The organism is Chryseobacterium camelliae (assembly GCF_002770595.1).
Classification (GTDB): Bacteria; Bacteroidota; Bacteroidia; order Flavobacteriales; family Weeksellaceae; genus Chryseobacterium; species Chryseobacterium camelliae.
Map to the genome: position 1 here is coordinate 3,575,632 of NZ_CP022986.1, position 461,373 is coordinate 4,037,004.

Consider the following 461,373-nt stretch of genomic DNA (forward strand, 5'->3'; position numbering starts at 1 on the left):
ATCCAATTCTGGAACCTGTCTGATCAACCTTAAAAGCTGGGAAGACCGTAAAGAATCTGCTGCGGAAATTATTGAAAAGCTGGAGGAAAAAGCTAAAAATATTCCGGGGGCCAACATAGAATTTTTCCAGCCGCCATCCATTCCGGGATACGGAGCAGCAGGAGGTTTTGAACTCCGTTTGCTTGACAAGGCCGGAAGCGGGGATTATCAGAAAATGGAAAAAGTAAGTAACGAATTCGTCAATGAATTGAAAAAACGACCGGAACTGGGGTCTGCGTTTACCTTCTACTCAGCAAGTTTTCCTCAGTATATGCTGAAAATTGATAACGATCTGGCCGAACAGAAAGGAGTAAGCATAGAGAAAGCAATGGATAACCTGTCTACGCTGATCGGTTCCAATTATGAAACCAGCTTTATCCGGTTCGACAGGCCTTATAAAGTGATCGTACAGGCAGGGCCGCAATACCGTGCACTGCCGACTGATCTGCTTAAATTATATGTGAAGAATGAGAAAGGCGAGATGGTTCCGTACTCGGATTTCATGCGTCTTGAAAAAGTATACGGACTGTCTGAAATTACCCGGCACAATATGTATAATTCAGCAGAGGTAAGCGGTACTCCGGCGCCGGGATACAGTTCCGGGCAGGCCATTGCAGCCATTCAGGAAGTAGCCGACAAAACCCTTCCGAGAGGCTTCGGAATAGATTGGGCGGGTATCTCCAAGGATGAAGTAAGCCGTGGGAACGAAGCCGTATTCATCTTTCTGGTATGTCTGGGATTTGTTTATCTGATTCTTGCCGCACAGTATGAAAGCTTTATTCTTCCACTCCCGGTAATCCTGTCATTGCCAACGGGTATCTTCGGAGCGTTTCTTTGCCTGAAATTATTAGGGCTGGAAAATAACATTTATGCTCAGGTTGCCATGGTCATGCTGATCGGATTACTGGGTAAAAATGCTGTACTGATCGTAGAGTTTGCCGTCCAGAAGAAAGCCGAAGAGGGAATTCCGGTGGCGCAGGCAGCGATTGAGGGTGCAGCGATCCGGTTCCGTCCGATCCTGATGACTTCATTCGCGTTCATTGCGGGATTGATTCCGCTGGTACTGGCAACAGGGCCGGGTGCTACCGGGAACCGTACCATTGGTACTGCGGCTGCAGGGGGAATGCTCATCGGTACTGTTTTCGGACTGATGATTATTCCAGGCTTATACTACATTTTCGGAACCATTGCAGAGAAATCAAAACTGGCAAGGTACGAAGAGGAAAATCCTTTAACAGAACAAACAGAACCGTATCAACACGATGACAAACATGAAGATTTATAACAAATATATAGCAGCCATTGCTCTATCGCTTGTCTTAGCAAGCTGTAAGGCACCGATGGCAACCGTCATAAAAGACGAGGTAAAAGAAAACGTACCCCAGAACTTTAATCAGGAAGATCAGAGCGATGCCAATACCAATAGTGGAACCACACCCTGGAGGCAATTCTTTACAGATCCCAATCTGGTAGCTTTGATAGAAGTTGCATTGAAGAATAACCAGGAACTGCTTATTACACTACAGGAAATTGAAATTGCAAAAAGCGGCGTCTTAGCCAAAAAAGGCCGTTTAACGCCTACAGTTTCGGCCGGAGGCGGTGCCGGAGTAAGAAAAGCAGGACGTTATACCAGTGAGGGAGCCGGTGATGCTACTACGGAAATAGAACCCGGTAAAGCAATGCCAGATCCGCTGATGAATTTCGAAGGTGGCTTAACGGCCAACTGGGAAATTGATATCTGGAAAAAGCTGAGGACAGAGAAGGAATCTGCCGTAGCACATTATCTTTCTACTGTGGAAGGAAAGAATTTTGTCCTGTCCAATCTTATTGAAGAAGTGGCAGATAACTACTATGAACTTCTGGCTCTCGATAATCAGCTGGATATCATTCAGCAGTATATCAAACTTCAGCAGAAGGCCCTTGAGATTTCAAAAATCCAGAAAGAGGCAGCAGCAGCTACCGAGCTCGCTGTAAAGAAGTTTGAAGCCGAGCTGGCCAAATCCAAGGCTACGGAATATACCATCCGTCAGCAAATTACAGAAAAGGAAAATGAGATCAATGCATTATGCGGACGTTTCCCACAGCCTATAGCAAGAACAAAGGAAAGCTTTATGTCTACGATCCCTCAAACGGTGTATACAGGAATTCCTTCTCAACTGCTGGCAAACCGTCCGGACATCAAACAGGCTGAGCTGGAATTGAAGTCGGCCAAGCTTGATGTAGAAGCAGCGAGGAAAGAATTTTATCCTTCTCTTGAAATTTCTGCGACTTTAGGATTGGAAGCTTTCAAACCTTCTTATCTGGTAAAATTGCCGGAATCCATGGCAGCGAGCCTGGCAGGAGAACTGGCCGGTCCATTGATCAACAAAAGTGCGATCAAAGCTAATTTTCAAACCGCAGATGCCAAACAGATCCAGGCACTGTACGAATATGACAAAACCATCCTCAATGCATATCTGGATGTAGCTAACCTGATGTCAAAGGTGAAAAATATTGACCAGTATTATCAGTTGAAATCCCAGGAAACGAAGTCATTAGAACAATCGATCGATATTGCGAATCAGCTGTTCCGGAATTCAAGGGCCGATTATCTTGAGGTTCTTCTGAACCAGAGGGATGCTCTGGACGCGAAAATGGAATTGGTTGAAGCAAAACAAAAACAACTGAGTACAGTTGTGGATATTTATAAGAGCTTAGGCGGAGGCTGGAAGTGATTATAAATCTTTAATGTTTTTGAAAGGGAGACTGCCGGAAGGCAGTCTCTTTCTTCGTATATTCATTGATACTATTAAATCTTTTAAAATGATTTTTAAAAAATGTCTTATTAATTTTTGATAAACTGTTTTGATTTATGTATACTGAACGGATTGTTATGCTAAAATTCTATTACATATGAAACATACAGTAAGGATAAAGATTGATAAACTGTAAATAAAATTTTTATATTTAAAATTGTCATGGGGGATTAATACTCTAGAGCATTTATAAATTTAAACATAAATTATAACACGTCAAGTTTTGTCGCATTACCGTTATAGCTTTGCTTCAAATCAATACAGTGTTATGGAAGTGCCGTTTTATCTGACGTATAAAGAATTTGAAAATACCTATTATGACAACCTTGAACGATGGTTCGAACAGGAGGGTAATAGCAGCGAAACCGATTATCTGAAACATCTGGCACATCTGTATGCGCCTTATCTGTACTATAACTTTTCCCTTGAGCGGCTGCAGGCTGATGCTTCTGTGAAAATTAAGGACTGTTTCTTTCCGTATTATGAAAAGATCGGAATTTCTTTCTGCACGGGATGTGACCATGGAAAAGCAAAGGATGCAGAAAAGATGAACCATGTATTTGAATGGAAAACTATTTCCATGATGGAATATGCGCAGCATATCCTTGACAAAGTCAATGACCATATCTCCGGAAATGGGATAATACTGAACAATGGGCAGTGTATCCTGGATTATCTGAGCAACAGGGAAGTGGTGACCTTCAGGAATGGTGCAGGATACTGCGTAGATTTCAGTCAGCATTTATCTGTACTGCCTTTTCTGAAAGCGTATCTGCCATGTTCAGGGAAAACAGTGAATATGGCGGTATACAGGGACTTTCTTTTTTCAGTGGTTCAGATCGCAGAGCATATCAACCGCAGACTGGAGGATGTCCATGCTTTTGAAAGCACCATCGGCAACCGGCTGAAATCAGATGCGAAATTCAGGATACAGGTCAATCAGCATTTTCTTACATTGTGTAATTGATCATTACTTGAAGACACCAAACATTCATTTATCATATTTTACGTTTTGATGACCATCAGAACCAATAACTCCCGGCCAATACTGACCGGGAGTTGAAAAACACAAGATTAAAAAAAATTATTTAAAAGTCCATATGCTTACGGAGCGTGGATTAACCCGAAAAACGGCCTTGCCGCTTTCATTGAGTAGTACAGTTTCCGGCCTGTATCCTAAAAAGTCGTACAGCTCGCAACCGGCTGATTCTTTTCCGAGGTCTATTTCTTTATAACCCTCTTCATTACTGGAAATAATAACAACACAACCGGAATGGTGATTATCCCCTTTCCTTACCCAGGCGATGCAGTTCGGATGATCAAAATAATTGATCTGTTGCCCGTACGCAAACTTCTGCCTTGCTTCCAGAAGCTTGGGAAGGACGGCTATTTTAGGGATGATGACCCTTATATCTTTACCATCTTTAATCTCAGGATGTTCGGCTCCGAAAAGATCCGGGTAAAAAATACAGGGATATCCGTTTTCAGACATCAGGATCAGCGCATAAGCTAACGGTTTAAACCAGTTTTTTACTGTGGATTCCAGAGCCTGGAACCTCTGGGTATCATGGTTTTCTACAAACGTAACCGATGCTTTTGGGTTAATTTCTGTTAGGCTTCCGTTAAAAATCTTTCTCAGGTCATAGTTTTTACCTTCCTTGGAGGCGATGAAAAAATGATAGTGAAGGGGCACGTCGAAGCATGAAATGATATTTCCTATATGCTCCGAAAATTCCGATATTTTTTCCACCTTATCTTTCCAGAACTCACCCATCATAAAGCAGTCTTTTACTTCAGTTTTGATATAGCTGATCCATTCTTTCAGAAAATCGGAAGAAATGTGCTTCAGCGCATCCAGCCGCAAACCATCGATACGGGTAGTCTCTATGTACCATCGGATCCATTCCTTCATTTCCCGGATCACATCCGGATTTCGGTATTCCACATCGGCACCCATCAGATAATCATAATTGCCGAGCTGATGGCTGGCCGAAGGATTCCAGTCTTTAAAATCATTATGGATTTTAAAGATTCCTTCAAGCTTTTGCCGGTTTTTGGTGATGATATCTATTCCGCTGAAACATTTGTAATCCCAGATGAAATCAGAATACTTTCCCTGCCTGCCCGGAAATGTAAAGCGTGTAAAAGCTTCTGCTGTAAATGGCTTACTGATGATCCGGGTACGGTTTTCACTATTGACTTCATGAACGGTAATTTCTTCTTTTTCGTCAGCGCCCATTCTGTGGTTCAGTACAATATCAGCATAAACGGCAATTCCCATTTCATGGGCTTTATCAATAGCCTTAAGGTATTCCTGTTTGCTTCCGTACCTTGTGGCAATCGTACCTTTCTGGTCAAATTCTCCCAGGTCATACAGATCATAAACATCATAGCCTCTTCCTTCTGTACCCAGATCTCCTTTGGTAGCAGGGGGAAGCCAGGCGGCGGTAATACCCAGTTCTTTAAGGTATTCTGCTTTTTCTGAAAATTCATTCCACAGATTTCCCGGATGGTACCAGTGGAAAAACTGAATAATAACGCCATTCATAGTTTCGGTCATTCAACAAATGTATTCTTGTATTTGATAATTTATTTGTTCAGAAAGTAACATAATAAGTCCCACAACAACCTTAACAATACCATACTAGTCCACAATGCATGATTTATAGTAAAATCATTGCAGGCTCATATTATTCAGTTCCTATTAGTGGTAAACGAATGCTGGGTATGAATTTATGGAATACTGTAAGTTATTGGTTGTGAAAGTTGAAACACGGTAATTGATCTATCCGGTACAACTGGTGAGACAATGCAATTTCATAATTAATATTTTGTGATTGGTGTGCCCCAAAAGTAGTCGATATTACTTTTGAAATTTATGATTGAGATCATGCAGCATGAAAATGCTTCCGGCAGAAACTGAAATTTCCACTTCGAGATAGGAGTATGTGTAATCTTATCCTTGATTTTTTTAAGCCTGATCCTGAGAATCAATCTCTTTCAGCTGTTTTAAATTCTTATCAAGCTTTTTAACGATGATGCCGTATACCAGCCTATAATAGACCCATACGATCAGTACACATAAAGCCGTACTTAAGAAAAGACCGATCAGAAGGCCTGTAAGCCTTGGGTTCTCCAGTTTGATATTCTGTGAATTTAAAATATAGAAGATGACCGCAGTAATGATGGACATGAACGAGATCATCAGCATGATATTCGTCAAGATAAAAGCATTAACGGTCTTTTTATACTGGATAATCCGGATGATCAGTTTTTTCAGGTTTTCTTCAATCCGGATGAGACGGTAATTGATGTAGAATTTGTAGACAAAATAGGCGGTAACGGCCAGGCTAAGGCATTTTATCGCCAGATAAATGGTGTTGAATGTTTCTTCGAGCCCGGAGGTCCTCTTAACGCCAAGCTTTTCTAGTGTATTAAGGAATCCGTCTGCTTCATCATTTTGGAAAATATAAAATAACCCCAGGATAGTGAAGAATATAAATTCTGCCACACTGATCCAGAAAATATACTTCACATAATTACGTGATTTCCTGTTCAGCATCTGAAGAATCTCCTGACTGTCGTATTTTTTCTCAACCGGCTGGTCCTGCCAGGTTTTCTTAAAGCTGTCTAAGTCAAATTCAGGCATACTTTTCCATCTTTTCTTTAAGGGTTTTCTTTAATCTGTTCATCTTTACACGTGCATTTACTTCCGTAATTCCCAGGTTTTCTGCAATATCTTTGTAAGGCAGGTCATCCAGGTACATCATAACAATAGCTCTCTCTACATTAGGAAGGGTTTTGATCACGGTATACAATAGGGAGATCTGTTGCTGTTTATCATCGTCATCTTCTACGAAATCCCGGTGATTGATGTCAAGCTCGTTGGTAGGCAGGCTTTTGGTTTTCTTCCTGAAAAGAGTAATGGCAGTATTCAGGGCTACACGGTACATCCAGGTGGATATTTTAGAATTTCCTTTGAATGAATCATAGCTTCTCCAAAGCTGCAGGACAATTTCCTGAAAAAGATCTTCCTCATCTTCAAGAGAATTGGTATAGAGCCGCGAAACCTTGATAATCAAACCCTGATTATCCTTGATAAGCTGTGCAAACTCTTTCTCTTTTGAAGCCAAGGCTGATGTAAATAAATGATGGCACGAAGATAATAATATTGAAGTAATTAATTAATTTGAAAATGTATTAATTTGAAAATTTGAAAATTTTCAGCGAAACAAGCTATTTAAAAAGCTTTCCTGCCATTTTCAAATTGACGCATTGCTGAATTTTCAAATTATCCCGTATCTTTGCATTCACGAGAAGATCGGCCTGTTGATCCCTTTACAGGGGTAGGAAAGTCCGGACACCACAGAGCAGCAAAGCGGATAACATCCGTCACCCGTGAGGGTAGGACAAGTGCAACAGAAAGCAGGTACAGTTCGGCTGTAGTGAAACCAGGTAAACTCTTTGCGGTGCAATGGTAAGTATATCGGTTCTTTCCAGCAATGGAAATAGGAGTGGCTCGCTCCGAAAGCCGAGGGGTAATCAGCTCAAGTTTTGCAGCAATGTAAGACGCAGATAAATAACAGGCACTTCCCAGGAAGTACAGAATCCGGCTTACAGATTTTCTCGTGGTTTCTTTGATGTACATCTGTACTTCTTTATTGTCACAGATTATTCACTTTCAAGCTGCTTTTTAGCTTCTTTAAGCCTTGAGGCATCGTCTTCTGAAAGTTGAGGATATTCCAGGTTCATTTTTTCAAGGGTTTCCGTGATGATCTGTACTGCAGCAAGCCTTGCCAGCCATTTATTATCGGCCGGGATCACATACCACGGGGCATGGTCTTTTGACGTTTCATTGATCGCTGTTTCATACGCTTCCATATAATGGTCAAACAAGGCGCGCTCCGGAAGGTCTGCTGCAGAAAACTTCCAGTTTTTATCCGGTTCGTTGATCCTGTCCAGAAATCTTTTTTTCTGCTCTTTTTTAGACACATTCAGAAAGATTTTGATGATCCTTGTTCCGTTTTTGGCAAGGTGCTTTTCAAAATTACGGATGCTTTCATAACGGTTGTTCCAGAATTCCTGGTCGAAATCCTTTACGGATTTCCAGGTCTTCTCGTTGAGATTGTATTCAGGATGGACTTTACACACCAGAACGCTTTCGTAATGCGAACGGTTGAAGATCCCGATCATTCCTTTTTCGGGCAGGGCAAGATAATGGCGCCACAGAAAATCGTGTTCATATTCCTTAGAGTTGGGTGTCTTAAAACTCGTCACATGGCATCCCTGGGGATTCACGCCTCCGAAAACATGCTCGATGAGACTGTCCTTTCCTGCAGCATCCATAGCCTGAAGAATCACCAGCAGCGACTGGCTTCCGTCTGCGTATAATTTCTCCTGAAGTTTTCTGAGTTTTTCTTTTTCATCGGCAAGGAGTTGCAGGCCTTGTTCTTTGGTCAGTGCGCCTTGGTATTCCGTAGCTGTTTTATCCATTGAAAATTTCCCTTTTACCAGAAAGTCATCCGAAAATTGTGTATCCATATAAATCGATCTTTAATTATTTGTATCATCTGATTGAGATCCTCGAGTTGTTCCTACCTAAATATAATAAAAAAAACCGCCTCTAATGAAGCGGTTTGATTCTTTTCTTTGGTAAAGATTACTTTTTGGCAGCAACTTTAGCGGCTTTCTTAGCAGCTTTTTCAGCCGCTTTCTGATCTTTAGCCGCTTTTTTCTGCTCTTCAGGAGTTAATGGCTTCGGCTCAGGAGCGTTGGCATCTACGGTTCCTTTGATGTAAATTACGCTTCTGCTGTTCGCAGGGTCATTAGAGAATACTTCAATCATTTTGTTGAAACCTCCGTTGATCGCGGTGTTGTATCCAACTTTGATTTTAGCAGATTTTCCAGGCATAATAGGATCTGTGCTGAATTCCGGAGTCGTACATCCGCAAGATGCTTTTACATTGGAAAGAACTAATGGCTTGTCACCGGTATTCGTTACTGTGAAGTATCTGATACCGTCAGAACTTGGCTTAATTGTACCATAGTCAAAAGTGGTTTTATCAAAAGTGATGGTTTGTGCAGATGCAATAGCAAATGTTCCGAATAGTGCAATACCTGCAATTAATTTTTTCATATTCTTGAAATGTTAAATATGTTTGTTAGATAAATTTTGAGAAACAAAGTTAAAAATTATTTTAATTCATACTTAAAATTTTTTTTCTTTAAACTATTTTTGCAGATTGTAATTAAAGAAACAGTATTTATGCAGATTTCAGAAAAGTATAATCCACAGGAAGCAGAACAGAAATGGTACAGCTACTGGCTGGAAAATAAGTATTTCCATTCAGAGCCCAACGACAAGCCGCCTTACACCGTGGTCATCCCTCCGCCTAACGTAACGGGGATTTTGCACATGGGGCATATGCTTAACAATACCATTCAGGATGTACTGGTCCGCAGGGCAAGAATGCAGGGCTTTAATGCCTGCTGGGTGCCGGGAACAGACCATGCTTCCATTGCTACTGAAGCCAAAGTGGTAGCCAAACTGAAATCGGAAGGAATCAGCAAATCCGACATTACGCGGGAGGAATTTCTGAAACATGCCTGGGAGTGGACCGATAAATACGGCGGAACCATCCTTGAACAGCTGAAAAAGCTGGGCTGTTCCTGTGACTGGGACAGAACCCGCTTCACCATGGAAGAAAAGCTTTCCCGGCAGGTCATCCGGTCTTTTGTAGATTTATATAACAAAGGCTTGATCTATAGAGGTTACAGAATGGTCAACTGGGATCCTGAAGCCAAAACCAATATTTCTGATGAGGAAGTCATTTTTAAGGAACAGAACGGAAAACTCTATTTCCTGAAGTATAAAATTGCCGGTTCGGATGAGTTCCTTACTGTAGCGACCACACGTCCGGAAACGATCTTCGGGGATACTGCCGTGTGTATCAACCCTAACGACGAACGGTATGCTCATCTGAAAGGTAAAGAAGTCATTGTGCCTATCGTTGACCGGGTAATTCCGATTATTGAAGATGAATATGTGGATATTGAATTCGGGACAGGAGTTCTGAAAATTACACCTGCGCATGATACCAATGATTATGAAATTGGCCAGAAGCATAGCCTTCAGATGATCGATGCGCTGGATGATGACGGAAACCTGAATGACCATGGCCTGCATTATGCCGGAAAAAACAGATTTGAGGTAAGAAAGCAGATTGCCAGAGAGCTGGAAGAAAAAGATCTTTTGCTGAAGGCAGAAGATTATGTAAATAAAGTAGGGACTTCCGAAAGAACCGGCGCAGTGATTGAGCCTAAGGTATCCGTTCAGTGGTTCCTGAAAATGTCTGAGATTGCCAAACCTGCACTGGATGTGGTGGTGGATGATGAAGTGAAGTTTTATCCTGAAAAGTTTAAAAATACGTATAAGCACTGGATGGATAACATCCGCGACTGGAATATATCCCGTCAGCTATGGTGGGGGCAACAGATCCCGGCCTATTATTATGGGGACGGTGAAAATGATTTCGTTGTTGCTGAAACCAGGGAAGAAGCATTGGCACTGGCAAAAGAAAAGACCGGGAACCGGGAACTGTCAGCAGATCATTTGAAGCAGGATGAGGACGCCCTCGATACCTGGTTCTCATCATGGTTATGGCCGATGTCTGTTTTCGATGGTCTGCTTGATCCTGAAAATAAAGATATCAATTATTATTATCCGACTTCTGATCTGGTTACCGGGCCGGATATCATCTTCTTCTGGGTGGCCAGGATGATCATGTCCGGACTGGAATACAGAAAAGAAGTTCCGTTTAAGAATGTATATTTTACAGGGATCGTAAGGGATAAGCAGAGACGGAAAATGTCAAAATCGCTGGGGAATTCACCGGATCCGCTTGAGCTGATGGATAAATACGGTGCAGACGGTGTCCGTGTAGGAATCCTTTTAAGTTCCGCAGCAGGAAACGATCTTCTTTTTGATGAAGATCTGATGCTGCAGGGAAGGAACTTCATGACGAAGATCTGGAGCGCATTCCGACTGATCAACATGTGGAACCATGAAGATAAACCGGCCAATACAGCGGACAACCAGGCTATTGAATGGTTTGGGAACAGACTGAATAAAACCATTGCTGAAATTGAGGACCAGTTTGAGAAATTCAGGATTTCTGATGCACTGCATCTGGTATATAAACTCATCTGGGACGATTTCTGTGCCTGGTATCTGGAAGCGATCAAACCGAATTATGGTGAGGGGATTTCAAAAGAAGTATATGATAAAACAATTGAGTTCTTTGAAGAGCTGATGAAGCTTCTGCATCCGTTTATGCCTTTCCTGACGGAAGAATTATGGCAGACCATTTCTGAAAGGAGTATTAATGAGGCTTTGGTTATTGCCCAGCAGAAAAAAGCCGGATCTTATGATGAAGCAATCATTAAAAACTTTGAAACAGCATCCGAATTAATTTCAGGGATAAGAAACTACCGTCAGACCAAAGGTATCTCCCCAAGGGAAACGGTAGACGTTTATACTAATGCTTCGGCATTTGCCAACGAGGCTGTGATTAAAAAGCTTGCTAATGTTTCTGAAGTTTATTTCGGTACAAAAACAGACAAGCCGAGCTTTACTTTCCTGGTAGGTGCTACAGAAGTGTCTATTCCTTTAAGCGAAAACCTTGATCTGGAAGAAGAGAAAAGTAAAACCGAGGAAGAACTGAAATATCTGAAAGGGTTCCTCACTTCTGTTGATAAAAAGCTTTCCAATGAGAAGTTTGTCGCCAATGCAAAACCTGAAGTGGTTGAAACGGAACGCAAAAAACAGAAAGATGCACAGGACAAGATTACGATCCTGGAAGAAAAGCTGAAAAGCCTTTCATAGTATATACAGCAGTAATGACCGCAGCTCTTGAAAAGCTACTGGTATGTTGCTGCAGGAAGTTATAAATGAACTCTGTAATAAATAATCAGCAAAGAAGACAGCATGACATGTCTTCTTTGCAGTTTTTTAGCCTGGTCTGAAAATAGCCAGACAGGATGTGTTGGATTTAAAGGCATTGAATTTGAGCCTGATGCATTAATTTTTAAAAAAGAATAAGGTTTTGATACTGTTCAGCCTGATATTGGATAAGTAGAATATATGAAACACATAGAAAACATAAAAAGATTATTTTCCAAAAGCTTTGTTGAAAGCCCTTTACTGGAAAGCTTCGAAGTAGGGAAGATTTATCTTCCGAGCGGAAAACTGGTCTCCTGTGATCCTGTGATCACCAGCGATATGAAGCCCTTCACTACGGTTTTTCCCAAAGGTGATTTTTCTGTCCTGTTGCATAAGGAAAGGGAGAGCAACTGCGTAGCCTATGCGGAAATTGTTTTCAGTACAGAAGCTGTAAAGGAATGGAGCATGGCCACAACCGAAGGCCAGAACACAGCAGAGCTTGCCGATGATGAAGTATTCGGCTATCCTGTAGAGAGTGGCATGGGCTGTTTTATGGATACCATTACGCAGGATGAACTCAATAAACTGGAGCAGAGGCTTTACCGAAGTAAGGGAGTGGATTTCATGGGCATCTATGAAGAGTTTTTTCATGATTACTTTTTCGATGAAAACGGTGCTATAGACCAATACGCTTTCCTGAAGCCCTCGGAAGATCATCCCGGAACTATTTTCGCATTTGAAACTGGCTACGGAGAAGGTTTTTATGCCAGTTATATCGGTTATGATGAAGAGCACAGACCGGTAAAAATCGTTACAGAATTCATTGAAATCAGCTAACTGAAAAACATTATTGTAACAACAATATTTGTTATACATTTGTGTATAACCATAAACAGTGTAGAGCACAATGAAATTTTCAGCAGATCAACCCAAAATTATTGTGGTAGGAAGTTCTTCCATAGACCTGGTCCTGGAAACTGAAAAGGTTCCTTCAGCTAATGAGACCGTGATGGCCCGTAATTCGGAAAGCTATTTCGGAGGAAAAGGTGCGAACCAGGCCGTAGGAACATCAAGGTTGGGTGGCAGTGTCTATTTTGTAGGTTGTGTAGGCATGGATCCTCTCGGACAGCAGATCATGAGGAATCTTGTGAACGAAAATGTCAATGTAGGTTTCGTACATGAGACTGACAGGGACGCTACAGGTACAGCCTATGTCACCACCGCTGATGGAAATGCCGCTATCGTAGTGGTTCCGGCGGCCAACCACTGCCTGGATAATGCTCATGTGGAAGCTGCAGACAAATACTTTCAGACTTCAGATCTCGTATTGGTACAGCTGGAAGTGTCGATGCCAGTAATAGAATATACCATCAGAAAGGCAAAGAAATACCGTAAAATGGTTGGCCTGTACGCATCACCCGCAACACCCTTAAGCAAAGAAATTCTGGATCAGATTGATTTTATCGTTGCCAAAAGCAGTGAACTGCATATAATATTCGGGGAAGAACAGCGGGAGGATATCCTGAAAAAATATTTCAATAAACTCTTTGTGCGTGATGATGCGAATTCTACCGTTTACTTTGACGGTACGGAAATGAAATACTTCCGCCATGACGGAGATAAGGCAATCTATAAAATGGGAATGGGGGATGCATTTACTTCAGGCTTTGCCATTGCCCTCTGCCATGGGAATCCTATCGATGAATGCGTAAGATTCGGGAATGAAGTTTCAGCCAGGGTTTCCTGCAAAAAGGGGTCCCAGAACGGATTACCACGGCTTTCAGATTTCAGGTGATCCATTATTTGCTGCATACAGAAAACCAATTTTTCGTACAGAAAAAGAAGTACAAAATGTTCACTTTTATAGTGGACTTTTTTATTTTAAATTATGAAACAGCTGACTCTCACTACTGCAAGTAAAAACTCCATTGAAGCCCATGTGTTTACACCGGATCAGAACAATGGAAGTATCGTGCTTATCAATTCGGCTACCGGCGTAAAGCAGCAGGTTTATTTTTCATTCGCACAATATCTTTCCGAGCATGGATTCACAGTGATTACCTATGATTATTCCGGAATAGGGCTTTCAAAGCCTGAAGACCTCACAAGATGCAGTGCATCCATGAGAACCTGGGGAACAGAAGATTACAAAGCTGTTACAGATTACATCAAAACTCATTTTCAGGATTACAGAAAGTATTTGCTTGGACATTCTGTAGGGGCTTTGATTGTAGGACTGAATGAGGATTCTGTAATGTTTGAAGAATTTGCGTTTGTAGGAGCACAGAATGCCTTTGTAGGACATTTAAACTGGAAAACAAAGATAGAAGCCTGTCTGGGCTTTGGAATTGCACAGCCCTTCTTTACCTCACTGATGGGATATTTTCCGGCACAGTGGTTCGGACTGGGAGAAAGTTTGCCAAAAAATTGCGCTTATGACTGGAGAATCTTAATTTTGAACCGGAAATCTACCGGTGCCCTGCTGAAGACGGCAAAGGATTATTCTGAAAGGCTTACCCAAAAAACACTCGTTATCCGTGCTGAGGATGACCGGTGGCTCACTGAAAAAGCGGTAAACAGTTTGCTGAATGATACGTACAGCCACCTTAAGCCCATTCACAGGTTGATACGGACTTCCGAATCTGAGGCAGGCAAAATAGGGCATGTCAATTTCTTCAGAAGCTATAACAGAAAGCTCTGGACTATTATTTTAAATGAATGGATGCATGAAAAACAATCTGATTGAAAACACAGCAGAATTTGTAAAGGAACAACTTAAAGGGGCGGAAGCCGGGCACGACTGGTTTCATATTGAAAGGGTCTGGAAACTGTCCAGAAAAATTGCTCAGGATGAAGACTGCAATCATGAAGTGGTTGAACTGTCGGCTCTGTTGCATGATATTGCAGATCCTAAGTTTCACAATGGCAATGAAAACCTTGCCTTGCAGGTCTCCCGTACATTCCTTGAAAGCCAGGGTGCCTCGGAGGATCTGATTCAACAGGTTTTATTTGTTATTAAAAATATTTCCTTTAAAAATAGGAATGAAGCCCCAAAAGACCTTCCATTGGAACTTAAGATTGTTCAGGATGCAGACCGTATTGATGCCATTGGAGCGATCGGGGTAGCCAGGACCTTTAATTTCGGAGGTTTTAAAAATAACCTCATGTACCATCCCGACCTGAAGCCGAGACTGGATATGTCTAAGGATGAATATAAAAAATCCGATGGTACCACCATCAATCACTTTTATGAAAAACTCCTCTTGCTGAAAGACCTTATGAATACCCGTAAAGGCAAAGAAATCGCAGAAGAGCGCCATAATTTCATGTTGCATTTCCTTGACCAGTTTTACAGGGAATGGAATGTAGATTAATCACCTGTTCAAATACTAAATCAGTATCTTTGCCGTATGATGTTGATCATTTTTACACTTTTCCTGGCACTGGTCATCTCTTTGTTTCTGTCTAAAGTACGGAAAGGGAGCGGTGCAGAATGGGCAAAGCTGTTTCGTATTGTAACGGTTGTTTTGGCTGTTTCTGTTTTTACCTATTGGTTTATTAAGAAAAGCTCTGTGGGAATTGTGCAGAATTCACTGGCGCTACAGGTTATTAACAAGCTTCCGCAGACACTGGACTTTTATGTCATCAACGTTAATGAAGCTGCGAATGCAGCTGCCCCGGAAGTAAAACATATCGGGACTATCCGTCCGGAGTATTACCGCATAGAATACCTCAGGATGGATAAATCCGATGAATACTGGATCGTAGGATATCTGGGAAAGAAAAACCTGGTGTATTTTTCACAGCATTCCGTGCCTAATAAAAATATCGACCAGGTAATTGAAATCCATAATTATATCAATCAGAGCATGAAGCTTTCAGACACTGCTAAAAAGCAGGTTGAGGCGTATAATCATGAGAATGTAAAATACGGAATCTGGGTGACCCTGGATCTGCTGTTGCTGTTCCTTAATCTTGTTTTGCTGCTTAGAAGAAAATAAAATCCTCCTGTTTTATCAGGGATAATCCAGAACGAGCATTACTTTTTCCTTATCATTTTCCGGACATAATCTTATCAGCCTGTCTTTATTCCTGGTGCTGATCTGTTCTTTGCCTATCCGTTCTTTTTTTTCACCTTCTTCCAGGCGTACCCGTTCAATCTTGCCATTTTTGTAGAAGGTATACTCATCACTGAAATCATTTTCAGGAAGGATTATACTGCAGATTTTATGATCTTCCATATCATTTGTTTTAATTTAATAATTCAAATTAGATGTGAATTATTTACCGTGCTAAGTTAATGAAAATAAACGAATAAAAATGATGGTTGATTTCCTGCAAATGTACTGACATGTTGGGATTTAGTATCGGTCGTGCGGATCGGTATTCTAGTATGTTTATGGTCTTATCATATTGATTTTAAAACAGGGTGCCGGTACTTTCGGTAGCCATTTTGGGAATATGGATTGAGGTATTCCATGCATTATTTATCTTTTCAATAAAGTAAGCGGATAACAGACTGGAATTACTGATATCCTGATGTACGAAGAAGTAAAGGTTGCGAAGCCCCTGCTGCTTCCAATGGGTCAGGCGGTCGATCCAGGCATCCAGTCTTTGATAGTCATGTTCAGTATCTGTAGCCACATACCGGATAAAAGTATTGGGTGTGGTGAGCCTCATATGGAGCATATCTCTTCTTCCCGGCGTATCCACAATGATATTGGTGATACAATGATCCTCAAACAGCATACAGGTTTTATTGAAAACTGCTTCGTCTGAAAACCATGCTTCATTTCTGAGCTCTACAGCAACCGGAATCTCTTGGGGCCAGTCTTTGACAAATTTTTCCAGGCGGTCATAATCCTTTGGCTGAAAGTTATCGTGCAGCTGCAAGAATACCATACCCAGTTTTTCATCAAAGTGCATAACGGCAGAAGCAAACTGTGTAACTGCATCTGTAACATCAATCAGCCGTCTGAAGTGTGAGACTGTATTGGTGATCTTAGGAAAAAACCTGAAATGCTCAGGCGTTTTATCTTTCCAGGTGATAATCTGTTCTGGTGTAGGCATTCCGTAAACCGTTGCGTTAAGCTCAATAGAGTTAAATTGAGTGGCATAATAACGCAGTTCATCTTTGGTGCCTTTAGGATAAAATCCTTTGAGGTCGGCACGGCTCCATTTGGCGCATCCTATGGAGATGTTTTCCAGGCCTTTTTTATTCCGCCTCAGAATGGCTTCCGTCGACGGATGGTTTTCAGGTAAAGTAAAGTCAATATGGGAAGGATTCGCTACTTTTCCGAATTTCATAATCTGGTTAATTTTAAACTTAAAAATAGGGATTTTTCTGATCACTTGTGGTATATGCCGGATGTTCTTTAAGGTTTTTTTAAGGAAATATTAAAAATTGGGTAACGTAATGTTAACTGTGTGTTACCACTGGTTCTTATTCATGCACTTAATTTTGCCATACAATTTTGAACCTAAAAATAAGTTATGAAGAAAAGAATAATCTGTGCTGTTGCGCTGCTTTCTTTCAGTCTTGCCTTTTCACAGGAAACAAGCTCTAAAATCTTCGGAAGGTTAAGAGGAACCGCTTCTGAAATGACGGTAAAAGTAGTGCACATACCTACCAACAGTACTTTTGAAACCAAAAGTAACAGTAAAGGACAGTTCAGCCTTGATAACCTGCAGCCGGGAGGCCCGTATAAAATCGAGATCTCTGATGGCTCACAGGTCGTTTATTCCAACAGTAACGTACAGCTTTCATTAGGAAATAATGATCTGCCTGTTGTAGAAGTTAACAGTAAAGAAAAAATGATCGATGAGGTAAGGTTAACCTCTAAGAAAAGTACTGCCAAATACGGGGTAGGCATCAGCCAGGCGCAGATTTCAGGACTTCCTAATATCAACAGGGGTATTCAAGATGTAACCAAACTGGTACCGCAGAGTGCCAACAACTCCTTCAACGGCACCAATTTCCGTTATAATAACGTAACCATTGACGGTTCCATCAATAACGACGCAATCGGATTCAGTCCATCTCTGGGAGGCCAGACCGGAACATCGGGAATGCCCGGAAGCAGCACGCGTTCCAATTCAATAAGTTTAGATGCTATCCAGGACGTTCAGGTCTATATTGCACCATATGATGTCAAATTAGGAAATTTCCTTGGTGGAAGTATAAATGCCGTAACCAGAAGCGGAAGCAACAATGTTGAGGGATCTTTATATGCATACGGAAGGAATGCGGCGATAACAGGAAGAAACAGGATTGGTGACAATTCCAAAATGCCTAACTCATTCGAGGATTTCATTTATGGAGGAAGGGTAGGTTTACCGGTGGTAAAAGATAAGCTGTTCCTGTTTACCAATATGGAATATACCAGAAGAACAGATCCCGTATTCTACAATGCCAATGATCTGAGTGCTTTAGTAAATGATGCTGTGGCAAGTCAGATTTCGAACTTTGTACGCAGCAAATATAACTTTGATCCGGGAACCTATGATGCTTATACCAATTTTTCGGAAAGTTCCAAGCTCTTTAATAAGCTCGACTGGAAGATCAATGACAAGCATACGTTATCCATTAAGAACAATACCGTATTCTCTCAGGCTTCCAACCTGGAGCGTGACGGAGCCAATTTCAGGTTCTCAGGTATGGATTTCGTTCAAAAGAATACCGCTTCCACCACAACTTTAGAGCTGAAAAGCCGTTTCAATGATCAATGGAACAACAATTTAGTACTGGGGTATTCGTCTATCCATGATTACAGGGATCCTACGTCTTCCAATGCTATGTTCCCACAGGTTGAAATTGCCTATAACGGAGGGACAATCCTTCTGGGGAATGACAGGGAGGCAACGGTATTCAATATGAAACAGAGAACTTTTGAAATCACCGATAACCTGACCTATAAGACAGGACATCATACCTTCTTGTTGGGAACTCACAATGAGTTGTACAATATTGATTATGGTTTTGTAAATGCACTGAACGGAAGGATTTCATATAAGAGCCTGAATGATTTTTTCAACTCTAATCCGGCAAGGATCAGAGGGACATATTCCCTGAACGGCGAAGACAGGAATGCCCTTTTCAACAATCCTTATGCACACTATCAGGTTAATCTGTTATCATTATACTTTCAGGATGAAATCAACTGGGGGAAACTCAGGCTGACCCCTGGGGTACGGGTAGATTACACCGACCTTCCGAATAAACCGCTGTTAAGCCCTCAGGTCAACAATTCGCCTCAGGATCCTAACTATGGAACAACGTATACGTATACCCCGCTTAGCCAGCTTACCAATAATTATCTGAATAAACCTACCTTATCGCCAAGATTAGGATTTACTTATGACCTTACCGAAGACCGGTCTGTGGTATTGAGAGGAGGTTCAGGAATTTTCGTGGGAAGGATTCCATTTGCATGGCTGGGATACGCCTATTATAATGACGGAGTAGGATTCGGAAGTTACGATTATAATTCCCCGACGGCTGCTCAGCTGGCTGCCAACGGTGATCCGCTTGTAAATGCTAATTTCCCGAAATGGCAGAACTCCTCCAAAGTTCAGGTAGACCTTATTGATAATAATTTCAAAATGCCAAAAGTATGGCGAAGCTCCCTGGGAGTGGATTATACGGTTTCCGGATATAAGCTTACGTTGGAAGGAATCTATACAAAAGTATTATATGACCTTAAATTCCAGCAGGTCAATAAGAGAGATGTAGTATCCTATTACAGCTATGATACCAATCATGAAATGCCGGTCTACAGCTCGAATATCAATAGCAATTTCTCCAATGCCTATATGCTGTCCAATACCAAAGAAGGGTACCGGTATAACCTGACGGCACAGCTATCAAAATCGTATAATTTCGGATTCAATTTCTTTGTGGCTTATACTTATGGTGATGCCAAAGATCTGACCAACGGAATCCGTAATTCCATGGAAAGCAACTGGCAGATGAACCAGTCGCTCACTCCTAATGATCCTAAATTAGCTACTTCTAACTTTGCCATTAAAAACAGGGTAGTGGCGAATCTTGGATATGGGCTTAACCTTTCTGAATCCAACAGGATTTCTGCTAACGTATACTTCAACGCACAGTCAGGAAACCCATTCTCATGGGGATTTGTAAACAGCACAATTGCCAATTCAGGACAGGCAGCCGGTTTAGCTTATATCTTTAAGGATGCGGCTGAAGCAGCCAAATATATTACCCCGATCAAAGATGCATCAGGAAATATTCTTGTATCTGCTGCACAGCAGGTTGCTGATTATGAAAGCTTCATTAACGGTAATGAATACCTGAGCAGCAGGAGAGGAAAGTTTACGGAACGAAACGGTGATTTCACGCCGTGGAACATCCAGGCAGATTTCAGGATTATGGATGAAATCAGGCTGAGCCAGAAGAACAAAAGTAATTTACAGATTTCTCTGAGCATCATCAACCTGACCAACCTGCTGAATAAAGATTGGGGTAAGGTGTACTTTGTACCGAATACCTTTAATTCAACAGCTAGCGTAGGATTAACCAAAGTAGGCAATGTTGCTACGGGACAGCCGGGCGCAGGAGATCCTACATATAACTTTAAAACCCCCAACCTGCCTTACACGATCGATCAGTTCGCTTCGAGGTTCCAGGCACAACTTGGCGTAAGATATAATTTTTAATCATTTTTATTTACTTAAATTTTTTCACGAGGCTGCCATTTCTTTGGCGGCCTTTTTATTTGAACTCATTAAGGTCTTTAAGAGCTACTCTGAGAAAAAATATGTGCAAACAGCCATTCCTATGCTAATGCAGTACGGGAAATTGTCAGCGTTGAACCTGATCAGGAATTATTGATCAAACAAAAACCCGGGATTTGAATCCCGGGTTTCGATATAATAATGAAATCTAAATCTTATTAAGCTTCACAGCTGGAACAGCTTACGAAATTAACCATCAGTTCTTTAGATACCGAAGAACTTCTTTGGTAATACAAAGTTTTTACACCTTTTTTCCAGGCTTCAATATACAGGTAATTAACATCTTTTACCGGCATGGTTGAAGGAATCTGAAGGTTAAGTGATTGCGCCTGGTCAATATACTGCTGTCTCTGTGCAGCCTGAGAAATGATCTCCATAGGAGAGATTTCCTTGAATGTCTTGAAGACGGCTTTCTCTTCTTCAGAAAGTTCTTTCAGGTGCTGCACGGAACCGTGGTTAAGCATGATGGTTCTCCATGTTTCCTCATTATCCAGTCCTTTTTGCTCCAGCAATTTTGCCAGGTATTTATTCTTACGCATAAAGTTTCCTTTTGCAAGACCGGCTTTATAATAGTTGGAAGCAAAAGGCTCGATTCCCGGAGAAGTCTGCCCAAGAATAGCCGAGCTTGAAGTGGTAGGAGCAATAGCCATGGTAGTAGTATTTCTCAATCCGTATCCTTTCAGCAATTCCGGTTCACCGTAGATATTGGCCAGTTCTCTTGAAGCCTGTTCTGCCTGCTCCTTAATATGCCTGAATGCTCTTGCATTGAACTGTGTTGCCTCAAAGCTTTCAAAAGGGATCATATTCTTTTGAAGATAAGAATGGTATCCCAATGCGCCTAAACCAAGTGCACGGTGGCGCATAGCAAAATTTCTTGCTCCCTGAAGATAATAGTTACCCTCTGTTTTGTCTATGAATTCAGATAAAACAGCATCAAGGAAATACACGGCTAGTTTTACTGCATCGGTATCTTTCCACTCATCATACAGTTCTAGATTCATGGAAGATAAACAGCAGATGAACGATTCTTCCCTGGTGGAAGGCAGCATGATTTCTGAACACAGGTTACTGGCGTTTACCGGTAATCCTAAATCTTTATATACCTGAGGCTTGTTTCTGTTAACGTTATCGGTAAAGAAAATATAAGGAAGTCCTTTCTGCTGACGGCTTTCCAGAACCCTTGCCCATACTTTACGTTTCTCCATATCTCCGTCTATCATATCCTGCATCCAGTAATCCGGAACACAGACACCGGTAAATAAGTTCTGGATCGGGCTACCGATATCTTTAATGGAAAGGAATTCTTCGATATCTCCGTGATCGATGTCAAGATAAGCGGCAAACGCACCTCTTCGTACACCGCCCTGGGATACTACATCCATGGCCGTATCGAAAAGCTTCATAAAAGATACGGCTCCTGAAGATTTTCCGTTATCTGTTACAGCAGTACCCCGGTTACGCAGTTCTCCGAAATATCCTGAAGTTCCGCCCCCGATTTTGGTCTGCATGATGACCTCACCCATCTTATGGGTAATGCCTTCAATACTGTCCGGAATATGAACATTGAAACATGAAATGGGAAGTCCTCTCTGGGTTCCCATATTGGCCCACACCGGAGACGAGAAACTGATCCATCCTTTAGTGATCATTTCTTTAAACGCCGGCTGAAGCTCCGGTTTGTATAATTTTTTGGCAGCGGCAGTGGTAATCCTGTCGATAGCACCTTCCACTGTTTCACCTTTCAGGAGGTAGCCTCTGTTGAGCATCTGCTCAGACTCTTCATTAAGCCACCATATATTTGTGTGTTGTTCTTCCATAGCTGTTATATTTTCCAATTCCTGAGCATGTTTAATACTCAGGAATTGTTATTAGGTATATTGTAGTAATTTCGAAATTCTGTTTTCAGAATGTACTTTTAACATCCGGAAACTGTTCATCAGATCTTTTGCTGCCCCCATGATGTAAAGCATTACATAACATGACGGCTGAGATTCAGGCTGCTTTGACGCTCGCTTCGCTCGCGCCTTTACCAAACGACCAGTCCTTAAAAAAGATCGTTCGCGGTAATACTCTTATCGTGTTTGGTATAATCCACCGGCCTTTTGGCAAAGAAATCATCCATGGAATTGGCAAAAACCTCTTCTTCGAACCATACCATCGGACGGTATTGTTCAGGAGAAATGTTGTAACGTGGTTCCATATTGATTTTCTTCAGGCTGTCGTCAACACGGTACTTCATAAAGTTCAGAAGGTCTTCTCTGGAGAATACGCTCAGTTCACCCAGTTCGAAAATCCAGTCCAGGATTTCCCCTTCGAGTTCTACCGACTGGTCTACCAGGGTGTAAATATCTTCGATATCAGAATCGGTTAAGAGTTCCGGTTGTTCTTCACGGATTTTATTGATGAGGAAAATTCCTGCATTGGCATGAATCTGCTCATCAATGGAAGTCCAGGCGATGATATTGGAAACATTTTTCATGTACCCTTTGAAACGGGTAAAGGAAAGAATGATGGCAAACTGGGAGAAAAGGGATACGTTTTCGATCAGGATGCTGAATAATAACAGTGACGATACATATTCTTTGGGAGTGGCTGAATTCGCATGTTTCAAAACATTGGAAAGGAAATCGATCCTCTTTTTTACCGCAGGGATTTCAATGACATTTGTGAATTCTTCATTGTAACCCAAGACTTCTACAAGACGCGAATAGGCTTCCGAATGACGGAACTCACATTCTGCAAATGTGGCTCCCAGTCCATTGAATTCAGGCTTCGGAAGGTGATTGTACAGGTTGCCCCAGAAGGTTTTTACGGATACCTCAATCTGTGCAATGGCCAGAAGGGCATTTTTTACAGCATGTTTTTCATGAGGCTCCAGCTGTGAATGAAAATCCTGAACATCCGCCGTGAAGTCCACTTCCGAATGCACCCAGAAGGATTTGTTGATCGCTTCCACAAACTGAAGTACTTCAGGGTATTCAAATGGTTTATAACTTACTCTTTTATCAAAAACTCCCATACTAAACGTCTTTAAAATTTATAATCAGGACACTTTGGATGAAGTTGAGAAAATTCAATTGGCTGATTAACCGTTGTTTGCAGGGTTTTGCCCTTCTCTTACGGTGCCGCTTTATCCTTAGTTATCTATAACCACAAAGTTCTAAAAAAAGAACTGATTTTAAAAGAGGCAAATACTAAATCATTGAGTTTTAACCGTAAAAGTTTTCCACATTTGCCGGAAACTTCCTTCCCTATTGGTTTTTGGAGGAGTTGCCTTGTAAAAAGGTGTGAAATTGCAGGATTATAGTTAAACACTTTTTTTTAATTGTATGTAAATCAGTATGTAATATATTAAACGATGATTTATTACAATAAAAACAGGTTCTTGTAACAAATCCCGGGTTGCTTCTACTTATTAGGCATAAAGATATAACCACTTCATGTTAGTAATCGAAGATTTACATAAATCATATGACACCGGAAAGAGCAAGCTCCATGTGCTGAAAGGAATCAATCTTACGATTTCCGAAGGCGAGTTTGTTTCCATCATGGGGAGTTCCGGATCAGGAAAGTCAACGCTTCTGAACATCATCGGTATCCTGGATGAAAAAGATTCAGGGGTATATGAGTTGGATAATGTCCCGATTGAGCATTTATCTGAAGTGAAAGCGGCCGAATACAGAAGCCGGTTTTTAGGATTCATTTTTCAGTCTTTTAACCTGATCGGCTATAAGACCGCCCTGGATAATGTTGCCCTTCCGCTATATTACCAGAATATTCCCCGAAAAGAACGGAACCAGAAAGCAATGGAATACCTTGAAAAGGTAGGACTGGCACAATGGGCCAACCACTTGCCCAATGAACTTTCGGGTGGACAAAAACAAAGGGTGGCCATTGCCCGTGCGCTGATTACTGATCCTAAAGTGGTGCTTGCGGATGAACCGACCGGTGCATTGGATTCCAAAACTACCCACGATATCATGAAGCTTCTTCAGGACATCAATAATGAAGGTAAAACCATCATTGTAGTAACCCATGAACCCGATGTTGCCGCGCAAACCAAACGCAATGTAGTCTTAAAGGACGGTATTATAGAAAGTGATGAATTTATTGTACAGCACGTATTGTGATCGGTATTTAAATTTTAAATATGACCTATTGAAATTTTAATCTTTCAATCTTTAAATTTTTCAATATTAAATTATAAATAACATGTTTGACCTAGACCGTTGGCAGGAAATATTCAGTTCTATTCGCAGTAACGTATTGCGGACGGTACTTTCGGGCTTTACCGTGGCGCTGGGGCTGTTTATCTTCATTGTTCTTTTCGGGATCGGAACGGGGCTTCAGAATGCATTTACCCAGGGATTTACACGGGATGCGCAAAACCTCATTTCCATTTTTACCGGGAAAACTACAATCGCTTATAACGGACTGCAGTCGGACAGAACGGTAACCATGAATAATGATGACTATGATTTCCTGGTGGATACCGATAAGAAAAAGGTGGGTTATTCCACACCGAGATATACGTCCAGCCTTATGGTAAAATACGGAAAGGAAAGCGGTACGTACCAGGTGAACGGCGCAGATCCTCAGGAGCAGTTTATTGAAAACAGGAAAATCCTGGAAGGCCGTTATCTGTCACCTATTGATATAGAACGGAAGCAGAATGTTGCTGTTATCGGGAGGATGGTGCAGCGTGACCTCATTAAAAACGGAAGCCCGGTAGGAAAGGATTTAAACATCAACGGAACGATGTTCAGGGTAGTGGGTGTGTTTTCTGATGATGGAGGAGACTGGGATGAAAGGCATATTACGGTCCCCATAACTACTTTGCAGCAGATGAAGAAAGGTTCTGATACGGTAAATATGGTATATATTGCCTATGATGAGCATCTTACTCCTCAGCAGGCCATCAAATACGGGGATGAACTGAAAGAACGCCTGAAATCAAGGAAAAATGTTGCGCCTGATGATGAAAACGGAGTCAGGGTCTGGAACAATGCCCAGAACATGAATGATACCTTTACTTTTATGGCTGTGCTGACGGCTATCGTAGGGTTTATCGGGATGGGTACACTGCTGGCGGGGATAATCGGTATCAGTAACATCATGGTGTATATCGTGAAGGAGAGGACCAAGGAAATCGGGGTGAGAAAAGCGATCGGAGCCAAACCGGGAAGCATCGTGGCGCTGATTGTACAGGAAAGTGTGGTTATTACGGTGGTTTCAGGGATTGTCGGGGTAGCACTCGGCGTGCTGGCTCTGAAACTGATCGGGAACAACTTAGAAGAATATTTCATCAGGGAACCGGCGGTAGGCTGGGGAACCATCCTGATGGCTTTTATTGCTTTGATTTTTTCCGGGCTTATTGCAGGATTCGTGCCGGCATACCGGGCCTCAAGGATCAAACCGATAGAAGCTTTAAGAACAGAATAAAAAATAATAACTCATACGGCACTACAGTGAATATTTTATTTAAAAAAGATACCTGGCAGGAAATTTATTATTCATTACGGAATAATAAACTCCGGACATTCCTTACCATGATCGGTGTAGGTTGGGGGATGTTTCTGTATGTAAGCCTGCTTGGTGCTGCAAAAGGGATGGAGAATGGTTTTGATAAACTGTTTTCCGGATTTGCCACCAACTCCATATTCCTGTGGGCCCAGAATACTTCCATTCCTTATGACGGTTTTCCGAAAGGAAGGAAAGTAAACCTGCAGCTGCCGGATATGGATATGCTCAAAAGAAAGGTTCCTGAAATCGATTATATTTCCCCACAAAATTCAAGGGGAAGCTTTACCGGAACGCCTGGTGAATCCATGTCTAAGAATGGTAAAAGTGCTACCTATTCTTTAACGGGTGATTATCCGGTAGGAAATAAAATTTCAGAGAAGAAGCTTATTTTCGGAAGGTATATCAATGATGCCGATGTTTCGGAGAATAAAAATGTAGCTGTAATAGGGGAAGAAGTATACAAGAATTTTTTTGATGCTAAAAAGAAAGAAAACCCATTGGGGCAATCCATCAATATCAAAGGGATTTTCTTCAATGTGATCGGTGTGTTCAGGATTAAGAAAGGAGGAGGCTTTGAAAATGACCAGACGGTCTTCATTCCGCTTTCTACCTACACGAAAATGTACAATGCTGCTGATAAAATAGATATGTTTGCGATAGTAAGCAAGCCCAACGCCAATGTAAATGAAGTGGAAGAACGCGTCAAGCGTGAACTGAAAGCTAAAAATAAAGTATCGCCTGACGATACCAATGCTTTCGGGAGCTTTAACCTGGGAAAAGAGTTTAAAAAGCTGACTGGCTTCCTTTCCGGCATGCAGCTGCTGACGATTATCGTAGGAACTTTAACCATCCTTGCCGGAGTCATTGCGATTTCCAATATCCTGCTCATCACGGTAAAGGAGAGAACCAAAGAAATCGGGATCCGGAGAGCATTGGGAGCCAAGCCAGCTGAGGTAAGGAATCAGATCCTCCTTGAAAGTGTGGTCATTACTTTGTCTTCGGGGCTGCTCGGCTTTATTTTCGGGATTTTCACCCTGATCATTCTAAATATACTGACCCAGAACCAGGATGACTTCCCTTTTTATAACCCAACCGTTAATTATTCCAATGTGTTCGCAGCCATGGCTGTCATGGTAGTTTTAGGTTTGGTCATCGGGATGATTCCGGCTCAGCGGGCCGTAAAAATCAGGCCTATTGAGGCATTAAGAACAGAATAATACAACATTAACCGCTTAATTAAAAAGTAAACTGTACATATGAAAAAGAAATTTACCTGGAAAAAAGCTGTTTATATATTGCTGGGACTTTTACTGGCAGTAGCATTAATTGCAGGGATAAGTTATCTTGTAAAATCCAATTCCAAGCAGGCGGAAGCCTTCCTTACCCGTAAGGCTACCATCCAGAATATGGAGGATAAAGTGATGGCTACCGGAAAGATCGTTCCAAAAGAAGAGATCGAAATCAAACCGAATATTGCCGGGATCATTGATAAAATCCTGGTGGATGAAGGTGATAAAGTAACCGCGGGCCAGCTGATTGCAACGGTGAGGATTGTTCCCAACCTTGCTGAGGTGAACAATGCCCAGCAGGATGTACAGACTTCCCAGATCCAGATCAGCAACGCGAAAATGAACGTAAGCAATATGCAGAAGCAGTTTGCCATGCAGCAGAAACTTTATAGCCAGGGCGTTATTTCCCAACAGGAATACCTGAATTCCCAGCAGCAGCTGTATTCTGTGCAACAGGCACTGAAAAATGCAAATCAGCAGTTGGTTACGGCACAGAAAAGATTGCAGATAGCCAAAACAGGAGCTACACCGGAGCTTCAGGGACTGGCTACAACCCAGATCCGTTCAAAAGCTTCGGGTACCGTGCTTGAAGTTCCGGTAAAAGTAGGGAGCCAGGTTATTGAAGCCAACTCTTTCAACGCCGGAACCACCATATGTTCTATCGCTGATCTTAATTCATTGATCTTCCAGGGAGAAATTGATGAAGCCCAGGCCGGAAAACTGAAACAGGGTATGCCGATGAAAATTGTTATCGGTGCCTTGCAGAATAAAACATTCCCGGGGAAACTGACCATGATTGCTCCAAAGGGTAAGGATAATAACGGAACCATCAAATTTCCGGTAGAAGGCGATGTGTATAATCCTAACAACGAATACATCCGGGCAGGATTCTCCGCCAATGGTGAAATTGTGCTTAAGTCCCGTAAAAATGCACTGCTTTTGGACGAATCCCTGATTCAGTATGAGAAGGTGAAAGGAAAAGATAAACCTTTTGTGGAAGTGAAGCAGACAGATGGTAAGTTCAGAAAAGCTTACGTGACTTTAGGGGCAAGTGACGGTATTAATGTTGAAATCCTTTCCGGACTGTCAAAAGATGATGAGGTGAAAGTGTGGAATCCTTCAGATAAAGATAAGGAAGAGCTTAAGGAGAAGAAAAAATAATAAACGACTCTATACATTTAGATTGATCCCGGAATTTATGATTCCGGGATTTTTTTTACATTGTGCAGAATATTACAATAAGCATGTAACAACCGGCCGGATCAGAATGTCTTATCTTTAAATCTACATGATATACCATGAAAAAAGACTATTGGATTCTTTTTGTTTTTATCATCGCAAAGTTTATTCTTCAGTACGCATTGATCAGCCCTGAATATGAACTCCACAGAGATGAATACCTGCATTTGGACCAGGCCAATCATCTTGCCTGGGGATATCTGTCTGTTCCCCCTGTAACGTCATGGTTAGCCTGGATCATCAGGACGCTGGGAAATGATGTGTTTTGGGTTAAGTTTTTTCCTGCTCTGTTCGGTGCATTGACGATTGCTCTTATCTGGAAAACCGTTGAAGCGCTGAATGGAAATCTTTTTGCTAAGGTGCTTGCCTCTACAGGTATTTTATTTTCTGCCCTGCTCCGGCTGAACATGCTGTTTCAGCCTACATCACTAGAGGTGTTTCTCTGGCTGTTTTTGTACTATGCAGTAATCAAATACATCAATTCTGAAAAAATACAATGGCTGTATGTCGCAGCTGTGGTTTTTGGGATAGGAATATTGAACAAATATAATATTGCTTTTTCGGTACTCGGACTTATCCCTGCATTTCTGTTAACCGAGCACAGGAAGATATTCAGGAACCGTCATCTATATTGGGCAGCGCTTTTAGTTTTGATAATTGTTTTCCCTAATCTGTTCTGGCAGTACCGGAATAATTTTCCGGTTGTGCATCATATGAAAGAACTTTCGGAAAGTCAGTTGGTGCATGTCAGCAGAATGAATTTTCTTAAGGCACAGGTGCTGTTTTTTATAGGAAGCATTTTTTTCATTATCGCAGGTTTGGGAGCATTATTATGGTACAGGCCCTTTAAAAGATTCAGGGTTTTCTTCTGGAGCTATATCATTACGATGCTTATATTTTTATTTTTAAAAGCAAAGGATTATTATGCAATAGGGCTGTATCCGGTGTATATTGCTTTCGGTGCGGTATTTCTCAGTCATCTGTTTGATAAGGGGAAGGCCAGGTTTTTCAAACCGGTCAGTATAATGATTCCTCTGGTTTTATTTATTCCTTTGTACAGTATAGCCTTTCCAAATAAAAGTCCCGGGTATATTGTTTCTCATCAGGATCTATACAGAAAGTTCGGATTGCTTCGCTGGGAAGATGGAAATGAGCATTCTTTACCTCAGGATTTTGCCGATATGCAGGGTTGGAAAGAGCTGGCCCGAAAGGTGGATCAGGAATATGCGGGACTGTCAAAAACAGGAAGAACGATAGTGATATGTGATAATTACGGAGAGGCGGGAGCCATCAATTATTATACGACAGAAGGGATTAAAGCGGTGTCATTCAATGCGGACTATATCAATTGGTTTGACCTCAGTAAAAGGTTTAAAAATGTCATCCGGGTTAAAGAAAAGCCGGAACATGAACTTGAAGAAACCGGACCTTATTTTGAACATTCGCGCATTGCCGGTACTGTTGATAATCCTTTTGCTAGAGAAAAAGGGACAGTAATTTTCAGTTTTGAAAATTCAAAAATAGATATTCGTAAAAGAATTCAGGATGAGATTAATGAGATCAAAGGAGACTGGTAAATAGCTTTTCCATCAGAGGAGTAAAGAAATCCACAATTGAATACGGGAAATCAGAATGTGGTTATTAGTCCGGATTAATTGGTAATCAAGAATGTATCTCTCTTTGCAATTCATAAGATTTACTGATAAAGGAACAGGTTTTGCCGTTACAGCATAACCATTCACCATTTATTTATCATTATGGAAAATAAAAACTTTGATGTCATCATTATAGGAGGAAGCTATGCAGGACTCTCTGCAGGAATGGCCCTCGGCAGATCACTGAGAAATACCCTGATTATTGATGATGGCAAGCCTTGTAATATCCAGACCCCGCAGTCCCATAATTTTCTGACTCATGACGGGACTACGCCTGCGGAAATCAGCTCTGCCGCTAAGGAACAGGTGCTTAAATATGACACTATACAATTTTATGACGGGCTGGTTACCGGTATTATAAAGGATGCCGGAAGATTTGAAGTGGAAACCAAACATGGAGAAAACTTCAGTGCGAGAAAAATCATTCTGGCTACAGGAATCAAAGATATTAAACCTGATATTCCCGGATTTGAAGAGTGCTGGGGAATTTCAGTACTGCATTGCCCGTATTGCCATGGTTACGAAGTACGGGATGAAGTTACCGGAGTATTGGCCACCGGCGATGTCGCTTATGAATTTACAAAGTTGATCCATCACTGGACCAAAAAACTGACCCTGTTCACTAATGGCCCTTCGGAAATGACTACCGAACAGCAGCAGAAATTCAGGGAGAAAAATATTACGATCGTTGAAGACAGGATCAAAGCAATCCATCATGAAAACGGCTATATTCAGGAGCTTATTTTTAAAAATGGGAAAAAAGTACCCTTAAAAGCATTGTATTCCAAAATCAATATTGAACAGAATCTGGATGTCTCAGGGATTATTGCCTGTGAACTGGCAGAGCACGGGGTGGTAAAGATAGATTCTGCTCATAAAACCAGTGTGGATGGCATTTTTGCCTGTGGTGACAGTGTAACGCTGATGAGGTCGGTAGCCACAGCCATTGCCCATGGGAACATGACCGGGGCCATTGTTAATAAAGAACTGATTGAAGAAGACTTTTAATCAGTAAATATTTGGGAATTAACGTTAAAAATCATCTCTGATGATGCTGGAAGCTTACCGGAAATTCCGTACATTTGGGGTGAAAAATTCAAAATAAAGAAGTAAATGGATATTATTTTTGACCTGATTGAAAAGGAAAGACAAAGACAAACCCACGGATTGGAACTGATTGCCTCGGAAAATTTCGTTTCTGAAAATGTGATGAAAGCAGTGGGGAGTGTACTTACCAACAAATATGCTGAAGGATATCCCGGGAAAAGATATTACGGAGGATGTGAAGTAGTAGATGAGGTCGAAACATTAGCCATTAACAGAGCCAAAGAACTGTTCGGGATTGAGTATGCGAATGTGCAGCCTCATTCCGGATCCCAGGCCAATGCAGCTATTTACCTTGCGGTATTGAAGCCGGGAGATAAAATTATGGGAATGGATCTTTCCATGGGAGGGCATCTTACCCACGGTTCAGCTGTGAATTTTTCAGGGATGCAGTATGATGTAGTTTCGTATGGCGTAAACAGGGAAACAGGCCTTATCGATTATGACCAGATGAGGGAAGTAGCATTGAGAGAAAAGCCTAAGATGCTGATCGCAGGATTCTCTGCTTACTCAAGAGATCTGGATTATGCCAAGTTCAGAGAGGTTGCCGATGAAATAGGAGCCACATTGTGGGCGGATATTGCCCATCCTGCAGGTCTTGTTGCCAAAGGATTGCTGAATTCCCCGTTTGAACACTGCCACGTAGTAACCACAACCACTCATAAAACACTGAGAGGCCCGAGAGGAGGAATGATTATGATGGGAAAAGATTTTGAAAATACTTACGGACACAAAACACCTAAAGGAGAAATCAAAATGATGAGTCAGGTGTTAGACAGTTCAGTATTCCCTGGAATCCAGGGAGGCCCTCTGGAGCATGTCATCGCTGGAAAAGCAGTTGCTTTCGGTGAAGCTTTGGATGCTCAGTTTGCTACGTATGCCAAGCAGGTGAAAGATAATGCTCAGGCATTATCGAAAGCTATGATTGACAGAGGATTTGACATCGTAAGCGGCGGTACAGACAATCACCTGATGCTGGTAGATCTGAGAAATAAAGGCGTGAACGGCAAGGAAACTGAGAAAGCCCTGGTACAGGCAGATATTACCTGCAACAAAAATATGGTTCCTTTTGATGATAAATCTCCTTTTACTACATCAGGAATCAGATTGGGAACAGCAGCTATTACTACTCGTGGCCTTAAAGAAAAAGATATGGATACCATTGCCGAACTGATTTCGGAAGTTGTGGATAACATCAAAAATGAAGAGGTCCTGTCTTCAGTAAGAAAGAAAGTGAACGAACTGATGGCAGACAAAGCTTTATTTAATTACTAAAAAAATATATTAATTTTTAATATCAGAGAATGGGCATTTTGTCCATTCTTTTTTTATCTATGGAAAAGAAGTATTTTACGTATGAAGAAATAAAACAGAAACTGGTCAACTACTGCGTATATCAGGACCGCTGCCATGCGGAAGTGGAACAGAAGATGAGGGAATTTTTACTTATTGATGAAGCAAAAGAGGAAATCATCCTTTACCTGCTGAAAGAGAACTACCTTAATGAAGAGCGGTTCACCAGAAGTTATATCAGAGGAAAATTTTATATCAAGCATTGGGGTAAGAATAAAATAAAGATAAACCTCAAACAGAAACAAGTTCCTGAAAAACTGATCAATAAGTGTTTTGATGAGATTGATGAAGATGATTACAGAGCAGCAATCAAAAAAATATATGACAATTACTATTCAAAGCATACAGGTTTACAGGAATATCAGAAAAAAAGCAAAACAATAAAATATGTCATGGGGAAGGGATATGAATATGATGCTATTATCAGCTCCATAGAAGAATAGTATTATTTTTATTATGCATTAAATAGTACATGTAGGCAATCATGTAGAGTTAACAAAATCGTAATTTCATTTAGAAGCATTTAGATACAAAAAAATAATACTTTTGCTTTGAAATTATATACGATTATGAAAACAAAACTATTCTATCTGAGGAAGATACTGTTCGTATCTTTTATGCTGCTCTCACTATGGAGCTGGGGACAAAAAACCTATCAACTAATTACAGATGCTTCAGGATTAAATGCTGGAAGCAAATATCTGATAGTAAATAGGAATACTGAAGGATCAGGTTATGCTTTAAGTTCACAATCTGCAAATAACAGAGCCAGAGCGGTTGTTAATATTACTTCAGCATTACAGATTGTAACTACTCCTGCTGCTTCTACAGGTGATACTGGTGCATTTGAGATTACCTTAGGAGGTAATACTGGATCTTGGACATTATATGATCCTGTAAATCCAGGTTACTTATATGCAGCAAGCAGCAGCAGTAATTATTTAAGAACACAGAATACTTCAACTACATGGACTATTACATTTTCAAATGGTTCTGCTGTAATGACGAGCCAGACTAATGTAAGTAGAAACGTACTGATGTATAATAACTTATTTTCCTGTTATGCCTCAGGGCAGAGTCCGGTATATTTGTTTAAAGAAGTTTTATCTTCTGCAGTTCCAACTGTTACAGGTAGTAATCAAACTATAACTGTAGGTGCAGCATTTTCTTATCAGGTACAGGCAACTGAATATCCATCATCTTTTGCAATTGCAAGTGGCTCTTTGCCTTCAGGTTTGAGCATGAGCTCTTCAGGGTTAATAAGTGGAACTCCAAATGCAGTTGGTACTTCCAGTACAGGAATAACTGCCACCAATAATTTAGGTACATCTTCCCCTGCAACTTTTAATTTTGATGTACAAATGGGAAATCAAAGTATCAGTGGATTTACGGATACGTCAGTAAATTTAGGTAATGGCTCAACTATAACATTGCCGGCACAGACTGATCAGGGATTATCCATTTCATATACTTCATCAAATACTTCTATAGCTTCAATTTCAGGAAATACATTAACATTTGCGCAGCCAGGTTCTGTTAATATTACGGCTAACCAGCCCGGTAACAGTAATTATAACCCACTGAATGTTGTTAAAAATTTTACAGCAAGCAATGCATGTTTTAATGAAGATTTTTCAAGTATTACCAGCGGTAGTAATTCAAGTACCAGTGGATCAAATACCACATGGAGTGGTAATGCTAATTTCACAAGTGCAAATACTGCTTATAATGCAGGTGGTGCTGTGAGACTCGGGTCCTCAAGTTCTTCGGGATCGATGACAAGTCTTGTATTAAGCAATATTGCAGGAAATGTAACTGTTTCCTTTGGTGTGAAAGGCTGGAGCAGTGTAGAAGGAGATATAGAAGTCACTCTTGGTGGACAGACTCAGACCGTTTCATATACATCAATTATTTCAGGATCATTTCAAAATAAGTCATTAAGTTTTTCAAACATTCCGCTTGGATCAACTTTAAAAATAGCAACTACATCAGGTAGAGCATTTGTAGATAATGTAAGCATTTCATGCGGTACAGCTACAACCTGGACTGGCAGCTGGTCTAATGGCTCGCCTATAAACACCTCTATTGTAGTGATCAATGAAGATTATTCAGGAGGATCTTTTTCGTCACAATCTCTAAATGTGAGCACTACAAAAACCTTAACTATTAATTCAGGTGAAGTAGTGACTACCGGCAATACAGTAAACGACGGAATCATTGTTGTAAATAATGGAGGTAACTTTATACAAACGTCTGGATCAGTTTATTCAGGAAATGGTGTATTTACTGTAAATAAATCTGGTACAAGTGCCCAGAATAAATATGCCTTCTGGTCTTCACCGGTACTATCTCAGAACCTGTCAAACATTTATGGAGCTACTGCACCTGCATTTATTACGGAATACGATACGGCAACGGACTATTTTGTTAACGCAAGTTCAACAACTGCGGTAGCAGGTAAAGCGTACTCTATTAAAACTCCTTCAGCTAATGCATCGTTAACCTTCTCAGGGACTCCTGTAAATGATAACCAGACATTTACCTTATCTGTAGCCGGAAACGGATTTAACCTGGTTGGTAACCCATATGCATCAAACCTAGATCTTAACGCATTCTACACAGCAAACTCAGGGAAAATTTCCAACACATTCTATTTTTGGGATAATACAAGCAATTCTGTGACTACGCAAAGTGGATCTACGACAACGAACGTAGGGTATGCTACCTATAATCCGGCCTCTCAGATCTGGGTTCCTGCACCGAACATCAGTACTGTTCCTACAGTAAATACAGCAAGCATTGGTCAGGGCTTTATTGTAAAAGCTACCAATACTGCGGATACATCATTGAATTTTACCAATGCTATGAGAATTGGTAGTCAGGGAGCATACTTTAATAAATCTGCGGCTAGTGTTACGGAAGGGAAATTCTGGTTACAGTTAAGCTCTTCATATAATACTCAGAATACGTTAGCGGTAGCCTATCTGTCCCAGGCTTCCCATAATTATGATCAGTATGATTCTAAAGCAATTGCTTCAGGTTCGGATGCATTTTACACATTGGCAGATGCAGAGAGACTGGTTATTCAGGGAAAAGGAAACTTCAATATTAACGATGTAGTGCCTGTAGGGGCAAAGCATTTTGAAGGTGGTGATTTTATGATATCAATGATCAAAAAAGAAGGTTTGTTCAACAGTGGTCAGCCGGTTTATCTTCATGATAAAGTGTTGAATACCTATACCAATCTTCAGAACAACAATTATCATTTCACAGCTTCTGCAGGAGAAGTTTCAAACCGGTTTGAAATCGTTTATAAAGAACAGAATGTACTTTCTGTAAGTGATCATTCAAAAAAAGAGGCATTCGAAGTCTACAGAAACGGGGAAGAATTTGTAGTGAGAAACGATAAAAATATTCAGTCTGTCGAAGTATATGATGCGTCAGGAAGAATTATTATTCAGCTAAAGAATAATAAAACGACCGTTAATTTCAGACTGAATACTAATGGTGCCTATATTGTAAAAGCTATTTCTGAAGGTAAAGAATACAGCAGAAAAATAATTAAATAAAAATAAAATGAAAAAATTAATAATAGTAATTGTAATGGTATTTTCAGGTATTGCTTATGCACAGCAGTCTGATAACCCTTTTGTTTATGATGATATTGCAGAGGAAAAGGCGGATCCGGTTCCCGGTACGCCCGGAGATCCTGTACAGCCTGCACCTATTGATGAACATGTTCCGATTCTCTTTATTGCAGGAATAGCTACAATTATTCTTCATGCAAAAAGAAAGAAAACAATAGATGCTTGATAGCAAATAAGATAAAAAAATCCAAAGTATATAAGACTTTGGATTTTTTATTACAATTACAGATGGGTTTTTGCTAAAAATTAAATTCAATGAGTTACATGGTCTTACCTGCCACATAACAAAATAAGTGATTACTACGATTGTCAAAATGAATAATATGTTTACCTTTGTGTTCAATTATAAACCATTTGATGTTGAATGAAAAAGCTAAATGACGCTTTCAGGGCATTGTATAGGGGCGACAATCTATTGAAGATTACGGAACTGAGATATCTGCCCCGCTGGTTGGTTATTGTTATTGATGTTCTAATCGTTCTATTTTCGATATTATTAGCTTATTTCTTCTTGAAAAAGCTTCATATACGTGTTAACTATGCATCTTACAGTTTTCAGAAAAGACTTATTATTATAGCAGTAAATATCCTGTTTATGTTCATTTTTAAAACATATGCAGGGATTATACGTCATTCAACCTTTTTTGATTTCTTTAAAATATTGTTGTCTTCTGGTGCTACATTATTTACCTTATTGTTTATTAATTATTGTTTCGAACTATCAGTAGGAACATCATTATACCTTTATCCAAGCCTGTTTTTATATTTCTTTATTTCTGTTTCCATTATGTTCTTCTTCAGGATCTTTACGAAACAGTTTTTCAATATGCTGATGGATATCAAAGGGAATTCCTCCAAGATAAGGGTTGCCGTAATAGGCGTAGGAGATGTTTCTGTATCCTTGGCCAGAGCGATTGTTCATAATCCAAGCTATCCTTATCAGCTTGCCGGTTTTCTTACAAATAGATCCGATTCAAACAGAGCATTATTGTTAGGGCATAAAATTTACAATCAGGAGCAGATCCTTAGGAATGAACATCTAGTTAACCAGTTTGACGCTGTATTAATTATCAAAGAAATCATGACTAAAAGTGATCTGGAAGAGTGGATGACTTTTGCTTTAGACAGAGGCCTGAAAGTTTTAAAAGCACCTTCTCTCAGTAAGATGAGAGATTCTGACCTTGTAGGAGGGATCAGGCAACTCCAGATTGAAGACTTATTGAACCGTAAACCTATTAAAATTGAAAACGAAGAAGTAAAAAGAAGACATTTTGAAAAAAATGTTCTTGTTACCGGAGGCGCAGGTTCAATAGGAAGTGAAATCGTCCGGCAGGTAGCACAGTTTAATCCTTCATTAATTGTTGTACTAGATCAGGCAGAATCACCTCTGTATGAACTGGAACTGGAACTGCTTGAAAAATTTCCTGAGCAAAACTTTAAATTTATCCTGGCTGATATATCCAATAGTTACAGACTGGAAAAAGTATTTGAAACATATAGGTTTTCAATGGTGTACCATGCGGCAGCTTACAAACATGTACCTATTATAGAAGACAATCCTCACGAAGCTGTATTTGTCAATATATTAGGGACCAAGAATATTGCGTTGTTATCCAAAAAATATAAAGTCAATCGTTTTGTAATGGTTTCCACGGATAAGGCTGTTAATCCTACCAATGTTATGGGCGCCTCTAAAAGGGCAGCAGAGCTTTTCGTGCAATCATTACAGAATTCTGAAGGAAATGTTACCAAATTCATTACAACTCGTTTTGGTAATGTTTTAGGATCTAATGGCTCTGTGATTCCGCATTTCAGAAGGCAGATTGAAAAAGGAGGGCCTGTGACTATTACCCATCCGGACATCATCAGATACTTTATGACTATCCCGGAGGCCTGTGAATTGGTATTACAGGCGGGTACCATGGGAAATGGTGCTGAAATCTATGTATTTGATATGGGTGAGCCTGTAAAGATTCTGGATCTTGCAAAGCGTATGATCAAGCTTTCAGGATACACTCCTGATATTGATATTAAAATTACATTTGTAGGATTGCGTCCGGGAGAGAAGCTTTACGAGGAACTTTTAAGCAATAATACCACTACGATCCCTACCCATCATGATAAAATTATGATTTCCAAAGATCCGTACATGAGTTTTAATGATATTGATGTGTTGATTATCAAGATCATAACGGCAGCTGTTAAAAGAGATAAATTGGAGGTAGTCCGAATACTGAAAAATATTGTTCCAGAATTTATTAGTAATAATTCAGAGTTTGAATTGCTGGATCATCAGAAAAAAGAAAGTTTAATTGACGGGAATAGTCAATAATACTTTTTTGACATAGAATTATTTTATTTATCTATAGGATATAAATCTTTAGCAAAAATAATATGTTTTAATTTGGCATTATTTTTGCTATAAGTGGAGCGATTTATAAATTATCCTGTGTTTCTTAATTCTTTAGTGCTTATAGAAGATGTAGGCATACATTAATAAATATTTTTTTAAGTTCTAAAATAATAATCCTATTTTTGTGAAAAATTTATCATCAATGAATTGGAAAAACTTTATTTGCGGAAGCGCGCTTTTAATGCTATTATTTTCCTGTGGCGCGAGGCAGGAGATCAACTATATGAAGGATATTGAAAATATAGTGTTAGACAATTCAATTAAAAATAGCAGATCAACTTTACAGCCGGGTGACCAGCTGATTATTACGGTAACGGCAAAAGATTTAGATGTTGTTAAACCTTTTAATCAGATTTATTCTTCGAGCTCAACAATAACACAATTTTCCACTCCTAGCTCCAATAGTCTTCCACAGCAAATCCCAGTTTCTGGTCCTACTTATAGTGTAGATACAGATTACAATATTGTTTTTCCTCAGATTGGAAAAGTTAACGTTCAAGGTGAAAATATTGAAAGTCTTAGGATAAAACTTATGGGACTGATAAGTAAGTATGTTAAAGATCCTGTTGTAGATGCTAAATTAATAAATTTCAAGGTTTCTGTAGTAGGGGAAGTTACTAGGCCAGGAACCTATGTAGTCCCGGATGGTACTACAACAGTATTTGGCGCATTGGGATTAGCAGGTGATCTTACGCCATTCGGAGTAAGAACAAATGTTTTGGTCTTAAGGAATGTTGATGGTGTTATAACACAGAATCGTATAGATCTTACCAGTGCACAATTTATCAATTCTCCTTATTATTATTTAAAACAAAATGATGTCATTTATGTACAGCCAAACTCCAATAGAGAAAAAGCTGCAAGAGTAGACCCGAATACAGGATTATACATTTCCGTAGCGTCAGTTCTTGCCTCTTTGGTAATCGGGGTCTTGGCATTGGTTAAAAATTAAGAAATTTATTTACGAAAGTTATTTTATATAGTGGATTATAATCAAAACCAGGAAGAGTTTCAGGAAGAAAAACTCAATATCAGAGAACTTATACAACCATATGCTTACAGATGGTATTGGTTTCTAATTGGTTCAATAGTAGCCGTTATTTTAGCGTGGTTTTTCTTGCGTTATAGTGTACCTGTTTACAGTGCTGAATCAACATTATTGATTAAAGAGGTTAAAAAATCAACTTCCGGACAACCTGAAATGTCTGTTATTTCTGAGTTAGGAGGAATTGGTGGTATGGGAACCAATTCCGTGGATAACGAAATTGAAATTCTTAAGTCAAAAAAACTCATGCTTTCTGTAGTAAGAGAAAAATCTTTGGAAACCAATGTATATGCAATTGGAAAAATCAAGGAAACAGAGCTCTATAACGAAAGTACACCATTTATTGTTCACGTTGTTAGCGAAAAGAAAAAGGCTAAATATCCGTCGAAGAATGTAATTGCCAGAATTGATGGCAATAAGATTATTGTAGAATCCGAAGACTTCAAAAAAGATATTATTACTGAATTTAATAAGTCAGTAAGTATGCCTTTCGGCATAATTATGTTTCAGAAAAACGAAAAATATAAGCCATCTTCAAGTGATAAATTAATAAAAGAATTCAGGCTTCAGTTCATGTCAGGCATGGATAGAGCAAGATACTATCTAGGCAAGTTAAGTGTTAATGTGGTTCAGAAAGAAGCTACTGTATTAAAAATTTCAATTACCGATCCGGTTGCTGATAAAGCAGAAGATATTCTGAATGCATTAGCAATTAACTACAACAAAGAGGCAAATCTCGATAAAAATTCTGAAGCTCAGAAAACTGCCAGTTTTATTGATGAGAGAATCAACCTGATTGGAAAAGAGCTGGGAAATGTTGAGACTGAGAAAGAAAATTTTAAAGTTCAAAACAATATTGCTGATATTCAGACGGAAGCTGAGCTATCCTTAAAGACTGCAATGAGTAGTCGTCAGAATCAGCTGGAGATAGAATCTCAGCTTGAACTTGTGAATGCTTTAATTGGTAATCTAACCAGACAAGGGAGTTATCAGGTACTCCCATTAAATGTTGGATTAGCTGATTCAAATACCATTTCAGATATTGCTGCATACAACCAGCTTGTTATTGAGAGAAACCGTTTGCTTGAAAATTCAACACCTGCTAACCCTGTTGTTCAGGATGCAACCAAACAGATCAACGGAATGCGAAGTGCTGTATTACAGAGTCTTCAGAAAAGCAAGTCAGCCCTGCAGATTTCAAAAAATACAATTTCAGGAGAACTTAACAGGTTATCTGGAAAGATTTCAAAAATTCCTGTTCAGGAAAAGATGTTCCGTAGTATTGAGAGACAGCAAAATATTAAAGAACAACTTTACCTTCTTTTATTACAAAAAAGAGAAGAAGCTGCCATTTCATTAGCGATTGCCGCACCAAAAGCAAGAATTGTTGATGATGCTCTAGCCAATCCTGTACCAGTGTCTCCCAAGAAAATAATAGTCTATTTAGTCGCTTTGGTTATTGGATTGTTAATTCCATTTGCAATTATTTATTTGCTGGAATTATTTAATAATAAAGTTAAAACCAAACAGGAATTAGAAAAACTTGCTGAAGGAACTACAGTAATTGGGGAATTACCTTCTTTAGAAAAAGGTGATAGTGAAATCGTACAGCTCAATGACTTATCACCTGTAGCAGAAGCTTTTAGAATACTGATCACAAACATTAATTTTATGTTGCCTAAAAATAAAAAAGGTAATGTAATTTTTGTGACATCCTCTGTAAAGGGTGAAGGAAAAACATTTACATCTGTAAATTTAGCCCTGACATTAGCTACGCCTCAAAAAAGGGTAATTATTATTGGTTCAGATATCAGAAATCCTCAGCTGCAGAGATACAATGAAAGCAGAAGAGGTTTGATCGGATTGTCTGAATTTATGTATGATAATCAAATGGAAGCTTCTGAAATTATCCACCCTACTTCCTTTAATCCACATTGTGACGTGATTTATTCAGGAGCCATTACACCAAACCCCACAGAATTATTATCTAATGGAAGGTATCAGGAGTTAGTAGAGAGTCTGAAGCCAAAGTATGATTATATTTTATTAGACACCGCACCATTAATGCTTGTAGCAGATTCATTCTTAATCGCAGATGTTGCAGATATAACAGTATATGTTACAAGATCTGGTTACACAGAAAAAGAATTAGTTGGATTTATAAGAAAACAGATAAAAGACAGAAAAATCAAAAACGTTGGTTTGGTACTTAATGACGTAAGCAAAGCACATGGTGGATATGGTTATGGGAAATATGGATATGGTTACTCAGCAGATACTCATAAACCTTGGTGGAAAAAATTAATGGGCTAAAAATTACAATGAGAGTGGTAGTCATCCGCTTCGAATAAATTGTAATGATTTTTCCTAAATATATCTTTGATTTTAACTCAAGACTTAATAAAAATTTTTTAAACTTCAAATAAAGCACTTAATTAAATGAAAATATACAAAATAGCAGTTATAGGACAGGGTTATGTAGGACTACCCTTATCTTTGGAGTTTGCTAAACACTTTCCTGTATTAGGTTTTGACATCAATGAGCAGAGAGTAAATCAATTGAATGAAGCGATAGATATTACAATGGAGGCAGATATTGAAAAACTAAACAATAGTTTAAAATTATTCAAGGAATCGGATGGGAAAATCGGATATTCTGCAACCAATAGTTTAGAAACTATTTCTCAAGCTAACATTTTTATTGTAACTGTTCCTACTCCAATTGATAAATACAATGCTCCGGATCTTAATCCATTAATCTCTGCTTCAAAGATGTTGGGAGAGATTATTAAAAAGGATGATATTGTTATCTACGAATCAACAGTTTTCCCAGGTTGTACAGAAGAAGAATGTGTACCTGTGTTGGAAAAATATTCAGGATTAAAATATAATCAGGACTTTTTTGTAGGATATTCTCCGGAAAGGATTAATCCGGGAGATAAAATAAATACACTTACAAGTGTAAAAAAAGTAACATCTGGTTCTACAGAAAAAATTGCTGAAGAAGTAGATAATCTTTATAAAAAAATTATTATCGCAGGAACTCATAAAGCTCCAAGTCTGAAAGTTGCGGAAGCATCAAAAGCTATTGAAAATGCACAGCGTGATGTAAATATTTCTTTTGTTAATGAATTGGCATTAATTTTTGATAGAGTAGGAATTGATACCAACGATGTTCTTGAAGCTGCAGGAACAAAATATAATTTTCTTAAGTATAAACCGGGATTAGTAGGAGGACATTGTATTTCTGTAGATCCATACTATTTAGCTCATAAGGCCGAGCAACTGGGTTATCATCCTGATGTTATTTTATCAGGCCGCCGTGTAAATGACTCCATAGCAAAATTTGTTGCATCGAAAGTTGTTAAGCTTCTTATAGCAAAAGGTGGAGTGATAAAAGATTCCGAAGCTCTAATTTTAGGAGTTACTTTTAAAGAAAACTGTCCTGATGTAAGAAATACAAAAGTGATAGACATTTATAAAGAGCTTTTAGATTACGGGGTAAAGGTTGATATTTATGATCCTTGGGCAAGCAAAGAAGAAGTAAAACATGAGTATGGAGTTGATATTCTTGATGTCCTTGCTGATGATAAAAAATATGATTCTTTGATTATTGCTGTTTCTCATAATGAATTTCTTCAAATGGATCTTAATACTTTGAAGAAAGAAAATGCAGTTGTTTTTGATACTAAAGCTTGCTTGGACAGGAATTTAGTTGATGGGAGATTATAAAAGTTTACAATGAACTACGATATCATAATTGTTGGTGCTGGATTAGTAGGGTTATCAACGGCGTACAAAGCCAAACTTAAAAATCCAGGGTATAAAATTTTAATTTTAGAAAAGGAAAATGATGTTTCATTACATCAGTCCGGTCATAACAGTGGAGTGATTCATAGTGGAATATATTATAAACCGGGAAGCTTAAAAGCAAAAAATTGTATTGAAGGATACAATTCTATAATTAATTTTGCCACAGAATATGGTATTCGATATGATCTTTGCGGAAAAATTGTTGTGGCTACTTCGCAGGAGGAAGTTCCATTATTAGATAATATTTATAAAAGGGGAGTTGAAAACGGTCTGCAAGATCTAAAATATCTTTCCAGAGAAGAATTTCGTGAAATTGAGCCACATTGCGAAGGTATCAAAGCTATAAAGGTTCCACAAACTGGAATCATCGATTATCCTGGAATTGCAAAAAAAATTAAAGAACTTTTTGAAGAATTAGGAGGCGAAATTAAATTTAATAATAAAGTAACAAATATTGTTAATAGAGGTTTGGAGATTATTGTTGAAACTAATAATTCTGAATACAAAACAAAGAAATTAATTTCTTGTGCCGGTCTTTATTCTGATAAAATTACAAGAATGACAAATAAAGAGAATGATGTAATTATTATTCCTTTCAGAGGTGAATATTATAAAATCAATGACGAAAAGAAGCATCTTGTAAAACATCTTATTTACCCTGTTCCGGATCCTAACTTTCCATTTTTGGGAGTTCATTTTACCAGAATGATTGATGGAAATATAGAAGCTGGTCCTAACGCCGTTCTCGCATTCAAAAAAGAAGGCTATAAGCTTTTTGATTTTAATTTTAATGAAACAATGCAGACACTCATGTGGCCTGGTTTTAGAAAGATTGTAGCAAAATACGGGAAAACAGGGTTAGGAGAAGTTCATCGTTCACTTTCTAAAGCTGCATTTACAAAAGCACTACAAAAACTTTTACCGGAAATTCAAGAACATGATCTTGTTGCAGGAGGGGCTGGAGTAAGAGCACAGGCTTGTGATAGAAATGGAGCTTTAATTGATGATTTTGATATTGTAAAGAATGGAAATATTATTCATGTAAGAAACGCTCCTTCACCGGCGGCAACTTCTTGTCTTTCTATTGGCAATAAGATCAGTGAACTAATAGAAAATTAATATAAAAACACTTAGCAAATTTAAATTATATGAAAGTTGAAATGGTTGATCTTAAAAGCCAATACAATAAAATAAAGGCAGAAGTAAATACAGGTATTCAGGAATGCCTGGATAATACAGCCTTCATTAATGGTCCAGCAGTAAAAGAATTTCAGAAGGATTTTGAAAAATATCTGAACGTAAAGCATGTAATTCCTTGTGCTAATGGAACAGATGCTTTGCAGATTGCGATGATGGCTTTAGATCTAAAGCCAGGGGATGAAGTCATTTGTCCCGCTTTCACCTATGTAGCTACTGCTGAAGTAATTGGTCTTTTAGGTTTAAAACCTATTATGGTAGATGTAGATGAAAATACTTTTAATATAGAATTAAAAGATTTAGAAAAACATCTTACTCCAGATACTAAAGCTATAGTTCCTGTACATTTATATGGGCAAAGTGCCGATATGGAAAATATTATTGAATTTGCTAAAAAGCATAATCTCTTTGTGATTGAAGATAATGCTCAGGCAATCGGATCAGATTATACCTTTACAGATGGAACAGTAAAAAAAACAGGAACCATTGGAGACATTGGGTGCACTTCTTTCTTTCCTTCTAAAAATTTAGGTTGTTACGGTGATGGTGGAGCTTTGATGACCAATAATGATGATCTTGCAATCAAAATAAGAATGATTGCCAATCACGGTCAGCAAAAAAAATATCATCATAAAGTTTTGGGTTGTAACTCAAGACTAGATACTATTCAGGCAGCTGTTTTAAAAGTTAAACTAAAATATCTGGACGAATACTCTACAGCAAGAAATAAGATGGCAACTTACTATGATAAGAATCTTAAAACTGTTGCTGAAATTCAGGTTCCTGAAAGAGCGCAAAATTCGACTCATGTTTTCCACCAATATACATTAAAGGTAAAAAATGGGAAAAGAGACGAATTACAGAAATATCTTGGTGAAAAGAATATTCCAAGTATGGTTTATTATCCTATCCCTTTATATAAGCAGGAAGCATTTCAACAATATGTAGAAGGAAATTTTAGGCTACCGGTAACTGAAAAACTTTGTTCTGAGGTTATTTCTCTTCCTATTCATACAGAGTTTGACCAAGAAGTAGCAGATTTTATTATTTCAGAAATTAAAAATTTTTTTTCTAATAACTAATTATAAACAAAAAGATATGTCGAACTTTTTTGCACATGAAACAGCAGTAATAGATGAAGGTTGTGAAATAGGAGCCGGAACAAAAATTTGGCACTTTTCTCACATTATGCCGAATTGTATTCTAGGTGAAAATTGTAACATAGGTCAAAATGTAGTTATTTCTCCGAAAGTTGTTTTAGGGAAAAATGTGAAGGTTCAGAATAATGTATCTATTTATGAGGGCGTTACGTGTGATGATGATGTGTTTCTAGGCCCTTCAATGGTTTTTACAAATGTTATTAATCCCAGAAGTGCTGTTAATCGTAAAAATGAGTATCTAAAAACTCATGTTGGAAAAGGAGCTTCAATCGGAGCGAACGCAACCATTGTATGCGGACATAATATAGGTGAATATGCATTCATTGGTGCTGGAGCGGTAGTTACCAAAGAAGTTTTAAACTATTCGCTTGTTGTTGGTAATCCTGCAAAACAAATTGGCTGGATGAGCGAGTTTGGACAAAGATTAGAATTTGATGAAAATTTTACTGCAATTTGTCCTGAAAGCGGCGAAATATATAAACTAGAAAATAATATAGTCATAAAATTATAAAAATTAGGTGAGACATGAGCAATAAGATAAAATTTGCCGTAGTTGGTTGTGGGCATATAGGTAAAAGACATGCTGAAATGATCAGCAGAAATGAAGAGGCAGAATTAGTAGCAATTATTGATGTTAAACAAAGATCAGCCCTGCAAATTGATCATTTTGATGCACCGTTTTTCAATAGCTTAGATGATTTCTTAGCATCAGATATTGAGGTAGATGTTATCAATATTGCTTCTCCTAATGGTTTTCACGCCGAACAGGGTATGAAAGTTTTGAATTCTGGGAGACATTTGGTTATAGAAAAACCTATGTCTTTGACTAAAAAAGATTCAGAAGCATTAATTTTTAAAGGATTACAAAAGCATAAGCAAGTATTTTGTGTAATGCAAAATCGTTATTCTCCTCCATCCGTCTGGTTAAAAGAACTTCTAGAATCGGGTAAGTTGGGTAAGATTTTCATGGTACAGATTAATTGTTATTGGAATAGAGACAATCGTTATTACAAACCAGATTCCTGGCACGGTAAAAAAGATCTGGATGGAGGTACATTATTTACTCAATTCTCCCATTTTATTGATTTAATGTATTGGTATTTTGGTGACATTACAAATATTCAGGCAAAATTTGCTGATTTCAATCATAGTGAGCTGACAGATTTTGAAGATTCAGGTCTAATATCTTTTGATTTTGTAAATGGAGGTATGGGTTCTCTTAACTATTCTACTTCTGTGTGGAACACAAATTTAGAAAGTAGTATTACTGTTATTGCAGAAAATGGATCTTTAAAAGTGGGTGGGCAGTATATGAATGAAGTTGAGTATTGTCACATTAAAGATTATCAGATGCCGCAGTTAGCACCTACAAATCCAGGAAACGACTATGGTGCATATAAAGGATCTGCAGCAAACCATCATTATATTATAGAAAATGTAGTTGATGTTTTGAAGGGAAGAAGCACAATTACTACAAATGCCTTAGAGGGGCTAAAAGTAGTTGATATTATTGAACGAATCTACAGTTTGCAATAATGGTCACTTTATTTTTAGCAACAGAAAAGGGATTTCATGTATTGCATTCACTACTTCAAAATCAGAAAGTGCATGTTATATATGAAGTTGTTATTGGAACCGATAGAAACGTTGTAAACGATTACTCTAAAGATATCGAACAACTTTGTGTTGCATATAACGTAAAGTACTGTTATAATCAACTTTCAGAAGGGATCAAGACAGAGTATGCTCTCGCAATCAGCTGGAGAAAATTGATTAAATCTGATTCAGCAAAAATTATTGTTTTGCATGATTCTATTTTGCCTAAATACAGGGGATTTGCACCTCTTGTTAATCAGCTTGTTAATGGCGAGAAGGTTATAGGAGTGACAGCTTTGATAGCATCTGAACAATATGACAGAGGGGATATTATTTCACAGTCAACTATTCCTGTAGAATATCCTATTAAAATTCATGAGGCTATTCAACAAATTTCTATATGCTATGAAAAAATCGTCTTAGAGATATTCAGTACTTTGACAGATACAAATCATCTGTTACTTAGAAAACAACGTGAGGAAGATGCCACTTATAGCCTTTGGAGAGATGATGAGGATTATAGAATCAACTGGCATGAGAAATCTGAGAAGATTAAGAGATTTATAGATGCTGTGGGGTTTCCATATAAAGGTGCAAAAGCTATTTTAGATAATAAAATGGTCACTATAGGCAATGTGGAATTAGTTGATGATGTTTTTATTGAAAATAGAGATATTGGAAAAATTATCTTTATGGAGAAGGGCTGTCCTACTGTAGTTTGTGGGGAAGGACTGCTATTAGTAAATGAAATCAAAGATGAAGAAGGTCTTGATCTACTGCCATTAAAGAAATTTAGGGCAAGATTCATGTAAAAAATCAGAAATGAAATTTAAAAAAGAGATAATACTGTCGTATTTTTTTCAGGCTGGAAATGTCATAATTGCATTTCTAACGACTATTATTCTAACAAAAATGCTTACTCAGTCAGATTGGGGAAATTACTCTTTATTTCAGAATTTAGGGTTAATGACATCTATTATTGGCGGCTTAAGTTTACCTAGTGCTGTGATTTATTTTGTAGCATCTTCTAAGATTGATACAGTTAAAGTTTTATTTAATTTCTCAGTTTTTCAATTAATTATTTCAGTTGTTACTATACTTTCTATTTTTTTTATAAATAATTATGTCTCTCATGATTTGCTGAATTTAAAAATTAATAATTATTATTATCTGATTTTTATCTACGTTCTACTTCTCATGGTTAACAATATTCTTGTTTCCGTTATGAGGGGGGAATTTATGTTTAATCATGTTAATATCATTATTTTTATATCAAATTTATTACTATTATCTTTTTATATTTACTATTATTTCTTTGAAAAGTTCACTTCCGTATCTATTAATACTGCTGTTGTACTACTCTTAGTAAATACAGGATTACAGTTTTTTTTAAATTTAAGTTTTTTGTTTAAAAAACTACAGTTTAAAAAATTAGGGTTCTCTGCACTTAACAGAAATGAGATAAAAGAAATTTTTAAATTCGTTATAACAGTTTATATTGCTAATGTTGTTCAGATTTTTGTATACAAGATAGATGCTTGGATCTTATATAAATATGTAGGAAGCGGAATAACGGGCATATATACATTAGCAGTAACGGTGTCTCAGACAACCTGGCTTTTCGCAACAGCTGTTTCTACAATATTATTTTCTCTCATTTCTCAGACAGGAAGTAACGGAATCAATAATACTGTATCATTATATCTGAGACTTTCACTTTACGCAACTCTTTTTTTGGGATTTTCACTAACAGTTGCCGTGTATTTTTTATCAGATCTGATATTTGGTGTACAATATAGAGCAATTATCTATATAATTCCTATTTTATTAATAGGAATTATTCCATTCTCAATCGTGATCATTTTTGGAAGTTATGTTGCTGGGATAAATAGAAATAAACTAAATCTGATAAGTTCTTCAATATCATTTTTCATTGTAATAATTTTAGATCTAATACTCATACCGAAATATCAGTACTGGGGAGCAGCAGCAGCAACAGTAATTGCTTATTTATCTAGCTGCCTATACTGCATAATGGTTTTAAAGCTTAAATATAACATACATTTTAATTCTTATATAAATCCTATTTTTTTATATAATGATGTAAAAAAAATACTTAAACTAAATTAATATAAATATGATACCTTTCAATAAACCATCCATCGTTGGAAATGAATTAGAATATATTCAAGATGCAGTGAAAAGAGGAAAAATATCAGGAGATGGATATTACACAAATTTATGTAACGATTTCTTCCGGGAAAAGTTTTCCTTTTCTAATCCTTTACTTACAACATCCTGCACAAGTGCTTTAGAAATGACAGCATTGTTAATGGATATCAAAGAAGGAGATGAAATTATTGCACCTTCTTATACCTTCGTTTCTACAGTAAATGCATACATCTTGCAAGGGGCTAAAGTTGTTTTTATTGATTCTATGGAAAATGATCCTAATATGGATGTATCACTTATAGAAAAACTGATAACCCCAAAAACAAAAGCAATTATTGCTGTTCATTACGCAGGGATTTCTGTAGATATGGATTATCTGGTAGAACTTTGCAAAAAACATAATCTTTATCTGGTAGAAGATTGTGCCCAGGCTATAGATTCATTTTACAAAGGAAAGAGATTAGGGACTTTTGGACAATTCAGCGCATTTTCCTTTCATGAAACAAAGAATATCATTTGTGGTGAAGGAGGACTTCTTGTTGTTAATGATGATAAATTTGCAGATAGGGCTGAAATTATAAGAGAAAAAGGAACTAATAGATCCCTTTTTTTTAGAGGGGAAATTGATAAATATGGTTGGGTAGATAAAGGATCATCTTATCTGCCTTCAGACCTTTTAGCAGCATATTTATTTGCACAACTGGAAAATATTGATAAAATTCAATCAAAGAGAAAATACTTATGGAATCTTTACTATCGGGAACTAAAAGAGTTGTATGACCTTAAATATATACAGTTACCTATAATCCCGGAAGACAATGTAAACAATGCCCATATGTTTTATATTGTTTTACCTGATCTTCAGACAAGAACTAATCTGATAAAGTATTTGAAGGAAAAAGGTATTTATGCCGTATTTCATTATCAATCTCTACATCGAAGTGAATATATGGTTAAAAATAATTTTTCAGAAGAAGTCTTAATAAACTCTGACAGGTTTTCAGACTGTTTATTGAGATTGCCTCTATTTTATGAACTTACAGAAGAAGATGTGCTATATATAGCAAAAGAAATAAAATTATTTTTTAATGGAAAAATTTAATTTAATTTTTTTACCAGATTCTAACTATTCAGATATTATTATAGATAAATTCGAACAAGTTGCCGAAGGAAAAAATGTGTATATTTGTTTAGCGAATGAAATTAAATACATTAAAAGTAAAAAAGTTAATTTTATCCATTCTAGTCTTTCAGGACGATTTCATGGTAATTTGAGTTTTTTAAATAAGGTTTATGGGCGAATCTTTTTTAATCTGAATTCATTAATAACGACGAATTTTTATTACAAATACATTCATCAAAAAAGCAACTTTAAGGATGCTAAATTAATAATGATGTTTTGGAGCGGTGAATTGTATAATCATCCTGCATATGAAGAAAGTATTTATGATAACCATTCTTTAAAATATAGAAAAAATAATAAATTATTTTTTTCATCTAAGGCTGTTGACTTTGGTTTAAGGCTTTTAAAAATGCCTTCCTACAGTGCCTATTATAAGCTGAATCAAAGTATGGATTATTTCTGTTGTTTTTTTCAGTCCGAACATGAAATATTCAATAGAACATTTCAGTCAAAATCTAAATTCGTTTTATTTACATTTCTTGATTTAGAATTATTGAAATTACAGGAATCAGATTTTGAATCAAAAAAAGAAGACATCTTGATAGGAAATTCAGGGTCATTAGAGAATAATCATGCTGAAGCATTTAATTTACTAAAAAAGTTAAATAGTGAAGATTATAGAAAAATAATTGTTCCGCTCAGCTATGGAGATAATAATTATATCCAAAGTATAATATCATTAGGAAGTCAATATTTTGGTGAAAGAATGAATGCCATGAGTGAGTTTTTAGACAGAAACCAGTATAATAATAGCATTTCTAATGTTAAGGTTGCGGTTTTTAACCATTATATTCAACAGGCTGTAGGAAATATTCTATATATGCTATATATAGGCGCAAGAATATATTTTAATGAAAACAACCCGCTTTATAAAGGGTTTTTAGATAAAGGATTTATTGTAAATTCCTTAAGTGATTTGGAAATTATAAAGCTAAAGCCAATGGATCCGCTAGATAGAAAGCATAACAAGAATTTAATCCTGGAACTTTTGAATGTTAATGCAAGCTTAAATTATTATAAAACTATAGCTGAATTGTAAAATGTGTGGAATAGTTGGAATTGTAAGTCGAAATAAAAATATTTTAACTTATCAACAAATAAAGATGATGACCGATGCTATAGAGCATAGGGGTCCGGATGGAGATGGGCAATGGATTGATGAAACTGAGAACGTAGGATTAGGCCATCGAAGACTTTCTATTATTGACTTATCTGATGCAGGCAGTCAGCCGATGCATTATTTAGACCGATACAGTATTGTTTTTAATGGGGAAATTTACAACTATTTAGAAATTAGGGATTTCCTTAGTACCAAAGGATATGTTTTCAGGTCAGATTCTGATACAGAAGTCTTAATGGCCAATTTTGATTATAAAAAAGAAAAATGCCTCGAAGATTTTGACGGAATGTTTGCTTTTGCTATTTGGGATAAACAGGAGCAAAAATTATTCTGTGCAAGAGATAGATTTGGAGAAAAGCCGTTTTATTATTATCAAAATAATGAAAGTTTTTATTTCGGGTCAGAAATGAAAGCACTTTGGAGAGTTGATGTACCAAGAAAAACGAATGGACGAATGCTATTTAATTATTGGCATTTTGGATATATTAATAATTCAAATGATTTATCTGAAACTTTTTATGAAGATATATATCAGCTGGAACCAAGTCATTATATGTTCATAGATTCTAATGGGAAAATAGTAAAGAAACATAAATATTGGGATATAGATCATAGAAACCAATTAGACTTTGTAGATTTTAGAGAAGCTAAAGAAACTTTTTTCAGACTTTTTGAAACCTCTATCAGCAGAAGATTACGTTCTGATGTTGCTGTTGGAACGAGTTTGTCCGGAGGTTTGGACAGTTCCTCAACTGTATGCATGATTAATCATATGAAGGTTAATGGTGTGGAACAAAAAACATTCTCTGCAAGATTTCCTAATTTCGTTAAAGATGAATCAGTTTATATTGATAAAGTATTAGATACTGTAAATGCCAAAGGCATAAGTTGCTTCCCAACCACAGAAAGCATGCTTAATAATGTAGATAAAATTATTCATCATCAGGAAGAACCGTTTGGTACATTAAGTATAGCGGCACAGTATGAGGTAATGAAATTAGCTAGAGAAAATGGTGTAATTGTTTTGCTGGATGGACAAGGTGCTGATGAGTATCTTTGTGGCTATCACGGGTTAATAGATTCTTTTTTTATTGAATTAAAGAGCAAAGATAAAAAACTCTATAGGGAGCAGTTAAAAACTTATAAAGAAGTACATTCATCAAACAAGATTAACAATATTTCGAGAAGGCTGAGAAATAATTTCTTAAAAGAAATGTTATCTGATGCGCAGATTGATAAATTACTGGGAATAAAGTCAGGAATAGATAACTATATTAAAAAGGATGCTAAAAAAGACCTTTACTCAAAATATAAAAACGAACAGTTTGATCGAAAATATAGCGCATCATCATTAAATGAAATGCTGTATCATGCAACTTTCAGAGGTGGTTTACAAGAGTTATTGAGATATGCAGATCGAAATTCTATGGCACATTCTCTAGAAGTAAGACTTCCTTTTTTATCACACGAATTGGTAGAATTTGTATTTACTTTACCGTCAATCTGTAAGGTTAATAATGGGTTCTCTAAATTTATTTTAAGAGAAGCAATGAATGAGATTGTACCAAAAGATATTGTTTGGAGAAAAGACAAAATAGGTTATGAACCTCCTAATAAAAATGATGTGAATGGTATTACGTTGAAAAAGTATTTAGTAAATAGTTTTAAGATGTAGTTATGGATATTTTTTTAAAATTTATATAATTCATCAATGTATCAATAAAATAAACAATCACATATGAAAATTTTAACAATTTTAGGTGCTCGGCCACAATTTATTAAAGCAAGCTCTGTAAGTCGTGAAATAAAAAAATATCTGCAAATAGAGGAAGTAATAGTACATACCGGACAGCATTATGATACTAATATGTCAGATATTTTCTTTGAACAGATGCATATTCCTAAGCCAAATTACTTCCTTGGAATTGGTGGAGCGACACACGGGGCGATGACAGGTCAAATGATTGAGCGAATTGAAGAAGTTGTGCTAAAAGAAAATCCTGATATTATTATGGTATATGGAGATACAAATTCAACTTTAGCTGGAGCAATAGTTGCATCAAAGCTAAATATTAAACTAGCACATATAGAAGCAGGTTTGAGAAGTTTCAACATGAAGATGCCTGAGGAAGTAAATAGAATATTAACAGATAGGGTTAGTACTTATCTATTTTGTCCTACTGACAAAGCTGTAGAAAATTTGTATGCGGAAAATTATCAAAATACTGGCTGTAATATTATAAAAAGTGGCGATGTAATGCTAGATGGAGCCTTATTTTATAAAGAGATAGCAACTCAACCGAATTTTGATATCATGGGTGATTTTGTTCTCTGCACAATTCACAGAGCAGAAAACACTAATGATATCAATAGACTTAGAAATATTATTGAATCTTTAGACACTATTGCTGAAGAAATAAAAGTAATATTGCCTTTACATCCTCGAACTAGCAAAATTATAAAAGAATCTGCAATACCTGTACAAAATATTACAATTACTGAACCAGTTGGATATCTTGAAATGGTTTGGCTACTAAAGAATTGTACTATCGTAATGACAGATAGCGGTGGTCTTCAGAAAGAGGCTTACTTTTTTAGTAAACCATGTGTTACTTTAAGAGATGAGACAGAATGGGAAGAATTAGTCGATGTAGGAGCTAACATCTTAACAGGAACAGATAAAAGTAAGATTCTTGAGGCATATCATCAAGGAAAGAATAAAGAAATAGCTTTTTCAGAAGAATTATATGGGAGGGGTGATGCTAGCGGTATAATAATAAAAGAACTTTTAAAATGAAAATATGCTATTTAACTTGGGGAGAAACACCCCGATCGTATGGTGTTTTTGGATCACAAGTTTTAGGTCAGTTTGTAGCAAATACAAATGAAATAAAGGACGGCAGTTTTTATTTTATCTCAGGTGTACCGATTATACATAGTGGACACATTCGAGAAAAAGGTGCCTATAAAGAACAAGTTGAAAAAGTTAAACAAATATTAGGAACAATAAAATTTATAAAAACGCCAATTTTTGCATTACAACCTGTTGTATATATGCATAGATTTCTATTTAAGTTTTTATTTTATGGAGCAGAATCATATCTTTTGAAACATTTGAGATCTTTAAAACCAAATATTGTTCATTGCAGAGGTTATGGTGCAACATATTTGGCTTTAAAAATTAAAAAGAAATATCATTTTGATTATAAAGTAATATTTGATGCAAGGGGACTTTTTCCAGAAGAATATGCATTTAAGAATAAATATATCAGACCAAATAAAAATTATTTATTTTTAAAAGAAATGGAAAAACAACTTCTATCAGAAGCGGATGTTACAATTGTTGTGTCAGATACTATGGCTGAATCATACGAAAAAATTGGAGTTAAATTAATAGAAAAGATTTATTTAAGCGTAGATACAGAAAATCTGGCACCTAGTTTAAAGACCTTAAAAGATGAAATAATATATTGTTATCTTGGTGCATTAACTCAAACAACATGGCATACAACAAGTGACCTGTTGAAGTTGTATACAGAATTAAGAAAAATAACACCAAATTGTAAATTGAAAATTATAACCACATCTTCACATGATGCAATAAAAGAAGTTTTTAAGAAAATTCCTAGTAATGAAATTATCCTAACTTCAACAAAAAATACCATAGAATTGAAAGCAGAACTGTCTGATGTTAATTTCGGATTGCTACCTTATCGTAGATCAAGCTCATGTTTTGAAGATGCGGTTGGTTATAGTATTTTAGGAACTAAGACTGTTGAATTTACTGCAATGGGTATTCCTGTCATAGTAAATGAAGAATGTGGTGGAGCATCTGTTTTAACCAAAAAATATGATCTCGGTTTTACCTATAATCCCAAGACATTTAAAGAGCTTACTTTTGATAATATTAATAGATATATAAATGATGGAAAGGAAATGAGACGTAGTGGTATTGCAAAAGATTTATTTGATTACAAAAAAAATGCTGAGAGATATAAAGAATTATATCAAAGATTAGCCGAAGTATAATATGTTGATTTCAAAGCTTGGTATACGGACAGTATTCTTTTTTATCTTTTTTTTAGTATTAGGTAGGCTTTACCTTTTTCCATTTGGTGATGAACCGGATTTTGAAGTACGTGCTCAGGAGTTGGTAACTGGTGATTCACAACCTTTTTGGACTCCTTATTTCTATTTTGAACCTTTATTAAGGACGTTTACATATTACAATTCATGCAATACCAATAGTACATTATTTTCTTATTGGTCTAGCATACAGAATAACGGGTGTACAGAAGATATAGTACAAAGATTAGGCAGGATTGCAATAACAATCTTTTCAATGTTACCGTTTTTAATTGCTGTGGTATTTAGAGATACAACATTGAAAATTGTGAATGATTTAGGAATGAAATTCTCTAAAGAAGAATGGAATTATAGGTTAGACGTTCTGTGCATCGTTTTTGTCTTTTTAGGTTTTATATATCATGTAAGTGTCTTAGCCTTAGAACAGTTTGTATTAGTATTGACAATACCTATATTCCTTTTCTGGGGGAGATGGCCGGTAATTGTATTTATGATAATTCTAGCATCATTACTCGATTTAGGTAATAGTGTTGTAATTGTGACCTTTGCAAGTATAGCCTGTCTGTTTTCCTATCTTAAAAAACGTAGAATAATTTTAATTGCGATTACTCTTGTATTGTGTTCGTTAATTTTGGGCATCAGCTCATTGTCATATATATCGAATATCGAATTTCTTTCCGATAAAGCCAATGGAATGATGCAAGGAGAAGAGGATTTGGGACTTCGTAATAAGTATCCAATATTCCTGCGGCCAATCATTACATTTATGACAGGGATTTTTTTTACTCCTTCTGGAGTTAAAGTCATTCCTGCTTATATATTATATGGTATTGCAATTATAAGATTAATTTTTAAAAAAAATACTTCTGCTAAAAAAGATCCACGTTCTAATCAAAAATTTATCTTTATTGCAGGATCAATTACGTCTATCTTATCTTTCTTATTTATACTGCCTAATTATTCTAATGCCAAATATTACGTTTTTATGTTTCCATTTATTTTCTATGCAATTGTAAATAACAAAAACAAAGTAAATATTTTCAATTTTATAATCATAGTGAATTTTATTATATATCTACACTTATTACTATACAGACTATAGCTCTGCTAAAAAAATAGTTTAACTAAATTTATTTGAATAAATGAGTATACCAATAGTAAAAATTCTTGTTGCAACTTACAATGGGGAGAAATATATTGAAGAACAAATAGCCTCTATTCTAAATCAAAGAGATGTGAATATTGATATTGTTGTAAGTGATGATAATAGCAAGGATAGAACTGTAGATATTTTACATGAAAAATATCCTCAAATTTCAATTGTAAAAAATGATCCTGGTAATGGTTCTGCAGCAAAAAATTTTCTCAAGATGGTTTCAGAACTTAACTGTAACGAAAATTTTGATTTTGTTGCTTTTTCTGATCAGGATGATATTTGGTTAGCAGATAAAATGAAAGCCGCAATAGATTCGCTAGTCAGAGGAGACGCAGATCTATATTGTTCGAACCTAACAAAATGGAATTTATCGACCAATACTTTTAGCAATCTAAAAAAAGACTTTCCACAGAAAAAATTTGATTATTTATTTGAGGGAGGAAGTGCCGGATGCACCTATGTTTTTACAAAAAAGTTTGCACTGGAATTAAAAGATTTTGTCAGCAAAATCGAATTTGCTGATTGGCATGGATTTTCTCATGACTGGCTTGTGTATTTTTTTGCTCGATCAAGAAAGTTCAAAGTGGTAATTGATGGAAATTCATACATTCATTATCGTCTGCATGATAACAATGTACATGGTCACTTAAATAAATTATCTTTTTCTACCTTTAAAGAAAAGTCAATACAGGTTTTGAAAGGATATTATCAGAGACACGCTAATTATAATATACAATACCTTCAGCCTGATTCCGAAGATTTTAAAATTTATTCTAAATTTTTAGGAACCTATTTTCAAAGAAATAGTGTCATTTGGAAATATAATACTTCCTTAATGAGAGATAATAAAAAATTTCTGATTTTTGCAGTACTTAATTTACTAAAGTTAAAATAGGAAACATGTACAAAAAGTTTATAAAAAGATTATTAGATGTAATTTTGTCATTGTTGGGTTTATTGCTTTTAAGTCCTATTTTTATATTAGTTACAATAGGTTTATATATCTCCAATAATGGTAAACCTTTCTTTTTGCAGGCTCGTCCGGGATTGAATGAAAAAATTTTTAAGATCATTAAATTTAGGACAATGAATGATAAAAAAGATGAAAAGGGAAATTTGCTTTCTGATGCTGAAAGGTTAACATCGATCGGAGCTTTTGTTCGAAAAACTTCTTTAGACGAAATTCCACAATTAATAAACGTGTTGAAAGGTGATATGTCTGTTGTGGGGCCAAGACCTTTGCTGCCGGATTATTTGCCGTTTTATTCGGATTTTCAGAAAAAGAGACATCAGGTTAAATCAGGAATTACAGGTTGGGCACAGGTAAATGGGAGAAACGCAATAAGTTGGGAACAGAAATTTGAATATGACGTATGGTATGTTAATAATGTGTCTTTTTCCATAGATTTAAAAATATTATTTTTAACAATAAAAAAAATAATATTTCCTGACGGAATTACCGCAGATGGTCACGCCACAATGCCTAGATTTGACAAACTTGATCAAAAAAAGTAATATAATTATCAACATGAGAAAAAATATTTTAGTAACAGGAGCCGGAGCACTTTTAGGTCAAGGAATATTAAGACTTTTACAGGTTTCAGATTTCGATAAAAAAATTTTCACTGCCGATCCCGATCCTCGATCAACAGGACACTGGCTGGGAGATTATGCAGTTATTATACCTAAAGTAACTGATGAATCTTACATAGATGCAATAGAAAAAATTGTAACAGAGCATAAGATAGATGCTATTCTGGTAGGAACAGATGTAGAATTACCAATTCTTTCAAAACATAAAAAAGCATTTTTCGAGAATTATAATTGTCATATTATCGTAAGTAGTGAAGAAGTAATCAATATCGCAAATGATAAATTTTTAACTGCTGAATTTTTAGAAAAAAACAATTTTCCATTTCCTTTATCTGTGATGGCAAATGATAAAGATAAATTGTATGAAATAGAAGAAAAGTTGGGGTTTCCATTATTTGCAAAACCGTTCGATGGAGCTAGATCTTTAGGTATAAAAAAAATAGATACTCATGAAGAGTTAATGGAAATCTATGACCCAAATTCAAATTTGGTTGTGCAGCAGTTTCTACCGGAGAATGAAGGCGAATTTACTTGTGGCTGCTTAGTGATAGATGGAAAATGTATAGCGGTGGTAACATTAAAAAGAGATTTAAGAGATGGAAATACATACAGGGCATACAGAGATGATACAACATCAAAATATGACGAATTTATTATTCCAATTGCGGAGAAATTGAATCCTGACGGACCCGTTAATTTCCAGTTTAGAATTTTTAATGGAAAACCGGTTATCTTTGAAATTAACGGAAGATTTAGTGGCACAACACCTTTACGTCATTTTTTTGGATTTAATGAAGTTGAAGCTGTACTAAAATATTATCTTTTCAATGAAACAGTTCAAATGCCACAGCTGAAAAATGGTTTGGTACTGAGAACTTGGTCGGATTTATTTATAAATGAAAAAGAATTTGCAGATTTAAGCAATGCGAAGTATTTAGAGCATCCAACAGCAATCTTTCATAATTTTTCACTTAAAAGTAATTAATAATGAAAGTGTTGATATTTGGAAGTAGTGGTTTTTTAGGCAATTCGCTTTGTAATGTTTTAAAAGAGAATGGAGTTGAATTTTATACGGTTTCCAGATCCGATTCAAAATCAAGTTATAACATAGATATCAGTGATATTAAGCAATTTTCACAGCTACCACATAATTTTTTTGATGTTGTTGTCAACTGTGCTACGATTTTACCCGGAGGAAGTTTTCTCGATAATAACTATTTAGAAAAAATTTATAAAACCAACATATTAGGAAGCCAAAATATCTGTATATGGATTAATGGTCAGGAGTCTGTTAAAAAGATTATAAATTGTTCAACACTTGTTGTCATTAATAAACCTTGGCCACTACAACTATCAGAAGATGAAGCAACATATCCAACAGGAAATCATGTTTTATATTCAAGCTCAAAGCTAACACAAGAGCTTATTTTTAAGACATTTGCAGAATCTCATAACATCAGTCTGACCCAAATACGTTTTTCAGCTCTTTATGGGGAAAAAATGAATTGGAGCGGTGTAATCTGTGATATAATTGATCAAGCTAAGAAAAATAAAAAGATTATCTTGAAGAACGGTTCAAAAGTAACAGCCGATTTTCTTTATGTTGATGATGCCGCTAAAATTATTTTTTCTTCAATAAAACATAGTTCAGAGGGAATTATAAATGGCGCTTCAGGGAAAGAAACTTCAATTTTAAAATTAGCAATGATAATTAGAGAATATTTTAACGGTGAAGTTGAAGTTGAAAATTATGATGATCCTGATTTTACAGAAAGCAGATCTCTAATAAATATTGATAAGTTAGAAAAGATCATTCAGACCAATACCTTCATGGATTTAAGAAACGGTATAAAGAAGGTGATAGAACAATGAAAGTGCTTATATTTGGTGATGTTCATGGAAATCTTATTTCATTAGAAAAACTTTTCGGAATTGAAAAAGGTAACTATGATCAGTTTGTCTGTCATGGTGATATTGTGAATTATGGACCATGGACGAATGAGTGTCTGGAATTTTTATCTCAGCAGCAAAACGGATTTTTTTTAAAAGGTAATCACGAAAAATATTACATTGAAAAATTTTACCCTGGATTGAACGAAGTTGCAAAATCCTTTTTTAAATATTGTTATCCGATGTTTAATGCCAAATATGTTGAATTAATCAATGAATTTAGAGATGATATCAAAGTTGGGGATTTCAAAATAAAACATTCTGTTGATGATTTATATATTTTTAAAGATACAGATATCGAAAGTTTAGATTTTGAAAACAATACAGTTGTTGGTCATTCTCATCAGCAGTTTCACAGGGTGATTAAGGGAAAAAATATTTACAATACCGGTAGTTTGGGACAAAACAGATCCCTGCTTGATGTTGCCAATTATCTGATTGCAGACACCGAAACAAATATTGTTGAATTAAAATCATTTGTTTTTGATATTCAGAAAGTGATTTCTAAAATGGAGGAACTAAAATATCCTTCAATTTGCTTAAACTATTATAAATCAAAAAATACGGTAAATAAATTATGAATTCAAAAATATGGCTTTCCTCTCCTCACATGGGTGGAAATGAGCAAAAATATATCAACGAGGCATTTGAAAACAATTGGGTAGCACCTTTAGGACCTAATGTAGATGGATTTGAAAAAGACCTAGAATCTTTTCTAAATAAGGATGTAAAAGTCGCAGCACTTTCTGCCGGTACAGCCGCATTGCACTTGGCTTTAATTGAATGCGGCGTCAAACAGGGAGATGAAGTTATTTGTCAGTCCATGACATTTTCAGCTTCCGCCAATCCAATAGCTTACTGCGGTGCCAAACCTGTATTTATTGACTCAGAAGAAGATACTTGGAATATGTGTCCTGCTGCTTTGGAAGAAGCCATTGAAGACAGAATTTCTAAAGGAAATAAGCCGAAAGCAATCATCGTCGTTCATTTATACGGAATGCCTGCAAAAATGGATGAAATCCTTAGAATTGCAGAAAAATATAATATTCCTCTTATTGAGGACGCTGCAGAAGCTTTAGGCTCAACTTATAAAGGAATAGCTTGCGGAACTTTTGGGCGTTTTGGCGTTTTATCATTTAACGGAAATAAAATTATTACTACTTCAGGGGGGGGAGCTTTGGTTTGCCACAATCAGGAAGACAAGGATAAAGCAGTTTTTCTTTCAACTCAAGCAAGAGACAATGCCCCGCATTATCAGCACTCTCATATTGGCTACAACTATCGTATGAGCAATATCGTAGCAGGAATTGGAAGGGGACAGATGGAGGTTTTAAATAATAGAGTAGAAGCCCGCAGAAATATGCATAATTTTTATGCTGAACTTTTCAAAGATATCGAAGGAATAAGTGTTTTTTCTGAGCCATCCCAGGATTATTTTTCTAATCACTGGTTATCTGCAATTATTATTGATGAAAAGATTACCGGAAAAAATCGTGAAGATTTAAGAATAGCACTTTTAGAAGAAAACATAGAATCCAGGCCTTTGTGGAAACCGATGCATTTACAACCTGTATTTTCTGGGTCTCCTTATTATGGAACTCATGTCTCTGAAAAGTTATTTGAAAATGGTTTATGTCTGCCGTCAGGGTCTAATCTTTCTGATGATGACAGAACGAGAATTAAAAATGTTATTCTAACATTTTTTAATAGTAAAATATTTAATTAATAATTTAAATTCAATCTATCATATTATTGTAATAGATTGACATAGAATTTATTGTCTGAATTTCGTTGTAATTATTTACATATATTTAATGAAAAATATTATTATAACCGGAGGTGCGGGATTTATTGGATCCCATGTCGTAAGAGAGTTTGTAAAGAGGAATCCTGATATCAAAATCATTAATCTTGATGCCCTTACTTATGCGGGCAATCTGGAGAACCTGAAGGATATCGAAAATGAACCTAATTATGTTTTTGAAAAGGCGGATATTACAAAGCCTGAAGAATTAAGAGCTGTATTTGAAAAATATAATCCTGACGCAGTGGTTCACCTGGCTGCAGAAAGCCATGTCGACCGGAGCATAACGGATCCCATGGCATTTATCAATACCAATGTAAACGGAACAGCAAACCTTCTGAATCTCTGCAAAGAGTTCTGGACGCTGAACCCCGATCATATCCACGGAAGATTTCCTGATGAACAAAGAGACAATCTTTTTTATCACATTTCCACGGACGAAGTTTACGGAAGCCTGGGAGAAACCGGTTTCTTTTTGGAAACGACGGCATATGACCCACAATCTCCCTATTCTGCGTCAAAAGCAGCCTCGGATCATTTGGTAAGAGCCTATGGCAATACCTATGGAATGCCTTTTATCGTTTCCAATTGTTCCAATAATTACGGGCCCAACCACTTTCCTGAAAAGCTGATCCCGCTCTGCATCTCCAATATCATCAATGAAAGGCCCTTACCTATTTATGGTGACGGCAAATATACGAGAGACTGGCTGTTCGTCATTGATCATGCCAGAGCGATCCACCAGATTTTTAACGACGCCAAAACAGGGGAGACCTATAATATCGGTGGCTTTAATGAATGGCAGAATATTGATCTTGTTAAAGAACTTATTAAACAGATGGATGCAAAGCTTAACAGGCCGGAAGGCTATTCGGAAAAGCTGATCACTTTTGTAAAGGACAGGCCGGGACACGATAAGCGCTATGCAATCGATGCCAACAAACTGAATAAAGACCTGGGATGGAAGCCGTCTGTAACTTTTGAACAGGGACTGGGAAAAACCATCGACTGGTATCTGGAAAACAAAGAGTGGCTGGAGCATGTAACGAGCGGTGACTACCAGAAATATTATGAAAACCAATACCATTAAATAAATACACAAAGATGAAAGGTATAATTTTAGCCGGAGGTTCCGGAACCCGACTTTACCCTCTTACCATAGCCGTAAGTAAGCAGTTGATGCCTGTCTATGATAAGCCGATGATCTACTATCCGCTTTCCACTTTATTGCTGGCAGGCATCAGGGATATTCTGATTATTACGACACCGCACGATCAGGATGGCTTTGTAAAGCTGCTGGGTGACGGCTCACAGATCGGGTGCAACATAGAATATGTCGTTCAGCCCAGTCCGGACGGATTGGCACAGGCCTTTATCCTCGGAGAACAGTTTATCGGGAATGACGCTGCGGCTCTTGTCCTGGGTGACAATATCTTTTATGGGTCAGAGATGGGCACACTACTTAAAAACAAGACTAATCCTGATGGAGGTGTTGTTTTTGCCTATCATGTTTCAGATCCTGAGCGCTATGGGGTAGTTGAGTTTGATGCAGATCTTAAGGCGGTTTCCATCGAAGAGAAGCCTGCTACTCCAAAATCAAACTATGCGGTACCCGGGCTCTATTTCTACGATAATGAAGTAGTGAACATTGCCAAAAACATTCAGCCTTCAGCCAGAGGCGAGCTGGAAATTACCGATGTTAACAACGTATATCTTAATAAGGGTAAACTTGAGGTAGGTGTCCTGGACAGAGGAACTGCATGGCTGGATACAGGGACCTTTGACTCTTTAAACGATGCTTCGGAATTTGTACGGGTCATTGAGAAAAGGCAGGGATTCAAGATCGGATGCATCGAGGAAATTGCTTTCAGGAATAAATTTATCAACGAAGAAAAGCTGCTTGAAACGGCCAAGAAATATGGCAAAAGCGGGTATGGGGAATACCTGAAATATTTAATAATGAAATAGAAGTAGTAAGAAAATGAGATAAATTAGATCTTGTCTCATTATTATTGTTTTAATATATTCTTATCGCAGTATGTTAGGTGCAGTTAAAAAAATGCTACAGAACAGGGGCTGCAATAAATTTACTTAAAAAGCTTTATTTTAATAAATAGATATTAAATTTCCTTGCAATTTAATTGAAGCAATAAAAAAGATTGGCAGATGTAATCTTTGATTTTTTTTCTGACCATTGCATATTTATAAAATTTAAAATGAAGGATAAGTGACCAGATTTGTCCTTCATCTTTTTTTAAGATCATACGCACCACTTATAACATAATTTCCGCTGATATTTTTTTATATTTGCCCGCAATACAAGTATTGTGAAAAAATATCCCTTCTGGAAAATGCTAATGGATTATAGTATTGCAGGTATTTCTGTGGTGATCTTTTCTCCTATACTTTTTATTCTCTTCGCTGTGGCTTCCTATGATACAGGATTTCCGGGTATTTTTGTCCAAAAAAGAATTGGAAGAAATGCCATTCCGTTTAACATCTATAAATTCAGAACCATACATTCGATTACCCTTCAGAAATCCGGTATAGGAGCATGGTTAAGAAAATCTAAACTTGATGAACTGCCACAACTGTTCAATATTCTTAAAGGGGATATGTCGTTGATAGGCCCAAGACCGGATATCCCGGGTTATTATGACCAGTTGAAAGGTGAAGACCGCTTGGTCCTCCAGCTGAAGCCGGGAGTCATCAGTGAAGCCGGAATCAAATACCGTAATGAAGATCAATTGCTTCAGCAACATCCAAATCCGATACAATTTAATGATGAAGAATTATTCCCGGATAAGGTAAAAATGAATCTGCAATATTATTATCAACTGTCTTTTAAAACAGACATCAGTGTGTTGCTGAAAGCTTTTTCAGTTTTTAAATTTTAATACCTGTATTGCTGTACATCTTACTTAATGATTCTTAAGTTCAAGGCTGAATTCAGAAAGTGCAGATAAAATCATTTTAATATGATATTACTACAGACGATATATAAAATATAAATATATTTGCAAAGTTTAACTGAAACGGGATATAATCTTAATTTTCAAAATATAATCCAACAAATGGATAACAAAGACAATAAAGAAATCAATTTTAAAGAACTTTTAAATCCTTATCTGAAAAATTGGAAGTATTTCCTGGGAACTATTTTCCTCATGGCCTTATTGGCTGTTTACATTATCAAATCAACTGCTCCCGTTTATAAAGCTCAGACTTCTGTATTAATTAAAGATGCTAAGAAAATGTCTCCTGCAGCCGGTGATATGGGGGTTCTCCAAAGTTTGGGCGGCCTTAGCGGAATGGGTACGAACAGCATCGAAAATGAACTTGGTGTTTTTGCATCCAAAAGTATTGTTGAAGATGTTCTGAAAGAACACAATTTTCAGACTCCGATCTATTCTAAACAGAGATTCAACAGTTTAGAACTTTATGGCAATACCAGTCCTTATATCATCAATATTATTCAGGAGAAAAGCAATGTCGATGTACCTAAAAAGCCTGTTTATATTAAAACTCATGGTGATAAAATTATATTATCTTCTGAAGAATGGAGCAAGGACATTATAACATATTATAATAAAACGGTAAATCTGCCTTTTGCTATACTGATGATCAGCAAGAATCCGTCTTTTCAGGCACCTAAAAAAATGGAGATGTCTGACGTATATTTTACTTACAGCGATTTTGAAGATACTGTTGATAGCTTTCAGAGAGCCTTAGAAGTTGATTTACTGGATAAAAACGGAACGATTATCAACTTATCGGTAGAATTTCAGAATAAGGATAAGGCAAAAGATTTCTTGAATGGTCTGGTAAGGCAATATAATGTCTATGCTATCAATGATAAAAATATCGAATCAAAGAGAACCAAGGAATTTATTGATAACAGGATCCAGATCATATCAAAGGAGTTGGGTGATGTAGAAACCCAGAAAGAAGTTTATAAAGCAGGCAATAATATCGTGGATTTGCCTACCGAGGCAAAAGTCAATCTTCAGCTTAAAGAACAAAGCAAAGCCCAGGCTTTGGAAATTGGCACTCAGCTGGAACTCAACAGAATTCTTGAGAATACGCTTAATAAAAAAGAAACCGGAGATGTTTTACCTTTTAATTTAGGCTTACAGAATGAAGCCGCTACCAAATCTATTCAGGAATATAATGCACTTGTTCTGCAAAGAAATAAATATATGCAGGAAGCTACCCCGGATAATCCACTGGTAAAGAATCTGAACCGACAAATTGATGAGCTAAGGGCATCATTAACAGAAACCCTGCAGAAGAATGAAACATCCCTGGCATTAGCTAAAAGTAAATTTGAAAGTCAGCTGGGTGAATCAGAAAGCATGATCAGTAAAATTCCCAGTCAGGAAAAACTTTTCAGAAGCATAGAACGGCAGCAGCAGATTAAAGAAAACCTGTATTTGCTTCTTCTCCAGAAACGCGAAGAAGCCGCCATAAGTATGGAGATTACGGCTGAAAAGGCAAGGACAGTAGACCGTGCGTTTGTGCTTAAAAAGCCGGTTGCGCCTAAAAAAATACTGATCTTGGCCGTATTCCTTGTATTGGGTATCATGATACCTTTCTTTGTCATCTATCTGAAACAAATGCTGCAAAGCACTATTGATAAGAGATCAGATATTACAAAACTTACGAAGGTTCCGGTAGTAGCTGAAATTCCAAAACTAAAAAACAAGGATAAATCCCTGGTGAGTTTTAATGATGTATCGCCTATGGCTGAGGCATTCAGGATCTTTGTTACCAACCTTAAATTTCTTTTGCCGGTAAAAGAAACCCCGCATGTGATTATGATTACTTCATCTGTAAAAGGTGAAGGAAAAACATTTGTGTCCACCAATCTTTCAATCATTCTGGCATCTTCAAGAGATCGGGTTCTGGTCATAGGAGCAGATGTTAGGAATCCTCAGCTGCAACGGTATAACCCCTCTATGAAAATGGCTAAGGGATTAACTGAATTTTTGAGCGGAGAAGAGCTTTCGCTTAATGAAATTATCCATCCCAGCGGCTATAACCAGAATTGTGATTTTATCTATTCAGGATCCATTCCTCCTAATCCAACTGACCTGCTTCAAAATGGTAAACTGGATGAACTTCTTTCCATGATCAAAATACAGAATCAGTATAAATATATTGTACTTGATACAGCTCCGCTTTTACTGGTAACCGATTCTTTCCTTATTTCTGATAAAAGTGATGCCATTGTATATGTTACCCGTGCCGGTGTTACGGAAAAGAGTTACCTGGAATTTTTAAATCATTCAGTAGAAGAACAGAAACTTAAAAATGTTGGAATAGTTCTCAACGGCGTAAAAGAATCAAACTTTGGCTATGGAAACACATTCGGGTACGGTTACCAGGCAGATAAGACGAAGTGGTGGAAAAAAAAGTCATGATAAAGAAGTACAGTTAACAAATGAGTGGCAATAAGAAATTATTGAAGAGTATAACTTCATTAGGCATTGTCCAGATTGCGAACTACATTTTTCCTTTTGTTACCATTCCTATCGTTTCCAGAATCTTAGGACCTGATAAAATTGGATTGGTAAACTATGCCGCATCATTTGCCCTGTATTTTGTATTGCTGGTTTCTTATTCTTTCGAACTGACAGGTGTACGCCGGGCTGTGAATATTGGAAATAACAGAACATTAATTAATGAGCTGTTCTCAAAAATTTTCTTCTCTCAGCTGTTTTTATTGCTGGTTTCTTTCGTTATTTTTATTCCGTGCCTGTTTTTAGTGCCATTTTTAAAGCAGGATTATCTGGTTTCTTTTATCAGCTTTACTTTCTGCATACAGTCTTTGTTCTCTCAGAACTGGCTGTTTCAGGCAAAGCAGGAACTGAAGTTTATTGCAGGTTATAATTTTGCTGCAAGATCATTAATCATGGTAGGAGTGCTTCTGTTTATACGAAAAGAGCAGGATTATATCATTTATGCCTGCATCTTCAATCTTGTACCTGTAGCTGTTTCGGTCATTTCATTTATTATAGCGTATAAAAAGTTCCAGCTGAAACTCTCTGTGCCTGCTTTCAGCGACGTTTTCAAACTGATAAAGGAGGATAGGGTAATCTTTTTATCCAATATGATTATATCCCTTTATTCTACCACAAGCACTGTAATTTTAGGTTTTTATCATTCTAATGACGTAGTGGGGTATTATACCTCGGCTCAAAAAGTTGTTGATATAGCCAGAAATGTTGTCATGAGGCCTTTGGTTCAGGGGTTGTTTCCATTTATAGGCGCTGCTTTTACCAAAGGTCTGGAAACAGGTGTTGATGCTGTAAAACGCATACTTCCGGTATTTTTTATCCTTACCGTAACAGTTGTATTGGGATTAGCTGTTATGGGACCTTATGTAATCAGGGTGTTTTTCGGTGAAAAATTCAATGACAGTATTATTTTACTTGAAGTGTTGAGTATAGGTTTATTTGCTATCTTTTTTAATATGTTTTTTGGTTCAATAGTCATGCTGAACTTAAACATGGATAAATTCTTCTTTTCAATTTCACTTTTTGCCGCCATATTCAGTCTAGTTCTGAACTTTTTGTTGGTTCCCAGATATGGAGCACTGGCGACATCTGTCATCTGGACTGCCACTGAATTTATTATCATATCCATTCAGATCACCATCATCAGGAAAAGGAAGATCAATATTTTTTCAAGAGAACTGTTCTCTGTCAAGCATTTACTGAAAAGCTTGAAAAATTTAAAATCCTTAGAATCATAAATAATACGTATGAAAGTTGCCTTTCTTTCTGTTTTTGCTTTTGATGCCAATATTTCATTAATAAATGCACTTAAAGATCAGTGTGATGTGTACTTCTTCACAGAAGCCCTGCATCAGATCTATAACTATATTGACAAAGATCAACTTCAAAAACGTATTACAGAAGGAAATGATGTAGAACAAATACAACGTTTCGGAGACCTCATAGATCTTCGTAAAACCTTTGTTATCAAGGGAACTAAAAACTCTGATCTGTTTAGGAAAATGTACAATTCATACAAAATAGATGCTGAGCTGAAAAAAATAAAACCTGATGTTATTATTATAGATAATATTACCCTTACGTATGTATGGTCTGCTATCCGTCTCAGAAAAAAGGCATTGCTTATTGTTCATGATCCTTTTCAGCATTCCGGTGAAGAATTTATTATTGAGAAATACCTCAGAAAATTATTTTTCAGGCTTATCAGTCATAAAATCATATTAAACAATTCCCAGAAGGACAAGTTCATCAAAGAGTGCGGGCAGAACGTAAAATACATACACAGTTCTTTTCTAAGTGTTTACACCTATTTGACGTATTACCACAAAAATATACAGTCTGAAACCTCTTCCCCGGAATTCAATATTTTGTTTTTCGGGAGAATATCACCTTATAAAGGCATCAGATTTTTACTGGAAACATTTATAAGCATGCTTTCATCTGAGAAAATACAGAATATGACACTCACCATTGCAGGAAGCGGTGATTTTGATTTTGATATCAACGAATATAAAAGCCATCCCGATATTAAAATTATCAATACATTTGTTTCCCCGGAAGATCTTTCGCTTCTTATAGCACAATCCTCAGTTGTAGTTTGCCCTTATACAGATGCTACTCAGAGTGGAGTGGTTATGTCTGCATTTGCGTTTAAAAAACCGGTTATTGCTACTAATGTTGGAGGGCTACCCGAAATGGTTGAGCATGGTAAAACAGGGATCATTATCGAGAAGAACAATAAAAAAGATCTTCAGGACGCTCTCTTGTCACTCTATACTCATCCTGAAAAACTGGATTCAATGAGGGCAAATATTGAGCAGGAGTATTTCTGTGGAAATAAAAGCTGGAAACATTCAGCTGAGCTTTTTTTGGAAGCAATACAAAGTATCCGTCAAGAGAATTAGTAATGCATAGTTAGCTATATGATATATCTGTTTACATTTTTTTTATCGATAACTTTTTTTAAGTTGGCAGACTTTTTTTTAGATAAAAAGAAAGTATTAGGTATCCTTTTTCTGGTGATTGCAATCCTTATTCCATCTATATTGGCAGGCTGCAGGGACTTAAGTATTGGTACAGACACCAGCTTTTATGTAAGGGACTATTTCAGGGATGCGAAATATGCGAGAAACTTTTTTGCTTATAAGGAAAAGATTCCGGCTGAGATCGGTTACGCTACCTTTAATTATTTAGTAACAAAAATCTTTCACAGCATATCCTGGCTGCTGTTTTTCATTCAGGGATTTATAATGTTGTTCATAACACTTTCTATCCTTAACCTGAAGAAGAAGAACCTGCTGCCATGGGCATTCCTCGTCTATTTTCTATTGTATTTTTCCAACTCACTGAATATGACCAGACAGACTATGGCTATTGCTGTATGTTTATATTCATTTTCCAATTTATTGACGGGCAGGTTTGCTAAAGCATTGGTATTTGCAGGAATTGCCATTGCCTTTCACCTGACAGCCTTTATTTTTTTAACGGTATTTCCTATTTATTTTTATACATCGAAATTTATTAAAAACTTCTGGCTTTTTCAGCTGCTGATCAGTGTGGCATGTATCATTATCGTGCTTATGCTGGATACCATTATTGTAACTTTTATTGGTGCCGGTGTACTTGCAGAAGGATTTGATACCTATACTTCGGGTGGGATTTATGGATCGAATATTCCTGCTTCCGATCTGTTTTTATGTTTTGTGTTTTTTCTGGTGTTTGTTATTTTTAAACAATTTTCTTCATTGGATGAAGACCGGAAAAACTTTTTTCAGACCATCTTTCTGGTCTCCATTATTTTATGTTTTGCCGCGATACAGTCTACATTTGCCGTAAGGGGAATGTACTATTTTTCATTTATGTCTATTGTTATCATTCCTCTTCTCATTGGAAATATCACTGACAGAAAAATTGAATATTTACTCTGGATCTGTGTTTTTTCATTATTTATGCTGTACTGGGGACTTACTATTCCCTACGCCAATCTTGGAGAAACTTATCCTTACAAATCTAAAATTCTGAATTTATGAATCCCCTGATCTCCATTGTTGTTCCCGTGTACAAAGTGGAAAAATACCTATCGGACTGTATCGGCAGTATATTGCTTCAGGAATATGATCATTTGGAAATCTTATTGGTTAATGACGGATCACCGGACCGTTGTGGTGCTATATGCAATCAGTTTGCAGAGGAAGATCAGCGTATCAAAGTTATCCATAAGGAAAACGGCGGGCTATCTGATGCAAGGAATGCCGGATTGCGGGCAATGGCGGGAGAGTATGTAACATTTGTTGATAGTGATGATACTATTGAAGAGAATTACGTATCAACACTGGTTAATTTAGCAGAGCGGCATCAAACTCAAATTGCAGTTACCTTATTCCGACATATCAAAGAAGGAGAAGAAAAAACGCAGGTTGAGAAAAGTGAAAAATTAGAAAAACTATTGTCAACAAATGAAGCATTGGAAACAATGTTTTACCAGGATCTTTTTGACAACAATGCCACAGGAAAACTGTATCATCACTCACTGTTCAAAAATATTGAATTTCCAAAAGGGCTTCTGTACGAAGATCTCCTGACAACATACAAATTAATACTTTTATCTCAGAATGGCGTTGCATTTTCCGGTTCGCAGAATTATAACTATCTGCTGAGAGAAGATAGTATAGAGGGATCCCCATTCAGCAAGAAAAAATTTGATAGTCTGATTTATATCTTAAAGGACCTCGAAGAATTTAAATCGGAGATTCCAATTCTACATAAATGTATTGAATGCAGGATATTAAGCTTATTATTCCATTTATTTTTTGAAACAGAAGAAGGCAGTATTTACGAAGTTGAGATTTTCAGCCTGATCAAAAAATACAGGGTCGGAGTCTTAACGGACAGGTATGCAAGGAAAAAAGCAAGAATCGCATCTGTTATTTCATTTCTGGGACGCAGACCTCTGAGAATTTTTTATAAGTTTGGAAAGTCAAGAAATTAAATGCATAACTATGAATATTGAAATTAAAAACCTAAATGACTTTTTTAAAGAAAAAAGTCTGAAAATTATAGAATTCTTTATTCTTGCTCTGGTATTATTTTATTTTCTAATACCACAGTTCGTGTACAGCCAGCAGACCATAAGTGTTGATTTTTCTAAAAAAGTGCAAAAGAAAGAATCCATTGCCGGCTTTCTCCATTTTAACGACCTTACTCCGTTAGATAAAAATATCAGGACCCTGAAGCCAAGATACTGGAGGGTTGGGAATGCTCTTCATGACAAAACAAAAAGAACACAGCAAATAAAACTTCTTCACTCTTATCATATTACCCCTATCCTGGTTCTGACAGATTTTTTTGCCGGGACAGAAGATAATTGGGGCAAACCTTTCCTCAAACAGCAGAAATTCAGGGACCTTGTTAAAAATCTATATCTGGAAAATGGAAATCAGGTTATCTATGATTTATGGAACGAGCCTGACACAGATTCTTGGGGTGGTAGTCAGGAACAGTTTTTTCAAACATTTAAAATAGCACATGATGTTATCCGTTCATTGCCTGGCGGAAAAAACGCAGTGATTACCGGACCGGGTACTTCCAGGTTTAATGAAGATTTTATAATGAATTTTCTGAAATACTGTAATAGTAATAACGTAAGAGTAGATATCCTGAACTGGCATGAAGGAGGAATACTAAAGGATGTACTGAATGTGCAGACCAACATCAGAACTGCAGAGAAATGGATCAAAGAGTTTCCAAAAGTAGGAATTAAAAAAATATTTATTCCTGAAATCTTATGGCATACCGAACAGTTTAATCCTGCTGCCGTATTCGCCTATCTTTATGTAATTGAAAAGAATGGTGCATCAGGGGCATGCAAAACATGCTGGGATACTCCTGCAGAATTTGGCGGTAATACCTGCTGGAATAATTCTATGGATGGAATTCTGGACCCTCAGGGCAATACAAGATCTGTTTGGTGGGCATACAAGCTTTATGCGGATAGCTTAGATAAGCGGCTTACATCTTCATCAACTGAAAGCATAATGAATATCCCGTATCTTGATTCTGACAATAATTTCTCAATGATTATTACCAATATATCTCATGTGGATTTAGCTAAACTGGACATTGATCTCAAAAATATGAACTCAGGAATCATAAACCACAATGGCAGTCAGACATTAAAACTCTATGAGATTACCAATACCAATGAAAAGCCGCTTAAAAGCCCTAAACTCCTTTTTGAAATACCCTTTTCTCTAAGCTCGAATAATAAGATAATACATTTAGAAAATATAGCATACAATAAAATGTATTATCTGCTGGTTTCTAAACGGAAATAATTTAAATGGAAGAATCAGATAAAAATACAGTTAAAATTGTTCAGTTTGTAGAAGCTTTTGGAGGAGGAGTTTATACGTATGTAAAAGATCTGAGCAATTTTCTGGCTACCCATCAGCATATCATGCCTTGTGAAATTCATTTGATATACAGTCCCAATCGTATTGAACTGGATAAAGATCTTTTTCACAAAGAAATTCATCCGGGAATTCACCTTCATGAAATCCATATGCAACGGGATATCAGTTTCAGCAAAGACTGGAAGGTCATTGTAAAAACAAGAAAAATACTAAAAAAAATTAAGCCCGATGTGATTCATCTCCATTCAGCCAAAGCTGGTGTAATTGGCCGCTTAGCTTGTTTAGGATTGGTTTCAGAGAAAAACATATATTATTCTCCTCATGGTTTTTCATTCGTACAGCAAAATATTTCCCGAGTAAAGGTGATGCTCTTCAGAGCCATAGAATACGGTATGCAAGTGTTGTTTGGCGGAACCATTATTGCATCAGGTGATACCGAATTTGAGCTGGCGAAAAATATAGGCAAAACCCTGCTGATCAGAAATGGAGTGGATTTCGAATTGCCTGATAAGTTGTATGTCCAAGCAACAAATGCAAACTTTACCATAGGAACGGTAGGAAGGCTGACGCCTCAGAAAAACCCGAAAGTATTTAACCAGATTGCCCTGCAATTTCCGGAAATTAATTTTATCTGGATTGGAGATGGAGAACTGATTGATGATATTACAGCAGAAAATATTACCGTAACAGGCTGGGTGAGGACACGAGAGGAATTGCTGCAAAAGATAGGTGCACTGGATGTCTATATACAAGTATCTCTTTGGGAGGGTTTGCCTATTGCTATTCTTGAGGCCATGGCCATGCGTAAGCCTCTTCTGGTGAGCAATGTGATCGGTAATAAAGATACGGTAGAAAACGATTTCAACGGATTCGTTTATAACACAGTGTCAGAAGCAGTAGAAAAAGTATCCTGTTTTTTTAATGAAAAAAAACGCATTGAAATGGGAAATAACTCCTACAAAAAAGCATTTGGGCAATATAATAAAACGACTAATTTTCTTAGGCTCATAGAAGTATATAAAGGATATAATAAACATAAAAAAACATCTTAAACCAGACTAATTTTTTATATTTGCATTCGTCATAATAGGAACATTGTATACTTACACAATTTATGGAAATAAGATTAACAACGCTTGAAGATTGCTATATTATAGAATCCACTGTCTATGAGGATGAAAGGGGCTACTTCTATGAAAAATTCAACCAAAAAAAATTCGAGGACTTAACAGGAATGAATGGCCATTTTGTTCAGGATAATGTTTCTAAATCAGTTTATGGCGTTTTAAGAGGCCTTCATCTTCAGAAAGGAGATCATGCACAGGCTAAATTGGTTTCCTGTCTGGAAGGTAAAGTTCTTGATGTTGCGGTTGACGTACGTGAAAACTCACCAACTTTCGGTAAATGGTTTTCTATTGAATTAACGGAAGAAAATAAACTACAGTTATATATTCCAAGAGGCTTTGCTCATGGATTTTGCGTACTGAGTGATACGGCTGTATTTTCATATAAGTGCGATAACTTTTATAATAAAGCATCAGAGGGAGGTATCATCTGGAATGATAATGATCTGAATATCGACTGGCAGCTTCCGCTGGAAGATATTATACTTTCGGAAAAGGATACTGTTTTGCCTTCATTATCTTCAAGAAATTTTTAAAACGGGAATAACAATACTGAAATCCAGGTTTCTACAACGTGCTGCTGTAATATGCTAGTCTACATTTTTAAACATTTACCCAAAGTTTTCTTAATTGGAGATTACCTGACTATAAATCTATTTCTGATTATAGGGCAAGTGTTTTTTTTTGATGATTATTCCCATAATTATAAGGCTCAATTCGTTTTAGTAAATATTTCCTGGTTCTTTATTACCAGCTTAACAAAGCCTTACAAGCGATTAAATATAAAAGAATCATCTCTTCATTTTAATGCACTGGCAAAATCACTGTTTATCCTGGTTGCTTTTTCAGTTATTTACTTATGGATGGTTTCTCCGCTTAGAATAGATTATAAAAATGTTTTACTTTATTTTTTCTCCGTTGCTTTTGCAATGGTTAGCATTCGGTTGATACTGTTTTTGTACCGTAAGAAAAACAGGGTGAAGCTTGCAAGAGGGCTGTATTCTTTCAATACGGTGCTTATAGGCGAAAATGAATTGGCCAAATCACTCCTATCCAATAATGATCTGAGAAGATCTATGGGAATTAGAGGTACCTATGCCTGCAGAAATACCACAACTAAAAATAAATATCTGGGTGAAATTGACCAGTTATTTAATGACATCGAAAGCAGTAAAATAAACAATATCATATTTTGTGATGACTCTATCGGGCTGGATTTATACCTGAAAATATTAGATACTGCCGAGCAGAAAATGATCAGGGTGTATATGGTCCCGGATTTTAAATATGTTAATCTTGCTCCTGCTCATTTTGATGTCATTAATGAGATGCCATTCCTTAAATTAATTAGGGAACCCCTCTCTAATCCCAAAAAACAAATTCTGAAAAGAACATTTGATATTTGCTTTTCACTCTTCATCATGGTTTTTCTGTTATCCTGGCTTATTCCTGTTATAGCATTGATCGTGAAGCTGGAAAGTAATGAATCTGTTTTTTTCTTACAAAAACGGTCAGGCTTTAAAAACAAATCATTTTTCTGTATCAAATTCAGGAGTATGACCGCAAATAAAAACGCCGATATCAGAACCGCCGTAAAAAATGACCCGAGAGTAACCAAATTTGGAGCATTCATGCGGAAAACAAGTATTGACGAATTACCGCAGTTTATCAATGTCTTTTTAGGTGATATGTCTGTAGTAGGACCCAGGCCTCATATGATATCGCAGACAGACATGTACTCCAAGATTACCAAAAAGTATATGACCAGGCACATTGTTAAGCCCGGAATTACCGGCTGGGCACAGGTAATGGGATCCAGAGGAGAGATATTCTCTCATAGGGATATGGAAAAAAGGATCGAAAAAGATATCTGGTATATTCAGAACTGGTCCTTCTTTTTAGACCTCAAAATTATATTCCTGACCTTATACAATATTGTAAAAGGAGACGATCAAGCTTACTGATTCCTGTAGCTTCTAGAACGAAACAATTGACATAAATAGGATGCTTTCCTCAAACCGTCTTCTATTTTTAATCCAAACTCTCCAATAATTCGTATCTTTGCACACTCAAAATCAAAAAGATGCGCACAAAATCTGTAGGTAAAAAGAAAATCAATGTGGTAACGCTGGGCTGCTCCAAGAATGTTTATGATTCCGAAGTGCTGATGAGCCAGCTGAAAGCCAATGGGAAAGAAGTGGTTCATGAAGACAGGGGAGACATTGTAGTGATCAATACCTGCGGATTTATCGATAATGCCAAAGAAGAATCCATCAACACCATCCTGGATTACGTAGATGCAAAAAACAGAGGCGAGGTAGAGAAGGTTTTTGTAACCGGATGCCTTTCCGAAAGATATAAACCGGATCTGATCAAGGAGATTCCGGATGTGGACCAGTACTTTGGTACCCGCGATCTGCCGATTCTCCTTAAGCATCTGGGAGCAGATTACAAGCATGAGCTGGTTGGTGAAAGACTAACGACAACTCCTAAGCATTATGCCTACCTGAAAATTTCCGAAGGCTGCGACAGGCCATGCTCTTTCTGTGCCATTCCGTTAATGAGAGGCGGACATATTTCTACTCCGATTGAAAAGCTCGTTACCGAAGCACAGAAATTAGCCAAATCCGGTACCAAGGAACTTATTCTTATTGCTCAGGACCTTACGTATTACGGACTTGATCTGTATAAGAAAAGAGCCTTGGGTGATCTTCTCAAAGAATTGGTGAAGATTGACGGTATCGAATGGATCAGGCTGCATTACGCATTCCCGAGCGGGTTTCCTGAAGATGTCCTGGATATCATCCGGGAAGAGCCTAAAATATGCAACTATATAGACATTCCGCTTCAGCACATCAACTCCGACCTGTTGAAATCAATGAAGAGAGGGACGACACATGAAAAAACCGATGCGCTTCTGGCTAAGTTCAGAGAAAAAGTTCCGGATATGGCCATCCGTACCACTTTGATTGTAGGGTATCCGGGAGAAACAGAAGAGAGATTCCAGGAACTTAAAGACTGGGTGAGAGAGCAAAAATTCGACAGGCTGGGATGCTTTACTTACTCCCATGAAGAAAATACCACTGCTCATGTTCTGGAAGATAATATTCCACAGGAAGTAAAAGAAGCAAGGGTGGAAGAAATTATGGAATTGCAGTCGCAGATTTCCTGGGAGAAGAATCAGGAAAAGATCGGTCACGTATACACATGTGTTTTCGATAGAAAGGAAGGCAATTATTTTATCGGCAGAACGGAATATGATTCCCCTGACGTAGACAATACAGTGCTGGTATCGGCTGAAAACACATATATTTCCATTGGTGAGTTTGCTCAGGTGAAAATTACTTCAGCAGAGGAATTTGACCTTTACGGAGAGCTTGTTTAGATAAAACACATTTTATATAGAAAGCTGGTAAGTCATCTTATCAGCTTTTTTGTTGTTGTATGATTTGATTATTAGGTATTTATGTATTATTCAGCATAACAAATGGAACAAAAAGTTAATTTTGTTAACTTTCAAAATGGTATTTTAACATATTTTAACTATGTAAATTAAGTGTTTGTTTTTCAGTATTTTATATTTAATTTTAACTTTTAATTTGGTTTTAATTAACTATTGTTAACATTTAAAATAGGTGGATAAGGAGTTTACTTATAGATTTGCCTCCGTCAAAACCAATAAAAAGTTTACCATGATGAAAAGATTCATTCTCGTAATCATACTGATGATTTCAACCTTTAGTGTATATTCTTTCAGTAAATATGCTAATGAAACAAAAAAGACAAGCTACGCATCTTACTATAACGACAAATTCAACGGTAGAAAAACAGCCAGCGGGGAAATTTTTGATAATTCAAAACTTACCGCAGCCAACAGGTCACTTCCTTTCGGTACCCATATCAAAGTAACCAATCTGAATAACGGAAAAGAGGTTATTGTCAAGATTAACGATCGCGGACCTTATTCTTCTTCCAGGTCACTGGATATGTCAAAGGCAGCCTTTAAAGAAATCGGGGATACAGGAAGAGGAACCATTCCTGTTGAATATGAAATCGTAGATTAAAAAGTCTGATTTAAAATAAAAATCCGTCCGATCACAAGATCAGACGGATTTCTTTTTATAGGTCAATTTCCACCAGAGCAGGACAATGGTCGGAATGTACAGCCTCCTTAAGGATGACAGCCCTCGAGAGCCTGTCTTTTAAAGTATATGAAGTGAAATTATAGTCGAGGCGCCAGCCCTTGTTTTTGCCCCGGGCATTCTGCCTGTAGCTCCACCAGGTGTAATGGTCCGGCTGGTCGTTGAAAAACCTGAAACTGTCAATCAGTTCGCACTCCTCAATAAAGCTGCTCATCCATTCCCTTTCCATGGGCAGGAAACCGGATACGTTCTTCAAACGGACAGGATCATGGATATCGATGGCCTGATGACAAATATTGAAATCACCGGAGATAATCAGGTTCGGAATACTTTTTTTAAGCTCTTTGATGTAATCAAGAAAATCATGGCAAAACTGCATTTTGAAATCCAGCCGCTCCGTATTGGAAGCAGAAGGTACATATACTGAAATCACAGAATATTCTTCAAAGTCAGCCCGGATAATTCTGCCTTCATTATCATAGCTTTCAATACCGCATCCGTATTCTACATGATTAGGCTTGATTTTGGATGCGATCCCGACGCCGCTATAACCTTTTCTTACAGCGGAATGCCAGTAACTGTAATAGCCCAGTTTTTCAAGGCTTTCAATGTCGATCTGATCATTTCCTGCTTTACTTTCTTGGATGCAGACCACATCCGGATCAGCCGATTTCAGCCAGCCTAAAAAGTCTTTGGTAAAGGCCGCCCGTATGCCGTTAACATTATAGGTAATTAATCTCATGATTTAGGATTCAATTTTAATGATGCTCTATTCAATACAGGATGAGCGGGCGGTCTTATGATTGTCTGGCCAGCATTATTCTGCTTATATGATATAAAGGCATCAGTTATATATTTCTGCTAAGATATAAACTAATACAGAGTATAAAAAATGGGCGGAAAAAATCATTAAATTTTTTCCGCCCAGAACCCAGAGTAAATAAACTATGAAAAAAACTATTTGGGTTCTAATATGCTGATCGGAATGATACATTCTTCCAGTGATATCCCGCCGTGCTGATAGGTTTCTTTGTAGTAATTGACGAAATGGTTGTAATTTTTAGGATATGCTAAGAAAATATTGTTCTTGGCAAAAATATATTTGGAGCTCAGGTTACCTTTAGGCAAAAACAGCTTTTCAGGATTGGTAATAGCCCACACATCACTGCTGTCATAAGTAAGGCTCTTTCCGGTCTTATAACGGATGTTGGTCGACGTTTCACGGTCACCGACCACTTTGCTCGGCTTTTTCACATATACTGTTCCGTGATCTGTGGTGATCACAAGTTTAAATCCGCTTTCCGCAGCAGCTTTGATGATTTTAAGCACTGAAGAATTCTCAAACCAATTGTAAGTTAATGATCTGAATGTTTTATCATCACGGATCAGCTGGTCAACAATATGGTTATCCGTTTTGGCATGCGAGAGGATATCGATGAAATTATAAACGATAACCAGGAGGTCATTATTTTTATGCTGGTTGAAATCATCGTAGATCTTTCTTTCAAAATCTGCATTCAGCACTTTAAGGTACTTCATCGACTTTGAATTCAGGCCAATCCGCTTCATCTGATCTTCCAGGAAATCACGCTCATACTCATTTTTATTGCCTTCTTCATTGTCATTGAACCATTTATCCGGGAAACGTTTTTCAATTTCAGATGGCATCAGCCCTGCAAAGAAAGAGTTTCTTGCATATTGTGTTGCCGTTGGAAGAATACTGTAATAATAGTCTTCAGAAACTTTATTATAATACTTCGTGAACAGGGGTTCGATCACTTTCCACTGGTCGTAACGGAGATTGTCTACCATCAGAAGCAGCACCTTGTCCTTCTCAACTTCAGGTTTCACCTTTTCCTTGAAAAGGGTATGGCTCATGATCGGCTTGTCAGGACCCTGCAGCCAGTCTTCGTAGTTCTTTTCAATAAATTTGGCAAACTGGATGTTAGCTTCCTCTTTCTGGCTCTGGAGCAGGTCTGCAAATTCATTATCGGTCACCCTGTCGAACTTGATTTCCCAGTTCAGGATCTTTTTATAGTATTCTGCCCATTCCTGATACGTTCTCAGGTATGAAAGCTCCATGGAAAGATTCCTGAACTCCTGCTGGTACTGAAGGATAGTTTTCTGTTCCACCAGGTTGTCTTCCTGAAGGTTCTTCTTCAGGGACAGAAGGATCTGGTTCGGGTTAACCGGCTTCAGAATATAATCGGCAATCTGAGAACCGATTGCTTCTTCCATGATGTGTTCCTCTTCGCTCTTGGTTACCATTACGATTTTAAGAGCATTGTCTTTCTCTTTGATCATAGGAATGGCTTCCAGTCCGGAAATTCCGGGCATATTTTCATCAATGAGCGTTAACGCGAATTTCTCCGAATCCATCAGTTCCAGAGCTTCATTCACGTTGTTTACAGGGGTAACATGGTAGCCCTTTTTTTCTAAAAATACGATGTGAGGTTTAAGTAAATCTATTTCATCATCTATCCATAATATCTTTTCCGACATAATTTATTTTTTACATGATAACAGCATCAAAATGCTGACCAAATCACGGTTACTGCTGCAAAAGTAAGGAGGATGTCAGTTAAATATAAGTTAAATCATATCCCGGACCCCTATATTTAACTAATGATAACATTTACAGAAGTTTACATGAGTAGCTTTTTACGGAAGACAGACGTATGGGAAAACCTGAATTACAGATGAATAGCCACGTCCCATGCTGCTCGTCTGACATTATGACATTCATGTCCGTTTAATAGCGCTTACCGTTAAATTTTCCTAACTTTGTATCTATACCTATCCTCCATGCAGAACAAGCTAAAAATCATCAACGATCCGGTACATGGATTCATCAAAATTCCTCATGAGATCTTATTCGATATTATTGAACACCCTTACTTCCAGAGGTTAAGGAGGATATCTCAGACAGGGCTGCTGAACCTGATTTTCCCGGGAGCCACCCATACCCGGTTCCACCATGCCTTAGGAGCTATGCACCTGATGTTTACAGCCATTGAAACCCTGAAACTGAAAGGGGTGGAGATTTCGAAAGAAGAAGAAAAGGGAGCATTGCTCGCTATTCTGATGCATGATATCGGGCATGGACCGTTTTCCCATGCGCTGGAAAGTATGCTGATGGATGACTGGCATCATGAAAATCTGTCCCTGCTCCTCATGAACAGGCTTAATGAACAGTTCAACGGCCAGTTGTCAACGGCTATTGAGATGTTCCGGGGACAATACCACAGGAAATTTTTTAACCAGCTTATCTCATCCCAGCTGGATGTGGACCGGCTTGATTATCTGAAAAGGGATAGTTTCTTTACCGGTGTTTCGGAAGGAAACGTGAATACCCAGCGGATCATTTCCATGATGAATGTATGTGAGGACCGTGAACTCGTTATTGATGCCAAAGGAATCTATTCCATTGAAAACTTCCTTACCGCCAGGATGTTTATGTACTGGCAGGTATATTATCACAAAACTTCTGCGCTGGCAGAGTTTATTCTCGTCAAAATCCTTGAAAGAGCAAAATTTCTTGTGTCCCAAGGAGTCATTCTGCCGGCCACGGAAAACCTTACCTACTTCCTCTACCGTGAAAAAGGTTCGGCTACCGATGAGGATGTGGAACGTTTCACCCAGCTCGATGACAATGATATTATACAGGCTATGAAGTTATGGCAGAAATCCGATGATTTTATCCTCTCATACTGGTGCCGTTGCGTAATTCAGAGGGATCTGCCTAAAACCATCATTTCATCACACCCTTTTGATCAGGCATTTATCGAGGAAAAAATAAAGGATACGAATGCATTTCTCGGAATTGATAACGGCAAAGAACTGGTGCATGAAATAAAACGTAAGCTTCTTCCTTACGATACCGAAAAGCAGCCAATCTGGCTTTTGCAGAAAAACGGGGAAAAAATAAAACTGCATGAATCCGAAGATCAGCTCCTTTCAGGATTGATGGTGAATAAGACTACACGATATATTCTTACGTTTCCCAGGAATTTCAATATTTAAGAGTGCTAAAGTATATTAAAATGCACGTTCCGGGATCAAAAAACCTTTGCGAATTATAGAATTTCTTATCTTTGCAGAATATGGAATTTACAGCTTCGCAAATTGCAAGTTTTATAGACGGTAAAATAATAGGTGACGGCAATGCACTTATTACAGGAGTTTCACCTATTGAAAACGGCGAACAGGGACACCTTTCTTTTATAGCACAGGACAGGTTTTCCCATTTTCTAGATAGCACAAAGTGTTCCGTTATCATTGTTTCTGAAAATCTTTTAACAAAAGACACCTATGCACCCACGGTTATTTCCGTAAAGGATGCATACCTTTCTTTTCAGGTGCTGATGAACCTATATCAGGAAATGCAGGGCAGGAAAGATGGGATTGAAGAAGGATCTTCCATTCATGCAACTGCTCAGATAGGAGAGAATGTCTATGTAGGTGCCTTCACCTATGTCTCGGAAAAAGCAAAAATCGGGGAAGGTTCCCAGATCTATCCGCAGGTATACATAGGGAAGGGTGTAAAGATCGGCAAGAACTGTAAAATAGACAGTGGTGCCAGAATCTATGATTACTGCATCATCGGAGACAACTGTATCATTCATTCCAATACCGTTATAGGAGGAGACGGCTTCGGTTTCCAGCCTACGGCTGAAGGTTTCAAAAAAATTCCTCAGCTGGGCAATGTTATCATCGAAGATAATGTGGAAATCGGTTCCAACTGCAGCATAGACAGAGCGACCATAGGCTCAACGGTCATCGGGAAGGGAACCAAGATCGATAACCTGATCCAGATAGCCCATAACGTGAAAATAGGACAGAACAATGTCATTGCCGCGCAGGCCGGAATTGCAGGCTCCACAACCATCGGGGACTGGAATCAGATCGGCGGCCAGGTGGGCATCGTCGGACACATAAAAATCGGTAACCAGGTAAGAATCCAGGCACAGAGCGGAGTGAGCTCAAGCGTGAAAGATAAGGAGAGCCTGTATGGTTCACCGGCAATCAACTATAACGACTATCTGAGGAGCTACATCCACTTCAGGAACCTTACCGGAATCGTAAACAGAATAAATAATCTAGAGAATAACTCAAAAGATAACACTAATGAGTGATATGCAAAAAACGCTTCAGCAAGAGGTAACTCTTTCGGGCATCGGCCTTCATACAGGCAAAGAAGTAAAACTTACCATCAAGCCTGCCAAAGAAAACACAGGTTTTGTTTTTGTAAGGACAGATCTGGAAGGTCATCCGCAGGTAGAAGCAGACGTTAATTACGTTGTGGCTACCGAAAGAGGGACAACACTGGAAAAATTGGGCGTTAAAATCACGACCTGTGAGCATCTCCTGGCCGCTCTTGTTGGCTGTGATGTAGATAATGCGATCCTGGAAATGGATGCTTCCGAACCTCCCATCATGGACGGGTCTTCCAAGTATTTCGTGGAAGCCATCGAAAGCGTTGGTGTGGTTGATCAGGGAGCTCCGAGAGAATATCTGGTCATCAAAGAGGTGCAGACTTATACTGATCCTGTTACCGGTTCTGAGATCACAATCATTCCTTCAGATACCTATGAGGTCACTACGATGGTAGATTTCGGGACTAAAGTCCTGGGAACCCAGAATGCTACCATGAAGCATATTTCAGAATTCAAGGAAGAAATTTCATCAGCAAGAACATTCAGCTTTTTGCACGAACTTGAAATGCTGCTGGATCATGGCCTTATTAAAGGAGGTGATATTTCCAATGCCATTGTGTATGTGGATAAAGACCTTACCCCTGAAACCACTGAAAAGCTTAAGAAAGCATTCGGGAAAGACAATGTTTCCATCAGGTCTAACGGGATCCTGGATAACCTGACTTTGAATTATCCTAACGAAGCGGCAAGACATAAACTGCTGGACGTTATCGGGGACCTGGCTTTAGCCGGGGTTAAAATTAAAGGTAAAGTCATTGCCAACAAACCTGGGCACTACGTCAATACCCAGTTTGCCAAAAAACTGAACCGCCAGTGGAAACTTCAGAAAAAGAAAAATGTTCCGGACTTTGATCTTACCAAAGAACCGGTTTTCGATATCAACGGAATTATGCGCCTCATGCCGCACAGACCTCCTTTCCTCCTTATTGATAAGGTTCTGGAATTGTCTGACTCTCATGTGGTGGGCCTTAAAAATGTAACGATGAACGAGCCGTTCTTCGTAGGTCACTTTCCGAAAGAACCGGTAATGCCGGGAGTCCTTCAGGTAGAAGCCCTGGCCCAGACTGGTGGAATCCTTGTACTGGCAAGTGTTCCGGATCCTGAAAACTATTCTACCTACTTCATTAAAATGGATAAGGTTAAATTTAAGAAGAAAGTTGTTCCCGGAGATACGATTATCTTCAAAATTGAACTGATTGAGCCGATCCGAAGAGGAATTGTTCACATGCAGGGGTATGGTTATGTAGGGGATTCCGTAGTTGTGGAAGCAGAATTAATGGCCCAGGTTGCTAAAAATAAAGTTGATTAAATGATTCATCAGTTAGCTGCCGTTGATAAACGTGCAAAAATCAGCAAAAATGTAATTGTAGAGCCTTTTACTACAATTGCGGGGGATGTGGAAATAGGCGAAGGCACCTGGATCGGGCCCAACGTAACCATTATGGATGGTGCCAGGATTGGGAAGAACTGTAAAATATTTCCCGGGACTGTAATTTCCGCCATTCCGCAGGACCTTAAGTTCGATGGTGAAGATACCCGGGTTATTATTGATGATGATACCACCATCCGTGAATGCGTCACCGTCAACAGGGGTACGAAAGCACTGGGATATACCAAAATAGGAAAGAACTGCCTGATCATGGCTACTTCCCACATTGCCCACGACTGCATTATCGGAGATCATGTGATCATTGTGAACGGATGCGGAATTGCAGGGCATGTGGAAATTGGTGATTACACGGTGATGGGCGGGCTGAGTGCGGTGCACCAGTTCGGTAAAATCGGTAAGCACGTAATGATTTCCGGTGGTACACTCGTAAGAAAAGATATTCCTCCTTATATAAAAGTGGCCAGAGAGCCGATGTCTTACGCGGGAATTAATTCCGTAGGATTGAGAAGAAGAGGGTTCAGCAACGAAAAAATATTTGAAATCCAGAAAATATACAGATCCATTTTCCAGATGAAGATGAACGTTTCCCAAGCAATGGCATATATTGAAAAAGAAATGCTGCCTACTGCTGAAAGGGACGAGATCCTTCAGTTCATCCAGAATTCACCACGAGGAATCGTAAAGGGATACGGAACCAATAAAGAGGTCTGAAGCAGGACGTCCGATAAAAAGAATAATACAACTTAGATAATACAATTAATGGCAACAAGTAACGATATCAGAAAAGGGCTGTGTATTGAGTACAGCAATGATATTTATAAAGTAATCGAGTTTCTTCACGTAAAACCGGGAAAAGGACCTGCTTTCGTAAGAACTAAATTAAAATCGGTAACCAACGGAAAAGTAATTGATAATACATTTTCTGCCGGTCATAAAATCGAAGAGGTAAAAGTGATCACCAGAAAGTATCAGTACCTGTATGATGATGAGAATGGTTTCCATTTCATGAACAATGATGATTTCTCCCAATTATACCTGAATAAGGAGATGATTGAAAACTCTCAATTCATGAAAGCCGGGGAAGAAGTAACCATCATACTGAAAGAGGTAGATGAAACACCGCTTTCAGCAGAACTTCCGCAATCCGTATACCTGGATATTATTGAAGCTGATCCGGGCGTAAAAGGAAATACGGCTACCAATGCGCTTAAAAATGCCATCGTGGAAACCGGTGCACGGGTGATGGTTCCTCTGTTCATTGAACCGGGAGACAAAATCAAAGTAAGCACAGAAGACGGTTCTTACTTGGAAAGAGTAAAAGAATAAAATAAAATATCATGTACAATAATTCGGTTTGCCTATGCATTCCGAATTTTGTTTTATAAGAAAAATAGCTGTTATGAGATTCCATTCCCCGCAAAAACTGAAAACCATTGCAGACCTTATCGGAGCGAAGCCTGTAGGTCCTGAAGACTTCGAGGTTCTGGGAACCAACGAAATTCACAGGGTACAGCCCGGTGACATTGTTTTTGTCAACCATCCCAAATATTACGATAAAGCACTCCAGTCTGCGGCAACCATTATCATGATCGATAAAGAAGTGGAATGCCCGGAAGGAAAGGCACTCTTGGTTTCTGATGACCCGTTCCGGGATTTCAACAGGATCAACACGCACTTTACAAGGATCTATAATTTTACCGAGGAGCTCCATGATGTTGAAATCGGTGAAGGAACCCATATCCATCCGTCGGCAGTGGTAGGCAACAACATAAAGATCGGAAAAAATACCCTGATCTTCCCTAATGTAGTTATTGGTGACCGTACCGTCATTGGAGATAATGTGATTATCCAGTCCGGAACTGTACTGGGAGGCGATGCGTTTTATTACCGTAAGCTTAACGGCAGTTTCGACCGTTTGATTTCCGTAGGGAATGTCGTTATTGAAGACAATGTGGAGATCGGGAACAACTGTACGATCGACCGGGGCGTAACCGATTCTACCATAATCGGTGAAGGCTCTGTCCTTGATAATCAGATCCAGGTAGGACACGATACCGTCATCGGTAAAAAATGCCTGATTGCTTCCCAGGTGGGTATCGCAGGATGCTGCACCATTGGTGATGAAGTTACCGTTTGGGGCCAGGTGGGTATGGCGTCCGGCAATACGGTTGCATCCGGTACTGTACTGCTTGGCAAAACCGGAGTCAACAGAGACCTTGAAAAAGGGACCTATATCGGGATGTTTGCGGAAGATTATAAAACCTACCTGAAGAAGGAAATTAAATTGAGAAACCTGGAATAAACAAATTATTTTCGTTGGTCTATAATCAAAGAAAAATAAGTAAATTTGTGAGCATTAATAAACAAAGAATAAATTAAAACAACAATAAAATGTCAATTTTAGTAAACAAAGATTCTAAAGTAATTGTACAAGGATTTACAGGGAACGAAGGGACTTTCCATGCAAGCCAGATGATTGAATACGGAACCAACGTTGTAGGTGGGGTTACTCCGGGAAAAGGAGGAAGCGAGCACCTTGGGAAGCCGGTATTCAATACTGTAGCTGAAGCGGTTGAAAAGGCCGGAGCCAATGTAACGATCATCTTCGTACCGCCTGCATTTGCTGCGGATGCTATTATGGAAGCTGCAGAAGCGGGAATCAAAGTAATCGTATGTATTACGGAAGGAATCCCTGTAGCGGATATGGTGAAGGTAAAATCTTATATTGCTGACAGAGACTGCAGACTCATCGGTCCTAACTGCCCGGGAATCATTACTTCTGAAGAAGCTAAAATTGGGATTATGCCAGGTTTCGTTTTCAAAAAAGGAAAAGTGGGAATCGTTTCAAAATCAGGAACCCTTACTTACGAAGCTGCTGACCAGGTAGTAAAAGCAGGATTCGGAGTTTCTACGGCAATCGGTATCGGTGGAGACCCGATCATCGGAACTACAACCAGAGAAGCACTGGAATTGTTCATCAACGATCCTGAAACTGAAGCTGTAGTAATGATCGGAGAAATCGGTGGCGGATTGGAAGCTGAAGCTGCAAGATGGTACAAGGCCAGCGGTTCTACGAAACCGGTTGTTGGATTCATCGCAGGACAGACAGCGCCAAAAGGAAGAACGATGGGTCACGCAGGAGCTATTGTAGGAGGTGCAGAAGATACGGCTCAGGCTAAAATGGAGATCATGAGAGAAAACGGGATCAATGTAGTGGACTCTCCGGCTGACATCGGTGCTACCGTAGCCAAAGTGTTATCATAACATTTAAAAACAACATATGAAAAAACTTTTATTAACCTCAGCCCTCACGTTTTCCGCTTTATCTTTTGCGCAGATTGATTTCAGCAGCACAAGATTCGGGATTACGGCAGGCGGCAACTATTCCCGTGTAAAAAATGCCCACAACCCCTCAGGGCCAAGATACACATTTCAGGCAGGAGCACTGGCCCTGATTCCTATAGGAAAAGGAAACCAGTTCTACATCCAGCCGGAGGTCCTGTATTACGGTGCCGGTGAAACAGGGAAAAATAAGGATGTCAAAGGCGCAGACGGATACAATGCCGTATATGCCAATGATTACCTGAGCGTTCCCGTTTATTTCAAAGGATACTTTTCCGAGGCGGAATCGGAATTCTTCGGAATGGTTGGACCGCGATTTAACTTTTTAGTGAACCAGACGGTTAAAAATGCACCGTTAACAAGACCGTATTACAATCCTGATGTTACGGATCCGGCTTACCCTGCGATCAGCGGGAAGGCCAACAGCTTTAACTTCGGTATCGGTCTGGGAATCGGTTATAGCTATAAGAGACAGCTGGAACTCGCTATAAAATATGATATCGGTTTATCCAATACCTATCCTAATCTCGTAGAAACCTGGACCAAATCCAGTGATACGGAAAAGAGCAAATCTGAGCAGGTACTTAGTATCGGAATCAGCTATATCTTTCAGTAAACCATACAAGATAGTAAAACAGAATCCCGGAAGCAAAGCTTCCGGGATTTTTATATTGAATACTATATCATCTGCTTAACCGCGGATCCATTTCCAGAGTTCTTTCAGCGTCGCTTTGTTGCCGTACATCAGAATACCTACCCGGTAAATCTTACCGGCCAGGAAAATCATGAATACGGTAGTTCCTAACAACAGTACTATGGAAAGGGCAATCTGCCATGCCGGAACTCCGAAAGGTATCCTGGCGATCATCGCTACCGGAGACGTAAACGGGATGATGGAAAGCCAGAAGCCCAGAGGTCCGTCAGGATTATTCATCAGGGTAAAGCTGCCATACATGCCCAGTGTTAAAGGAAGGATGGCAAACAGGGTAAACTGTTGGGTTTCCGTTTCATTGTCAACGGCAGAGCCTATGGCAGCGTAAATGGAGCTGTAAAATATATATCCTAAAAGGAAAAATACGATGAATACGAAAATAATCAGCGGGAAATTTAATTCCAGCAGACTGTGGGAAACCTGAGTGGCGATCTGGGCTACATCAAGCTTTTCCGTAATGCTCTCACTGGCGCCCGGAATATTCTTCTGAATTGAAGAAAACCCGGTGTTTAAAACTACGGCCCCGATCACAGACATGGTAATCCATACCACAAACTGCGTAAGGGCAACCATCGTAACACCGAGAATCTTTCCCATCATCAGTTCAAAAGGTTTAACGGAAGAAATAATGATTTCCACTACGCGGTTATTCTTCTCTTCCAGGACGCTTCTCATCACCCGTACTCCGTAAATAATGATGAACATGAAGGTGACGTACATCAGGAGCATGCTCAGTCCGGATTTTACTCCGAAAGTAAGATCAGAATCCTCTTTATTGCCTTCAGCCACATTGATGGTTTTTAGGGTAAAAGCCTTGTCGAGATCATACAGCTGCTTTTCTGCAATCCCCATTTCCCTGATCCTTTCCTTTTTAATGACATTATTGATGTCGTTAATAATCCGCTGCTTCGTATCAAAGCCTATTTTGTTGTTGACTACCAGACGGGTGTTATCCTGAAGATCCTTGAAGTCCCGGTTTTTAAGTTCGGGCAAGATCAGGATGCCGTCCAGTGACTCATTGTTCTTCAGGGTTTTCATATTAGCCTGTTCATCTGCAGCCGGAATGAAAATATAATTGAGTTTCTTGTCAGAAGGAAGCTGGTTCTTAAAAAGACCGCTTCTGTCCACCACCTGGATGACGTTATGGGATTCATTAGCCTTAAACATCAGTCCTATAATGGAACCGAATGCAATAAGCATAACAGGGGCCAGCAGAGTAAGGATGATAAAGGACTTTTTCTTAACCTGGGTCAGGAACTCCCTTTTGGTAATTAAAAATATATTGTTCATAGTCTATTAGGAGGGATTACTGACAGCATTGATGAATACTTCGTTCATACTCGGGATTTTCTCGTCAAAGGACCGGATTTTTCCCGCTTGTACCAGATCTGTGATAATCAGGTTTTGGTCATTTTCATTTTTCAGGTCGAATGAAACCAGCTGATTATGGTAGGAGAGGTTAAAAATGCCATATTTGTTTCTGAAATGCTCAAAGCCGTTTTCATTGACGTCAGAAAGGGTGATGCCGAAAATGTTTTTCTTGAATTTTTCCCTTACGTCGAATACCCTTCCGTCGATGATTTTTTTTGAATTGTTGATCAGGGCCACATAATCGCACATTTCTTCCACACTTTCCATCCGGTGGGTAGACAGGATAATGGTAGTCCCGTTATTTTTGAGGTCGATGATCTGGTCTTTGATAAGATTGGCATTGACAGGATCGAAACCTGAAAAAGGCTCATCCAAGATCAGCAGGTGAGGCTTATGAAGTACCGTAACCACAAACTGTATCTTCTGGGCCATCCCTTTGGAAAGTTCGGAAAGCTTCTTTTTCCACCACTGGTCGATATGGAGCTTTTCAAACCATTGTTTGGCTTCGTTCTGCGCATCTTTCTTACTCATGCCTTTCAGTTCCCCGAAGTAAATGATCTGGTCGCCTACACTCATATTTTTGTACAGGCCCCTTTCTTCAGGCATATAACCGATATCTTTGATATGGTCCGGATTAAGCTTCTGTCCGTTGATGAAAACATCTCCGGAATCTGCCTGGGTAATCTGGTTGATGATTCTGATGAATGAGGTTTTGCCGGCTCCGTTGGGGCCAAGAAGTCCGTAAATACTTCCTTTGGGAACGTCGATACTGAAATCATCCAGTGCGGTCTTCTTTCCGGCGTTATAGGTCTTCGTGATATGTTCAGCCTTTAGCATTCGGGTTTTGATTTGTAAGTATAAAAATGTCCCGAAAGTTACGGAATTATTGAACGAGATAGGCCCGGAAATAAAAAATCCTGATGATTATCAGGATTCAGTTTATTGTTTTACGATCTGCGTGACCTTTTGGGTATTGTCACTCAGGATATACCGGATCAGGTACTTCCCCGGTTTCAGTTTTTCAAGATTGATTTCCCCGGTATTCATGTTAACCGTGTAATTGGCTACCTGGGTTCCCAGGATAGAATAGAAGGTAACACTTTTGATTTTCAGGGAGGCGTCCTTGGCTTTTACAATTAAAAAGTCCTTCGCCGGATTAGGGTACGCTACCAGAACTCCGTCATCAGATTTCTGGGAAACAAATCCCGGTTCCCTAAGCTGAGCTTTGGCATGGCCGGAAAATCCGACAAGAGCACCTGTAAAAAGAAATAAAAGTAAAAGTTTTTTCATCAAATAAATATTTCGGATAGATTTAACAGCAAAAATAGAAAAATCTACCCGTCTCTGCAATAGTATTTTGTACAACATATAGTAAATTTGCATAAAAATGTTCAAAAAGTATTCCAAATGATATATTCAAGAAACAGAAGGCTGAGAGTAAATGATTCTATCCGCAGTCTGGTAAGGGAATGTACCCTTACTACCAGTGACTTTGTAATGCCAGTTTTTGTGATGGAGGGTGAAAACAAAGAAGAGCCGATTGCTTCAATGCCGGGGATTTTCAGAAGAAGTTTAGATTTAACGGTGAAAGAATGTAAGGAACTGTTTTCTTTAGGCGTAAAATCCGTCAACCTGTATATGAAAGTTTCCGACCATCTTAAGGACAATACCGGAAAAGAAGCCTGGAATAAGGACGGACTGATGCAGCAGACCATCCGGGCTATTAAAGATGCCGTTCCGGAAATGATCGTGATGCCGGACGTTGCCCTGGACCCATATTCCATTTACGGGCACGACGGGATTATTGAAAACGGCAAAATTGTCAACGATGCAACCAATGATGCTTTGGCCAGAATGTCGGTATCGCACGCTGAGGCCGGAGCGGATATCGTGGCTCCGAGCGATATGATGGACGGAAGGGTTCAGGTGATCCGTGAAGCGCTGGAAGAAAGCGGATTTACAGATGTAGGGATTTTAAGTTATTCGGCTAAATATGCAAGTTCGTTTTATGGTCCCTTCAGGAGTGCCCTGGACAGCGCGCCTAAAGACGATATGGAAATTCCGAAGGACAAAAAAACTTATCAGATGGATTTCCATAACTCCCGTGAAGCCATGAATGAAGTTTTCAAAGATATAGAGGAAGGAGCAGACATCATCATGATCAAACCGGGACTGCCTTATCTGGATATCGTTTCAAAAGTCCGTGAAGCGATTGACCTTCCGATTGCAGTATACAACGTAAGTGGGGAATATGCAATGGTAAAAGCTGCCGCTCAGAACGGCTGGCTCGACAATGATAAAACAATCATTGAGAGCCTTACGTGCTTCAAAAGAGCCGGTGCAGATATGATCTTCACTTATTTTGCCAAAGAAGCAGCAATGATCCTCAGAGACAGATAGGTCTTGAGTTATGAGTTATAAGTTATGAGTGATTTTCAGCAACTCATGACTTATAACTCTTCACTCATAACGTTCATCAGCTTATATCAAAATCCTTCCCTTTGGTAAATGTTGCAGCAAAAGGGGCCTGGCTGCCTGAATACTTAAGTACAAAATGCTTTTGGGTATCCGTATCTACTTTGGCGTCCACTTCTACATGGTCTGTCTGGAAACTTACATCCAATGCTATCCCCGAATCCTTTTCCAGGAAAATCTCAACGCTTTCAGCATAAAACAATGCTGTACTCAGGTAATTGAATTTAATGTTTTTACGGTAGGTCTTGGATTTAGCCTGCGTAAAAATGGAGAAGTTCCTTAAAATCTCAATTCCCGGGGAATCAATATTCGTGATACGCGATTTTGTAACCCCATTGACCCTAACCGAAAAAGTTTTGGCATTCTTAATATTTCCGTTGACCCCGATATTGAATAATGACGGAAGGGAAAGCCCGTACTCAATCATGCTGTCCTTTGTGAATTCAAAGTCAGGGATCAAAGCCGGGTTTTTAGGGATGTTCATGAGCTGATGCTTCACGTAATTCAGGTTGTCACCGGAAAACAGGTATCCGATGAGGTTGTTGCCTGTTGTCCGCCAGTTCCTGCCGTTCCATTCAAAAATTTCGCCTAGCAGCGTATCTGTGGAAGAATGCGGAAGAAGATCCATATCCTGCCATTTGAAAACTTCCTTTGCGTACGGTTTGCGGTCGATGATGTTGATTCCCAGGTCCAGAGCCAGGAGGTCCGTTAATTCTTGGTTATTGTCCATAATAGTAGTTCTGTTGATTGGTGTTATAAAATTATGGCAAAAAACCAGAAAAGCCTTACACTTTTGTGTTAAAACTTAGAACCAGCCTTTTTTGCCATAGACATAGGTGTCGTCAAACTGTTTATCGCTCATGAAAAGGTAGATAATCCCTTCGATAAAAGGAATAACAGAGGCTAAACCGAATGTCACTACATTAAGCACCAGCTGGATAATTCCTTCTTTGGTGTACCCAAGATAAAACTTGTTCAGGGCAAGCCAGCCTACCAGGATGCCCAGCAGGGCGGCAGGGATCTTCTTCTCTGAGCGGTAAGGAAGGTTGTTATTGTTCGGGTTCTGCTGATTTCCTGTGGTGTAACCGTAATTTTCCATTGTTATATTTTTTTAAGGTGATCGTTCATGATTAGTATTAAGAATGCTGGTAAAAGTTACACCTTTTCAAGATAAAAGACAATGAGTAACTTCCCTGTAGAATTACTATACTTCATCTAGCATTGCTATAACTTGCAGCAATTTTATATATTTGCCCTATGATTTTACGAGGAGAAAACTTAATCAAGGAATACGGCCCCAAAAAAGTGGTGAAAGGTGTTTCCGTACAGGTTCAGCAGGGAGAAATTGTAGGATTGCTTGGTCCGAACGGTGCCGGTAAAACCACTTCTTTTTACATGATTGTGGGACTGGTGAAGCCTACTTCCGGTAAAATCTTCCTTGATAAGCAGGAAATCACTACAGATGCCATGTACCGCAGGGCGCAGAAAGGAATCGGATACCTGGCTCAGGAAGCGTCGGTATTCAGGAAGCTTTCCGTGGAAGAAAACATCATGGGCGTATTGCAGCTGACCAAGCTCTCCAAACGTGAACAGCAGATGAAATGCGATGAACTGGTGGAAGAATTCTCATTGCAGCACGTACGCAAAAACCGTGGGGACCTTCTTTCCGGAGGAGAGCGGAGGAGAACGGAGATCGCAAGGTGCCTGGCTACCAGTCCGAACTTCATCCTTCTCGATGAACCCTTTGCCGGAGTAGACCCGATTGCCGTGGAAGACATCCAGAAGATCGTACGGAGCCTGGTTGATAAAAATATCGGCATCCTGATCACGGACCATAATGTTCAGCAGACTTTGGCCATTACGAACAAGACCTATATTATGTTCGAAGGAAGGATCCTGAAAGAGGGGCTTCCGGAAGACCTGGCCAATGATCCGCAGGTAAGGGAAGCCTATCTTGGTGAAAACTTCGTTTACCAGAGCCTTTCGGATAAAACCAAAAAGAAAAAATACCTTTATAACATCTGGGCAGGGAATTTTGATTCCAAAACCCAGCTTCAGGGCTTTGTGGATGAGAATTTCCCGCAATTTGACGACCTTAGGATCATGCACGGCTTTGAAGATATCAGCTTTGCTTCTCTGGCTAATTCAGAAATTGAGCACATCTTCAATGACGTGATTGACAAGAATGCCAATAATGCATTTGTATTCCAGAAAAAAGAAATCAACTCACAGTATTCCAAAGAGCAGGCGGATGCAGAATCCAGAGCGGCAGCACGCCCTGAACTGCATTATGTGACCACCTACGTGTATGAGGGATAATATTTAACACAGAAACTTCTTGTTTAAAAATAGAATAAAACGTACCTTTTCTTTCGGAAACGGTACGTTTTAGTTAAATGAAGTCATGGCAAAACCTTTTACCAGAACCCTTACTTTATTCGGAATCTATAAGCAGCTGATCGTGTTCATCCGCCCATACCGGCTGATGATTTACGGAACGCTGTTCCTCACTTTTCTCGGTGCACTCGCTGCCCAGGTCAATCCCATCGTCCTGAAATATACGGTAGATGAGGTTACGCAGCTTACCAAACTACCGCATCCGATGTCCGAAGGAATCCACGTTCTCATTGTGATATCGATTATCCTGCTGGGTAAGGAGCTGCTGAACATTTTCATCAATTTCGGCCAGAAATTTTACGGTGAGAAAATCAGGATCAATGTAAGTTCGGTGTTGGCACAGTCGGCCATCGATAAAATCCTTACCTACAGGGTTGCTTATTTCAATGATGAAAACCACGATTCCGGAAAGCTCCAGATCAGGATCGACCGTGGTATTGAAAGCCTTACTCGCCTGGTCCAGAACTTCTTTATCGATATGCTGCCGTTGTTCTCCAATGCCTTTATTGCTTTGATCATTATGTACATGCAGAATGTGTATGTAGGCGCCGTTTCCACGGTGATTGTACCGGTGTATTTCTATATCAGTTCATTACAGGCAAGAAAACTGAGCGGCGTGCGGAGAAAGCTGAGGAATCAGCGTGAGCAGAAAACTTCCGGCCTGCTGAACCTCATCAGCTCCATTATGGTCATCAAAAGCTTCGTAAGGGAAAAATTTGAGGGTAAAAAACAGTATGACCTGCAGATGCAGCTGATGGAAAGCCAGATGTTCACACGCAGGACCAATTTTATTTATGACGGACTGAAAACCTTCATCGAGCAGTTTGGTGTTGTGCTGATCATCCTTTTGACGGTTTACCTGGTTCTGGACCAGCAGATGACCATCGGTGCCATTATGCTTCATATCATGCTCTTTAATAATGTCTCTGCACCAATCCGGCAGCTGCACAGGATCTATGACGATATGAACGATGCGATGATCTATGCCGAAGGTTATTTCGATATTTTAAATGCCGATGATGAAAAAGAGCCGGATGGAAAACTTCAGGAAAAAGATATCAAAGGGACTTTTGAACTGAAAAATGTAAGTTTTACCTATCCGAACGGAACGCAGGCCCTGCACGGGGTTTCCATGACCATAGAAAACGGGAAGACTACTGCACTGGTCGGATTAAGCGGTGCCGGAAAATCAACTGTGATCAACCTGCTCTGTAAGTTCTATCTTCCGGATTCCGGATGTATCCTGTTGGACGGCATAGACCTGAATGAATACGAAAATACTTTTCTCAGGGACGATCTCGGCCTCGTACTCCAGAAAAACCATATTTTCCAGGGAAGCATTGAAGACAATATCCGTTATGGAAATATGAATGCCAGTTTTGAAGAGATCGAAGCAGCTGCCAGAAAGGCCTATCTCCATGAGCAGATCATGGATCTGCCGGATCAGTATCAGCATGATGCTACCCAGCTCTCGGGAGGGCAGCAGCAGAGGATTGCCATTGCAAGGCTCTTCCTGAAAGATCCGCCTATTATATTCCTGGATGAACCTACGGCCAGCCTGGATGCCATTGCTACGGAGCAGATCAAAAATTCACTGGACGCCATCAAAGAAGGCAGGACAGTAGTGATTATTTCCCACTCATTATCCCAGATCCTGGATGCCGATACCATTTACGTTATGAAAAAGGGCAGGGTAGTGGAACATGGCACCCATGATGAACTAGTACAGAAAAACGGAACCTACCGGGAAATCTTCGATGCTTCGGCCCGAAGCCTGAACCTGGATAAACTCGTGAGTACGTTTAAAGACCAGTAATATATCAATGTAGCAATATAACAATGTAGCAGTGTAACAATGACCTTGCATTAATTATCACTCATCAATTATCATTTATCAACTATCAATCATCTCTCGTCCCCATGAACGACCATTATCTCAAAAAACTCGACAGGGTAACCGCCATTCTCACTCAGCTGCAGTCCAGACCTTTGGTACGGGCGCAGGATCTTGCGAAGAAGTTTGAGGTGAGCATCCGGACTATTTACCGGGATATCAAAACCCTGGAGCATGCAGGAATTCCTATTGTGGGTGAAGCGGGGAGCGGCTATTCTTTGATGGACGGTTATAAGCTGCCGCCTGTCATGTTTACGAAGGAAGAAGTTTTGAGTTTCATTACGGCAGAAAAGCTGATGCAGAAATTTTCAGACCAGAGTTTGGGAATCCACCACCAGAATGCCATGGAAAAACTGCGTTCCGTATTGAGGTATTCGGATAAGAACCTGATCCAGAGTGTCGAGAAGCAGGTCGATATCTTCAATTATCATCCGGTTTCCGGTGAGAACATCAAAAATGTGATTCCCATCATCATGGAAAGCATAGCTGAAAAGAAACAGCTGACCATAGAATACAGAACGGTGGATGATCAGTTCTCTACCAGGACCGTTGAGGTGGTGGGCGTTTTCTTTGAGTTCAATTACTGGTATTTTATGGCTTTCTGTACCTTGCGGAATGATTTCAGGCAGTTCAGGATCGACAGGATCCAGCAGATTATAAAAACGCAGAATCCTTTCCTGCAGGAATACGGCCAGATCAATGATTACCGCAGCAAACCCAATGGCAATAAAACCAGGGTAAGGCTTCTGGTCGATAAAAAAATTGTCGGACACCTGGTCAATTCCAAAAGGTATTACGGGCTCACAGAAGAAATACTGCATGAAGACGGTATTGAGATGATTTTTGAAACCGACTGGATCGATGAAGGATTTCCGCGCTGGCTGATTACTTTTGCCGATTATGCCCGGGTTCTGGAACCTGATTCCCTCAGAAGCAAAACAAAGGAATTAGCGGAACGTATCCTGAACAGCTTATAATTCAAAAGGATGCCACGGCTATAAACGCAGGATGGAATGCTGATTCCGTTTAAATATAATCAGTATTTTATTCCGGATGATATATTTAATCAGTTCTAATTATGATGTGTAATTTTTTTACGTGGTTACTTTTTGTACTCTTCTTCGGAAGCATTTTACCAGCTTTTTGATCGTACGATCTTTACTAACATAAAAATGAGTTCTGCATGCAGCAGAACTCATTTATTCAGGCTTCCTATTACAGCCTGAGTGTCGTGTATCAATATGGATTAATGATCAAACCTTTCCCAGAAAAACGGCGGTTCAATACCTAATGCTCTCAGGTATACATAGCCCTGGCCGCGGTGATGTACTTCATTATCAATAAAGTACAGGAGGTTCTGATAGATTGGGAAATCATACTGTCCGAATAGATTGTAGGATTCCTGGAAACGGCCTTCCGGAATACGGTTGAAATAATCATGGATTACTACAGTTTCTTCATCCCACTTGGCCAGGAGTTCAGCCTTGGTAGAAGGGACAAAAGCAGTCTCATCGAAAGCCTCAATCTTACCTTCTACGATTCCCCTCAAAGCAGGGCCGCCGATGCTGATCAGTTCAACAGCCATTTTGGCGAATGTTCTCAGGCCGCCAATTGAAAATGCAAACAAGTCTTGTTCAGGGAAAGCTTCGATCACCCTTCTGGTCAGGTTGCGGTGCCCCTGCCAGTGCTCCAGTAATTGTGCAGCATTCATGAATTGTACGGTACCTGCTGGTGTTTCTGTTGATGTCATAGTATACATTTTTAATGTTGTTTGTACGACAAAGGTAAGACCGGTAGATGACAGCAGTATGTCAGTAGGAATTTGTCAAAAAAAAGATTTTTAAATCAATTTGGAATCATGACAGATCAATGTCTGGTATACAATATATTTGTTTGAATCCTGTTCAATCCTTTCGGAAACTTTAGGAATGGATCCGGTAACAGACTTACATGTTTAAAAACCTGACAAAAAGCTTGGCCGTTTTAGCTTGAAAAAGTATTTTAGTACTATGAAAATTTATACGAAGACCGGAGACAAAGGCCAGACCGCCCTGTATGGCGGAACCAGAGTATCCAAAGCCAGCGCACGGGTGGAAAGCTATGGGAATATAGATGAGCTGAATTCTTTCATCGGCATCGCTAAAAGCCATATAGAAGATGCAGAAGTATTGAGGCAGCTGAAAAAAATCCAGTTTGACCTGTTCACCGTAGGTTCAGAAGCGGCAACTCCCGCGGATAAGCTGATGCTGGCCAATGGGAAATCCCGTCTTCCCCTGGTGATTTCTGAAACCGAAACTGAAGAGCTGGAGCAGTGGATGGATGCATTCGACGAACAGCTGGAGCCCCTCCAGTATTTTATCCTTCCGGGTGGCGGAAAAGCAGCAACCTTTCTCCATGCGGCACGTACCATTTGCAGGCGTTCCGAACGCTCGCTGGTTTTCCTGAACGAATCTGAGGAAGTGCGTCCGGAGCTGATCAAATACCTCAACAGGCTGTCGGACTACCTTTTTGTCCTGGCCAGGTACGTTTCCAAAATCAATCATGAACCGGAAGAATACTGGAACCCGAATGAGCGGTAAAGCATTGCTCTTCATTAACGGAGAAGCTCCCAAAAGCCTGCCGGACCCTGAGCTTTACGGGCTGATCGCCTGTACGGACGGTGCTTTTCACTACCTGAAGCAACAAAATTTTCCATTGGAAAAGCTCGATTTTATTTCCGGTGACTTTGATTCACATACGGGAAACGATGAGAATGTATATGAGGGGAAATTTATTTTTACGCCGGATCAGGATAAAACTGATTTTCACAAGGCCCTGGAAATTATTCTGGAAAAAGGGTTTTCTGAAGTGGATGTCCTGGGAGGAAGCGGCGGTGAACAGGATCATTTCCTGGGGAACCTTACCGTGGCTTATATGTTCAAAGACCGCATGAATATCCGGTTTTATGATCAATTTTCACAGTATTTCTTTATCCCTAAGAATTTTTCCCTCACAGGAATCCAGGGAAGGATGGTATCTCTTTACCCGTTTCCGTCAGCAGGAAATATCGTAACAAAAGGGTTGAACTGGCCGCTGGAAAATGAAGACCTCAGTATTATTTCCAGACTGGGGACAAGGAATTTCGCCGCTGAAAACGAAATATCGGTAACCTATGAAACGGGAGACCTGCTGATCTTTATCGGTACGCCGTAGCGGTAAGAGCTTTCATCACAGACATCTGTGGGCTCTTCAACGGGTTGCTGAAATCATTTAATGTATAGCTGTTGAGGAGATTGCCTGTGATTATTTTTGTATCCGTAATTCAACCAATTATTAAGAGCCGGAATACAGAACAATACTTTTGCCGGGGCCGTTCTGGCGTGTAAAAGCCGGTGGATAATGTATTTTAAATTTTATAAAAAATTAACACCAAAAAATAAAAGTTTTTTACCAATTTTGTACTCCTAATTCTCTTATTTAGAAATGAAGATAAAATATTCGGAACTCATTGATCAGACGCTCTATTTTCCTACCGAGGAATTTAATGTTTCTGAGAATAATCTGTTGTTCCATGACATCCCCCTAATGGATGTTGTTGAAAAATTCGGCACTCCGCTGAAGATCAGTTACCTGCCGAGGATTTCGCAGAATATTCAGAAGGCGAAAAGCTGGTTCAGGGGAGCTTTTGAAAAAACCGGATATAAGAAGAACTATACCTATTGCTACTGCACAAAATCCAGCCATTTTAACTTTGTCCTGGAAGAGGCTTTAAGGAACGATATTTCCATCGAAACCTCTGCTGCCTATGATATGGACATCGTGAAATCCCTGTATGAAAAAGGAAAAGTAGACAAAAATATTGAAGTGATCTGTAACGGGTTCAAGACGGATGATTATCTGGCCAAGATCTCGGAAATGATCAACAGCGGTTTTGAAAACATTACCCCGATCCTGGATAATTACCGGGAGCTGGATAAGCTTACGGAAAGCATTGATACCACATTCGATATCGGGATCAGGATTGCTTCCGAAGAGGAACCTAAATTTGAATTTTATACCTCAAGGCTGGGGATCGGATATAAGGATATCATTCCGTATTACAGCCAGAAAATTGCCGAGCACCCGAATGCAAGGCTGAAAATGCTGCATTTCTTCATCAATACCGGGATCAAGGATACGGCTTATTACTGGAACGAACTGTACAAATGTCTCCGTGTATATGCCCGTCTGAAAAAGATTGCTCCTGAAGTGGATTCCCTGAACATCGGAGGAGGCTTCCCGATCAAAACCTCTCTGAATTTCGATTATGATTATCAGTACATGGTAGAAGAAATCGTTTCCCAGATCAAAAAATTCTGTGAGGAAGAAGGGGTAGAAGAACCTAATATTTACACCGAATTCGGAAGCTTTACCGTAGGAGAAAGCGGAGCCAACCTGTATAAAATTATCTCGCAGAAGCGCCAGAACGACCGTGAAAAGTGGAATATGATCGATTCTTCGTTCATGACCACGCTTCCGGATACCTGGGCGATCTCCAGGCATTTCATCATGTTGCCGCTTAACCGTTGGGAAGATACCTATGAAAGGGTATTTTTAGGAGGACTTACCTGCGATTCTGATGATTATTACAATTCTGAGCAGCATACCAATGCGATTTACCTGCCGGTTTTCAGTGATACCAAGCCTCTGTACATCGGGTTTTTCCATACCGGAGCATATCAGGAAACGATCGGAGGATATGGCGGAGTACACCACTGCCTGATGCCGCAGCCTAGGCATGTCCTGATTCAGAAGGATGAAAACGGGGAATTCCAGTACGAGGTGTTCCGTGAGAAACAGGAGCCTGAAGATATTTTAAAGCTTCTGGGGTACAAAGAATAATCATTGAATATAACAATAAAACAAAAGCTATCAGGATCAGACTGATAGCTTTTGTTTTTAAAAATATTGTGAGATCTTATCCAGCTCAAGTTCAGGATAATCTGAGACGACTGTATCTGCAAGGGTATAGTCCTGGTTTTTGGAATGCGGGCTTCGGTACGCAGCACAGAAAATGCCTGCCCGGTGGGAAGCCATGATCCCGTTGGTGGAATCTTCAATAACCATACAGTTGCCCGTAGGTTCACCGGCCAGTTCTGCTGCCAGAAGGAATACTTCAGGGTGTGGCTTTGATTCTTTAAGATCAGCCCCGCTGATTTTGCCGCTGAAATATTTTTCAAGCCCGAACTTTTCAAATACCATATTGATGGTGGTCATGGTAGCGGAAGACGCCAGGATGAGGGTAATGCCGTTTTCGTAATAATGTTCAATAAGGTTTTTTACACCCGGGATAAGATCAAAATCTTCATCGTTGTAAAAGAAATCTTTGAAATAGGCTCTTTTGATCCCTGCAATCTCTTCGTAGGTTTGGGAAAGACTGAACTTTTCAATCAGGGTTTCGCAAACCTTTTTGGTGGAATATCCCGTAAAGGTAGTATACATTCCTTCCGGAACCTGTATCCCAAGGTCATCAAAGGTTTTAAAATACGCTTTTCTGTGCAGCGGTTCCGTGTCTACAATAACGCCATCCATATCGAATAGCACAGCTTTTAAAGGCATAGTTGAATTTTTTTACAAAAATAACTTTATAAAATCAAAGACTGAAACGTTTCCGGCAAAAAACAGGCCGGGACGGGCAAAACAGGTAATTCCTTTCTTAAGTTCATCCGTATAACTCCGCGACTATTTGTATCTTTGTACCAAAATCATTCAATTATTTAAATCTATAATACAGCATGAGAACATACGCAGGAATTCCTGAAGAAAATGCATCACTGGAAAAAGCTAAGGTAGTATTGGTTACCGTTCCTTATGACGGGACATCCACTTGGGGAAAAGGAGCTGACAAAGGCCCTGAATTATTCCTTGACGCTTCTGAAAACATGGAGCTTTACGACATTGAAACCGGAACCGAGCCCTACCTTGAAGGTGTATATATGGCCGGGGAAGTTTCCGAAAATTCCACTCCGGAAGCCATGACCGAAGCCGTTTACCAGAAAACCAAAGAACTCCTGAACCACGACGGGAAATTATTTACCCTTTTCGGTGGCGAACATTCCGTATCCATCGGTTCCATCCGTGCGGTAGGGGAGAAGTATGACAACCTGACTGTTCTTCAGCTGGATGCGCACACGGACCTGCGTCCAGAATTCCATGGTTCCACATCCAACCATGCCTGTGCGGTGTTTGAAGCCAGCCAGAAGCATAACCTGGTTCAGGTGGGAATCCGTTCCATGGATATCGAAGAAGCCCAGTATTTACCGGAAGGAAGGGTGTTTTTTGCCCATGAGATCGCGAATAATGAAAACTGGGTAAATGACGTCCTGGAAAAAGTGTCAGGGAATGTGTACATCACCATTGACCTGGATGCTTTTGATCCTTCTATCGCGCCGTCTACCGGAACTCCTGAGCCGGGCGGCCTTCAGTGGTACCCAACGCTGGAACTGCTGAAAAAAGTATTTGAAAAATGTAATGTGGTTGCTTTCGATATTGTAGAGCTGATGGATTCACCGATGGCTAAGCCAAGTGCATTCCTGGCCGCCAAACTGTACTACAAAATGCTGGCCTATTACCACCTGAATCAATAATACATTCCGCAGGAACCGGATTTTTTCTGTCCTGTATTTTCTGGAAATTTGTGGAATAAAACGGAATGATATGTTGACACAAAATCAGATCAATTACCAAAGGATTGCTAAGGCCATCGCCTATATACAGGAAAATTTCCTGCTTCAGCCCGGGCTGGAGGAAGTAGCGGAAAAAATACACCTGAGCCCGGCCCATTTCCAGAAGATATTTACGGAATGGGCGGGGACCAGTCCTAAAAAGTTCCTTCAGTACATCAGCCTGGAGCACGCCAAAAAGCTGTTGAACGAAGAAAAAGCCACCCTGTCAGATACGGCATTTGAGACCGGGCTTTCCAGCACCAGCAGGCTGCATGAATTGTTTGTCAATATCGAGGGAATGTCCCCGGCCGAATATAAAAACGGCGGCAGGAGTCTGGAAATCAGCTACAGTTATTCAGACAGTCTGTTCGGGCCTATCCTTACGGCATCCACGCCAAAAGGGATCTGCCACATGGCTTTTGAAGACGATAAAGAAAAAGCATTGGAAGACCTGAAGTTCAGGTTTCCCAATGCTTCTTTTATGGAGCGGCAGACAGCATTTCATACCAGTGCCCTGTCCATTTTCAGCAAAGACTGGAACAGGCCGGAGTCCGTAAAGCTTCATTTAAAAGGAACGGATTTCCAGCTTAAAGTCTGGCAAAGCCTTCTGGCTATTCCTGTTGGAAAACTGTCGACCTATGGAAGCTTAGCAGGGAAAATCGGTCATTCCGGAGCGTCGCGCGCAGTGGGAACCGCTATCGGCAGCAATCCCGTAGCGTTTCTGATTCCCTGTCACCGTGTCATCCGGTCTTCCGGGGAAATCGGAGGCTACCGTTGGGGAAGCGACAGAAAGCAGCTGATCATCGGCTGGGAGAATGCTATGACGGATCCGGAAAACCTGTCCGTTTCCTGATCTTATTTACTTGTTGCAGATTATTATTCAAAGAACGGTGTGAATCCTTACCAACAACAGGATCGCATCAGTATTCTTTACCTTCATTCATCATCATATAATTTACATTCATTATGCTCAGCCTTTTTGAAGATCCGTCAGAATATCCGGTCAATATCCTTCCGTATGACGGGACGGTTCAATATTACGGAAAAGTGTTTTCAAGGGAAATGTCAGAGTCTTATTATGCCTGCCTCCTGGGTGAGATCCCCTGGGAAAATGACGAAGCGGTTATTTTCGGTAAGCTGATTACCACCAAAAGGAAAGTGGCCTGGTTTGGGGACCTGCCGTTTGAATATACCTATTCGCAACGTACGAAACGTGCTTTAGCATGGACCCCTGAATTGCTGGAACTGAAAAAAAAATGTGAAGAAATAAGCGGTGAAACCTATAACTCCTGCCTCCTGAACCTGTACCATGATGGAAGCGAAGGAATGGCCTATCACAGCGATGCTGAAAAAGACCTTAAAAAGCATGGTGCGATTGCTTCACTGACTTTCGGAGCAGAACGTAAATTTGCTTTCAAACATAAAACTACCAAAGATAAAGTTGAGCTTTGGCTAGAAAACGGCAGCCTGCTGGTGATGAAGGGGATCACACAGGACCACTGGCTGCACCGCCTGCCGCCTACCACCAAGGTGAAAACACCCAGAATCAATCTTACGTTCAGGACGATTGAAGAATAACTGGGCCATAGGGTTAAAATAGAGGATGATTCTATAATAGCATTGAAAAAGGGCAGGTCTTACATACAGCATACTTTTCACTCCTCGTAAAAATCGTAGATTTTTAAAAACTCATGTGTTCTTCTGTTTTCAGAGCTTTTATCTTCATGCTTCTTATGTGTCAAAAAAACTTTGTGACTGTTGTGGTTCGAATCTCTGGCAGATCAGTATCTCTGGCAGATTTTTTTCACTCATCGTAAAAATCGTAGATTTTTAAAACTTCTGTGTTCTTCTGTTTTCAGAGCTTTTATCTTCATGATTCTTATGTGTCAGAAAAACTGTTGTTACTTTTGTGGTTTGAATCTCTTGCAGATCAGCATCTCTCGCAGCTTTTTTTCACTTATCGTAAAAATCGTAGATTTTAAAAACTTCTGTGTTCTTAATGTTTTCCAAGCTTTTATCTTCATGCTTCTTATGTGTCAAAAAAAACTTTTGTGGTTTTATTCTCGCGCAGATCAATAGATTACACAGTTTTTTGTTCATGTGTTTAAAAACAAGGATTTATTTCAGGACTTCTGCTTCTATGGCACTGTCATCAAATACTTTGATGAATGCTTTCGTATAATCCTGCTGGCTTGCAAAATTAGGATTCTCCATAAATTTCTGCGGATTGACCGCAAAAAGCGGGAACCATGTACTGCTGATCTGGACCTGGATTTTATGCCCTTTCTTAAACGTATGGACAACGTCCTGAAGCCTGAAGTTAACCGCTGTTTTCGTATTCGGAACCAATGCTTCGGCTTTTTCCCTGGAGTTCCTGAATCGGGCCGGCATAATTTCGCTTCGGACCATCTGGTGGTAATTGCCGTATACTACGCCTTCCTTCTTTTCAGCCGGTTTAAAATCTTCCGGATAGACATCAATCAGCTTAACGGCGAAATCAGCGTCAGTGGAAGTGGAAGCGATATTCAGTTTAGCCATCAGTTCGCCGGCAAAGGTGAGGTCGTCGGTTAAAACATCGGTTGTAAAAGTGAGCACATCAGGTCTTCCCTCTGCAAACCGTTGGTCTTCGGACATATAATTCCTTGGCGTAAAGCCGTTGAAATCCTTCAGGTTCATGGAACTTACCACAGGGTTGTTGGGATCACTGTAATATTCGGAATAGCCTTGTCCGGCAGAGGGTTTCAGCGTTCCGGATGCCAGATAGAAATTAATTTTTTGAGCTTCTTTCGGCGGATAGGTAGCAAACTCTTTCCAGGCTTTTGCTCCTGTATCGTACATTAATGCTTCGGGCAGGCCTGCATCTTCCCTGGTATTTCCTTTCAGGTAGTGGTTAAAGAATCGTGTTTCAATATTCTTCTGATAATAGGTAGCGATGCTGTCCCCGAAATACATGTCGTTATGGAAGTGTTTTCCCTGTTCATACGACCACCCGCCGTGTGAAAATGGCCCCATTACAATGGTATTTTTGGCTTTCGGGCTGGTCTTTTCAATGGTTTTGTAAATGTTGAGCGGACCGGAAAGGTCTTCGGCGTCAAACCACCCGCCAACGGTCATTACCGCGTGTTTGATATTTTTCAGGTGCGGGAGCAGGTTCCTTTTCTGCCAGAAATCGTCATAGTTGGTATGGTTCATGATTTCCGTCATGAAAAAATTGTCTTTATAATACTTTTCGTAGCCGTCTTTCAGGGTACCCATATCGCGGTAAAACTTGAGGCCGTCATCCGATTTTGTCTTGATCATGGAATCCGAATACCAAGCTTTGTTTTCCGGTTTCGTTTTCTGAACCCCGAAGACCGGAAAGGTCTTGAAGTAGCCCAGCATGAACCTTCCGTTATGCAGGAAATCATCATTCCAGAAACTGGAGATCGGTGCCTGCGGAGAGGAAGCAACCAGGGCAGGGTGGTCCGCTAAAGTTCCTACAGCCGTATAAAATCCGGGATAAGAAGTCCCGAACTGTCCTACTTTCCCATTGTTGTTCTTAATATTTTTCAAGAGCCATGCAATGGTGTCATAGGTATCTGTGCTTTCATCCACGTCTTTCTTCGTCTTATGGTCCACCTGCGGAGTCATATTGGTGAAAGTCCCTTCACTCATGTACCTGCCGCGCACATCCTGATAGATGAAAATATATTTATCCTTCATCAGGTATTCATTAGGACCCAGTTTTCCTTTGTATTCTGCTCCATAAGGAGCCACGCTGTAGCATGTCCGCTGCATCAGGAAAGGATATTTGTTTTTGGAAGAGATATCTTTCGGGATATACACTGCGGTAAAAAGTTTTACGCCGTCCCGCATCGGAATGTATACTTCCTGTTTGGTAAAATTCTGTTCTACAAAATGATCGTCCTGGCGTTTGCCCTGTGACCGTGCTACGATAAAGACTATGAGAAGCAAAATGGATATGCGGAGTTTCATATAGGTATAATTTGGCCGCTAAATTATAAATAAAAAACAGGTTAAAGAACTCAGGTGAATAAAATAAAGGAGATTTTTCTGATGAGGATTATGTATTCTCATGTTATTATTATATCATGAAAATAAATTAACCCGAAAACGGAATTTATTTTTATTCAAATGGAATGCTGGGAAGCATATGGAGCTGTCAGATCAGGAATATGGCTTATTACAGGGATAAATAGTACGCCTCCGTATTTTCACGGAGGCATTTTTCCGTAGAATCCCGGTTGTTTTGTATCTATAGCTGTGCTATTTTTGCTGCCAGATAAAACAGCAAATGATGAAATTACTTTACCTCCTGCTTTCTATAAATAGTTTAAAAAAAATTCCGGTTATTTCCAGTTTTAATACGACACGTTTTGTCGCCTTTGAGCTATACCTTTGTTGCAGGTAAGTTAATGATCATGATCATCGGTATGTTAAATTATGGCTATGATCTTTTACAGCTGAAGCAAAAGGAGTATTTTAGCCGCGGAATTAAAAAAAAATAATAACATTAAAACAAAAAATAAACACGAGTATGAAGAAATTCTACACTGGCGCATTCTTCTTATGCGCAGTTCTGAGTATGTCTGCCCAGAATGTCCTCTGGCAGAAAGACATTGAGTCTTCCTCACAGGATTTCCTGTCCCAGGTAACTACGACCATTGACCAGCAGTACTTAATTACCGGAAGCTCGATCCAGTCCAGAAAGCTTTCTGGGGAAAGCAATCAAAACCTTGGTTATGATTTTCACCTGATAAAATTTAACCAGTCAGGAGAACAGGTTTGGGAAAAATATTTCTCAGGGCAAAACCATGATTTTCTTTCGGCTACGGTGAATACCCAGGAAGGAGGATTCCTTCTGGCAGGAACTTCGTTCAGCGGAAAGGGCTTAGATAAGAAGGAGGATTCCAAAGGAGGCTCTGATTTTTGGTTGGTTCGGATCAATGAGTTTGGGGATGAGGTGTGGCAGAAGACTTTAGGCACTTCTTCGGATGAAGAAGCCAGATCGGTGATCCAGACCACGGACTCAGGATTCTTTGTGGCCGGGAATATCCAGAACTCAGAGAAGGGCTACGGTTCCAAAGATGCCTGGATCATCAGGCTGGATAAAAACGGCAAAGAAATCTCCCAATTGATCTTAGGCGGCAGAGGCCTGGATGAGGTGGAAAAGATGGTCCCGACGAAAGACGGCGGTGCCTTATTAGGGATATATTCCAGAAGCGGAAGCGTTAGTATAAATGATGATCGATCATTGATGAATGATAAAATCACTCATCAATCATCACTCATCAATTATGCTAAGTCGGTTGAAAACTATGGTGAGGGCGACTACTGGATCGTCAAGCTGTCTAAAGAAGGCAAGGTCGAGTGGGAAAAGAATTTCGGTGGCAAAGGTGATGATCATTTGAGAACATTGGCTGTGACTTCTACCGGCTATCTGATTGGAGGTGAATCCAGATCGGAAAGATCAGGCAATAAAACGGTAGGCATAGAAGAGGGAACAGATATCTGGCTTATCGCGTTAAATGAGAGAGGAGAAGAAAGCTGGCAGAAATCCTACAGCTTTAAGAACCGGGATGTGCTGATGGGGATGAGTGTGGTGAGTAAGGTTAAGAGCCAGGAGCTGGGAACCAAGAACCAAGAGTCAGGAGCCAAGAGCCAGGACGGGCAGGATACTACTAAAGGTATTTTATTAGGTGGTTATACGCAGGCAGAAGGGAGGATAGAGTCTGGTGATGAACAGTTCTGGATGCTTTACCTGGACCAGAATGGCAATGAGCAGTGGCGGAAGCATGTGAAAGGAGAATCCGGCAAGAAAGAAGAACGGCTGTCTGATATTAAGCTGAACCGTGACGGCTCCATTATCCTTGCAGGAACCAGCGCAGAGGAATTGGGTAAGGAGAACTGGAAGATCGTAAAGCTTGGCGACAGCCAGATCGACCAGCTGATCGAGAAGCAGGACATCAGGATTTATCCGAACCCGGTGAGTGATTATGCGTATGTAGAAATAGGGTTTGAGGGTCAGAGAGCGGGAGTGTTTGAAGCTGAGATCAGTGTGTATGATATGGGCGGAAGGCAGCTTCAGAGCATGAAGACGAAGAACACAGTTACTAAAATTAATACCCAGGCCTTAGTGCAGGGCGCTTACCTGGTGAGCGTAAAGACCAGTGATAACAAAACAGCAAGTGCTAAACTGATTAAAAAATAAACTGAGATGAGAAAAATAACAATGGCCATAAGCCTTATCATAGGTTTTGGCTGCCAGCATCTGCATGCCCAGCAAAGCGTTAATTTCGGGGATTTTGCAAAACCGGTACCTTCCGTTTCCTCGCTGGCGACTTATACCAATGCACCGATTTCCAATGCCACGGGTTTACCGGATATCTCATTTCCACTGGTTAGCCTCCCTTCGTACAACAGTGCAGTAAGCCTCAGTGCAGGCCTGTCTTATAATCCAATGAACGTTTCGGATACCGAACCTTCATCCCAGGTAGGCCGTGGCTGGTCCCTGTTTGCAGGAGGAGTGATCTCCAGGACTATTGAAAACGACATTGATGAGTTGTACGACAATACGGCTTCGAATGAATATTATAAGAACAGCTTCGATGATGTTTATTACTATAACCTGCCGGGTATTTCCGGGAAGTTTAAGTTTGTAAGGGATACACAGAATAATACCTTCAGGCTGGTAAACCTTACCGCCAACAAGGTGAAGATCGAATATACCCGCACCGGCAATACCGCCACCCTTATCCTCGATTCATTCACCATTACGGATAACAAAGGGATCCGGTATATCTTTAACGATTACAGCAGGAACAACCAGGAGCGGAATACGTATATCGGAACCGGAAAAGTTTACCGGTCCGCATTCTTTTTAACCCAGATCCGGGATCCTGGTAATGTGGAACTGGCTAATTTCACCTACCAGAAAGATGTGAAATATAAAAACACAGGTATTGTTTCTTATGAAACCTGTAAGCTGAAAACCATTGCCGCTCCCGGATTCGGAACTATAGAATTCGAGTACAGCTATGATGCCGGTCTGGAAAATGCCATGGCAGACCCGTACCAGCTGCAGAAAGTTCTGCTGAAAGACCTGTACGGCCACCCCGTTTCCGGATATTCGTTTGACTATCAGGTAATGGGTTATTCCAGGATACTTGGCGGGCTTAAAAAACTGAACCGGAACAATGCCGTTTCCGAAACTACCCGTTTTGAATACGGGTATGCCGCACACAATGCCCCGCCGGTCGTTTCAGGGACAGATCCGGATGCCCTATGCCCGGGACTGTATGCAGGATTCCCGGTTATCGGTGAAAGGGAGATCCTGAAAAGGGTCATAGGTCCTTCCGGAGGCGCCACTGAATATAATTTTGAACAGAACCTTAAATATAAGGACAGGTCGGATCCCGGCTATGTCAAAGAGATCCTCAGCGGAAATACGTTCTCGGATCCGGAAGTTCAGTACATCAATCAGTTCTGGGGAGTGGATTACGATACCCATCAGTCCAATAATACCAACTACACCTTTACCATCACCGGAAATCCGGGGAGTACGAAAAAGGTATTGGTTACCTTCATTGCGGAAGAACTCTATACCGATAGCCAGGTCTGGGATCCTACCATTCCTTATTCCATGGGATACACTATTAAATCAGGCGGAACCGTGGTAGGAGGAAATCCATGCCAGTCACCAAGCTCCAGCGGTGAGTATTATACGTCGCAATATGACCTGCTTCCCGGAACCTATCAGTTGCAGGTAGGCGGATCCGGCGGGAAAGGAGGTGTGTATTTCAATGAGATTGCCCATATTCCGCAGCCTTTTAAAAACACCACCCGGGGAATCGGGGTACGGATACAGAGCATCAAATACTATAACAGCACTGCCGATCAGGCTCCCGCCAGGACAACGAGATTTGAGTACAACAGCTTTACAGATCCTGATACTTCTTCAGGATATGACGTTATCCCGGATACGGAAGATCCTAATGCATCCAGCTATATCGTTTATAAAAACGTAAAGGTAAGTGATGCTGATGACGGTAAGGGCTATGTAAAGTACTATTATAAAATCCCTGAGGATTTCCCCAAACAGTCCTATACGCAGGATGGCTGGACCGGAGCATTCTGGCCGTACTATAATATGATCAGCTCCGGGCTCCAGTATAAAAAAGAGGTCTACAATGCACAGAATGCCCTTCAGGTCTCGGATGAGACCGATTATCAGTTCGACAATGTTCCGGGCAGCGAAAATTTTCAGGGCAGCAATTACAGCAAAATGGGCTGGACAAAGAAGCTGGTGAGCACCTCTAAAAATTATTTTGATAACGGACAATCCGTAACCGAATCCTCGGAAACCTATTTCAGCCCTTTTAATTTTGAAGTGGCCAGGACCAGCAGGACTACAGGCGGAAATACCCTGGAGCAGTTCTTCACCTATCCCGAAAGCGGTTACAGCAGCCTCTCCGGGGCCAATATCATCAGCACGCCGGTAATCGTAGAAAGCAAAACGGATGGAGAAATTACCTCCAGGACAGAAACCAGGTTCGATAATGCCGGGTCCGTCCTCCCTACGGCAATTAAAGTGAGCGCAATTGGCGGGAATTCTTCCAAAACCAGCACCATCAGCCTCTATGATAATAAAGGGAACGTCAATGAGTTCACTTCACCGGCAGGCCTCGTAACCGCTGTGGTCTACGGCTACAGCCAGACCAGGCCGATTGCCCGGGTGGAAGGTGCCCGTTACAGCGATGTGGCACCGTATGTCCAGTCCATTATAGATGCCTCCAATGCCGATGCTGCGGACCCTTCCGCGGAACCGGCACTGCTTACCGCCCTGGACAACTTCAGGAAAACCGATGCGCTCAAAAACTTCCGGATCACCACCTATACCTATGACCCGCTGATCGGTGCCACTACAGTAACACCGCCCGCAGGCATCCGGGAGGTCTACAGTTACGATGCGGAGGGCAGGCTGCAGAAAGTGGTGGACATGAACGGGGCCACGCTTAAAGAATACCAGTACAACTATAAAAACTGAGAACGATGAAAAAATTATTATCCCTTCATATACTGCTGCTGGGAGCCGTCACCGCCCAGGCACAGACCAGCCTTAGCACAGCGGAAAATTATGTGTATGAAAAAAACTGCTTAACCCAGGACTGTACCCGCAAAACAGAATCCGTACAGTATTTCGATGGTCTGGGCAGGCTTAAACAGACCATTGCCGTAAAGGCAACCCCTTCTGGGAAGGACATTGCCGTCCCGGTGGAATATGACAGTTACGGGAGACAGCTGAAAAGCTACCTGCCGGTGCCGCAGCCCGCTACGGGAAACGGCGCGATCGTCACTTCGCCCCTTTCCAATGCTTCCGCCCAGTATGGGAACGAAAAGATCTATGCTGAAAAAGTGCCTGAAGCTTCGCCGCTGGACAGGATCCAGAAACAGATCCAGCCGGGCAATGACTGGGCCTCGCATCCCGCCCTTTTTTCCTATGCTGCCAATACGGCATCGGAAGTGAAGCAGTATGCAGTGCAGTCTGCCTGGTCGGAAGGCAGGACCGCCGGCACCCTTTCCCTTTCCGGGACTTATCCTGCCGGAACCCTTTATAAATCCGCCGTTACGGATGAAGACGGAAATACGGCCGTGGAATTTAAAAACACGAAAGGCCAGACCATACTCACCAGGAAAGCCGCCGGAAGCCAGAATGCCGACACCTATTATATATATGATAAGTACGGCCATCTCGCTTATACCCTCCCTCCGCTGGCCTCCGCATCAGGCCAGGTGGACCAGGCTACGCTGGATAACCTCTGCTACCAGTACCGGTATGATGAATGGAGCCGCCTGGTGGAAAAGAAAATCCCGGGAAAAGGCTGGGAATATATGGTCTACGATAAGGCAGACCGGCTTATCTTTACGCAGGATGCTGAAATGCGTAAGAACAATAAATGGCTGATCAGCAAATATGACCCGTTCGGGCGTATCGCTTATACCGGAATCATTCCCGGTGACAGCCGGGTAAGCATGCAGGGCCAGGCAGGAGGCGGGGTCATTACAGAGACCCGGGATAACGGCAGCTCTTTTACCCGCAACGGAATGCAGATCTATTATACCAATACTCTTTTCTACCAGATAGAAACTGTACTGAGCGTCAATTATTATGATGCTTACCCTTCCTACAGCTTCAATCCTGCCTTTCCTTCTTCCATTATGGGCCAGGCTGTGCTTTCGGATAACTCTACAGGCAATACGGCAAGCACCAAAGGGCTGGTGGTGATGAGCATGGTTAAAAATATCGAGGATGATAACTGGACCAGGAACTACCTCTGGTACGACCTGAAAGGAAATATGATCGGAAGCCACTCGATCAATCACCTCGGCGGATATACCAGGACCGGGTCCCGGCTTGATTTCTCAGGGGTTCCCCAGCAGACTTCAGTATACCACGTCCGGAAAGCGGGAGAGAGCGGTGTCACCATCAACCAGCGGTATGTATACGATGATGCCAACCGCCTGCTTCAGCATTACCACCAGGTAGACAGCAGGCCCGAGGAACTGCTGACTGAAAATACCTACAACGAGCTTTCCCAGCTGACCGGGAAGAAAGTCGGCAACAGCCTTCAAAGCATCGATTATGACTACAACATCCGCGGCTGGCTGAGCGGTGTCAATAAAAACCAGATGGGAACAGCCGATTTGGGAGGAAGGTTATTTTCCTATCAGATAAAGTACAACCAGAAGGACGGAATAACCAATCCTGATCCGGCACAGTTCTCAGGAAAGAATGTAACCCCGAGATACAACGGCAGCATTGCTGAAGTGGACTGGAGGGCGGTAGAAACGGCAGGTGTAAACCCTCCGCTGGCCCCGAAAAGGTACGGGTATGCCTATGATACGCTCAACAGGCTTACCGCAGGCTATTACCAGAACCCGGATAACCCATACAGCAAAGAAAGCACGGAGTCTTTATCATATGATCTCAACGGGAATATCACCGGCCTGTACAGGACTTCCGTAATGGAATACGGCAGCAATACCGCTACCGTTATTGATAACCTGAACTACACCTATACCGGTAACCAGGCAACCGGTATTAACGATGCTTCCCAGAACTTTGCCGGCTATGAAGGCGGTGGAAATACCATTACCTATGATTCAAACGGCAATATGCTGTCTATGCCGGATAAAGGGATCAGCGCCATCAGATATAATTTCCTGAACCTCCCGGTGTACCTGAACGTGAATAAGTTTGGCAACGAAGACGTGACCATCAACACGAAATACAGCGCAGACGGAACAAAGCTAAGAAAAGAAAATACAACGGTCAGTACAGGCTTTAAAGGCAGCACAACCATTGTAAAGAGTACAGATTACCTGGATGGGTTCCAGTATTTTTCTTCCCGTAACTTTACGCTTCCGGATGGCGGTTTTGAACTGATGTCTGACAGGGCAATGCAACCTCAGACATTTTCCGTTGCAGAAAGAAAAGCCCCGATGCCTTCAAAAACTGCAGACCTGCAGTTTTTCCCTACCGCGGAAGGATTTTACGATTATCAGAAAGATCAGTATATTTACCAGCACAGAGACCATTTAGGCAATGTAAGGGTTTCTTACGGAAAAAACAGCTCAGGTGTTTTGGAAATTCTGGATAACAATGATTACTACCCCTTCGGGCTGAATCATTTAAAATCCGGGACGGCATTTTTTGGGCAGGGAAGCTATAAGAGCTATAAGTATAACAGCAAGGAGCTTCAGGAAACCGGGATGTACAGCTACGGCTGGCGGGAATATATGCCGGATATCGGAAGATGGAACGGAATAGACCAGTTGGCGGAGAAATATTTATCTACCGGTACCTATGCTTATGTAGCAAATAATCCTGTTTCCAATGCAGATGTTGACGGAAGGTGGTTTAATGACGATGGCAGTATCGATACATCAGGAACTGCGAATGGTTTTGTTAGGACCAGATCATATACGCAGTCTTATCTGGGACAGTATCCAGGACAAGGCGGAGGTGGTGGCGGTTACACATTTACTGGAAATGCTGCTGCTTCCATGTTCGATTACTTTGCCAATGGAGGAGATATTAATGGTATTTCTTTTAACAAAGGATGGGCAACATGGTCTACATTAGATAATTCAAATAACTTCATGTATAATGATTATGATAGTATGCTGACCGGTTTTACAGGAGGAGTAACTTTGCACAGGGCCAAAGTTAGCAACGATACATCATGGGATGCTTACAAGAATTGGGCAGATTATGGATCAGGAACAATTGGAACTTTATTTAAAGCTGTAGCTGATAAACGTACTGATTTATACAATAATGGATATTGGATTGATAATTTAGGACAAATGAGAAGTACCGCTTATGCAGGAAGAGCAGTTGATTCTCAGATTGGATTAAGAAGTACATATCTGAGAAATACAAAAATGTTTGCAAAATATTCCAAAAGAGCAGGATATGTAGGCTACGCAATTAATGCTGCACAAATTGGCTATGGGGTTTATGAAGATAATGGTAAATTTGGTAAGAATGCACAAGTTGCTTCTGCAGAAGCAGTTACAGGAATTATTGTATCAGCTGGAGTAGGATCTGGAGCAACTTGGCTTACTGGTGCTATAGCTGGCGCTTTAGGTGGTTCTGTAGCCCCGGGTGTTGGTACTGTAATAGGATTTATAGCTGGAGCAGTTGCAGGCTATTACGCTGGAAATTATGCAGGTGAATTAGTTGAAAATACTTATAAATAAATAAAAAATTATGTCAGATATTGTTTTCAAAAAAAATAAATTAAAGTATTTATTTCTTCTCATAGCGCTTTTAATAATATTGTTTTTTACAATATATTTCAGCATTAAATTCATTTCTAATCCTTCCAAATACATTTATGTACTAATGCCTAATGAATTAATTGTGATTATAGTAGGTATAATAGGAATTTTAGGCTCATTCTTTTTATCATATATTATGATAAAAAGTATTTTTAACAAAGAATTCTTCATAAGAATTAATCAACAAGGATTATTTTTAGGTATAATTCAATATTCTAATAGATTAATTAAATGGAATGATATTACGGAGATAAAGATCGTAAAAATAAATAATATTGAACATATATTGATCTACATAGGTAATATCGAATATTATAAAAGCAAAGAAAAAGGACTTCAAAAATATTTTTTTGTATCAAGAACTGAAAAATATGGGACACCATTTGTTATAAATACTAGCGCCTTATCTTCTAATGTAAATGAAATTACAAATATTATGATTGACAATTGGAAAAGGTTTAAAAATTTATATTGAATTTGATCAACATATAGATTTAATTGTAATAAATGATTGATTTTTAAACGTTTTGATAGCATGTAAATAAAATAAGGGTAGAGTAAAAATCTATCCTTTTACATTTTTAATGTGAAAAGTTAATACTAAATACTTGATTTTTCAAATGTATAAACAAGGAAGCTTTATTCCAGTACCTGGTGCTGGAACCGTTTTTGGAATTTTAGTCGGCGCTGGTGTTGGATATATTTATAGTGAAATCGCATCGCAATCTGTAGAAAATATGTATAAGTAATTATTATGAGAAATATAAGAAAAAACAATGTGAAATTAATAGCTATCATATTAGTTATGATATTAATATTGGGATTAGGGATCATAGCTATAATAAATCCTGGTAAATATGTTAGTTTTATTTATAGAAATTCAGTAATCATATTTATAATTGGTATTATAAGTATCATTGTATCATCTTATTGTATTTATGAATTTGGCAGGAAATTAATTAAAAAAGATGCTGTATTAACTATCAATAACAAAGGAATTAATGATGGTGTAAATATATTGGATTATCCTTTTATTCATTGGAAGAATATCCTAAATATCGAAGAATGTAATATAAACAATATCCCTCATTTAAAAGTATTCATTGATAATCCTCAGCAGTATATAAACCAAAAAGTAGGATTTAAAAAATGGATCTTGAAATTAAATTTGAAAAAACATCATACACCAATACTATTAAATGCTATTTATTTAGCCTGTTCATTTGAAAATTATAAAAAAAATGTCATAGAAGACTATAAAAAATATAAGCTTATCGACAAAGATTCAATATTATGATTTTGAAATGATCTAGTTTATTGGGTCATGTACCAGAAGTAGTGATGAAAAATTATTTGTTTTTAGTGCTATATTTTCAAATGTATTGAATAAGATTAATAATACAAGAGTAGGATATATACCTGCTCTTGTTTACTTTAGCCTCAAAAAACATAGCCAAATGATTGAGAATCATTACTCGTGTATGAGATTTAATGATAGGTGATCTGCTGGTATTGTTATTCCTACAGTATTATAAAATATAATCTAACACCTTTTTGAGATTGTAGATAATAATGATTACTACCCTTTCTGGCTGAATCATTTAAAATCCGGGACGGCATTTTTTGGGCAGGGAAGCTATAAGAGCTATAAGTACAACGGGAAGGGAGCTTCAGGAAACCGGGATGTACAGCTATGGCTGGAGGGACTATATGCCGGATATCGGAAGATGGAACGGAATAGATCAGTTAGCCGAGAGTTACCTGTCTACCGGTACTTACGCTTATGTAGCAAATAATCCTGTTTCCAATGCAGATGTTGACGGCAGGTGGTTTAATGACGATGGCAGTATTGATGTATCAGGAACTGCGAATGGTTTTGTTAGGACCAGATCATATACGCAGTCTTATCTGGGACAGTATCCAGGACAAGGCGGAGGCGGTGGTGGTATATCTTCGTCTAATGAAGATGTAATAAGTTTCTTACAAGACTATTTTGTTAATAATGGAACTGTTAATTCATTATTTTCATTAATGGATCAATTAAAAGGAGCTGGATTTAAAGACTCGTTAAATACTAAAGCCAATTTTGAAGATTGGCAGAAATTAGTTGAAAATGTGCCTGCTCTTAATGAAATGTATTCAAAAATTACTGGTGTAGAATTTAATTTAAATACAAATCTTCATTCTCCTGGTAGAGCCGATTATTATAAAATTGGAATTAACACCAATAGAATATCAAATATTTTAGAATATGCATTTACAATCGGTCATGAAATGACTCATTCTTTTACAGATATAAATTTTAAAAATATTTTTTTTGAACTTATACCTTATAGATATGGCCAATATATGAGAGATAATGCATATACCTTTTTCAAAGAAGCTGTTGGTGTAGGATGGGAAATCAATTATGGGCAAACAAGATATGGAAGTCTAAATGCTTTGCAAGCGGTTCGAAAGTATTATATTCACATCGATGAAAGAGCTATATATGATATAGAGCCATATTTTAATACACTGATGAGAGAGTGGAATAGAGTTTATAAACAAAAAAAATAATATAAAATGATAACTAAAATTTTGATTTTTTTAAATTTAATTGTGTTTTGTTATTTTAATTCACAATTAAAAATGGAATGTAATATTAATTTTATAGATAAAAAAGCAACAGTTATACTATTAAATACAACTAATAATAATGTAGTTATTCCAATAGATAAACATTCCCTTCGGCCTTATTTCAATGACATTTGTCTGGACCTTAGTCAATATCAATTTGATTATCCTGTTTTGGGCCCTAGTATACTAATACATAAAAATGATAGCATTCTAGAATCTTCATCATCTGGTGATATTGGTAATGATTTAGCAATTATCGAGAATGAATCAAAAAAAAGAAAAGCAAATATTAATAAATATGAGAATGACATAAGATTATGGCAAAAATTGCATCACATAAAGTCTTTTGAAGAAGCTAAGATAAACTATTATGTCTATAATAATCTGATGTTTTTAAAACCTAAAGAAAAAATAGTTTTGGAATTTTATTTCGATTTAAATAACATTACAAAAGAGAAATACATGAATTATTTTTATAGATTAGAATCTGGTCAAAACTATTCATTAAATATTTCACTTAAAATTAATGAATGTATTTATAATTATCTTACGGGCTATCAAAAGAGTAAACTCAAGAAGTATAAATTATTTTATGGAACTATTGTTAGCAATAAAATAGAATTAAAATAAGTATGAATATTTATGCTTAAATGTTTGATTTTAAAATACATTAAACAAAAAATAATAAAACAAGAGTAGGGTATATACCTGCTCTTGTTTATTTTAGCTTTAAAATATAGCCAAATGATTGTGAATCATTCCTCGTGGATCAAATTGATGATATTTGGACTAGCAGATACTGTTAATGTTGCAGTGTAAGCTAATCTAATTGTGAGATTATAGATGTCAATGATTATTACCCCTTCGGGCTGAATCATTTAAAATCCGGGACGGCATTTTTTGGGCAGGGAAGCTATAAGAGCTATAAGTACAACGGGAAGGAGCTTCAGGAAACCGGAATGTACAGCTACGGCTGGAGGGAGATATGCCGGATATCGGAAGATGGAACGGGATAGACCAGTTGGCGGAGAAATATTTATCTACCGGTACCTACACTTATGTTGCAAACAATCCTGTTTCCAATGCAGATGTTGACGGCAGGTGGTTTAATAATGATGGCAGTATTGATGTATCAGGAACTGCCAACGGTTTTGTTAGGACAAGGTCGTATGCACAGTCTTATCTGGGACAAAATTCTCAACAAGGTGGCGGATCTGCTGAAGTGATCGCCAAGATGGTAGCCCTGGGCGGTGATTGGTACAATACAGGATATGGTTTTGCAGGTACGGCAAAGATTGGTCTCGCTTATGACGGAAGTTATACAAGTTTAAATACAGACTTGGATGATTATTTCAATATTCCTACGGTTTATCTTACAGGAAAAAGTTCAGGTTGGGGAAATCAGATACAAAGCCATTTCAATTCCTTTATTAATAAATGGAATAAACCAGGTGGTGTTTATGGTGCTATACAAGGATTAACTTCTTATCTTGCCAATTCGATAGACGGCTTTATTGGAACTACGAACGAAGAGTTCCCTCAGATTACAGATCCGGGAGGTCTGGCCAGAACGGATTTTGATGCCAGTACTTGGGATAAGTTCAGACCGGGAGATAAAACCTTTATTTTAGATAAGGGAAGCTTTATACAACCCGCTAGCTTACCCGGAGGTAATGGTTTTGGAGATAGAGATAATGCCTTTGCTGAGGGAGTTAAAAATTTATTAGATGTTATAGGATTATTTAATAAAAAAGAAATTGATACTGTATATTTTCGAAACTATACCTTTGATAAAGATGGAATAAAAGACACTTTATATCAAACACCAATAAAAAAAGGAGAAACTTGGGAGTCAGCATATAATAGGGTTTATAAAATGGCAGATTCAATAAAAACATCAAAATATTAACAATTTAAAAATGAATAAACACATTTTAGTCTATCTTTTGTTTTTTTTAATTTTTTCGTGTAAAAAAGAAAAATCAAAAGATTATGAAGAACTAAGTTCAGCAGAATATTTTTCAATTCCAACTAACTTAAATAATTTAACTAGCCTGAAAAAATATAAAATAAATGATTCAATATACGCAATAAGAGGTAGATTTAATATTTATGAAATAACAGGACAAGTTAAAAAAAATGGAATAAGAACAGGTTGGTGGGAAGCGAAGAATTATAAAAACAAAATATTAGTAGCAAGATTAGAATATAAATTGATTGAAAACAAAGAGTTTGTTAATCAATATGTTTTATTTAAAAGTGGAAAAATAGACACATTGAAAAGTAAGTTTTATAGTTTGGGCAAAGATCATAAATCTCTAAAATATAGGTTTTATATGCCTTATCAGCCCAAAAAATTACGCTCTGAAGGAAATTTAAACTATAGATATTCTTTTCAAGGTAAGGAACATAAGCATTTAAAGATCAGATGTATAAAAAATGGAAATATTTATTATTGTGAAATTCCTATATCTTTAGATAATATTAATACATTAACTATTTTAGGTAATTTTTGGGAAATGGTTCAATTAGAAAATGGAGATATAGTAGAAAATAACATTTATGTAGAAGATACTTTGAAGTAGTAACACAAATCTTTCAGCTGGCAGGTTGCTGAGATTGACTGGAAGATCGGTCATGTATCAAAATTAGTAATATGCGGATCTGGTCATGTATCAGAGTTAGTGATAGAGAGTTTATTTGTATTTAAACATTTGATTTTTAAAATGCATTAAGCAAGAATAAAAAAACAAGAGTAGGATATTCACCTGCTCTTGTTTATTTTAACCTTAAAAAACATAGCCAAATGATTAAGAATCATTCTTCATGTATCAGATTATTGATATGCGAATATAATCGACAATTCTTGCTTTAAGGTAAAATAAATTGGGACCAAATAATCAATAAGAAGTAGGTGGTAACCTTTAGATCGTAGATTACCAGTAAGACCTGAAATTCTGTCTCACTACTGTTTAATAACCATGGGAATATGAACAGAAGGTTATTCGGATATGAGGCCATTTATCAGCATCCTGTCGGAACAGAAGCAGAGTATAATGGATACACATAATGCCTTTGCAGAAGGAGTTAAAAATTTATTAGATGTAGTAGGTTTATTGCAGAAGAAACCTGATCGCTTATTCTGTATCTGAAACTTGGACTTACAATAAAGATGGTTCATCTAGAAAGTTAAATACTGGCAAATATATCAAGAATATAGATACACTAGGCTTTATGAGATTTATGAATGAAGTTGATAAACAAAGAGAAATCAAAAAGTTAAATTTAAAATAATGAAAAACATATTTATGTTAATTACAGGAATATTTATAATAAGTTCTTGTACTAAAGAAAAAAATAAGATCGATAGAATATTAAAAAAAGAAAATTTTACATCGACTGAATATTTTTCTATTCCAACTGATTATAAAAAGTGGAAAAATTATGATGAAATTATTATAAATGATTCTTTAAAAAAAATTAGTGGAGATTTTAATCAATATAGAATTGAAGGATTTATAAATAATGAAAACAAAAAAATAAATTGGTGGATAATTAAAAATAAAGCTGACAAGAATGCAGATAACGCCAGAATTGAGTATAGAATTATTGATGGTAAAGAATATGTGAATCAATATATTTCTTTTAATTCAAAAGGCGATTATATAACTAATAGTATGTTTTATTCTAAAGAAAATTTAAACATACCAAATTTTGTACGTTATAAATTTTTTACGCCAAGTGAAAAAGCAAAAATAAATAGTTTAGCAAAATTTTCTCTTTATTATCTTTATGATGGTAAAGAGATAAAATCAGAAGATTTAAAGTGTCAAAAAAAAGATAACTATTATTATGTAGATTTAAATACTCCCAAAAAGCAAAATATTGTTATTAAAGGTTTGTTTGAAGAAGGCTATCAATATACTAACGGAGAAATGGGTGTTAATAATATTTACATATTAGATACTTTAAAATAAATTGGCCATATTCGAGTTAGTTATACAGACGTATTTGTAGTTAAGTATTTAATTTTCAAAGTATATTAAGTAATAAAGAATTAAAAACAATATATCTATGAAAAATAAAACAATAATTAAATTAGAGAAAAAGATTCTCTTCATGATCACTATTTTATTAATGTTTAGTTGTAGAAAGCAAGAAACAACACCACTAAATGTGCTAAACTTAACTAATTTAAATGATTATCAAGTTACAAAAGTAAATATTAATGATTCTATTACTAAAGTTACAGGGATAAATAAAAACTATCTAATAAAAGGTAATATAAATACTTACGATAATTCTAAAGAAGGATGGTGGAAAATAAAAAATAGAATGAATGAAGATGAATACGATATAGAATATATTAATATTGATAAAGAGATTGAAAATCAGATTAAAATTTACACAAATAATAATCTTAATATTGATGCTAGTAAGTTTTATACAATTTCTTCTGATAAGGATCAATGCAATATTAAAATCCATTTTCAAAAATCAAATTTTGAGACCACAGATATTGAATTTTCTTACACAGTATCAGATACAGTTCAAAGGAAGATAATAAAAGAGGGTGTTTTAAAACTTAAACAGGATAAAGATTTTTATTCATGCAATATTCCTATAAATAAAAATGAAAGTGTTATTGGAATAGTAACTAGAACATCTAATTTAAAACAAAAAGAAGGTGTTATACTTACAGTTGATAGAATGTTTATAAAATCTAATTTATAAATAAAATCTAGTGATCTTGACTACGTTCATGTATCAAAGTTAATGGTAATACTTGTTTGTATTTAAATATTTGATTTCAAAGTGAACTAAATTAGAAATAATAAAAACAAGAGTAGGATATCTGCCTTGTAAATTTCCCTGAAAATGTATCCATTTAAAGATAGAGTTTTTGCTTTAAAAAACTTTAAATTTAAATATGAAAAATATAGTATTTTATAGCAAATGTTATGACGACATACAAAGGAATTCAAGTAAATGTGGTAGACAATCTTTATATTGAAACAGATGGATTAAATCTTTATATAAATAAAGAAATCAGAATTATAATTCATGAATATCCACCAGAAAACTATATAGATGTTATGAAGTACATTATAGATTATATCATAGATAGTAAACCGGTCATTTCTGAGAATCAAAATATTGGATATTATTCATGGCTTTTGCAATTTAGATTAAATGAAAATAATTTCTATGATTTATATGAAATAAATTTTGATGGAAGTGATTTTAATAAAGGTTGTGATACTGCGATTTTAGTTGTTAGGCAACAAAGTGAAATATGTTGGCAACAAAATTTTATTCCAATTTTTCCAAACTTCAACCAGTCAGTAATTATATCAGATGGTGTTTATGAAGGAAAAGATGTTGAGGGCATCAGATATGATTCACCTCAAGATGAAAGTGGTTGGTATTTAATTACAGATGATTATAACGGCGATCTTAAGTCATTGAAAATGGTACACTTTTATCATGTTGCTTTTGCTCGTCCTGATATTTTAAAGTATTTAGCGATACCTTATGGACATAGATTGCTGGTGAAAAGGGGAAATGTTCAAATAAGTGAAAATGATTAAGCTAATAGTTAATTAAGTGAGCGATAAAAAATGGAAGAAATAAATACAGAAGAAATTTTTAATAAAAGGAAAGAAAATCTAAAAGAGTTTTTGACTAGAAATGTACTAGTGTATAAGAATCAATCATTAGAAGAAGTGATAGGTATTTTAGAGCTTTACAAATTCGATAATAGATTAAATAAAAAGGGTACATTGACCCATTTTATAATTGATAGTGCTGATTTAGATTATTCAATTGGAGAAAAAATAATTGAATTTGATAATTGTATTAGATGAAATGTTAGTTATTAATTATGTATCAGATGTAGTGGTATTTGGATATAATCGGAAATTTCCAGTTTAAGGTACAATAACCTAGGCCAGGTATCAGAAGGTCATGTATCAGAGTTAGTGATAGAGGATTATCTGTTGTTAAATGCTTGGTTTCAAAATACATTGAATTAGATTAATAAACAAGAGTAGAAACTCTACCTGCTTTTATTTTAGCCTAAAAAAATATAGTCAAATGATTGAGGATCATTCTTCATGTATCAGATTAATGATATGTAGATTTGCAAATACTGTTATTCTTGGTTAAACTTCCCTGTTTTGAAGACTTCCCTTTTTATCAAACAGTTAAAAATATAAACTTAAATTTTTGTAAATTAGTAACCGTCTGTTGCCCAATAAGCAGCTGAGTTATTTTCCATATATATAAATAAGTATGAAATAGTTAGAGTTCTTTTAAATGGCGAATGGAACTATGCCATGAAGAACCGAATTCAGGCACATCGAAGTTTGGAATGGAAGTAATTTAATCAGTGGATTTGATGCTCAAATGTTTGATGCAACTGAAATAGTTTTTTGGAAAGTTAATTAATCAAAGAATAATGTTGTTAAAAAAATATCAGTTACTGATTGCTTGTACTCTTTTTGTAGCATGTGTTCAGGAGAATGTAAAAACTGATAGTAAAGATTTTAAGAAAGCACTTGATATAAAGCTTAAAAACTTTGTAACCAGAGATTCTTTGCTTAATAAAGCAGCTATAGCTAACAAACACATTAAATCAGGTATTTGGATTAATCAAAATTTTAGAAAGTACCTTTTAGGTGATTCAATAAGTGAAAACTCCATATTACCATTGACTTTGACTATTGAAAAAGAACGATTCTTTCTTACGTATAGATATGAAGGAGCCAGAATTTATTCTCCACTAAAAGAAGGAACCTTAAAACAGGTTAATGACTCGTTAATAAACATCCATATTAAAAAGCAAAATATTTCATTTTTGAAGGCGGTTGCTGATGATAATGGAACACCGGATTTAAGCTCTGAACTTAGCAGAAGTATATTGGATTATAAAAAACTAGCAGCAATAATTGATGTAAATTCCAAGGATACAATAAATCTCACAGCCACTCAACCAAATTGGACGCGAGAAGTATATTGCAGTACTAATACGCATGATTTTAAATATAAAATATTTTATTCATACCCAGTGATTTTTGAAGGAAGTATTACCCATTCAAGATATTATTTAAAGGTATACGGAATATTGCCGTTAGAGAAAACCTACGAACTGATACTGAAAAATAAAAAATATGAATTAAGAGATTTGGAAACTTCAAAGATTGTTTATGAGTTTATGATGAAATAACTAAGATTTTTATTTTTTAATAATCTTAGTGTCAGTGGAGCACCTGCAAATGACTCAACATCATCCCGGAACTGGGTAGATTCTTTATTGTATATCCCTTAAGCAAAAAGTGCGCATATCTATCTCATTGCAATTTTTCTGAGAATAGGATTATAGATTCAATACTGTGGAAATTGAGAAAGTAAGCAACGTAAAATCATCTGGAAATCAGGTCATAGATAAGTTGATTGCAAGGCTAAAAAAGGGTATGAAAGATTTCCTGTTCAGATTATCCAAACTTTTTGCTTAACCCCCAACTTTTGCGCTTGATCCATAATTTTTATCCATACATTGATTAAAGCTGCAAAAATAAAAAAACATCCCAGTGTTGGGATGTTTTGTGAAGTATTTTAAATTTCTTACGCTTTCAGGTACCTCGAATAAGCATATCCTTCCTGCCCGTCATCCGTTTTTACTTTCCACCAGTCATCGGAAGTCTGCTCGATCAGGGTTACGGAAGATCCTTTGGAGGCTTTTCCAACCACGGCTGCATCGGTAGAAGGCTCCTGGCGGATGTTCAGGTTGGAATCTTCGGTAGCTACCGTAAGCGGTGCTCCTGCAGATAAACCTGCCACCTGCACATCGATGTTGATATCAGAAGCTGAGTAAGAAGAGTCGATGGCACCTAATGCATTCCACACTGCGTCTTTGGCAGCGGTGTTGGAGGCATTGCCGGAAACATACAGGATTCCGTCCTGTTCCTGAACCTGAAGATTCGTAATCCCGGCAGACTGGGCTGCGGAAATTACTCCTGAATATTTATCTTGTAATGTGCTCATGATGTTTATTTTACTGTGTAATTATAATTTACTTTGCCTACTTTCAGGGCATCAACCGATTCTTTGATCTTTCTGGCCTGTTGCGCAGATACATTTCCGGTAAGGGTCAGCTCACCGTTAACCGTCTGTACTTTTACAGAAGGGAAATCTTTAAGGGCATCCTGGACTTTCTGCTGAACGGCAGGATCTGTAGCGGACTGGGTCTCAACCGGAGCCATTGCGGCAGGGGCAACGGTAGCCATGTCGTGGACATCTTTTACTCCGTTGATGGCCTTCAGCTGTTTGATCATGGCATCTTTCGCTTCCTGGCTTTCAAAAGTTCCGCTCAGGTGGGCGACACCGTCTTTAATCTCAACCGATGCATTAGGGTTTGACGTTACTACCGTAGTAGCCTGCGTCTGTAAATCTGCATCAGACACTTTCTTTTTACAAGAAACCGCTCCGAAGGAAATAGCTACAGCCAGGGCAGCCATGGTGATGGTTTTTTTCATAAAATGTATATTTAATAGGTTAGTATACCCAAATGTAACACTAAAATGTATACCAAAATCATATAATCGGGTAAATGTCCCGCAGATTTTTTGAAATCTTATGGGGATTGGGATTTAAATATCTGTCCGGAAGAATTTGGTATCATTTTCATCAAGCGTTTGCGCCAATGGAAAAACCATTATATTTGTGCAACTTGAATTGGAAGATATGAAAGGACAAAACAAACTCTTTATAGCCATTATTATAGCCCTTGTTCTCGGGGTAGCCATCGGAGGCCTGGTACATATACGGTATCCTGAAAGTGCAGAACCGTTTTCTAAGAATATCAAGCTTTTAGGCACGGTATTCATCAGGCTGGTCCAGATGATCATTGCACCGTTGGTATTCACGACCCTGGTGGTGGGGATAGCCAAGATGAGCGATATTAAAATGATCGGCAGGGTAGGGACCAAAGCCATGCTGTGGTTTATTTCTGCCTCACTGCTTTCTTTGTTCATAGGACTGATCCTGGTGAACTGGCTCGAACCGGGACATGTCACACAGCTGCCCATCCAGGATGCAGCTTCTGCCGAAGACTTATTAAAGACCAGTAAAGGCTTTTCCATGGAGGATTTTGTCAAGCATATTATCCCTAAAAGTTTATTTGAGGCTTTTGCCACCAATGAAGTATTGCAGATCGTTGTATTTTCCATTATGTTCGGGATTGCGCTGGCCAATATGGGCGAAGAATATTCTCAGCCCGTAGTCAAATTGTTTGATATCATAGCCCACGGGATCCTGAAAATGGTAGGCTACATTATGTGGTTTGCGCCGTTTGGGGTGCTGGGTGCAATTGCTGCTGTAGTCGCTACCAATGGATTTGAAATCTTTAAAGTATATGCCATTTACCTCAGAGACTTTTTCTTTGCTTTAGGCATACTCTGGCTGGCGCTTCTGCTGGTAGGATACTTCATCCTGGGCAACCGTCTCTTCGAGCTTCTGAGAAGGATCAAAGAACCTTTGCTGATTGCTTTTTCAACCACAAGCTCCGAGGCGGTATTCCCTAAGCTGGTGGAAGAACTGGAACGGTTCGGGTGTAATAACAGGGTCGTATCATTCATCCTGCCGCTGGGGTATTCTTTTAACCTGGACGGAAGCATGATGTACATGACTTTCGCCTCCATATTCATTGCCCAGATCTATGGAATTGAGATGTCAATCGGTCAGCAGATTACCATGCTGCTGGTTCTGATGCTCACCTCCAAAGGGATTGCCGGTGTTCCGCGGGCTTCCCTGGTTATTATTGTGGCTACCTGTTCCATGTTCGGGATTCCGCCGGAAGGCATTGCCCTGATCCTGCCGATCGACCATTTCTGTGATATGGGGAGAAGCATGACCAATGTTCTCGGGAATGCCCTGGCAACTTCTGCGGTGTCCAAATGGGAAGGACAGCTGGATAATCACGGAGGAGATCTTTAATGAATACTGAATGTAGATTCTGAACTGTATAATGACGGAATGGGAAGACTATAAGAAACAGATTGAGGATAACGGCTTTGCTGTGATCAATGATGTATTCTCAGAAGAGGAAATAGACATGATCCTGAAGGGCATTGAGGATGCCGATGCTTCCGGTGATACCTTCAGGAAATCGGAAGAGCTTTTTGCCATCCGGCAGTTCCTGAAAGGAGTGCCGGAAGTTAGAAAATCTGTTTTCAGCAGCCGGCTTGGTTCTGTTGTACAGGAAATTTTTGGTAACAGCTATTTTGCTGTAAAAAGCATTTATTTTGATAAGCCTGAATCTTCCAACTGGTATGTTGCCTACCATCAGGATCTCACCATTTCCGTAGACCGGAAAGCTGATGTTGAAGGTTTTGGTCCCTGGACCACCAAGCAGGACCAGTTTGGCGTACAGCCCCCGCTGGAAATCCTGGATCATATGTTCACCATCAGAATCCATCTGGATGATACCGATGAATACAACGGAGCCCTGAAAGTTGTTCCCGGCTCTCACGCCAAAGGTATCTACAGGCCTGAAACCATCGACTGGACCTCTGAAAAAGAAGTGATCTGCAAGGTGAAAAAAGGGAGCGTCATGATTATGAAGCCCCTGCTGCTGCATGGATCCAACAGGACAACAAACGGAAAAAGAAGAAGGGTTATCCATATCGAATTTTCCGATCTTGAGCTTCCCGGCGGCCTGCAATGGTCTGAAAAAATAAGCGGATAATGAATTGATCAGTCAATGACTAACATTCATGCGTTCCATAAAAATTAAGCTCCCTTTGAACAGTTTTCAGAGGGAGCTTAATTTATTACTATACAGGCTTACTTCACGGAAATTTCATCTAAAAAAATGTACGCTTCGCCTCCGGCGCCCTGATGCCATTCAGGAAGTTTACCGTAGTAGTATGCTTTTACTTTCAGATACCGTGCCTGCGTCGGAAGGATGTCTGCACTGAAGTCTTTTACCTGTACCGTTTCATCCTTGGGATCTACTGTATTGTTGACTGTAGATAACAGGATATAATCTTTACCGTTCATTGAGGCATAATATTCCACTTTTTTGGGCATCAGGATCCATGCGCGGCTGTCCTGAAGGTACGTGGAAGACAGTTGGTTCATATCCTGAGGAGATTTGAAATCAATTACTGCCTCAAAATTCTGTCCCTGGTATCCCTGCCATTCGCCTTTTCTCCAGTTGACATCTCCATGGATGCCGTCAATCAGGGCCAGTTTGCCTCCGGCGGTATACTGTGGATTCATGGTAGCATTCACGGTAATATCCCAGTAATTCGGCCTCCTGTTAAAATTAGCGGTGGTGATCGAACTTTTCTCGCCGTTCCGTTCTGCATAAGCTGAAACCGTAGTGGTTTTATTAATGGTAAAAGGCTCTTTGTACGCCTTAAATGTTTTCCTCACATTGGCATCACTTTCATCCAGGGTCATATAGTATACTTTGTCTCCCGGATTCAGCGGGGTGATGGTTACTTTGGTGGAAAAGTCGAACAGGCGGTCTGCCGCAATCACAGGGGAAGCTGTAAGCGCATCATATTTCAGGTCTTTGAATGCACTTACATTTTCAAATCCCAGTTTCCTGAGCTCATCCCTTCCGGTATTAGGAGTAATCGTCCGGGTCGTTCCGTCTTCAAGATGGATTTTTACCTCATCAAAATAAGGTTTTGTCGTCTGCCATTCCGGTAATCCCGGAGTTACCGGGTAAATTCCCAGGGCGCTTAAGATGTACCAGGCACTCATCTGCCCGCAGTCTTCATTACCGATCAGCCCATCCGGCGCATTTTTATACAAATGGTCGAAGATATATTTTATTTTTTCATCGGTTTTCTCAGGCTTGCCTACATAATTATACAGGTAGGCGATATGGTGGCTTGGCTCATTTCCCTGGGCATACTGTCCCATAAGTCCGGTGATGTCCACCTGCTCCCTTCCTGTGGTGGTATCAGGCGCAGCAAAAATAGCATCAATAAACTGCTCGAATTTTTCCTGTCCTCCGTGAGCGGCTATCAGTCCCGGGATATCCTGCTGTACGGAATAGGAATAATGCCATGAGTTGCCTTCCGTATAATTGTTGTTCACTTCCCTCGGATCAAAAGGCTGGTACCAGTTGCCGTTCTTCCTCGGCTGCATAAATCCGTTCTCAGGATTGTAGAGGTTTTTCCAGTTCTGGGAACGCTTCATGAAATACTGGTAATCTTCCTTTTTGCCTAAAATTTTGGCCATCTGGGCAATACACCAGTCATCATAGGCATATTCCACAGTTTTGGAAACGCTTTCATGTTCATCATCAATACTGATATAATTATTCTGCTTATAGGCATTCAGCCCGAAAATATCCAGCATCGCCGAATGTTTGGACGCCTCAAAAGCTTTTTCATAATCAAAACCTTTGATGCCTTTAGCCATGGCATCCGCAATGACGGATACCGCATGGTAACCGATCATGCATTCCGTTTCGTTAGAAGCGAGCTCCCATACCGGAAGTTTTCCGCCCTGCTCGTATTGCCTGATGAAAGTATTGATAAAATCAGCGGTTCTTTTCCTGTCGATCAGCGTCATTAAAGGATGCGCTCCCCTGAAGGTATCCCACAGTGAAAAAACCGTATAGTAATCAAAGCCTTTAGCCATGTAGAACTTATTGTCCCTTCCCCTGTACTTGCCGTCTGCATCCATATTGATGTTAGGCTGGGTGAAAACGTGGTAGAGTGCGGTATAAAAAATGGCCAGCTTGTTTTTGTCGGCGGATTTTACTTCTATTTTTGAGAGTTCTCTGTTCCAGTCTGCAGCAGCCTGCTTCCTGATATTTTCAAAATCATCGGACTGTCCTTCTGCCAGCATATTTTTTCCTGCTCCTTCATAGCCGGTTGGCGAAATGGCAACTTTTACATTGATTTTTTCCCCTTTCTTTACTTTTGCCGAAAAAGCAAGCGCCAGCCGGGTGCCGGTATATATATTGCTACCCTGGCTTCCGTTCACTTCTTTCCGGGAGACCTCCATAGGTTTGGAAAACTCGATCCTTGCATAAATATACTGGTTGGTGGCCCATGCAGAACTTTTCCTGAATACTTCAATGGTTTTAGCGTCAATGACCTTCACTTCGCCTTCCAGCAGCTTATCGCGGTGGTTCAGGTCCAGGATGATGTTGGCGGTTCCGGCGTTGTTGAAGGTGTATTCATGGTAACCGACCCTCTTGGTGGTGGTCAGCCGTACATCGATATTGTTCTTGTCCAGTTTTACCGAATAAAATCCGGCAGAGGCTTTTTCATTTTTATGGGAAAATGCAGATGAGTATTCTTTAGGGCTGAGGCCGGCTTTCCCCATGGTCGGCATCAGCATAATGTCTCCGTAGTCTGAGACTCCCGTACCGTTGAGGTGGGTGTGCGAGAATCCGTAGATCACAGCATCGGAATAATGATAGCCGCTGCATCCGTCCCAGCTGCCGTCAATACGGGTATCGGGAGACAGCTGTACCATCCCGAAAGGCACAATGGCACCGGGAAACGTATGCCCATGGCCACCGGTTCCGATGAATGGGTTGACATACTGCGCATAATTCTGTGAAAAAGCATGGGCTGAAAGGACTCCCAGCAAAACAAAAAGTATTTTTTTCATTGTTACCGTAAAAAGTCCTTAAAAATACTATAAAAATACGGACCCTAAAAGAATTTATCTATAGCCCCGTTTACTTATTCCAAATAGGTAAAATTTCCTTAACTTTGTAATCAATTTATTGAGTTTATGTTGACGAAAGAAAAGGTTCAGGATTTCCTTAAAGAAATAGAAGTTGATGATCTGGTGAATAATCTTCAGATTATGGGCGATGACGTGTATATTGATATGACGGCTCATTCACCGGCAATGCATGAGAAAAAGAAACTGGAAGCAGCCATGAAGCAGGCTTTTGCCAGTGAGTTCGGTGAACATGTTCACCTGAAACTGAAAATCGTTTCTCCGGAACCGACTGAAATTCAGCAGAGCCAGATCAAAGGGAAGCAGATCAAAGGCATTCAGAACGTTATTGCCATCGCTTCCGGAAAGGGAGGCGTAGGGAAATCTACGGTAGCAGCCAATATGGCGGTAACCCTTGCCAAGATGGGCTTCAAAGTAGGATTGCTGGATGCAGATATCTACGGCCCTTCTGTTCCAACGATGTTCGATACCGAAGGCGAAAAGCCGATCTCAGTAGACATAGACGGAAAAAGCCTGATGAAGCCGATTGAAAATTACGGTGTTAAGATGCTTTCCATCGGTTATTTTTCAGGAGCCAACCAGGCAGTGGTATGGAGAGGCCCTATGGCATCAAAAGCCCTGAACCAGATGATCCGCGATGCGGCATGGGGAGAACTGGATTTCCTTCTGATCGACCTTCCTCCGGGAACGGGTGATATCCACCTTTCCATCATCCAGGAAGTTCCGGTAACCGGTGCTGTAATTGTAAGCACGCCTCAGCATGTTGCCCTGGCAGACGTAAGAAAAGGGATTGCCATGTTCCAGATGGAAAGTATCAACATTCCGGTATTGGGGCTGATTGAAAATATGGCTTACTTCACACCGGAAGAATTGCCGGATAATAAATATTATATCTTCGGGAACCAGGGAGCGCAGTATCTTGCTGACGACCTTGGAATTCCGGTACTGGGGGAAATTCCTTTAATCCAGAGCATCAGGGAGGCCGGAGATGTTGGAAGACCGGCTGCCCTTCAGGAAGATTCCAAAATTGCAGAGATCTATACTGAAACCGCAAGAAAAATGGTGGAAAGCTTAGTGGAAAGAAATAAAAACCTTCCTCCTACGGAAGCTGTGAAAATTACCACAATGGCCGGATGTTCCCCAAAAGCAAAATAATTCATCCCAAACGGTTGGGACCAATGACTGAATACAATATATGGAAACAAATATAACACACGAAGACACCGTAACAAGGGTAATGGAAGCCCTGGAAAGCATCCGTCCGTTCCTGAACAGGGATGGGGGCGATATAGAGCTTATCGATGTAAAGGGTAACCAGGTTTTTGTAAAACTCCTTGGAAACTGCTCCGGCTGTTCCCTGAATTTCTCAACCCTTAAACTGGGCGTTGAAAACACCATCAGGCAGCATGCTCCGGAAATTGAAAAAGTAATAAGTGTAGAGTAACCGAATACGATACCGATACGAGATAATTTCAAAGGCAGACTGTTACAGTCTGCCTTTTTGGTATCATAAAACAATAAGGAATAGGTATTATTCCCTGGTGAGTTATGAAAGACAGATTCTTCGCCGAAGGCTGCAATAATGAGGGGTTATTTTGCTGCAGCCTCCAATTCCCGTGTTTCTAGAATCATAAATAATGGTCATATTGAATTTTTTCAGGTATATGGTTATTGAGTGATGAAGATATGAAAAATTTTAATTAAATAAATGTTTGTAGGTTAAAAATATTTATCTAAATTTGATAAGTGAGGCACTTGCAAAGGGCTTTATATTTAATTTTTGTGTTATTTTATTGTTTTAGATCTAAAAATCCCCGGAATATTCCGGGGATTGATCGTAATAAGATATCATTGGCGATTCTTGTTATTTCACCATAATCCTTTTGATGTAACCTTCTGCGGTCTTCATCATATATATTCCTGAAGACAATCCGGATGTAGGTATTGTTAAGGCAGTCTTTTCTTTTGTGATCAGTTTTCCGGACATGTCATAGAGTTCATATCCCTGGGCACGGTTAAAATACAGCGTATTACCCTTTGTCACCGGATTCGGAAAGACGTTGAAGGTCACTTTTTCAGTAGCGGTTTCTCCCGTTGCAAGCGTAGGTGCACCAACGACCTCATACATGGATAATGTTCCGCTGATTTCATTGGCTACAATAATATATCCTTTGCCATTGGCTGTATTGGCCGGAGCTATATAGGTAATCCCTTCAGGCCCGTTATCGCCGCCGTAGGCAGAAGTCATGCGTGAATGTTTGTAATCCGTAAATGTTGGGTTAGCGGGATTGGTTATGTTGTATACCATGACGCCTCCGGTCCTTTCCAGGGTGATGAATGCATAGGTCTGCCCGTTTATGGTTCCCAGTGCAACGCCTTCCGGTTCTGGGCCTTTGGCGCGGCTCCTGCTTTTTACGGTATTGGATTCATTGTCGGCATTAAAGATCAGCGGATGATTGGCTGCAATATAGCGCTCAAAGCTGTCCCCGCTGTCATAGATAATCTGTTTCGTATCTGCATTGAAAATGGAGAATGACCGTGCGCCCAATGCATTGATTTCTTCAAACTCAGGATCGCTGTTTGTATTTCCGTTCACATTGGTTACCCTGAACCTTCCCAGGTTATGGGATGCTTTCAGTACTGCTGCATTGGGGAATGCAGTACTGTCCAGAGTATAGCTGTTTGCGCCCACCGTTGTTCTTTCGCTGAATCCGGAGAGGTCTTTTTCATCCCCTTCATTGGCGGTGACAATGTAATGCGTATTTCCGACCGTATAATTCTGGATGGCATCCGGAGTGTAATACGCTTGTACAGGCCAGTTGGCAATCAGTATTTCCCCGTTATTATCGGAAGCGTCAAAGCCATTTCCGGGCAGGCTCATATCTTTTTTGCCAAGTCCCCATAATCCGGTAATGGTTTTGGTAGCCAGGTTAACTTCCGCAATACCGTTATTTTCCTGAAGGCTTACCCAGGCTTTCTGGCTGTCAGCGCTTACGGTAATATATTCCGGCTCAAGATCCTGAGACAAAGTATTGTTGGTCCTTACTTTCCTGAGTCCTGTTAATGTCAGTGCGGCAGCCTGCGAATCGAAATTATTAAAATTTAATGTTGTTACATTGCTCTGGCTGAGGCCGGCAATCCCTCCTGAAATATCAATGATGCTGACCGAACCTTCAGGATCTACCGTGTATGCATCATTCGGTTCTCCTTCATTGGCCGTAATCACCTTTGTCCCGTCCGGCGTAAAGGTAATCATGTCCGGTAAGGCTCCTACGGTAACCTGTTTCAGGAAATTCCCGTTGATATCGAAGAAAACGACAGAACCGTTCTGTTGCGGATTGGCATTAGGGGAAGCCGTTGCAATGATGCCGTTCTTCACGGCAATGCTGGTAATGCCTCCATAAGGTGCCATATTCACGGTCTGGATCACAGAAGGGGTATTGGGATTGCTGAAATTAATAATATCAAAAACATCGGTCAGCGAGCTGATGGTAAATAGCCTTTGGGTAGCCGGATCATGCACGACGATTTCCGTTGAGCTGCTGTTGTTCCCTGAAGGATCGAAGCTCCCGATATAATTGAGCTGGATCTGATGGGACGGAACCGGTGCCGGTTTATCATTATCAATAATGTAGACTGTGGATGAATGGTCCCCGGTAATGGTTGCGCCTGCCGGATTTTCCAGGCTTACGACAAAATATTCCGCCTGCTGTTCTTGTAGCGTATCATCAATAATCGGGATGTTTACGGTATAGCTGTTCATGGAAGGCGTAATCGCGATGCTTTGTGTGGCTAATGTAAAATCGCTGCCGTCAGCCGTGCTGAAAGGAGCAGGTTTAACAACGAGGTTTACCGTCGCATTGGAAGGGTTGTTCACATTGATCTTAAAGGCAAGTGTTCCGGCGTTTTCGGCTACCTTAATAAAGCTTTTCTCCATGGAGACTGATGTCGTTGCCGTAGTGAAGGTGCCGGAGGTTTGGGCACTGATGCTGTTATCACTGAAGTCTTCAACCGTATTCGGTTTCAGGGCAAGATAATAAGTCTGGTTAGGCAATAAAGGGGAAGTTGGAATGACCGTGATGATATTGTTGGCAAATGTTGCCGTAAAAGGCACCTGAGCGCCGGAAGCACTGCCGGTACGGAATTCAACCAGATTCTGCGCATTGGCACCGGTAATGGCGGAATTATCCGTCAGCCTCACATTTTCATTGAATGAAAGGGTAGGGTTTACGGTGATAGAAGCTGTGTTGCTGTTATTGGCAGGAAGGTAAGTAACTGTTGGCGGAGTCGTGTCCGTACTGGTTGTCGGAATGGCATCTACCGTAAAATTGTCAAAGCGGTTGTTGCCTCCGGTTCCGCCTCCTGGTGCTGAAAATTCAACTTTCAGTTTAAAATTGGGATTGTTGGAAACTCCTGAAACAGCTGAGAAGTCGAAGGTCACCAGCTGCGGATTGGCATCCTGAGGAGAAACCGTCTGATAAGGAACGAAGGTCGTACCATCTGTAGAATAGGACCAGCTTTGAGTTCCTGCACCCTGGCCGGAGCGTCTGGTTGTAAATTTTACCGTAACATTAGTATAGCCTGTAGTCGGCAGGGAAAACTGCAATCCGCCATCAATAGGATTATTGTATCTCAGATGGCTTCCTGCAGGATCACTGTTCCTGGCATTTAAGTTCTGAATGTCAAAATTTTGTCCGGTTCCGTTAGCATAGTCTATGACGCTGCTTCCGCCTGCTAAGGCTGTAAGTGAACCGTTAAGGAGGGTAGAAGACGCGGCGGTCAGAGAGGCAGCGGCGGTGTTATTGTTGAAATTCCAGTAATGGATAACGGTTTGTCCGAACAGGCTGCCCTGAAGGAAGAATGCAGCTATTACGGAACCTTTCAGAAAGTAATGGTTCGTCATTGTTATGTACTTTAATTTTTACAAAAATGAACGATATACCCCTGAAGTATTTTAATGGAATTTTAATAAATGATTAATAAATAGATCATCCTTGATGTTCCGTGCTATTTTCCCGTTTTACCGGTCATCATAAGAACCGTACTGCCTGTCTTATTGTCCATAGGATGTTTTTGCATGTAAAAGAAGCCTGAAATGGCAGTAAGTACCAGTAAAATGAAGGCTACCAGGAATATGCGCTTGATCATGTCTTTCATATCGAAAAATTTTAATGTTGATGGTAAATAAATCAATCTGCTCCTCCTATCAAGATCCTGGCTCCTGCTCCTTGCTGATGCTTTGGAAACAGGAACGGACTTTCAGTATTGATACTACTGATGACGTTCATCAAATATATTTTACCTTAGAACAATGCAAAAATCGTACAATTTATTCTTTAGAATTTAAAACAGTATCAGGATATCCTGATTATGGAGTGAATTTAACATTTTTTATTTGAATTTATATTCCATTTTATAATTTTTTAGTGAAAAAACAAAAGAAAATGAAATGAGACTCTCTGGACTATTAGATAAAAGCCGGTTATGAGCGTAACCGGCAGTATGATAAAGAAAAATTTTTATTTTTTATCCTGAAGCTTGTGGTAGATATTCTGGATGAGTCCATCTGCCACTGAGATTTTAGGAACGAATATCCTGTTGATGTCTGCCCAGGACATCACATTATTATACACTTTCAATGCATGTACAACTACGTCAGCACGGTCTTCCCTCATATTATAGCGGGTCATCCTTTCCTCAAGGGTCATTTCATTGAATTCCTTATATACCTTTTTAATATGGGCAAGGGAAATCGGCTTGCCTTCTTTGGTTTTGCTCATAGAGAACACTTTGTTGATGTTTCCTCCGGAACCTATGGCTACAATGGTTTTTTTACTGTTGATATTCTTCCTGATTTCTTCCTTCATTTCCTTCCAGTTATCTTCGGTAACCAGGTTATTCAGCAGTCTGATTGTTCCTATATTAAAGGATTTTTCATACTTCATCTTATCATTTTCATAGAAAGTAAGCTCTGTAGATCCACCTCCCACATCTACGTACAGATAGGCAAATTCCTTATCCAGGCCTTCAGCAACATGGTTTTCATAGATGAGGGTAGCTTCTTCGTCCCCTGAAATGATTTCGATGCTGATGCCTGATGTTTTCTCTACTTCCTCAATAATATCCTTTCCGTTGGCTGCATCACGCATGGCACTGGTAGCACAGGCGCGGTAATGGTCCACCTGATAGATTTTCATCAGGTCACTGAAGATCTTCATGGCGTCAATCACCATTTTCTCACGTTCTTCCCCGATTTTTCCGAGCGTGAAGACGTCCATTCCCAGTCTCAGGGGGATCCTGAGAAGGTTCAGTTTGATGAATTCAGGTTTGTTGTTATTTTCTTTTACTTCATTGATCAGGAGCCTTGCGGCATTACTTCCGATATCTATCGCTGCAATCTTCATTCAGGGTCTGTTTTGGCTTTTAAATATTTATAAATTTCAATCTGGGAGCGGCATTGCTTCTTATTATTCCTCACGTATTCATTATCGAGCTTTTTATTCAAGATCCTGGCCTTTACATTATCCCTCAGCTGGATGTCCAGAATATCTTTCATTTCTTTTTTCAGGTCTTTGTCGGTGATCTTTATCGCTGCCTCGATACGGTTGTCCAGGTTCCGTGTCATCCAGTCTGCTGAGGAAATGTACATGTCTTCTGCCCCTTTGCTGTAAAAATACATCACGCGGGCATGTTCCAGGTATTCATCCACAATGCTTATGGCATCTATTTTTTCTTTAAAATCTTTATGATTGACGGCGCAGTAGATTCCGCGGACAATCATTTTAACCACTACCCCGGCTTTAGCCGCATCATAGATCTTAAGAATCATTCCGCGGTCGCTCAGCGAGTTGACCTTGATGATCATTTCAGCTTTCCGTCCTGCTTTGGCTTCCTCGATTTCCCGGTCGATATGGTGGATGAACTTCTCACGCATAAACTGCGGACAGACCAGAAGGTTTTTACAGGTTTTCAGGACCGGCATAAAGTCGTCCTTCGGTTTTTTCAGGACGGAGAATACTTTGTTGATATCTGCCATCACGCCGCGGTCGGAAGTCATCAGCAGGTGGTCCCCGTAGACCCGTGCCGTTTTTTCGTTAAAGTTTCCGGTGCTCACGAAGCCATATTGAAGTGTTTTATTATGAGCGCGCTTTTTGATGACGCAAAGTTTAGCATGGACTTTCTTATTGGGAATACCGATCAGTACCCTGATGCCTTCCGGTTCCAGCATTTCTTTCCATTCGAGGTTGGATTCTTCATCAAACCTTGCCTGAAGCTCCAGCATGACCGTTACCTCTTTACCGTTTCTCGCGGCATAAATGAGGGCATTGATGATTTTTGAGCTGCTGGCCAGCCTGTAGGCTGTAATCTGTATGGATTTTACGTCGGGATCCATGGCTGCTTCACGCAGAAGGTCAATAACGGGGTTGTATTTATGGTACGGGAATGTAAGGAGCACATCGTTTTTTAAAATCACATCCGTAACCCGTTCTCCATGCTCAAAAGCAGGATGGGTAAAAGATGTTCTTTCTACCGGACGTTTGTAATCATCAAAAACATCCGGAAAATCCATGAAATGTTTGAAATTATGAATTTTTCCTCCCGGGATGATGCTGTCTTTCTTGGTGAGGTTCAGCTTACGGATCAGGAGCTCGAGCAGTGCCTTATCCATATCCTTGTCAAAGACAAACCTGGTCGGTTTTCCTTTCCGCCTGTTCTTAAGTCCTTTTTCTATCTTTTCTGCAAAATTGGTCCTGATGTCATTATCCAGGTCCAGCTCTGCATCTTTGGTTACCTTAAAGGCATGGGCAGAAAATTCGTCATATCCGAAGTAGGAGAAAATATGCGGCAGGTTGAACGTAATGATATCTTCCAGGAGCATGACATTCTTTTCTTTGGGATCTTCCGTAGGCAGCAGCAGAAAACGGCCGACAAACCGTGATGGGATCTCAATAATGGCATAATTGCTGGCATACTGCCAGTCTTTCTTGCTCATGGCCACGCCAAGATAGAGGCTTTTGTCCCTTAAATAAGGCATTGGCGTATTTTCATGCAGCAGGATAGGGATGACGTTGGATTCTATTACTTCGTCAAAATATTTGCTGACAAATTCCTTCTGGACAGGTGTGAGGCTTTTCGGGGATTTGATAAAGACCCTCTGATCTGCCATTTCAGCCTGGATTTTCTTCCATGTCTTATCGAAATTCTGCTGCTGGTGGATCACGATGTCATTAATCCTTTGGAGTATTTTGGACGGAGCCTGATAAAATGACTCCGCAATGACCTTTTCCTTGAAATCCATCGCCCGTTTCAGTCCGGCAACCCGCACCCGGAAAAATTCATCCAGGTTGTTGGAAAATATTCCTAAAAAACGGATTCTCAAATGCAAAGGGACCTTTTCGTCCATGGCTTCCTGCAAAACCCTTTCGTTGAAGGCCAGCCAGGTAATATCTCGCGGATTGAACTGTAATGACATTTTTCTACTTTATTTGACCAAAAATAACAATTCGACAGATGTTCAGCGGTACTGTCCAGGTTAAACTTTAATTAACTTTTAAATACTATAATGTAATGTTGCGCGAACCTTTATTGTGTTCATCTTCATAAGATCATGCCTTTCAAATATACGGTTAAATGGGTAATATTCAATACTGTATTATCAGGTATAGATGTATTTTTTTTCTTGTCTATAATTTTCAAATTTATTTTTTTTATAATAATTACTGGTAGGCAAATCTTTCAGATGCAATCCTGGTTTATGCAATTGTGTCAATTTGTCACAAATTTTGATGTGGTACAAATATTGAGAAATGATGCATATAGTTTAAAAAAGAAAATTAGAAAAATAAAAATATTATGAGTAAAATAATCGGAATCGACTTAGGAACAACCAACTCATGTGTTGCCGTAATGGAGGGTAAAGACCCTGTTGTTATTCCTAACGCGGAAGGTAAGAGAACCACGCCTTCCATTGTTGCCTTTACAGAAGACGGAGAAAGAAAAGTAGGGGATCCTGCAAAAAGACAGGCGGTAACTAACCCTAAGAAAACAGTATATTCAATCAAGAGATTTATCGGGACGCACTTCAAGGAAGATGCGAAGGAAATTTCAAGAGTTCCTTACGAAGTGGTAAGCGGACCGAATGATACAGTAAAAGTAAAAATCGACGACAGAGAATATACACCGCAGGAAATCTCTGCTATGACGCTTCAGAAAATGAAGAAAACAGCTGAAGATTACCTGGGTCAGGAAGTAACAAGAGCGGTAATCACTGTTCCGGCGTACTTTAACGATGCTCAGAGACAGGCTACCAAAGAAGCAGGAGAAATTGCAGGTCTTAAAGTTGAAAGAATCATCAACGAACCTACTGCTGCTGCATTAGCCTATGGTCTGGATAAAAACCATAAAGACCAGAAAATCGCAGTATACGATTTAGGAGGGGGTACTTTCGATATTTCTATCCTTGATTTAGGAGACGGTGTATTCGAAGTATTGTCTACCAACGGTGATACGCACCTTGGAGGTGATGACTTTGATGATGTGATCATTAACTGGATGGCGGATGAGTTCAAAGCTGAAGAAGGAGTAGACCTGAAATCTGATGCTATCGCATTACAGAGACTGAAAGAAGCGGCTGAAAAAGCTAAGATCGAGTTGTCTTCTTCTCCACAGACTGAAATCAACCTTCCTTATATCACTGCTACAGCAACAGGTCCTAAGCACCTGGTGAAAACTTTAACCAAGGCTAAATTCGAGCAGTTATCTGCTGACCTGGTAAAGAGATCTATGGATCCGGTAGCCAAAGCCTTGAAAGATGCAGGTTTATCTACTTCAGATATCGACGAAGTAATCCTGGTAGGAGGTTCTACAAGAATCCCGATCATCCAGGAAGAAGTGGAGAAATTCTTTGGTAAGAAACCATCTAAAGGAGTAAACCCGGATGAAGTAGTAGCTATTGGTGCTGCCATCCAGGGAGGAGTATTAACCGGTGATGTAAAAGATGTATTGCTTCTTGACGTTACGCCGCTTTCTTTAGGTATCGAAACCATGGGTTCCGTATTCACTAAATTAATTGAAGCGAACACCACGATCCCAACTAAAAAATCTGAAGTATTCTCTACCGCGTCTGACAACCAGCCGGCAGTAAGCATCAGAGTAGGACAGGGGGAAAGACCGATGTTCAATGACAACAAAGAGATCGGTAGATTCGACCTTACGGATATTCCACCGGCACCAAGAGGAGTTCCTCAGATCGAAGTAACCTTCGATATTGACGCCAATGGTATCTTAAGTGTTTCTGCTAAAGATAAAGGAACGGGTAAAGAACAGACCATCAAGATTCAGGCTTCTTCAGGACTTTCCGACGAAGAAATCGAAAGAATGAAGAAAGAAGCTCAGGAAAATTCTGCTGCTGATGCCAAGAAAAAAGAAGAAGTTGAAATCTTTAATAAAGCTGACGGATTGATTTTCCAGACTGAAAAACAGCTGAAAGAATTCGGTGATAAATTGTCTGCCGATAAAAAAGCGGCTATTGAAGCTGCTCACGGAGAACTGAAAACAGCTTTCGAAGCTAAAAATTCAGACGATGTGAAAGCGAAGACTGAAGCCTTAGATGCCGCTTGGATGGCTGCTTCAGAAGAACTGTATGCAGCAGGACAACAGCCGGGTGCTGATGCGGGAGCTCAGAATGCAGGAGGAAATAATGCAGGCGGAGCAGATGATGTTCAGGATGCAGACTTCGAAGAAGTAAAATAATGATTGATTAATAGTAATCACTGAAATAAAGCAAACCGCTGCAGGCATTGATCTGCAGCGGTTTTTATGTTTAATTCATTGCGGATAAATAGTTAGATAGTCAACGGATTGCTGACATAGCATGCAAAACAGAAAAGGCAAAATGGCTTCATTCTGTATTCAGGCTACAATAAACGGATATTTGGCTACATGCGGCCGTTGAAATCTCTGCAACTTTGCTTTAATAAAATATCACTAAAATGAATGTATTTGTTACAGGGGCATCGGGCTATAACGGCTCAGCAACAGTAAAAGAACTCATCCGTGCAGGACATCATGTAACGGGTCTGGCCAGGTCTGAAGAATCTGCAAAAATCATCCGTAATTTAGGCGCTGAGGTGCTCCGTGGACATCTTGAAGACCTCGATATCCTGCAACAGGGTGCCGTAAGTGCAGATGGAATTATCCATTGTGGGTTTAATCATGATTTCATGAAAGGAGGAGCAGCCACATTCTCTGATGCTGCAACAACCGACAAGAAAGCAATCTTCGCCATGGGTGAAGCACTGAAAGGGACAGAAAAGCCCATTGTGGTCACTTCCGGAATGCTGGGCCTGCCTAAGATCAACGGTTTCATTACCGAAGAAAGCATTGCAGAACATTCCCTTAGGTCATCGGAAGAAGCGGCACTGGCCCTGGCTTCAGAAGGGATCCGTGCCTCTGTTGTCCGTCTGGCACCCTCTGTTCATGACGCAGGAGATGCGGGCTTCATTCCTTTTATTATTAATCAGGCCCGTAAAAACGGGGTCTCGGCTTATCCTGATGATGGCAGGAACCGTTGGATAGGTGTCCATCGCCTGGATGCTGCAAAGGCTTTCCGTCTGGCAGTGGAAAAAGGGCATACAGGTGCATTGTATAACGTGGTGGACGGAGAAGCAATTGAAATGAGAGAGATCGCAGAACTGATCGGACAGGAACTGGACCTTCCTGTAGCCTCTGTTTCCGGCGAAGACCTGAACAACCATTTTGAATGGATGAGCCATTTTATTACCATGGATTGCCCCGCTGCCAATTTGAAAACCCGGGAAATGCTGGGCTGGAATCCTAATCATATCGGGCTTTTGGAAGATATGAGGCTTAATTATTTTTAAGGCTGATTTTCAAAATCCCGATTTCAGGAGTCATAATGCTTACCGTACTTGGAAAACTGCATTGAACGCTTTTAAGGTTCTGCAGTTAAAAGAGTACGGGATACGAATATTAAAGTCATCATATACGGCATCGAACCTCAATCAGGACCAGGGAATCCGGACCACAAAGCGTGCTGCGGGGATTATTGTGAAGCATGTTGCTTTACCGGATATAGCAACAGGTCAATTTTTCGATAGAAACAGAAATGAATTGGGCTGGTAACAGCAAAGCAAAACCAACTATAATGTATAATTTTGTGTAATGGAACAACGGCAGATACAAAGAATAAAAAGCATCAGCGAGTTTCACCGGTTGCGTGGCCTGCCCAAGCCTGAGCATCCTCTGATCAGCGTTGTGGATTATTCAGCCATCAAGAGGCCTTCGGATATTGGCGAAGTGAACCTTGTGCTCGATTTTTATATGATTTCGCAGAAAAGCGGGATCGGCGGGAAAATGTATTACGGGCAGCAGGAATTCGATTTTGATGAAGGAGTCATGGCATTTATAGAACCCAACCAGGTTTTCAGGATACAGTCTGATCCGGCTTCCACTGAAAAACGTTGGGGCTGGATGCTGCTTATTCACCCCGATTTTTTATGGAATACGCCGCTGGCCAAAAATATCAGGCGGTATGATTACTTTGATTATTCGGTCAGTGAAGCATTGTTTCTTTCGGAAAAAGAACAGAAAACACTGAATGGCATCATTGAAAACATCAGGCAGGAATACCATACCAATATAGATAAGTTCAGCAAGCAGATTATGATTTCGCAGATTGAAAGCCTGCTCAATTATTCGGAAAGGTTCTACAACCGCCAGTTCATGACTAGGGAAAAGGCCAATCATGATATTTTAGCACGTCTGGAAAAGCTGCTGGCAGACTACTTTGATGATGATTTGTCCATCAAAGGATTGCCTACGGTTCAATACATTGCCGATACTTTACATGTTTCGCCGAAATACCTGAGTAGTCTGCTCAAATTACTTACAGGGCAGAGCACGCAGCAACACATCCACGATCGACTGATCAGCAAAGCCAAGGAAAAATTATCGACGACAAATGTATCCGTCAGCGAAATCGCCTACGATTTAGGTTTTGAGCACTCACAGTCATTCAGCAAACTGTTCAAGACCAAAACACAGATGTCACCTCTGGAATTCAGGGCTTCATTTCATTAGTAACAAGCTCTGCATTACTGCTGATCAGAACACCTGACACCTATACTGTTGCCTAAGATTAAAGTCCCCTTCAAATATACATTGGAAGGGGTTTTTATCATACAGCCGGATTGGAGGCTGATCCTTAACAACCGCCATTATTTTCCATGATCTGACCTTTCCATTCCCTCTGAGACCTTTGTATGAAGACCTGTATCAACCGGAATGATACACTCTGGTGTAAATTCAGTAGAAATACCGATTGCCGGGAACTTCAGGATGACTAATTTTATCAGGTGATAATTATTTAATTTTAGGAATGGGCGAATTTTAAAAAGAGTTCATTAAAATAAATAAATTATTAAATTTATTATTAATATGTTGGATATATTAATAATAAATTTAAATTTGCACCCATAATCAGGTGATATTTTATTGTCTGATTATTGTAAAATCAATTAACCAAAAAACCGCATAAACATGAATAATATTCTAATCAGGGCAAAAGCTAAGCCCGTCACTCACTTCGCTATGAGCTCGTGACTTCATTGCGGTTTAAGCATTGTACGGTCTTTTCAGATCTTAATCAGGAACTATATCCGGAATTTTTTACACTGAGTAACACACGGGACTCTGAAGTGTTTATCATATTCTGATCTGGGACTTCCATTATATTTTCATGCTACATTACCTATTGATCTATTTTTCAATTTAAAAAACAATAATTATGGACGGAACAATTGGAGAAATCCGACTTTTTGCCGCAAACTTTGCTCCCAGGAACTGGCAGTACTGTAATGGGATGCTATTGGCCATCAGGTCGAACACGGCTTTATTTTCACTCTTCGGAACCGTGTACGGAGGGGATGGTGTAACCACTTTCGGACTGCCGAATCTTGCCGGCAGGTCAGCTGTCGGAGTCGGGCAGGCACCCGGACTATCCTATTATCAGCAGGGTAAACTATATGGAACAAATTCTGTGACTTTAACGATGCAGAATTTACCGGCACACACCCATACTGTATCAGGAAATGTTGTTATTCCTGCTTATTCGGATGAGGGTGACTCGGGAACTCCGGCGAACAATGTGCTTGCCGCCAAGTCAGCCATGTACAGCGATCAGGGCAGCGACTCAACTACAAGAACAATGCCATTGGCATTGCAGATAGGGACAGCAGGAAGCAGTGATGCCCTCACTTTTGTTCAGCCATCCCTGGGAATGAATTACATCGTATGCCTGTACGGAGTTTTTCCTCAAAGGTCCTGATCATTTTTAAAAATAAATCAATAACACATTAAAGACATCATTATGGAAGGTTATATAGGAGAAATCCGATTATTTGGAGGAAATTTTGCTCCGTTAGGCTGGGTTTTCTGTGACGGAACAAAATACAGTTTAGCACAATATACGGCAGCATTTTCAATATTAGGAACGACTTTCGGAGGTGACGGACAGAGCAATTTTGCCGTACCGGACTTTAGAGGCCGTGTAGCGGTAGGTACAGGACAGGGAGCGGGATTGACCGCCATCAATTTAGGGCAGACGGGAGGTACGGAGAATGTGACCATGACTTCTGCACAGATGCCTGCGCACACCCATACTGCATCGGCAACTATTACATTCCCTTGTTACTCAGATGGAGGAGACATAGGTTCTCCTACAGGAAATATACTGGGTGGGCTTTCCGGTGCTTATTCTACTCTGGCTCCGGATACCAATATGGCTCCGGCAGCTATTGCAGGTAACATATCCGTTGTGGGCAGTAACCTGCCTTTCAGCATCGTACAGCCAATTATGCCTACCAATTATATCATTTGTCTTGAAGGGTATTATCCGCCAAGAGACTAATTCTGCTTATCAATACTAAAAAAACTATCATTATGGAAGGAACCATGTCAGAAATAAGGATGTTTGCCGGAGATTTTGCCCCGAAATACTGGGCTTTATGCCAGGGACAGACATTAGCAATCAATACAAACCAGGCGCTTTTTGCACTTTTAGGAAATATGTACGGAGGCGATGGAAGAACAACGTTCATGCTCCCTAATTTTTCCGGAAGGACCGCTATGGGAACAGGAACGGGAATAGGAACAAAAACGTTTCAGCTGGGACAAATGGTGGGTACTGAAACGGTAACGTGTGACGTACAGCATATGCCTATGCACAATCATTTACCGGGATCGGAAACCATTTCGATGAAAACTTTTTCAGATGCAGGTAACACAGGTTCTCCTGGGGGCCATACGCTGGCCGCATTGCCCGGGCTGTATTCAACCCAGCAGGCAGACAGCAATATGAGGGCGATACCCAATGCCTTTGCATTAAGCACCGCAGGAGGAAGCCAGCCGATTGGCGTACGCCAGCCCTACCTTGGCATCAATTATATCATTTGTGTGTACGGTATCTTCCCGTCCAGATCTTAAAATAATTAACAGGCTTCCGGTTATATGCTTAACCGGAAGCTTTATCAGAATATGAAAATAGCTTTACTTTTACCTCGATCTGTCATCTATCCGTCGCTTTCTTTTGATATTATGGATGGTTTCAAACAGTCCCTGAAGAATATGGGCCTGGAGGGATACCATGAAATAGTTTCAGCCGGAATAGGAGTCGCTGCAAAACACGAGGAAATCTATGACCATTGCGAACAGTTTTTATTGTCCGGAACCGATGTCATCATAGGATATATGAATCCGCTTGCAGCAGAATTCGTACATCCTCTGTTTGAGTCTTCCGGCAAGACGCTGATTGTTCTGGACAGCGGATACCATTTCCCGAAATTTCAGAAGCTTAGCCATGCATGGTTCATTTCCCTTCAGGGAAGTTTATGTACCAGGGTCATTGTTCAGAAAGCCATTGAAGACGGCTTCAGGAATTTTGCATTCAGCTGCTCGTTTTATGATGCCGGGTACCGTCCTTCTTATGTGTATGCTGCGGCTGCGGAAGAAAAAGGAGGATCCATTGTATTCAACCACATTACTTCCCTGCGGCGTTCTGACTTTACTCTTCAACCTCTTAGAGAATTTCTTGAAAAAGAAGAAGGAACAGCAGTGCTGGCTTCCTTCTGTGGTGATATGGCAGAAGACTTTTTTAACGGAAGCAATGGCATGGCCGGTAATGGGATGGTTTACGGAACGTGCTTCACGTCCGATGAAACATGGCTGAACAAAATACCTTATCCCGGATATGACTGGAGCACAGCTGTAGCGTGGTCTGGGGAATTACAGATTCCTGAAAACAGGACTTTCGTAAGTATAATGAACAGCATCAGGGAAGGTAAAGCCAACCTTTTCTCATTGCTGGGATGGGAGGCTGCACAATTTATCGGACTGGAAAATACCAGCTTCGATGACATGTCCATCCACTCGCCCCGGGGGAATGTAACGGTAAATCCTGAAAACGGATTTACGGAAGCGGCTGTGTATTATGCTACCGTTTCAAAAGACGAAGTCACAGGAAACTGCCTTCTCACGAATCCGGAAGCTGCTTCAGTAACGGAATCGGAACGCGAAGGATTAAAAAATAATATTCAGTCCCTGAAGAATACCGAAGCTAATAGCTGGCTTAACGCTTATGCCTGTTTGGAATCATGATCAACAAACCTAAGATAGCTGTTTTATGCAACAACCGAATGGCGGTTCCGGCCCTGCAGTCTTTACATGCAGAAGGCCGGCTTTGTGCTGTAGGGGTGGCAGAAGGCAATACTGATGTTATTGATTTTTGCTCATGGCTTTCACAATCCGGAATTCCGCTTTTTATCATCAGCAAAGAAAACCAGTCTGTACAGATCATAGAAATGCTGGGTACAACAGCGGCAGACTATATCTTGACCATGACATTCCCGTGGAAAATCAGTCCGGAGCTCCTTCATGACTATCCGGATACCTTTTATAATTTCCATTACGGGCTCTTGCCTGAAATGCGTGGTGCGGATCCGGTCTTTGAATCCCTCAGGAGCAGGGCAAAAGAGACAGGAATTACCGTTCATGCCATTGACGAGGCGATAGACCGGGGTGCTATGATCCTCAAAAAGAATATTCCTCTTACCGCTGATATGACGCATGGCAGTTTATGCACGCGTTTGTCATGGTTAGGAGCAGGCCTCCTTCATGAACTTATCGTTTTACTGCAGGCAAAGGTAAAGGGAACACAACAGGATGAGCAGCATGCACGGTATTTTCCGAAACCCGGGATTGCCGATGTCTGTATTTCCTGGCAAAAGCAGGATGCTGAAACTGTAGAAGCACTTGCTAGGGCATGTAACCCATGGAATAAAGGCGCGTATACCCAATGGAACGGATGGAACATCAGGGTAGTGGAAGCTACGGTGGTTCATGGGATGGACAGTCATCCGGGACTTCCCGGAACTATTCTGTCATTGGATAAAGAACAGGGCTTTATCGTGAAATGTAATCATGATACCCATCTCAGGTTAGACATTGTCTATACCGATGAAGGATTCATGAGCGGACATAAGCTATCCGCCTTCGGACTTAAGAAAGGAGGACAGATGATCAATTTATAACTTAAATAGTGTTTATATATGACAAATTTTTATTCTAAAATCAAGAAGTTAACGCACGCCGTCTTTATGGCGGGAGCGTTAATGCTGGGATCTGCCCAGGCGCAAACGACTCTCGCAGCAGGTGATATTGCATTCACCGCATATGATTCAACACCCAGTTCGGCTACAGGAGATGTTTTTTCATTTGTCCTGCTGGCTAATATTTCAAGCGGGACAAAAATAAGTTTTACCGATCAGGGATATCAGGGTAATAATACCTGGCAGGCAACGACAAGTGCAGGTTCAGAATCTTCCATTACATGGACCAGCGGTACTGCACTTCCAAGAGGAACTGAAGTCTATATTGTAGGGCTTACGGCCTACACGTATAATCCTTCAACAGGTACTTCTGTGGCTAACGGAACGGTAGCGCTCACCGATGGAACATCCAGCAATGGGCTATCATTATCTACCGTGGGTGATCAGGTTATAGCATTTCAGGGAGGCAACGGAAGCATTACAGGGACGGGAGTCACCTGCATTGCCGGTATCAATTATTATTATACCGCCGCTTCTACATCTGCTGCCTGGAACGTTGGAGCTCCATCCGGTCCTAATGCCTCTTTGATGCCTCCGGGACTTACGGGAGGGACAAGTGCATTCTACACAGGTCCTATAGCAGCTGATACCCCTGATTCAGGAAAATTCAACTGTACCGGAGTACCTACTTCTACGGTAGCAAATGTGAGGACAGCAGTAATGGATAATGCCAACTGGACGCTTAGTAATTCCTCCGGATCACAGTATTCAGGATGTACTTTCATTGGCGGTGCTCCTGTGATCACAGCCAGTCCTGCCAACAGGACGATCTGTGCCGGAGGTACGACTACCTTTACGGTAAGTTCGTCAGGAGCCACTTCTTACCAATGGTATCAGAATTCAGGAAGCGGTTTTATTGCTTTAACCAATACGGCTCCTTATTCAGGAGTAACCACCGGTACGCTGACGATAACCGGAGCAACAGCAGCGATGAACGGCTATCAGTACCGTGCCGTGGCCAGTAATACTTCGGGTTCTGCTACCTCTACTGCTGCAACCCTTACGGTGGTAAGCATCAGTACTACAGGGAGCAAAACAGATGTAGCCTGTAACGGAGGCTCCAATGGAAGTGCTACTGTAGTGCCATCGGGAGGTGTAGCCCCTTATTCTTATTCATGGGCACCTTTTGGCGGTACTGCAGCTACGGCTACAGGGCTGTCTGCCGGAACCTATACCGTAACGGTAACTGATAATTCCGGATGTCAGACCACAAGGACATTTACAATCAATCAGCCTGCAAGTGCAGTGTCCGGAACGACAGTGGTAACGAATGTAGCGTGTAACGGCGCTTCTAACGGATCGATCAACTTAACACCGGCAGGAGGAACGGCACCGTATACCTTTAACTGGGGTGGTGGAATCACGACAGAAGACCGTACCGGCTTAGCAGCAGGAACATATACCGTAACCATCACCGATGCTAACGGATGTACTGCTACAGTAAATGCAACCGTAACCCAGCCTGCAAGTGCAGTGTCCGGAACAACGGTTGTAACAAACGTAGCATGTAACGGCGCTTCCAACGGATCGATCAACTTAACACCGGCAGGAGGAACCGCACCGTATACCTTCAACTGGGGTGGTGGAATCACGACCGAAGACCGTACCGGTTTAGCCGCAGGAACGTATACCGTAACCATCACTGATGCCAACGGATGTACCGCGACAGTAAATGCAACGGTAACCCAGCCTGCAAGTGCAGTGTCCGGAACAACGGTTGTAACAAACGTAGCATGTAACGGCGCTTCCAACGGATCGATTAACTTAACACCGGCAGGAGGAACAGCACCGTATACCTTTAACTGGGGCGGAGGTGTAACCACTGAAGACCGTACTGGCTTAGCCGCAGGAACCTATACCGTAACCATCACCGATGCTAACGGATGTACTGCTACAGTAAATGCAACCGTAACCCAGCCTGCAAGTGCAGTGTCCGGAACGACAGTGGTAACAAACGTAGCATGTAACGGCGCTTCCAACGGATCGATCAACTTAACACCGGCAGGAGGAACAGCACCGTATACCTTCAACTGGGGTGGTGGAATCACGACAGAAGACCGTACCGGCTTAGCAGCAGGAACCTATACCGTAACCATCACCGATGCTAACGGATGTACTGCTACAGTAAACGCAACCGTAACCCAGCCTGCAAGTGCAGTGTCCGGAACGACAGTTGTAACTAACGTAGCGTGTAACGGCGCTTCCAACGGATCGATCAACTTAACACCGGCAGGAGGAACAGCACCGTATACCTTTAACTGGGGTGGTGGAATCACGACAGAAGACCGCACCGGTTTAGCAGCAGGAACCTATACCGTAACCATCACTGATGCTAACGGATGTACTGCTACAGTAAACGCAACCGTAACCCAGCCTGCAAGTGCAGTGTCCGGGACAACAGTGGTAACGAACGTAGCGTGTAACGGCGCTTCTAATGGATCGATCAACTTAACACCGGCAGGAGGAACAGCACCGTATACCTTCAACTGGGGTGGTGGAATCACGACAGAAGACCGTACCGGTTTAGCCGCAGGAACGTATACCGTAATTATCACTGATGCTAACGGATGTACTGCAACGGTTAATGCAACGGTTACACAACCTACTGCATTAAGCGGAACCGTTACCCAAACCAATGTACTTTGTAACGGAGGATCAACCGGAACTGCTACTGTAACGGTAACAGGAGGAACAGCACCATACACTTATTCATGGTCTCCATCCGGAGGAACAGCAGCAACCGCTACTGGCCTGTCTGCCGGAACATACACTGTGACGGTAACTGATGCTAACGGATGTACACTGACAAGGACTGTTACGATTACTCAATCGAGTGCAGTGTCCGGAACAACAGTGGTAACGAACGTAGCATGTAACGGCGCTTCCAACGGATCTATTAACTTAACACCGGCAGGAGGAACAGCACCGTATACTTTCAACTGGGGCGGAGGTGTCACTACCGAAGACCGCACCGGCTTAGCCGCAGGAACCTATACCGTAATCATCACTGATGCTAACGGATGTACTGCTACAGTAAATGCAACCGTAACCCAGCCTGCAAGTGCAGTGTCCGGAACAACAGTGGTAACGAACGTAGCATGTAACGGCGCTTCCAACGGAGCGATTAACTTAACACCGGCAGGAGGAACGGCACCGTATACCTTTAACTGGGGTGGTGGAATCACGACAGAAGACCGTACCGGCTTAGCCGCAGGAACCTATACCGTAACCATCACCGATGCTAACGGATGTACTGCTACAGTAAACGCAACCGTAACCCAGCCTGCAAGTGCAGTGTCCGGAACAACAGTGGTAACGAACGTAGCATGTAACGGCGCTTCCAACGGATCTATTAACTTAACACCGGCAGGAGGAACAGCACCGTATACCTTTAACTGGGGCGGAGGTGTAACCACCGAAGACCGTACCGGCTTAGCAGCAGGAACCTATACCGTAACCATCACTGATGCTAACGGATGTACTGCTACAGTAAATGCAACGGTTACACAACCTACTGCATTAAGCGGAACCGTTACCCAAACCAATGTACTTTGTAACGGAGGATCAACCGGAACAGCTACTGTGACTGTAACAGGAGGAACAGCACCATACACTTATTCATGGTCTCCATCCGGAGGAACAGCAGCAACCGCTACTGGCCTGTCTGCCGGAACATACACTGTGACGGTAACTGATGCTAACGGATGTACACTGACAAGGACTGTTACGATTACTCAATCGAGTGCAGTATCCGGAACGACAGTGGTAACGAACGTAGCATGTAACGGCGCTTCTAATGGATCGATTAACTTAACACCGGCAGGAGGAACAGCACCGTATACATTCAACTGGGGTGGTGGAATCACGACAGAAGACCGTACCGGTTTAGCAGCAGGAACGTATACCGTAATCATTACTGATGCCAACGGATGTACTGCTACAGTAAATGCAACCGTAACCCAGCCTGCAAGTGCAGTATCCGGAACGACAGTGGTAACGAACGTAGCGTGTAACGGCGCTTCCAACGGATCTATTAACTTAACACCGGCAGGAGGAACGGCACCGTATACATTCAACTGGGGTGGTGGAATCACGACAGAAGACCGCACCGGTTTAGCAGCAGGAACGTATACCGTAATCATTACTGATGCCAACGGATGTACTGCTACAGTAAATGCAACCGTAACCCAGCCTGCAAGTGCAGTATCAGGGACAACAGTGGTAACGAACGTAGCGTGTAACGGCGCTTCCAACGGATCTATTAACTTAACACCGGCGGGAGGAACGGCACCGTATACATTCAACTGGGGTGGTGGAATCACGACAGAAGACCGCACCGGTTTAGCCGCAGGAACCTATACCGTAACCATCACCGATGCTAACGGATGTACTGCTACAGTAAACGCAACCGTAACCCAGCCTGCAAGTGCAGTGTCCGGAACGACAGTGGTAACGAACGTAGCATGTAACGGCGCTTCCAACGGATCTATTAACTTAACACCGGCAGGAGGAACAGCACCGTATACCTTTAACTGGGGCGGAGGTGTAACCACCGAAGACCGTACCGGCTTAGCAGCAGGAACCTATACCGTAACCATCACTGATGCTAACGGATGTACTGCAACGGTTAATGCAACGGTTACACAACCTACTGCATTAAGCGGAACCGTTACCCAAACCAATGTACTTTGTAACGGAGGATCAACCGGAACTGCTACTGTAACGGTAACAGGAGGAACAGCACCATACACTTATTCATGGTCTCCATCCGGAGGAACAGCAGCAACCGCTACTGGCCTGTCTGCCGGAACATACACTGTGACGGTAACTGATGCTAACGGATGTACACTGACAAGGACTGTTACGATTACTCAATCGAGTGCAGTGTCCGGAACAACAGTGGTAACGAACGTAGCATGTAACGGCGCTTCCAACGGATCTATTAACTTAACACCGGCAGGAGGAACAGCACCGTATACTTTCAACTGGGGCGGAGGTGTCACTACCGAAGACCGCACCGGCTTAGCCGCAGGAACCTATACCGTAATCATCACTGATGCTAACGGATGTACTGCTACAGTAAATGCAACCGTAACCCAGCCTGCAAGTGCAGTGTCCGGAACAACAGTGGTAACGAACGTAGCATGTAACGGCGCTTCCAACGGAGCGATTAACTTAACACCGGCAGGAGGAACGGCACCGTATACCTTTAACTGGGGTGGTGGAATCACGACAGAAGACCGTACCGGCTTAGCCGCAGGAACCTATACCGTAACCATCACTGATGCTAACGGATGTACTGCTACAGTAAACGCAACCGTAACCCAGCCTGCAAGTGCAGTATCCGGAACGACAGTGGTAACGGATGTAGCATGTAACGGCGCTTCCAACGGATCGATCAACTTAACACCGGCAGGAGGAACAGCACCGTATACCTTTAACTGGGGCGGAGGTGTAACTACCGAAGACCGCATCGGTTTAGCCGCAGGAACGTATACTGTTGTTATTACCGATGCTAACGGATGTACTGCTACAGTAAATGCAACGGTTACACAACCTACTGCATTAAGCGGAACCGTTACCCAAACGAATATAGCTTGTAACGGAGGATCTACCGGAAGTGCAACTATAACAGTGACGGGAGGAACAGCACCATACACTTATTCATGGTCTCCATCCGGAGGAACCACTGCCACAGCATCAGGCTTAGCTGCCGGAATATACACTGTGGTTGTGACTGATTCTAAAGGATGTACATTAACAAGGACTGTAACCATTACCCAGTCGGGTCCGGTAGCTGCACCTACAGGAGCAGCAACCCAGAATTTCACGTCGGGAAGCACTTTAAGCGCTTTAGTGGTTACAGGGCAGAATATCAAATGGTATGCTTCGGCATCTGATGCCGCTAACCATACCGGTAGTTTGCCGATCACGACAGTATTGGTGAATAATACGACTTATTATGCTACTCAGACCGTAGGAAGCTGTGAATCATCAGCCTCTCTGGCAGTATTGGCAATTAACAATACTTTAGGAGTAGACAATGCACCGTCTAAATCTAAACTTCAGATCTATCCTAATCCGGTAAGGGACATCCTTAACATCAGCGGCCAGGAAACCATCAGTAAGGTAATTATTACCGCTGCTGACGGCCGAAGAGTAACGGAAGTAAAACTGCAGGCCAATGAGCGAAGCGTTGACGTTCGCGAATTGCCTCAGGGAATGTATCTGATCCAGATATTTACAGGTAACGGAATTGTTCATACCTTTAAATTCATCAAGAAGTAAAACATGGTTTTCATGTATGCTTAAATAATGGTAATGCTTCATTACCTGAGGGCTGTCTGAAAAGACAGCCCTTTTTTTATCCGAAAACTGAACATTCATATATTGATAAAATAGCTATATTCGTATAGAGTTTTAAAACCTGTTCAGATGAGATATTATAAATTGATCATTATTTTCGGATTATTGTTTTTTCAGCTGGGAAAAGCCCAGGAAAAAGCCGATGTTATTGTAAATAAGGCCATGAAAGAAGCTCAGGCAAATAAGAAAAATGTCCTGCTGATATTTCATGCTTCATGGTGCCAGTGGTGCAGGCTGATGGAAAAGAATATGGAACGGCCTGAAACCAAACCTGTTTTTGACCAAAGATTTGTTACTGCTTATGTGGATGTCCAGGAAGTTGGTGAAAAGAAACGGCTGGAGAATCCGGGAGGCGAGGAACTGATGAAGCGGTATAAAGGAGAAAAAGCAGGATTACCGTTCTGGCTCATCCTTACTCCAAAAGGCGAGGTAATTACAGATTCCTTCAATGCAAAAGGGGAAAACCTGGGCTCGCCGGCTACAAAAGAAGAAGTGGATGTATTTATAGCCAAACTGGATCAAGCATCTCCTTTAAGTGCTCAGGACAAAACGAATATTGAAAATATATTTGTGAAGAAGTAAATGAGAAGCTGTCCGGAAGTTCATAAAAAGCCGTTTTCAAATTTGAAAACGGCTTTTTTACTGATTTTGAATCATTTCATACAGATGAATATTCATCCATACCTTACATTATCCGGCCTTACTTTTTGATGATCTTCTCGGTAGAATATGAATTGTCCTTGTAATGCACCTTTACAATATACTGCCCGGAAGGATAGCCGGTTAAATCCACATCGGTACCGGATGAAATCAGCTGACCGGTTACGGTATATACGTCAGCAGATTTAATGTTTGCTCCGTCTCTGAAATACACTTTCCCGGAAGTGGGGTTAGGATAGGTATTGAGGCCTTTTTTTACCGGAATTTCCGATGTACTCAATGACTGGCTGGTGATGGAAAAATTATCGATGTAAATACTGTAGTCGGCTTCAAAGTTATAGACATGACCGTCTGATGCAAAAAAAGCAAATTTCACATCATTGCTTGTTATCCCCGTAACAGTAGTGGTATATGAGGATGTCGAATGTGGCATGGATACGTTAGGCGAATCCCAGTTGGCTAATTCGGTCCATGTAGTTCCTCCGTCTGTTGAAATCATGAATTTAAACTGATCATCACAGGTAACTTGTGGTGCAGGTCCGGCAGGATCGGAGGAATAGGGCCCGTTTGTCGTTCCATAATTGAAGGATACCGTATAGCTGCCTCCGCCACTGAGGTCAAAACTATTGGTAATGGCCCAATAAGAAGCCTCTGTGGTATACAGGCTGACACTGATGGAAGGATTGTTGGTGGCAGTATCGGAGAGAAAAGGTTTATGTTGCCAGTCGTACGTAGTGATATTTTCCGGACCGCTTCCGATATTGGTATTGTAAGAATTCCCGAATACCCAGTCTGCAGGAGGGAAATTATTAAAATCCTGAGTGTAGGGAGGGACAGTTGATTGGGCATTAAAACTTGCGGCCGCCAAAATGGCTGCTGCGAAAATGTACAATTTTTTCATTTCAATTTTTTCCCAATATTAGTAAGCCATAATGGAAAAAAGAAGCATAATACTGTAGGTTTTAGCGAAAATTCAAGAATATAACAGGATAAAATTGATATTTAATTTATTGATTTTTAATGCTTTGGGAATTAAATAGATCTTTTTTTAATTTTTGGTACTGGTGCCTGTATCCAAGAGCTTTTCTTATGAGGTACAGGATGAAAAGTCCTCCTAAAATACCTATCAGGGCCAGCATGAGAATTTCCTTGGTGGCCATTTTCTTAATCGAAGCCTCGCTGATTTTTTTATTTTCCGAAATCAGGTAATTCAGCAGATCATCCTGTTTTCTGTTTTCCGGATCTGCTTCGGCAAAGTACATTTTTTCATACCGGTCGCTTTCTTCGTACCTGCCCAGATGATAGTAATTTTCTGCAAGTTGCTTCAGCACTTCTGTCCTGGTGAAGTTGGTATTTCTCCTCTGCTCCTCATTCAGCAGGTCCAGTAAAAGGGCATTGGAAATACCGTACTGCTCTTTTTTAGCATCAATTTTGGCATGTCCGAACTTCACAAATAATTTCTGGCGTTCCGCAAAAAATTTGGGATAGCTGTTTGCGTCGGCTGCTCCGTTGTAATCAGGCTGTGCAAGTTCAAGGGTTTGTGCAGCATTCGTTGTCTGGCCCAGCTCAATTTCACAGAAACCCTTGTTAAGGTATGCCATTTTCAGATTGACAGCCGACATCTTTGATGGGTTTTTCCGGTAGATATCAATTGAGCGGCTAAAATACCGTATGGCCATTTCGCAATCCAAGGTATGGGCGTAGTTCATGCCTTTTAAATAATATACATTGCCTTTAATGTACATCAGGGCATCCGGAAACCGGTAGGCTGTCATGAGTTTTTCTGCCTCATCCAGGTAATTTTTTGTCTTTTCATTCAGGTTGATGGACTGGTACAGGCTTCCCAGGATGCCATACAGCTTGATCTGGGTCAGGGTATCTTTTTCTTTTTTGGCCAGGACCATGGTCTTGCCGCCATATTCCAGTGTCTTGTCCAGTTCACCGGTTACATTGCTGGAATTGGTGAGGGCAAATAAAACCCGGATTTTCTGTTGGTTATTCAATGCGCTCATATCCAGGCTTCCGGCCAGCTCTTTAGAGCGGTCGGGATTTTCAAGAGATGACTGTTCTATGGCTTTTATAGTGGCATCCGATACCTGTGCATCCAGCTTGATATGCAGCATGATACAGGTCAGCAATACCATGATGGAAAAGAATTTATCTTTTTTCATTTAAAATCCGGATATAATTGATGGGTGAAATTCCTACTACAGTCTTGAAGACCGAAGCAAAAAGGCTATGGGAAGAAAAACCGCATTCTTCGGCCAGGTAGCTGATCTTATAATTCCGGTAGACCGGGTCATTGTTCAGCTTGGTGAGAATGTAATTGATCCTGAGTTCATTGATGTAGGTATTGAAGTTTTTTCCTTTGCAGGTATTGATGGTTTCCGATAAATACTTTGTATTCGTACCCAGTTTTTTTGCCAGTACGTTAAGGCTCATATTAGGCGATAGAAAATCCTCTTCAGATTCAAACCGGGTGAGCTTATCAAGAAGAAGGCTTTCCGTTTTTTCCGGGATGATGTTCAACGGTGTTTTTTTATCCGATAAGGATTTTATCCTGGACTTCAGCAGTTCAAACCTTTTGATTCTGTTTTTCACATTATACAGATAGATCAGCAAAGAAACGATGACTGTACTGATGATCAACAGGCAAATGCCCAGCACAAGACCCGTACGTTTATTGCGGGATTCGAAAGCCAGCCGGTTGTTGTCCTCCGTAAAGCTGTACCACCGGGAGCGGAACTTTTGATTTTCGGCTGCTATATTTCTGATAATGCCGTCCCGTATGTTTTTGTTCCGGATATAATCCTGGGCTGAATTTCCGTAAAAGCTCAGCAGGGTCGCTATATCCAGGTAGTCTTTTTTCAAGCGCAGGTTCTGGCTTTTCCCGATGTCTGCAGCATCAAGTCCGGCCATTGCTTTTTTTGCCGCATCCGTGTTTTTTTCTGCGATCTGCAGTCTTGCGGATAATAATATCGCTTCCGCTTCACGGGGATATCGTTTGGCTATTGCTGATATTTCATCCCTGAACACAGCAAGGTTTTCCAGAGGCACGGTATCGAAAACGGCAGACCAGAATATTTTAAGGCTGTTCATGTTCTGATCCGTAGTCCTTGAGATCAGTCTCCTGATGGAAGGTATGGATTGCCGGTACTGTTTCCGTTTCAGCCGGGAAGTTATGGCATCCATATCCCGTACAATTCCGGACGGGTCGTAGGGTTGCAGGATTTCCGTGTTCAGTCCCGCAGAATATAAAGCTGTGGCATAAGCAATGAGATAGTCTTCAGGATAAGTGTTGTTTTCACCCGGACCGGTATCAGTAAGCTCAGAAGTATGGTTCTGCAGGTAACGGGCCATGATAATGATGTAGGCTGCCTCTTTCCCGGATGGCTCGTCAGGAAAATTTTTCTGGATATAATATCCTATCATCTCTGATTTTTCAGGATGCAGGGTAAAGTAATCCTGGGCCTGGGCCATCAGAATTGAACGGTCATATTGAGCCTGTCCGTAAGCAAATATGCCCATCATGAGCCACAGCCCCGATAGCCATAGCCTCATCGTCCGATATTTTTGTTTCTTGTTTTCAGTACGTAGCATGCCCCTGTAATCCACTCATTGATCATGAAAGATTTTAAGGTTTAAAATTAAATAATAATTCCATACTGTATTCAATAATTTGAGAATTATATTTTTCCGGCTGCGGATGGGCTATAGGTAAACAGCAGCTCCGGGCCGAAGGCCCGGAGCTGCTGTTGCTTATGTGCATAAAAATTATTTCTTTTTAAACATGATCTCATCCAGTTTGATGTGATTCATGTAGATCTGCTGGAATTCTATCGGCATATACTCATAGATCTGCTTCCAGTGACTCGTCTTGGAAAGTTTCCTGAAACTTTCAAAAGATCTGATGAAAAGATTCTCAATCATGATCCTTACCTCTACATTTCCGTTTCTGTACAACCAGTCTATCAATTTGATGTGATGCTTAATGATGTTGATTTTAGCTTCGCGCACAAGGTTTTTTACATAATTCACAGTAGCCTGGATCGTTGCGGCAAAGTTATGTTTAAGCTGTGCAATTTCCTGTCGGATGGTTGGAAAGAAAAATTTTAAATACTCCACAGCTATTGTTTGATTAATGGCTGGAATTTGTGCATTCATTGTTAACTATTTTTCAAAAGTACCGTTACTGTATCTAAAACCGTACCAATTTATAAACAGGCAGCGGCTGCAAAAACGCCGACAATTACCGCAATGTGAGTGGTTAAAATACTGATGTACTGTTTCTTAGATTTGTTTTCCAGGCTGTTCCAGTCGGATATTCTTCTTATTTTCGATTTCATAAGGTGTAATTTTGTAATATAACTGCCGAAAAATGTAACAAACCGTTTATATGCCGTGTTGATAAATCTGCGCGGTATAGCTTTTCTGCAGATCTTTTGACATGCAGCTGAAGATCAGTTTACGGTATTCTTCCGTACAGAATGCCGTGCAGTTATCCAGGGAATAGATAAAAGTGTTTTCAATGGCATTTTTAAGCGCTGCATCTCCCTGGCTGTAAATGGCACTCATTTTATTCAGGCTTGCTCTGATGAGGTTCCGGTCATTCTGACGGATCATTCTTTTGATATGGTCCGTAAAAACACGGATTGCCGTATAAGGGTTATTTTTTTCCTGAAGTTGGTTCTGTATATCAGGGACAATAGTTTGTATCTCCTGAACGGTTTCTGAATAGTTCATATCGATTCATTTTAAATAGTGGTTAAACATAATAAGATAAGCAGTGGAGATAGCAGGAAAATAAAGGAATATTTCTTCATCAGGCCCATTGCTGTCCGCCGGCTTATATCCTGTTAAGCTGTATACAAACTGCATTCCTTTATGGAACTTTAAGCGTAAAGTACTGTTTATCATGCCTGTAATTATTCCGGAAAGTACATTCAATGAAAAATTGGTATCATAATGAGACGGCATTGATCAAAATGAGATGATGCTGGGTAAGTATATCAGATAATTAATATCTTTGCAGTCCATAAAAATCAGACATGTTTTCAAAAATCATCGTTCACAGAGTAGGAAATAAGATTAACGGAGAATCGCTTATGCTTTCCCAGGAGGAGCTGCAGCTGGATGAAGGGATGACAGAGCTGCTGGAAGATTACTTTTTAGGCTCGTTCAAATCCGAAGAAACCTACCAGTTTTACAGCGATTCCTATCTTGTGAACAATCCTATTTACAGTGCTGCATCAGAGATTTTCGATGATAAGGCTAAATTCCTGTGGGAATCTGAAAACATTGCCAAGCATCTTTTTGAAGCTGCGGAGAACCCCAGGGTACAGGGAGGTGAATTGTTCATTGTATATTTTGAAGGTGAGGGAAGCGGTGAAGAAAAAGTGGATAAGATCGGGATCTTCAAGACGGAGAAAAGGGAGTCATTCCTGAAGATTTTCCCGGAAAATGAAACTTTCGGCATGGAAAAAGACCAGGGAATCAGCCTTTCAAAGATAGATAAGGCTGCATTGATCTACAATAACGGGAAAGAAACCGGCTATGTGCTTTCCGTAGTGGATAATAATAAGAACGGTGATATGTATTACTGGTTTGAGGATTTCCTGAAGGTAAAGCAGCGTGACGATGAATATTTCCATACCCAGGAAGCGTTGATGGTTTATAAGGACTACATCACCAAGCAGCTGCCGCAGGAATTTGAGGTCTCCAGGGCAGACCAGGCAGACTTCCTGAATAAGTCCATTAATTTCTTCAAGGAAAAAGAAGAATTTAATATTGATGAGTTCAATAAAGAGGTTTTAGGCGACGAGCATGTTATTGAAAGCTTTGTCAATTTCAAAACCGATTATGAGCAGGATATGCAGATCAATATTGCTGAGGAATTCCCGATTAATGAAACAGCAGTAAAAAAGACCCAGCGCCATTTTAAAAGCATTATTAAGCTGGATAAGAATTTCCATATTTACATTCACGGAGACCGCCAGATGATTGACCAGGGCCAGAATGAGAAAGGAAAATACTATATGCTGTATTTTGATAAGGAAGCTTAAGAGCATTAAATACCGGTTAATACCATACACAAATCCCTGAAGGAAACTTCAGGGATTTTTTTGATACTCACTCCTCACTTATGCCGGATTTTATCAGGATGATGACAAATAATTAATTAATATTTAAAATACAGATTGTTTAAGCTTTGCTTTAAGCATATATAGTTTTAAGCAGTATGATAAGAATCCGGCTTCAATGATTTTCTTACATGATTTTACAAATTGTGCTTTACACTTTTTTATGTGAGCATTGCATCATTTTTCGGGATTAAAATTACGGATTGTTAATGCTTTGAAATAGAATCGGATGTAGAATGATACAACATGAAAAGTAGAAATAAGTAGTATGTCATGTAGAAAATTTTCTACACGAAGGAGATGTTGGATCGATGCTGTGGAGCTGGATCCTCGTAGGTACCATCAGTAAGGATCTATTCAGCAATATTTATTGTACAGTTCGATAAGGTCGGCAATATTGGCTGTCTTCAGCTTGATGTAGATCCGTTTTTTATACGTGCTGATGGTAGGCATCTGGATATTCATCGTATTGGAAATCTCCAGGTTGCCGTATCCTTTCACCATCAGCCTGAATATTTCATATTCCCTTTTTGAAAGGCTGTCAAGCGGATTAAGCGGGATGTTCCGGATGGATGAAACCAGAAGCTGGCTGACGATGGTATTGGAATAATAATGCCCTTCGGAGAATATTTTATGTACCGCGTCTACCAGTTCATCTATTTTGCTGAGTTTATTGACGTAGCCATGGGCACCTTCACGGATATATTGTATGGCTACGGAATCTTCATATGCTGAAAATACGAGGATCTTAATATCGGGATCCGCTTCAGTAATCTCAGAAATCATTTTTTTATTTTTGCTTTCCGGCATATTGATGTCGAGGATGATCATATCGTACTTTTCACGGCAGATCTTCTCATAGGCTTCCGGATAATCCTCGGCCTGATCAATAATAACATCCGGAATCCTGGATTCCAACACCATCGAAGTACCTTCAAGCACAATATGATGGTCATCTGCAATAAGGATTTTTTTACTCATCTTTTTTATTTTTTACCGTAATGATACAGGACGTTCCTATCGTGTTCCGCCGGAAAACTATGGTACCTTCAATCATCTGCAGCAGCTGCAGGACCAGGTGAAGGCCGAGCCCGTATTTCTGGAGGAGCAGCTTCTCATGTTCGATATTATCCTGAAGTTTGGTATAATACTGTATTTTGCTTTCATCCATACCGGAACCCGTATCCACAATGCTCAGCGAAAGGGCATCTTCATGATGCATACAGGAAAACGTAATAGAGCCGTTCTGCGTAAATTTAACACTGTTATCGAGAAGATTATGGATGATGGCAGCAAAAATATTTTTACTGACCGTTGTACTCACGGTCCGGTCGATAGTATTGATGATCACGGTATGGTTGTTCCTGGCTATTTCGCTGAACAGGAGGATTTTTTCCTCGATAAGGTCATACAGCAGGTAGGTTTCATTTTCATGCGACCTGTGGTTGCTGTAAATATCAGCATACTCTTTCAGCGTCCTGGTGAAATTATACAGCTGGAACGATGATTTATAAATGGAAGAAAGGACTTTTTCCACGCTCTCCGGAGTTTTTTCTTGCCTGTCCAGCATTTCTTTGGCAGTGATGGCAATGAAGCGTACGGGGCTGGTAATATCATGCGTTATCGTGCCAATCAGCTTTTTCTGCTGCTCAATCTCTTTGTACAGCTCAATTTCCGTAGACTTCAGGTCATCCACCGTATCGGACAGGCTTCTGGTCCTGGCTTCAATGATTTCTTCCAGCTCACGGTTTTTTTTCTGGAGGAAGCTGACCCTCCACTTTAACAGGAGATAAATCAGCAGGATAAGGACAGAAGCACATAAAACACGGAACAGCAGCGTCTGGTAGAAAAAAGGAGGGACGTAAACGGCAATGGTCTTATAAATATACTTTTCGTGGTCCGATGCCAGAACCTTTACTTCGAGCTTATAGGAGCCCGGCTCGATATTGGACATAGAATACTTGCGGTCTTTCCCGATAGTTTCCCACTTCGCATGTGAGGAATTGCTCAGCCTTGCCAGTATTTTTACATTGTCGGCATTGGCATAATACGGCACATCAATAAAGATATCGGCCCGGTAGACATCCTGATTCAGATTGATTTTGCCATCAAAATTCAGGGTTTTTCCGTCAATCACTGCGCGTTCAATGTATACTTGGGCGGGATAATGGGCATTCACCTTCAGCGGGTCAAAGAAGACCAGTCCGTTAAGCGAAGGCAGTACGAATTCGCCGTTGTTCAGCCGGTTTCCGCAGAAATTCCCTCCGCCGTTGAATTCATTGGTATTAAAACCTTCTTCCTTGGAGAAACGGTAATAGTTCACCCGGGTTGAAGAATCTGAGCTGTATTTGAGAAGCTGGCTCTTAAGCACCCTGTATAAACCGTTGTTCGTGGAAATCCATAAAAAACCTTTTGGGTCTTCCAGAATGGTATGGGAAGAAGATATATTTTTATTGGTATCATAGGGCATCCTGATCAGGCGGTCATTTTTCAGCAGGAAAAAGCCTTTTCCCAGAGTGGTTATCCAGAAGTTCCCGTCATTGGTCCGTATGATATTGCGGATCAGGATATTTTTTCCCGGACTGAGGTTGTAGATCTTTCCGGTTTTCATATTGATCCGGTACAGGGTTTTTATGGTACCTGCCAGAACATTGTCCGGGTCCAGCCTGGCAATTTTCGTAATTTCATTATTCAGCTTAAACTGTTGTACAGGCTTACTGAAAGACCCGTCGGCATATACCGATAATATCCCTGTATATCCTGTGTTGATCGTTTCTTTGGATTTTCTGCTGGCAATATAGTAGGCATTCCGGTCGTAGTAAAGGTCAACAAAATAATTTTCCGGAATATGAAACGGCCGGTTAGTATTGAATCCCTCTTTTTTCTGGTAAGACAGCAGCGTATTAGCCTTACTCTCGACCATGATATTTCCGTTCTGGTCATCAGCTAGAAAATAAGGGGTAAGGCTGCTGAAATGCTTGCTTTTGACGAATCCGTTCCGGTCATAGATTTCCCCGTACGGCGTAATGACCTGGTCATTCCCATAAGGAAGGGTAGAATAAAAAATATTGGTAAACTGCGCCGGCTTCTGTTCCGTAGCAGAAAAATCAAGGAAATTCAGGATCCTCAGCCCGCTGGTAGTGCTGCCGAGGTACAGTTTTTTATAGGATTCATCATAATACATGCTGATGCAGTATTTCAGGTTGTCCATATCGGCCAGCTTAAGGATGCTGAGCTTGCCGTTCGTGAGGAGGCAGCGGTAAATGGTGTTACGGTTGATCACAAATGCCTGACCGTTGATCTGGCTCCAGAAAATCTTACTTTCCGGGTCGGTAAGCAGCGGAGCAGTATAGGAACGGATCATTTTCCCGTCCCGGATTGCCTGAACAGACCCTGATGTATAGTTGAGATGGAATAGCGTATGATCAATCGTAAAAAAATCAAACAGCTGGTTCAGGGTGATTCGGATGTTAACAGGGTAATCTTTTTTATCCCGGTCATCATGATACACCATGGCGTTTTCCCGGATATAGTAAGTGCCGTTCCTGACTTTGATATAGCACCCTATGCCTTTCAGCAGATCATAAGTATAGGCTTTGTTTGAGTATTGAACATACTGATACCCGTCTTTTACAATAACGTTGTTGTGGCTTTTGTTCTTCTGACTGAATATTTTAGGGGCACGCCGATGCAGCAGTACAGAATTTTCATAACCGTCATTGGTGAAAATGCTGTCCTTGTCCCTGTTGCCGTAGAAGTGCGCAAACCGTTGTGTATTGAGCGGGAAGTTGCGGTAAGTGAGGAAACTCGAACCGTCATAGCGTACAATCCCGTTTTCGGTGGTGAGCCAGATAAAGCCATAGGCATCTTTTGTAATATCTTTAACGCTGTTTTGGGGAAGACCGTTTTCCGTATCGTATTTCAGGATATTAAATTTCTGGCCATATGCTTTGCATGAAAAAGACAGTATAATAAAAAGCAGTATATTCCTAATCAAAGCTTGACGTTTTGGTTGATCATAATGCCGCAAAGATAAGCATCAGAATACTATATATCTTCAAAGAACGGAATAAAAAATGTTAGAATTCAATATAAATTGATGCCCCCAAGGGGTGTATAATCAATAACAATGATAAGGAAGTGTAACCTATTCCTATCTGACCTTTGCAGGACATATGATATGCACTGCATGCAGTCTTTTTTATAATTGAATAGATTATGATATGGGGATGAATACAAGATGTAACGGCACCTGTTTCCAATCCCTACCCAATTTCTGAAAAAAATGCTATATCACGGTAAGATCCGGCTGTATGACGCTGCACGGTAAAATTGCAGAGATAAAGAGGAAGATAATACATTTTAAAAGCTGCTCAATACCTTCCCGTGCATGGCTCATAGTAAATTCAGATTCGGTGAAAAATTAAAAGTGCTTAACATCAGTCGTTTAAACAATAGGTACCACAAATTAGCAGGGCTGTTAAAAAAAACATTATCTTTGATTGATCAAAGTATTATATGAATTTTGTACAGTGTCATGAGGAGCCTATACATATCCCCGGATGTATACAAAGTTTTGGATATCTGATTGGCATCAATGCAGAATCACGTTCCATCACTTTTATAAGCGGGAATATCGGGGACATATTTAATATCGAAAGCATTGAAGGGCTTTTCGGTAGAAAGGTCACAGACTTTCCTCAGAGCTTCCAGAGCATCATACAGTCAGATATTTATACTTCCCTGGATAATTTTACCAGACGCGAAAATGAAACCTACTTTGATAAGATTTTCATCAACGGAGTGCAGTACCATTTTTCTGTTTTCCGGAGCGATGATCATATATTTTTAGAATTCGAAGAAGTAATCTTCAATCCCAATAAACGCATCTCCAATAAATACGACAGTTTTTATATCATGGACAATGCGCAGGAAATCTGGGAACAGCTCCTCAATACCCTGGCTCCGATTATTAATTACGACCGCATGATGATCTACAAATTCATGATGGACGGTTCCGGAAAGGTGATCGCTGAGAAAAAAAAGGACCATGTGGAAAGCTATCTCGGGCTCCATTATCCGGAATCCGACATTCCACGCCAGGCCCGGGAACTGTATATGAAGAAGCGTAAGCGGATCTTCAGCAATGTCCATTCAGAAACCGTTCCGGTACTGAGTAAGCAGCTGGAAAGCATTGACCTTACGTTTACTACTTCAAGAGCGATGTCTCCCATTCACGGGCAGTACATCAAAAATTCCGGGGCTTCTTCAAGCTTCAGTGTATCAATTGTTATTGATGACCATCTTTGGGGGCTGGTGACCTGCCAGAATACGGAACCCAAGCATATTGACCTTGAGGACAGGGTGCAGGCAGGGATTTTTACTGCATTGGCCTCTAATGCCTATTCGTCTTTCAAATCTAAAAATGAGCTCCAGTACCGCCTCTTACTGAACGATAGAACGTCATTGCTGAAAGAGCAGTTGTTGCAGAACAGCAATATGTTTGACGTGCTCGCGTATAATAAATCTGAGCTGGCCGGACTTCCGGAAGCGGACGGTCTCGCCATTATTTCAGATGAACATATGGTGACTGAAGGTCAGGTCCCTGAGCGTGAAACCATCAGCAGGATTGTGGACTGGGCTCTGGGAAATATTGACGAAAGTATGTATGTCAACAAGAGCTTCCTTAAGGACCATGGCAAAGACCTGGGCCTTGATGAGAAAGCGGCCGGAGTTATTATCTATTGTATTGAAAAAAGCAAGAAAGAAGTGCTGATCTGGTTCCGCAGGGAATTTGACGAGCATATCAGCTGGGGCGGAAAACAGGAAAAAAAGATCGAGCTTTTTGTCCAGAACGGCGAAGAAAAATATATCATTTCCCCGAGAACGTCATTTATGGTCTTTACGGAAAGCATCAAAGGAAATTCCAAACGGTGGAATGCTAAAAATATAAGTGCCGTAAACGCTGTAAGGGATGTCATCCTGGAGATTTCACATAAAAATTACAACACGATAAAATCGCTCAATGACGAGCTGAAAAAAGTGAACGAAGAGCTGGACAGCTTTTCCTATACCATTTCCCATGACCTGGGGACACCTCTCACCGTCATGAAGCTGAATGCCCAGATGCTGCTGAACACCCTTACGGACGGCTCGGAGAAAAGCAGGGCGAAAATCAAAGCCATCATCAATGAGATCGACGGGATGGCTGAGATGATGAATGATGTCCTTCAGCTCAGCCGTGCCAAGCACAGCGAGATCATGCTGGAAAGCATTCCTACTGCGCAGACGATAGAGAAAATTGCAGAAAATGCAAAAATTACCTTTGAAAGCCCGAAGAGTGAAATCATCATCAAAGCATGCCCGGAAGTGATGGCTGATAAAACCATGCTTCACCAGGTGTTCCTGAACATCATCAACAATGCGGTAAAATACTCTTCCCACAGGGAGCAGCCGATTGTAGAGATCAACGGGGCGGAAGACGGTGAATTCATAGTCTACAGAATCAGTGATAACGGTATCGGTATTCCGGAAGAGGAAAAACATAAGATGTTTAAAATCTTTAACAGGATGGTCAACGCCAGGAAATTTAAAGGAAACGGGGTAGGCCTTTCCATTGTACACCGCATCATGAAAAGGATTGGCGGCAGTGTGGGCTATGAAAGCAATGAGGATGGAACGACATTTATTTTAAAGTTTAAAAAACCTTAACTTAGAGGAATTTTAAAATCCTTATTTATTTCATGGTATCCGAATATCTTAAACATAATACGTCTGTGTATCACGACGCGGCTGAAAAGCTTTTTAATTCTGAAAAAATTTTCAATAAAACATTCACTTTAGACGACTATAAAAAGATCATCCGGAACAATTACCTGATGCTGCTGAATGCTGAGGATAGCATCGGAAAAAGCCTTTCAGGGGAGTGGAGTGATAAAATCCAGCTCAGCAAAAGGAAGAAGCTTCCGTTGATTGAAAAAGATATGGAAAGCCTTTCACTAAGCAGTCAGCCGTCAGCAGATCCCCTTACCTTTGAGAATGAGCATGAAGCGTTAGGCGCACTTTACGTGATCGAAGGATCTACCCTGGGCGGAAATGTGATTGCCAAACAGCTTTCCAAAACAGAGGGATTCGATGGCATCAGCTTTCATTTTTTCGGCTGCTATCAGGAAAACACAGGTCTTATGTGGAAGAGCTTCAAGGAGGCGCTGGACAACGGTGTACAGGAAGAAGATTACGATAAAGTACTGGCCGGAGCCAGGAAGCTGTATACTTTTTTGCTGAACGCTGAGTAATGTTCATAAATTCTTAATTATATCCTTTAAAAATTGCTCAACTTTTCCGGAATGTTTAAATTTGGGAACCGGAAATCCGGCTGTTGGGCATACTGTAAGTGCTGTCCCGGAGCACGCTGAAGTTTCCGTGAATCTGATCATAAATTTAAAAAAGTATACATTATGAAAGTAACCGTAGTAGGTGCAGGTGCTGTAGGAGCAAGTTGTGCAGAATACATCGCTATGAAAAACTTCTGTTCGGAAGTGGTTTTAGTAGATATTAAAGAAGGCTTTGCAGAAGGGAAGGCCATGGATCTGATGCAGACGGCATCCCTTAACGGGTTTGATACCAAAATCACCGGTACTACAGGGGATTACAGCAAAACGGCTGGTTCTCACATAGCCGTAATCACTTCAGGGATCCCTAGAAAACCGGGGATGACCAGAGAAGAGCTGATCGGCATCAATGCCGGAATCGTAAAAGAAGTAACGGAAAACCTGGTGAAACATTCCCCTGAGGTAATCATCATTGTGGTATCCAATCCAATGGATACTATGGCTTACCTGGTACACAAAACATCCGGGCTTCCTAAACATAAGATCATCGGAATGGGCGGAGCGCTGGACTCGGCAAGGTTCAAATACAGGCTGGCTGAGGCTCTTGAAGCGCCAATCTCAGACGTAGACGGGATGGTTATTGCTGCCCACAGTGATACCGGAATGCTTCCGCTGTTGAGCAAGGCTACCAGAAACGGGGTTCCTGTAACCGAATTCCTGGATGAGGAAAAACAAAAGTACGTTATTGAGGAAACCAAAGTAGGCGGAGCTACCCTTACCAAATTATTGGGGACTTCTGCATGGTATGCACCGGGTGCAGCGGTTTCTGTAATGGTTCAGGCAATCGCATGCGACCAGAAAAAAATGATCCCTTGTTCACTGATGCTGGAAGGAGAGTACGGACAGAATGATATCTGCCTGGGTGTTCCTGCGATCATCGGTAAAAACGGGGTAGAAAGAATCGTAAACGTTACCCTTACCGCAGACGAGCAGCTGAAATTTGCTGAAGCCGCTCACGCAGTAAAAGAAGTAAACGGAGATTTAAAATTCTAATCATATTGAATTATAGATAAAAGACTCCGCGCCCTGGAAGGGCGCGGAGTCTTATTTTTTCATGGTTCTTTCCATCCCCATTTTTCCTGGCCTCTTCGCAACGTCATCATTTCTTCAGACCACTATTTAATGTCCCTTAACCTGCCATTCTGTCCTTTCATGACTATACATTATGATGAATATCAGTCAAATACTGATTTGCGATTCGTATCTTTGATACTAGGTTTTGAAATATAGTGTTGCCATAGTATTGATTTTCACGCTTGCAGTACGGCCGTTACTGCCACTGATCAGCTATGCCGTTAATTACAGGTATATTGTGGAAAACCTCTGTGAAAACAGGGCGCAGCCGGAACTCAGGTGCAACGGCAAATGCTATGTCTTCAGGCAGATTGCTGAAACCGGACGGGAACATGATACCCGGGATGGCAGGAAAATACTGTTTCCGTATATAGATGTGTTTATCGCGGAAGAGGGGATATGCTACTTTTGCGGTATTGCTGGTACGGATGACCGTTCGATCAGTACCTTTTATTCAGTCAGGTATTTGCCCATATTGTATTCTGACATATTCCATCCTCCTGTGGCCTGATTAAGCGTTCATTTTGACTCAACTGTACAGATCATGAGGCTGATGCCTTGGTGATCACCTCTATTGTATCCTATACCATACATCCGGTTCAGTTTAAGACGGCGCCGTACTTCTGGATTTTCAGAAAGGAGAACATGCCTGAGCCGGGCCGGCTTGCAAATACAGGATAACAACCCAAGGAAATTTAATAATAACAAAAAACATCACGATGAAAATAATGATATGCAGTCTCGTGGGAGCAGCCATGCTGCTGACGGGCTGCCAAAAAGAACCTGTGAAAAAAGAAATGCACACCAATAAAAATTCCGTTCAGAAAGCCTCAGGAAAAGAACAGCAACAAGATGCTGCGGATTCCGGAAATCATGCCCTGACGATGGATGCCGTTTTCGGGAAACCTAAAAAAGAGATCAGAACCATCGGAATCCTGGTCTATGATGGCGTCAACGACCTTGATTTTATGAATCCGCGCTACGTTTTCGGCCAGGTGGTCGGAGCAAAAGTCATGCTGATCGCTCTGAAACCGGGCCTGTTTAAAACCGTATCCGGAATCGAAATACGGCCTGATACCACCATAGATGAGGTGCAACAGCTAGACATCCTGATCATTCCGGGAGGCTTCAAAGGAACGGTAGAAGCAGCCTATAATGAAAAAGTGCTGGACTGGATCCGGAAGGTTGATCAAACCACCACCTACACCGGATCTGTCTGCACAGGAGCATGGATCCTCGGCGCAACAGGCCTGTTGAAAGGAAGGAATGTGACAACCAACTGGTTCGATGCCACAGAAAAAATGGCACAGTACGGCGCCCACTTCGTGCAGGAAAGGTATACCCGCGACGGAAAATACTGGACTTCCGCCGGAGTGACGGCCGGTCTTGATATGTCGCTGGCCATCCTGAAAGATAATTGGGGCAGCAATTATGCCCAGGCAGTCATGCTCGACCTGGAATATGACCCGGCTCCGCCCATCACCGGAGGAACTCCCGGAAGAACAGATCCGGACGTTCTCCAGATGATGACAGAGCTCTATAAAGCCGGGTTCAACCCTGTTATTGACAGCCTCGAACAGAGAAAAAAGAAAGGTCACGCCGGAAAACATTCTGATTAAGGTTGACATTGATGGACTGAATTCTTTTAAAATCAATATCTATCCTGCTCTAATCATAAAAAGTTAAAAATGGATATACCTGAAACGCACTGCTTTAGTGCGTTTCTTTATTTTTTTTATCATCCGGATGTAACATAGGCTACCCTTTGACTGTCTTATCTGTAAATATCTACATGATGAGAATAATTATATCTTCTATTGCCTTACTCGCTGCCAGCTTTGCAACAGCCCAGACGCAAAAAGATACCCTGAAGCCGAAAGAAAAAGAAATAGAAGCCGTTACGTTGGTCGTCAGGAAGCCCACCGTAGAATCCAAGGTTGACCGTACTGTTTTCAATGTAGCCAACAGTTCCATCCTGGCCGGGAATACCACCTGGGATGTCCTGAGGATGACCCCTCTGGTAAGCATCGATAATAATGACGCCATAAAAGCAGAAGGAGAATCTGTTACCGTATACATCAATGACCGGAAATCCGTTTTTACCGGTAAGGAACTGAAAGAATATCTCGCTACTATTCCAGCAGACAACCTGATGAAAATAGAGGTGATTACCAGCCCGTCCTCACGCTACGAGAGCGCAGGCTCCGTCATCAACATCGTCCTGAAAAAGCGGGATGATGAAGGCATCAAAGGAAGCATAACCTTTAACAACAGGCAGAATACCAAGAATTCCCAATATACCAATGCCAACCTCAATTACCACCGCAAAAAATTTACCCAGACCCTGGTCGGAAGTTACAGCGACAATACGTGGGTACAGAGGAATTCCATCACCAATACGCTGTATGAAAACAATAATATCACCAACATCAATTCCTACAGCCAGCAGCACAACCAGAGTCCGTCCTTGTCTTCCACTTCGGAATATGAGCTGAATGAAAAGAACAATATCGGGGTCATCCTGGAATATTACCAGAGCCGCAGCTTTTCAGATTCCCAGGCAGACGCCATCAATTTTGCCAATAACGATTTCCAGTATTCTTACGCGCAGACCCAGAATGCCTCCGGGCTTGGCCGTACCCTGGGAACCAATATTTTCTATAAATACTACGACAAGGAAAAAAACAGGATCCTGGATGTGAATCTCGGGAGCAATTATGACGGGCAGAGAGACGATAGTTACTTCCTGAAAAACTTCAGCAATAATCCGCTGCCGAATGAAATCGGGATTTTAACCAACACCCAGGCCCGCAACTATTATGTTAAGGTAGACTATACCCAGCCGTTAGGGAAATCCGGCGGAACCATTGAAGTAGGAGGGAAGATGAACTTCAACAATAACAGCATCCCGAACAGCCTGTACGGGAACCAGCTCAATGGCCTCAGCCAGAATGACGTTTTCCATTATGAAGACAACATCAACTCCCTGTATGCCAATTACAGCAAAACCTTTTTCAAAAAGCTGGAAACCAGGATCGGGATCCGGTATGAGAGTACCAATTTTAAAATCCGCCAGGATGTAGCAGGAACATCCAGGAAAGATGGGTACGGCGCTTTCCTGCCGAACCTGTTGCTCAAGTATTCCTTTTCGGAAAAGCTGGATGTAAGCCTTACCTACAACCGGAACCTTTGGCGGCCGTGGTATGCGGAATTCAACCCGTTCCTGCTGCCGAATACGGACGGGATATACACCCGCGGAAGCATCGATCTGGAACCCAATCCGAGTGACCGTTTATACCTGAAGATGGGGCTTTTCAAAAAGTATTTCCTCTCCGCAAGGTATATGTTCACCGATCAGGATTACTGGACGACCTTCGTTAATGAAAACGGAAAAACCATCAGCCAGGAAGCCAACTTCTTCGGGAAAGTGAAAAAATACTACTTTTTCGCCAATACCAATCAGACCTTCCTGAAAAATAAGCTGACGGTAAATGCCGGATTCGGATGGTACTATATCGACAACAGCGACTTCAACGCGAAGAACAACCTGAAATCCAGTCCGTACATCAGCTATTGGGGCGGTTCCACCAATATTTCCTATACCAATCTCTTGAATAAGAACATCAATCTCAGCGCATGGATGGAAATCAACAACCAGAATAACGGGAACTCCATTGCGAACAATACCAATGTTTTCCACAATATCTCCGTAACCAAAATCTTCCCGAAAACCCAGATGGAAGTCAGCCTCCAGCTGATGAACATCTTCAAGCGGCCTAATTTTGATGCCACCACCTACAGTGCCCAGGGAACCTTCCGGAATGCATCACGCTCCGACTGGCATGGTTTCTCCCTCACATTCGTGAAACGTTTCGGGAACCAGAAAGTGAAGGACAATACCAAAACCGATGTGGAAAAAGACGGTGGAGGAAAATAAAAGGATCAACTCTTAATATATTTTACAAAAAAATCTCAGAATGTGTTTCTGAGATTTTTTATTTAGCTTCTTCTATATGTTGATCAAATAAATAGTTATACATTTGTAGTGACTGACTAAACAGTCACAAAATTTAAAATTATGGAAACTAAGAAAATAGCAAACCAATACTTCGATGCGATGGCTGCCGGCCAATTTGACGAGATGAACAAATTAAAAACGGCTGATTGCACTTATTGGTTGAGTGGTGAGGGGTCTTGGCCTTTTGGCGGGTACCAATCAATAGAAAATCAATCAAAATTATGGGCAACGGTGGCGGAAAGATTTCCGGAAGGCATGAAGATGACACTTAAATCTATTACTGCTGACGAAGATCGTGCAGCACTTTATATTCACATTCGTGGAACAAGAAGTGACGGTCGTATTTACGAAAACAATGTGATATTGCTGCTAACCTTTAAGGATGGCTTAATTAGTGGGCTTTACGAATACCTGGATACCATTATGGTTAATGAATTATTTTGTGGTCCCATGGATGATGAAAGGTAACAAACTTGAAATAGGATGTAATAAGATATTTTTCAGTTTTTTAAATACATAACCAATGGATAAAAAGGAAATACTGCTTCAAACTGCCTTGAAATTATTTGTTTCTCAGGGATTTAATGATACACCGACAAGCAAAATTGCAAAGGAGGCAGGCATAGCAACGGGAACGCTGTTTTATTTTTTTTCCACCAAAGATGAACTGATCGTTGCCCTCTATTTAAGAATAAAAGGTATGGCTGCAGAACATATAAATGCTGCACTGGCAGAAGTCAAATCAACCAGGGAGATGATCAAAACGTATTATGAGGAATCTCTTAAATGGGCGCTCCGTAACCCAGACGAATTCTTGTTTCTGGCCCAATTCTCTAATTCGCCTTATCTTAAAAAAATTGGAAATAATGAGATTTCTGCTCAGATAGCACCTGTATTACAGATTTTTCGTTCGGCTATCGAAGAGAAGCAGATCATTGATATTGATGTAAATCTATTATACACTTTGATCAGTAATCAGGTATTTGGTGTCAATCAATACCTGTTATCCAACACGGTTACTAAGAAAGTTCAATACAACATCATTGAGGATACGTTCAATATGTTTTGGAAAATGATTGTACGCTGATGGGCACAAAGAATAAGAAAATGAAGATCATCATCACAGATGCAACGGGAATGATCGGGGAAGGGGTTCTGTTGACCACTCTCAATCATCCTGATATTACAGAAGTATTAATGGTAAATAGAAGAATATCTCCATTACGGCATCCCAAACTTTCTGAACTTATTGTAAAAGATTTTACAGACCTGCATGCTCATCGTAGTCAGTTGACCGGCTACGATGGCTGTTTCTATTGTGCTGGGATAAGTTCCTTTGGTATGAATGAGGATAAGTACAGCCATATCACTTTTTATACCACAATGATGTTTGCAAAAGCGCTTGCTGATCTGAATCCTGATATGGTTTTCTTTTATTTATCAGGGGTTTATGCCGATAGCTCTGCAAAAGGAAAAATAATGTGGGCAAGGATAAAAGGTAAAACCGAGAATGCCTTAATTGGGCTTCCTTTTAAAAATGTTTACAGCTTCCGGCCGGGTTTTATTATTCCATTAAAAGAGCAAAAGAACGTAAGATTGATTTATAAGATACTTAATCTTATTTATCCTTATATTTTTCCAAATCAAACTTTGAGTTATGAGGAAATGGTAACGGCATTGGTTAATGTACTTGAAATTGGCTGCCTGAAAAATATTCTGGAAATCAAAGATTTAAAACTGATTTCAAAGCTTCATTTATCAAATCAATAAAGCGTAGTAAAAAAGCTGCACTATTTTTTATTCAACCCCTTTAATCTTCACCACCTCACTCGCCATCACCTTGGTTCCGCTCTCATTATACACCTGCTTCACTGTAACTTTAACTCTGTCATATTCTGGAGTAGGGAAGTCCATCAGTTCAGAAACATGTTTATAGCCGAAAGCTTTGGCCAGCAACGCGATATGGCGGGTGGAATATTTGTGTCGTTGTGTATGAGATTCTACATTGCCTACAAAGGATTTTGCCACGCCCATTTTTAAACTTAGTTCTTCTTTAGATAAACCCGCTGATTTTCTTAAGCTTTTAATATGATTAGCTAAGTCAAAATCAAATTGCGTTGTTTCGAAAGAACACATGAGTTTTTAAAAATCTACGCTTTTAAAGCGTGAAAACACATACACGATCTGCTGATCTGTGAAGGATTAAACCACAATAGTCATAAAAGTTTTTTTTGACACTTAAGAATTTTTAAGATGATAGCTTTGAAAACAGAAGAACACATGAGTTTTTAAAAATCTACGATTTTTAAAATGCGTGAAAAAATCTGCGAGATCTGCTGATCTGCGAGAGATTAAACCACAACAGTCATAAGAGCTTTTGTGACACTTTAGAATTTTAAGAAAACAACTTTGAAAACAGAAGAACACAGAAGTTTTAAAAATATACGATTTTTAAACACGAAAATACCTGCATAATATTTTTATATGCAGGTATTTAAGATGGTATTTGTTCTCTGCCTATTTCCTGATCATAAGTTTAAATGTTTTAACGACAGTCTGGTCACTATTAGTTATGGATACGATATAATTTCCATTGGCCAGCAGGTGCTCCAGGTGGAAGTGCTCTTCTTTATTTTTTTGAACAGGCCTTGAATAGAGTATCCTTCCGGACAGATCATGGATAACGATCATATGAGGCACCTGCTGTAAAACAGTTCCTTTTACACTGAAGCTTCCATTGTTTGGATTGTTGTACAACATAAGATCTCCGGCAGGATCCGCCTCAGAAACAGAAAGGGTCTTGGGACTGAATTTTGCGATAAATCCGGAAATTCCGGTTGTAATTCCGCCAGGATAGATGATCGTCTGCTGGTAACCGTTTGCGGAACTGTATCCAGCTGTTCTGCCTGTACTTCCGTACAGGTAAAATCCGTCTGAATCTATTGAAAAAATACACTTGATGTCATTGGGATGGAAGCTGTTGCTGGTACCGCCGTAATAGGAAATGAAATCCGGAAATCCGGTACTGCTATCCAGCATGCTGAAAAAGATATCCTGGCCGTTGGGATTAGGTTTTGTTGCGATGTATGCTCCCGGTGTTGAGATATTTTGATCCCCATAGCTCAACCCGGTGAACAATACCTTGCCATTTTTAATATCAAGCCCTCTGTCGCCGCTGAATGTTTCTTCCGCGGCGGTGCCTATATAGGTGCTCCATATCCTTCCTCCGGAGGAATTGAATTTCGTAACAAACATATCAGGATCCGTTGACTGTGTTTTATAAGCTCCTTCCGTTGCATAATAGCTTCCCTGTATCCCGAAAGTCGCTCCGGTAATATAGACACCGGTGCCATCGGCCTTAATATCAGAAATCCCGGAATCTAATGTATTGCCCGGAATTCCATAATAAGTTCCCCAGGTTCTTTGTCCGGTATTAGCATTAATTTCAGCAATAAACTGGCCTGCTTTTGCGGGCTGAAATGTGCCGGATGTTGACAAATCTGCTCCTGCAGGCTTCAGGTCATTGTTCCCGCAAACATAGACTTTGTCTTCGAATACCGTTAATCCTGAAAGTAAACTTGATGGAGTATAGGTAGCCCATATTTTTTGTCCCTGCGGATTCAGTTTTACCAGATAAGTATTGGGCAGGAGTTCTCCTGCCGGACCATAAACCATACTGAAAACCTGTTGAAACGTTCCCGGATCTGCCAGATTCTGCCATGTAGTGGCTCCGGTAACGTAAATATTTCCGTCATGGTCTACGTCAAGCTTATTAAAACTGTCGTTTCCGGGCAGATAGGTCTGCCACAGCATGGTATTATTGACGTCATATTTGGTAAGAATATTATTTAAGGAATCCGGAGCGTTGCTGAGCCATGCCCCGGGAGAGAGTGCAGGATTGGAAGGATCGATCTGGAGCTCATACATATTTCCATCATGATCTCTGAAGTACGGGAATTTTGCAGATGAATTCGAGGTGATGTAAGGTGAGTATCCCGAAGATATAAAATTTCCTGCTGAAGTTAACTTTCCTGAAAAATTATTAGGAATAGTATAACTTCCGGTATAAGGCTGGCTTCCTGCGGTTATAAACTGATTGTAATAAGAAACCGGCGGTGTCCCGATGCTTGGGTTGGGTGAACTTGTTCTCGCATCTACAAAGATGTGGGAAGAGCTGTCCTCATAAAGTCCTGTTATTCCCGTATTGATGGCCCCGAAATAGGTGGCCCAGCTTCTTTGATAATTAAAGGAGGTTTGAGAAAATAGAGTGGAGGAAAGTAAAATAAAAAATAGATTGTTTAATCTCATAATGACTTAATATTTTCTTATTGATGGCTTATTTCAGACAAAAATATCAAAGTAATGTGAATTAAACTAATGATTATTGCTTTAATATCGTATTGCAACCCCATAGACAAGCTGGTACACCCTATATCTCTAAAAAAATTTGTTCCCGGTAAGTAATCAAACTCATAAAATGTCTTTTTATGGTATAATGGTAGAGATTAATCATACTATTATTTTTAAATTTTAAAATACCAGCCTAAGGATATTTTTTTTCAGCAGGACGCAAAAAAACTGTCTCTTTCGAGACAGCCATTTTTATTTTGCTTAATGAGCCGTTTCTCCTTCTACCGGTATATCCGGTACGATAACATAGCACCCTGCATTGAACGGGACACATACGTCAGCTTCAGGACAATAATAAGTCCCGGGAGGACATTTTGAAACGGATGCTGCTCCTTTGATTGTTTTCAGTTCTTTTCTTGACAATGTTTTTAAATTTTTCATGATTATAGAATTTGGTTCAGTAATAAAATTTTATACTTTATATATTCTCAAAGTTAGTAAAACATTTGTATCATATATTTTATTTTATGAAATATTTTTTATAAGATCGAAATGATTATCGTGTATTTATTTGAGAATCGGAGTAGTTAGACGTTGAGATGTAGGATTTGATGGTGTGAGCGTGCCAGAACCGGAATGAAGCCACAGAAAACACAAAAATTTACAGTTGACATAGTGATGAACTGGCAGAGTAAATATATGTAAAAGGCCACATGATGGATCATATGGCCTTTCTGATTTTATCTTTAACAGCAAACTACATCGAAAGAACCTTTGTTTTTGTATGGTAAACAATCACATCCTGTTCCGTATTTCCTCCGGTTCTGGTAAGGCCATTCACATGAATAACTTTAAAGTTCCGGGGCTTATAGATTTTCACCTCGTTTGTGGTTTCATCTACAATTACTTTCTCTGCATTTTCAAAGCTGAATGCCTCAGATGACAGAGAGACATTTCCTGTAAAAACAGTTGTTTTCTCACGGGAATTCCTGTTCGTTTGCTCACTTTTAAATTTCAATATGTCTTCATTTGATTCCTGCTGAGAGAAAGCGAAAGATGAACACAGCGACAATATACATACTGCCCAAGCTTTTAGATTTTTTACCATTGTTAATTTTTAAATTTCTACAAAAAAACAAATAAATTTGATGGCGAATAAATAAATAACTTTTTTAACATAAATCACCCGTGGAATGACTTAAGGACCTTCAGAGTCTCTCATAACAGGTGTATTGATGACTTAATAAAGAGAAGCAAAAAGCAAGCAACAGGCATTTTGCAATAATGAGAAAAATTGAAAAGTCCTAAATACAAATAACCATTAAAGCTGAATCTAAAATAAACTTTAATCAGGTGTTAAGTTCTTGAATAAATATCATCAGCTATAAATTAAGAAATAATGACAGAGAAATTTCCGGTAATTAACAGTACGCTTTCACCCCACAGTCTGGCTAAGCTTATTCAGCAAAAATATGGACTGAGCGATAAAGCTGAATGCAGTGTTTTCCGGCTTGCCATGAACCATCTGTATATTGTCTATGATAATGAAAACAGATATGTATTCAGAGTATACACCCATCACTGGCGTACAAAGCTGGAAATTGAAGAAGAAATAAGGCTTTTAATCCTTCTGAAAGAAGATGGGAGACAGGTGGCTTTTCCGATCGCCGATCAGTCGGACGGTTTCATCCAGGAAATCGAAGCACCGGAAGGGATCAGGTTCGGGGTTTTATTTTCTTATGCTAAAGGCAAAAAGACAGCAAAATTTTCAAATGGGACAAGTTTCCTGATCGGACAGGCATTGGCAAAAATTCATCAATCAACGGAACATATCGGCCTGGACAGATTGTCCTACAATACCCAAAACCTACTCAAAGATCCTGTTTTAAAGATAAAAGGATTCTATGATAAAAATAGCAGCGAAATTGAATTTTTAGAAACCCTTTCTTCTTTTTTAATACTGAAAATCAATGACATTGATTTGCGTAACATTAGATATGGAGCAGTTCATCTCGACGTCTGGTTTGACAATCTGCACATTGATGATGAGAAAGAAATTACATTTTTTGACTTTGATTTTTGCGGCAATGGCTATTTATGCTTTGATATTTCTTACTTCCTATTTCAGTTGCTGACAACCCATTTGAATGAAGAGGAATATCAGGCAAAAGCAGACAGCTTTATCAAAGGTTATGAGACTATAACTGAAATTACTGTTGAAGAAAAAAAGCTCTTACCCTTTGCCTGTCTGGCCATCATGACCTATTACATCAGTGTTCAGTGCGACCGCTTTGACTATTGGACCAATATCTTTTTAAATGAAGATCATTTAAAGCGGATGGTTGGGAATTTGAAACGGTGGATGATTTATCACAGCATTGAGATTGAATAACATGCTTTTAATAGAGTAAATTGCTGTTCAAAGTTTACTGGTAATGAATGCATACGATATGTTCTGTCTTATTAGGAAAAATTAAGGATCACGTTTTTGTTATTTACAGCATATGCCAGTGGTTTCAGATGATTTATCTATATTTAAGAATATTTTTTTGAAAACTGTCCTGCCATTAGACTTGAGCTTTCAGGAACACGTATAGCATAATAAAACAAAGTTAAAAGTAAGACCATTAGATGGGCAGTATATACATAGGAATCGTATTTGTTTTTGTTTGTTTGACCATACTTCTGGTCGCTTGTATCAGGCAAAGAAAGATGAATATCTTGATCCCTACATTCATTTATGCAGTTTTATTTTTGATCTACCTGTCAAAAGCATATGCTGATATTCAGGAGTATGGATCATATAATCAGGAGGATTTTTCTGATGTGACCGGAATTTCCATTGACAACAGGATGATCCGTAAGGACAAATGCAGAAAGCTTTTTGAATCTTTAAAAGATGATGAATTCAGTTGGGTGAATCATCCGGTGAAAAGGAAGGAATACCTGATCAGTATATTTACCCACAGAAAAGTTTATAAGTTTAAAGTCTGGGATACTTATAATCAGGGAGTATTGATCAGTAGAATCAATGATAAAGGGAAAGAATTTGTTACCAACAGGAATGACTATATTATACAATACTTAGAATAAATGTAAAGCTGTCCGGCAGATATAAACTTCATTTTTTACCAATATTTAATTTTTACTTATGGCTTTTAAAACCCTGTCCTCGTTTTTAATCTTTATTTTTTCGTTTACCCATGCTCAGCATGTCAACAGGTTCATCTATGAGCTGCGCTACAAAGACGATTCAGCAAGTGCTTTGCATAAAAGTGAAAGAATGTGTCTGGATATTGATGCTCAAGAATATTCTTTCCGGAGCTATGATAGGTTCATACTGGATTCTTTATACCACTCAGACAATACTAAAGCATATGAGGAAGTCGGGAATATCCTCTATGTATTCAAAAGAAAACCCGGTAAGAACAGCTTTGCGATTACAGAGGTTCAGGGGGCAATCCGATATACTTATGATGATCCGGTCATCCTTGATTGGGTTATCACGAAGGAAAAGAAAAAAGATGCTCAGGGAAATCAGCTGCAGAAAGCGGAGGTGTCCTTCAGAGGACGTAAGTGGAATGCCTATTTTAACCCGAAAATACCCATCAGTACAGGACCCTATAAATTTTATGGGCTTCCCGGACTCATCGTTGAGCTATATGATGATCAAAACGATTACAGCTTTACATTGATTGGAAACCATACCGTTACTCGCGACGCCATCAATATACCGGGTTCCAGATATATAGACAAAGATCTTAAAGTGAGTAAAACTCAATTCTTTCAGATTCTGGCAGAATATAAAAAGGACCCGGCCCGTGATTTTAAGGCGGGGGTATATAACGGCACGATACAATTGGTCGACCGGGATCCTAATGATATCATTCGCGGGATCGAAGAGAAAGCCAGGGAAGATCAGAAAAAATACAATAATCCTATAGAACTCGTTCAGTAAAAGCGTAAGATTAATAACTCTCAAAATAATTGGAATCAGTATCACTGATAAAGAGTGCTGGGAGTCGGAGAGTGGAGAGTTTGAGTGTGGTAGTGTGGGAGAGCAGTAGAGTAAAAGAATGGCAATTCTGATAGAATGGAACATGCAGCAATACATTTGTACATTTGAGGTAGAAAGCATTCACAAAGCAATTATTTCCGGACTGATCAGCCCCGATTTAAGTACATTTATGGAATTAATATTTACCTACTAAAGCTAGTTCGTAATGAAGGATTACAGATACAGGAAATTTACCGATGAAATTGAAAAGAACATTGCTGAAGGACTGTTGAAACCGGGAGATCGCCTGCCATCTGTCAGAAAGATCAAAAGCGAATATCAGCTCAGCACCAGTTCTGTGCAGAACGGCTATGATTACCTTGTTTATAAAGGACTGGTAAAAAGCCTTCCCCGTTCCGGATATAGCGTCAGTTTTCAGCTGAAGCAGGCATTGGATGATTTTAAATCTGATATGCAGGTAATCCCGAGAGATGCTGTCTTCAGAGAAAACATTTTGGTAACGTCCCATCAGCGCCACCATCATGAAAGCACCCACTTAAACGCGGCGGTTCCTTCTGATTTTTTAATCCCTCAAAAATTAGTTCTCCGTACGATGCAGCAAATGATCCGTGAGAAAGGTGCAGCCCTGCTGAGGTATTATCCTTCTAACGGATCAGAAGAACTTCGCAGATTAATTTCCAGGCGTTCGGCCCTGCATGGTGCATGGGTACAGCAGGAAGAAATCATTGTCACAGACGGAGCCTTGCAGGCTTTATATATTGCATTAGCGGTAACCACGCAGCCCAATGATATTATTGCGATAGAAAGTCCATGCGTCTTTTCAGTGTTGGAAATCATCGCTAATCTTCGCCTCAGGACCGTAGAAATCCCTGTAAGGAATAATACCGGTATAGATGCAGAGCTCATGAAGGAAGTATGTCAGAAAAATGATATCAGAGCAATGGTTGTAACCCCCAACTTTCATAATCCAACAGGAATATTGATGACTGATGAGGCAAAGAAACAGCTTTATGATATCGCATCTTCAAAAGATATTCCGATTATTGAAAATGATGTTTACGGAGATCTTTATTTTAGCGGCACCAGACCATCGACCATCAGGAATTTTGACATTCATGGCCTGGTTATCACCGTTTCTTCGTTTTCAAAAAGTCTGGCTCCCGGCATACGGTTAGGCTGGCTGTCGGCAGGACGTTATTTCTTACAAGCAGAACGTATGAAATTTGCTTTAGGCAGATCTGTTTCGCCCTTAAACCAGGAAGTTATCATAAAGTTACTGTCCGGTTCGAGTTATGACCGGCACCTTAGAACGTTTCGCAGAAAGCTGGAACAGAATGCCATCAGATTGGCCGGTCATTTTAATCAGTATTTTCCGGATACTGTAATGACAACCGTTCCTAAAGGCGGCTACAGCTTATGGACGCAGCTGGAACCTGATAGAGATATGGCATTATGGTATAAAACCGCTGAAAAATTCGGGGTTTCCTTTACTCCCGGTCATACATTTTCGTTTACGGATACCTACGATCATTGCTTTCGGACAGTCTTTTCCGGCCATTTAACACCTGAAAGTTTTGAAGCCATAGAGAAAATCGGAAACTGGATGAAGTACTGACTGTACCGTTTCTTTTTCCATAATCTGTACCGGGTCTTGATTTCAGGTAACCCGTACATTTGTTGGGAAATTGAATGCACAATGAATATCATATCAAAATTTACGGTAGGGTCAGAAAACGGGATGGATCTTTTTCTGGCGTTGAAAGAAGCTCATTTAAAAGAAATGTATGAAGGCATTATTGATCCGGTTCGGCTCAATCCTTATCTTGAAGATGAGCTTGACCGGAGAAAAGCAATTAATGGGCTCAATGATCTCAGCACGCAGCTGGTCATTGTCTTTGATGATGATCAGCCTCTGGGGTACGCCATGATTGGAAAAACGTTCAGTCAGCCCGCTGTTCTGGAAGGTAGACGAGCCGTCCATCTATCATTTTTTGTTCTTCCCAATTACCGTATTCCCGAAGTATGCCATTCATTATGGCAAAAATGCCTGTCTGTGACAAAAAACCATTCCTACTGGACCGAGCTCCCCGCCAATGATGCGATGATTCCTTTCCTCGAAACTATTGATTTTACCGTCGCTGAGCAATCACAGTTAAAACCGTTTGAGGTGTCTGCCCAGGTTATGGTGTGCCAGGATATTTGATCATACCATCCATCCAGAAAAAAAGATGGATCAATTCCAACTAACCTGATGATGAGAATATGGTTATGAAAATAGTATATTAGATGTGCCCCGCAATTCAGGAAGCCGGTATAAATCCGGTTCTCTCTTAACGGTAAATTGATCTGAACAGAAAAGAAAGCAGGAAACTGTACTCGAGAATCTGATGTGAAATAATAAAAAGCAAAGCATCCGACTATATCGGATACTTTAAAATTTTAGCAGCAAAAGCTTTTTACAAAGGCTTGAACGCGATGGCATCAACCTCAACGAGCATTCCATCCAAAGCCAGTTTGGGTACCGGAATCAGTGTGCTTGCCGGAAAGGGATGGTTCTTCCATATTTTCTGCATCTCTTCTGTCCATATTGTAAGTTTCCCCTGATCGTGATCAACAATCAGGATGGTAATTTTCAGAACGTGATCAGTCGTAAGACCTGATGCTTTCAGGACATTGACCAGGTTTTGCAGAGCGGTTTTAACCTGAACCCGGAAATCACCCGAAAGGCTGTGCTCTGGACCTTCTCCACCACTTTGTCCGGAGATAAAGACATAATTCCCGTTGCCTGAAGCTGTTGCAGAGTGGGAGAAAGCAAATGACGTAGGGTCGAAAAGTCCTTCAGGGTTTTTATACTGGATCTTTGACATATTTTTTTGATTATGGTTGGTATGATGTTCAATTTTGGAACAGCCTGTCAATAATAAAATGAGGAATGGTAAGGTCAGGAAATGTTTTTTCTGGTGTGCCGTCCTTTTAAATTTAATCATGGGTGATAAAGAATTGATTGATTTGAAGTAATTGATTGACAGCAGCCTTAGACCAGTATCCCGCATTGTGGGCGCCGGGAGCCTCCTCATAGATATGAGGGATTTTCAACCGCATCAATTGCTCATGGAATTTTCTGTTTTGGGCAATCAAAGGATCGTCGGTTCCGCAGCTGATCAGGATCTTCTGTCGGCTGTTTTTAAATTTATTTATCTGTGAAATAGCCGTATATGGAGCCCATTTTTCAGGATTTTCTCCTAACAATTTAGGAATACCGTATTCTTTTCCAAAGGGAACGAAATCTATCACACCACATAAGCTCCCGATGGCCGTAAAAGTTTTCTGATGCCTTGCGCCAATGTACAGAGCGCCGTGTCCGCCCATGCTCCAGCCCATCAGAGCGGTTTTCGACTGGTCAGACGGGTAGTTTTTCTGAATGAAGCCGGTCAGTTCCTCAGCGATAAATGTTTCATATTGTAAATGCGGACTGTTTATATACCAGCTGTCATACTGCCCGTCCGGTAACACAAATATCATCTGCATTGCTTCGCTGAGGGTAGACAACGACGGAATATCCTTGGTTAATGTTCTTTTAGGATAGCCACTGTAGCCATGCAGTATGTATACTGTTGGCAGTTTCTTATCCGTACTTTCGGATGGATGGATCACAAGCGTTTTAATTTCCCTGTCCATAGAGGCACTGTAAATACTCACTGAATCTACTTTCTGGGAAAACATGTTGGTTCCGATGCAGATGACGACTAATGCAAATAATGATTTGACCATTGTAATTGATTTTTATAAAGACAAAGTTAGATGCCGGGATGCTCAAAATTCTTTACATATGTTGAGGGAATACAGAAGAGTTCAGGTATTTGAAATCCGTATGGCTATAAATCTGTTTTGTTTTATCTTTATGCGATGACAGCATTTTGGGAATTTATAAGCCGTTATTCCTTCCTCTCCGAGGAATCAAAGACAGCGTGGTCGGCATTTTTGAAACCCTCTAAAATAGTAAAGGGAGTTATCCTGTTGGAACAGAATGTTGTTCCGAAGGATATCTCTTTTGTAAGGAGCGGGCTGCTTTCGTATTACTATCTTAATGAAAAAGGGGAAAAAATAATTAAAAAGTTTTTCCCCGAAAACTCACTGGTCGCTTCCACCAGTGCTTTATTAAAACAGGAACCTGGCTTTTTTGCTGTTGAGGCCCTGGAAAATACCGAGCTGATCAGTTATTCATTTAGTGATTTCAGGAACCTGACCAAACAATATGCTGATATCGCAGATTTCTATATTACCTACCTGGAACGTCACTGGGTCATTGAAAAAGAGTTTGACGAGATTACTCTTAAATCAGCTGCCGCCAGGCAACGGTATTTGGAGTTTGAAAATAATTATCCTCAGTTGATCTCCCGCTTAAAGCTTCATCAGATAGCTTCCTATCTGGCCATTACGCCTACGCAGCTCAGCAGGATCCGAGCTGAACTTTAAAGTTAAACCTCAGACTCAGCATAGGGTTAATGCAGGGAAATAATCTGCATGATCTGCTCATCTGCAAGTTAAAGAATGGTTGTGTTATCGGATATGGAGTTGGAGAGTAAGAGAGTAAGAGAGTCGGAGAGTGGGAGGGTTTGAGGGTTTGAGTGGGGTATAACCACAATAGTTACAACAGTTTTTTTGACACGTAAGAATTTTTGAAGCTGATAGCTTTGGAAAGAGGAAGACCACAGAAGCTTCTAAAAATCTACGATTTTTATAATTCGTGAAAGAAATCTGCTAAATCCGCCCATCTGCGAGCATTTATAGCTCACGGCATGGTTTATTTAAGATAAACTAACACAATAGATGATTGGATAGAACCAGGCAAATTAACCATTCTCCATCTCCTGCACTGATCGACATTAAAAAAAATTAATTTCACACTCATACCATCTTAATAAGGTCATGATACATTTGCTATAGAAAAACAATCAGAATGTATAATGTAAATTTTAATAAGATGAACAACACTGTTTTAAACCAAGGGAAAAAAATAGCCGCAGTCGTATTTTTAATGACTGCCGCAGTCGTAAACGCTCAGGTTCAGCCTCCGGTTCCCCCGAAAGAACCACGTCCGGGAATGGAAAGACCGGGGCCGGGACCGCGTCCGGAGGAGGTGAGAGAAATCACAACGCTTTCCGGAACTGTTTCCAAAATGGTTACCAATGATGATTTTGTCTATGACGGATTCTATCTGAACAGCAACGGAGGCCAGGTTCTCGTGAAGTTCCCGCCACATTTGGGAAACCAGATCACGGCATTAACCAAACAGGGTAGCCAGATCAGCCTCAAAGGGGTCGCAGATGTTGCTCCTAACGGCGAAAAATCGTTCCGCATGAACAGCATAACGGCCAATGGGAAAACCATTGAAGATACACCGCCGGCCGTTCCGCAGACGCCGCCTCAGGAGGTCTCTGTAACGGAAAGCGGAACGATCACCGATCTTCAGAAAAATAAGGAAGGCGATGGCGTGGTAGGGATCTTTGTGGATAATACCCTGCTCAAAATGCCGCCGCACATCTATCGGCAGCTGGGGCAGGCTTTAGTAAAAGGAGCGAAAATCTCCTTCACCGGATTTAAAAAGCCGGACAATTCCGGTGAAGTGGCAGAGCGGAAATTCAACATCGTGCGTGCAAGGACGATCAGCGTCAACGGGAAGGAATATGCCCTGTAAAATCTAACTGAATCAACAGTAAAAACCTGATCAGATTTTCGTAATTTGCTCAGGTTTTTCATTATCATACAATGGTTTTTAAACAAACAACATATCATCTATCGAAAATAATATTTATTTTTTTTGCGGTCTGCTGTCTTGGCGGCTGTGAGAAAAAACCGCCGTTACCGCCGCCCGTTCCGCCTCTGGAAATTGAAAAGCCGGTGCAGCTGGATGGCCAAGTGATACGATACAAAACCACTCCTGAAGGCAATATTGATCAAATGATCCTGGATCAGGGTAACCAGCAATCCGATATCCATTTTCCGCCCCATCTGGCCAGGCAGATCCTGGAGATTGCACAACCCGGTGCTTCCATCCATCTGAAAGTGTCCCGGAGAGACCGCGGTTATGAGCTGATCTCCGTTTCTTCGGAAGACGGTAACAACAGGTTTGACATACAGGGCATATTACCGCCAAAACCCAGCCCGGGAAAGGAAATTAGGATTAAAGGAGCGGTTTCCGAATTCATCAGGAACCGCCGGAATGAAACCACCGGATTTGTGGTCGGAAAGAAAACGGTAATGCTGAATCCTGAAGAAAGCAGGATATTAGCACCATTATTGATCAAGGCTACCCAGGTGGAAGTAACTGCTATGGAACGGGATGCAAACGATGGGACCATCAATACCCTCCGGTTTCCGCCGGTGAAGATGAAGGAGATTACCATTGACAGTATTGTCTATAAAATACGCTGACTATGAGGATACTGATTGCTGAAGACGAAAAAAAACTGGCCGGTTTTATACAGCAGGGCCTGTCACAGGCAGGCTACCAGACGGAGGTCTGCAATGACGGCTCGGAAGCCCTGGAAACGGCCGTAAAAAATGATTTTGACCTGATCCTCCTGGATCTGATGCTGCCAGGGATCAACGGTTTTGATTTCCTGAAGAACCTGCGGGCTTTCGGAGTGGAAACGCCGGTGATCATCATCAGTGCCATTGCAGATTCCAGACAGGTGGTGCAGGGGCTGGACCTGGGTGCCGCGGATTACATCAGGAAACCTTTTGAATGGGAAGAACTGCTGGCCAGGATCCGTACGGTAAGCCGATTTTCCGGCTCGAACGGACAGCAGAAAATAAAAATTGAGGACTTGGAAATCGATATTCCTTCCCGGAAAGTGAAAAGAGGGGATACCGAAATTGAGCTGACTTCCAAAGAATTTGTCCTGCTGGAATACCTGGTCCGGAATGCCAATCTCGTCCTCACCAAAAACCAGCTGCTGGAAAATGCCTGGAATATGAACTTCGATCCGGAAAGCAATATTGTGGAGGTCTATATGCATCAGCTCAGGAAAAAGATCGACAAAGGCTTTGATAAACAGCTGATCAAAACCGTAATCGGAGCCGGCTACATGCTGAAAGGCGAAAAACCATAACCCATGAAAAACCGGCCGACATCTTTCTTTTATCAGAGCCTGCGGTTCCGTTTCGGGTTGCTGTTCAATTCGCTGCTCTTCCTGTGCGTCAGCATCATCGTCTACTCACTGTATGATAATGCCAAAACAGAACTGGACCGCAGTTTCTCGCTCCAGCTGTCGTCTGCGGCCAATACGGTGCTTCAGAAAACCGACATCAATCCCATTGCTGTTCCGTTGCCCAAAAACGGGGAGTTTTTCAGGATCACTTATGATAATAAGGTAAAGAAAACCCAGCTGATCAATACCCTTCCGGAAGATGTCGCAGATAAAGAAAAATGGAGGATGGTTTCTTTAAAAAAATACCCCGAAAACGGCGGCAGTATATCGGTGGATTTTGCCCTGTCGGCAGAGAACTACCATTCTGCGGTCCGGAAACTGAGGCGGTTGCTGTACATCTATCTTCCGGTTGCGTTTCTGGTATCTTTCTTAGGCGGTTACCTGCTGTCCGGATTTTTCCTGAGGCCGCTCCGCCGGATTATCCATAACGCCAGCAAGGTGGACCTGGAACACATTACCCTGCTGTCCAAGCCACAGGCCCGGGACGAATTTTACCATCTTACCGATGCACTGAACCGGATGCTGATGCGGATCGATGAGCAGGTGAAACAGCAGGCAGCTTTCTTCACCACGGCTTCCCACGAACTGCGGACACCCATCAGCAACATGCTTACAGAGCTCCAGATCTTCAACCGTGCTTCCCTGGATTCAGATACCCGGAAGTTACTCGATAATCAGGAGCAGGAAGTGAAACGCATGAAGGCCCTGGTGGATAATTTCCTCTGGATGAGCCAGATCGAATCCGGGAACCTGCGGACGAACAGGTCTGAAATCGACCTCGCAGAATTAGTGCTGGAAATTTCAGAAGGTTTTGCGAAACAGATGGCCATCAACGGCCAGCGGTTCAGGATTGAATTTTCACCGGTGGATGGTGACTTTACCATATCAGCAGATAAAAACCAGGTGGAAGTGATCATTAAAAACCTGATTTCGAATTCTGTAAAATATATCAAAGGTGATCCCATCATTGATATTCGGGTCTTCCAGGATAAGAAGAAAGGCATCATGATTTCCAATCCCATCAGCCGGAACATAGAAGATCCCGAAAAGCTGAAAGGCCAGTTCCTGCGGGATACCTTTCATAAAGACGGTTTCGGCCTCGGCCTTTGGATCTCCGATATCCTGAGCGGGAAAAATAAGGCAAAGCTTTCGCTCGGTTCTGTGGATCAGAGGTTTTGTGCAACAGTGGAGTTTGATGAATGATAGTGGATATAAAATCCAGAGTAATGATAAAAAACAACCACACAGAAAGAGCCCGGTAAGAATACCGGGCCCCGTACAAAATACTTAACTAAATAAAAAGTCCAATTTTTTGAGGCATTGGTGTAGAAACCACCTCTTATACATTTTAATGTACAGTTTCCTCAATGCCAATCTGACCCAGCAGCTTTTGTTTGATGTTGCACACGCTTGTTGGGTCAAGTCCTGCTGTAACGGCGTTGAGGAAGTCAATTACACCAATTTCTTCGAAATAAGCATTGATATGCTGGTATAAAATCTGACCGACAAAATTACATGCTGCCAGTGAATTTGGAGTTGATGAGCAGGTGCTGTCGGGACAGTCATCTTTGATCATCGGGCCATTTTTGGGTAAGGCTGTCTGAAAGGTGCCGGCAAATTGCCCCAGTCTGTCAGGGTCAGAACAGGTGTAGGGATTAACCAGTCCGTTTAAGGATAACAGAGTTGTATTAAGTAAAGTTAAAATATCTTTAACTGCTGCGGGCGTATCTAGTTGATCACCATAAATGGTATCAATATACGGCTTAAAACCTTTTGACCATACCTGAGGAACGATGTCCAGGCTATTCCATATTTTACAGTTGAACTGCTGCCATTTCACGGCAGGTGCAACAGCTTGTGGCGGGAAAGTGGTGTGCAGGTAATCCACATAATCGCTGTTGCCTACATCCGGGCCTGCAAGGGCGTAGGTTCTTGTTGTCCAGTTTTGGCTTGTAGCCTGCGCAGGTATTTTGGAAAAGGAAGTATGGGCACCAAAAAGGATAAGTGCCAGTGCCGGTGATAATGCTCCTCCCAGGCTGTGTCCGGCCACCGTGATAATGGCGTTCGGGTCATTGAGTGTGGCGAAGTAGTCTGTAATCGAATTACCGGAGTTCAGGCCAAGCAAAAGTCCGATACCCTTTAAGGTACCATGAGAAATTTTGATGGTATTGGGCTCCGAACTATAAGGCCAGTCTGCAATTTTGCCGCCCAACAAATCTTCATCCATTTGATCAAAGACAGATGTTGTTTTAGTACCCGCAACAGATACCACATATTCGTTGGCACCCGCAACGGTCTGGCTGGGATACTTGAACACGAGCATCGTATTCGTGGCCGTTGCAACGCCGTTCTTGATATCCTTAGGTTCTACTACAACATAAGGTCCCCAGGCTACGGTAACATCTACCGGAAAATCAGCTGCAGCGATAATTTTGGGCAGTTCTTTGTCAAAGCTGGTCTGGATGGCCTGTGCAGCCGAAACCGGATCAGTAACATCTTTCTGCTGAGGGGCGAAATTCGAGATCATGGACATGATGAAGGTCATCTGATAATCATTGTAAGTCATGTGGTTATAGTTTTTATGTTAAAAATTAATAATGTACGAATGGAATCTTTATTTTGAATGTTGATAGACGACATTTCCGCCCAGCCAGGTTTCTTCTACCTTAATATTCCGCATGTTCATGCTGATTTTGTCCTGGGGCATGCTTAAGGGATCTTCTGCAAGGATAATGAAATCTGCAAAATGACCTTTGGGTAAGGAGCCTGCCCATTTTTCGGCATAACATTGCCATGCTGCATCATACGTGGCTGCGCGCAACGCTTCTTCAGCCGTCAGGCATTCATCCTTATTCAGGACAGGGGAAAGATCGTAATCCGGTGGAAGCGCTTCCATCACACGGGTAATGGATTGTTCCATCATTCTTAAGGGTCCGATGGGGGTTACGGTATGGTCGCTGTGCAGGGAGATCCTTAATTTCTTATCCAGGGCAGATTTACAGAGGTCCAGCATATTTACCTTATCGTTGCCATCCAATTGCTGGCCTTTGAAGATCATATTCTTAAAGACGAATCCCCAATAGCCGACATGGCCGATTAAAAAACTGGGCGAAATGCCTAATTCCGCCATTTCATCAAGCTGTCGGTGTTCGCTGAATAAAGAGCAATGCTCGATGCGGTTGCGGAGCGGAGTTCCTGCATATAATTTAAGGGCCTCACGATAGGCATCTATGGTAAGGGTGACTGCCTTGTCGCCGTTGGCATGGATCATCAGTGGCCAGCCTTTATCGATCATAATCGATTTAATCAATGCCGGATAGGTTTCCTGCGGCTTGAAATCAAAGATACCGGCCTTATTGGTTTCCGGAGGACAGGCATAATCCTCCGACTGGTATCCGGTAAGTCCCTGATTTGATCCGTCTGCGACTACTTTTACATGCCCGAAATAAAGGTCACTGTATTGTTCCGGAGCCTGATATGGTGGTAGGGCCGGGAGCGCTGCTGCACTTTCGCAATATCTGGCACCGCCTAATCTTACCCGCAATCTTTTTGAATCTATGTAAGGGTTGAGGTAACTCAGATATTCATCATTCAGTATGGCATCATACATCGATGTTACGCCCCTTGAATTCGCCTCGGCAAAAAAAGCATCCAGGTTATCGTTCATATGGGTGTGCGCCAATGCGAGAATCTGTGCTTTAAATGTGCCGAAGGCATATAAAAGGCCCTTCTCTTCCTGTAACAGGCCACGGCCTTTTTTCTGGAATTCCTCCTCGGTAGGATATCCATCCTTTTTCAGGCCGGCTTCGTTTTTAGCATAGACCTTAGAGATTGCAGGGCTGTTGATATAAACCGTATGTCCGGAGGCGCTAATGACCATAATGGGTATGGTTTCACTTACATCGTTTAAAAACGTATAATCAATGTCTTTAAAGTGATCCGGAGAGTAGGGAGCCAGCAAAGCGGGATCGAGTCCATTGGCGAATAAGACGGAGTCTTCGGATTCCTGTGGCAGATTGGCCTTCAGGGTTTCCTTTACCCAGTTTTTGTCATAACCCTGCCGGATGTTCTGGCCGTCAAACGGGCCAACATCTGCAAAAGAAGCCATCAGTCCGGAAAAGACCACGTGTATATGAGGCTCGAAAAGGCCAGGCAATAAGGTCTGGTTAGGTTCGAGGTTCCTGACCGTATAGTTACCTTTAAAATTAACATCCATTTCCTGTATCACAGAGGAAAGACTGCCGTTGGAAACTACCCGGCCTTCCGCGAACCCGATAGCTTCTACGATGTCGGCCTTACCGTCTGTCATAGGCCTGATAATACCCCCTGTAAATACGATCGGTGCAGGCTGTACAACTTCAGGTTTCTTCTCAGGCAGGTTGGCCGTCAGTAACGCCAGGTTCTCCGGCCCGAAAAGATCTTCTTTTAATAAGGTGACAACGGGATTGGTACATGCGCAAAAACACATGTGATCGTGATGGTGATCGTGGTTTTTCATTTTTAAAAAGTTTTATGGTTGGTAGTTTTAATGTCTAAATGGTCTGTTTTAAAGGTTATTTAATGTAAAAAATATCATATTAAATAAGATCGTATTAATTTTTTTAACAAAAATAGGCGTTGCCAAACAATCTTCATTCAGTATTTTCCCTGAAATTGTATTGAGGATGTATTGGCTGTTGTTCATGAAGATTTTTGTATTGTGTAGCTTATTCGTCTGTGAAAAAGATAGAATATGGCAGAAAAGATGCACGAGTGTGACGCTGGCGCAAACGGGGCGGGTTTGATGAGGGGTAGCACTTTTCCATTCGGACCTTATTTAATGTATAAAAGAGACATTTATTTTCGCTCATAAAAAACTTTTTAATAAAAATTTTACAAAAGAACACTGAAATAGATGGAATGATAAAAGAAAATATGGCATTTTGGGATAAAAATGAAGAATTAGGATATCCTCATCAGGATTAATATTAAGTGAAAACCTGAAATTAAGTGACGTATTTGTCAAAAATATCAATGATTAAGTAGATTTATATTAAGAGTTAGTTTTTAGTAGGTCATCAACATTTATATCTAACGCAATACAAATTTTCAACAAAGTAGAAAACAAAAAATCTTCTTTACCATTTTCGATGTCACTAATTTTTGATCGATCAATTTTACCAGCTAAATCTGCCAATTGCTGCTGGGACATGTTTTTTTCTTTTCGCTGATCTCTCAAGTTTTTACCTGCTGTTTTATAGATCGATACAAATTTTTCATCCATATTAAAAAAAAATATTGTGGTTTTATTACCACATTTAAAAACTATTATTATATTTGTTCAAGCGATTATAAAAACAGATGGTTAATGTGTAACCATTCAAAGATGTATCTCGTTCCGCAAAGTCCTATTTAGCAGACGAGAGAATTGTGAAATCAAAAGTTCCTTACTTTTGCCTGATCCTTATGCTAACATACGTCATCAAACTTTTGATCTTTGAAGACTTATTTCTTCTCCTTCTTTGATATTTGTTCGTAAGTCAAAGATTTTTCGCTTTCCCATTTTGTACTTTCAATAAGATCATGAATATTGATGCGAAGTAATTTTGCAATAATATAAAATTCTTCTAAGGATGGCTGTCTTTTATTGTTTCTCCACAAGGATATAGTGGACTCTGATTTATTTAAAACAGCGGCTAATGTCCTGTTTTTTACACCCCTCTCGTCGAAAACTTCTTTTAGTCTGTTTAATTTCATAAAATTTAATCGAAAAAAGTTTTGCGTTTAACGTAAAACTTTATATATTTGTAATTATTAACAAGCGAAAATTCAACAGTTTAAAAACTGTATGAATAACGATGTCACTCGTTCTAAATCCGCCAGATTGCCACGAGTTGACGAGTGTTCGCCTGATACTGGTATTTTGTATATTTGCAATATTCCAGTAGGGCGTACCTCGTTCATACTTTGAGGCAGCCTTTTTAAAAGGACGGTTTCTGGCGGAACCATGATCAGAGTTGCGAGGTCGTCCTACTGCGTTTTAGGATTTCTCCACAAAAGCATCGTTCCATAAAAAACATATTCAGATGAGAACGACATTTTCAACCCAGCTGCTGATCGGCCCACCGGAATAACCGGAGCCTTGCAGCATAACAGCCTATAGCTCCGTACCCCAACTGCCTGCCGATGCAGGAAGCCGGGATACAATCCCACTTAAAACCACCGCCACCCGAAATTCCTTTCAGCTGAAAGGAAAGCCGGGCTACGCTTCAACTCAACCCTTAAAAGTACTGGCTTTCTTTCAATATTCCAAATTATTTTTCAGCACAAAAGGAATGTACAAGTGGATGGTTTGTGTAGCGCAGAAGGTTAAGGAGCTGTTCAGCATTCAGTGAGTGGTGTTTTTAGAGTGTACCGGCCATTGCAGCCGCGTATATTTTGCTTTCCGATGCCCGGCGGATTCCCTGCTTTGATCCTCAGGTTACCCTTGTTCTTTTTTCCAATGGGCATCAGGAAAGCTTTTACATTCTGTTTAAAAAATCAGGCCACATCACCTTTAAAAATAAAAAGGCCCTCCCTGCAAACAGTTGACCCTGCGCAGAAAGAGCCGCGTGTTTAATCGCATAAACATTTCAGAAGTATGAAAAAAAACTTTTGCAGGCACTGCCTTGTCCCGAAAACATCGGTTTCAATTCTGCCCAATCCGGGATTCCGGTTAAACACTTGCATCATACGCTGATCACTTGAATCCGTTAAACCCAACTTAATCTACTTAATTATGAAAAAGGACGCAATAGATACTCATCAAAGTTTCAGGAAAGTCGGTCAGAAACATTCCGGGCTGAGGCTTGTGAAGAAATTTTTCCGGGACCATGACCTGGTGTCAGCCAAAAATACCCTGTCACAAATTACTTCCAGCGCTGTGGATCGCCATACCCGGATCCGCCCGGAACCTTCCGCCGTGTTGGATTTCTACCTGTCGGTCAAATCGTTTATCCGCGGGTGTTATTTGCTACAATTCAGGCATAAGAAATGGCTGCTGAGCGAACCGCAGGAAGCTGTTTCCCGTTTGATGCTGGGCTCGCTTTCTGAGCAGGAGTATGCGTATCCTTTCCGGGTGTTCAAAAATGCCTTCCGGGAGTATGACATCACCGATTTCGACCGTTTCATCGCCGAAGCGTCGTACTTTTCGCTCGGCGTGTATGACGGGCAGCCAGGCGGAAATGTGGTGGCGCCTTTTATACATTTGAACAAAATGCTGGATGCGTCGTGGGTGGTGTTGGAGCGGGTTGAGGGGTTTGAGGGTAGGAGAGTTTCAGGGTTGTAGCGTCATTGTAGTGTAAGGGAGTCGGAGAGTTTCAGGGTTGAGTGAGGATTAACCACAATAGTTACAAAAGTTTTTTTGACACATAAGAATCAGAAAAATAAAAGCTTTGAAAATATTAAGAGCACATAAGTTTTTAAAAATCTACGATTTTTAAAGTGTGTGAAAAAATCTACGTGATCTGCTTCTCAACGAGAGCATAAAACCACAACAGTCACAAAGTTTTTTGACACATTAGAATCAGGAAGAAAACAGCTTTGAAAATATTAAGAGCACATAAGTTTTTAAAAATCTACGATTTTTAAACGCGTGAAAAAATCTGCGTTATTTGTTGATCTACGGGAGTTTAAACCACAACAGTCACAAAAGCTTTTGACACTTAAGAATTTTTAAGATTAAGAGCTTTGAAAATATTAAGAACACATAAGTTTTAAAAATCTACGATTTTTAAACGCGTGAAAAAATCTGCGTTATTTGTTGATCTGCGGGAGATTAAACCACAACAGTCACAAAAGCTTTTGACACTTAAGAATTTTTAAGATTAAGAGCTTTGAAAAGAGAAGAACACCTAAGTTTTAAAAACCTACGGTTTTTATGTGCGTATAAAATATGTTCTGTTTGCCGGAAATAGCGGTTGGGAAAAGTCTACTCCTCCGGAGGGGTGGCGAAAATTCAGAAAATTTTTTGACGGGGTGGTTTAATGATCCTGAATTAGAACATGCTGCAAAGTTTTTGACACATAAGAATCATGAAGATAAAAGCTTTGAAAACAGGAGAACACATCAGTTTTTTAAACCTACGATTTTTTAAAGTACATGAAAAAATCTGCGTGATCTGCTTATCAACGAGAGGATAAAACTACAACAGTCACAAAAGCTTTTTTAACACATAAGAATCAGGAAGATAAAAGCTTTGAAAATATTAAGAACACAGAAGTTTTAAAAATCTGCGGTTTTTAGGTGCGTGAAAAATACATCTGTGTAATCTAAGCGGTCTGTAGGAAAAAGGTTCGACGTTCACTGAGGATGAAGCAAATTTTAACAGGAAAATGCCGTGTTTAAACCGATAAAAAAGGTAATATTGTATAAAAACACCGTATGAAAATATTTGATTCACATTTCCATATTATCAATCCCGACTATCCACTGGTAGAAAACAATGGCTATTTACCGCCGGCTTTTAAGGTAGAGGATTACCAGGCATCTATAAAAGAACACCAGGTCATGGGTGGAGCCGTAGTGTCCGGGTCTTTCCAGGCATTTGATCAGCACTACCTCATCGATGCCCTGAAACGCTTAGGCGGGAATTTTTTCGGTGTCGCCAATATACCGGTGAACATCAGTGATGAGGAATTGGAAACCCTGGATAAAACTGGTGTTGTAGCCGTACGCTTCAACATTAAACGAGGCGGTTCTGAAAAACCGGAACATATTGGACGCCTATCCAACTACCTCTATGAAAAACTGAACTGGCACACAGAATTGTATGTCGACAGCAAAGACCTTAAAGACCTGAAAACAGTACTGGCCAGCATCCCGAAATTTTCCATTGACCATTTAGGCCTTTCCAACGAAGGATTAGATGATCTGTATTACTGGGTTGAAAAAGGGGTCAAAATTAAAGCGACAGGATTCGGGAGGATCGATTTTGATCCGGTACCGGTCATGAAACAGATCTACAGCATCAATCCGGATGCGCTGATGTTCGGGACTGACCTGCCTTCCACCCGTGCAAAAGTACCCTTCACGGAAAAAGATATTCAGGTGATCAGGGATCATTTTTCCCGCGAAGAACAGGAAAAAATATGCTTCACCAATGCCGCTGAATGGTACGGAATGAAAATATAGCCTTGTTGTACATATAAAAATCCTAAAAGTCCTGTTTTAAAAACAGGATGGACTCGTTTATTTTAAAAATCTGCGGCTGTTAAATGCATGAAAAAATCTGCTGATCTGCAGGAGAATAAAAACCACAACAGTGACAAAAGTTTTTTTTAACACATAAGAATCATGAAGAAAACAGCTTTGAAAACAGTAAGAACACATAAGTTTTTAAAAATCTATGATTTTTAAACGCATGAACAAAAAACTGCGTAAACTGCTGATTTGCGCGAGAATAAATACCACAACAGTCACAAAAGTTTTTAGCACATAAGAATCATAAAGAAAAACAGCTTTGAAAACATAAGAACATAGAAGCTTTAAAAACCTGCGTTTTTTATGGTGGATGAATTGAACGGTTTACTTATTAATTTTTGACGGAGCGATTTATTATGATCAGTAAAGAATGATAACCGTCCAAATAGGTACTGCTATTTTGAATATTCTGAAAGATTAAGTATCTTAATCTCTGAAATGACCAACCCCTCATCAATAGAGTGATTTGATGATGAGTCCTTTGCCGGTCCTGTATCTTGATGAATTCATTCAAATACATGTCCAGTAACAGGAGGAGTTTAAAAGGAGAATTAAGGTCAGGAATCCGGTAAGAGTAGAGCTGGTTTCTAATCCTGATGATCACCAGGTAGAAAACAGACAACACTAAATAGTAAATAAGGAACAGATGACATTAAATGAAATTGAAAAGGAACATGGATTCACCTATTCTGAGCTGTACAAGCGATTGGAACAGGACGGAATGCTTGATGTAGGAGAATACGGCCCCGAATGGTACAGCACCGTTTATCCGAAGCTAAAAGAAAATCCCACGCTCTTATTGCACACCTATGATTTTGAATTGCTCAGTACAGATGCCGTGAATGAAGCCATCACAGAACTTGCCGATCCTGAAGACTACAGGCAGATCAAGCCGGAATTCAGATTTATACCCTTTGGCCAGAGCGGCGCAGGCGACCATTACTGTTTTTTTCTGAACGAACAGGACGGCGATGATATTCCTGTCGTATTGGTATGGCATGACAGCATCGAAGTCCATTATCTTGCCAGGAACCTTCAGGACTATATTTTCAGGACCCTGCTGACCGATATGTCTGAACAGGATATTTATAATGAGGTCAGCGATGAAGAATTCAGGAGCAATCTGAGCCATGTCCTGAAAACGCATACGAAATACCTGACCGAAACCCAGGCCGGTATTTTACAGGATGTATTTTCAAGAGAGATCATGGACTATGAAGTTGAAATGCCGGGAGGACGGAAAGAAAAGCAAAGAGGGCTGTTAACCGATACGGAATTGCATACAATACTGGCAGAAACGATTCCGTTTGAAAAAATGAATGTAACATTTGAATATGCTGATGAATAAAAAGACCGCAAGGAAGAACTTACAGAGGCTGTAATATAGTGGCAGCCGGTGAGTGTACCATATAATCATTGATAAAAGCATTGGGATTGATCTCAATGCTTTTTGATTATAGATGAAAACCTATATTTTCTTGCAGTTCTGTGCAGAAGTCATCAGGATCTGCCCATGCATCCGAATGGATTGTCTTCCAGGTTAAGAATAATGCCACATCCGTATTTTTTACCTGTTTAATCCTTATCCGGGAACAGCCATAAAAAAAGAGCGGTAAAAACCGCCCTATGACTCATTTTGTAATTTAAAGGTAAACGCAGCCGCAGCCTGTTTCCCACTCATCACAAATTCTTTTAGGTTCCATACAGTACGGACCTGCACCTTTGATGGCAGACAATTCTTTTTTGTCTAATTTTTTTAGATTTTTCATAATGATTAATATTTTAATTTGCTGATTACGAATATAAAAAAAAAATCAATTGATCCGTAAATATGTGATTTAAATTTGAAGTTCCGCCAGTTTTTTCGTCAGTTTCCGTGCATGGAGCCTTGCTTTTGCTTTGATATCTTCTTCGGTATATCCTGCATTCACCGAGGTTCCGTGGAAATAGACCGGATCTGTGTATTTCATTCCGGCATAGTAGGCTGTCTGCTCCAGGTTTTTGCAGAATTCATGGACCCTGAAATGATGTTCTCCCAGGGGATTGTATTCACGTTCAGGAGCGCCCACGGTAAAGCTCGGGATGAAATATTTGTCCTTGAGCTTGCCGCCCTGTGAACCGTACGCAAACTGGTATTCAAAAACAGTATCGAACCAGTGCTTTAAAATTGCCGGCATCGAATACCAATAGAGCGGATATTGGAAAATGACCGCTTTATGCCTCAGCAGGGCTTCCTGTTCAGCCCTGGCATCAATATGATAATCCGGGTAAAGATTGCCAAGGTCCCTGATTTCAACTGCCGGATCGCTGATTTTAAGTTCTTCAATAATCGTCCTGTTCGCCAGGGACTTTTCAATATCGGGATGCCCGAGAATAACGAGTGCCATAATGTGTATTTTAGTTGGGTACTATCTAATTGATAGTTGCAAAATTATTTTGAGTAGGTTACATTTGCAATACCTATCTCTTTGGATAGGTGGAAAACATGAAAAAAGAGTGTACCGGCAGTCAGGTGAAATTAGGAGACAAAGTATATCCGTGCACGGTAAGCCTTGCGATGGGCCTGGTAGGAGGGAAGTGGAAAACCGTGATCCTTTATCACCTGAAAGAGGGTGGGAAAAGATACAGTGAGCTCCGGAAAGAGCTGTTTTCGGTTACGGAAATGACGCTGAGCCTCCAGCTGAAGCAGCTGGAGAAGGACGGACTGGTTTCCAGAGCGGTTTTCGGGGAGAAGCCGCCTGTAAAAGTGGTGTATTCGCTCACCGCATTCGGCGAGACCTTTATTCCTGTCCTGGATGCCATTACACAGTGGGGAAACGGGATTGCAGAGAAAAAAGGTTCTTTTACAGGATAGAGCTGTCCTGCAGTCGGTGATCGAAAAGATGAAAGAGTATTTTTATATCAAATAGGCAGTAAGGGATTATTATATTAAATCATAGCTCATGAATACGGCCGTTTCCGTAGAGCCTTCATAGCGCTTGGAGTTCCATCCCGTAATGGAAAAGCCACAGTTCTGGTAGAATTTTACCGCAGGATAATTGGTATTCTGCGTTTCCAGTTCCACGATGCGGCAGCCCAGTAAACGTGCTTCCCGGTTAGCGGCCTTGATCAGCATCCTTCCGATGTTCTGCCCCCGGAAAGGTTCACTTACCAGCATGTTTTCTATGACAAGGCTCCTTGTTCCGGCCCTGAAGCTGCAGATGGCCCATCCGATGAGTTCATTCTGGTAAAATGCCCCGAAAGAATGGCCTTCGCTGATGATGGTATTCAGCACTTCTATGTCATACTGTTTCCAGTTTTTCTGATAAGGCTGGTTCTTCTCCCTTAAGATCATTTCAAATTCATTGGGGGTTTCTATGCTGCAGACAGCAAGGATTTTGTCTGTGGTGTAGCCGTTCAGTCCCCAATCGGGTAAAGGGTCATAATTGAGTTTCCCCAACGACCTGATGTCTAGAAATCCTTCCGGATCAATTTTATGTGCGTGCATAATGATAGATTGACAGGAAACTTCCTGTCCTGTATTTAAATAAAGCGGTACGATACTGGCATTAAATTTAAATAAAATTTCACATTTATAAACTTGTAAAACCCGTAAATTTGCGCAACAATAAAAATATACGGGATGCTAAGGAAAATTTCGCTTGCGGCAGCCGCTGTACTGTCCGTAATCACAATCAATGCTCAGAAGAATAAAAATACCCGGCTGGAAAGGCCGAAACTGATGGTCGGCCTGGTGGTGGACCAGATGCGATGGGATTACCTGTACCGTTTCTATGATAAATTCGGTAACGACGGGTTCAAAAGATTGCTTAATACAGGATATTCTTTAAACAATGTCCATATCAATTACGTACCTACCGTAACGGCGATAGGCCATACCAGTATTTACACGGGTTCCGTACCGGCGATTCATGGGATTGCGGGGAACGACTGGACAGATAAGGAAACCGGAAAGAATGTGTATTGTACTACCGATGAAAGCGTAAAGCCGGTAGGTACTGCCAATACAAAAACAGGAAGCCATTCCCCGAAAAACCTCTGGTCTACTACGGTAACTGATGAGCTGAAGCTGGCGACCAATTTCCAGGGAAAAGTAATCGGGGTTTCTTTAAAAGACAGGGCATCGATCCTTCCGGCAGGCCACACGCCGAACGGCGCGTTCTGGTTTGATGATTCCACCGGGAATTTCGTCACCAGCAGCTGGTACATGAATGACCTGCCTCAGTGGGTAAAATCGTTCAATGCCCAGAACCTTCCGGACCAGCTGGTTGCCAACGGCTGGAATACCCTGCTGCCGATCGGTGAATATACCGAAAGCAGCCCGGATAATTCCTCATGGGAAGGTCTTTTGGGAAGCGCTAAAACACCAACGTTCCCGTACAGCAACCTGGCAAAGGATTACCAGGCTAAAAAAGACAATATCCGGTATACGCCTTTCGGCAATACCCTTACCCTGAAACTGGCAGAGGCTTCTATCGCCGGAGAACAGCTGGGTGCGGATCAGATCACCGATTTCCTGGCCATCAACCTCGCGTCTACCGATTATGCAGGGCACAAATACGGTCCTAATTCCATTGAAGTGGAAGACGTCTATCTAAGGCTGGACCGTGATCTTGCCCAGTTCTTTAACTATCTGGACACAAAAGTAGGAAAGGGGAAATATACCATTTTCCTTTCTGCTGACCATGGCGGAGCCCACTCTGAAGGTTTCCTGCTGGAACATAAAATCAATACCGGCTTCTTCGGGGAAACCACCCAAAAGGACATCAACCTGAAGCTGAAAGAAAAATTCGGGGTAGACAACCTGATCAATGCTATTGATAATTACCAGGTTTATTTTGACCGAAAGCTCCTGGCTGAGCATCAACTGAAGCTGGAAGAAGTCGTGGATTTTGCCGTAACCGAGATCGAGAAAGATCCTACAGACCTTTATGCCGTATCTGTGCTGAAAGTGCAGCAGGCTACCATTCCTGAACCGATCAAGCAAAGGATCATCAACGGGATCAACAGGCAGCGCAGCGGGGATATCCAGCTGGTCGCACACGATTCCATGCTGCCTTCTTACGCCAAAACCGGAACATCACACAGTGTATGGAATTCTTATGACTCACATATCCCCCTGATCTTTATGGGGTGGGGAATAGAGCATGGAGAAAGCAACAAAGCCTATAACATGACGGATATTGCGCCTACGGTTTCTGCACTGCTAAGGATCCAGTTCCCAAGCGGGAATATCGGGAATCCTATCACGGAAGTGATCGGCAGATAGATAACAGGTAATATGAAATGAAAATCCTTAGCTTCAGCGGCTAAGGATTTTTTATGTTAATAATAGATTTTACTGTTGTCGAGCCTCACCAGCTTTTCACGTTCCATTTTCTTGATGGTCCGGATCACCGTCTCGGTGCGCAATCCGGTAAGGGAGGCTAATTGCTGACGTGTATACGGGATAAAGAACGAATAAGGTTCTTTATAGCCGAAATAAACCTTGATATGATCGAAGAATTTTTTCAGCCTGGAAAAAGGATTCATCATAGAAAGCGGGGCAGACATCACATATTTATAATGCATCCTGTCTGCCGTATAATTGTAGACGCTCAGCATAAGGCTGGGCTTTTGGGTAACAAGATCATGGAACCTGTTTTTTTCTATTTTAATAATGTCGCATTCCGTTACGGCAATCGCATTAATTGCATATTCCTTATCTGTAAAAAGATACGTTTCGGCAAAGCAATGACCTTCAAAAGGAAGCCCGTGGATAAATTCTTTACCATCTTCATGAAAATTGGTCAGTTTAACCGTCCCGGTCCTGATCTGAAAATAAAATTTTGTAGAGCTCCCTTCGTGAAAGATAAATTCGCCTGGTTTATAATTCTGGGTTTTTGCTCCATGAGAAAACAGCAAGTTTTCACAAATTACCATATGTGTTGTATTATTTCTATAAAGGTATTAAATAAATATTATGTTAAGCAAATAATAATGTACCACAGAAGTGCCACTTGTGTTTAAAATTTTCCCATTTGATGCTGGTTTCACTGCCTATTATTCTCCAAAATAGAAGCGGTCTTCCCATCCGGGAAGACCGCTTATGTGAAGGAAGAATTGAGTCAGTTATTCTTCATCCTCATCTTCATATTGTTCGAGGTAATAGCTGAACGTGAAACCCTCTACTTCTTCCTCTGCTTCTTCCAGCGTAGCAAGAAGGTCTTCAAAGGTTTCCAGCTGGTCCACCGTCATATTAACGAATTCCAGGTTCAGCGGCATTTCCATTCCGCCCGTAATGATGTCGTACAGTGCATCCAGGTTATTCCCGAAATACTCCGGGAGCGTGCACTTTTCCTTCAGTTGCGCATAGAAGTCTTCATCATCTCCTATATCGCTGAAATCAATATATATATTCTTCATATCAGATAATTTTCCAGTTTTTATTCATTAAAAAAGTCTGGCACTTCCGGCAGAAACCCGTCTCTTCATCCGTCGGGTTCTTACCTTCTGCACTCCTCATAAAACATGTTTTTACAGGGCAGTGCTGTAGTCCCTGTGTATGGCCGAGCTCATGAACGGCTATTTTAAAAAGCTGTTCGTCAGTCTTATTTTTGCTCAGCCGGAATGAAGACGCTATACATGCATTTCCGGGTCTGTAGCCCAGGCCCATGATGCCGAAATCCCTGATGTCCCCTTTGGAGTAGACGTAAGGCCGATCACGACGGTCCTTTCAGGATGTATGTCCTTAACGGCTGAACCGCAATAATTAAAGGCTTGTCCTTACCGGCTTTTTCATGGTCTCCCGAACACGATAGAAACAGAATCAGGAACGAAAATCCTCATACATACGGCCAGAGGCTGATAACGATCTTTCCGAAAATCAGCCCGCTGTGTTTCAAAAACATTATTGCTTTTTAAAGCTTTTGTAATGGTCTTTGGTCAGATAAACATCTCCGTCCCGGGTAAAAACAATCCGGTCAGCATTTCTGCCGCCGCAATGGTAATTGACATCGGCTTCATAATACTCGGCTCCCTGCGGAAGGCTCCCTTCACGGTTCCCGAAACGGTCGCCTCCAATGGCTTTTCCCGGTAATATCTCACAGAGGTTTCCCTGAGAAGGATTCCAGCCTTTTGCCCTGGCTTCTTTCTTAGTGATATAATAGTCCGGCAGCCGGTGGTTCTGTTGTATATATCGGGTGACGGTCTGATCCCGGGTGAGCTCCTCAATGGATTGCTGAAAAGTTCCATCAGTTTCAGGACTTCCGGACATGCTTCCGTATTCAACCGATGCCGTATGGGAACGGTTGATGCTTCCGTTTTTAAAAGAAGTAATACCGTACATCAGCAGCATACCTGCCGCGAAACCTGCCAGTATAAAGAAAAGTGACCTTGTTTTACCGTTCATGTATTTTAAATTAAAAGTAAGGCAATATAGCAGTTTCCTGGATTTTTGTCAAACTTTTATACAGATATCGGATACCTGTTATTGCCTCCACTCCTCCGGAATGTCACAAACCGGGATAGGCACCATTTTGTGGCGTGCCGCTTTATGCATCCTGTCAAAGATCATAAATACCTCTTTGTCGCGCCCTTCGTATTCTTCAACAGCTTTAGTGCCGTATTCCTTCTGTATTTTTTCCAGTTCCGGATAGGTGGCGCCAATCTGGTCTTCATCAGTCCTCTCCGCATCCCATAATCCATCGGTTGGAATTGCATTCTTAATGCTTTCGATCAGGTCCAGGGCTCCGGCCAGCTGGTACACTTCCGTTTTGTACAGGTCTGCAATAGGGGAGACATCTACACCGCCATCACCGTATTTGGTATAAAATCCGATCCCGAAATCCTCCACCTTGTTTCCGGTACCGCACACAAGCAGCCCGTGAAGCTGTCCGAAATAATACAGCGTCAGCATCCTGAACCTGGACCTGGTGTTAGCAAGCGCTAAATTGTTGTTGGCATTTCCCTCCGCATGATCGCTGACAATGCCTTCAAAGCTTTCAAAAACCGGGGTCAGGTTTACCGTATGGCCTTTTACATTCGGAAACCTTCTTTTAAGATCCTCAATATGTTCTTGGGCGCGGTTCACCTGGTCGGCTTTCTGGCGGATCGGCATTTCAATAAGGAGGACATCCAGCCCTGTCATGGCGCAGAGTGTGGAAACCACTCCGGAATCCACGCCTCCGGAAACGCCGATAACGTATCCTTTCACATTGGCCTTTACGGCGTACTCCTTCAGCCAGTTGACAATATGGTCTATGATTTTCTGTGTCTGCATGATATGTATATTTTTGTTATTTGAATTTTTTAGTTGGTTTCTTAAGGTAAGCTGATATTCTGTTCCGATCAATTACATGGAAAAGAAGTGCCAAAATTCCCATGGCATCGGATCTGAAGAATATAAAAAAAGACGACCGGAATCAGGTTTTTAAGATATTTACTAACAGTTGTCCACATTGAGTTCCGAATTCTTCAAATTATTCATCTTATATTTTTCTGTTAATGATCACGGGCTGCACGGCAGGTCCGTTTAAGCCTTTCAAATATACTGCTAAGTCTTCAATTATCCGTGCATCTAATGGCTGAATTTCTTTCTGAAAAGCCATTGTAATATGGTAAAATTAAAAGAATCAGATAAAAAGATTTTTTTGATATACAGACTTGTGCAATCGCTGGTACCCTACCGATGAGAAATATTTATTTTTTAGCATTATATGATGTGTAATACGTATTTTTGCGCCTTAAATGCCTATCAGACTCATGAAAATTTTAAGAATTTCCGCACTTGCATTACTTATGGCTGCCGGATTGGTTTCCTGCAAAAAAGAATCCGGTAACCAATGGGACGTAGAACTTAAAAATCCGGTTGAAAAAGTAGAAGTGACCGATATTTCAAAGGAATTTTATGATCCTAAGGTTTCCCTGGAGAAGTTCAAAGCAGAATTCCCATGGTTCCAGGGAACGGTCACTGATGAAGACTACGTTAAAAGAAGGTCGGATGCCAACGAAATTAAAATCTATAAGGAAGCGGCAGCTAAAATAGACCGGCAGAAACTGGAAAAAGACCTGGGAGAGCTGTTTTCCCACATCCGGTACTATTTCCCGAAATTCAAAGCTCCCAAGGTATATCTGTTTTCATCTGCACTCCAGATGGTGCAGGACCCGATCATCTATGATGCGCAGGGAAACCAGGTGTTCATTGATATCACAGGGTTTATGGGGGATGGCAATGCCCATTACAAAGGGCTTGAGCTGTACTTCCAGAAATCCATGAACCCGCAGAATATCGTTCCTAAAGTATCCCTGATTTTTGCGGAAAATACCGTTCCGCCGTCAGCGGACCACCAGAAGTTTATCGATCAGCTGGTTTACAACGGGAAACTGATGGTCCTGCAGGATGCTTTCCTTCCCGGTTATCCGGATTACCTGAAAATAAACTATACCCAGAAACAGTATGAATGGGCAAAAAGCAATGAAGCCAACATCTGGAATTATTTCGTGGAAAGCAACCTGATTTTCAGTGAAGATCCCAGGTTAGCGGGACGCTTTATTTCGCCCGGGCCTTTTTCAAAGTTCTACACCGAAATTGATAATGAATCTTCTCCACAGATCGGAATTTTCACCGGATGGCAGATCTGCAAAGCCTACCTGAAACAGAAACCGGATACCCAGCTGACCGATTTCCTGAAAATGGATGCCACCACAATTTTTAATGCGTCCGGATATAAACCTAAAAATTAAACTCCCATCATAAAACCTTCTTTACGGAGGTTTTTTTATGCCGAATTTAAAAGGCTCCTCTATTGTTATCCTTTGCCAGATCATCACAGAGGGGGAAATTATAGTCTTAACAGGTTTTCTTGGTGAAGATAATCGCATGGAAATTTTGGATAAGCTCAAGAAGTATTTAACTTTGCTTAAATTTAAAATTGGATATGAGAAAAACTCAGATAACGATAGATGTTGAGCTGGATGAAAACCACATCCCGGAAAACATCACCTGGAATGCACAGGACGGCGGAATAGAAAAAGAAGAGACCAAAGCGACCATGATCTCCGTATGGGATGACAAAACGATGGAAGCACTGCGGATCGACTTATGGACCAAGGAAATGCCTGTAGACCAGATGAAGATGTTCATCCATCAGATCCTGGTTTCTCTGGGAAATACATACCAGCGTGCTACCGGAGAAGAGGATGTAGCCCAGTGGATGGAGGAGATCGCAGAGGAATTTGCGGTAAAATCGGCAATAAAAATGTAAATAGTACTATAACAATCTAAAAATGTAATAATGTAACGATGATTGCCCGACTGTTACATGCATACATTGGTAAATTATAACGTTATGAATTTCAACACCAAAGTAATACACGGGGGACAGCACCACGAATCGGCTACCGGTTCCGTGAATGTTCCCGTTTTCCTGACTTCAACATTTGCTCAGAAAAGCCCTGGAGTACATTCCGGATATGAATATTCCAGAGCGGCCAATCCTACCAGACAGGCTCTGGAAGATTCCCTGGCCAGCATTGAAAACGGCGCCAGAGGCCTTGCCTTCGGTTCCGGACTTGCGGCAATCGACTGTGTGCTTAAACTGCTTAATCCCGGCGATGAGGTGATTGCCGTAGATGACCTTTACGGCGGTACGTACAGGATGTTTACCCGCCTTTTTGAAAAGTATCAACTGAAGTTCACCTTCGTAAATTTCGATGATGTTTCAAAAATTGCAGATAAGATTACGGGAAATACGCGTCTGATCTGGGTAGAAACCCCTACCAATCCGCTGATGAAATTAGTGGACATTAAAGCGGTAGTGGACATGGCGAAAGGAAAAGACATCCTGGTTGCTGTTGACAATACGTTTGCTACGCCTTACCTTCAGAGGCCTATCGATATGGGAGCGGATATTGTGATGCATTCTGCCACCAAATACCTGGGAGGGCATTCGGATGTCATTGCCGGAGCGCTGATCGCGAAAGATGCCGAACTGGGCGAAAAATTACACTTTATCCAGTTTGCAAGCGGCGGAATTCTCGGGCCGCATGATTCGTACCTGGTGCTGAGAGGGATCAAAACCCTTGCATTACGGGTTCAGCGGCATTCTGAAAACGGAATGGCGGTAGCGGAATACCTGGAATCCCATCCTGCTGTGGACAGAGTGATTTATCCGGGACTAAAATCCCATCCGCAATATGAACTGGCAAAATCCCAGATGAAGGATTTCGGAGGGATGGTTTCATTTACCTTTAAATCCGGTAAAAAAGAAGATGCCATCAATTTCCTTGAGAAGCTGAAAGTATTTACCCTTGCAGAATCTTTGGGCGGAGTGGAATCTCTGGCCAATCACCCGGCATTGATGACACACGCTTCCATTCCGGCTGAAAAACGTGCGGAGCTGGGCATCACCGATGACCTGGTACGTTTAAGTGTAGGTATCGAAGATGCAGAAGACCTGATCGCTGATCTGGAAAGAGCATTTTCTTAATATACAACTTAATAACTTTGTCAAAGTTATATTTTACCGCTTATAACTTTGACAAGGTTTTACCTATACCATGACAAGAAAAGCAACCCTTCAGGATATCGGGCAGCTGTCTGAATTATTCGATCAGTACAGGATTTTTTACCATAAAACTTCAGATGTTCCGGCGGCTGAACAGTTTTTAACTGAAAGAATCGAAAACGGAGATTCCAAAATTTTTGTTGCTGAAATCGAAGAGAGACTGGTCGGTTTTGTGCAGCTTTATCCTTTGTTTTCTTCTACCAGAATGAAGCGTTACTGGCTACTGAACGATTTATTTGTTAATGAAAGTTACCGTGGAAAGGGATTTTCAAAAGAACTGATTGAACAGGCAAAAGAAATAGCACAATCAACGGATGCCTGCGGAATTCTTCTGGAAACCGGAAAATCCAACGACATCGGAAACAAACTATATCCCAGCTGCGGCTTTGAACTTTATGATGAAGTCAATTTTTACGAATGGACAAATTATAGAGATTAAATGATCAATTCTGAATTTAAAATTGCTCATGGCTCATTACCTATTATATAAACATGACAGATTTTCAAAAATATATCCAACGCTATTTAGACTGGGTTCCATCTGGTGACTGGGTGAAAGAATTACAAACATCCGGTGAAAAAACTGTTGCCCTCTATTCAAAGCTTTCGGAAGAGCAATCCCATTTTGCCTATGCCGAAGGAAAATGGACGTTGAAAGAACTGCTTTTACATATTTCCGACACCGAAAGAATTTTCCAGTACCGCATTTTGGCCATTGGTAGAGGTGACAAAAATGAATTGCCGGGCTTTGATGAAGAGCTTTACGCCAGTCAGTCATTCGCTAATGAAAGGCATTTGGATTCCCTGCTTGAAGAATACCAATTGCTTAGGAAATCCTCCCAAATTTTACTTGAAACGATGAAAACTTCAGCTTTGAACACTGTCGGAACTGCCAATGGAAACCAGATTTCTGCTGAAACCATCGGCAAACTGATCATCGGTCATAACCTTCATCATTTGAATATTATTGAGGAGCGGTATTTGCCGAATCTGTGAAATTCTGTAAAATTCATATTGCAATTCTGATCAGTTTAGTCATATTTTTAATATCACTGACACAAGATTGTATGACATATCAATATTTCAGAACGGTTGAGTATCCGTCATTTTACGCCTTATTATTCGGCTGGATGCATTTTGGCGGCGGAGGACTTTCAGAAGGTTGTATTTGGCTGGCCAATCCTTTTTATTTTACAGGTTTGTTTTTACTGCACAAGAAAAAACTTAATACTGCTGTTTTATCACTTATTGTTTCTTCTGTTTTGACTTTGTTGTTTCTTACTTTTGAAAATTTGACTATGACCAAAAGCGGAAGAATCGCTCCGGTTATTGAGTTAAGTTCAGGGTATTTTTTTTGGCTGGCAACAATTTTATTTGCTGCATTTTCTTCAATTTATTTGAAATTAAAAAATTGGACTTCAGAAAATATTAATAGTGATGGGCTTTAGCCCGTTTTCCCAGTAAAGCCATTCATCAGGCTTTAGCCAAAATTTAAAAAGAATTTATATTTTTGGCAAAATAACACAAATGCCTTTTATTAAAATTTACATCCATCTTGTTTTTTCGACGAAAAACAGAATTCCGTTTTTCAATACTTCAGCAGTAAGGGTCAAAGTCTGGAAACACATTAAAGAAAATGCTTCGGAAAAAGGAATTTATGTGGATATGGTTAATGGATTTTCTGATCATTGCCATTGCTTAATTTCATTGGGCTCAAATCAGAATATAGAAAAAGTTGTTCAGTTGATCAAAGGGGAGTCTTCTTTCTGGATCAATAAAAATGAACTGACCCGGGAGAAATTTGCCTGGCAGGATGAATATTTTGCCGTTTCCGTTTCCGAATCTATGGTTGAACTGGTACGGAATTACATCAGAAATCAGGAAATCCACCATACAAAACAGACTTTTGAACAAGAATACCTTAGGTTTAAGGAGAAATACGGTTTTTGAATAAGTTTCGGATGAATGGAATAATTCTCTTGGTAAACGGGCTAAAGCCCGTTTCTATTGATATACATAGTTCGCAGTATGATAACCAAACAAAAGTCATAAACGAAATTTCATTCCTTTTGTTTTTAAGGTATTCATTTGGCGTAAATTCATAGATTTTTTATCTTTGAAAATCGGCTGAAGTCCGGTACTATTCACTTATGGAAAACATCATCAACATACTGAAATCCGGAGGAACCATCCTGTATCCTACCGATACCATCTGGGGAATCGGCTGTGATGCTACAAATACAGAAGCCGTCAATAAAATCTTTGATATTAAAAAGAGGGAAAAGAACAAATCCATGATCATTCTGGTAGAATCTGAAAAAAGACTCCAGGACCTGGTGGATGTTCCTGAAATGGCCTGGGAAATCATTGACCTGAGCGAAAAGCCCGTTACCATCGTGTATGAAAACCCGAGAGGGTTGCCTGAAGAGTTGCTCGCTGAAGATGGAAGCATCGGGATCCGGCTGGTGAAAAATGATTTCTGCAAAAAGCTGATCACCAAACTGAACCGCCCGCTCGTTTCCACTTCTGCCAATTTCAGCGGGGATAAAAGCCCGATGAAATTTTCGGATATTTCCCCGGAAATCATCAGCCTGGTAGACTACGCTGTGGAAGAAGACCGTGAAAAAGTATCCGCCTATTCAGGTTCTTCCGTCATCAAAATCTGGAGCGATAACAGGATCAAAGTTCTTCGCGAGTAAAAAAGCAGATTTTCTTATCTTTGCACCGTAATTCAGCCATTAAGGCATCAGGAAACCACTGCACACCGCAGGATCCTGGTTCCTTAATGGTTTTAAATTAATCCCTACACATGTTCATCAACCTCAATCAGAATAAAAACCTTAAACTGTTTAAAATCATTTCCGAAGTCGCCCACCGCAACAGCCAGTCGGTGTACATCGTCGGCGGCTATGTCCGCGACCTACTCATGAAAAGGAAAGCCTCTACGGATATTGATTTTGTTACCGAACAAAGCGGGATTGAGCTGGCTGAAAAAGTAGCTGCGGAAATTGATCCCAAAATGAAAGTTTCCGTTTTTAAAACGTACGGAACCGCTATGATCCGGTATAAAGACCTGGAGCTGGAATTCGTAGGGGCCAGGAAAGAAAGCTACCACGAAGACAGCCGGAAACCGGAAGTGGAGGGCGGTACCCTGGAAGACGACCAGAAAAGGCGGGATTTTACCATCAATGCCATGGCGATCTCTTTGAATAAAGAGAATTTCGGAGCGTTGATCGATCCGTTCAACGGAGTTGGGGATCTGGAAGATCAAATCCTGAGGACACCGCTGGAGCCTTCGCAGACGTATTCCGATGATCCGCTCAGGATGATGCGGGCGATACGGTTTGCCTCCACGCTTCAGTTCCGGATTGAAACGGATTCACTGGATGCGATACAGCAGGAAGCCGAAAGGATCAGGATCGTTTCCATGGAAAGGATCATGGTGGAATTCAATAAAATCATGCTTTCCGCAAAGCCGTCTGTCGGGTTGGGATTAATGGAGGAAACCGGTCTCCTGAAGCTGGTTATCCCCGAACTGATTGCCCTGAAAGGCATCGAAGAAGTGGAAGGACAGACCCACAAAGACAATTTTTACCATACCCTGGAAGTGGTAGACAATATCTCCATCCATACAGATAACCTCTGGCTGCGCTGGGCTGCCCTGCTGCACGACATCGGTAAAGCGCCTACCAAAAAATTCGTTGAAGGAACGGGATGGACATTCCACGGCCACGAATTTTTAGGCTCAAAGATGGTGAAAGCCCTGTTTCAGCGCCTGAAACTGCCGCTGGGAAACGACATGAAATATGTCCAGAAAATGGTGAAGCTTTCCTCAAGGCCTATTGCTTTGGTTACCGATGACGCTTCCGATTCAGCACTCAGGAGGCTGCTGTTCGACGCCGGCGAAGACCTGGAAGATTTGTTCACCCTGTGCAAAGCCGATATCACAACCAAAAACTCCCGGAAGCAGGACCGCTTCAAAAAGAATTTCGAGTATGTTGCGGTAAAGATCAAAGAGGTGGAGGAAAAAGACCAGGTGAGGAATTTTCAGCCGCCTATTTCGGGAGAGGAAATCATGGAAATGTTCAATCTTAAACCGGGACGTGAAATCGGGATCTTGAAAGAAAAAGTCAAGGAAGCCATCCTGGAAGGCGAAATTTCCAACGAAAAGGAAGACGCCAGAAACTTTGTGATTGCAGAAGCCGGAAAACTGGGGCTTTCTGTGGTGTCATCCTAAAGATACAACCCATTGAAAATATATCGCCTTTCGTAAATGAAGGGCTTTTTTGTGGCTAATAAGTAAACCACAGTGCCGGGGAGGATTGATCTATCCCGAAAATCTCTATTTTAATTATTCTTTTTTTGGTTATAGCAAGATCTTCCTTATCGAATAACTAAAAAAATACAGAACTGCCATACCTTCCAAAGACCGGAAAAGCCGACAATTAGTTTATCTGATATACTGGCAACCCTGCCTGCGGTTATCATAGTAATTAATAAAAAACAAGTAGTAGATAGTAAAGAAAAACGATAAAAAAAATAATGATATAGGTTTTGCTGTTTTGATACCTGATAAAAGCCCCGATGAAAAGCAACAGATTAAAAATCATGAAAAAGAATACTGTTAACCGGCCGATCTGTTGATGAAGAACATACTGCATAACCTCTGCATGGTACGATGTTTTACTGAAGGGTTCCGATTCCAGCCGCAGATATATGTACGGTGATGAAGCTGTAGTTTTGTGTTCACCCGGTACCGTATAAAAATATGCTTTCCGTTCCTGTTCACTCTTTAAAACTGGATTTAACCAGTACATATCTTTCGAGATCGTTTCAGGAGGAGGGTCTTTATAAATTTCTTTAATTTTATGATTGATAAAGAGCCCTGCAATACCTGTGTAAGTACCTTCAAGATCATGATTGTATCCTCTTATCCTGTGTCTGTATATGACAGGTGATCTTGCGCCACGGCTTACTTTTTTTGATTCAGTTAAGATCCCTTTATTAAGGACAAGTTTTTTTTCAAGGGATACTGTATGGTTTATAACCAATATAAGGACGGCAATGGGCAAAACAACGGACAATATTGCAAATATTTTGTATCTCATATTTCAAACGGGTATATAAAATTCCCTGAAAGTGCAGCCATTTAAAGATAGCATTTTTAGTTGAAAACTGTAAATATCAAAAAGATTATGTCAGGTAGTATAATTAAATCGGATCTTTACTATATGGATAAAAAAGTTGAATAAGCAAGATTTTAGCAAGGAACCGGAGAAAATTCGGTAATGAAATTACAGAAAACAGGGGCCGCAAAAATACATGTCTGTCAAATAGAAAATTTGATTATCTTTATAGAATAACAGAAGACATATATCAAAGTTGATAATGAGATCTTAGAATCGAGCCTGATGAAAACGGGTTTAATACGATCAGGATTCAACATCATTATTCCACAGCCATTTGGAGATAGGTAAACCGCTTGAGTATATGGATTCATAAAATATCAATCATGAAGTATGTCATATATTTTCTTCCGGCTGTTTTTTTCGGAATCTTAGGAATTGTTATCAACCATTTTCAGTTGTTTGATTTAGGCCCGGGATACCGTACACCATATATCCTGATGGCGGCATTGAGTATAGCCGGCGTTTATAAGGCAATCAAGCTTAAAAACAGCACAAAGACCTACTGATCCTGTTTCTGGATAATTTGAAAAAGGATGATAACATTTCAGGCCACAGGTTCAGGTGACATCTTATCATCATAACGGCCTGTTTTATGATATGATAAGGTGATTTTCCCAGACATATAAGATCATGATTAGGTTAAATTTTTAACCTGTTCTGCTTATCAGCTCTATAGGACCAGCTTTACATGGAAAACACCCGGCCAAAGATTAAAGAAAAGCAAATCTTTGAAGTGCTTATCAATAATCCACAATATATGGATACAGCCTTTCACGAATGAAGGGCCTTTTTTGTGCTTGTACATTTCAGATGGGCGAGTATGTGATAGTATTAGCCATAATAATTCGCGGATGACGATCGTATTTTCTGGGGTAAAAGAATTCCGGGCGGCTTCGAAGAAGCCGCCCGGAAAAACACAAATGATGAAAAAATATATTCTTTAGATGTGAGCTTTTTTTAGTTTTTATAAAAACCATTGGTCGCTTTACCTGCTGTAAAGGTTTTAATAAGCGATCCGGAAATATTGTAGACGCTGATCTTGCTGTCCTGTGTAAATCCGTTGGCATCAGAAGTGAAGATCTTACCATCAACAACGTTGAATCCGTACAGGTTAGAATACTGGTCAACACTGTTGGCTACCGTGAACAGGGGAGATGTAGGTGCTGCTGTAGCATTCATATCCATAGTGTACACATTGTTTCCTGAGGTAAAATAAAATTTGCCTTTTTCAATTTCCAGATTGGTCGCACTGGAGACACCTGTAAGCGTGATCGTCTTGGTGATACTTCCTGAAGCCGAGATCTGATAGATGTACGAATCTGAGGTTCCGGCTGCAATGGCATAGACGTTCTGGTTGTCAGAAATGATCTTGTTGATATTTCCATTCGGCAGGTTGATCGTTGCCTGTACATCGTTGGTTGAAGTATTGATGTAAGTAATCTTGTTTCCGTACCCGTAAGATGCATTTTGCACGAAGATGTTGTTTCCTGCAGCAACCACTCGTTCAGCTGCATCAGTACTGGAAAAAGAAATTTTCTTTACAAAAGAAAGGTCAGCGGCTTTATAAATGCTCACATATTTTTCACCGCCGTACTTGTCATTGGTTACGTAAATATTGTTGTTGGCAAAGGCCATATAACGCGGCTGGTTGATCTGGTTGGTGATTTCACCCGTGCTTTTAAAATTATATCGGTTAACGATTTGGATTTTGTTGGTGTTATTCAGTACGAGATAAGCATTTTCACCGTTGAATACAATGGTCTGAAGTACATCCCCAAGGTTGCTTCCGCCATTGTTGCTGGAGAAAAGGTTGTCCTGTTTAAGGCTCAGGTCGCTGCTGACAAAGGTTACATCAGCGTTCGGCTTTCCGAAATTTCCTTCGTTGGTAAGCAGGAATCCGTTTCCGTAGTAGATTTCCTGGGTTATTTCATCATCACTGCTACACGATACGGCAAACAGGATGGTGAAGGCAAAAATAAATTGTAAGAGTCTTGTTATTTTCATTATACTAAAATTTTAAAAATTAATGGTTGCGTAAATACTGTAATTCCTTTTAGGCATGGGGTAATAAGATACCGTTTCGTAAACTGTATCAGTAATATTGTTTACCTTCAGCCCTAGTGTATATTTTTTGTTCAGAGTTCCTGAAAACCCTGCGTTAAGGACAAAATACGGATCCAGTGCATCGGCTTTCTTTTCATCTGTCGTGGTATAGGTAAGCCCGTTGAACAGTCCCTGGACATATACTCTGAGAAAATCGTAACGGTAATCGATGCTGGCTACGGCTTTGTGGATCGGAACATACACCATCTGCTTGTCCGTCTGCTTGTTGATGGACCTGGCATAGGTATATCCTCCGTTCAGCTTTAATCCATGCTTTCCGAACTGCTTTTCATAGGTAACCTGTGATTCCAGTCCGTATGAATCTACCCTGTAGGTATTGAAGACAGCCCAGTAGCCGTAAGGAGTCGGCAGCCAGTTGATGTAGTTTTTGATATGCATAAAATACGGACTCAGGGTAAGTTTTAAACTTCCGAACCTGAATTCATGGTCCATATCCACATTCAGCGAAGTTTCCGGGACAAGATTCGTGTTTCCGCCCTGTTTCCAGTATAGGTCATTAAAAGAAGGGATCCTGAAGTTCCTTGAAACATTCATGCCGGTGCTGTACCATTTCACAGCAGTCCATTTTCCTGAAAATGAAAACAGGACGGGAGAAGTGATATCCTCTACAAAATCTTTTTTAACACCGGCTTCAAAACGAAGGTCTTCAGTAGGGAAGTAGCGCAACAGCCCTGCCACAGAACCCATATTCCTTCTGATGCTGCCGAGGCCCGACTGGTATCCTTCCGCCGTATTCACCTGGAATTCCCCAATGGCATTCACGTTGATCTTCGGTGTTATGAAATAATTGAGATCATTTTTAATGATGTAGTTTTTTCCGTCTGCACCGCTGGTCTTCGGTTGGTCTATATCTCCGAAATACTGGAAATTATCCTCTGTATAAGCTGCTTTCAGGCTGTTGGTAAAGGTGCTTTGACGGAAATCCCATGCAACAAGGCTCCGCAAAGTCTGCGCGTTGTATTTTGTTTTGTTGCCGTTTTCCACAAAAATAGGATAGCGCTGGGATGCGTCAAACATCTGGCTTTGCCAGGAAATAATGTGGTGGCTGCTTAATTTATACGAAGTCCCGATGTTGAAGGTGGTATTATAATACCTTCCGTTGCGGTTGATATATTCTTTTTCCTTTACCTCATAATCATTCTGGCTGATGGAGTAATGGGCAGATGCCTTAAAGCTGAAACGGTCATTGCTGAACCCTGCTTTCGCAAAATTAATGTACGTCCCGAAGGAGGCTGCTTCCGAATACAGGCTTCCCTGAAATCCTTTCCCGAATTCCAGCTGGTCGTTCAGGTGGATGCTTCCGCCTATGGCTGAGCTTCCGTACTGCACGCTTCCGCCGCCGGATTTTACTTCCAGCCGGTCATACCCGAAAAGAGGGATGTTGTTGAGGTCTGCCTGACCCAGGAAATTGGAATTGATGTTGATGCCGTTCCAAACCACGGCGGTATGGCCTGCACTCGTTCCCCGGAAAGAGGGGGAAGAAACTGCGCCGCGGCCGTTTTCTTTGATGTAAACGGGAGACTGGAAACGCAGCAGTTCAGAAAGGTTGGTGCTGTTTTTCTTAACGTCTTCCGGACTGATCGTATTCACCTGATGAAAACGCTTGACCTTATTCATCTGGCTGTCGAAAATATACACAGTATCAATGATCTTTTCCTGTCCGAAAAGAAAACATCCGTACGCCGAAAAGGCCAGTGCTAAAGACTTTTTTATATTCATATTCATTCGCTTTTCCTCCGAAAGCAATAGATTTTTTAGTTAGATTCTGGCAGGTCTCCTGGCTTTCGCATTCTGCGCCTTCCCATGGTTACAGTGGCTGTAGTGCAGAACATCTTATCGCGATTTACAGTTGCGGGGACAGCTCGGGATTTTCATCCGATTCCCTATTAATTCCAATACATTGGAAACCAAAATTTTTGCAAAGATAAACTTTTAAGCTGAAATTCAAAATGATGCAGCATCAAAGAAAATTACTGAGGCACCGGCAGGGTATATGGGCTGAAAACCTGAGGCGTAGCTAATGCGACATACTTTAAATAGAATCAGGAGCTTTTTCCAGCTATCCGCTCATACTCCTCGCGCAGCCGCACAGTCCGTTCCGCTGCGGGGTAACCGCTGCTATCTGGGCTAGGAGGCTGTGCATGATACAAAAGATCCGGATCTTATAAAAACGGATTACAAAAATGTCCCGTCAAAGTAAAAAGGCAAAAGGTCTTTGATGGCATCTACTTTATACACTTCATCATTCATGCTGGCGAAGTAGAGCTCAATGTTTTCCTGCTGCTTGGTTTCGTACTCCATCAGGCTCTGGCGGCAGCCTCCGCACGGCGGAATTGGCGGATGCGCTTCCTGGGAGATCCTGGGTCCGCCCACCACAAATATTTTTTTTACCCGGACATCCGGAAAATTAGCGGAAATCCAGAATATGGCCGTCCTTTCTGCACAGAGGCCCGAAGGAAACGCCGCATTTTCCTGATTGCTGCCGGTATGGATTTCCCCGTTCTCCAGAAGCACGGCGCAGCCTACCAGGAAGTTGGAATAAGGAGCATAGGCTTTTGCGCGGGCCTCTCTGGCTTTGTCCAGCAGTTGCTGTTCCATGCCGTTCAGCGCGCTCCTGTCCTTAAAATATTCATAGCGGATATGGGTTTCTTTTTTCATGGGGTCCCTGAATTAAAAAAGGGGCATAAAATTAGCTTTTTTCGATCACGTGGGCAATAATATTACCTTTTGCCCGAAATTTTAAATTTAAATTCAGATTAAACATGTTGTATACACCTATCAAATTCAGAAATGTAGAGCTGAAAAACCGCTGGGTCATGTCGCCGATGTGCATGTATTCCTGTGAAGAGGGCCTGGCGAACGATTTTCATTTTGTCCATTACGGAAGCAGGGCACAGGGCGGAACCGGCCTCCTGATCGTGGAAGCCACGGGAGTGGAGCCGCGGGGAAGGATTACCAACCACTGCATGGGCATCTGGAATGACGAACAGGCAGAATGCTTGAAGAGGATCGTTGAGTTCGTGCATTTTTACTCCGAAAGCAAAATCGGGATTCAGCTGGCGCATTCCGGCAGGAAAGGATCTACCTGGAACAATGTGCAGATCCCGCTTGAGGAAGGCTGGGAGACCATTGCGCCGAGTTCCATTCCCTATCATCCGTCCGAAAGGATTCCGCATGCACTTACCAAAGAAGAGATCCGGGAACAGGTACAATATTTTAAAGAAGCCGCAAGAAGAGCTGTCTTCGCAGGATTTGATGTTATTGAAATCCACGCGGCACACGGATACCTGGTTCACCAGTTCCTGTCACCGTTATCCAATATCAGGACTGATGAATACGGAGGAAGCTTTGAGAACCGCATCCGTTTCTTACTCGAAATCGTAGACGCTGTTAACGAGGAACTCAATCAGGATGTAGCCTTATTTGTCAGGATTTCCGGGACTGAATATGCCGAGAACGGATGGGATGTGGAAGACAGCACCCGATTGGCCGCAGAACTTAAAAAGCATTCCGTAGACCTTGTTGACGTATCCAGCGGCGGGAATATCCATGGAGCTAAAATTCCTGTGCATCAGGGGTACCAGGTGCCTTTTTCTTCAGAAGTAAGGAACGGAGCAGACGTACAGACCGCAGCTGTCGGCCTTATTACGGAGGTGGACCAGGCAGAGCAAATACTTCAGAACGGTGAAGCAGACCTCATTTTCATTGCGAGGGAAATTCTGAGGAACCCTTATACCGCTGTTCACGGCGCTTTTGAAAAAAAAGAAAGCTGTTTCTTCCCGCATCAGTATGCCAGAGCTAAAATTTCTTCTTAATTTTATCAGGCTTAAAATATCCATATGAAAATTGAAGACTTCATGCTGCCCTGTCCCACCAAAAAGTTTTTCGGTTTCGAATGCTTCGGTTGCGGTGCACAGCGGGCCATGGTAATGGTTTTTGAGGGAAGGTTTTCAGAGGCGTTCCATATGTTTCCGGCAGTATATACGCTGTTGCTTTTTATAGGGACTGTGGTGCTTAATTTTACAGACCGCAAAAGAAATTATGGGAACGTGCTCATCTTTCTGGCTATTATCAATTCAGTAGTCATGGTATTTTCTTATTTTTATAAACATTTTTTTCAGTATATGAACATTTAACATTAAAATCATAAACTATGGACCAACAGAAATTACCCAATGCAACGGCAGTGCTCGTTTTAGGGATTTTATCAATCGTTACCTGCTGCTGCTACGGCCTTCCCGGAATTGTAGCCGGAATCATCGGGCTCGTGCTGTACAAAAAAGACAATGCCCTGTACATGCAGAATCCGGGGATGTATTCCAATTATAATAACCTGAATACCGGAAGGATATTGAGTATTATAGGAATCGTACTGAGCGTTCTCGCTATCATTTATTTTATTTTCGTTTTCGTCTTAATCGGAGCGGATGCCCTTTCGGATCCGGAACTGATGCAGGAGAGAATAAGAGAGCTTCAAGGGAGATAATCAACCGCATGCTCAGATAAAAAAAATCCGTTTCAGGGATCTGAAACGGATTTTTCATATTTAATACAGTATTTACTGAACGATAAACTTCAGGACAGTTTCGCCTAATCTGAGCATATATACGCCCTGTTCAAGCTTTTTAATCCTGATCGTGCTGCCTTCCCTGAACGGTTTTTCAATCGTCTGAATAAGTTTTCCACGGGAATCGTAAATTTCAGCTTTGTTGATATTTGCGGTATTGCCTTTTACCGAGATTTCCTGACCTGTAACAGGGTTCGGATAGATACGGAGTGTCTGGGAGTCTGCTGCCTGATCCTTGCTGGAAGTCATCATGCTTTGTCTGGAAGTTCCCGAATAGCACGTCCAGCTCAGGTTATCAACGGCGACCCTGTTGCCGGAGCCCGTATTCACCAGGTTTACGGAAACATTTCCGGAAATATTGATATTGCTGAGAGTGGTGGTTACCGCATTGCTGCTGTACGGAACCGTTCCTACTTTGGTTCCGTTTACCTGAACGTCAAGCGTTCCTGTGCTTCCTGAAAATTTAAGCTGCGTGGTTACGGTAAGCGAGCCTATTCCGTTGGCAGAAGTTCCGGACTGAACCGATCCGTTTCTGATGGTAATAGCTTTACTGGAGATCGTCTGATCTGTTCTGGCATCGGTGGCCGTCCACGTCATACCGCCGTTGCTCCAGTTTCTGGTGGCATAGGTAGAAGCATCAGATGAAGGAATGGTTTCGAACGTTTCAGACACACAGGTACTGGTTGAAGGCGTACCTCCTCCGGTAGAACCGCCTCCTGATGATCCGGATCCCCAGATCTTATTTACATAGTCCGGATTGTCTATAAACGGATTCCGGTTTCCCTGGAAATTATACGAAGCGTTATTCCTGTTGATTTCAGCCTGTGACACCGGGTCCTGGTTATGCCAGGCCAGCAGCACATTCAATTCCCACGTCTGTAATCCCGGATACGCTGAACTTCCCAGCATATTTCCGGAAGAGAACGATGATAGCTTGCTCTGGTACCGCGTTACGAAGTAAAAGATCATTCGGGCAATATCCCCTTTGAACTCATCGATAGGCTCAAATACAGTTCCTGAATAGCCTGAAGAAGTGCTGTTCCCCAGTTTAGAACCGTTTTTTGAAGTAAATGTAGCGGTTCCTACTTTCCCGAAAGGATAGTTGCTTCTCATACCGTTCACTTTCCCGTCCGTAGCCCGGATAAAATGGATGTCAGAGACCATGGGTGAAGCTTCATTAAATAGACTCTGCGGTACAAGATGTTCCCGGTTGTAGCAGTTGCCCTCCACCGAATAGGTGCCGCACTGGTTGGTGCCGGGAGTGTATTTATACGGGTCCGCTCCGTTCGGTTTTTCTGAATAGATATCCAGGATAGAACCGTCATTTTCGTAATTTTTGTCAATATCCGTCGTTTTGTAGCCGGTCCAGAGTCCGCTGTAGCCTTTATCCTGATGCCCGTTGGTAATGATGCTGCTTAACGCCGTTTTCAGCGAAGCCCCCGAAAGGCCGTTGGCCGAACTGTAGTATCCTGAAGGGGCCTGCGCATACGCCAGTCCTCCCGCAACGATACACAATAGTAATTTTTTCATAATAAAAAAGTTTTGGTAAGAATACTGTAATTTTACGAATAAGAAATTACATGATTGTTAATTTTTGAAGTTCTTACGGGAATTTTTTCATTAATTAGTATGATAAGGATAGCAACTGCATAGATTTTATGAATAAGACATTAATGTTAATAGATATGTATTGTTAAACCTTGACAGGGTTTCAAACCCTGTCAAGGTTTAAGGTATTGATGTCTGACCTCATTAATCACCTCTCATTCAGATAAGAAAGGCTCCATCATCTGTCTTCAGAACAGAATCACATCAGGGCAGGTAAAAAAAATCCGGCGGCTTCGAAGAAGCCGCCGGAAAGGGATATTTGATTATATGATTTCTATTTTCGCTGAGGAGGATATTTCGCCATGATCTCCGCCATAATTTCAGGGATCTGTCTCTGTTTCGCTCTCGGAGAATCCACGGAAATACCGCTTCCGATGCCCTGCCATACCAGCTTGTTGGTTCTGGCATCAATGAGGTCAACGATTAATGCACCTTCATTATAATTGCTGGACCAGGTTCTGTTCATCCCTACTCCCCATCCGAAAGGTCCGCCCCATCCCCACATACCGTAAGGAGACGTGGTGTTGATATCGGTAACTTTTTTATGGTTGGCTTTTACATTGATGATCAGGTCAGGGTTTTCGCCGGAAGTAAGGCCTTTGCTCTGAAGCTGTCTTGAAAGTTCATTCAGCACGCGGTCTTTATCGATATCATTCAGCTTAAGGTCGTCAATACGCAGCTTGTAGGTTTTGTACGTATTGAAGTTGGCGGTTTCAGCGTAATCTGATCGTACATTAAAAGGGCTGCAGGATGTTAAACCCAGAGTTGCAGCAAGCAGAATAAAAATATATTTCTTCATTTTATTTAATTTTTTTATCGTTTTTAATAAATGTATCGGTCTTTTTATCGTATCCGTAAGGACAGTGCCTACAGCCGCTTTTACAGCAATATCCTCTTTTCAGATGAAACTTTTCCGTAAAAACCTTGTATCCCTGCTCATTGTAGTAAAAGTCTTCATGCTCTTTGATATCGAAATGGGCCATAAGTTAAATCTTAAAATAAAACTTTTTTATATTTGTTGTGATGATAATTGTATGCCAAAAGCTGCTGAAGAAGCTAAAAATTAACGGAATAGCACTTTTCCCCTTCATCTTCGTCAGCAGACCCGAAGATAAGAAAAATAAAGTACTGGTCAATCATGAAAAAATACATTTGAGGCAGCAGCTTGAACTCCTCATGATCTTCTTTTACATTCTTTACCTGGCTGAGTATTATTATCATTTATGGAAGCTTAAAAATCCATATCAGGCCTACAGGCATATTTCGTTTGAAAAAGAAGCGTATGCCAATGAGCATAATCTCGATTACCTTAATAAGAGAAAATTCTGGGGCTTTCGAAAATATATGTGATCTGCTCACCGGCTATTTCTGCCCTTGCCACTCCCGGTCAAAATCCTTCTGGGTTTTCCGGGGCGGAAAATAACGGTCAGGATGCCGGCCTATGTCATATGAAATTGCTTTTTCAATCATAAGGTCCAGGCTTGGAATGATCCATTCCGGCGATCCCTTTTTCTCCTGGCCGTTAGTAAATATTCTGGTGGCCTGTCCGTTTTTCATTTCTGCTTTCATCAGCAGGCAGCCGCCCATGTACCCGGAACACGAGTGTCCCGTATAGACGTGATCTGCTACGGTATGATCATGAAACGTAATTCTGAGTTCGAGATAATTCCTGGGATGGGTGGACCCAATGCCATACCGTGTATAGCTTTCAATACTTTGAATCGCCTGAAGATAAAGGATGGTATTCTGTCTGCTTTCCGGAATATATCCGGGATACATGACACTCTGTGTGTGGTTCTGGATCTGCCGGTCAATCTGCACATTGAACATCCTGACGATCCTGTTGTTTTCCAGATCAGGAATGTCTGGCCTGGATTTTTTGTGGGATACCTCCTGAACCAGCAGGTAACAGATCAGGACGGTAGCTGCAGCCGCAATAAGCAGCGAGAAGATTAAAATTCCTTTTTTCATGATTATGTTTTGATGGGTTTAACAAATTTAAACATTTCCATATCAAATAAATTCAGGAAATTTGCAGGGATGAACATTCCAGACATTCATATTCCGGTAGTTGAAATTCCGTCAGGAAAAAAGGTACAGCTCTTCATGAAAAGGGAAGACCTGATCCACCCCGGCATTTCCGGCAATAAATACTGGAAACTGTTTTATAACATCAACCATTACCTGGACAGAAAACCGGTAAAGCCCTATCTCATTACTTTCGGCGGTGCCTTTTCCAATCATATTGCGGCAGTAGCGGCCGTGGCGAAACAATTCGGTATTCCGGCTTTAGGAATCATTCGCGGAGAAGAGCTGCATGATCGGTGGCAGGATAATCCGACGCTTACCTTTGCTGCAAGGAACGGTATGGACCTGAAGTTCGTTACCCGTGAGCAGTACAGGAATAAGGATCATATAGCGGTTTCTCTGCAGGCTGAATTTCCCGGTGCACTGGTCATTCCGGAAGGAGGAACCAATGCAGATGCCGTAAGAGGCGTAGGCCTGATGCTGAATCATCAAACCAAAGATTTTGACTATCTTTGCACGGCAGTTGGAACCGGAGGAACGCTTGCGGGGATCTCTTCATTCTGTGAAGATCATCAGCAGGTGGTAGGGTTTACAGTGGTAAGTGACCGTTCGCTTGAAGGCAAAATACGGAAGTTGACCTCAAAAAATAACTTTAGCCTGATAGATTCAGCTTTCGGAGGGTATGGTAAAATAAAAGATGAAAACATCCGTTTTATCAATGATTTCAAAAGCCGCTGCGGAATCCCTCTGGACCCGGTTTATACAGGAAAGATGATGCAGAAAGTTTTTGAATTGACGGAACAGGGATACTTCCCTGAAAACAGCAGGGTGTTGTGCTTTCATACCGGAGGTTTACAGGGAGTTGAGGGGGCCAATCTGCTTTTGAAAAAACAGAACAGAAATTTAATCATATAAATACATTGAAAAAATGAAAAGACTTGTCTTACTTGTAAGCCTTTTAGTTTTATCAAAATTCTCAGCCCAGACCTGGGCTACCGAAGACCAGTACATTCAGAAGTTTGCTAAGTACGCTGTGGAAGAAATGGAGAAGTACAAAATTCCGGCTTCCATTACCCTGGCACAGGGGCTTCTGGAAACAGGCGGCGGCCAGAGCCGGCTTGCGCTGGAAGGGAAAAACCATTTCGGCATCAAATGCAAGGAAGACTGGACCGGAAAAACCATGAAGCATACCGATGATGCTCCCAATGAATGTTTCCGTGTGTATGAAGACCCGCGGCAGTCGTATGAAGACCATTCCATCTTCCTGTCTACAAGAAAATATTACGCGAATCTCTTCAACCTGGATATGAAGGATTACCGCGCCTGGGCCTACGGACTGAAAAAAGCAGGCTATGCCACCAATCCGAGATATGCCTCCATCCTCATCAGTAAAATAGAAAAATACAGGCTTTACGAATTTGACAATACCAGCTCTAATGAGGTATGGTACGCGGTACTTAAAATGTATCCTAACCTGAAGGATGACCGTGCTTTCATGGCACAGATGGAACCGGAAAAGTATACGAAAAAAGCCAAAGATCCGGTGACGATAAAAGTGCCGTACCAGCAGACGTCGTATGCACAGCAGCAGAAGAGGGTGGATAAAATTAAAACCAGGGCTGAAACATTAAATTCCATCCTTATTAAAAGCCACCCGAACGAAGGGCTGAAGTACATCGTTATTCCTGAGGATACCAATGTTAAATATATTGCGGAAAAATTCAAGATCAGCGAAAGCAGGCTGATGAAATGGAATGAACTGGAAAGTGACGTACTGAAGAAGAATGACATTATTTTCCTGGAATCTAAGAATTCCGCCGGCAATACTGCTACCTACAAGGCCGCTTCCGGTGAAGATATGCATGATATCGCGCAGAAATTCGGGATCAGGCTCAATAAACTGTATGCTAAAAACAGGATGGACGAGGGCCAGCAGCCTTCCGCCGGACAGCTCATCTACCTGATCGATAAAAAACCAAGGCATTAAACCTGATTACGGTCAACAATAGGGCTGGTTTAGAGGTTCCGGTAAAACTATCGGGATTTTCAGGTTTGCCCATCATAAATAATGCAAACCTTAAGGCTGAAGCCTGGAGGTTAAACATATAAAGAACAACAGAATGAAATATCAGAGAAGTTCAGCTTTATTCGATGAAGCGTACCAATACATTCCCGGGGGGGTCAATTCTCCGGTCCGCGCCTTCAAATCCGTTGGGGGAGTGCCGGTTTTTATGAAATCTGCCAAAGGTGCTTACCTTACCGATGCGGATGACAATGCCTATATTGATTACATCAATTCCTGGGGACCTGCTATTTTAGGTCACACCCATCCTGAAGTGCTGGAAGAACTGAAGATACAGGCCGAGAAAGGTTTTTCATTCGGTGCACCTACGGAGCTGGAAACGGAAATTGCAAAATTCATTGTAGAGAACGTACCGAATATAGACCAGATCAGAATGGTTTCTTCAGGGACCGAAGCCTGCATGAGTGCCATCAGGCTGGCAAGAGGCTATACGGGAAGGGAAAAAATCGTCAAGTTTGAAGGCTGTTACCACGGGCATTCAGACTCATTCCTGATCAAGGCCGGAAGCGGTGCTGCCACATTCGGGAACCCGAATTCACCGGGGGTTACCCGAGGAACGGCTAAGGATACTCTCTTGGCAAGGTACAACGATTTTGAGCAGGTACAGGATCTCTTCCGCCATAACCAGGGTGAAATTGCCGCGGTTATCATTGAACCGGTAGCCGGAAATATGGGCTGCGTGCTTCCTGAGAATGAATTCCTCCAGAACCTGAGAAAGATTTGCGATGAAAATGGCGCTTTACTGATCTTTGATGAAGTGATGACCGGCTTCAGGCTGGCTTTCGGAGGGGCACAGGAATTATTCGGCGTTAAGGCTGACCTGGTAACATATGGGAAAGTAATCGGCGGCGGGCTTCCGGTAGGCGCTTTTGCCGGACGCAACGAAATTATGGATTGTCTTGCTCCGAAAGGAGCCGTGTACCAGGCCGGAACCTTAAGCGGCAGCCCGCTGGCTATGCGGGCAGGGCTGAAAACACTTCAGATCATCAAAAATGACCCTGAATTTTTCTCCAGGCTGGCTAAGACTACGGAAACCCTGGATTTTGAGATCGGAAAGATCCTGAATGAAAAAGGCATTGCCCACAGGATCAACCGTAAGGGTTCCATGATGTCGGTTTTCTTCCACATTAACCGTGTGTCCAATTTTGACGAAGCACAGGAAGCCAACCATTCCCTTTTCAATAATTTCTTCCACCAGATGCTGCAGAACGGGATTTACCTTCCTCCAAGCGGGTATGAAACCTATTTTATCAGCGACGCGATCAAAGACCGTGAACTGGATATGACGCTGGAAGCAGTGAGGAAGTTTGAATATTCTTAAAGAATAATGGATAATTACGTCTCTTTAATCACCATCAGATAAAAATCCCCCGGAATAACATTCCGGGGGATTTCGATATGAAGAAAACTAACTATTGTTATTGTAATCCTGCTAAAAGATTGACTCCATTTACGGTTGCCCAGGCTCCCGGTGTTAAGGATACTTTGGTTACGGTTGTCGCATTGGTAAATGTTTTAGCACCATTCGGCGTGAAGGCATATCCCCAAACTCCTGCATTGTCAGAATTCAGGTACGTCATAGGAGAAACCACAACTTTATTGTTGTTTACCTGGCTGTTTTCAGTAGCAGCATCCTGGATTAAAACGGCATATGCTTTCTGGGTTCCGATATTTTTATACCCGCTGATATACACATTGGAGAAAATCCCTGTTCCCTGCTTTTTAAACTGAATCGCGGAAATTTCAGGTGAATTCGTGGTTTCAGGATTGGTATTGGCATCTCTGATCAGGGTAATGTTAGAGATCTTAGGAGCCGTATTATCTACGTTGCTTGAAGATTCGATCTCCATCCCGAAGTTTCCAACTCCTGTCTGGAATGCATACCAGTTGGTGTTGTTCTGCCCGCTCCATGCATCCTGCCAGTCGAAAGAATCGTCATAATTTCCGTAAGAAACGATATTTTTAGCACTTACCGTCCCTCCGAAGAATTCATATCCGTCATCAGTACCTTTATAAGTGACAAGGTTTTCCAGGACAGTTCCGGCACCTACGGCATAAAACGTCATAGAGTTGGTTTCTGAAGTACCGTCACCTATCTTTTTACCTGCATATTCCACACGCACGAATTTCATGGTTCCGGAATTGGAATTGGCATCGCTACCTCCGTAGTATACGTTGTTACCATCTTCAGATAAGGCCTGTGTATTCCCGTTAAGTGCTTTGATAGGTGCATTACCGTACAACGTAATACCACCCCAGTCTCCAGGAGTTTTGCTGGAAGTTGTGAATACGATAGGTTCAGAAGCTGTTCCTACAGCATTGATTTTACCGTCCTGAAGAACAACCAGGCTGCTGGTCTTTGTGGTTACTACATTAAAGGTAGCTCCTGCTTCTATGGTAATGGTAGCATTATTGGTTACTTTAACAATCCCGTCCAGCGTGTAGTTCCCTTTTTTGATCAGCAGGTCTTTGCTAATGGTACCTGATAATGTTCCGCTTCCGCTTAATACACTTTCAGTTGTTCCGGGTGTAGTAACACTTGTTCCTTCTCCTAATCCGTCATTAACTTCAATGGTACATGAATGTAAGGCTAATGTTAACACAGCGGTTAACGCTACTAGTGATAAAATTCGTTTTTTCATTTTTATACTTATTTTTTTATTTATAAATGGTTAGAATGTGTACCCTACGGTAAGATTGAAATTAACTCCTCTGAAATAGTCAGTATACGTATACACTCCTTTGGTGTCCACATCATGGTAGCTCTTATCACCCAGAAGTATTTTATACTTGCTGTTGAACATATTCTGTACGGCAAATTTCACATTCCAGTTTCTGGTCAACTGGTCCTGATATACGAAATCTAACTGCGAGAACGGCTTTTCATAGAAATTATCGGATCCTGATGTTCCTACAGCATATATTTTAGATCCGGAAACATTATACACCAAAGAGAGGGTTCTGGTCAGGCTGTTTTTCTTTTTGATTTCGTACTTAAGGTCGGCATTGATCGTATAAGGTGCAGCACCCTGAAGACCTCTTTTGTGAAGCTGGTCGTTGGTATATCCCTGAGGCCTTTCCAGTAATAATTGATCTTCGCTTCTGTCTACGTTGGAATACATAAATGTGGCATTGGCTCCGAACATGAAATTGCTGAGGCTTTCAGAAATCCTGCCCAGGCTGATGATCCCTTCAAGTTCCACCCCTGCCAGCTGTGCTCTCTTGGCGTTCAGGAATGATACGGTGATCCCGTTGGCATCACCGGAAGTGATGAAAGAACGTTCGATAGCTTTATCGATCCTTTTGGCAAATAAATTCACAGAGAAAAGCTCTTTGTTGGTAGGGTAGTATTCCCACTTCAGGTCAAAGTTGTAATTTTCACTGTTTTCGATATCAGCATTACCTTTAATGGTTTCATTATCCGGATTGATATAGCTGATAGGCATTCTCTCAATAAGGACAGGTCTGGTGATGGTCTTACTGAATGAGAACCTCACGTTATGCTTATTGTTAAGCGCTTTTTTGATCGCGATAGATGGTAAAAACAGGTTTCTGTTTTTAATGATATTGTCTTTTTTATCGGAGCTTTGCTGCGAATAACGGATCAGCGTGATATCATTCTCATATCTTCCTCCTAACAGGATGTCCCAGGATTCGGAAGGTTTATAATTTAAATTAACATACCCGGCATTCACAAACTGGTACATCATGGATAAGAACTGGGATGCATCAGATCCTTCCTGAAAAGAGAGGTCTCCGTTCATGATGGAATTGTTGAAGGTGGATTGCGGAGTATCTTTATCAATAATGTGCTCTCTGTTGGCAATGTTATTGGCTACTCCGAAGATGAATCTGTACGAGTTCTTTCTCAGGTCCGCAAAACCATTGTATCCTACGGATAACTGGATCGGGTAATCTTTTTTATCTCCTTTTTCACCCAGGAAAACAGAATATTCTCCATAGGCAGAACCGTAGAATCTTGAATTTACATCAAGGTACTGGCGGATCAGGTTGTTGGCCCCGTAAGCAAGATACAGTTTATCTTCTGGTAAAATATTGTTGTTGGCATCCCTGCGGCTACCTTCAATGATTTTTCTGTCCGGCTGCTGATAATTGTTGATCACATAACTTCCTCCGGCTTTAACCTGATGTCTGTCACCGATCTTTTGTGAGGCAGTAAGCTGAAGGTCCAGGAACCTTGACAGGTCCAGCTGGTTCGTACGGAAAAATCCTAGATCTTTATTCTGTACCTGATTGTTCTTATACCCGTAATAATCTTCGATGATATTATTGGTGCTCTGTAAGTACATGGCGTTTAAATTAACATTCGTGCCTCTGTTCTTATAAGCAAGTCCAAGGAGTGTGGAAGACTCTGTTTCGTAATTATACTGTTTTCTTAAAAGGTCATTGTTCAGAACAATGACATTCCCGAAATCTTTGAACTGATTTTTAGCCCCTTCACGGAAAGAAAACTTAGTTCCCTGGTTCAGGGAGAATAAAACAGCCATATTACCGGTTTCACCCATCTTCATTTTCTGAGCGGTGGTAAATCCTATGCTGGAGTTAGGAACCGGTCTGATGTTATCAACATTCCAGGAATCTTTAAATGAATTGATCGATTCGTTAGCAGAAAATTTATAGTTGCTCGGCCTTGAGTCTCTCACCTGATCCGGCAATCTCCTGTCTCTGCCGTTCAGTCCCAGATAGCCGTTCAGCCCGTCTGCCCCTTCGGCAACCTTGAAGTTATTTCTAAAGGTGCTTAAAGTATTCATGCCTACGCTGAATTCCACCTTGGTAAAAGGCTTGTCAATCGTAAGCGTTTCAATATCAAAGGTAGCCCCGGCAAAGTCTCCGTAAAGATTGGAGTTGAATGTTTTATAAATGTTCAGCTTGCCTACTACGTCGGTAGGGAACTGCTTTAAAGCGATAATTTTCTGGAATGGGTTGTTGGATGGAGAACCCAGTCCGTTAATAAGCAGGTAATTGTACCGTTCCTCAAGCCCTCTTACGAAAAGCCCTCTTCCTTCTACGGTGGTGATACCGGTAACTTTGGTAAGCCCCTGCTCTACATTGGAAATCCCTTTTCTGGAAATCTCCTCTGCACTTACGGCCTGTTTCTGGATAATGGCTTTCTTCTGCTCACCTAATACGGCGGTTTCAGTTTTCCTGTTGCTGTTACCCTGGATGATAACACCTTCAATCTTCTTTTCTTTCCCAACGGTGTCTCTTTTTATTTCCTGAGCATAAAATACGGATCCGGTCAGGAATATGACCGCAACACTAAGATTGCTAATTTTCATTATCTTACTTTTATTTACTAAAATTCTTTCGCTGCAAAGAAATGAAAGATTAGCAGGGGAAATGGTTTAGTAAAATTTAATTTTTTTTTAACTAAATATTAAGAAACCGGATTTATTGTTAACTTTATGTGAACGATTACCAGAGCGTTAATCTGTCATTCAAAAATCATTAACTTTGGCACAGGAAAAAATAAAAATGAACCAAAAGAAAATACTCTTAATAGACGACGAACTGGATATTTTAGAGATTCTGTCTTATAATTTGGAAAAAGAAGGCTACGATATTTTCACTGCTACCAATGGTAACGAAGGCATCGAAAAAGCCAAAGAAATTATTCCCGATCTTATCCTGCTGGATGTGATGATGCCCGAAAAAGACGGTATCGAAACCTGCCAGGAACTCCGCAAGATCAAAGAACTTCAGAAGACCCTTATTGTTTTTCTTTCTGCGAGGAGCGAAGAATTTTCACAGCTGGCCGGTTTCCAGGCAGGCGCCAATGATTATGTGGTGAAGCTTATCAAGCCGAAGATCCTTATTTCTAAAGTCAATGCCCTCTTGCAGCTGACTTCACAGGTTTCAGACAATGCCAAGCTTATTGAAATTGGAGACCTGGTGATTGATAAAGACAATTTCCGGGTGTCTAAAAGCGGTCAGCTATTCCTGCTGCCTAAAAAAGAATTTGATCTTTTGTACCTGCTGGCTTCCAATACGGAAAAAGTGTTCAAGAGAGAAGAAATCCTGGAAAAAGTATGGGGCAATGATGTGATTGTCGGGGAAAGGACCATCGACGTACACATCAGGAGGCTGAGAGAGAAATTAGGCATCAGTACGATCCAGACCCTGAAAGGAATCGGATACAAGCTTATTGTTTAACACCTTAAAAAGGCCTACCTTTACTTTCAACCCATAAATCCTTGTAAAATTGAAATTTTACAGACTTACCCTCCTCGCCTCATGTCTGCTGACACTGGTGATGTTTCTGCTCGTCATCATTTTTGATGCCTTAAAAGATGTCTATGACCAGACCCCGTTTTTTAAGATAGGGCTTCTGATATGCCTTGTTTTTATTTTCATGGTCAATTATGTCGTACTGGAGCTGCTTTTCAGTTATTACGGAAGAAAGCAGGTGCGTGGGCTGTCCCGGATCCTGCCGCAGGAAATTGTGCATGACCAGGATGAAAACATTACCATAAAAGAGCTTGGAGAAAGGTTTTCCGATCTCAACCAGCGTAAGGTAACCGAAATTGATATGATGAAGGAGATGGAGAGTTACCGTAAAGAATATATCGGGAATGTTTCCCATGAGCTTAAAACACCCCTGTTTTCCATTCAGGGGTACGTGGAAACCCTCAGAGAGGGTGGAGTGGATAACCTGACCATCCGAGACAAATACCTGGAAAGAATTGATAAATCCGTTGAAAGGCTGATTGCCATTGTAACCGACCTGGATATGATCAACAGGCTGGAAGCCGGAGAGATCAACCTTACCATATCGCGGTTCGATGTCAATATGCTGATCAAAGAAATTTTTGACCTGCTCGACCTCGAAGCGGAAAAACATAATACCACTTTACAGATCCAGACCCTGCAGCCGCAGATCCTTGTGGATGCCGACAAGCAAAAAATATCCCAGGTATTCATCAACCTCATCTCAAATGCCATCCATTATGCCAACCGCCAGGAAGCACGGGTCGTAGTAAAAACCAGTGTCCTGAAAAATAAAGTACTCATAGAAGTTATTGATAACGGGATGGGCATTAAGCCTGAGAGCCTGCCGCGTATCTTCGAGCGTTTCTACCGCGTTGAAACCAGCAGGAGCCGCAGGGAAGGAGGATCCGGCTTGGGACTTGCCATTGTAAAACATATCCTGGAGGCCCATAGTGAAAATATCACCGTGGAAAGCGTCTATTTAGAAGGAACAAAATTTAGTTTCATGCTTGAAAAAGGGAAATGAATACCCTGAAAATGTATGAAAAAAAAATGTTTTAAAAAATTCTAAAATATTTTTTGTCGAATCTCATTTATTATATATTTGCAACAGAAATTTATCATAATAATAAAGGCAAAAAGTAACTAAAAAACTGATATGGTTTATAAAATCCGCGTAATATTAGATGCGAAAGAAGATATTTTCCGTGATATTGAGGTTAAGGGAAAACAGACGCTATGGAACTTACATTTAGGAATTAAAAGTGCCTTCAGCCTGCAGGGTGACGAGCTTTCTACTTTTAACCTGCTGGAAGATGACGGTACCATTATAAAAAGTGTTCCGTTAGAAGATATGAGCGATGACGGAGACGGCGAGATTATGTCGGATGTGTATATCGATGAGGCCTTTGAAACGGAGGGGAATAAAGCCCAGTTTCAGTATGGTCTTCTCGATCTTTGGGAATTTTTCTGTGAACTGGTGGAAGTGATTGAAGAAACCAAAGGCGTTAACTATCCTATCACCGTATACCGTTTTGGTAATGTTCCTCTTAAAGCTCCTGCCAAAAGCGGAATTGCCGGCGGATCCAAAAAGAAATCTGCAATGCCTTTACTGGATGATGATTTCAGCTTTGATGATGATTTCGCCGCTACAGGCAATTTTGAGGAGGATGATGACACCTTCGATGATGAAGAGGAAGATTACAACGATGACATCTTCGATGAAGAGGATGACACGGACGACGAGAAGTAAATCTCCGATCCCGGAAAGCGGATACAATATATACATCAGAATAGGTTTTCCTGTTCTGATTTTTTTATGCCTAAACTTGTACTCCGATCATGCGCGCAACATTCCGGGGCATTATTTTTGAATGTTTCAACCCGTCATAAATACACTCACAATGAAAAACCTGAAAAAAATAGTGATTCCCGTTTCATTGGGAATTATCGGATTGGTGCTGCTGAGTTCATGCTCAGTGGGAATTCCCAAAGGAGCCACAGCCGTAAAAAATTTCGATGCAGACCGTTACCTGGGCAAGTGGTACGAAATCGCCCGGTTCGATTACCGTTTTGAAAAAGATATGGATAATGTAACGGCTGAATACTCCAAAAATCAGGATGGTAGTATCCGTGTGCAGAACAAAGGGTACAATTATGTGAAAAAAGAATGGAAACAATCCGTTGGGGAAGCAAGGTTTGTTGATGATAAGACTGAAGCGAGACTGAAGGTTTCATTCTTCAAACCGATCTGGGCAGGCTATAATGTTATTGAGCTTGATGATAATTACCAGTACGCCTTGGTCGTGGGAAACAACCTGAAATACATCTGGATCCTGTCCCGTACAACCACGATTCCTGAAAATGTGCGTCAGAAATTACTGGAAAAGGCAAAAAGCATCGGATACAATACGGATGAACTGATCTGGGTAAAACATAATCAGTAATACCAAGGTGATTTATAGTAATAACCCTTTCGGAATTCATTTTTGAAAGGGTTTCTTATACGATAATATGTAGATTATCCTATCATTAATCCGTTGCAAATTTCCTCTGCAACATTTTGCAGATAGAGACTTTTTCACGTCATTTGTATAAGGAATTTTTCAAGAATGTTGATATGGAAAAAGCGGTTCTGATTACTATCGGGGATGAAATCCTTTCCGGAAATACGGTAGATACCAATTCTAATTTTATAGCTGCGGAGCTTAAATCCATCGGGATTAAGGTCATACAGATCCTTACGATCTCGGATGAGATTGAAACCATAAAAGAAACCCTGAAATCAGCCTTTGAAACAGGAGACCTGGTTATAACTACCGGCGGATTGGGACCTACAAGGGATGACAAGACGAAAAAGGCCTTAGCCGAATTCTTCGATGATGAAATCGCGCTGGATGAGCCGACTTTTGAACATCTCAGGAAATACATGGAGAAACGCGGCCGTATAGAGATTCTGGAAAGAAACAGGGAGCAGGCTTTTGTCCCTAAAAAATCCACTGTTTTCCAGAACCATTACGGGACGGCTCCCTGCATGATGATGGAACAGCAGGGCAAACTCTCTTTCAGCCTTCCCGGTGTTCCGTACGAAGTAAAGCCGCTGATCAGGGATCAGATTGTTCCGTATCTTAAAGAAAGGTTCAGCCTCAACCATATTGTTTCCAGGATTGTTTCTGTAGTCGGCATTCCGGAGAGTATCCTTGCAGACACTATAGAAGGCTGGGAACTGGCGCTGCCGGCACATATTACCTTATCTTATCTTCCTGTCGGGACCCGTGTAAAGCTCAGGCTCACGGCAACAGGAGCTGTAGAAGAACTTCTCGGCATGCAGCTGGAACAGGAAATCCAGAAATTGTTCCCCATCATCGGTGATCACATTATTGCCACTTCCGAAGATAAAATAGAGAAAATACTGGCCGAACTGCTGGATGAAAAAAGCATGACCATTTCCACGGCAGAAAGCTGCACTGGTGGAGAGCTGGCTAAAATGGTAACCTCCAATTCCGGAAGTTCCAGGTATTATATAGGAGGAGTCGTTTCCTATGCCACTGAAAAGAAAACCGAAATCCTTAAAGTATCTCAGAAAACCATTGATGAATATACTGTGGTGAGTGCCGAGGTTGCCCGGGAAATGGCGGCGGGATGCCAGGATTTATTCGGAACCGACATTGCCCTTTCCACCACAGGGGTTGCCGGTCCAGGAAAAGGTGAGGATGGCAAAGAAGTGGGTACGGTATTTTATACCATCAGGGTCAGGGAACGGGAGGAAACATTCCAGCTTTTCCTGCCTCATCTGGACCGGTTAGACTTTATGCATTTTGTTTCGCAAAAAATTCTCCAGGACCTTGTTTCCATGCTGATAAGTGCCTAAAGGCCACTGTTTTTTAATTTTATTTTAATAGGTTTTACGGGGTGTTTTCATGCTTTTTGACGTTGCTTTGCATAAAGAAATCAGAAGGTGGAACACTCTAAACAAATTTTTCAGACCGAGAATAAAAAACGCTGGAGAAATGTAAAGTGGGGATCAAGAATTTTTATTTTCCTCGCGGTACTGCTCTTTATTGCGCTGGGTCTGATGATGAAACTGGACAGAAGTCCGAAAATCCCTTTTAAAGAAGATTACAAAGCGGTTATTACGGCCAGCCGGCCCTATCTTCAGGAGAATAAAATATCCAAAGAGTATAAAGGCTTCAGGAGCTTCATCTCCGAGAAAAATATCCATACCAATCTTGCCAAGATAGAAAAGGCAAAAGAAGAACGTTTCAAAAACCAGAACCGAAACTGGGCACAGTTCCCGGGAGGGATCCGTTCTGCATTTTATGTCGCCTGGGACCCGCAGTCCCTTATGTCGCTGAAAAGGAATATCCGGCATACCAACCTGGTATTTCCGGAATGGTTTTTCCTGGATCCCGAATCCGGTGCGCTGAAAACGAATTTGGACCCGGAAGGGTATAAGATCATCAAAAGGACCGGTGTGGCGGCCATGCCGATGCTCAGCAACAATTCAAACCAGGAATTCCGGGCTGAAGGTTTGGCGAAAGTACTGAAAGACCCTCTGAAAAGGACACAGCTGATCCGCCAGGTAACCACTCAGTGCCTTAAATTTCATTTCAAAGGAATTAATGTGGACTTTGAAAGTATCGGGCTGGACTCCGATGAATACCTTATTGCTTTCCTGAAAGAGCTTTCGGGAACGTTCAGAAAGAACGGGCTGATGGTAACGATGGATATCATGACGGATAACGATGATTATAATATCCGTAAGCTGGACCCCTACGTAGATTATTTTGTGCTTATGGCATATGATGAATATTCTGCAGATAGTGATGCAGGACCTGTATCCTCCCAGAAATGGATTGAAGCGCAGACCGGCAAAATTCTGGAAAAAACAACACCCGGTAAAATTATTCTGGGATTGGGAGCATACGGTTATGACTGGAGTACCAATAAGGATGACAATACTTCGGTGACGTATATGCAGGCCATTACAAAAGCCAGTGCCAGTAAAGCAGATATCAACTTCGATGATAATACCTTCAACCTGAATTATTCCTATACCGATGCCAAAAACAATACGCATACCGTATTCTTCAATGATGCAGCGTCTATCTTCAATACCATGCGTTTCTCCTCGGAATACCCTCTTGCAGGAACTGCATTATGGAGACTGGGAAGTGAAGACAGCAGGGTATGGAATTTTTATGATAAAGACCTGAGCTCTGCAGGAATGTCCAAAATCAACTTCAAAGATCTTGAAAATGTAAAAGGCCAGACAATGGTCGACTATATCGGGGACGGAGAAGTGCTGGATGTCCTCAATACGCCGCACGACGGAAAAATAGCCCTTGAAACGGATCCGAAAGAAAAAATTATCACCGATGAAACCTATAAGACCTATCCCAGCTCTTATGAAGTGAAAAAATACGGCGAGGCGCCCCAGAAAGATCTGGTGCTGACTTTTGATGATGGTCCGGATGAAACCTATACTCCGCAGATCCTGGATGTTTTATCGAAATACCACGTTCCGGCAGCCTTTTTCCTGGTAGGGCTGAACGCGGAAAAAAACCTTCCGCTGGTAAAAAGGATTTACAGGGAAGGGCATGAAATCGGGAACCACACCTTTACCCATGAAAACGTAGCCCGGGTAAGTCCGGAAAGGGCTTTGCTGGAACTTAAACTGACACGGCTGCTGATTGAGTGCATTACCGGCCACAGTACCATACTGTTCCGGGCACCGTACAATGCCGATTCAGAACCAACGACCCCTGAAGAAATCATACCAGTAGCACTGGCCAGGAAACAGAACTATCTTGATATCGGGGAAAATATTGACCCTGAAGACTGGCAGCCGGGCATCAAAGCGGATGAAATCGTGAAAAGGGTGATGGAAGGCCTTCATCAGAGGAAAGGAAATATCATCCTGTTGCATGATGCCGGCGGCGATACCCGGGAAGAAACCGTAAAGGCACTTAAAGTCCTGATTCCTGCATTGCAGAAACAGGGCTACCACTTTACCAACCTCGCCAGCATCCTCTACAAAAGCAAAAACGAGCTTATGCCCGAAGTGCCTAAAACCAGGGCATACTATGTTATGCAGCTGAATCTGGTCCTGGCCACCGTGATTTATGGCATCAGCCATTTCCTGGTCGCCCTTTTTACCGTGTTTATAGGTTTAGGGATCATCAGGCTGTTGCTCATGGCCTATTGGGCGGTACAGGAAAAAAGAAAAGAAAAGGAGAAAGGCCGGTTTCCGGTTCTGGATTCTTACCCGAAGGTTTCCATCATGGTTCCTGCGTATAATGAAGAAGTTAACATCGTATCGTCACTGAGCAACCTTCTGAATCAGACCTACCCGAATTTTGATGTGATCATGATTGATGACGGAAGCAGGGATTCAACCTATCAGAAAGCGCAGGATGCATTTGCCGGCCATCCGAAACTTAAAATATTCACGAAACCGAACGGAGGAAAAGCTACGGCTTTAAATTACGGGATATCCCGCACTGACTCGGAATATGTGGTCTGCATTGATGCGGATACCAAACTCCAGCAGGATGCCGTAAAATTCCTGATGGCGAGATTCCTCAATGCGGCTCCGGAAGAAAAGATTGCCGCAGTAGCCGGAAACGTAAAAGTTGGAAATCCGGTCAACTGGCTGACCAGATGGCAGGCTATAGAATATACCACCAGCCAGAATTTCGACCGCCTTGCCTATTCATATATCAATGCAGTCACCGTAATTCCGGGAGCCATAGGAGCATTCAGGAAAGCAGTAGTCGATGAAGTGGGAGGGTATTCTTCGGATACCCTGGCGGAAGACTGTGATATTACCGTTAAGATGCTGAGAAAAGGATATCGTATTGCCAATGAGAACAGGGCTGTTGCCGTTACCGAAGCTCCGGAAACCGTAAAACAGTTTCTGAAGCAGCGCTTCAGATGGACCTATGGCATCATGCAGATGTTCTGGAAACAGAAACAGACCTTCCTGAACCCGGAATACAAAGGGCTGGGACTCTGGGCGATGCCGAACATCCTGCTGTTCCAGTATATCATCCCGTTCTTTTCACCGATGGCAGACCTGATTATGTTTTTCGGCCTGTTGTCGGGCAACGGCAATAAAATATTCGTGTATTACCTGCTGTTCCTCCTGGTGGATGCATCACTGGCTATTGTTGCCTTTATCATGCAGAAAGAAAAAATGTGGAACCTTATTTATATCGTGCCTCAGCGGTTCGGGTACCGCTGGCTGATGTATATCGTACTTTTCAGGAGCCTGAGGCGGGCGCTGAAAGGAGAGATGCAGGCATGGGGCTTCCTGAAAAGGACCGGGAATGTAAAAGAGATCGGCGCTTCCAGGTTATCATAAAAAAATATGGACAGCCCGGTAACAAATCCAGAGAAAAATATACTTATTATAGAAATTAGTGTTATCATAATGAAAAAACTGACATTTTCTTTATTTTTATTAGCAGGAGTATCTTCACTGAACATAGTGACGGCTCAGTCTAAAACCAATACAGCAGCAATGAACCTTACGGATAAAGGATTAGACCTTAGCATGATGGATAAATCGGTGCGTCCGCAGGATGACTTTTACAATTACGTAAACGGAAGCTGGATGAAAACCGCTAAAATCCCTTCAGATAAACCTACCTGGGGAAGTTTCAATAAACTGGCAGATGATACGGACAACAATTCGATGACCATCCTCAGCTCCCTTCTGAAAGATAAATTCACAGACGGGACGGAAGGCAAGAAAATCCAGGACCTGTATGCTACGTACATGAACATGCAGAAAAGAAACGCAGACGGGATTAAGCCGATCCAGGCCAACCTGAATAAGATCGATGCCATTAAAAACCTTCAGGACCTTCAGAACTACCTGATCTCTGTAACCAAAGACGGAGAAAACATTTTTTACGGATGGGGCGTAGGAGCAGACCTGAAAGATTCCAATATGAATGTGGTATATCTTGGTGATGCTTCTCTGGGATTAGGAAGAGACTACTACCAGAAAGTCAATGAAAAAAATACTGAGGCATTAGCAGAATACACCAAGTATGTAGCTTCTATGCTGAAAGAACTGGGATATAAAAATGCTGACGCAGCAGCCAAAGGCATTGTTGACTACGAAAAAAGCATCGCCCAGACCTACCTGACCAATGAGCAGAGCCGTGACAACACCCTTCAGTACAATCCTGAAACCATGGCGCAGCTTTCATCACTGGTTAAAAATGTAGACATTCCGGGATACCTTAAAAAAGTAGGGGTAAATACCGATAAAGTAATTATTGGCGAGCTGGGTTACTATAAAAATCTGGATAAGTTCATCAATGCACAGAACCTTCCTGTCATTAAAGATTACCTGAAATTCCACATGATCCACGGAAGCGCTTCTTACCTGAGCGAAAAGATCGGTGATATGAGGTTTGCTTTCTATGGCAAATATCTGAGAGGCCAGCAGGAGCAAAGGGCGCTCAACAAGAGAGGATATGAACTGATCAACGGAAGCCTGGGTGAAGCCTTCGGTAAGCTGTATGTTGAAAAATACTTCCCTGCAGAAGCCAAGGCTCAGATGGTTGAACTGATCGACTACCTGAAGAAAAGTTTCGCAGTACATATCAATAACCTGGCATGGATGTCTTCGGTAACGAAAGAAAAAGCGATGCAGAAGCTGAACAAGTTCACGGTAAAAGTAGCTTATCCGGACAAATGGAAAGATTACTCCAAGCTGAATATCATTCCGGAATCCAAAGGAGGAAGCTTATATGGCAACCTTCAGAATATTGCAGAATGGCAGTACAATAAAGACCTTGCAAAAATCGGGAAACCGGTAGATAAAACTGAGTGGGGAATGACGCCGCAGACGGTGAATGCCTATTACAATCCGGTCAACAACGAGATTGTATTCCCTGCAGCCATCCTTCAGCCGCCGTTCTTCAATCCTAAAGCAGATGCTGCCGTGAACTTCGGTGGAATCGGAGCGGTAATCGGTCACGAAATGAGCCACGGATTCGATGATTCAGGGGCGCAGTTTGATGCAGACGGGAACCTGGTAGACTGGTGGACACCTGAAGATAAAGCCAATTTTGAAAAGGCAACCAAAGCACTGGCTGCACAGTATGATAAATATGAGCCGGTAAAAGGAACTATGGTAAACGGAACTTTTACCAACGGGGAAAACATCGCAGATTTAGGTGGAGTGAACATTGCTTATGATGCTTTACAGATGTATCTTAAAGATCACGGAAATCCAGGCCCGATCAGCGGTTATACCCAGGATCAGAGATTCTTCCTGAGCTGGGCTACCGTATGGAGAACGTTATCCAGCGAAAAATATATGATCAATCAGGTGAAGACCGATCCGCACTCACCAGGGTATTTCAGGAGCTTCGGTCCGTTAACCAATGTTGACGCGTTCTACAAAGCTTTCGATGTTAAACCTGGAGACAAGCTTTACAAAGCGCCGCAGGACAGGATTAAAATCTGGTAACCATCATCAGTATAAATTAGCCGCTCAGCAATGGGCGGTTTTTTTATGTCCTTTTGTTTCAGAAGAAATATTCGGAATATATTTCTTAAAATAAAACACTATGTAAAATAAAATACACTTTATCTGAGAATTCATAACGGATTATTATTCAGCAAAATTTGTATATTTGATACGTTGTGTAAATAAAAATAATTTTTTTAATGAAAAAACTGAATATCGGAATACTTGCCCTTTGCGGTATTGTATTCTTAAACTCATGTGGCACGAAGGCAACTGCTGACAAATCTCAGCAGTCCGGAGCCATAGCAGTGGTTGCAGAACCGGTGAAGGAGGAAGCAAAAGAAGAGGGGATCAACTTATCCTATATGGATAAAAGCGTGCGTCCGCAGGATGATTTTTTTAATTATGTGAACGGGAATTGGGTGAAAACCACTCAGATTCCATCTGATAAAGCGAGTTGGGGCTCTTTCAATGCATTGAGGGAAAATGTGGATGATAACTCTCTGGATATCCTGAATAAAATCCTTTCTGAAAGCTATTCAGACGGATCTGAAGGAAAAAAAATCCAGAACCTGTATGCATCCTTCATGGATGTCGATAAGAGAAATGCAGAAGGCCTGGCTCCCATCAAAGGCGATCTTGCGAAAATCGATGCCATTAAAAACCTGAATGACCTTCAGAAATACCTTCTTGATGCCACAAAAGTAGGGGATAATTCATTCTACGGATGGAGAGTAGGCGCAGATATGAAGAATTCCAAAATGAATGCGGTATACCTGGGCGGTCCTGACCTTGGGCTCGGAAGGGATTATTACCAGAAAGTAAATGAAGCCAATACCAAAACGCTTGCGGAATACCAGAATTATGTAAGCAAGCTCTTCGGGGTCTTGGGCTACAAGAACTCACCTCAGGCTGCACAGAATGTGGTTGATTTTGAAAAGCAGCTGGCCAACTACCTTTTAACGCTTGAGCAGAACAGGGATGCCAATCTGAGGTACAATCCTAAAAACGTGTCTGAGCTCTCAGGGCTGGTTAAAAACATCAATCTGGCCAAATACCTTAAAGATGCAGGCGTAAATACCGATAGGGTCATTGTCGGGGAACTGAAATACTACCAGAATATGGACCAGTTCCTGAGCCAGAAGAACCTTCCGCTGGTAAAGGATTACCTGAAATACCACCTGATCAACGGCAATGCAAGCAACCTTGATAACAATCTGGAGCAGATCAGGTTTGATTTCTATTCCAAATACCTTCAGGGACAGAAAGAACAGAGGCCGATGAACAAAAGAGGTTTATCACTTGTTAACGGCGTATTGGGGGAAGCTTTCGGGAAGCTGTACGTGGAAAAGTACTTCACTCCTGAAGCGAAGGCACAGATGGAAACGTATATCGATTACATCCTGAAATCTTTCAAACAGCACATCAACGATATGGACTGGATGTCGCCTGAAACCAAAGTCAAGGCTCAGGAAAAGTTATCCAAATTCACTGTGAAAATCGCTTATCCGGACAAATGGAAAGACTATTCCGAGCTAAAAGTGGATGCCCCTAAACAGGGTGCAACGCTTTATTCCAACCTGCAGAATGTAGCAGCATGGCAATACCAGAGAAGCCTGGATAAAGTAGGGAAGCCGGTGGATAAAACCGAGTGGGGAATGACTCCTCAGACCGTGAATGCGTACTACAGCGGATCCAATAATGAGATTGTATTCCCTGCCGCCATTCTTCAGCCGCCGTTCTATAACCCTAAAGCCGATGCTGCCGTGAATTTCGGAGGAATCGGTGCTGTAATCGGGCATGAAATTTCCCATGGGTTTGACGACAGCGGTTCCAGGTTTGACGGGGACGGAAACCTCAATAACTGGTGGACCGATGCAGACCGTAAGAACTTTGATGCCAAAGTAGGCCAGCTGGCTGCCCAGTACAGCCAGTACGAGCCGGTAAAAGGAAGCTTTGTTAACGGTAAATTTACCAGCGGGGAAAATATCGGTGACCTGGGAGGTGTGGCTGTAGCGTATGATGCGTTGCAGATGTACCTGAAAGACCACGGAAATCCCGGCCTGATCAGCGGATTCAATCAGGACCAGCGGTTTTTCATGAGCTGGGCAACTGTGTGGAGAACCAAGTCCACAGACCAGTATATGGTGAACCAGGTAAAGACGGACCCGCATTCTCCTGGTGTTTTCAGGGCTTACGGACCATTGGTGAACCAGGATTCGTTCATTAAGGCATTCGACATCAAGCCGGGAGACAAAATGTACAAAGCTCCTGAGGAAAGAATAAAAATCTGGTAGGAAACTGCCCGGAAGAATTAACACAGAAACGCATCACACTGATGCGTTTTTTTTATTAATTTTTCATAGTTTAGTGATCCTGTAAAGACCTAGGAAGGTTAACAGGCATTAATTATCAGTCATATTCAATAAAAACCTTTCACAAAATTTTGTATGTTACAGTTTTTTTTTAAATTTAAACATTGGATTGGTCAGTTATTTGATTCAGATAAAGCCGGTCTACACCAAAATAAGAAATCTCAAAATAACAATAATATGGCAATGTTTAATTACGGCGTTGGCGGAAACGAGGTCAAAGTAGATGCTAACGAAGCTATTCAGCAAATACAGGAGAACAAAACGATGATTGTAAGCCAGCTTACAACAGAAGAATCCTACACTCCTGAAATCGTAACAGGGTTAAAGACCGTGGAAGACGTCTTCAGACACTTTCAGCCTACCGTGGCCGTGCAGCACGAAACGGCAGATGGCAATGTGGTGGAAGAGGAATTCCGTTTTCAGAACCTTGGTGACTTCACTCCCAAAAACCTTACCCAGAAATCAGAGTACCTTCAGCAGCTGAACATGGAAAAGGAGCAGTACAACAAAATTGTGCGCCAGCTTAAAACGAATAAAATCCTTCGTAATATGCTGGAGAATGAGCAGACCCGGGCTGCTTTCGTAGAAGTACTGAAAGAAGTGGCACAAGAACTTGAAAAATAACCTAAAGACAACACAATCATGGATAGTAAATTACAGGCAGCCGAAAGCCAGCAACAGGGCCAACAGCAGCAGCACTCAGGCCAGCAGAAAGGAAACGCGCTTGCGGAACTCAATAAAATAGGCGGATTCGGATTCGTAGAATCTGTAGTGGACGGCATCGCCAACATGAATCCTACCAGGAAGGCCAGAAAAGAAATATTCCTTAACGACAGCAATAAAGCAGACGAAAGAAAGGAGCTGCTTCAGAAAATAAACCTGTGGGTAAGCCTTCTGGAAGGCAATGAATCAGCCGACGCTATGGCTGAAACCTGCAAAAACAAAGCTCATCAGGCAGACCAGAGCCTTAAAAGCAATCTTAAAAATACGCTGGATGCAGTCCGTATGCTGGAAACCAACTACAGGACCGTAGCCCAGTTCTATAAAAATACCGAACTTGATAAAGTAGATAATGTAAGCATCGTTAATGCGAGCATCGATCAGGTTTCTGACCTGGACAACCCGATCTTTATTGATGCCATCGGCGAAGAATTCAAAAATTACTATGATCGTCTGGATCTGAGGGACAATTATTCCATTCTGGCGATCCCTGGCTATCTGGGATCTAACAAAGTCGTTGAGAAATGGGCCAAGATCTGTAACGAGAATAAGGTAATGATGGTGACGGATTTTGCCAACCTTGATAAACCGGATGATGTGGTAGACCTTTTCCATTCGGCTAACCTTACCGGGGGAGAACTGCACAGAAGTAATGTCATCATGACGTGCAACTGGCTCGTAGGCCGCGGAAAGGCAGAAGAAGTGGGAGAGGAGGAAAACGTAGAGCTTCCGCCATCTACTTCCCTTGCAGGAAAAATCCATAAGACCCTGATGTCACAGGTGGCTGCAGGTAAAAAACACGGGAACATCAACGAAGTGGATGCCGTAAAATTTGAGCTGAAGAAAAGCGAAATTTCCCAGCTGGAGAAAATGGGCTTGGTACCGATGGTTAATGAATACGGTAAAATCATGGCATTCTCTGCCAAAACCCTGTTCACGGGAGATAATATCGGGCTTCAGACCTATTCTGTGGTTCGTGTATTCGACTATGTAACCAAAGTACTCCTTGATTTCCTGAACAGGAGAGCCTTTGAAAACTGGAATGCCAGGAACGAGGATGACCTGAGAAGACAGATCGTAACCTTCCTTGACGGGATCAAAGGGCCGGATAAACTGATTGAAAAATTCAAGATCGTGCGTTTCGAGCAGGATAAGGTCAATAAAGACAGAGTATGGCTGGACATCCGTTTAACCCCTTATTTCCCTACCAAAAGTTTCGTTATTAAACTTGACGGACATAAAGGAGATGACGGTAACGAATGGGATGCAGAATACACACAGGATTAACTTACTGATATATACAATTAAAACCGATGCGTGCGTGTCGGTTTTTTCTATCTCATATGAAAATCAGCATCAACAACACGATATTCAGGAATATCCTGCCGGTAGTTATCGCTCTCTTATGCATAGGGTGTGAAAAGGAATACCGCAGGCCGGACCATTACAAAGTAGATCTTTTTGCAGATGAAAGGCAGCAGGGGAAAGCTTATGTCATGAACAGGAATGAATGTTTTGATACCAGCGATATGGTCATCAGTGCATCCGATGTAAAGCTTACAGACAGTTCAAAGGGCAGGGGGAAACCTGTCTATATTTATAAACTGAATAATGGCGAACTCCTCAAAACCACCCGGGATTCTGTTGTGGAGTATCCTTTGCAGTTTCTTTCTCCTCAAAAGCTGAAGCTCAGAAAAGATTCTGTCTATATTTATCTTAAAAAACTGGAAGGCTACAGGTTCCTTGCCAAAGAAAAAGACCTTAAATACCAGTGGCTGAAAGGCGCCCCGGTGTATCCCGTTCAGAAAGATAAATAGCGTATCTTTGTATCTTAATTTAGATTACTTCAGCTGTTGGAACATCAAAACAGAACTTCACAATTTCTTCACATAGGAAACAGGCTGCTCGGCTGGTACCAAAAAAATGCGAGAGACCTTCCTTTCAGACAAACCAAAGACCCTTATAAAATCTGGATCTGCGAAATCGTTTTCCAGCAGACCAGGATCAGCCAGGGCCTGAACCATTACAACAATTTCATCAGCCGTTTTCCGGATGTACAAACCCTTGCAGCGGCAGATGAGAATGAAGTCATGCTCTACTGGAAAGGCCTGGGGTATTATTCACGGGCGATCAACATCCATAAGGCGGCACAGCAGATCATGCATGATTATCAGGGTGTTTTTCCCTCAGAATATGAGGAAATCCTGAAGCTTAAAGGCGTGGGTAAATATACGGCTGCCGCAGTTTCCAGCATTTGCTTTGATGGTAAAATGCCGGCTGTTGACGGAAACTTTTACCGTGTTCTGAGCCGGCTTTTCGCAGATGATTATGATATTTCAGGTTCCGGTGCCTTCGCCTATTTCTCAGAACTGTCAAAGCTTATCATGCCCGATGATGTAGGGGATTTCAACCAGGCGATGATGGATCTGGGTTCGGAAATATGCAAGCCTAAGAATCCGTTGTGCCACAGCTGTCCGGTTAATGATGACTGTCTGGCATATTCACTCGGCAAAGTATCCGCATTTCCTGTAAAGACCAAAAAAGTAAAAACGGAAAACCTTCAGCTCAGGTATTATTTTGTTCACCGGAACGGGCAGTTTCTCATTCAGCAGCGTAAAGATGATTTCATCTGGAAAAAACTCTTCGAATTCCCTCCGGAGATTCCCGAAGAGCTGGAAACCTATATCGTAGGACTACAGGTCATCGGCCATAAGCTTACCCATAAAAACCTGTGCATAGAGATCTATGAAGTTGAAATGACTTCAGATGAAGTATGGGATCAATTAATTGCTGAAAACGGGTATCTTGTCACCGATAAGGAAGCTTCCCATGAAAAATCATTTCCCAAACCTCTTGAAACCTATATTCAAAAGTGGCTGAGAGCCTGAAATTTGTCTTCTTAAATCTGAAATCTAATTTGTACTTTTGCAAAATGATTAAAAATATCATTTTAATTTTCGTTTCGGCACTTCTGATATCCTGCGGGAAAGATCCGGTCCCTAAGCCCAGCGGCGAACTGCGCCTGGAATATCCGGCCGCGACATACCGGAAATTTGAAAATAACTGTGCCTATACTTTTGAATATTCTGATTTTGCCAGGATTACGGATGCCAAAAGGCCTTGCTGGTATTACCTGAATTATCCTAAAATGAAAGCGAAAATATTCGTGACCTATTATCCGATCAAAAATGATTTTGCAGATCATATCCGTGAGGCGGAGAAAATGGTGTACGAACACACTGTTAAAGCGAGTTCCATTGATACGAAATCCTTCGAATATCCCGAAAGAAAAGTATACGGGAATTTTTACGAACTGAAAGGGCAGACTGCCTCCAATCTTCAGTTTTATGTGACGGACAGCACCAGGCATTTCGTCACTGCATACCTTTATTTCAATTCCAGGCCGAAGCCGGACTCTCTGGCGCCTGCAGTGGACTATATCAAAAAAGATATGAAGCACCTGCTGGATACCTTTGAATGGAAAAACTGATTTACTTTTAATAATACTTTAAAAAAATATGAAACTTTTAGTTGTAGGAAGTGTTGCATTTGATGCAATCGAAACGCCATTTGGGAAAACCGATAAGATTTTAGGAGGTGCCGCCACATATATCGGTATCACTTCATCCATTTTAGGGGTAAAATCCGGAATCGTTTCTGTAGTAGGAGGAGATTTTCCGCAGGAATACCTGGATATGTTTACCGGAAGGGATATCAATATTGAGGGAATCGAAATCGTAAAAGAAGGTAAGACATTCTTCTGGGCAGGAAAATACCACAACGACCTGAATACAAGAGATACACTGGCTACCGAAGTGAATGTACTGGAAAATTTTGATCCCAAGATCCCTGATTCCATGCAGGATTCGGAAATCCTTCTGTTAGGGAACCTTCATCCCGGCGTACAGCTTTCCGTACTGGAAAAAATGAATCAGCGCCCTAAGCTGGTGATCCTGGATACCATGAATTTCTGGATGGATTCCGCTTGGGATATTTTAATGGAGATGATTGCCAAAACCGATGTGATCACCATTAATGATGAAGAGGCAAGGCAGCTTTCCGGAGAGTATTCGCTGGTAAAAGCCGCGAAGAAAATCCATGAGATGGGTCCTGAATATGTGATCATTAAAAAAGGCGAACACGGGGCATTGCTATTCCACGACCATAAGGTATTTGCAATCCCTGCACTGCCGCTGGAAGAGGTTTTCGATCCTACCGGGGCCGGAGATACTTTCGCCGGAGGTTTTGCGGCTTACCTGGCTAAAAAAGGCAAGGTGGATTTCGAAACCATGAAATCTGCCTTAATCGTAGGATCTGCCATGGCATCCTATACGGTGGAAAAATTCGGAACCGAACGCATCCAGGAGGTAAGTGAAGCTGATATGTTCACCCGGTTGAGACAGTTTAAGGAGCTGACAACCTTCGATATCGAACTTCAGTAAATTGCTCTTTTAAGAAATATTTATAATAAAAAATGAAGTGTAATTCGCTAAGAATTCTAAATTTGCAACTTGTTAAAATTATACAATGATAAATAGACTAAAAGTTACTTTCCTGTTCGGGATGTTCATGATGCTGTTTTCAGCGTCAATGCATGCACAGCTGAAGCAGGGAGAGCTTGTGGATGGTATTGCAGCGGTAATAGGGAATGAGATCGTCCTGGAATCTGACGTTAATGAGCAGATGAATTACGCCAAGCAGCAGGGGGCCTCCAATATAGATAAGTGCGAATTCCTGGAAAACCTCCTGAATAATAAGCTTATGGTTTATGAGGCTAAAAAGGATACCCTGATTGAAAACCGTTCTGCGGCGATTAAAGAGCAGGCCAATGCCAAATACAGCCAGATGCTCGCTCAGTTCCCGGATGAAAAAGCAATGCTTGCCGCCTACAAATTCAGGAACGCCTATGAAATGAAAAATGCGATCGAAAAGATCGATACCGATACCTATTACGGACAGGCCAAATACCAGAGGATCACAGACAAGGCAGACGTAACCCCGAATGAGGTAACAGATTTTTACAATATGTACAAATCGCAGCTGCCTGAAATCAAGGATGAAGTTTCATTAGGACAGATCATGATGTTCCCGAAGCTTACCGAAGCCCATAAGCAGGAACTGATTGATAAACTTAAGAAAATCAAGCAGGACATCCTTGGAGGAGAGACCTTTGAGAGTCAGGCCAGGATCTACTCGGAAGATCCGGGATCCGCATCTAACGGAGGGCTGATGAAGAATATTTCAAAGGGACAGATGGTGAAGCCTTTTGAGGCGGCAGCACTGAACCTTCAGGAAGGTGAAATTTCTGATCCTGTGGAATCGGAATTCGGGTACCATATCATTCAGCTGGTTAAAAAATCAGGAAAAATCTATGATGCAAGGCATATCCTTCTGCTGGCTACGCCAACCGATGAAGAAGTCGCTACAGCGAAAAAGAAGCTTGACAGCATCAGGACACTGGTGTTAGACGGTAAAATGACCTTTAAGGATGCCGCATTCAGGTTCTCTGATGATAAAAGGACCAAGTTCAATGCAGGACTGATTCCCGGAGCAGACGGTTCCAGCAAAATAGAAAAGGAAACGATCCCGGGAACCATCAGCTACGAGCTTGCCGGATTGAACAAAAATGACATTACCACAGCATTTGAGGATATTGACGAAAGAAAAAGGAAAGTGGTGAAGATCGTTAAGGTCGAAGACATGATCCCAGCCCACCAGATTACCCTGGAAACCGATTATGACCGGATCAAGCAGATGGCGCTTAACAAGAAGAAAAGTGAAATGGTTGAGAAGTATGTCAACAAACAGCTTCCAACTACCTTTATCTCCATCGACGGGCGCTACGACACCTGCAACTTCAAAGGAGACTGGAAAAAAGAATCCATCAAAAAATAACAGTACAAAACCTTCAGGTTTCCTGGAGGTTTTTTTATGCCTAAAATTCAGATCGTATTTCCTGAAAACTTCTGTTTTTAGTATTTTTACGTCATGAGTAATTTTATAGATTTCAATTCAGCTAAAAAACTTCACGATATGCAGCAGGACCGCAACAGGATTACCGCACTTTTCAACATACAGTATCCCATCATACAGGCAGGAATGATCTGGCATTCCGGCTGGAAACTGGCATCAGCCGTATCCAATTGCGGAGGACTGGGCCTCATTGGCGCAGGAAGCATGTATCCGGATATCTTACGGGAGAATATTCAGAAGTGCAGGCAGGCTACCGACAAGCCTTTCGGGGTGAATGTACCCATGCTGTATCCGAACCTTGATGAAGTGATCAGCATCATTCTGGAAGAGGGCGTGAAAATCGTCTTTACTTCTGCCGGAAACCCGAAGACCTATACGGAGACTCTTCAGAAAGAAGGACTCAAAGTAGCGCATGTGGTTTCTTCCACAAAGTTTGCCGTTAAATGTGAAGATGCCGGAGTGGATGCCATTGTAGCGGAAGGCTTTGAAGCGGGCGGCCATAACGGAAGAGATGAAACGACTACCTTCTGCCTGATCCCCAATGTGAAGAAACATATATCAAAACCTCTGATCGCCGCAGGCGGAATTGCTTTGGGAGCACAGATGAAAGCAGCTATGATCCTCGGAGCCGACGGCGTGCAGATCGGGTCCCGTTTTGCCGCTACTATTGAAGCCAGTGCCCATGAAAACTGGAAAAAGAAAATTACCGAGCTGCAGGAAGGGGATACCCATCTCACCCTGAAAGAACTCGCGCCGGTAAGGATGGTCAAAAATAAATTCTTTAATGAGCTGGAAGGTATTTATACCACCGGAAGAAATACCGAAGCTTTAATTACAGCTTTAGGCCGTGCCAGAGCCAAACGTGGAATGTTTGAAGGCGATATGGAGGAAGGTGAACTTGAAATCGGGCAGGTTTCCGCCCTGATTGATGAGGTACTTCCTGTAGAAACCGTTTTCAATAACCTGCTGAAGGAGTTTGACGAAGCCAGGATGCCGTCTTTTTAAAGAACTTGTATGACTGATAAACTCGTTACTGTCGACGGTAAGACACTGTATACGGAATATACTTCTGCTTTTGAAGGAAGGCCTGTGCTGGTTTTCCTGCATGACTCGCTAGGTTCTGCTCAGCTGTGGAGGGACTTTCCTGAACGGTTGTCTCAGGCTGCGGAATGCAATGTTTTGCTGTATGATCGCCTGGGATATGGAAAGTCTTATCCGATGGAGGATCATTACCGTACCAATGACTATATGGAGCTGGAAGCAGATCTTCTGAACAGCCTCCTGGAAAAACTGGGAATTTCCGATGCCATCCTTTTCGGGCACAGTGATGGCGGAACCATTGCATTGATTGCCGCGGCAAAGTACCCTGAAAGAATAAAAGCCGTTATCTGTGAAGCCGGGCATATTTTTGTAGAAAATATTACGGTACAGGGCGTACAGGACGCTTTACAGGCTTACCGCACATCCGATCTGCCTGTACGGCTCCGTAAATACCATGGGGATAAAGTGGACATGCTGGTCAGGGCCTGGACGGAAATCTGGCTGAGCGAAAGGTTCCGCAGCTGGACTATCGAATATCTGCTTCAGGATATTACCTGTCCTTTACTCTTTATCCAGGGAGAAGCTGATGAATACGGCACATTGGATCAGGTAGAAAAGACCGTTACTCAGGTAAGCGGAACCGCGGAAAAATATATTATTCCGGATACAGGACACAGTCCTCATAAAGAAGTTCCTGAGAGAGTAATCAGCAGGGCGGCAGAATTTATACAAAGGATTTCAGGGAATACTTAGAAATGCTTTCCAGACTTGTTGTCAGGATCTAAGGTATCTCAGAGTGCTTCCCATTCTTTTCTGATATTCTCCCTGGCCTGGTGTTCATATTTCCGGATAAATTCGTCGGTCTTAAAAATACGATCCATGTCCAGGAAATGGCGGAGTACCTTTTTCCTGCCCGGCCGGTACAGAAAATCAGGATAGATAGAATATTCTTTCCTGATTCTTTCGGTATATTCTTGATAAACAGCTGATTCTTTGCCCAGAACAGACAGGTCGGCGTCGAGAAGATAATTCGTATCCGTGCTATCAGAACATTCGTGCAGCTGTGTGGCGATGATCTGTTCTGTAATCTGCCGGAGAGATGCCGGGCTTAGCTGTAGCTGTCGGAGTCTCTTTTCTGCGAGGGCTGCGCTTTTCTTTTCGTTGGATTTCGAGGAAGCATCATAGACTGCATCATGGTAAAATACTGAGAATGAAATCAGATCAAAATTCTGGATGCTTGCGTTCACGGCATCCAGTTCCCGGAACATATGCTCCAGGTGCTCAAGCGTGTGGTAATGCCTGCTCTTTTCTGTGTACAGATTTTCAATTTCAAGCCAAAGGTCAACGGTCAGCGTATGGTCAGCACTGAATGCGGAACAGGTTTTACGGAATCTTTCCTGTAAAGTCATAGGGCTGTTTTTAAATAAAAAAGGAACCTTAAAAAGTTCCTTTATTAGCATCAATAGCGGATTTCAGCTCTGCCCAGCCACCGCCGTTATATCCTTCTTTAAGACCCTGGCTATTCAGGTATTCCAATGCTTTTCCGCTTCTGTTTCCGCTTCTGCAGAAAATAATCACAGGCTTTTCAAGAGAAAGGATTTCATCCTGTCTGTCTTCCACTTCACCCAGCGGGATGTTTTTAGCACCGTCTATATTTCCGTCCATTTCGAGCTCCATCGGCTCACGGACATCGATTAATTCATAATTTCCTGATTGTAATACTTCTGCTAACGACATAATTCTTGTAAATTTTAGGGTTAAAATGATAGAGTAAAGGCAGATGAAATGATTCACGTGCCCAAACCCTAACAAATTTATAAAATAATCTTAGTTTTGCAAGGTGAAATTATGAATTCAAATGCCGAAAAATATTCCCAGCTGATTAAATCCAAAGCCAAAAGCTTCGGATTCCAGAACTGTGGGATTTCGGCAGCGGACTTCCTGGAAGAAGATGCGCGCCCGCTGGAAGCCTGGCTGAAGAATAATTTCCATGGCGAGATGAAGTATATGGAGAACCATTTTGACAAAAGGCTGGACCCGAGGCTTTTGGTGGAAGGTTCGAAATCTGTCATTTCTCTTTCCTACAACTATTTCCCTGAAGAGAAAATTTCCCCTCTGGAGAATTTTAAAATTTCCAAATATGCGTATGCCGAAGATTACCATGAAGTGATCAAGGAGATCCTTCGAGAAATGGTTGCACAGCTCCAGGAAGAAATCGGAGATTTCGGGTTTAGGGTCTTTGTAGATTCTGCTCCTGTCATGGAGCGGAGCTGGGCACGGAAATCCGGTATCGGCTGGGTGGGCAAGAATGCCAATCTGATTACCAGGCAGAGCGGCTCCTTTTATTTCCTGGCGGAAATCATCTGCGATCTTGAGCTGGTACCGGACCATGCTACCACAGATCACTGCGGAACCTGCCGCAAATGTATGGATGCGTGTCCTACACAGGCCATTGTTTCTGAAAAAATTGTGGATGGCAGCAAATGCATATCGTATGCAACCATAGAATTAAGGGATGAAATTCCTGTTCATTTCAAAGATAAAATGGACGACTGGATGTTCGGATGTGATATCTGCCAGGACGTATGCCCGTGGAATAGATTCGCGGCACCTAACCTTCAGACCAGGTTTAGGCCTAATGAAGCCCTGAAAAGCTTCAGGAAGGGTGAATGGAAAGAACTCACCCAGGAGCTTTTCTCAGAAATATTCAGGAAGTCTCCGGTTAAGAGAACCAAATTTGCAGGACTGAAACGCAATATAGAATTCCTGGAAGAGTCTTCCGGAACTGAGAGAGCCCGCATGCCCTTAAAATAAAAATGATTTTCAGCAGACCGGTTGGTCACGCAGAAAATCAGCGTTTTTTCTGGATTCTTTTGGGAGCTATCTTTACTCTTAAGGTGAATCGCTTCTGTGACTTGGATTTTTTGTGCATATTATTTCATATTTGATACTTAAATTTAGCTATTTTTCCGATTAAAACAAATAGTTTTGCAAAAAAATGAATATTAAATTTTATTGAACCCATTGTAACATAAATATGAAAAAAGTGTTGATACTCATCCTTAAAATTTTAGCGGGCATTATCGGGATTGTAGTCCTGTATGTCATCCTGGCCCTTTCCCTTCCGTATATAGAAGTCCGTGCAAAAGATGATGGCAATCCGAAAGAGGTGCCGGTATATATCTATACCAATGGAGTGCACACAGACATTGTAATGCCGGTGAAAAATGAATGGCAGGACTGGAGTGCAGTTATTCCCTACAGCAATACAAAATCAAAAAAAGGCGATTACAGTTACATTGGTATCGGTTGGGGAGACAAAGGTTTTTACCTGGATACCCCTACCTGGGCAGACCTGAAATTTTCAACAGCTTTTAAAGCAGCCTTCTGGCTGAGCGAATCTGCCATGCACTGTACCTACTACCGGAGCATAAAAGAGGGTGCCGACTGTAAAAAAATCATGATCAGCAAAGAACAGTATAAAGCGCTTGTGCGTTTTGTAGAAGATAAATTTGACAGGGATACAAACGGAAACTTTATGTATGTTCCCACCAATGCAGTCTATGGGGATACGGATGCCTTTTATGATGCCAAAGGAACGTACAGCTTTGCCTATACCTGCAATACCTGGACTAATAATGCACTGAAAGCAGCCGGTCAGAAAGCAGCGTTATGGACAGCTTCCGATTTCGGGATATTTCAGCATTATAAATAACATCTCATATATTAAATTATAAAGCCATTCTTTATGAATGGTTTTTTTATGATGGTATGGTATATTTGACATTTGTAAGGCAACTTTCCAAATGAGATGAATATAATTTCACAACATCCCGAATTATGCGAGGGTTGGCAGATAAATTGTATTCTTACACAACACAGAACTTCACTGATGAAAATTATACATGGACAGATTGATCTTATCTGAAGTTTTTGTTTTAAAAATTTGTTTATAAATATACTTTATTTTAATTTTAATGTATATTTGTATACTAAATGTTCGTAGCATGAATATAGACACTTCAATTTTAAAAGATACATTCCTTCTCCTTGAACAGTTTCATACTGATAATTCAACCGGGCAGTATACTTCCGACATTGAAGGTTTTAAAAACTGGATTGCTGCTTTGAAATCTACGGAAAATAAAGCCGGTATTCATATCATTGAGGCAGAATGGGAAGGTAAATCCGAAGGAAGAACAGCAGAGAGTGTTATCAGTACATTGCTGGTTCATCTGAACAGGTACGCTAAGGCATACTCGAGATCTGCTATTGCAGGTTCAGGCTTTGCCACCCAGGAAGACTTTATATTTCTGATTAATCTTAAAGCTTTCGGAGCGATGACTAAAATGGAGCTGATTAAAAAGAATGTGCATGAAAAACCTGCCGGGATTTTAATCATCAACAGGCTTATCAAGCAGGGTTGGGCAGAACAGACTGATTCCGAGACAGACCGCAGGACAAAAGTAATCAGGATAACGGAGCAGGGTAAGGAAGCCTTGGAAAACCAGATGCAGAAAATCCGGAAAGCTACCCATATTGTTGCCGGTAACCTGAATCAAAAAGAGAAACTGGAGCTGATCCGGCTACTTGACAAGCTGGATAAGTTCCATAATCCTATTTATAATCAGAACATAGATCCCGCAAACCTTATTGACACCGTATACAGGGAATATCCCTTTGAAAAAAATACTATATGAAAAAGAAAATAGCCATCATAGGTTCTGGATTTTCAGGATTGTCTGCTGCATCCTATGCTGCAAAAGAGGGACATGACGTTCATGTCTTTGAAAAAAACAGCAGCGCCGGAGGCAGGGCAAGACAGTTCAGGACTGATCATGGCTATGTATTCGATATGGGACCGAGCTGGTACTGGATGCCGGATATTATCGAATCTTTTTTCGGGGATTTCGGAAGGCAATCATCGGATTTCTATACACTGGTTCCTCTGAATCCACAGTTTGAAATGGTCTTTTCAGACGGAACTATGAATGTTCCGCAAAATTACACTGAAATGAAAGACCTGTTTGAAAAAACAGAACCTGGGGCAGGAAAAAAGCTGGATGAATTCATGAGTGATGCGCAGTATAAATATGAAGTCGGGATGAAAGACTTTGTTAATAAGCCCTGTTATTCATGGTTTGAATTCATGTCTCCTAAAATCGCCAAAAGTGCACTGAAGCTGGATCTTTTGACCAACTTCCACCGCTTCGTAAGAAAATATTTTACCCATCCGAAGCTTATTATGCTGATGGAATTCCCGGTGATTTTCCTGGGTGCTGCACCTAAAGACATTCCGGCGTTGTACAGTTTGATGAACTATGGGGGGTATAAATTGGGTACTTGGTATCCGATGGGCGGTTTTTCCAAAGTGATAGATGCCATGAAAGAAGTTGCGGAAGAGCAGGGTGTCCATTTTCATTTTAACAGTGCTGTTGAGCGTTTCAGCATCCATAACGGAAAAGTAACGGCTTTGGCAACTGAAAGCGGTGATGCTGAATTTGATACCGTTATCGCCTCTTCAGATTACCATCATACCGAGCAGGTCCTGCTTCCCGAAGAATTCCGGAATTACACGGAAGAATACTGGAAGAAGCGTACATTCGCGCCTTCATGCCTTATTTATTATCTCGGAATCAGGGAAAAGATCGAAGGCCTGAAACACCATACCCTCTTCTTTGAAAATGACCTTGATCTTCATACCCATGAGATCTATACGGATAAAAAATGGCCAGCAGCACCTCTGTTCTATGCCTGTTGCCCATCCAAAACCGACCCGGATGTAGCACCGGAAGGATGTGAGAATGTTTTCCTGCTGATGCCTGTGGCAACCGGGATAGAAGACAATGAAGACATCAGGGAACGATATTTCCACGAAATGATCGGCAGGCTTGAAAAGCATACCGGCGCTGAAAACCTTCTTTCTAAAATAGAGTACAAGAAAAGCTACTGCATCCGCGATTTTAAAGAAGATTACAATGCCTACGAGGGTAATGCCTATGGACTGGCCAATACCTTATCACAGACTGCTGTACTGAAACCCTCGCTCAGAAATAAAAAGTTAAAGAACCTTTTCTATACAGGGCAGCTTACTGTACCGGGACCCGGAGTGCCACCATCCATTATCTCCGGTAAGATTGCTGCAAGAGAAGCCACCAAAATAAATTGATATGAAAAAATTATTTGATGATTTGTCTTATAAGATAAGCAAACAGACCACCCAGCAGTACAGCACTAGCTTTTCACTGGGCATTATGGCCCTGTCCCCGAAAATCAGGAATCCCATTTATGCCATTTACGGATATGTAAGACTCGCCGATGAAATTGTAGACAGTTTTCACGGGTATGATAAAGAAAAACTCCTGACTAAATTTAAAGAGGATACTTTTCAGGCTCTTGAAGACGGCATTTCGCTGAACCCGATCCTGCAGTCTTTCCAGGAAACAGTGAAAAAATATTCCATAGACCATTCACTGATCATCCAGTTTTTGAAAAGCATGGAGATGGACCTTCAGAAGATTGATTACGATTCGGATCTTTATAAAGAATATATTTTAGGCTCAGCTGAGGTGGTGGGACTGATGTGCCTACAGATATTTGTGGAAGGAGATACCAGAGAATATGAAAGACTGAAGCCCTTCGCAATGAAACTCGGTTCTGCATTCCAAAAAGTAAATTTCCTGAGGGATATGAAAGATGACTACCAGGTATTGGGCAGGACGTATTTTCCGGACGTTGATATCTCGTATTTCGATAATTCGGTAAAATCGAGTATTGAAAAGGATATCGAGCAGGAATTCCGCGAAGCTCTGGAGGGCATCAGGAAACTGCCGAGCTCTTCCCGTTTCGGGGTTTATCTGGCTTACCGGTATTATATTTCGCTGTTCAGAAAGATCAGAAGGACATCGGCTGCCAAGATTATCAATCAGCGCATCCGCATTTCCAACGGCAGGAAGATTTCCCTGATGATGGGCTGCTATCTTCAGTATAAAACATCTTTCTTATAGCATAATCTCAACTCAGGAAAAAACATAATGGTACACACACTTGTAAGGGAACAGCAGCTGAACTGCGATATAGAAACGGCATGGAAGTTTTTTTCCTCTGCACATAACCTGTCCAAAATTACGCCTAAGGACATGAACTTCATTGTGCGGACACAGCTGGATAATGATGAAATTTATGAAGGTATGATCATAGACTATTACGTATCCCCGCTTTTCGGGATCAAAATGGAATGGCAAACCGAAATTACACAGGTTTCGTATCATAAAAGCTTTACCGATTTCCAGAAAAAAGGGCCGTACAAGCTGTGGAATCACCATCATGAATTTATAGAAAATGAAGATGGTGTTCTGATGAAAGACAGGGTAGACTATGAATTGCCGATGGGATTCCTGGGTGAAATTGCCCATAATATCCTTGTGAAAAAGAAAGTGGAGAATATTTTCAGCTACCGTCACCGGATACTGGAAGAAATGTTTAATAAAAAATAACCGTCATGAATTTTCTTATTGTTGTCATTACGTTTTTTACCATGGAAGGCATTACATGGCTCATTCATAAATACATCATGCACGGTTTGCTCTGGAAACTGCATAAGGACCACCATGACCACAGTAACGATGGCCATATGGAAAAAAATGACTATTTCTTTGTCATCTTTGCAGTGCCTACTATCGTCCTGATGTACCTGGGAACAATGCAGGGTTTCAATTTTTATTTTTACATTGCCCTTGGAATTACGCTCTATGGAATGGCGTATTTTTTCGTTCATGATATATTCATTCATCAGCGGATTAAAGTTCTGAGAGATACCCAGAATCCTTATCTGCTGGCCATCAGACGGGCGCACAAGCAGCACCATAAGCATACCGGAAAGGAACATGGCGAATGTTTCGGGTTTTTATGGGTGCCGGTAAAATATTTCAGGATGTATTTTAATAAGAAAAAAGCCTGATATGCAGCAATACACCTATCTACTGATTCTTTTTTTTACCGTTATCATCTGTTTTTTATTTTCATTTCACCATAAAATAAAATTCAACAGGCACTTTGGGGCCTTTTTGGGAGGTTCTTCAATGGTTGCGGTTGTTTTTATCATCTGGGATGCCTGGTTTACCAAAAGGGGAGTCTGGTGGTTCAATGATGATTACCTGCTCGGATTCAGGATTTTAGGCCTTCCCATAGAAGAAATCCTTTTCTTTATCTGCATTCCGTTCTCATGCCTGTTTACCTACTTTTGTCTTGATAAGTTTTTCTGGCTCGACTGGAAACCAGTTCCGGAGAAGATCTTCGTGATCATCAGTATTGCAGCAGCTCTGGGGATTGCCCTGTATTTCAATGACCGTATCTATACATTCATGACTTTCCTCACAACAGCCATCAGCCTTTTTGTATTATATTTCATCCTGAAAGTGCAGTGGATAGGGAAAGCATCACTGATTTACCTGCTGCTCATGCCGGGCTTTCTTGCCGTTAACGGCATACTGACGGGCACAGGACTGGAATCACCAATCGTCAATTACACTCCAGGAACATTCATAGGGATCCGGTTGCTGACCATTCCCCTGGAAGATACGGCTTATGGCTATGAAATGATCCTGTGGAATATCTATTTGTTTAAAAAATTCTCTAAAAATGAGCAAAGCACAAAAGACGGAAAAGATCAATATATTCTGGTTCAGGAGGGACCTGAGGCTGGATGATAATACGGCACTGCACGAAGCGTTGCAATCAGGATTTCCCGTACTGCCTGTGTTTATTTTTGATCCGGAAATTCTTGATAAGCTCTCCAATAAGGAAGACAAAAGGGTAGATTATATTCATCAGGCTCTTTCCAAAATACACGGGGAACTGCAGAAACATAAAAGCGGAATTAAAGTTTTTAATGGCCAACCGATAGAGATATTCAGGTCTTTGGTTAAAGACTATGAGATTAATGCCGTTTTTGCCAATAAAGATTATGAACCGGATGCCCTAGCACGAGACAGGGAAATCTCAGCATACCTGAAGCAAAACGGTGTTGAATTTACTACGTGCAAAGATCAGGTAATCTTTGAAGAACATGAAGTCGTTAAGAACGACAACAGTCCGTATACGGTTTATACTCCTTATTCTAAAAAATGGAAAGAAAGACTGAAGGAAACTTCTATTCTGAGCCATAAGACTGACTTTAAAAACTTCCTTCCTTTGAAACAGGAAAAAATGATCGCCCTTGATGCGATAGGATTCAGAAAGACCGATCTGGAAATGGCAGAGCCTAAGCTGGAAAAGAGAATCATCGCTGATTATGGCGAATACAGGAATTTTCCGGGGCTGGACCATACCACTCATTTAGGAGTTGCGCTCCGATTCGGGACCATTTCTATACGGAAATGTGTCCAGTATGCCCTTGAAAACAATGAAGTATGGCTCAATGAGCTTATCTGGAGGGAATTTTTCATGCAGATCCTGTTTCATTTCCCGCATGTAGTCAGGCATTGTTTCAAAAAGAAATATGAAAACATAGCGTGGCGGAACAATGAAAAGGAGTTCAAAGCCTGGTGCGAGGGGAAAACGGGCTATCCTATTGTAGATGCAGGGATGAAGCAGCTTAATGAAACGGGTTTCATGCACAACCGGGTAAGAATGATTACGGCAAGCTTCCTGACGAAACATCTTCTGATCGACTGGAGGTGGGGAGAAGCCTATTTTGCGGAAAAGCTGCTGGATTACGAGCTGTCCTCCAATAACGGCAACTGGCAATGGGTTGCAGGCTGCGGCTGTGATGCTTCTCCATATTTCAGGGTATTCAATCCTGAAGAGCAGGTTAAGAAATTTGATAAAGACCAAAAATATATCCGGGAATGGATCCCGGAAGAGTATTCTGAAAAACCTATCGTAGAACATAAAGAAGCCCGGGAACGTGCCCTGAAAGTGTACAAGAAGGCTGTCTCATGATATCATCAGGCTGAAATTGATTTATTCTAAGAATAAATTCAGGAGCCGACAGGCTTTGACCGATGGTATACCAATGGAAAAACGTAACTTTAAGCTATCCTGTTCCGGAATAAGGGTTTGAAAACAGGTATGATCTTAAAATTTCAGTATGCACCAACACTTGGAAAAACATTATGTCAACAGGGTAGGATGGCTTCGTGCAGCGGTTCTGGGTGCCAATGACGGCCTCCTGTCCACTACCAGCATCGTGATCGGAGTGGCTGCGGCACAGCCGGAACGGAATACCATTGTTCTAGCCGCTCTTGCAGGGATGATTGCCGGAGCACTTTCCATGGCCGCCGGTGAGTATGTTTCCGTAAGTTCCCAGGAAGATACCGAAAAAGCAGACCTGGCAAGAGAGAAGAAAGAACTGGAGGAAATGCCTGAAATAGAACTTCAGGAATTGGCCAGGATATATGAGGGAAGAGGTGTAAGCAAGGAAACAGCCATGCAGGTTGCCATAGAATTAACAGCCCATGATGCTCTTGAAGCACACGCCAGGGACGAACTGGGCATTAACGAAATTACCCAGGCAAATCCGACGCTTGCAGCACTGGCATCCTTTGCCTCTTTTGCCCTGGGAGCACTGCTGCCTTTTATCGTGTCGCTGGTTGCACCGCTTCAGCAGATGGTCTATTTCCAGTATGGTTTCTCCATTATATTCCTGATGCTTCTCGGAGCCGTTTCCGCTAAAACAGGCGGATCACCGGCAGGCCTGGCCATGATCAGGATCTGTTTCTGGGGTACTGCAGCCATGGGAATTACTGCGTTGGTAGGGCACCTGTTCGGGACTTCGGTCTGAAGTTTATCTTAAATAAAACATGAAACTAAGAACCATGGCTATTCCTTAAATCTTCGTTTCTTTTCTTTATAAAATCCTTTGGACGCATTCCGTTAATTTCCTGGAACAGATTGGAGAAATTTGTTCTGGATGCTATGCCGCATTTTTCTGCCAGGGTTTCTATTTTATAATTGAGATATACTTTATCATTATAAAGCTTATTTGTTATATAATTGATACGGAGCTCACTTAAATATCTGTTGAAATTCATTCCTTTGGATTCATTAACTACCTGTGAAAGATAGTTAGAATTAGTATTGAACTTACGAGCTAATTTATGCAATGTCAGTCCACTCTCTATGTAACCGGATTTTTCCTCAAATTCTTTCAATTTGATTATTAAATCGTGGACTATATTTTCGTTAATTATGATTTTTTCATCATCCTTCAATTTTGGAGAATCTTTTTTTACTGTTAACTGTAAGTTACTATTTAAAATTTTTTCTTCCAGGATTTTATAATGAGCTCTCGCCCTCTTTTCACTTTTATATTTTATTATAAGGACTAATAAAAGAATTAAAGCAAAAGTTATAAGTCCAATAATGATCCAAAACCCTTTTGACGCTGCGTCTTCAAGACGTTCTTTTTCTTCTGTCAGTGTCTTGGTATCAAATTCCTTATGAACCTTAGAGGATAAATAGGAAAAATCTTCAGACATGACACTATCTGCCTTTAATAATTGTTTAGTATAATAGAGTTCTCGGTCATTATTGTTATTTGCTTTATAGTAGTTGATCAGCAACTCATAATTTTCCCTCAGTTCCGGAAGTATAAAAGTCTGTTTCTGAAAAATTGAGTCCACTTTCTGAAAATAGAAAATTGCATTGGATGGATTGTTCATTTCCATATACGATTTCCCTATGTAAAAATAGTTTACGGTAGCCCAGGCAAAATCATTGATATGAGTAATTGGCCTAAGAGAGGTTTGCAAAGATTTTATCGCAGCAGGAAATCTTTTTTTTCGGTATTCTTCTATTCCCCTCTCTTTCAGGAAATATCCGTATTCCTGATCAAATTCTTTGTTATTCTGGGTCTGTGATATTCCGGTGCTGATCAGTGAATCAATCATGGTATAGTTATGGAGATTTCTATAACATACTATAACCCGGTGAAGGCTGTTATAATACCCTTTTTTATTATTATAAATAAGGTTTGGATGAACGTTTTCCTCAGATTTTAATTTGAAATTTGTTTTCGCTTCCTCAAAGTGGTTTAATGCTTCCTGATAGTATCCCAAGTAACTTTTCACTACTCCTATATGATACAATATTCCGTTTTTTAAAAAATCATCTTTTGAATTCTTGGAATATTCATAAGCTTTTAAATATTCGTTCAATGCTGATTTATACTGCTTATAATTAAAATAATAAATGATGCCTTTCCATAAATAAGCATTACTTATCAAATCATTGTTTTTTGATAATACAGCAACTGAAATTGCGCTATCTGAATATTTTAATTTATCCTCTTTTGAAGGCGAGAAGAATATTCCATCTTTATATCCCTGCACAAGATGATCAGAGTCATTCTGCTTTTTTGCAAGACGTATATATTTTCTTAAATATGAAAAAGCCCGCTGATCGTTTTCAGGGTAATTTTCGTAATTCTGTCTTAATTTGTAATAGAGACTGTAATCTTGTTGTTGTGAAAATAATATTTCCGACAACGAAATTAATATTAAAATATAAATTTTTTTCATCCCATTAATCAAAAATATTAATAACCTTTTTTCAAAAATAACCAAAATTAATTTTAAATCGGTTATATCGGGATTTTTATAAGCTTATTTTACATAATGCTTTTAAATCGTATATCTGTCTGTATATCATTGATTTAAACTGGTGCTAATTCATTAATAAGTACGTGCTTATTTTATTATAGGTACAACCAAGGTTTTTTAGAGCTGTTTAAGTTTGATAATTTCGAAATCAGAAACAAAACCAAATCACCGAGATAACTTTAAAACTAATAACCATGAAAACGATTATCTCAATATTTACAGTTCTATTAATCATTTTATTAAATTCTTGCAGACCACAGGATGACTTAATTACAGAGACATTTACTGGTGAAAACAGAGAAACAGCAGCGATACTCTCCAGAGAGAAGGCTGATAGTGTACAGGTAAGTTCTGTTACAACTGCTGTCAATGAAACACCTAAAACAGATCCACCTCCAAAAAGTGGTCAGCAATGGAAGCATTAAGATTTATTGTATTTACTCATTTGTAGTGCGCAATACAGATGAACAAATATTGAATAAATTTAATCTCAATAAATTAATCTCAAAATTTTTAATCATGAAAAAGTTATTATTAGTGGCTACTTTCGCAGTAGCAGGTATTACAGGAAGCATCACTGCCAAAACTTCTGATACTGCAGATAAAAATCTAAAAGTTGAAAGCAAGTGCTACAAGGAGGCTGTAGATGATTTTGGAAATCACTATTATGCACAGGTACCTTGCCCACCAGTTATTATCATTCAAAACTAAAAAAGATGAGGCGTTTTACCGCCTCATTTTTATTTAAATCTTTAACTATGAAAAATTTAGTTACTATCTTGTTAATTATCTACAGCAGTATAAATTTGCACGGACAATATAAAATCTATTACACTGTTAAAAAGAAAATAAGCAATAAAAATCTTGAAGCTGATGGAGTTTTACAATTTAATGTAAATGAAAAGAAATCCATATTTTATCTTTCTCAATATAAAAATCTTATTAAAAAGAATTATGAAATAAAAGAAAATGGCGATACAATAAAGGTCTTACATAACAATTCAATCTGTCAGGATAAGAAAGGTTATTTTTATGATTACAAAAACAATAACAGAACCTTACTATTATATGATGTAGTCTGTGATTCTAAGACATTAATCTCTGATAAAATAAAATACCCGGTCTGGAAAGTAGAAAAGAATTCATTTAAGTATAAAAAATGGAATGTATATAAAGCAACTGCAACAATAAATGATCGTAATTGGAATGTACTGTTTACAAAAGATGAACCAGAAATTCAAAATGCCGGTCCCTGGCTATTTGTAGGCCTTCCCGGGCTTATTGTATCTGCTTCCGATGATCAAGATATATATACCTTTGATATCACTAAAATCGAAAAGAATAATCGGACAAAAATTGCGGAACCTAAATTTTTCAGGACAGCAAATTTTAAGCAGTATTCTGATAAAGCTATATCTTCCAATAAGAGAAGAATGGCAAAAAAGATTTCTCAGGAATACAATATTCCGGAAAAAGAAGTAAATTTATCAGGCTCTCCAAAGTATGAAACACTTGATTTTATTGAAAAATGAAGCAAATAACGTTATTTTTATTCCTGATATTTTGCTTTAGTTACGGCCAGACAACCCACCGTTTTATCTATGAGTTAAAATTCAAGAAAGATTCGCTTGCTCAGAAATATGATACAGATTATTATATTCTGGATATTTCTGAAAAAGAACAGAAATTTTATAACCAGGAATTATATCAGAATGATTCAATAAGTCGTTTAAAGATTAACTCAGAGTACAATTTTTCTTATCCAAAGCTGCCAATCCGTTTAGTTCATAAAGACGGGAGCTTTTATAATTATTATTCTCAGACACCATTATATTATCTTTTAAAAACCAAGGATAAACAAAATTGGCATATCACTTCGGAGAAAAAGAAACTTGATAAATTCAATGTACAGAAAGCGACCACCCAATTCGGAGGAAGAACTTGGGAAGCCTGGTTTACAACCGATATTCCTTTCCCCTATGGTCCGTATAAATTTTATGGTCTTCCCGGTCTTATTTTGGAGCTTTCAGATACTAAAGAAAATTTTATGTTCTCATTTAAAGCAAATAAGAATATCAATGCCCATATCGACACCTCCAGATATATTGAGACTCAGATTGGGTTAAAACCAACTGAAATATCTAAAAACCAGTGGCAAAAATTACAGTTAGATTATTTTGTTAATCCACTGAAGGATTTTGGGGACGGTGGTTTAATTGTTGAAAACGAAAGGGGAGAAAAAGTAAAAGCTGACAGCAGAACGATTATTGAAAATCAACAAAATTATTTGCGAAAATACAATAATCCCATTGAGCTGGATATGGCAGTACAATATCCTGTTCAGAAATAGGCAGTTGAATATCTGTATTGTTAGAAAGTAATAACAATTAGATCAGGAACAAACATTTTTCTAAGTATAGCATCTTTTCTTCAATGAATACTTGCAGTGATTTTTTGTTACTCATAATTTGTAATGACCCTTAATGCATGTAATCTTTTCTCATTTAATTTTTATTAGAAAAATGAGGCAGGCTATCTGTTCGTTTCAAAAACCTTCAGCAGCTCATTCTGCCGGATCACATCATTCCTGCTGCTGATTAAATTGTAATTTGCCTGGAGCCAGTTATTCCTGACTACAAAAAATGTGTAGGCATCCATAAGCCCTTCCTTGTATTTTTCTTCTGATTTCTGAAATGATCGTTGCTGGTTTTCGAAATTGGTTTCCAGCAGGGTATATTTTTCCCGTGCATTGAGGAACTCGGCTTTGATGGAACTGATGCTTTTAGTTAAATCATTAATAATAGCATCTCTCTCATAACCGGAATTGATCACATTGAGTTTTGCAATCTCCACACTGTTTTTTACCTGCAATCTGTTAAAAACCGGGATATTAAGCCCGAAGGAAACCTGCTGGTTCTTATTGGCCCTGATCTGGTCTGAAAAGGCTTCGGCAGGCTGTCCCATAATCTTATTATAGAAGCTGGACCAGGTATAGGAACCGTTAAGCGTAGGTAAATAAGCGGATCTTGCGATCTCAACATTTTTCTGTTGGGCCTGCATCTGTTTCAGAATACTTTGATATGCCGGATTCACTTCCAGAAGGTGCTCTACAAAATGTTCATTGTTGAAACCTGATTCCGTCAGGTTTTCTTCAGGCATGGTAAAATCAAGGGTATCTCTGGTAATGGCCAGGGCATTCAGGAGATTGATTTTAGAAAGGTCACGCTGATTTTTGGCTGAAACCCATTGTTCCTGCATCGTTCCCAGGTTGGCACGGATGTCATAGACATCACTTTTCGGCCGGCTGCCTATTTCCACTTCCTTTTCGGTGCGCCTGATCTGGTCTTCAATGCCCGAAATCTGCGTTTGCAGGACATGCAGCCAGCTTTTGCTGTTCTGGTATGAAAAAAACATCTGGATAACGTTTAATTTCACTTCATTCCTGACCTGCTTCATGGTATACACAGAACTTTCTTTATTCAGCCTGGAAAGAGAGAGGGTAAGGTAATTCCTCCAGTTCATCAGTTCCCAGTTTGCCTGAGCATACACCTGGTCATACTGGGAATTGATAGATTCCCGCTGGTTGGTATTCTGATTGATGGATGAGCCAAATCCGTAATTATGGCTTACTCCGGCATTAACCGACGGGAGCAGCATCCCTTTGGCTGCTGAAATCTGGCGCTCATTTTTCAGAATATTAACTGTAGACTGTTTTACCAGCGGATGGTTGGCTGAAGCAAAGTCAAGGCATTGTTTGAGCGTCCAGCTCTGCTGAGCCTGGAAAATATTGATGATCAGGAGGAAGAAAAGCTTTTTCATTTTAATAATTTTAACAGGAGCATGGGAAGGCTCTATAAAGCCTTGAGTTTTGCAGCATGGTGCTTCCTTTTGTCGGCGTGCTTTATTAAGTTATTCGTATTTCAGGTATTGTACAGGATTGACTTTGGTTGCCCGGTAGGCTTTGATGCTTACCACAGCGAAAGTCAGGACCAGCAATACAGCCAGGCTCAGGACATACGGCCAAACCGGCATGTCTATCCTATAGGCAAAGTCTTTCAGCCATTCGTTCATGGCATAATATCCGAAAGGGATGCTGATTAAAACAGCAATCAATGTTATCCACAGGAATGGTTTGGTTAATCCGAAGACAAGCGTCCTATCTGAAGCACCGAGTGTTTTTTTGATGGCAACATCTTTCAGTTTCTGTTCGATTAAGAGTGATGATAAAGCAAATAATCCAGACAAAGCAACCAACAGAACTATGCTGTTCAGAATGGTGATCAGGGTCTGCTGTTTTTGATATTTTTCGAAGGTTTTTGCAAATTGATGATTTACAAATTCAAAATGGTAGGGATAGCCTGGTTCAGCTTTGGTGATCCAGAATTCCTTAATGCGCTCTAGAGTTCCGCTGATATCATTTTTATCAAGCTTTATCTGTAGGTTAACCATATTGTTTTTGGCCCAGTTCCTGTCATAATTATAAAATACTGCAGCATCGACCGGTTTATCGACACCGTTGTAGTGGAAATCCTTTACTACGCCAAGGATTCTATATTTCTTCTTATCTTCCCAGCCGGGCAGAATTTCTTTGCCGATTGCCTGCCTGCTGCTCCATCCCATTTTTTTAACGAATGTTTCATTGACCAGGGTTCCGCTGATGGTATCAGAAGCCTTTTTCCAGTTCAGGTCTCTTCCTTCAATGACGGGTATATCATAAAATCTGAAATAATTCTCCTCAATTCCTCCTATTGCAACGTTCTCCACAATTTTTGTAGTATCCATGGCATACTTTGTATTTGAAGTATTTCTGAGTTCCATCCCAAGAGACTGAATAGATCCTGTAACATCTGCCACTCCCGGAATTTTTCTGATTTCATTTCTAAGCAGTTCATATTTTTTGACGTCATAATCCTTTTGGTGAAAATTTGTTTTCTTGAAGTCGATCTGAACCACCTGGTTACCATTAAACCCGATATCCTTTTTCATCATATAATCCATCTGGGTGTGGATAATTACTGAGCAAATGATAAAGAATGACGAGATGACCAGTTGTAACGTCAGAATAGAATTCCTGAGCCGGATACCGCTTTTGCTTCTGGCAAAATTACCTTTCAAGGTATTAATCGGTTTGAAGTTGGCAAGGTAAAGTGCAGGAATCAATCCTGAGACCAATGAAAATAAGAACAGCAATAGTGCTGAATAGATAAAGATGTTCGGATCGGATAACGTCATCTTTTTGTTAAGAAATGTATTGTAGCCCGGAAGTGATAGCTCAACCAATGCCAAAGCAATGAGATAGGCCGCAAAACAGATCATAAAGGTCTCCAGCAAAAACTGGAGCACCAATTTTGATGGTGAGCTTCCCGCCACTTTTCTGATCCCGACTTCTTTAGCCCTCTGGGTAGCCTGTGCGGTTTTGAGATTAATCAGGTTGATTCCTGATAAGATCAGAATCAGACAGGATAAGCCCAGCAGTACTTTGATAGCCCGATAATCCCCTTTTAAGATACCTTCTCCTTTTGCCTCCAGTTTTATCCTGGAAATTGGTGTCAGGTAGACTTTCGCCCGATTATTTTGGTCTATAGCGTTGCCCCATTTCTTGGACAATACTTCTTCATAAAGCTGTTGCTGCTTCGATAATTTTTCTTCTAACCGTTTAACATCTGTTCCGGGTTTCAGCCTGAATAATCCATAAAAGCTATAGCTCAGCCATTGGTCGTCTTTCATTTCATGATTATCTTTTACCAGATAATCTGCTTTGAATACAGAATGATCTTTGGGAAGCCTGTATACCAGGGAAACTGTATAAAGATTTCCATTTTGATCTGTTTTTACCGTCTTTCCAATGCAATTTCTGTACTCATCTCCGAAAAGCTGCTTAGCCGTATTTTCCGATAAAGCAATCTGAGTCTTGTTAACCAGAGCATTAGCAGGATTACCCGCAATGACTTCAAACGGTAAAAAGTTTAAAAAAGAATTGGAAACTTCCCCTGTAGAAGAATAACTTGAATGAGTACCGGCAATGAGCCTTACCTGATAGTCGCTCCAGGTATTGGCTATTGCAAAATCTTCAATCTCAGGAAATTTTTGCTTTGATACATAAAGTTGCGGATAGCTGGACTTTGTAATATTGCCGAAGACTGATGCATGATTTTCTACCAGATAAATATTTTCTTTATGTGGAATCCAACCTTCATAGGATTTTTCGTCCTGCCAATGGATAAAGATCAACAGGAATACCGCTAAACCGATACTTAAACCAAAGATATTGATCAGGGTGGAAAGCCAGTTCTTTTTATAATTGATGAATGCGATTTTGAGCCAGTTGTTGAGCATAATTGATGAACGATAATTGATGATTGATAAATGATGATTGATGATCTGAATGATGGATAAAGGCATCAGTCATTTGATGTAAGCGGATTATTTCATGGTCTGTTATTCATATTTCAGGTATTTTACCAGGTTTACTTTAGTGGCCTGATATGCTTTGATGCTTACGACTGCAAAAGTCAGGATCAGTAATATAACCATGCTCAGGATAAACGGGGATGCAGGCATATCAATCCGGTAGGCAAAATCTTTAAGCCATTCATTCATCAGGTAATAGCTGATGGGCATGCTGATAAGAACGGCAATCAGCGTGATTCGGAGGAACTGCTTCGTCAGTCCGAAAACCAGGGTTCCGTCTGACGCGCCAAGCGTTTTCCGGATGGCAACATCTTTCAGCTTTTGCTCAATCATTAATGAAGACAAAGCGAACAGTCCTAACAGCGCTACCATCAAAACCATGGCATTCAGGATGCTAAACAGGGTCTGTTGTTTCTGATAGGTTTCAAAGGTTTTGGCAAATTCCTTATCGATGAAGTATGACTCAAACGGATAACCGGGTTCTGCTTTAGTTTCCCAATATTTTTTGATTCTTTTTACGGTGCCCGGTATATCATCTGCTTTCAGTTTCAGCTGGATATTGTACAGATTGTATCGTTTCCAGGATGTTGCACGGTAATGGAAGAAAATCATGGGTTCTACTTCAGATTTCAGGCTTTTAACATTAAAATCTTTTACAATTCCTACAATTTTGTAGGGCTTATCGTCAAAGCCCGGGCGGAATTCATTGGTAAAAGCCTGATCATCCGTCCATCCGAATTGTTTTACAAAAGTTTCGTTAACAAGAACGTTATTGATGGTATCTGATGCCAGTTCCGGATTCAGCCAGCGTCCCTTAAGAAGTTTAACTCCCATGAATTGCAGGTAGTTATAATCCATAGACCCGTGCTGTGCATAGATTATTTTATCCTTGTAGTCCATATTGGAATTGCTGTAACGGTAACTTCCGGCAACCGCTTCTCCAAAAGAGACATCATCCACGCCTTTTATTTTCTTCATTTCATTTTTAATGCGTTCGTAGTTCAGCCAGGGTTGAGCACTGTTTTCACTGAACGACACCAGAAAAACCTGCTTCCCGTTATACCCAAGGTCCTTATTCATCATGTATTTTACCTGGCTATTTACAATTAAACCGCCAATGATGAAAAATGAAGATATGATTAACTGTAAAGTCAGGATCCCGTTTCTCAGCCAGATGCCATGCCTGCTTCTGGCGAAATTTCCTTTCAGCGTCTCAATGGCTTTGAAATTGGCCAGATACAGGGCAGGAATCAGCCCGGAAATCAGCGTTACCGTTAAAATCATTGCCAGTGAATACACGTAAATATGCCAGTCATTCATCACAATTTCTTTGTTGAAAAACTTGTTGAAGCCCGGTAAAATGAGTTCTGTTAACGCCAGCGATACAATATAGGAAGTAAAGCAGATTAAAAACGTTTCCAGTAAGAACTGAAGGGTAAGGTTTAGCCTCGTACTTCCGATTGCTTTTCTTACGCCGATTTCTTTCGCACGCTGGGAAGCCTGCGCTGTTTTAAGGTTGATGAAGTTAATGGCAGACAAAATCACAATCAAAACAGAAAGGCCGAAAAGGATCATCATCGTTTTAAGATCTCCGGTGCCGAACCAGTACGCCTTTCCGTGAAGCTTCATCCGGTCGAGGGGAGTCAGCAAGCTTCCCTGCGGACCGTACAGTTCCAGGTATTTCTGAGGGGTAACTCCGGATCCCTGTGCATTCATCTTGGCCCGGTACTCAAAAACATCTTTCATTAGTTTCTCCTGAACGGCTTCTGTATCTGCATCCTTATCCAGCATAAAGAAGCATCCGTAATTGTAATTACCCCAGCCTTCCTTGTCATTTTTAAGCTGTTCATAAGCCAGCATGACAAATTCCGGTTTTATGGCACTGTTCCCTTCCGGCAATTCATAGACCGCAGTAATAATGTAATTTTTATGATCAAATATTACACGCTCTCCCGCAACGTTTGTTTTGCCAAAAAGATTTTTTGCTGCTTTGACAGAAAGCGCAAGGGAATGCTCATTTTTTAAAGCATCTTTGAAACTTCCGGATACCAGTCTGAATGGGAAAAAATTGAAAAAGCTTCCGGATACTGCCATTCCATCCTTCTGATAGACCGTTTTGTTTTTGGTTGTCATTTTAAAACCTATTCCCGCACCGCTGAATAAAATATAATCCTTAATCTCAGGAATCACTTTTGCTGCACGGTCTGCAATCGGATAAGAAATGCTCGGACCGTAGGTATTGTCTTTTTTATTATACTGCTGGAATGCATAAATGGTATTTTTCTTCGGATTCCACAGTTCATAGGATTCTTCGTCATTCCAGTGCATCAGGATGAGCATGAACCCGGTGAGTCCGATGGTGAGTCCAAACAGATTGATCAGTGTGGAAAGCCAGTTCTTTTTATAATTGATGAATGCGATTTTGAGCCAGTTGTTGAGCATAATTTTAGTTTTAATTACGGTTGGTAATTATAAATGACAGTGTTGAATGTAACTTTTTGTAAACCTCATAGGTTTCTGAAACCTATGAGGTTTGGGTGTGGAGCATGAATGTTTTTACTCAAAATTTTTGGCGTCCGCTTTTTCAAACACATCCTTTCTCTGCTCGGCAAGTTCTTCGGAGAAGATTTCCCCGTCTTTCATATTGACGATTCTTGAGGCGTATCCGGCATCATAAGAAGAGTGGGTAACCATGGCAATGGTAGAGCCTTCCCGATGGAGTTCCGCAAGCAGGTTCATCACTTCGTTTCCATTGGAGCTGTCGAGGTTTCCGGTAGGTTCATCAGCGAGAATCAGTTTGGGCTTTGTCACCAGTGCCCGGGCTACGGCAGCCCGTTGCTGCTGGCCTCCGGAGAGCTGCTGGGGATAATGTTTGGCCCGGTGGGCAATATTGATTTTATCCATAATTTCCTCTACACGTTTTTTCCTTTCTGAAGAAGAAATTCCATTGTAGATGAGAGGAAGTTCTATGTTTTCATACACGGTAAGCTCATCAATAAGATTAAAATTCTGGAAGATAAAGCCGATGTTCTTCTTGCGGAGATCAGACTTTTTCTTTTCACTCAGTCCTGCTGTTTCTGTACCGGCAAACTGGTAGGAGCCTGAAGATGCGCTGTCCAGCAATCCGAGGATATTGAGAAAAGTGGATTTCCCACATCCCGAAGGACCCATGATGGCCACGAATTCGCCTTCTTTGATGTTCATGGTGACGTTGTTAAGTGCGTTGGTCTGAACATCTTCAGTCTTATAGATTTTGGAAAGGTTTGTAATATTGATCATTTAAATACAGTTTAAGGTTTGTGTTTTAAAGATTACAGCTGGAACAATAACCTTTGTTTTTCAATATAGTTTAATTTTGTTTTTGAATATCCAATAGTTCATATTTTTTCAGTTCGGCATAATCTGAGGTAATTACTTTCTCACCCTGTTTCAGACCCGATACCACTTCATAATACATGGGGTTTTCCCTTCCCACGCTGATGGTTCTCCTTTCTGCCTTACTACCTTTGACCACAAAAATCCATTTTCCGTTGGTATCTTTGTAGAAGTTGCCTTTCGGAATCATCAGGCTTTGTACATCGGCAGATAATTTTAATTTAACCCCGAACGTCATCCCGATTTTCAGGCCCGGAACCTGAGCTGCAATAAAATTAAGCTCTACGGAGAATTGTCCGTCTTTAACTTCCGGAAGGATCTTGGTGATGATGACCTCATATTCTTTTCCATTATTATCCAACGTTCCCTTTATTCCGCTGCTGATTTTATTGATGTAATATTCATCCACTTTTGCAACCAGCTTATAGCCGTCCATCAGGTCTATCTTCCCGATGCTCTCACCGGTGGTCAGGTTCTGGCCGGGTGAAAGGGTGAAAGAGGAAAGCCTTCCGGAAGCCGGTGCCATGACCAGGAAATTATTTTTATTGGAGCGCAGAATGTTCAGGCTCTTTTCCATCTGGCTGACCGAGCTGTTAATGGCTGCCATCTGGGAGTTTCTTGAGGCCTTTTCATTGTATGCCCCTTTTTCTACAATGGATTTCCTTTGTTTCTGGTAATTCAGGTTCTGCATGGCTACATCATAATCCGTTTTTTTCCCGATTTCTGCATCGTATAATCTTTTTTGGAGGTTGTATGTCTGCAAAGCTGTATTATAATCATTCTGGGACTGTAATACTTCTTTGTCCTGATTGAATTCCTGGTTCTTCAGTTCAAGGAGTGAACTTCTCATCTGGCTGATCTGCTGCATAATTCCCGTTTCCTGATTCAGGTAGTTGAATTCCGTATTGGGATTATACACCTGTGCAATGGGCTGTCCTTTTACCAGCATTTGCCCGTCCTCTGCAAAAATTTCTTTTACGGCACCTCCTTCCAGGACATTGACCAGCGATGAGTGCAGCGACTGGGTCTGTGCCGTGAGCATCAGCATGTCTTCAAATTTGCCGTAGGTAACCTCATCAATAGTTATATCTTCAGTCTTTACATTGTAGGTCTTTTTCTGATTAAGGAAATACCACCCGAAAACCGATAGGACTAAAACAGAAATCAGAATAATGATGATAAATTTTAATTTGGATTTCTTTTTTACTATTTTCGTATCCATGATTTTGATAACTGTTTTATTTACAGTTTATTAAACAATGCAGATGCCGTAGATTTATGCTTGTATAACTCACTGTAAATTAGAATAGAATCAATTTTGGATATTTTAAAACTGTTCATTACCGGACACTTTTTGTCCGGAAACGGACGGTTTGATGGATGACAACTTAATACCGGTGATGAACTTAGCAACCTGGAAGGCGGAGAAGAATTACTTTTATATTTGCAAATGATGAAATAAAACAATGGCTGATAAAAATAAAAATACAGGACCGTCTGAAGAGCAGATGTTGATTTCAAACAAAAAGCTGTTTGCTGATGTATCGCATCTTATAGAGCAAAGCCGCCAAAAGGTAGCTATGCAGGCCAACAGTGCGCTCACACTTTTATTCTGGCAGGTAGGTAAACGCATCATTGATGATGTCCTGCAAAACCAGCGGGCAGAATATGGAAAACAGGTTGTACCTACATTGGCTGCTCAGCTGGAAAAGCTCTACGGAAGAAATTTTATCGAGAAAAATGTACAGAGAATGATGCAGTTTGCGGAATTTTTCCCTGATATGCAAATTGTCGTGACAGTGTCACGACAATTGAGCTGGTCACATTTTTTAATTTTAATCCCTTTAAAATCTGATGAAACAAGACGATTCTATGCTCAATTAGCTTAGTGTAAGAGAGCTTAGGAAACAGATTGACAATAAAGCATTTGAAAGGACCGCCATTGCCAATATCCAGGCAGCACAAAACGAAAATATGCCGATCAATACTTTCAAAGATCCTTATGTTCTGGATTTTCTCGGCCTTACGAACGGCTATCTGGAAAAAGATATTGAAACGGCTATCCTCAGTGAGCTTGAAAAGTTCATCCTGGTCCCTTATAGAAACAAGAGAACGTTTTGAACGTCAGCAACTGCTGTAATATAGTATATTAAAAGAAATGAGAAAAAAGGAAGCCCATATTTTAATTGTAGATGATGACGAAGATATCCTGTTCTCGGCAAGGATCTGGCTCAAAAAATTCTTTGCGGAGGTAAGCTGCCTCAGTCAGCCTAAAAACCTGGTGAAATTTTTATCGGAACATCAGATAGATGCTGTTCTGCTGGATATGAATTTCCGGAAAGGCTTTGAAAACGGACAGGACGGATTATACTGGATGCAGGAAATCAAAGCTTTGGAGCCGGATCTTCCGATTATTCTTATGACTGCTTACGGTGAAGTGGAACTCGCGGTGGAAGCGCTGAAGAACGGTGCTTCCGATTTTATCCTCAAGCCCTGGAATAACGAGAAACTCTATGCATCCGTCAATCTTGCCGTTGATATTTCCCGGAAAAACAAAAAACTCAACCAATGGGAGAATGTCAGCATTAAAACCAATCAGTACCAGCTGGAAACCCAATCCGGCATGATGAAAGAAGTGATGGAACAGATTGAGCGCGTTGCTGCAACCGATGCCAACGTTCTGTTGCTGGGGGAAAACGGAACCGGAAAATATGTACTCGCGGAGCACATTCATGAATTATCGGAGAGAAAGAACCAGCCTTTTGTCCATATTGATTTGGGAAGCCTTTCTGAAAGCCTTTTTGAAGCAGAACTCTTCGGATATAAGAAAGGAGCCTTTACAGATGCCCATCAGGATTATGCCGGAAAAATCGAAAATGCACAGAACGGAACGGTTTTCCTGGATGAAATCGGGAATCTTCCGCTTCATCTTCAGACGAAGTTGCTGAGCTTAATTCAAAACAGAAAATTATCAAGGATAGGAGAGAGCAAGGAAAGGATGCTGGATGTACGGTTTATTTTTGCAACGAATGAAAACCTCAGAAAAGCTGTTTCCGAAAACCGTTTCCGGAAAGACCTGTACTACAGGATCAACACGGTAGAGCTGCAGGTACCGGCATTACGTGACCGGCAGGAAGATATTCCGTCCTTAGCGGATTATTTTTTAGAAAAGTACCGACAGAAATACCATAAGCCCGAGCTGTTTGTAAATGAAATCCTGATTTCAGAATTAAAAAATTATTCCTGGCCTGGAAATATCCGCGAGCTTGACCACTGCATCGAAAGAAGCGTGATCCTGTCCCGGGAGAATGATTTCCGGCTGCTGATGCCGCAGGATGAAGAATCAGAAAAGGCCGTCCTGAATCTCAATCTTGAAGAAATGGAAGAACTCCTGATTAAAAAAGCATTGAAGAAACACCGCGGCAACATTTCTCTGGCAGCAGAAGATCTGGGCCTGTCGAGGGCAGCTTTGTACAGGAGGATGGAAAAATTCCAGCTGTAAGGGCTGATGAAACCCAGCCTTGACAAGGCTTGATACAAACAATTGCCTACATGAATAAACAATACATTTACACCTATCTTTTTATGATCCTCGCTGTTGCCTGCGGCATTCTGGCGTTTCATTTTTATCAGCAGAATCAATGGATCTCTGGCTTTCTTTTCATCATGATTGGTGTTGGATGCATCATTCTTTCACAAGCCTCGGCTCTGGCTTACGTTCATAAGACTGAGAAACTGCTTTCAGCCATTCAGAAAAAAGATTTTTCCCTTTTTCCGGGGAGGGAAGGAAATGCTCTGGCGGATCATGCTGTGAAGCTGTATTATCAAAGCAAAGAAGAACATCTTTCACTGTCATCGTACAGGATCTTGTATGAGGAGATTCTCAACCAGCTTGAAATAGGGCTTATGATTCTTTCAGAAAAAGAAAATGCATGGGAAGTCTTTTACGTAAATCCTGTTTTTCTGGAAACCCTTCAGATTCCGAAATACAATTTTTGGGCATTGTACGAAAACAAGATGCCCGGTTTTTATAACATTATCGAAGAAACCGGCTATGAAAATTCCCAGGACTTTTTTGATATTTCAATCAATGAAAATACGAAACAGTCCTATTCTTTACGGACTAAAAAAGTGCAGAGCGCCAGGCACCGGTTCTGTATCATCAGCCTGGAATCTGTCCAGAAAATCATAGAACAGAAAGAAAGGCTGGCCTGGAACAACCTGATGAAAGTAATTTCCCATGAGCTTCTGAATACCTTAACGCCGGTCAACAGCCTTATTCAGAATCTGGAGTACATCGTTAACCAGGATACCATAGATCAGGAAGATCAGCAGGATATGAAGGAAAGCCTCATGATCATTAATGCGAAGTCCAGGCAGCTATTAAATTTTGTGGATGATTACCGTCAGGTGGCAGAGCTTCCCAAACCGGTTTTTAAAACCATTTCACTGAAGGCTGTTGTAGAATCTGCTTTACTGTTCCTGAAACCTGAATTTGAAAAAAATAAAATCAGTACAGTCGATGTCCTTGAAAACCATTTGATTTCCGCGGACGAAAAGATGATAGAGCGCTGCCTGATCAATCTTTATCTCAATGCCATGTATGCCGTTTCAGAACAGGATGAAAAAACGATTAAAACAGAAATTAAGATCCTCAATAACAGGGTCGTTTTGAGTGTGGAAGATAATGGCAGCGGAATTCAGAAAGAAATTCACGATAAGATATTCCTTCCTTTTTTTACTACCCGAAGCAGAGGGTCCGGAATCGGGCTTACGCTGAGTAAGAGCATTATTGAAGCCCATAAAGGATACCTGAATTATAAACCCCTGGAACAGGGAAGCAGGTTTGAGATCTGGTTTATAGAATAAGGACCATAAAACTGAAGGATACTTAAAAATTATAATATGGCATTCTTCCGGATTGATAACCTTAATGCTGAATGTGAATTATTTGCATGGATTTTGTTCTTTTAAAGAAAATTTTAAATAAAAATGTGTTACAATTTTAACAATAAGAAAGTTAGCCTTCAAAAAGCGGTCGAAGATTTAAATGCTGAAGGATATGATGAAGAGGAATTCACACTTCACGGCAGCGTGAATGCGTTCAACCGGCAGGCTGTACCGGATATTCCTGTTATTGTCAATCACCATGGGATTGTATTGATGAATACATTCTGGGGCGTACAGCAGCACCCGGACGCGCCTACAAAAGGCAAAAACCTGCAGTCTGAAAATACACATACTTTTTACCGCAAAATAGAGCAGAACAGATGCCTGATTCCTGCTTCATCGTATTTCGAATACAAAACCGTACCGGTTCCCGGAAAAAAGACACCTGTTAAAGTGAAACATGAAATGTTCTGGAATCACAAGGCACAATTTTATATCGCAGGATATTTTGATGTGTATGCTGACGGTAATTTAGGTTTTGGGCTCGTAACCACGCTTCCTAATCCGGTACAGGCGGAAATCCATAACCGGATGATCATTACACTGGATGCAAAGAGGGGCAAAGAATTCCTGGACCGCGCGCCTATCGAAGAATTCCAGTATCCTCATTATTCACCGGACCTGTATTACGAAAACCTGGAACCGGAAAAGGTACCCCATACTCTGTTTTAATGATTTTCTGTTTTACTCAAAGCATAATTGTATAAATTCAGCGTAGATATTGAGTGCGCCTAAACAATCCGAATTCCTGATTTCCTGAAAGAATCAAGCTCAGAATCATCCGAACTGAGATCCGTAATTAAAGTGCTGATCCGGTTCGTTTCACAGACTTTGAAAGCCTCACTTTGATTAAGCTTGTTACGGCTTGCCAGTGCGATGGTTGTCTTTGAAGACTGTACCATCATTTTTTTTGTTTCCCCGTCTGTGAGGGAGACGGAAGTAATTCCAAATTCAGGGTGTATGGCACATGTTCCCATAATGAACATATCTGCAATATATTTGGAGACCTCATAGCAGGTGGTTAATCCTGAAGTGACAGCCAGGTCGCGTTCATAATTTCCGCCTAAAAGAATCAGTTCTACATGGTTGAACTTTTCAATAATAGGAACAACCGAATAGTTATTGGTAATGATCCTGAGATTGATGTCTAAAGGCATATGGGCAACGACTGCACATACCGTTGTGCCTCCATCCATAAAAACAGTCATTCCGTTTTTCAGGAACTGCTGTGTTTTCATTGCAATGATGTCTTTTTCTTTCGTCAGGAATGAGGTGCGGTCATGAAAGGTAAGCGGATCTTTTTCCCTGAGAATGGCCCCGCCCCTGGCTTTGGATAAAAGGCCGTTGCGGTGTAAAATATCGATATCCCGGCGTACGGTATCCTCAGAAACGTGAAGCCGGAGGGCCAGGTCCTCGAACTTGATCTTCTTTTTCTTATTCAGTTCCTTAAGGATGATTTCAAAACGTTCTTCTTTCAGCATAATTTATTTTCTGAATGTATAGAGTACGGCTACGATTACAAATAACAAAGCTATGATTTCGAAGGCAATGTTCAAAGAAAAGTGATGGGCAATAAACCCTAAAAGTGCCGGCCCCGCCAGCTGGCCGGCATATCCCATCGTAGAAATTACAGGAATGGTTACAGCAGGCGACAACCCGTCAATACGGCCTCCTTCACTGAAAAAAACAGGGACTATATTCGCTGCGCCAATGCCGAGTAAAATAAATCCTGCAAGTGATCCTGCAATCCATGGACTGAATATCAAAATAACGACGCCCGCAGCTGCGATCAGGCTGCCGCCGACAACAACCGTTTTGCTGTTCAGTTTGCTGACCAGGGAATCTCCGGTTAACCTCATGACTGCCATGGCCACGGAAAATGCGGCATATCCTGTTCCTGAAAATTCTGCAGAGACATTTTTATGGTCCCTCAGGAGGATTGCGCTCCAGTCCAGCACCGCTCCTTCGGAAAGAAAGGCGATGAAACACATCATTCCCAACAGCAATACCGATGCATTCAGCCATTGAAAACGGCTCGTTGCTGCTTCACTTTCATTGATGTGGGAGAATTTTCCGGTAATTTCTTTTTCAGAAGTATAGCCTAACAGATTCCTGAACTGGAAAGTCAGCAGGGCAACCAATACAGCGGAAATGGTAACCGCTGCAAACAGGGGATCTAAGCCTGCTTTAATCAAAAAACCGAGCCCTACAGATCCTAACAGCCCTCCCACGCTGAACAGCCCGTGCAATGAAGACATAATCGGTTTCTTATAAGCGTTCTGCACCTGCACGCCATGGGAATTCATTGCTACATCAATGGTGCCGATTCCGCATCCGAATGCGAAGACTGCGACGCCCATCAGGTATACATCCGCAATCACCAGCAGGCAGGGAAGAAGCCATGCAGTAAGCAGTACGGAAATAAGAATCACTTTCCGGCTTCCAACTCTGCTGATAAAAAATCCAGATAAAGGCATGGTAACTAAAGCCCCGCCTCCCAGGAGCAATAGTAACAGTCCGAGTTCCGCTTCATTCAGCTGAAGACGGTCCTTTGCTAACGGAACCATCGGGGCCCAGCTGGACAAAGCAAGGCCGCAAACCAGAAAAATATACTGGGTTGCCCGTTTTGCTTTTATAATTGTAACATCAGACATATATTATTTTTATTGCAATATTAAGCAAATTTGCATTAATTTGCAAAATAATAAATTGTGTTTTACAAATTAAACCTTAAAGAATTATGAATATTGAACATGTAGCCATCTGGGTCGATGACCTGGAGAGCATGCGGGAATTTTATGTGACCTATTTTGATATGGTAAGCAATGAAAAGTACACCAATGTACAAAAGGGATTTACCTCTTATTTCCTCACCTTTGGCGAAAACAGAACGCGTCTGGAACTTATGAACAGACCTGACGTTACAGAACAGCCTTTCAACAGAGGGTTTCATAAAGGTATTGCCCATCTGGCTATTTCGGTAGGCGATAAGGAAACCGTTCGTCTACTGACGGAAAGACTGCGCACGGACCGGTATGAAGTTGTGGGTGAACCAAGGACAACCGGCGATGGTTATTATGAAAGTGTGGTTCTTGATCCTGAAGGGAATCACATAGAAATAACTATATGATCCTGCTCAGGAAACCGGGCTTTTAATGGGTACTGGCTGTAAATGGATTTTCAATAAGATCATTTGTTAGTATGGATAATTTATTGATGTGAGGTGTTGATATGCTTGTTTTGTTCGTGTGGTATGTTATTTAAGTTAATAAAATATACATTTTTATTAAATTTATAATTACATTTAACAGAACAAAAAAATGAGGTATCATGATGAACAACTATCCTGTCCCTGCCAATGAAGAAGAACGCTTAAAGAGACTGGAACTTTTTGGCCTTCCGAGTCCTGTCAAAGATCCCCAACTGGACATTTTTGTGGAAACAGCTTGTCTTATCACAGGATGTCCCACCTCATTTATTGCAATCATGAAAAGTGACACTCAGACCGTTCAGAGCTGTGTGGGACTTTCAATAGATTCCATGGAACGTACGAGTGTGCCATGCCAGTATTCCATTGCGAGCGGAGAGATCGTGATCATCAATGATACCCTGTTGGATGAAAGAACCTCAGGCAGCAAGATCATGCTTGATGGAGGAATACGGTTCTATGTAGGAACGCCGCTTATTGATGATGAAGGTTTTGCATTAGGAACCATCTGTGTCATTGATTATAAACCCAGGATCATTTCAGACAGCCAGATCTCAGCCCTTAAAAAGCTGGGCGAAGTGGTGACGCGGCTATTAATGAGCAACAGGAAAAGCATCCAGGCAGAGTATTTTCAGCAGACCTTTAACATCTCCAATAATCTGATCTGTGTTCTGGATAGCCAATTGATGATCAAGGATGTTAATCCGGCTTTTGAAGACGTTTTTTCACTCTATAAAAAGAATGTAGTTAATCAAAGCTTTCTTACTTTTTTAGGAGAAGATCAGGAATTACAGCGTGAAATCAGAAACTTTCCGGGTAGCGGAAAAGAATATACCTGTACAACATCCACTAGGATCAATGACGGCAGCCTGGTAACCGTAGAGTGGTACCTGACGCAAAACCATAAATACGCTGAGATTTTTTGCTTCGGGATCAACATTACGCAGCAGATTGAAGAAAAGCGGCAGCTGGAGAGTTCGGAAAGGCGCTTTAAAAGCTTCTTTGAAAATGCCATCGGCCTGATGAGTATGCATGATATGGATGGCAATATCCTGGCTGTCAACGAAAAAGGTCGAGAAATGCTTCATTATTCTGCCGAGGAGGTAAAAAAACTTAACCTCAGGGACCTTGTTCCCGAGCAGAACTGGCTTACCTTAAAGCAGTATCTTGAACGGATCAATCAGAATAAAGAAGATTTCGGGACTATGATCCTGAAAACTAAAGAAGGGGAGGAACTGATATGGATGTATCAGAACATAGTGGAGATTGATGAAGAAGAGAGGCCGTATGTGGTGAGTACTGCGCTGAATGTCACCGAAAGAATGACGCTGGAAAAAGACCTTATTTACACAAAAAAAATGCTGGAGCAGACCAGTTCCGTAGCCCAGGTCGGCGGATGGGAAGTAAACCTGAAAAACGATACCGTATTCTGGTCCCAGAGCACCAAGGAAATCCATAAAATGAAAAGCAATTTCCAGCCGACCTTTGAGAATGCTATTGGGTTCTACAAAGAAGACAGCAGGGAAAGGATGAGAATGCTCTTCAACAGAGCAGTATCCGAAGGAATTGGATTTGATGAAGAATTTCAGCTGGTCCGCAATGACGGGATCGACATCTGGGTGCGTGTTAAAGGAATTCCGGAATGTGAAGACGGATCCTGCAACCGGGTGTTCGGGATTATCCAGGACATTGATGGTTTCAAAAAAATGTTTCTTGAGGTGGCAAGGAAAGAAGCAATGATGCAGTCTTTTGTTACCTATGTTCCCGTAGCAGTAGCCATGTTCGATAAAGAGCTTAATTATCTTTCTGTAAGCAGCAGCTGGAAGGATGAATTCAACATGAATGATACCGATCTTACAGGGGAAAATATATTTACCATATCACCTAATATTCCGGATGAAAGAAAAGAAATTTATCGTGCTGCGCTTCAGGGAAAAATTTATATCAATGAGGATTTTATTATCCCTGTTGATGGTCAGGAAGAAATCCAGCATTATAACCTTAAAGTAGGTCCATGGTACCTTACAGACCATGAAATAGGAGGGATTATTGTTTCCGTGCAGAATATTACCAATGCCGTACAGATCAATGAAGAGCTCAAGGATGCCAAGAGAACGGCCGATCTGGCAAGCAGGGCAAAATCTGAGTTCCTGGCCAATATGAGCCATGAGATCCGTACGCCTCTGAACGGGGTAATCGGGTTCTCCGACCTGCTTTTGAAAACCCCTCTGAATGAGATCCAGACACAATACCTGAACTACATTAATGAATCCGGGGAAAATCTTTTAAACATCATCAATGATATTCTCGACTTTTCTAAAATAGAATCCGGTAAAATGGAACTTCTCATCGATAAAACCGATGTTTACGATATGGTTAGTCAGGTGATTAATGTTATTCTTTACCAGTCACAGAAAAAAAATATCGAGCTTCTCCTGAATATCGAACCGGGTCTTCCGAAAACGCTTTTACTGGACGAATCCAGGCTTAAGCAGATCCTGATCAACCTTCTCGGCAATGCCGTAAAGTTCACGGAAAAAGGTGAAATTGAACTGAAAGTGGAAAAGATGAGCATGGATGATCAAAATATCACTTTGCGTTTCTCGGTACGGGATACGGGAATCGGTATTCCTGCTGAAAAACAGAAATATGTCTTCGATGCTTTTACCCAGGAGAACAGTTCCATCAGTAAACGGTTCGGCGGAACAGGTTTAGGGCTTACCATATCGAACAATATCCTGCAGTATATGGGAAGCCGTCTTTCCCTGATCAGTGCACCGGATCAAGGATCGGTATTTTCATTTGACCTAGAGGTTCCGTATGAAATGTCCGATCTGAATGATGATAATGATGATATGGCCATTGGCAAAGTGCTTGTTGTGGATGACAATGAAGCGAACAGGATCATCCTTCAGCATATGCTCGCCTACAAAAATATTGATGCAACGCTGGCAGCCAACGGAATGGAAGCTTTGCAGATACTGCTGAAAGGCGAACGTTTCGATGTGATCCTCATGGATTATCATATGCCTGTAATTTCCGGGATGGAAACCATTGAAAAGATCCGTGAACTGTTTAATCAGCGCAAAGAGATCTCGCCACTCGTGGTCCTTCATACCTCTTCAGAGGAACATGATATCATCAATTCATTCCGTAAAGAGGAGAATTCTTATTTCCTCCTGAAGCCTATCAAATCAGATGAGCTTTACAAAACACTGAAACGCGTGTCGCAAAACCATGTGATTGAGACTGGCGCACAGGAAGCCCCGGAGAAGAACCTGTTTTCCTTTTCCAAAGGTCCTGAGGTACTGTTGGTAGATGACAACCCGGTAAATATGGTGCTGAACAACAAAATGATGAAATCCATTATTCCTGATGCACGTTTAACAGAAGCGATCAATGGCCTCGAAGCTTTGGAGGCGTGCAAAAGTAACCAGTTTTCCATTATTCTCATGGATGTCCAGATGCCGGTAATGAACGGTATTGAAGCTACGGAGAATATCCGCCTCCTGCCTGGGTATCAGGATGTCCCGATTATTGGAGTTACGGCAGGAAATGTACTGGGCGAAAAAGAAAAATGCCTGGAATGTGGGATGAATGACTTCCTTCCCAAACCATTGAGGCAGGCAGATCTGATAGAAATGCTGAAAAAACATATGTCTTTCAGTACTCATGAAGCGGAAGAGCAGGACCAGATAAAGCCTGAGAAATACATCAATATAGATATGCTGAATGAAAATATCGGTGGTGATGAAGACTTTAAAAAAGTGTTTTTGAATCTGATCATTCAGGAGCTTGGGCAGGCACAAAAAAATATAGAACAGGCAGCAGCGGAAAAAAATGTTGCAGACACCAGAATGATCCTGCATAAGCTTAAGGGCACAGCCGGAACTGCCGGTTTGTTCAGGCTTTCCGAATGCGCATTGAGCTGGGAAAAAAAAGCACAGGACCACATGGATTTTACATCCATGGAACATGAAATAAAACAACAAATAACAATAGGATTGAATATCGCAAAAAGTTTAATACCATAAAAATCAAGAGCTATGTTAATTTTGATCGCCGAAGATGATGAGCTGATTCTGAAAACAATAGAACACAAACTGCAGAAAGAGGGGCATGAGGTTATTTTAACCCGCAATGGACGGGAAGCCATTGAGACACTCAAGGAAAGAGACGTTGACCTTACCCTTACCGATATTATGATGCCTTTTGCTTCAGGGATAGAAATACTTTCCGCAATACAGGCTATGGGTAAAAAAGTGCCTGTCATTATGCTTTCCAGCATGGGGCAGGAAGAAGTGGTCCTCAATGCCTTTGACCTGGGTGCTTCAGACTTTATTGTAAAGCCGTTCAGTCCTAATGAATTGATGCTGAGGATCCGAAGGTTTATGCCAAAATAGAATACAATGCTCATTTCATCAGTACATTTTCTCTTTATTATCTTCATAGTGATGCTATCACTGGTGATCCTTTTGTTCATGATTGTTCTTCTGTATAATTTCAGGGAGTATACGGCATCTGTGCGTACAGCCGGCTGGTTGAGGATCATTGATGAAAAAATATCTGGAGTGATCGTATATGCAGAAGATGAGGTTCCTGAACATAAACAGTTTGAACTTCTCTCCGGGAACGCCTCATTCAGGAATATGCTATTGGAAAAGCTTGTGGATTCCGAGAAAAAGTTTTCCGGGTCTGCAAAAGATAAAATCAGAAGCTTGTTTAAAGATTATCACCTCCGTAATGAGTCTGTTAACAAGCTCAAACAAAAAAAGCCGCATCTGATTGCCCGGGGAATACATGAACTTACCGTGATGGATGTTGACGGTGCTGTCCCGGAAATCAGCCGGTTCCTTTCGCATCCCTCTGTGCAGGTTTATCAGGAAGCACAGTATGCCATGGTCAGGTTTAATGGTTTTAAAGGATTGCAGTTTCTCGATACTTTCCCTTCCAGGATTTCAGAATGGCAACAGTTGAGGTTGCTGCTGTCTATCCCTGTATTGCCTGCAGGCTGTGAGGCTGTGATAGAAAAATGGCTTGACAGCATCAATACCACTGTTGTGGTGTTCAGTTTTAAACTGATCAGGAAATTTCAGCTGCTTGCTCTGTACCCCAAAATCATATCCCTTTTCAGTACTTCCTCTGCAGAGGTCAGAATAAAGGCTGTACAAACACTGACGGCGCTTGAAAATCCTGAAACGGTTCCCTATCTGGCTGGTATTTATGACAGCCAGCCTGAAGATGTACGCATGGAAATTCTGAATGCAATCCGTGTATCTAAAGATCAGTGCTGCACAGATCTTCTTAAAAGAGAATTATCAGAATCAGTACACCCGGGTATAAAGGTTAATGCTGCACAGGCGCTTTCTGAGCTGGGGCATCATGAATATCTGTCAGCACTTGCCGGATCTGAAAATGCATCGGAAGAATTGACTCAAATTATTAAATACGCATTGCAGGAAAAAGTATGATAGAGTTTTCACACATTATATATGAAGCCATTATCTGGCTTTATCTGCTGTATGGTGCAGCGGTAGCGATTATTTATGCATGGATAGGAATATATGCCTTCGGTGCGGTTTTACGCTATAAAAAAGAAAATGTCTTTACGGATTACAGCATTATTGCGTCCAATCCCAATGCTCCCGTTTTCAGCCTTCTGGCTCCTGCCTATAATGAAGGGATGACAGTTGTGGAAAATGTAAGGTCTCTTTTGTCCCTCTATTACCATAACCTGGAAATCATCATCATCAATGACGGCAGTAAAGATGACTCCATGCAGAAACTCATTGAAGCATACGATCTGGAATGTATATCGTATTTTGTGCAGGGAAAGATAGAAACAAATCCTGTAAAAGGCATCTATAAAAGCCGGAACCGGGCATTTCAGAAGCTCATCGTTGTGGATAAGGAAAACGGAGGAAAAGCAGATGCGCTGAATGTGGGAATAAACGTCTCTTCCGGAGAATATCTTGTCTGTATTGATGTTGACTGCATTCTTGAGCAGGATGCTATCCTGAAGCTGGCAAAACCTTTTCTGGAACAGACGGATAAAAAAATCATTGCCTGTGGAGGCGTCATCCGTCTTGCCAATAACTGCGTCGTAGAGGACGGAAAAGTAGTCAGTGTGAATATGCCGAAAACCTTATTGGGAAGAACCCAGGCATTGGAATACATCAGAGCCTTCGTACTAGGCAGGATGGCCTGGTCGCGTGCATCGGGATTGATCCTTATTTCCGGGGCATTCGGGGTTTTTGACCGGAAAATTGTCCTGGAATGCGGCGGCTATGACAAAAGTACAGTAGGCGAGGATATGGAGCTGGTGGTAAGGATGAGGAAATACATGGAGGAACGAAAAGAACCTTATGAAGTACTGACCATACCTGACCCACTTTGCTGGACTGAGGTTCCGGAGAGCAAAGATATCCTGAAAAAACAGAGGAACCGCTGGATGCGAGGAACCATGGAAACACTCTGGAAGCACCGTAAGCTTATGTTCAATCCGAAATACAGGAAGCTCGGAATGGTCAGCCTTCCGTATTGGTTCTTTTTTGAGTTCCTGGGGCCGCTGGTGGAATTTTCCGGTTATATCGTGTTCGTTATTTTCCTTCTTTTGGGAATCATCAACTGGCCATTCTTTTTCGTTTTGCTTGCACTCGGAATATCCATAGGATTTTTATATTCCGTGTACGGGATACTGGTGGATATGGTCAGCCAGCAGGTATACAGCAAGAAAAAAGATTTTCTTGCCCTTCTTGCCACGGCTGTTTCCGAGCCGTTTTATTTTCATCCGATTACCGTAAGAGCGGCAGTTGACGGTTTTATCGATTACTTTAGGAAATCGCATGGCTGGGGAGAAATGACACGGCAGGGGTTCAGCCAGAATATACAGCATTTGCCTTTAGGAAAAAGAATCTGGATCATCCTTCAGAGCGGCCTTCAGAAATGGGGTCTGCTGTCGGTTACTTTCAGTGTACTGTTTTTATTGGGCGTTGCTGCTGAGTGGTTCTGGTACCGGTACATGCATGCACAGGTGGATACAGGGGCTGTTACCGGCTCGCTTTTTATTGATAACATCCTTTTTATATTCCAGCTGATGTTTGTCTTTGGGCTGATCTACCTGATCCTGTATTGTATCAGAAAAAGCTGGGCAGGAATACTGGCAGTAGCTGCGTGTGGCCTGGTAGTGGTTACACAGTACATCCTCTTTCTGTATTTTTCCGAAACAGGAAATCTGCTGGGAGCAGATCTGATCTATTACAGCAAAGAAGAAATGAAGCAGATCCTGGCTGCAAGCGGTATGCTTAATTTAAAGAACTATGCCTTACTGGCGATCTTATCGGCGGTATCATTCATTCCTTTATGGATGTCCGGAAGAACGGGCTTCAGATCCGTTTATCCCGGAGCTGTGGTGTTAGGGGCAGGTTTGGCTGCCTTGTTTATTCCGGCAAGTGTTTTTCAGTCACAGGCATTGAATAGAGCCAATGAGTTCAGTCAGAATGCTGCCAAAAGTAAATGGGCCTATTTCTTCAGGGCTAATGAAGAAAACTTCATCAGTGACCATCCGGAAATTGCAGCGCTTGTGAATTCCGATGAAGATTCCGGATCAGATGATGCCATGTTCAGCGGAGCTTTTCCTTTCAGCAGGAAAGAAGACACCCAGGATTTCCTGAGTCAGTACCTGAATAAATCAGACCAGACACCGAATTTGGTGTTCATTGTTCTGGAAGGTTTCGGACATGCCTATACCACTCCGAAAGGATATATGGGCAATTTCACACCCTTCCTCGATTCTCTTTCCCATAAAAGCCTTTTCTGGGAAAACAGCATGAGTACGGCAGGAAGAACCTTTGCTGCTTTGCCATCCCTTACAGGATCGCTGCCTTTCGGAAAGAATGGCTTTCTGGAAATTGAGAAAACCCCTGATCATTTTAATCTTTTCAATATCCTCAGGTCAAACGGTTTTGAAACAGGATTCTATTACGGAGGTAATCTTTCATTCGACCGGTACAGGGATTACCTGCAATACAGTAAAGTAGACCATATTATTGAGCTGGGTTCCTATGAGAATTCATATCGTAAGCTTCCGGCAGGCAGCAGCGGGGAAAGCTGGGGCTACGAAGACCAGGCCGTATTCAGGAAAGCCCTGGCATCACAGAAGGTACAGGCGAAACCTTATTTCAATATGATTCTTACCTTATCTACGCACAATCCTTTTCTGATTAACAATAGGGGATACTATGAGAAAAAATATAATGACAGGATGAAGTCTGATGCACTGACGCCGGAACAGAAAAAATGGGCGGCACAATACAAAAACCAGCTGGTGTCCGTTCTTAATGCAGATGATGCTTTAAAGCAGTTTTTTGAGAATTACAGTAAGAGGCCCGACTTTTCCAAAACTATTTTCTTTGTGACGGGAGACCACAGTATGCCGGAAATTCTTCTGCAGTCCAAAATAGACCGGTTTCATGTTCCGATGATGATCTATTCACCACTCCTGAAAGAACCGAAAAGATTCCAGAAGACGGTAAGTCACTTTGATATTGCACCATCTATCCTGGCGTATTACCGTAAGAATTATAACCTTCGCACGCCTTCCAAGGTGGCATGGGTGGGAAGAGGTTTAGCTCCGGATTCTGAGATCAGCAAAAGCGATATCCCTATGATGCAGAGCAAAAGCCTGTTAACCGATTTTGTGTCTGAAAAATATTACATCCATGACGGAAAACTGTTTATCCTTACCAATTCAGAAGAGGACGCTTATGATCATCCCGAGACGCTGAAAAGGATCAACGGACGATTTAACCGGTTCAAAAGGATGAATGCTGCATTTGAACAGACCCGGAAACTGCTGCCGGATTCCGTATTTACGAACTTTATGAAACAGGGGGAACAGTAAACCTTAGAATTTTCTGGTGTACCCCAGAGTGATATCGAACTGGTTGCCTTTCTCACCGGGACGGTATTCCTGGTTGTAGTACATCGTACCAACGGAAAAAAGGTTTTTTCTGATGGAGAAATTATATTCGCCTCCGATCTTAAAGGTTTTGAGTTTAAAGGTTTCGTTTTCCAGAAGGTTATTACGGGCCTCTTCCGGGCTGATCCCGGTTCCGATCTGAAAGGCAAAATAATCCTGTGCACTCTTCGTGTAATAACGGACCGTTCCGGTATAGGAATGGGAAATATTTTGGTTGTCTGGTGTAATATAGGTCCTGAAATTGAACCAGAAGTTTTTGTAATATTTTCCTACAGACGCTGTATACAGCCAGATATTATTGCTGAAATAAAGCTGCCGGTATCCTAGTTCTGCCTCGAAACTGTGCGGGAGGTTTGCATTTAATGAAATACCGGTACGGTACTTCGGGAAAATACCTACGTCATTAGAATAAGCACCGCCCACATACAGGTAAAATGTTTTGGATAACCTCGGGTAGGCTTCCAGCTCGATCTGGGTACCGCTTTCTGCAAATTTGTTGGCATAGTTGCCTCTCACAATGACAGAGCCTATGGGAGTCACTCTTTTGTAGCTTACCCCTACAATATGCCAGTCGTCCGAAAACTGCCTGTCAAAATGGGAATAGTTGTAGGTAATGCTTAGGGCATTTTTGGAGGCAAGATCATTGATTCTGACCGCCAGGCTCATGGCATCCGTATTTTTAGGATTGATCACCAGAAGTTGTTTAATGGCTTTTTCAGATTCTGCATACTCTTTAGCAGCGTAATAAGCTTTTGCTTTCAAAAGCCAGAGCGCCTCAGACTGCGGATGATAGGAGAGGCCTTTGTCGGTGATTTCAACAGCTTTGGTATTGTTGTCATTCCAGTATTCAAGGGAAGCATAAGCGATAAAATAATCTTCGTCCTGAACATTTCTGCTGCCAAGTTCTTCAAATACCGCCCGTGCGGATGGGACATCATCATTCCAGGTATACAGCCTTCCTAAAAATACTGAAATATCAGTATAGTTGGGTGAAATCTGCAAAGCCTGCCTGGCAAGACTGATCGATTTTGTGTAGTCTTTCCGGTCAAAGGCGGCCGTCCTTGCCTGTGCAAATAATTCATCAGCCGAAAGGTTCTGCTGGCTGTAGAATTGAAACGGAAGCAGTACCAGTAATAAAAATCCAAAGTATTTTCTCATGGAAACGGAATGGTTAGATCAGTTCTTCACTTTATAATATGATAAAGCAAATATATTGAACTTTTCGTTTTGATTGCGATAAATTATTGTGCTAAATCGATTTTTTGATGTATAAAATTCCGTAACAATAGGTTGTGTTATGGAATATTATTAACTATCATTGATTTGCTGAGGTTTGATTTACGGTTTGTGTCAGATATATGAACAGGCCAGACGATAACAACTACCGGAATAGGCAGGCTTTGCTGATTTCTGCAAATCTCTTAACTCCTTTTGAAAGTTTGTCGTAATGGATAGGATCAGGATACTTCTGGTTGAAGATTAATTTAAATTATATTGCTACATTTGCGTTATGAATCTGATAAGACTTTTGCTCACGATCTATTTTGCGGTACTTACTGTATTGCCGTGCAATGATCTCAATGCGCAGGCTTATTCCGGGACATCCGCAACAATGATGCCCTATTCTGAAAATTCACATTCCAAAGACAGGGGAGATATCTGTTCACCCTTATGCATCTGTAACTGCTGCCAGATTACGGCAGATGTTTTCAGGCAGGAACCTGTTTTACATGTACCTGCACAGGTAAAAACCTATTTTTCCAGGAAAATTCTTTTCCGGAAGAATGACTTTGCTTATCTGGTGTACGATCAGATATGGCAGCCGCCTAAGATTTAATTGTATTGTTTTCAGGGAGCATTCCCTTATGTCATGCGTTGTAAAACCTGCAGTAACACTGCGTGGTTTCCAATGCTGTGTATGCTGATCTCATGTCTGATATTTTCGGGCATGCTGTCAGTCAGTTCAATATCAATTAAATCAGATTTAGGTGTTAGATAAAATCATAAAATTCAGTATCAATAACAAATTGATCATCGGTATGATGACCCTGTTGTTGATCCTATGGGGTGCCTGGAGCGCCACCCGGCTCCCTATAGATGCTGTGCCGGATATTACCAATAACCAGGTTCAGATCATTACGGTATGTCCTGCCCTTGCCGGGCAGGAAGTGGAGCAGCTGGTAACATTTCCTGTTGAGCAGAGTATTGCCAATATCCCGGATATTGAGGAGACCCGGAGCATTTCCAGGTTCGGGCTGTCTGTCATTACGGTAGTTTTCAAGGAAAATGTTGACCTCTATTTTGCGCGGCAGCTCATCAGTGAACAGCTGAAACGGGCTTCAGAAGAAATACCCAAAGGTATAGGCACTCCTGAACTTGCTCCCGTAAGTACAGGTTTGGGAGAAATTTACCAGTACATCCTGCATCCCAGGAAAGGAAGCGAGAACAAATATACCTCCGCAGAACTCCGCACCATGCAGGATTGGATCGTGCGGAGACAATTGAACGGAACACCCGGTGTTGCTGAGGTCAACAGTTTTGGCGGTGAGCTGAAGCAATATGAAGTGGCTGTCAATCCGGACCGTCTTAAGGCAATGGACGTCAGTATCACCGAAATTTTTACCGCTCTGGAAAAAAATAACCAGAACACCGGGGGTGCTTATATTGATAAAAAGCCGAATGCCTATTTTATCCGCGGGATCGGCATGGTGACCTCACTGGAGGATATCAGGAATATACCGGTAAAAAACGGTACGGGGAGCGTTCCGATATTCATCAAAGAGGTGGCGGATGTGCGTTTCGGCAATGCGGTGCAGTATGGAGCCATGACCTACAACGGACAGGTACATGCCGTAGGCGGGATTGTCATGATGCTGAAAGGCGCCAACAGCAACGAGGTTGTTAAAAACATAAAGGATAAAATTCCGACCATTCAGAAATCACTTCCGGAAGATGTGGTCATAGAGCCGTTCCTTGACAGGACTGATCTTGTAGGGCGGGCTATTAAAACCGTGGAGAAAAACCTGATCGAAGGAGCATTGATCGTCATTTTCGTACTGGTGCTTTTCCTGGGGAATTTCAGGGCCGGGCTTATTGTAGCTTCTGCCATTCCGCTTTCCCTGCTGTTTGCTTTGGGAATGATGAAAGTCTTTGGTGTCAGCGCCAATCTGATGAGCCTGGGTGCCATTGATTTCGGACTGATTGTAGACGGAGCCGTGATTATTGTAGAGGCAACCCTTCATCATCTGGGATTAAGAAAAGGAAACGCCATTCTTACCCAATCTGAAATGGATGAAGAAGTATTTCTGTCAGCTTCAAAAATAAGAAGCAGTGCCGCATTCGGAGAAATCATCATTCTGATCGTCTATATCCCGATTTTAACCCTTGCCGGGGTAGAAGGGAAAATGTTCACCCCCATGGCTAAAACCGTAGGGTTTGCTATTCTGGGCGCACTCATCCTGTCCCTGACCTACATCCCGATGATGAGCGCTCTGTTCCTTTCTAAAAAAATATCCCATAAGGAGACCTTTTCAGACAGGATGATGAGCAGGCTGCAGCGCATCTACCAGCCTTTCCTGGAAAAAGCGATCCGCTTTAAATACTGGATGGTAGCAGTTACCTTATCGCTCTTCATCATGAGTGTGCTGGTTTTCCGGAATATGGGCGGGGAATTTATTCCACAGCTGCAGGAAGGAGATTATGCTTTCCACTGTATTTTACCGCCGGGCAGTTCTCTCAGCCAGAGTGTGGAAACATCCATGCAGGCTTCCCGCATCATCAAACAGTTTGGGGAGGTGAAAATGGTGGTAGGAAAAACCGGTTCTGCGGAAGTTCCTACGGATCCGATGCCTCCGGAAGCATCGGATCTGATCGTGATCCTTAAACCTCAGAGCGAATGGAAAACAAAGAAATCCTATGGAGAACTGGCAGACGAAATCAGTGAAAAACTGGCCGTGATCCCGGGTGTTTTCTTTGAGCAGAACCAGCCGATCCAGATGCGTTTCAATGAGCTAATGACGGGCGTCAGGCAGGATGTTGCCGTAAAGGTTTTCGGGGAAAACCTGGATTCCCTTTCCCTGTATGCCGATCGGGTTTCAAAAGTCATCCGTACGGTAAACGGAGCTACGGCCCCGCAGATTGAAAGGGTCAACGGCCTTCCGCAGATCAACGTTGTGTATGACAGGACCAGGATGGCGAACTACGGGCTGAACATCGAAGACGTCAATAATGTGCTCAGTACGGCCTTCGCCGGCAAAGCTGCCGGTCAGGTTTTTGAAAATGAAAGAAGGTTTGACCTGGTGGTCAGGCTGGACAGTCTCCACAGAACCCGTATTGATGATGTCCGCAACCTGATGGTAGCTACCGGTTCAGGAGCCCAGGTTCCGCTTTCACAGATCGCCGATATCAGTTATAAACTGGGCCCGGCACAGATCAGCCGCGAAGAAGGCAAAAGAAGGATTGTTATAGGTTTCAATATCAGGGATCGTGATGTGGAAAGTGTTGTCGGCGATATCCGGAAGAAACTGGATGCGCAGGTCAAATTACCTTCCGGATATTATATGACTTACGGAGGGCAGTTTGAAAACCTCCGGGCGGCCAGTAAAAGGCTGATGATCGCTGTCCCGGTGTCCCTGCTTCTGATCTTTATGCTGCTGTACTTCACTTTCGGTTCTGTCAGACAGGCGACACTTATTTTTACCGCAATCCCGATGAGTGCTATCGGCGGTGTGCTGGCCCTCATTCTGAGAGGCATGCCGTTCAGCATCAGTGCCGGGATCGGGTTTATTGCATTGTTCGGAGTGGCCGTGCTCAATGGGATCGTATTGATCGGGACCTTCAACCAGCTTGAAAAAGATGGCGAAACCGATATTTTAAAAAGGGTAAAAAAGGGGACTGCAACGAGGCTTCGGCCCGTACTGATGACTGCTGCTGTGGCATCCCTTGGCTTTCTGCCGATGGCCGTAGCTACCGGAGCCGGGGCAGAAGTTCAGAAACCCCTGGCAACAGTGGTGATCGGAGGGTTGGTAACCGCTACCTTCCTTACCTTATTCGTGTTGCCGGTACTGTATATTATTTTCAATACTACAATTCACCGAACAAATTTAACCCTAAAACCAGGTATACCGGTTATTGTTATTGCAATGCTGCTTTTCGGGCAGACCGTTAAGGCGCAGAATACGGTTTTATCTGCTGAACAGGCTACAAAGATGGTCCTGGAAAAGAATGACCTGATGAAGTCAAAAGATCTGGATATCAGGGTAAGCGAAGCTTTGAAACCAACGGCCTATGAGTTGCCTAAAATGAATCTGGAGGCTTTGCTTGGACAGTACAACAGCCCTAAATTTGACCAGTCATTTTCCATTTCCCAGAATATTCCGTTTCCTACGTTATTCAGGGCACGGAAAGCGCTGATTGCCGAAGAAATCAAAGCAAAACAGATCGATAAGGCTGTTTCCGCCAATGAACTTGCAAAACAGGTCAGGACCTATTATTATCAGATCGAATATCTGCAGCATAACCAGTCCAAGCTTGCGTATCTGGACAGCTTATACCAGGATTTTATCAGAATTGCGACGGTACGGTTCAGAGCAGGGGATATCAAAAAAATCGAAATCAATACGGCTGAGACGCAGCGCGGGGAAATCAGCCTTCTGATCAGTCAGAATGCAGTTTACCTCAGCAATGCGTATCAGAACCTGAAGGCCCTTCTGAATATCAAAGAGGATTTCCAGATAGCGGCTGGTAAAAACTACGTGCCTTTACAGGCAGATCAGATTATAGACAGTACTGCTATCGCAGACCATCCTACGGTAAAAGCGTTTTATCAGCAAATGCAGATTGCTGAAAAGAACAAGGCGGTGCAAAAATCTCAGGGCATGCCGGAATTCACCATAGGGTATACCAATCAATCCTTAATCGGTTTTCATACCCTTAACGGGCAGGAGAGTTATTATAATGCAGGAAACCGGTTCAGCAGTGTGGGATTAGGCATTGCGGTTCCCCTTACTTTCGGAGCGGTAAAAGCAAGGATACAATCACTGGACTATGAAAAACAGGCCGCAGAAGCCAATGCGGAATTTCAGAAAAAGCAGCTGTCGGTACAGCTGGAAACCCTTTTCAGCCAATACCGTCAAAATGTGCTGCAATATGAATATTATGTACAACAGGCCCTGCCGAATGCCGATAAAATCGTTAAGGCAGGCCAGCTCGGGTACAAAACTGGTGAAATATCTTATGTTGAGTACCTGTTTGCCTTGCAGACTGCTGCCAACATCCAGCTGAAATATCTGGAATCTGTCCAGCAGGTCAATCAGACCGTCATCAGCATCCATTCAATAATCAACCCATAAAATGAACATACAACGAAAATTTATTTATATCATGTGTATTGCTGCTGTATTGAGCGGCTGCAATAAAAATCAGGACAAAGCAACGGATAACACAGAAAAAACAGTCCGGGAGAGCTTACATACGGAAGCACCGCAGACTGTTGCCACTCTTACCGGCGAACAGATCAGGACAGTGGGCATTACTATGGGAACCGTGGAAATGAAAGAACTCACTTCCACCATTAAGGCCAATGGTGCATTGCGGGTTCCCAACAACAATAAAGCTGCCGTGACTTCAATGTATGGCGGGATCATCAGGACCCTGAATGTGCAGATCGGAGATGATATCCGGAAAGGGCAGGTGATTGCCACCGTTTCCAATCCCGAGTACGTTCAGTTGCAGGAGCAGTACCTTACGGTAAACAGCAGGATCGGTTTTGCTGAGCAGGAATACAGGCGGCAGAAAGAACTGTTTGACCACGACGCCGGAGCCAGGAAAAACCTGCAAAGCTCAGAAGCCGAACTTAAAAGCCTCCGCACACAACAGGCATCACTGGTCAGGCAGCTGCAGATGATGGGAATCAATCCGGGGAAAGTCAGCAACAATAATTTAAGGTCGGGCCTTTCCATTACATCGCCGATCAGCGGGACCGTAAGCAGCATCAGCGCGCAGATCGGGAGTTATGTAGATATTTCCGCACCGGTTGCAGAGGTGATCGACAACCGTTCCATCCATCTGGATCTTCAGGTGTTTGAAAAGGACCTTCCGAAAATGCGTGTGGGCCAGATTGTTCATTTTAAGCTGACCAATAATCCCGAAACGGAATATGACGCGAAGGTCTACAGCATCGGCTCATCCTTTGAGAATGACAGCAAGACCATTTCCGTCCATTGTGCTGTTACCGGGAATAAGACCGGCCTGATCGACGGCATGAACATTACAGGGATTGTCAGCTTGGACAAAAGCACCACACCGGCAGTTCCGGATGAGGCTATCGTAGAGGCAGACGGTAAATATTACATCTTCATCAGGACCGATAAAAAACCGCAGGAACACAGCGATCCTGAAGATGCCCATGCCGGTGAAGACCATGCAGCTTCCAAAAAATCGGGTTTAATGAATTTTGAAAAAATTGAAGTGGTGAAAGGCGCTTCCGACATGGGCTACACGGCCATCACTACAGTCGGCCGGATTCCTGAAAATGCTGCCATAGTCGTTAAGGGGGCATTTTTCGTCAATGCTACCTTATCCAATGCCGGAGACCATGAACATTGATCACTGAGGAACAACACCAGGATCAGTAGGAAGCTGTGACCGGCTAAAAACAGCAATTATATAACCCGGAGGAATAGTTCTTCGGGGTTTCTTCGGATCACCTTCGGGCCGGCTTCGGAAATAAACATGTTTTTTCCGAAGGATTACCGAAGAACATCCGAAGGAGACAGAGCAGTTTTAGAGATCTGAGCTTATGAAAGCAAATTATCTGGTAGGTAAAAAAGTCCAAATATGTTTTCCGTATGATATGAGTTGTTCCTTTAATTACTATTGCAGGTAAAAAAAGAACCCACGCCGTTGTATATACCCTTGAGTATTCAGTGAGTGTATCGCGACCTCACCCTGCGGGTGTACAAGCACCCTCGTTATTTTTTCAGCTATCCGATGATCAGTTCGATACCGGCCTTCTCTGCTTTGTATTTTATTTTGGTCTGCAATTCATAATAACTCCAGTTGCGCAGCACAAATTCCTGTTCTTTTGCCGTCCCAATCTTATCTTCCTGGTTCTTAAGAATGAGGGTGCCCGCCTGTTGCCGGATGCAGAAATCAATAAGCTGCCGGCTGTACAGGTGAAGCCGGTGGCTCACATACCGGCGCTCCATATTGTCTGTTTTATAAAGGGCCTTTTGTTTGCGTTGGGTTCCTTTTCCGGAACGGGCATAGGCAATGCCGGCTTGAACCCTTTTCTGACTTGCCTGGATGGCCAGCCTGCGGTAAAGAAACTCCTCTTTTGAGCCAATATAGATGCGCACGTTATTAGCTTTTGCCACGATGGGATGTTCTAATGACAGGGAAGCTTCCGCAATGATTTCGGGTTTTAAATAATGTTCTTCTTTTTCAATTTCAAATACGGCAAGCCAGAAGATTTTCCCGGCTTTCAGCTGGATCTGGGAGGTACAAAGTTTGATCTCTCCTTTTAAAAGACGCTCCAGTATCAGGCGTTTATCGGTAAAGTCCTTTCCTAAATACGTTTTAACCGCAATCGCAAACATATTAAAGCAAAACGCTTTCTTTCCGGGATCATATTTCAGTTTGCTCATGCATTTCACCGGAAGCGGGATGGGAATGTCTTTTTTAAAGTTCCTCAGCGATTGTGTGCCCTGCCAGTAGTCGGCTTTGTTTTTAGAAAAGGTGGATTGGATCGTATTATTCAGGCTTCCCAGGATATCGGTGGGGATTTCTCCTTTGAAACGGTCGAAGGCCATCCGTGCCGTGGTATTGGTTTTCGAACGTGTGAACATGCCCATTCCGTCTTTGTGTACATCAGCCAGCTTATATTGGATGTCTTCTGTGAGGTAAAAGAAATCCTTGATCATTTCCTGAACATACAGATGGGAAACGATGAAATTAGCCGCCCGGAAACAGCGGTTCTGGTACCGGTAGAGTTTTTCCCACACCTCATTTTTTTCATCGGACGGAACGTCGATCAGCAACTGGATTTTCCGGGTCAAGGTCATCGTAGGTTTTTCCATATCAGAAAGATTTTAAACATCTGTTTTCCTTCTGTAAGCATTGGTAGGCATGGAGGAATTCCCGATGAACCTGCTTTTCGGACAGGTTGAGTTCCTGGGCAATAACCGTGAAGGACAATCTTTGTTCAACCCGTCTTTTCATGATCTCAAGCTGCTGACGGCTTAAGATATCTGACTGCTGTTTATGATCGGAAGCTTTTTCCTTTGGCTGTTCAAAAGAGCTTCTGTTGAGGATTTTTCCGAAGGTCATCGATGGCTCTGCTCACCTCATTGCTGACGCCTGTCACGCTGCTTCCCATGGCTTCTGCAATCGGTTTGTACTGAAAGCCATAGTCAAGGCAAAGTTCAATCAGGCGTTTTCTTTTGGGATCCAGGACGCTTAATACCTTTCTGACTTCATCAAAATCTCTTTGGTCGGATTCCTGGCTAAGCAGGTGTTCCTGATCAAGGAGCGGATCGTAGCCGGGAAGATCATTCCGATCATTTCCGAACCGTTCCAATGAATGTATTAAGCGGATGAATTGAGTTTTCGGAGCCTTGAAATACGTTATACAATCCCTTTTCAAAACCAGCCGTAAAAAGCCGAGGATATGATCCGGTGTTTCAATGGAATCACGGTGCAGCCAAAGTTTGAGAAAGGTGTCCTGCACCAGCGTTTCCACCACAAAATCATCGTCAAGCATTTGTTTCCCAATCCAGAATAAAAGCCTTTTGTACCGTAAATGGATGTATTCTAATGAGGAGGGATCGCCTTTTTTCAGCAGTACATAGAGCTGCTGATCGTTCAACATTTGGGGCAGGGAATCTGTTTTTTTCATAAGCAGTGTTTTTAGCTGAATTATTGCTTGAAGGAACTGCTTCGATCAATAAGATGAATTCTCTGCATCAAAACGCTAACTCACTACATCTGCCTAAAAGAAAAGGCGTGGAACTCAACTTATTGACTAGAGGTACTGGTATACCCGTGTACGATAAGAGAGCCCACGCCGCGGTCGTGAGCCAATTTACTTATCTTCTCGTACACTTAAAAAATTACCAGTTTTCTAGTCGAGAATCTAAGCAATAGCTTCGATTATTATTTTTGAAGTATTGCAAAGTTACTTTTATTGTAACCTATTTGGCAAATATAAAACATTTTTCTTTATGTAGTTTAATTAGACTACAAAAATTTATCAGAATCTTATCACTTTGTCTATTCAAAGTTAACCACAATGGATAGAATAGAATTTAGAATAGCATTTGGTAAAAGAGTTGAACTATTTAGAAAAAAGCTTGATTTGAGTTATAGAGGTTTGGCCCAAAAATGTGATGTAGACCATAGTAAGATCAGCAAAATAGAAAAAGGGGAAGTAGATCTTAGAATCTCTACTATTCAAGAGTTAGCTAAAGGTTTAGATGTACATCCACAGGAGCTATTTGATTTTAAATTAACGTAAGAAAAATTATTTTTGAACAATTTTTAATTTGAGAAATGAATAAATACTGACGGGAGTTGGTATTTTTTATTAAAAGAGGGGTCAACGTAAATCCTATAAAATTCAGTAAAAATACTGAGTTTTTCACTTAAGGTTATTTTTAATTTTACTCTGCTGGCGCGAGCGTCTTGCTTGTGCTTAGTATAGAAAAAATAAAGCAAGCTTTTCTTATTTGACCATAAGCGAGACGCTCGCGCCAATAGGGTGAATCTGTAAAGGTTTTTATCTATTCGTCTTCAAATTTATAAATTTTATTAAAATAACTTTAGTAAAAAAATTAAAGCAAATTTATTAATTAAATATCTTTGCAATCAAACAATACCATGGATAATCAATTTACAAATTTATTTTCTAAAATAAATTTTGATCAAATTTTAGGATTTATTTACTTTTTAATTCCAACGATAATAGCAGTTTGGACAGTATATTATATACGAAAGTCCCGCTTTTATTATGTTGAGAGAACAAGTATAAAATTGCATGATGATATTGTAAAAAATATCCCAGATTTAACTATTAAATATAAAGATTCTGAAATCAATGAGAATCTTATTTTTTTTAGAGGTACCATTCTCTTCAAAAGTCATACTGATATAAAAAAAGAAGATATTGATCAGGAAATTACTATTTACTCTCCTGATAGGAATGCTATTTGGAAGCATTTCGAAATAACAAAAGCTAGCGATGATTTTCAACCTACTTTTACTATAAGGGATAATAAAGTTACTATTGATCGTTCTATGCTAAAAATAAATGATTATATAATATTTGCAGGCTTATTAGATTCAAAAAATGTAAATCTTTTTATTTCACATCGTATTTTCAATTTGGTTCCAAAAAGTATTAAGCTTAAAGAATCTGATTTAAAATATTATAAGCAAAGTGGAATTTTCATGACTCTAATATTAGTTACACTTTTTTCTATCAAGCTTTATTTCAATTACAAATCAAAAGAATGGGAAAGGAAAAGAATTAAAGATAATAAAGAATTGGCAGAAGTATATAAAAGTGTTAATGTAGACTTACCACCGGATATTTATGATTATGAAACATTCTTTTTTAAAAATAATGTTAAGATAAAAGTTAAGAAACTCCGGGATTCTTTTAAAAATGCTAAAGATCAACAGATAGATATATTTAATGAAAAAAACTTAAAAGTTACAGATAGCCTTTCAAAAAAATATCTACGTACAAAAAAAGACAAGGATAAAATAGAGGTTCTCAATTCAATAATTGATGGATTTACAAAAGGCCTTCCAATATATAGAAATCCCTATGCTGAACTTGAGAGATTAGGTGAAAAGAAATTAGACACTTTAATAAAGACAAACAAGCTTAAAGAAAATATTTTATATACAATTAATGATTCAATCAAACTAAAGTTTGAAAAAAAAGTTATACCTAAAAAAGATTCATCATCAAAAAACAAAAAATTATCAGAAAGCCCGACAAAATCACTTCCAAAGTATAGAACCTTTTCTGATTACGTTGATATTTTTATGAATTTTTTAGGCTATCTCTTTATTATAATTTTAATTACGATTACGATCTATTGTTGGTTTATGTTCGTTACGTTATCTAGGCTTTTAAAGATTTACCAGAAATAATAAAATAAAAAAAATGAAGAATCAAATTAATTAAACTTAAAGATTAAGATGTATATATTAAAAAATTTTAACTAGGCAATTTTAATAAGAGCGTAACTAATAAATTATTAAAAAATATTTAATCATTTTCTTGGAACACTATGCATGTTAATATTATGAATTAAATAATCTAAAAACAATTTTCATAAAATGATAGCAAAAATTATTGAAAATAAATCATTTCAGTTTATATCAAATAATCTTTCTTTATTATTGGGAACACCTACATTAATAGGTGGTATTAAGCAATTTCATGACTTAATTAGCTTATCCCCATCACTATATAAATTTTTTTCATTTAGCCAATTGATAATTGAAGGTTTTATAATTCTTATTGAATTAGTTACCTTTTATTTTGTGTTTATATTTTATGATATTTTTGTTGAATTTTTAGCAAATCATAGTAGTTCGCAGAGGAAGAAATCTTTTAAAATATTTTTGTTTACATTGTTTATTATATTAGTTTCAGTTTTATCGATATTTATGATATTAAAATTTGGATATAACTTAGATAAATCAAATTACTATATGAAAATTTTTATTTATTTAGGAATTATATTAATTATTTAAATATTATAAATTTGAGTATAGCATTTAGAAAGAAAGAGTCTATCTTATTTTTTTTAGCATTAATTTTGGGATTTGCATTTTTTCCAGAACCAAATAATACGATTGAAAATTTTACAATATTGACAAAGGAAGTAAGTAAAAAATATCCGAAATCTAAGTTAGCTTATTTTAATGATCAATACATCTTTTATGAAATTTCAAAGCACAAATATTTAGTTAGGAAAATTGATGATTTATTTGAGTCGAATATTAATAAATAATCAAAAAAAATTTAGAACATATACCCAGTTGGCTCGAGCGTCTTGCTCGTGCGCAGTATAGAAAAAAAGCTTTTCTTATTTGGCCACGAGTGAGACGCTCGCGCCAGCAGGGGGAATATATTTAAATTAAACATGTATAAAGTTAAGCAAATCAAGGGATGAAAAATGTTACTAAGTGGGTCTCAATCATTTCTTATTTATTAATCATTTTGACAGGATGGATGAGTGGAATTCCATTTATCATATGGTTAATATTTACAGTTTTTGACTTTGGAAATATTGATCAGTTGTTTGCAATATTTGGACTGGTAGGAATTATTTTAAATCTAACTAAATGGAAAACCATAACTAATATTACTATTTTAAGTTTCATACTTATGTTATCACCAATCATTAGCAGATTAGTACAAGTTCCAATTGAAATGTTTGATTATTTAGCATTTCAACTTCCTTTGACGATTTTTATAGTAACCTATTTAACATATATAATAATTAATGCAAGAGAGAAAACTGTTAGGAGCATTTGCAATAAATGGTGATAAATAAAACGTTAGGGAAGTCTTCCCCCTGCTGGCGCGAGCGTCACGCTCGTGCACAGTATAGAAAAAAAATTAAAGCAAGCTTTTATTATTTGGCCACGAGCGTGACGCTCGCGCCAGCAGGGGGGGATTGCAGCTTTAAGTTATTAAATTAACTTCGCATTTCCTAACTTCATTCAGTTTTGCTTACTGAACTTAGCTTCGCTTTACACAACGGTCGAAAGCAACATGACGTTATAGATGTAATCAAATCTCACAAAACGATAAAGAGAACCATCTGACATCTCTTTTTTATGGAATTGTGAAAATATATTATTTCTTCTTCTTTTTATCTGGTCTTTGAGTCAGTGCGGATCCTGCAGCAGTTTTAGCATCCTTGGATGCATCTTTATCTTTTAATGTTTTTGAAGCAGCGGTTCCTGCCTTTTTACCTGTTTGTTCATTTTTCTTTGCCATAGCTATAAATTTTATGAATAAATTTACAAAAAAATATATATTTATAGATATATTCTGCTTTTTTTCTTTGTGAAATGGATAGACGTATCATTTGTGCATAGAACTTAGAACTTTGATGCGGAAACTATAATATCATAGGATGATAATAAAATTTATTAATCTCAAAAAACTAATATTAGCATGTCAATAACTTCTATCGTTAAAATCAGAGAACTTCGAGATGAGATTAGAGAAGAAATAAAAAATGTAGATCTAAAATCATATAAAGATCAAACTTTTGGATCTGAAAGTGAATACACTTACAAAGGAATAATTGCTGGTATTGAAGCATTATTGACCGATTTATCTGCACTAACAAAAAATGAAAGCCGATTTATAAAGTTTTCGACATATAAAGAACGTAATTTATTATCAAGTACATTACAAAATATTAAGTCATTTATTCATGCCCCAGGTAATCTTTATGCACAGGTAGATGAACTAAAAGTTAATTTGCGCTCTTTCAATATCAGATATTTCGAAGATCGATTTATTGAGTTTGATAAAGAAATGGAGGAAGCCAGCAGAATTAAAATCAATATTCAAGAGGATAAATTCGAAATACAGAAAGAAATTGAGGAAATAAAAAGAGAGGCAGAAGAAATAACAAAGAGACAAGAGGAAAGTAAAGAACAACTGGCAAATTTAGACATACAAATTGAGGGACTTCAAAAGAAAAAGGTAGAGCTAGAAGAGGAAATCTTATCTTTAGAAAATAAAAATGAAGAAATTGAAAAGTTAAAAAATTCTTCTATTGATTTTAGTGAAACAATTAAAACTTCGCTTAGCGAGGTGAATTCGAATGAGAAAGTTATTAAAAATTTTGCCACAAACATCCAAAAGTCTGAGGATAGATTAACTAATCTTTCTGCAAAAATGGATTTAAATGAAGAACAGCTAAAAAGCTTCACTAAAGAAAGAGAAAGTTTCCTTAAAGATGCAGAAAAAATGTTAGACTCTGCTCGTCAAGCTCTTAATTATTCGACAGCACAAGGAATAAGTGCAGCTTTTGATACACAACATACTAATTCTCAAGGTTTTTTAAAGGTTGGAGTATGGCTGCTTACAGCAACAGTTTTTATGGTTTTTATAATTGGAATTAGTTATTGGATTCTTTCTGGTCAAAGTATTGAAACCAATGTCTTGATTGGAAGAATTTTAATGATACCAATTTTATCAATTGGTTTGTATTTTTGCATAAGTCAGTACAATAAGCAAAAAACTATTATCGAAGATTATGCATATAAAACGGTAATTGCTAAAGCAATTGTTGGATTCTCAGAGCAAATCAAAAAGAATCAAAATGAAAATACAGATGAGTATGTTACTTATATGAAAACTGCTTTAGCAGAAATTCATCAAGATCCTTTAAGAAAAAGGTCAAAAAATGACTCAATAAATTCACAAAATGATGATGTAGATCCTAACAAAATGTTTGAATTGTTTCAAAAATTTTCAGAAATTTTTAAGCCTAAGTCGTAAACTATAATCTCCAAAAAAACCGATTAAATAAATGTTGTATTTTTACCGCGGAATGATTTGGTAGTGAATTGCTCATTATGGCCGTAATAGTTCTGTAAATTTGCTGAGAATTATTTAATTTCCTGTGAATGTTAATTTTATCTTACGACAGATTTTATAATAAAAATAAATACTAATTTTATATAAGCCCTCAACACTTCAGAGTGTTGAGGGTTTTTCTATTAACGAATACGTGTAGTTATTTTACTACATCAACTTCCATATTCCACTACAAAGAACATTTTACCGCAGCCGTAGATTTGTATTGTTCAAAAGAGGACAATTAATCAGGAATAAAAAAATAAAATAATATTATCATGACAAAACACATCGCCATAGCAGCCTTAACGATCACAGCTTTCATCTTAGGAACGAATAATGCCCAGGCTCAGAATACAACTGCCACCACTACGGTAAACATCACCCTGAATGATGTCATCTCTATCGATGCGGGAAGTACGGCCATCGGGAATACGGTAGACTTCAACTATGCTACTGCAGCGGATTATAACTCTGATCAGACGATTACCAAAGCCAACTCTTTAAAAGTAACTTCAACGAAGAACTTTAATGTTAAGGTAAAGGCAGGAGGGGCAAGCTTCGTTAATGGAACCAACCTGATCCCTGTCAATGTCCTGACCATCAAAGCCGCTACCGCTTCCGGAACTATGGGCGGAACAAAAAGCGCGGTGGTTTTATCTGCAACAGACCAGACTTTAGTATCCAATGCTCCGCTGGGAAGCGCCTTAACCCTGAATTTGGACTACACGATTCCAGCCGCAAAATCCTCATCCTCTGACATCTTAGGTAAACCGGCCGGAACGTATACACAAACCGTAACGTATACCGCAACAGCTTTATAAATAATTTTTTTTCATATTAATATTTTGTGATTTGGTGTGTCAAAGGCTTCCTACGGGAGGCCTTTGATTTTTGTATGTGTTAACACTGATATAGAGAACATTCAAAATCCGGGAGTCAGTGTCTGTAAGCATCTGTGTTTTTGGGCATTTAAAACTGATTAATTCCCTCTCGTTCGCGCGAGCGTCACGCTCGTGCTCAGTAAAAAAATAAAGAAGGCTTTTCTTATTTGGTCACGAGCGAGACGCTCGCGCCAGCAGGGGAATTTACGCAGGTTCCTCCCGAAATGCTGTATCAGCAGAGTGAAACGTTTGCAAAATTGGTAGAGATGACTGCCAAAGAAGGTGATGACCCTATCAATTACGAATTAATCTCATCATGGATGCCGAAACTGACAAGTTGTGATGAGTGGCTGGATTCTGAAGGCGTGCCGAAAATAAGGGAACTGCAATCTGCAGCTAAATGAATCCTATAAAATTCATAACGCACATTTGCTATCAGTCTGATGTACGTTATGAATAAAGTGAGCGGTTATATAGCCGCTTTAACGATGGTTTCCTTATTTGCCATTGCAATATAGTTTACCGTGTCAAAGAAATTGGGCTCATCGGGATGAACCTTGGTTAAATAGTTTTCTGAATTGAAAAAAGTATTAAAATCCTCAAATGAGTCAAACGAGATTTCCACCACGGCATCATACAAAGGCTTGGGAAAACCTTCTGCAACGATAGGATGGTTTACGACATATTTTCTGACATAAAGTTCTGTCTCCGGGATGGAACAGAATAAAGGGGCGTGTATGTTCTTATGATAATCTATAAATTCTTCAAGGCTCATACCTGGTAGCTTCTGTACCAAAAACGTAAATTTGATCATTATTTCTTTTTTTATAATCTGATGCAATATTATTGGATTATGATATGCCAGTCAATTACGCACAAATTTGTGCGGATATATTTATAATTTATTAATCGAGTTTATGTACAAAAAGAAAATGCCTGTCAGAACCGAATGTGGATTGCATCTGTTTAAAGAGTTTTTGAGTGGAAAATGGAAATTGATGCTGCTGTTTTATATCTCAGAAGGCATTATAAGGCCCGGTGCGCTGCAAAAAAAAATAGCCGCAGACAGAAGAGTAATGACGAAGCAACTGGATGAGCTGTTGCAGGATGGGTTCATCACAAAATGTTCATACGAAACGAAAATTCCTAAAGTTGAATATCAGTTGACACCTCTTGGGAAGAGTCTGTTGCCTTTGATCATGAGCTTGGAGGAATGGGGCGAAAGTAACAGGACCGTTTTAGAGGCAGCGCTTACCGGTAAATAAGGATAAAATCTTTTCAAAATAGTATCGTACAAACAGTAACTTATACCACGACAGCTGTATAATTGAATAACAGCAATTTAAATACGCCCTCAACATGCAAAGTATTGGGGGCTTTTCTATTAATGAATACGTGTAGTTATTTTACTACATCAACTTCCAGTTTCCACTACAAAGAAACTTTTATGGCCGCCGTAGATTTGTATTGTTCAAAAGAGGACAATTAATCAGGAATAAAAAATAAAATAATACGATCATGACAAAACAAATCGCCATAGCAGCTTTAACCATCGGAGCTTTCATCTTAGGAACGAATAATGCCCAGGCTCAGAATACCACTGCCACCACTACGGTAAACATTACCCTGAACGATGTTATTTCTATTGATGCGGGAAGTACGGCCATCGGAAATACGGTTGACTTCAACTATGCTACCGCAGCGGATTATAACTCTGATCAGACCATTACCAAAGCCAACTCTTTAAAGGTGACTTCAACGAAGAACTTTAATGTTAAGGTAAAGGCAGGGGGAGCAAGCTTCGTTAATGGAACCAACCTGATCCCTGTCAATGTCCTGACCATCAAAGCCGCTTCCGCTTCCGGAACCATGGGTGGAACAAAAAGCGCAGTGGTTTTATCTGCAACAGACCAGACTTTAGTATCCAATGCTCCGCTGGGAAGTGCATTGACCCTGAACCTGGACTACACGATTCCAGCCGCGAAATCATCATCTGCTGATATCTTAGGTAAACCAGCCGGAACGTATACACAAACCGTAACGTATACGGCAACAGCTTTATAATAAACTTTTTTTCATATTAATATTTTGTGATTTGGTGTGTCGAAGGCTTTCTACGGGAGGCCTTTGATTTTGTGTGTCTTGATACCGATATAGAGAACATTCAAATCCGGGAATAAGGAGTTATAAGCGGTAAGGCAGAATCTATTTTTCAGGAAATTTATATCTGATTGATATATCAAAACAAATATTCAGTACATTGATCGGCATAGACAGGAAATCCGCACATTCCTAAAGATAAGAAAGCTGGATTACTACAAGGCACTTTCTCCTTTAGTATATGCTCACATAAATCCATATGGAGTTTTTGATCTCAATAGAAATGAGCGGTTAAGCATTACAGACAGTTAATTTATTTTTTAATAAGTTAGTGTACTTATATAATTTATTTTTTTCTATTTCTCATTTATCAATATAATAGTCGCTCATTTAAGCGACTATTATATTTAACTGTTAAATAACTATACACATATTAGGTATTCATTTTTTACTTCGGCAAATATTGGCTTATATGTTAATATATTCTTCTTAAAATATGTGAACTTAATTAATATAAAGTATGGTTAAATTCAGATATTTTGATAACATGCCTGAATTACTCATGTTTTTATTATAATTTCTGTCTATTTTTTTTGAAGTATTAGGATCTGTATTTAAAAACAATTTATTTGTTTCAGAATCATGATCTTTAATGAAAATTATTACTTTAGTGTCTTTATCATTAAATCTTAAAGAAATACGATTCATCTCCTCGCTCCATCCTCCATAGAAGCTAGCTGCCTTTATATCTATCTTTAGATCATTTATTAAATCTATTACTTTTTTATTTTTATAATATTCCTTATTATGCTTTAAAGGTAAATTTGCTTGTGCTTTTATATTAAATGCAGCTAAGAGTAATACTACTATAAATAGTTTTATTGATTTTTTCATAATAATTTAAGGGCATTGAGATTGAGAATATGAGTTATTTCCATTATTGGTAGCATTTACTTTTTTAAAATTTCCATTGGAATCCATTTTTGTAAGTGCTATTCCTGTATTATATTTATCCAATACATAAGATAACGCTATTTCAGCATTACTATAAAAATATGCATCGTCCCAATCAGTATATACAGCTCCTGAAAAGTTAGGGGCAAACCCCGGAACTTGACTGGGTGGATAATTGCTTAAAAAATTGGCGAATGCTCCAGCATTGGTAACTGTTAAAGCATAAACCGTACCATCCGGAAGTACTACATACCTGGTCCCAAACGTACTGTGCTGACTTGCGTAAGTCATCATACTGTATACGTCTCCCGCTGAAGGAGGGGTATTTTGCGGATGATTATGCATATCGGCTGTAGGATAATTAAAAGGATTATTGACATTACCGGATGTAGCGCCCAAAGGTTGAACACCAGTTGACTGCAAAGGTCCATTAGGGGAATTAACCCCAAAGCCTACACCATTCTCTCCACCATTTTGAGCTAACCCATTCAATACTCCTTGTTTTGCTGAAGAGAATTTAGGATCCTTTGCTATATCACTCGCTTTCTTTGATCCAGCTTCTGCTTTCTTGCAAGGGTCCTCCTGTGGGTTAGAAGGAGGATTAATGACAACCGGAGGAGGAATTGGGGGAGGAGTTGGATTTGTTGGTCCTCCTCCAGAGGGTGGTGGTATTACTACTTCATCAATGCTACCATGGCATTTTTTGCATGCAGGAGAATCCATCGGACCAGAACCTCCTTTACCAACTTCCTCAATGAATTGTCCATTAACAATCCGTTTTTTATATCTGAATGAACCTTCTAATGCTATATAAGATACGGTTCCAGACATTTTCTCCATGATCTTATGAGCGCTAAGGAAATAATCTTCTATAGAAAATGCGGTATCGGATTTGAACTTCCAGAGATGTCCGGTTATCTTATTATTATCGATCCTAAAAGTCAATTCCTCAATCAAATCTGTCTCATCACTTTTGATCGGGACGGTAATAAGAATAAGGTTTCCTTTATCCTGATAAGTTCTGGCATTTTCCCATAAAATATTCTTTCCTAAAATAATATTTTTATCCTGCAAATATGTATTCTTAATATATGAGAGTGGGTTGTGACCAGCTTCAACAGTTTCATTCTCTAAAGGCTCATGTGAACAGGAAGATAATGAAAAGCACCAAAAGTAACTTAAGATAATAAAAAACAATAAATTTTTCCCTTTCATTTAATTAAATTTTCAGGACAAAGATATATATTAATTCATGAAGGTGGAGTATTTAACATGGTACACCTATCCTGAACTGCTATTGTATCGGTGCATTATTTATCAGAATTTGCAAAATAATTGAATGTGAAAATTTTAGCTTGGTTTATCGAAAATGAATCCGGCGTAAAGCTTTGGCGTCCGGAACTTTTCAGACTCTTACATACTGCAGAACCGGGGGTGCAATTTTGATTGAGCAGATTGACAGGATATCCAGGTTGTCTGAAGAGGACTGGAGTAAATTAGAATCTATCATATTCGATATTCGTATAAAAATAATATCTCTGGATCTGCCCACTAGGCATGCTTTTGCTAAGATAGATGATGAATTTCAAAGATGGGTATTATTAGCTGTCAATACAATGATGCTCGATATCCTTGCTGCTACCGCAATAAAAGATTATACAGATAGGAGGCGTAGATAAGCTGATGGAGTACTAAAGGCTAAAAAAGGAAAAATGCAGACTACATAAAAAGATTCAGAGTTTTTAGAGGTAGGAAAAAGCTATACTGAAATTCTGTTCACCCTGTTGGCGCGAGCGTCACGCTCGTGCTTAGTATAGAAAAAAATAAAGCAAGATTTTCTTATTTGGCCACGAGCGTCACGATTGTATTAGCATGAAGTTATTAAATATACTAATGGTTAATTAATACATAAATGCCAGTAGTTTAGTCATCATCTCTAAAAATTTTGATGTAAAAGTCAATCTGATGGTGCAGATTTGTAAATAGTGCACACATTACCTAGTAGATGTATTACAGATCACAGCAACTGTATAATAAAAACAAACAGCAATTTAAATACGCCCTCAACATGCAAAGTATTAGGGGCTTTTCTATTAACCAATACGTGTAGTTATTTTACTACATCAACTTCCAGTTTCCACTACAGAGAAACTTTTATCGCCGCCGTAGATTTGTATTGTTCAAAAGAGGACAATTAATTAAGAATAAAATTAAATACATATTATCATGACAAAACAAATCGCCATAGCAGCCTTAACGATCACAGCTTTCATCTTAGGAACCAACAATGCCCAGGCTCAGAATACCACTGCTACCACAACGGTAAACATCACCCTGAACGATGTTATTTCTATTGATGCGGGAAGTACGGCCATCGGGAATACGGTTGATTTCAACTATGCTACCGCAGCAGACTACAACTCTGATCAGACGATTACCAAAGCCAACTCTTTAAAGGTGACTTCAACGAAGAACTTTAATGTAAAAGTAAAAGCAGGAGGGGCAAGCTTCGTCAATGGAACCAACCTGATCCCTGTCAATGTTCTGACCATCAAAGCTGCTTCCGCTTCCGGAACTATGGGCGGAACAAAAAGCGCGGTGGTTTTATCTGCAACGGACCAGACTTTGGTATCCAACGCTCCGCTGGGAAGCGCATTGACCCTGAACCTTGACTATACCATTCCAGCCGCGAAATCATCATCTTCCGATATCTTAGGGAAACCGGCCGGAACGTACACGCAAACCGTAACCTATACAGCAACAGCTTTATAATAAACTTTTTTTCATATTAATATTTTGTGATTTGGTGTGTCGAAGGCTTCCTATGGGAGGCCTTTGATTTTGTATGTACTGATACCGATATGGAGAACATTCAAAATCCGTGAATAAGGATCTGTCAGCTATAAAGTAGAATTTTTGTTTTGGACATTTAAATCTGGTTAATTTATCACACCCAACATTCAGTAAATGTATTAAGCCGTTTGAAATCTTTTTTAAAGGTATCAAATCTCAAAAAAAGAGTACTATAGGCTATTATTAAAATACTTGTTTTTGGCTACAACCAGGCAGGTTTTGGCTACATTTTCAATACAGTGTCATTTTACCTTTGCCTCAGATTAATATAAAAAAATAAGTATGTCATCTAAAAGCAAAATTGCAATCGTTACAGGTGGAAGCCGTGGTTTGGGAAAAGATATGGTCCTTAGTCTTGCAAAAAATGGGTTGGATATCGTTTTTACCTACAACAGCCAAAAAGAAGCGGCTGACGAAGTTGTAAAGCAAATTAAAGGACTGGGCCGCCGGGGAATGGCATTGAAACTTGATGTTTCAGATTCTTCTGGTTTTGATACATTTGTGGAAAATCTAACCTCTGAATTACAGTCCCATTTTGGCACCGACAGGTTTGATTTTCTTATCAATAATGCCGGTTTTATGCATTATGCTGACTATGAAAATGTAACCGAGGAACAATTTACGGAAATGGAAAATGTACACTTTAAAGGGCCGTTTTTCCTTACCCAAAAACTGTTGCCTCAAATCAATGATTTTGGAGGTATTGTGAATGTTTCTTCGGGTATTACACGTTTTACCATTCCTGGTTTTGCAGTCTATGCCGCGTTTAAAAGTGCTATGGAAACGTTGACGAAATTTCAGGCCAAAGAATTGGGAAGCAGAAGCATCAGAGTAAATGTTATAGCCCCCGGACCAATTGAAACCGATATTATGGGAGGTGCTGTCCGGGATAATGCAGAGATGAATAAGCATTTGGCATCTCAGACTGCCTTGGGAAGGGTTGGGCTTCCGGAAGATATCGGTGGCGTAGTAGCTTTCCTGTGCAGTGATGCTGCCGGTTGGGTCAATGCTCAGCGTATTGAAATCTCAGGAGGATCCAATCTTTAATCACTGAATCAGGGTATATAAAGAGCGTACCTTTTTTAAAGCATTACAAATTTGTTACATCAACATAGTGCCGCCCCGGATCATCAAAAATTTATGTGCTGTTGTATGAGTTTCATTATTTAAAGGAAAATGGCTTATGCGATGCATTCGGAATATTGTTTCTGAATTTTAACGGAAAGTACATGAGTGCAATAATTCAATTATTTTTCAGGCTCAATGCCTTTTTTTGAACTGTTCGCTCAGCAACAGGCACATAAATTTTAAATTTGCATCTATGGAAATCGTAAGAATAAGGTCAATTACCGAATATCACCGGGTAAGAGGGCTTCCCAAGCCTGAACATCCCTTAATCAGCCTCGTTGATTATTCGCAGCTGCAGCTTCCCGAAAATATCGAGGAGGTGAATATCGTTATGGATTTTTATTCGATTGCTTTAAAACGGGATGTCGGGACAAAGCTCTACTATGGCCAGCAAATTTATGATTTTGATGAAGGACTGATGTTTTTTATTGCACCGGGCCAGGTTTTCCGGATAGAAAGAAGTCCGGATTCATCTGGCAGTGAATGCAGCAGCGGGTGCGGTTACCTGTTGCAGGTCCATCCTGATTTTTTTTGGGGATCTCCACTATCCAAGAATATTAAAAATTATTCCTTTTTCGATTATTCGATTCATGAAGCACTATTCCTTTACAATAAGGAAGAAACAGTCATTCTTAATATTTTGGAAAATATCAGGCAGGAATATCATGCGAATATTGATGGTTACTCTCAGGGGATCATCGTCGCTCAGATCGAATTGTTGCTCAAATACTGTGAACGGTTTTACAACCGGCAGTTTATTACCAGAAAAATCAGCAGCCATCAAATGCTGACAAAAGTCGAAAACTTCCTGAATTCCTATTTCTCGGCCGACGAACAGCCGGACCGGGGCCTTCTTTCGGTAAAAACAGTGGCTGGTGCCATGAATGTGTCCTCCGATTACCTCAGCGGTCTGTTGAAACAGCTCACGGGTAAAAATGCTCAGGAACACATCCATGAGAAATTAATCGAAAAGGCAAAAGAGAAATTATCTACCACCAATCTGTCAGTAAGTGAGATTGCATTTGAGTTGGGATTTGAGCATCCCCAGTCTTTCAGCAAACTTTTTAAGATAAAGACGAAACTGTCGCCATTAGGATTCAGAAAATCATTTAATTAAAAGAGCTGCCATGTAATTTGGTAGAGCGCACATCATAATGGACGCTAAAATTGAACCCTTTCTATTGATTTTAGAAGTATAATTTAATAAGTGTATAAAATACAAATAAAAATATTATCTTTCGGGGATCAAAGCAGATGTCCGGAACTCAAAATGATGAAATTACATTAATTACAAAAATTAGTAATTCTCATGATATCCAGAATTTATCTTTTAATAGTGCCCTGTACTTTCTTTCTGTGTCTAGCTGCAATGGTTTCTGCGCAACAAACTTCAGGCCTCAGTAAAAATATTATTTCGGAAGAAACTGGTTTCCCGATTGTTTCAAAAGAAGGAAAACCGGCAGATCTGGTGTATGACCAGTCCGAAAATATTGCTGTGGTCCGTGCCGTAAAAGATTTACAGTCGGATATTCAGAAAGTAACCGGAAAATTACCAGAGATTTCCTCCGCAGGCAATCCCGGTAATTTTGAGATCATCATCGGGACAGCAGGGAGCAGTAAGCAGATCGATCACTTTATTTCCTCAAAAAAAATCAATCCCAAAGACCTGAAAGGAAAATGGGAAAGCTTTGTCATTACCACCGTACATTCAGGTTCCAAAAAACAGCTTATCGTTGCAGGCAGCGACAGGAGAGGAACAATATATGGAATTTATGAACTGTCCAGGCAGTTGGGCGTTTCGCCGTGGCATTACTGGAATGATGTCCCTGTTCAGAAAAGGTCTTCGGCCTACGTGATTCCCGGATATTTTGCTTCCGGCGAACCCAAAGTAAAATACCGCGGTATTTTCATCAATGATGAAGAACCGGCTTTCGGGACCTGGGCAAGGACCAGGTTCGGGGGAGTCAACAGCAAAATGTATTCACATATGTTCGAGCTTCTGCTTCGTCTCCGGGCCAATTACCTGTGGCCTGCCATGTGGGGAAAAGCCTTTAATGAAGATGACCCGCTCAATCCCAAAACGGCTGATGAATACGGAATCGTTATGGGAACTTCGCATCACGAGCCTATGATGCGTGCCCAGAAAGAATGGGAAAATCACCGCAAGGAATACGGAAACGGCGAATGGAACTACCATACCAATAAAGAAGCTATTCTCAGATTCTGGGAAGATGGTTTCCGGCGAAATAAAAACTATGATAATCTCGTAACGATGGGGATGCGGGGCGACGGGGATGAACCGATGCACGATCTGGGAAGTATGGAAGCGAATTTCAGACAACTGGAGCAGATCATGCAGGATCAGAGGAAAATCATCGGAAAAGTAACCGGAAAGCCGGTGAAGGATACCCCTCAGATGTGGGCGCTCTACAGCGAGGTGCTCGAATATTACGATAAGGGAATAAAAGTTCCGGATGACGTGATTGTCCTGCTTTGTGATGATAACTGGGGAAATGTGCGGAGGCTGCCCGAACTGAATGCCAAAAAACATCCGGGCGGTTACGGGATGTATTACCACGTCGACCTTCACGGCGCACCCAGAGCCTATCAGTGGCTCAACATGACGCAGATCCCTCATATGTGGGAGCAGCTGCAGCTCACCTACAGTTACGGTGTAGATAAAATCTGGATCCTGAATGTCGGAGATCTGAAGCCCAACGAATATCCGATGGACTTTTTCCTGAATATGGCATGGAACCCTGCTTCTTTCACCCAGGACAACCTTGCAGGTTACTCCCTGAAGTTTACGGAAGAACACTTCGGTAAAGAACAGGCTAAAGAAGCCGCGGACATCATAAATCTATACTGTAAGTACAACGCCAGGGTTTCTGCAGAAATGCTCAGCGAAAAAACCTACAATCTTCAAAGCGGTGAATTTTTGCAGGTAAAAGATGCCTACCTGGCTTTGGAAACAAGGGCATTGCGGCAATTTTCAACTATAGACCAGGCGTATAAAGACACCTATAAACAGATTGTACTGCATCCCGTTCGTGCCATGGCGAATCTCTACGACCTGTATTATTCAGTTGCCATGAATCATCAGCTGGCTCAGGAGAAAGATCCGAAAGCCAATGACTGGGCAGATCATGCCGACGAATGTTTTGCCAGGGATGCCGGCTACACCAGGGATTACAATCTGAATATTTCCAATGGAAAATGGAATCACATGATGGACCAGACCCACATCGGCTACACCTCCTGGGATGAACCGAAAGCAGGGAATGTAAAACCGGTGGTGTACAGGATTACAGAACAGGACGCAAAAGCAGGAGGGTATGTTTTTGAAGAAAAAAATGGGGTGGTTGTGATGGAAGCCGAACATTTCTATAAAGCCGAAGCAGCAGCAAAATCAAAATGGACCGTGATTCCGGATCTGGGAAGAACACTTTCCGGGATGGCGCTGATGCCTTACACGGAAACAACGGACGGAGCTTCAGTCAGTTATCAATTCAAATTAAAAGATAACCCCTCTGAAGTAAAAATCCATTTCTTTTTCGATTCTACGCTTCCGTTTAAAAAAGGCGGGCACAGCATCAAAGCCGATATGAATAAGAAGGATTCCAAAACCATCGGGATCAACCAGGATCTGACCTGGGCAAACAATTATTCTAAAATGTATCCCGCAGCCGCAGCAAGACTGGTGGAAAAAGTAGAGTCTTTCACACTACCTGAAAACAACAACGGAATTCATACTTTAACGATCGAACCGCTCGACCCGGGAATCGTTCTGTATAAAATCGTGATTGACAACGGCGGCTATGAGGAAACTTATCTGAAAATGAATGAAAGCCCATATAAAAGAAATTGATATGAAAAAAAATTTAAACAATATCCTGACAGCGGTCCTATTCATTTTTCTGATGAATAAAAACTTTGCACAGACAGCTAGCAGTAAAAATGCAGCGAAAAAAGAATTCCGCTATACCAATCCTGTGACCAGGGATTCCGCGATTTCCATGCGCGATCATTTTATTATCAAAGAAGGGGATACCTGGTATTGCGTAGGAACTTCCAACCCGGTCTGGGAAGGGCAGAATCCGGGAGTCCGGCTTTTGGTTTCAAAGGATTTGCTCCACTGGAAGCAGCATTCCTTTTTGATTGATGCTAAAAAACTGCCTCCCAACACCCCATACAACGGAAGATTCTGGGCACCCGAAATTCATAAAATAAAAGGAAAATTCTATATGACGGTGAACAGCGGCCAGGTGACTCAAAAAGATCCAAAAGGAATGGCCACACACGGCATCTGGCTTTTCTCTTCCGATAAAGTTACGGGCCCTTACACATTACTTAACGGTCCGCTCACGCCACAATATAACAATGATGCTACATTGTTTGAAGATGAAGACGGTCAGGTGTATTTATACTGCAGCGGTAATGGACTGTTTCAGGCTAAAATCGACTTAAAAACAGGAAAGCTTACCACTCCGATTCAAAAATTCCTGGATAAGAAACAGCCTGGATGGCCCGATTGGATGCAGGGAGGCATTGAAGGCCCTTTTGTCATCAAAAAAGAGGGGACTTATTTTATGTTTTTCTCGACCTGGACGAGAGGATATGAAGTGGCTTTACTTAAATCCAAAAATCCGATGGGTCCCTGGGAACTTGCTTCTCCGGAACCAATTTTCGGAACCCGTAAAAGAGGATACCGACAGGCCATGGCCAAAGAAAACGGTTACGAAAACCTGGAATTTACCGATACACCGGATCCTTATCAGGAAACAGGGCACAATGCTTTATTTATTGGCCCTGACGGGAATTTATGGAATTCATGCCATTATTTCATGGATGAAAAACGGCCGTATCCGTACAGCCAGACCTTTCAACCTTGGGAACTGGGTCCGCAAATGGGAATCGAGCCGGTACATTACAGGAACGGAATGTTCTTTATCGACGGACCAACCTGGACGGAACAAGTCATTAAGTATTAGTGTAAAAGATTGAAATTTATTTAAATTTTTACCTTTTATAGATTGTCTGTTGTAATGATAAATTTACAAATACATTGGTGTCATAAAACAATGATAACAAATTTACCAACTGTAAATATCTTTTGTGAAACCTAAAGAAAATTATACGCAAATGGTAATTTAGATTACGACAGCTGTATAATAAGAATAACAGCAATTTAAATATGCCCTCAACATGCAAAGTGTTGGGGGCTTTTCTATTAACGAATACGTGTAGTTATTTTACTACATCAACTTCCAGTTTCCACTACAAAGAAACTTTTATGGCCGCCGTAGATTTGTATTGTTCAAAAGAGGACAATTAATCAGGAATAAAAAATAAAATAATACGATCATGACAAAACAAATCGCCATAGCAGCCTTAACGATCACAGCTTTCATCTTAGGAACCAACAATGCCCAGGCTCAAAACACGACCGCTACCACAACGGTAAACATCACCCTGAACGATGTTATCTCTATCGACGCGGGAAGTACGGCCATCGGGAATACGGTTGACTTCAATTATGCCACTGCAGCAGACTACAACTCTGACCAGACGATTACCAAAGCCAATTCTTTAAAAGTGACTTCAACGAAGAACTTTAATGTTAAGGTAAAGGCAGGGGGAGCAAGCTTTGTTAACGGAACCAACCTGATCCCTGTCAATGTCCTGACCATAAAAGCCGCTTCCGCTTCCGGAACTATGGGCGGGACAAAAAGCGCGGTGGTTTTATCTGCAACGGACCAGACTTTAGTATCCAATGCTCCGCTGGGAAGCGCATTGACCCTGAACCTGGACTACACGATTCCGGCAGCAAAATCATCATCTTCCGATATCTTAGGTAAACCGGCCGGAACGTATACACAAACCGTAACGTATACCGCAACAGCTTTATAATAAACTTTTTTTCATATTAATATTTTGTGATTTGGTGTGTCAAAGGCTTCCTACGGGAGGCCTTTGATTTTGTGTGTATGGATACCGAAATAGAGAACATTCGAAATCCGGGAATAAGGAGCTGTCAGCGGTAAGGCAGAATTTAGGTTTTGGATATTTAAATCCGATTAATTCATCACTAAATATTCAGTAAATCTATCAGGCCTTTTAATATCTTTTTTAGAGGTATCAAATCTAAAAAAAAGATTACATAAATGTATTTTTACCGCAGAATGGTTGCCAATGGATGGCCGATTATGGCCACAAAGGTTCTGTAAATTGGCCGCAGAATTATTTAATTTCCTGCGAATGGTAATTTATTTTTCTATTCGTCAGCTTCCATCTTAACCAGTGCATTTTCAATCTGCCTTCGATGCCTTAAAATATGGACAATAGCATGTTCCAACATCTGTTCTACATCGTATTGCTGTCCCCACATTGTGTTTATCTTTTTCGATTGATCAAACTCTTCCAGGATAATATCTGGATTTCTGGTGAAAAAATCAACATTATATTTCAGCGCTTCCCTGAGTTGTAAGATATAAGGGGAAATGTGGTCAAACTGCAACCGTTCCGGCCTGACCGTTTCCAGCCCAATTGAATTTTCAATATACACTGCATAACTGAACATCGAGGCGGTTACATGCGTTAAAATGGTTTGAATGGAAATACAGTCCGGATCTGAGCTTTTCGGCTCAATGGTTGTAGTCAGTTGACGCTGGCTGATTGGAATGATTACCGTAATCAGCTCGTCAACAGCCTTTTTATATTCATCCATGAGTGCAGCAATCGCGCCTGTAAGATTATGGGCTTCCATTAAACAAATATAATTGTTTTTTTTAAATCTATTTGGATAATACAACCCTCGGAAAGTGTTTCCTCGTTCCCGCGAGCGTCATGCTCGTACATTCCATTACAATTCTATTCATTAAAGATACTTATTTAGCCGTAGTTTTTGTTCGGTTACTAGAGAGGAACCTGGCGAATATACAAACACGTTAACTTGAATATAATCGAAATGAATAAGAGTACAGGAAACCTGCAAGTATTACAATTCTCAACGGAAACGATTCGGGAAACAATTAAAATATAAAAACTCTATCTGAATAATAATCAGATAGAGTTTTTAGTTAATGGTACCCAGGACCGGGATCGAACCGGTACTCCTAAGAACTGGTGTTTGAGACCAGCGCGTCTACCAATTCCGCCACCTGGGCTGGTGTTACCGTGCTTTTAATTGGTGTGCAAATATAGAAACTTTTTTAAGATTTAAAAACTTTTTTGTGAACTTTTCTTTAAAATTCCAGCTCCAGTCCGTCATAAGCCAGGTGGATGCCTTCCGGGAGAAGCGGTTCTTCCACATCATACAGGCCGAAATGATGGCTGATATGGGTCAGGAACAATTGCCTGGGCTGCAGTTCTTCAAACAGTTCGATCACATCCGGCAGGATGAAATGGGCCGGGTGCGGATCAAATTTCCGGATGCAGTTCAGGATCAGGACATCCAGGTTTTTCAGTTTTTCCTTTTCAGCATCCGAGATGAAGCTTCCGTCTGTAATATAAGCCAGGTTTTTGAATTTATATCCGAGGATGCTGAGCTTATGGTGCATCACTTCTACAGGTGTGATGAGCGTATCTAAAACCGTAAACGGATTGTTGCCGATTTCATGGAGCTCAAAAGCCGGAGCGCCGGGATAGCGGACATCCGTAAACGCGTAGGCAAAGCGTTTTTTAATTTCCTGCCCGACCCGCGGGTGGCAGTACAGCGGCATATCTTTCCCGCTCCTGAAAATCAGGGGCCGCATATCATCGAGACCGATGACGTGGTCATTATGTTCATGGGTGATGAGGGCAAGGTCTATACTGGCTTCATGGTTCAGCAGCATCTGCTGGCGGAAGTCCGGCCCGCAGTCAATCAGTATTTTCCGGTGTTCTTCCGTCGTTACCATCACAGAGGCACGGAAGCGCTGGTCTTTGGGATTTCCGGAAGTGCAGACCTCACATGTACAGCCGATAACGGGTACGCCCTGCGAAGTGCCGGTTCCTAAAAATTTCAACTTCATTTTGTTTTGAGGTTGGTTTAATTTTGGTAAATTTACGCAAAAATTTAATGTCCTAATGTATCAGAAACTAACTCCTAAACAAAAAGCATTAACAATTAATCTAGATCCTACTATTTATGGTACTTTCGCGGAAATTGGAGCAGGGCAGGAGACTGTGCGGCACTTTTTTAGAGCAGGAGGGGCTTCCGGTACAATCGCCAAGGCAATGTCTGCCTACGACAAGGATTTTAGTGATGCCATTTACGGAAAAGAAGTCAAGAACCGGTATGTGACCCAGAACAGGCTCCGTAAAATGCTCCGCTACGAAGTGTCTCTGATCGAGGAAAGGATTTCCAGGGAGAACAATCCGGACAGGAAGTTCTTTTCCTACGCCAATACGGTAACGACCATTAATTTTGACAAGACCATGAGGGGCCACGGCTGGGTGGGAATCCGTTTCCAGGTGAAAGAAAACGAGGACTACAATGAAATTGTGATCCACGTAAAATTCAAGGAAAACGATGCTACCCTGCAGCAGGAAACCTTGGGGAACCTCGGCGTGAACCTGATTTTCGGGGCTTTTCATTACTTCGATAATCCAAGGACCTTAATTGAATCCCTGTACGACGATATTGCCAAGGACAACCTGGAAATTGATATGATCGATTTCAGCGGGCCGGCTTTCTCTTATGTGGACAACAGGCTGATGTCTTTACAGCTGGTGAAAAACAGCATGACCGATGCCGTGATTTTCAATTCTGAAGGCAATAATATGCTTCCTGCAGACGTCCTGTACAAGAAAAATATTTTTGCGGTCAGGGGAAGTTTCAGGCCTGTGACCAAAGTGAATATAGACATGCTCCGCAACGGGCTGGACATGTTCCTGAAAGATGCTGCCTGTACCCATGACGAAACCGAAGTCCTGATTGAAATTACCATTTCCAACCTCAGGGCGGACGGTGACATCAATGAACGGGATTTTATGGACAGGGTAGATGTCCTGGGCAAATTGGGATATACGGTGATTATTTCCAATTTCTCCGAATACTACAGGCTGATCGATTATTTTGCCACCCATACCAACGGAAACATCGGTGTGGCCATGGGCGTAAACAATATGCTGATGGTATTCGATGAAAAATACTACAACAATCTTTCCGGGGGCATCCTGGAAGCATTCGGGAAATTCTTCCGTAACGGCATGAGGGTATACCTGTATCCTTACAAAGACCCTGAAACCCATGAGCTGCTGGATTCATCCAACCTGAAAGTGGATGAAAGCCTGAAAGAGCTCTATAAATATTTCAAACACAACAACCGTATCGTAGATATTACCAGCTATAATCCGGAGTACCTGGAAATCTATTCCAGGGAGATCCTGAAGAAAATCGCCTGCAATGTAAAAGGCTGGGAATCCCAGGTTCCGGAAGGCGTTGCGGAAATGATCAAAGAGCGCGGGATGTTCGGCTATAAAGAAGAACTTTCCCTAAAACAATTCTCTTAAACCTTAAAAAAAACATTATGTTAGAATTAAAAAAAAGGCTTTCGTCCATCCTTGAAAGTCCGAAACACAATACCGACGAAAAGCTTGAAAAAGTGTGTCATCTTCTGGATCAGGAAATTTCGTATTTCAACTGGACCGGGTTCTACTTTAAGAACGGAGATAAAAACGAACTGATCCTGGGCCCTTACGTGGGTGCACCAACGGACCACACCATTATTCCTTACGGAAAGGGGATCTGCGGACAGGTAGCCGTTTCCAACGAAACTTTTGTTGTGCCGGATGTTCATCAGCAGGATAATTACCTGAGCTGCTCCATTGATACCAAAGCGGAAATTGTGGTCCCGATCTTCAAGAACGGGGAAAACATCGGCCAGATCGATATCGATTCGCATACCCTGGATCCTTTTACCAAAGAAGACCTGGAAATGCTGGAATGGCTGTGCCACGAAGTTTCAAAGATTCTGTAGTATTTTTGAGGCATAAAAATACTGCTCCGGTTCCATCAGGAACCGGAGCTTTTTATTTGAAATAGCATGGAATTAATCCTGATGATCTACTATGTTTTAGAGGAATAACGGATACGAAAAGGGTTCAGATGGATGGTAATCAATGGGCAAAAGATTCCACTTCAGCAATCAGGTCTTTGAAATACTGCCCGCATTTTGCAATATGGGTTCCGTACCAGGAAAACGCTTCGCCGTCCACAATCATGATCGGTTTCTCAGGATAGGTTGCTTTCAGCTCTTCAATATGTTTTTCCCTGAACGGGAAAGGTTCAGAGGACAGCATAATGATATCCGTATCGGCGAGGTCTTCCACAGTGATTTCAGGGTACCGGGTTCGATCTTTAAAACTGTTTACAAATCCGATTTCCTGCAGGATATGATGGATAAATGTATCCGATCCGATGGTCATATACGGATTTTTCCAGATCAGGTAAGCTGCTTTTAACGGGCTGCTTATTTTAGCATTTTCCAGCACTTCATAAATTTTCAGGTTAAAAAGCTGTGCTTTTTCCTGTTGGTCGAAGAGGTTTCCTAAGGTTTTAAGAAGGTAATAATTATCCTCTACCGTTTCTACATGGGTAACCACTACTTTGAATTCTTCCATCAGGGCTTCTACCTGGTCTTTGGTGTTTTCTTCCTTATTGGCAATGATCAGGTCCGGCTTCAGGCTTCTGATCTTTTCAATATTCAGGTTTTTGGTTCCGCCTATAATTGGGATATTGTTTACCTGACCTTCCGGGTGGATGCAGAATTTTGTTCTTCCGGTAATCTCGTTTTCTGTCAGGCCTAAATCAAACAGAGCCTCAGTGATCGAAGGCACAAGGGAAATAACATTCATATTTTGGGACTTTGCCTAAAATTACAAAAGTTTTCCGGTTAGGAAAAGTCCGGCAACGGTAAAATAGATGATCAGTCCCGTTACATCCACAAGGGTGGCTACAAACGGAGCGGAAGAGGTAGCAGGGTCCAGCTTGAGTTTTTTCAGGGCAAAAGGAATCATGGATCCTGAAAGGGTTCCCCAGAGTACAATGGCAATCAGTGAAACGGAAACGCTCAGCCCAACATACACCCAATAGATCCCGTAATCAAACAGGCCTATTTTCTGCCAGAGCATGATGCGTATAAATCCTATCACCCCCAATATAGCGCCCAGGCACAATCCTGAGACAATTTCTTTTTTCATGACGTACCACCAGTCTTTCAGGGTGATTTCCTGCAGGGCCATTGCACGGATGATGAGTGTGGCAGCCTGTGAACCGGAATTTCCGCCACTCGAAATAATCAGCGGAACAAATAATGCCAGCACTACGGCCTTTTCAATTTCTTTGTCGAAGTATCCCATGGCGGAAGCGGTAAGCATTTCCGAAATGAACAGGATGATCAGCCAGGTAGCCCTTTTACGGATCATTTCAGTCCATGACGTATGGGTATAGGGAAGATCCAGCGCGTCAAGTCCCCCGAACTTCTGGATGTCTTCCGTGTTCTGCTGTTCGATCTGGTCCAGGATGTCATCAATGGTGACGATGCCTACCAGAACGCCGTTTTCCGTAATAATAGGGAGTGCGCCGCGGTCATATTTTTCAAAGTAGGTCACAGCATCTTCCTTTGTGGTGGTGGTTGTGATCGCTACAAAATGGTTGTCTGTAATCTCTGAAATAGGAGTGTCCGCTTCGGCAAGCAGCAGGGTACCGATGGCAATATCATCAATGAGGCGGTTTCTTTCATCCACTACATAGAGGTAATTCATGGTTTCCACCTTTTTTCCTACCTTTTTGATCTGCTGGAGGCATCGCTGTACCGTCCATTCCTTCCGGATCTGGATGTAGTACGGTGTCATCAGACGTGCAATGGAATCCGAATCATAACCTAACAGTTTCAGGGCAATCCGTCTTTCCTGAGGATTCAGGTGATTGATGGAATACTTGATCAGCTCATCCGGAAAGTCTTCAAACAGGGCTGTACGGTCATCCGGGGTCATGGCGTTGAGGATCTCCGAAACTTCATCGCTTCCGATGCTCCGGATGGTTTCTTCCTGGAAGTCAGGATCGAGGTGGGAGAAAACTTCTGCCTTGTACTGCTTTGAAACCTTCAGGAATGCCAACAGCCTTTCGTCAGCAGGAAGGTTGCTGAGCGTTTCGGCAATATCGGCAGGATTAAATATGATTTCGTCTCCGGAATTCAAAGCTTGGAATTTTTTAGATACGCAAAAATAATTCAAATTTTTAGAACTGGGCAATAATGGCGAAGATTTAAGGATTAATTAAAGGATCGGAGAAAGGATCTCCGAAGAAAAACAACTCCCGGCCGCCTATGACTTCCAATACAAAGAACACCTGCGTTGAGCAGGTGTTCCGGATTAATTGAAAATATTTACTATTGAAATCAAGGTTCTATGCAGGCATACGGACGGCACACCCCATTGCAGCACCATCCTGTAGTGCAGGGATTGTGGTAAATGTCGGAGCATCTTTGGATGGCCCCGCCGTTAACGGCTTTCTGTGCTTCCCGCGTAAGTTTTTTCAGATTTTTCATTGGATTTTTTTAGTTTGTTTTTAACAGAATCAGGTTTGAATCGTATGCATGCTGGCAACATGAGCAGCCGGCAAGCCCTCAGTTAGGGTTCCAGGCATGCCTGTGCCACGCACATCCTGTTGCAGCACCATCCTATAATACAGTCTGAATGGTCGATACACTTGTTGCGGTCTCCGCCGTTAATGCTTTTCTGTGCTTCCCGCGTAAGTTTTTTTAAATTTTTCATTGGATTTAGTTTGTTTCTGGTTACACTTCAGGGCAAGGATAAAGGACACATACGCGCTGGCAGCAGGAGCCGCCCGGACACTCAAAGTTTTCGGTACACCTGCGGAGGCCGCTGCCGTTGATGGCTTTCTGCTCCGCTCTGTTGAGCTTCTTTAAATTTTTCATATTGTTTTGGATTAATGTCCAGCCAAGATAATAAAAATATTTTATTATTCGCTGAAATGGGAGTTGAAAAATTCAGGTAAAGCGATGGTTATCAGTAGGCGAGTGGGAGTTTTTCGTCTGCCGGACGGCGATTGAAGAAGATCGTTGAAGAGAAAAAAAATACGTTGATGAGAAATGATGACCAGGTAAATTTTAAAATCCGGTTTCTTCCGACGGCTTGATTTTTTTAAGGCTTTTCAGGATATCCTTAATAGCGCCGTTGGTCCCGATTTTAATGGAATTTTCAGCTGACCCCAGCAGGCGCATGTTTTTGCGGTAGGTATCATAATCGCTTTCGGTGATAAAATTACCTTCCGAGTCATACAGCTTCATGCTGACCACCACCTGGTTGGAAAAAACGTATTTTCCAAGTCCTACCTTGAAGTATTTCACTTTGGGAACCACTGCAAAATCTGCATTGTTATTGAGGCAGTAATCGGATATCGTCTGCTTGTCGATACTGTCGAAAGGGATCTGGGTTTCGGTTTTTAGCATTTTATTCCTTCGGTATCCGCTGAGGTTATCCGATACCGCATTAAAGAACGCATAATTCGTCGGTTCTTTAATCTCTTCAATATCAGGTTCCACCTCCGGATTGAAATACAGCACCTTCCTTATTTTATCATCTGCTGTTTTCTGAGCTTTTGCATAAGAAGTGCCGATCATAATGATTGATGCGAAGGCCGTAAGGAATATAATTTTTCTCATTTGTAATTGTATGCAAAATTACTGCCTTTTCATGAATTGCAATATAGTTTGTTAAGAAATATTTAACACTTTTTTCTATCAGTTTTGATTTACGGCATCAATAATGTTTGCAGAATGGAAAAATAGTCGTACTTTTGCAGCCGTTACATAATAATCATTAAACAATATTGGAATGTACTTAACAACAGAAAAAAAAGCAGAAATTTTCGCAAAGCACGGAAAATCTGCACAGGACACAGGAAGTGCTGAAGGACAGATTGCTCTTTTCACTTTCAGAATTAATCACTTATCTCAGCACCTGAAAGCTAACCGTCATGACTTCAATACAGAAAGATCATTGGTGAAACTGGTAGGTAAGAGAAAAAGTTTACTAGATTATCTTAAGAAAAAAGATATCGAAAGATACAGAGCGATTATCGCTGAACTGGGTCTGAGAAAATAATCTATACAAGATTTTTAAAGAAGCAACTTCGAAAGAGGTTGCTTTTTTTGTGCTCATGAAAGTATGTCAGGCAGATATCAGGCGTATATCCAAGTCAAAAAATGCTGGTACACCTTATTGAAATATCAAGCGATGGAGCCTTTTCATAAGGATTTTGATTCTGATACGCCCTTTTATCCAAATAATTACATTAAATTTGCACACGAATTTTAGACGAAATATAATCATTAAAAGCACTCAATACGGAGTGCAACACAAACAATTTATGAGTGTACCTCAAGCAATTACAGAGCTGATTACTCTTGCAGACGGCAGAGAAATCACTATTGAAACAGGGAAATTAGCTAAACAGGCTGACGGATCTGTTGTCGTAAAAATGGGCGGAACAATGCTTTTAGCTACTGTTGTCGCAAATAAAGAAGCCAATCCTGGAGTAGACTTTTTACCGTTAACGGTAGACTACAGGGAAAAGTTTTATGCAGGCGGTAAAATCCCCGGGAATTTCTTCAGAAGAGAAGCGCGTCCTTCCGATCAGGAGATTTTAACGATGCGTTTGGTGGACAGGGTTTTAAGACCTTTGTTCCCGGAAGATTTCCACGCGGAAGTTCAGGTGATGATTTCCCTGATTTCTTATGACGGACAGTCGATTCCGGATGACCTTGCCGGTCTTGCGGCATCATCAGCGATTGCCATTACCGATATTCCTTTCAACGGACCGATGTCTGAAGTAAGGGTCGTAAGAATCAACGGTGAGCTGTCTATCAACCCGAATTATGCAGATCTTAAAGAATCCGACCTTGATATCATGGTGGGAGCGACCAAAGACTCTATCGTAATGGTAGAAGGGGAGATGAAAGAAATTACTGAAGCTGAAATGCTGGAAGCCATCCAGTTTGCCCATGCTGAAATCAAGAAGCAGGTAGAAGCTCAGGAGAGATTAGCTGAAAAAGTAGGTAAATCTTTACCGAAAAGAGAATATAACCACGAAAACCACGATGAAGCCATCCGTGAGAAAGTGTGGAAAGAAACGTATGATAAAGTATACGAAGTTGCGAAGACCCCTTCAGGAAAAGAAGAGAGAGGAGAAAGGTTCAAAGCCGTCCTTGATGAGTTTTTAGCACAGTATGTGGATCATCCGGAAGAGCTTGAAAGAGTGACACCGTTCGCCAAAGTATATTACCACGATGTGGAAAAAGAGGCGATGCGTAACATGATTCTGAATGACAAAATCCGTCTGGACGGACGTGATCCTGAAACCATCAGACCGATCTGGAGCGAAATCGACTACCTTCCGGGAGCACACGGTTCAGCGATCTTTACCAGAGGGGAAACCCAGTCTTTAACCGCTGTAACATTAGGATCCATTAAGGATGCCAATATGGTGGACAGCGTTATGGTTAACTATGACGAGAGATTCTTCCTTCATTATAACTTCCCTCCGTTCTCTACCGGTGAAGCAAGGCCTTTAAGAGGAACTTCCAGAAGAGAAGTAGGACATGGTAACTTGGCTCAGAGAGCTTTGGCTAACATGATCCCTGAGGAAAACCCTTATACCATCCGTATCGTTTCCGATATCCTGGAATCCAACGGTTCATCTTCTATGGCAACGGTTTGCGCCGGAACCCTGGCGTTGATGGATGCCGGTGTTCAGATTGCCAAGCCGGTTTCCGGAATTGCAATGGGACTGGTAACCGATGTTAAAACAGGAAAATTCACGGTACTTTCCGATATCCTGGGTGATGAAGACCACCTTGGGGATATGGACTTCAAAGTAACGGGAACAGCAGACGGGATCACCGCTTGCCAGATGGACATCAAGATCCAGGGACTTTCCATGGACATCATGGAGAAGGCACTGATGCAGGCTAAAGACGGAAGACTTCATATCTTAAATAAAATCACGGAAACTATTGCACAGCCGAGAGAAGATGTGAAACCTCATGCACCGAAAATGGTGATGATGGAGATCCCTAAAGACTTCATCGGAGCGGTAATCGGGCCTGGAGGAAAGATCATCCAGCAGATGCAGAAAGATACCGATACCGTAATTGCTATTGAAGAAGTAGGCGAAATCGGAAGGATTGAGATTTCCGGGGTTAGCAGAGACAAAATCAACGAAGCGATCGCGAAAATCAACGAAATCACATTCGTACCTGTTGTAGGCGAAGTATACAACGGTAAAGTAGTAAAAGTAATGGACTTCGGAGCTTTCGTAGCCATTGCCAAAGGTACGGAAGGACTGCTTCACATCTCTGAAATCGAATGGTCGCGCCTGGATAAGGTGCCTTACAATGAAGGGGATGAAGTGGAAGTGAAATTCATGGGTTACGATGACCGTAAGAAAATGAAGCTTTCAAGAAAAGTATTGTTGCCAAGGCCTCCAAGACCGGAAGGACAGGGAAGACCGGAGCGTTCTGAACGATCTGACAGACCGAACAGGCCTGAAGGACAAAGAAGGCCTGAAGGACAAAGAAGACCTGAAGGTGACAGAGAAAGAAGGCCTGAAGGAGAAAGAAGACAGGAAAGGGAGAGAAGGCCTGAAGGTGACCAGCCTCAGGAAGATCAGAACCCTTCATCAGAAGAAGCATAAGATTCTTAACTGAAATATATATACATCCCTCAATTTTTTTGAGGGATGTTTTGTTGTGAGGAATGGTTATCCTGCTTAATATTGTAACTTATGAAAGTATGTTTTTCGTTTTCAGTGAGCATTCAAATCCTTCTTATGAACTCTGGTTTTAAGATGCGGTTATCATAGCATATTCAGCAGGACTATAGCGCCTAATGAAAAAAGCAATTGAATTTCAATTCATTGAAATAGGATTGTATCGTATTTTTTCGTACATTTGTAAAACAAATAAAAAGGTGTAAACCTTCTTTCCTCTTTAACGGTTTAGAATTTCCATTTTTCTTCATTCGGTTTTTGTTTGTATAGCTGACGGATTTTAATACGGTTTCGTTTGATTTTACGGCAATAAGCAGGACAGCAAAGCAGTACACCGCTTTTTATTTCTTTTCGGAAGACGAAAATTTTATCAGAAACAATTAAATTTTATTATAATATATGGCGGATTCTTTCTCTAAAAAAGAAAATTTTAAGAAAAAAGTTCAAAAAGCAAAAGAAAAAGCTCAGAAACGTGAAGAGCGTAAGACGAGCAATAACAAAGGAAAAGGTCTGGATGACATGCTGATGTATGTGGATGCCAACGGCCAGCTTACTTCCACACCACCCGATAATACGGAAAGGGCTGAAATCGATCTGGATAACATCCAGCTGGGTGCTGCTCCTATTGAGGCGGAAGAAATCAGAAAAACAGGAATTATTACCTTCTTCAGCGAAAAAGGCTATGGTTTTATCACGGAAGACAAATCGAAAGAAAATGTATTCTTCCACAGTAACAACTGTACTGAAATGGTGAAGAAAGGGAATAAGGTATCATTCGAAAAGGAAAGATCCCCGAAAGGATTTTCTGCGGTTGATATCAAACTGGTTAAATAATCAATACTCTTACACCCATATAAAATAAAGCTTCGCAAGAAGCTTTATTTGTTTTTATACAGTTCCTCCCGGATGTCAATGAGTATTTGTGTGGTCTTTTGAAGATCCGGCGTTTCGGGAAGCCTGGAAGCGGAGTGATGATACTCAATGGATCGGATAAGACCTTCCGCTTTTTTTAGGACCTCTTCATAGGAACGGTTGCCGGCTTTGATGTCCAGGAGTTCATCGCGGTTGTCCACACGGATGTCCAGGGAACCTTTCCTGAAAATCTGCTCACAGGATTGCAGCAAGCGGATGGTGTGCATCATATTCTTGCTGTCGTAATTCTGTCCGTGCTTCCGGTTCACATGGTAGCGCTCCTCATTTCTTTCCGAGACCCACTTCCAGTATTCGCGGTAATCCCTGCAATAGGTAGAGTAGGCATCAAGGTTACAGAACAGGTAAGCCAGCGGTTTTTCCTCTTTCGGGACCGATGAAACAGAAACCTGGTTGGCTTCTTCATGCTGGATGATCCCTTTATATCCTAAATCTCCCGAAATGTCATAAAACAGTGCAAACATGCCTTTGGTATAATCGATGCTGACCAGCCCGCATTTCTCCTGTGCAAGACCGCATTGTCCTTCGTAAGAACATTCCTGCAGCCACTGCCGCAACGGTACCGAACCCTGACCATGCAGGACATAGCAGAAATCCAGAATCGATTTTCTTTCTTTGTCTATAGGATTCAGTATCTTTTTATTCAGGCCTTTTGCCTTTCTGATCTGCGAAATGGCATATCCTGCAAAGGTATCTTTACACAATTTCGACAGGAAATCTTCCGGCTTCAGAAGATTTATCAGCGGATGTTTCCGAAGGATGCAGTCTTCCGGACTGGCCAGGACTTCCAGGATATTCGGATTGTTTTTCTGCAACAGTTCCATCAGCCTCCCGATCTCGTAATACGTAATGTCATTGGTTTCATTGGACATCTGAGGCACGTAATTCAGCCCGAAAAAGTCTTCTTTCGGCAGATAATACACGCCCCGGATATCCGTATCGGAATTTTCCGTTGCCAGCCCAAAAGCCCGGCTGCCGGAGATGGTTTCGAGGAGGATGAGGTTTTTGGATTTTAGGGTGGAAGTGGTCATAAGATTTGAATTTGTTAATTATAAGCTCAATATTTCCCTGAACACGTTCTCCATCTTACTCTTATCCGCATTCCCGCTTTTCAGGCTTTTGGATCTTTCTTCATTCTCTCTGATCATGTCCTCCAGCCATCCGAAAAGGTCCCAGTCATTCGGATGGTCATACGATTCTCCTTTGGTCGCTTTTAAGGCGATTAAATATTCTATCTTCATTCTCGTGGCATCATCCGTCAGTACCAGCAATTCGCTGAATAACACCGGCGGGACAGTGCCTTTTTCTACTATCCATTTTGCGGTCAGGGCAGTGCGAAGGCAATAAAAGTAGCTTTTCAGTTTTACTTCATCGTTCCGGCAGGCATCCAGGTATTTCTTGCTGATGCTGAGGTAATGATAAGAAACGGCTATCGGCGAGAAGCATTCTTCGGCCAGAGATTTAAAGAGCCCGTAGAATTTCTCATTCTTCAGATAGACGATAGGCGAATAGAACCAGCTCAGCAAAGCGGCATTTGACTTCAGCAGCAGATGAAAAGTCTTGCGCAGATCCCAGCCGGAGCCGTCGAGATCATCTTTCGTCATGAAGGTGATTGTTTCATCCTTATCCCAGGGGGAAAGGTACCATTCTTTTTTGTGCCGGTAGATAAAGCGGATATCGTAGTCGCTGTCAGGCGAAGCAAAACCCCAGGCCCGGCTTCCGGACTCTACGGCAAGAAGTATTTCTATGCCATGTTTTTCTTCGACCTCCTTCAGTTTTTCTAATATTTTAGGTGTCATTGTTTTTATTATATGGTACAAAATAAAAGGCAGACTGCGCAGTCTTTTTGCGCAGTGTTTTTTTTTATTTGCTGTCCTGAAATAAAGCATATTTTTCCAGATCGTCCAAGTTTGTAAAGAACCAGAAGGTATCGGTATCAGAAATAACGATCTGAATTCTGTACATTGTTATTGATGAATACTATTTGAATGAAAATCACCATCTGTGAGTTTTTTGAAGTAATTTTTAACCCGATTCTTAAACCTGATGATGTAAGTTCATAATGATTACATAATTCAAGTGCAGAACGGAGTTTCAGGAAATCGGTCAGTAATATTTATGATATCAGGGGTATAATTTGTTTTAATGAATGATAAAACAAGTTAAAAAATTCAGGACATTAAAATCTTTTGTACGATAATTGCAAGTATCATACTATCACCAATTTAAATTACAACAATATGAAAAAGTTAATCGTAGCAGCAGCATTGATAGCAGGAGGTTTTATCACGGTATCTGCGCAGACAACACCCAAAACCAATACCGGAACGATGAACAGCGGTACAGGAACGATGAATAGCGGTACGCTAAACGGCAATAGTACTCTGAATACCGGAACCACCGGAAATCTGAACAGTAATGGAACCCTGAATAGCGGCACGGGAACTCTCAATACCGGAACCAATGGTACCTTAAACAGCAACAGTACATTGAATAACGGAACCACAGGAACCCTGAATACAGGAACCAATGGTACGTTAAACAGCAATAGTACATTGAATAACGGAACCATGAACACTAACGGTACCCTGAATAACGGTACCGGACCTTTAAAAACAGGAACCAACAGTCCTGTGAAATACGGAACAAGTGGTACGTTAAATACCAGTGGAACGTTGAACAACGGTACAAACAGATAAATAAGTACCCTAAACCGGAAATAAAGTAATAACCAGTAATCATAAAAAATCCTGAAAATTTTTTCAGGATTTTTTATGTTTTCCGGGAATCTAATATTTAGTCTGATGATGTAAAACTTTGTGTTACCTACCGCAGTTGCTGTATGGATGGTTTTTATCTTCAAGGCCGGATATTAATGACAGCTTCCTAGTCTTGAACTTTGTTTTAAGAGAAAAGATAAAAATTAAGCTTTCCTGAATTTCTTCTTTTTCTTCCACGGCGCATTCTTCTGTACGTCTCCTGCCATAATACATCCGTAAGGCATCACTTCATCCAGGACTTCACACAATCCGTATTCTTCGATCTGAGCCCTTACGTTCTTTGCGCTTTTATAGGCAGTCGGAAGTTCGGAAATATCGATTTCATTGGTAAAGAAACGGACATCCAGTCCTTGGGTTTCCTCTGCAAAAACCTCTTCAATGGTCTTATGGGCCAGTGATTTTTTATGCTGCGTCCTGCTGAAGTTCCTTCCGGCTCCGTGCGGCGCAAACCCCAGGTTCCTTTCATTGGTCGTTCCTTTTACAATCAGTACCGGTTCCGCCATATTCAGTGGGATCAGTCTTGGTCCGGTAATGTCCGGCAGGAATTTATCATCCAGCGGAGTAGCCCCTTTCGCATGGTAGAACAGATCGCCATCTTTGAAGACAAAGTTATGCTCGTTCCAGTACTGGTCCTGTTGCTCAACGGCCAGTGTATTCAGAACGGCATCGTGAATCGAGGTATGGTTCTCTTTCGTCCATGCTCTGATCAGCTGCAGGGCTTCCCAATAGGATTTTCCTTCTTCGGTATCATATGGGATCCAGGCATTTTCTTTCAGGGTTTCCGGTGAAAGATCCATCCTGAACCGGTTGGCTACTTTCATTCCTTTATCATACAGCGCAGCGCCCGGAGCTCTTGATCCGTGATGGGTGACTAGCATCGTATTTCCGGTATTTTTTGAGATTCCGACAAACAGGAAATGGTTTCCGTCTCCCTGCGTTCCCATATGCGAACGGGCAATGCTGATGAGTTTTTCGTCATTCAGGAAGTCATTTTCCCTGAATGATTCCATCAGTGCCTGTGACATCGGCATCTGTTCCCCTCTTGGCCTTCCCCCATATCCGAAATGCGTTACCGAATGGGCGGCATCCAGCACGGCCTTAGGATCGGTTTTCCCGAAATCCGTCAGCATTACGGAACAGCAGATATCCGCGCTGTGGAAGCCCGGGTGGATCGCATTTTTCGCCACCACGACACCTCCTACAGGAATAGTTCCGGCAGGGCCTGTAGGACAGGCGTCCGGCATAATGGCTCCTCCGGTCAGGGTAGGCGTTTTCATCAGCACGTTCATGGTGTTGATTACTTTTTCCACATTGTCGGTTTCATTTTCATGTTCAGCCCTGATGTTGATGATAAAATCTTTTGGCATCTCATGGAGCGGAAGCTGTTCCGGCTGTTTGAACTGTTCCAGGTATGTGGTAATCTGGCTCTCGTCCAGCTGATGGTCATTGATGCACTGAATCGCATCCTTAAACCATTGGGCAGGTCTGTATCCGCGTTCGATTAAATGATTTCCGTTGAATTCCATTTTGTTTTTCATTTTGATAGGGCAAAGTACATACCCAAGTGTGCAATGTTTTTGCGCAGATGATTTTTTTTATTTATTTTTACCGGAAGCGGGTATATAACAGACGCATCATGTAGATTTGCTTATTGCTTATTGCTTATTGCTTATTGCTTATTGCTTATTGCTTATTGCCCCAAATATCAATGCTTATGTTACCAGAACAATTAAAAAACGCACCGGAAACCATTCAGTTTAAAGAGATCATTGCCTATATTGATGAACACTACGATTTTACCCCAGTAAAATTTACCAATGGCGATACCGTTAATGAAGCCGGGCAGAACAACGGTTCCTGCAAAGTATTCAGCTTTGCCCGGTTGAATAGTCTGTCAAAACAAGAGACGCTTAACCTGTTCGGTGAATTCTACCGGGAAGATGTCCTGAAAAACCCCGAAGGAACCGATCACCAGAACATCCGGAACTTTATGCAGTACGGCTGGGACGGAATTGCCTTTGAAGGAGAAGCTTTGCATCGAAAATAAGTCATGTAACCTTGAAAGAGTTGTTAAGCCTCATAGGTTTTGAAAACTTATGAGGTTTGGAAGAACATCTTCTGTTATTACACCCTGCGTGAGGGATGGGCAGGGGCCGACTGTAAGGAGGGGTCTCTGGCGCGGCGCTTTGCGCCGCGCCAGAGACCGGAACGAAGTGAAGCCCGAAACAGCCCGGCCCGAAAAGCGATGGCCTTCAAAAGGCCTGAGGGACACGCCCAAATCGTTAACATCGAAACCATGTCATCCAATAAAAATGCCCTGATCCGCTACAAAACCCTGGACCGCTGCCTGAAGAACAGGTACAGGAAATATACTCTTGAAGATCTGATCGATGCCTGTTCGGAAGCCTTATTTGAATTTGAAGGCAAAGAATCTTACGTTAGCAGGCGAACGGTACAGCTGGACCTTCAGAATATGCGGAGCGAAAAGTTCGGGTATGAAGCACCGATTGAAGTCTACGACAGGAAATACTACCGCTACAGCGATCCCGATTACAGCATCCATAATATTTCCGTGAATGAAAGCGATCTGAAAGCCATGAACAATGCAGTACAGATCCTGAAGCAGTTCAAGGATTTCTCCATGTTCAAGGAGATGAACGGAGTCATCCAGAAACTGGAAGATTCCATCCATGCCACCCATCAGAAATCTATTATCCACCTCGATAAGAATGAACAGCTCCGGGGACTTGAACATATTGATATCCTCTATGAAAGCATTGCAGGCAAAAAAGTGCTGCGCATCCTCTACAAAAGTTTTACGGCAAGGGAGGCCAACAGCTTTACGGTCCATCCGCAGCTTTTAAAAGAATACAATAACCGATGGTTCCTCATCTGCCTGTACAAAGGTAAAATTTACAATCTGGCCCTGGACAGGATGGAAGATATACAGACGGATGAACAAGCTGCCTACATTGACCATCACCTGGATGGCGACGATTATTTCAAAGATGTGATAGGCGTTACGGTATCCGAAACCCTGAAGCCCAAGAATGTGGTTTTCTTCGTGGATGCTTCCAATGCGCCGTATGTGAAAACAAAACCGTTGCACAGCAGCCAGGAAATCATCAGCGAAACAGAGGAAGGAACATTGTTTAAAATCTGTGTACAGGTCAATTATGAACTGGAACGCCTGCTGCTGGGCTTCGGAGACTGCCTGGTCGTTCATCAGCCGAGAAAGCTGAGGTTGAGGCTGCAGGAAAAATTCAGAGCAGGAAGCCGGAATTATGAAAAGCTGGAAATAGAGAATGAGCAATAAGTAATGGGTAATAGGTAATGAGTAATGGGTAATGAGTAATGAGTGATGGGAACGGCTGGTGTATTGATTGATATTTATTATGTTGTACTGCTTCTTTATTGATGATGTGTTTGGATTTTCGGAACATTGGCGTAGAAATTGTAATGGATACTGAATAAAAATCAAATTATGAGATCACGAATCCTTAAAGCCGCGGTAGCTATTGTAGCACCGATTGTTATCGAATACATCGTTAAAAAGATATCAGAAAAACTGGACAAAAAACAGGAAGATGCCAGACAGATCCCTGTTCGGAGCTAAGTTATACTGAATTGATTACGAAAAAGAGGCCATCTGAGATGTGCCTCTTTCTTTTACACAAAATCGTAAATGCCGTTTTTCCATCCCAATACTTTGGAAGAATCTGCCCGGAGCCATTTCTTAAGAATGGTGGCATATACTTTTCTGAAATCTTCCGAATAAATCAGGTCCCCTTCGTTGAGCTTTTGCAGGTCAGGAAGCGGATTCAGCAGGCCTTTCTTCTTCAGCCCGCCACTGATGAAAAACATCTGGTTAGCCGTCCCGTGATCCGTCCCGTTGCTGGCGTTCTGGGCTACCCGGCGCCCGAATTCGGAGAAGGTCATCAGCATGATTTTATCAAATAAACCATTGCTCTTCATGTCTTTGACAAAGGATTGTACCGATTCATTGATGTCATCAAAAAGTTTTTGCTGGCGGTCATTCTGGTTGACATGCGTATCGAAACTGCCCACGGAAAGATAATATACCCGGGTGTTGATGTCAGACTTGATCAGCGAAGCTACCGTTTTAAAATCTTTTCCCAGCTGAGAGCCGGGATAGGTCTGATCTGTCTTTTTTGTCTGGCTTTCTTTGAAGATATATCCTGCATTATTGATGGTAGATCCCAGGGTCTGATACAGGTAAGATACCGTTTCATCATCATGGTGATGATCGTACAGCGATTTAAAGTACTTTTCCTGGCTGGTCTGGTACAGCCTTTTGGGATCTTTAAATGCAAAAGCCTTATTGTTTTCGCCTTTAAGGGCTAAGCTCAGCATATCGTCCACTTCCAGGGCCTGAGTAGGACGTTCGCAGCGGTAGCATTCCTCATCAAGGTATCTGCCGAGCCATCCCGTATCAAGGTACTCGTTGCTTTTGCTGGCCGACTGCCAGATATCCATGCTCCTGAAGTGTGATTTGTCGGGATCCGGATAACCGACATTGTTCAATACGGAGAGTTCACCATTGTCGTACAGTTCTTTGAAATATGAAAGGGAAGGATGGATACCCGCTTCATCATTCAGCGCCAGTGCATTCCGTATGGCAATATTTTTCCGGTCCCTGAAATAAATGTCATTCCGTACGGGAATAATGGTATTCAGCCCGTCGTTTCCACCGGTAAACTGAAGGACAACCAGTATTTTGTCATCTGCCTCCAGGGCATTATCAAGCGTCATTGCTTTCAGGAAATTAGGCATCATGAAAGAGGCGGTAGCCAGTGAGCTTATTTTGAGGAAATCTCTTCTTTTGATTAGCATAAAATGGTTTTTAGGAGGGGTTACATGAGCTGGTATTCCGGTGTGGACATCAGGTTGATGATATTCATTTTTACGCTCCGGTCAGAGAAACTTTGTACGGTATTCATGTCGAGTGAAACCGGGCTCTGGATCAGGTAGTCTTCACAATTCTTATCGGTAAAGATCTTTTCCACCTGCGGCCAGTCGATCACGATATTCGGATTTTTAAACATCTTGTTCAGTGCGGTTTCTCTGGACTTAATGCCCATCTCAATATCATCATCCGGTCGCGGTGTATATTCCAGCGGGCGTAAGCCTGACCAGATCTGGGGAATCTGGAGCCGCAGCATCAGTGTGGAGCTGTCGATCCAGGATTTTCCGCTGGGCCATCCGGATACATTAGGCGGGTATAAAAGCATCTGGCCCAACAGTTTCTGGTACACAATAAGGTTTTCAGGATTCTGTACCGTCATCGGAAGCGTCCTTGAGATTCCTGCCATCAATTCAATCGGCGATTTTATCCTGTTGCCGATATTCATGGGGTCATAGAACCATGATGATGAAAAAATGGTTTTCATCAGTTTTTGAATATCATATCCCGAATGGTAGAAACTTTCGCTCAGCTCATCAATAATAGCTTCATCCATCTTTTCGTTCACAAAGAAACGGTAGATTTTAGCCGTGATGAAATGGGCGGTGGCCTTCCGGTCAAGGATGATGTTTAACACATCGGCTCCGTTGAAATTACCGGTTTTTCCCAGAAAGGTTTTTATACCTTCATCATGAACCTTTACTTTTTCCTGGAAGTTTCCTTCCTTATCATAGCTCCATCCGGTGAAAGCCCTCGCTCCTTCCCGGATGTCATTTTCCGTATAATTACCCCTTCCCATCGTAAAAAGTTCCATCACTTCACGGGCAAAATTCTCATTGGGATGGTCTTTTTTATTCTGCTGGTTGTTCAGGAAGTTCAGCATAGCTGGAGACTGGCTCACTTCAAAAAGGAGGTCCCGGAAGCTTCCCAACGCATTTTTCCGGATCGTATTGAGCAGTTGCCGGTTATACTGGGGATTATTTACCCGGCAGGCAAAATGCCCGTGCCAGAAAAAAGCCATCTTTTCTCTCAGCTGGTCGTCACTATGGATCATCCTGTCCAGGAAAGCAAGGTTCAGCTCATTGTTCTGTTTGCTGTAGGTTTTCTGCATTTCCTTTTTCCGGTCGGCGGCAGACTTGCTGTCCATCATATTGGCCGGCGCATCCGGCAGATCCGGAGTGGAATACCGGATTTCATTGAAATCATAATGCTTAAACAGGTCGGCCAGCAGGGACCTGGTTTCCCTTCCGGCAAGTTGGGCATATTGCCCGGCAGCAGGGCCGAATCCGGCACGCCAGAGGAGGTGTTTATTATTAAGCAGGGAAGGTATGGCCATTTGGATTTTATTTTTTGGATTGGAATCTTTTGAGAAAGTTAAGGAAATAAATAAAGTTTAATATTTTGTTCACATTTATTAATCTAAAATTAAACATTGATTTAAATTTTATTTTGCTGATAAACACGGTCTTGCAGCTTGTTCCTATTGCAAAGGCTTACCTGAAGCGCTGATTGGCACGATTTTTACAAATTCCTATTCGTGAAATTTTAAAAATCTCAGTTATGAAAATGTTTAAACAAGCCATCGTACTGGCTGGCGTTTTAACGGCAGGCGTACTCAGCGCACAAAGTGCACAGATGAATAATATGATTAAGGTAGGCGCAAATGTTGGTTTAGCAGTTCCTTCAGATAACCTTTCCGCTGCTGTAGGAGTTGATGTATCTTACCAGAACCTTATCACGCCTGGCTTTGGGTTGGGGATTGCGACAGGATATACCCATTATTTCGCCAAAAATGATAACGGCTATGATAACAATGATGTAGGGGTAATTCCTGTAGGTGCATTGCTGAGAATTTATCCTAAACAGACAGGATTCTATTTCGGGACAGATTTAGGATACGGTATCCTGGTAGGAAATGACAGGGTAGCGTCAAACAGTACGGTAAGCAGGCCAAACGGAGGCTTTTACATTAAACCGGAAATCGGGTACCATAACAGAGACTGGAACTTCTTTGTACAGTATCAGAAAGTATTTGTAGGAAGTAAAGGTGATTTACCGGGACAGGACTACAACGTAGGGAATATCGGGGTAGGTTTTGCCTACAATATCGCATTAGGAAAGTAGTTAGATTTAATATAAAAAACTATCAGACAGGCCTTTTCATTATTTTGGAAAGGTTTTGTTTTGATCTCGGCGATTTACAAAAACAATTGTTATATTTGATAAAATTTGTGATTATGAACTTGAATCCGAAATTTCCGTTGTATTTACCGGGTGTAAAGGACAGCAGTAATAATAATATTTCCATTATCGGAGCAAACCTTCGTGAGGACATCAGTACCATAGGATATTTTCAGTCCGTTAATGAAGGAATTGAAATGAAAATGCATAGCAGCTATGCCACCAATGACTATGCTTCTTTTTCTGATATCCTGAGGAAATTCATTCAGGAAAATAACCTGACTGATATCAACCGTGTCGGAATATCGGTTCCCGGACCGGTTATCCACGGAAAGAGCAGCCCGGAACGTCTGGGATGGAATCTTGATGTAGAGGAAATCCGCAGGGATTTCGGATTTGAAAACATACAGCTTGTGAATGACCTTGAGTCATCGGCGTATGGTATGGCACTGCTCCGTGATGAAGACCTTGAAGCGGTGTACACCGGTGGTCATCTTGAAAAAGGAAACGTAGCTATCCTGGCCCCGGGAAACGGGTTGGGTGAAGCCGGATATTTCTTCGACGGTAAATACCTGCGTCCGTTTGCTACCGAAGGCGGGCACTCCGAATTTTCCCCAAGGACCAATGTAGAAGTGGAGTTTTACCAGTTCCTGAACAACATTTACGGGATTGTAAGCTGGGAAAATGTGCTTTCAAAAGACGGTCTGTTCAATATTTACCGATTCCTGAGAGATGTTAAAAGGCATCCGGAGCCGGAAGGACTGGGAGAACGCCTTTCCAACGGTAATTTTGTGCAGGAGCTGTACAAAGCTGCTGAGGAAGGAGTACTGATCTGCAAGATTGCCATTGATACCTTCCTTGAATTCCTGGCCCGTGAAGCCAATAACTTAACATTAAAGCTTAAGGCTACAGGAGGCCTCTTCATTTCAGGAGATATTCCTCAGATGATCCGTCAGTATCTGGATAAGGATAAGTTCTATGAAAAATTCAAGATCAGCGATAAGATGGAACATATGCTGAAGGATATTCCGATTTATCTTGTAAAAAGCGATAATACAAGCCTGAACGGCGTTGTACTCTACACCGCTTATTATCAGGATTAAAACATACGGCTCCGGGATCCCCGGAGCTTTTTCTTTGTCTTGATCGATAAAAATTATTCATTTATTGATGTACATCAACGCTATCTGTCAGAACCATTGGTTACCTTTGCCACCGCAATTAGCAAAGAAATAATTTATAACAATGAAAAAAATATTTTTATTAGCGGTTTTAGCCGGCGGACTGGCTTTCGGACAGACAAAAAAAGTAGTGGCCTCTGATGTTCACTGGTGGGGATATAAAGTAGCGAAATCTGAGGCGAGTTCTCATGACGGTACGGTAAAAGTGAAGTCAGGAGACATGGTGATGAAAGGAAACCAGCTGGTGGGAGGAACTTTCGTGCTGGATATGACTTCAATCAATTCCACTGATCTTTCCGGAGAATACCAGGGAAAACTGAATGGTCACCTGAAGAACGGTGATTTCTTTGAAGTTGAAAAGTATCCTACCGCTACTTTCAAGATCACTTCTGTTAAGAAGAATAACGATAAGATCTACAACAGCCTTGTTACAGGAAATTTAACGGTAAAAGGAAAAACCAACCCGGTTTCTTTCCCGGCTAAAATTTCTTACAGCAAAGGAGTTGTGAGCCTGGTGTCCAACAAATTCACCATCGACAGGCAGAAGTTTGACGTAGCCTACAAATCTACCATGCAGGATGTTTTTGTAAAAGATGATATCGATATGCTGGTTAAGGTAACTGCTAAATAATTTAATCAAAAAAAGATTGCTAAAAGTGTAGAAGTTCTACACTTTTTTTTATTTTTGTTGAATTGTAAATAAAAAAGAATGAAAAGATTACTATTGCTTATAATGATGTGTGTCGGCATGTCGTTTGTTTTTGCTCAGAAGAAAGGAGATAAGGTTGTAAAGGTTACTTCTTCAGAGATCAGGTGGTGGGGATATAAGGTTGTTAAGACTGTAGCTTCATCACATTCCGGAACGGTAAAACTGAAAAGCGGAAAGTTTACTTTTGATAAAACGGTACTGGTAGACGGGGAATTCGTTATCGATATGAGAAGCCTGATGGCCGGTGATGTTTCGGAAGAAGATCAGATCAAGCTTACCAATGACCTTAAAAGCTCCAATTTCTTCGATGTAAAAAAATTCCCGATTGCTAAATTTCATCTCACGAAGATCATTCCTTTGGCCAATAGTGAATTCAATTCAACAGTATACGGTGATGTAACCATCAAAGGAGTAAGAAAGACGATTTCTTTTCCTGCGAATGTATATATTACACAGTTCACGGTAGTCATAGAATCTGCGAAGTTCTCCCTGAACAGAAGGGATTTCAAGGTATTCTACCAGTCTTCCCTGAAAGACTACTTCATTAAAAACGAAATGGATATCCAGTTCAGAATATCCACAGAAAAGCTGGACAACGAAAACAGGACTCCTGTTAAAAAGAAATAATCCGGCGGTAACCTGGAGAGGATCAGAGACGGACGGCTTTTTAAAGCCGTCCTTTTTTATTATTTTAGTCCTATGAAAATATATGTGGTAAGCGGGCTGGGCGCGGACTTCAAAGTGCTCGAAAAGCTTAGGTTTCCCGAACATCTGAAAGTGGTTTTTATTGACTGGCTCATTCCGGAACGGAACGAGCCGTTCGAGCATTATGTCTGCCGGATGGCTGAAAAGATAAATGGAGCGGAACCGTTTTTTCTTCTCGGGTATTCCTTTGGCGGGATCATGGTCCAGGAAATCCATAAAATCAAACCTGCTCAAAAAGTAGTGATTCTGGGGAGCCTGAAATCCCATAAAGAAAAGTCAAGGCTGATAAAGACCGGCCAGTTGACCGGGGTTGTCAGGTTTTTTCCGGAACGGTTTTTTGATATTGCAGCAGCGCAGGCATTTCCGGCCGTGCGTAAATTTTTTGATTTCAATAATGCCAACCTTGTCCGGTACTTTCAGGTACGCGATCCTTACTACCTGAAATGGTCTGTGGAGAAGATTGCCGCATGGAAATCAGAAGAGAATCCTGATGTTATTCAGATTATGGGAGACCGTGACCTGGTTTTCCCTCTGAAGAACTCACGGCCGGATTATATCATTAAAGAAGGTACCCATCTTTTTCCTGCTACAAGGCCGAAAGAGGTTTCAAAAATATTAGCTGAAATTCTAAAATTGTGATTTTATTTTAAATTAAGATTAAAACTAAGGGGGTATATTAAAATAAAATACATTTTCATGAAATTTATATGTAATTTTGTAGGGGTAAAATACATATTTTATGAAAGTAGGATTAAAATGGATTGTTTCCTTTTCCATGATCACCCTGGTAGCCATCGGCGGACTCTTCTGGAGCCCTATCGTAGATTTTCCGAATACGGGAGAGTTTTTAAGTGAAGATAAGATTGTAGGGGCGGATGTTGCCTGGATCCTGGCTGCTGCAGGGCTTGTCCTTCTGATGACTCCCGGGCTTTCTTTCTTTTACGGAGGAATGGTCGGCAAGAAAAATGTGATCTCCACCATGCTCCAGAGTTTTATTGCGCTGGGAGTGATTTCCATTCTATGGGTAGTGGTCGGCTTTTCCCTTTCCTTCGGCGATTCCCTCGGATTCACCGTGAATGGCGAGCATTACGGGATCATCGGCAATCCGCTCAGCTATCCATTTTTCAGCAGGGTAGGAGTACTGCCCCATAAAATGATGGCATCCACCATTCCTTTTATCCTTTTTGCCCTGTTTCAGATGAAATTTGCTGTGATTACTCCTGCTTTGATTACAGGGTCGTTCGCAGAACGGGTGCGTTTTATTTCCTATCTCTTATTCATGGTGCTGTTCAGCCTGTTCATTTATACACCGCTCTGCCATATGGTCTGGTATCCGGACGGGCTTCTTAATAAATATTTCAGAGTAAAAGATTTTGCAGGTGGTACCGTAGTGCATATGAGTGCCGGATTTGCAGCATTGGCGGGAGCCATGGTCGTGGGAAACAGGAAAAATCCCCATCATGAGCCTTCCAATGTTCCTTATGTGCTTTTAGGTACCGGAATGCTCTGGTTCGGATGGTTCGGCTTCAATGCAGGTTCTGCCCTGAGTGCCAATGCAACGGCAGCGATGGCCTTCGGAACCACTACCATTGCCTCAGGCTCTGCGATGATGACCTGGATCCTGTTTGACCGGATCAACTGCAGGAGCGTTTCAGCTATGGGGGCCTGCATCGGTGCAGTAGTAGGACTGGTTGCGATTACTCCGGGTTGCGGATTTGTTTCCATCCCGGAAAGCATATTCATCGGGTTTATCTCTGCCATTGTTTCCAATCTGATGGTCAACTGGAAAGCCCTGAAAAAAATTGATGATACCCTGGATGTTTTTGCCTGTCATGGAGTAGGAGGGATTATGGGAATGATTCTGACAGCGATTTTCGCACACGGTGAAAACGCAAGCCTGCTGCATGGCGGAATCGAAGTCTTTGCCCATCACATGATGGCGCTTATCCTGGTTTCAGCCTTTGCGTTCTTCGGATCACTTTTCCTGTATAAAGTAACCAACAGAATTATTAACCTCCGGGTTTCGGAAGAGTCTGAAAATGATGGCCTCGACCTTTCCCAGCATGGAGAACGGCTTTATTGAGTGTCTATGGTGAATTCCTTCGGGTCAATAGTGTTAGTTGTAAATTGACTTGCAACGCAATATTCACTGCTGAGCAGATTGACAATTGACGGATGGTTAATGGTGAATTCCTTCGGGTGAATGGTATTTACCGGTAATTGACTTGCTACGCAAAATTGACGATTGACAGATGGTCAATTGTGAATTCCTTCGGGTCAATGGTGAATGGTATTTGCCGGTATTGACTTGCCATGCAAAATTGACTGCGAAGCAAATTGACGATTGACCGATGTTCAATAGTGAATTCCTTCGGGTCAAAGGTGAATAGTTTTGGTTGTAAATTGACTTTCAGCGCAGGAATTGACTATTGATTGCATAGCAGATTGACGATTGACGAATGGTCAATGATGTTGGTTGTAAATTGACTTGCGCAGCAAAATTCTCTCTTCTCCATGTCAATTTATCATGTATCTTTGCGGAAGGAATGGTGAATCACGCATATGGAATCTATATCGGTTTTTGAAATTATTAAAGTAGGCATCGGGCCTTCCAGTTCTCATACGATGGGCCCCTGGAATGCAGCGGCTGCCTTTATCAGGATTATAAAGAGGGAAAGATCCATTGAGGATGTACAGGAAGTTTTCCTTGAATTTTTCGGTTCACTGGCTAAGACCGGGATCGGACACGGAACCGATATTGCCGGAATGCTCGGCCTGAACGGGGAAGATTTTAGAACCATCGATACCTCAAAAATCGATGAAGAGGTTGACAGGATCAAAACGACGCAGGTGCTCAACCTGGGCGGTGAGAAAGAAATTCCTTTTGTATACGGCTATCATCTTGTATTAAACATGCAGAAGTCCCTTGAATTCCACCCGAACGGGATGATCTTCAGGGCGGTTTTTGAAGACGGAACCGAGCTGATCCAGGATTTCTACTCTGTAGGCGGAGGGTTTATCATGAGCCAGGAAAAAAAATCGATCGAAAAGCACTGTGTCCGTACGTTGTATCCGTGCCATAAATCTGCGGACATCCAGAAATACTGTCAGAAGTTGGGGCTAGATAAAATCTCAGACCTTATCCTGATGAATGAGGAAAGCTGGAGAAGCCAGGAAGAAACGCGCCAAGAAGCCTTGTATATCTGGCAGCAGATCAAAGAATGCATCTATAAAGGCGTGAATAAAGAAGGGGTACTTCCGGGCGGCCTGAATGTTTCCAGGAGGGCAGCCGCAATCAATCGCAAATTTTTGGGAGATAAGGTCTATAAAAATATTGATGAGTGGTTCCGGCTGGTGGTGGACGCAGAAGAAAATTTTACCAACATCAACAAATGGATTGCCTGTTTTGCATTGGCTGTCAATGAGGAAAATGCCAGCTTCGGAAGGATTATTACAGCGCCAACCAATGGCGCCAGCGGAGTTATTCCTGCTGTTTTGATGTATGCGCAGGCATTTACGCCGTTCACCAGTGAGGACGATATTGTACGGTTTTTACTGGTAGCGGGAGAGATCGGGACATTATTCAAGAAAAATGCGACCATTTCCGCAGCCATGGGCGGATGCCAGGCTGAAGTCGGAGTGTCTTCGGCGATGGCTGCCGCAGGTCTTACCGAAATCCTGGGCGGAAGTGTAGGACAGGTCCTGATGGCCGCAGAAATCGCTATGGAACACCATCTTGGCTTAACCTGCGATCCTATCAAAGGGCTGGTACAGATTCCTTGCATCGAAAGAAACAGCATGGGAGCCATCAAGGCGATTACGGCAGCCAATATTGCGCTGGAAAGTGATCCCGCCAAAGCAAGGGTAACCCTTGATGAGGTCATCCAGACCATGTGGGAAACCGCACAGGCCATGAGCGACCGTTTCAAGGAAACTTCTGAAGGCGGACTGGCCATTGCAGTGAATGTCCCTGAATGTTAATCCGCCATCTTCTTTTTAGCTCCGGTCTGTAATCCTGATGATTTTACCGTCTGAAAACGTAAACTCAGACTCTCCTTTGAGGCTGAGGGTAGCTCCTTTTTTCATTCCGTTAGGAAAATCTGTGGCCAATACAGCTTCATAAGTGATGGAAACGGTGACGCTCTCGCCAGAAAATGTCCAGTGGTCAACAGCCTGATGGCGGGAAGAGAAATACGTAGCCGCCGTCTCAGCCTGAGCTCTGAATGCCTCTTTTCCTTCGGTTTTCAATCCTGTTTTTCCTTCGGAAATGTTTTCGAAAATAACATCCTCGTGAAGGCAGCCTGTCATACCATCAATGTCAAAATGATTGTATGCCTCGATGTACTTGCTGATGATATCTGACTGATCTTTTTGTGTCATTAAGGTGCTTTTTACAGGGTCTCTTATTTATCCAGAATTCCCCGGATTTTGTTTGCGTTGGCTATCAGTTCTTCAAGGTAATCATAATTTTCTTTTTCAAGCGCCGATTTGAACTTCCTCAGCTGGCTGATATGTTCATTGAGGACATCCAGAACATTATCCCTGTTCTGCTTAAAAATGGGCACCCACATTTCGGGATGTGATTTAGCAAGACGTACTGTGCTGGAAAAACCGGAACTCGCCAGCTGGAAAATTGTTTCTTCTTCCCGCTCTTTTTCAAGTACCGTATTGGCCAGAGCGTATGAAGTGATGTGCGAAATATGGGAGATATAAGCCGTATGGATATCATGATCTTCCGCATCCATATATACAGGATGCATTTCAAGGGCTTCTATAATGGTTTCAGCGGTCTGCAAAGCATCCGGAGCGGATAATTCCTTATTGCAGATGACCCCGGCTTTTCCGGCGAAACTTTCTGCAACTGCAGCTCTTGGACCGCTGTTCTCTGTTCCCCACATCGGGTGGAATGCTACATACCGCGCACGCTGAGGATGATCATGTACTGAATGCACGATGCCTGCTTTGGTAGAGCCTGCATCCATCACCGTCTGTTGCCCGGTAACGAGATCAAGGACATCCGGCAGGAGCCTGCGGGCCGCATCCACGGGAATAGCCAGGATAATGAGGTCAGCATTTTTAATGCCATCTTCCAGGTCTGCAGCCCCGTCTATAATTCCAAGCTCAATAGCCTGCTGCAGATGCTGTCCATTCTGATCAATGCCCAGAATCCTTTGGGTAATGCCTTTCTTTTTGAGTTTTAATGCGATGGAACCGCCAATTAATCCCACTCCTATAATACTTATTTTCATCCTGATTAAAAAATAAAAAACCCCGTCCGGGACGAGGTTCTGAGTTATGCATATAGAAATCCTTATCCCTTTCTGAGGCTAAAAATTCCGTAATAATATGTTCTGTTGTTGATTAACACAGAGCGAAGATAGGTAATTTTTTTTTAATTGAAATTAAAAAAGTGAATGGTGAATTCCTTCGGGTCAATGGTGAATAGTGTTTGCCGGTAATTGACTTGCTGTACAAGATTGACTGCGCAGTAAATTGACGATTCACCATTGACTCCTAAGGGTTCGAGATAATCAGTGTTGACGGAATATCAGACAGCCACAGGCTTTTGGTATCAATCAGGCTTTTCCAGCTTTTGCTGCTGACCAGCATAAGGTCCTGTGATTGCAGGAATTCCTTTTCAATCTTCTTCTCGTTATACAGGGTGATGTGGTTCGGGGCTACCTGTTCAATGCTCCGGATAAGCTCCTTGACCTCAATATTGTTTCGGATCTGTCCGGTAACATCCAGGATGATAATCTGTGAATTGTTATTGTTGATCAGCCTTTTGGCATATTCCAGAAGGTAAAAATCACTCAGTTTGAACATCGGGATAAAAACCCGGTCGGCAGAACTGAAATTTCTTTCAACCAGCACTCCTACAGGAATATTGGTTTTGTCGAGGATCTGCAGCGTAAAGTCATCAAAAGGAGAGGTATTGAAAATATTTCCCTTTCCTTTTACGGTATTGAGCAGCTTTTCAGGATTGATGATTTTGGTCGTAAAACCGAGCAGCCGGCCCAATAAGCTTCCTTCGTACATGGATTTCCCCAGCATAATCAGGAGCAGGTCATAATTCCCTTTATTGGAGATTCCGGTAAGGTCGCTTTCCATATCGGTGGACGCTTTAAACAGGGTCGTGATCTCGAGGTTCAGGTCCTGCGAAGTTTCGACCACTGACCTGAACTGTTCCTTCTCAAACTCATCTATCTCAAATGCATGCAGTTCGTCAACCGGAGCAATATTCATCGCGGTAATGCTTTTATTCCCATTCATTTTACGGGTGAGGTGATCAGCCAGTTTCAATAAAGTACTGCCGGATTTTGCCGTTTCAAATGACAGCAGCACCCTGTACTTTGTATTATCATTTCCATGATCCTCTTCTTCGGTCATGGAAGTCTTTCCTTTGAACAGGTAATTGATCAGGTCCAGGCTCGGCCCGGTCATAAATGTGGTGAACAGGGCCATAATCACCAGCATGGCGAACAGTTCCGGTCCTAATACGCCTAAGTCATATCCGATATTGAGTACAATGAGCTCTGTCAGTCCTCTCGTGTTCATCAGTGCGCCGATGGTAAGGCTGTCTTTCCAGCTGAGTCTGAGGAATTTTGCCGTAAGTGCACTGCCTACAAATTTACCGGTTACAGCCGTCAGGATAATGAAGCCGCCTATTTTCCAGAGGTGGGGATCATTCAGCAGCCCGATCTGTGTTCTTAATCCGGTGAATACAAAGAATAGTGGAAGGAGTAAAACCAGGGCTACGTCTTCTACTTTTTCTATAAAAAGGTTCCTGAATTTTACATTTTCCGGCATGATGGCCCCGGCCATAAAGGCCCCGAACAATGCATGGATACCGATGACTTCCGTTGCATAAGACGATATAATAAGGATCAGGAAAAATACCGCTACCAGAGCCTTGCTGATAAAGCCTTTTCCTTTCTGGGTCTCAACGATCCTCTGGAGGAACGGCCGCACCGCTTTGATCATAATGAAAACATACAGGATAGCCATGAGTATGACAAACACTGATCCTGAAAAAGACCCCGCTTTTACCACAGCAATAACCGCAGCAAGGATACACCACGCCGTAATATCATCCGCTGCAGCACAGGTAATCACCACAGTCCCGATTTTTGTTTTATGAAGGTTCCGTTCCTGGACGATCCTGGCCAGGACCGGAAATGCAGTAATACTCATCGCAATGGCAATAAAGAGCGCAAATGAACTGAACTGTATGCCGTCCGGAGCAAATTCCTGATAAATAAAATACGAAAGCCCTACACCCAACGCAAAAGGGAAGATGATACTCGCATGGCTGATGACCACAGCATCATGAGCCTTTTTCCTGAGAACGCCCAGGTCCAGCTCCATCCCTACGATATACATGAAGAGTATTAAGCCGATCTGGCTCAGGAACTGCAGGTTTGGCAATGATTCCTTCGGGAAAATAAATGCGGATAGTTCCGGGAAATACAACCCGAAGAGGGAAGGGCCCAACACAATACCTGCAATCATTTCCCCGATAACGGAAGGCTGTTTCAGCTTTACGCAGATCCATCCGAAAAGTTTCGCCACCAGGATGATGGTGACGATCTGGGCTAAAAGAAGCGCCAGAGGATGGTGGAGATTCGTCAGAAAAGAATCGGTGAAGTTCTCCCACATAGTTGAGCCCGTGGTTTTGGGAACTGCGATATTCTCACCGATCTCCAGGGTTTTCCCTTCTATGAAAAACCAGTACATCAGGCACGAAAAAAATACAATGGTGCTGATGTAGAAGATAATGTTCTTATATTTTCCCAGACTCATAGTTCCTTAATTTTTAAAGTGTAAATTTCTAAAGAATATTAAAATGATGGCTATTGAATTTTTCAAAATGTAACCAATGCCGCAAATTATGTAATGAAAACTACCTGAAAGAATACCCCAGCCCGATCCCGGCTTTCCAGGAGCCATTCTGCGAAGGTGTTTTGGCATTGTAATATACCGGGAGTTGCACGGCCAGCCTTTTATACACAGCAGTCATTCCTGCGCCCAGTGCAGGCATGATGAGACTGTTTCTGGTTCCTTCAGCACGGTCTTCTTTAATCCTCAGGGAAGGAAGCATTCCAAGCATCAGCTTAAAGCTTTTATTTTTCAGGCTGATGTTCGGCCCTGTACAATTAATGAAAGCGCCATGATCTGCATATCCGGCCACAATGGTTCCGTCAAAAAAAGCTGCTTTTATTTCAGTCTCCGTGCTCTGGCAGAAGCAGAGGCCGGAAATCAGAACGGTTGCGGTACACAAAAGTTTCTTCATTACATAGGATGGTTTCATTCCGGCAAAAATACAGGCAGGATGCCTTAAAAAAGTCGCAGCTGTAATGAAAATCCCTGTTTCTGTAATGAACCTGTATACTTCTGAGGTTTAATGCAGATAAGATCAGCAAAATTATACAGTTTATATCCGAAAAGCCATGATCACGAACGGAATTACTTATTTTCCAAACATCTCCAGCAGGGCATTTTTATAGGTTTCCCCTATCTGTAATTTGAGGAAATGACCGTTTTCTGCTGGAATCGAAGTGATGATTTCGTTGGTGGAAAATACTTTAACGGAAGACCGTGCAATGATTTCCTTTTTGTTGACCTGGGCAAAATCTTTGGGTGGAAGGATGTCCAGGAGATTTTTAAAACTCAGGTTTTTAAGTACGATCACAGTTCCGTCGTGAAGCGTAATATCTTTATCCCGGCTATCGATTTCCGAAGTTTTGATGTAGGCGATCTGGTCTGTGAAAATGATGGTTTTGCCGATGTTGGTATTCCATTCTATAAAGTCTTTTTTCTGGGACTGGCTGATGAGGTCTCTCGCCTTATCGAAAGCCTGGACCAGCCGTTCTTTCTTGATTGGTTTCCGGACATAGTCTACTACATTCAGGTCAAAAGCTTCCGCTGCATATTCTTTGTAGGCCGTGGTGAAGATGATCTTCACAAAACCTGAAATCAGCTCTGCTACCTGAAGGCCGTTCATTCCCGGCATTTCGATGTCCAGGATGCAGACATTGCATCCCAGGGTATTTACTTCGTTCAGGAAGGCTCTAGGATCATTGAAGGCTTTTATCACTTCTACATCCTCAATCTGTTCGCATAAAAGTTTCAGATAACTGATGGCCAGCAGCTCATCATCAAGAATAGCGCATCTGATCATAAAATTCTCCTAAATTTATGGTTAATTCGGCAGTGAAGATACCGTTTTTTGAACTTCGGCTAAGGTGGTAATAATTGTTGTAGATCATTTTCAGCCTCTGATCCAGTGACTGGCTCCCGAAACCGCTCCTTTCTTTTTCCAAGGTGTTTTTTTCTGAAGCTTTATTGCTGACATTCATGCTGAAAACCCTGTTTTCAAGCTCAATCTGAACTGCAATAAAGCAGTCCTGCGCTAAAAAGTCGGTATGCTTAAAAGCATTTTCTATGAGATCCACCGAAATCAGGGGGGCAAAAACCTTTTCCTCATACATCGGATCAGACTTATTCACATTGAATTTTATCCTGAAATCGAAGAGCGGATTGATCTTGATTTTGTTGATTTCAATAAGGCTAAGCGCAAAATTCAGTTCCTCTTTCGGGCTGACAAAGCGGGTATTGCTTTCATAGAGAATATAATCGAGGACATTCGCCAGCTTATCCAGCGACATATAGGTCTGGTAGGCATGGGACTGCACGGAATTAAGGATGTTCTTAAATAAATGCGGGTTCAGCTTGGTGCCTATGTGCTCCAGCTGCACTTCATTCAGGCGCTGCTCAATAATTTTATTGGTCTCCGATAGCTTTTTATTGAGCTTCTTATACCTTTTATTCCACGAAAAGAGATAAATGCTGATGCTTGCAAGCAGGAAAATGGCAAAAACTCCGATAAAAATCAGGTAGTCTTGAATCATGTAGTAGTTGCCGTCCATAGAGTTAGGGTCAAAAGCTGATCCGGCCTATCTGATCTTTTTCAGCGATTTCATGGTTGCGGTTTCCGCACATTTGTCAAAAGTAATTTCGTACACCGGACTTTTCTCGGGATAGGAGAGCAGGTAATCAGGGCAAGGCTTGTTCTGCGCATGGCTCCTGTCAAAATCAACTTTTCCTTGCGTGATGATGCTGTCTTTCAGGAATTTTTCGGTTACACCATACGACTTCATCTCTTCAGAGAATCCATCGGAATACCTGAATTCCTTGGATAGCGTTTCTGCAATCACACGGCTGTTAGGAAGATAGCCGCTGCAGCTCGCCCCTTTCTTGTTCAGGATAAACAGGACAATGAGGCATCCGGGAACCAGGCCTATGGCATAGAATTTCAGTTTTTTCATCAGAAAATTAAAAGATTGATATCGTGGTAGGTAAGTCCGAAACGGTCACAGATTACTTTTTTGGTATGCCTTCCTTTGTACATGTACAGGCTCTGTTTCATTTCATTTTTGCGGACAAGCATGTTTTCGAAGCCGCCCTCTTCGTCGTAGTTGAGGATATAGGAAAGGAAGAAGTTGGAAATGGCTTTTGTGGTCGTTCTCGGCATCCTTGAAGTAAGGTTAGGAAGTCCGCAATGGATGACGCCGTGTTTGATGATGTAAGGATTCTCCATATTCGTCAGCTCAGAAGTTTCAATCACCTTTCCGTTATCGATGGTAATATCTATGATGACACTTCCTTTCTTCATGCTCATCACCATGTCTTCGGTGACGATGGGAGTCATGTTAAGCCTCGGAAGGGCACCGATAACCACATCTGCGCGGCGTAATGCTTTTTTAAGTTCCTTAGGATCTATGATAGAGGTAGGAACCCTGCTGTCTACAATCGTATGGAGCCTTCTGAGCTTGGATAATGAATTATCGAAAACCCTTACGCTTGCGCCAAGTCCGATGGAAGCTTTGGTGGCGAATTCCCCTACGATTCCGGCACCGAGGATCACCACCTCCGCAGGTCGTACTCCGGTAAGCCCGCCGAGCATCAGTCCGTTGGACAAAGCCAGCAGTTCCGAAGCATAGAGGATAGAAACGGTACCTGCGATTTCACCTACCAGCCTTACCAGGGCAAGCTGTTTGTATTCGTCAACAATAAATTCAAAAGCAATGGCATTGATTTTTTTCTCCGCAAGTTTCAGGAAATAGCTTTTATCCCGGAGATTGATCTGAAGCGCTGAAACCAGATAGGTATTCGGGCGCATGAAGTCTATTTCGTCTTCTGTAGGAGGATTGATTTTTAAAACCAGGTCCTGGCCGAATGCTTCTTTAGGATCCTGAGTGATCCTTGCACCCGATTCGGAGTATTGCAGATCTGTAAAAAATGAGCCTTCCCCTGCTCCGGCTTCAATAATGATTTCATGGCCGTGTTCTACGAGAACCTGTACGGCGTCCGGGGTAATGCAGGTCCTTCTTTCATGAAGGCTGGTCTCTTTGGGAATTCCGATGCTGAACTGCCTTCCTTTTTTGATGACTTCCAGCTTTTCCTCTTTAGGCATTAATTCTTCTTCAGTAAAAGGAGTAAAAATATTCGTAGTACTCATTCTTAAAATAAATTATGTATTACAGATCTTAATTATACATTACTTTCATGCAGCAAAGATACATAATATTTACTCGAATAAAATTTCTCTGCTGTCCCCGGTATTTTCTATGGTCATCGTATGGTAATCCAGCCCGTCAAGGTCTTCTTCGTATACCTCCGGCCATTCTATGATGCAGAGGTAGCCGTTGTCCAGGTATTCTTCCATACCGATATCATAGACTTCTTCAATGCTTTTCAGCCGGTATAGGTCGAAATGGAAAACTTTGCCTTTCGGAGTATTATATTCATTGACAATAGAATAGGTGGGAGAGTTCACTTCATCTCCTGTACCCAACTTCTTCAGCAGGAACTGGGTAAAAGTGGTTTTTCCGGCACCGAGGTTGCCTTTCAGCAAGACTATATTATGTTTTAGCTGCGGAAGGATGGCTTCTGTTACATCCTGCCATTCATCATAGGTAGTTATATTAAATACCATGGTTTATATTTTAAGTCTGTAAAATTAATGAATAAAAACATTTTCTGATGTTAAAAAATAGGAACCGCTTATGTCAGTACTCTGATAGTGAAACTCAGGGTGCAGATTATTTGATGAAACCGGAATTGAATTTATTTCCGGATGCTGAAATCAGGAGGTACATGGCAGAGTAAAAAAGTTTTCAGGAAAACGGATGAGTGCAAGCAACTTACAGGATGTTCTCTTTTTATTCTCTGTTTCCGATATTGGAAAGGTTATAAAAATACTTATTTTTACAGCATGATTTCCAAGCAGAGTATAGACAAAATTTTTTCAACGATCCGCGTAGAAGAGATTGTCGGGGAATATGTTCAGCTGAAGCGTGCCGGAGCCAACTATAAAGGGCTCAGCCCGTTTCATGATGAAAAGACCCCGAGCTTTGTGGTGTCACCAAGCAAGCAGATCTGGAAGGATTTCTCTACCGGAAAAGGAGGAACTGCCATTTCTTTCCTGATGGAAATTGAAAATTTCACCTATCCGGAAGCCCTTCGCCATGCTGCCAAAAAATACGGAATCGAAATTGAGGAAGACCAGCAGGAGTTTTCTGAAGAAGCCAGGCATGCCCAGACGGAAAAAGACCAGCTGTATAAGATTCATGAGGTAGCGAACAGCTATTTCCAGGAGATCCTGTGGGATTCCGAAGAAGGTAAAAGCATCGGGCTGTCTTATTTCAGGGAACGGGAACTGAGTGATGCGATCATTAAAAAATTCCAGTTGGGATATTCACCTGAACAGCGGAATGCTTTCACGGAATATGCGCTGGAAAAGGGATATTCCAAAGAAATCCTGGAAAAATCAGGACTTTCCATCTTTCCGGAGAATACGCCGGCAGGAGTGGACCGTTTCCGTGAAAGGGTTATTTTCCCTATCCACAGTTTTTCGGGCAGGGTATTGGGATTCGGGGCGCGTATTTTAAAGAACAACGTCAAAACAGCCAAATACCTCAACTCTCCTGAAACCGAGATTTACCATAAATCCAATGTGCTGTACGGCCTTAACCAGGGCAAACAGGCAATTTCCAGGAAAAATGTCTGCCTGTTGGTGGAAGGGTATATGGATGTGATTTCCCTGCACCTTTCGGGGATTGAAAATGTAGTGGCCAGTTCGGGAACTTCCCTTACCACTGAGCAGATCAAGCTGATCAAAAGGCTCACGGAAAATGTTACCATTCTTTTTGACGGGGACAATGCCGGGATCAAAGCCAGTTTCAGGAGCATTGATATGCTGCTGACGGAAGGGATGAACATCCGTGTCCTGCTGTTTCCGGAAGGAGACGACCCGGATTCTTTTTCAAGAAAGCATCCGCAGGAATATGTGGAACAATTCATTGAAAATGAAGCTACGGACTTTATAGACTTCAAAGCTGAGATTCTCTTAAAAGAAGCCGGTAATGACCCGATCAAAAAAGCCGAAGCCATCCGGAATATCGTGAAATCGGTTTCTTTTGTGCAGAATGCGCTTAAAAAGGAAGTCTACCTGAAGGAAGTATCCACGAAGTTCGGATTGTCTGAACAGAGCCTGTTCAATGAGCTGGATGTGCAGAAGCAGATTACGCAGAACCAGCACCAGCACGTCCACCAGCAGAAAGAAGCCCAGAAAGCGGTAAAGCTGGAAGTGGTTCCGGATAAGCCAGTGGCAGAAACGGATTCCGTACAGTTCAACATCCATCATCAGGAAAATAAACTGATTGACACGATGCTGATGTTCGGTGATATGGTCCTTCAACGCCAGAATGAGAAGCAGGAACCTTACGAAGTCACAGTGATTGAGGAAATCCTCCACCATTTTGAAGAGGAGCAGTATGAATTCCAGATCGAAACCAATAAAAAGATTATTGACAACATCCGCGAAGGCATAGAACAGGATGAACTCCGTTCCGGGAATTTTTTTATCACCCTGATGGACGAAGATATTACGCTGAAGGTGGCGGATGCACTCATCACTCCGGATGAATTAAGCGACTGGACCACCCGTAATATTTTCCCGCCCAAGCTCGGCGACCATGTTGCCTCAGAGGTAGAAGCCAATATCCTGATCCACAAATATTACTACATTCATTTTATGATCCGGAAACTGACGGCCAGCCTGGAAGACTGCAGGGATGGCGATCAGGATACCTATTTTGACTGTATAAAGAAGATCATGATGCTGCATGAATTCTCCAAGCAGATCATCGAAAAGATCGGCTGGTCCCCTGTGACAAAAAGTCCTATAAAATTTTAGGAACAAAAGTTGTAATTTACTTTCCGAAAAAGATTTAATACATACAATACAAATATGGACATTAACAAAGAATTCAGAGATTTCTCTGTAAAGCACTTAGGAAACAGCGGTCTGGCTACCGATCAGTATATGGGAATGTATGGTCCTACCAACCTTACGCCGTACATTATGGAAGAAAGAAGGTTAAATGTTGCCCAGATGGACGTTTTTTCACGTCTGATGATGGACAGGATCATCTTCCTGGGAACCGGAATCGATGACCAGGTAGCCAATATTGTCACTGCACAGCTGTTGTTCCTGGAAAGCGCAGATCCTTCCAAAGATATTCAGATCTACATCAATTCTCCCGGAGGAAGCGTATATGCAGGATTGGGTATTTATGATACGATGCAGATCATCAAACCTGATGTCGCTACCATCTGTACCGGAATGGCAGCTTCCATGGGAGCCGTTCTTCTGGTGGCGGGTGAAAAAGGTAAGCGTTCTGCATTAAAGCACTCAAGGGTAATGATCCACCAGCCTTCCGGAGGAGCGCAGGGTGTGGCTTCCGATATGGAAATCAACCTGAGAGAAATGCTGAAACTGAAGCAGGAATTATACGATATCATCGCCCATCATTCCGGGCAGACATACGAGTGGGTTGAGAAATCTTCTGACAGGGATTATTGGATGACTTCTGAGGAAGCCAAAAACTACGGAATGGTAGATGAGGTCTTGCAGAGATCGACAGAAAAGAAATAATTGCTGGTCATACAGCAGATAAGCGCACTGGTAAGTGCGCTTTTTTAGTTGGAATATGTTGGTATTCTTTATTGTGCGTTAGCAGGAAGCATCGGGTTGCTGATTACTGAGCATTTCCGGACTTCTATCCCTGTTACTGCCGTATTGTTGGTCGGATCTGTATCCGTCACCTGATTGGTGGAAACGTTGGAAACCATTTTAAAGCTTTTGTTCGTCCCTATTCCCTTTTTGTAATATTGTCCGGTTACGGTAATAATTCCGGAGGATTTTGCATTCAGCCCTACCACACCATTAATTTCATTTGTGGTGAAATTGGATGTAGGGAGGTTGGAATTCGTAAATCCGCTGTTGTAGGAAAGACTGGTGATCTTGAATTTAGACGTATCTACCAGGTTATTGTTTTCATCCAGGATTTTTCCGTTGAAGTCGATGCTGTTGAGGGCAGCATTGCTGTCATTCGTTACTTCTATCTTAAATGAGATCGGGCTTGTGCGCTCGTTACAGGTAAAATAACTGTCAGAACGGCTGTCTACCCTTAAGTTCCCGGGAGTGGTCAGGATGATATTCCTGATTTCCTGGAAATTGAAACCGCCACCTGTGGAAGCAGAGAAACCCAGTTTGAGATTACTTGGAATAGGATAGGTAGCTGAGCTTAAGGTGTAGTTCATTACCTGGGTGAAATCACTCTGGTTTTCTTTTCTCCATTTTACCGTTACTACATAGTCTGCCCCGGGCTTGGTAATGATTACCTGAACCCTTCTGTAAAAAATATTGTCAGCGGGCCTGGTAGCAGTAATGGTATTGTAATCAATTTCATTTCTCTGGCGTATAGCATCTACCGTACCCGTTCTGTCACCTAATGGTGTGCTGGTCAGGTAAACATTCGAGTTGTTATATGTCGCACTGGTTGGACCTCTCAGGACAAAAGCATTCGGGAGCATTCCGGAAGTAAGGGTGTTCGCAGGGGCAGAACCGTTTCTGTTTTCTCCGTTGTTGGCATAGTTTCCGTAAGCATCCAATCCTAATCCTAAGTAACCTCCGGATAATCCTGTGGTTCCTGCCGGGTTGCTGTAGGTGGCGTATCCTAAAGATCCTCCGTAGCCTCCCAATTTGAAATTGGCATCGGTTACCGAAGCGTCAAACAGATAGACACAGAATCCGTCTGCGCCGTTGTATCCGTCTGCGATGTTACGCCAGTCTTTGTATTCGAAATCAGCGATGACCCCCAGAGTAGTAGGGAAGCCCTGAGTAACATACATAAATCCTTTTTGGTTCGCCTTTGCTTCAGTAAGCCTCAGCCAGCCTGCGCCATTAGGATCTGCTCCTGTAGCCGCAGTAAGGTAAGCATTATCCCCCACGCGTATTCCGGTCATATCCCTGGTGGTAAGCGGGTTGGTAATGGTAAACTGTCCGTTAACCAAAATGCCTGCTGCAGACATGGCCGCCAAAGCAAAAAGCTTCACGGTTTTTTGATGTTGAAATTTCATACCGTTCTATTATTTTACAACAAATACAATATTCATGAAACTCGCATCAGTGGCATTGTTGCTGACGGTATAGCTCATTAGCCCGTTGGCATCAATGCTTACGTTGGTAAATACATTGGTATCGTAATAGGTAATATAGTATTCCAGGTCATTTTTGCCTAGAACCGGTATTTTTCCTGCAGCTCCCGTGCTTGAAGCCTGTGGTGCCGTAAACTGGTTGTAATACAATTGGTAAAGATCCTTCGTCTTGGCTCCCAGTGAAGTGGTGTCAAAGAGAATAGAAGGCATGTAGAAAAATTTAGGCATCGTCAGGCCTACCCATTTAGAGATTCCGTTATTATAATAATAAAATCCGGGACTGGTAACATTGGAAGTTTTAGTCGTGGAAGCCGAAGGAGCAGCTGTTACATATACCACCGCAGCATTTTGGTCTGCACCGTACAGGTTGTCTCTGGAAGCCAGTTCCGTTCCGGATAAACGCACGGTAAGTAAACCTTCAGGCTGTGAAGTAGCAGATTTATTCATGTCCAGTGTAGCCTTTGGAGCAGTGTTATTAATGCCTACCTGGGCGTAAAAAGTTGCTGTGATTGAAAAGCAGATAACCGAAATAAAATTCTTCATATGTTTTATAATTTTTTGCAAAATTAAAATTTAATATCTGAAATATAGCATAAAACCTGCATATTTTGAATGGCTTATCATAATAATGATAATAATCATATTTGGTGGTATTATGATATTTTTTGTCATATTTTTATTGAGGTATATCATTATTTTATTTTAATTGATTTTAAATGAATTATATTTTTTTATAATTGAATAAAAGAGTAAAACGTTTAAATTTAATTTGGATGATGGAATGTCAGATATTCATTTTTAATTACAACTTTTGAGAAATATTTTAATTGAAAATCAATGATAAGGGCTCCGGATTCAGTCCGTATATTTAAGAAAGACTTATTATTGCGTTTACGATAGGTTCATGTATCATGACTATTTTCGCGGTCAGGATACAGCAATATGAAAAGAATACTATTATCTGTGCTCACACTTACTGCCATAGTGGCCTGTAAAGATGATGACACTATCAATACTCAGGAAATCAACTATTCAAAACTTCCTCAGGAATTTCCTTTTTCAACCCTGGCAACCGTTAGCGGTGTCGGAGTCATCAACGGGGGTTTCGGATCTGGTGCGGCGGCGCATCCTACCAGAAAAGGAGAGTTTTATGTGATTACGGACCGTGGTCCTAATACAGACTACCTTGCCGGGAAAAAATTCCTGGTGCCGTCATTCAGTCCTACTATCATGCATTTTAAAATCAATGCGGAAGGGAATATTGAAGTGCTGAACTATATCAAGCTTAAAAATCCTTCAGGCCAGCCGATTACCGGCCTTCCGAATCCTGCAGGGATGGGAAGTACGGGAGAAGTAGCCTATGACGCCAACGGAAATGTGTTAGGAACGGATCCTTACGGAATGGACAGTGAAAGCATTGTGGCAGCAGCAGACGGGACATTCTGGGTATCTGATGAGTATGGCCCGCATATCGTCCATTACAGTGCAGACGGGGTGGAATTGGAAAGAATCAGCCCGATCGGGGTGAATACGGGAACCAGAAAACTGCCTGCCGTTTTAGCCAAAAGAAGGGCAAACAGAGGAATGGAAGGTTTGTGCATTACTCCGGACGGAAAAACGCTCGTAGGAACCATACAATCGATGATGTATGTGCCGTCTAAAAGCCTTGCGACAAACAAAACCTTAATCAGGATTGTCACTTTTGATATTGCCAGCGGCCAGACAAAACAGTTCCTGTATCAGCAGGATGGAGGGGCTTCTGATTCCGTGTGTGATATCACCGCGTTGAGCAGTACGGAATTTCTGGTTATCGAAAGAGACGGCAACTTCGGATCCCAGGGCGGGATTAAAAAAGTATACAGGATCAACCTGTCAGGAGCGTCTGATGTCAACGGAACAGACCTGAGTGCTGTCAATGGAATGCTGATCAACGGAAAAGCACTGGAACAATGCACCTGGGCTGAAATTACAGCGGCCGGACTGAAACCGGTTTCCAAAACCCTTGCCGTAGACCTGGTGTCTAAAATAGGCTATGAACACGACAAGTTTGAAGGACTGGTGTATTTAGGGAACAATAAAATTGCGGTCTTTAACGATGACGATTTCGGGATTGTAGATGACGGAAACGGGAACCCTAAAGCTAAGATACTTCCCAAGACAGGAAAAGTAGATAAAGGAACAATGTATGTAGTGGATATTCAGTAATAATTAGATTTTTTTTAAACCCGGCGGAACAAAGTTCCGCCGGGTCTTTTATGCTTTGCCTTCCTTAATTGAATGCTTCAATGATTTTTGAAAAATCCTCCAGCTTCAGTGCGGCACCGCCGATCAGTCCGCCGTCGATATCCGGTTGGGAGAAAATTTCTTTGGCATTGTCAGGCTTCACCGAACCCCCGTAAAGAATAGATACTTCATCAGCTACTTCCTGCCCGTACTTTCCGGCTATCGTGTTTCTGATGTGAGCATGGATTTCCTGTGCCTGTTCCGGGCTTGCTGTTTCGCCTGTCCCGATGGCCCATACTGGTTCGTAAGCAATCACCACGTTCTTAATGTCTTCTGCAGAAAGGGTGAACAGGGCTACCTCTGTCTGGTTTTTAACTACTTCCAGGTGCTGGCCTGCTTTTCTCTGGTCAAGTGTTTCCCCGTTGCAGTATACAGGTGTAAGACCTTTATCCAGGGCCAGCTTGATTTTGCGGTTGCAGTGTGAATCTGTTTCACCATGGTACTGCCTTCTTTCTGAATGCCCGATCAGTGATCCGGTGGCCTCAATAGATTCCAGCATTTCAGCCGAGATTTCTCCTGTGTAAGCTCCGCTCTCATGTTCGCTCATGTCCTGGGCAAAAACACCGATTTCATCCTTTTCAAAGATATCCCTGGCCATCATCAGGTATAATGAAGGTGGCGCAATCCAAACCTCGCACTGGGTAGTATGGTTATTTTTATAGCTTAGCAACTGTACCATCAACTGCTGTGCATCGATGACATTTTTGTTCATTTTCCAGTTTCCTGCTACGATCTTTTTTCTCATAGTTGATATTTAGAAATTATATTTTAGGTATTGAATGTATCAGCAAGCTGATAAACTATGTAAGTCTGATCTTGCTGATCTTTTTAATTAATTAGACGAAATATTCCACGTTTTCTTCAGCAGCGTATAATAGCTGTGTTCTTCATCGCTTACCTTATCATCTGCTTTAATCAGGGTTTTGGCAAACTGGATGAATTTTTTACGTTCCTCCTCTGTGGAATCTTCATAAAAGCATCCCGCATGAAACTCAAAATGGCTTTTCCATTCTTCCGGTTTCAGCATGGCCAATGTATCAAGTTCGTCATCCAGTTCTGTCCTGAAGGGAAATTCATCCGCCAGGTACTGCTGCACGATCATGCCTTCTTCAGGAGCGAATTCTCCGTCTACAGAAGAAAGGATCATTAATAAATGGTAACCGGCAATCGGTTTATTTGATTTCTGCATTATGATGTAGTATTATTTAAAGTTATATTTTATAGGGTCAATAGTCAATTCCTTCCGGTCAATAGTGAATTTTATGTTGTTTAAAATTCACTTGCGCAGCAAGATTGACCATTCACATTCACCCACCGCCCTTATTGCACATAATCTTTCGCAGGCTGCTTGTCCACAATTTTCCCGTTCTGCAACACCAGGACAAATGGATTGCTTCTGGCTATGGTTTTAATAGCCGTTCCGTCCATCATGGTGTTTTTAATGGTTTTAAAAGTATTGGGATCTGTGGAAACGCCATATACCAAAGCTCCTTTCTGTGCATTTGCCTTTCGCTCTACTTTACCAAGCAGTTCCGGAGAAACGTCTTTGGGATGGTAAGAGAAAACCAGGATGGCTTTAGGAGCATTGATCACTTCATCTGTGATTTCCATTCCTGTAGGATCCTCAATTTTAAACTTGACAATCTCAGATTTGTAGCCTTCCTTCACCAGGACAGATTCATTTTTCCCTTCCTCGATTTTCCAGGGTGATCCTGCATCCCAGTATTTTTTATCATTGATATAATCATCCTGGTTTACTTTCAGCACTTCACCCGTCTTCTGGTTTTTGAGGGTGTAAAAAGTCTTGTATTCAGAAGGGTTTTTATTGATTTTAATTTTTTCTTGCTTCAGGTCAGTACCTATTTTGTAATCCCTGAAATCAATGATCGGTTCATGCATGATTCCCTGTGCCATACAATAGATCATACCAAGTGAGAGCAGTCCTAAAACGATATACTTCCAGGTTGCTGATGATCTTCCGGTCACCGTGTAATTGTATTCGTCTTTTTTCCTGAATTCTTTCCGGTACAGTGCAACAAGGATGATGAGTCCTACTAACAGGACAATATCTTTGATAAAGCTCTGCCACGGGGTAAACTTAATCGCGTCACCGAAACATCCGCAGTCTGTCACGACATTATAATAGGCAGAATAAAATGTAAGGAAACCGAAAAATACACAGAGTGCAATAAGCGCTGAAAGGGTAAACCTGAGCTTCAGCTTCAGCAGCAGCATCAATCCCAGCAAAAGTTCCAGTATGACAACAATAATGGAGAACAGCAGGGCAAACTTTTCGAAAAAAGGCATATTGAAAACAGCAGGGGAGAAATATTCCTCCATTTTAAACGAAAACCCCACCAGATCCACTGCTTTTACAAAGCCTGAAAGAATGAAAATCAACGCGATGATGCAACGCAATATACCTTTGATCATATTAAATAGTTTTAGGTTGGAATTCCTGGGCTTGTTCTGAGAATTTAATCAGGCAGAAGACTGCATAGTTCAGCATGTCGAAATAATTGGCTTCCAGGCCTTCGGAAACAATTGTTTTTCCCTGGTTGTCTTCAATCTGCTTGGTCCTCAGTACTTTCTGGTAAATCAGGTCTGTGATGGATGAAATCCTCATATCTCTCCAGGCTTCCCCGTAGTCATGGTTCTTCTTTTCCATCAGGACACGGGCTTCATTGGCATACCGGTCATACAGGCTCATGATTTCCTCATTGTTTTCATTGAAATCATTGGACATCCCTTTTTCCAGCTGGATCAGCCCGACAATGGAATAATTCACGATGGCTACGAACTCATCTTCCTCGCTTTCATCAATCATCTTTTTATCGGTCATCTGCAGGGTACGGATCCGGTTGACTTTAATGTAAATCTGATCGGTTATCGAGCTGGGCCTTAATACCCTCCAGGCCGCTCCGTAATCCTGTAACTTTTTGCTGAAAAGATCCCGGCAGTCGGCAACGACCTTCTGAAACTGTACTGAAGTCTTTAACATAAATTCTCTTAATCTTTCAAAGATACAAAATAGGTTTTAGGTAGCGGGAATGGGGGATTTTAATTTTTGAATTATATAAATTTTAGATGAGAGATAATAGATAATAGACGGATAGATGATAGACATAGGAGGGGGTATTGAGAGTTTTATTCCGGTAGCTAGTACTACTCCGCAGTTAAAAATCCATACTGCATACTGCATACTGCTACTATAGCTGCTAACCTCTAATATCTGAAATCTGACGTCTGATATCTAAAATCTAAAATCCTTAACATCCCATCTATCATCTATCCCTCTATCATCTCTCATCTAAAATCTAAAATTACTTTCTATTTTTGTACTTCCAAAATCTCCGGACTTATGCGTGATCACTTTTTAAACTGCAACGGCAGGCTGATCGATTTACAGATGCCGAAAATCATGGGCATCCTGAACCTTACACCCGATTCTTTTTCAGACGGAGGGAAGTTCAATACGGTACATTCCGCTTTGCGGCATGCGGAAACACTGATCCGTGAAGGTGCTGAAATCATTGATATCGGTCCGCAGTCTACCCGTCCCGGCGCAGAATTTCTCAGCAGTGAAGAAGAGATCCGGAGGCTGGGGAACGTCATTTCCGAGATCAAAAAAGAATTTCCTGGCGTACTCGTGTCACTGGATACGTTTTATGGTGCTACGGTACGCTTTGGCTTCAACGAAGGTATTGACATCGTCAACGATATTTCGGCAGGGCAGTTTGATGAAAGCATGTGGCCGGAAGTGGCCGGTACGCGGCTTCCGTACATCGTCATGCACAGTAACCCGGAGTATTCAGCAATGCACCAGAAAATACAGTACGAAGATATTACTTTAGCGGTCAACCGCTACCTGATGGAGAAAACCAGGGCCCTGATGGAATTCGGGATCTATGATGTCATCTTAGATCCCGGATTCGGATTCGGAAAAACGGTGGACGACCAGATGAAGCTGCTGGAGGAAGCCGGTTACCTCGGGTTCGGAAGATTTCCTTTACTCATCGGGATTTCCAGGAAATCATTCATTTACAAGCCACTCGGTAAATCTCCCTCGGACATCAATGAAGAAACCCAGAAGCTGCATCTGAAAGTACTTCAGCAGGGCGCTAAAATCCTCCGGGTACATGACGTAGCCGAAGCGAAAAAAACGGTGGATGAGTTTTTGAGTAGAAGAAGTAAGATTGAAGACGATAGATGATAGATGATAGATGGATAGATAATAGATGGATGTTAAAGATTTTAGATATCAGATATCAGACGTCAGATTTCAGATATTAGAGGTTAGCAGCTATAGTAGCAGTATGTAATATGTAGTATGAATTTTTAACTGCGGAGTAGTACTTGCTACCGGATTAAATTTCTCAATAAAACCTCGACCTTATCTATCATCTATCCGTCTATTATCTCTCATCTAAAATCTATAATCAAATCTAATCTCTGATTTACCTCTTCTAATTAAACTTCGCCATCTTATCTGCAAATTCCCGGGAGAATTCTTTCCGGTCTTCTTCCAGCTTTTCGGTGGTGGCGGGGAGGATATAGTTGAAGAGGATCGTGTCTTCATGGTCCAGGAAAATAAGTTCCTTCTCATTGCCGTCGATCATCTGGGCGAAAATTTCCCACATGGAAGTATCTTTTAGTTTAAGCAATTCAAAAAACTGTTCGGCTTGTACGGTGATATTCTGCATATTGTTGATTTCTTTTCTGTGTTAAAATTCCAGCAGTTTGAGCTTGAACTGTATGGCGAAATTCTGCTTGAAGTTCCGGGTGGTATAATAGCCGACCCGGTAAAACAATCCCAGATTGAAGTAGCTCGAAAGGAAATTGTTCCATTCAAGTCCGACCTCCTGGTATAAGCGGTTCAGCTGCCTGAAACGGAACTGGTGGTATTCCGGATGCTTCATGTATCCGATAGTTCCCCTGAGCACAAAATCGAAGCTTGAGATATTCTGCCCGAAACTTTTGAAATACCATGGCAGCTTATGCGTAAAATAATACGCCACAAAACGGTCGTTATAATATTTACCCCCTTCCAGGGTAGCAAAACCCAGGTAGGACGTAAGGTTGAAGTTGATATCTCGGCTTGGGGAAGCCAGCCCGTTCATCGTGAAGTTTTTCCAGATCGGGGCATCACCCAAGACCAGTCCGCCATAAAGCCTGAAGCCTGTAGTGCCCAGAACGGTTTTAAAATTATGAACGAAAAGGGCATCAAAGCGGGTGTAATTGAAATCACCGCCCAGCAGATGGTAGCTCTGTTCGTAATTGAAGTACAGTTCAGGATACTTCTGGTCAATCAGCGATTTCCCCTGTGGCGTCATGATGTTGGTGGAATTCGGTGAAAACTTCAGGGTAAGCAGCGTATTGAAATTGTCAAAGGAAGATCCCCTGTTCCGGAACTGGTAGTTAAACATAGCCTCCTCATCATTCCGCCTGGCTGCAAAAGCCAGGGTAAGTCCATTGGTAACATCATTCAGGTAGGATATGGAGGCCCCTTTATACCGGAAATATTTATCATTATTCAGATTGTTTCCGTAGTTCATGGTCCGCATTTTAAAGCTCCAGAGCCTCCTGCTGAATTCTCCGGAAGCCGTCACATCATCATAATATTCAACCCGGAAGAACGCATTTTTTTCCAGGGTAGTTTTCATATCGAGCCCTATGCCGTATTTCCAGCGGTCATCCTTAAACCCATAGGCGAAATAGTAATCAGGTGAAAAGTAAGGATTGAAGATTTCGTTCACTTTCGCTTTCAATCCTACCCTGAATCCTTCATACAAATTATAATTTACGATCTCATCCACGGCGAAATCCATCACGCCTACACGTACCTGTCCGTTCAGGAGTGCCGTGAGTACCCTGGCTTTGCTGTCTATATTGTAAATCCTGCCGATGCTGTCGATCGTGGCATAGGTATTCCTTTCGCGTACACTCAGTGGATCAGTACGGTACAGGTTCAGGGATTTCCCGTCTGCATTTTTTACCGAAAACGTATATCCTTTGAAAGCCTCCCGGTTGGTTTCAATAGGAGACTGGTAATCAAAATACCGGGAGCTCAGGAAAGCGTAGGTCCCAAAGCTTCTTTTTTCATTTTTAGATGCTTTTCCGTCCGTGTTTTTTCCCTCCTGCATCTGCATCCTGCTCATTTTCAGCTTCACGGTTTCGTGGGCGAGGAACCATTTATTATTGAAATACGTCCATTCGCTGGTAATGATGCCGTCACTTTTATTTTTGCTGAAATTTTCTATTTTCTTGATGCCGTACGTCTCCGTATCGATATAAATGGCCCCATTGTACCTGGTCTTTCGGTCCGGTTTTTTGTAATTGACCTCACGGAAACGGATCACGAAATTTTTCCTTCCGTCCATGGTTATGGTATCTGTTAAAAAGAACCGGTAAAGCCCTCTGTTTTCCTGCTTCAGCTGGGTAGGGAGGTTGTCCCGGTTGCTCTGCTGCAGGGCAATCATTTCATAAATAGGCTGCTTGAGACCGGAAATCCTGTTGTCCAGGATGTTGATCTTTTCGCCGTATTTTTTTGAGTAGAGGAATTCCTGCGCCCGTTCCCAAAGAAAGAGTTTGCTCTTGGAAAAGATGTTTCTTGCGGAGATATTGTTTAGGGAATCTTTTTTCCTTTTGCGTTTTATAAAATCATGATCGCGGAAGATTTCATTGAACTGCACGAGGCTGTCCTCATCAATATCCATGGATACCTTTTCGTAGGACTTATAGGAGTAGGAATCCAGGCTTTTGGGAGCGTTTTCCCTGAACATCCGTTCTACCATTTTAAGGATTTCCAGCGCCCGGGGGTCACTTTTATCCTTGATAATCACCGCTTCGATATCGGTTGTCTTTGCGGAACCTTTTTTCAGCGCAACCTGAATCGATTTTTCAACGCTCACGCTTTCACTTTGGTACCGGTCTGCCTGTACTTCAATACGGCTGCATGCCGTTTTAAACTCCAGGCTGCCGTCATCGTCCGTATAACCAAGGACAGTATTGTTACAGGATATTGCTGCATGAGAGACGGAAGCTTTCGTTACATCATCAATAACCCTGATTCTTGATTGTGAGTAACCCAGAATAAAGGCCATGAAAAATATAATAAATAAGATCCTTTTCATAAATGCGGATCAAAATTAAGCATATTTCTGATTCCGAAAAAGTTTTCCACCGGAGAATCATCGGCAGTAAAAATAAAATCCCGGAAAATCCGGGATCTATATTCAGTGGTCATTCAATGCATTAAGGAAATCAATGATGGCTGAAGTCTCTTTGTCAGAAAGATTCAGCGGCGTATCTGAAAGCGTCTGGTTATCGGCTTTCAACCCGAATCCTTTCCCTCCGCCTTTATTATAAAATTCCATTACCTCTTTTAACGTTCGATAACCGCCGTTGTGCATATACGGGCCTGTTTTTCCGATGTTCCTGAGCGTAGGGGTTTTGAACGAATGCTGAAGAAATGCTACTGTTCCATGGAATTTCCCTCTTCCCGGATCCTGATCCAGGACCTTATTGGAAGCATTTTCAGCCACGCCCAGTACTTCCTGCTCGGTTTTGGTATAGTTCGGCGGAACCGTACCGTTGAAGAGCGGCAGGAAATGGCAGATGGCACACTGCGCTTTCCCCATAAACAGGTTAAATCCTTTTTTCTGACTTTCCGTCATTGCCTTTTTATCTCCGCGCATGTACCGGTCGAAATCAGAATTAAAAGCAGCCAATGACCGGATGTAGCTTGCCAGCACATTCTGGAGCTGCCAGATCTCGGCATTTTTTCCTTTATAAATCTTCCGGAAGGCAGTACGGTATTCCGGGTCGCTGTTGATTTTGGCAATAATCCTGCTGAGGTCACCGTGCATCTCCTCTTTATTGGTAATCACATCCGAACTCTGCCCTTCAAGGTCATCTTTCCGCATGTCCCAGAACTGTCCGTGCTGAAAAGCCGAATAGCTCAGGGAAGGTGTATTCCTTTTCAGTGGTGAATCGGTGAGTGACATGGATTTTTCCATGCCATCCGTAAAGGCTTTTTCAGCGACATGGCAGGTAGCACAGCTTCGTGTATTGTTATCGGACAGGATCTTATCGTTGAAGAGCTGTTTGCCTAATTGTACTTTTTCAGGTGACATTTCAAACTGTTTCCCGGGAACAAAGGCATTCGGGTTGAAAGCATTTTTGGAGTAAAATGTGCGGACGTTTTTATTCAGTGCCGAGGTTACTTCTATGGCCGGGATCTCTTCCTGCTTCTGGAAATCGATCATCAGCGAAGTAATGGTGTTCAGGTGCTCCGGAATAAAACGGATGTAATCAAACGTGTTTTTGTCCTGATTTTGGCTCAGGTAAGCCTTGGCAGCCTCGATCTCCTTGCTGATCTGTTTAAGCGATTTTTCCTTCGACCGTTCTGTGGAAATCAGCTGCAGTGTTTTCTTAACAGCATGCAATGCATAGGGCATTTCCTTTAAAAAAGTTCCGGATACCGGAGTGTCAAATCCTGCAATCCCCAGGCTGGAGATCCGGAATGCTTCCTGCCTCAGCGCATCGAAAACCTGGTCTTTGGAAATGGTGATAGCCTGGAAGTTGACTTTGATTGCGTTGCTTTTGTTGGTGAGGTTTTTCAGCATCCGGATCACCTCATTTTTATTGGCCGGATCATAAGGGTACAGCAGCTCTTCCAGCACCTGGAGCCCTTCGGGTTCTATTTCCACATGCTCCTGCATCTCGATCTCAGGTAAAGCCGGGCCGTTGATGAAACGGGCTGTCTGGGGAAGGAAATATTCCACAGCCCATTCCATTTTCTTATAGGTGGTTCTCAGTGTTTCAAATTGTTTCTGAAGATCAGCATGTTCCGGATTTCCGGATACGGTTGTGATAAGTGCATTGGTCTGCTTCAGAAAGTCTGTATTGGTCCTGAAAATGTCTTTTTTTACTTCAGCAAGGTCGTCATGAACCGGCTGCTGGTTCTGGGTGCACTGTAATGCCCCGAATACGGCAAAAGTGATGAAAAGAAAAACAGATAACGGGTATTTTAAAAGGATTTTCATATGTATGAAAAAGTATCAATAGAATTTCTCCTACTGATACTCTGTATTAATGAATGATACAATTATTTCTGAACGTTTCTGATGATCAGGATCTGTCCGCCTTCCTTATTGGTGTTTACTCCGGCACCGTCTGCATTGGCGAACGCATCTTTCTGCCATGTGTGCGAGTGGATGTTCACGGCAAAGGTGTTAGGAACCCCGATGATGTCTGAGATATCAACCATGGCTCCGTATTCCCATGATCCAAGCTTGGTAAGCTGGCCGGATTGGTTGTAAGAAGCCTGCCATGCCGCATCGTTCCTGTTATGCTTCATATTCAGCCATGGCTTGTACTGTTTCGTTTTGATGTCCAGCTGCCAAATGTATGAGTCGTGGGTAGCGGCAGGGTAGTAAGAATCCCCGTCTTCCTGGATGTATACATAATTTTCCGTTACACAAAGGTTATCCGGGTTGATCAGGTTGCTTCCCGGGCTGGAATCTCCTTCAGCGACCAGTTCAAGCTTTCCGGTCAGCATATTGCTTTCATTCAGGACCAGTTTATATACTCTTCCCCACATGGTAAGTCCGGCTTTAGGGTTCACTCCGTCCGAAGACTCCCCGGTAGCGGTGAAGTAGATTTCTCTTCCTTTTCCGGCTCCTTTTCTGTAATCCACGTCCTCTACTCTTGAGAAACGGATCGCATTGTTATCGATGTTCTTCTGGTTGATCTGGGCACCGGTCAGGGATTTGGCATTTTGGATCTCTACGAATTCCACATCATACTGGTTCCCTTTGGTCATATTGGTCTCCGTATAATTGCTGTTGGTTCTTTTCAGTGCATACAGTTTTCCGTTGTTCAGGTCACCCTGGGTATCGGAAACATACATGATCAATTGCCCGGCAGACTGGTGCGAAGAGCTGAAAGACTGGTCTTCACCAATCAGGATATAGGTCTTACCGTTGGAAACGTCTTTAGGAAGCGGAACGGCATTTTCCATCGATGCTTTTCCTAAAGCAGGCTTTACCCTTGACTGATCTGCAGCCTGGGACGCCGGCGACAGCGGGTTTATAGCATGCACCATACTTTCTTCACCGGATTCTCCTGCCGTAAGGAATGCGCTGAAGCCATGTTCAGCTACGGTAGCCAGTGTTGCAGAACATAATCTGGTCATTCCCCCGATTCCGTTCAGGATGTATTCCCCTTTTACCGGTCTGAAACTTTTATCAAGGTATACTCTGGATACCGATTTGGTAATTTCATGATTGGTAATCATCAGGTATCCGTCTGAACTCGGGTCCTTCATGATTCCCATTCCGTCCGGCTGGCCTGCGAAGACGAAGTTCGGGCTTCCGGCAAGGACATCGGAGCTGGAAATCAGCGTTGTAATGGTAAGGTTTTCAAAGCCGCTCATGGCATAGGCAAATGCGGGCTCTTTAGAAAAGTTTTCAATTTTGATGTTCGGGTTTACGGGGTTTTCATTACTGTCTGTCGTATCATCATTACAGTTCTGAAAGATGGTCGCCGCCAGGAATAAGGCACCGATAGTTTTGTAAATTTTCATAATCACTTTTATTTCGATGATGCAAAACTAAAGGTCTATTGTTAACTGTATTTTAAAAACGGGAAGAGTTACATGAACTTTACTTTATTAAAGAATAACCAGTGTTAAGGAAAAGTCAATAATTAGAACCGATCAAAATAGAAGATTGCTGCACCGGAAAATTGTTTGGAAAATACCGGTCTTTCTGAATTCCAGACCATAAAAAACTGCCCCGGTAGAGGCAGTTGATATTGTTTAACGGTCGAAAGCGTTGAATTTTATTTTTATCCCGAAATTGTCGCTGAATTCCGAGGTCCGGTAATAGCCAAGCCGGTAGGAGAACCCAATCCCGAAATTGCTTCCTAAAAACCGGTTCCAGATCAGCCCTGCTTCCTGGTAATAATGATCCAGGACCATAAACTCGAATTTCTGGTGATCGCTGCTGTTCCTGAAATTCCCTATGGCAGACTGGTATTCTACATCAATGCTGGAATACCGTGTGCCCAGAGTCTTAAATTTGAAGGGAAGCGACTGTGAAAGGCGGATCGCCGCAAATGTATCGGTGTAGAACGTTCCTGCCGGCATGGTCGTGAATCCCAGGTTGGTAGGGCTGCCGATATTGGAATACCAATGGTTGTTATTGCGGTCCGTCTGTCCTGCAATTTCAAAGTTTTTCCAGATCGGTGCCGTGCCGGAAGAGAGCCCCCCGAAAAGCTTGATATTGGTTAATCCCGCCGGAGTGCGGAACTGGTGGATCAGCAGGGCATCCAGACGGCTGTAATTCAGGTCGCCGCCAAAGGTTTTCATCCCTTTTTCAAAATTCACATACACCTGCGGATAGCCTTTCTCGAAAGTGAATTTTCCGCTCGGGGTCATGATGTTTTTGTCATTCGGGGCAAACTTCAGGGAAAGGGTAGTGCTGAAATTATCGAAACGATTACCCATGTCTTTATACTCATAATCAAAAAGGGCCTGCTGTTTCTCTTTGTTTACGGCAATCTTCATGCTCAGGGAATTGGAAAGGTCATATAAAAACGAAGCTCCCCATTTCTGATTTTTATAAAATGCTCCGTTATGGATGTCAATATTGATATCCGACAGCTTCATCGGGAGATCCCACATCGCATTGCTGAACCTTCCTGCGGCAAATACATCATCTACATAATCAATCCTGAATACGGATGTCCTTTTATCTGACAGCTTTACATCGAGTCCTAATCCGTATTTGAATCGGCTGTCTTTAAAGCCATAACCGAAATATGCATCCGGAGACCAGGTCTTGCTGAACTTTTCATTGAGTTTTACGCCTGCTCCCAGACGCAGTCCCTGAACCTGGTCGTAGCTGTAAAATTTGGTGATGTCAAAATCGATCATTTTGTACCGTATATTTCCCCGCAGCAGCTGGGTGAGGAAGCTCAGTTTCTTTTCAAACTGGTGCTTTTCCACAAACTGGTCTATTTTAGTGTAGGTAGCACTTTCACGTTCCGTAAGGCTGTCCGTCCTGTACTGATTCAGCTGGCTTCCGTCCGAACTTTTCACTTCAAGGGAATACCCTTTGAAATCCGATGGTTTTACCTCCTCGTTCAGCTGGAAACCGAAGAACCGGTTCTTTACATACAGGTAATTTCCGAATGACTTCTTATTGAATTTTGGCTTTTCGCCTGCTTTGGTACTGTCCTTTTTGGAGGTTTCATAGGTCTGGTCGCCCATTTTTACCTTGATGTCCTCATAATCCAGGAACCATTTATTGTCTATAGACTTCCATACGGAGACAATATTGCCTTCATTGAGTTTCTTACTGGTACTTTCAAACTTTTTCAGGGCAAAGCTTGAGGCATCCACATATATTTTACCGTTGAATTTCCTCGGGTTCTGTTTTTTCTTGTTGGTGATTTCCTTGAATTTGATCACATAGGTTTTCCTGCCCTCCAGTTGTATGGTATCCGAGAGGTAGAAATTGAAAAGGTCCCGGTTTTCAGGCCTCAGCTGGCGGGGTATCCGCTCGAGATTGGAAATGTTGATGGCCAGTGCCTCGTAAATGGGATTCTTGAAGCCTGACATCCGGTTGTCTATGATATTGGTCTTTTCACCGAATTTTCTGGAGTATTTGTATTCCGTTGCTTTTTCCCACAGGAACATCTGGCTGGCCGCAGCGGCATTAATGAAGTCTTCCGCAAGCAGGGAATCCTTTTTTTCTTTGTCTTTCTGTTTGAATTTCCTGTCTTCGGCCCTGGAAAGCGAGTCTTTGCGGGTCGCAATAAAATCCTTGAAGGTATCCACAGAATCTTTATCTACATCAATAGACAGTTTGCTGTAAGCTTTAAATGTATAGGACTCCAGGGATTTAGGTGAATTTTCTTTAGCTCTTTTATTCAGTTCATCCAGGATTCTCAATGCTCTTGGATCGCTTTTGTCATTAATGATCACCCGTTCGATATTATCCCTTTTTTCGGATAGGGGAACCAAAGCGATCTCGACTGTTTTCTTGACGTCTGCTGTCGCATCTTCAAAATTGCTGGTCAGGATCTCTACTTTCCTGCATTTTGTTTTAACGGATAAAAAACCCTGCTCATTGGTTTTCCCGAGCAGCTGATCATCACAGTATACCGCTGCATTGGCCACCGGCTGCCTACTGGCCCTGTTGAGCACCCGGAATTGGGTCTGGCTGAATACCGCCGCACTGAACAACATGAATAATGAGCATAAAAGTTTTATCATTAAGTTTTTATTAATAAGACAAAACTATCAATAAGATAGTTACAAAACCCTACCTAAAAGTATAATATTTTGTTAAAATGAAAATCAGCTGTACCGGTAAGATACAGCTGATATATAAATAATCGGTGCTTTAAATGTTAATGGCACCAGGCTTTTACTATTCTTTAAGGCAGATTAAATGCCCAATGCTTTTTGATAGGCATTTTCCAGGCCGTCAAGGTTTTTACCGCCGGCTGTCGCAAAACCCGGATTTCCGCCGCCGCCGCCCTGGATTTCCCTGGCCAGGTCTTTCACGATGGCTCCTGCCTGATAGCTTGAAGCCAGGTCATCCGAAACTCCCACTGTAATCATCGGTTTCCCATCTGCATCAGAAAGGATCACCGTAACAGAAGAAGGGATTTCTTTTTTCAGCTGGAATACGATGTCCTTTACTGAACCGGCATCCAGGGACGTCTTTTTAACCAGAAGCTGCTTATCGCCTTTTTGTTCGTAAGCGTTTTTCCAGTCTCCGATTTCTCCCTTGGCTTTTTCCTTTTTCAGGGCATCCACTTCAGATTTCAATGCCGTATTTTCTTCAATCAGCTTCTCAATCGATCGTACAATATCTTTAGATTTCAGCAGCTGGGACAGTTCAGTCACCTGTTTTTCAAGGTTTTTGAAATACTCTTCCGCTTTATCCCCGGAAATAGCCTCAATCCTCCTGATTCCCGCAGCTGCAGAACTTTCCGAAACAATTTTGAAATGGCCGATTTCACTGGTGTTTTTCACATGGGTTCCCCCGCAAAGCTCCTTCGAGCTCCCGAACTGGATCATCCTCACGCTGTCGCCGTATTTCTCGCCGAACAAAGCCATAGCCCCTTTCTCCATGGCTTCCTTGATCGGAATGTTCCTGAATTCCTGGAGTGCAATACTTTCTTTAATCCGGGCATTCACTTTATTCTCAACCGAAGCCAGTTCTTCCTCCGTCATTTTATTGAAATGCGAAAAGTCGAAACGAAGGTAGTCCGGACCTACAAAAGACCCTTTCTGCTCTACATGGGTGCCTAAAATCTCTCTTAGCGCTTCATGCAGCAGGTGGGTAACGGAGTGGTTGGCCTGGGAATTCTTCCTGTCAGTGGTATTCACTTTAGCGTAAAAAACAGCACCCGCATCTTTCGGAAGCCCGTTGATCAGGGAAATGATCAGTCCGTTTTCCTTTTTTGTTTCCAGTACTTCAAAGCTTTCTACAGCATTTTCCAGAACTCCTTTATCGCCTATCTGGCCTCCACCTTCCGGATAAAAAGGAGATTCGCTTAATACCACTTGGTAGAATTCACCGTCTTTGTTTTCTACCTTCCTGTATCGGGTGATATAGGTTTCAGATTCAAACTGGTCATAGCCTACAAAGTTTTCAGGTTTTTCTTCCAGCGTTACCCAGTCGTATACCTTTTGTGCAGAATCTGCTTTTGAGCGCTGCTTCTGTTCATTCAGGGCCACTTTGAAGGCTTCTTCGTCAATGGTCAGCCCTTTCTCCTCTGCAATAATTCTTGTTAAATCATCCGGGAAGCCATAGGTGTCATATAATTCAAAGACTTCTTCAGTCGGTAAAACTTGAGTATTATTTGCGATCGTTTGCTGAATCAGCTTTTCTACCCGGATCAGTCCGTTTTCTATGGTTCTCAGGAAAGATTCTTCTTCACTTTTAATCACCTCAGACACGAGCTTGCCCTGTTTTTCAAGTTCAGGAAAGAATTGGCCCATCTGTTCCTGAAGAACAGCTACCAGCTGGTACAGGAAAGGTTCCTTCATGCCGAGGAAACGGTATGAATAGGAAATACCCCTTCTTAAAATCCTTCTGATCACATATCCTGCACCTCCGTTAGAAGGCAGCTGACCGTCGGCAATAGCAAAAGAAACCGCTCTGATGTGGTCTACCACTACACGGATGGCAATATCCTTCTCATCCTCCAGTATCCCGGTATATTTTTTCCCGGAAAGAGCTTCCACCCTGGCAATCAGTGGGGTGAAAACATCCGTATCATAATTGGAAGACTTACCCTGAAGCGCCATACAGAGACGTTCAAAGCCCATTCCCGTATCCACATGCTGGGCCGGAAGTTTTTCCAGCGTCCTGTCCGCTTTTCTGTTGAATTCCATGAATACCAGGTTCCATACTTCCACCACCTGAGGATGGTCGTTGTTCACCAGTTCCAGTCCGGAAACCTGAGCTTTTTCCTCAGGGGTCCTTAGATCCACATGGATTTCGGAACACGGTCCGCAAGGCCCGCTTTCTCCCATTTCCCAGAAGTTGTCTTTCTTGTTTCCGTTAATGATCCGGTCTTCGGAAATATGGGATTTCCAGAAATCATAGGCATCCTGGTCCCTGTCCAGATTTTCGGAAGCGTCGCCTTCAAAAATGGTCACATACAGGTTTTCTTTAGGAATTCCATAGACTTCCGTCAGCAGTTCCCAGGCAAAAGCAATAGCATCTTTTTTAAAATAATCCCCAAAAGACCAGTTCCCCAACATTTCAAACATGGTGTGGTGGTATGTATCGCGGCCTACATCGTCCAGGTCATTGTGCTTTCCGGATACCCTGAGGCACTTCTGAGTGTCTGCAATACGGGGTGCCGTAGGCGTTTTGTAGCCCAGGAAAAAATCTTTGAACTGCGTCATTCCCGAATTGGAGAACATCAGGGTAGGGTCGTCTTTCAGTACAATTGGTGCTGAAGGGACGATCAGGTGTCCTTTGCTTTTGAAATAGTCTAAAAATTTCTGACGGATCTCTTGTGATGTCATAAGTTTATATTGCTTTGCTTTTGAGCGTTTTTCGATAGAATGCAAATTTAAGATTTTTTATGGAAACCCGTACATAAATACGGGAAACCATAATCTCAGGTAAGGCATATCATTTGAAGCTGTTTCCCGCTTTCTGCACCCGCTGTTTTTCTGGTTTGGGGCGGCGGCTTTGCCGCCGCCCCAAACCAGAAAAATGAGCTCAAACAGAGGCTTCAATCGGGCTAGGTGAAAGGAGCAGTTGAAAATCAGGAGATCAAAAGCATGATCGCGCTACAATACCGTCAGCCAAATTATAAAACAGGTGAACAGAAAACCGCTGAAACTTGTTTTTCGTATATGAATACAGATGTGCGGATGTTCCGGAGCTATGATTCTGATAGACAGGATCAGTGAAAACAGAAATAACTTTGTCGGAAATTTGCCATCTAACAAACGTGAGTCAGTGACCAAAAAATTAAAATGAATAAGAAAATAAAGATGAAAAGCGTATTGATTTTTCTCGGAATATTCCTGGGAATTGCGGTATTTGCCACCAGCTGCGGAGATTCTAAAAAGAAACCTGCTGTTAAAAAAGAAAATGAGACCATTATGGACAATAGAAATGTAAAAGAAGTGTATTTTGCGGGCGGATGTTTCTGGGGAACGGAACATTTTTTCCAGCAGGTAAGAGGGGTAGTGGGAACGGAAGTAGGGTATGCCAACGGAAATAAGGAAAACCCGACTTATGAAGAAGTAGTAAGCCATACCACAGGATTTGCTGAAACCGTGAAAGTGAAATACGACCCGGAGCAGGTAGACCTTAAACTTCTGATTGACCTGTATTTTAAAACCATTGATCCCACCAGCCTGAATAAGCAGGGTAATGACAGGGGAGACCAGTACAGAACGGGAATTTATTCAACAGATAAAGAAACGGAAGCTGTGGTAAAAGCTGAAGTAGCGAAGCTGGCCAGGAATTACAGCAAACCGGTACTGGTAGAAGCCATTCCGCTGAAAAATTTCTACAGGGCAGAAGACTACCATCAGGATTACCTGGATAAAAATCCGGGCGGATACTGCCACATTGAGCCGGGATTGTTTGAAATGGCGAGAAATGCCAACCCGCCTAAAAAAACAACAAAATACCAGAAGCAGGATAAAAAAGTGCTGAAGGAGAAACTGACTGCCGAAGAGTACAACGTTACTCAGGAAAACGGTACAGAAAGAGCATTTCAGAATAAATACTGGGATGAAAAACGAGATGGTATTTATGTGGACATTACAACAGGAGAGCCGCTATTCGTCTCTACGGATAAATTTGAATCAGGCTGCGGATGGCCGAGTTTCTCAAAACCGATTACCAAAAAACTGGTCGAAGAAAAGCTGGACAGATCCCATGGAATGACAAGGGTTGAGGTAAGAAGCAAAACCGGGGATGCGCATCTGGGCCACGTATTCAACGACGGACCTACGGATAAAGGCGGATTGAGATACTGCATTAACAGTGCATCGCTGAAATTCATCCCGAAAGAAGAGATGGAAAAACAGGGATACGGAGATTATATAACATTACTGGATAAGAAGTAAAGTGAAGAGGGGGCTGCCGAAAGGCGGCCTTTTTTATTTCTGCCGGAGCAGGAAACGAAAAAAGAATATAATTCCCTTCTTTAGTCACATTGGATATGAATTCATTAAATCTATTAGAAATGCTTGGCGTACCTTTTTCCCAAGTTATAATAGTATCATTATATAGCAAAGATTCGGATTCTTTTTCTCCTTCTGAAGTATTTTTATAAATTACCGGAACCAGAAAATTACCTGTTTTTTCGATATCAAGAGCATAATTTTCATGTTTTGCAATTGCCATATCGTTAATCAGCGAAGCAAAATCTCCGTAAGTGTTAGTACTGTCTAAAATAAAAGCTATGGCAGTATTCTTCTTATTCCTTTTCTGAAGTTTTTTAAGTTCGGAAACATAGTAACCTGAATTCTTTTTTCCTTCACCAGGACTCACTGGAATTTGTTTAAAATCGCATGTTCTTAAAGGTTCCAGTAACATAGCCGGATCAGATCCTTTTTTAAGTTTGGGCGGAATGCCAAAATCCATGACTACAATTTTGGGTTCATTCATTTTTTTGTTTCCATAATACCAGAACAGTAATGGAATAAGCAAAGCACTGATTAAACCGGGTACATAATATATTCTTCTCATATTAGCTTTCTTTTCAATTGGATGTTCTCCTGAATGCTGAGCATTGAAATATTCAGAAAAAATAAAAACCCAAACAGGACGTAATATGCCTGTTGAGGAAGATATTGGATAAATGATTCAGGCCTGAAAATATGTAAAACAGGTTTTTCCGGCGTGAATTCACCGCCTACTACACAGCCACCATATCTTTCAGACCTGTGAGGATCTTTGTATTCATGGACAGCAAAAAAATGATTCGTTTTTTCAACGTCCACTCCATAGGTATCCTGCTTCGCTAACTTCATGGCATCAATTAAAGCAATGAAATCCTGATACGTATTGTCGTCATTAATCACAAATTCAATCCCCGTTTCTTTTTCATTCCTGGCCTGGAGTTTTTTTAATTCTGAAACATAATACGGCTGGTTTTGTAAAGCGGTGTTCGGTTTTACTGTGATTTTCTTATACTTCCATTTGCGGTACGGCTCAAAAGTATTGAGCTGATTTTCCATTCCCTTTTTAACTTTTGCCGGAAGCCCAAGATCAATCACACTATATTGCGGATGAACCCTTTGGTTTCCATAATACCAGAACAACAGCGGAATAAGCAAAGCACTGATCAGCCCGGGTACATAATAGATCTTTTTCATCGTCTTCATTTTTGATAAAGGTAACAAAAAATTTCATCCGCCAATGATGTACAGGCTTTTGAATATCATTTGAAACCAGACCATTAAAAAAAGTGGCCCGATCCGGGCCACTTCCTGTATCTTGATAAAGGTATTGGTATAATTACCAGTCTCTTTTTTTCAGAATCCAGTACGAAGCAAAAATAAAGATGGCACACCATACCAGGCAGGCAATAAGGCTCTCAACAGGGTAGTGGAATTCATATTTCATACCCAGCAGTTTAGCAGCATTCAGCCTTACCATCGGATTCGGGATCAGGCTGGACATACTTTCCAGAGGGAAAAGTTTGGAAATGAAAAAATCATTCTGTAACACATGGTTTCTCTGTACTTCATTAAGACCGCGTATTTTCTGGAATTTTTCTATGGCTAACAGAATAGCTTCTGCAATCCATAATACAAAAAAAGCAAGGAAAACAAATACTGATTTTCTTAACAGAACCGAAAGGAACATCAGGAAACAGAAAAAAGTAAAGAGCTTCACAAAATAGTTTCCGATAAAAAACATCTCTGCAAAGACCTTATCGGATTCTGTGGTATTGGAATACTGATATCCTAAAAACAGCGTAATACCAAAGACGATCAGTGTAGAAATAATGGTAAAAACAGCAATGGTCAGCAGCTTTGACGTAATAAATTCCTCCCTGCTCAATCCGTCGATGGTGTTCTGCTTGAACATCCTGTTACTGAATTCCTGGCAGATGGAAAACACGATGATGAGGCCGAGGAAGATTTTCAGCAAAGCCACAATCCAGGTGGTGAAGTTCCAGATCTCAGGGAAATTGTAGATTCCCTGCTCCTTAAGATTCACTTTCCCTCCGAAAAGATCGAAATCTACCAGTCCGATGAACAGAAATACGATCAGTATCGCAAAGTACAGGATGCTGAAAACCTTAAAAGGTTTATAAGCCAGGTTTTTATAGTATTCGAGTTTTAATAGTTTAAGCATGGTTCGTGTTTTTTACAAGTTCAAGGAATTGGGTTTCAAGAGACAGTTTCTTTTTCGTGAGATGAGAAAGGAAAATTCCTTTTTCCGCCAGTTTCTGATTCAGCGCTGATGCCGAAACCGACGCGTCTTCCCGGATCTGGGCCTTGATCAGTTCGCCTTCCATACTGACGGATGAGAACCACTTCAGTTCTTCCAGCGTGCTCAGCAGAAGGCTATTGTTATCTGCTTTAAGCTCAAAATATCCTGTATTGCTGGTGATTTCATCCACCCTGCCGGAATAGATTGAATTTCCTTCTTTCAGCACGATGACATGGCTGCATATTTTCTCGATCTCATCCAGCAGGTGGCTTGCAATGATGATCGTAATGCCCTGCTTGGCTATGCTGGTGATGATGTCCCGGATCTGGATGATGCCCTCCGGGTCGAGCCCGTTCGTCGGCTCATCAAGGATCAGCACTTCAGGATTGTTCAGTAAAGCAGAAGCGATGGCCAGACGCTGCTTCATCCCGAGGGAATAGGTTTTGAACACATCTTTTTTCCTTTCTAAAAGTCCTACCGTTTTCAGCACCTCATCGATCCTTCCGTAGGGCGTCCCTTTGATTTCTGCAACGATTTTCAGGTTCTTTTCCGCACTCAGGTACGGATAGAAATTGGGTTGTTCTATAATAGCCCCGATTCTTTTCAGTGTTTCAGGATCTGTACCTTTTTTTCCGAACCAGTACCAGTCGCCGCTGGTAGGATTGATGGTGGAAAGGAGCATTCCGAAGGTCGTGGATTTCCCGCTGCCGTTCGGGCCCAAAAGTCCGTACACATTTCCTTTTTCTACATCAAAAGAAATGTTGTTTACGACAACTCTCTTGAATTTTTTGGTCAGGTTCTTGACCGATAAAATTTTTTCCATGTAATTCGTTTTACATTATACTAGTCTCAACAGGCCGTGAATTGTTACAAAGTCTGTAAACAAACCTCCGGAAAGGTAATAATAATTGCCGTAACAGTATTTAATTTTATCAATTTTTAATGTGCATTGAAACTGGCTCTATTGTATGTTCATAAAGCCTTAAAAGAATGCGTACCCGGAATTGTATGGAAATCTGTATATTTAGGTTGCAAAGCATCTTCGCCGGCTGTATCATGCAATTGGCTTAAATTTCGATGCATTGAATACAGAATGTAATTAGACTGACTTATGAAATTGATTGAACTTGCCCAGGAGCTTGACGTATCAGCAGAAGCCATCAAACAGTTTATCCAGGATTTTGATCTGGAACTGGCCAACTGCATCAGCACCAACTTTGAAGTGAAAGAGGATTTTGAAAAATTTGCCCGTGAACATATTGATTTTCTGAGGCGGTACGAAAAAGACCTTGATAAAGCCAAAACCCCCGAACAGATTGCTGAGAAAATCAACCAGCCGCAGGAAAAAGTGGAGGAAGCCATGAAAGAGATCAATCCGAATATTTTTGATAACGGCTTTTTCAAATCATCGGTTTCAAGCTATGGGATCGACAATAAGCTGGGTGGAAATTACCAGTTTGTGTACAATTATTTCGGAAATACCACAAGCCTGCAGAAAAGGGATTTCATCGGATACAGGGATCTGTTCTTTTATATTTCAGCGGTACTCGAACCGTTCCTGAATCCACAGCAGATCAAAGACTGGGGCATCCATAAGCCGGCAGGAATTGTTCTGTACGGACCTCCGGGAAGCGGAAAGATTTTCTGGGCGAAAAAAATTGCCGAGATCATCGGTTATCAATTCAAAGAAGTAAAAAAACATTACCTGGGGACATCTTTTGTCGACGGAAGCAAAACGCATTTCAATGATTTCCTGGTTACAGCAATGAAACAGGATAAGGTATTGCTCTTCCTGGATGATTTTGACACCATCATGATGGCCAGAAAACCAGAAAATAATGTGGCGGCCTGCAACCTGGAAACCCAGGAAGTCATCCTGCACCATATTTCAAAGTTTGAGCAGGAAGATGTGCTGATGGTAGGTTCTGCAAATTCCATTTCAGATATTGATGAAGAAATCATGGCTCCCGGAAGATTCGATGTACTGGTTCCCGTATTTCCGCCTAACAAGGCAGAACGGGCAGAGATAATCCTGTATGCCATGACCAGGAACCTGGAAAAAACGTCCCTGCTGTATAAAATCCTCAAAAACAACAACGCCGACCAGATCCCTTTCTGGGATGAGGTTGCCTCGAAAATGAAGGTATTCAGCAATACCATGCTGATCGACTTCACCCAAAGCCTCAAAAAACGCATCAAATACCTGTATTATAAAACTAAAAATGAAAATCTGAAGATTGATAAAAATGTCCTTGACGGAGCGTTAAGGGATGCTGCCGGAAAGCTCACCGGTGAATACCTGGATCAGATTGCCGCTTTTCTGAAAGATGTCATCCTCAACAGTTCAGACCAGTTCCAATACAGGATCCACAGCCTGAAAACTGAACTTGATGCCTACAGGATCGTGGAAGAGCCGAGAAGGGCGATTGGTTTTCAGCATAATGAGGAAGAGGGGAATAAGTAATGCGAAGAGGAATTTTAAATTTTAGATTATAGATTTTAGATTTTGAATAATGGGTTTTGAATTTTGAATCTGGGAAAAAAGATTAAACATAAAAGATAAAGATATAATACATCTGTATTTATCACGCCTCTATTAATCATAACAAGTCCTGCATTATGAATCTAAAACTTATAATCTAAAATCTATAATTTAAAATCTATAATTTAAAATCGTCTAGTATCTGACATCTCGGATCTGATATCTAAAATCTTACTTCCAAAATCCACATTTATCCGTATTTTTGCATAAAATAGACATTCGTGATCAATAACGACCATATAAGAGAAGTTCAGTCCAGGATCGAGGACTTATATAAATACCTTCAGATTGAAAAGAAGAGGATAGAAATTGCCAATGATGATGAAAAGACGGCTGCGCCTGAATTCTGGGGCAATCCCAAAGAAGCGGAAGCCTTTCTGAAGCAGCTGCGTTCCAAAAAAAAATGGGTTGAAGCCTACGATGAGATCAGCAGTCAGTTTGAAGACCTGCAGGTACTGGCTGAATTTGCCAAAGAGGACCCGGATTCTGAAAAAGAGCTGGATGATACCTTCCCGAAGCTGGTGGAGAAAATAGAAGACCTGGAATTTAAGAATATGCTTTCCAATGAAGGCGATGAGCTTTCAGCCGTTTTGCAGATTACGGCGGGAGCAGGTGGTACCGAAAGCTGCGACTGGGCATCCATGCTGATGAGGATGTATACGATGTGGGCAGAAAAGCAGGGCTATAAAATCCGCGAGCTGAATTACCAGGAGGGCGATGTTGCCGGCGTGAAAACCGTAACCCTTGAAATTGAAGGTGAATTTGCCTTCGGATACCTGAGAGGGGAGAATGGAGTGCACAGGCTCGTCAGGATTTCTCCTTTCGATTCCAATGCGAAGCGACACACGAGCTTTGTGTCAGTGTATGTTTATCCATTGGTGGATGATACCATTGAGATCAATATCAACCCGGCAGATATTTCCTTTGAGACCATGCGTTCTTCCGGAGCCGGAGGTCAGAACGTGAACAAGGTGGAAACAGCCGTACGTCTCCGTCACGCGCCTACCGGGATCATCATTGAAAACTCGGAATCCCGTTCCCAGTTGCAGAACAAGGAAAAGGCCATGCAGTTGCTCCGTTCCAGGTTATATGAAATGGAACTTGAAGAGCGGATGAGAGCCCGTAATGAGATCGAAGCCAATAAAATGAAGATCGAGTGGGGAAGCCAGATCCGTAATTACGTGATGCATCCGTACAAGCTGGTGAAAGATGTGCGCTCCGGCTATGAAACTTCAGATGTGGATGCCGTGATGAACGGCAATATCACGCCTTTCCTGAAAGCTTTCCTTATGGCTGACGGAACAGCGGTTTCTGATGATGATCTTGAGCTCTGATCCTGTAAGAATTTTCGTTAAAAATTGATAATTAATTTTCTTATCAGGGTTTTAAAACCTATTTTTGTTACTCAACGATATATATGGAAGATTTCAATAGCTGGAGAGATTTGCTGAACCCCGAATTTTATATAAAATTGGGTGGGTTCTGGCTTATTTTGTTTATTATTTTTGCTGAAACAGGGCTTTTCATAGGCTTTTTTTTACCTGGTGATTCACTGCTCTTTGTTTCGGGAATCTATGCTGTTGAAATTATTCAACAAACGTTCGGATCGACGGGAAGTGAGTTCCTTGATACGCTTATCCTGGCTTCTTCCGTTGCCATAGCCGCTATTATCGGAAATGAAGTTGGGTATTATTTCGGAAGGAAAACCGGTTCTGCACTTTATAAAAAACAGGACACCATGTTTTTCAAGAAAAAATACCTGTACCAGGCCCATGATTTCTTTGAAAAAAACGGTGCACTGGCGATCATCATGGCCAGATTCTTACCGGTTGTCAGGACTTTTGCCCCGATTGTTGCCGGTATCGTGAAGATGGATAAAAGGGATTTTCTGAGGGACAATGTCATTGGGGCAGTCCTCTGGTCGTTCCTGCTGATTTTCGCCGGACATTACCTTGATAAACTGTTCATCGATCAGTTTGGAATCGATTTAAAAAAGAAGCTTGAGCTGATCATTATTGTGATCGTTCTGATTACCACACTGCCGATCATCATTAAATTCATGTTCGGAAAAAAACAGGACTTCTCAAAATATGAGAACCATAATTTCGACGAAGAGAAATAAAGATTCCGATTTGAAATACAATATAAGTGAACCCGCTGATAAGGCGGGTTTATTTTGTTATGTAGGGATGACTTTAAAAACGATCATTGAATTTTCCGAACATTTTAAAATCTTATTTTTTTGAATGATGTCTCGCACATCTGCAGATTACGCATCATAAGCAATAAAACCTGAGAAAGATGATTTTATCTGGCTATTAAAATGAGCTTAGCTTTTGATCCATTCCAGGATATTGGGATAGATGATGCTGTCCCTTTTGGTCTTGCTGAAAAACCTGGGCGCATGTCCCGTATTTTTCATAAAAATCAGCTTATGCGGGATATGCCTGGCACTCAGGACAGAATCCAAAGCCTTAGCCTGTTTCTGGCTGACCAGAACATCCTGATTTCCCTGAAACAGCAGGGTAGGAACATCAGCCACATTGGCTATGGGACTTGCTTGCCTGAACTCATCAGACAGATTCTGGCGGTGGAATTTCGTTCCTACCACCTTCTGGATGGTGGGTGAAGAATATTTGGAATAAAACGAATGTAAATATTCAGGAGAATAAAAATCTGTAGGCCCGCTCAGGGAAATGATTTTTTTTATCTGTTCAGGATGCCGGTATCCGTACAGCAGAGCCAGGTGGCCGCCTGCACTTTCTCCCAGCAGAATGTAATTATCCGGCCGGAGTTCAGCTTTGTGGGCCAGTGCATTGAACTTTTGTATGGCAAGGCCAATATCCTCCAGCTGCTGGCGGTAAGTGACGGTCTTCGATACCAGCCTGTAGTTCATATTGATACTCGGAACGTTATTCCTGAACAGCATTTTCTGGATCTGGATCATGTGCTCTTTCCGGCCATACTTCCAGGCTCCTCCGTGAACGATCAGCACCACCGGGGAATCTTCAGGATAATCAGAAGGAAGGAATACATCCATTTTCTGACGCTTATGCTCTCCGTATTTTAAGTTGTAAATCTTCTGGTCATGGTTGGTTCCTACCCATACCCTGAATTTGGTGTTGCAGGAGTTCAGGACAAAACTGACGCATCCCAAAACAAAAAAATGGTATTTCAGGATCAGTTTTTTCATAGTGCTGAATGGATACTTTTGCATTTTTGAATATCAGGAAATCCCTTTGTAAGATTTGTATGAGGGTTCCTGGTGAGAAACACCTGTTTCCGATATGCTAAGGTACGAATATTGTTATTACCGCTACGGAAGTACAAGCATAATTATTATTCTGCACGCCATATAAAAACCGAATTAAATAATTATTTTTGCTCTTCATTTAACGAACATTAAAAAAATATTAAAATACTATGGCATCTGGTTTTTTTGCAGTCCTGGATGATATCGCAGCCCTGATGGACGATGTAGCGGTTACAAGTAAAATAGCAACGCAGAAAACAGCGGGGATCCTGGGAGATGACCTCGCAGTGAATGCTGAAAAAGCTACCGGCTTCCTTTCATCACGGGAGTTACCGGTTTTATGGGCTATTACCAAAGGATCTTTTATCAATAAGCTGATCATCCTTCCCATTGTATTTTTGCTCAACTGGCTTTATGCTCCAGCCATAAATTATGTGTTGATCCTGGGAGGGCTTTACCTGTCTTTTGAAGGGATGGAAAAAATTATAGAATTTCTTTTTCACCGGGATAAGAAAGGCCACGAAGTGGAAGCAGAAATCGAGCAGGAAGAAAAGAGTCCTGAGGCGATAGAAAAGGAAAAAGTGAAATCGGCCATTACCACAGATTTTATTTTATCCATAGAAATCGTCATTATTGCCCTGGGGACCGTACTGGAAGAAAGCCATCCTTTTATCACCCAGATCCTGGTAACCAGTCTGGTCGCCTTCATTGCCACAGTAGGCGTATACGGAATTGTTGCCCTGATTGTAAGAATGGATGATGCAGGATTTAAGCTCATCAAAAAAAGCAACGATAAGGGCTTTTTCGGAAAGCTGGGCCATCTGTTGGTTAAAGCTTTGCCGATCGTGATTAAAGCGCTTGGCGTAATTGGTACCATTGCATTGATTATGGTAGCGGGAGGAATCTTTGCCCACAGGATAGATTACTTTCACCATTTGCTGCCTAGCTGGCCTAAACTTCTTAAGGAAATGACTTTCGGGATAGCAGGCGGACTTATTGCTGTAGCGGTTTTCACCGCAGGAAAGTGGGTGTATTCCCTCGCTGTTAAAAAATAAAGACTTTATTTATTATAAATGTTTAGGATCCTGCCATTCATGTGCAGGATTTTTTGCATTCTGAAATTTTTTTACCCTTGGTATTACCATCAGAAAATATAAAAAGATAAATTTCCTGATGATATGGAAGGTTTATGCTATTTACCATTTGTTCATAATCGTGTAAATACAACGAAATTTTATGCCATGCGTAACAAGTGTAATGATTTGGTTACTAATCTAATGAATCATTAAAATATTATGTTATGGAAAATATCGTAATCACGGATGCGCTTGTTAAAAGCTATGGTCCGTTTACTGCCGTTAAAGGCATTAACCTTTCTGTACCCAAAGGATATATCTATGCCCTGCTGGGCCCTAACGGGGCAGGTAAAAGCACAACCCTTTCTCTGATTTTGGGATTGATGAAGCCCAGTTCAGGAAAAATCACCCTGTTCGGGGAAAGCTGGCAGCGGAACCTGCTCAAAAGAGTCGGTGCCAGCATCAATGGTCCTGCACTATATGATCACCTCAATGCCTTTGAGAATCTTGAGGTTCATGCTAAGATGCTTAACTTAAAGCCTGAAGATATTAAAAATGCCTTATCCCGTGTCAACCTTACTGATACCGGCAATAAACCGGTAAAAAGTTTTTCTATGGGAATGAAGAGCCGTCTCGCGCTGGCGATTGCTCTCCTGGACCATCCTGAACTCCTTATTCTGGACGAGCCCCAGAACGGACTTGACCCGGAAGGGATCAGAGAACTGCGGGATCTCCTGAAAGCCTATACAAAGGAAGGAAAAACTGTTCTGATTTCAAGCCATCAGTTAGGTGAGGTCGCAAAACTGGCAGACTACATCGGAGTGATCTCAGATGGAAATCTTGTTTATCAGGGAACACTTAGAGATTTATCACCTGATGAAAACCGATTGGAAGAAAAGTATTTGGAACTCACAAAAAAAGTGTCATGAAGGCGATACTTATTCAGTCAGAATCGGTCAAACTACGTAAATCAAGCGTAGTGAAGATTGCATGGACCGGACTTTGTATGGGACTGGTCAGCGGAACACTTTTCCTGATCAGCAAACAATCCAAACAGAGCTGGGATGGCATTAATGCATGGCATACCTTATGGACCACCTTTCTTTATCCTATTGCCATAGCACTTATTGCCGGGCTTACCGCAAAAAGAGAGAAGTCCTCACGCGGAGGAGGAACCTGGTGGAGGCCTTATTCTATCAGACAGCTGCGTGCCGCAGAGTATTTCTGGCTTGTTGTGATTGTTACGGTGACTACAGTATTCGTGCTGCTCGCCAGCATACCGTTCGGAATCTTTGCTGCACTGCCGGGTCCGGTACCAATCGGGCAGCTCTTAAAGCTTTGTTTTTTCTTAACGGTGAGCGGTTTTGGAATGATGGCCATTCAGCAGAAGTTGGCCTATGCAGTGGGTCTTATCGGAAGTTTATTGCTGTCCCTTGCAGGAACCATATCCGGTGTGATTATGGCAGAGCAAAGATTGTGGTGGATTAACCCATGGTCTTGGCCGGTACGCTCTTCGCTGGTTTTTACCGGAACTCACGCCAATGGTGTACCGATGGAACTCAATGATCCCGGCTGGGCAATTTCACCATGGCTGCCAGTTCTGCCTTCCCTGTTAATGGCATTACTGATGATTTCTTTGCCCTATTTCACCTTTCAAAAAAGGAAAAAGCCATCATGGACAATTACCAGTAAAAAGGAGCTTGCCTATAAAAGTCGCTTTGCCATTACCGGCTATATTGCTGCTGAATTGGTGAAAACTAAGGAAAGCATGGTATACTGGCTGTGCCTGGGAATGCCATTATTATTTGGACTGACTGCATTATTGAGAAATGCTCCGATGAATACCTTGCAGCTATGGTCTATCCTGGTTTTGCCATTCGGGGCTGCACTTCTTTCTGCACTCGTCTGGATGCCGGAATCCAACGCCTGGCGGATACTCTGTACCCGGCCTGTGTCCATTGCGAAACTATATCTGACCAAACTTATGGTATCATGGGGCCTGGCTAATGCCGGAACTGTGATACTGCTGCTGTTTTTGTCGCCATTAAAAGTTTCATTTGTGGTCTTAGGCAGTTTTTATCTGGTATATTGTGCGTTGAGTTTTGCGCTGTTGGCTTTCCATCTGTGGCTGGCGGTCCGGTTTAACGTAGGAACCACATTAGCTGCCGGAGCTGTTTTTATGCTTTTGGCTCTGATCATAGGAGGTACGGGGCTGGGGCAGGGGATCTGGCCATTTTTTCCATGGACCTGGGGATGGATGGCGGTAAAAGAAGGAACCGTATGGTATAGCTTTTTATCCATCCTGATAGGAATCATTTTCAGTTGTGCTGGAGTATACTGTGTGAAATCAGTTGGCCCAAATAATGAGAAATAAAACAAATTATTCAACTTTTATGAAAGAGAAAAGTCCGTCTCAACTAGTGAAGACGGACTTTTTTATGATTTCTCTCGACCTCCTGTCGATTCTCAGACCATATCATTGAGTTGTGAGACTAATTCGTCATTCAGTGATCAATAACTACCGCAGATGTTTCTGATATCTTGGTTAAAATAATATAGTGCCGATAAGTAATTGGCCTGATGCTCGGTAAGATGAATTTGTTTCAGAAACCGTGCGTGTAACAGGTCGAATGCTTGGTCATGACATTGTACAAACTGCATCTGCATTTCAGGTTCAGGATATTCTGATCTGGCAATGGCATAACAGGAATCATCAATTTCATATTCCCTTTTCATAAAGTCACAGAAGCTTAAATGCTGCTTCTCCAATACATTCAGTATGGCTGAACATTTTTCTTGATCTTCAGGTTTTAAAAAGTTCAAAGCTTTATTCCTGAATTGATCATTAGATAAGCGGGCTGGTCTGATGGGAGCCAGATCATATCTAATAGAATTTCCTACTTCCTTCTTTTGGCAGGAGATGATCAACAAGACAAGGGGAATAAATAGGTTTTTCATACGGGTTTAATTAAAGCTAAATTAAACCCTGATGGTGTACATAAAAAAAGGATTCCCGTAAGAATCCTTTTTTATGATTAGTTGAACAGGTCTTTCACCTTGTCAAAAAATGTTTTCTCTTTTCCGGACGGTTCTGCCACCATTTCTCCGCTGCTCATCTGCTTCTCGAAGAAATCCTTTTGGTCTTTGGTCAGCTTCTGAGGGGTCCATACATTGATGTGGATAAACATATCGCCTTTTCCGTAGCTGTCGATACTTGGAAGTCCCTTTCCGGCAAGTCTGAGGATTTTTCCGGATTGTGTACCCGGATCAATGGTGATCTTCACCTTTCCACCTACGGTAGATACTTCTTTTTTAGTACCTAATGCAGCCTCTGCAAAAGAAATGTACAACTCCTGATGAAGGTTGTCTCCTTCTCTTTTGATGGTCTGGTCCACTTCCTCTTCGATAATCACCAGCAGGTCTCCCGGAATTCCTCCGAAAGGGGCATCATTCCCTTTTCCTCTTACATTGAGCTGGATCCCGTCTCTGGCCCCTGCAGGAATATTGATGGTTACTTCTTCTTCGTCTTTGATCAACCCCTGTGCATTGGCCCCGGCAGGGATTTTATCGGCTACCTTACCGATTCCCTGACAGGTTCCGCAGGTAGTCTGGGTTTGCATCTGGCCGAACATGGTATTCATTACCTTCAGCTGTACCCCTGAACCGCCACAGGTAGGACAGGTTTTTGAAGTGGCTCCTTCAGCCGTCTTCATTTTCTTTACCTTGATGGTCTTCTGGGTTCCGTTTACCATTTCATCGAGATTCAGTTTAATTCTGATTCTCAGGTTGGAACCTTTCACCTGCTGGCGTCCTCCGCCACCACCGCCGAAACCACCGAATCCGCCGCCGAAGATATCTCCGAACTGGCTGAATATGTCTTCCATATTCATTCCGCCGCCGAAGCCACCGCCACCGAAACCACCGTTCCCGCCTACACCGGCATGGCCGAATTGGTCATATCTGGATCGTTTCTGATCATCGCTCAGCACTTCGTACGCTTCTGCAGCTTCCTTGAATTTTTCCTCGGCTTCCTTATCACCCGGATTTTTATCCGGATGGTATTTGATGGCCATTTTACGGTAGGCTTTTTTTATTTCATCGGCCGATGCAGATTTGCTGATCTCCAGAACCTCGTAATAATCTCTTTTTGACATCTTTAATATATGAGTAATTCGTAATGAATAATGAGTAATATCAGAATTGCTTATTACCCATTACTTATTGCTTATGATTAATTTCCTGTAACTACTTTAGCAAAACGGATTACCTTGTCATTCAGGGTATATCCCGTTTCCACAACATCTACGATTTTACCTTTCAGGTCTTCTGAAGGAGCCGGAATCTGGGTAATGGCTTCATGGAAATCCACATTAAAGCTGTCTCCTGCTTTTACTTCCATTGCTTTAAGCCCTTTCTCAGTCAGTTTATTCTTGAATTTCTGATAGATCAGTTCCACACCCTGTATATCCGAAGGGTTACCGTTTTTGGCAATCTCCTTCAGTGCCCTTTCAAAATCATCTAGGACACCCAGCATAGAAACCATCATTTCCTGATTGGCAAACTGGAAGAACTCCATTTTTTCTTTGGTTGTCCTCTTCTTATAATTTTCAAATTCTGCATACAACCTCATGTAACGGTCTTTCTCCTCTGCCAAAAGTTCCTCAGCAGTCGGTTTAGCTGTCACATTGTCTTCTGAAGACGATGGGTTCTGGGTATTGTTCTCCTCCTGATTATTGATGTTTTCTTCGTTGATATCCTGATTTTCCATAATTCAATATTTATTTTCCATAGGTTTTGACAAACATTCTGCCAAAGGAAAAAATATGGACATTAAGTCAGAAAGGAAATGCCGCAACGAAATAGAAATTAAAACCAGCACTACGTTTAATGGTCTGAAAAAGTCTGGTACAGGAGGTACAGGTTCAGTACAATGATGATGAACGAAATGATCCATACACAAACCTTCATCCAGGGTTTGTTCACGAATTCGCCCATCTTGGCCTTGTCACTGGTAAACATAACAAGGGGAACAACCGCAAAGCTCAGCTGCATGGAGAGGATGACCTGGCTCAGTACCAAAAGGTCAGTGGTTCCTTTTTCACCTGAAATAATAGTAACGATAAGAGCCGGTATCACAGCGATAAGGCGGGTGATCAGCCTTCTCAGCCACGGTTTAAGACGGATGTTCAGAAAACCTTCCATAACAATCTGTCCGGCCAGTGTGCCTGTAAGTGTAGAATTCTGCCCGGATGCCAGTAATGCAATTGCGAAGGCGATGCTCGCCATGGATGCCCCCAAGATAGGAGTAAGCATCTTGTACGCATCGTGAATGTCTGCCACATCTTTGTTCCCTGAAACATGGAAGGTGGCAGCTGCCAGGATCAATATAGCACCGTTAATGAAAAATGCCAGCATAAGCGAGACGGTACTGTCCAGCGTAGCAAATTTTATTGCTTCCTTTTTTCCTTCTCTGGTCCGTTTATAATCCCTGGTCTGTACAATACTGCTGTGAAGATAGAGATTATGCGGCATCACCGTTGCGCCGAGAATTCCGATCGCAATATACAGCATCGAAGGATTCTGGATGATTTCCTTCTGAGGAACCAGTCCGCCCAGAATCTCATTGATATCGGGTCTGGAAATAATAATCTCATACAGGAAACAAGCCAGGATGATAAAGATAAGTCCGCCTACAATGCTTTCGATCCACCTGAAGCCTTTGGCTTGCAACAGAAGAATGAATAAAACATCCACCGTTGTGATGACGATACCCCAGGTCAGCGGAATATGGAACAGCAGATTCAGGGCTATGGCAGAGCCTATGACTTCTGCAAGGTCACAGGCTGCAATGGCAATCTCACAGAATATCCATAGGATAAAATTCGTGGCAGGGCTGAAGTGGTCCCTGCAGGCCTGCGCGAGGTCACGTTCAGCCACTACACCAAGCTTTACGGAGAGGTGCTGCAATACCATCGCGAAAATATTTGATATCAGGACAACTGAGAGAAGAGTGTACCCAAACTGGGCGCCTCCTGCAATATCGGTAGCCCAGTTTCCCGGGTCCATATACCCTACGGCTACCATAAGGCCCGGACCGGCAAAGGCAAGGTATTTCTTCCAGAAACCGGCGTTTTCAGGTATTTTTACAGATGAATATACTTCAGGCAAGGAATGGAGCGTCTTGTCTTTCCTCCAGGCGTTTTTCAAATTCGGACTCATGATTGTTAGAAATGGCTAACAAATTTAATTAAATAAATATAAATACAAAACTTAAGCCAAAAAAATCCCGGAAAATCATTCCGGGACAGTATCAATATTTTGATCGTTAATTATTTGGCAAACCTAACAGACATTCTTCGGTCTGTAGCTCTTTCAGCATCTGAAGCACCCGCGTCAACTTTGGCAAACTGGCTGCCGTAGCCTTCTGCATCCAGTACCTGAGAGGAAACGCCTTGTTTAGATAACCAGTCTTTGATAAAAACAGCTCTGGCTTTTGAAAGCTTCAGGTTTAGTGCTTCATTTCCGGTTTTATCCGTATACCCTCCGATTTTTATTTTAGCTTCCGGATACGCTTTTAGGATGGCTACCAGGTTCTGAAGCTGACCTTCGGATCCTGCTTCCAGTTGGTCAGAACTTCCCATTTTAAAATTTACATGGTCAAAATCGTACCAGGTATCCTTTAATGCCGCATCGTCCTTCGCATCTTTATACCCTCCGGATTTCAGGAAAGCAATCATTCTGTCTTCCATTCCACCTTTGTATCCCTTCAGTGCAGTTCCGTTCAGGTCGATATCTTCATCGGTCCTGGAAGCTGATGCCGCAGTACTTATGCTGCTTGCTCCGGAAGCAGCGGTCATGGTATCGGTCTTTACCGTACCGGAATCCGATACTGTAGTCGTCGTGGTTGTTTCCTTCTTTTCACACTGCTTCCATATGAAATAGGCAGCTGCGATCAAAAGCAGAAGAGGAAGGAGCCATTTCCAGATTGATCCTCCGCCGTCATGCGTATTCCTGTCCGGATTTGTTCCTTCGGAAGATATGCTTTTAGTGACTTCTATTTTAGGCTCATGGTGAGGGGTTTTGATCTGGTCCTGGTCGTTGTCAAACTTATATCTGATATTCCAGTTGTCCATTCCTAATGAGGCCAGGGATAATCCGGCAGGCATAAGAGTGGAAACGGTGCTTTTCTGGTCGTTCAGCAATGCGGTGATGCCCGAACGGTCAAGGTTCTGGTCAGTCGCATATTTTGCAATGGCTCCTACAGCAGCTGCTGCTACAAGATTCAGGATAGAGTGGGAAGTGTTATTGCTTACACCGGAATAGGTGGCAATGGTATTTACCAGTCCGTTTACCTTATCCCCGAAAATAGAGGATAACAGGTCTGAAAGTACAGAATGGCCTGAAGCTTCTCCGGACAGATTGCCCAGCAAATTGCCGGAAGCCGGATTGGATAAATGGTCAAGTACTTTGGGATCATCCGAATGATTGGCCAGTCCGCCTACCACAACAGGAAGGAAACCGCCAATGGCTTTTGAAATACCGGATTCGCTTTCCCCGTATTGGGAAGCCGCCTGGGAGACTAATGCAGGACCCAGTTGCCCTTTGATTAGATCAATGACATTTAGAGACATAATAATTTATTTTTGAGATTAATGTTATATAAATTTAAATAAAAAAATCTCTAAATGTCATTTTTTTTCCGATTATTTATATCCGGACCGGTGAGAAACGGATATAAAGTTAGCGGAAATTAGTATGCTTTTGCGAACAGTACACGTCTTTTCGAAGGGTTTCCGGAAACAAGAGAAATTCCTTCTTCCACATCGTCATCCAAAGGTATGCATCGGATAGTGGCCTTGGTTTCTTCCTTGATCTGTTCCTCCTCTTCTGGAGTACCGTCCCAATGAGCATAGATAAAGCCTCCTTTTTCTTCCAGCACCGCTTTGAATTCTTCGTAGGTATCTACTTTGGTTACATGTTCTTTCCTGAAATTGAACGCTTTGGCATAGATGTCTTTCTGAATTGTCTTCAGTAATTCTTCTATGTATACATCGATTCCCTCAATAGAACGGACTTCTTTCGTAAGGTTATCTCTTCTGGCAATTTCCACCGATTTGTTTTCAAGGTCCCTTGGTCCCATCGCGATTCTAACAGGAACCCCTTTCAGTTCATATTCTGCAAATTTCCATCCCGGTTTATTCTGGGTATCATGATCAAATTTCACGGAAATACCTTTGGCTCTAAGTTTTGCCTGTATATCAAGTGCCACTTCACTGATCTGGTTGAGCTGTTCCTCGCCTTTGAAGATAGGAACAATAACCACCTGGATTGGTGCCAGCGTAGGAGGAAGTACCAGTCCGAAATCATCTGAATGCGTCATGATCAGTGCCCCCATCAGACGGGTGGAGGTTCCCCATGATGTAGCCCATGCATGTTCGATCTTTCCTTCTTTATTTGTAAACTTCACATCAAAAGCCTTGGCGAAATTCTGCCCAAGGAAATGGGAAGTCCCGGCCTGAAGGGCTTTGCCATCCTGCATCAGCGCTTCAATACAGTAAGTCTCGTCTGCACCGGCAAACCTTTCTGAAGGGGTTTTTAAACCTTTTACCACCGGTATGGCCATGAAGTTTTCTGAAAAGTCTGCATACACATCAATCATCTTTTCTGTTTCTTCAATTGCTTCTTCTTTAGTCGCGTGAGCAGTGTGTCCTTCCTGCCATAGGAATTCAGCCGTCCTGAGGAAAAGACGCGTCCTCATTTCCCAGCGCACTACATTGGCCCACTGGTTAATCAGGATCGGCAGGTCACGGTAAGACTGGATCCAGTTTTTGTACGTATTCCAGATGATCGCTTCGGAAGTAGGGCGCACGATAAGCTCTTCTTCAAGCTTGGCATCCGGATCCACGATCAGTTTATGGGGATTGTCCGGATCGGTTTTCAGCCTGTAGTGGGTTACCACTGCACATTCCTTGGCGAATCCTTCGGCATTTTTTTCTTCTGCCTCAAACAAGCTTTTGGGTACGAAAAGTGGGAAGTAAGCATTGACGTGACCGGTTTCCTTGAACTTCCTGTCCAATTCATCACGCATCTTTTCCCAGATTGCATATCCGTATGGTTTAATCACCATACATCCCCGCACACCTGAATTTTCAGCCAGGTCGGCTTTTACAACCAACTCATTATACCACTTGCTGTAATCTTCGCTTCTTGAGGTTAATTTTGCCATTATTTTTTTTAATTTTTTAACTTTTTTATGTTATTGTTATCTAAAAATAAAAATCTATTTTTGATGGATTTTATTGCCGTTGTTTGGTATATTTTTGGTACCATTTGCAAATATAATTTAAATTGAAAATTTTTTCGTTATCATGAAAGGAAATATACATAAAAAATTGCTGGGCATGCTGAAATCCAAAGGGGTTTTGGCTGTTTCCGGCGCACTGTTGCTGGTTTCCTGCGGAGCACAGATGGGGGGCTACAGTGAGACAGACGGGGTCTATTACGATCCTAATAAAGATACATTGCCTGAAGGTGTGATTATTAACAGTGAAGGCAACAGGGTAGGAGAATATTATGATTACTACCAGGATGATTCCAATGTAATCCAGAATGCAGAGATGAATTCCAAAGCACAGGACCAGAAATACAACGCCTGGAGCGGTAACACATGGAATGGTGCTGCTACAGACTCCGACTGGGGGTCATTTGCCGGTACCGAAATGAATTATTACGATAATTCATGGGGTGGCTGGGGCTATCCTTGGGGATGGTATGGCGGCTATAGTCCGTATTGGGGCATGAACCGGGGCTGGGGAATGGGCATAGGTCTTTCCTGGGGCTGGGGAGGTGCCTGGGGATACAACCCGTACTGGAACTTCGGGTATTCTCCGTTTTGGGGATATGACCCTTATTGGGGCGGAGGATTCTATGGCTATGGATACGGATATCCTTACGGAGGATGGGGTAACGGCTATTGGGGCGGTTACTATAATGCACCTCTTTACAGAAGAAGCGGCTCAGGCGGCAGAGGATTTATCAATGGTGCCAACAGCGGGACAGGATTTAATAAATACGGCGGGGCTTCCGGATTCAGAAGTAATACCGGAGGTTTCAGAAACTCTAATTCCAACAGCGGATTCAGAAACTCTAACGGAGGGTTCAGGAATTCTTCCAATGGTGGCTTCAGGAACTCGAATACTATGGGCGGTTTCAGGCAGCAGGGCAATATGAACAGCGGTTTCAGAAACCAGTCCGGCGGTTACCGAAGTAATCCTACGTATAATCAGCCAACGTACAGAAACGACGGTGGTTTCCGTTCTAACAGCGGTGGAGGCTTCAATTCAGGAGGCGGTGGCTTCAGAGGCGGCGGTTCTGTTGGCGGCGGCGGATTCAGATCCGGCGGCGGCGGCGGTGGATTCCGAGGTGGCAGATAATCAATTAATAACTATTATAAAAAATAATGTTAAAAAAGTCTTTAGCAATCATGAGCATTTCTGCAGCATTTTTTGCGCAGGCTCAGGACGTTTCTGTAATCAGAAATACGGCAGAAATCTATTCAGGATCTCCTAATATAGGTTCTGCTAAATTTAACGCGATGGCAGGTTCCAATGGCGCCCTTGGAGGTGATGCGAACTCTCTACTGACTAACCCTGCAGGTTTGGGGGTTGCGATCTCAGGAGAAATGTCAGGAACTTTGTCACTTACCAACAATAAGAATACATCCTCTTTGGGAGGTTCGTCATTCGAATACCGCATCAACAAGGGAGATCTTGGAAATGTAGGTGCCGTAATGACTTTCCAGATGAGGCCCGAGAGTCCATGGAAGTTTGTTAACCTTGGGGTTAATTTTTCAAGCCAGTCCGTAGAAAATTATGTTCAGACTCCCGGAAACAGCAATATTGTGTATGAGTTTGATGCTGCCGGTACCCGAAGTTCATCATTCGGGGGACATGCCTATGACCGTTACGGTTATTTGACTAAAACAAGCATCGGTGTAGGAGCCAATTACAACCATAACCTGTATCTGGGGATGGGACTGAATTTCTTCAATGCCAATATTGACCAGTCGGACACGGCTATCTTTAATTCTTTGCAGAACGGATCTTCAGAATATTTTAGCAAACAGAATACGCCGTTCTCAGAAAGAGGAAACGGATTCTCCGCATCTGTCGGAGTGATCGGGAAAGTAAGCCCGAATTTCCGTCTGGGAGCAGCCATCGAAACCCCTACATTCTGGGATATCGACCGGGGTTATAATTTCTATAATGATGCTCAATACGGAGATGATTCGGCAGTTGAAAACAGAAAATTCACTTCCCCGCTTAAAGCGACCGTGAGTGCAGCTTTCATTGCGAGCAAAAGTTTTTCCCTGAATGTGGATTACAGCTTAGGCCTTACTACGCCAAAGTATAAGACTTATGGTGCGGCAGAGGAAGACCTGAATGCTTTCTTCAAAGACAATTATAAGAATGTCTCTGAAGTAAGGGCAGGTGCTGAGTACAGGGTAAAACAGTTCAGGCTGAGAGGAGGATATGCTTACACATCCAATCCTTTCGATGCACTTACTGTCAATGCATTCAGAAATGACGGTTCTGTAAATACGAATGCGTCTTATGATAATCTGATGCTTAACAACAGAAATGCTTTGTCATTCGGTCTTGGATATGATTTCAGATCATTTTATATTGATGCTTCCTACCAGAATGTGACTTCAAAATATACCAATCCGTTTATGAGAGGCCTGGTTGATGCGACATATGAAGACGGGTATTATTCATCAAATAACCTGATTGCCAGTGATTCTTACATCGTTTCAGATGTAAAAAATGTAAGAAACAATTTCTTTATCACTTTCGGATGGAAGTTTTAATTTGATTGGCCATTACATTAAGAAATATAAAAAAGTTCCGGATCAGCAATGATCCGGAACTTTTTTATTATGATAATAACACCACTTTTATTTAATGTGCATGATGATGAAAGAGGTGCATCACCAGGGCCAGGGAAACCCCCAGGATCACCAGCCCGATTTTGAGCCAGTCGATATTATGGTTCTTATTGCTTTCAAAAATGATCACAGATGAGATGTGCAGGAATATACCCCCTACAATGGCCAGAAAATAAGGCTGCAGGTCAGGATTGAAATAATTGCCCAGTAGCATCCCCAGGGGCGAAGCAAGGACAAACAATGCAATAATCAGTAAAGAAGGATAAGATGCGGAACTTCTTGATTCTCCTTTCCTGTTGAATAAGAAAGCCCCCAGAATAAATGATATAGGAAGGTTATGAAAAACAATTCCTAACAGATACGGCGAAAAGGTTTCTTCTTCGTTTGCCAAAGGAATCCCCTCAATAAAAGCATGGATGAAAAGCCCTACCATCAGTGCCACCGGAAGAATCTGATGCTCGTTGTGATGATGGAAATGTCCGTGTTCAAAACCTTTGGTCAGCGCCTCAAGAATCATCTGAAGCAGCACACCGGCAATAACGAATATCCCAAGCCCGCTTCCGGCTCCTGAACTGTACACCTGAGGAAATACTTCGTTCAGGCAGACCGTAATCAGGAAGCCTGCGCTTAAAATCAGCAGATTTTTAGCCAGCTTCTGCCTCCTTCCGAAATATTTGCCCAGCAGTATGCCTGCAAGCACGCTCATAACCAGTAAAAGAACCGTTATCATCCTTTTTTTCTAAATAAATTAATGCAGCGGGGAGAACTGTTGCGGTCAAATGCGCTCAACTGATAATCCCCCCATATTTTAATCCGTTCAAAACCGCATTCCTCAGCATAAAGAAGGATGGTTTCAGGAGTATGGAGCTTCACTTTCTCAAAAAAATGATACGGATTGCCGTCTGCTTCGAAACGGATATCTTTAATGATATACCTTCCTTCTATTTTCTTTTGAATTCTAAATTCGATATCATCTCGTTTCACAATGGATTCCGGTACCATCGTATTTTTTACAAAGCTTTCGTTCAGGTAATCCAAAACGAAAAAACCACCGGGTTTAAGGGCATCATAAACGGATTTGAAAACTTTTTTGTCATCAGCTTCAGATTCAAAATATCCAAAACTCGTAAAAAGATTGAATACGGCGTCCATAGGATCGGCCTCAATAGGGCTTCGCATATCATGAACATTGAACAGCAGTGTCTGGTTCTCAAATTGTTTGTCATGCTCGATACTCTGTCTGGACAGGTCCAGTCCAAGGACATCATAGCCGAGTTTATTCAGGAATACGGAATGTCTGCCTTTGCCGCAGGCAAGGTCAATAATCCTGGATCCGGGCGGAAGATGAAGCTCCGATGTAAGCGCTTTAATGAAGCTTTCTGCCTCGGTATAGTCTCTGTTGCTGTATAATAAATGATAATAAGGGGTATCAAACCAAGATTCAAACCATTCCATAATGCAAAAATAACTAAATTTGTGCGGTTAAAGGCAAAGTATTTAAATTATGGAACGCCGGAAGAACTTTCCCGGCCGCCGGCTAAAGAGGTAATCTTTTAATTTTTAAATCTTTAAATCCTTTAATCAATTATATATGGATACAGAGAATTTACAGATTCAGATCAAAACGTTTTTCGGGCTTGAGCAGATTTTAGCGGAAGAAATAAAAAAGCTGGGAGGAAGGAAAGTGGAGGTAAAGAACCGGGCAGTCAATTGTGAAGGTGATCTTGGCTTTCTTTATAAAATCAATTATTCTGCGAGGACAGCTTTAAAAATTTTAGTTCCGATTCATGAATTCAAAGCTTTCAACCAGCATCAGTTTTATGACCGGCTGTTTAAATTCAACTGGGAAGAGTTTATGGATGTGGAACAGTCATTTGCCATTGATTCAACGGTAAATTCAGAAACGTTCAAGCACTCACAGTTTGTAACGCTGAAAATGAAAGATGCTATCGTAGATTATTTCCAGGAAAAGTTTAAAAGGCGCCCGAATGTAGAAACCAAACATCCGGATATTAAGTTTCATCTTCATATCGACCGCGAACTCGTGACCATTTCTCTGGATTCTTCCGGGGATGCCCTGTTTAAAAGAGGCTACAGGAAAGAGCAGGGAGAGGCTCCGATCAATGAAGTGCTCGCAAGCGGAATGCTTCATCTGGCCGGCTGGGACGGAAAAGGCAATTTCCTTGATCCTATGTGCGGTTCTGGAACCCTGCTGATAGAAGCGGCGATGATTGCGATGGACCTTCCGGCACAGATTTTCAGAAGAGGATTTGCATTCCAGAACTGGAAAAATTATGATGCCGAGCTGTTTGCAAAAATAAAAGAATTCAGGGTAAACAGAGTTCGGGAATTTACCGGTAAGATTGTGGGCTATGATATTGATGCCAGAATGCTGAATGCAGCGAGGATCAATATTGAAGCTGCTGAAATGGAAGACGTGATTGAAGTACGTAAACAGAACTTCTTCGACTCCAAAAAAGACCTATTCCCTTTGCTGATGGTATTCAATCCGCCTTACGATGAGCGGATCTCCATTAATGATGATGACTTCTACAAAAAAATAGGGGATACCTTTAAAACCAGCTATCCCAATACCCTGGCCTGGCTTATTTCCTCAGACCTTGAAGCGGTAAAGAAAATAGGCCTTCGGCCTTCAAGGAAAATCAAGCTTTTCAACGGAAAACTGGAGACCCGTTTTCTTCAGTATGAAATGTACGAGGGAACGAAGAAAGTGCATAAGCTGGAAAACTGATCATATGGCCTTCCTTCTGGAAGGCCTTTTTATGGACTGAAGTTTATATCAATTCCTCATGGAATATTTTTTTATTTTTGCTATAAACTGATTGTATGCCTTTTGACTTTTTCGACGCTTTAAGTTTTTTTTCCGATTTCCTGAATTTGCTGGGTAATACTTCATCATCATCCGGGCCTGTTCGTGATGAAGAGTATCCAGAGAAAAAACCGCGATACTTTAAAGAAATCATGAGCGTACTGTTTATATTGATTTCTGCTGTATTGATTGTTCTGGTGCTTAAAGATCCTTTGCCGGAAATATATTCTATCCGGACATTATTTATAATCAGTCTGATAGGTATCGCTGTTTCCTGTACTGTATTTTTTATCCTCTACTTGAGGGGGAGATATTATTTTACCAGTGTTTTTCAGTGGTTGCTCTTTAGTGGGTCAATGATGCTATCTTTTATTTCATTGGGATTTTGCCTGTACTTTAAATCGGATTGGTTTCTGCAGTAACATAGATGGTAATAATCCTGGATTACATTATTTTGTGTACTAATTTTTCATGCTTCCCGTTTAATTATCATCCTGCATGTTTGCGCATTCATTCATGAATAAGTAATTTTGAAAAATTTTCAGATTTGAAACCTACCCTTTCCGTTATTGTCGCGATTTTCAACCGTAAAGATGAGCTTTTTGAGCTTTTGAATTCATTATCCCATCAGACTGACCATGAGTTTGAAGTGATCATTGTGGATGACGGGTCTTTTATCGATCTGAAGCCCACTGTTTCGCGTTTTAAAGAAATGCTGAATATCCGGTATTTCCGGAAAGACAATTCAGGGCCTGGATTATCCAGGAATTACGGTGCGTACAGGGCACAGCATGAATGGCTGGTTTTTGTAGACAGTGACGTCATTGTAGAGCAGGATTATATTGCGAACATTAAGAAAGATATTCAGATGATACCCTGTGATGCGTTTGGAGGAGCAGATAAAGCACACAAAGGATTCAATCTGATGCAGAAAGCCATTTCCTATTCAATGACCTCGGTATTTACCACCGGCGGAATCCGCGGGAATAAAAAAGCGGTTTCAAAATTCCAGCCCAGGAGTTTTAACATGGGTGTCAGAAAAGAAGCATTTAATGCTGTAGGCGGGTTTTCGGAAATGCGGATAGGGGAGGATCCGGACCTTTCCATGACACTTTGGGAACACGGATACACCACTGCTTTTTTTGATGATATTGCCGTATATCATAAACGAAGGGTAGATTTCGGTAAGTTTTCCAAGCAGGTGTACCAATTCGGCTGCGCAAGGCCTATCCTTAATCAAAGGCATCCGGATTATGTGAAAATATCTTTTGCCTTTCCTAGCCTGTTTTTATTAGGCTATCTGATGGGCTTCCTGGAGTATTTTTTAATGGGAAAAGGAATTATCCTTTCACTGTATGGCCTGTACACATTTATGGTACTGTTCCATGCTCTTTTCGTGACCGGAAATATCAGCATTGCAGGCATGGCGGTAATTTCTACCTACATCCAGATGTTTTCGTACGGATACGGTTTCCTGAAATCGTGGGTTTTACTGAATGTCTTAAAAATGAAGCCGGAAGAGGCCTTTCCTACCCATTTTCATAAGAAATCTTAACCCATTGCCTGTTACTTTTCCAAGAGCAATCTGACTCTTTAAGGTCATGACAAATCCTGGAGAATTATCATCTGTATTGATCCTAAAAAAATAAAGCTGTTGCATTCACAACAGCTTTAAAACATAAAATTAGGATATGGAAATGGTTTCATGGCTGAGGACGCCTGTCCTAAACATGCAGTCCTTCATTTTTCTGTATGTGCGTTCAATATCATGATCAAGACCGATGGAGAACCTGATGAGCCCGTCGGAAATGCCCATCGCAATTCTTTCTTCTTCCGGAATCTCGGATGATGTCGAGCTTCCGGAACATGAGAATAAAGTTTTGTAAAATCCTAAGCTTACGGCAAGGTAGCCTAAGTTTTCCTGCTGCATCAGTTCCATCAGTTCATTGGCTTTTTCAGTCGTTCCGGCATCGATGGTCAGTAAGCCACCAAAACCGTATTCCTGCTGCATCATGCTTTTCATAAGCGTATGATTGCGGTGTGATTCCAGTCCGGGATAAGAAACTTTCAGTCCGTCCTGTTCAAACCTTTCTGCCAGGTACAGTGCATTGTAGCTGTGCTGTTTCATTCTGATGTGCAGGGTTCTGAGGTTTTTCAGGATGCTTGACGAACGCAGGCTGTCCATTGTCGGTCCCAGAAGCATGCAGGCTCCGCTGTTGACATTTTTTGTATCATCAATAAATTCCTGTGTGCCGCAATAGACGCCGCCAACGGTATCGCTGCTGCCGTTAATGAACTTGGTAAGGCTATGGATGACAATATCAGCTCCCAGCAATGTAGGAGATATGGAAAGGGGTGAAAACGTATTGTCTACAATGAGTTTTAATCCGTGCTTCTTACAGATTTTTGAAAGTGTCCTCAGGTCTGCTACTTCCAGCAGGGGATTGCTTACACTTTCACAATATATTACTTTGGTGTTGGGTTGTATTGCGTTTTCAATCGCCTCAAAATTGCTGATATCTGTAAATGTCGTCTTTATGCCATAGTTCGGGAAGAAGTTTTTAAGGAACGCGTAGGTTCCTCCGTAAATGGTTCTGCTGGAAATGATGTGGTCTCCGTTTTTGCATACCTGCATAAGCACAGAGGTAATAGCGCCCATCCCGGAGGCCGTTACATTAGCTGCTTCCGTATTCTCAAGCTTAGCCAGTGCCTGGGAAAGGTAAAGGTTCATAGGAGACGAATGCCTTGAATAGAGGTAACATCCTTCTGCATTGCCTTCAAAGGTATCGAACATCGTCTTCGCAGAAAGAAAAGTATAGGTTGAACTATCTGAAATGGACGGATTCACTCCTCCGAATTCACCGAAGTACTGCAGATCCTGTATCTCGTTTGCTGCATTGAAATTTTCCATACTTTTTTTGTTTTCAAAATTGCTGTATTCCGGCAGATATTACAATGCAAATGTGATAATCCGGAAAATAAAACGGACAGAATTGAATAGTGTAGAAAAAATGTTTAATATATTTGAATTATATAAACTTTAACTTAAAAATTATCTATGAGGTTTGATGATATCGACAGAAACCTGCTTCTTTTTCTTCAGCAGGATTCCAAACAGACGACCAAAGAACTGGCTTATAAACTCGGACTATCGGTTACGGCTGTATATGAGCGCATCAGGAAACTTGAAAATGCAGGAGTGATTGCAAAATATGTCGCCATCCTGGACCGGCATAAGATCAACCGGGATTTTATTGTTCTTTGCCATGTGAAACTGACACAGCACAAAAAGGAATATGTGCTGCAGTTTGAAAAAGAAATCATGGACCTGCAGGAAGTGACAGAATGTTTCCATGTAAGCGGTGATTATGATTATATTTTAAAGATCGGGGTAAGGGATATGGATGATTACCGCAACTTCATGCTTTCAAAACTGACCACTCTGAACCATATTGCAAGCACTCACAGTTCATTCATGATTTCTGAGATTAAAAATACCACGGCTATAGTGCTTTAATTTATACCAATACACCGTTCTTTGATGCAACAGGATCAGGAAGTTCGGTTTCTCCGGTCATCTGCAGCAGGTCGATTTCTATCGTCCGGCAGATCGAAAGCATAGGGATATCAAACATAAGCCCTGCAAAAGGGTTTTCCGAATAGTCCCCAACCAGTTCCATGATGATGTAAATCCAGCCTACAATGATGCAGAACGGAATGCTTACCCAGATCCCCCAGTCGCCAAGTTTGGCAAACTCGCTTACCAGACCTAAGGGAAGCAGGGTAATGAACAAAATATTGAAGATAAATGCCGTACTGGCAAACTGGCGGGGAGAGGGGAATTTTTTAATCCTTTCCGCCTGTCCCTGGAAACCGTAGAATTCATTGAGACAGGTCTGGAGCTGCATCTGGTTGAATTCAGATATGATCCCGTCGTTTTTCAGTTCATTGATGTCTTTTGCTTGTTGGGAAATCAGGTAGGTGGCAAAGTTTTTAGAGGTAGATTGCAGTCCGGATTCTTCTTCGGACAGGTATTTATTAAGAAAAATGGAAGTCCGGCTGTAATCCGGAAATCCTGCTTTGATCAGCCTGTTCCGCTTATGGTCTATATTTTTAAAATGATCTGTTTCTTCAGCCTTGATATGTTCCCATTCCGTAGGCACAAGCAGCTGTTCACGTAACGCATACAGCCATGCGATATGGCGGTGTACGATGGTTTTTCTCCTTTTCTCAAGGTCGAAAATCCCTATATGTTCTTGCTCAGTATCAAAAGCATATACCATTGCAGCAAAAGAACGGCTGGAATTCACGATTCCGCCCCATATTTTTCTGGCTTCCCAAAGCCTGTCATAGGCCTGGTTGTTTTTAAACCCTACGAGGAAAGCTTCTGCTGTACCGATGAGTGCAACAGGTACCCATGGAATAATCATCCATTCCCATTCAAGAAAATAAAAGACAAGGGCAATAAGGGTACACCAGATGGATATGATGAGCAGGTGAATACCTGATAAGTTCAGGATCTGCCTGTAATTGACGTATCGTGTTGTAATCATGAATTTGTGTAAACTAAAAGTCAATGAGGAATGAAGCAAAATAGAGACCAACGAGTAATCAAAAGATAAAGGGGGCTTTTGGTATCAAAGCATAAAAAAGCCTCTGTTTCCAGAGGCTCATATCATTAATATTGCAGCATTTCTTCAATTTTCCTGCTGAGCTTTTCAGCGTTAGGAAGCATTTCTTTTTCCAGAACGAGATTAATCGGAACTGCCGGAACATCCAGTGCACCCATAGTTTCCACCGGAGCATCCAGGTGCCTGAAGCAGTTTTTGGTAATTCTGTGTGCGAAAGCTTCTGCAAATGAATTGTTCAGCTGTTCCTCTGTAAGGACGATGCATTTTCCATGTTCTTTTGCTCTTTCAAATACCAGTGCTTCATCCAAGGGAATTAGCGTCCTAAGATCGATCACTTCAACACGGCCTGCAAAATTTTTGGCGGCTTCTTTGGCCCAGTAAACTCCCATTCCGTATGTAACCACCAATACTGTTCTCCCTTTTTCTGTTTCTTGCTTATCTGCTTGGATGACTACTTTTCCTTTTCCGAATGGCAGGATGTAATCTTCTGCAGGTTCAATGGTTTTTGCGTCTTCTGTTCCCGGAACTTTGCTCCAGTAAAGTCCTTTATGTTCCAGCATAATGACCGGATTGGGATCATAATAAGCTGCTTTCAGGAGGCCTTTGAAATCTGCTGCGTTGCTCGGGTAGGCAATTTTTATTCCTTTGATATTAGCCAGGATGCTTTCCACGCTTCCGCTGTGGTAAGGGCCGCCTCCGCCATAGGCACCAATGGGTACGCGGATAATATTGCTTACCGGAAACTTTCCGTTACTAAGATAATTCGATTTTGAAATTTCTGTAATCAGCTGGTTGATTCCCGGATAAATATAGTCGGCAAACTGCACTTCGACGATAGGTCTTAAACCTACGGCACTCATTCCCGCTGTGGAACCAATGATATAGGCTTCCTGGATCGCGGTATTAAATACTCTGCTTTTCCCGAATTTTTTACCTAAGGTTACCGTCTCACGGAAAACGCCGCCGATTCTTTCTCCTACATCCTGACCGTACAGCAATGCTTCCGGATGTTTCCACATCAGTTCCTGGATGGCGTGGATGGCTGCGTCAACCATCACAATCTTTTCTCCGCCTTCGGGTTCCCGCGTTCCTGTTTCCTCAGTTACCGGGGTAGGAGCAAAAACATGCTGCATGACGGTTTCAGATTTCGGGTCCTCTGCATTTTTAGCCCTTTCAAAATCTTCTTCTGCCTTTTGTCTGGCTTTACGGATGATGCTGTTCAGTTGCTCCTGATCAATCCTGGCTTCCAGAAGCTGTCTTCTGAGAATTTCTCCCGGATCTTTAGCTCTGTGCTTGGTAAGGTCTTCTTCATCACGGTAAAATTCTCTCCGGACTCCTGAAGTATGGTGCCCTATTAGAACTGTTTTGGCACAAACCACTACCGGCTTGCGTTCCGTTCTCACAAAGTCAACCGCTTTCTTCATGACTTCAAAACTCTCGATAAAATCCGTGCCATCTACGCGCATCCTGCTTAATCCTACAAATCCTGCAACAAAGTCATAGGCATCACAGGTCCTGGCTTCTTCTTTGGTTACGGAAATTCCCCAGTCATTATCCTGTACAAGGAATATGATGGGCAGCTGATGTAAAGCTGCAAACTGCAGCGCTTCGCTCACTTCACCTTCCGTTACTGAATTGTCTCCGAGGCTGCATACCACTACCGGGTTATGGTCAAAATTCTGCAGTTCGAATTCCTGGATGTATTTTATTCCTTGAGCGACACCGGTGGTAGGAATGGTCTGCATTCCGGTCGCGGAGCTCTGGTGAATGATTTTAGGTTTATCTTCATCCCTGCTGGAAGGGTGGGAATAATACGATCTTCCTCCTGAAAAAGGGTCGTCTGATTTTGCCAGTAGCTGAAGCATCAACTGATACGGCTCAAACCCGATCCCTAAAAGAATGCTTTCATCCCTGTAGTAGGGAGAAACCCAGTCTTCTTTGGTCAGCTGATAGGCGGTAGCCAACTGGATGGCTTCGTGGCCTCTTGAAGTACTGTGGACATATTTACAGACATTCCTGTTTTCTTCATAGATATCGGCCATTGCTTTGGCAAGCATCATGTGGTTGTAAGCCTTCAGCAAAATATCCTGAGAAACTTTTTCGTGAAGTGTATTTTCCATAGGAAGCAAATATACATAAAAAAACAAAACACTAACAATTGTTAGTGTTTTGCGTTTTCTATGTGAAAATTTTATTCTTTGATCACCTTTTTGGAAATCATATTGGTACCGGTTTTAACCTCAACAATATAAATTCCCTTGGTGTAAGGCGCTAAGTTGATGCTTTCTTCATCGCTGTTGATGCTTCCGCTCTGTAATTTTTTTCCTGATAAATCATACACATTGAAAATAGATTTTTTAGGGGCTTTCAATACTTTTACAAAGTCCTTGGTCATCGTTGGAGCTATTACGATTCCGCTGTCTTTGGAAACATCGGTTGTTCCCAAAACCTGCTGGGAATAACCTGTTACCATGATAGAATAATTCTGAGGTGCTGATGCATTGGAATCATTGACGAGAGTCCCTTTATTGGTTACTTCAATCCTGTAATTCCTTCCTGCTACAGGAGCATCGATAACTACCTGTTCTACGTTGTCAACTGTATTGTCTGCTTTGGTAGCAGGTGTCATCGGACTGTCTGCATTCAGTTTCCATGGGTAATAAACCGTATTGTTTGTCGTATCAATAATTCTCAGATCTATATCATTGACTAATTTGGATGTCCTGTTATTGTAAACATCGGATACAAACTGATAATTCGGCGTATATTTAGGATCCAGCCAGCTGATCGTAACTTTTAGCGGTTCACTTCCTGATGCGGTAATGGTCTTGCTGTTTTTGACACCGCTGGTGAGGGTTTCATCAGTAAATATTACTGTATTATTAGATTTTCCTACCAAGAGTTCGGCACCTTTTTTAGCATTGATGAATCCCCACCCAAACCATGGATCCGGGCCTACATTTCCAGCTTCTGATGCTGAATGGATGGTAAGAACCTTTGCTGAAGAAGCACTTAGTAATGCATTATTGAACAATTGCTTATTGATTTGTGTCCAGAGACCGATAATACCCGTTACTACAGGAGCGGAAAAAGAGGTTCCGCTTCCTCCTGCCCATGCATTACTGCCTGCGGCAGTCGTTGCAGCATAATATACATTGGTACCAACGGTTGAGATATCCGGTTTGATTCCACCATCATCTCTTGGTCCCGCACTGCTGTAACTGGAATGCACAACGTCAGAAGCACTGGTATAACGGTAGTTATTTGTGGTGATAATATCTGTAGCTCCTACAACGATAATGTTTTTTGCCAGTGATCCTGTTCCTATGCAATCATATCCTTGAGAGCAGTTTTTTGGCGGTAATGCATCACTGGCAGTAAAAAGCACATTTCCACTAGCAGATCTGTAATATTTAGGAACAGTAGAATTGGTCCCTGGCCCCATATTAAAATAATTTCCTGATGACTTTACAATGATGTAAGAAGGATTATTGTATACCAAAAGGTCGTAATTATAATCATTGGTATCATAAGTTCCCTGATAATCATAAAATGTAGTGCCGCTTTTGTATCCTCTGTAAACATAGGAAGTCAAAGTACCATTAGCATCATAAGTTTCAGTCCAGCCCGCGTTGACTCCATAAGAATGATTTGAAATATTAGGCTGGGCTAATGCTATCTTTTGAAATACAGTGCTTGAAGCAGTATTGCCTGGTAAAACAGTGGTATCAAACATATAACTATCCATAGTTGAATTGATGGCAATACCTTTGGCATTACCTACAGGGACATTATTGCTGGATAAAGGAGTATCTTTTCCACCAATAAAGCTTCCTACGCCTGTTGAATGAGCAGAGTAATCCTGAGTGCTTGCTTCTTTATTGGTAATTCGACCTGTTGCATTATTGAATGCTGTATGTGCCTCGTAAATTCTTCCACCATCAAAAATCGTATATTTGATTCCTTCTCCATTAAAAGAACCGGTTAAACCTGTAATATTTCCGGAAGTATTTAGTAAATCAGAATTAGAGTTTTGAAGCTGTCTTGTATCTTCTTCCTCCAAAAAATAAGGAACACCAAAATTAAAGCCGGCTAATCTTGAGCGTAAAGAATCAATTTTCTTCTGAGTAGAGACATTAATTTCTTTGCCATAGGCTTTAATAACATAGGCATCAAACTGCTTATTATTTGCTACTTTTTGCTGTTCGAATTCTCGGATGATTTCATCGTTGTTTTTTTGTGCATTTATCAAGGTAATTGACAAAATACCAACTAAAAGTAAATGTTTTTTCATAATAAGCAGTAAATATTTAATAAAGAGTACCACAGCAAATATATTGAATATTCATTAAAATATTAAATTCATTTAAATAAAAATTTAATATTTGTTAAAATAACTTCTGAAATATGAGCTCATATTAGTAATTTATTATTAAAAATGAGGTACAGATTATGATTTCATCCATTTCAAAACAGAAAAAAATGCAGTAACTTTACAGGCTCTTTTAATGAAAAGCCAGAAAATTACATGTATTTAGTTTTTGACACAGAAACCACTGGTTTACCAAAGAATTTCAATGCTCCCCTCTCCGATTCAGAGAACTGGCCAAGGATGGTTCAGGTCGCCTGGCAGTTGCATGATGATGACGGGAAGCTGATTGAAAACCAGGATTATATCATAAAGCCGGAAGGCTACGATATTCCGTTTAACGCGGCAAGGATCCACGGTATCACCACCAAGATTGCCAATGATGAAGGAAGGGACCTGCAGGAAGTTCTTGAGGAGTTTTCAAAAGTTCTCGACAGAGTACGTATTGTATCCGGACATAATGTAGAGTTCGATTATAATATCGTAGGAGCTGAGTTTTTCAGAAAAAATATGAAGGACAACCTTCAGGAAAAGCCTAAGGCAGATACCATGATTTTAGGTACAGATTTCTGCCAGCTCGGCGGCGGAAGGGGGGGCAGGTTCAAGCCACCTAAACTGGAAGAACTGTACGAAAAATTATACGGAAATAAGTTTGATGAAGCGCATAACGCCGCAGCTGACGTTAATGCGACAGCCCAGGTATTTTTTGAAATGATGCGTGTGGGGATTATCCCTGCTGAACTGCTGAAAATTTCCGAAGATCAGTTACGATATTTCCAGACGCTATATCCTGGGCCTATACAGCCTTTCGATATTGTGATCAGAAGGCAGGTTGCCGATTTCCATAACAAAAAGAAACAGACTGATTTCGGAAGTATCGACGATATCGATCTGGGTAAATATTTCAATTTTGATAACCATAGCGTATTCTCAACGTTAACCGCTACCAGCGGGATTTCCGATCTGATTAAAAAAGCGGTTGATGACAATTTTCCTGCTGTAGGAATGGTTGACCTGGGTAATATGATGGGAGCCTTTAAATTTGTCTCTGCCGTAGAATCATTGAATTCGGACCGAAACAAAAAATATAAGGAGTACCTGGCTAAAAAGCAGGAAGCAGAAGAAAGCGGGACAGAATTTAATGAAGCCGAGCCTGCCACAGAACCACTTGTTCCTATTGTAGGCTGTGAGTTTTATATATCTGACCGCTATGAGCAGAAACAGTTCACGAAAGATGATCCCGACAGAAGGACCCAGGTGGTTCTTCTGGCCAAAGATTTTAACGGATATAAGAATTTAGCCAAGCTTTCGAGCATCGGTTTTCTCAAAGGATTTTACTTTGGCGTACCGAGGGTCAGCAGGGAACTGATCGCACAGTATAAGGAAGGGCTGATTGCCCTGACTTCTGGAATTAACGGTGATATCCCGGATGCAATCCTTAATACCGGTGAGCAGAAGGGTGAAGAACTCTTTAAATGGTGGAAAGATACTTTTGAAGATGATTTCTACGTTCAGATCCAGAACCATAACCTTCCTGAAGAAGAGCACCTAAACGGTGTACTGCTTTATTTCGCGGACAAATATAACGTGAAGATTCTAGCGCAGAATGAAACGTTCTACACCAATAAGGATGATTCCAATATTCAGGATATCGTAAGCTGCATCAAAGATGGTGAAAAGCTTACAACGCCTGTTGGAAAAGGCTTTGGTAAAAGGAGAGGATTGACAACACAGGAATATTATATCAAGAACCGGGATGAAATCAAGGAGGCCTTTCTGGCTTATCCCGATGCCTTTGACGCCTACGAGGAATTCCTGAATAAATTCAGTCCTTATACCCTGAAAAGGGATGTCCTTCTTCCTAAGTTTGATATTCCTGAGGAATTTGTTCATCCTGAAGATGATGTGGATGGAGGAAAAAGGGGGGAAATGGCTTACCTCACCCATCTTACTTATGAGGGAGCAAGGAAAAAGTATGCTGAGATTACGGAGGAAATTAAAGAACGCCTTGATTTCGAGCTGGACGTTATTGCCAACACGGGATATCCCGGGTATTTCCTTATCGTACAGGATTTCTGTAATGAAGCCCGGAATATGGGCGTTTGGGTTGGACCGGGAAGGGGATCGGCAGCAGGATCAGCCGTGGCGTACTGTATCGGGATTACCAATGTTGATCCGATTGCATATGATCTTCTGTTTGAGCGGTTCCTGAATCCGGAAAGGATTTCCATGCCGGATATCGATATTGACTTCGATGATGAAGGACGGGATAAGATTATCAAATGGGTTATTGATAAGTACGGGCAGAATCAGGTAGCACAAATAATTACCTATTCAGTACTCGGTGGGAAATCTGCAATTAAAGATGCCGGAAGGGTTCTTGACCTCCCGATTCCGGACACCAATAACATTGCCAAGCTCATTCCATCCACACCGGGGATGAATATTGCCAAAGCACTGTCGAAATATGATAAGCTGAGGCCGGAAGACCAGATGCTCGTCGACGAGATGAGGTTCGTGTTGAATAATCCTGATGATCCACGTTTCGGAGTACTGGCAAGTGCAAAAAAGATGGAAGGCTGTATCAGGAATACGGGAATCCATGCGTGCGGGGTTATTATTACACCGGAAGATGTCAGCAACCTCGTTCCGGTAACCATAGCCGCAAAAGACGCTGATATCCTGGTGTCTCAGTTTGATAACTCAGTAGCGGAAAGTGCAGGTCTTCTAAAAATGGACTTCCTGGGACTCAGGACCCTGACCATCATTAAAGATGCCATAAAAATAGTAAAAGAAAAACACGGGATAGAGATCAATCCGGATGATATACCTCTGGATGATGCCAAAACCTATCAGCTGTTTAAAGAAGGAAGGACGATCGGGATCTTCCAGTATGAAAGTCCGGGAATGCAGAAATACATGAGGGAGCTGAAACCAACGGTTTTTGCCGACCTTATCGCCATGAACGCATTGTATCGTCCGGGTCCTATCAAGTACATCCCGAATTTCATCAACAGGAAACACGGTATTGAAGAAATCGTATATGATTTACCTGAAACTGAGGAATACCTGAAGGAAACCTATGGTATTACCGTATATCAGGAGCAGGTAATGCTGCTTTCCCAGAAGCTGGCTAATTTTACCAAGGGTGAAGCGGATACGCTGAGGAAAGCCATGGGGAAGAAGCAGATTGATGTTCTGAATAAAATGTATCCGAAATTCATTGAAGGCGGAAAGAAAAACAACCTGGACGAAGAGAAGCTGAACAAAATCTGGAATGACTGGAAAGCGTTTGCCGAATATGCCTTTAACAAATCCCACTCCACCTGCTATGCATTGGTTGCTTATCATACGGCGTACCTTAAAGCCAACTACCCTGCAGAATATATGGCCAGTGTAATGAGCAATAACATCAATAATACGGCCCAGATCACCATGTTCATGGAAGACTGTAAAAGTATGGGAGTCGATGTTCTTGGGCCGGATGTCAATGAATCGCAGTATAAGTTCTCTGTCAACGAAAAAGGACAGATCCGCTTTGGACTGGGAGCAATCAAGGGAATAGGTGAGGGGCCGAGTGAGGCTATTACCCGTGAGCGTGAAAACGGAAGGTACAGGAATATTTATGACTTTTTCGAGCGTATCCTTCCTTCGCAGATGAACAAGAGGGTGGCGGAAAGCTTAGTAGTGGCCGGTGCATTCGACGAACTGGATACGTACCACCGGGGCCAGTATTTCGATATTGATTCGGCAGGGAGGACTAACCTGGAAAGACTAATCAGGTACGGGCAAAGTTTCCAGGAGAGCAAAAATGAAATGGAACACTCCCTTTTTGCAGATTTTGCTGAAGAAGTACAGATTGAACAGCCAAAACTGCCACCATGTCCGGAATGGCCGAATATGCATAAACTGAATAAGGAAAAGGAGATCATCGGCTTTTACCTTTCAGCTCATCCGCTGGATGAATTCAGGTATCATTTCCAGTTTATGCAGGGGCAGCTCTCCAAGAAAAAAGTACTGGAAAAAGATGAAGAAGAGAAAATAACCCAGGATGCACCGCCTGTTATTGAACAGGAAGCTCAGTTTGATGCTGTAGATATTACCGAAATTATCCCGGATGAAATTATTGCCGGTGAAGAGGAAATTATAGAAGAGACCACCAAAAAAGCAGAGCCTAAAGGAACGTTCGGCTTTCTGAACCTGGATGAGGTGGATGCTTACAAAGAACAGGCTTTTGCCCATAAGCAGGAAGAACTTTTTGAAGAAAAAAAGAAGGACTGGAAACAGATCCAGAAAGAACGCGAAAACGGCGGTGGCGGAAAAGAGTATACTGTTGCCGGACTTATTACCGAATACCGCGTGCAGGATGGCTTCCGGAGCGGTGAGAAAGTAGCCTTTGTTACGCTGGAAGATTATTCTGGCTCCTACTCATTCAGGCTGGGAGACCGGGATTATATGCGGCTGAAAGAGAAACTGGAAGTGCAGAGGTTCGTTATACTTAAGATTAAGTTTGCGCAGGTAAAAGATGGCCGTGTATTTGTGAATGTGAATGAAGTGATTGAGCTTCAGGAAGCATTTGAACGGTTTGCGAAAAGCATTTCTCTAGTGATGGATGTTATGGATTTCCGGCAGGAAGATCTTATATTTTTCCGGAATATAGTGGAAAAAAACAGAGGTGACCAGAAGCTGAAATTCTTTATTAAAAATACAGAAGATGAGGTGCCGCTGGAAGTACAGTCGATGAAGCATTCGGTAAGCCTGAACGGCGATCTGATCAAAGAAATCCAATTGTTGAATAAATATGAGTTTTACCTGAACTAAAAGAATATGTATCATAACAGTATAGAGGTGGCCTATGGCCACTTTTTTTTATCTTAAAACCAGGCACTGGTGCCATTTTAGTGTTATGTGTTTTAATGATTTGTCTCTCAATAATTTATAACAGTATTATATTGTTAAATTTATATTATTGTTGATAATTCGATATTTTATTCATTAAATTGAAAATTTAATGAAATTTTTTTAATTATAATTCGATATATTTTTTATTTTTGCAAAAATTATATTGATGATAAAAAATTACTGCTTCTGTTATTTTTCACTAAGTTAATTCCCTGAAGTATTGCTTATAGCATTTAATTAATGTGTCCGATATTACTACCCTGGATAACAATTCCCGATGATATTGCTGTTTTTTGGAGGGATACTTTTACAGGCAGCATCTATCATGAACAATTTTAAACTACATACATTTTATATACTTTAAATTTTACAATTTATGAAGAAACTTTTACTGACGTGTCTGGTGGCTCTGGGTACTGCTGCGTATGCGCAGGTAGGTCCTCCTCAGTCTGTAAGCCCAAACCCTAACAATGGGTACGGATTTACGCAAAGCAGCGGGACATATACTCCTCTGAGTGCCTCAAGAACCATCTGGCAATCAGGCGCCGCTATAGGCACTAATGCCGTTTCCGGGGAAATTACGATTCCTTCTTTTAAATTTAATGGAAAATCGTACACATCCCTTTTCATCAGCAATAATGGATTTATAACTTTTGGTAAGGTTCCGCTGGCCGCAACGACTTCAGGGCTTTCAACCAATTCGCCGGTTCCAAATCTTACTGAAGGGGCAGTGGCCGGATTTTCTGCGGACCTGATCAATGCCAATACTTCCACTTCCGAGATTTCCTATGAAACTTCCGGAAACAAATTTACTGTCCAGTTTACTGATGTAAAGGTAAGCGGCGGATCTTCCGCACAGCTGCTGAACTTTCAGATCCAGCTGGATTTATCGGCAAATACGGTTGCCATTATGTATGGAAACTGTGTTTCCGGAACCTCTACAGCTACCGGTCAGGTAGGGGTGAGAGGTAATGATGGTCTTGGAGATGTCAACAACAGGACAGGAGCCAACTGGACTTCCACAGCAGCGAGTACTTTGAATAGCTCAAGCTGTACTTTAGGAACTACTAACGGAACTACGGTTCCTGCTGCCGGTCTTACATTTGTGTACACGCCGGGAACATGGCTGGCCGCACCTTCTTCCTATGCATCTTTGCCTTTTAATGAAGATTTTTCTTCCTGGGCTAACGGGAATTCTACTGCTGATCTTCCTAATGTTTCTTACTGGAGGACATGGCCTTCCCGTGGAAATAACAGTTGGAGGCAGAGTGATATTTCAACCGCTAATGTTGGCTTTACCGGCACTTCAGGATGGTATAACAATACAGAAGGGACAACAACGGCTATTGCCGCTCCTGCTGTAGCTCCTGCTGCAAGGTTCCATTCCTATTATGCAACTGCCGGACTGACCGGAAATATGGATCTGTATGTTAATCTTGCTTCCGGAGGAAACGGATTGAGGATTTTATCTTTTGATTACAGGAATAACAGTGGAGCAGATAAGCTTGATGTCTTATTATCTACTGATGGCGGAGCTACGTTTAACAGCCTTGGATCCCTGACGACCAATTCTTCCTGGACGAAACCGTATTACATCATCAGTTCCAATGCTTCCAATGCTATAGTAAGGCTTGCAGCAACTTCTGACTACGGCTCTGACGATATTTTTGTAGATAACCTGAATATTTCGGTTTCTACTGCACCGCCGCCATGCGTGACCATAACATCCCCTGTTAACGCGGCTACCGGGACTTCCCTGACGCCGACTTTAACATGGAATACCTCCGTAGGAGCGGCTTCTTATAAGTTAAGTGTAGGGACAACATCAGGAGCTTCTGATATCATGAATGGTGTTGATGTAGGAAATGTAACCACGTACACCGTTCCTGCTGCATCAGCTCTGCTGTACGGAAAGACCTATTATGCAAAGGTATCACCATCGAACAGCAACGGAACAGCAACTGGCTGTACGGAAATTTCATTTACTACAAAAAATATTGGTTGCCCTGCAGTAACCCTGCCGGCTTCCAATGCGATCAATGTATCATTGACTCCTACGATTACCTGGAGCAGTGTTACTGATGCTACAGGCTACCGTTTGACAGTCGGTACGACTCCGGGAGCTTCCAATGTGATCAATAACGTGGATATGGGTAATGTAACTACTTATACACTTTCCGCTCCGTTGAACTATTCTACGACCTATTATTATACGGTTAATGCTTATACAGCAACCAGCAACTCTGCCTCGTGTACCGAAAGAATATTTACAACCGTATGCCAGCCGACAGCGGCTCCGTATACACAGAACTTCGATACTACAGCAGCAGGCTCTTCGAGTAATACCAATGCTCCTACATGCTGGAGCTATGTGGAAACCTCAGGTTCTGCCGGGTACGGATATGTTTCTTCCACATTACCTGCCTCATCTCCTAACTGTTATTATCTGTATAATGCATCAGCTACCACAGGGAATATCATGCTTGTTTCTCCGCAGACGACCAATCTTGCAGACGGAACAAGAAGAGTACGCTTTTTAGCCAAAGGAGGTTCTGCCGGATATGTATTGCAGGTAGGAACGGTTTCTGATATTTCCAATCCGGCTTCGTTTACTGCCATCGGAAGTTCTATAACCCTTACCAGCGCATGGGCACAGTATGTTGTGAATATTCCGGCAGGAACAGATCAGAACCTGGCATTCAGGCACGGACTGGGGGGAACTACACGATCAATTTATATCGATGATGTTTCCGTTGAAGCAGTACCTGCCTGTGTAGAGCCTTCTGCAACATCTGTTGCCTCTGTAACCTATAAATCGGCAGCGATTTCCTGGACTGCATCATCATCTGCTCCCAACGGAAATTATGACCTGTATGTAAGTACATCTGTTACGGCACCGGCCGCGGGTGCTACGCCTACAGTAACTAATGTAACGGGACCTTACACACTGTCTGCACTGAACCCTTCAACAACCTATTATGTTTGGGTAAGATCCAACTGTGTGTCTTCTGCAAGCTTGTGGACATCTGTACCGGTATTTACAACAGCTTCTTTCTGTCCTTCCGTGACAGCGCCGGCCAATCCCGCTGTAAATGTGTCTCTGACACCTACGATTACATGGAGTGCTATGACGGGCGCTACAGGATACAAAATATCCATGGGGACGGCTCCGGGTACTACCGATGTCATGAATAATGTAGATGTAGGAAACGTTTTAACGTATACTCTTGCCACACCACTGAATACCAGTACTTCATATTTCTACACCGTTAACGCTTATGACGCACAGGTAACATCACAGTCTTGTACTGAAAGGGTGCTCAATACCATCTGCGGTCCGGTAACGCCTGCGTATACCCAGACTTTTGCTGCTTTTCCGGGAGCATGCTGGGCGAACAATGCAACCGGAGGTACACCTGCTACGGGTTCTACAGGAACCACCACTTCCGGCCTGTGGGTTGAAGATGGTTTCCTGAATAACGGATCGGTAGGTTCAGCCAAGTTCAATGCTTATTCATCTGGTAGGACAGGATGGCTTAAAACACCTGTCTTTAACCTTTCCGCAGGAGGGTACAGGGTGAAATTCAATTATGGACTTACCAAATATGCAGATGTAATTGCCAGTACATTAGGTTCAGACGACGTAATTTATTTACTGATCTCTCAGGACGGAGGTTTAACATGGACTGTTTTGAAGACTTGGAATGCTTCCAATTCGCCTTCCAATACATCAAATGAGTACAGTCTTGACCTGGTTGGCTATACTTCTGCCAATACTATGTTTGCTTTTTACGGAAGTGACGGTACAGTAGACGATGCCGAAGATGTTGATTTCTTTGTAGATAATTTCAAAATTGAAGCTATACCTACCATGGGAACAATTGAGACTGCGGGCAAAAAAGGTATCCAGGTATATCCTAATCCTTTTGAACTGACACTTAATCTATCCGATATTTCTGATGTAAAGTCAGTAGGAATAGTGGATATTGCCGGAAGATTGGTGAAAACTATTGCCAATCCTGTTTCTGTTCTTCACCTGGGAGAACTCAAATCAGGCATGTATATCCTGATGCTTGAAATGAAGGATGGTACAAGGCAGAGTTTAAAAGTCATCAAGAAATAAAGATAAACCATACTTTATTATGATAGCAGCTAATTTTAGCTGCTATTTTTTTTCAATATAAATAAGGATTTTCTATGATCATTAAAAGTAGGGTGATTATTTTATGTATTTGAAATACAGTGTGTTAATTTAATTCATTTTTATGAGATAAAATTAATGGGATTAAACATATGTTTATTATTTTATAAACTATATCAATTTTACTAATTATATTGATAATATAAATGATGATTTATTGTGTATACCTCAAATTTATTTTTACATTTGTGATCTAATTATAATTTTTTACCCCTTATGAAACGAATTCTACTCATGTGTATGATGTGGCTGGTTTCCACCATGTCTGCACAGATTACCCTGGGCTCGGGTACAAGTAGTGGGCCCGCTCCTGTGAGTACCTACTATGGCTACTCTTACGTACAGCAGATTTTCCCAAAATCTGAAATCAATGCCAATGCGGCAGGTAATATTACCGGACTGAAGTTTTATTTATCTTCAACGGCTACACTTACCAATTCCAATGCATGGGTGGTTTATATCGGGCATACCAGCAAAACTTCTTTTACTTCCACCTCAGACTGGGTGCCTGTAGCCAATCTTACCAAAGTGTTTGACGGTACGGTAACCAACAATTCAGGGGTGGTAGAAGTAACCTTCACGACACCATTTGCTTACAACAATGTTGATAATCTGGTGATTGCTGCAGAAGAGAACAAGCAGGGATATGACTCCAACAATTCTTCTGAAGCCATGTATGTTTACGCTTCTTCTGCGAATTCAGCGTTGTACTACAGAAATGACTCTACCAATCCGGATCCGGCAGGAACGCTTCCTGCAGGGACTCAGTATGGAAACAAATCCATTGTTACACTTGTAGGTCTTACGGCGAGTGCAACTCCGTCTTGTCCTGTCATTACAGCTCCAACTGCAGCGGCTACCGGTGTTTCTGTGACACCTACAATATCCTGGAGTGCCGTAAACGGTGCAACCGGATATAAGCTGTCTGTGGGAACTACTGCCGGTGGTACAGATGTATTGAACAACCAGGATATCACGACTGGAAATTCATATACATTTACTACTCCTTTGCTGTACTCTAAGCAATATTATTATTCTGTTAATGCATACAGCTCCGGAGGAACTTCTGCAGGATGTGCACAGAATAATTTTACAACGGCGAATATTCCGTGCCCAACTGTAACAGCACCTGCTTTGGGGGCTTTTGGCCTCTCTACAACCCCAACCATCACATGGACCGCCGTAACAGGGGCAACAGGATATAAATTATCTGTAGGAACTACTGCCGGAGGAACCAATGTTTTGAATAATCAGGATTTAGGGAATGTAACTACCTACACGTTCTCATCAGCCTTAGCTGCCGGAACAAAATATTATTATACGCTGAATTCATATAATGCAAACTCTACATCTGCATCTTGTACAGAAAGAACATTCTCTACTTTATGTGCAGCTGCAACGGTATTTTCTCAGAATTTCGACAGTGTAACGACACCGGACTGGCCAATGTGCTGGGGTAAAGTAGGAAGTGCAGGGAGTGCATATACTCAGGCGAGTACCGCTATGTCTTCCCCGAATAATATGTATATCTATGCATCTTCCACTTCTTCGCTGCCTGTAGTTTCAATGCCGCCTGTAAGTACATTGCAGTCGGGTAACTACAGACTTAGATTCAAGGCAAGAGGCAACTCAACTGCAGGAGGTAAGATAGAAGTAGGGTATCTGACCAACCCTGCCGATGCTACCACATTTGTTAATTTATCTACTTTTACCACGACAAGTACAACTACAGTAGATAATTTTGTAGTAAGCAATATTACAGCTCCTTCAGGAGTGACTACTTTAGCTTTCAGACATACCGGAAGCCCTGCATATTCTGTTCTTATTGATGATGTGGTTTATGAACTGGTTCCTTCCTGTGATGCTCCGTCTTTATTAGCGGCTTCAGCAGTGACGTCAAACAGCGCTACTATATCATGGACTGCTCCTTCTGCTGCGCCAGGTAGTGGATATCAGCTGTATTACAGTACATCTTCAACTGCACCTACTGCCGCTACAACTCCAAGTATCGCCAGTATAACATCAACAACGGCTAACTTACCGGCTACTTTAAGTGCATCTACTCAATATTATGTATGGGTAAGATCCAATTGCGGAAGTTCTCAGAGTGCGTGGTCTTCTGTGCTGACATTCACCACTGACTGTCTGCCTGTTTCAACATTGCCATGGTCTGAAAACTTTGATGCCATGACTACTGTTGGCGCCAATATACTTCCAACATGCTGGGCTTCTACAGCAGGAGGATATAGCTCTACGGAAAACTATACTTCTGCAACCACTGCCGGAAATACCTACAACGATCCTAAGTCGGCACCAAATTATGTAACGATTTATTATCCTAGCACCAATGCAGCTTATCTTTGGACGCCTAAATTTGCCCTTACAGCCGGACAGTCTTATGACTTTACCTTCTATTGGGTAGGCGACGGTCTTACCGGATGGCAGGGAGATGTAGTGGTAAACGGCACACAGTCTGCTACCGGAGCTACTTCATTAAATACCTTCCTAACGCCTACTCAGACTGCTACCGGAGGTTCAGAAAGTACCAACTATACCAAGGTGAAAGTAACATTTGTTCCTACTGCAACAGGAAACTATACTTTTGGTGTTAAGACATTGGCTACAACCTATGCACCTTATTATTTAGGATTTGATGATTTCAACCTGATGCTGTCTCCTGCATGTGCAGAACCAGCAGCACTGAGTGTATCTTCAGTTACTACATCAGGAGCAACCCTGTCATGGACAGCGCCTGCAACGGCACCTTCCGGATACCAGGTGTATTACAGTACTTCATCAACAGCGCCTACAGCTACAACAACTCCTACCATTACAGGAGTTACGGGTACAACGACTACGTTGCCGAATCTGACGCCAGGGACTACCTATTATGTATGGGTAAGATCCAACTGCGGAAGTTCACAGAGTATCTGGTCATCATCAGTATCCTTTACTACGGCATGTGTGGCCACAACTGTTCCGTATACCTTGAATTTTGACAATGTAACGGTACCTTCATTACCGGTTTGCGGATCTGTAGTCAATGCAGGATCAGGTAAACAGTGGGTAACAGCAGCTGCACCTACCGATATTACCGGATTCAACTCCAATGTCCTGAAATATGGATTCGATGGTACCAATGCAGCCAATGCATGGTTCTTCACCCAAGGGCTTACCCTTACCGCAGGTACACAATATACTATTTCATATAAATATGGAAACAACAGTACATTCTATACTGAAAAAATGAAAGTAGCATACGGAACTTCTGCAACAGTTGCCGGAATGACCAGCGTACTGGCAGACTACAGTACGATCAATGATAATACCCTTCATACAGAAAGTATCACGTTCACGCCAACAGCTTCAGGAACTTATTATTTCGGGTTCAATGCTTACTCGGCTGCCAACCAGTATAACCTTTATGTAGATGATATCAGTATTATCAATGCAGCATTGGGAACTTCCGAAGTTGCCGGTAACAGAAATGATATCAGAGTGTATCCTAATCCGTTTACAGAGGTGCTGCATATTTCTGACATTTCCAAAGTGAAGTCAATATCAGTAACTGATGTTGCGGGAAGATTAGTGAAAACCTTTGCCAATCCTGCCGAAGCGCTTCACTTAAGCGAACTGAATTCAGGAATGTATCTGGTAACACTGGATATGAAAGATGGTTCTAAACAGACAATCAAAGTCATTAAGAAATAATCATCAGATACCATAAAAATGAATAGCGGCAATATTGCCGCTATTTTTTTTGTTTAAAAATTTAATTTTATGCATTCAATACAGAAAGTTATTAGTAATTTTAAAACAAGAATAGTTAATTAATAAATTTATGGTAAAAATTTTATTTTCATGCTTGTTAATGATAAGCCTGTCATTATCTGCCCAGATTAATCTGGGAACGGGAAGTACGGATGTCGGTGCAGCTCCGGTAAGTACCTATTACGGATACTCTTATACACAGCAGATTTATACGAAACAGGAAATCAATGCGAACGCAGCAGGGAGTATTACAGGGTTGAAGTTCTATTTGGACCCATCCATGTCTTTAACCAACTCATCCGATTGGGTAGTTTATTTAGGACATACCTCTAAAAATTCCTTCTCATCGGATATGGACTGGGTGCCGGTATCTCAGCTTACACAGGTGTATTCCGGGACAATTAGCAATAATAATGGAGTGGTAGAAGTTACTTTTGCTACTCCTTTCGCTTATAATAACACGGACAACCTGGTCCTTGCCGCGAGAGAAAATACCCCGGGATATGATACGAATGATAATGATGAAACTTTGTATGTCTATGAAGGAGCATCAGGATCCTCGATCTATTTCAAGGACGATACAATAATCCCTGATCCCGCTTCTCCTCCTGCCGGGAATTTAGTATCCTACAAATCGGTAATAACTTTTGCCGGACTTACAGGTAGCAGCCTGCCTGCATGTCCGACTATTGTTTATCCTTCGGCCAGTTCAGGATTAGTTCCGCTTTCACCAAACATAACATGGATTGCCTCACCTGGTGCTACCGGTTATAAAGTTTCCATAGGAACAACGCCGGGAGGAACAAATGTAGTGAACCAGCAATCTGTAACCACAAATGTATTCACTCCTTCTACGCCACTTGCACAGGACACCAACCATTATATGAGGGTTATTGCAGTAGGTCCCGGAGGCGAATCTGCCGGCTGTACAGAAATGATGTTCAAGACGGTACCTCCGCCTCCTGCAAATGATGACTGTTCAGGAGCTATAGCTCTTACGGTGAACCCGGATATGAACTGTAGCAGTACGGCCCAGGGGTATACGCTGGGAGCCACAGATTCCGGATTGATTCCTGATCCTTGTTATGGGGAGCCGGATGATGATGTCTGGTTCAAATTTGTAGCAACGGCTACCGAACATCATATTTCCCTCAATAATGTGGTGTCCATAGGAAACACTACAGACGATAACGATACGTATTTCCAGGTGTTCAGCGGAAGCTGTGGAAGTCTTTCCAGTATTCTGTGTTCAGATCCTGCTTCAGCAGTGTTGAGCAACCTTACCGTTGGCGATACCTATTATATAAGAGTTTACAGTTACTATGGTGCAGGAAGCAATCAGAGTTTTAATATCTGTGTAGGCACTTTACCGCCTCCGCCTGTTAATGACAGCTGCTCTGGCGCTCTAGTGGCTTCTTCATTCCCGTATACCTATGTGCAGGCTGATGGAGCAGGGGCTACTAATAATTCAGGCTTCATTACGGCATGCAGCAATGAAATGAACGATGGAACTTGGTTTACCTTTACAGGGAACGGAAACGACTTTACTGTTTCTGTAAATATGCCTGCCGGAAGTAGTTTTGACCCTCAGATCGGTGTATATACAGGAACGTGCGGCAGTCTGGTGTGCGACGGTACGGAAGATCAGGGACTTGAAGGCGAAGAAGAAACCATCACCTTCAACACTACTGCCGGAACAGTGTATTATGTTAATGTAGGAGATTACAGCGGATTTACAGATAATCTTGAAGGTGCCTTTACCATTAATATCACCAATAATAATCTGGGGACTTCTGAAACAATAAAATCCAGAAAAGACATGCAGGTATATCCTAACCCTTTCACTGAAGTATTCCATATTTCAAATGCCGATAAGGTAACCTCTGCTTACATATCGGATATGTCAGGAAGAGTGGTTAAAACCATTTCCAATCCGGGGACAGCCATTCATGCCGGGGAACTGGGCTCAGGAATGTATATGGTAACGCTGGAACTGAAAGACGGATCGAGACAGACCCTGAAAATAATTAAAAAGTAACTGATACTGAAAGCGGCTCTGAATAGACTGCATCCTAAAGTTTAGACAAGATTAAATAATATTTGATAGGAAAGAGTCTGGTACTGTACCGGACTCTTTCCTTTTAAATTAAGTGTAAACAGGGGTCATTTAACCTGTATGATATAAAGCAAGCAGGGAAGCATAAACTTCCCTGTTGTTTTTTCAGCTTTATTGAAAAGCATGGTATATGATAAATTTACATTATTTATTTGCCGGAACTGGCTGAAGATCACCGGTGTTCAATGTTGAAAAAACGGCCGGGAAAAAAGTAACCAGTATAAAATAAATGACAACCATTAATACGATTAAAGAGAAAAGGATAACGACTAAAGTATTGGGCTTGTTTTTCTTTGTTGGTTCCATGATTCTGTGGTATTTTGTTAATAGATATTTGATGTTGAAACCTAAGCTAATTTCTTGCCACATTGCTTGCAATACCGGGCATCGTCATCAATATCTTCATTTCCGCACCGCTCACAGACCTTTTCCAGGTTCTGGCGTTTATTGCGCATCTCAGCCGTTACGATCCCGGTAGGAACGGCAATAATGGAATAACCGGCCAGCATCAGGATAACCGCAAAAAATTTACCCAGTGGAGTAATAGGGGAAACATCCCCGTAACCAACGGTAGTCACGGTAACCACGGCCCAGTAGATGGATTGCGGAATGGTTTCAAATCCGGGCCTTCCGCCTTCTACCATAAACATCATGGAGCCCACGATAACAGAGAAGATGATAAGGAACAATAAGAAAATGTAAATTTTTCTTGAGCTGTTCTTCAGGGCCCTTACAATCAGGTAGCCGTCGTTCATGAAATCCAGGAGATTGAAGATCCTGAAAATTCTCAGCATCCTGAGCATCCTGAAAATCAGGAAATATTTGGTGACCGGAAAGAAAAAACTAAGGTAAAAAGGAGTAAGTGCCAGGAAATCTATGATTCCGAAAAAACTGAAAATATAATTCCTCTTATTCTTTACCACGGCAATTCGCATCCAGTATTCGATGGTGAATAAGATTGAAATAATCCACTCCAGGATAAGAAAGGTATAGTGGTACTGTTTTCCCAGTTTGGGAATGCTCTCCGTCATGATGATGGCGGTGCTCGCAAAAATAAGGGATAGCAGGACGATATCGAATAATTTTCCGAGCCGGGTATCCGATCGGTAAATAATTCTGTACAGGAACCTCTTCCACAGCACATCTTCGGGAACAAGGTTGTGTTCTCTTTCCATGTATCGGTTTTTACTTATTTAAATTATCCCTATTTTCGTAACAAACATACAGAATAAAATGACAATACGCGATGTAATTTTAAAAATAGAAAGCAGACTTCCTCTGCAGCAGGCTGAGGATTTTGATAATGTAGGGTTACTGTGCGGACTGCCGGAACGGAACGTAAGCGGAATACTGGTTTGCCATGATGCGCTGGAATCTGTGGTTGAAGAAGCCATCCGGAGGAATTGCAACCTTATCGTATGCTTTCATCCCATTATTTTTTCCGGACTTAAAACATTAACGGGAAAAAATTATGTGGAAAGGGCAGTGCTGAAAGCCATTGAAAATAAAGTGGCTATTTACGCCGTTCATACAGCTTTCGATAATGATCTGTTCGGAGTTAATTCAGGGATATGTGAAAAGCTGGGCTTAAAAAACACCAGAATTCTTCAGCCGAAAAAGAATAACCTGAAGCAGCTTACTGTTTTCGTACCCTCGGAATACAGCGGACAGGTAAGGGAGGCTCTGTTTGCTGAAGGTGCTGGAAGCATAGGATTTTACGATGAATGCAGTTTTACGGTGAACGGGCATGGGACTTTCCGGCCTGTGGAAGGATCAAATCCGTTTTCAGGTCAGCAAAACATCCGTGAGAATGCAGATGAGGACATGGTTTCCGTTATTTTTGAAGCTTATAAGCAGGGAAGGATTATTGCTGCTATGAAAGAGGCGCATCCTTATGAAGAAGTGGCGCATCAGGTATATCAGCTGGACAATGACCACCCGTATTGCGGCCTGGGAATGTTCGGAGAGCTGGAGCAGGAAATGGATGAAAATGATTTTATGATGATGGTAAAAGAAACATTCGGCCTTCAGGTGATCAGGCATTCTGCATATACCGGCAGGAAAATTAAGAGGGTGGGAGTACTGGGAGGTTCAGGGGCAGACGGTATCCATGCAGCGCTTGCTGCGAAATGTGATGCGTATCTAACCGGCGACCTTAAATATCACGACTATTTTAAAGCAGAATCCCGGATGCTGATCTGTGATATAGGTCATTATGAATCAGAACAATGGGTTACGCAGCAATTATTTGAAATATTGTCACAAAAATTTAGTACATTTGCAGTCTCAAAATCTAGCGAAAAAACAAACCCAGTAAATTATTTCCTTTAGATATGGCAAAAACCAACGATATTTCAGTTGAAGAAAAATTAAGAGCTTTATATGATTTACAGATCATTGATTCAAGATTGGATGAAATCCGAAATACAAGAGGAGAATTGCCAATCGAAGTAGAAGATCTGGAAATTGAAATTGAAGGACTTGAGAAAAGAGCTGAAAAATTTCATGCGGATATCAAAGATCAGGATGACCAGATCAAAACCAAGCATGAAGTAATCAACCATGCAAAAACCCTTATTGAAAAATACAAGTCCCAGCAGGATAATGTAAGGAACAATAAGGAATTTGAGGCCTTAGGTAAAGAAATGGAATACCAGGAGCTTGAAATTCAGCTTGCTGAAAAGAGAATCAAGGAATTCGGTGCGAAAATCGCTCACAAAAATGAAACGCTTGATGAACTGAACAGTAAGATTGAGGAGCTGAGAAACCACCTGAAGTTCAAGAAAGAAGAACTGGAAGGGCTTATTGCTGAAACTCAGAAAGAAGAAGAATATCTTATCGAGCAGTCTAAAGAATATGCAGGTAAGATTGACGACAGGTTGTTGGCTTCTTACAACAGGATCAGAACCAGCTCTGTCAATGGCCTTGCCGTAGTAGGACTGGAAAGAGGAGCTCCGAAAGGATCCTTCTTCACCATCCCGCCACAGAAACAGATGGAAATTGCCCAGAGAAAGAAAATTATTATCGATGAGCATTCCGGGAAAATCCTTGTGGACGACGAATTGGTCATGGAAGAAAATGAAAGAATGAAATCTGTAATTAAATTCTAGTTATAAGATCTATCCCAATAAAAAGGCTGTTTCAATCATTTGAAGCAGCTTTTTTTATACAGAAATATGGAGGGAAAAATTTCATCCGGAATTAATTCGGTTGAAGCCGGAAAAAGCCGCCCCCATCAGGAGCGGCTTCCGTTTTATCCGTTGTGTCCGTACATCTTATTGTACAGGCCCATGAATTTTTCTTTGACGGCTTTTCTTTTAAGTTTTAATGTCGGTGTCAGCAGTCCGCTTTCTACCGTCCATACTTCAGGAGTAAGCTCAATTTTCTTGATCTGTTCCCAGTTGCCCAGGTGTTCATTGGTTTTATGGATTTCCTTTTCAATCCTGTCCTTCAGTTCCTGGCTTTTTGCAATTTCCTGGGGGGTGGTACCGATGCTAAGATTGTTGCGCATCGCCCAGCTTTTGGCAAACTCGAAATCAGGCTGTACCAGGGCGCATGGCATCTTTTCGCCATCACCTACTACCATGATCTGTTCAATGAATTTAGAAGCTTTTGCTAAGTTTTCGATGGTTTGCGGCGCAATGTATTTTCCGCCGGAAGTTTTAAACATCTCTTTTTTACGGTCAGTGATCTGTAAAAAGCCGTCATTGTCTACATGGCCGATATCTCCCGTCCTGAAATACCCGTCTTCCGTAAACACTTCCTTCGTCATTTCTTCATTCTTAAAATATCCTTTGAATACAGAAGGTCCCTTAACCGTAATCTCACCGTCTTCCTGGATCTTTACGCTTAAATTATCTAACGGCAGCCCTACCGTCCCGATTTTCATCTTATCAAAGCTGTTGACAGAAATCACCGGAGAGGTTTCCGTCAATCCATAACCTTCCAGGATCGGAATTCCGGCATTCTGGAAAAGTAAGTTGAGCCTTGTGGAAAGGGCAGCAGATCCGGAAACGAGTGTTATGATTTCACCGCCAAGGCCTTCCCTCCATTTTGAAAACACAAGCTTGTCCGCAATGATTTGCTTCAGGCCGGAAGGTTTTGACACTTCTTTCTTTTTACTCAGCAGCTCCAGCGCCCAGAAAAATATTTTGGACTTCAGGCCTCCTGCGGAAGATCCGGTATGATAAATCTTATCGTATACTTTTTCTACCAGTCTCGGGACTACGCTCATGTAATGGGGCTTTACTTCCTTAACGTTTTCGCCCATCTTATCGATGCTTTCGGCAAAATAAATAGAGAATCCGTTGTACTGGAACAGGTAAAACAGCATCCTTTCAAAAATGTGGCAGATCGGCAGGAAGCTGAGCACACGGGTATCTTTATAATCGAGGCTTTTCTTCTTTGGAATGCGCGTTATTGAACCCAGGACATTGGAAACGATATTATGATGCGTAAGCATGACCCCTTTAGGCCTGCCCGTAGTTCCGGAGGTATAGATAATGGTTGCCAGGTCTTCTGCATGGATGGAATTGGACAGGTCTTCCACCTCAATTTGTGTGGAATCATCCTCTCCAAGATCCAGAACTTCCCTCCAGTTGGCTGCCCCGGTAATACTGTCAAAAGTGAAGATCCCCTGTAGTGAAGGGATATTATTCTTCACCTTAACCACTTTACTCAGCAGGTCCTTGTCAGAAACAAAACAGTATTTAATTTCTGCGTTATTAAAGATGAACTCATAATCTTCCGGGGAAATATTGGGGTATACCGGAACAGATACGACCCCGATCTGGGAAAGCCCGAGATCCATGACAGCCCATTCGGTACGCGAATTGGTTGTGATCAACGCGATCTTATCACCGGGTTTAATGCCCAGTTTTAAAAGCCCCCGGGATATTTTATTGCCTTCACTCACAAACTGCTGGGTGGAAGTCTTTTTCCATTCTCCATTATACTTTGTAACGAACATATCCGTTTTAGGAAGTTTTTCCAAAGCATAATGAGGAATATCGAATAATCTTTTAATCGTCATGACTTTTTTAGCATTTTTATAGAATTTTAAATATAAGCATTTTTATAAAAACACCGCCAATCTCACGTATTATTTTCAAATGTCATTTATTTTTCAGATTTGCCCAAAAAGTGTAAATTAGCGACCATATAATTATTCAATTTTTATGGACTTTAATTTATCAGAAGAACAGCTGATGATTCAGCAGGCAGCAAGGGATTTTGCACAGAACGAACTATTACCGGGCGTTATCGAAAGAGACCGGGACCAGAAGTTTCCTGCAGAACAGGTGAAGAAAATGGGAGAAATGGGCCTTTTGGGGATGATGGTGGACCCTCAGTACGGAGGAGCAGGAATGGACAGTGTTTCTTACGTTCTGGCCATGGAGGAGATCGCAAAAGTGGATGCTTCTGCTGCTGTGGTAATGTCCGTAAACAACTCATTAGTATGTGCAGGGATTGAAAAATTTGCCTCTGAGGAGCAGAAAGTGAAATATCTTACCCCTCTGGCAAGCGGCCAGGTAATCGGGGCTTTTGCTTTATCTGAGCCTGAAGCAGGTTCCGATGCCACTTCTCAGAAGACGACTGCAGAAGATAAGGGTGACTATTACCTTCTGAATGGGATCAAAAACTGGATCACCAACGGCGGGACAGCAAGCTATTACGTAGTCATTGCCCAGACGGATCCGGAAAAAAAGCATAAGGGAATCAATGCATTCATCGTGGAAAGAGGATGGGAAGGTTTCGAAATCGGGCCTAAAGAAGATAAGCTGGGCATCAGAGGAAGCGATACGCATTCACTGATCTTCAATAACGTGAAGGTGCCTAAAGAAAACAGAATCGGTGAAGACGGTTTCGGGTTCAATTTTGCTATGGCTGTGCTGAACGGCGGAAGGATCGGGATCGCTTCCCAGGCATTGGGAATTGCTTCCGGAGCTTATGAGCTGTCTCTGAAATATGCCAAGACCAGAAAAGCATTCAAAACGGAAATCATCAATCACCAGGCGATAGCTTTCAAGCTGGCAGATATGGCTACCCAGATTACGGCGGCAAGGATGCTGTGCTATAAAGCCGCTGTAGAAAAAGATGCCGGTAAGGATATTTCTGAGATTGGGGCCATGGCCAAGCTGTATTCTTCTCAGGTGGCTATGGATACCACTATTGAAGCCGTACAGATCCACGGAGGATATGGGTATGTAAAAGAATACCATGTAGAAAGGATGATGAGGGATGCGAAAATCACCCAGATTTATGAAGGGACTTCGGAAATCCAGAAAATCGTGATCTCAAGAAGCATTGCAAAGTAAAAGGCAGTCCTGAGATATCAGGTCAACCATAAACAGTAAAGGCTCTCCGGAAGGAGAGCCTTTACATTTACAACCACAACACTTTAATATATATTGATAGGACAAAATTAAAAACAAACGGTATCTGAATCCGGATTTTTGCCTTAAAATATTATTAAAATTAAATTTTTGGATCCTTACGGGTTTCACTGCTTCTTTTCTTATAAAAATAGTACCCGGCACCTGCAATAAGGAATAGCGGCCATAAGGGTAAGATGAACAGGAACACTGAGGTGATGGCATCCCATCCTGAAGACATGGCGGCCAGTGAGCGGCCTCCCAGGGTGTCAGGCTGAGTGTTTTCAACATGGTTCTCTGAGCCGTACAGCGTGATATCCACCTCGCAAAGGGTATTGCGTACGAAATCTTTTCCGGAAACTTCTACGCCCTGTGCTTCAACTTTACCGATATTGTAGCTCAGGTCATCCATCAGGTAATCGAATTTCTGGATCGGAACCCTGACTTTGAGATAAGCGATTTTCCTGTCATTATTGTTGAGTGAGATATGTTCACTTTTTATGAAGCCGTCATATTTTTGTATCTGTTCCTTCACGGTTTCCTTTGCAGATTCGGTATTCGTCACAGTAAGTTCCACTGTTCCGGTTTTTACCAGCCTGTCAGCAGCAGCTTTTTCTACAGACTCTTTTTTAGGCTGATTTTTATAAACAACTTTGGTCTCCCGGATTACTTTCGGGGCAGAAACATTCACCACAATTTTTTCTTCCTTCCTTTTTTCTGTAGAATCTCCTTTTATGTTTGCCGACTCCAGTTTTACGGATGCGATCTTTCCGGCGAGGGAATCAATGCTTTTTGACTGGGTTTCGATCTTTTCCCTGATCTCATGGCTGGTCTCACCCAGTTCCCTGATACGGATTCCGGCCGAATCGGCTATGGCACCCGTTTCCTCTTGAACACTTTTTACGGTATTGTCAGCGTTTGACACTGCACTATCCGCAGCTGAAGCTGGACTTTCCCATTGCGTGGTACCTTCAGCCTTTTTACACATAATACAGGTGCAGGCTAACGCGGCTGATAATAGAAGCTTTTTCATAACGTAATTTTTTTATTGAAGTAAAATTAGATGCGATGTCCTGTTTAAGTTTGTAAAAGGAATGTATTCTCCGGGTAAAGTTGTAATATTCAATGATTCAGTTGATTATATTTATTTTACAAAAGTTTTACAAGCATTATGCGGTAAAAAGGCTTCCGTTTTTCAGGTGTCATCTGAATTTCTGCTGAAATTGTTCAGCGGATGTATGTATGTTTTTCTTTTTTTCTTGATTTTGGCAAATCAACCATCAATTTCATGACAGGATTTTATTCTGCTTTAGGATCCAACTTTTCTCTAGGATCCAACTAAAGAAAAAAATGTACAAAAAATCCGCATTATTTTTACAATTTTTCCATGTCTGTTTATGAAAGCAAAGAATTATTTTTGAGATAAACAATAAAACAAATGCAATGAAAAAAATCGTTCTACTTTCAGCGATCATCTTCGCCGGATCTATCAGTGCCAAAAATAATATCTCTAATCATTCAACATCTGAAGAGGCATACCAGAAAACTTTCAGTTTAACTCGTTATCTCGTTACTATAAAAACTGTTTGCGGAACTATGTATCAGACCGTTTTCGATTCTGAATTTGATACTGATGATTGTCTTTACAATGAATGGGAAATGCATAATAATCAGGATTGCGGACATACCAGCTACGAAAATCCAATAACGTAAAAGATGCTGGGTTTGGTTTTATATTCTTCTAACCTCATGTCTAAAGATTTTCAGTGGATTTGAGTACTTATGTAACGATGATATTTTAACTATTATGAGGCTATTATTGAAAACATTGATGGCTTTTCTCTGCTTCAGCTTTATCCAGGGCCAGGTCAATAAAGATTCTTCTGATATAGAAGTAAGGTATAATTTTACTTTTATGCAAGATACCTTGGATCGCTCATCTGTACTATCAGAACCTATGGTATTGCTGACCAACGGAAAGCAATCCATATACTACAGTGAAAACTATAAAGCTGCGGTAGACGGCTTCGGAAAAAAATTAAAGGATGCAGTGAAAACAGGAAATATTGTTGATCCGGGAATGCTTCCCCGGTCTAAAGTAAGGCATAATGTGTACAAGGATCAGAACCATACTTATATTTCAAATTATTTAGGACAGAATTATTATACCTTTGCAAGTCCTGATCAAATGAAGTGGGAGATAGATTATAACACGGCTGCTGTTATCGGGGGTTACACGTGCCATAAAGCAACAATAACTATAGGAGGTAAAAAATTCTCCGCCTGGTTCACCTATGATATTCCGATCAGTGACGGGCCCTATAAATTCAGGGGATTGCCGGGCCTGATCTTACAAATCACTGAAATGCATGGTTACATAGATTTTGAACTGATCTCCATTCAGAAAAAGACAGTGCCGATAGCGCATAAAAAAGGAATACTGATCTCAAAAGAACAATACCGTTCAAAAAGAAAAGAATATATGAATGATCCGTATCATGGTAAAATCAATAATCCTGCATACCGGAAAATGGCAGAAGAAAACAAAAAGAAATACAATAATGCGCTTGAATAAAAAAGGCTGCTTCAATAAGCAGCCAATATTAATTATGCATTTTTAAATTCACTGATAAAGTGCAGCTTCACATTTGGGAATTTTTCCTGTGTCATATGAATCGTAAATGAAGAGTCGGCAAGGAATACAAGCTGGTTGTACTTATCCCTGGCCAGGAACCTCTGCTTAAGCCTTGAAAACTCTTTGAATTCTTCAGATTTTTCATCCGCTTCCACCCAGCATGCTTTGTGCATGGATAAAGGTTCGTACGTACATTTTGCGCCGTACTCATGCTCCAGACGGTACTGGATCACTTCGTACTGAAGTGCTCCTACAGTCCCGATGATCTTCCTGTTGTTCATCTCAAGGGTAAACAGCTGGGCAACCCCTTCATCCATCAGCTGGTCAATTCCTTTTGCCAGCTGCTTGGCCTTTAACGGATCTGCATTATTGATGTACCTGAAATGTTCCGGAGAGAAACTCGGAACCCCCTTAAAGCTTAATTTTTCACCGCTGGTCAGGGTATCGCCGATCCTGAAGCTTCCGGTATCGTGAAGCCCGACAATATCTCCCGGGAAACTTTCGTCCACTACCTCTTTCTTATCCGCAAAGAATGCATTCGGCGAAGAGAATTTCATCTTTTTGCCTTCGCGTACCAGCAGGTAATTTTCATTCCTCCTGAATGTACCGGAAACGATTTTTACGAATGCCAGCCTGTCACGGTGTTTAGGATCCATATTTGCGTGGATCTTAAATACAAAACCGGTAAAGATATCTTCTTCAGGTTTTACGATCCTGATGTCACTTTCTTTAGGCTGTGGCATCGGAGCTATTTCAATGAATGCATCCAGAAGCTCGCGAACCCCGAAATTATTCAGCGCTGATCCGAAAAATACCGGCTGAAGTTCCCCCTTCATATAATCTTCACGGTTGAATTCAGGGTAAACGGACTGCACCAGTTCCAGTTCGTCACGCAGGGTTTGTGCAGCTTTTGAGCCTATCGCATCATCAATAGAGGTGTCATTGATATTATCAAAGGTGATGGATTCACCCACTTTCTGTTTTCTTTCTTCCAGGAATAGCTGGATATTATTTTCCCAGATGTTATAGATGCCCTGGAAATCACTTCCCATACCGATCGGAAGGGAAAGAGGGACTACATTCAGCCCTAGTTTCTGTTCCACTTCATCCAGGAGGTCAAAGGCATCCTTTCCTTCACGGTCAAGCTTATTGATGAAGACCAGCATCGGGATATTCCTCATACGGCACACCTGGACCAGTTTTTCAGTCTGTTCCTCAACCCCTTTGGCAACGTCAATCACCACAATCACAGAATCTACAGCGGTTAACGTCCTGTAAGTATCTTCGGCAAAATCCTTGTGGCCCGGCGTGTCGAGGATATTGATCTTATGGCCTTTATACTCAAAAGCAAGTACAGACGTAGCTACAGAGATCCCTCTCTGACGCTCAATCTCCATAAAGTCGGAAGTAGCCCCCTTTTTTATTTTATTGGATTTTACGGCACCCGCTTCCTGGATCGCCCCCCCGAATAAAAGGAGTTTCTCCGTAAGCGTTGTTTTACCGGCATCCGGGTGGGAGATGATTCCGAACGTTTTTCTTTTCTGTATTTCTTTGATTAAGTCTGACATAGCATATTTTGAGTTTGCAAAAATCGTGATTTTTAATTGAATTTGAAAATCAATTTCATCTACACAGTAATTTTAAGCCGATTTCCATACGTTTTCTGCATTAAATGTGGTATTAAATTGAAAAGCATCGGCTGATGACAGGGCTGCCGGTAATTCGTAAGCCTCAAATTACTTATCTTTGCTTTTAATAAATTTTCGCACCAAGCATGGAAAACAGCAGATATCCTAAATTTACTTTTACCTGGATCGGGGGACTGGCTTTGTTGATAGGGTTCTTTACAGGAACGATGTTCATTTCCGTATTGAATGTGGTTTGGATGTTTGCATTTAAAACCAGCCTGCAATATAAAGAGTGGTTTCTGATGCTTACCAATGCAGCCGGGTTCGTTACGGCTATCGCCTTTTTCGATTTTTTTATCGTTAGGCCATCCACAAAGAAAAAACTGAACTTCAATTTTTCACCTGCCAATTTTTATACGTATCTCCTGATCTTCCCGATGATGCTGGGCATGATGTTTATCGGGGAATTTGTGACGTCACAGATTCCGGTTACCGGCCCTTTTTTCGGGAAATATTACGAATTTTTCAACCAGCTGATGGACCAGCTGACGGATGATCCTGCGGCGATGCTGCTGATGACAGTGATCATGGCTCCGGTATTCGAGGAAATCATTTTTAGGGGAATAATCCAGAAAGGCCTCATGAACAAAGGGGTGAAACCCTGGAAGGCAATACTATATACATCACTGATTTTCGGGCTTGTGCATGGAAATCCGTGGCAATTTGCAGGAGCGGTTCTTCTGGGGAGCGTCCTGGGGCTCGTTTATTTCAAAACCAAATCATTGCTTTTGCCGATGCTGCTGCACGGTTTTAATAATCTGTGCTCATGCCTCCTGATGATGTATACCGACAGCGAAAGCTTTTCACAGGCACTGCATGTCTCCGAATGGGTTGTCCTGGCCGCAGGGATTGTCCTGTTTTCGGTCTTCTGTTACCTTTTCGTGGAAAAATACAAAGTGCATTACGCTGAAATTTAAAAAAAAGAGCCAGATGTTCACCGGGATAAAATGCATCCGGGAAGATCCATGGCCGGATAATAGATTAAAAATTACATATGGAATTATTGGTTGCTACGCATAACCAGCATAAAAAAGAAGAAATCCAGCAGATACTGGAACATGATTTTGTAGTTAAAAGCCTCACGGATTATGGTATCCAGGAGGAAATAGTGGAAGACGGCGATTCTTTTAATGCCAATGCCCTGATCAAGGCGAAATACTGCTTTGAAAAAACAGGGGTTCCAAGCCTGGGAGATGACAGCGGACTCGTTGTGGAGTCTCTCGACGGACGGCCCGGAATTTTTTCCGCCCGCTATGCCGGAGACCATGATTTTGCCAAAAATATCGCCAGGGTTCTGAGCGAAATGGAAGGCATTGAAAACAGGAAAGCCTATTTCATCACGGTTTTATGTTATTATGATGATCAGGGAGCGCGGTATTTTGAAGGCAGGGTGTACGGAAATCTTCTTCTGGAAAATAAAGGATTCAAAGGATTTGGATATGATCCTATTTTCGTTCCGGAAGGATACGGAATGACTTTTGCGGAAATGAATCCTGAAGACAAAAACAGGATCAGCCACCGTAAAAAGGCACTGGACCTGTTCCTTGACTTCCTGAAATCTGACAACAGCAATTTGTAAAACAATTCGGTGCCTTCAAAAGATTTGTATCTGAGGGTTTACCGATCATAAATTATTGATTTGAGTACGTATTTAACCATATTAGGCTTTAATTCTGCCATTCCCACGATTAATTCATCACCAACCGCTCAGCTGCTGGAGATGGAGGAACGGCATTTCCTGATCGACTGTGGGGAAGGGACACAGGTACAGCTTAGAAAAGCCAAAGCTAAATTTTCAAGGATCAACCATATTTTTATTTCGCATCTTCACGGTGACCATTGCTTCGGGCTTCCGGGCCTTATTGCGTCATTCCGCTTGCTGGGAAGAGAAACTCCGCTCCATGTGTACGGTCCCAAAGGCATCAAGAAAATGCTGGAGACGATTTTTACCATTACGGAAACCCATCGTGGTTTTGAGGTGGTCTACCACGAGCTGGATAAGAACTATTCTGAAAAGATCTATGAAGATAATAAGGTAGAGGTATATACTATTCCGCTGGACCACAGGATTTACTGTAACGGCTATCTTTTTAAGGAAAAGCCTAAGGAAAGGCATCTGAATATGCAGGAAATAGCCAAATACAATGAGATTGAGGTTTGTGATTACCACCACCTTAAGGCAGGAAAAGATTTTGTACTGAGTGATGGGTATGTCCTGAAAAATGAGGTGCTTACTACAGCTCCTGCACCTCCGGTTTCATATGCTTTCTGCAGTGATACGAGATATCTGGAAAGTATTATTCCGATCGTTGAGGGAGTAACTGTGATGTATCATGAATCCACTTTCCTGCATGACCTGAAAGAGATGGCTGATTATACCGGACACTCAACGGCGATTGAAGCGGCGACCATAGCGCAGAAAGCACAGGTGGAAAAACTTATCCTGGGACATTTCTCCAACCGGTATGCAGACCTGACCGTTTTCACAGATGAGGCCAGGAATATCTTTCCGAATACCTATCTGCCCAAAGCCCTTGAATGTGTGAAAATTTAATGATGGTAATGAACTTTGAAGAACTGAAAAACTTCCTTGACGAAAAGGCAGACCGGTACAATAATGCAGATTTCATTAATGATGATCCTGTACAGATCCCGCACAGGTTTTCCCTGAAGCAGGATGTTGAGATTGCAGGATTCCTGGCCGCAACCATTTCATGGGGCAACCGAAAAGCTATCCTGCGTTCCGCAGACAAAATGCTGGATATCATGGGGAATTCTCCTTATGATTTTGTCATGAACCATTCGGAGAAAGACCTGGTTGATCTTCACGGCATAAACATCCACAGGACATTCAACGGAGAGGATTTTGCCTATTTCATACGGCAGTTCAATAAGATGTATAAAGAATACGAAAGCCTGGAAAATCTCTTTTTAGTTAATGAAGACGAATCCAATTTCCTTCATTCTATCGAGCGCTTCAGGACTGGCTTTTTGGAGCCTGAAAAACACCGGAGCCACAAGCATGTGAGTTCACCGTATAAAAATTCATCCGCCAAAAGGATTGTCATGTTCCTCAGGTGGATGGTGCGCAAAGACAAAAGGGGAGTGGATCTCGGGATCTGGAAGCAGATCGATCCACAACATCTTTCCATACCGCTGGACGTTCATACGGGCAATGTTTCCAGGAAACTTGGCCTTATTCTCCGTACACAGAACGACTGGAAAACAGTAGAAGAGCTTGACCGTATGGTGCGGCAGTTTGATCCAAATGATCCTGCGAAATATGATTTTGCCCTGTTCGGACTGGGAGTGACCAAGGAATTGCTATAAAAAGATAAAGATGAAAAATTACACAGAAAATAAGCAAGTGCTTGAAAAAATAGCCAATGGAATCACCTGGTGGATCGGTTCTATACCGTCCCTTATTGCCCATACCTTATTTTTTATCATTTCTTTCCTGCTGCCTTTGCTGGGCTTGGTGGAGTTTGATAAAATGCTCCTGATCCTCACTACGGTAGTTTCATTGGAAGCTATTTACCTGGCCATCTTTATCCAGATGTCCGTTAATAAGAGCCATGAAAAGATAGAGGATATCCAGGAAGATATCGAAGAGATCAGCGAAGATATTGAAGACATCCAGGAAGATATTGAGGAGATCAGCGAAGACATCGAGGAAATTAATGAAGATATTGAAGATATCCAGGAAGATATTGAAGAAATCAACGAAGAGGAAGAAGAGGATGACCACAATGAACGGGCTAAAAATGTGATGCTAAGAAGTAATGTCAATTCCAATAAAAATGAGATCAAAGCTCTTAAAGATAAGATTCAGGAACTCCAGGATATGATTGATGGCCTGAAGAAAGACTCGAAGGACGGTCTTTAAAAAAGCAGTCTTCTGCTCATCTTTAGATTTTTTTTGTTGCAGTTTCAATTCTCCGTAACGGGCTGGAAACCTTAGAATATTAAATAATAGTATGTAAAGAGCAGATAATTTTTACTGCTTCACAAGCATTCGTGTAGAATTTTTATTTTAACAAAATTACACAGGATAGTGTAGCTGTCTTTGTTAATCATATAATTTATTATGGTTTTGAATAAATATTAAATAAAAATATAGTATTTTTGACCAAACTGTAATAAAATGATAGATTATAGAGTGAAAAACTATCTTTTCCTTTTCGTATTGCTTTTTTCCTGTACATCTGTGCTGGCACAGAAAGCACAGAGAAAACCACAGAAAGAAAAATCAACTTCTGAAAGTATGAAAGCAGGCGCCTTTATTGACGTCAATGTTGCACCCTATGCAGCTTCCAACTATACTCCGGAACAACTTGTCAAGAACATCCTCATTAACGGCGGAACCAACTGTACTACAGCGAACGTGACCAATGTTACGGTTTCTCCGAATCAGCCGGTAACGGATAACAACAGGTTTTGGGGATATTTTAACAAAGGGACGACCAGCTTTCCCTTTAACGATGGAATTGTTTTAACGACAGGATATGCAAGACAGGCAGGAAATACTTTGGAAACAGGTACACTGAGCGGACAGATCGGTTTGAATCAGAGTGATCCTGACCTTGTTGCTGCGACCAATCCATCTAAGCCTCTTAATGATGCCGTAGCACTTGAATTTGATTTCGTTCCGAATTCAACCCAGGTAAAATTCAATTATATTTTTGCATCAGAAGAATACACGGCAGGTTTCCCATGTTCAGGATATTCCGATGCTTTTGCTTTATTGCTTAAGCCGGCAGGTAGTGCTACCTATACCAATCTTGCTGTTCTTCCGGGAGGAGCCGGACCGGTAAGTGTAACGAATATTGTACCTTCGGGACCTGGATTTTCATGCGGACCTATCAATGCCCAGTATTTTGCAGGATTAAATTCTACCAATATCGAGACTAACTATAACGGAAGGACAATCCCTTTAACGGCTATTGCAAATGTTACTCCCGGAATTACCTATCATTTCAAACTGGTTCTGGCAGATGCCGGAGATCAGGGGTATGATTCTGCGGTTTTCCTTCAGGGAGGATCTTTTGACCTTGGAATAAAGATCGTAGATGCTACCGGAGCAATTCTGCCGAACACGGTTAATATGTGTGACAATACCCCACAGAACCTGACAGCTCAGGTTGCTACCGTTCCCGGCATGACCTTCCAGTGGTATAAGGACGGCGCAGCAATCAGTGGAGCAACCAGCATAACTTATATGGCTAACCAGCCAGGAGTATATGAGGTGAAAGTTTCAGTACCCGGAAACCAGTGTCCGAGTTCAGCATCCATTACCATTGTTGCCGGAACGACTCCGGCCGCGCAGGATGCTACACTGAAAATCTGTACCACTCCGAATAACCTTAACTTTAACCTGAATGATGCCATCCCTTTAATCACGACCACTCAGGGAGCAGTGGTACGTTTCTACGTAAACCAGGCAGATGCGGTAGCCCAGAATAATAATTACCTTACTACTGCTAATGTAGCCAGTTACAACGGTACCGATGGCCAGGTGCTTTACGTGGTGGTTTCCAACGGGGGATTCTGCAGCAAAAGGGTAACCCTTACATTAAGAAAAGAGGCAACTCCTATTGCACAGCTTGTTTCAACAAAATTAAAGATCTGTGCCGGTGAATCTGTGACCCTTACAGCTGCCGGAGGTGCTACATACCAATGGAGCAACAGTACTACCGTGACCGGAGCTACCCAGACGTTGAGCCCTACCCAGACGACAACCTATACGGTTTATGCTATCGGTGTACAGGGATGTAAATCTGCACAGCCAGCTACTGTGACTGTAGAAGTCGTTCCTGCCATTACTTCAAACGTTTCAGGAGGAATGATCTGTGCCGGTGATCAGATTACCCTGGATGCAGGAGCCGGACCTAATTATACCTATTCATGGAATACAGGTTCTACAACACGTACCATTACGGTAGCAACACCTGGAACATATACAGTGACCATCAGTAACGGGGTCTGCAGTAAAGTATATACGACACAGGTACTATTGGCCATCCCACCATCCATCATCAAAGTGGATTACAGTGAGAAAGGGGATATGACGATTACCACAGCCAATCCAAGCAACGGACCATTGGAATACTCTGTTGATAACGGACTGACATGGCAGGATTCCAACAGGTTCACCAATGTTCCAAGGAATAAGGTAATCTCCATCAGGGTACGCGTAAAGAAAACAAGCTGTGTAGGCTTCCTGGAATATTTCACATTCGTCATGCAGAACGTTATTACGCCGAATGGTGATAATATCAATGATATCATCGATTTCAGGGGAATCATCCAGTACAATAACTTTAAAGGAAGTATATTTGACCGTTACGGAAAAGAAGTATATAAAGCAGAAAAGATTCGGCCATACTGGGACGGTTATTTCCAGGGCAAACGCCTCCCGACTTCTTCCTACTGGTATCAGGTAGCATTTGAAGATCCTGCCAGCAAGCAGATCAGGGTGCATACCGGATGGATCCTGTTGAAGAACATGGAATAAAAAATACAAAAAGATCGACCTTCAGGTTGGTCTTTTTTATTTTGTGAAAGTAACAGATTTGTACCTCTATTCTGATTCGGATGATCATACAAATTGTCTGAAATTCAATTTCAATCAAAAAAAATAGTATTTTTGTTTAAAACAATATAAAAATGTTAAATAGAAGAACAGGAAGTCTACTTTTAGCTTTATTTTTAGTTCTTACGGGGCATTTAGCCTTTTCACAGATAAGGCAGAACCGGACGATTCAGCCTACAGCTTCTACTATGAAAGCCGGAACTTTTATAGACGTTAATACGCCCAACTATCCGGAGTCTTCCTTTAATATTAGCCAGCTGGTAAAGGATGTCCTGATCACCGGCGGTTCTACCTGTTCTACAGCCAATGTGAGCAACGTTAACGTTTCCCCTAATTTAGCCGCTGATAACCCGACCAGGAGCTGGGGCTTTTTCAATAAAGGAACCACCGGTTTTCCATTTGAAAAAGGGATTGTCTTGATTACAGGGCAGGCCAGAAAGGCAGGGAATACATTCCAGTCCGGAAACCTCGGGGATGCCTTGCCGACAACCGGAGATCCGGATCTTGCAGCAGCCCTTAATGTCCCTAACAGCAGCTTACGGGATGCTACCTATATTGAATTTGACTTCGTTCCTACCTCCACTGAAGTTTCTTTCCGGTATATATTTGCTTCCGAAGAATATGACAGCAATTTCCCGTGTACGATTTCAGATGGCTTTGCGCTGTTATTAAGGCCTGTTTCAGGAGGTGCCTATACCAACCTTGCCGTTTTGCCCAATGGTGCCGGCCCGGTAAGTGTTACGAATATTATTCCTGCCAGTTATTCCTGCGGTCCCAAGAATGCACAGTATTTCGGCGGACAGAATACCGCCAATATAGAAACCAATTTCAGCGGACGTACCATTCCTCTTACGGCAAAAGCGACTGTTACTCCCGGTGTTGCTTATCATTTTAAAATGGTTCTGGCTGATTATCAGGATTCCAACTATGATTCAGGCGTTTTCCTGGAAGCCGGCTCCTTTAATATCGGTGTTCAGCTGTTGGATGCTGCGGGTGTCCAGCTGCCTTCTTCCATCAATGTATGTGATAATACACCACAGACATTTACTGCTTCCACCCAGGTGCCGAATGCAACCTACCAGTGGTTTCTCGGAACCACACCAATACCGGGGGCAACCAATCCCAGCTATACGGCAACCCAGCCAGGACAATATACAGTCCAGGTATTCATACCCGGGAATTCATGTCCCGGAACGGCAAGCATTACCATTGTTGGCGGAACTTCGCCTACAGTTCAGAATGCTACCCTGACCTCATGCTTTGTACAGGGAAATGCCACCTTCAACCTGACCACGGCGCAATCCTCCATCAGTACTACTCCGGGTGCAACATTCGCCTATTATATCAACCAGGCAGATGCCATTGCCGGAAACGCTAATACCATTGCCAATCCTGCCGCATTTCAGAGTGCAGGACAGACAGTGTATGTTTCGGTGAAAAACGGGTTCTGCGCAAAAGTAGCAGAGCTTACCTTGGTAAAAGCGCCGCAGATTACGGCTACCATTGCTGCTCCGGGCGTACTTACATGTACCAATCAGCAGGTCACTTTAAATGCTTCAGCTTCCGTATATCCTTCCGGATCGGTGTTCAACTGGACGACCACGGGAGGAAATATCATTTCAGGCGGAAATACGCTGAACCCGGTAGTGAACGCCGCGGGAACCTATACACTAACAATTTCCAATACGTACCAGCCCGGCAATACCATATGTACAGGTACGGCAAATATTACAGTGACAGGAGACAGTGCGCCTCCCGTAACAACCGTCACTGCTTCCAAGACAACAATCTGTGCCGGAGAAACGGTAACGTTAACCGCTTCAGGAGGAACAACGTACACCTGGGCAGGTTTACCCGGAAATGGGGCTACCCAGACCGTAACGCCAACAGCAACGACTACCTATACCGTGACAGCATTAGGCGCAAATGGATGCGCATCCCAGAATCCGGCTACGATTACCATTGAGGTTTCCCAGCCCATAACGGTTCAGAATGCCGTTCTCCTTCAATGTTACCAGCCGGGTCCTATCAATTATAACCTTACCTCGGCCCAGCCACAGATCACAACAGCTGCAGGAGTTACTTTTGCGTATTATATCAATCAGGCAGATGCCAATGCCGGAAATGCAAATACGATTACCAATCCTAATGCATTTTCCAGCGCCGGTAACCAGACCATCTATGTCCTGGTCAAAAACGGGGGCTGTAGTTATGTTGTGAGTTTACAGCTTCTAAAAACCGCAGCAACAACACTTACGATAGCAGCTCCGCAGACTATTACCTGTACAACATCCCAGGTTACGCTTAATGCATCCGCCTCCGTTATTCCTGCGGGTTCTACCATAGCATGGACTACTGCCGGAGGGAATATTGTTTCGGGAGCCAACAACCTTACTCCTGTAGTTAATGCAGGAGGGACTTATACGCTCACCGTATCCAATGTATCTCAGCCCGGCAACCTGAACTGTACCTATACGGAGACGGTTACCGTAACTGAAAACAAAACGCTTCCAGTAGCCGCGGTTACCTCTTCGGCAGTACAGATCTGTGCTGGTGAATCGGTTACTTTAACAGCATCTGGAGGGGTTTCCTATAACTGGGCAACACTTCCGGGCAACGGCAGCACTCAGGTAGTTTCACCAACCACAACCACAGTATATTCCGTATATGCAGTAGGTGCTAACGGATGTATTTCTGCCAATCCTGCTACGGTGACGGTAATTGTAGGGCCGCCAACGGCAACGGTTTCAGCTTCGCCAACTAAAATCTGTGCGGGTGACTCAGTTACCTTAACAGCTTCCGGAGGAGTGACGTACAACTGGGTAGGACTTCCAGGAAACGGGAATACTCAGGTGGTGACCCCTACCGTGACGACCACTTATTCTGTATATGCCCTAGGCGGAAACGGATGTACCTCTATTAATCCTGCTACCATCACAATCGAGGTGGTTCCGGCGATCAGTTCTGCCTTACAGAATGTTTACGTTTGTAAAGGAGACACGGGAGTACTGGATGCAGGATCAGGACCTGGTTACACTTATTTATGGAGTACGGGAGCCACTACACAGACTATTTCTACCAATGTACCCGGAACTTATACGGTGACCATCAACAATGGAACGTGTTCAAAAACTTTTTCGGCTCAGCTGATTAATCCCACGCTGCCTCAGTTTACCAACATTACCTATGAAAATCATACAATGACCTTGTCAGCAACAAATCCTACCGGCGGAGTACTGGAATATTCCGTTGACGGAGGCGTGACATGGCAGTCATCCAATATCTTTTACAATCTGCTGAACAATACCAATTACACGATTCTGGTAAGAGTAAAAGACGCGGAGTGCAGCACGGTACTGGAATATTTCACTTTTGTTATTTCCAATGCCATTACCCCTAATGATGACGGTAAAAATGATTTTGTAGACTTTGCCGGAATCAGCAAGTACAACAATTTCGCTGCTTCTGTCTTCAACAGGTATGGTCAGGAGATTTTTAAAGCTACCAAAGCAGAAACGTTCTGGACCGGAACCGTACGTGGAATTAGTCAGCCTACAGGAACCTACTGGTATCGGGTACAGTGGGAAAACCCGGCAAGTAAAAAGCTGGAACTACGAACAGGCTGGATTTTATTGAAGAATAGAAACTGATTATAATGAATTTTTAAAGTCTCCTCAATTGAGGAGACTTTTTATTTTTATTGATAAAAATGTTAAATGTGCATGAGATATTTATAAAAAAAATTAAATTTGTTGAAACAAAAATATTATGAAGAGACATCTACTGTTATTTTTCCTTTTTATAATCTCATTAAACTTTTTTTATTCGCAAAATGTCTTTCCAAGAAAGCCGCAGAAGGAGCAGAAATCTGCTTTAACAATGAAAGCAGGTGCTTTTATCGACGTTAATGCCCCTTCTTACAATGAAAGCGGTTATACGATTGCACAGTTAGTAAAAGATGTCCTGATTTCATCAGGTACGAATTCGTGTGTAACTCCTAATGTTTCCAACGTACAGGTAAGTCCTAACTTAGCTGCCAGCAGCGCCAATCGCTCCTGGGGTTATTTCAATAAAGCCACTACAGCATTTCCTTTTAAGGATGGTATTATTCTCTCTACCGGCTATGCCAATAAAGGTGGGAATTCTTTTATCAGCAGTACATTGAGTGACAATGTAGGAACCGGAAGTGATCCTGATCTTGTCGCTGCTACCAATCCTACCCAGACGCTTAATGACGCTGTAATCCTTGAATTTGACTTTGTACCGACGTCATCGCAGGTAAAGTTCAACTATCTTTTTGCCTCTGAAGAATATACCGGGTCTTTCCCGTGCAGCTACTCGGATGCTTTTGCACTTCTGTTAAAGCCTGTGGGCAGTACGGCTCCGTATGTTAATATGGCAGTACTTCCGGGCGGTGCAGGACCGGTAAGTGTAACCAACATTCACCCGGCTATTTCAGGCGTGTGCGGTGAGGTTAATGCCAACTTCTTCGGGGGATATAATACATCCAATATCGAGACCAACTTCAATGGACGTACCATTCCGCTAACCGCGAGTGCTACAGTAGTTCCGGGACAGGCGTATCACTTTAAAATGGTCCTGGCTGATGCCGGAGATACGGCTTATGACTCTGCTGTTTTCCTTGAAGGAGGATCATTCAATATCGGAGTAGAGCTTCTGGATCCTTCAGGTGCTACTTTGCCGGAAGAAATCAATGTATGTGACAATGTACCGCAGGTAATCACTGCTTCCGTAAACGACCCTAACCTTGCTTATCAGTGGTATTTTAACGGTACTCCTGTAGCCGGAGCAACGACGAATACCATTACAGCAGTACAGCCGGGCGTATATACTATTGAGGTTAGTGTTCCGGGAAATCCCTGTCCGGGTAAAGCGACCATAAAAATTAATGGCGGAACAACCCCTGTAGCCAATGATGCTACTTTGCTGCTCTGTACAACGCCGGATATCACCACCTTTGATCTCAGTACGATTTTGCCTGCCATCAGTACAACACCGGGTGCCGTATTCCGAATCTACGTGAATCAGGCAGATGCAATGGCTCAAAATAATAATTACCTAACTAACATACTGAATTATAACGGTACGGATGGCCAGATCCTGTATGTAGTAGTTTCCAACGGGGGATTCTGCAGCAAAATGGTGCAGCTTAACCTTCGTAAAGAATCAACACCTACAGCGAGTGTGGTAGCCACTAAACTTAAAATTTGTCCTGGTGATACCGTGAATCTGACGGCAACCGGAGGAACAACTTATGAATGGAGCAATTTCCAGGGTACCGGAAATACTCAAAGTGTTACTTTATTCAACACCACTACATTCACTGTGTACGCTATCGGTGCGAAGGGATGCCGCTCCCTGAAGCCTGCGACTGTGACTGTAGAAGTTATTCCTGAAATGACTTCACCGCTTATGGATGTGGAAATGTGTATGGGAGACCGTGTTGTTCTGGATGCCGGAGCAGGACCTAATTATACCTATCTGTGGAGTACCGGTGCAACGACCCAGACGATCAATGTAGATCAGTTGGGAGTATATACGGTAGCCGTTAACAACGGATATTGTACCAGAACGTTTACTTCACATGTCATGGCTGCTGCATCACCGTTTATTTCAGGCCTGGATTACGGCAATAATACCCTTACCATTACTGCTGTAGGCCCGATGATCAACAATATGCCGACAACATTGGAATATTCAGCCGACGGAGGTATCTCATGGCAGGCATCCAATGTGTTCACCAACTTACAGAACAATACCAATTACAATCTTCAGGTAAGAACTGTTGGAACACATTGTGTCGGGGCGCTTGATTTCTTCACATTGCAGATCAGCAATATCATAACTCCGAATCAGGACGGAATCAATGATGTCCTTGACCTTAGTGCTTTAGGAAACTTCAAAAACTTTACCGGATCAGTGTATGACCGTTATGGTTCTGAGATTTTCAGGTTTACCAAGCAGAATCCGGTATGGAATGGTACCGTAGGAGGGAAAAGGCTTCCGACTGCCACATACTGGTATAAATTCAACTACGAATATCCGAAATCCAAAGCCCAGATGAACTGGTCAGGATGGATCATGCTGAAAAACAGAGAGTAATAACATACTTTGATAATGCATAAAAAGCCGGGACAATAAATTGTCCCGGCTTTTTTATCATATGATCTTATAATCGGATCTTTTACCAGTGTTCTTTCCAGAGCCTGGTGAACATGATGAAATCCTCAACGCTCAGTTCTTCAGCCCTCTTGTCCATAAATGGATGAGCTTTAAGTTCTTCAGGGATATTCAGTGGTTTCAAGGCATTGGAGAGCTTTTTTCTCCGCTGGTTAAACCCGGTTTTTACAATCTGTTTAAAAAGAACTTCATTTCCTGCAAGGCCTTCCTTTGGATTCCTGGTTAAACGGATGACCCCGGATTTTACTTTTGGTGGCGGATTAAATACGTTCTCATGGACCGTAAACATATATTTCACATCATAATAAGCCTGGATAAGAACCGTAAGGATACCATAGTCTTTTGTTCTCGGTACCCCAGCGGTCCTTTCCGCTACCTCTTTCTGGAACATACCCACCATTTCAGGGATCAGGGTATAATGATCCACAATCTGGAACAGGATCTGTGATGAAATGTTATATGGGAAATTACCGATGATCGCAATCTGCTCACCATTGTTAAAACTGAAATCCTGTTTCAGGAAATCCCCTACAAAAGTGCTTTCATTTACCTGGGCAAAATTATTTTTAAGGTACTCAATAGATTCGGTATCTATTTCTGCGAGATAGATCTGCTGTTCTTTTTCAAGCAGGTATTTGGTGAGGACCCCCATTCCCGGTCCTACTTCCATGACGGTTTGATAGCCGTCAAAACTCAGGCCTTCTACAATTTTTCTTGCGATATTTTCATCCGTCAGGAAATGCTGCCCGAGATGTTTTTTTGCTTTTACACTCAATACTTTTATGATTTTATTAACAATGATTTTTCCTTCTCCGGCCCCAAATTTCGGAAGTTTTTTTCTATTTTAGCCAAAAATTTTAATATTAATGGCTAAATCTGTAGAAGAGTTTAATAAGAAAAGGCTTAGGTCCAGCAATATTACGGTAGTGATCAGTATTGCCCTGGTATTATTTTTATTGGGATTAATGGGGCTTATTCTGATTAATGCTCAGAAATATTCCGATTATATCAAAGAACAGCTGGTGGTTAATGCTTATTTTGACGAAAATTTTGATGCTAAGGACTCTGTAAAGATTGCTAAGGTGGAGGAAGAGACATTCAAGGAAATCCAGACCTTGGCACCCGTTAAAAAAGCGACTTATATTTCCAGGGAAATGGCTGCCAAAGAAGCTAAAGCCAGTATGGGAATAGACAGCGATGCTCTTTTTGAAGAAAACATCTTCCCGTCTTCTGTAGAAATTGCCCTTAAACCGGAATATGTGGATCCGGCTAAAATTGATGAAGCCATTAAAGTGATCAAATCCGTCCCCGGAATTGTAGATGTGAAAAATGACAGCACACTGATGGTGGATGTATACAATAACCTCAGCAGGATCCTGAAATGGATTTTCGGTTTTTCCATGCTGTTCCTGATTCTTGCCGTAGTGCTGATTAACAACTCCATCCGTTTAAAAATATTCTCTAAAAGATTTATCATTAAAACCATGCAGCTGGTAGGGGCGAAAAGGAGGTTTATCCTTAAGCCGTTCATCATTGAAGCGGTTATTCTAGGAGCCATTGGTTCTGTAATCGGTCTGATGGCCCTTTGCGGTGTATGGTATTATTTTACAAGCCAGATCGGTTCTGCATTCGTACAGGACAATAACCAGTATTTCTGGCTGGCTTTGCTTGTATTGGGAATAGGAATTTTTATTACCGTCCTGAGCACCGTGGTGGCAACATGGAGATTCCTGAGAACAAGTGTTGATGATTTATATTACTCTTAACAATGAGCAAAAAAACAAATAAGTTTTCCGCTGCCTCTTACGGCAAAGAAACTGAAACCCCACAGGAAAGTCCGTTTTACTTCGGACCCCAAAACTTTAAATGGATGCTGATAGGCTTGGCCTTTATTGTCGTTGGTTTCCTTCTGATGATGGGTGCTGATGCCAATACGGTAGACGGAAAATATGATCCGAATTCATGGAATGACGGCATCTTCTCGATCCGGAGAATACGGATTGCGCCGCTGTTTGTAGTGATAGGCTTTGTTATAGAAGGCTATGCAATTCTGAAAAGAAAATAGAAATAAACTTTTATTTTGAGATTGAGAAATTGAGAAATTCAGAATACCATGTCTGAATTTCTGAGTTTCTTAATCTTTTTAATTTTTACATAAATTATGGATATAATTAATGCAATAATCATTGCCATTATTGAAGGACTGACGGAATATCTTCCGATTTCATCTACAGCCCATATGGGTTTCACGGCCAGCCTGATGGGGCTTCCGGAAGATGAATTTTTAAAAATGTTTCAGGTATCCATCCAGTTTGGGGCTATTTTATCCGTTGTAGTGGCTTACTGGAAAAAGTTCTTTGATTTCACTAATCTCCGGTTTTATTTTAAGCTGGGCTTTGCTGTCATTCCGGCTCTGGTATTGGGATATCTGTTCGATGATAAGATAGAAGCTGTTCTGGGCAACCAGATTGCCATATCGTCTGTGCTGGTCTTAGGCGGCGTTGTCCTGCTCTTTGCCGACCGGTGGTTCAAGAATCCGAAAATTATAAACGAAAAAGACATCAGTATTAAAACTGCAGTTACGATAGGATTCTGGCAATGCCTGGCCATGATGCCCGGCACCAGCAGAAGTGCCGCTTCCATTATAGGAGGAATGACTCAGGGGCTGACAAGGAAGGCAGCCGCAGAATTTTCTTTCTTCCTGGCAGTTCCTACCATGCTGGCGGTAACGGTGTATTCCGTTTTTGTGAAAACGTGGGGAAAAGAAACGGCTACCCCGCAAAAAGGGTACGAAATGATCATGGCCTCACAGGACCATATGATCATCTTTATCATAGGAAATGTTGTGGCGTTTATTGTAGCCCTCATTGCCATCAAAGCATTTATCGGTGTACTGAATAAATATGGCTTCAAGCCGTGGGGATGGTACCGGATTTTTGTGGGAGTTGCATTGCTGATCTATTTTTATTGGTTTAAATAACACAGTTAAAAATAATCAGATAAATGCTCATATTGATGCAGCTGAATAATTTTTCTTAATCGCATTGTGATGATCAACATCGGTAATAAGTACATATCAACAGAATG

General features: G+C 41.4%; 391 protein-coding genes, 1 tRNA gene, 1 other RNA gene, 1 pseudogene and 1 riboswitch (2 of these 395 cut by a window edge). Of the genes and pseudogenes, 259 read left to right on the plus strand and 135 right to left on the minus strand.

Annotated elements, in window-relative coordinates; all coding sequences use genetic code 11:
* The 3 genes from CGB83_RS16560 to CGB83_RS16570 form a co-directional block, all read left to right on the plus strand.
* Positions 1-1,324, plus strand: the end of a protein-coding gene (locus CGB83_RS16560) for an efflux RND transporter permease subunit (RefSeq protein ID WP_100076806.1). It extends 1,871 nt beyond the left edge of the window; 1,324 of the gene's 3,195 nt are visible here — the last part of the coding sequence; its start codon lies beyond the left edge, outside the window; its stop codon occupies positions 1,322-1,324.
* Positions 1,311-2,753: a TolC family protein gene (locus CGB83_RS16565; RefSeq protein ID WP_172954717.1), complete on the plus strand. Its 1,443-nt coding sequence runs from the start codon at positions 1,311-1,313 to the stop codon at positions 2,751-2,753. Before CGB83_RS16560 ends, CGB83_RS16565 begins: the two co-directional genes overlap by 14 nt.
* A gap of 349 nt (positions 2,754-3,102) precedes the next feature.
* On the plus strand, positions 3,103-3,801 hold the full coding sequence (locus tag CGB83_RS16570) for a hypothetical protein (protein WP_100076808.1): 699 nt from the start codon (positions 3,103-3,105) through the stop codon (positions 3,799-3,801).
* Between the two features lie 117 nt (positions 3,802-3,918).
* Here CGB83_RS16570 and CGB83_RS16575 read toward each other — a convergent pair whose 3' ends face one another.
* The 3 genes from CGB83_RS16575 to CGB83_RS16585 form a co-directional block, all read right to left on the minus strand.
* Positions 3,919-5,394, minus strand: coding sequence for an alpha-amylase (locus tag CGB83_RS16575; protein ID WP_228419971.1), 1,476 nt, complete (start codon positions 5,392-5,394; stop codon positions 3,919-3,921).
* Between the two features lie 411 nt (positions 5,395-5,805).
* Complete coding sequence (locus CGB83_RS16580) at positions 5,806-6,483, minus strand: beta-carotene 15,15'-monooxygenase (protein ID WP_100076809.1); 678 nt, start codon at positions 6,481-6,483, stop codon at positions 5,806-5,808.
* The gene (locus CGB83_RS16585) at positions 6,476-6,967 is read right to left on the minus strand and encodes an RNA polymerase sigma factor (protein ID WP_100076810.1); all 492 of its coding nucleotides are present in this window, start codon (positions 6,965-6,967) and stop codon (positions 6,476-6,478) included. Before CGB83_RS16585 ends, CGB83_RS16580 begins: the two co-directional genes overlap by 8 nt.
* 180 nt (positions 6,968-7,147) lie before the next feature.
* On the opposite strand from CGB83_RS16585, the gene rnpB reads away from it, so the two are divergent.
* Positions 7,148-7,467: RNase P RNA component class A (gene rnpB, locus CGB83_RS16590), an RNA gene on the plus strand.
* A gap of 38 nt (positions 7,468-7,505) precedes the next feature.
* Here the strand turns inward: rnpB and CGB83_RS16595 are convergent.
* Positions 7,506-8,375: a polyphosphate kinase 2 family protein gene (locus tag CGB83_RS16595; protein ID WP_100076811.1), complete on the minus strand. Its 870-nt coding sequence runs from the start codon at positions 8,373-8,375 to the stop codon at positions 7,506-7,508.
* 118 nt (positions 8,376-8,493) lie between these two features.
* Positions 8,494-8,970, minus strand: a complete 477-nt coding sequence (locus tag CGB83_RS16600; RefSeq protein ID WP_100076812.1) for a DUF1573 domain-containing protein — start codon at positions 8,968-8,970, stop codon at positions 8,494-8,496.
* Between the two features lie 129 nt (positions 8,971-9,099).
* Between CGB83_RS16600 and CGB83_RS16605 the strand changes: the two genes are divergently transcribed.
* From CGB83_RS16605 to CGB83_RS16630, 6 genes are all read left to right on the plus strand, one after another.
* Positions 9,100-11,718 (plus strand): valine--tRNA ligase, encoded by a 2,619-nt coding sequence (locus CGB83_RS16605; RefSeq protein ID WP_100076813.1) that lies wholly within the window; start codon positions 9,100-9,102, stop codon positions 11,716-11,718.
* 258 nt (positions 11,719-11,976) lie between these two features.
* Positions 11,977-12,612, plus strand: coding sequence for a DUF4241 domain-containing protein (locus CGB83_RS16610; RefSeq protein WP_100076814.1), 636 nt, complete (start codon positions 11,977-11,979; stop codon positions 12,610-12,612).
* 70 nt (positions 12,613-12,682) lie between these two features.
* Positions 12,683-13,570, plus strand: a complete 888-nt coding sequence (locus CGB83_RS16615) for a ribokinase (protein WP_100076815.1) — start codon at positions 12,683-12,685, stop codon at positions 13,568-13,570.
* Between the two features lie 93 nt (positions 13,571-13,663).
* Positions 13,664-14,521 carry an alpha/beta hydrolase family protein gene (locus tag CGB83_RS16620; protein ID WP_100076816.1) on the plus strand — a complete coding sequence of 286 codons (858 nt, stop codon included), beginning with the start codon at positions 13,664-13,666 and terminating at the stop codon, positions 14,519-14,521.
* Positions 14,502-15,149, plus strand: a complete 648-nt coding sequence (locus CGB83_RS16625) for an HD domain-containing protein (protein ID WP_100076817.1) — start codon at positions 14,502-14,504, stop codon at positions 15,147-15,149. Before CGB83_RS16620 ends, CGB83_RS16625 begins: the two co-directional genes overlap by 20 nt.
* Positions 15,150-15,185: 36 nt before the next feature.
* Entirely contained in the window at positions 15,186-15,776 is a 591-nt protein-coding gene (locus CGB83_RS16630; protein WP_100076818.1) for a hypothetical protein, read from the plus strand.
* A gap of 15 nt (positions 15,777-15,791) precedes the next feature.
* On the opposite strand, the gene CGB83_RS16635 is transcribed toward CGB83_RS16630, so the two are convergent.
* Together CGB83_RS16635 and CGB83_RS16640 are read right to left on the minus strand one after the other, a co-directional pair.
* Entirely contained in the window at positions 15,792-16,016 is a 225-nt protein-coding gene (locus CGB83_RS16635; protein ID WP_100076819.1) for a hypothetical protein, read from the minus strand.
* Positions 16,017-16,194: 178 nt separating this feature from the next.
* Positions 16,195-17,082, minus strand: a complete 888-nt coding sequence (locus CGB83_RS16640) for a DUF72 domain-containing protein (protein ID WP_100076820.1) — start codon at positions 17,080-17,082, stop codon at positions 16,195-16,197.
* Positions 17,083-17,268: 186 nt separating this feature from the next.
* Here CGB83_RS16640 and CGB83_RS16645 point away from each other — a divergent pair, with 186 nt between their 5' ends.
* Positions 17,269-20,454, plus strand: a complete 3,186-nt coding sequence (locus tag CGB83_RS16645; RefSeq protein WP_100076821.1) for a TonB-dependent receptor — start codon at positions 17,269-17,271, stop codon at positions 20,452-20,454.
* Between the two features lie 236 nt (positions 20,455-20,690).
* Here the strand turns inward: CGB83_RS16645 and CGB83_RS16650 are convergent, their stop codons facing one another.
* Positions 20,691-22,367, minus strand: coding sequence for a ribonucleoside-diphosphate reductase subunit alpha (locus CGB83_RS16650; RefSeq protein WP_228419973.1), 1,677 nt, complete (start codon positions 22,365-22,367; stop codon positions 20,691-20,693).
* A gap of 209 nt (positions 22,368-22,576) precedes the next feature.
* Positions 22,577-23,551, minus strand: a complete 975-nt coding sequence (locus tag CGB83_RS16655; protein ID WP_100076823.1) for a ribonucleotide-diphosphate reductase subunit beta — start codon at positions 23,549-23,551, stop codon at positions 22,577-22,579.
* A 421-nt stretch (positions 23,552-23,972) separates the two neighbouring features.
* Here CGB83_RS16655 and CGB83_RS16660 point away from each other — a divergent pair, with 421 nt between their 5' ends.
* From CGB83_RS16660 to CGB83_RS16885, 46 genes are all read left to right on the plus strand, one after another.
* The gene (locus CGB83_RS16660) at positions 23,973-24,662 is read left to right on the plus strand and encodes an ABC transporter ATP-binding protein (protein ID WP_100076824.1); all 690 of its coding nucleotides are present in this window, start codon (positions 23,973-23,975) and stop codon (positions 24,660-24,662) included.
* An 82-nt stretch (positions 24,663-24,744) separates the two neighbouring features.
* On the plus strand, positions 24,745-25,974 hold the full coding sequence (locus CGB83_RS16665; RefSeq protein WP_100076825.1) for an ABC transporter permease: 1,230 nt from the start codon (positions 24,745-24,747) through the stop codon (positions 25,972-25,974).
* A 26-nt stretch (positions 25,975-26,000) separates the two neighbouring features.
* Entirely contained in the window at positions 26,001-27,272 is a 1,272-nt protein-coding gene (locus CGB83_RS16670) for an ABC transporter permease (RefSeq protein ID WP_172954718.1), read from the plus strand.
* Between the two features lie 39 nt (positions 27,273-27,311).
* Positions 27,312-28,505, plus strand: a complete 1,194-nt coding sequence (locus CGB83_RS16675; RefSeq protein ID WP_100076826.1) for an efflux RND transporter periplasmic adaptor subunit — start codon at positions 27,312-27,314, stop codon at positions 28,503-28,505.
* Positions 28,506-28,642: 137 nt separating this feature from the next.
* Positions 28,643-30,160: a glycosyltransferase family 39 protein gene (locus CGB83_RS16680; RefSeq protein ID WP_100076827.1), complete on the plus strand. Its 1,518-nt coding sequence runs from the start codon at positions 28,643-28,645 to the stop codon at positions 30,158-30,160.
* A 180-nt stretch (positions 30,161-30,340) separates the two neighbouring features.
* Positions 30,341-31,246, plus strand: coding sequence for an NAD(P)/FAD-dependent oxidoreductase (locus CGB83_RS16685; RefSeq protein WP_100076828.1), 906 nt, complete (start codon positions 30,341-30,343; stop codon positions 31,244-31,246).
* Positions 31,247-31,351: 105 nt separating this feature from the next.
* Positions 31,352-32,617, plus strand: a complete 1,266-nt coding sequence (glyA, locus tag CGB83_RS16690) for a serine hydroxymethyltransferase (RefSeq protein ID WP_100076829.1) — start codon at positions 31,352-31,354, stop codon at positions 32,615-32,617.
* A gap of 59 nt (positions 32,618-32,676) precedes the next feature.
* Entirely contained in the window at positions 32,677-33,138 is a 462-nt protein-coding gene (locus CGB83_RS16695; RefSeq protein ID WP_172954719.1) for a regulatory protein RecX, read from the plus strand.
* A 126-nt stretch (positions 33,139-33,264) separates the two neighbouring features.
* On the plus strand, positions 33,265-36,264 hold the full coding sequence (locus CGB83_RS16700) for a T9SS type A sorting domain-containing protein (protein WP_100076830.1): 3,000 nt from the start codon (positions 33,265-33,267) through the stop codon (positions 36,262-36,264).
* Between the two features lie 7 nt (positions 36,265-36,271).
* Positions 36,272-36,508 carry a hypothetical protein gene (locus CGB83_RS16705; RefSeq protein WP_157761441.1) on the plus strand — a complete coding sequence of 79 codons (237 nt, stop codon included), beginning with the start codon at positions 36,272-36,274 and terminating at the stop codon, positions 36,506-36,508.
* Positions 36,509-36,706: 198 nt separating this feature from the next.
* Entirely contained in the window at positions 36,707-38,674 is a 1,968-nt protein-coding gene (locus CGB83_RS16710; protein ID WP_100076832.1) for a polysaccharide biosynthesis protein, read from the plus strand.
* Positions 38,675-38,897: 223 nt separating this feature from the next.
* Positions 38,898-39,707, plus strand: a complete 810-nt coding sequence (locus CGB83_RS16715; RefSeq protein WP_100076833.1) for a polysaccharide biosynthesis/export family protein — start codon at positions 38,898-38,900, stop codon at positions 39,705-39,707.
* Positions 39,708-39,737: 30 nt separating this feature from the next.
* The gene (locus CGB83_RS16720) at positions 39,738-42,113 is read left to right on the plus strand and encodes a GumC family protein (RefSeq protein ID WP_100076834.1); all 2,376 of its coding nucleotides are present in this window, start codon (positions 39,738-39,740) and stop codon (positions 42,111-42,113) included.
* Positions 42,114-42,239: 126 nt separating this feature from the next.
* Positions 42,240-43,532, plus strand: a complete 1,293-nt coding sequence (locus CGB83_RS16725) for a nucleotide sugar dehydrogenase (RefSeq protein ID WP_100076835.1) — start codon at positions 42,240-42,242, stop codon at positions 43,530-43,532.
* A gap of 9 nt (positions 43,533-43,541) precedes the next feature.
* Positions 43,542-44,732 (plus strand): L-2-hydroxyglutarate oxidase, encoded by a 1,191-nt coding sequence (gene lhgO / locus CGB83_RS16730; RefSeq protein WP_100076836.1) that lies wholly within the window; start codon positions 43,542-43,544, stop codon positions 44,730-44,732.
* Between the two features lie 29 nt (positions 44,733-44,761).
* Positions 44,762-45,892 (plus strand): DegT/DnrJ/EryC1/StrS family aminotransferase, encoded by a 1,131-nt coding sequence (locus CGB83_RS16735; RefSeq protein WP_100076837.1) that lies wholly within the window; start codon positions 44,762-44,764, stop codon positions 45,890-45,892.
* Between the two features lie 16 nt (positions 45,893-45,908).
* On the plus strand, positions 45,909-46,481 hold the full coding sequence (locus tag CGB83_RS16740) for an acyltransferase (protein WP_100076838.1): 573 nt from the start codon (positions 45,909-45,911) through the stop codon (positions 46,479-46,481).
* Positions 46,482-46,495: 14 nt separating this feature from the next.
* On the plus strand, positions 46,496-47,506 hold the full coding sequence (locus CGB83_RS16745) for a Gfo/Idh/MocA family protein (RefSeq protein ID WP_100076839.1): 1,011 nt from the start codon (positions 46,496-46,498) through the stop codon (positions 47,504-47,506).
* Positions 47,506-48,378: a formyltransferase family protein gene (locus CGB83_RS16750; RefSeq protein ID WP_100076840.1), complete on the plus strand. Its 873-nt coding sequence runs from the start codon at positions 47,506-47,508 to the stop codon at positions 48,376-48,378. Before CGB83_RS16745 ends, CGB83_RS16750 begins: the two co-directional genes overlap by 1 nt.
* 10 nt (positions 48,379-48,388) lie before the next feature.
* Positions 48,389-49,696 (plus strand): oligosaccharide flippase family protein, encoded by a 1,308-nt coding sequence (locus tag CGB83_RS16755; RefSeq protein WP_100076841.1) that lies wholly within the window; start codon positions 48,389-48,391, stop codon positions 49,694-49,696.
* A 7-nt stretch (positions 49,697-49,703) separates the two neighbouring features.
* A complete protein-coding gene (gene rffA / locus CGB83_RS16760; RefSeq protein ID WP_100076842.1) occupies positions 49,704-50,840 on the plus strand; it encodes a dTDP-4-amino-4,6-dideoxygalactose transaminase in 1,137 nt (378 codons plus the stop codon).
* Positions 50,827-51,960, plus strand: a complete 1,134-nt coding sequence (locus CGB83_RS16765; protein WP_100076843.1) for a TDP-N-acetylfucosamine:lipid II N-acetylfucosaminyltransferase family protein — start codon at positions 50,827-50,829, stop codon at positions 51,958-51,960. Before rffA ends, CGB83_RS16765 begins: the two co-directional genes overlap by 14 nt.
* 1 nt (position 51,961) lies before the next feature.
* Complete coding sequence (gene asnB, locus CGB83_RS16770) at positions 51,962-53,716, plus strand: asparagine synthase (glutamine-hydrolyzing) (RefSeq protein WP_100076844.1); 1,755 nt, start codon at positions 51,962-51,964, stop codon at positions 53,714-53,716.
* A 63-nt stretch (positions 53,717-53,779) separates the two neighbouring features.
* On the plus strand, positions 53,780-54,838 hold the full coding sequence (gene wecB / locus CGB83_RS16775) for a non-hydrolyzing UDP-N-acetylglucosamine 2-epimerase (protein ID WP_100076845.1): 1,059 nt from the start codon (positions 53,780-53,782) through the stop codon (positions 54,836-54,838).
* Entirely contained in the window at positions 54,835-56,070 is a 1,236-nt protein-coding gene (locus tag CGB83_RS16780; RefSeq protein WP_100076846.1) for a glycosyltransferase family 4 protein, read from the plus strand. The genes wecB and CGB83_RS16780 overlap by 4 nt, the downstream gene beginning before the upstream one ends.
* Before the next feature lies 1 nt (position 56,071).
* Positions 56,072-57,229 (plus strand): hypothetical protein, encoded by a 1,158-nt coding sequence (locus CGB83_RS16785; RefSeq protein WP_100076847.1) that lies wholly within the window; start codon positions 56,072-56,074, stop codon positions 57,227-57,229.
* A gap of 40 nt (positions 57,230-57,269) precedes the next feature.
* Positions 57,270-58,178: a glycosyltransferase gene (locus CGB83_RS16790; protein ID WP_100076848.1), complete on the plus strand. Its 909-nt coding sequence runs from the start codon at positions 57,270-57,272 to the stop codon at positions 58,176-58,178.
* Positions 58,179-58,183: 5 nt separating this feature from the next.
* Entirely contained in the window at positions 58,184-58,798 is a 615-nt protein-coding gene (locus CGB83_RS16795; protein WP_100076849.1) for a sugar transferase, read from the plus strand.
* Positions 58,799-58,811: 13 nt separating this feature from the next.
* Entirely contained in the window at positions 58,812-59,861 is a 1,050-nt protein-coding gene (locus CGB83_RS16800; protein WP_100077635.1) for an ATP-grasp domain-containing protein, read from the plus strand.
* 2 nt (positions 59,862-59,863) lie between these two features.
* Positions 59,864-60,748, plus strand: coding sequence for an NAD-dependent epimerase/dehydratase family protein (locus CGB83_RS16805; protein WP_100076850.1), 885 nt, complete (start codon positions 59,864-59,866; stop codon positions 60,746-60,748).
* Positions 60,745-61,407, plus strand: coding sequence for a metallophosphoesterase family protein (locus CGB83_RS16810; protein WP_100076851.1), 663 nt, complete (start codon positions 60,745-60,747; stop codon positions 61,405-61,407). Before CGB83_RS16805 ends, CGB83_RS16810 begins: the two co-directional genes overlap by 4 nt.
* Positions 61,404-62,552: a DegT/DnrJ/EryC1/StrS family aminotransferase gene (locus tag CGB83_RS16815; protein ID WP_100076852.1), complete on the plus strand. Its 1,149-nt coding sequence runs from the start codon at positions 61,404-61,406 to the stop codon at positions 62,550-62,552. Before CGB83_RS16810 ends, CGB83_RS16815 begins: the two co-directional genes overlap by 4 nt.
* Before the next feature lie 88 nt (positions 62,553-62,640).
* Positions 62,641-63,720 (plus strand): dTDP-glucose 4,6-dehydratase, encoded by a 1,080-nt coding sequence (gene rfbB, locus CGB83_RS16820; RefSeq protein ID WP_100076853.1) that lies wholly within the window; start codon positions 62,641-62,643, stop codon positions 63,718-63,720.
* A 14-nt stretch (positions 63,721-63,734) separates the two neighbouring features.
* On the plus strand, positions 63,735-64,598 hold the full coding sequence (rfbA, locus tag CGB83_RS16825) for a glucose-1-phosphate thymidylyltransferase RfbA (RefSeq protein WP_100076854.1): 864 nt from the start codon (positions 63,735-63,737) through the stop codon (positions 64,596-64,598).
* A gap of 359 nt (positions 64,599-64,957) precedes the next feature.
* Positions 64,958-65,527 (plus strand): sugar transferase, encoded by a 570-nt coding sequence (locus CGB83_RS16830; protein WP_228419975.1) that lies wholly within the window; start codon positions 64,958-64,960, stop codon positions 65,525-65,527.
* Between the two features lie 177 nt (positions 65,528-65,704).
* Complete coding sequence (locus tag CGB83_RS16835; RefSeq protein ID WP_100076855.1) at positions 65,705-68,053, plus strand: GumC family protein; 2,349 nt, start codon at positions 65,705-65,707, stop codon at positions 68,051-68,053.
* 41 nt (positions 68,054-68,094) lie between these two features.
* On the plus strand, positions 68,095-69,387 hold the full coding sequence (locus CGB83_RS16840) for a flippase (protein ID WP_172954720.1): 1,293 nt from the start codon (positions 68,095-68,097) through the stop codon (positions 69,385-69,387).
* 9 nt (positions 69,388-69,396) lie between these two features.
* Complete coding sequence (locus CGB83_RS16845; protein WP_100076857.1) at positions 69,397-70,554, plus strand: glycosyltransferase family 4 protein; 1,158 nt, start codon at positions 69,397-69,399, stop codon at positions 70,552-70,554.
* Positions 70,555-70,617: 63 nt separating this feature from the next.
* A complete protein-coding gene (locus CGB83_RS16850; protein ID WP_157761442.1) occupies positions 70,618-71,679 on the plus strand; it encodes an EpsG family protein in 1,062 nt (353 codons plus the stop codon).
* Entirely contained in the window at positions 71,676-72,638 is a 963-nt protein-coding gene (locus tag CGB83_RS16855) for a glycosyltransferase family 2 protein (RefSeq protein ID WP_100076859.1), read from the plus strand. The genes CGB83_RS16850 and CGB83_RS16855 overlap by 4 nt, the downstream gene beginning before the upstream one ends.
* 10 nt (positions 72,639-72,648) lie before the next feature.
* Entirely contained in the window at positions 72,649-73,983 is a 1,335-nt protein-coding gene (locus tag CGB83_RS16860; RefSeq protein WP_100076860.1) for a GH39 family glycosyl hydrolase, read from the plus strand.
* A 5-nt stretch (positions 73,984-73,988) separates the two neighbouring features.
* Positions 73,989-75,113 carry a glycosyltransferase gene (locus tag CGB83_RS16865; RefSeq protein ID WP_100076861.1) on the plus strand — a complete coding sequence of 375 codons (1,125 nt, stop codon included), beginning with the start codon at positions 73,989-73,991 and terminating at the stop codon, positions 75,111-75,113.
* Positions 75,114-75,175: 62 nt separating this feature from the next.
* The gene (gene rfbC / locus CGB83_RS16870; protein ID WP_100076862.1) at positions 75,176-75,721 is read left to right on the plus strand and encodes a dTDP-4-dehydrorhamnose 3,5-epimerase; all 546 of its coding nucleotides are present in this window, start codon (positions 75,176-75,178) and stop codon (positions 75,719-75,721) included.
* Positions 75,722-75,772: 51 nt separating this feature from the next.
* Positions 75,773-77,149, plus strand: coding sequence for an exopolysaccharide biosynthesis polyprenyl glycosylphosphotransferase (locus CGB83_RS16875; RefSeq protein ID WP_100076863.1), 1,377 nt, complete (start codon positions 75,773-75,775; stop codon positions 77,147-77,149).
* A 119-nt stretch (positions 77,150-77,268) separates the two neighbouring features.
* Positions 77,269-78,570, plus strand: a complete 1,302-nt coding sequence (rimO, locus tag CGB83_RS16880) for a 30S ribosomal protein S12 methylthiotransferase RimO (RefSeq protein ID WP_100076864.1) — start codon at positions 77,269-77,271, stop codon at positions 78,568-78,570.
* 307 nt (positions 78,571-78,877) lie between these two features.
* Positions 78,878-79,249, plus strand: coding sequence for a septal ring lytic transglycosylase RlpA family protein (locus CGB83_RS16885; RefSeq protein WP_100076865.1), 372 nt, complete (start codon positions 78,878-78,880; stop codon positions 79,247-79,249).
* A gap of 55 nt (positions 79,250-79,304) precedes the next feature.
* Here the strand turns inward: CGB83_RS16885 and CGB83_RS16890 are convergent, their stop codons facing one another.
* Together CGB83_RS16890 and porX are read right to left on the minus strand one after the other, a co-directional pair.
* Entirely contained in the window at positions 79,305-80,069 is a 765-nt protein-coding gene (locus tag CGB83_RS16890; RefSeq protein WP_100076866.1) for an exodeoxyribonuclease III, read from the minus strand.
* A 215-nt stretch (positions 80,070-80,284) separates the two neighbouring features.
* Positions 80,285-81,829, minus strand: a complete 1,545-nt coding sequence (gene porX, locus CGB83_RS16895) for a T9SS response regulator signal transducer PorX (RefSeq protein ID WP_100076867.1) — start codon at positions 81,827-81,829, stop codon at positions 80,285-80,287.
* A gap of 303 nt (positions 81,830-82,132) precedes the next feature.
* Between porX and CGB83_RS16900 the strand changes: the two genes are divergently transcribed.
* The 8 genes from CGB83_RS16900 (at position 82,133) to CGB83_RS16935 (ending at position 89,891) form a co-directional block, all read left to right on the plus strand.
* Positions 82,133-83,350, plus strand: coding sequence for an HD domain-containing protein (locus CGB83_RS16900; RefSeq protein WP_100076868.1), 1,218 nt, complete (start codon positions 82,133-82,135; stop codon positions 83,348-83,350).
* 80 nt (positions 83,351-83,430) lie between these two features.
* Positions 83,431-84,462 (plus strand): UDP-3-O-(3-hydroxymyristoyl)glucosamine N-acyltransferase, encoded by a 1,032-nt coding sequence (lpxD, locus tag CGB83_RS16905; RefSeq protein WP_100076869.1) that lies wholly within the window; start codon positions 83,431-83,433, stop codon positions 84,460-84,462.
* Positions 84,455-85,852 carry a bifunctional UDP-3-O-[3-hydroxymyristoyl] N-acetylglucosamine deacetylase/3-hydroxyacyl-ACP dehydratase gene (locus CGB83_RS16910; protein ID WP_100076870.1) on the plus strand — a complete coding sequence of 466 codons (1,398 nt, stop codon included), beginning with the start codon at positions 84,455-84,457 and terminating at the stop codon, positions 85,850-85,852. The genes lpxD and CGB83_RS16910 overlap by 8 nt, the downstream gene beginning before the upstream one ends.
* Positions 85,853-86,644, plus strand: a complete 792-nt coding sequence (gene lpxA / locus CGB83_RS16915) for an acyl-ACP--UDP-N-acetylglucosamine O-acyltransferase (RefSeq protein WP_100076871.1) — start codon at positions 85,853-85,855, stop codon at positions 86,642-86,644. It begins immediately after the preceding gene.
* Between the two features lie 48 nt (positions 86,645-86,692).
* Positions 86,693-87,259, plus strand: a complete 567-nt coding sequence (gene efp, locus CGB83_RS16920) for an elongation factor P (protein ID WP_100076872.1) — start codon at positions 86,693-86,695, stop codon at positions 87,257-87,259.
* A 73-nt stretch (positions 87,260-87,332) separates the two neighbouring features.
* The gene (locus tag CGB83_RS16925; protein WP_100076873.1) at positions 87,333-88,235 is read left to right on the plus strand and encodes a UDP-3-O-(3-hydroxymyristoyl)glucosamine N-acyltransferase; all 903 of its coding nucleotides are present in this window, start codon (positions 87,333-87,335) and stop codon (positions 88,233-88,235) included.
* Between the two features lie 89 nt (positions 88,236-88,324).
* Positions 88,325-89,197, plus strand: a complete 873-nt coding sequence (gene sucD / locus CGB83_RS16930; protein ID WP_100076874.1) for a succinate--CoA ligase subunit alpha — start codon at positions 88,325-88,327, stop codon at positions 89,195-89,197.
* A gap of 16 nt (positions 89,198-89,213) precedes the next feature.
* Positions 89,214-89,891, plus strand: coding sequence for a porin family protein (locus CGB83_RS16935; RefSeq protein WP_100076875.1), 678 nt, complete (start codon positions 89,214-89,216; stop codon positions 89,889-89,891).
* A 75-nt stretch (positions 89,892-89,966) separates the two neighbouring features.
* Here CGB83_RS16935 and CGB83_RS16940 read toward each other — a convergent pair whose 3' ends face one another.
* The 3 genes from CGB83_RS16940 to CGB83_RS16950 form a co-directional block, all read right to left on the minus strand.
* Positions 89,967-91,277: an ABC transporter permease gene (locus tag CGB83_RS16940; protein WP_100076876.1), complete on the minus strand. Its 1,311-nt coding sequence runs from the start codon at positions 91,275-91,277 to the stop codon at positions 89,967-89,969.
* 6 nt (positions 91,278-91,283) lie between these two features.
* The gene (locus CGB83_RS16945; RefSeq protein ID WP_100076877.1) at positions 91,284-92,195 is read right to left on the minus strand and encodes an ABC transporter ATP-binding protein; all 912 of its coding nucleotides are present in this window, start codon (positions 92,193-92,195) and stop codon (positions 91,284-91,286) included.
* Positions 92,196-92,297: 102 nt separating this feature from the next.
* The gene (locus tag CGB83_RS16950) at positions 92,298-92,648 is read right to left on the minus strand and encodes a T9SS type A sorting domain-containing protein (protein WP_100076878.1); all 351 of its coding nucleotides are present in this window, start codon (positions 92,646-92,648) and stop codon (positions 92,298-92,300) included.
* A 117-nt stretch (positions 92,649-92,765) separates the two neighbouring features.
* Here CGB83_RS16950 and hemB point away from each other — a divergent pair, with 117 nt between their 5' ends.
* Positions 92,766-93,758, plus strand: coding sequence for a porphobilinogen synthase (hemB, locus tag CGB83_RS16955; RefSeq protein WP_100076879.1), 993 nt, complete (start codon positions 92,766-92,768; stop codon positions 93,756-93,758).
* A 76-nt stretch (positions 93,759-93,834) separates the two neighbouring features.
* Here hemB and CGB83_RS16960 read toward each other — a convergent pair whose 3' ends face one another.
* Both CGB83_RS16960 and CGB83_RS16965 read right to left on the minus strand, forming a co-directional pair.
* Entirely contained in the window at positions 93,835-94,563 is a 729-nt protein-coding gene (locus tag CGB83_RS16960; protein WP_100076880.1) for a hypothetical protein, read from the minus strand.
* A gap of 75 nt (positions 94,564-94,638) precedes the next feature.
* Positions 94,639-94,932, minus strand: a complete 294-nt coding sequence (locus tag CGB83_RS16965) for a TM2 domain-containing protein (protein ID WP_100076881.1) — start codon at positions 94,930-94,932, stop codon at positions 94,639-94,641.
* A 158-nt stretch (positions 94,933-95,090) separates the two neighbouring features.
* On the opposite strand from CGB83_RS16965, the pseudogene lptB reads away from it, so the two are divergent.
* The 3 genes and pseudogenes from lptB to CGB83_RS16980 form a co-directional block, all read left to right on the plus strand.
* Positions 95,091-95,816: pseudogene (gene lptB / locus CGB83_RS16970) on the plus strand (LPS export ABC transporter ATP-binding protein); the annotation flags it as partial.
* A 502-nt stretch (positions 95,817-96,318) separates the two neighbouring features.
* Complete coding sequence (locus CGB83_RS16975; RefSeq protein ID WP_100077637.1) at positions 96,319-98,046, plus strand: ABC transporter ATP-binding protein; 1,728 nt, start codon at positions 96,319-96,321, stop codon at positions 98,044-98,046.
* A 104-nt stretch (positions 98,047-98,150) separates the two neighbouring features.
* A complete protein-coding gene (locus tag CGB83_RS16980; RefSeq protein WP_100076883.1) occupies positions 98,151-99,101 on the plus strand; it encodes a helix-turn-helix transcriptional regulator in 951 nt (316 codons plus the stop codon).
* A 269-nt stretch (positions 99,102-99,370) separates the two neighbouring features.
* Here the strand turns inward: CGB83_RS16980 and CGB83_RS16985 are convergent, their stop codons facing one another.
* A complete protein-coding gene (locus CGB83_RS16985; RefSeq protein ID WP_100076884.1) occupies positions 99,371-99,874 on the minus strand; it encodes a DinB family protein in 504 nt (167 codons plus the stop codon).
* A 259-nt stretch (positions 99,875-100,133) separates the two neighbouring features.
* Between CGB83_RS16985 and CGB83_RS16990 the strand changes: the two genes are divergently transcribed.
* The 3 genes from CGB83_RS16990 to CGB83_RS17000 all read left to right on the plus strand — a co-directional run bounded on the left by CGB83_RS16990 (position 100,134) and on the right by CGB83_RS17000 (position 102,984).
* Positions 100,134-100,703 carry a cob(I)yrinic acid a,c-diamide adenosyltransferase gene (locus CGB83_RS16990; RefSeq protein ID WP_100076885.1) on the plus strand — a complete coding sequence of 190 codons (570 nt, stop codon included), beginning with the start codon at positions 100,134-100,136 and terminating at the stop codon, positions 100,701-100,703.
* Positions 100,666-101,316 carry a thiamine diphosphokinase gene (locus CGB83_RS16995; RefSeq protein ID WP_228419977.1) on the plus strand — a complete coding sequence of 217 codons (651 nt, stop codon included), beginning with the start codon at positions 100,666-100,668 and terminating at the stop codon, positions 101,314-101,316. The genes CGB83_RS16990 and CGB83_RS16995 overlap by 38 nt, the downstream gene beginning before the upstream one ends.
* A gap of 270 nt (positions 101,317-101,586) precedes the next feature.
* The gene (locus CGB83_RS17000) at positions 101,587-102,984 is read left to right on the plus strand and encodes a type III PLP-dependent enzyme domain-containing protein (RefSeq protein ID WP_100076886.1); all 1,398 of its coding nucleotides are present in this window, start codon (positions 101,587-101,589) and stop codon (positions 102,982-102,984) included.
* A gap of 57 nt (positions 102,985-103,041) precedes the next feature.
* Here CGB83_RS17000 and CGB83_RS17005 read toward each other — a convergent pair whose 3' ends face one another.
* Entirely contained in the window at positions 103,042-103,701 is a 660-nt protein-coding gene (locus CGB83_RS17005; RefSeq protein ID WP_100076887.1) for an HAD family hydrolase, read from the minus strand.
* Positions 103,702-103,877: 176 nt separating this feature from the next.
* Here CGB83_RS17005 and speB point away from each other — a divergent pair, with 176 nt between their 5' ends.
* From speB to CGB83_RS17020, 3 genes are all read left to right on the plus strand, one after another.
* Positions 103,878-104,729, plus strand: a complete 852-nt coding sequence (gene speB / locus CGB83_RS17010) for an agmatinase (protein ID WP_100076888.1) — start codon at positions 103,878-103,880, stop codon at positions 104,727-104,729.
* Positions 104,730-104,799: 70 nt separating this feature from the next.
* Positions 104,800-105,660 carry a bifunctional transcriptional activator/DNA repair enzyme AdaA gene (locus CGB83_RS17015; protein WP_100076889.1) on the plus strand — a complete coding sequence of 287 codons (861 nt, stop codon included), beginning with the start codon at positions 104,800-104,802 and terminating at the stop codon, positions 105,658-105,660.
* Positions 105,661-105,773: 113 nt separating this feature from the next.
* Positions 105,774-106,385 carry an alpha-ketoglutarate-dependent dioxygenase AlkB family protein gene (locus tag CGB83_RS17020; protein WP_100076890.1) on the plus strand — a complete coding sequence of 204 codons (612 nt, stop codon included), beginning with the start codon at positions 105,774-105,776 and terminating at the stop codon, positions 106,383-106,385.
* Positions 106,386-106,925: 540 nt separating this feature from the next.
* On the opposite strand, the gene CGB83_RS17025 is transcribed toward CGB83_RS17020, so the two are convergent.
* Entirely contained in the window at positions 106,926-108,782 is a 1,857-nt protein-coding gene (locus CGB83_RS17025) for a CocE/NonD family hydrolase (protein WP_100076891.1), read from the minus strand.
* A gap of 562 nt (positions 108,783-109,344) precedes the next feature.
* Between CGB83_RS17025 and CGB83_RS17030 the strand changes: the two genes are divergently transcribed.
* The 15 genes from CGB83_RS17030 to CGB83_RS17095 all read left to right on the plus strand — a co-directional run bounded on the left by CGB83_RS17030 (position 109,345) and on the right by CGB83_RS17095 (position 127,500).
* Entirely contained in the window at positions 109,345-111,018 is a 1,674-nt protein-coding gene (locus CGB83_RS17030) for a T9SS type A sorting domain-containing protein (protein ID WP_100076892.1), read from the plus strand.
* 6 nt (positions 111,019-111,024) lie between these two features.
* On the plus strand, positions 111,025-113,853 hold the full coding sequence (locus CGB83_RS17035; protein ID WP_157761444.1) for an RHS repeat domain-containing protein: 2,829 nt from the start codon (positions 111,025-111,027) through the stop codon (positions 113,851-113,853).
* Between the two features lie 5 nt (positions 113,854-113,858).
* Positions 113,859-117,572: a DUF6443 domain-containing protein gene (locus tag CGB83_RS17040; protein WP_100076894.1), complete on the plus strand. Its 3,714-nt coding sequence runs from the start codon at positions 113,859-113,861 to the stop codon at positions 117,570-117,572.
* Positions 117,573-117,582: 10 nt separating this feature from the next.
* A complete protein-coding gene (locus CGB83_RS17045) occupies positions 117,583-118,128 on the plus strand; it encodes an STM3941 family protein (protein ID WP_100076895.1) in 546 nt (181 codons plus the stop codon).
* Between the two features lie 145 nt (positions 118,129-118,273).
* Entirely contained in the window at positions 118,274-118,402 is a 129-nt protein-coding gene (locus tag CGB83_RS20600) for a hypothetical protein (protein WP_257790657.1), read from the plus strand.
* Positions 118,403-118,407: 5 nt separating this feature from the next.
* Positions 118,408-118,950, plus strand: coding sequence for an STM3941 family protein (locus tag CGB83_RS17050; protein WP_100076896.1), 543 nt, complete (start codon positions 118,408-118,410; stop codon positions 118,948-118,950).
* Positions 118,951-119,276: 326 nt separating this feature from the next.
* Positions 119,277-120,212 (plus strand): RHS repeat-associated core domain-containing protein, encoded by a 936-nt coding sequence (locus CGB83_RS17055; RefSeq protein WP_100076897.1) that lies wholly within the window; start codon positions 119,277-119,279, stop codon positions 120,210-120,212.
* A gap of 6 nt (positions 120,213-120,218) precedes the next feature.
* Entirely contained in the window at positions 120,219-120,902 is a 684-nt protein-coding gene (locus tag CGB83_RS17060; RefSeq protein WP_157761445.1) for a hypothetical protein, read from the plus strand.
* Positions 120,903-121,257: 355 nt separating this feature from the next.
* The gene (locus tag CGB83_RS17065) at positions 121,258-122,181 is read left to right on the plus strand and encodes a hypothetical protein (protein WP_100076899.1); all 924 of its coding nucleotides are present in this window, start codon (positions 121,258-121,260) and stop codon (positions 122,179-122,181) included.
* A gap of 10 nt (positions 122,182-122,191) precedes the next feature.
* Positions 122,192-122,857, plus strand: a complete 666-nt coding sequence (locus tag CGB83_RS17070) for a hypothetical protein (RefSeq protein ID WP_100076900.1) — start codon at positions 122,192-122,194, stop codon at positions 122,855-122,857.
* Positions 122,858-123,565: 708 nt separating this feature from the next.
* Positions 123,566-124,249, plus strand: a complete 684-nt coding sequence (locus CGB83_RS17075; RefSeq protein WP_100076901.1) for a hypothetical protein — start codon at positions 123,566-123,568, stop codon at positions 124,247-124,249.
* A 97-nt stretch (positions 124,250-124,346) separates the two neighbouring features.
* On the plus strand, positions 124,347-125,006 hold the full coding sequence (locus CGB83_RS17080; RefSeq protein ID WP_100076902.1) for a hypothetical protein: 660 nt from the start codon (positions 124,347-124,349) through the stop codon (positions 125,004-125,006).
* A gap of 227 nt (positions 125,007-125,233) precedes the next feature.
* On the plus strand, positions 125,234-125,863 hold the full coding sequence (locus CGB83_RS17085) for an immunity protein Imm33 domain-containing protein (RefSeq protein ID WP_100076903.1): 630 nt from the start codon (positions 125,234-125,236) through the stop codon (positions 125,861-125,863).
* Positions 125,864-125,893: 30 nt separating this feature from the next.
* A complete protein-coding gene (locus CGB83_RS17090; protein WP_100076904.1) occupies positions 125,894-126,139 on the plus strand; it encodes a hypothetical protein in 246 nt (81 codons plus the stop codon).
* Positions 126,140-126,732: 593 nt separating this feature from the next.
* Complete coding sequence (locus CGB83_RS17095) at positions 126,733-127,500, plus strand: hypothetical protein (RefSeq protein WP_100076905.1); 768 nt, start codon at positions 126,733-126,735, stop codon at positions 127,498-127,500.
* A 398-nt stretch (positions 127,501-127,898) separates the two neighbouring features.
* Here the strand turns inward: CGB83_RS17095 and CGB83_RS17100 are convergent, their stop codons facing one another.
* Positions 127,899-128,318 (minus strand): SH3 domain-containing protein, encoded by a 420-nt coding sequence (locus tag CGB83_RS17100; RefSeq protein ID WP_100076906.1) that lies wholly within the window; start codon positions 128,316-128,318, stop codon positions 127,899-127,901.
* Between the two features lie 5 nt (positions 128,319-128,323).
* Positions 128,324-128,809, minus strand: coding sequence for a BON domain-containing protein (locus tag CGB83_RS17105; RefSeq protein WP_100076907.1), 486 nt, complete (start codon positions 128,807-128,809; stop codon positions 128,324-128,326).
* Between the two features lie 208 nt (positions 128,810-129,017).
* Here CGB83_RS17105 and CGB83_RS17110 point away from each other — a divergent pair, with 208 nt between their 5' ends.
* On the plus strand, positions 129,018-130,268 hold the full coding sequence (locus CGB83_RS17110; protein ID WP_100076908.1) for a dicarboxylate/amino acid:cation symporter: 1,251 nt from the start codon (positions 129,018-129,020) through the stop codon (positions 130,266-130,268).
* Positions 130,269-130,299: 31 nt separating this feature from the next.
* Positions 130,300-131,019: a phytanoyl-CoA dioxygenase family protein gene (locus CGB83_RS17115; protein ID WP_100076909.1), complete on the plus strand. Its 720-nt coding sequence runs from the start codon at positions 130,300-130,302 to the stop codon at positions 131,017-131,019.
* Between the two features lie 98 nt (positions 131,020-131,117).
* On the opposite strand, the gene CGB83_RS17120 is transcribed toward CGB83_RS17115, so the two are convergent.
* On the minus strand, positions 131,118-133,919 hold the full coding sequence (locus CGB83_RS17120; protein WP_100076910.1) for a GH92 family glycosyl hydrolase: 2,802 nt from the start codon (positions 133,917-133,919) through the stop codon (positions 131,118-131,120).
* A gap of 126 nt (positions 133,920-134,045) precedes the next feature.
* On the opposite strand from CGB83_RS17120, the gene CGB83_RS17125 reads away from it, so the two are divergent.
* Both CGB83_RS17125 and CGB83_RS17130 read left to right on the plus strand, forming a co-directional pair.
* On the plus strand, positions 134,046-135,152 hold the full coding sequence (locus CGB83_RS17125; protein ID WP_100076911.1) for an Mrp/NBP35 family ATP-binding protein: 1,107 nt from the start codon (positions 134,046-134,048) through the stop codon (positions 135,150-135,152).
* A gap of 40 nt (positions 135,153-135,192) precedes the next feature.
* The gene (locus CGB83_RS17130; protein ID WP_100076912.1) at positions 135,193-135,441 is read left to right on the plus strand and encodes a NifU family protein; all 249 of its coding nucleotides are present in this window, start codon (positions 135,193-135,195) and stop codon (positions 135,439-135,441) included.
* A gap of 420 nt (positions 135,442-135,861) precedes the next feature.
* Here the strand turns inward: CGB83_RS17130 and CGB83_RS17135 are convergent, their stop codons facing one another.
* The 4 genes from CGB83_RS17135 to ppk1 form a co-directional block, all read right to left on the minus strand.
* On the minus strand, positions 135,862-138,900 hold the full coding sequence (locus CGB83_RS17135) for a choice-of-anchor I family protein (RefSeq protein WP_100076913.1): 3,039 nt from the start codon (positions 138,898-138,900) through the stop codon (positions 135,862-135,864).
* Between the two features lie 104 nt (positions 138,901-139,004).
* Complete coding sequence (locus CGB83_RS20230; RefSeq protein ID WP_157761446.1) at positions 139,005-139,154, minus strand: hypothetical protein; 150 nt, start codon at positions 139,152-139,154, stop codon at positions 139,005-139,007.
* Between the two features lie 362 nt (positions 139,155-139,516).
* On the minus strand, positions 139,517-140,401 hold the full coding sequence (locus CGB83_RS17140; RefSeq protein ID WP_100076914.1) for a Ppx/GppA phosphatase family protein: 885 nt from the start codon (positions 140,399-140,401) through the stop codon (positions 139,517-139,519).
* Positions 140,398-142,470: a polyphosphate kinase 1 gene (ppk1, locus tag CGB83_RS17145; protein ID WP_100076915.1), complete on the minus strand. Its 2,073-nt coding sequence runs from the start codon at positions 142,468-142,470 to the stop codon at positions 140,398-140,400. The genes CGB83_RS17140 and ppk1 overlap by 4 nt, the downstream gene beginning before the upstream one ends.
* A 380-nt stretch (positions 142,471-142,850) precedes the next feature.
* On the opposite strand from ppk1, the gene dnaK reads away from it, so the two are divergent.
* From dnaK to CGB83_RS17200, 10 genes are all read left to right on the plus strand, one after another.
* Positions 142,851-144,749, plus strand: a complete 1,899-nt coding sequence (gene dnaK / locus CGB83_RS17155) for a molecular chaperone DnaK (RefSeq protein ID WP_100076917.1) — start codon at positions 142,851-142,853, stop codon at positions 144,747-144,749.
* A 239-nt stretch (positions 144,750-144,988) separates the two neighbouring features.
* Entirely contained in the window at positions 144,989-145,879 is an 891-nt protein-coding gene (locus CGB83_RS17160; protein WP_100076918.1) for an SDR family oxidoreductase, read from the plus strand.
* A 301-nt stretch (positions 145,880-146,180) separates the two neighbouring features.
* Positions 146,181-147,098 carry a helix-turn-helix domain-containing protein gene (locus CGB83_RS17165; RefSeq protein WP_100076919.1) on the plus strand — a complete coding sequence of 306 codons (918 nt, stop codon included), beginning with the start codon at positions 146,181-146,183 and terminating at the stop codon, positions 147,096-147,098.
* Positions 147,099-147,804: 706 nt separating this feature from the next.
* Entirely contained in the window at positions 147,805-148,344 is a 540-nt protein-coding gene (locus CGB83_RS17170; protein ID WP_100076920.1) for a phage tail protein, read from the plus strand.
* Positions 148,345-148,386: 42 nt separating this feature from the next.
* Complete coding sequence (locus tag CGB83_RS17175) at positions 148,387-148,926, plus strand: phage tail protein (protein WP_100076921.1); 540 nt, start codon at positions 148,387-148,389, stop codon at positions 148,924-148,926.
* Between the two features lie 32 nt (positions 148,927-148,958).
* The gene (locus tag CGB83_RS17180; RefSeq protein ID WP_100076922.1) at positions 148,959-149,501 is read left to right on the plus strand and encodes a phage tail protein; all 543 of its coding nucleotides are present in this window, start codon (positions 148,959-148,961) and stop codon (positions 149,499-149,501) included.
* A gap of 51 nt (positions 149,502-149,552) precedes the next feature.
* Positions 149,553-150,671 (plus strand): type 1 periplasmic-binding domain-containing protein, encoded by a 1,119-nt coding sequence (locus tag CGB83_RS17185; RefSeq protein ID WP_157761447.1) that lies wholly within the window; start codon positions 149,553-149,555, stop codon positions 150,669-150,671.
* The gene (locus tag CGB83_RS17190) at positions 150,668-151,603 is read left to right on the plus strand and encodes a formyltransferase family protein (protein WP_100076924.1); all 936 of its coding nucleotides are present in this window, start codon (positions 150,668-150,670) and stop codon (positions 151,601-151,603) included. The genes CGB83_RS17185 and CGB83_RS17190 overlap by 4 nt, the downstream gene beginning before the upstream one ends.
* Before the next feature lie 18 nt (positions 151,604-151,621).
* Positions 151,622-157,969, plus strand: coding sequence for a T9SS type A sorting domain-containing protein (locus tag CGB83_RS17195; RefSeq protein ID WP_100076925.1), 6,348 nt, complete (start codon positions 151,622-151,624; stop codon positions 157,967-157,969).
* Between the two features lie 147 nt (positions 157,970-158,116).
* Positions 158,117-158,629 carry a thioredoxin family protein gene (locus tag CGB83_RS17200; protein ID WP_100076926.1) on the plus strand — a complete coding sequence of 171 codons (513 nt, stop codon included), beginning with the start codon at positions 158,117-158,119 and terminating at the stop codon, positions 158,627-158,629.
* Between the two features lie 118 nt (positions 158,630-158,747).
* Here CGB83_RS17200 and CGB83_RS17205 read toward each other — a convergent pair whose 3' ends face one another.
* From CGB83_RS17205 to CGB83_RS17225, 6 genes are all read right to left on the minus strand, one after another.
* Entirely contained in the window at positions 158,748-159,608 is an 861-nt protein-coding gene (locus tag CGB83_RS17205; protein ID WP_100076927.1) for a T9SS type A sorting domain-containing protein, read from the minus strand.
* 106 nt (positions 159,609-159,714) lie between these two features.
* Entirely contained in the window at positions 159,715-160,878 is a 1,164-nt protein-coding gene (locus tag CGB83_RS17210; protein WP_100076928.1) for a hypothetical protein, read from the minus strand.
* Positions 160,865-162,268 carry a helix-turn-helix domain-containing protein gene (locus CGB83_RS17215; RefSeq protein WP_157761448.1) on the minus strand — a complete coding sequence of 468 codons (1,404 nt, stop codon included), beginning with the start codon at positions 162,266-162,268 and terminating at the stop codon, positions 160,865-160,867. Before CGB83_RS17215 ends, CGB83_RS17210 begins: the two co-directional genes overlap by 14 nt.
* Before the next feature lie 213 nt (positions 162,269-162,481).
* Positions 162,482-162,871 carry a DUF7674 family protein gene (locus CGB83_RS17220; RefSeq protein ID WP_100076930.1) on the minus strand — a complete coding sequence of 130 codons (390 nt, stop codon included), beginning with the start codon at positions 162,869-162,871 and terminating at the stop codon, positions 162,482-162,484.
* Positions 162,872-162,921: 50 nt separating this feature from the next.
* Positions 162,922-163,053 carry a hypothetical protein gene (locus CGB83_RS20605; RefSeq protein WP_257790658.1) on the minus strand — a complete coding sequence of 44 codons (132 nt, stop codon included), beginning with the start codon at positions 163,051-163,053 and terminating at the stop codon, positions 162,922-162,924.
* A gap of 46 nt (positions 163,054-163,099) precedes the next feature.
* Positions 163,100-163,450: a DUF7674 family protein gene (locus tag CGB83_RS17225; RefSeq protein WP_100076931.1), complete on the minus strand. Its 351-nt coding sequence runs from the start codon at positions 163,448-163,450 to the stop codon at positions 163,100-163,102.
* Positions 163,451-163,755: 305 nt separating this feature from the next.
* On the opposite strand from CGB83_RS17225, the gene CGB83_RS17235 reads away from it, so the two are divergent.
* Positions 163,756-164,769: a nucleoid-associated protein gene (locus CGB83_RS17235; RefSeq protein ID WP_100076933.1), complete on the plus strand. Its 1,014-nt coding sequence runs from the start codon at positions 163,756-163,758 to the stop codon at positions 164,767-164,769.
* A gap of 435 nt (positions 164,770-165,204) precedes the next feature.
* Here CGB83_RS17235 and CGB83_RS17240 read toward each other — a convergent pair whose 3' ends face one another.
* Positions 165,205-165,828: a response regulator transcription factor gene (locus CGB83_RS17240; RefSeq protein WP_100076934.1), complete on the minus strand. Its 624-nt coding sequence runs from the start codon at positions 165,826-165,828 to the stop codon at positions 165,205-165,207.
* Positions 165,821-168,844, minus strand: a complete 3,024-nt coding sequence (locus CGB83_RS17245) for a ligand-binding sensor domain-containing protein (RefSeq protein ID WP_100076935.1) — start codon at positions 168,842-168,844, stop codon at positions 165,821-165,823. The genes CGB83_RS17240 and CGB83_RS17245 overlap by 8 nt, the downstream gene beginning before the upstream one ends.
* A gap of 521 nt (positions 168,845-169,365) precedes the next feature.
* Here CGB83_RS17245 and CGB83_RS17250 point away from each other — a divergent pair.
* The 9 genes from CGB83_RS17250 to CGB83_RS17290 all read left to right on the plus strand — a co-directional run bounded on the left by CGB83_RS17250 (position 169,366) and on the right by CGB83_RS17290 (position 179,100).
* Positions 169,366-171,558 (plus strand): ATP-binding protein, encoded by a 2,193-nt coding sequence (locus CGB83_RS17250; RefSeq protein ID WP_100076936.1) that lies wholly within the window; start codon positions 169,366-169,368, stop codon positions 171,556-171,558.
* Between the two features lie 32 nt (positions 171,559-171,590).
* Positions 171,591-172,142, plus strand: a complete 552-nt coding sequence (locus tag CGB83_RS17255; RefSeq protein ID WP_100076937.1) for a biliverdin-producing heme oxygenase — start codon at positions 171,591-171,593, stop codon at positions 172,140-172,142.
* Between the two features lie 162 nt (positions 172,143-172,304).
* Complete coding sequence (locus CGB83_RS17260) at positions 172,305-173,231, plus strand: malate dehydrogenase (protein ID WP_100076938.1); 927 nt, start codon at positions 172,305-172,307, stop codon at positions 173,229-173,231.
* Positions 173,232-173,457: 226 nt separating this feature from the next.
* On the plus strand, positions 173,458-173,823 hold the full coding sequence (locus CGB83_RS17265; RefSeq protein WP_157761449.1) for a hypothetical protein: 366 nt from the start codon (positions 173,458-173,460) through the stop codon (positions 173,821-173,823).
* Between the two features lie 208 nt (positions 173,824-174,031).
* Positions 174,032-174,931 carry a DJ-1/PfpI family protein gene (locus CGB83_RS17270; RefSeq protein WP_100076940.1) on the plus strand — a complete coding sequence of 300 codons (900 nt, stop codon included), beginning with the start codon at positions 174,032-174,034 and terminating at the stop codon, positions 174,929-174,931.
* A gap of 173 nt (positions 174,932-175,104) precedes the next feature.
* Complete coding sequence (locus tag CGB83_RS17275; RefSeq protein ID WP_228419979.1) at positions 175,105-177,249, plus strand: outer membrane beta-barrel protein; 2,145 nt, start codon at positions 175,105-175,107, stop codon at positions 177,247-177,249.
* 141 nt (positions 177,250-177,390) lie between these two features.
* Positions 177,391-177,798 carry a nuclear transport factor 2 family protein gene (locus CGB83_RS17280; RefSeq protein ID WP_100076941.1) on the plus strand — a complete coding sequence of 136 codons (408 nt, stop codon included), beginning with the start codon at positions 177,391-177,393 and terminating at the stop codon, positions 177,796-177,798.
* A gap of 55 nt (positions 177,799-177,853) precedes the next feature.
* Complete coding sequence (locus CGB83_RS17285) at positions 177,854-178,417, plus strand: TetR/AcrR family transcriptional regulator (protein ID WP_100076942.1); 564 nt, start codon at positions 177,854-177,856, stop codon at positions 178,415-178,417.
* Complete coding sequence (locus tag CGB83_RS17290; RefSeq protein WP_228419981.1) at positions 178,417-179,100, plus strand: Rossmann-fold NAD(P)-binding domain-containing protein; 684 nt, start codon at positions 178,417-178,419, stop codon at positions 179,098-179,100. The genes CGB83_RS17285 and CGB83_RS17290 overlap by 1 nt, the downstream gene beginning before the upstream one ends.
* 27 nt (positions 179,101-179,127) lie before the next feature.
* On the opposite strand, the gene CGB83_RS17295 is transcribed toward CGB83_RS17290, so the two are convergent.
* The 4 genes from CGB83_RS17295 to CGB83_RS17310 all read right to left on the minus strand — a co-directional run bounded on the left by CGB83_RS17295 (position 179,128) and on the right by CGB83_RS17310 (position 182,698).
* The gene (locus CGB83_RS17295; protein ID WP_100076943.1) at positions 179,128-179,466 is read right to left on the minus strand and encodes a helix-turn-helix domain-containing protein; all 339 of its coding nucleotides are present in this window, start codon (positions 179,464-179,466) and stop codon (positions 179,128-179,130) included.
* 381 nt (positions 179,467-179,847) lie between these two features.
* A complete protein-coding gene (locus CGB83_RS17300; RefSeq protein WP_100076944.1) occupies positions 179,848-181,638 on the minus strand; it encodes a T9SS type A sorting domain-containing protein in 1,791 nt (596 codons plus the stop codon).
* 303 nt (positions 181,639-181,941) lie between these two features.
* Positions 181,942-182,121, minus strand: a complete 180-nt coding sequence (locus CGB83_RS17305) for a bacteriocin-like protein (protein WP_100076945.1) — start codon at positions 182,119-182,121, stop codon at positions 181,942-181,944.
* A 316-nt stretch (positions 182,122-182,437) separates the two neighbouring features.
* Positions 182,438-182,698, minus strand: a complete 261-nt coding sequence (locus CGB83_RS17310) for a hypothetical protein (protein ID WP_157761450.1) — start codon at positions 182,696-182,698, stop codon at positions 182,438-182,440.
* Between the two features lie 381 nt (positions 182,699-183,079).
* Here CGB83_RS17310 and CGB83_RS17315 point away from each other — a divergent pair, with 381 nt between their 5' ends.
* From CGB83_RS17315 to CGB83_RS17335, 5 genes are all read left to right on the plus strand, one after another.
* Entirely contained in the window at positions 183,080-184,072 is a 993-nt protein-coding gene (locus CGB83_RS17315) for a phosphotransferase (RefSeq protein ID WP_100076947.1), read from the plus strand.
* Between the two features lie 320 nt (positions 184,073-184,392).
* The gene (locus CGB83_RS17320) at positions 184,393-184,773 is read left to right on the plus strand and encodes a hypothetical protein (protein WP_100076948.1); all 381 of its coding nucleotides are present in this window, start codon (positions 184,393-184,395) and stop codon (positions 184,771-184,773) included.
* A 58-nt stretch (positions 184,774-184,831) separates the two neighbouring features.
* Positions 184,832-185,638, plus strand: a complete 807-nt coding sequence (locus tag CGB83_RS17325) for a GLPGLI family protein (protein WP_100076949.1) — start codon at positions 184,832-184,834, stop codon at positions 185,636-185,638.
* A gap of 265 nt (positions 185,639-185,903) precedes the next feature.
* A complete protein-coding gene (locus tag CGB83_RS17330; protein WP_100076950.1) occupies positions 185,904-187,313 on the plus strand; it encodes an aminotransferase-like domain-containing protein in 1,410 nt (469 codons plus the stop codon).
* An 81-nt stretch (positions 187,314-187,394) separates the two neighbouring features.
* On the plus strand, positions 187,395-187,901 hold the full coding sequence (locus CGB83_RS17335) for a GNAT family N-acetyltransferase (protein WP_100076951.1): 507 nt from the start codon (positions 187,395-187,397) through the stop codon (positions 187,899-187,901).
* A 253-nt stretch (positions 187,902-188,154) separates the two neighbouring features.
* Here the strand turns inward: CGB83_RS17335 and CGB83_RS17340 are convergent, their stop codons facing one another.
* Together CGB83_RS17340 and CGB83_RS17345 are read right to left on the minus strand one after the other, a co-directional pair.
* Positions 188,155-188,565, minus strand: a complete 411-nt coding sequence (locus CGB83_RS17340; protein ID WP_100077641.1) for a RidA family protein — start codon at positions 188,563-188,565, stop codon at positions 188,155-188,157.
* A 112-nt stretch (positions 188,566-188,677) separates the two neighbouring features.
* Positions 188,678-189,469, minus strand: a complete 792-nt coding sequence (locus CGB83_RS17345; RefSeq protein WP_100076952.1) for an alpha/beta hydrolase — start codon at positions 189,467-189,469, stop codon at positions 188,678-188,680.
* A 135-nt stretch (positions 189,470-189,604) separates the two neighbouring features.
* Between CGB83_RS17345 and CGB83_RS17350 the strand changes: the two genes are divergently transcribed.
* The 5 genes from CGB83_RS17350 (at position 189,605) to CGB83_RS17370 (ending at position 194,115) form a co-directional block, all read left to right on the plus strand.
* Complete coding sequence (locus tag CGB83_RS17350) at positions 189,605-190,174, plus strand: Crp/Fnr family transcriptional regulator (protein ID WP_100076953.1); 570 nt, start codon at positions 189,605-189,607, stop codon at positions 190,172-190,174.
* 508 nt (positions 190,175-190,682) lie between these two features.
* Positions 190,683-191,396 carry a hypothetical protein gene (locus tag CGB83_RS17355; protein WP_157761451.1) on the plus strand — a complete coding sequence of 238 codons (714 nt, stop codon included), beginning with the start codon at positions 190,683-190,685 and terminating at the stop codon, positions 191,394-191,396.
* Between the two features lie 71 nt (positions 191,397-191,467).
* On the plus strand, positions 191,468-192,133 hold the full coding sequence (locus CGB83_RS17360; protein ID WP_100076955.1) for a hypothetical protein: 666 nt from the start codon (positions 191,468-191,470) through the stop codon (positions 192,131-192,133).
* Between the two features lie 2 nt (positions 192,134-192,135).
* Complete coding sequence (locus CGB83_RS17365; protein ID WP_100076956.1) at positions 192,136-192,813, plus strand: response regulator transcription factor; 678 nt, start codon at positions 192,136-192,138, stop codon at positions 192,811-192,813.
* Between the two features lie 3 nt (positions 192,814-192,816).
* Complete coding sequence (locus CGB83_RS17370) at positions 192,817-194,115, plus strand: HAMP domain-containing sensor histidine kinase (protein WP_100076957.1); 1,299 nt, start codon at positions 192,817-192,819, stop codon at positions 194,113-194,115.
* A 145-nt stretch (positions 194,116-194,260) separates the two neighbouring features.
* On the opposite strand, the gene CGB83_RS17375 is transcribed toward CGB83_RS17370, so the two are convergent.
* The 4 genes from CGB83_RS17375 to CGB83_RS17390 form a co-directional block, all read right to left on the minus strand.
* On the minus strand, positions 194,261-195,478 hold the full coding sequence (locus CGB83_RS17375) for a lipase family protein (RefSeq protein WP_100076958.1): 1,218 nt from the start codon (positions 195,476-195,478) through the stop codon (positions 194,261-194,263).
* Between the two features lie 48 nt (positions 195,479-195,526).
* Positions 195,527-197,410: an amidohydrolase gene (locus CGB83_RS17380; protein WP_100076959.1), complete on the minus strand. Its 1,884-nt coding sequence runs from the start codon at positions 197,408-197,410 to the stop codon at positions 195,527-195,529.
* A 534-nt stretch (positions 197,411-197,944) separates the two neighbouring features.
* A complete protein-coding gene (locus tag CGB83_RS17385; RefSeq protein WP_100076960.1) occupies positions 197,945-198,175 on the minus strand; it encodes a helix-turn-helix domain-containing protein in 231 nt (76 codons plus the stop codon).
* 221 nt (positions 198,176-198,396) lie between these two features.
* A complete protein-coding gene (locus CGB83_RS17390) occupies positions 198,397-198,648 on the minus strand; it encodes a helix-turn-helix transcriptional regulator (protein ID WP_100076961.1) in 252 nt (83 codons plus the stop codon).
* A gap of 1,021 nt (positions 198,649-199,669) precedes the next feature.
* Here CGB83_RS17390 and CGB83_RS17395 point away from each other — a divergent pair.
* From CGB83_RS17395 to CGB83_RS17410, 3 genes are all read left to right on the plus strand, one after another.
* The gene (locus CGB83_RS17395) at positions 199,670-200,218 is read left to right on the plus strand and encodes a hypothetical protein (RefSeq protein WP_100076962.1); all 549 of its coding nucleotides are present in this window, start codon (positions 199,670-199,672) and stop codon (positions 200,216-200,218) included.
* Between the two features lie 1,094 nt (positions 200,219-201,312).
* Positions 201,313-202,062 carry an amidohydrolase family protein gene (locus CGB83_RS17405; RefSeq protein ID WP_100076964.1) on the plus strand — a complete coding sequence of 250 codons (750 nt, stop codon included), beginning with the start codon at positions 201,313-201,315 and terminating at the stop codon, positions 202,060-202,062.
* Between the two features lie 715 nt (positions 202,063-202,777).
* On the plus strand, positions 202,778-203,479 hold the full coding sequence (locus CGB83_RS17410; RefSeq protein WP_100076965.1) for an SMI1/KNR4 family protein: 702 nt from the start codon (positions 202,778-202,780) through the stop codon (positions 203,477-203,479).
* A 295-nt stretch (positions 203,480-203,774) separates the two neighbouring features.
* On the opposite strand, the gene CGB83_RS20610 is transcribed toward CGB83_RS17410, so the two are convergent.
* Entirely contained in the window at positions 203,775-203,900 is a 126-nt protein-coding gene (locus CGB83_RS20610; RefSeq protein ID WP_257790659.1) for a bacteriocin-like protein, read from the minus strand.
* A gap of 69 nt (positions 203,901-203,969) precedes the next feature.
* On the minus strand, positions 203,970-204,518 hold the full coding sequence (locus CGB83_RS17415; RefSeq protein ID WP_100076966.1) for an NAD(P)H-dependent oxidoreductase: 549 nt from the start codon (positions 204,516-204,518) through the stop codon (positions 203,970-203,972).
* A gap of 98 nt (positions 204,519-204,616) precedes the next feature.
* Between CGB83_RS17415 and CGB83_RS17420 the strand changes: the two genes are divergently transcribed.
* Positions 204,617-204,985 (plus strand): winged helix-turn-helix transcriptional regulator, encoded by a 369-nt coding sequence (locus CGB83_RS17420; protein ID WP_100076967.1) that lies wholly within the window; start codon positions 204,617-204,619, stop codon positions 204,983-204,985.
* 69 nt (positions 204,986-205,054) lie between these two features.
* Here the strand turns inward: CGB83_RS17420 and CGB83_RS17425 are convergent, their stop codons facing one another.
* Positions 205,055-205,618, minus strand: coding sequence for a GNAT family N-acetyltransferase (locus tag CGB83_RS17425; protein ID WP_100076968.1), 564 nt, complete (start codon positions 205,616-205,618; stop codon positions 205,055-205,057).
* 135 nt (positions 205,619-205,753) lie between these two features.
* On the opposite strand from CGB83_RS17425, the gene pafA reads away from it, so the two are divergent.
* On the plus strand, positions 205,754-207,400 hold the full coding sequence (gene pafA, locus CGB83_RS17430; protein WP_100076969.1) for an alkaline phosphatase PafA: 1,647 nt from the start codon (positions 205,754-205,756) through the stop codon (positions 207,398-207,400).
* A gap of 56 nt (positions 207,401-207,456) precedes the next feature.
* Here the strand turns inward: pafA and CGB83_RS17435 are convergent, their stop codons facing one another.
* From CGB83_RS17435 to nadE, 5 genes are all read right to left on the minus strand, one after another.
* Complete coding sequence (locus CGB83_RS17435) at positions 207,457-208,053, minus strand: Crp/Fnr family transcriptional regulator (RefSeq protein ID WP_100076970.1); 597 nt, start codon at positions 208,051-208,053, stop codon at positions 207,457-207,459.
* Between the two features lie 189 nt (positions 208,054-208,242).
* Positions 208,243-208,536: a barstar family protein gene (locus tag CGB83_RS17440; RefSeq protein WP_100076971.1), complete on the minus strand. Its 294-nt coding sequence runs from the start codon at positions 208,534-208,536 to the stop codon at positions 208,243-208,245.
* 1 nt (position 208,537) lies between these two features.
* Positions 208,538-208,786, minus strand: a complete 249-nt coding sequence (locus tag CGB83_RS20765; RefSeq protein WP_100076972.1) for a matrixin family metalloprotease — start codon at positions 208,784-208,786, stop codon at positions 208,538-208,540.
* 234 nt (positions 208,787-209,020) lie between these two features.
* Complete coding sequence (locus CGB83_RS17450) at positions 209,021-209,521, minus strand: ribonuclease domain-containing protein (RefSeq protein ID WP_100076973.1); 501 nt, start codon at positions 209,519-209,521, stop codon at positions 209,021-209,023.
* A gap of 78 nt (positions 209,522-209,599) precedes the next feature.
* Positions 209,600-210,391 (minus strand): NAD(+) synthase, encoded by a 792-nt coding sequence (nadE, locus tag CGB83_RS17455; RefSeq protein WP_100077642.1) that lies wholly within the window; start codon positions 210,389-210,391, stop codon positions 209,600-209,602.
* 482 nt (positions 210,392-210,873) lie between these two features.
* On the opposite strand from nadE, the gene gldB reads away from it, so the two are divergent.
* The 10 genes from gldB (at position 210,874) to CGB83_RS17515 (ending at position 219,372) form a co-directional block, all read left to right on the plus strand.
* Positions 210,874-211,854 carry a gliding motility lipoprotein GldB gene (gene gldB / locus CGB83_RS17460; protein WP_100076974.1) on the plus strand — a complete coding sequence of 327 codons (981 nt, stop codon included), beginning with the start codon at positions 210,874-210,876 and terminating at the stop codon, positions 211,852-211,854.
* A 194-nt stretch (positions 211,855-212,048) separates the two neighbouring features.
* Positions 212,049-212,375, plus strand: a complete 327-nt coding sequence (gldC, locus tag CGB83_RS17470) for a gliding motility protein GldC (protein WP_100076976.1) — start codon at positions 212,049-212,051, stop codon at positions 212,373-212,375.
* Between the two features lie 84 nt (positions 212,376-212,459).
* Entirely contained in the window at positions 212,460-213,599 is a 1,140-nt protein-coding gene (locus tag CGB83_RS17475; RefSeq protein WP_100076977.1) for a cystathionine gamma-synthase, read from the plus strand.
* Between the two features lie 70 nt (positions 213,600-213,669).
* On the plus strand, positions 213,670-214,116 hold the full coding sequence (locus CGB83_RS17480; protein WP_100076978.1) for a GNAT family N-acetyltransferase: 447 nt from the start codon (positions 213,670-213,672) through the stop codon (positions 214,114-214,116).
* 53 nt (positions 214,117-214,169) lie between these two features.
* Positions 214,170-214,673, plus strand: a complete 504-nt coding sequence (locus tag CGB83_RS17485; protein WP_100076979.1) for a DinB family protein — start codon at positions 214,170-214,172, stop codon at positions 214,671-214,673.
* 71 nt (positions 214,674-214,744) lie between these two features.
* On the plus strand, positions 214,745-215,125 hold the full coding sequence (locus CGB83_RS17490) for a hypothetical protein (protein ID WP_100076980.1): 381 nt from the start codon (positions 214,745-214,747) through the stop codon (positions 215,123-215,125).
* Positions 215,126-215,204: 79 nt separating this feature from the next.
* Positions 215,205-215,627: an IS200/IS605 family transposase gene (gene tnpA / locus CGB83_RS17495; protein ID WP_100076981.1), complete on the plus strand. Its 423-nt coding sequence runs from the start codon at positions 215,205-215,207 to the stop codon at positions 215,625-215,627.
* A gap of 200 nt (positions 215,628-215,827) precedes the next feature.
* Positions 215,828-216,376, plus strand: coding sequence for an L-threonylcarbamoyladenylate synthase (locus CGB83_RS17500; RefSeq protein ID WP_100076982.1), 549 nt, complete (start codon positions 215,828-215,830; stop codon positions 216,374-216,376).
* Positions 216,377-216,486: 110 nt separating this feature from the next.
* Complete coding sequence (locus CGB83_RS17505) at positions 216,487-217,914, plus strand: CCA tRNA nucleotidyltransferase (RefSeq protein WP_100076983.1); 1,428 nt, start codon at positions 216,487-216,489, stop codon at positions 217,912-217,914.
* A 1,275-nt stretch (positions 217,915-219,189) separates the two neighbouring features.
* Positions 219,190-219,372 (plus strand): hypothetical protein, encoded by a 183-nt coding sequence (locus CGB83_RS17515; RefSeq protein ID WP_100076985.1) that lies wholly within the window; start codon positions 219,190-219,192, stop codon positions 219,370-219,372.
* A gap of 451 nt (positions 219,373-219,823) precedes the next feature.
* Here CGB83_RS17515 and CGB83_RS17520 read toward each other — a convergent pair whose 3' ends face one another.
* The 3 genes from CGB83_RS17520 to cdd form a co-directional block, all read right to left on the minus strand.
* Positions 219,824-220,870, minus strand: a complete 1,047-nt coding sequence (locus CGB83_RS17520) for a DUF5074 domain-containing protein (protein ID WP_100076986.1) — start codon at positions 220,868-220,870, stop codon at positions 219,824-219,826.
* 12 nt (positions 220,871-220,882) lie between these two features.
* On the minus strand, positions 220,883-222,709 hold the full coding sequence (locus CGB83_RS17525) for a TonB-dependent receptor plug domain-containing protein (protein WP_100077643.1): 1,827 nt from the start codon (positions 222,707-222,709) through the stop codon (positions 220,883-220,885).
* A 31-nt stretch (positions 222,710-222,740) separates the two neighbouring features.
* A riboswitch (cobalamin riboswitch) is annotated at positions 222,741-222,917 on the minus strand.
* A gap of 248 nt (positions 222,918-223,165) precedes the next feature.
* Positions 223,166-223,648 carry a cytidine deaminase gene (gene cdd / locus CGB83_RS17530; RefSeq protein ID WP_100076987.1) on the minus strand — a complete coding sequence of 161 codons (483 nt, stop codon included), beginning with the start codon at positions 223,646-223,648 and terminating at the stop codon, positions 223,166-223,168.
* 104 nt (positions 223,649-223,752) lie between these two features.
* Here cdd and namA point away from each other — a divergent pair, with 104 nt between their 5' ends.
* From namA to CGB83_RS17545, 3 genes are read left to right on the plus strand one after another with little or no spacing between them, the layout of a single operon-like run.
* Positions 223,753-224,805: an NADPH dehydrogenase NamA gene (namA, locus tag CGB83_RS17535; RefSeq protein ID WP_100076988.1), complete on the plus strand. Its 1,053-nt coding sequence runs from the start codon at positions 223,753-223,755 to the stop codon at positions 224,803-224,805.
* 24 nt (positions 224,806-224,829) lie between these two features.
* Positions 224,830-225,126 (plus strand): DUF2752 domain-containing protein, encoded by a 297-nt coding sequence (locus CGB83_RS17540; RefSeq protein ID WP_100076989.1) that lies wholly within the window; start codon positions 224,830-224,832, stop codon positions 225,124-225,126.
* Positions 225,127-225,143: 17 nt separating this feature from the next.
* On the plus strand, positions 225,144-225,476 hold the full coding sequence (locus tag CGB83_RS17545; RefSeq protein WP_100076990.1) for a CCC motif membrane protein: 333 nt from the start codon (positions 225,144-225,146) through the stop codon (positions 225,474-225,476).
* 72 nt (positions 225,477-225,548) lie between these two features.
* Here CGB83_RS17545 and CGB83_RS17550 read toward each other — a convergent pair whose 3' ends face one another.
* The 3 genes from CGB83_RS17550 to CGB83_RS17560 form a co-directional block, all read right to left on the minus strand.
* The gene (locus CGB83_RS17550) at positions 225,549-227,087 is read right to left on the minus strand and encodes an endonuclease (RefSeq protein WP_100076991.1); all 1,539 of its coding nucleotides are present in this window, start codon (positions 227,085-227,087) and stop codon (positions 225,549-225,551) included.
* Between the two features lie 352 nt (positions 227,088-227,439).
* On the minus strand, positions 227,440-227,964 hold the full coding sequence (locus CGB83_RS17555; protein WP_100076992.1) for a DUF4136 domain-containing protein: 525 nt from the start codon (positions 227,962-227,964) through the stop codon (positions 227,440-227,442).
* A 1-nt stretch (position 227,965) separates the two neighbouring features.
* Positions 227,966-228,148 (minus strand): DUF5522 domain-containing protein, encoded by a 183-nt coding sequence (locus CGB83_RS17560; protein ID WP_100076993.1) that lies wholly within the window; start codon positions 228,146-228,148, stop codon positions 227,966-227,968.
* A gap of 40 nt (positions 228,149-228,188) precedes the next feature.
* On the opposite strand from CGB83_RS17560, the gene CGB83_RS17565 reads away from it, so the two are divergent.
* Positions 228,189-228,515, plus strand: coding sequence for a hypothetical protein (locus CGB83_RS17565; RefSeq protein ID WP_100076994.1), 327 nt, complete (start codon positions 228,189-228,191; stop codon positions 228,513-228,515).
* A gap of 12 nt (positions 228,516-228,527) precedes the next feature.
* Here CGB83_RS17565 and CGB83_RS17570 read toward each other — a convergent pair whose 3' ends face one another.
* Positions 228,528-229,136: a hypothetical protein gene (locus CGB83_RS17570; RefSeq protein WP_100076995.1), complete on the minus strand. Its 609-nt coding sequence runs from the start codon at positions 229,134-229,136 to the stop codon at positions 228,528-228,530.
* Positions 229,137-229,205: 69 nt separating this feature from the next.
* Between CGB83_RS17570 and CGB83_RS17575 the strand changes: the two genes are divergently transcribed.
* From CGB83_RS17575 to hemL, 3 genes are all read left to right on the plus strand, one after another.
* Positions 229,206-230,108 carry a 1-aminocyclopropane-1-carboxylate deaminase/D-cysteine desulfhydrase gene (locus tag CGB83_RS17575; protein WP_100077644.1) on the plus strand — a complete coding sequence of 301 codons (903 nt, stop codon included), beginning with the start codon at positions 229,206-229,208 and terminating at the stop codon, positions 230,106-230,108.
* A 13-nt stretch (positions 230,109-230,121) separates the two neighbouring features.
* Positions 230,122-231,180 (plus strand): glucosaminidase domain-containing protein, encoded by a 1,059-nt coding sequence (locus tag CGB83_RS17580; protein WP_100076996.1) that lies wholly within the window; start codon positions 230,122-230,124, stop codon positions 231,178-231,180.
* 133 nt (positions 231,181-231,313) lie between these two features.
* Positions 231,314-232,597, plus strand: coding sequence for a glutamate-1-semialdehyde 2,1-aminomutase (gene hemL / locus CGB83_RS17585; protein ID WP_100076997.1), 1,284 nt, complete (start codon positions 231,314-231,316; stop codon positions 232,595-232,597).
* A 97-nt stretch (positions 232,598-232,694) separates the two neighbouring features.
* On the opposite strand, the gene CGB83_RS17590 is transcribed toward hemL, so the two are convergent.
* The gene (locus tag CGB83_RS17590) at positions 232,695-233,918 is read right to left on the minus strand and encodes a hypothetical protein (RefSeq protein ID WP_100076998.1); all 1,224 of its coding nucleotides are present in this window, start codon (positions 233,916-233,918) and stop codon (positions 232,695-232,697) included.
* Between the two features lie 30 nt (positions 233,919-233,948).
* Positions 233,949-236,576: a TonB-dependent receptor plug domain-containing protein gene (locus tag CGB83_RS17595; RefSeq protein ID WP_100076999.1), complete on the minus strand. Its 2,628-nt coding sequence runs from the start codon at positions 236,574-236,576 to the stop codon at positions 233,949-233,951.
* Between the two features lie 196 nt (positions 236,577-236,772).
* Here CGB83_RS17595 and CGB83_RS17600 point away from each other — a divergent pair, with 196 nt between their 5' ends.
* The 17 genes from CGB83_RS17600 to CGB83_RS17680 all read left to right on the plus strand — a co-directional run bounded on the left by CGB83_RS17600 (position 236,773) and on the right by CGB83_RS17680 (position 257,859).
* Positions 236,773-237,450 carry a response regulator gene (locus CGB83_RS17600; protein WP_100077645.1) on the plus strand — a complete coding sequence of 226 codons (678 nt, stop codon included), beginning with the start codon at positions 236,773-236,775 and terminating at the stop codon, positions 237,448-237,450.
* Between the two features lie 49 nt (positions 237,451-237,499).
* Positions 237,500-238,531 carry a sensor histidine kinase gene (locus tag CGB83_RS17605; RefSeq protein ID WP_100077000.1) on the plus strand — a complete coding sequence of 344 codons (1,032 nt, stop codon included), beginning with the start codon at positions 237,500-237,502 and terminating at the stop codon, positions 238,529-238,531.
* A gap of 132 nt (positions 238,532-238,663) precedes the next feature.
* Positions 238,664-239,257, plus strand: coding sequence for an IS1096 element passenger TnpR family protein (locus CGB83_RS17610; RefSeq protein WP_100077001.1), 594 nt, complete (start codon positions 238,664-238,666; stop codon positions 239,255-239,257).
* A gap of 151 nt (positions 239,258-239,408) precedes the next feature.
* Complete coding sequence (locus CGB83_RS17615; protein WP_100077002.1) at positions 239,409-239,951, plus strand: lipocalin family protein; 543 nt, start codon at positions 239,409-239,411, stop codon at positions 239,949-239,951.
* 173 nt (positions 239,952-240,124) lie between these two features.
* The gene (locus CGB83_RS17620) at positions 240,125-241,375 is read left to right on the plus strand and encodes a CinA family nicotinamide mononucleotide deamidase-related protein (RefSeq protein ID WP_100077646.1); all 1,251 of its coding nucleotides are present in this window, start codon (positions 240,125-240,127) and stop codon (positions 241,373-241,375) included.
* Between the two features lie 87 nt (positions 241,376-241,462).
* The gene (locus CGB83_RS17625) at positions 241,463-244,870 is read left to right on the plus strand and encodes a trifunctional glycoside hydrolase family 18/polysaccharide deacetylase/glycosyltransferase family 2 protein (RefSeq protein WP_100077003.1); all 3,408 of its coding nucleotides are present in this window, start codon (positions 241,463-241,465) and stop codon (positions 244,868-244,870) included.
* A gap of 69 nt (positions 244,871-244,939) precedes the next feature.
* On the plus strand, positions 244,940-246,997 hold the full coding sequence (locus tag CGB83_RS17630; protein WP_100077004.1) for a M13 family metallopeptidase: 2,058 nt from the start codon (positions 244,940-244,942) through the stop codon (positions 246,995-246,997).
* Positions 246,998-247,197: 200 nt separating this feature from the next.
* Positions 247,198-249,294 carry a M13 family metallopeptidase gene (locus tag CGB83_RS17635; protein ID WP_100077005.1) on the plus strand — a complete coding sequence of 699 codons (2,097 nt, stop codon included), beginning with the start codon at positions 247,198-247,200 and terminating at the stop codon, positions 249,292-249,294.
* Between the two features lie 153 nt (positions 249,295-249,447).
* Positions 249,448-249,996, plus strand: coding sequence for a type VI secretion system contractile sheath small subunit (locus CGB83_RS17640; protein ID WP_100077006.1), 549 nt, complete (start codon positions 249,448-249,450; stop codon positions 249,994-249,996).
* 18 nt (positions 249,997-250,014) lie between these two features.
* The gene (locus CGB83_RS17645; protein ID WP_100077007.1) at positions 250,015-251,379 is read left to right on the plus strand and encodes a DUF5458 family protein; all 1,365 of its coding nucleotides are present in this window, start codon (positions 250,015-250,017) and stop codon (positions 251,377-251,379) included.
* A gap of 56 nt (positions 251,380-251,435) precedes the next feature.
* Complete coding sequence (locus CGB83_RS17650; protein ID WP_228419985.1) at positions 251,436-251,909, plus strand: hypothetical protein; 474 nt, start codon at positions 251,436-251,438, stop codon at positions 251,907-251,909.
* Between the two features lie 36 nt (positions 251,910-251,945).
* Positions 251,946-252,980 (plus strand): A/G-specific adenine glycosylase, encoded by a 1,035-nt coding sequence (mutY, locus tag CGB83_RS17655; protein ID WP_100077009.1) that lies wholly within the window; start codon positions 251,946-251,948, stop codon positions 252,978-252,980.
* A 44-nt stretch (positions 252,981-253,024) separates the two neighbouring features.
* Entirely contained in the window at positions 253,025-253,582 is a 558-nt protein-coding gene (gene gldD, locus CGB83_RS17660) for a gliding motility lipoprotein GldD (protein WP_100077010.1), read from the plus strand.
* 28 nt (positions 253,583-253,610) lie between these two features.
* Positions 253,611-254,534 (plus strand): PfkB family carbohydrate kinase, encoded by a 924-nt coding sequence (locus CGB83_RS17665; RefSeq protein ID WP_100077011.1) that lies wholly within the window; start codon positions 253,611-253,613, stop codon positions 254,532-254,534.
* An 85-nt stretch (positions 254,535-254,619) separates the two neighbouring features.
* Positions 254,620-255,987 carry a peptidylprolyl isomerase gene (locus tag CGB83_RS17670; protein ID WP_100077012.1) on the plus strand — a complete coding sequence of 456 codons (1,368 nt, stop codon included), beginning with the start codon at positions 254,620-254,622 and terminating at the stop codon, positions 255,985-255,987.
* 138 nt (positions 255,988-256,125) lie between these two features.
* Complete coding sequence (locus CGB83_RS17675; RefSeq protein WP_100077647.1) at positions 256,126-257,070, plus strand: NAD(P)H-dependent flavin oxidoreductase; 945 nt, start codon at positions 256,126-256,128, stop codon at positions 257,068-257,070.
* Positions 257,071-257,079: 9 nt separating this feature from the next.
* The gene (locus CGB83_RS17680; protein WP_100077013.1) at positions 257,080-257,859 is read left to right on the plus strand and encodes an alpha/beta fold hydrolase; all 780 of its coding nucleotides are present in this window, start codon (positions 257,080-257,082) and stop codon (positions 257,857-257,859) included.
* Between the two features lie 38 nt (positions 257,860-257,897).
* Here the strand turns inward: CGB83_RS17680 and CGB83_RS17685 are convergent, their stop codons facing one another.
* Entirely contained in the window at positions 257,898-258,515 is a 618-nt protein-coding gene (locus CGB83_RS17685) for an HD domain-containing protein (RefSeq protein WP_100077014.1), read from the minus strand.
* Positions 258,516-258,543: 28 nt separating this feature from the next.
* Positions 258,544-258,843 (minus strand): rhodanese-like domain-containing protein, encoded by a 300-nt coding sequence (locus CGB83_RS17690; protein WP_100077015.1) that lies wholly within the window; start codon positions 258,841-258,843, stop codon positions 258,544-258,546.
* A gap of 111 nt (positions 258,844-258,954) precedes the next feature.
* Between CGB83_RS17690 and queG the strand changes: the two genes are divergently transcribed.
* The 10 genes from queG (at position 258,955) to CGB83_RS17740 (ending at position 267,889) form a co-directional block, all read left to right on the plus strand.
* On the plus strand, positions 258,955-259,920 hold the full coding sequence (gene queG / locus CGB83_RS17695; RefSeq protein ID WP_100077016.1) for a tRNA epoxyqueuosine(34) reductase QueG: 966 nt from the start codon (positions 258,955-258,957) through the stop codon (positions 259,918-259,920).
* Positions 259,921-260,143: 223 nt separating this feature from the next.
* Positions 260,144-260,821, plus strand: coding sequence for a TIGR02117 family protein (locus tag CGB83_RS17700; RefSeq protein WP_100077017.1), 678 nt, complete (start codon positions 260,144-260,146; stop codon positions 260,819-260,821).
* A gap of 292 nt (positions 260,822-261,113) precedes the next feature.
* A complete protein-coding gene (locus tag CGB83_RS17705) occupies positions 261,114-261,806 on the plus strand; it encodes a MarR family winged helix-turn-helix transcriptional regulator (RefSeq protein ID WP_228419987.1) in 693 nt (230 codons plus the stop codon).
* Positions 261,803-263,275: a phytoene desaturase family protein gene (locus CGB83_RS17710; protein WP_100077018.1), complete on the plus strand. Its 1,473-nt coding sequence runs from the start codon at positions 261,803-261,805 to the stop codon at positions 263,273-263,275. The genes CGB83_RS17705 and CGB83_RS17710 overlap by 4 nt, the downstream gene beginning before the upstream one ends.
* 1 nt (position 263,276) lies before the next feature.
* On the plus strand, positions 263,277-264,113 hold the full coding sequence (locus CGB83_RS17715; protein WP_100077019.1) for a phytoene/squalene synthase family protein: 837 nt from the start codon (positions 263,277-263,279) through the stop codon (positions 264,111-264,113).
* A 27-nt stretch (positions 264,114-264,140) separates the two neighbouring features.
* Entirely contained in the window at positions 264,141-264,602 is a 462-nt protein-coding gene (locus CGB83_RS17720; protein ID WP_100077020.1) for an SRPBCC family protein, read from the plus strand.
* Positions 264,603-264,607: 5 nt separating this feature from the next.
* Positions 264,608-265,066 carry a sterol desaturase family protein gene (locus tag CGB83_RS17725; RefSeq protein ID WP_100077021.1) on the plus strand — a complete coding sequence of 153 codons (459 nt, stop codon included), beginning with the start codon at positions 264,608-264,610 and terminating at the stop codon, positions 265,064-265,066.
* A 1-nt stretch (position 265,067) separates the two neighbouring features.
* Positions 265,068-265,814, plus strand: a complete 747-nt coding sequence (locus CGB83_RS17730; RefSeq protein WP_100077022.1) for a lycopene cyclase domain-containing protein — start codon at positions 265,068-265,070, stop codon at positions 265,812-265,814.
* The gene (locus CGB83_RS17735) at positions 265,747-267,048 is read left to right on the plus strand and encodes a cryptochrome/photolyase family protein (protein WP_100077023.1); all 1,302 of its coding nucleotides are present in this window, start codon (positions 265,747-265,749) and stop codon (positions 267,046-267,048) included. The genes CGB83_RS17730 and CGB83_RS17735 overlap by 68 nt, the downstream gene beginning before the upstream one ends.
* A gap of 148 nt (positions 267,049-267,196) precedes the next feature.
* A complete protein-coding gene (locus CGB83_RS17740; RefSeq protein WP_100077024.1) occupies positions 267,197-267,889 on the plus strand; it encodes a VIT1/CCC1 transporter family protein in 693 nt (230 codons plus the stop codon).
* Between the two features lie 25 nt (positions 267,890-267,914).
* On the opposite strand, the gene CGB83_RS17745 is transcribed toward CGB83_RS17740, so the two are convergent.
* Positions 267,915-269,627, minus strand: coding sequence for a helix-turn-helix domain-containing protein (locus CGB83_RS17745; protein WP_100077025.1), 1,713 nt, complete (start codon positions 269,625-269,627; stop codon positions 267,915-267,917).
* Positions 269,628-269,902: 275 nt separating this feature from the next.
* Here CGB83_RS17745 and CGB83_RS20235 point away from each other — a divergent pair, with 275 nt between their 5' ends.
* From CGB83_RS20235 to CGB83_RS17760, 4 genes are all read left to right on the plus strand, one after another.
* Positions 269,903-270,133: a hypothetical protein gene (locus CGB83_RS20235; protein WP_157761452.1), complete on the plus strand. Its 231-nt coding sequence runs from the start codon at positions 269,903-269,905 to the stop codon at positions 270,131-270,133.
* Positions 270,134-270,227: 94 nt separating this feature from the next.
* Positions 270,228-270,419 (plus strand): hypothetical protein, encoded by a 192-nt coding sequence (locus tag CGB83_RS20240; protein ID WP_157761453.1) that lies wholly within the window; start codon positions 270,228-270,230, stop codon positions 270,417-270,419.
* A gap of 47 nt (positions 270,420-270,466) precedes the next feature.
* On the plus strand, positions 270,467-271,240 hold the full coding sequence (locus CGB83_RS17755; protein WP_157761454.1) for a GLPGLI family protein: 774 nt from the start codon (positions 270,467-270,469) through the stop codon (positions 271,238-271,240).
* Positions 271,237-272,058, plus strand: coding sequence for a GLPGLI family protein (locus CGB83_RS17760; RefSeq protein ID WP_100077028.1), 822 nt, complete (start codon positions 271,237-271,239; stop codon positions 272,056-272,058). The genes CGB83_RS17755 and CGB83_RS17760 overlap by 4 nt, the downstream gene beginning before the upstream one ends.
* 182 nt (positions 272,059-272,240) lie before the next feature.
* On the opposite strand, the gene CGB83_RS17765 is transcribed toward CGB83_RS17760, so the two are convergent.
* From CGB83_RS17765 to CGB83_RS17785, 5 genes are all read right to left on the minus strand, one after another.
* Positions 272,241-273,527 carry a TolC family protein gene (locus CGB83_RS17765; RefSeq protein ID WP_100077029.1) on the minus strand — a complete coding sequence of 429 codons (1,287 nt, stop codon included), beginning with the start codon at positions 273,525-273,527 and terminating at the stop codon, positions 272,241-272,243.
* 90 nt (positions 273,528-273,617) lie between these two features.
* Complete coding sequence (locus CGB83_RS17770) at positions 273,618-276,044, minus strand: FtsX-like permease family protein (RefSeq protein WP_100077030.1); 2,427 nt, start codon at positions 276,042-276,044, stop codon at positions 273,618-273,620.
* 102 nt (positions 276,045-276,146) lie between these two features.
* The gene (locus CGB83_RS17775; protein ID WP_100077031.1) at positions 276,147-278,561 is read right to left on the minus strand and encodes an ABC transporter permease; all 2,415 of its coding nucleotides are present in this window, start codon (positions 278,559-278,561) and stop codon (positions 276,147-276,149) included.
* Positions 278,562-278,675: 114 nt separating this feature from the next.
* Complete coding sequence (locus CGB83_RS17780) at positions 278,676-279,398, minus strand: ABC transporter ATP-binding protein (protein WP_100077032.1); 723 nt, start codon at positions 279,396-279,398, stop codon at positions 278,676-278,678.
* Positions 279,399-279,468: 70 nt separating this feature from the next.
* A complete protein-coding gene (locus tag CGB83_RS17785; protein WP_100077033.1) occupies positions 279,469-280,716 on the minus strand; it encodes an efflux RND transporter periplasmic adaptor subunit in 1,248 nt (415 codons plus the stop codon).
* Positions 280,717-280,960: 244 nt separating this feature from the next.
* Here CGB83_RS17785 and CGB83_RS20470 point away from each other — a divergent pair, with 244 nt between their 5' ends.
* The 5 genes from CGB83_RS20470 to CGB83_RS17805 all read left to right on the plus strand — a co-directional run bounded on the left by CGB83_RS20470 (position 280,961) and on the right by CGB83_RS17805 (position 285,116).
* Complete coding sequence (locus tag CGB83_RS20470; RefSeq protein ID WP_228419989.1) at positions 280,961-281,383, plus strand: DUF1016 N-terminal domain-containing protein; 423 nt, start codon at positions 280,961-280,963, stop codon at positions 281,381-281,383.
* 85 nt (positions 281,384-281,468) lie between these two features.
* Entirely contained in the window at positions 281,469-281,615 is a 147-nt protein-coding gene (locus CGB83_RS20475; RefSeq protein ID WP_228419991.1) for a DUF1016 domain-containing protein, read from the plus strand.
* Positions 281,616-281,652: 37 nt separating this feature from the next.
* Entirely contained in the window at positions 281,653-282,996 is a 1,344-nt protein-coding gene (locus CGB83_RS17795; protein WP_100077034.1) for a sigma-54-dependent transcriptional regulator, read from the plus strand.
* Between the two features lie 50 nt (positions 282,997-283,046).
* Entirely contained in the window at positions 283,047-284,363 is a 1,317-nt protein-coding gene (locus tag CGB83_RS17800; protein ID WP_100077035.1) for a sensor histidine kinase, read from the plus strand.
* A gap of 123 nt (positions 284,364-284,486) precedes the next feature.
* A complete protein-coding gene (locus CGB83_RS17805) occupies positions 284,487-285,116 on the plus strand; it encodes an SOS response-associated peptidase family protein (protein ID WP_100077036.1) in 630 nt (209 codons plus the stop codon).
* Between the two features lie 59 nt (positions 285,117-285,175).
* On the opposite strand, the gene CGB83_RS17810 is transcribed toward CGB83_RS17805, so the two are convergent.
* Complete coding sequence (locus CGB83_RS17810; RefSeq protein ID WP_100077037.1) at positions 285,176-285,925, minus strand: DeoR/GlpR family DNA-binding transcription regulator; 750 nt, start codon at positions 285,923-285,925, stop codon at positions 285,176-285,178.
* Positions 285,926-285,928: 3 nt separating this feature from the next.
* Entirely contained in the window at positions 285,929-287,098 is a 1,170-nt protein-coding gene (locus CGB83_RS17815) for an MFS transporter (protein ID WP_100077038.1), read from the minus strand.
* An 86-nt stretch (positions 287,099-287,184) separates the two neighbouring features.
* On the opposite strand from CGB83_RS17815, the gene CGB83_RS17820 reads away from it, so the two are divergent.
* From CGB83_RS17820 to CGB83_RS17840, 5 genes are all read left to right on the plus strand, one after another.
* The gene (locus tag CGB83_RS17820) at positions 287,185-287,574 is read left to right on the plus strand and encodes a VOC family protein (protein WP_100077039.1); all 390 of its coding nucleotides are present in this window, start codon (positions 287,185-287,187) and stop codon (positions 287,572-287,574) included.
* Positions 287,575-287,774: 200 nt separating this feature from the next.
* Positions 287,775-291,686, plus strand: a complete 3,912-nt coding sequence (locus CGB83_RS17825; RefSeq protein ID WP_228419993.1) for a response regulator — start codon at positions 287,775-287,777, stop codon at positions 291,684-291,686.
* A gap of 12 nt (positions 291,687-291,698) precedes the next feature.
* Positions 291,699-292,055: a response regulator transcription factor gene (locus tag CGB83_RS17830; protein ID WP_100077040.1), complete on the plus strand. Its 357-nt coding sequence runs from the start codon at positions 291,699-291,701 to the stop codon at positions 292,053-292,055.
* Positions 292,056-292,061: 6 nt separating this feature from the next.
* Positions 292,062-293,123 carry a HEAT repeat domain-containing protein gene (locus CGB83_RS17835; RefSeq protein WP_157761455.1) on the plus strand — a complete coding sequence of 354 codons (1,062 nt, stop codon included), beginning with the start codon at positions 292,062-292,064 and terminating at the stop codon, positions 293,121-293,123.
* Positions 293,120-296,554, plus strand: coding sequence for a sulfatase-like hydrolase/transferase (locus CGB83_RS17840; protein WP_100077042.1), 3,435 nt, complete (start codon positions 293,120-293,122; stop codon positions 296,552-296,554). The genes CGB83_RS17835 and CGB83_RS17840 overlap by 4 nt, the downstream gene beginning before the upstream one ends.
* A gap of 3 nt (positions 296,555-296,557) precedes the next feature.
* On the opposite strand, the gene CGB83_RS17845 is transcribed toward CGB83_RS17840, so the two are convergent.
* Positions 296,558-297,790: a YaiO family outer membrane beta-barrel protein gene (locus CGB83_RS17845; protein WP_100077043.1), complete on the minus strand. Its 1,233-nt coding sequence runs from the start codon at positions 297,788-297,790 to the stop codon at positions 296,558-296,560.
* Between the two features lie 352 nt (positions 297,791-298,142).
* On the opposite strand from CGB83_RS17845, the gene CGB83_RS17850 reads away from it, so the two are divergent.
* The 3 genes from CGB83_RS17850 (at position 298,143) to CGB83_RS17860 (ending at position 304,237) form a co-directional block, all read left to right on the plus strand.
* Positions 298,143-298,469, plus strand: a complete 327-nt coding sequence (locus CGB83_RS17850) for a DUF6660 family protein (RefSeq protein WP_100077044.1) — start codon at positions 298,143-298,145, stop codon at positions 298,467-298,469.
* Positions 298,470-298,620: 151 nt separating this feature from the next.
* On the plus strand, positions 298,621-302,982 hold the full coding sequence (locus CGB83_RS17855) for a CusA/CzcA family heavy metal efflux RND transporter (protein ID WP_100077045.1): 4,362 nt from the start codon (positions 298,621-298,623) through the stop codon (positions 302,980-302,982).
* Between the two features lies 1 nt (position 302,983).
* On the plus strand, positions 302,984-304,237 hold the full coding sequence (locus CGB83_RS17860) for an efflux RND transporter periplasmic adaptor subunit (RefSeq protein WP_100077046.1): 1,254 nt from the start codon (positions 302,984-302,986) through the stop codon (positions 304,235-304,237).
* A gap of 377 nt (positions 304,238-304,614) precedes the next feature.
* On the opposite strand, the gene CGB83_RS17865 is transcribed toward CGB83_RS17860, so the two are convergent.
* Positions 304,615-305,709 (minus strand): hypothetical protein, encoded by a 1,095-nt coding sequence (locus tag CGB83_RS17865; protein WP_100077047.1) that lies wholly within the window; start codon positions 305,707-305,709, stop codon positions 304,615-304,617.
* 212 nt (positions 305,710-305,921) lie between these two features.
* Complete coding sequence (locus tag CGB83_RS17875) at positions 305,922-306,527, minus strand: RNA polymerase sigma factor (RefSeq protein ID WP_100077049.1); 606 nt, start codon at positions 306,525-306,527, stop codon at positions 305,922-305,924.
* Positions 306,528-306,920: 393 nt separating this feature from the next.
* Between CGB83_RS17875 and CGB83_RS17880 the strand changes: the two genes are divergently transcribed.
* The 3 genes from CGB83_RS17880 to CGB83_RS20350 all read left to right on the plus strand — a co-directional run bounded on the left by CGB83_RS17880 (position 306,921) and on the right by CGB83_RS20350 (position 309,660).
* The gene (locus CGB83_RS17880; protein ID WP_100077050.1) at positions 306,921-307,145 is read left to right on the plus strand and encodes a helix-turn-helix domain-containing protein; all 225 of its coding nucleotides are present in this window, start codon (positions 306,921-306,923) and stop codon (positions 307,143-307,145) included.
* 362 nt (positions 307,146-307,507) lie between these two features.
* Positions 307,508-308,791 carry a hypothetical protein gene (locus tag CGB83_RS17885; protein WP_100077051.1) on the plus strand — a complete coding sequence of 428 codons (1,284 nt, stop codon included), beginning with the start codon at positions 307,508-307,510 and terminating at the stop codon, positions 308,789-308,791.
* Between the two features lie 620 nt (positions 308,792-309,411).
* Entirely contained in the window at positions 309,412-309,660 is a 249-nt protein-coding gene (locus tag CGB83_RS20350; protein ID WP_100077053.1) for a hypothetical protein, read from the plus strand.
* An 851-nt stretch (positions 309,661-310,511) separates the two neighbouring features.
* Here the strand turns inward: CGB83_RS20350 and CGB83_RS20355 are convergent.
* Positions 310,512-310,655, minus strand: a complete 144-nt coding sequence (locus CGB83_RS20355; protein ID WP_172954721.1) for a hypothetical protein — start codon at positions 310,653-310,655, stop codon at positions 310,512-310,514.
* A 180-nt stretch (positions 310,656-310,835) separates the two neighbouring features.
* Between CGB83_RS20355 and CGB83_RS17905 the strand changes: the two genes are divergently transcribed.
* The 3 genes from CGB83_RS17905 (at position 310,836) to CGB83_RS17915 (ending at position 313,542) form a co-directional block, all read left to right on the plus strand.
* The gene (locus CGB83_RS17905) at positions 310,836-312,176 is read left to right on the plus strand and encodes a hypothetical protein (RefSeq protein WP_100077055.1); all 1,341 of its coding nucleotides are present in this window, start codon (positions 310,836-310,838) and stop codon (positions 312,174-312,176) included.
* A 356-nt stretch (positions 312,177-312,532) separates the two neighbouring features.
* Entirely contained in the window at positions 312,533-313,078 is a 546-nt protein-coding gene (locus tag CGB83_RS17910) for a peptidoglycan-binding protein LysM (RefSeq protein ID WP_100077056.1), read from the plus strand.
* A 227-nt stretch (positions 313,079-313,305) separates the two neighbouring features.
* Complete coding sequence (locus CGB83_RS17915; RefSeq protein WP_157761456.1) at positions 313,306-313,542, plus strand: hypothetical protein; 237 nt, start codon at positions 313,306-313,308, stop codon at positions 313,540-313,542.
* Positions 313,543-313,607: 65 nt separating this feature from the next.
* On the opposite strand, the gene CGB83_RS17920 is transcribed toward CGB83_RS17915, so the two are convergent.
* Complete coding sequence (locus tag CGB83_RS17920) at positions 313,608-313,952, minus strand: EthD domain-containing protein (RefSeq protein WP_100077650.1); 345 nt, start codon at positions 313,950-313,952, stop codon at positions 313,608-313,610.
* A 103-nt stretch (positions 313,953-314,055) separates the two neighbouring features.
* On the opposite strand from CGB83_RS17920, the gene CGB83_RS17925 reads away from it, so the two are divergent.
* Together CGB83_RS17925 and CGB83_RS17930 are read left to right on the plus strand one after the other, a co-directional pair.
* Positions 314,056-314,403 (plus strand): winged helix-turn-helix transcriptional regulator, encoded by a 348-nt coding sequence (locus CGB83_RS17925; protein WP_100077058.1) that lies wholly within the window; start codon positions 314,056-314,058, stop codon positions 314,401-314,403.
* Between the two features lie 253 nt (positions 314,404-314,656).
* Positions 314,657-315,202 carry a peptidoglycan-binding protein LysM gene (locus CGB83_RS17930; protein WP_100077059.1) on the plus strand — a complete coding sequence of 182 codons (546 nt, stop codon included), beginning with the start codon at positions 314,657-314,659 and terminating at the stop codon, positions 315,200-315,202.
* A gap of 540 nt (positions 315,203-315,742) precedes the next feature.
* Here CGB83_RS17930 and CGB83_RS17935 read toward each other — a convergent pair.
* Together CGB83_RS17935 and CGB83_RS17940 are read right to left on the minus strand one after the other, a co-directional pair.
* A complete protein-coding gene (locus CGB83_RS17935) occupies positions 315,743-316,132 on the minus strand; it encodes a hypothetical protein (RefSeq protein WP_100077060.1) in 390 nt (129 codons plus the stop codon).
* A 6-nt stretch (positions 316,133-316,138) separates the two neighbouring features.
* Positions 316,139-317,407 carry a hypothetical protein gene (locus CGB83_RS17940; RefSeq protein ID WP_100077061.1) on the minus strand — a complete coding sequence of 423 codons (1,269 nt, stop codon included), beginning with the start codon at positions 317,405-317,407 and terminating at the stop codon, positions 316,139-316,141.
* A gap of 227 nt (positions 317,408-317,634) precedes the next feature.
* On the opposite strand from CGB83_RS17940, the gene CGB83_RS17945 reads away from it, so the two are divergent.
* From CGB83_RS17945 to CGB83_RS17975, 7 genes are all read left to right on the plus strand, one after another.
* Positions 317,635-317,871 carry a recombinase family protein gene (locus CGB83_RS17945; protein ID WP_157761457.1) on the plus strand — a complete coding sequence of 79 codons (237 nt, stop codon included), beginning with the start codon at positions 317,635-317,637 and terminating at the stop codon, positions 317,869-317,871.
* Positions 317,872-318,418: 547 nt separating this feature from the next.
* On the plus strand, positions 318,419-318,964 hold the full coding sequence (locus CGB83_RS17950; protein WP_100077063.1) for a peptidoglycan-binding protein LysM: 546 nt from the start codon (positions 318,419-318,421) through the stop codon (positions 318,962-318,964).
* Positions 318,965-319,327: 363 nt separating this feature from the next.
* Positions 319,328-320,092, plus strand: coding sequence for an SDR family NAD(P)-dependent oxidoreductase (locus CGB83_RS17955; RefSeq protein WP_100077064.1), 765 nt, complete (start codon positions 319,328-319,330; stop codon positions 320,090-320,092).
* 274 nt (positions 320,093-320,366) lie between these two features.
* Entirely contained in the window at positions 320,367-321,290 is a 924-nt protein-coding gene (locus CGB83_RS17960) for a helix-turn-helix domain-containing protein (protein ID WP_100077065.1), read from the plus strand.
* Between the two features lie 192 nt (positions 321,291-321,482).
* Positions 321,483-324,041: a glycosyl hydrolase 115 family protein gene (locus CGB83_RS17965; RefSeq protein ID WP_100077066.1), complete on the plus strand. Its 2,559-nt coding sequence runs from the start codon at positions 321,483-321,485 to the stop codon at positions 324,039-324,041.
* A 1-nt stretch (position 324,042) separates the two neighbouring features.
* Positions 324,043-325,164 carry a glycoside hydrolase family 43 protein gene (locus tag CGB83_RS17970; protein ID WP_157761458.1) on the plus strand — a complete coding sequence of 374 codons (1,122 nt, stop codon included), beginning with the start codon at positions 324,043-324,045 and terminating at the stop codon, positions 325,162-325,164.
* Positions 325,165-325,537: 373 nt separating this feature from the next.
* Entirely contained in the window at positions 325,538-326,083 is a 546-nt protein-coding gene (locus CGB83_RS17975; protein WP_100077063.1) for a peptidoglycan-binding protein LysM, read from the plus strand.
* Between the two features lie 364 nt (positions 326,084-326,447).
* Here CGB83_RS17975 and CGB83_RS20360 read toward each other — a convergent pair whose 3' ends face one another.
* The 3 genes from CGB83_RS20360 to CGB83_RS17990 all read right to left on the minus strand — a co-directional run bounded on the left by CGB83_RS20360 (position 326,448) and on the right by CGB83_RS17990 (position 328,185).
* Complete coding sequence (locus CGB83_RS20360) at positions 326,448-326,939, minus strand: DinB family protein (protein ID WP_172954722.1); 492 nt, start codon at positions 326,937-326,939, stop codon at positions 326,448-326,450.
* Positions 326,940-327,256: 317 nt separating this feature from the next.
* Positions 327,257-327,339, minus strand: a tRNA-Leu gene (locus CGB83_RS17985).
* A 78-nt stretch (positions 327,340-327,417) separates the two neighbouring features.
* Complete coding sequence (locus tag CGB83_RS17990; protein ID WP_100077068.1) at positions 327,418-328,185, minus strand: MBL fold metallo-hydrolase; 768 nt, start codon at positions 328,183-328,185, stop codon at positions 327,418-327,420.
* Between the two features lie 55 nt (positions 328,186-328,240).
* Here CGB83_RS17990 and CGB83_RS17995 point away from each other — a divergent pair, with 55 nt between their 5' ends.
* Both CGB83_RS17995 and CGB83_RS18000 read left to right on the plus strand, forming a co-directional pair.
* A complete protein-coding gene (locus CGB83_RS17995) occupies positions 328,241-329,668 on the plus strand; it encodes a nicotinate-nucleotide adenylyltransferase (RefSeq protein ID WP_100077069.1) in 1,428 nt (475 codons plus the stop codon).
* 17 nt (positions 329,669-329,685) lie between these two features.
* Positions 329,686-330,135 (plus strand): GAF domain-containing protein, encoded by a 450-nt coding sequence (locus CGB83_RS18000; RefSeq protein WP_100077070.1) that lies wholly within the window; start codon positions 329,686-329,688, stop codon positions 330,133-330,135.
* A 139-nt stretch (positions 330,136-330,274) separates the two neighbouring features.
* On the opposite strand, the gene CGB83_RS18005 is transcribed toward CGB83_RS18000, so the two are convergent.
* From CGB83_RS18005 to CGB83_RS18015, 6 genes are all read right to left on the minus strand, one after another.
* Positions 330,275-331,012: an ABC transporter substrate-binding protein gene (locus CGB83_RS18005; RefSeq protein ID WP_100077071.1), complete on the minus strand. Its 738-nt coding sequence runs from the start codon at positions 331,010-331,012 to the stop codon at positions 330,275-330,277.
* Positions 331,013-331,033: 21 nt separating this feature from the next.
* Positions 331,034-332,356 (minus strand): magnesium transporter, encoded by a 1,323-nt coding sequence (gene mgtE, locus CGB83_RS18010; RefSeq protein ID WP_100077072.1) that lies wholly within the window; start codon positions 332,354-332,356, stop codon positions 331,034-331,036.
* Positions 332,357-332,556: 200 nt separating this feature from the next.
* Positions 332,557-332,706 carry a bacteriocin-like protein gene (locus tag CGB83_RS20245; RefSeq protein ID WP_157761459.1) on the minus strand — a complete coding sequence of 50 codons (150 nt, stop codon included), beginning with the start codon at positions 332,704-332,706 and terminating at the stop codon, positions 332,557-332,559.
* Between the two features lie 82 nt (positions 332,707-332,788).
* Positions 332,789-332,932, minus strand: a complete 144-nt coding sequence (locus CGB83_RS20250) for a bacteriocin-like protein (protein WP_157761460.1) — start codon at positions 332,930-332,932, stop codon at positions 332,789-332,791.
* 20 nt (positions 332,933-332,952) lie between these two features.
* On the minus strand, positions 332,953-333,096 hold the full coding sequence (locus CGB83_RS20255) for a bacteriocin-like protein (protein ID WP_157761461.1): 144 nt from the start codon (positions 333,094-333,096) through the stop codon (positions 332,953-332,955).
* A gap of 192 nt (positions 333,097-333,288) precedes the next feature.
* Positions 333,289-333,843 (minus strand): pyruvate decarboxylase, encoded by a 555-nt coding sequence (locus CGB83_RS18015; protein WP_100077073.1) that lies wholly within the window; start codon positions 333,841-333,843, stop codon positions 333,289-333,291.
* Between the two features lie 172 nt (positions 333,844-334,015).
* On the opposite strand from CGB83_RS18015, the gene rpsO reads away from it, so the two are divergent.
* The 3 genes from rpsO (at position 334,016) to CGB83_RS18035 (ending at position 337,784) form a co-directional block, all read left to right on the plus strand.
* Complete coding sequence (gene rpsO / locus CGB83_RS18020) at positions 334,016-334,285, plus strand: 30S ribosomal protein S15 (protein WP_100077074.1); 270 nt, start codon at positions 334,016-334,018, stop codon at positions 334,283-334,285.
* A 265-nt stretch (positions 334,286-334,550) separates the two neighbouring features.
* Complete coding sequence (locus tag CGB83_RS18025; RefSeq protein WP_100077075.1) at positions 334,551-336,875, plus strand: polyribonucleotide nucleotidyltransferase; 2,325 nt, start codon at positions 334,551-334,553, stop codon at positions 336,873-336,875.
* Between the two features lie 474 nt (positions 336,876-337,349).
* Positions 337,350-337,784 (plus strand): cold shock domain-containing protein, encoded by a 435-nt coding sequence (locus tag CGB83_RS18035; RefSeq protein ID WP_100077077.1) that lies wholly within the window; start codon positions 337,350-337,352, stop codon positions 337,782-337,784.
* Positions 337,785-337,828: 44 nt separating this feature from the next.
* On the opposite strand, the gene CGB83_RS18040 is transcribed toward CGB83_RS18035, so the two are convergent.
* A complete protein-coding gene (locus CGB83_RS18040; protein ID WP_100077078.1) occupies positions 337,829-338,911 on the minus strand; it encodes a nucleotidyltransferase domain-containing protein in 1,083 nt (360 codons plus the stop codon).
* An 18-nt stretch (positions 338,912-338,929) separates the two neighbouring features.
* On the minus strand, positions 338,930-339,679 hold the full coding sequence (locus CGB83_RS18045) for a nucleotidyltransferase domain-containing protein (RefSeq protein WP_100077079.1): 750 nt from the start codon (positions 339,677-339,679) through the stop codon (positions 338,930-338,932).
* 441 nt (positions 339,680-340,120) lie between these two features.
* Between CGB83_RS18045 and CGB83_RS18050 the strand changes: the two genes are divergently transcribed.
* Positions 340,121-340,579: a hypothetical protein gene (locus tag CGB83_RS18050; RefSeq protein ID WP_100077080.1), complete on the plus strand. Its 459-nt coding sequence runs from the start codon at positions 340,121-340,123 to the stop codon at positions 340,577-340,579.
* A gap of 224 nt (positions 340,580-340,803) precedes the next feature.
* On the opposite strand, the gene CGB83_RS18055 is transcribed toward CGB83_RS18050, so the two are convergent.
* Positions 340,804-342,186 carry an RtcB family protein gene (locus tag CGB83_RS18055; RefSeq protein WP_100077652.1) on the minus strand — a complete coding sequence of 461 codons (1,383 nt, stop codon included), beginning with the start codon at positions 342,184-342,186 and terminating at the stop codon, positions 340,804-340,806.
* Positions 342,187-342,374: 188 nt separating this feature from the next.
* Between CGB83_RS18055 and CGB83_RS18060 the strand changes: the two genes are divergently transcribed.
* The 3 genes from CGB83_RS18060 to CGB83_RS20615 all read left to right on the plus strand — a co-directional run bounded on the left by CGB83_RS18060 (position 342,375) and on the right by CGB83_RS20615 (position 344,276).
* On the plus strand, positions 342,375-342,707 hold the full coding sequence (locus CGB83_RS18060) for a HopJ type III effector protein (protein ID WP_100077653.1): 333 nt from the start codon (positions 342,375-342,377) through the stop codon (positions 342,705-342,707).
* A gap of 249 nt (positions 342,708-342,956) precedes the next feature.
* Positions 342,957-343,976, plus strand: coding sequence for a helix-turn-helix transcriptional regulator (locus CGB83_RS18065; RefSeq protein ID WP_100077654.1), 1,020 nt, complete (start codon positions 342,957-342,959; stop codon positions 343,974-343,976).
* Between the two features lie 168 nt (positions 343,977-344,144).
* The gene (locus CGB83_RS20615) at positions 344,145-344,276 is read left to right on the plus strand and encodes a hypothetical protein (protein WP_257790660.1); all 132 of its coding nucleotides are present in this window, start codon (positions 344,145-344,147) and stop codon (positions 344,274-344,276) included.
* A 53-nt stretch (positions 344,277-344,329) separates the two neighbouring features.
* Here CGB83_RS20615 and CGB83_RS18070 read toward each other — a convergent pair whose 3' ends face one another.
* Together CGB83_RS18070 and CGB83_RS18075 are read right to left on the minus strand one after the other, a co-directional pair.
* Entirely contained in the window at positions 344,330-345,514 is a 1,185-nt protein-coding gene (locus CGB83_RS18070) for a DUF1501 domain-containing protein (protein ID WP_100077081.1), read from the minus strand.
* 20 nt (positions 345,515-345,534) lie between these two features.
* Positions 345,535-346,920, minus strand: coding sequence for a DUF1800 domain-containing protein (locus CGB83_RS18075; protein ID WP_100077082.1), 1,386 nt, complete (start codon positions 346,918-346,920; stop codon positions 345,535-345,537).
* Between the two features lie 224 nt (positions 346,921-347,144).
* Here CGB83_RS18075 and CGB83_RS18080 point away from each other — a divergent pair, with 224 nt between their 5' ends.
* The 7 genes from CGB83_RS18080 to CGB83_RS18110 all read left to right on the plus strand — a co-directional run bounded on the left by CGB83_RS18080 (position 347,145) and on the right by CGB83_RS18110 (position 354,341).
* On the plus strand, positions 347,145-347,708 hold the full coding sequence (locus CGB83_RS18080; protein WP_100077083.1) for a hypothetical protein: 564 nt from the start codon (positions 347,145-347,147) through the stop codon (positions 347,706-347,708).
* A gap of 113 nt (positions 347,709-347,821) precedes the next feature.
* Positions 347,822-348,868 (plus strand): glucokinase, encoded by a 1,047-nt coding sequence (locus CGB83_RS18085; protein ID WP_100077084.1) that lies wholly within the window; start codon positions 347,822-347,824, stop codon positions 348,866-348,868.
* Between the two features lie 142 nt (positions 348,869-349,010).
* Positions 349,011-349,577 (plus strand): YceI family protein, encoded by a 567-nt coding sequence (locus CGB83_RS18090; protein ID WP_100077085.1) that lies wholly within the window; start codon positions 349,011-349,013, stop codon positions 349,575-349,577.
* A gap of 78 nt (positions 349,578-349,655) precedes the next feature.
* Positions 349,656-350,282 (plus strand): YceI family protein, encoded by a 627-nt coding sequence (locus CGB83_RS18095; RefSeq protein WP_100077086.1) that lies wholly within the window; start codon positions 349,656-349,658, stop codon positions 350,280-350,282.
* A gap of 72 nt (positions 350,283-350,354) precedes the next feature.
* On the plus strand, positions 350,355-350,999 hold the full coding sequence (locus CGB83_RS18100) for an alpha/beta hydrolase (protein ID WP_100077087.1): 645 nt from the start codon (positions 350,355-350,357) through the stop codon (positions 350,997-350,999).
* Between the two features lie 100 nt (positions 351,000-351,099).
* On the plus strand, positions 351,100-352,443 hold the full coding sequence (locus CGB83_RS18105) for an ammonium transporter (RefSeq protein ID WP_100077088.1): 1,344 nt from the start codon (positions 351,100-351,102) through the stop codon (positions 352,441-352,443).
* A 479-nt stretch (positions 352,444-352,922) separates the two neighbouring features.
* The gene (locus tag CGB83_RS18110) at positions 352,923-354,341 is read left to right on the plus strand and encodes an L-serine ammonia-lyase (RefSeq protein ID WP_100077089.1); all 1,419 of its coding nucleotides are present in this window, start codon (positions 352,923-352,925) and stop codon (positions 354,339-354,341) included.
* A 15-nt stretch (positions 354,342-354,356) separates the two neighbouring features.
* Here CGB83_RS18110 and CGB83_RS18115 read toward each other — a convergent pair whose 3' ends face one another.
* The 9 genes from CGB83_RS18115 to tsaE form a co-directional block, all read right to left on the minus strand.
* Positions 354,357-354,740 (minus strand): nuclear transport factor 2 family protein, encoded by a 384-nt coding sequence (locus CGB83_RS18115; protein ID WP_100077090.1) that lies wholly within the window; start codon positions 354,738-354,740, stop codon positions 354,357-354,359.
* Between the two features lie 23 nt (positions 354,741-354,763).
* Positions 354,764-355,609 (minus strand): prephenate dehydrogenase, encoded by an 846-nt coding sequence (locus CGB83_RS18120; RefSeq protein ID WP_100077091.1) that lies wholly within the window; start codon positions 355,607-355,609, stop codon positions 354,764-354,766.
* 265 nt (positions 355,610-355,874) lie between these two features.
* Entirely contained in the window at positions 355,875-358,163 is a 2,289-nt protein-coding gene (locus CGB83_RS18125) for a cation:proton antiporter (RefSeq protein WP_418219565.1), read from the minus strand.
* Positions 358,164-358,263: 100 nt separating this feature from the next.
* Positions 358,264-358,653 (minus strand): hypothetical protein, encoded by a 390-nt coding sequence (locus CGB83_RS18130; protein ID WP_100077092.1) that lies wholly within the window; start codon positions 358,651-358,653, stop codon positions 358,264-358,266.
* Between the two features lie 177 nt (positions 358,654-358,830).
* Positions 358,831-359,541, minus strand: coding sequence for a LytR/AlgR family response regulator transcription factor (locus CGB83_RS18135; protein ID WP_100077093.1), 711 nt, complete (start codon positions 359,539-359,541; stop codon positions 358,831-358,833).
* Complete coding sequence (locus CGB83_RS18140) at positions 359,519-360,289, minus strand: histidine kinase (protein WP_100077094.1); 771 nt, start codon at positions 360,287-360,289, stop codon at positions 359,519-359,521. The genes CGB83_RS18135 and CGB83_RS18140 overlap by 23 nt, the downstream gene beginning before the upstream one ends.
* 27 nt (positions 360,290-360,316) lie before the next feature.
* A complete protein-coding gene (locus CGB83_RS18145; protein ID WP_100077095.1) occupies positions 360,317-360,688 on the minus strand; it encodes a hypothetical protein in 372 nt (123 codons plus the stop codon).
* Positions 360,688-361,881 (minus strand): alanine dehydrogenase, encoded by a 1,194-nt coding sequence (locus CGB83_RS18150; RefSeq protein WP_100077096.1) that lies wholly within the window; start codon positions 361,879-361,881, stop codon positions 360,688-360,690. The genes CGB83_RS18145 and CGB83_RS18150 overlap by 1 nt, the downstream gene beginning before the upstream one ends.
* Before the next feature lie 69 nt (positions 361,882-361,950).
* Positions 361,951-362,358: a tRNA (adenosine(37)-N6)-threonylcarbamoyltransferase complex ATPase subunit type 1 TsaE gene (gene tsaE / locus CGB83_RS18155; RefSeq protein WP_100077097.1), complete on the minus strand. Its 408-nt coding sequence runs from the start codon at positions 362,356-362,358 to the stop codon at positions 361,951-361,953.
* A 279-nt stretch (positions 362,359-362,637) separates the two neighbouring features.
* Here tsaE and dnaG point away from each other — a divergent pair, with 279 nt between their 5' ends.
* Complete coding sequence (gene dnaG / locus CGB83_RS18160; RefSeq protein WP_100077656.1) at positions 362,638-364,620, plus strand: DNA primase; 1,983 nt, start codon at positions 362,638-362,640, stop codon at positions 364,618-364,620.
* Between the two features lie 54 nt (positions 364,621-364,674).
* Positions 364,675-365,361, plus strand: a complete 687-nt coding sequence (gene clpP / locus CGB83_RS18165) for an ATP-dependent Clp endopeptidase proteolytic subunit ClpP (protein WP_100077098.1) — start codon at positions 364,675-364,677, stop codon at positions 365,359-365,361.
* Positions 365,362-365,429: 68 nt separating this feature from the next.
* Here the strand turns inward: clpP and CGB83_RS18170 are convergent, their stop codons facing one another.
* Complete coding sequence (locus CGB83_RS18170) at positions 365,430-366,848, minus strand: L-type lectin family protein (protein WP_100077099.1); 1,419 nt, start codon at positions 366,846-366,848, stop codon at positions 365,430-365,432.
* Positions 366,849-366,857: 9 nt separating this feature from the next.
* Entirely contained in the window at positions 366,858-367,469 is a 612-nt protein-coding gene (locus CGB83_RS18175; protein WP_100077100.1) for a hypothetical protein, read from the minus strand.
* Between the two features lie 399 nt (positions 367,470-367,868).
* Here CGB83_RS18175 and CGB83_RS18180 point away from each other — a divergent pair, with 399 nt between their 5' ends.
* Positions 367,869-369,131 carry an esterase-like activity of phytase family protein gene (locus CGB83_RS18180; RefSeq protein WP_100077101.1) on the plus strand — a complete coding sequence of 421 codons (1,263 nt, stop codon included), beginning with the start codon at positions 367,869-367,871 and terminating at the stop codon, positions 369,129-369,131.
* A gap of 64 nt (positions 369,132-369,195) precedes the next feature.
* Here CGB83_RS18180 and tpiA read toward each other — a convergent pair whose 3' ends face one another.
* The 4 genes from tpiA to CGB83_RS18200 all read right to left on the minus strand — a co-directional run bounded on the left by tpiA (position 369,196) and on the right by CGB83_RS18200 (position 372,210).
* Positions 369,196-369,954 carry a triose-phosphate isomerase gene (tpiA, locus tag CGB83_RS18185; RefSeq protein WP_100077102.1) on the minus strand — a complete coding sequence of 253 codons (759 nt, stop codon included), beginning with the start codon at positions 369,952-369,954 and terminating at the stop codon, positions 369,196-369,198.
* An 87-nt stretch (positions 369,955-370,041) separates the two neighbouring features.
* Complete coding sequence (locus tag CGB83_RS18190; protein WP_100077103.1) at positions 370,042-370,398, minus strand: tellurite resistance TerB family protein; 357 nt, start codon at positions 370,396-370,398, stop codon at positions 370,042-370,044.
* 131 nt (positions 370,399-370,529) lie between these two features.
* Positions 370,530-371,642, minus strand: coding sequence for a BT_3928 family protein (locus CGB83_RS18195; protein WP_100077104.1), 1,113 nt, complete (start codon positions 371,640-371,642; stop codon positions 370,530-370,532).
* 1 nt (position 371,643) lies between these two features.
* Positions 371,644-372,210: a DUF1599 domain-containing protein gene (locus CGB83_RS18200; protein WP_100077105.1), complete on the minus strand. Its 567-nt coding sequence runs from the start codon at positions 372,208-372,210 to the stop codon at positions 371,644-371,646.
* A gap of 360 nt (positions 372,211-372,570) precedes the next feature.
* On the opposite strand from CGB83_RS18200, the gene folP reads away from it, so the two are divergent.
* Positions 372,571-373,422: a dihydropteroate synthase gene (folP, locus tag CGB83_RS18205; RefSeq protein ID WP_100077106.1), complete on the plus strand. Its 852-nt coding sequence runs from the start codon at positions 372,571-372,573 to the stop codon at positions 373,420-373,422.
* A gap of 253 nt (positions 373,423-373,675) precedes the next feature.
* On the opposite strand, the gene CGB83_RS18210 is transcribed toward folP, so the two are convergent.
* From CGB83_RS18210 to alaS, 6 genes are all read right to left on the minus strand, one after another.
* A complete protein-coding gene (locus CGB83_RS18210) occupies positions 373,676-373,912 on the minus strand; it encodes a hypothetical protein (RefSeq protein ID WP_100077107.1) in 237 nt (78 codons plus the stop codon).
* Positions 373,913-373,933: 21 nt separating this feature from the next.
* Positions 373,934-376,342, minus strand: a complete 2,409-nt coding sequence (locus CGB83_RS18215) for a hypothetical protein (protein ID WP_100077108.1) — start codon at positions 376,340-376,342, stop codon at positions 373,934-373,936.
* Between the two features lie 102 nt (positions 376,343-376,444).
* Positions 376,445-378,256, minus strand: coding sequence for a cytochrome-c peroxidase (locus tag CGB83_RS18220; protein WP_100077109.1), 1,812 nt, complete (start codon positions 378,254-378,256; stop codon positions 376,445-376,447).
* A 62-nt stretch (positions 378,257-378,318) separates the two neighbouring features.
* Positions 378,319-379,797, minus strand: coding sequence for a PhoX family protein (locus tag CGB83_RS18225; RefSeq protein WP_100077110.1), 1,479 nt, complete (start codon positions 379,795-379,797; stop codon positions 378,319-378,321).
* 234 nt (positions 379,798-380,031) lie between these two features.
* A complete protein-coding gene (locus CGB83_RS18230) occupies positions 380,032-382,494 on the minus strand; it encodes a DUF5686 family protein (protein ID WP_100077111.1) in 2,463 nt (820 codons plus the stop codon).
* A gap of 174 nt (positions 382,495-382,668) precedes the next feature.
* Positions 382,669-385,272 carry an alanine--tRNA ligase gene (gene alaS / locus CGB83_RS18235; protein WP_100077112.1) on the minus strand — a complete coding sequence of 868 codons (2,604 nt, stop codon included), beginning with the start codon at positions 385,270-385,272 and terminating at the stop codon, positions 382,669-382,671.
* Between the two features lie 477 nt (positions 385,273-385,749).
* Between alaS and msrB the strand changes: the two genes are divergently transcribed.
* The gene (msrB, locus tag CGB83_RS18240) at positions 385,750-386,838 is read left to right on the plus strand and encodes a peptide-methionine (R)-S-oxide reductase MsrB (RefSeq protein ID WP_100077657.1); all 1,089 of its coding nucleotides are present in this window, start codon (positions 385,750-385,752) and stop codon (positions 386,836-386,838) included.
* On the opposite strand, the gene CGB83_RS18245 is transcribed toward msrB, so the two are convergent.
* The 4 genes from CGB83_RS18245 to CGB83_RS18260 all read right to left on the minus strand — a co-directional run bounded on the left by CGB83_RS18245 (position 386,771) and on the right by CGB83_RS18260 (position 389,981).
* Complete coding sequence (locus CGB83_RS18245) at positions 386,771-387,463, minus strand: hypothetical protein (RefSeq protein WP_100077113.1); 693 nt, start codon at positions 387,461-387,463, stop codon at positions 386,771-386,773. The two genes, msrB and CGB83_RS18245, sit on opposite strands and share 68 nt — an antisense overlap.
* Complete coding sequence (locus CGB83_RS18250; protein ID WP_100077114.1) at positions 387,460-388,092, minus strand: hypothetical protein; 633 nt, start codon at positions 388,090-388,092, stop codon at positions 387,460-387,462. The genes CGB83_RS18245 and CGB83_RS18250 overlap by 4 nt, the downstream gene beginning before the upstream one ends.
* Before the next feature lie 142 nt (positions 388,093-388,234).
* Complete coding sequence (locus CGB83_RS18255) at positions 388,235-389,080, minus strand: ABC transporter permease (protein ID WP_100077115.1); 846 nt, start codon at positions 389,078-389,080, stop codon at positions 388,235-388,237.
* A complete protein-coding gene (locus CGB83_RS18260; RefSeq protein WP_100077116.1) occupies positions 389,073-389,981 on the minus strand; it encodes an ABC transporter ATP-binding protein in 909 nt (302 codons plus the stop codon). The genes CGB83_RS18255 and CGB83_RS18260 overlap by 8 nt, the downstream gene beginning before the upstream one ends.
* A gap of 288 nt (positions 389,982-390,269) precedes the next feature.
* On the opposite strand from CGB83_RS18260, the gene CGB83_RS18265 reads away from it, so the two are divergent.
* From CGB83_RS18265 to CGB83_RS18275, 3 genes are all read left to right on the plus strand, one after another.
* Complete coding sequence (locus CGB83_RS18265; RefSeq protein ID WP_100077117.1) at positions 390,270-391,622, plus strand: AAA family ATPase; 1,353 nt, start codon at positions 390,270-390,272, stop codon at positions 391,620-391,622.
* A gap of 299 nt (positions 391,623-391,921) precedes the next feature.
* Positions 391,922-393,034: a peptide chain release factor 2 gene (prfB, locus tag CGB83_RS18270; protein ID WP_100077118.1), complete on the plus strand. Its 1,113-nt coding sequence runs from the start codon at positions 391,922-391,924 to the stop codon at positions 393,032-393,034.
* A gap of 83 nt (positions 393,035-393,117) precedes the next feature.
* The gene (locus CGB83_RS18275) at positions 393,118-393,822 is read left to right on the plus strand and encodes a DedA family protein (RefSeq protein ID WP_100077119.1); all 705 of its coding nucleotides are present in this window, start codon (positions 393,118-393,120) and stop codon (positions 393,820-393,822) included.
* 207 nt (positions 393,823-394,029) lie between these two features.
* Here CGB83_RS18275 and CGB83_RS18280 read toward each other — a convergent pair whose 3' ends face one another.
* The gene (locus tag CGB83_RS18280; RefSeq protein ID WP_100077120.1) at positions 394,030-394,893 is read right to left on the minus strand and encodes an alpha/beta hydrolase; all 864 of its coding nucleotides are present in this window, start codon (positions 394,891-394,893) and stop codon (positions 394,030-394,032) included.
* A 230-nt stretch (positions 394,894-395,123) separates the two neighbouring features.
* On the opposite strand from CGB83_RS18280, the gene CGB83_RS18285 reads away from it, so the two are divergent.
* The 3 genes from CGB83_RS18285 (at position 395,124) to CGB83_RS18295 (ending at position 398,403) form a co-directional block, all read left to right on the plus strand.
* Positions 395,124-396,008 carry a DUF808 domain-containing protein gene (locus tag CGB83_RS18285; RefSeq protein WP_100077121.1) on the plus strand — a complete coding sequence of 295 codons (885 nt, stop codon included), beginning with the start codon at positions 395,124-395,126 and terminating at the stop codon, positions 396,006-396,008.
* 245 nt (positions 396,009-396,253) lie between these two features.
* The gene (locus CGB83_RS18290; protein WP_100077122.1) at positions 396,254-396,958 is read left to right on the plus strand and encodes an ABC transporter ATP-binding protein; all 705 of its coding nucleotides are present in this window, start codon (positions 396,254-396,256) and stop codon (positions 396,956-396,958) included.
* Positions 396,955-398,403: an ABC transporter permease gene (locus CGB83_RS18295; RefSeq protein WP_100077123.1), complete on the plus strand. Its 1,449-nt coding sequence runs from the start codon at positions 396,955-396,957 to the stop codon at positions 398,401-398,403. The genes CGB83_RS18290 and CGB83_RS18295 overlap by 4 nt, the downstream gene beginning before the upstream one ends.
* Positions 398,404-398,540: 137 nt before the next feature.
* Here the strand turns inward: CGB83_RS18295 and CGB83_RS18300 are convergent, their stop codons facing one another.
* From CGB83_RS18300 to proS, 6 genes are all read right to left on the minus strand, one after another.
* Positions 398,541-398,987, minus strand: a complete 447-nt coding sequence (locus CGB83_RS18300; RefSeq protein WP_100077124.1) for a hypothetical protein — start codon at positions 398,985-398,987, stop codon at positions 398,541-398,543.
* 77 nt (positions 398,988-399,064) lie between these two features.
* A complete protein-coding gene (gene dnaJ, locus CGB83_RS18305; protein ID WP_100077125.1) occupies positions 399,065-400,183 on the minus strand; it encodes a molecular chaperone DnaJ in 1,119 nt (372 codons plus the stop codon).
* A 77-nt stretch (positions 400,184-400,260) separates the two neighbouring features.
* Positions 400,261-400,797, minus strand: a complete 537-nt coding sequence (locus CGB83_RS18310; RefSeq protein WP_100077126.1) for a nucleotide exchange factor GrpE — start codon at positions 400,795-400,797, stop codon at positions 400,261-400,263.
* Positions 400,798-400,913: 116 nt separating this feature from the next.
* The gene (locus CGB83_RS18315; RefSeq protein ID WP_100077127.1) at positions 400,914-402,248 is read right to left on the minus strand and encodes an Nramp family divalent metal transporter; all 1,335 of its coding nucleotides are present in this window, start codon (positions 402,246-402,248) and stop codon (positions 400,914-400,916) included.
* Positions 402,249-402,358: 110 nt separating this feature from the next.
* A complete protein-coding gene (locus CGB83_RS18320) occupies positions 402,359-403,660 on the minus strand; it encodes an OmpA family protein (RefSeq protein WP_100077128.1) in 1,302 nt (433 codons plus the stop codon).
* 119 nt (positions 403,661-403,779) lie between these two features.
* Entirely contained in the window at positions 403,780-405,255 is a 1,476-nt protein-coding gene (gene proS, locus CGB83_RS18325) for a proline--tRNA ligase (RefSeq protein WP_100077129.1), read from the minus strand.
* A 142-nt stretch (positions 405,256-405,397) separates the two neighbouring features.
* Here proS and CGB83_RS20620 point away from each other — a divergent pair, with 142 nt between their 5' ends.
* A complete protein-coding gene (locus tag CGB83_RS20620; protein ID WP_100077130.1) occupies positions 405,398-406,462 on the plus strand; it encodes a prolyl-tRNA synthetase in 1,065 nt (354 codons plus the stop codon).
* A gap of 50 nt (positions 406,463-406,512) precedes the next feature.
* Positions 406,513-407,898, plus strand: a complete 1,386-nt coding sequence (locus CGB83_RS18335) for an OmpP1/FadL family transporter (RefSeq protein ID WP_100077131.1) — start codon at positions 406,513-406,515, stop codon at positions 407,896-407,898.
* 91 nt (positions 407,899-407,989) lie between these two features.
* On the opposite strand, the gene CGB83_RS18340 is transcribed toward CGB83_RS18335, so the two are convergent.
* Together CGB83_RS18340 and CGB83_RS18345 are read right to left on the minus strand one after the other, a co-directional pair.
* The gene (locus CGB83_RS18340) at positions 407,990-408,703 is read right to left on the minus strand and encodes a ZIP family metal transporter (RefSeq protein ID WP_100077658.1); all 714 of its coding nucleotides are present in this window, start codon (positions 408,701-408,703) and stop codon (positions 407,990-407,992) included.
* Positions 408,703-409,431 carry a class I SAM-dependent methyltransferase gene (locus CGB83_RS18345; RefSeq protein WP_100077132.1) on the minus strand — a complete coding sequence of 243 codons (729 nt, stop codon included), beginning with the start codon at positions 409,429-409,431 and terminating at the stop codon, positions 408,703-408,705. The genes CGB83_RS18340 and CGB83_RS18345 overlap by 1 nt, the downstream gene beginning before the upstream one ends.
* A 136-nt stretch (positions 409,432-409,567) precedes the next feature.
* On the opposite strand from CGB83_RS18345, the gene CGB83_RS18350 reads away from it, so the two are divergent.
* The 3 genes from CGB83_RS18350 to CGB83_RS18360 all read left to right on the plus strand — a co-directional run bounded on the left by CGB83_RS18350 (position 409,568) and on the right by CGB83_RS18360 (position 412,361).
* Positions 409,568-410,728: a THUMP domain-containing class I SAM-dependent RNA methyltransferase gene (locus tag CGB83_RS18350; RefSeq protein WP_100077133.1), complete on the plus strand. Its 1,161-nt coding sequence runs from the start codon at positions 409,568-409,570 to the stop codon at positions 410,726-410,728.
* A 95-nt stretch (positions 410,729-410,823) separates the two neighbouring features.
* Positions 410,824-411,228 (plus strand): branched-chain amino acid ABC transporter substrate-binding protein, encoded by a 405-nt coding sequence (locus CGB83_RS18355; RefSeq protein WP_100077134.1) that lies wholly within the window; start codon positions 410,824-410,826, stop codon positions 411,226-411,228.
* Between the two features lie 125 nt (positions 411,229-411,353).
* Positions 411,354-412,361 carry a glycosyltransferase family 2 protein gene (locus CGB83_RS18360; RefSeq protein ID WP_100077135.1) on the plus strand — a complete coding sequence of 336 codons (1,008 nt, stop codon included), beginning with the start codon at positions 411,354-411,356 and terminating at the stop codon, positions 412,359-412,361.
* Between the two features lie 129 nt (positions 412,362-412,490).
* Here CGB83_RS18360 and CGB83_RS18365 read toward each other — a convergent pair whose 3' ends face one another.
* Positions 412,491-413,717: an aminotransferase class I/II-fold pyridoxal phosphate-dependent enzyme gene (locus tag CGB83_RS18365; RefSeq protein WP_100077136.1), complete on the minus strand. Its 1,227-nt coding sequence runs from the start codon at positions 413,715-413,717 to the stop codon at positions 412,491-412,493.
* Between the two features lie 147 nt (positions 413,718-413,864).
* Here CGB83_RS18365 and CGB83_RS18370 point away from each other — a divergent pair, with 147 nt between their 5' ends.
* A complete protein-coding gene (locus CGB83_RS18370; protein WP_100077137.1) occupies positions 413,865-414,323 on the plus strand; it encodes an Lrp/AsnC family transcriptional regulator in 459 nt (152 codons plus the stop codon).
* A gap of 1 nt (position 414,324) precedes the next feature.
* Here the strand turns inward: CGB83_RS18370 and CGB83_RS18375 are convergent, their stop codons facing one another.
* From CGB83_RS18375 to CGB83_RS18385, 3 genes are all read right to left on the minus strand, one after another.
* Entirely contained in the window at positions 414,325-415,359 is a 1,035-nt protein-coding gene (locus CGB83_RS18375) for a bestrophin family protein (RefSeq protein ID WP_100077138.1), read from the minus strand.
* 125 nt (positions 415,360-415,484) lie between these two features.
* Positions 415,485-417,557, minus strand: coding sequence for an alpha-ketoacid dehydrogenase subunit alpha/beta (locus CGB83_RS18380; RefSeq protein WP_100077139.1), 2,073 nt, complete (start codon positions 417,555-417,557; stop codon positions 415,485-415,487).
* A gap of 71 nt (positions 417,558-417,628) precedes the next feature.
* Positions 417,629-419,731 carry a S8 family peptidase gene (locus tag CGB83_RS18385; protein WP_100077140.1) on the minus strand — a complete coding sequence of 701 codons (2,103 nt, stop codon included), beginning with the start codon at positions 419,729-419,731 and terminating at the stop codon, positions 417,629-417,631.
* 234 nt (positions 419,732-419,965) lie between these two features.
* Between CGB83_RS18385 and dnaE the strand changes: the two genes are divergently transcribed.
* The 4 genes from dnaE (at position 419,966) to CGB83_RS18405 (ending at position 434,718) form a co-directional block, all read left to right on the plus strand.
* Positions 419,966-424,627 carry a DNA polymerase III subunit alpha gene (dnaE, locus tag CGB83_RS18390; protein WP_100077141.1) on the plus strand — a complete coding sequence of 1,554 codons (4,662 nt, stop codon included), beginning with the start codon at positions 419,966-419,968 and terminating at the stop codon, positions 424,625-424,627.
* Between the two features lie 457 nt (positions 424,628-425,084).
* Positions 425,085-428,831 carry a T9SS type A sorting domain-containing protein gene (locus CGB83_RS18395; RefSeq protein WP_100077142.1) on the plus strand — a complete coding sequence of 1,249 codons (3,747 nt, stop codon included), beginning with the start codon at positions 425,085-425,087 and terminating at the stop codon, positions 428,829-428,831.
* A 294-nt stretch (positions 428,832-429,125) separates the two neighbouring features.
* The gene (locus tag CGB83_RS18400) at positions 429,126-432,620 is read left to right on the plus strand and encodes a fibronectin type III domain-containing protein (RefSeq protein ID WP_100077143.1); all 3,495 of its coding nucleotides are present in this window, start codon (positions 429,126-429,128) and stop codon (positions 432,618-432,620) included.
* Positions 432,621-432,750: 130 nt separating this feature from the next.
* Complete coding sequence (locus CGB83_RS18405) at positions 432,751-434,718, plus strand: T9SS type A sorting domain-containing protein (protein ID WP_100077144.1); 1,968 nt, start codon at positions 432,751-432,753, stop codon at positions 434,716-434,718.
* Between the two features lie 425 nt (positions 434,719-435,143).
* Here CGB83_RS18405 and CGB83_RS18415 read toward each other — a convergent pair whose 3' ends face one another.
* On the minus strand, positions 435,144-435,971 hold the full coding sequence (locus CGB83_RS18415) for an ion transporter (RefSeq protein WP_100077146.1): 828 nt from the start codon (positions 435,969-435,971) through the stop codon (positions 435,144-435,146).
* A 58-nt stretch (positions 435,972-436,029) separates the two neighbouring features.
* Here CGB83_RS18415 and CGB83_RS18420 point away from each other — a divergent pair, with 58 nt between their 5' ends.
* Positions 436,030-437,127: a Nif3-like dinuclear metal center hexameric protein gene (locus CGB83_RS18420; protein ID WP_100077147.1), complete on the plus strand. Its 1,098-nt coding sequence runs from the start codon at positions 436,030-436,032 to the stop codon at positions 437,125-437,127.
* Between the two features lie 2 nt (positions 437,128-437,129).
* Positions 437,130-437,906, plus strand: a complete 777-nt coding sequence (locus CGB83_RS18425) for a zinc ribbon domain-containing protein (protein WP_100077148.1) — start codon at positions 437,130-437,132, stop codon at positions 437,904-437,906.
* A gap of 143 nt (positions 437,907-438,049) precedes the next feature.
* Here the strand turns inward: CGB83_RS18425 and CGB83_RS18430 are convergent, their stop codons facing one another.
* Positions 438,050-439,828: an AMP-dependent synthetase/ligase gene (locus CGB83_RS18430; protein ID WP_100077149.1), complete on the minus strand. Its 1,779-nt coding sequence runs from the start codon at positions 439,826-439,828 to the stop codon at positions 438,050-438,052.
* Positions 439,829-439,973: 145 nt separating this feature from the next.
* Here CGB83_RS18430 and CGB83_RS18435 point away from each other — a divergent pair, with 145 nt between their 5' ends.
* On the plus strand, positions 439,974-441,113 hold the full coding sequence (locus tag CGB83_RS18435) for an acyl-CoA dehydrogenase (protein WP_100077150.1): 1,140 nt from the start codon (positions 439,974-439,976) through the stop codon (positions 441,111-441,113).
* A gap of 160 nt (positions 441,114-441,273) precedes the next feature.
* On the opposite strand, the gene CGB83_RS18440 is transcribed toward CGB83_RS18435, so the two are convergent.
* Complete coding sequence (locus CGB83_RS18440; RefSeq protein WP_100077151.1) at positions 441,274-442,203, minus strand: DUF4349 domain-containing protein; 930 nt, start codon at positions 442,201-442,203, stop codon at positions 441,274-441,276.
* Between the two features lie 410 nt (positions 442,204-442,613).
* Between CGB83_RS18440 and CGB83_RS18450 the strand changes: the two genes are divergently transcribed.
* Positions 442,614-442,883 (plus strand): hypothetical protein, encoded by a 270-nt coding sequence (locus tag CGB83_RS18450; protein ID WP_100077153.1) that lies wholly within the window; start codon positions 442,614-442,616, stop codon positions 442,881-442,883.
* Positions 442,884-442,977: 94 nt separating this feature from the next.
* Positions 442,978-443,745: a GLPGLI family protein gene (locus CGB83_RS18455; protein WP_100077154.1), complete on the plus strand. Its 768-nt coding sequence runs from the start codon at positions 442,978-442,980 to the stop codon at positions 443,743-443,745.
* 32 nt (positions 443,746-443,777) lie between these two features.
* Here CGB83_RS18455 and CGB83_RS18460 read toward each other — a convergent pair whose 3' ends face one another.
* Complete coding sequence (locus CGB83_RS18460) at positions 443,778-445,373, minus strand: peptide chain release factor 3 (RefSeq protein ID WP_100077155.1); 1,596 nt, start codon at positions 445,371-445,373, stop codon at positions 443,778-443,780.
* A 206-nt stretch (positions 445,374-445,579) separates the two neighbouring features.
* Between CGB83_RS18460 and CGB83_RS18465 the strand changes: the two genes are divergently transcribed.
* The 8 genes from CGB83_RS18465 to CGB83_RS18500 all read left to right on the plus strand — a co-directional run bounded on the left by CGB83_RS18465 (position 445,580) and on the right by CGB83_RS18500 (position 458,208).
* A complete protein-coding gene (locus CGB83_RS18465) occupies positions 445,580-446,410 on the plus strand; it encodes a CPBP family intramembrane glutamic endopeptidase (RefSeq protein WP_100077156.1) in 831 nt (276 codons plus the stop codon).
* 77 nt (positions 446,411-446,487) lie between these two features.
* Positions 446,488-447,072 (plus strand): RdgB/HAM1 family non-canonical purine NTP pyrophosphatase, encoded by a 585-nt coding sequence (rdgB, locus tag CGB83_RS18470; RefSeq protein ID WP_100077157.1) that lies wholly within the window; start codon positions 446,488-446,490, stop codon positions 447,070-447,072.
* A gap of 60 nt (positions 447,073-447,132) precedes the next feature.
* Complete coding sequence (locus tag CGB83_RS18475; protein ID WP_100077158.1) at positions 447,133-448,047, plus strand: ribonuclease Z; 915 nt, start codon at positions 447,133-447,135, stop codon at positions 448,045-448,047.
* Positions 448,048-448,055: 8 nt separating this feature from the next.
* Positions 448,056-448,823, plus strand: coding sequence for a TIGR02757 family protein (locus CGB83_RS18480; protein ID WP_100077659.1), 768 nt, complete (start codon positions 448,056-448,058; stop codon positions 448,821-448,823).
* Between the two features lie 10 nt (positions 448,824-448,833).
* Positions 448,834-449,379, plus strand: a complete 546-nt coding sequence (locus CGB83_RS18485) for a DUF1003 domain-containing protein (protein ID WP_100077159.1) — start codon at positions 448,834-448,836, stop codon at positions 449,377-449,379.
* A gap of 258 nt (positions 449,380-449,637) precedes the next feature.
* Positions 449,638-452,007: a choice-of-anchor L domain-containing protein gene (locus tag CGB83_RS18490; RefSeq protein ID WP_100077160.1), complete on the plus strand. Its 2,370-nt coding sequence runs from the start codon at positions 449,638-449,640 to the stop codon at positions 452,005-452,007.
* Between the two features lie 152 nt (positions 452,008-452,159).
* Positions 452,160-455,735, plus strand: coding sequence for a choice-of-anchor L domain-containing protein (locus CGB83_RS18495; protein WP_100077161.1), 3,576 nt, complete (start codon positions 452,160-452,162; stop codon positions 455,733-455,735).
* A gap of 229 nt (positions 455,736-455,964) precedes the next feature.
* The gene (locus CGB83_RS18500; protein ID WP_228419995.1) at positions 455,965-458,208 is read left to right on the plus strand and encodes a choice-of-anchor L domain-containing protein; all 2,244 of its coding nucleotides are present in this window, start codon (positions 455,965-455,967) and stop codon (positions 458,206-458,208) included.
* 82 nt (positions 458,209-458,290) lie between these two features.
* Here the strand turns inward: CGB83_RS18500 and rsmA are convergent, their stop codons facing one another.
* On the minus strand, positions 458,291-459,061 hold the full coding sequence (rsmA, locus tag CGB83_RS18505; protein WP_100077163.1) for a 16S rRNA (adenine(1518)-N(6)/adenine(1519)-N(6))-dimethyltransferase RsmA: 771 nt from the start codon (positions 459,059-459,061) through the stop codon (positions 458,291-458,293).
* A gap of 91 nt (positions 459,062-459,152) precedes the next feature.
* Between rsmA and CGB83_RS18510 the strand changes: the two genes are divergently transcribed.
* The 4 genes from CGB83_RS18510 to CGB83_RS18525 all read left to right on the plus strand — a co-directional run.
* Positions 459,153-460,052, plus strand: a complete 900-nt coding sequence (locus tag CGB83_RS18510) for a cell division protein FtsX (RefSeq protein ID WP_100077164.1) — start codon at positions 459,153-459,155, stop codon at positions 460,050-460,052.
* A gap of 2 nt (positions 460,053-460,054) precedes the next feature.
* Entirely contained in the window at positions 460,055-460,351 is a 297-nt protein-coding gene (locus tag CGB83_RS18515; protein ID WP_100077165.1) for a DUF3098 domain-containing protein, read from the plus strand.
* A 96-nt stretch (positions 460,352-460,447) separates the two neighbouring features.
* On the plus strand, positions 460,448-461,266 hold the full coding sequence (locus CGB83_RS18520) for an undecaprenyl-diphosphate phosphatase (RefSeq protein ID WP_100077166.1): 819 nt from the start codon (positions 460,448-460,450) through the stop codon (positions 461,264-461,266).
* 104 nt (positions 461,267-461,370) lie between these two features.
* Positions 461,371-461,373 carry the start of an AAA family ATPase gene (locus CGB83_RS18525; RefSeq protein ID WP_100077167.1) on the plus strand. Its footprint extends 540 nt past the window's final position, so only the first 3 of its 543 coding nucleotides appear in the window; it begins with the start codon at positions 461,371-461,373; its stop codon lies off the right edge, out of view.

Bases quoted from the DNA above. Each gene is read 5' to 3' on its own strand.
- CGB83_RS16565 (WP_172954717.1), top strand. From the start codon at position 1,311: ATGAAGATTTATAACAAATATATAGCAGCCATTGCTCTATCGCTTGTC.
- CGB83_RS16570 (WP_100076808.1), top strand. From the start codon at position 3,103: ATGGAAGTGCCGTTTTATCTGACGTATAAAGAATTTGAAAATACCTAT.
- CGB83_RS16575 (WP_228419971.1), bottom strand. From the start codon at position 5,394: ATGACCGAAACTATGAATGGCGTTATTATTCAGTTTTTCCACTGGTAC.
- CGB83_RS16580 (WP_100076809.1), bottom strand. From the start codon at position 6,483: ATGCCTGAATTTGACTTAGACAGCTTTAAGAAAACCTGGCAGGACCAG.
- CGB83_RS16595 (WP_100076811.1), bottom strand. From the start codon at position 8,375: ATGGATACACAATTTTCGGATGACTTTCTGGTAAAAGGGAAATTTTCA.
- CGB83_RS16600 (WP_100076812.1), bottom strand. From the start codon at position 8,970: ATGAAAAAATTAATTGCAGGTATTGCACTATTCGGAACATTTGCTATT.
- CGB83_RS16605 (WP_100076813.1), top strand. From the start codon at position 9,100: ATGCAGATTTCAGAAAAGTATAATCCACAGGAAGCAGAACAGAAATGG.
- CGB83_RS16610 (WP_100076814.1), top strand. From the start codon at position 11,977: ATGAAACACATAGAAAACATAAAAAGATTATTTTCCAAAAGCTTTGTT.
- CGB83_RS16615 (WP_100076815.1), top strand. From the start codon at position 12,683: ATGAAATTTTCAGCAGATCAACCCAAAATTATTGTGGTAGGAAGTTCT.
- CGB83_RS16620 (WP_100076816.1), top strand. From the start codon at position 13,664: ATGAAACAGCTGACTCTCACTACTGCAAGTAAAAACTCCATTGAAGCC.
- CGB83_RS16625 (WP_100076817.1), top strand. From the start codon at position 14,502: ATGAAAAACAATCTGATTGAAAACACAGCAGAATTTGTAAAGGAACAA.
- CGB83_RS16630 (WP_100076818.1), top strand. From the start codon at position 15,186: ATGATGTTGATCATTTTTACACTTTTCCTGGCACTGGTCATCTCTTTG.
- CGB83_RS16635 (WP_100076819.1), bottom strand. From the start codon at position 16,016: ATGGAAGATCATAAAATCTGCAGTATAATCCTTCCTGAAAATGATTTC.
- CGB83_RS16640 (WP_100076820.1), bottom strand. From the start codon at position 17,082: ATGAAATTCGGAAAAGTAGCGAATCCTTCCCATATTGACTTTACTTTA.
- CGB83_RS16645 (WP_100076821.1), top strand. From the start codon at position 17,269: ATGAAGAAAAGAATAATCTGTGCTGTTGCGCTGCTTTCTTTCAGTCTT.
- CGB83_RS16655 (WP_100076823.1), bottom strand. From the start codon at position 23,551: ATGGGAGTTTTTGATAAAAGAGTAAGTTATAAACCATTTGAATACCCT.
- CGB83_RS16660 (WP_100076824.1), top strand. From the start codon at position 23,973: ATGTTAGTAATCGAAGATTTACATAAATCATATGACACCGGAAAGAGC.
- CGB83_RS16665 (WP_100076825.1), top strand. From the start codon at position 24,745: ATGTTTGACCTAGACCGTTGGCAGGAAATATTCAGTTCTATTCGCAGT.
- CGB83_RS16675 (WP_100076826.1), top strand. From the start codon at position 27,312: ATGAAAAAGAAATTTACCTGGAAAAAAGCTGTTTATATATTGCTGGGA.
- CGB83_RS16680 (WP_100076827.1), top strand. From the start codon at position 28,643: ATGAAAAAAGACTATTGGATTCTTTTTGTTTTTATCATCGCAAAGTTT.
- CGB83_RS16685 (WP_100076828.1), top strand. From the start codon at position 30,341: ATGGAAAATAAAAACTTTGATGTCATCATTATAGGAGGAAGCTATGCA.
- glyA (WP_100076829.1), top strand. From the start codon at position 31,352: ATGGATATTATTTTTGACCTGATTGAAAAGGAAAGACAAAGACAAACC.
- CGB83_RS16695 (WP_172954719.1), top strand. From the start codon at position 32,677: ATGGAAAAGAAGTATTTTACGTATGAAGAAATAAAACAGAAACTGGTC.
- CGB83_RS16700 (WP_100076830.1), top strand. From the start codon at position 33,265: ATGAAAACAAAACTATTCTATCTGAGGAAGATACTGTTCGTATCTTTT.
- CGB83_RS16705 (WP_157761441.1), top strand. From the start codon at position 36,272: ATGAAAAAATTAATAATAGTAATTGTAATGGTATTTTCAGGTATTGCT.
- CGB83_RS16710 (WP_100076832.1), top strand. From the start codon at position 36,707: ATGAAAAAGCTAAATGACGCTTTCAGGGCATTGTATAGGGGCGACAAT.
- CGB83_RS16715 (WP_100076833.1), top strand. From the start codon at position 38,898: ATGAATTGGAAAAACTTTATTTGCGGAAGCGCGCTTTTAATGCTATTA.
- CGB83_RS16725 (WP_100076835.1), top strand. From the start codon at position 42,240: ATGAAAATATACAAAATAGCAGTTATAGGACAGGGTTATGTAGGACTA.
- lhgO (WP_100076836.1), top strand. From the start codon at position 43,542: ATGAACTACGATATCATAATTGTTGGTGCTGGATTAGTAGGGTTATCA.
- CGB83_RS16735 (WP_100076837.1), top strand. From the start codon at position 44,762: ATGAAAGTTGAAATGGTTGATCTTAAAAGCCAATACAATAAAATAAAG.
- CGB83_RS16740 (WP_100076838.1), top strand. From the start codon at position 45,909: ATGTCGAACTTTTTTGCACATGAAACAGCAGTAATAGATGAAGGTTGT.
- CGB83_RS16745 (WP_100076839.1), top strand. From the start codon at position 46,496: ATGAGCAATAAGATAAAATTTGCCGTAGTTGGTTGTGGGCATATAGGT.
- CGB83_RS16750 (WP_100076840.1), top strand. From the start codon at position 47,506: ATGGTCACTTTATTTTTAGCAACAGAAAAGGGATTTCATGTATTGCAT.
- CGB83_RS16755 (WP_100076841.1), top strand. From the start codon at position 48,389: ATGAAATTTAAAAAAGAGATAATACTGTCGTATTTTTTTCAGGCTGGA.
- rffA (WP_100076842.1), top strand. From the start codon at position 49,704: ATGATACCTTTCAATAAACCATCCATCGTTGGAAATGAATTAGAATAT.
- CGB83_RS16765 (WP_100076843.1), top strand. From the start codon at position 50,827: ATGGAAAAATTTAATTTAATTTTTTTACCAGATTCTAACTATTCAGAT.
- asnB (WP_100076844.1), top strand. From the start codon at position 51,962: ATGTGTGGAATAGTTGGAATTGTAAGTCGAAATAAAAATATTTTAACT.
- wecB (WP_100076845.1), top strand. From the start codon at position 53,780: ATGAAAATTTTAACAATTTTAGGTGCTCGGCCACAATTTATTAAAGCA.
- CGB83_RS16780 (WP_100076846.1), top strand. From the start codon at position 54,835: ATGAAAATATGCTATTTAACTTGGGGAGAAACACCCCGATCGTATGGT.
- CGB83_RS16785 (WP_100076847.1), top strand. From the start codon at position 56,072: ATGTTGATTTCAAAGCTTGGTATACGGACAGTATTCTTTTTTATCTTT.
- CGB83_RS16790 (WP_100076848.1), top strand. From the start codon at position 57,270: ATGAGTATACCAATAGTAAAAATTCTTGTTGCAACTTACAATGGGGAG.
- CGB83_RS16795 (WP_100076849.1), top strand. From the start codon at position 58,184: ATGTACAAAAAGTTTATAAAAAGATTATTAGATGTAATTTTGTCATTG.
- CGB83_RS16800 (WP_100077635.1), top strand. From the start codon at position 58,812: ATGAGAAAAAATATTTTAGTAACAGGAGCCGGAGCACTTTTAGGTCAA.
- CGB83_RS16805 (WP_100076850.1), top strand. From the start codon at position 59,864: ATGAAAGTGTTGATATTTGGAAGTAGTGGTTTTTTAGGCAATTCGCTT.
- CGB83_RS16810 (WP_100076851.1), top strand. From the start codon at position 60,745: ATGAAAGTGCTTATATTTGGTGATGTTCATGGAAATCTTATTTCATTA.
- CGB83_RS16815 (WP_100076852.1), top strand. From the start codon at position 61,404: ATGAATTCAAAAATATGGCTTTCCTCTCCTCACATGGGTGGAAATGAG.
- rfbB (WP_100076853.1), top strand. From the start codon at position 62,641: ATGAAAAATATTATTATAACCGGAGGTGCGGGATTTATTGGATCCCAT.
- rfbA (WP_100076854.1), top strand. From the start codon at position 63,735: ATGAAAGGTATAATTTTAGCCGGAGGTTCCGGAACCCGACTTTACCCT.
- CGB83_RS16835 (WP_100076855.1), top strand. From the start codon at position 65,705: ATGGATAACAAAGACAATAAAGAAATCAATTTTAAAGAACTTTTAAAT.
- CGB83_RS16845 (WP_100076857.1), top strand. From the start codon at position 69,397: ATGAAAGTTGCCTTTCTTTCTGTTTTTGCTTTTGATGCCAATATTTCA.
- CGB83_RS16855 (WP_100076859.1), top strand. From the start codon at position 71,676: ATGAATCCCCTGATCTCCATTGTTGTTCCCGTGTACAAAGTGGAAAAA.
- CGB83_RS16860 (WP_100076860.1), top strand. From the start codon at position 72,649: ATGAATATTGAAATTAAAAACCTAAATGACTTTTTTAAAGAAAAAAGT.
- CGB83_RS16865 (WP_100076861.1), top strand. From the start codon at position 73,989: ATGGAAGAATCAGATAAAAATACAGTTAAAATTGTTCAGTTTGTAGAA.
- rfbC (WP_100076862.1), top strand. From the start codon at position 75,176: ATGGAAATAAGATTAACAACGCTTGAAGATTGCTATATTATAGAATCC.
- CGB83_RS16875 (WP_100076863.1), top strand. From the start codon at position 75,773: ATGCTAGTCTACATTTTTAAACATTTACCCAAAGTTTTCTTAATTGGA.
- rimO (WP_100076864.1), top strand. From the start codon at position 77,269: ATGCGCACAAAATCTGTAGGTAAAAAGAAAATCAATGTGGTAACGCTG.
- CGB83_RS16885 (WP_100076865.1), top strand. From the start codon at position 78,878: ATGATGAAAAGATTCATTCTCGTAATCATACTGATGATTTCAACCTTT.
- CGB83_RS16890 (WP_100076866.1), bottom strand. From the start codon at position 80,069: ATGAGATTAATTACCTATAATGTTAACGGCATACGGGCGGCCTTTACC.
- porX (WP_100076867.1), bottom strand. From the start codon at position 81,829: ATGTCGGAAAAGATATTATGGATAGATGATGAAATAGATTTACTTAAA.
- CGB83_RS16900 (WP_100076868.1), top strand. From the start codon at position 82,133: ATGCAGAACAAGCTAAAAATCATCAACGATCCGGTACATGGATTCATC.
- lpxD (WP_100076869.1), top strand. From the start codon at position 83,431: ATGGAATTTACAGCTTCGCAAATTGCAAGTTTTATAGACGGTAAAATA.
- CGB83_RS16910 (WP_100076870.1), top strand. From the start codon at position 84,455: ATGAGTGATATGCAAAAAACGCTTCAGCAAGAGGTAACTCTTTCGGGC.
- lpxA (WP_100076871.1), top strand. From the start codon at position 85,853: ATGATTCATCAGTTAGCTGCCGTTGATAAACGTGCAAAAATCAGCAAA.
- efp (WP_100076872.1), top strand. From the start codon at position 86,693: ATGGCAACAAGTAACGATATCAGAAAAGGGCTGTGTATTGAGTACAGC.
- CGB83_RS16925 (WP_100076873.1), top strand. From the start codon at position 87,333: ATGAGATTCCATTCCCCGCAAAAACTGAAAACCATTGCAGACCTTATC.
- sucD (WP_100076874.1), top strand. From the start codon at position 88,325: ATGTCAATTTTAGTAAACAAAGATTCTAAAGTAATTGTACAAGGATTT.
- CGB83_RS16935 (WP_100076875.1), top strand. From the start codon at position 89,214: ATGAAAAAACTTTTATTAACCTCAGCCCTCACGTTTTCCGCTTTATCT.
- CGB83_RS16940 (WP_100076876.1), bottom strand. From the start codon at position 91,277: ATGAACAATATATTTTTAATTACCAAAAGGGAGTTCCTGACCCAGGTT.
- CGB83_RS16945 (WP_100076877.1), bottom strand. From the start codon at position 92,195: ATGCTAAAGGCTGAACATATCACGAAGACCTATAACGCCGGAAAGAAG.
- CGB83_RS16950 (WP_100076878.1), bottom strand. From the start codon at position 92,648: ATGAAAAAACTTTTACTTTTATTTCTTTTTACAGGTGCTCTTGTCGGA.
- hemB (WP_100076879.1), top strand. From the start codon at position 92,766: ATGATATATTCAAGAAACAGAAGGCTGAGAGTAAATGATTCTATCCGC.
- CGB83_RS16960 (WP_100076880.1), bottom strand. From the start codon at position 94,563: ATGGACAATAACCAAGAATTAACGGACCTCCTGGCTCTGGACCTGGGA.
- CGB83_RS16965 (WP_100076881.1), bottom strand. From the start codon at position 94,932: ATGGAAAATTACGGTTACACCACAGGAAATCAGCAGAACCCGAACAAT.
- CGB83_RS16975 (WP_100077637.1), top strand. From the start codon at position 96,319: ATGATTTACGGAACGCTGTTCCTCACTTTTCTCGGTGCACTCGCTGCC.
- CGB83_RS16980 (WP_100076883.1), top strand. From the start codon at position 98,151: ATGAACGACCATTATCTCAAAAAACTCGACAGGGTAACCGCCATTCTC.
- CGB83_RS16985 (WP_100076884.1), bottom strand. From the start codon at position 99,874: ATGACATCAACAGAAACACCAGCAGGTACCGTACAATTCATGAATGCT.
- CGB83_RS16990 (WP_100076885.1), top strand. From the start codon at position 100,134: ATGAAAATTTATACGAAGACCGGAGACAAAGGCCAGACCGCCCTGTAT.
- CGB83_RS16995 (WP_228419977.1), top strand. From the start codon at position 100,666: ATGAACCGGAAGAATACTGGAACCCGAATGAGCGGTAAAGCATTGCTC.
- CGB83_RS17000 (WP_100076886.1), top strand. From the start codon at position 101,587: ATGAAGATAAAATATTCGGAACTCATTGATCAGACGCTCTATTTTCCT.
- CGB83_RS17005 (WP_100076887.1), bottom strand. From the start codon at position 103,701: ATGCCTTTAAAAGCTGTGCTATTCGATATGGATGGCGTTATTGTAGAC.
- speB (WP_100076888.1), top strand. From the start codon at position 103,878: ATGAGAACATACGCAGGAATTCCTGAAGAAAATGCATCACTGGAAAAA.
- CGB83_RS17015 (WP_100076889.1), top strand. From the start codon at position 104,800: ATGTTGACACAAAATCAGATCAATTACCAAAGGATTGCTAAGGCCATC.
- CGB83_RS17020 (WP_100076890.1), top strand. From the start codon at position 105,774: ATGCTCAGCCTTTTTGAAGATCCGTCAGAATATCCGGTCAATATCCTT.
- CGB83_RS17025 (WP_100076891.1), bottom strand. From the start codon at position 108,782: ATGAAACTCCGCATATCCATTTTGCTTCTCATAGTCTTTATCGTAGCA.
- CGB83_RS17030 (WP_100076892.1), top strand. From the start codon at position 109,345: ATGAAGAAATTCTACACTGGCGCATTCTTCTTATGCGCAGTTCTGAGT.
- CGB83_RS17035 (WP_157761444.1), top strand. From the start codon at position 111,025: ATGAGAAAAATAACAATGGCCATAAGCCTTATCATAGGTTTTGGCTGC.
- CGB83_RS17040 (WP_100076894.1), top strand. From the start codon at position 113,859: ATGAAAAAATTATTATCCCTTCATATACTGCTGCTGGGAGCCGTCACC.
- CGB83_RS17045 (WP_100076895.1), top strand. From the start codon at position 117,583: ATGTCAGATATTGTTTTCAAAAAAAATAAATTAAAGTATTTATTTCTT.
- CGB83_RS20600 (WP_257790657.1), top strand. From the start codon at position 118,274: ATGTATAAACAAGGAAGCTTTATTCCAGTACCTGGTGCTGGAACCGTT.
- CGB83_RS17050 (WP_100076896.1), top strand. From the start codon at position 118,408: ATGAGAAATATAAGAAAAAACAATGTGAAATTAATAGCTATCATATTA.
- CGB83_RS17060 (WP_157761445.1), top strand. From the start codon at position 120,219: ATGATAACTAAAATTTTGATTTTTTTAAATTTAATTGTGTTTTGTTAT.
- CGB83_RS17065 (WP_100076899.1), top strand. From the start codon at position 121,258: ATGCCGGATATCGGAAGATGGAACGGGATAGACCAGTTGGCGGAGAAA.
- CGB83_RS17070 (WP_100076900.1), top strand. From the start codon at position 122,192: ATGAATAAACACATTTTAGTCTATCTTTTGTTTTTTTTAATTTTTTCG.
- CGB83_RS17075 (WP_100076901.1), top strand. From the start codon at position 123,566: ATGAAAAACATATTTATGTTAATTACAGGAATATTTATAATAAGTTCT.
- CGB83_RS17080 (WP_100076902.1), top strand. From the start codon at position 124,347: ATGAAAAATAAAACAATAATTAAATTAGAGAAAAAGATTCTCTTCATG.
- CGB83_RS17085 (WP_100076903.1), top strand. From the start codon at position 125,234: ATGACGACATACAAAGGAATTCAAGTAAATGTGGTAGACAATCTTTAT.
- CGB83_RS17090 (WP_100076904.1), top strand. From the start codon at position 125,894: ATGGAAGAAATAAATACAGAAGAAATTTTTAATAAAAGGAAAGAAAAT.
- CGB83_RS17095 (WP_100076905.1), top strand. From the start codon at position 126,733: ATGTTGTTAAAAAAATATCAGTTACTGATTGCTTGTACTCTTTTTGTA.
- CGB83_RS17100 (WP_100076906.1), bottom strand. From the start codon at position 128,318: ATGAGCACATTACAAGATAAATATTCAGGAGTAATTTCCGCAGCCCAG.
- CGB83_RS17105 (WP_100076907.1), bottom strand. From the start codon at position 128,809: ATGAAAAAAACCATCACCATGGCTGCCCTGGCTGTAGCTATTTCCTTC.
- CGB83_RS17110 (WP_100076908.1), top strand. From the start codon at position 129,018: ATGAAAGGACAAAACAAACTCTTTATAGCCATTATTATAGCCCTTGTT.
- CGB83_RS17115 (WP_100076909.1), top strand. From the start codon at position 130,300: ATGACGGAATGGGAAGACTATAAGAAACAGATTGAGGATAACGGCTTT.
- CGB83_RS17120 (WP_100076910.1), bottom strand. From the start codon at position 133,919: ATGAAAAAAATACTTTTTGTTTTGCTGGGAGTCCTTTCAGCCCATGCT.
- CGB83_RS17125 (WP_100076911.1), top strand. From the start codon at position 134,046: ATGTTGACGAAAGAAAAGGTTCAGGATTTCCTTAAAGAAATAGAAGTT.
- CGB83_RS17130 (WP_100076912.1), top strand. From the start codon at position 135,193: ATGGAAACAAATATAACACACGAAGACACCGTAACAAGGGTAATGGAA.
- CGB83_RS17135 (WP_100076913.1), bottom strand. From the start codon at position 138,900: ATGACGAACCATTACTTTCTGAAAGGTTCCGTAATAGCTGCATTCTTC.
- CGB83_RS20230 (WP_157761446.1), bottom strand. From the start codon at position 139,154: ATGAAAGACATGATCAAGCGCATATTCCTGGTAGCCTTCATTTTACTG.
- CGB83_RS17140 (WP_100076914.1), bottom strand. From the start codon at position 140,401: ATGAAGATTGCAGCGATAGATATCGGAAGTAATGCCGCAAGGCTCCTG.
- ppk1 (WP_100076915.1), bottom strand. From the start codon at position 142,470: ATGTCATTACAGTTCAATCCGCGAGATATTACCTGGCTGGCCTTCAAC.
- dnaK (WP_100076917.1), top strand. From the start codon at position 142,851: ATGAGTAAAATAATCGGAATCGACTTAGGAACAACCAACTCATGTGTT.
- CGB83_RS17160 (WP_100076918.1), top strand. From the start codon at position 144,989: ATGAATGTATTTGTTACAGGGGCATCGGGCTATAACGGCTCAGCAACA.
- CGB83_RS17165 (WP_100076919.1), top strand. From the start codon at position 146,181: ATGGAACAACGGCAGATACAAAGAATAAAAAGCATCAGCGAGTTTCAC.
- CGB83_RS17170 (WP_100076920.1), top strand. From the start codon at position 147,805: ATGGACGGAACAATTGGAGAAATCCGACTTTTTGCCGCAAACTTTGCT.
- CGB83_RS17175 (WP_100076921.1), top strand. From the start codon at position 148,387: ATGGAAGGTTATATAGGAGAAATCCGATTATTTGGAGGAAATTTTGCT.
- CGB83_RS17180 (WP_100076922.1), top strand. From the start codon at position 148,959: ATGGAAGGAACCATGTCAGAAATAAGGATGTTTGCCGGAGATTTTGCC.
- CGB83_RS17185 (WP_157761447.1), top strand. From the start codon at position 149,553: ATGAAAATAGCTTTACTTTTACCTCGATCTGTCATCTATCCGTCGCTT.
- CGB83_RS17190 (WP_100076924.1), top strand. From the start codon at position 150,668: ATGATCAACAAACCTAAGATAGCTGTTTTATGCAACAACCGAATGGCG.
- CGB83_RS17195 (WP_100076925.1), top strand. From the start codon at position 151,622: ATGACAAATTTTTATTCTAAAATCAAGAAGTTAACGCACGCCGTCTTT.
- CGB83_RS17200 (WP_100076926.1), top strand. From the start codon at position 158,117: ATGAGATATTATAAATTGATCATTATTTTCGGATTATTGTTTTTTCAG.
- CGB83_RS17205 (WP_100076927.1), bottom strand. From the start codon at position 159,608: ATGAAAAAATTGTACATTTTCGCAGCAGCCATTTTGGCGGCCGCAAGT.
- CGB83_RS17210 (WP_100076928.1), bottom strand. From the start codon at position 160,878: ATGAAAAAAGATAAATTCTTTTCCATCATGGTATTGCTGACCTGTATC.
- CGB83_RS17215 (WP_157761448.1), bottom strand. From the start codon at position 162,268: ATGAGGCTATGGCTATCGGGGCTGTGGCTCATGATGGGCATATTTGCT.
- CGB83_RS17220 (WP_100076930.1), bottom strand. From the start codon at position 162,871: ATGAATGCACAAATTCCAGCCATTAATCAAACAATAGCTGTGGAGTAT.
- CGB83_RS20605 (WP_257790658.1), bottom strand. From the start codon at position 163,053: ATGAAATCGAAAATAAGAAGAATATCCGACTGGAACAGCCTGGAAAAC.
- CGB83_RS17225 (WP_100076931.1), bottom strand. From the start codon at position 163,450: ATGAACTATTCAGAAACCGTTCAGGAGATACAAACTATTGTCCCTGAT.
- CGB83_RS17235 (WP_100076933.1), top strand. From the start codon at position 163,756: ATGTTTTCAAAAATCATCGTTCACAGAGTAGGAAATAAGATTAACGGA.
- CGB83_RS17240 (WP_100076934.1), bottom strand. From the start codon at position 165,828: ATGAGTAAAAAAATCCTTATTGCAGATGACCATCATATTGTGCTTGAA.
- CGB83_RS17250 (WP_100076936.1), top strand. From the start codon at position 169,366: ATGAATTTTGTACAGTGTCATGAGGAGCCTATACATATCCCCGGATGT.
- CGB83_RS17255 (WP_100076937.1), top strand. From the start codon at position 171,591: ATGGTATCCGAATATCTTAAACATAATACGTCTGTGTATCACGACGCG.
- CGB83_RS17260 (WP_100076938.1), top strand. From the start codon at position 172,305: ATGAAAGTAACCGTAGTAGGTGCAGGTGCTGTAGGAGCAAGTTGTGCA.
- CGB83_RS17270 (WP_100076940.1), top strand. From the start codon at position 174,032: ATGAAAATAATGATATGCAGTCTCGTGGGAGCAGCCATGCTGCTGACG.
- CGB83_RS17275 (WP_228419979.1), top strand. From the start codon at position 175,105: ATGATGAGAATAATTATATCTTCTATTGCCTTACTCGCTGCCAGCTTT.
- CGB83_RS17280 (WP_100076941.1), top strand. From the start codon at position 177,391: ATGGAAACTAAGAAAATAGCAAACCAATACTTCGATGCGATGGCTGCC.
- CGB83_RS17285 (WP_100076942.1), top strand. From the start codon at position 177,854: ATGGATAAAAAGGAAATACTGCTTCAAACTGCCTTGAAATTATTTGTT.
- CGB83_RS17290 (WP_228419981.1), top strand. From the start codon at position 178,417: ATGGGCACAAAGAATAAGAAAATGAAGATCATCATCACAGATGCAACG.
- CGB83_RS17295 (WP_100076943.1), bottom strand. From the start codon at position 179,466: ATGTGTTCTTTCGAAACAACGCAATTTGATTTTGACTTAGCTAATCAT.
- CGB83_RS17300 (WP_100076944.1), bottom strand. From the start codon at position 181,638: ATGAGATTAAACAATCTATTTTTTATTTTACTTTCCTCCACTCTATTT.
- CGB83_RS17305 (WP_100076945.1), bottom strand. From the start codon at position 182,121: ATGAAAAATTTAAAAACATTGTCAAGAAAAGAACTGAAAACAATCAAA.
- CGB83_RS17315 (WP_100076947.1), top strand. From the start codon at position 183,080: ATGACAGAGAAATTTCCGGTAATTAACAGTACGCTTTCACCCCACAGT.
- CGB83_RS17320 (WP_100076948.1), top strand. From the start codon at position 184,393: ATGAATATCTTGATCCCTACATTCATTTATGCAGTTTTATTTTTGATC.
- CGB83_RS17325 (WP_100076949.1), top strand. From the start codon at position 184,832: ATGGCTTTTAAAACCCTGTCCTCGTTTTTAATCTTTATTTTTTCGTTT.
- CGB83_RS17330 (WP_100076950.1), top strand. From the start codon at position 185,904: ATGAAGGATTACAGATACAGGAAATTTACCGATGAAATTGAAAAGAAC.
- CGB83_RS17335 (WP_100076951.1), top strand. From the start codon at position 187,395: ATGAATATCATATCAAAATTTACGGTAGGGTCAGAAAACGGGATGGAT.
- CGB83_RS17340 (WP_100077641.1), bottom strand. From the start codon at position 188,565: ATGTCAAAGATCCAGTATAAAAACCCTGAAGGACTTTTCGACCCTACG.
- CGB83_RS17345 (WP_100076952.1), bottom strand. From the start codon at position 189,469: ATGGTCAAATCATTATTTGCATTAGTCGTCATCTGCATCGGAACCAAC.
- CGB83_RS17350 (WP_100076953.1), top strand. From the start codon at position 189,605: ATGACAGCATTTTGGGAATTTATAAGCCGTTATTCCTTCCTCTCCGAG.
- CGB83_RS17355 (WP_157761451.1), top strand. From the start codon at position 190,683: ATGAACAACACTGTTTTAAACCAAGGGAAAAAAATAGCCGCAGTCGTA.
- CGB83_RS17360 (WP_100076955.1), top strand. From the start codon at position 191,468: ATGGTTTTTAAACAAACAACATATCATCTATCGAAAATAATATTTATT.
- CGB83_RS17365 (WP_100076956.1), top strand. From the start codon at position 192,136: ATGAGGATACTGATTGCTGAAGACGAAAAAAAACTGGCCGGTTTTATA.
- CGB83_RS17370 (WP_100076957.1), top strand. From the start codon at position 192,817: ATGAAAAACCGGCCGACATCTTTCTTTTATCAGAGCCTGCGGTTCCGT.
- CGB83_RS17375 (WP_100076958.1), bottom strand. From the start codon at position 195,478: ATGACTTACAATGATTATCAGATGACCTTCATCATGTCCATGATCTCG.
- CGB83_RS17380 (WP_100076959.1), bottom strand. From the start codon at position 197,410: ATGAAAAACCACGATCACCATCACGATCACATGTGTTTTTGCGCATGT.
- CGB83_RS17385 (WP_100076960.1), bottom strand. From the start codon at position 198,175: ATGGATGAAAAATTTGTATCGATCTATAAAACAGCAGGTAAAAACTTG.
- CGB83_RS17390 (WP_100076961.1), bottom strand. From the start codon at position 198,648: ATGAAATTAAACAGACTAAAAGAAGTTTTCGACGAGAGGGGTGTAAAA.
- CGB83_RS17395 (WP_100076962.1), top strand. From the start codon at position 199,670: ATGAAAAAGGACGCAATAGATACTCATCAAAGTTTCAGGAAAGTCGGT.
- CGB83_RS17405 (WP_100076964.1), top strand. From the start codon at position 201,313: ATGAAAATATTTGATTCACATTTCCATATTATCAATCCCGACTATCCA.
- CGB83_RS17410 (WP_100076965.1), top strand. From the start codon at position 202,778: ATGACATTAAATGAAATTGAAAAGGAACATGGATTCACCTATTCTGAG.
- CGB83_RS20610 (WP_257790659.1), bottom strand. From the start codon at position 203,900: ATGAAAAATCTAAAAAAATTAGACAAAAAAGAATTGTCTGCCATCAAA.
- CGB83_RS17415 (WP_100076966.1), bottom strand. From the start codon at position 204,518: ATGGCACTCGTTATTCTCGGGCATCCCGATATTGAAAAGTCCCTGGCG.
- CGB83_RS17420 (WP_100076967.1), top strand. From the start codon at position 204,617: ATGAAAAAAGAGTGTACCGGCAGTCAGGTGAAATTAGGAGACAAAGTA.
- CGB83_RS17425 (WP_100076968.1), bottom strand. From the start codon at position 205,618: ATGCACGCACATAAAATTGATCCGGAAGGATTTCTAGACATCAGGTCG.
- pafA (WP_100076969.1), top strand. From the start codon at position 205,754: ATGCTAAGGAAAATTTCGCTTGCGGCAGCCGCTGTACTGTCCGTAATC.
- CGB83_RS17435 (WP_100076970.1), bottom strand. From the start codon at position 208,053: ATGGTAATTTGTGAAAACTTGCTGTTTTCTCATGGAGCAAAAACCCAG.
- CGB83_RS17440 (WP_100076971.1), bottom strand. From the start codon at position 208,536: ATGAAGAATATATATATTGATTTCAGCGATATAGGAGATGATGAAGAC.
- CGB83_RS20765 (WP_100076972.1), bottom strand. From the start codon at position 208,786: ATGGGCCTGGGCTACAGACCCGGAAATGCATGTATAGCGTCTTCATTC.
- CGB83_RS17450 (WP_100076973.1), bottom strand. From the start codon at position 209,521: ATGAACGGTAAAACAAGGTCACTTTTCTTTATACTGGCAGGTTTCGCG.
- nadE (WP_100077642.1), bottom strand. From the start codon at position 210,391: ATGCAGACACAGAAAATCATAGACCATATTGTCAACTGGCTGAAGGAG.
- gldB (WP_100076974.1), top strand. From the start codon at position 210,874: ATGAAAATTTTAAGAATTTCCGCACTTGCATTACTTATGGCTGCCGGA.
- gldC (WP_100076976.1), top strand. From the start codon at position 212,049: ATGAGAAAAACTCAGATAACGATAGATGTTGAGCTGGATGAAAACCAC.
- CGB83_RS17475 (WP_100076977.1), top strand. From the start codon at position 212,460: ATGAATTTCAACACCAAAGTAATACACGGGGGACAGCACCACGAATCG.
- CGB83_RS17480 (WP_100076978.1), top strand. From the start codon at position 213,670: ATGACAAGAAAAGCAACCCTTCAGGATATCGGGCAGCTGTCTGAATTA.
- CGB83_RS17485 (WP_100076979.1), top strand. From the start codon at position 214,170: ATGACAGATTTTCAAAAATATATCCAACGCTATTTAGACTGGGTTCCA.
- CGB83_RS17490 (WP_100076980.1), top strand. From the start codon at position 214,745: ATGACATATCAATATTTCAGAACGGTTGAGTATCCGTCATTTTACGCC.
- tnpA (WP_100076981.1), top strand. From the start codon at position 215,205: ATGCCTTTTATTAAAATTTACATCCATCTTGTTTTTTCGACGAAAAAC.
- CGB83_RS17500 (WP_100076982.1), top strand. From the start codon at position 215,828: ATGGAAAACATCATCAACATACTGAAATCCGGAGGAACCATCCTGTAT.
- CGB83_RS17505 (WP_100076983.1), top strand. From the start codon at position 216,487: ATGTTCATCAACCTCAATCAGAATAAAAACCTTAAACTGTTTAAAATC.
- CGB83_RS17515 (WP_100076985.1), top strand. From the start codon at position 219,190: ATGAAGTATGTCATATATTTTCTTCCGGCTGTTTTTTTCGGAATCTTA.
- CGB83_RS17520 (WP_100076986.1), bottom strand. From the start codon at position 220,870: ATGAAAATAACAAGACTCTTACAATTTATTTTTGCCTTCACCATCCTG.
- CGB83_RS17525 (WP_100077643.1), bottom strand. From the start codon at position 222,709: ATGAATATAAAAAAGTCTTTAGCACTGGCCTTTTCGGCGTACGGATGT.
- cdd (WP_100076987.1), bottom strand. From the start codon at position 223,648: ATGAAAAAAGAAACCCATATCCGCTATGAATATTTTAAGGACAGGAGC.
- namA (WP_100076988.1), top strand. From the start codon at position 223,753: ATGTTGTATACACCTATCAAATTCAGAAATGTAGAGCTGAAAAACCGC.
- CGB83_RS17540 (WP_100076989.1), top strand. From the start codon at position 224,830: ATGAAAATTGAAGACTTCATGCTGCCCTGTCCCACCAAAAAGTTTTTC.
- CGB83_RS17545 (WP_100076990.1), top strand. From the start codon at position 225,144: ATGGACCAACAGAAATTACCCAATGCAACGGCAGTGCTCGTTTTAGGG.
- CGB83_RS17550 (WP_100076991.1), bottom strand. From the start codon at position 227,087: ATGAAAAAATTACTATTGTGTATCGTTGCGGGAGGACTGGCGTATGCG.
- CGB83_RS17555 (WP_100076992.1), bottom strand. From the start codon at position 227,964: ATGAAGAAATATATTTTTATTCTGCTTGCTGCAACTCTGGGTTTAACA.
- CGB83_RS17560 (WP_100076993.1), bottom strand. From the start codon at position 228,148: ATGGCCCATTTCGATATCAAAGAGCATGAAGACTTTTACTACAATGAG.
- CGB83_RS17565 (WP_100076994.1), top strand. From the start codon at position 228,189: ATGATAATTGTATGCCAAAAGCTGCTGAAGAAGCTAAAAATTAACGGA.
- CGB83_RS17570 (WP_100076995.1), bottom strand. From the start codon at position 229,136: ATGAAAAAAGGAATTTTAATCTTCTCGCTGCTTATTGCGGCTGCAGCT.
- CGB83_RS17575 (WP_100077644.1), top strand. From the start codon at position 229,206: ATGAACATTCCAGACATTCATATTCCGGTAGTTGAAATTCCGTCAGGA.
- CGB83_RS17580 (WP_100076996.1), top strand. From the start codon at position 230,122: ATGAAAAGACTTGTCTTACTTGTAAGCCTTTTAGTTTTATCAAAATTC.
- hemL (WP_100076997.1), top strand. From the start codon at position 231,314: ATGAAATATCAGAGAAGTTCAGCTTTATTCGATGAAGCGTACCAATAC.
- CGB83_RS17590 (WP_100076998.1), bottom strand. From the start codon at position 233,918: ATGAAAAAACGAATTTTATCACTAGTAGCGTTAACCGCTGTGTTAACA.
- CGB83_RS17595 (WP_100076999.1), bottom strand. From the start codon at position 236,576: ATGAAAATTAGCAATCTTAGTGTTGCGGTCATATTCCTGACCGGATCC.
- CGB83_RS17600 (WP_100077645.1), top strand. From the start codon at position 236,773: ATGAACCAAAAGAAAATACTCTTAATAGACGACGAACTGGATATTTTA.
- CGB83_RS17610 (WP_100077001.1), top strand. From the start codon at position 238,664: ATGGTTTATAAAATCCGCGTAATATTAGATGCGAAAGAAGATATTTTC.
- CGB83_RS17615 (WP_100077002.1), top strand. From the start codon at position 239,409: ATGAAAAACCTGAAAAAAATAGTGATTCCCGTTTCATTGGGAATTATC.
- CGB83_RS17620 (WP_100077646.1), top strand. From the start codon at position 240,125: ATGGAAAAAGCGGTTCTGATTACTATCGGGGATGAAATCCTTTCCGGA.
- CGB83_RS17630 (WP_100077004.1), top strand. From the start codon at position 244,940: ATGAAAAAACTGACATTTTCTTTATTTTTATTAGCAGGAGTATCTTCA.
- CGB83_RS17635 (WP_100077005.1), top strand. From the start codon at position 247,198: ATGAAAAAACTGAATATCGGAATACTTGCCCTTTGCGGTATTGTATTC.
- CGB83_RS17640 (WP_100077006.1), top strand. From the start codon at position 249,448: ATGTTACAGTTTTTTTTTAAATTTAAACATTGGATTGGTCAGTTATTT.
- CGB83_RS17645 (WP_100077007.1), top strand. From the start codon at position 250,015: ATGGATAGTAAATTACAGGCAGCCGAAAGCCAGCAACAGGGCCAACAG.
- CGB83_RS17650 (WP_228419985.1), top strand. From the start codon at position 251,436: ATGAAAATCAGCATCAACAACACGATATTCAGGAATATCCTGCCGGTA.
- gldD (WP_100077010.1), top strand. From the start codon at position 253,025: ATGATTAAAAATATCATTTTAATTTTCGTTTCGGCACTTCTGATATCC.
- CGB83_RS17665 (WP_100077011.1), top strand. From the start codon at position 253,611: ATGAAACTTTTAGTTGTAGGAAGTGTTGCATTTGATGCAATCGAAACG.
- CGB83_RS17670 (WP_100077012.1), top strand. From the start codon at position 254,620: ATGATAAATAGACTAAAAGTTACTTTCCTGTTCGGGATGTTCATGATG.
- CGB83_RS17675 (WP_100077647.1), top strand. From the start codon at position 256,126: ATGCAGCAGGACCGCAACAGGATTACCGCACTTTTCAACATACAGTAT.
- CGB83_RS17680 (WP_100077013.1), top strand. From the start codon at position 257,080: ATGACTGATAAACTCGTTACTGTCGACGGTAAGACACTGTATACGGAA.
- CGB83_RS17685 (WP_100077014.1), bottom strand. From the start codon at position 258,515: ATGACTTTACAGGAAAGATTCCGTAAAACCTGTTCCGCATTCAGTGCT.
- CGB83_RS17690 (WP_100077015.1), bottom strand. From the start codon at position 258,843: ATGTCGTTAGCAGAAGTATTACAATCAGGAAATTATGAATTAATCGAT.
- queG (WP_100077016.1), top strand. From the start codon at position 258,955: ATGAATTCAAATGCCGAAAAATATTCCCAGCTGATTAAATCCAAAGCC.
- CGB83_RS17700 (WP_100077017.1), top strand. From the start codon at position 260,144: ATGAAAAAAGTGTTGATACTCATCCTTAAAATTTTAGCGGGCATTATC.
- CGB83_RS17705 (WP_228419987.1), top strand. From the start codon at position 261,114: ATGAATATAGACACTTCAATTTTAAAAGATACATTCCTTCTCCTTGAA.
- CGB83_RS17710 (WP_100077018.1), top strand. From the start codon at position 261,803: ATGAAAAAGAAAATAGCCATCATAGGTTCTGGATTTTCAGGATTGTCT.
- CGB83_RS17715 (WP_100077019.1), top strand. From the start codon at position 263,277: ATGAAAAAATTATTTGATGATTTGTCTTATAAGATAAGCAAACAGACC.
- CGB83_RS17720 (WP_100077020.1), top strand. From the start codon at position 264,141: ATGGTACACACACTTGTAAGGGAACAGCAGCTGAACTGCGATATAGAA.
- CGB83_RS17725 (WP_100077021.1), top strand. From the start codon at position 264,608: ATGAATTTTCTTATTGTTGTCATTACGTTTTTTACCATGGAAGGCATT.
- CGB83_RS17730 (WP_100077022.1), top strand. From the start codon at position 265,068: ATGCAGCAATACACCTATCTACTGATTCTTTTTTTTACCGTTATCATC.
- CGB83_RS17735 (WP_100077023.1), top strand. From the start codon at position 265,747: ATGAGCAAAGCACAAAAGACGGAAAAGATCAATATATTCTGGTTCAGG.
- CGB83_RS17740 (WP_100077024.1), top strand. From the start codon at position 267,197: ATGCACCAACACTTGGAAAAACATTATGTCAACAGGGTAGGATGGCTT.
- CGB83_RS17745 (WP_100077025.1), bottom strand. From the start codon at position 269,627: ATGAAAAAAATTTATATTTTAATATTAATTTCGTTGTCGGAAATATTA.
- CGB83_RS20235 (WP_157761452.1), top strand. From the start codon at position 269,903: ATGAAAACGATTATCTCAATATTTACAGTTCTATTAATCATTTTATTA.
- CGB83_RS20240 (WP_157761453.1), top strand. From the start codon at position 270,228: ATGAAAAAGTTATTATTAGTGGCTACTTTCGCAGTAGCAGGTATTACA.
- CGB83_RS17755 (WP_157761454.1), top strand. From the start codon at position 270,467: ATGAAAAATTTAGTTACTATCTTGTTAATTATCTACAGCAGTATAAAT.
- CGB83_RS17760 (WP_100077028.1), top strand. From the start codon at position 271,237: ATGAAGCAAATAACGTTATTTTTATTCCTGATATTTTGCTTTAGTTAC.
- CGB83_RS17765 (WP_100077029.1), bottom strand. From the start codon at position 273,527: ATGAAAAAGCTTTTCTTCCTCCTGATCATCAATATTTTCCAGGCTCAG.
- CGB83_RS17770 (WP_100077030.1), bottom strand. From the start codon at position 276,044: ATGCTCAACAACTGGCTCAAAATCGCATTCATCAATTATAAAAAGAAC.
- CGB83_RS17775 (WP_100077031.1), bottom strand. From the start codon at position 278,561: ATGCTCAACAACTGGCTCAAAATCGCATTCATCAATTATAAAAAGAAC.
- CGB83_RS17780 (WP_100077032.1), bottom strand. From the start codon at position 279,398: ATGATCAATATTACAAACCTTTCCAAAATCTATAAGACTGAAGATGTT.
- CGB83_RS17785 (WP_100077033.1), bottom strand. From the start codon at position 280,716: ATGGATACGAAAATAGTAAAAAAGAAATCCAAATTAAAATTTATCATC.
- CGB83_RS20470 (WP_228419989.1), top strand. From the start codon at position 280,961: ATGGCTGATAAAAATAAAAATACAGGACCGTCTGAAGAGCAGATGTTG.
- CGB83_RS20475 (WP_228419991.1), top strand. From the start codon at position 281,469: ATGCCGATCAATACTTTCAAAGATCCTTATGTTCTGGATTTTCTCGGC.
- CGB83_RS17795 (WP_100077034.1), top strand. From the start codon at position 281,653: ATGAGAAAAAAGGAAGCCCATATTTTAATTGTAGATGATGACGAAGAT.
- CGB83_RS17800 (WP_100077035.1), top strand. From the start codon at position 283,047: ATGAATAAACAATACATTTACACCTATCTTTTTATGATCCTCGCTGTT.
- CGB83_RS17805 (WP_100077036.1), top strand. From the start codon at position 284,487: ATGTGTTACAATTTTAACAATAAGAAAGTTAGCCTTCAAAAAGCGGTC.
- CGB83_RS17810 (WP_100077037.1), bottom strand. From the start codon at position 285,925: ATGCTGAAAGAAGAACGTTTTGAAATCATCCTTAAGGAACTGAATAAG.
- CGB83_RS17815 (WP_100077038.1), bottom strand. From the start codon at position 287,098: ATGTCTGATGTTACAATTATAAAAGCAAAACGGGCAACCCAGTATATT.
- CGB83_RS17820 (WP_100077039.1), top strand. From the start codon at position 287,185: ATGAATATTGAACATGTAGCCATCTGGGTCGATGACCTGGAGAGCATG.
- CGB83_RS17825 (WP_228419993.1), top strand. From the start codon at position 287,775: ATGATGAACAACTATCCTGTCCCTGCCAATGAAGAAGAACGCTTAAAG.
- CGB83_RS17830 (WP_100077040.1), top strand. From the start codon at position 291,699: ATGTTAATTTTGATCGCCGAAGATGATGAGCTGATTCTGAAAACAATA.
- CGB83_RS17835 (WP_157761455.1), top strand. From the start codon at position 292,062: ATGCTCATTTCATCAGTACATTTTCTCTTTATTATCTTCATAGTGATG.
- CGB83_RS17840 (WP_100077042.1), top strand. From the start codon at position 293,120: ATGATAGAGTTTTCACACATTATATATGAAGCCATTATCTGGCTTTAT.
- CGB83_RS17845 (WP_100077043.1), bottom strand. From the start codon at position 297,790: ATGAGAAAATACTTTGGATTTTTATTACTGGTACTGCTTCCGTTTCAA.
- CGB83_RS17850 (WP_100077044.1), top strand. From the start codon at position 298,143: ATGAATCTGATAAGACTTTTGCTCACGATCTATTTTGCGGTACTTACT.
- CGB83_RS17860 (WP_100077046.1), top strand. From the start codon at position 302,984: ATGAACATACAACGAAAATTTATTTATATCATGTGTATTGCTGCTGTA.
- CGB83_RS17865 (WP_100077047.1), bottom strand. From the start codon at position 305,709: ATGGAAAAACCTACGATGACCTTGACCCGGAAAATCCAGTTGCTGATC.
- CGB83_RS17875 (WP_100077049.1), bottom strand. From the start codon at position 306,527: ATGAAAAAAACAGATTCCCTGCCCCAAATGTTGAACGATCAGCAGCTC.
- CGB83_RS17880 (WP_100077050.1), top strand. From the start codon at position 306,921: ATGGATAGAATAGAATTTAGAATAGCATTTGGTAAAAGAGTTGAACTA.
- CGB83_RS17885 (WP_100077051.1), top strand. From the start codon at position 307,508: ATGGATAATCAATTTACAAATTTATTTTCTAAAATAAATTTTGATCAA.
- CGB83_RS20355 (WP_172954721.1), bottom strand. From the start codon at position 310,655: ATGGCAAAGAAAAATGAACAAACAGGTAAAAAGGCAGGAACCGCTGCT.
- CGB83_RS17905 (WP_100077055.1), top strand. From the start codon at position 310,836: ATGTCAATAACTTCTATCGTTAAAATCAGAGAACTTCGAGATGAGATT.
- CGB83_RS17910 (WP_100077056.1), top strand. From the start codon at position 312,533: ATGACAAAACACATCGCCATAGCAGCCTTAACGATCACAGCTTTCATC.
- CGB83_RS17920 (WP_100077650.1), bottom strand. From the start codon at position 313,952: ATGATCAAATTTACGTTTTTGGTACAGAAGCTACCAGGTATGAGCCTT.
- CGB83_RS17925 (WP_100077058.1), top strand. From the start codon at position 314,056: ATGTACAAAAAGAAAATGCCTGTCAGAACCGAATGTGGATTGCATCTG.
- CGB83_RS17930 (WP_100077059.1), top strand. From the start codon at position 314,657: ATGACAAAACAAATCGCCATAGCAGCTTTAACCATCGGAGCTTTCATC.
- CGB83_RS17935 (WP_100077060.1), bottom strand. From the start codon at position 316,132: ATGAAAAAATCAATAAAACTATTTATAGTAGTATTACTCTTAGCTGCA.
- CGB83_RS17940 (WP_100077061.1), bottom strand. From the start codon at position 317,407: ATGAAAGGGAAAAATTTATTGTTTTTTATTATCTTAAGTTACTTTTGG.
- CGB83_RS17950 (WP_100077063.1), top strand. From the start codon at position 318,419: ATGACAAAACAAATCGCCATAGCAGCCTTAACGATCACAGCTTTCATC.
- CGB83_RS17955 (WP_100077064.1), top strand. From the start codon at position 319,328: ATGTCATCTAAAAGCAAAATTGCAATCGTTACAGGTGGAAGCCGTGGT.
- CGB83_RS17960 (WP_100077065.1), top strand. From the start codon at position 320,367: ATGGAAATCGTAAGAATAAGGTCAATTACCGAATATCACCGGGTAAGA.
- CGB83_RS17965 (WP_100077066.1), top strand. From the start codon at position 321,483: ATGATATCCAGAATTTATCTTTTAATAGTGCCCTGTACTTTCTTTCTG.
- CGB83_RS17970 (WP_157761458.1), top strand. From the start codon at position 324,043: ATGAAAAAAAATTTAAACAATATCCTGACAGCGGTCCTATTCATTTTT.
- CGB83_RS17975 (WP_100077063.1), top strand. From the start codon at position 325,538: ATGACAAAACAAATCGCCATAGCAGCCTTAACGATCACAGCTTTCATC.
- CGB83_RS20360 (WP_172954722.1), bottom strand. From the start codon at position 326,939: ATGGAAGCCCATAATCTTACAGGCGCGATTGCTGCACTCATGGATGAA.
- CGB83_RS17990 (WP_100077068.1), bottom strand. From the start codon at position 328,185: ATGAAGTTGAAATTTTTAGGAACCGGCACTTCGCAGGGCGTACCCGTT.
- CGB83_RS17995 (WP_100077069.1), top strand. From the start codon at position 328,241: ATGTATCAGAAACTAACTCCTAAACAAAAAGCATTAACAATTAATCTA.
- CGB83_RS18000 (WP_100077070.1), top strand. From the start codon at position 329,686: ATGTTAGAATTAAAAAAAAGGCTTTCGTCCATCCTTGAAAGTCCGAAA.
- CGB83_RS18005 (WP_100077071.1), bottom strand. From the start codon at position 331,012: ATGAATGTTATTTCCCTTGTGCCTTCGATCACTGAGGCTCTGTTTGAT.
- CGB83_RS20245 (WP_157761459.1), bottom strand. From the start codon at position 332,706: ATGAAAAATCTGAAAAAACTTACGCGGGAAGCACAGAAAGCCGTTAAC.
- CGB83_RS20250 (WP_157761460.1), bottom strand. From the start codon at position 332,932: ATGAAAAATTTAAAAAAACTTACGCGGGAAGCACAGAAAAGCATTAAC.
- CGB83_RS20255 (WP_157761461.1), bottom strand. From the start codon at position 333,096: ATGAAAAATTTAAAGAAGCTCAACAGAGCGGAGCAGAAAGCCATCAAC.
- CGB83_RS18015 (WP_100077073.1), bottom strand. From the start codon at position 333,843: ATGAGAAAAATTATATTCCTTACGGCCTTCGCATCAATCATTATGATC.
- rpsO (WP_100077074.1), top strand. From the start codon at position 334,016: ATGTACTTAACAACAGAAAAAAAAGCAGAAATTTTCGCAAAGCACGGA.
- CGB83_RS18025 (WP_100077075.1), top strand. From the start codon at position 334,551: ATGAGTGTACCTCAAGCAATTACAGAGCTGATTACTCTTGCAGACGGC.
- CGB83_RS18035 (WP_100077077.1), top strand. From the start codon at position 337,350: ATGGCGGATTCTTTCTCTAAAAAAGAAAATTTTAAGAAAAAAGTTCAA.
- CGB83_RS18040 (WP_100077078.1), bottom strand. From the start codon at position 338,911: ATGACCACTTCCACCCTAAAATCCAAAAACCTCATCCTCCTCGAAACC.
- CGB83_RS18045 (WP_100077079.1), bottom strand. From the start codon at position 339,679: ATGACACCTAAAATATTAGAAAAACTGAAGGAGGTCGAAGAAAAACAT.
- CGB83_RS18050 (WP_100077080.1), top strand. From the start codon at position 340,121: ATGAAAAAGTTAATCGTAGCAGCAGCATTGATAGCAGGAGGTTTTATC.
- CGB83_RS18055 (WP_100077652.1), bottom strand. From the start codon at position 342,186: ATGGAATTCAACGGAAATCATTTAATCGAACGCGGATACAGACCTGCC.
- CGB83_RS18060 (WP_100077653.1), top strand. From the start codon at position 342,375: ATGTTACCAGAACAATTAAAAAACGCACCGGAAACCATTCAGTTTAAA.
- CGB83_RS18065 (WP_100077654.1), top strand. From the start codon at position 342,957: ATGTCATCCAATAAAAATGCCCTGATCCGCTACAAAACCCTGGACCGC.
- CGB83_RS20615 (WP_257790660.1), top strand. From the start codon at position 344,145: ATGAGATCACGAATCCTTAAAGCCGCGGTAGCTATTGTAGCACCGATT.
- CGB83_RS18070 (WP_100077081.1), bottom strand. From the start codon at position 345,514: ATGCTAATCAAAAGAAGAGATTTCCTCAAAATAAGCTCACTGGCTACC.
- CGB83_RS18075 (WP_100077082.1), bottom strand. From the start codon at position 346,920: ATGGCCATACCTTCCCTGCTTAATAATAAACACCTCCTCTGGCGTGCC.
- CGB83_RS18080 (WP_100077083.1), top strand. From the start codon at position 347,145: ATGAAAATGTTTAAACAAGCCATCGTACTGGCTGGCGTTTTAACGGCA.
- CGB83_RS18085 (WP_100077084.1), top strand. From the start codon at position 347,822: ATGAACTTGAATCCGAAATTTCCGTTGTATTTACCGGGTGTAAAGGAC.
- CGB83_RS18090 (WP_100077085.1), top strand. From the start codon at position 349,011: ATGAAAAAAATATTTTTATTAGCGGTTTTAGCCGGCGGACTGGCTTTC.
- CGB83_RS18095 (WP_100077086.1), top strand. From the start codon at position 349,656: ATGAAAAGATTACTATTGCTTATAATGATGTGTGTCGGCATGTCGTTT.
- CGB83_RS18100 (WP_100077087.1), top strand. From the start codon at position 350,355: ATGAAAATATATGTGGTAAGCGGGCTGGGCGCGGACTTCAAAGTGCTC.
- CGB83_RS18105 (WP_100077088.1), top strand. From the start codon at position 351,100: ATGAAAGTAGGATTAAAATGGATTGTTTCCTTTTCCATGATCACCCTG.
- CGB83_RS18110 (WP_100077089.1), top strand. From the start codon at position 352,923: ATGGAATCTATATCGGTTTTTGAAATTATTAAAGTAGGCATCGGGCCT.
- CGB83_RS18115 (WP_100077090.1), bottom strand. From the start codon at position 354,740: ATGACACAAAAAGATCAGTCAGATATCATCAGCAAGTACATCGAGGCA.
- CGB83_RS18120 (WP_100077091.1), bottom strand. From the start codon at position 355,609: ATGAAAATAAGTATTATAGGAGTGGGATTAATTGGCGGTTCCATCGCA.
- CGB83_RS18125 (WP_418219565.1), bottom strand. From the start codon at position 358,163: ATGAGTCTGGGAAAATATAAGAACATTATCTTCTACATCAGCACCATT.
- CGB83_RS18130 (WP_100077092.1), bottom strand. From the start codon at position 358,653: ATGAAGAAACTTTTGTGTACCGCAACCGTTCTGATTTCCGGCCTCTGC.
- CGB83_RS18135 (WP_100077093.1), bottom strand. From the start codon at position 359,541: ATGATCAGATGCGCTATTCTTGATGATGAGCTGCTGGCCATCAGTTAT.
- CGB83_RS18140 (WP_100077094.1), bottom strand. From the start codon at position 360,289: ATGGACGGCAACTACTACATGATTCAAGACTACCTGATTTTTATCGGA.
- CGB83_RS18145 (WP_100077095.1), bottom strand. From the start codon at position 360,688: ATGAAAAAACTGAAATTCTATGCCATAGGCCTGGTTCCCGGATGCCTC.
- CGB83_RS18150 (WP_100077096.1), bottom strand. From the start codon at position 361,881: ATGAGTACTACGAATATTTTTACTCCTTTTACTGAAGAAGAATTAATG.
- tsaE (WP_100077097.1), bottom strand. From the start codon at position 362,358: ATGGTATTTAATATAACTACCTATGATGAATGGCAGGATGTAACAGAA.
- dnaG (WP_100077656.1), top strand. From the start codon at position 362,638: ATGATTTCCAAGCAGAGTATAGACAAAATTTTTTCAACGATCCGCGTA.
- clpP (WP_100077098.1), top strand. From the start codon at position 364,675: ATGGACATTAACAAAGAATTCAGAGATTTCTCTGTAAAGCACTTAGGA.
- CGB83_RS18170 (WP_100077099.1), bottom strand. From the start codon at position 366,848: ATGAAATTTCAACATCAAAAAACCGTGAAGCTTTTTGCTTTGGCGGCC.
- CGB83_RS18175 (WP_100077100.1), bottom strand. From the start codon at position 367,469: ATGAAGAATTTTATTTCGGTTATCTGCTTTTCAATCACAGCAACTTTT.
- CGB83_RS18180 (WP_100077101.1), top strand. From the start codon at position 367,869: ATGAAAAGAATACTATTATCTGTGCTCACACTTACTGCCATAGTGGCC.
- tpiA (WP_100077102.1), bottom strand. From the start codon at position 369,954: ATGAGAAAAAAGATCGTAGCAGGAAACTGGAAAATGAACAAAAATGTC.
- CGB83_RS18190 (WP_100077103.1), bottom strand. From the start codon at position 370,398: ATGCAGAAATCAAATAAACCGATTGCCGGTTACCATTTATTAATGATC.
- CGB83_RS18195 (WP_100077104.1), bottom strand. From the start codon at position 371,642: ATGATCAAAGGTATATTGCGTTGCATCATCGCGTTGATTTTCATTCTT.
- CGB83_RS18200 (WP_100077105.1), bottom strand. From the start codon at position 372,210: ATGTTAAAGACTTCAGTACAGTTTCAGAAGGTCGTTGCCGACTGCCGG.
- folP (WP_100077106.1), top strand. From the start codon at position 372,571: ATGCGTGATCACTTTTTAAACTGCAACGGCAGGCTGATCGATTTACAG.
- CGB83_RS18210 (WP_100077107.1), bottom strand. From the start codon at position 373,912: ATGCAGAATATCACCGTACAAGCCGAACAGTTTTTTGAATTGCTTAAA.
- CGB83_RS18215 (WP_100077108.1), bottom strand. From the start codon at position 376,342: ATGAAAAGGATCTTATTTATTATATTTTTCATGGCCTTTATTCTGGGT.
- CGB83_RS18220 (WP_100077109.1), bottom strand. From the start codon at position 378,256: ATGAAAATCCTTTTAAAATACCCGTTATCTGTTTTTCTTTTCATCACT.
- CGB83_RS18225 (WP_100077110.1), bottom strand. From the start codon at position 379,797: ATGAAAATTTACAAAACTATCGGTGCCTTATTCCTGGCGGCGACCATC.
- CGB83_RS18230 (WP_100077111.1), bottom strand. From the start codon at position 382,494: ATGATAAAACTTTTATGCTCATTATTCATGTTGTTCAGTGCGGCGGTA.
- alaS (WP_100077112.1), bottom strand. From the start codon at position 385,272: ATGACATCACAAGAGATCCGTCAGAAATTTTTAGACTATTTCAAAAGC.
- msrB (WP_100077657.1), top strand. From the start codon at position 385,750: ATGAAAAGCGTATTGATTTTTCTCGGAATATTCCTGGGAATTGCGGTA.
- CGB83_RS18245 (WP_100077113.1), bottom strand. From the start codon at position 387,463: ATGAGAAGAATATATTATGTACCCGGTTTAATCAGTGCTTTGCTTATT.
- CGB83_RS18250 (WP_100077114.1), bottom strand. From the start codon at position 388,092: ATGAAAAAGATCTATTATGTACCCGGGCTGATCAGTGCTTTGCTTATT.
- CGB83_RS18255 (WP_100077115.1), bottom strand. From the start codon at position 389,080: ATGCTTAAACTATTAAAACTCGAATACTATAAAAACCTGGCTTATAAA.
- CGB83_RS18260 (WP_100077116.1), bottom strand. From the start codon at position 389,981: ATGGAAAAAATTTTATCGGTCAAGAACCTGACCAAAAAATTCAAGAGA.
- CGB83_RS18265 (WP_100077117.1), top strand. From the start codon at position 390,270: ATGAAATTGATTGAACTTGCCCAGGAGCTTGACGTATCAGCAGAAGCC.
- CGB83_RS18275 (WP_100077119.1), top strand. From the start codon at position 393,118: ATGGAAGATTTCAATAGCTGGAGAGATTTGCTGAACCCCGAATTTTAT.
- CGB83_RS18280 (WP_100077120.1), bottom strand. From the start codon at position 394,893: ATGAAAAAACTGATCCTGAAATACCATTTTTTTGTTTTGGGATGCGTC.
- CGB83_RS18285 (WP_100077121.1), top strand. From the start codon at position 395,124: ATGGCATCTGGTTTTTTTGCAGTCCTGGATGATATCGCAGCCCTGATG.
- CGB83_RS18290 (WP_100077122.1), top strand. From the start codon at position 396,254: ATGGAAAATATCGTAATCACGGATGCGCTTGTTAAAAGCTATGGTCCG.
- CGB83_RS18295 (WP_100077123.1), top strand. From the start codon at position 396,955: ATGAAGGCGATACTTATTCAGTCAGAATCGGTCAAACTACGTAAATCA.
- CGB83_RS18300 (WP_100077124.1), bottom strand. From the start codon at position 398,987: ATGAAAAACCTATTTATTCCCCTTGTCTTGTTGATCATCTCCTGCCAA.
- dnaJ (WP_100077125.1), bottom strand. From the start codon at position 400,183: ATGTCAAAAAGAGATTATTACGAGGTTCTGGAGATCAGCAAATCTGCA.
- CGB83_RS18310 (WP_100077126.1), bottom strand. From the start codon at position 400,797: ATGGAAAATCAGGATATCAACGAAGAAAACATCAATAATCAGGAGGAG.
- CGB83_RS18315 (WP_100077127.1), bottom strand. From the start codon at position 402,248: ATGAGTCCGAATTTGAAAAACGCCTGGAGGAAAGACAAGACGCTCCAT.
- CGB83_RS18320 (WP_100077128.1), bottom strand. From the start codon at position 403,660: ATGTCTCTAAATGTCATTGATCTAATCAAAGGGCAACTGGGTCCTGCA.
- proS (WP_100077129.1), bottom strand. From the start codon at position 405,255: ATGGCAAAATTAACCTCAAGAAGCGAAGATTACAGCAAGTGGTATAAT.
- CGB83_RS20620 (WP_100077130.1), top strand. From the start codon at position 405,398: ATGAAAGGAAATATACATAAAAAATTGCTGGGCATGCTGAAATCCAAA.
- CGB83_RS18335 (WP_100077131.1), top strand. From the start codon at position 406,513: ATGAGCATTTCTGCAGCATTTTTTGCGCAGGCTCAGGACGTTTCTGTA.
- CGB83_RS18345 (WP_100077132.1), bottom strand. From the start codon at position 409,431: ATGGAATGGTTTGAATCTTGGTTTGATACCCCTTATTATCATTTATTA.
- CGB83_RS18350 (WP_100077133.1), top strand. From the start codon at position 409,568: ATGGATACAGAGAATTTACAGATTCAGATCAAAACGTTTTTCGGGCTT.
- CGB83_RS18355 (WP_100077134.1), top strand. From the start codon at position 410,824: ATGCCTTTTGACTTTTTCGACGCTTTAAGTTTTTTTTCCGATTTCCTG.
- CGB83_RS18365 (WP_100077136.1), bottom strand. From the start codon at position 413,717: ATGGAAAATTTCAATGCAGCAAACGAGATACAGGATCTGCAGTACTTC.
- CGB83_RS18370 (WP_100077137.1), top strand. From the start codon at position 413,865: ATGAGGTTTGATGATATCGACAGAAACCTGCTTCTTTTTCTTCAGCAG.
- CGB83_RS18375 (WP_100077138.1), bottom strand. From the start codon at position 415,359: ATGATTACAACACGATACGTCAATTACAGGCAGATCCTGAACTTATCA.
- CGB83_RS18380 (WP_100077139.1), bottom strand. From the start codon at position 417,557: ATGGAAAATACACTTCACGAAAAAGTTTCTCAGGATATTTTGCTGAAG.
- CGB83_RS18385 (WP_100077140.1), bottom strand. From the start codon at position 419,731: ATGAAAAAACATTTACTTTTAGTTGGTATTTTGTCAATTACCTTGATA.
- dnaE (WP_100077141.1), top strand. From the start codon at position 419,966: ATGTATTTAGTTTTTGACACAGAAACCACTGGTTTACCAAAGAATTTC.
- CGB83_RS18395 (WP_100077142.1), top strand. From the start codon at position 425,085: ATGAAGAAACTTTTACTGACGTGTCTGGTGGCTCTGGGTACTGCTGCG.
- CGB83_RS18400 (WP_100077143.1), top strand. From the start codon at position 429,126: ATGAAACGAATTCTACTCATGTGTATGATGTGGCTGGTTTCCACCATG.
- CGB83_RS18405 (WP_100077144.1), top strand. From the start codon at position 432,751: ATGGTAAAAATTTTATTTTCATGCTTGTTAATGATAAGCCTGTCATTA.
- CGB83_RS18415 (WP_100077146.1), bottom strand. From the start codon at position 435,971: ATGGAAAGAGAACACAACCTTGTTCCCGAAGATGTGCTGTGGAAGAGG.
- CGB83_RS18420 (WP_100077147.1), top strand. From the start codon at position 436,030: ATGACAATACGCGATGTAATTTTAAAAATAGAAAGCAGACTTCCTCTG.
- CGB83_RS18425 (WP_100077148.1), top strand. From the start codon at position 437,130: ATGGCAAAAACCAACGATATTTCAGTTGAAGAAAAATTAAGAGCTTTA.
- CGB83_RS18430 (WP_100077149.1), bottom strand. From the start codon at position 439,828: ATGACGATTAAAAGATTATTCGATATTCCTCATTATGCTTTGGAAAAA.
- CGB83_RS18435 (WP_100077150.1), top strand. From the start codon at position 439,974: ATGGACTTTAATTTATCAGAAGAACAGCTGATGATTCAGCAGGCAGCA.
- CGB83_RS18440 (WP_100077151.1), bottom strand. From the start codon at position 442,203: ATGAAAAAGCTTCTATTATCAGCCGCGTTAGCCTGCACCTGTATTATG.
- CGB83_RS18450 (WP_100077153.1), top strand. From the start codon at position 442,614: ATGAAAAAAATCGTTCTACTTTCAGCGATCATCTTCGCCGGATCTATC.
- CGB83_RS18455 (WP_100077154.1), top strand. From the start codon at position 442,978: ATGAGGCTATTATTGAAAACATTGATGGCTTTTCTCTGCTTCAGCTTT.
- CGB83_RS18460 (WP_100077155.1), bottom strand. From the start codon at position 445,373: ATGTCAGACTTAATCAAAGAAATACAGAAAAGAAAAACGTTCGGAATC.
- CGB83_RS18465 (WP_100077156.1), top strand. From the start codon at position 445,580: ATGGAAAACAGCAGATATCCTAAATTTACTTTTACCTGGATCGGGGGA.
- rdgB (WP_100077157.1), top strand. From the start codon at position 446,488: ATGGAATTATTGGTTGCTACGCATAACCAGCATAAAAAAGAAGAAATC.
- CGB83_RS18480 (WP_100077659.1), top strand. From the start codon at position 448,056: ATGAACTTTGAAGAACTGAAAAACTTCCTTGACGAAAAGGCAGACCGG.
- CGB83_RS18485 (WP_100077159.1), top strand. From the start codon at position 448,834: ATGAAAAATTACACAGAAAATAAGCAAGTGCTTGAAAAAATAGCCAAT.
- CGB83_RS18490 (WP_100077160.1), top strand. From the start codon at position 449,638: ATGATAGATTATAGAGTGAAAAACTATCTTTTCCTTTTCGTATTGCTT.
- CGB83_RS18495 (WP_100077161.1), top strand. From the start codon at position 452,160: ATGTTAAATAGAAGAACAGGAAGTCTACTTTTAGCTTTATTTTTAGTT.
- CGB83_RS18500 (WP_228419995.1), top strand. From the start codon at position 455,965: ATGAAAGCAGGTGCTTTTATCGACGTTAATGCCCCTTCTTACAATGAA.
- CGB83_RS18510 (WP_100077164.1), top strand. From the start codon at position 459,153: ATGGCTAAATCTGTAGAAGAGTTTAATAAGAAAAGGCTTAGGTCCAGC.
- CGB83_RS18515 (WP_100077165.1), top strand. From the start codon at position 460,055: ATGAGCAAAAAAACAAATAAGTTTTCCGCTGCCTCTTACGGCAAAGAA.
- CGB83_RS18520 (WP_100077166.1), top strand. From the start codon at position 460,448: ATGGATATAATTAATGCAATAATCATTGCCATTATTGAAGGACTGACG.